Origin of the sequence: Paraniabella aurantiaca (assembly GCF_050309965.1) — a bacterium.
GTDB lineage: Bacteria > Bacteroidota > Bacteroidia > Chitinophagales > Chitinophagaceae > Niabella.
The window spans coordinates 2,824,678-3,286,050 of record NZ_JBLOSY010000001.1 but is presented as its reverse complement, the minus strand read 5'-3'; the positions used below and the strand labels follow the sequence as shown (position 1 = coordinate 3,286,050).

Here is a 461,373-nt window from a genome sequence, read left to right as displayed (position 1 = left end):
GTGTGATCGAGGGGCATTTCCAGGCGGAAGCCAACGAACTGGTAAAACATTTTTTGAATAAAAACGACCTGGATGACCCAACCCAGCTTCTAGTAAGGCGGGAAATCGCGCCCAATGGCAAAAGCAGGGCGTTTATCAATGATACGCCTGTAAATCTTTCTCAACTACAAAGTTTAAGTGAGTTATTGGTGGATTTACACCAGCAATTTGATACCCTATCCATTGGAGACAATAATTTCCAGGTAAACGTGGTAGATGCATTGGCCGATACGCATGAGCTGTTGGCGGATTATAAAAAATCCTTCCGGCTTTGGAAACAAACAGAGAAAGACCTGGCGCTGTTACAGCAGCAGCAACTCCAGTTTGAAAAAGAAAGCGACTATAACCGCTTTCAGTATGATGAACTGGCGACTCTGAATTTGAAAGAAAATGAGCTGGAAACTATTGAAGCCGAACTCAAAATGCTTTCCAATGCAGAAGGCATAAAAAATACATTGAACCGCGTTTGCGGTGAGTTGGCTGAAGGTGAACAACCTATTACGCAACAGCTGAAAAGTCTTTCCAATTTATTGAATAATTATACCGGCTTTCATAAAGATCTGCCGGAGATCAATAGCAGGCTTCAAAGTGCTCAGATAGAACTGAGTGATATTGCGGATGAACTCGAGCGTTTGAATGATCATATCAATTATGACGCGGAAAAGATCGAAGAGCTGAATGAACGCATGTCAGCCGGTTATAAGTTGCAGAAAAAACATGGGGTTCAGTCTACCAATGAATTATTAACTATTCAAAAGCAACTGGAAGAAAAGCTGGATGCGGTTCTAAATATCGCCGAAAATATAGCCTCACTTGAGGCCCAGGTGGCCAGTCATCAAAAGAAAGTATTACTGCTTGGCGAAAAAATATCGCAGGCCCGCAAAAAGCAGGTACCTGGTTTTGAGAAAAGTGTGAATCAATCATTGATACAGGTGGGCATGCCTAACGCCCGGCTACAGGTTTCCTTAACACCACAGTCACCGGTGAATAATGGCATTGATGCTATCGAGTTTTTATTTGATGCCAACAAAAGCGGGCAGTTTAAGCCGGTAAACAAAGTGGCCAGTGGAGGAGAGTTAAGCCGGCTGATGCTTTGCGTAAAAAGCCTGGTAGCTGAAAAAATGGATTTACCTACGTTGATATTCGATGAAATAGATAGTGGCATTTCGGGCGAAGCTGCCAAACAGGTAGGCATTATCATGAAAACGCTGGCAGCCAACAGGCAGGTGATTTGCATTACACACCAGCCACAGATTGCAGGAAAGGCCGATGCCCATTTCTTTGTTTATAAAGAGCTGTCTGGAGAAAAAGTAAAAACCAATATCAGGCAATTGGGCACCGACGAGCGCATTACAGCAATTGCCCGGATGTTAAGTGGAGAAAAGCCAACAGCCGCTGCACTGGAAAATGCGAGGGAGATGGTTCAAAATTAAAATCTTCTCAAATGGCAGGATTAAAGCTTACGCTAATTTTATGCGTTATACCCATTATGCTGATCGGCGGCATTTATACCTACCGTTTTCTAAACAATAAACTCACATCCAGCTCAAGTACTTTTGGCCTGATATTTTATGCCCTTGCTTTATTTTGCGCTATGGCAGCTATATATGGTGGAGGCCTGACTGCAATAGCCTTGCTTTACGATTATCTTTCGATATAATATACCTCTAAATTACAAACGTGATTTGTTTAATACGGTTCCTCTTAAGCTGCTCCCTATCTACATTCCTTTCCGTTGGAAGTTCGCCTGTACATGCCCAAACATCAGCACAAGACAGTTTAAGCCAACAACAATATATCGTGAAAGACAGCCTGCAACCGGCCCGTCTGCCACCGGAGAAATTAAATAAAGATTTTGTTGTAACCGGGATAAAAGACGGCGTAGCCATTGCTGCGAGCCCTTTACGCTGGCAAAAAAAAGACTGGTTAAAATTCTCTGCTTTAGCTGGCGGTGTGGGTGGCCTTATGCTCCTGGATAAAGAGATTAAAAGTATATTCCAGCACAATCAGAATAACTTTACCAGTAGTGTAGCCCCTGGAGTAGAGCCCATCGGCAATATCTATGGGCTGTTCGTTTTTCCCGCCATGTACGTTACGGGTCTGGCGATAAAAAACCCACATGTTGAAAGTATCGGATTGAGGGGTAGCAAGGCTATGGCCATTTCATCTATTATCTGTTTTGCCGGTAAAAACCTGATCAGAAGACAAAGGCCAGATGCAGCTACAACACCTTTTAATTATGCACCACCATTTTCAAAAGTTAAATACAGCTCTTTTCCATCTGCGCATTCAAGCATAGCTTTTACACTGGCTACGGCGTTTGCCATGGAGTTTCCAGACAAAAAATGGGTAGCCCCAGTGGCCTATTCTATTGCTTCCTTAACCGCATTATCCCGTGTGTATAATAACCGCCATTGGGCAAGTGATATAATAGTGGGTGCGGCCCTGGGGCATTTTGTAACCAAAGCAGTGTATAACAGGGGGCAAAAAAAGAATCGCCCGGCTAAAACCTTCATGTAATTCATGCATATTATTAAGCATGGTTATTGTAACTATAAAGCAGAACCCCTTGTTCTCCATTTTACCAGCTTACAGAACCGTTCTTTATATTACTTACAAATCAAAAATCATTCTTACATTTACCCTCTAATTTTTATCTATGGCTTATAATCTTTTAAAAGGAAAGAAGGGAATTATATTTGGTGCGCTGGATGAGAAATCCATTGCCTGGAAAACAGCCCAAAAATGCTACGCAGAAGGAGCAGAAATTGTATTAACTAATGCACCGGTAGCGCTTCGTATGGGTGCTATTAACCAACTGGCCGCAGAATGTGGTAATGCACCGGTTATTGGCGCCGATGTTACTAACCTGGATGACTTAAAGAACCTGATCGAAAAATCGATGGAACATTTTGGCGGAAAGATCGACTTCATTCTTCACTCTGTAGGCATGGGCCTTAACGTACGTAAAGGCAAACATTATACAGAAATGAATTATGAATGGAATCAAAAAACCTTCGATATTTCCTCAATAAGCCTGCATAAAGTTTTAAGAACAGCCTGGGAACTAGATGCTTTAAGCGAGCATGCCAGCGTTATTGCACTTACTTATATTGCTGCTCAACGTGTATTTCCTGATTATAACGAAATGGCTGACGCGAAAGCACTGCTGGAAAGTGTAACCAGGATGTTTGGCTATTACTACGGAGAAAAAAATAAAGTAAGGGTGAATACCATTTCCCAGTCTCCTACCCCAACTACGGCAGGTAGTGGTGTTAAAGGCTTTGACAGCTTTATTAACTATGCTGAAAAAATGAGCCCCTTAGGCAATGCACCTGCAGAGGCTTGTGCCGATTATATTGCGGTAATGTTCAGCGACCTGACCAAATATGTGACGATGCAGAATCTCTTCCATGATGGTGGCTTTAGCTTTACCGGCGTTACACCTAAAGTGCTGGAAGCAATGGGCGGCGGAGAGCAGAGTGAATAAGAATAAACTCCGGGATTGTGAACTTATTATCAAAATTGCTTATTGTAGTTTTTGCAGTACACTTGTTTTCGTGTAACAAAACTAAAGATACCATTCTGGAAAAGAAATATACGAGTTTGGATTCTTTGTCGGTTGATATCATTAAGCCATCGAACTTAGAAAATACAAATCCTGATAGTTCATTAATATTTGAAGCTCAATTAACGGGCAAATATGTGACAGACTACAATGGCTTAAAAACAGTTTGGAGAAGCGATAAAGACGGAGTATTAGCAGAAGGTAAAATAGCATCTGAAAGGATTTTTGGAAAGTTTCGTTTATCGAAAAACATTCACGAAATAACTCTGTCAATTTACAATGAGCTTGATTCTGTAATTGAAGCAAAAATCAAAATATACAATCTTATTAACTTATATAACATTGAAAAATCTGCCAACTCCAATGTTTTAAGATGGACATCTTGTAATGATTTAAATTTTGAGTCGTTTAAAGTTTACAGAAGTGAAACTGAAACTTTTTATGATAGTGAGCTTTTGTACACGACATTAAGTAGAAGTGATACCACTTTTGCTGACACCAGCATTTTTTTAGGTAGAAAATACTACTATAAAGTTAGTGTAAATCTTGGAGGCAAGGAGAGCATCACCTTAGATAGCGAAACCAGATCTATTGTTGCTGGAATATTCATAACTGTCGATTATCCAATAGCCAAAATCATAGTGGATAAAAGAAGAAAGTATGCTTACGGCCTTGTACGGCCTAAAACTTTATATGATCAAAACAATAATGGTTATGGTATTGCATTCATTAACCTGGAAAAAAGAACTATAGAGCGAAAGACAAATGTATATTTTTTTGACTTCGACATTGATCCTTCCGGAGATTTTCTCTATGCTTGCACTGGCACTAATACAATTTATAAAATTAATTTAAATACCCAGGCAACAGCTGATATCTTCAATATCAATTCCTGGGTTCACAAAATTGAAATTGGCAATAACAATCGGATGTATTTTCACTTAACACCACCTACAAGCGGAGGAACGCGATTTGGAATATATGATTTGGTTAATAAAAAAGAGCTCACGTTCCTTTCAACATCAACAGACTTCTATAATAGCTACTATAGTGGAGATTTTGAATTGAGTGACGATAATATTATCTATCATTCTGAAAGTGGAATTACTAACGCCAAGGTAACCAAACTGGGAACAACTAATGACATTTTTAGTATTCTTAAACAAACCGTTGGAACAGGATACAGTAGCTCTATTTATTATGTCAACCAAAGATTGTTTTGTGGACCAAGTGTTTTTGATCGGGATTTAAACTTACTAGGAAAATTTATAAATGATAAGAATGAGGTTACAATCGAAGCCGTTTCGCCTGATGGAAGCCGGGCTTTTGGCTGGGGTAGGATATATAATACCACGACCTTTCTTCCCACACGAATAGTTCCAGCGTACTATGATATTGGCGCTTTCTCAGATAACAATACATTGATATTATCGAAAAGCGAAAACCCATTTTCATACAAAGATTTTACAACGAACATATACTTCTACTCCTTCTAAAAATACCAGATAGATACAACATTGTACGATATCAATTGCAGCTCATCTACCTTAGGATCTACTTCTACTATATCATCTTCAAAATTGACTTTAATACGCCATTTCTAAAGCGTAGCCGCACCTATTATAGCTTCTTCGCTTAGGTTAGGTACCACTAAAAACTCATCCGACAACAAGACATCGTTGATGTAAAAGTCTAGCCTCACAGCATACTTCACTTCAATAAAAAAGGGCTTCACTTGCTGTAGCTAACTTCCTGACGCGTCCCAGTGGCTCTAATACTGCCATGTCCTCAATATTATCAGGGTTCACACAGGACAAAGTAGCCCCGCCGTCAAATAAAGTATACAAATGCTTCTCCCCTTTTGAGCCTGCATAAAGCAATGGAAATTTTAAAATAGAGATAGGTTTTGTTTCTACAAAGAAACGAGTTATAAATTGTAAAACTTTGCAGCATTTCCTCCATAAAAAGCAGCTTTTTCGTTTTCAGAGAAGGATGTAAAATAAGCATCTACAACCTCCTTCATCTTTTTATATGAACCTGCTACCAAACAAACAGGCCAGTCACTTCCATACATAATGCGTTTAGCACCAAAAGCCTCCACCACCGTATCCAGGTAAGGAGTAAAGTCCTGCGACTTCCATTTTGTCCAATCAGCCTCGGTAACCATCCCACTGATCTTACAATACACATTGGGTAACTCAGCAATTGCCTGCATGTCCTGCTTCCAGCCGTCCACTGTTCCTGCTTTTATATAGGGCTTTGCAATATGGTCTATTACAAAGCGCTGATCGGGAAAAGCGGCTGCCAGCTTGCGGGCATATTTTAGCTGGTCGGGGAATATCAGGATATCATAAGTATAATTGTACTTATGTAAGAGACTGATCCCATTCATGAATTTCTTTCTCAGCATCAATGCCCTGTCTTTTTCCCCCTGCAATACATGACGAAATCCTTTGAGCTTTTTATAGTAGCTATAATGCGCCAGCTTATCTTCTATGTTTTTAGCCTGGAGATCAACCCATCCCACCACGCCTTTCACAAAATCATTTTGTATGGCATTGGTAAGCTGAAAAAGATTCTCCACCTCAGACTGATCACTTTGTACTACCACACAACCATCCAAACCATTATCCACTAACACAGGCCTCAGGTCTTTCGGCAAAAAATCCCTTTGTATTTTTTTCATAGAGTCATCGATCCAGCTATCTCTTACCGGATCAAATACCCAAAAATGCTGGTGTGCGTCTATTCGCAAAGCCATAACTATTTAATTTAATCAACTAAAAACAACAAAAGGACGGTTGACTTACCCAGTCAACCGTCCTCTGTCAGATCTGTAAATATTATTTACTCCATGCCACGCAGGTTTGGCTTGATGTTCCCAGGCCATCAATACCTAATTCAATTACGTCACCTGGTTTTAAGTAGATAGAAGGATTAAAGCCCATACCCACGCCGGCCGGAGTTCCTGTAGATATTACATCTCCGGGTAACAGTGTCATAAACTGGCTTACATAAGAAATAACATGAGGCAATTTAAAAATGAAATTTGCAGTAGTGCCGTCCTGCATGGTTTGACCATTTACTTTTAACCAAAGACGCAGGTTGTCCGGATCAGCGATCTCATCTTTAGTAGCCAGAAACGGGCCTAAAGGGGCAAAAGTATCGCAACCCTTACCCTTATCCCAGGTACCGCCCCGCTCTAACTGGAAAGCGCGCTCACTCACATCATTGTGCAATACATAACCGGCAACATAGTCCATTGCTTCCCCCTCTTCTACATAGCTGGCTTTTTTACCAATCACAATCGCCAGCTCAACTTCCCAGTCTGTTTTTAATGAGTCCCTTGGTATCACAATATTATCGTTCGGACCAGATAAAGAAGTGGATGATTTCATAAAGATCACAGGCTCTGTGGGAACAGTAGCCCCGGTTTCTTTGGCATGATCGGCATAGTTTAAACCAATGCACAATATCTTGGAAGGACGTGCCACCGGGCTATCTAAACGCTCTTCGTTGCTGATCTTTCCCAGGCTGTCTTTATTATCCTGTATATACTTAGCTAAACGAGCCAGACCGTCAGTTTCAAAAAATTGTTCATTGTAGTCCTCTCCAAAACCAGAGGTATCATACTTCACATCGTCTATAATAACTCCGGTTTTAATACTGCCGGGTTGGCCGTAACGTATTAGTTTCATTTTGTAATTTAAAATTTATAGTTTGTAGTTTCTAATTTAGAAAATGGTATGTTTGATAGCCGGTTAGCCTGCTGACTTTTCGGGGACAGGCTATTATCGATGGTATGTGACTCAACGCTTTGGGCTACAGTTCCCCATCCGCGACCGTTACAAATAGGTTTATGTTCCAGGCTTTCTTCTAATATAGCGGCGTATCCATAAGCATTCACCTTAACGAGGCTATGGGCCAGTTGATTATAAAGTTTTCTTCGTGTACTTAGGTCGGTGCCCAGTAAAAAAGAAACAAAAGAATTATAAGACTTAAAGCTTAGTGTCAACGGATCAGGCCAACCATATATATCGATAACTTTTTGCACAAATTCAAAACCGGCCTGCTGGATTAAGGAACTACTTTTTTTCAAACTATCAAAGAATGTTTTAGAAGCTCCATTCAAAAGCCCCTCTGTGTAAGCGCTACTATTTCCGCACCGATGTGCATGCAAACTGTCGAGTAAGTACAGAAGCTGGTCTCTTTTACCTATATCCTGCTTTACAGCGGCCTGGGAAAATGCACCGAGCTGAAGTAAAACGAGCGCTATAATAAAAGAGCCTTTCATTTAATCTAATTGTTTAGCTTGATAAACCCGCCGTCAATAGGATAATCGCTGCCTGTTATAAATGATGCTTCATCGCTGCAGAGGTATAAAATAAGCGCTGCAATCTCTTCAGGCTTTGCCATGCGGCCGATTGGCTGGGTTTGAGAAAGCTTCTCAAACATTTCGGCCTCTTTACCAGGGTAATTTTTAGCGAGGAATCCGTCTACAAATGGCGTGTGCACACGGGCCGGTGAAATACAATTACAACGGATATTATCTTTTACGTAATCTTTAGCCGTTGATAAAGTCATCGCCAACACAGCCCCCTTACTCATGCTGTAAGCAAACCGGTCCGGAATGCCCACGCTGGAAGCAATAGATGCCAGGTTCACAATAACCCCTCCGCCATTTTGTTTCAGCAAGGGAATGCCCGCATATAAGCTATTATAAACGCCCTTCACATTTACAGCAAAAACCCGGTCGAAGTCCTCAGCACTTGTCGTTTCCACTTTGCCGATATGCGAAACACCGGCACTATTCACGAGGATATCAAAAGGGCCTACGGATGTATAGGCAGATAACACTTCTTCCTGGTTGGCCACATTAACAGGCAAAACGGAGGCCTTACCACCAGCAGCTTCAATTTCCTGAGCAGTTACAGCAGCAGCTTCTTTATTAAGATCGGCTACAAACACGTGCGCGCCGGCTTTACCAAATACAAGGCAAACTGCTTTCCCAATACCGCTTCCGCCACCGGTGACAATTGCCTTCTTATTATCTAACTTAAACATTGATTGATTTTTTAAATGGGCAACAATATACTACTTAATTGCTTATCGTTTATTTGAGCTGGCTAAATCGTTTTCACCACCCATGCAAAATAAAATGGGCCCGCACAAAGTACGGACCCATTTTGAGAAAAAGATGGAAATATTAACTAAACAAATCTTTTATTTTATCGAAAAAGCCTTTTTCTGTTTTTTCAGGCTGCGGCTTTAAATTTGGAGAATCTGAAAGTCCTTCCAACGCTGCCTTTTCTTCGTCGCTAAGGTTTTGGGGCGTCCATACACTTACATGAATTAACTGGTCGCCTTTTTCATAGTTGGAATGCACATTCGGAAATCCTTTGCCTTTCAACCTGAAGATCTTACCACTTTGCGTACCCGCTGGTATTTTTATCTTGGCCCTTCCGTCAATAGTGGGCACTTCTGCATTAGTTCCAAACACAGCATCGGTAAACGATACATAAAGCTCATAAACCACATTTAATCCCTCCCGCTGCAATTCGGCATGTGTTTCCTCTTCAATTAAAACAATCAGGTCTCCGGCCGCGCCACCACGCTCACCGGCATTGCCCCGGCCTCCAATACTTAACTGCATACCGGCCTGCACACCTGGTGGTACATCAATCGTGATCGTTTCTTCACCGTATACTCTTCCTGCTCCTTTACAATTTGGACATTTGGATGTAATGGTTGTTCCTTCTCCGTTGCAATCAGGACAGGTTGTTACGGTTTGCATCTGGCCCAGGAAAGTATTTTGTACTTTTCTCACCTGGCCACTACCCTGGCAGGTACGGCAGGTTTGAACACTACCCTTGTCTTTAGCACCATCGCCACCGCAGGTATTACAGGAAGTATATTTTTTTACTTTGATATTTTTAGTAACGCCTTTCGCTATTTCTTCATAATTCAGTTTCAGCTTTACACGAAGATTGCTACCCCGTACACCACGTACCCTGGCACCGCCACCTCTTGCGCGCCCACCGCCGCCAAAGAAACTTCCAAAAATATCATCACCGAAAACATCACCAAACTGGCTGAATATGTCTTCCATATTCATACCACCGCCCCCACCAAAACCGCCGCCGCGACCTGCACCACTCAAACCTGCATGTCCAAACCGGTCGTACTGCGCCTTTTTCTCTGCATCACTCAGCACTTCATAAGCTTCAGCCGCCTCTTTGAACTTCTCCTCGGCGGCTTTATCTCCCGGATTTCTGTCGGGGTGAAATTGCATCGCTACCTTACGATAAGCCTTTTTTATTTCCTCCGCAGTTGCTGTTTTGGACACGCCTAATATCTCGTAAAAATCTCTTTTTGACATCTAATATTTTTTGAAAAAATTCAATTTGAAAACCTGAAAAATCATAGGCGGCAATCAATTCCTCCTTCAAACTTTCAAATTACTTACCAACCACTACTTTAGCGTGACGAATAATCTTGTCGTTCAGGTAATATCCCTTGCTTATTTCATCTACAATCTTACCTTGTAATCCTTCTGCAGGAGCAGGTATTTCCGTAATAGCTTCATGTAATTCGGGATCGAAAGCAACACCTTTTGCTTCCATAGCCTTTAAGCCTTTAGACTGTAAAATATTTTTCAGCTTATTAAAGATCAGACTAACCCCCTGCTTTAAATGGGCATCACTCGACTCTTCCACTTCCTTTGATGCACGATCTACATCATCTAACACGTCTAATAAATCTGTAATAATATCTTTTCCAGCGGTTTGAAATAGTTCAATACGCTCTTTTGCGGTTCTTTTGCGAAAATTGTCAAACTCGGCAGCAAGGCGAAGATATTTATCCTTGCTCTCATTCAATTCAGCCTCTAAAGCGTTCAATTGGGATTCTTCAACGGGGTCATTAAGATGTTCAGTTCCGCTTACATTTTCGTCAGCATTAATGTTTAAACCATCCTGCTCTGTAAAATTATCATTGTTTTGATTCATCATATTCAAATTTGTTGGCAAAACTAAGCATGACAATAATATTGCCAATGAAAAAAAGTGGACAAAATGTCGGTTAAACCATAAAAAACCTGCATCAAAAATAAACTTCCTGCATTTTTTATAGTCATTTACTTTATTTTCATGTACTTATTTATCTGTATGAAAAAAATCCTGCTTTCTCTACTGCTTTTGGCAACAACCTGTTCATTAACCTATGCGCAAACCATTGAAACTAAGCTTGCTGCCTGGGCAAAAACTAATCCGGTTGAAAAGCTCTACCTGCACCTGGATCGAGAGAGTTACTTTGCCGGGCAAACTATTTGGCTAAAAGGCTATTTTATGGCCGGGCTGATCCCCTCCGGCCAAAGCTCATCTTTGTATGTTGAACTCGTCAACAGCGAGAACGATATCATTTTAAGGAACATTTTTCCTGTTTATTACGGAACAACTATCGGAGGGCAAATAGATATCCCCGAAAACCTGGTGGCAGGCACTTACCAGATAAGGGCCTACTCGCCGGTAATGCTTAACCAGCCCGGTTTTATATTTCATAAACGGGTTTCTATATGGGGCAAGGAAGATAAAAAGAAAAATAATGATATACCTGGAAGTAAATCCCAGTTACTTTTCTTTCCTGAAGGTGGCAACCTGGTTAAAGGCCTGTTGAATATTGTAGCCTTGAAAGCCGTCGATAAGTACGGCATGCCGTTATCGATCGAAGGTGAAATTAAAAGTGAAACGGGCGAAGTAGTAACCAGCTTTAAGAGCCAGCACGACGGCATGGGTAGTTTTCCCATTATTCCCCTGCCGGGAGGCAGTTATTTCGCAACATTAAAAGGCACTGAAGAGAAATACCCGCTACCACAGTCTACTGATAAGGGTATCGCATTCAGTGTAAGAAATACGGCAAAAGGCAAGCAGTTCCGGATTCAATACAATAGCACGGACGAGGCCTTCAAACCCGCCTACCTGGTAGGACAAATGGAAAATCAGGTTTTGTTCAAGCACCCGATTAACGGAGACAAAAAAGAAATAACGGGTGTTATTCCCACTACAGACTTCTTCTCTGGTATTCTACAGCTAACCGTATTTAATAAAGACGAAATGCCACTGGCCGAACGCCTGACTTTTATTAACAATAAAGACTACGTTTTGCCGGCAACGTTAAAAGTTGATACTTTAAATGCTGAAGCACGTAAAAGAAACAGGTTTTCAATTGCTCTTTCAGATACTATTATAGGCAATTTCTCAGTATCGGTAACAGATGCCGATAGTGAGATTGAACCTTTCAGATCACAAAATATTTATTCCTGGTTTCTGCTTAACAGCGATTTACGTGGGTATATTCATAATCCCGCCTACTACTTCAATAACCAATCTGATTCCACCCAGGCAGCTTTAGACCTGGTAATGATGACTAACGGCTGGACCCGGTTCAAATGGACGGATGTAGCTCAAAATAAATTGCCACCAGCCAAATATAAGGATCCCGGATATATTACACTAAGTGGCCAGATTTTACTGGAAGGCACTAAAAAACCGCTCGCCAACAGGGACGTTATTATGATGCGTTCAGCTGTAGATACTACAGTTGGTAAACGTGGCGCTACCACTTTACTACAAACTGACTCTACAGGCCATTTCAAACTGGACTCTTTGTTCTTTACAGACAAAAACAAAATACTCTTTTCTGAGGTAAGGGGTAATAAGAGCAAGTTCATTCGTGTAAAACTGGATGCAGACTCGCTGAACCGGAAATTTGGCGTTGAACCAATACCAATGCCCCAGGATAGTAGTGCTGTTTTAAAGAACAACGCTATTGTAAATGCTTACGATGAATATATAAAAGCCCAGGGCCTGGTATTGGAAAATGTAGTTGTAAAAGCGAGGCAAAAAACAGAAGTGGAAAAACTGGACGAGCAGTATGCCAGTGGCTTATTTTCGGGAGGCATTAACAGCCGAACCATTGACCTGAGAAATGAAGTTTTCGGAGGTGATATTTTCCAGTACCTGCAGGGACGTGTGGCGGGCCTTACCGTTAGCGGCACTCCGGGCAATTATGTTTTGAATTATCGCGGTGGCGGGTTGGGCGGCGGCAATGTGGCATTATTCCTGGATGAGATGCCGACTGACGCCATGATGATCGAAGGTATACCTGTTGCAGAACTGGCATTTATTAAGCTGATGCCTAATACTGTAGCAACGGCCGGCGGAGGCACAGCGCTCGCTATCTACCGCAAAAAAGGTGCTGACCTCAGTGCGGCAATGGAATCGCCTACCGATATTGTTAATTATAATGGTTATACCATTATGAAAGAGTTCTATAACCCCGACTACGACAAACAACCAGATAACAGTAAAGCTGATAAAAGGATGACATTGAACTGGAATCCCGCAATTTTTTTAGCAGAAGTAAACCCAAATATCCCGGTTATATTTTACAATAATGATCAAACCAAACGCTTTAAAATAGTTGCGGAAGGTGTTACCAATGACGGGCGCATGCTCATGATAGAGAAGATCATTGAGCCAGGGGGCAATTAATAACAGCGGGGTTGTTTGTGCAAAGGCACTGTTAAATGCATCATGTAATGGTGAAGGGCAATATACACTTCACCATTTTTTTTGTAACTTAACAATGCTCTATGAATATTAATAGACAAATATTATCCGTTTTCCTGCTGTTTGCCTTTTATGCAGCATCTGCACAGGAAAAAATACTGGAGGCGTGGCATCAGGCAAATCCTATCGAAAAAGTGTACCTGCACCTGGATAGAAAAGATTATTTCGCAGGGCAAACCAGCTGGTTTAAAGGCTACTTTATTTCTGATTTCAAACCCTCTACACGCAATTCAACGCTTTTTGTTGAGCTGATCAACCGTTCTGGTACAGTTATCAGCCAAAAAGTACTTCCGGTATTTAATGGGGTCACTTATGGGCAGATAGACATACCCGATACATTATCCACCGGAACCTACCGGATAAGAGCCTACACGCCTTTGATGTTGAATCATGAAAAAGATTTCCTTTACAATACCCCCATCCGTGTTTATGGAAAAAATAACAAGTCTATAACCCAGGCAAACAACGCTAATTCCCTGGCATTCTTTCCCGAAGGCGGCACTTTACTGGTTGGCGTTGAAAATACGATAGCCTTCAAGGCAACTTCAGGTGAAGGCTTGCCGGAAAATGTTGCTGCTTCTATTGTAGATAATACCGGGGCTACCATTACACAGATTAAGAGCTTCCACGATGGCCTGGGCGTGTTTAAACTGAATCCGGTCAACGGCAAAACCTACCAGGCTGTATGGAATGGCAGATCTTTCCCATTACCTGCATCTTCAGCCAAAGGCATTGCGGTACAATTTCAAAGCAGAAAGGGTGTTATCAACTACTCTTTTGCATCCTCCGGTGAACCCAATTTTACACCATCGTATATAATCGGCCAAATGCAACACCAGGTGATGTTTAAACAACCGGTAGACAACAACGCTACCGGAAGCATTAATACATCCGAACTTCATTCAGGCATTTTACAAATCACTTTTTTCAATAAAGAAGGCATGCCTTTGGCCGAACGTCTGGTTTTTGTTGATAATAAAGAGTATATCGTTAATGCTGTTCTGAATCCAAAACAGGTTAATACCAAAGCACGCAGTAAAAACCTCTACAGTATTGATTTTAAAGAACCGGTAAACGGCAATTTCTCTGTGTCGGTAACAGATGACGACTACAACGAACCCGGTCCACGTAAAGAAAACATCATCTCCTCCCTCTTATTAACCAGTGATATTCCTGGCTATGTACATAATCCTGCTTTTTATTTCAGCAGCGCCACCCAGGCTACGGAAGCGCTGGACCTGGTGATGCTTACTAATGGCTGGAGGCGTTTTAACTGGAAGGAGATCATTAACAACAAACCGCCCGCTGCGGCTTACACAGATCCCGGCTACATTTCTTTATCCGGCCAGGTGAATGTGCGTGGCTCTAAAAAGAATTTTGCCGACAGGGAGCTGTTAGTTTGGGTTGCCACTTCTGATTCCGGTCGCGCATTGGAACTGGTAAAGACCGATGCCGAGGGCCGATTTAAAATGGATTCGGTTGTATTTTTTGATAAAGCCAAAATCCTTTTTAGTGATGTGATGGGAAATAAAAGTAAGTTCCTTACTGTAAAGCTGGATACAGATTCCCTGTACAGGACATTTAATCTGCCTGCTTTACAGATGCCTCCTGCCATTAATACCGGTACCTCTTTATTAAATAACATGCAGGGTGCCTATAGTTCCTATGCCAGAGGTGGAGGCGTATTACTGGACAACGTAAATATAGAAGGACGAAGACTCACATTGGAAGAGTTGGAGAAAAAGTATGTAAGCGGGCTTTTTTCAGGAAACATCAATGCAAGAACGATTAACCTAACCGGGCAGTTTGTGCCACAGCTTAACATATTTGAGTGGCTGATAGGCCGTGTGCCCAGCCTGGTGATACAACGGAACAGCCAGTTCTTTGATAATTATCAGCTTTACCTGCGCCAGCAACCCGTACAGCTTTTCCTGGACGAAATGCAGATGCAGGATGCGAACTTAATTTCCACCATTCCGCCTAACCAGATCGCGCTGATCAAGATCTATCCGCAGTTTATCGGAGCGCGGGGCAATGGAGCGGCCATTGCTATTTACACTAAACGGGGAGAGGATTTAAATGAAGACATGGAAGCCTCGGGTGATATTGTTGACTATGATGGCTACAGCATTATTAAGGAGTTTTATAGTCCGGATTATTCCACGCCTCCGGATGTTGATTACCGGGACAACCGGCTTACTCTGGCCTGGCAGCCTGAAATAGTAATATCCTCAGACAAGAATGCGTCCATTCCCGTTCCATTTTACAATACCGATCGCACTAAAAAATTTAAAATTGTAGCAGAAGGTGTTACGAAGCAGGGCAAGCTTCTATCGGTAGAACAAACAGTGGAATAGCCCCGTTTAAATATTATTTTTGCCAGCTATGACAATTAAACAGATCATTTCTTATTTAGAATCAGTAGCCCATCCTTCTTTACAGGAGAGTTATGATAATGCGGGGTTAATTACAGGCAATGCCAATTGGGAATGCGGCGGCACTATATGTTGTCTCGACGCAACTGAGTCTGTTGTAGACGAGGCGATCGAAAAAGGCTATAACCTGATAGTAGCGCATCATCCTGTTGTTTTTAGCGGTTTAAAAAAAATAATTGGTAAAACCTATGTGGAACGTACCATTATCAAGGCCATAAAAAATGATATCGCGATTTATGCTATTCATACCAACCTGGATAATGTATTGGCGGGGGTAAATGGTAAGATCGCCGAAAAGCTGGGACTTCATAACCTTTCAATTCTGGCTCCCAGGGGCGGGCAACTCAGCAAGCTACATTTTTATGTACCAGCCTCCCATGCCGGAAATGCCATGAACGCTCTGTTTGAAGCAGGTGCCGGCCATATAGGGAACTATAGCGAATGCAGTTTCCGCGTTAATGGTATTGGCAGCTTCAAGCCTAACGAGGAGGCCAACCCGTTTAGCGGAGAAATAGGAAAAAGACAGGAGGATGAAGAACTCAAAGTCGAAATGCTTTTCCCCTCCTGGCTCGAAAGCATTGTTATATCTACGCTGAAAGCTAATCACCCCTATGAAGAAGTAGCTTATGAAATTATTGCCCTAGGTAACAAACACCAGGATATTGGTTCCGGTATCACCGGTGAATGGGAAATACCGCTGGCAGAGACAGCGTTTCTGCAGAAGCTGAAGCAAGTTTTTAATATTCCGATCATCAAACACACCCAATTTACGGGCAAACCTATTAAAAGGATTAGTATTTGCGGGGGCGCTGGCATTTTTCTTCTAAAAAATGCAATCAGTTCTGGTTCAGATGCTTATATAACCGCAGATATTAAATATCACGAGTTTTTTGATGCGGACGGGCAGCTCTTGCTGGCTGATATAGGGCATTACGAAAGTGAGCAATTTACAACTGATTTGCTGGCGAATCTTTTAGAGCAAAAATTCCCTAACTTTGCCGTCCTTAAAACAGGAGTAAATACAAATCCTGTACAATACTTTTAAAGTCTTAACTTAACAGGGTTGGGATTTTAGAAGAATTAATATTTTAAACATATGGCACAATTAAAAGAATTTTCCATTGAAGAAAAATTAGGTTCATTGATCAATTTGCAGAAAATAGACAGCAAGTTGGATGAAATTAAAATTTTAAAAGGCGAGCTACCTATGGAAGTAGCTGATCTGGAAGACGAGCTTCAGGGATTGCGTGCAAGACAAACAAGAATAGAAGAAGAAATTAATGGTGTAACTGAATTTATTGAAGAGCGTAAAAATGCCATTAAAGAAAGTGAAGGGCTGATCAAAAAATACGAGAAAGATAGCGAGAATGTAAAAAACAACCGTGAGTTTGAAGCTATCAATAAAGAAACTGAAATGCAACAGCTTGAAATTAAGCTGGCTGAAAAGCATATCAAGGACGCAAACGAAGAAATTTCGGATAAAGTAGTTCTGTTAGACAAGGCTAAAAAGAATATCGCGACTAAAGAAGGTTCTTTGGAGTTAAAGAAATCAGAATTAGAAAAAATCATTTCTGCTAACGAAAAAGAAGAAAAAGAGTTTGCGAAATTATCAGAAGAAGCCAAAAAAGAAGTTGAACCACGTTTATTAACCAGCTACGAGAAAATCCGCGGCAATTTCCGTAATGGATTGGCTGTTGTACCTGTAGTAAGGGATGCTTGCGGTGGATGCTTCTACTCTATTCCTCCTCAAAAGCAAAGTGAAATTAAGCAGCATAAGAAAATTATTGCTTGCGAAAACTGCGGACGTATTTTGGTGGATGAAGAGCTACACAACAATATTGAAGTAAATTAGAATATTTTTTCTTTTTTTTTATTTCTCCAATCCCAAAAGGATTGGAGTTTTTTTTGCCCTTTTATCCGGTTAAGCATAACAAAATTAAAAATGATAATAGCGTCAAACCCAGTATAGGATCAAAACAGTGTACTTAACAGATTGCACTTACCTTTAGGGTTACATACAAAACCATTAAATATCCTGTAACATGTACTTCAAGTTTGTAAAAACAAAAAGCGAAGTGTTAGGTCGATACCTGGATGGTTTTTATATTATTGAGAAAACCGACCCCGATAAAGATCTTAGGTATATCGTATTTTCCTCTAACAGAGTGATCATATCCCTGTTCAGACAGGCAATAGTTGACGTAGTAGATAATGGTGTCAACATTTCCGAAAGTACTGCAACACCATTTTTATCTATACAGATAATGGCTGTTCGTGAACCTTTATATGTACAATACAAAGGCAGAATAAGAGAGCTCGCGCTTTGCTTCCGCCCACTCGGCCTGAATTATTTTTTAAACGGAACACTGAAGCAATACTACCAAAAAACACCCTCCACGTTTGAGCCTTTTACCGATTTTAAAGAAGTCATGGACCTGATATTGCGCGAGCCGGATGAAACTATCCTCCTGGAACAGGTCGAAGATTATTGGCTGTCAAGGTTACAACAAAAAAAATTTTCGTTACTGGAAAACGCAATCAATAGTCTGCAGTCTGAAGAAGAGATCAGCGTACAACAAATAGCTGACGAAGCAGGAATAAGCAGACAGCACCTGTTTCGGCTGTTTGAAAGGCATCTTTGTAAAACACCTTCCCATTTCAGAAAAATTCACCGGTTCCGCAATACTCTAAAAAACCGAGTTGATAAGCTAAAAATCACCGATAGTCTGACATCACTTACCTACGAAAGCCTTTTTTACGATCAATCACACTTTATAAAGGACTTCAAAAGTATTACGGGAATGACGCCTTCCAGATTTTTTGAGCAGCAGCTGTCTTTTGAAAACGGTCAGATCAGCTGGGTATTTCCAGACTAGGTTACATTCTTACAATTTCAAAAGTTGCCTGGTTGATACATTTGTAGCTCTGCTATTTCAAATAATCTAAAATCAAAGGCATGAATATATTCCAAAGAATCTTTTTTATTGGCTGCTGTTTGTCATCTCTTCATGCTAAAGCTCAAAACACTTACCTGTGGAAGATCAGCAAGGCAACCAGTCCCCATATTTCATTCCTTTTTGGAACCTATCATAAAATCGGAGAGTCTTTTTTTAACCAGTATCCTGTACTGAAAGAAGCATTTAATGCATCGGAAGATATTGTAACAGAGGTTGAACTTAACAGACAAAAATTATCGCTACTATACAAGGACAAACCAGCAACCGACAGTCTTCGTCAAACACTCGACCCTAAAGATTATCAGCAGGTATTGCATGTACTGGGAGACTCCTCAGACAAGATAAAAAAACTTGACCCCGAATCAGTCGTTTCCAGGCTTCAAAGCCGGTTCGAGTCATTGAATTGCAGTGCGCTTCAAGTCACCGACCAGTACTTTCTGGATGAATATATACAGGTGCTGGCGGAAAAATTAAACAAAAAAAATCATTACCTGGAAACGGTCAATATGCAACTGACCTACTTAGAAGAAACAAAAAAGAAAATGAGCTGGAGCCAGGCCCGGTTCTACATCAAAATAATCTTAAAGCAATACAGCAAATACAAAAAATCTGGTAAGACGACTTGCAGCCTTGCTGATAACTATACACAGTTCCGGCTACAATATCAATTAGACCAATCATGCAAAAACCTGAATGCGGACAAGAAGAAGCTGGTAGTACAACGCAATCAAAAATGGATGCTGCTTTTGCCAACCCTCATTGAAAAAAACAGCACATTTATTTCAGTTGGATTGGAGCACCTGCATTTTGAATGCGGCCTGATTATGCAACTACGAAAACTAGGATATTCAGTAGAACCCATTCCAATGCTTCCCGCTGACGTTGCCTCATAAAAGTCAGATAAAAAAAATTGCATGCCTGAGGCATGCAATTCAATATTATATTAACGAATATTGTTATTTCTTTAACTCATCTTTTGCAGCATCAACCCCTGCTTTGGCAGCGTCTTTAATTTTCTGAGCCCCTTCTTTCAGCTTTTCTACACCCTCATTGGCTTTCTGCTTGGCAACATCACCCAATGCTTTGGTTCTTTCTTTTATTTTATGAGTGGCGCTGTCAATATCCGCTTTTAATGAGTCTCCTATTGATGACAATGTAGTATCAATTTCTTTCGAGCTATCGGATATAGCTTTATCAACCATATGAATAGAATCTTCTTCAGCTTCTTTGGAAGTAGAAGCGGTGTCGCAGGACGTAAACCATAAAACACCAAAGCCCAATAATATAAAGGATAGTTTTTTCATTTTTATCTTTTTAATAAATCCGAAAAAAAGCAAATAGTAACCTTAAAGAATTCTTAATTATTTTTTTCTGAAAAATAACCTCACGGGTACGCCACTCAATTCAAAGTTCTTACGCAACTGATTCTCCAGGTAATTACGATAAGGCGTTTTAATATCATCGGGAAAATTACAGAAAAATGCGAATGATGGAACAGCAGTAGGTAACTGTGTTACAAATTTTATTTTAATGGCATGACCTCTTACTACCGGTGCATGATGCGCCTGTACCGCTTTCAACATCACATCGTTTAGTTTAGAGGTAGGTACTCTACGCTTACGGTTTTCGAATACTTCAAGCGCAGTTTCCATGGCTTTAAAAATACGGGTCTTCTCAACTACCGAAATAAATAATACAGGCACATCACTAAACGGAGCCAGGCGCTTCTTCAATTCAATTTCGTAGTCACGGGCAGTATTGGTTTCCTTGGCAACAAGATCCCATTTATTTACTAACAACAAAACGCCTTTACCTTTTTTTGCCGCCAGGCTAAATATATTCAAATCCTGGGCTGTCATGCCTTTTTCAGCATCTATCAACAACAAACACACATCTGCTTCATCTACGGCCTTAATAGCCCGTATTACCGAGTAAAACTCCAGGTCTTCGTGCACCCTGGCTTTACGACGGATACCAGCAGTATCTATCAAAATAAATTCTTTCTGAAACAGGTTATAATGGGTATGAATCGTATCCCGTGTTGTACCGGCAATATCACTTACAATAGTGCGCTCCTGCCCTACCAGTGCATTCAGCAATGAAGACTTTCCAACATTAGGCTGCCCGATGATCGCAAACTTGGGAAGTTCGTCGGTACCTTCTTCGTCTTTTTTCTCTTCAGGGATCAGGTCTGCTACAGCATCTAATAACTCGCCGGTGCCGCTACCACTTGCTGAAGCGATAAAATATACCGGCTCAAATCCCATGCTGTAAAACTCCGTAGCATCCAGCATCCTATCGTTGTTATCTACCTTATTAACCGTTAAAAAAACAGGCTTGATGCTTTTACGCAATACATTAGCCATTTCTTCGTCCAGGTGTGTGATACCTGTTCCTGCATCAACCATAAACACAATGGCATCCGCTTCTTCCACCGCAATCAGCACCTGTTTGGCAATTTCCTTTTCGAATACATCTTCACTGCCGTGCACAAATCCACCTGTATCAATTACGTTGAAACTCTTACCATTCCAGTCACTGATACCGTACTGCCGGTCTCTTGTAACACCGCTTACGTCGTCCACAATCGCTTTGCGCTGCTCCAGCAGGCGATTAAATAAGGTACTTTTACCCACATTCGGTCTGCCTACTATTGCTAATGTAAAACCCATTTTTATTCCTTTGATTTATGTCGCTGCTATGCAGCTATTAATATGTCGCCGCCATGCGGCTATTGATATTTCGCTGCCAGGCAGCTTATTTTTATTTTCAGTGGAGGCGACCGGGATCGAACCGGTGTCCAAACAATTCAACAAATTGGCGTCCCCTACTAACTATTCTATATGTCCCACAACCTATTTACCATCCCCTAGGCTATTGATATGTCGCTGCTATGCAGCTTGCTTCTATTCAACCAGTCAACTTATCAACCTATCAACTTCTCTCACGCCCCATATCCATATTCCTTCAGATGCAGATCATTATCCCTCCACTTGGGCTTAACCTTTACAAACAATTCCAAAAACACTTTTCTGCCCAAAAAAGCTTCGATATCCAATCTCGCTGATGTTCCCAGCTTTTTGATCATCGTTCCTTTCTCACCAATCAGTATCATTTTCTGCGTTTCGCGATGTACTATGATATCGGCTACTATTTTGGTAAGCGTTTCCTTTTCTTTAAACTCCCTTATTAAAACGGCTGTATGATAAGGTATCTCATCATGCGCCTGTTCATATATCTTCTCTCTGATCAGTTCGCTTACAAAGAACTTCTCGGGTAAATCACTGATGCTATCATCTTCGTAAAAAGGTTGGCCTTCAGGTAATAGCTCTAATATGGGTTGCAGGAATTTTTTGTAATTAATCCCGGTTAGTGCCGATATAGCCACTGTCTTTTTTACATAAGGTTTTGCCGAAAAATAAGCTTCGGCTTCCATTATCCGCTCCTTATTGGTACGGTCCACTTTATTTAACACCAATACTGCAGGCACCCTTAATTTCAAGGCACTGAAAATAGCATCGCACTCATCCCAGTTATCATTAATATCAACGATCAGCAATGCCACATCTGCATCTTCCAGGGCTCCCTTAACAGATTGCATCATTTTTTCATGCAACTTGTACTCGGGTTTAATGATCCCCGGCGTGTCGCTGAAAATGATTTGATAATCTTTTTCGTTAAGAATGGCTTTAATTCGGTGACGGGTAGTTTGTACCTTATGCGATACAATCGCCAGCTTCTCCCCCATTAATGCATTGAGCAAAGTGCTTTTACCCGCATTGGGTCTTCCGAAGATATTTACAAAACCTGATTTCAATAACTGACTGGGGTTTAATTAGTTGACTACTGTAAAAAGATAAGGCTGAGGAATGCTAAACAATTAAAGTGTGCGACGCAACACCGATGCCATGTATTCCAAAGTTGATACAAAAATACTCACCTTCATTTAAAAAAGAAAGCCGTTCACATTAAAGCGAACGGCTTTCCTTTTTCTGTTGCGAGACTAGGGATCGAACCTAGGACCTTCGGGTTATGAGCCCGACGAGCTACCGCTGCTCTATCTCGCACTGCAAATGTACGAGATATTTTTGACATAGCAAACGGTTTCTCAAATAAATTTTATTTAGCCGGTGTAATCGTGATATTTCTGAATTCGATCGGACCATGATCTCCCTGGAAATAAAGAGGTCCGGGCTCTCCTTCATTACTATCCAAAGCACCGCCCGTAATACCCGGAATTTCCTGGTTGCTGATTACCGTTTTGCCATTAGCAACAATGGTAATCATTCTGCCTATTAACGTAATATCGTAACTCTGCCACTCTCCGGGACCTTTTGAGTTGATCTCACTTGGCGTTAAAAAACCATAGACACCACTGTACAAAACATTGGAAGGATGTTCGCTTTTATCGTTATCTAAGATCTGTACTTCATAACGGCCACGCAGGTATACGCCACTGTTGCTGCCTTTTTGGTACCTGAACTCCACATGCAGTTTAAAATCTTCAAATTTCTGATCAGAGATCAGGTTGGCTCCGGATTTAGGGCTGGTTAAAACCCCGTCCTTTACGATCCACTGATTAGTAGCTCCAACAGCTTTCCAACCAGTCAGATCTTTGCCGTTAAATAATTTTATCGGTGCACCCCAAACAGGCGCTTTCGTTCTTTTTAAATAAGGCGCTCTTACACCCGTCCAGCTGTATTTTTTACCATTGGGATATACCATCGTGCCTTTCAGGCTTCCGCCGCTCAACTCACCTTCTACCACCAGGTCGTTATCCTCGGCCTGCCATTGTGGAGGTATTGCAAAAGAAAACTTACCGTTTTCCAGCTTTACTTTTGATACAGGGCGCGCACTGCCGTCATCGCCTACAAAATATCCTACCAGGGTTTTCATTCCTGATAGTTTTACTTCTAACCAGGATGGCTTGGCTTTGCCATCTTTGTCCAGGGTAATATCCCATCTGCCAATTAAATCGTCTGCATTCATAGCCCAAACATTTAATGAAACTAAACCGGCAACAGCAAAAGCAACAACTTTTTTAAACATAAAAAAGGTTTAAGTTTTTTTTGAATCAATATAATTTAGAGATGTGAATATAACAATAGTATCTTTATTAACCGGGAACAGGAAGAAAAAACTGTTGGATCATGCCTATTCCATTTTAAGCATCCACCTGTGGTGTTCTCTTGAAAATTAAAAGTGATGAAAGAAAAAAGTTACCAGTTCTCTTATAAAGTTGTGGAAGACAGTTCAGTATTGAATCAAAAGGATGAAGCCCTGTTACAGCAAGCCCGTGAACTGACATCGGTGGCATATGCACCCTATTCTAAATTTCATGTGGCCAGTGTAGCCCAACTCGCAAACGGGCAAATTGTAAAAGGTACCAACCAGGAAAATGCTTCTTTCCCGGTGGGCATTTGCGCAGAACGTAGCTTATTGGCAGCTATTGGAACTTTGTATCCTAACGAGATCATTGAAACCATGGCTATTACTTACCAGCCCCAGGAAGGTGCCAGTAACCGCCCCATTTCTCCCTGTGGCATGTGCAGGCAGTCGCTGGTGGAGTATGAGAACCGGGTGAAACATCCTATTCGACTGTTATTAGCAGGAGCCGAAGGCCCTGTTTATATTATTGAAACAGCGAGAGACCTGCTACCCTTTGCATTTAGTGAAGTTGATCTGAAGTAGTGCATTTTAGTCCTTTCTTTGAGGACTAACTGCTCTTATATCAGTTACATTCTTAATAAAATCTTCAATAGCTATTTTACGGCCGTCACAGTCATAGCCTTCCTGGGGTGCCTTTGTGCCGCAAGCAGCGCAAATAATATCTATAAAGTAGATTTCGGTTCCCTTATAAATCCCCTTGCCTAAATAGTAACAAGGACCTATTGTTGGAATTTCGGTACAGGTGATCTGATCTTTAAACTTCTCGGTCATTTTAGCATCGCAGTCCTGCTCTACTTTATTATCAGATTTTGAGCAAGCGATAAAAAACAGGGAAAGGAAAAGCACAATTGTTGTTCTCATAAATTATAGTTTCAATAAGAGAACGGGCATCCAGAGGCAAACGCAACATGCTCCTAAAAAAAATCAATACTCTTTTTCAATCTCTACCCCTATACGTCCCCGGAAACCGGTAATAGGCATTTGTAGTTTATACAAACTCATCTTTAGCTTCACCAATTCGGGAAATTGCTTCTTTATTTTTTCCGCCAGTTGGGAAAGAAAGGTTTCCAGCAATTCGCGGGGCTCCAGCATTTCAGCTTTTGCCAGTTCATAAATTGCGGCGTAATTAATTGTTTGGTCAATTTCGGTTATAACCGGCTCAGTCGAAAAAAAAGAGGCCGAAATATTTAATTCGAACTCATTTCCCAGTTTTTTTTCTTCTTCATACAAACCGTGGTAGGCGAAGAACTGTAATTTCTCGAGGTGTAGTGTTACGAGCATTGTTATTTAATTGCTTAGTTCTTTAAGAATTATTGCCAGGCCTAAATTATAAAAAGTTCCCGGTTGGGAACTTTTTAATTATCATGTTGCGTTTCTATTTCTTCAAAATCACAATCCTTTCTCTCCCAGGTATCTTTCTGCATCCAACGCAGCCATACAACCGCTTCCTGCTGCTGTTACGGCCTGGCGATAGATCTTATCCTGCACATCACCCGCTGCAAAAACACCGGCAATATTGGTTTTGGAGGTACCGGGAACTGTTTGAATGTAGCCCGTTTCATCCATATCCAGAAAGTCCTTAAATATATCTGAATTAGGCTGGTGACCAATCGCTACAAAGAAACCACCTACTGGTATCTCACTCACTTCCTGGGTTTGGTTGTTGCGCACTTTTACTGCATTAACTGTTTTCTCCCCCAATATCTCTTCTGTTTCCGTATTAAAATGCACTTTGATATTAGCAGTATTGAACACTCGATCCTGCATCACCTTACTGGCACGCATTTCATCTTTGCGGATCAGCATGTGTACATTCGTACAAAGTTTAGAAAGATATAAAGCCTCTTCTGCCGCTGTATCTCCCGCCCCTACTATTGCTACATCTCTACCTTTAAAGAAGAAACCATCGCAAACGGCGCAGGCACTCACTCCAAAACCATTGTATTTCTCTTCACTCGGCAAACCCAGCCATTTGGCGGAAGCGCCGGTTGAGATAATTATGGCATCAGCTTCGATCAGTTTCTCCTCATCAATCCATACTTTATGTGGGTGACCTGAAAAATCAACTTTGGTAGCAATACCATAACGGATATCTGCACCCATGCGTTTCGCCTGTTTTTCAAAATCTATCATCATCTCCGGACCTTGTACGCCTTCTGCGTAGCCCGGGTAATTTTCTACTTCTGTTGTAATCGTTAACTGACCGCCGGGCTGAATACCCTGGTATAAAACCGGTTTCAGGTTGGCACGCGCCGCATAGATAGCCGCCGTATATCCTGCTGGTCCTGAACCTATAATTAAACAATGCACTTTTTCTATACTCTCGTCTGCCATATATTTTTTGATTTGAATAAATACAAAAATAGAAGGAAAAGGTTTAGAATAGGCTTCGCGCGGCCAAATTCATCATTCACCGTTAACATCCGGTGTATAAGTTTTTTACGGGTGATTTTTAAAATCTTGAGATATCCCTTCCAGCAGCTTCCCGTAACCTTTGCGATCAGCAAAAGCAGCTGGGTTGTAAGCATCTCCTTCTTTCCGCTTTGCATGTAGTTGAAACTGGCTGGCGTGCGCCGCTACCCAAAGTTCAAATTGCAGGCCCTTCATAGCCTGTAGCGTGTAAGCATAATCCTCCCGGATACGAGGATAGACCGGAATCTTTGAAAAAGGCTTATCAGTTATAATGCTGGGGATATTTGCGATCAACACTTTGTACAGCCGCTTTCCGTCTACAACATTCAGCAAAAAACTGCAGGACCCCTTGGTATGCCCTGGATGGTGCAGCATAATAAGCCGGGTATTTCCCAGCTGTATGACATCCTTATCTCTTAATAATCGATCGGGTATAACAGGCTGAAAGCTCATTCCCAAATGCCCCATTTCATAATCATTGGCGCCACCGGCTCTACAAACTGCTGCATCAGCCGCATCCACATAAAATTTGGCACCCGTTTGCTCTTTAATAGCGGCCATGGCACCCACATGGTCATAATGCGCCTGGTTAGTTAATAATATTTTGATATCGGAAAATTTAAATCCAAGCTGCTCTATATTATTTTTGATAAGATCCGCTGAACCTGACAAACCTGTATTGATGAGTATATTTCCTTTGTTGGTAACAATAAGATAGGACGCCAGATCATAAGTACCTACATAGTACAGGTTACCCGCAATTCGAAATGGCTTGTAGGGTTTTATCCATTCTTCGTTACCTACAGGCTCATTAACCACCTGAGAAAAAACCGATGCTGTAAAAAGCAAGGACAGCAGCAACATCGCTGTCAATAAATATTTTTTCATTTGTTTCAATAATCCTTTCAAAATGATGAGTGCTAAAAAACGGGCTTTCGCCCGTTTCAAAATATATTAACCCTGCCTGAAGAAAGGCGGCAGACGCACAATGCAAAGGCCAATGTTTGAAAAAGTAGGCGTACATCGCCCCTCAAGTAAACCTCTTAACCGCAAAGAAAAAGAGGACGCAAAGGATACGCAGAGGTCTAATCCAATTTTTAAAATTAACATCCGGGATTTATACTACATGAACTCTGCGTTATCTCTGCTTCTCCAGTTCTCCGCGGTCAAACTAAATATTAGTCTTTATATTTCATACCCAGGTTATACATGGTAAACGCCCATATATCGGCAGCCTCTTCAATTACTTTGCTGGTGGGCTTACCCGCACCATGCCCGGCATTGGTTTCTATACGGATCAATACCGGGTTAGCACCTTTATGGTATTCCTGTAACCGCGCTGCATATTTGAAAGAATGTGCTGGTACTACACGATCGTCGTGATCGCCTGTTGTAACGATCGTTGCCGGATAAGATACGCCTTTTTTTAAGTTGTGATAAGGAGAATACTTATACAGGTAAGGGAAATACTGTGCAGAATCTGCATTACCATATTCTACGGCCCAGCCCCAGCCTACCGTAAATTTATGATATCGTAACATATCCAATACTCCTACCTGCGGAATCGCCACTTTAAACAGATCAGGTCTCTGCGTCATCACCGCACCCACCAATAAACCGCCATTGCTGCCTCCGCGCACCGCTATTTTGCTATTATTTGTGTATTTATTCTTGATCAAATATTCGGCGGCACCGATAAAATCATCAAACACATTTTGCTTTTTCAGCAACATGCCTGCCTTATGCCATTCTTCACCATACTCGTTACCGCCACGCAGGTTTACAACCACATAAATACCGCCCTGCTCTACAAAGAATGCATTGCTTACGCTAAAGCCTGGCGTCATTGGTATATTAAAACCGCCATAACCATATAATAAAACGGGGTTATTACCATCCTTCTTCAAACCTTTTTTATAGGTTAAAAACATCGGTACTTTAGTACCATCCTTACTGGTAAAGAAAATTTGCTCGGTTACAATATCAGCAGTGCTCATATTGATCTCTGTTGTTTTGTACAACTCAGATTTTCCACTCGCTATATCATACTTGTAAATAGAGGGTGGTGTGGCAAAAGAGGAATAACTATAGTAAAATTCCTTATCTTCTTTTTCAGCGCCAAACCCGCCAGCAGAGCCAATTCCGGGTAATTTTATTTCCCTGATCTGCCTGCCGCTATAATCATATTGATACACCCTGCTGGAAGCATCTTTCAGGTAATTGGTAAATAAATTACCTCCGCCGGTACCCACACCCAGCAATACTTCTTTCTGCCCCGGGATAACGGTCTTCCAGTTTTCACGTGCAGGATTTTTAGGATCCACTACCACTACCCTGAAATTGGGTGATTGGTAATTGGTTTTAACCAATAGCTTATCGCCGTCGTTATCTACCACGTCTGATTCTGTATCAAAACCCTTTACCAGCAAGCTAAAGCCTGTCTGAGCCGGATCTTTCAAATCGCGGAACCAAAGTTCACCGCCGCTGGTACCTTCCGAAATGCTCAAAATTAAAAAGCGCTCGTCTTCTGTCAACCCGCAACCAAAATAGCGTTTTGGATGCTCTTTATCTTCATATACCAATTGGTCTTCAGACTGGGCTGTACCCATTTTATGATAATACACTTTTTGGAACTCATTAGCTTTGCTTAGCTTCGATTTTTCATCGGGCTTGTCGTATGCACTGTAGTAAAATCCCTCTTCACCTTTCCACGCAGCACCTCCAAATTTGGTCCATTCAATTTTATCACTCAACAACTTTTTGCTTTCCACATCCATCAGGAAAATCTCTGTCCAGTCGCTACCCGCTTTCGACAGGGAATAGGCAAGTAGTTTTCCCGATTTGCTAAAAGACAGGCCGCTTAAAGCCACAATACCTTCTTTGCTCAGGGTGTTAGGATCCAGGAATACTTCCGGCTCCGCCTTCAGGTCTTTGGTGCGGTATAAAACCGACTGGTTCTGCAGCCCGCTGTTTTTATAATAATAATACCACTCTCCTTTCTTGAAAGGCGCTCCGGACTTTGGATAATTCCACAATTTCTGTAAACGGCTTTCTATTTTATCCCTGAAAGGAATTTTAGCAAGATAAGCGCTGGTTACCTTGTTCTGCTCTGCTACCCATTTTTTGGTAGCTTCAGCATTATCGTCCTCCAGCCAACGGTAGGGATCATCCACTTTTGTTCCGAAGTAGTCATCGGTAACTGTTTTCTTTTCAGTAGCCGGATACTGAATCTGAGCCTGCATTTCCATTGTTGTAAATATCGCAATAAGCGGTAAAAGCTGCTTCATATGCATTTGTTTAAAATATGTTCAAAAATATCTATTTAAAATTGATTTCGTTTACCGGTCATCAAAAATCAAATTACCTTAAAGTGTTTTATACACACAACGGTATTTTTAATATATTTGAAGCTTACAATTATAAAAACCAATATGCAACAAAGTATTTTAATTCTTGCTGCGGGAGGTCCCGCTCCCGGCATTAACAGTGTTATTAGCTCCGTATCCAAGATCTTTTTAAAAGGCGGATACAAAGTAATTGGCCTGCACGATGGTTATAAAAACCTTTTTACCGGAAAAGCATCTACTGTAGATATAGATTTTGAACTGGCTGACAGCGTTTTGACAAGAGGTGGTTCTGTATTAAGAATGAGCCGCTACAAACCTAAAAATGAAGAATTTACACAAGATTTCTTTGTAAATAACAATGTAAAGTTATTGGTAACTATTGGTGGTGATGACACAGCTTCTACCGCTAACCGTATTTCCCAGTTTTTAACAGAGAACAAATTCCCTATTCAGAATATTCACGTTCCAAAAACAATTGACAACGATCTTCCGCTGCCCGACAATCAACCTACCTTTGGTTACCAAAGTGCGACTGAAGAAGGTGTAAGAATTACGAAAACTGTTTATGAAGATGCTAAAACATCTGCCAACTGGTTTGTAGTATCTGCAATGGGCCGTGAAGCGGGTCACCTGGCTTTCAGCATTGGCGCCTCGTGCCATTTACCCATGATCGTAATGCCTGAAATGTTTACCAAAGCCACTTTGAACTTTGAGAACATTACCAAACTGATCGTTTCAGCAATTCTGAAAAGAAAAATTCTGGGCATTAATTATGGTGTAGCCATCGTTAGTGAGGGTATCTTCCATTTTATGAGCGATGAGGTAATCAAAGAATCAGGCGTTCAGTTTACTTATGATGCGCATGGTCACCCTGAATTGGGTAACGTAAGTAAAGCGCATATCTATAACGTTTTACTTCAGAATAAATTAAAAGAACTGGGACTGGATATTAAATGCCGCCCGGTGGAATTAGGTTACGAATTGCGCTGCTTACCTCCTGCTGCGTTCGACCTGCAATATTGCACGATGCTGGGTACCGGTGTTAAAAAATTATTTGACCAGGGGTTAACCGGCTGTGTAGTAACGGTGAACAATAAAGGTGAAGTAAATCCGTTGTTCCTTAAAGATGTAACCGGTGAAAATGGTAAAGTAAAAACACGGTTGGTAAACATCGAAGATGCCAAGACCAAAATGGTATTGGAAGACAATTTGCAGTATTTAACAGACGAAGATGTAGAAGCGGCTAAGCAATTCGTGAGCAATCCCGAAGAGTTTGTGTTTTCAACTATACTGAACTGGAAATAATTGATATTTAATGGTAAAAGAGCTGCAGTTATTGCGGCTCTTTATACTTTTACACGAATTACAAAAGCCCGGTTATATCAACAGATAAACAATCAACCACTCAAAAAAATTATGGCTAAAAAATTAGCATCGACAAAAAAAACAGCTACGAAAAAAATTGCAAAACCAGATCAGACTTTTGCAAGAACTAAAATTGTGGCAACAGTAGGTCCTGCGTGTAATACCTACGATAAACTGCTGGCGCTGGTAAAGGCAGGTGTAAATGTATTCAGGCTAAACTTTTCTCATGGCGCTCATGAAGAAAAGAAAGATATTATCGAATACATCCGTGAGATCAACCGCAACGAAGGAACGCATGTAGCCATACTGGGTGATCTGCAGGGACCTAAATTACGCGTCGGTGAGATAGAAGGCGGCGGCATGCCTGTCAGCCCCGGAGATAAATTTATTTTCACTAACCAAAAGATCATTGGCAATAAAGAAAAGCTTTACATACATTATCCCAATTTTCACACTGACGTGAAAGTGGGTAATAAGATCATGATTGATGATGGTAAGCTGGAAGTGATTGTTAAAAAAATACTACCCAATAATGATGTACAGGTAGAGGTTTTACTGGGTGGCTTCATTTCTTCCAAGAAAGGAGTAAACCTGCCTGATACTAAAATTTCTTTACCGGCACTGACACCTAAAGACCTGGCCGATCTCGATTTTATTATTGAACAGGAACTGGATTGGGTTGCCTTAAGCTTTGTACGTCAAACAGACGATATTAAAAAGCTGAGAAAAATATTAGACAAGAAAAAAAGCCGTAGTAAGGTAATTGCTAAAATAGAAATGCCTGAGGCTATTCCCAATATCCGCGATATCATCAACGCATCGGATGCGATTATGATTGCGCGTGGCGACCTGGGTGTGGAGCTTCCCGTTGAGAAAGTACCGCTGATCCAGAAGAATATCATTAAGAAATGTATTCACCGTGCGAAGCCTGTAATTGTGGCTACGCAGATGATGGAAAGCATGATCGACCGTACCAAACCTAACCGTAGTGAAATTACGGATGTGGCTAACGCGGTATTAGAAGGTGCTGATGCAGTGATGTTGAGCGGTGAAACCGCTACAGGCTTACATCCAACACTAGTGGTAGAAACCATGCGCAAAATTATTGTTGAGATTGAGCGTACGGAATATAACTACGACTTGGATGAGGTATTACAGCCACAACCACACTCTCCTACCCTTACCAGCGATGCGGTTTGCTACAATGCCTGTCACCTGGCAAAAGACGTAGCGGCTAACGCTTTGATCGGTATGACCCAAAGCGGCTACACCGGCTTTATGCTCAGCAGCTATCGCCCCAAAGTGCCTTTATATGTATTTACCAAACATCCGGGCCTGATCAACCAGATGAGCCTGGCATGGGGTGTACGCGGATTCTTATACGATGATGATGAGCGTGCATTAGACACTATTTTTTCTGACCAGATCGAAATCTTAAAAACGAATGGTTATTTGAAGAAAGGTGATATTGCGGTAAGTACAGGTAGTACGCCGGTACATTTAAAAATACCTACCAATACGATTAAGATCAGCAAGATTGAACAATAATCTGAATTGGTTTAGATAAGTGAACGCCGCCTGCGAGGGCGGCGTTTTTTTATGCTATGATAAGTGCCACGGATGCACAGATAATTTTTTGGCCGTTGTTAGTGTTTCTCACCATCTGCAAATGCATGAGGCTACCGAATGCCATTGCACACCCCACCCGCACTTCAGTTTTTGGTCAAAAAGACACAACAATGGCGGCACCCGAAAACGCTGCTTTCATTGTTTCACACCATCATTCAACCATTTCGTCACATTTGTATGCTAACCAGGTTATGCAAAAAATAACTTTATGGAAACTATTTTAGTCATCACCCAACCGACCACCCATGAACCCTGTCACCGATCGTCCTCATCAACATACCATCAAAGCATTTTTGTATAAAATAATAACAGTGTGCTGTATGCTCCAGCTTTGTGCTTTGTTTGCTACCGCGCAGTCTGCCGCTAGCAATTTATCAGACAACAGCGCGTTTGTACATTGGGCTAAAACCCATGGACGGCCTCTGCAGGCGAGTAACAAAGCTATTGATGATAAAGACCTGTACGCTGTAAAGGAAATGATCGGCGAAGCACGCGTGGTTGCGCTGGGCGAGCCAGCCCATGGCTATCGGGAGCCGCTCGCTTTCAGAAACCGGCTATTTAAATTCCTGGTACAACATTGCGGGTTTACCACTATGGCCGTGGAGGGCGGACTTGCGGAGTCTCAACTTGCAGCCGACTATATTAGCGGAGGAGCAGGTACAGCGGAAACTGCAGCAGCATCGTTAAGCATAGGAGATCCCGCACCAGAAAACATTGAGTTATTAAAATGGATGCGACAGTATAATGCTGATACCGCTCATAAAATAAAGCTAAGACTCTATGGCATGGATATACAAATCGTTGGCTTTCCCGGTGACACGAAGCCCAACCATACAGCGCTGAGCCAGGTACTGGCGTATCTAGGTCAGGTAGATACCGTTTCAGCCCGCCGGGCAAATATAGATCTGGTTTTTTATATGACGCAGATGTCCGTTGTAAAGTACCCTCTACTCTCATTAAAAGACCAGCTTGCACTTACTGCAATACTGGAAAATATAGTAGCGCTGTTGGAGCGTCAGAGAATTGACTTTATAGGCAGAAGTTCCCGGGAACAATATGAATGGGCATACCGGAACACTATAGCCGCATTACAAAGGGACAGGATGATGCGTGTAATGCCACCCGACCAGCCCGGTAAAATACCACCGGAGGCATGGAAAGCCATGAACGCGCGCGATGCCGCAATGGCCGATAACATCAACTGGATGTTGAATACCGCGGCCAATGGAGGGAAGGTTTTTATATTTGCTCATAACGCTCATGTAAAAAATGCGCCCACTACCGGTGGTGTATGGGATGCCTTTGCGAGACCACCTACCAGCGCCGGGCAATACCTCAAATCTATACTAGGGAGCAATTACTTCGTCATCGGTTCCAGCATTGCGCCGGAGCTAACTACCCTGCAAGCCAATAGCCTCGATAAAGCACTGCTGCAGGTAAACCAGCCACGGTATATTTTGGATATGCGGGTAACCTCCCGTTTTCCCGAAGTGGTTCAATGGCTTTCATTAACCAGACCCATGCAGGCTAATAAGGTTAGTTTCTTTATGCTGCCTGCTGGTACAGCATTTGATGCGCTATTATTCCTGGATAAAAATGATGGCAGGTAATCAACTACTAATTTCAGCTACTTCGGTGTTTTCCACCAATAGCAAAATTTTGTTTACTTACGTTTCGTAAAACTTTGCAGATGAGTACAAGTAATCTTTCAAATATTTACTTAAGCCTGCGCATAGAGGATTAAAATGTGTATAGTCTAGCTTGCGTGTAGAAGCTATGATTCTTATTTCTATAAAGGGTTGCGCGCCAAAATTGATACGTGCTGTTGGCTACTCCAGCAAAAATGGCTGCACCATTTCGGGTGCTGCTGTCGTAGACACTTCCATTACCGATGTTGCCAGCATCTGCCACCACCAGCGACTACTCTTTTACAATATCCTCCTGATTTATTTTTTGCACCGCATACAGACGAACTCGAAGAAGGACCTCCATTTTGATTACTACCTCCCGGTGAAGTTGATGGATTGTAACTACCAAAACTAGAGGTACCATTACCATTTACCGTACTGTAGGCAATCTCTGCGCGGTTATAGCCAAGATTCCCATAAACCACTTCCCCATCTTTCAGAATGTATGCTTGAATAGACTGGTAGCTTGGCAGCGTTGTGACAACACTTAGCTTGAGGTTTGATGGTGTTTTCTCCAGGATTTTAAAATTCCATTTACCGGTATTATTTCTTACAGTTCTACTTTCACCATTTAAATCATTATAAGTTATTGTACAGAAATCGCAATGAACCTCGTAAGCAAAAACGGCCGGAGTTGGCTCTGGTTGCTCTTGCACGTCGTGGGCTGTTTTCTTACAGGATCCAAGAAAAACCAGCAGCATTAACAACTTAAAAAATAATGGCAATATACCAACTCTGAATTTCGTGAACATCATCATAAATAATTATTTTTTGTTGCGCGAAACTATGAAATACAGAAGCTGGCATTTTACGGATTCCCGTAAGCCGACATATTAAAGCACGATCAGGTTTTAGCCTACCTAAGAATTGGATTCCCATGTTTGTTCATAAAAGGTCCAATAAATATTTCAACCCCCCTTAGTGTTTTTCAACAACAGCATAAGTCACATTGATTACTTTACAACAAAATATCTATCTGGGTCTATAAGATGGAAAGCTTGTTCTCGGCACATATCTCCAAAAAAAAATATAGTACAGCACAACCAAAATAATCCCCGCCCAAATGATATACCTTAACAACGGGAATACTTCGTTATTGTCATTCTTTTTATAGTTTTTTTGTTCTTTCCCATACCATCTGTTAATCCCTTTCTTTTCAAGCAACAAAAAATGTAAACTGTCTTCAATATTCTTTCATTCCATTATTCCACCTTGCACATCCTTATTGCATCAACACCTTCTTTCCCATCCTTGCAGACTCCTTTGCCGCGTTCAAAATTTTCACAACAATAATATTATTAGCCAATGAAGACAAGTCATCCCCAGGCGTTATTTCCTTACGCAATACTGCAGTAACATAAGCCAGGTAACTTTGATTGGGTACCTGCGGTGATGCAACCTCACTGATCTCGTAAGCCGTTTTGTTGGTTTTGGTGCGCAGCGTCTTACTATTTACGGCCTGCAGGTAACCCGTCTTTCCAAATACTTCCCAGTCTTTAATACTGTAAGGCCAGTTCCAGGAAGCTTCTATAATACCGGTTGCATTAGGGTACTCCAAAATGATCGTCGCGTCATCATCCACTTTAGGATACACAGCAGGTTTGATCTGGTGGGTTACTGCATACACCGACACTGGCATTTGGTTATTCATCAGCCAGGTAAATAAATTAGCGCCGTAACAGCCAAAATCATTTAAAGCACCTGCGCCGTTCTTTACAGGATCAGTTAGCCAATCCAAAAAGAATGGGCTGCAGCCAATTTCTTTAGGTCCTTCATGTCCGTCGTGCGCTACCATTTTCACCACATCGCCTATGTCTCCTTTCTTTACCCTTTTATAAATTTCCTGGTTGGTGCCATACCAGGTGGTTTCGTAATTGGTAAGCACCATCGTATTATATTTCTTCGACAGCACTGCTATTTCCTCCGCATCTTTTACTGTTGTAGCCAAAGGCTTTTCCACCATCACCTCTATTTTCAAAGGCGCACAAATCCTTACTACGTCTATATGTTCATTAATGGCGTTAAATGCCATCACCACTTCAGGCCTTTTCTTTTGCAGCAGTTTTTTTAAATCGTCATAAAAAAGGCTATCCGGTATTCCCGCAGACTTCTTAAACTTATTGACCAGCTCCTTATTGGATTCGGCAATTCCTACAAGGTTTATTTCCTTCTTCTTATAATGGTCCATGATGAGGTTCACATGATCGTGACTTAAGCCTGCCAGGGCGATAGAAAGCGGGCGCTTATCCTGGGCATTGGCGCCAACTACGCAGGCAAGCAAGAAGAGGATGATGATATAAATTGGCTTCATGAATGATTCCTTATTGAATTAATGGCTTTCTCAAAAATATGATTTTTTCAATGCTTATCTTTAATAACCCAAACCCACCGCAATGAAATCATTTTTATTTATCGCAATTCTATCCTGTTGGATCTCCAATACTTCTGCTCAGCCCACCCAAAAACCTCCTTTGCATGGCAAAAATTGGATGGCGATAACGGGTAAGCCATTAGCCGCAACAGCGGGTGCTGCTATTTTTCAAAAAGGTGGTAATGCAGTAGATGCGGCCTGTTCGATGCTGGCGGCTACCTGTACCATGTGGGACGTATTGAGCTGGGGTGGAGAAACGCAGGCGCTTATTTATAATCCTAAAACAAAAAAAGTTATTGCCATCAATGCTATGGGCGTGGCACCTACCGGAGCTACCATTGATTTCTTTAAAAAGAAAGGATATTCGTTTCCGCCTGAATACGGTCCGCTGGCCGCCACCACACCCGGCACGCCTGGTGGCATTTGTTTAATGCTGGCTAATTATGGAACTAAAAGCTTACAAGAAGTGCTGGAACCTGCCATGCAATTGGCTGCAGGTTATCCCATAGAAGCACAGACCGCCAATAGCATAGAACGCAATAAAGTAAGGATCAAAGAATGGCCTTATAGCCGCAAAACATTTTTAACCCATCCCGGCGAAAAAAGCGAAGCGCCGGAGGCGGGTGAGATCTTCGTGCAAAAAGATCTGCTGATTACCCTTACCAAAATGGTGGAAGCCGAGCAACAGGCCCTGCAACAAAAGAAAAGCCGTAAAGAGGCGATTATGGCTGCTTACGATCGTTTTTACAAAGGAGATATTGCCAAGGAATTTGTAAGAGGTTGCCAGGAACAGGGCGGCTTAATTACCTTGCAGGACCTGGCCAAATGGAAGCCGATAGAAGAGGAAGCACTGCACACTACTTATAAAGGCATTAACGTATATAAAATGCAATCCTGGACACAAGGCCCTTCCCTGTTGCAAGCCCTGAACATATTGGAGAATTTTGATCTGAAAAAGATGGGCTATAACAGCAGCCAATATATTCATACTGTTTACCAGGCTATGAACCTGAGCTTTGCTGACAGGGACTTTTACTATGGCGATCCGTATATGCCACCGGTTGAACCTATTAAAGGACTGCTGAATAAAGACTATGCAAAACAACGTGCAGCATTGATCACAACAGAACAAAACAATCCGGCCGCTGGTCCCGGAGACCCCTACCCTTTTGAAGGTAAAATAAATCCCTACCTGGATTTGCTTAAAAAAAGGAGTTTCAGTACCGATAGCTCTAACCGTCAATTTATGCCCGCACACGATATAAGAACCGGTAATTCATTCATCCATTCATTGCCAGTAGATGACTTATATATGGACCGTTTATGGCGCGGCACTACCAGTGTTGAAGCGGCAGATAAAGAAGGCTGGGTGGTATCCATTACACCAAGTGGCGGCTGGCTTCCGGCCTGTATTGCAGGCAACACAGGTGTTGGTATGAGCCAGCGTATGCAAAGCTTTGTATTAGACGAGATAATCAATCCTTTTAATGTAGTAGCGCCAGGTAAACGACCCAGGGTAACCTTAACACCTTCGCTGGCATTGAAAGAAGGCAAACCATTTCTCTCTTTTGCAGTGCAGGGTGGAGATACCCAGGAACAAAACTTATTGCAATTCTTTTTGAACATGGTGGAATTCGGCATGACCGTACAACAGGCCACCGAAGCAGCCAATTTCAACAGCAATCAGCTATGGCTATCTCTTGGCGGAACTAAGCTGGAAGATCGGAAACCACGCCCCGGCAGCATTTTATTGAACAATAATACTAAGGAAGCTACCCGTGACGAGTTAAAGAAAATGGGCTATGCGCTTAGTTTTGATGACAGAACCAGCGGCCCTATTAACGCTATTTATTTTGACTGGAAACATGGCAGCTTATGGGGCGGCTCGAGCAACCATGGAGAAGATTATGGAATTGGATGGTAGGGTTGAAAAGTTTTTTGTATAGAGTCCTTGCAGAGACTCCATACAAAAAACGCTCCGGGTTATTTCCCGAAGCGTTCGTATAAAACGTTACATTTTTAAAACTATAGTTCCTTGATCTTAATATTCCTGAACCAAACATTATTACCATGATCCTGTAAACCAATACGGCCCACTTTATAGGTACCAAAATCAGGCGCATTTTTAAACTTGCTGGTTGCGATCAATGCACGCCAGTTATCATTCCAAAGCTGGGTATCGATGATGTGCACACCGTTCAAATGTATGTCCAGTTTGCCGTTCACACAACGAATCAAATAAGTATTCCATTCCAGTGGTGGATTTTCGGCGTGGCTTTTTGCAGGGATCAAATCATATAAGTCACCTGCCTGGTGCTTAAAAATCTTCCCATCAGGGTGGCCTTCATTATCTACTATCTGGATCTCAGGTGCAGTGCCCCACATCCAGTTATACCTGGCTTTGTCTTCGTGGCTATAAATACAAATACCACTGTTTCCGTTTTTATCGATCTTCCAGTCTATCTGCAATTCAAAATTGCTATATTCTTTGTCAGACACGATATCGCCGCCCGTTTTAGGCTGACCATCCGGGTTGGTATCGAGGTATAAAGTACCATTAGCTGTTTTCCAGGCTGTACCTATGGATTTAGAGCCATAAGCATGCCAGCCGTCTGTAGATGTTCCGTCAAACAATAACTTCCAACCGGCTGCTTTTTCCTTAGCTGTTAAAACATTTGCTGCAACTTCAGGAACGGGAGCGGGTTTTACCGGTTCCGGTTTAGGCTGTGGAGCAGGCGGGGTTGGCTTCGGAGCCGGCGTAGTGGTTGGCGGCGGATTTTTTGTAGGCTTGGGCGTACAGGAATAGACAGCAAACGCCGAAGCAGCCACAAAGGCTAATGATGCAAATTTCTTCATATAGATTTCTTAATTAATAAACGCAACGATCAATGCCTGTTATTAACACAAGCATTCTCTCCTTCCAAATAAATAGCCAACAACTATTTCTTTAATAAAAGAATATAAGCTACCATATCTTTAGCTTCCTGCTCTGTAACATTCGGATGCGGCGTCATAGGCACTTCACCCCAAACACCGGAGCCACCTTCAATCACTTTTTTAGCCAGCTTACTGATAGTAGCTTCATCAGCCCCTGCATATTTATTAGCTACTTCACGGTAACCAGGCCCGGTAAGCTTTTCATCAATTTTATGACAGGTAGGACATTGATATTTACCCGTCAATTCCAATCCTTTTTGATATACCGGATTAGAAGAAAGATCAGATGATGAAGCCGTTTCAGAAGTAGCCGATGGAGCAGTGGTTCCTTCATCGGCCTTCTTTTCAGCATCACCTCCGCCGCAGGCAGCAATAACAGATAAAATAGATAACGAGAGTATAATTTTCTTCATATAATATATTTGTAGCTAAAGTATTAATTATTGTTCAAGCCCTAATACTTTTTTATTAAAATCGGTATTGGTAGCGGTTGCAGCAAAATCGTCGAAAGCTTTGTCTGTAACCCGTATAATATGTTTCTTAATGAACTCGGCACCTTCAGTTGCTCCGTCTTCAGGATGCTTTAAACAGCACTCCCATTCCATCACAGCCCAACCCTTATAATCATATTCAGCCAGCTTGGAGAAGATCGTTTTAAAATCTACCTGTCCATCGCCCGGACTACGGTATCTTCCGGCCCTTTTTAACCAGCTTTGATAGCCTCCAAATGTCCCCTGTTTACCGGTTGCATTAAACTCAGCATCTTTTACATGAAAAGCACGGATACGCTCATGGTAAAAGTCTATGTATTGTATATAATCTAACTGTTGCAAAACGAAATGTGATGGATCATACAATAAACAGGCACGACTATGGTTATTTACCTTTTCGAGGAACATTTCATAAGTCTCTCCATCAAAGAGGTCTTCTCCGGGATGTATCTCATAACATACGTCAACCCCACACTCATCGAAGTAGTTTAATATAGGCGTCCAGCGTTTGGCTAATTCGGTAAACCCTTCATCTACCAGGCCGGCTGGCCGCTGTGGCCAGGGATGGAAGGTATGCCAGAGTAAAGAACCACTAAAAGTAGCATGCGCATTCAGTCCCAGGTTTTGAGAAGCTTTTGCCGCATATTTTAGTTGTTGTACGGCCCATTCTGTTCTGGCGTTGGAATTACCCCTAACTTCCTGTGGCGCAAAACCATCAAAAAGATCGTCATAAGCCGGGTGAACAGCTACTAATTGCCCTTGTAAATGGGTAGAAAGTTCCGTCACCTGCAATCCGCAAGACATGGCTAAACCGGCTATTTCATCAGCATAGGTTTTACTTTCTGCCGCTAACTTTAAATCAAAAATATGAGGGTCGCCGGTGGGGATCTGCACGCCCACAAATCCTTTTTCTGCAGCCCAGAGGCAAATAGACTCAAAATTGTTAAACGGTGGCTTATCGCCTAAAAACTGTGCGAGAAATATACCCGGACCTTTAAGAGTTGTCATGCAATGCGTTTTTAGATTAAGGGATAAATCTATAAAAATTATTCCGATTAACAGAACTAAAAAAATATTTTAAGAAGTGCTGCATACCTGGCCTGCAATAGCTGATAAGTGGTACACTCCTGATAAATACCATCCCTTAACCGCTCAGCTGCTTCCTAAACCGATACTATAATAGTTTATGCACCTGTAGTACTTCGACTGGCAAGATATTACAGTACTGAAACAATAAATGTTAATACTTACTAAAGCACCTGGTTATTTAATAAGTCTTCAAAAACATCCCTACGGCGTATCAGGCGGGGCCGCCCATTCTCTACCAGCACTTCGGCCGGCTTAAAACGTGAGTTATAGTTGCTCGACATTTCAAAACCATAGGCTCCGGCATTATAAAATACTAACAGATCCCCTTCCCGTATTTCAGGTAAAGGGCGCGACCAGGCGAATGTATCTGTTTCACATATATTTCCCGTAATGGTATATTCTTTAACCTCACCATCAGGGTTAGTCATATTTTGAATACGATGATAGGCATCGTAAAACATAGGGCGGATGAGATGATTAAAGCCGCTATTCACACCGGCAAACGTTGTAGCTGAAGTTTCTTTTAAAACATTAACCTGTGTTATAAAATAGCCGCTTTCACTAACCAGGAATTTGCCTGGCTCAAACCAGATCTGCAGATCTTTGGTCAATTCATTCGACTCAAAAGTATGTAATACTTTTTCCGCCAGCTCTTCTACATTAATAAAAGGATCGTCTTCTTTATAAGCTACTTTGAAGCCACCTCCCAAATCGATTGATTTTAAATGAGGAAAATGTGGAATGATGTCAAACAATACTTCTATCCCTTTTACAAAAACATCAGGATCTTTAATATCGCTTCCTGTATGAATATGCAAATTAGTAATTTGAATCTGGTTGTCTTTTACAACGCGTACCAGTTCCTCCAGCTGATCTACCGGTATACCAAATTTGCTTTTATCATGCCCGGTAGATATTTTCAGATTTCCGCCCGCCATAATATTAGGTCTTAAACGAACACCCACGGGGTAGCTATTGCCAAATCTCTTTCCGAACTTTTCAAGATTAGACAGGCTGTCTATATTGATAATTACACCTAACGATTGTGCTTCCTCAATTTCAGCGAAAGCAATACCATTGCTGGTGTATAAAATGTTCTGAGGTTCAAAACCAGCATACAGCGCCAGCTTTACCTCGTTGATCGAACTACAATCTACATTACAGCCTTCTGCCTTTAAAACCTTTAAAACATTAATATTGGTGAGCGACTTGCAGGCATAAAAAAAACGCACTTTTTCACTTTGAAAAGCAGTAGTCAATCTTTTATACTGTGCTGCAATTTTATCAGCGTTATATACATATAACGGAGTGCCGTATTCTTTTGCTATTCCGTTTAGCAGTTCGAGGCTTAGTTCATTTCCCATAATACCATGTATAAAAAAAGCAGTACAAGTACTGCCTGATTAAATATGATTAAATGTTATTAATATCATTTAGTACGCAGGCTCATCATCTTCATCCTTCTTCTGTTCCTCGTCCGCTTCTTCGTCTTTCGCTTCACTCCCGGGAATTTCTTCGGTTACCTGTTTCTTTTCATCATCGAATGCCACTTCCTCTTCACCGGGTGTTTCGGCACCATCCGTTACTATCTCGTCATCAGCAGAAGTATCCACAACACCCAGCTCGTCACCGCCGGCTGTTAGTTGCTCTTCACTTGTTTCTGTTTCGTTGATCATAGTTGTATTTTCAATCAGTTCACCGTTTTCAGACACTGCCAGCGGATTCCCATTTTCATCCAACAACGCTTCATCATTAACGGTCATTCCGTTTACAATAGAAGTAGGCTCTACCATCTGCTCGGTTAATACCTCTTTAATTTTGGGTAGTTCATCAGATGAGTTGATGCCAAAATAATCCATAAAGGACTTAGAAGTGCCATATACCAATGGATGCCCGGGAAGCTTTTCATTACGACCACTTATTATAATCAGTTCTTTCTCCAGCAACTTCTGTATCGCATAATCGGCACTTACTCCACGAATCGCTTCCACTTCTCCCTTGGTTACAGGCTGTTTATATGCCACAATTGCCAGTGTTTCCAGCGCTGCTGCAGACAAACGTTTCATAAACTTATCGCCGTTTAACTGGGCAATTGTTTTATGATATTCTTTTTTTGTTAAAAACTGCCAGCCACCGCCACTTTGTACTATTTCAAAGGGATAGAATTCTGAAACATACTTTTCCTTTACACCGTCTATCGCCGCTTCCACCTGGTCGAGGGTTATTTTATCTTCCATAAACCCAAAAGCACTGTTCAACAAATCAGTAACCTCTAAAGAAGATAGAGGTTTTTCACTTGCAAAAATCAGCGCTTCGATATGTGGAATTAACTCGGCTATTTCCATGACTAAAGTTTAAAAATTTAAAGTCTAATGTTGCTTTACAGCCGAACGCTCAAACCTCAAACTTTGAACTTTGAATTAGTATTAACCCTGCAATGCTGCTGCACCACTTACTATCTCTGTAAGCTCAGTGGTAATAGCAGCTTGTCTTGCGCGGTTGTAAGACAACTTCAGGCTCTTCAGCATTTCGTTAGCGTTCTCGCTTGCTTTATCCATCGATGTCATACGCGCGCCATGCTCTGAAGCATGAGAGTCCAACACAGCTTTATACAACTGTGTGTTTAATATTTTTGGCATCAGCTCAGCAATCAGCTCAGCCTTGTTAGGATCAAATATAAAATCGGCTTTAGTACCGCCTTTTTTATTCTCTACTTTAGGAATGGGCAGGAATTGTTCCGCAGTAAAGATTTGTGTAGCCGCATTTTTAAACTGGCTGTAAACAATTTCGATCGCATCAAATTGTTTTTCCTCATACGCTTTCATAGCCGCCTGGGAAATCTTCTGTACATTATCAAAGCTCAGCTGTAAAAAAATATCTTTATGTTCGTCGTTAGTTTTATAACCCAACTTGGTTAAGGCTTCATATCCTTTCTTACCCAGGTTCCAAACAGTCACATTACCTTTATCATATTGTGCCTGGTATTTTTCCCTGATTACGTTACGGGCCAACTTTACCACGTTTGAGTTAAAGGCGCCCGCTAATCCACGGTCGCTGGTAATCACAATCAACAATACTTTTTCTACCGGGCGTTCTTCAGCTAAAGCCATTTTAATTTCGCCATCGCTGTTGCTCACAATATTGCTTAATACATCCTGTAATTTTCTTGCATAAGGACGCATTTGTACAATTGAATCCTGTGCACGGCGGAATTTGGCAGCACTCACCATTTTCATGGCTTTTGTAATTTGCTGCATGCTCTGCACCGATGAGATACGACTACGAACTTCTTTTAACTGGCCTGCCATTCTTAGAATTGTTGGTTTTCAGGGCGCAAAAGTACGATCAAAACCCCAAATTTCAATATATAAATAAAATATGTGGAAAAGGCGGTAAGTAGCGGCCAAAGCCTACAATCCCTGGCATCAAAAAACAATTTAATCAGCTATAATTCAAAGGTTTACAAAAAATATTTTTTTGTCCCCGCAGTTTATAAGCTTAAATATATTACATAGATCTCAATGTTGGTCGCTCTTTCTTAGGCACTCTACCTTTAACACTCAAAGGGTGAATATCAAAACTCAAACTAATATTGTGAAAATAATGATCAGAATTAAATGAAACGATGCCAGGCCGATATATAAGAGTAGTGCTCAAAAAATTGTTCAACCTGAATTGAATGCCCAGATTAGGCCCTAAAACAAAATCATTTTTACTATAAGTTGAATCTTTTCCTAAATCTGTTGGCTTCAACTCAATATCTTTAAGTATATACCTATACCTTGATACACCTATTCCTCCAAGCAATTGAATACTTCGATGAATACTTTTGTTATAAAAAAAATCGAGAGCCAGGTTTTCAACATGTTGCCGACTTGACTGATGGCCTTTCGACTGAACCAATTCAGGATCGATATTAAACTGATAACTGGCTCCAAACAAAATGGCGTCCTTACCCAAACTCCTGTACAAGGAAGCCCCAATGCCCAAAATGCGGGTCCTGTTCACCTTTCTATTTCGAAAATGGCTGTAATCAAAATATTGTGTATTGTAAACAAGTGGTACCGAAATAGCGAAGCCGGTTTTACCGCTGTACGATTTTGATTGGGCATTTACAACAGTAGTGAAAAGGAGCACGGATAGCGTGCAGATGATCTTTCTCATATAAAGCGTTTAGTAATCAGACGTCCATATATCTGATAACGTAGCAATATATGAAAAAATTAGTTCAAACTACATTATAATGTAACGACTATGCAGCTTTTAAACGCTGCAGCCTGATACGGCGGAACATGCTGATTACCGAACCAATAACCAGAAATACAACACCACCCCAAACCAGGTTAATGTAAGGGAATTTATAAGCTTTAAGTGTAAGATATTCCAGAACATCATCAGACTCTTTTACGCCTAACGTGATTTTATCACCGCCTACATCATCCAGTTTTAAAACCAGCCCCTGTGAAGTGATGGTATCCAGGTTTTGATAAAGCGTATTGCCCTGGTTGCGTATCATTAAAAGGTCTGCGCTATAGGAAGGACCGTTTAGTTGCTGCACTTTCACAGAAGCCGTATAACCGGTATCTGTTTTTGAAAAACCGGATACGGGTAAATTATCTTTTGCAGCCAGCTTCTCAATAATGATATAGCCTTTGCTATAAAACACTGTGTCATTTAAATGAACCGTGTTAGGCTTAAAGCTAACCGTGTCACTCTTACCATCCGGTTTATAAAAGGAAGAAACATAAGTAAACACATCATGATTCCAGTAGTGTTTGCTCGACGGATTCGCCATCAATCCTTCATTACCCTTATAGTTTACAAATGCATCCGGTAATAAGGTAAACTCCTCATTATTCTTTTTAGACTTGAAGTGTACCTTAAAATACGTTTGTTGCTTTTTAGGGTGGGCTGAATCTCCCACATAGGTTACCATGTAATTATTCATCTGCATCGGCACACCTTTTACCAGGGTCAGGTTCTCTCCTGTTTTCTCCTTGCTGTCTTCTCCAAATGGAACGGCGATCCCGCTGGTGTTCCAGGAAAGTATTTCTTTTTTGGATGAGGATAGGATCATACCCACCAGCATTAATCCAAAACCAAAGTGGGCAATGGAACCACCACTATTCTTCAATTTTCCGTTCATCCCCACCCATATGTATGCAGCATTGGCTATGGTAGCGTAAACCGTTGCTACTAACGCCAGCCATATATTGATCAGGAAGCCCATGCCATGTGTATCATAATTGATTTTTACGAACACCAGGATAAATGTGGCCACCAAAGCACTGATGATGGTTGGCACCAATATCTTATTCCAGAAAAACTTTGTGTCAGTAGCTTTATACTTGAGGTACTGGGTAATGGCCGTAAGAATGCCAATAACGAAAGCGATCAGTACCTGGATCTTATTATAATTAAATTCGTCATTCTCTCCCGGTGCTTTGTTCGAATCGAACAGCTTGTTAAATACCGGTAAAGAAGTCTGGAAGATGATGATCATTGCTGCCAGGAAGAATACAAGAGATCCTATAAACATCCAGAACTCCCTCGATGACACACTCTCTTCTTTCTTGATAGCAGGCACTTGTTTATTGAGCAATACAATAAATGTAATTATGCCACCCAATATTACATACAACGGGAAGCCTGGAATCTTTTCTGCCAGGAAATAAGTAGCCAGAGATAGTACCGCCGTCACCCCTGTAATAATCAATCGCAGCTGATTGGTTGATGCGGCAAAAAATGGCGGCAGCCAAACGAACACAATCAGGAAAAGAAATAACTGGCCGTTCATGCCAATATCTGCAAAGGCATGTACAGAGGAGTCTCCGAGCACCCCACTTTTTGTAAGGAAAGTAGAGTATACGATGAATACAAATGACAAAGCCAGGAACAGAAATGAGGATCTTAATGAATACCCACTATGCTTAAAGATCAGCATGGTGTGCAGCCCCGATACCATGATCATCCACGGCACCAGTGAAGCATTTTCCACAGGATCCCAGGCCCAGTAACCACCAAAATTCAATGATTCATAAGCCCATTTAGCCCCCATCATAATACCCAAACCCAGGAAAGCAACAGAAAATAAAGTCCATGGAATAGCACGGGTTACCCAGCCTTTAATATCCTTGGTCCAGATGCCTGCCATAGCAAAAGCAAAAGGTATCAAGGTAGATGCAAAACCCAGGAACAATATAGGCGGATGGATTACCATCCAATAATTCTGCAACAATGGATTCAGATCATTTCCATCTGTCACCATCGATAGATAATCCGGACGCAGCGGTTGAGAAAGATCAAAATTGATATGCATAGCCGGAGCTTCGTTTAGCACACCCGAATCTCTTAATAAGATAAAAGGATTGGAGCCTATTTTCACATCGAAAATGTAAATGCCCACCACCATTGTAGCCAAAAAGAACTGGGCAAAGCTCACCACCGACATTACCGGTGCTTCCCATTGCTTTTCTCTTCTTATAATAATAACACCTAAAACACAGTGCCAGAAAGCCCACAAGAGGGTACTACCCTCCTGTCCTTCCCAAAAAGCACTCATAATATACTTAAACTCAAGCGAAAGACTGGTATGTTGCCAGGCGTATTTATATTCAAATAAATGATGATAAAGTATATGTAAGAGCGCCGCAAAAATGATTAGTACGGAGGCCACCTCAGTCAAAAAAGCAATCCGCCCCAGCTTCAACCAGCCAGCCTTAGCATCTGGAGTGGCTTGCACTGCTTTGAAATATGCGAATGCTGCTGTAAGCGAAGCAATCAAAGAAACTAAAATAAATAAATGTCCAACCTGACCGGGCAACAGATGCTCGCCTGCGTACTCCATAAATATTATTGTTTAACTGTAGAAACCCGGGCTACCGTATTGTTGTAGGTTGAGTCTTTTTTATTTCCCGGATGTTGGGAAGGATCCTGATCCTTGTATTTACTGGGGCATTTGGTTTGAATGCTTTGACAAACAAACTGGCCTTCCTCATATTTCCCTTTCATTACCAGCCTTTCGCTTAATTCAAAATTTTCAGGCTTAGGGCTGTGATAGATTACTTTTACTTTATCGCCCAGTGTATCGATAGCAGTAAAGGTTAAATAGTTGGGATTTTTAATAGCGTCGTACTCCATCGGCTCTGATTTATCCCATTTAGCCATGAGGTGTACAAATTTTCCAGGTTTAGACCTCGCAATAGCAACCGTATCGTAAGTAGTTGTTGTCTGTAAAAAGCTAACTAAAACCGCTATGACAGCAGCAGTTAGAACCAATAAAATAATATGAATTTTCTTCATTATCTGCTGAAAATTTTTGCCCGTCTGACCCAACGGGCTGGCAAAATTAATACAAATAGCCCGCTTATGGTACACTAACAATGGTTTAACAGTTTTGTTTTACGATTATAAAAAAGATTTTTAACCTCATTAATTCAGCATCAAATTAATTTCTGACAACTGGAGGCGCATCATTGCAGTTAAAGGAAAATCCCCCCGGCCGCCATAAGTCCGGATACGTAGAAATTCGCCCCAGACAAGCGAACGTCCTTTTTCTGTTTCCCACCAATTATTGAGCGTTATGTTTATTCCCTCCTTTTCTGATGGAATATCGTAAGGATAGCTGAAAATAGTTCCCGGAAATATCCTTTTCAATGTTTGAACACTTCGACGTGAAGCGTAAGAATGTGAAAGACAAGTAATAGTATTGGCTTGGTTAAAAGGGAATTTTGATGCCGAAAAAAGCACATTTTCCAGGTTATTTTTTGACCTACGCTCCAGAATAAACTTAATAACCGGAAATTTTGAGCGATCGATAGCTGAATATATTAAATCACTCTCAGGTATATTTTTATATTCAGTATTAATATAATTGGCTATACCGCCGGTTATCAAAACTGTTTCGGCTATCTTATTACCCAGCAGCTCCTCAATACGGCCTGCCAATATCTCCGGAATAATATTGGTACCAAAAGCAAATATCAGATCGGATCTCTGCGGCTTGTCCTGCCGGAAGCATAAGCCGGATAGAAGTTCTCTTATTTTTAAGCTGAAAAAAGGAACTTCAGGATGACGTTCTATTTCGCGTTTCATATCAGCGGTTGCTTTTTATTAATGCTATGCCTCAGCATCTGTGTGGAAAATCATAAATATCAAATAAAACCATCATTTTCAAATTCATTATAACCGGAAAATAACAAATAAACTAACAACCGTTAGTATTTTAAGTAAAAATCCTTTACTTCGCTTAAATTTAGATCAACAAAAGAATTAACGACTTTGTATCCTATTCAATCTAACATCAATATAGAATCGGCTGATTTTACGGCTAATCAACAGGCCTATCTTCCCATTCTGGAACAATGGCGCAGGCGCATGGCAGAGGTAATTCATCCCGTGCCCAATAAAGCCATTGAAAAACATAAGCAAAGGGGCAAATTACTGGCTCGTGAACGTGTAAACCAGTTACTCGACCCCAATACGCCATTCCTGGAATTATCGCCGCTTGCGGCCAATGGCATTCATGAAGACCAGTTTCCCTCGGCTGGAATTGTAACCGGCATAGGCCTGGTGCATGGCCGTGAGGTAATGATCATTGCCAATGATGCTACCGTAAAAGGCGGCACCTATATGCAATACACGATCAAAAAGCATGTAAGAGCTCAGGAAATAGCTTTTGAAAACCACTTGCCTTGTATTTATATGGTGGACTCGGGTGGCGCATTCCTGCCAGAGCAGGATAAGGTTTTCCCCGACCGGCACGACTTTGGCCGTTTCTTCTATAACCAGGCGCGGATGTCGGGCTTGGGTATTCCTCAGATTGCCATTGTAATGGGGTCCTGCACCGCAGGTGGGGCTTATGTTCCTGCTATGTGTGATGAAACCATTATTGTGCGCAACCAGGGTACGATATTTATAGGTGGTCCGCCACTGGTAAAAGCAGCCACTGGCGAAGAAGTATCTGCTGAGGAGCTGGGCGGTGCAGAAGTACATACCTCTATTTCTGGTGTCGCCGATCATATTGCTGAAAATGATGCACATGCCATAGCGATCTGTCGCAACCTTGTGCAAACTTTTAAACCCGCTGAAAAGCAAATATTAGATTTAAAGCCTATTGAAGCTCCATTGTACGATGCAAAAGAATTGTACGGCATTCTTCAAACCGATCTGAAGAAACCGGTTGATCCTAAAGAGATCATCGCCAGGCTTGTTGATGGTAGCCGCTTTCATGAGTTTAAAGAGAAATATGCCCCTACCCTGATTACGGGGTTTGCGCATATTATGGGATTTCCCGTAGGTATTATTGCCAACAACGGTGTGCTGTTTGGCGAGTCGGCCTTAAAGGGTGCTCATTTTGTAGAGTTGTGCACTGCGCGTAATACACCTATCCTGTTTTTACAAAATATTACCGGGTTCATTGTAGGCAAAGAGTATGAAAGAAAAGGCATTGCCCGGGATGGCGCTAAAATGGTGCATGCGGTGGCTAATGCTAATGTTCCCAAATTTACTGTAGTAACCGGGGGCTCCTTCGGAGCCGGCAATTATGCCATGTGTGGAAGGGCTTATGATCCCCGTTTTCTCTTTATGTGGCCACACGCCAAAATATCGGTGATGGGTGGCGAACAGGCAGCGGGCGTATTGGTGTCGGTAAAAGAAGAGCAATTAAAAGCACAGGGTAAAGCATTTGCCGATACCGACCGTGCCGCCTTGCGAACATCGATCTTAAATAAATACGAAGAGGAGGGATCGGCTTATTACAGTACGGCGCGGCTTTGGGACGACGGTATTATCGATCCGGCTGATACACGCCGTATCATTGCCATGGGCATTGCTACATCGATGAACAGGAAATGGGCGGACACGAAAAACGGGGTGTTCAGGATGTAGATTGGAGATGATGGATCATAGTTGACAGATGACAATCAATTGAGTCCCGTAGGGACGGAAAATCGGTAGCAAGCAAACAACAATTTCAACAAAGTCCCGTAGGGACGACACCATGGCCAATACATATACACAAATACACATTCATTTTGTATTCGCTGTTAAGCACAGGGCTGGCATTATACAATATCGTTGGAAAAATGATCTGTATAAATACATAGGTGAAATTGTTCAAAACAAAAAACACAAAATGCTTATTATAAATGGTGTTGAAGATCATGTGGACCTGTTGGTAGGTGTGAGACCTGCTCAATCTATTTCAGATCTGATGCAGGATGTAAAAGGAGGATCGTCAAAATGGATTAATGACAACCAATTGGTACCAGGGAGATTTGAATGGCAGGAAGGTTATGGAGCATTTTCTCATAGCAAGTCACAATTACCAGCCGTGATAGGCTATATACAAAACCAGGAGGCGCATCACCAGAAAAAAACTTTTCGTGAGGAGTATCTTGAATTGCTTGAGGAATTTGAAGTAGAGTATGATGAAAAATACCTATTTAAAGAGTTGGTGTAGGTGTCGTCCCTACCGGACTTTGCGAGCTTTTGCTGATCATTTTACCAATATCTGATTCCTAACGGAATCACTAAAAAAATAAGTAATCGTTAGGAATAAAACATAAGATTGATAGATGTTATAAGAACTAATATAAAGATGCTTTTTTCGATTTATACAAAAATCCTGTTAAGTGTTATCTCCACGGAACCTGGAAAGTTTTTTGCAACTATTTACCATTTTCTGATTCCTAACGGAAGCAATAAAAATATTGAAGCATGAATAATGATTTAAAAAGGGAACAAAGTGCTGGTAGATCTTATAAGACTGACATAAAAGATATATACAACAGGGTCAGGTTAGGTATCGTCCCTACGGAACTCAACAGATTCTCTTAGGTACTTTTACCATTATGCCGTTCCTAACGGAACTTAATAATCAACATACGAACAATGATCTATACAACGCTCGAAATAGAACGCAGTTACCAGGTCAGCACGATATGGCTGAACCGGCCTGATGTAAGGAATGCTTTTAACGAAGTGATGATCGCTGAGTTAATTAGCGCATTTAAGGAAGAAGGTGAAAGAGCCGACACAAGGGCCATCGTATTGCGTGGACGCGGAAAAGTTTTTTGCGCCGGTGCCGATTTAAACTGGATGCGCGATGTAGCGCAATATGGGTATGAGCAAAATTATATGGAAAGCCTGCAACTCGCTTCCTGCTTTCAAACCATTTACACCTGCCCTAAACCTACATTAGCTATTGTACATGGGGCCGCAATGGGTGGCGCCAATGGTTTGCTGGCTGCCTGCGATTTTGCTTTCTGCGAGGCTGATACTATTTTTTCTTTATCAGAAGTAAAGATCGGTATTATACCGGCCTGTATCTCGCCTTATATTATTAAGCGTATAGGAGAATATCCTTCAAGAGAACTGATGCTTACCGGGCAACGTATACACGGACGTGAAGCAGAGCACCTGAAACTGGTTAATCGTTGCTTTAGCGACATACATGAAACAGAAGCACACTTGCAAGCCACCTTGCAATTATTATTGACCAGCGGGCCGAAGGCCATCAGCCATTGTAAGAGCCTTATCGACACGGTTGCTAATAAAATATCAATGACGGAAGCATTAGATTATACTGCTAAAATGATTGCAGAAATACGTGCTTCAGCAGAAGGCCAGGAAGGCATGGCTGCTTTCCTTGAAAAAAGAAAACCTAATTGGATTGAATAACAGAGACTATGATCAAAAAAATACTGATCGCTAACAGGGGCGAAATTGCCCTGAGAGTACAACGCACAGCAAAAAAAATGGGCATTGCTACCGTTGCTATTTACAGCAGCGCAGATGCTCAGTCTGCGTTTGCAAAACAAGCTAACCAGTCTGTACTGTTACCAGGCACTCAGCTTAGTGAAACCTATTTGAACATAGAGGCGGTTATTGCCGCAGCCCTGGAAACAGGCGCTGATGCTATACACCCTGGCTATGGTTTTCTTTCGGAGAATGCGTTGTTTGTTGAAGCCTGCACAAAAGCCGGAATTATTTTCATTGGTCCTTCAGCAGGAGCGATGCGCTCAATGGGCAATAAAATTGCGGCCCGGGACTGTGCTACAAATGCCGGAGTACCTGTTACACCAGGCATCACCGGTACTACTGACGAACTAGTGAAAAGCTATGGCAGTATTGGATTTCCAATTTTGATTAAAGCAGCAGCAGGCGGTGGCGGTAAAGGCATGCGCGTAGTAGAAAACGAAAGCGATTTTCAGTTAGCACTGGAAGCCACAGCGCGGGAAGCCAAAAACTACTTTGGAGACGGCACGGTTTATATTGAAAAGTATATTGCAAAGCCAAGACATATTGAAGTACAGGTATTGGGCGATCAGCAGGGCAAACTCCTCCACTTATATGAAAGGGAATGTTCCCTACAACGCCGTCACCAGAAAATTATTGAAGAAGCACCATCGCTAACGCTTTCAACCGAAGTACGTGAGCGAATTTGTAGGGCTGCTGTTGCATTGGCGCAATCTATAAATTACTATAGCGCAGGCACTATGGAGTTCCTGGTAGATGAAAGCCTCAATTTCTATTTCCTGGAAATGAACACGCGCATACAGGTAGAACATCCGGTAACTGAACTTACCACGGGCATAGATATCGTAGAGCAACAAATCATCATAGCGAATGGAGAATCTTTACCATTCAATCAGTCTGAGATCCGACAAAACGGACACGCCATTGAATGCCGTATTTATGCTGAAGATCCGGCACAACATTTTCTCCCTTCTCCGGGTATATTGAAATATTACCAGGAGCCATCGTTTGAAGCGTCTTCGCTTCTGTCAAATGCTGAGATCCTAAGAATAGATGGTATGCAATTGCAAACAGGTGATACCATCTCCGGGGATTTTGATCCAATGATCAGTAAGGTGATTGTTTGGGCACCTAGCCGGGAAGAAGCCCGGCTAGCTATGCTTTCAGCATTACAGCAGTACGCTATTAAAGGCATCCAGACTAATATCGAATTCCTGTCAGGGTTATTGCAACATACCGATTATATCCAGAACAGGATATCTACCAAATACATCGATCAAAACCTGGAGACATTAATGGCGCAACTCCAACAAACAAAGAAGCAGGTGGATATCATCCTTCCATTGGCTGCTGCTTTAGCAAAAAGCCTTTCAGCTAATAAGAATCAGACATTGAATATCTGGCAAAGCATAGGCTACTGGCGGCATTGCGCCACTATGGATATGTTGATTGACGGTGAGCCGGTGACTATAGATATTGTACAAACCTCACCATTTGTACTTAAATATCATAACCAGGAACGTAAGGCAGAGATAAGACATATCAATGGTATTCATTACTCGTTATTACTGGATGATGTTCCTTATCCCGTGGGTATCTATGAAAGGCGAACGGGCACCTACGAGATCACCTTAAATGGCATGACACATACGGTAGTCCGACCAGATATGTCTTATGTAGATGGTGAAATTTTCGAAGCCAGGTCCGGTACAGCAGGTAAAGGCGGTAGTATTACTTCACCTATGCCGGGTAAAGTAATCAAGCTACATGTAAAAGCGGGCGATACGGTAAAAAGAGGAGATCCTTTATTGGTGGTGGAGGCAATGAAAATGGAAAACAATATCATTAGTACAAAGGACGCTATCGTAAAGGAAATACTGGTGAAAGAAGGTGATAAAGTAGACACGACGATGGCACTTGTTGAGTTATCGGAGTAATGTTAGCCGTATAAGTATTACACATCAAGATAGAGGCCACCCTGTTGAAACAATAAAAACAAAATTGCTATATGGATTTTAATTTAAATGAAGAACATGTACAGTTACGCAGTATGGTACGTGAGTTTGCAGAAAAAAAGATCAAACCCCTGGCACAGGAGCTGGATGAAAAAGAATCGTTCTCCTACGAGCTTACCCGGCAAATGGGTGAGTTGGGTTTGCTAGGTATTTATTTGCCGGACCAATATGGCGGTGCAGGCATGGACTATTTGGCTTATATTATCGCTGTAGAAGAGATAGCCCGTGTAGACGGCTCGCAGGCTGCAACACTCGCCGCGCATAATTCACTGGGCATCGGCCCTATCTATAATTATGGCACAGAAGAACAGAAGTTGAAATACCTGCCACAACTGTGCACCGGCAACGCATTGTGGAGTTTCGGTCTTACAGAGCCTGAAGCTGGTAGTGACTCCAGGGCATCGAAAACCACAGCACGCCTGGATGGCAACGATTGGGTAATCAACGGAAGTAAAATATTTATCACCAACGGATCGGTGGATATCAATATAGGCACCACCGTTCAGGCAGTCACCCATGAGTCTGCCGGGAAAAAGGAATTCACTACTATCATTGTTGAAAGAGATGCACCCGGCTTTAGCCAGCAGGCCATGCATGGCAAAATGATGTGGAGGGCAAGCGACACCTCACAATTATTCTTTGATGATTGCAGGGTACCCAAAGAAAACGTATTGGGTGAACCCGGACAAGGTTCCAGGATCATGCTGCAAACATTAGATGCCGGCAGGCTTAGCATCGCCGCTATGGGACTGGGTTGCGCCCAGGGTGCCTACGAGCTGGCCCTGGCCTACGCACAGGAGCGTAAACAATTCGGGAAAACCATATCACAGTTCCAGGCCATTTCATTTAAACTGGCGGATATGGCCATGAAAATAGAGCTGGCGCGAACTTTTTTATATAAAGCCTGTTGGTTAAAAGATACAAAGCAACCTTTCACTAAAGAAGCAGCAATGGCTAAATTATATTGCTCGGAAATTGCCAAAGAAGTAGCCGATGCAGCCGTGCAGGTACATGGCGGTTATGGACTAATGAAAGAATACAACGTAGAACGCTTTTATCGCGACCAGCGGTTATTGCAGATCGGTGAAGGAACTTCTGAAATACAAAGAATGGTAATTGCCAAGCAGATCGGATGTTGAGCAAAGTTGACTAGTTGATTGGTTAAAAAGTTGAATGGTTGGTGACCCATAGTATAGGGTTCATCGATTCAGGAAAAATATTTCATACTATGAACATTATTTATGAGCAATGAACAACTAAAAATAACAGAGAGCCCACGTGATGCGCAACAAGGCTTACCTTTTACGATACCGGTAGAGACAAGGGCAGCTTATATCAATGAATTAATGCTGGCAGGGTTTGATGTAATTGATTTCGGCAGCTTCGTATCAACCAAAGCAGTTCCACAGATGGCGCATAGCGACGAAGTACTCAAGCTGATTGACAAATCAAAATCCGCTACGCAGCTACTGGCTATTGTTGGAAATACCCGCGGAGCTGAAGAAGCCTGCACTTCTGCCCAACTGGATATCATAGGTTTCCCCTACTCTATCAGCAATACTTTCCTCGAAAGAAATATCAATTCGTCAATCGCGAAGGTTGATGAAACGGCTGCCGCCATTGGCAAAATATGCAGCAACCAACAAAAAGCCTATCGCGTTTTTGTTAGTATGGCTTTCGGCAACCCATATGGAGATAGCTGGAATATAGCACTGGTAAAGGATTGCGTTGAGAAGCTTGCCAGTAGCGGCGTTCAAACTATTACCCTTTCGGATACCATCGGACTGGCAACTGCAACATCCATCCGGGAAATATTTGAAACCCTTATGCCTTTATATCCCGGTATAGAAATCGGGTTGCATATACATACTCAACAGCATAACTGGCGGGAAAAGATTGATGCTGCCTGGAAAGCAGGTTGTAGAAGTTACGACGGGGTAATAAACGGCATCGGCGGTTGCCCCATGACAGGTTACGAACTATTGGGCAACCTCAACACATTAGACCTGTTATCGTATCTGGAAGAAGAGCATATCGCACATCACCTGGATGAAGCTCTAATAAAAGACATTGCTTTCCGATACGGAACCTTTAGTAACAATGATAACCATTCAATATAAAAAATCACAAAAGGCACTATGAATAAAGTAGTATCCAACGCAGCAGAAGCCATTGAAGGTATCATAGATGGTATGACCCTTTTAGTAGGCGGTTTCGGCCTTTGCGGTATACCCGAAAACTGTATTGCGGCATTAGTCAATAGTGGCGTTAAACAACTCACCTGCATCAGCAATAATGCCGGCGTTGATGATTTTGGCCTCGGCCTGCTCTTACAAAAAAGGCAGGTTAAGAAAATGATCTCTTCTTATGTAGGTGAAAATGCTGAGTTTGAAAGACAGCTATTGGCAGGAGAACTGGAAGTAGAACTGATACCACAAGGCACCCTGGCTGAGCGCTGTAGGGCCGGTGGAGCGGGCATTCCGGCCTTTTACGTGCCTGCGGGCTATGGAACGGAGGTAGCGGAAGGAAAAGAGATCAGGGAGTTCAACGGCAAGCCCCATTTATTAGAGCATGCTATTACCGGCGACTTCGCCATCATTAAAGCATGGAAGGGCGATACGCATGGTAACCTGATATACAGGGCCACGGCCAACAACTTCAATCAACCCATGGCCATGGCTGGAAAGATCACCATTGCTGAAGTAGAAGAATTAGTACCTGCCGGCACACTTGATCCCGCACAAATTCATACACCCGGCATTTTCGTTCAAAGAATTTTTGAAGGGAAGAATTATGAGAAAAGGATTGAGAAGCTGACGGAGAAAAGTTAGTGGGGAGTTAGCTAGTGGCAAGTAGGAAATGGTCAGTGGATAGTGGGGCAAAAAACTAAGCGTTAAAAATATCACATGTCATAAAACACCAGCTATGTTACAATTATCACACAAAAATTTACAGGTATACCAATTTTCTCTAAAATTAGTAAAAGAAGTATACCAGCATACTAAAGCTTATCCAAAGGAAGAGCAATATGTATTAGTCAGCCAAATTCGTAGAGCCGCCATTTCTGTTTGCAGTAATATTGCAGAAGGTGCAGCAAGAATATCCAAACATGAGAAAAAAAGGTTTTATGAAATATCCAGAAGTTCCTTGGTAGAGGTCGACACTCAGATCGAAATATCGTTGATTTTGGATTATATCAAAAAAGATAAAATAAACCAGTTAGAAGTCTATCTGGAAGCGACATTTAAGATGCTTAGCAAAATGATGAACAACCTATGTGCGACAAAATAACTCCACTCGCCACTTACTATTAACCACTAGCATAAACATGAAAATGGGCCTCACAAAAGAACAAATAGCACAACGCATAGCCAGGGAATTGCAGGACGGCTACTATGTAAACTTAGGGATCGGTATCCCCACTTTGGTTGCGAATTATATCCCCGAAGGAATTGAAGTAGTGTTACAATCAGAAAACGGTATGTTAGGTATGGGCGCTTTTCCCGAAAAGGGACATGCAGACCCCGACCTGATCAATGCGGGTAAACAAACCGTAACAATACAACCCGGAGGTGTTTTCTTTGATTCGGCTACTTCTTTTGCGATGATCAGAGGCGGACATGTAGACCTTACCGTATTGGGTGCTTTCGAGGTAACGGATACCGGTGATATTGCCAGCTGGAAGATACCGGGCAAAATGGTAAAAGGAATGGGGGGCGCTATGGACCTGGTAGCTGCGGCAAAAAATATAATTGTAGCCATGCAGCACACCAGTAAAGACGGGCAATCAAAACTTTTGAAAACATGCACTTTACCACTAACAGGTGTGGGATGCGTAAAGAAAGTAGTTACAGATTTAGCGGTGCTGGATATTACCGAAGAAGGATTTGTACTACTGGAAATAGCGCCTGGCGTAAGCGTGGAAGATATTCAAAAAGCTACTGAAGGGCGGTTGGTAATAAAAGGAGCAGTTCCAGAAATGCAATTCTGAACCCATTATAACCACACCAACCGGCACTAATGTATACCTTAATTTAACCGCTAGGACCAAAGTTTCTTTGGACATCTATTCCCTTTTTCTTTGCGCCATAGCGGCCTGGCGGTTAAGGTGACGACTAAACTGAAAATTACATTTCATACCCTATTTAAAATACAGGATATTTGCCACTTTCCGCTCCCCTTCATGATCCCATTTCCTGTTATCTGTTGGATAATTCACAATACCTTCGCCGTTTACCCACAAGGCCGACGAGCCACCGCCATCAAAATTAATAGCACTCACACAACCCAGCCAACGCATCACTTTTGTCAGCTCAAATAAATTCATTCCCTGCGAATTGGCATTTCTTCCATCTACCACCAGCATAATCACATGCCCTTTTTTGGTGATTCCCATACAGGTTCGGGGATGCCTGGCAGTGTTAAAACCAGCAGAATCGAGTTTTTCTTCCTGCCGGTTAAAAATAAGCAAAGGACCATTCAGCATAACATCGGGCTCTTTCAGCCATTCTTCCCAATTCACCAGGCCATCCCATTTTTTTATTTCCGGGATACCATTGGCGGCTATTACTACTGCTGCTTTCTGATGAAAATCGGGTTTTTCGTTAGCCGCCTTACGATTCACATTAATAATACGTCCCTGCACCTTCGTAAAATCGACCGCGCCCCCGTTCTTTACATCAAAAAAATTACCATTTACTGCAGCTAATGGCTTTACTTCCCCTGCAAAATCACTGACCGTTCTTAGCTTTTGGGGCTCCGCGGCAATATGGAATTGATGCCGCCTGCTCCGTTTTACCAATACATAGCTAATATGCTGGTTAGCGTTAAAAAGATTCTTATTGTTAAAATGATATCGGTATAACTTTGCCTTGCGGTCAATCTTCTTTCCCTTCCAGTTGGCGCTTGCAAAGCTCACAGAATCGTAATACTGAGCACTGGTTATAGTAGTCATGAACAGCAGGCTCAACAGGGCAATAAAAGATTTCATGTCGCTAATTTAGTTATGTTCGACGTATATTGAAGTCCGGGACACCGTGCTATTGCAGCACACTAACACGGGAAGATACAAACTGGCATTAATTTTACGAAAATACGGTCTTTCTTTATGTAGTTTCACTATGCTCGGCATCATAATAGCTATTGCAGGCACAGTATTTAACGAAAACATAATGAGTAGTTGAGATATCGGTAAAAAAATAAAATGAATGAAAGTTGCTTATTGTAATGTTTTTGCGTCATAGCAGCGCGAGGAGTATTGTTTCTCCCAAAAAAAGGCAATAACCAGCCGGTAAACTAAGTACAAATGAAAATTTTAAAAATAACAGCTGTTTTAACAGTTTTAATTGTCATACTCCAAATGAGGACTAACGCACAGGTAAAAAATTATGAGGCTGACTGGAAAACCGTAGAAGACCATATAGCTAAAGGGTTACCTGCTTCTGCTCTTGAAGCCGTAAAAAAAATATATGCCAGGGCAAAAACGGAAAAGCAGGAGGCCCAGTTAGTAAAGGCCATTGTTTACATGACTCAACTACAGCAGGAAAACCGGGAGGAAAATCCCGTTCAGCGTATTAAAGAAATCGAAAAAGAACTTCAGGGAAGTAAAGAACCGGTAAGTTCTTTACTTAACAGCTACCTGGCAGGCATTTACCAGCAATACTTTGCTACGAACCGGTACAAATTGTACAACAGAACCAATACCGAAGATTTTAAAAAGGAAGATGTTGCTACCTGGACCATTGATGATTTTCATAAAAAAATCAGTGCACTTTACCTGCTTTCGCTGAACAATAAAGAATTATTGCAAAAAACCAAACTGGCAACTTTCGACGCGATTATTATAAAAGGAAATGCCCGGTCACTACGCCCTACACTGTATGACCTGTTGGCCCATCAGGCACTTCAGTACTTTAAAAATGACGAGCGCGATATCACTAAACCAGCATATAGCTTTGAGATCAACGATCCCGGTGCTCTGAGCCCTGCTGCTACATTCGCAAAAATAAATTTCACAACCAGCGACTCGCTGTCACTGCAGCAAAAAGCACTAACGGTCTTCCAGTATTTAATTCAATTCCATTTAAATGATACCGATCCCAGCGCCTTGATCGATGTAGACATCGAAAGGCTACAATATGTTCATTCAAAGATGTTATTAAAAACATCTTCCGGCACCATCAATGTCATGGATGGGCCAAAAGGTTTGGAAGGAAAAGAATTACTTTACTACAATGCGCTGCAGCAGCTTGTTTCAAAGTATAATAATGCGCCCGAGGTGAACCAGGCCCGTTTCCTGCTGGCGACCATACATCAGCAAAGAGGCAGTCAGTATGATCCTAACGGAGACACCACTTACCGTTACGAACTGGTAAAAGCCAAAGAGCTCACCGATAAAATACTGGATCAGAAAAAGGAGAATGAAGGTTGGGTGAATGCCTATAACCTGAATAAAGATCTCGTTCAGCCTTATTTCCTGTTCCAGGTTGAACGGGTAAACATTCCCGATGCGCCTTTCAGGATGCTGGTCAATTTCAAAAATGTAAACAAGCTGTATTGGCGGATCATACCTGTCACTCCTTCTCTGAAAGCAATCGTTAGCAATGAGCGGGGTGACAATAATTATTGGGATAAACTACTGGCCGCAAAGGCTCAAAAAACATGGGAACAACCCTTACCGCTCAACGATGATCTGCAAACGCATGCTACCGAAATTAAAGCAGATGGTTTACCAACCGGCGAATACTTTATTGTGGCTTCGTTAAACAACGATTTTTCTACCACCAATAATATACTGGCGGCGCGCCTTACTTATATATCCAATATCAGTTTCGTAAACCGCAATACCGACTTCTTTGTCCTTGACAGGAATAGTGGCCAGCCTTTATCTACTGCCACAGTACAAGTGTATAAAAAAGCTTACGACTATAAAACCTCTACCTATAGCAAACAGAAATCAGAAGTTTATATCACAGACAAAAACGGGTATTTTAAATTGAGTAATGCTGCCATAAAAGAACAAGGAGGATCCAACCTGCTATTTGAAATAAAATATGCCAATGACAAGCTGTTCATAGAAGATGAAGTCTACTATTATTTTAATGCTTTAAATACGCAAAACGAAAAGAAATTCAGAACTTCTGTTTTCCTTTTTACAGACAGGAGCATTTACCGGCCGGGGCAGACCCTACACTTCAAAGGCATTGCGGTTAACAGGAGAACAGACATGACCGAGCCATCTGTTCAAACAGCTTATAAAACTACACTCACGCTTACGGATGCCAATAATCAAAAGGTTACAGACCTTCAGGTTTCCACCAACGAGTATGGCTCTTTTAACGGAAAATTCGTGTTGCCACAAACCGGCCTTAACGGCATTTATTACCTGCGTACCAGTGACGGCACCGGTAATGCAAATGTGCGCATGGAAGAATACAAACGACCTAAGTTTTACGTGGATTTTGAAAAAGTGAAAGATGCCTATAAAGTAAACGAAGACGTGAAGATCACAGGGTTTGCCAAAGCTTATGCCGGCAATAATATCGACGGCGCGAAGGTAAAGTACCGCGTGGTTAGGGAAGCCCGATTCCCTTACCCCTGGTTATTCTGGAGAGGCTATTTCCCCAGGTCAGAATCGATGGAAATTACGAATGGAGAAATACAAACTGATAATGACGGTAAATTCAATATCAGCTTCAAGGCTATTCCTGACGCAAAACTGGATACTAAACTGGACCCTGTTTTTGACTACCGCATTTATGCCGATGTTACAGATATCAACGGAGAAACAAGAAGTAATTCTGAAATGGTATCTGCGGGATATAAATCTTTATTGCTTACCACATCCATACCGGCAAAACTTGCTACTGACAGTTTAAATAAGGTATTCATCAGAACAGAGAACATGTCCGGCGTTTTTCAAAAAGCAACGATACGGATAAAAGTCACCCGTTTAAATCCTGAGCAGAGACTATTAAGACCCCGTTACTGGGAAAAGCCAGACCAGTTTATACTGAGCAAAGAACAGTATATACAACAGTTCCCCAACGATATTTATAACAATGAGGATGATCCAAAAACCTGGGCAAAGGCAGCGACTATAACAGAGCAGTCAGGACCATCAGACTCAACCGGCATTTTTGCATTAAGCTCATTTAAATATCAACCCGGTTATTATACCATAGAGATCAGTACAAAAGACAAAGACGGCAACGATGTAAAAGATGTGCAGTATATCGAATTGTTTGACGCGAAAAAGCCTGAACCCGTTTATCCGCAATACTTATACAGCATCGCTCCCAGGGTAGTAGAGCCTGGAGAAAAAGCCACAACACAGATTGCTACTTCTGCTAGTAAGGTTTTTTTAATACAGCATATTGACAGGAACACCCAGTCATTTTCTTTTCATCAGCTGGATAAAAACAGTCGCAACTTCGACATTACAGCTACGGAACAAGACCGCGGAGGCATTTCAAATAGTTACCTGTTTGTAAAAAACAACCGCATCTTCCAGGCCGATCACATGATCATAGTACCCTGGACCAACAAACAATTGGATATTGAATACAGCAGCTTCAGAGATAAAACCCTGCCGGGTGCAGAAGAAAAATGGAGTGTAAAGATATCCGGCCATAAAAAGGAAAAGGTGGCTGCTGAACTCCTGGCCAGCATGTATGATGCATCGCTGGACCAGTTCAACCCACACCAGTGGAATACGCCCTATATCTGGCGTAACCATTACAGCAATTATGCCTGGACGGGTAACACCAACTTTGGTCACCTGCAGGCCCGCATGCAAAATAGCCTCCAATGGGAACGTAAAACTTTCGACAGGCAATACGACAAGCTTTATTGGGATAATGGTTTGGATAATGGCTGGGGAGGTGCTATTGGGTTGGCCGGTGCGATACCATCAGTACGCGTAAAAAGCAGGGTGAATAACGATGCATTAGAGGAAGTAGCTGTAGTTGGCTACGGCACACAAAGGAAACAATCTGTCACCGGCGCTGTAGCTAACATGTCCGCTGATGCTATTGCTGCTGCCCCTGCTGTTTTGGAGCAGCAAAGTAAGCAAGCATTACCAGCAACCGCAGATAACAGTGCGGCAACTGTCCGTACCAATTTCAACGAGACAGCCTTTTTCTTTCCTGATCTGAAAACGGACAAAGAAGGCAATATCAGTTTCTCATTCACGATGCCCGAAGCGCTTACCAAATGGAAGTTCCAGGCATTGACACATACCAAAGATCTCGCCCTGGGTTATAGCAGCAGGGAGATTATTACCCAAAAAGACTTAATGGTTCAGCCCAACCCACCACGCTTTTTGAGAGAAGGTGATAAAATGGAATTCAGCAGTAAAGTGGTTAATCTTTCTGGTAAGGAAATAACAGGTATTGCTACACTGCAATTGTTTGATGCGGCTACTAACGAACCCATGGACGGATGGTTTAAAAATGTGGTAGATAAACAGTACTTCACTATTGGGGCAGGTCAGAGCCAGGCCATACAGTTCCCGATAGAAGTACCTTACCAATTTAACAAAGCGCTTACCTGGCGCATCATTGCTAAGGCCAGTGACGGTTCGGTTTCTGATGGTGAGGAAAATATGCTGCCGGTATTAACCAACCGCATGTTGGTTACAGAATCTTTACCGCTTCATATGCGTGGCAGCGGTACCCAAAATTTCCGCTTTGACAAGTTGCTCAATAGCGGTAGTAGCGAAACCTTAACCAACCAGGCGTTGACCGTTGAGTATACATCTAACCCTGTATGGAACGCTGTACAGGCGCTGCCTTACATGATGCAATATCCTTACGAATGTGCTGAGCAAACATGGAATCGCTATTATGCTAATTCGCTGGCAACTGTGGTAGCGAATAGTTCTCCCAAAATCAAACAGGTATTGGAGCAATGGCGTACGGAAGATACCGCCGCTTTATTAAGTAATCTTCAAAAAAATGAAGAGCTCAAATCGGTATTGCTGGAAGAAACACCCTGGGTACTGGCTGCTAAAAATGAAGCGCAGCAAAAGAAAAACGTGGCGGTGTTATTTGACCTGATGCGTATGAGTGGCGAGCAAACTAAAGCTTACGAAAAACTAAGGCAATTACAAAGTCCTAATGGCGGATTTGTATGGTTTAAAGGAGGAGCCGACGACCGCTATATGACTCAATATATTGTAACAGGTATCGGTCATCTTAAAAGACTAAAAGCCGTTTCAGGCTTACAGGAGGCTAACTTGAACCGGTTGGTTCAGGCAGCGATCCCCTACCTGGATAATAAGATCAAAGAAGAATATGAGCAGTTGTTGAAATCCAAAACAAACCTGAAAGAATACGTTCCTTCGTATTATGTAATCCAGTATTTATATATGCGTAGCTTTTTCCCTCAAAATAAAATATCGGAGCCGGCATTGAAAGCGGTGAATTATTTTAAAGAGCGCGCCAAACAAACCTGGACTAAGCAAAACAAGTATATGCAGGGTATGATCGCACTTTCCGGCCACCGTGAGAATGACCTGGTGACACCAAAATCGATCCTTAAATCTTTAAAAGAAACCGCCATCCGTAATGAAGAACAAGGTATGTATTACAAAGATGCAGCCCGCAGCTGGTGGTGGTACGAAGCGCCGGTTGAAAGACAGGCACTACTGATTGAAGCGTTTGAGGAAGCCGGAAAAGATGCTGCAACAGCAGACGATTTAAGAACCTGGTTATTAAAAAACAAACAAACCAATAACTGGGAAAGCACGAAAGCCACTGCTGAAGCTTGTTACGCACTGTTGTTACGCGGCACCAACTGGCTCAGCAGTACAACGGATGTCAGCATTGACCTAGGTGGTACAGCGATCAGCAGCAGGGAAAACAAGGCCGAGGCCGGCACCGGTTATTTTAAAACAATCATCGAAGGAAGTAAGGTTCGCCCGGCAATGGGCAATATTGCATTAACCGTGAAACAATCAGATGCCATTTCTACGCTACCCACCTGGGGAAGCGTGTACTGGCAGTATTTTGAAGACCTCGATAAAATCACGACGGCGGCAACGCCTTTGCAATTAAGCAAAAAATTATTTATCGAGAAGAACACGGCAACGGGTCCGGTACTGACTCCTGTTAACGAAGGCGGTCAAATAAAAGTAGGTGATAAGGTAAAAGTACGTATTGAATTAAGAGTAGACCGCGATATGGAATATGTGCACATGAAAGACATGCGGGCATCGTCTTTCGAGCCTGTAAATGTATTGAGCCAGTATAAATGGCAGGGAGGATTGGGTTATTATGAAACCACCAAAGACGCCAGTACTAATTTTTTCTTCAGCTATCTTCGAAAAGGAACTTATGTATTCGAATATGCTTTGTTTGCACAGCTACCTGGCAACTACAGCAATGGCATTACCAGTATTCAATGTATGTATGCGCCGGAGTTCAGTTCGCATAGTGAGGGAGTTAGAGTGAATGTTGAAAAGTAATCATACAGAGACCCGCAAAAATTGCGGGTCTTTTTTTAGTCTGCCAAATCCTAGCGCGTTCATGCGTTTAAGTATTTCCCCAGACAGTATTATCTTTACTAAAACATCTTATGCAGAAAAAGTTGTTCCTCATCTACATTTGCCTGCTCTTTATTATTAGTGTTCACGCGCAAAAAACCAAGATAACGGTTGGTCCCGAACTGTTGACTTCCTTTAATCATGACCCTTCTTTCCTGGGTGTAGGAGGCTCAGCCCAGCTGGATATCTGGATCAAAGAGCGGCTTTGGCTGGGTGTCAATAGCGGTTATTTACATTTCAAAAGCAATAAAGGCTTAGATGGCAGCAATACCAGGCCTGCCTATGGAGCTATACCCGTTTTGGGTGTGATTAAATATCCACTGCCGGTTCTAAAAGGTTTGTACGGACAAGATATGTTTGGCTACACGTTTGCTCATAATGTAAAATTTGAAGACAATCGTGAAAAAGCTTCCGGAGGCTTCACCTACTACTTTGCCTTAGGTTACGAATTCGCTGAACATTTCGATATTTCTGCCAAAGTGGGCCGCTCACGTTTTAATAAAAAAGACCGTCCTGTTAATGTAAATGAACATAACGTAGGACTGAGGCTGGCCTACCTGTTTTAATTATAAACTTTATTGGTTCAATTTCCTGCGCAAAAAAGCCAGCGGTTTAAACCGCTGGCTTCTAACAAATACCTGTTCTTTATAATTAACCTGCAGCTGGTTGCTCTAATACATTAGATTTTGCAGGGTCATCACTCTTTTCAGTAGGTGCTTTTTCTATCAGCTCCATGAACTGATCCAATTTCGGAGTTATAATAATTTCTGTACGACGATTTTTGACCCTACCTGCATCTGTTGAATTATCAGCTATCGGGTTATACTCACCTCGGCCACCGACAGTTAAACGCTTAGGTTCTATACCATAGTTATTCTGCAACGCCTGAACAACCGAAGAGGCACGCAAAGAACTCAGATCCCAGTTATTGCGGATATTAGGACGGGTGATCGGCACGTTATCTGTATTACCTTCTATCAGCACATCATATTCTTTATAGTCCTGGATGATCTTGGCAATTTTGCTCAAAGTCTCTCCCGCCCTGTCGGAAATCTCGTAACTACCGGACTTATACAGCATATTATCCGCTAATGAAATATATACTACACCTTTCAACACTTTTACGTCAACATCCTTTAACTCTTCGCGGCTTAGCGAACGGGTAAGATTGTTCGTTAATACAATATTAAGCGAGTCACTTTTGTTTTTCGTGTTCACCAAATGCTGGATGTATTTATTCGAAGCATTTATTTCATCCACCAGTTTAGAAATATTTACATTCCCCTGGCTGTTCTGACTAATACTTTTATCTAAAGTAGCTTGCAAAGCAGCTAATGACTTCCGCAGCGAAGCATTATTGGCTTTTTCCTGGGCCAGCAGCTCTTCCAAACCTTTTACACGTGACTGGCTGGCCGACAAGTCGGATAATGCCAATTGCAAACGGCCATTAAGATTGGCATAATCACTCTGTAAAGCTGTAAATTTTTTGGTGCTCACACAACCGGTTAACAACATACCACTAACCAATATTGCGGCTGGTCCAACTAAGAAACGTTTATCCATACTATCTGATTTTATATCGTTTAAAGAAGCATTACCTTGCTTGAAAAGGGCCTAAAAAAGTATTTCCAATTTAGATAGGATGACAAATTAAATGCCTAAGTTGCACGATCAAATACTGAGTTCATCCTAAAAACCGACAGAAGGTAAAAATATCAGGCGCAAGATATTATCTTTTAAAAATCTATACATTAAAAAATATATAATAAAACATTAAAATTGGATAGCAAAAAAATCATAATTGTAGGACAAGGAGTGTCTGGAACGCTTTTTTCGTGGTTTTGCGCGCAACATAATTTAGATTTTATTATCATAGATAATGCCCTTACTAACAGCCCTTCCAAGACGGCCGCGGGATTAATTAATCCGGTTACCGGCCGGCGTGTGGTAACGGTTTGGATGGACGATATCATCCTGCCTTTTGCCGAGAAAACCTATAAGGAAATAGGTGCACAATTAGGTATAGAAGCTATTTCAAAAATGAATATCGTGGACTTCTTTCCTAACCCTTTTATGAAAGAAAGCTTTCTAAAAAAAATGAGCCTGCAGGCGCCCTATATCAGCCTGGCAAAGGATGAGCCATATTTAAATGAATATTTTAATTATGAATTTGGAACCGGTATTATAGAACCCGCCTACATCGTACATCTGCAGCAACTGTTACCTGCCTGGCGTAAACACCTATTGTCTGAAAATAAATTTATTGAACAGTCATTCAACTTTAATAGACTTCAGGTATCAGATCATAGTGTGCAATATGAAAACATTGTAGCAGACCTCGTCGTTTTCTGTGATGGAGTTGAGGGAAGCGAAAACCCTTACTTCCATTTGCTGCCTTTTGCATTGAATAAAGGCGAAGCCATCATTATTGAAGCGCCTGAGCTACCGGTCGGTCATATTTATAAAAAATCGATGACATTGGCGCCGTTTGGTGAGCCCGGCATTTTCTGGGCTGGTACTAACTACATCTGGGAATTTGACGACCACCTGCCTACAGAAGCCTTTAGAAAATCAACCGAACAAAATTTAAACAGCTGGCTAAAAGTGCCCTACAAAATATTAGATCATAAAGCAGCTGTACGCCCGGCTACCGTGGAACGCCGGCCATTTGTAGGTTTACATCCGCTTTATAAAAATGTTGGTATATTGAATGGCATGGGCACGAAGGGTTGCTCACTCGCTCCCTATTTTGCTTCACAGCTGGTTCAACATATTGTTCACCAACAGCCCCTGGAAAAAGAAGCTGATATCGCCAGGCATGCCCGCATCTTGTCTCGGCCCCAGGCGTAAAATCAACGTCAACCTCACCTCTTTTGGGGATACTTCTTGCTTGCCATATCGATAGCATTTCCTTACTTTTAGTTGGCTAAAGCTGGCCTTCTAAGCGTTTAGCCAACCATTTAACCGATCTGTATGGCAAAAAAAACATCAACTTCTATTGTTATCAAATTACACGGACAAAAACAAGCTGTTCCGCCACCAGAGCAGCCTGCCCACAATGAATATTTCACGCTCGAAGATACGTATCAGCTAAGCGCCACGCGAGCCCCGGGGGATGAACAATTAGTAAGGTTAGCCCCTGAGGATTATATACAGCTCACTTTCAACGATGCTTCCACCTGGTTTGGCAATACCGAAACATTAGCTGAAATATTCCCAGAAATAAACCTGCAAAGCCGCTCCGGTGAACCAGCAACACTTCCTGTTGTAATCAGCTCAGACGATACGACGAGGAGCATAGCCAGCCAGGTAGTGCTGAAGTTCTTTCAGAAATACACTAAGAAAGCAGTAAACACAAGCCTCATTAAAATTGCCGAAACCTATCAAAAGAGATCGCTGGAAAACAGGAGCGGCTTGTATAATGTCGACGCCACCTTCAACCTCTTGCCTTATAAAAATATTGATTCGGTAAAACCTATCCTGTTATTGTTGCACGGTACCGCCTCTTCTACAAAAGGTTCCTTTGCAGCATTAACCTCAGGTAATATATGGAACGACCTGATTAATGAATATGGCGATAACATCTTAGCCTTCGAACACGAAACGCTTACCAAGAGCCCGTTACAGAATGTTGCAGAATTAATGAAGCTCTTACCAGCCAACAGTAAGGTCGATATTCTTTCACATTCCCGCGGCGGATTGGTGGGTGATACCCTGATGCGGTTTACCGAAGATGCAGATGGTTTTATGGAGGAAAGTATTACGCTCCTGGAGGAAGCAGAACGACAGAATGACCTGCAATACATTAAGTCGTTACAAAAATTGTCTGTTTCAAAATCTATAAAGATCAATCGTTTTGTAAGAGTGGCTTGTCCGGCCAAGGGCACATCGCTACTGGGCAAACGCGTAGATATTTTCCTGAATGTATTGATCAACCTGATCAATGTATCCAGTCCGGTGTTGCTACCATTGGTAGAAGGATTGAAAGCTATTATCAGCCAGGCTCTTGAAAGTAAGAATGATCTAGAAGTGCTGCCGGGACTGGAAGCTATGAACCCTGAATCAGTTTTTCTGAAATGCCTGAACACCGTAAGTGATTATGAAAACGAATTGCCTAAGGGATTTGATAACCGCCTGTTCGTGATATCGGGCAATAGCAAATTCAGCGTAAGCTTAAACGGCCTCAAAGTGTTATTAACGAAGTTCTTTTTCAAATGGGATCAAAACGACCTGGTGGTAGACACTGCATCGATGTACAAGGGTGCCCGCCGCAGAACAGCCGTTCAATACTTCCTGGATGATGGTAGTAATGTGAATCACTTCAATTACTTCACCAATAAAAAAACGCAGGACGCTATACTGCTGGCCTTAACCGCAACCATCGACCGCATCACCACTTTCAAAGAAATGGAGGTAGAAAATTATGCGGCACTAAGCAGGGGTGTTTTTGGTTTGGACGGCGGCAAACTGGGCATTGTAAAAGCAACGGGCAAAAAGCCGGTTGTATTGTTATTACCAGGCATTATGGGCTCCTTCCTTGAAAGAGATAATAAACCGCTTTGGATTAATTACCTGGCTTTCGCCTTTGGCGGATTGACCAAACTGAAAATAGAAAATACTGATATTGTTGCTACCGGTATCATTAAAACTGCCTACAAAGACCTGGTCGCCTACTTGTCCGCCAGCTACGATGTAGAAGTATTTCCCTTCGATTGGCGCAGGCCTGTAGCTGAGTCAGGCACTGCCCTTAATCAACGCATACTGGAGTTGCAAAAATTAAAACAGTCCATTTCACTGGTAGGGCATTCTATGGGTGGATTGATCATCAGGGATATGGCCATTAGTTATCCTGATACCTGGGCATGGTTGAATGCACAACCGTCTTTCAGAACTCTTTTGTTAGGCACGCCCTGGATGGGCTCTTACCGGATACCTCATGTACTCAGTGGTAAAGACCCCATCATCAAACAACTGGACACAATCGACTTTGCGCATTCTAAAGGTGGCTTGATCAATATGTTTGCAAAGTTCCCCGGACTGCTGGGCCTCTTGCCCCTGGGCACCAGCGACGTAGATTTCAGCAGCAAAAAAGAGTGGGAAGTATTTGCGGGTGCTACAGGATTAAAGTGGACCATACCTGGTAATCAACTATTATCGGAGTTTGCCGATTTCAGAAAAAAGATCAACAATAACCTGGGGCAGTTAAATCATGACAAAATCATTTATATAGCCGGTAAAGATGATCAAACTGTAAGTGGCTATAGCTATGAGAACGGACAGCTACAGTTTAAAACCACTGCCGAGGGAGATCAGAGCGTTACCTGGGCTACCGGCATTCCTGCGGGCATCAACAGGCAAACATCTTTATATTATACCAATGCTACCCACGGAGGCCTGACTACTCAGAAGTACTTATTCCAGGGTATCAAAGACCTGTTGGATAAGGGCACAACCGAAGCCGCTGAATTTAGTCGTAAGCCTTTACCCATCCAGCCCGCCAGCCGTACTATAGCCAAAGAGACCTACAATTTCGATATCAATGAAAGGGCTATTGAATCTAATCTTTTAGGCCTGGGACTGGACGCATTTGTAGAAAAAACCAACACTCCTATCCTGAAGGTTTCGGTAAGCAAGGGCGATATGATCTATGCCAGCTACCCGGTAATGCTGGGGCATTTTGCGAATGATGGTATTTATGGCGCAGAAACCATCGCTAATCAGTACCTCGATAATATACTTTCATTAAAACATTCGCTGGGTATATACCCGGGCAATATAGGCACTCATACATTTTTTAAAGACAACAACTCCCTGTTTAAAGGGTGCATAGTTGCCGGACTGGGACAGGCAGAATTCCTGAATAGTTACCAGCTGGCTAAAACTGTTGAAAGCGCTGTAGCCGATTACCTACTTATGTTCAGCAGAAACAATTTCAGGAAAACCAGTTCAAAAAATAAGATTGGCCTGTCATCACTGATCATTGGCGCAGGTTATGGAGGAATGGCCATTGAAAGCTCTTGCCGGGCCATTATGCAAGGTATTATTAACGCCAATGATAAGGTTCAAAAACTAACCGGCAATGAAGACCTGTATGTAGACGAACTGGAGTTTGTAGAACTATTCGAAGATAAGGCCATTACCTGTTTTTACAGCCTTACCAATTTCATCAATGGCAACAGTGATGGCATGAATATCTTCTGGAAGGAAAGAAAAATAAAAAGCTTGTTTGGAGCGCGTAAGCGCTTGCTGGTTGACAACAATGTAACCTGGTGGCAGCGATTGAGCGTGGTAGCCAATAGTGACTCACAGCAGGATAAAAGCAAAACAGACAAGACGCTCTCCTATTATTCCAGCACTAATAATGCCCGTGAGGAAAAAAAAGAGCTCCATCACAACCTACCCCTGATAGAAGCTTTGCTGAACGATATTTCCATCAAAAAGAGCTGGTCTTTCGATAAAGCCAAAGCTATTTTTGAGCTACTCATTCCTACAGACTTTAAAGAGAACATTCGTCGCAACTCCCCCATTCTTTGGGTTCTGGATAAGTTCACGGCTTCTTTTCCCTGGGAATTACTTCAAACCGGTTCCGCTGCAGAAAAACCCCTGTGTGTAACCGCCGGTATGATCCGCCAGCTGGCGACGTCTGACTACAAAGCCAGCAACCCGGTTAAGACCAATAATGCTTTAGTTATTGGCGATCCCGATCTGAATGGTTTTACCAAAGCCGGCCAGTTACCCGGCGCAGAAAAAGAAGCCGTAGCCGTGAATGACCAACTGAAAGCAGCCAAAGAATTGGCTATTGAGGGGCCATTGATCCATGCCGGTAGTGATGAAATATTAACCGCTCTTTTTAAGCAGGATTATAAAATTGTACATATTGCCGGTCACGGTTTTTTTGATGAGCAACATCCCGCAGCCTCAGGTGTGTTAATCGGGAAAATGAAAGATAGTGACGAGCCTATGTTCCTGACGCCTCATCATATTAACCAGTTGCCCTCTACACCTGAATTTGTTTTTATTAACTGCTGTTTCCTCGGGCGGATCAATCCATATGCTGAAGAATACGCTGCCAACCGTTTTAAACTGGCAGCCAATATTGGTACGCAGCTCATTGAGAATGGCGTGAAAGCGGTAATAGTATCCGGCTGGGAAGTAGATGATAGCGCAGCATTGGCTTTTGCTGAAGTGTTTTATGAAAAGATGCTTGCGGGGTATAATTTCGGGGAAGCCGTATTAGCTGCCCGGCAACATGTATATAATAAGTTTAGCTATACCAATACCTGGGGAGCTTTTCAATGTTACGGCCAGCAACATTATTCTTTTAACCTGGAAAGAGGCGGTGACAGGTATGAAAGAATTTATCATATAGCCCAGGAAGCTGAAAACGACCTGGACAACCTGTTAAGCAAAACTGAAGTAGCTTTTTATAATCCGGATGACCTGCTCAATGAACTGCAATCTATATCCAAAGCTATTGATGCAGCAAATTTTACCCATGCAGAAATGCGCCAGAAAGAGGCTCAGGCTTATATGGAACTGAATGACTATGAAACATCTACTGAACTGTACGACAAATTATTTCAGAATGAAAACGCCCGGTTTGATGTTACTGCCCTGGAGAACTACCAGAACATGTCTGTAAACAAGGCAGTGAGCAGATACCTGAAAGATACTTCCGACCCCATACCAATTATAGATAAAATCGATAGTAGCATTGACAATCTCTATTACCTGTTGCAGATATGGGAAACGGGTCACAGATTGTCCTTACTGGGAAGTGCCTTTAAGCGAAAAGGATTTGTATTGCATTCGGATAAGAAAAACGAAAAAGGTAAAATGGCAGCTCTCGAAGCTTCTGCCAACTATTACCGACTGGCTTTTGAAAAAACGGGAACCAGCTACACCTTTTCCAACTGGATCATACAGGAAGCTTTTATTATAAAAATAAAACAGCAAAAATGGGGACAGGAAGTAACCCGTCACAAAAAGCATTACCAATTACCTACGCTGGCACAAATAGAAAAACAGTTGATTGATATGGGGAAAATTAATGAAGAGAATGATCATGAGCAAGTGTATTGGGATATGACAGAAGTCATTGATGTATCCCTATGCCGTTATATCCTGAAACCATCAGAAAGAAACTTCCAGGCCCTGGCCAAAAAACTCAGGCATATCTGGGCTTTAGCCGGCTCCAGAAACAAACAGCAGAAACAGGTGCTCAACCTGCGTATACTGGCGCATTATGCAGGTTTTGCCGGATTAGGTAGTGTTGAGAAAAAGTTGGGAGCTTTTGTAGAAGATCTGTGAGATTTCATAGTAATGCACGGCCCATCTTGTAATACCCCATCATTCTCCGCAATAATATAACCAGTAAAGAGTTTACATTTTCGACTCATTTACCTGCTATTAAATTTTTAAGGTTTTTAGCCATAGTTGGCCGTTAATGATGCCGCTGATGAACAGCCATCGTACCTGTGCAACAGGGCTTATGCAGTTATGCGAAAAAGATAAAGTCCGGTTGAAAACATTTACTTTAGCAGTTAATTGTTAGAAGCAGATTGGCGTTGCTGCTAAATCCGTAAAAAGGACCGGCTAAATCTGCCAGCAACAAGTCATTATAAATTCGTATACTACTCAAAATGAAATGCATCCGGGTTGCCGTATTAGTTCTTTTGATTTCCTGCATCAATAATCGGGAAAACAAAAAAACTGAACGAGATACTAAGCTCACGCAGAAAGAAAAAAGAAATAATAAAGCCAACCTGTTCAGATTAGATTTAAAACTTCATGAAGACTTCGTCAGCATTAAGGCTCCCGAAAAATCAAACTTTGAATTACCTGACAGTTCAGCCAAAACGGCACCCTTTAAATTGGGAGACTTCAATGCTGATAATAAAGAAGACATTTTGGTTTATTTAGGCGCTTGCGGAACAGGAGGCTGTATGTATGGTTTGTTTTTAAAGCAATACGGCAATTATTACCAACTAGCGTTCTTTGACTATTTGAAAAATGCGGAATTCAAAATAGAAAAAAACGGTTTATGGACCATACAATCATCAGTAGAAACAGAACCCTATAACCCTTCCAAACTTCAGGTGTCCCTTTTTAAGTGGGATAAAAAAAATTCGCATTATGAGTTAGATTCTACTTATTTATATATAGATGACGGAGTGGAAAAATGACTTATTTTGTATGATTAAGTAACGCAGTTGGCGAGCAGTTGATTCTGAGTACAACTCCTATAACAGGGCAACAGAAAGAAATGAGCACAGTTTTATATATGGCAGGTCTATTTTTTTGATAAAAACTCAATTAACCGGATGCCATATTGTACTATTACCAATGTGGTATGTATTCAATTCCGGCGCCTTGATTTACACGGAAAAAAACTGAAAAATTAATAAATGATGCGAATAGCTTTTACAGGTTCACATAGAGTAGGAAAAACAACTTTGGCTGAAGAAATCGCAGATAATTTACCAGGTTATTATTTTAGAAATGAACCCTATCTGCAACTCGAAGAAGAGGGATATTTATTTTCGGAAATACCAACGCTAGATGATTATATAGAACAATTCACTTTTTCTGTAAAACAAATAAAAAGTAGTGAAAACGATGTAATTTTTGATCGCTCTCCCTTAGATCTACTGGCATATATTTATGCTGCAAGCAAAACAAAAGATATACAAATATTTTACGAAGAAATGACCATAGCCATGTCACAAATCGACATCGTAGTTTTTGTTCCTATAGAAACTCCTGATTTAATAAAATGCCAGGAATCGGACTTACCAGATTTACGACGCGAAGTAAATGATACCTTACAAGACTGGATTGGAGATTTGAATAATACTACTTTAGAAGTAACAGGAACTTTAGAAAACAGGAAAAAGCAAATACTGGATAAAATATACAAACAGATCAAATAAAGAAAAAATATTGCAACAGGAGTGGGCCTTAGGCTATTCGGTAACGAAGCAATGAAACGGGATAGCTTTATAGCCTCTCCTATTAAGCATGGTAATTTATTTATGCAAATTAATACCCTACCTAGCAACGGCATTAAAGCAGCTGAAATTGTAAGCAACGAAATTATCTTAACGACAATTGAAGACAGCTTAGACTTACTGGGCAACCTTTACTATCAGGGATTTGACAAGATCATTATTTACGAAAAAAATATCACGCCAGATTTCTTTGACCTTGAGACCAGGATTGCCGGGGATATCCTTCAGAAATTTGTACAATACCGGATGCCCCTGATCATTGTTGGAGACTTTGGGAAATTTAATAGTAAGAGCTTGAATGATTTCATTTTTGAAAGCAATAAAGGGAAACAAATTAATTTTGTAAGTGACTTGTCAGAAGCAATGCAGTTACTGCTTCAGTAAAGAATAATCACGCGAAAAATATTTAATTTCAAACTATGGAATTCACGAAACTCGTTCCTAACGTATTTTATGATGACATCAGCGTTGGCTTAGACCTTTTTGTCGGCTGCCTTGATTTTACAATAGGCTATGACGATCTGGAATCTCAAGACCCCTGTTGCGTTATTGACAGCGGCGAGCTTTCAGTATTTTTAATTCAAAATAAGGAGTTTGCTGAAAAAGATCGCCCGGAATTACGGCTTCATACAACTGATATCGAAGCAGTTTATAATAAGGTAAAATTGACCCACTCCCAATTATTACATCCCAATCTTAATGCAGTTACCTTAAGACCTTGGGGCGCCAAAGAGTTTGCATTAAGAGATGCTTCGGGCGTTTGCATCATTATTCAACAATGGCAACATTGATAATCGTATGAACCATTCAAAAAAAGTTTATTACTAATATACAAAAAACATGAGAAAGCTTGTTGCCGCCATTAATATGACACTGGATGGATTTTGCGATCATACTGCAGTAGATCCTAACGAGGCCATACATCAACATTACACTGACCTGTTGAATAGTTCAGGCGTTGCATTGTATGGAAGAATAACCTATCAACTAATGGAGTATTGGCGGCCTCTGGTTAACCACCCAACAGGGAAATCCTCGATGGACGATTTTGCTTCAGCAATTAACCAGATCCCCAAAATTGTATTTTCACGTACTTTAAAAAATGTGGATTGGGAAAGCGCAAAGCTGGCTGATCAGGATATTGAGGCAGTAGTAGCGGCACTTAAGAACCAACCCGGTAACAACATTTTGGCCTGTAGTCCCAGCTTGATTGTAACGCTAACCCAATTGAATTTAATAGACGAATACCAGATCTGTGTTCATCCGGTAGTGGCGGGTTCCGGTTTACCCCTGTTCAAAAACATCGATAAAGAGATAAGGCTCCAACTTATAAAAAAGAAAACTTTTGATTCCGGGCCTGTAATACTATTCTATGAACCAACAAAAGATACAGTTTTAAAAACCATGTGATTCAGGTCTTACATTAGCAAAGACCGCAAATCTGAACAGCAAAAAACAACATTATGAACAAGGTAAACCTGGAAGAAAAATTTAAGCTTTTTTCGGAACATTGGTCGCCCAAAATTGTGGGCGAGCTTAACGGTCAAAATGTAAAAATTGCTAAATTTAAAGGCGAGTTTGTTTGGCACAGCCATGATAACGAAGATGAAATGTTTTTGGTTGTAGATGGCATATTGAAAATAGAATTCCGGGAAAAAACGGTTACATTAAAAAGAAATGAATTCCTAATAGTACCAAAAGGAGTAGAACATAAGCCCGTTGCAGAAGATGAAGTTTGGGTAATGCTGTTTGAACCCGCAACAACGCTAAACACAGGTAACACCGAAAATGAACTTACCCGGCATAACCTGGATTGGATATAAAAAAATGCTGACCTGATCTCTAAAAATCTGATCCCCGCTTAGCGATGAAGCAATCTCCAAAATTATTGCAGTCTTCCACAAAATGTAACCAAGCGTGTTGAATGCTTACAGAGGCCGGCCTCTTTTATCAGGATAGAAGCAGAGCACCGTGCCATCATCGGAAGACCTGCTACTTCTTTACTGTTTCTTCTTGTATTCTTCCAAAGCCTTGTTAAGCCATTCTTTAAATCCTTTAATTCCTTTGGATGGTTGATACCCATATCCCTCCTGCAACAACCGTTCTTCTTTTCCATCTAAAAAGAAATAGTTAGGTTGAGAGTTGCTGCCAAAACGGCTCACCTGCAGGTGCGTGTTCAAATCGCCCAGGGTTTCAACCTGCTTACCCAGGTCTTCAGAATAAAATTGTTCTGACACAGGCAGCATAACACTTTCATCGTGCACATCCACAAATAAAGAAGCAATAACAAACTCTTCCTTTAATAATTTCATCACTTCAGGATCGCTCCATACCTGTGTCTCCATCAGCCGGCAGTTAACACAGTTAATTCCTGTAAAGTCCAGCATTAATGGCTTTTTCAGCTTCCTGGCCACTTCCAAAGCCTCTTTGTAATCGAAGTAAGTAACCATACCATTATTGATGACTACATCCGGTTCATTCTTTTTCATTGCCTCGGCAAATTTTACAGGATGAGGTAATTCACTATCCTGACTTGCTGCCGTTCCATGGCCAGCCTGAGCGGTTAGCTTAGAAGGATCAAAACCTTTGGGCAGATCATCTGCATTAAAATCCTGCGTACCCATAGGAGGCAGAAATGCTCCTAATCCTTTTAAAGGAGCACCCCACAAACCTGGCGTAAGGTATACTACCATAGAAAACGCTGCTATCGCAAAAAATAATCTTGTTACAGATAGGTAAGGAATGCCAAAGTCGTTTTTCGGCAGGTCATCATCGTGTTTAAATTTAAGCTTGCCGAGCAAATACAAGCCTAGCAACAGGAAGATCACAATCCACAACACAATAAATATTTCGCGGTCCAGTATCCGCCAGTTTTTGGCCAGATCGGCATTAGACAGGAACTTAAGTGCCAATGCCAATTCTAAAAATCCTAAGGTTACTTTAATAGCATTCAACCAGCCTCCGGCTTTTCCTAATACATTTAATTTGCTTGGGAAAAAGGCAAACAGGGCAAACGGCAATGCCAATGCCACTGAAAAGCCGAACATACCTAGTAATGGTCCCCAATAACTACCTTTGGAAGCCAGCACCAATAAGTTCCCGATGATAGGGCCTGTACAGGAGAAGGAAACAATCACTAAAGTAAGCGCCATAAAGAAGATACCCCAGAAGCTTCCCGTATTTGCTTTACTATCGGCCCGTGTAGACCAGGAACTGGGTAGCTGAATTTCGAAAGCCCCTAAAAAGGAGATACCAAAAATGATGAATATGGCAAAAAATATAAGATTGGCTATCCAGTTAGTAGAAAGATTATTTAATGCGGCCGGCCCAAAGATCAGGGTAATGAGGAAGCCGAGTAAAGTAAATATGATGATAATGGACAAAGAATAGATAACTGCATTTTTGATCCCTTCCTGTTTGGTCTTACTGCGTTTGGTAAAAAAGCTTACCGTAACCGGTATCATAGAGTACACACAAGGCGTAAGCAGTGCCAGTAAACCGCCGGCAAACGCCGTTAAAAAGATCCATATCAGAGATTGACCTTGTTCACCGGGTCTGCTGCCTGAAACTGTTGCATTTTCACTATTTGCATTCTCAGGCATAACAACGAGCCGAAAGTCTTCTTCAACAGACGGATATTCATTACCCAAATTAAACATGTAAGTTACTTTGCCTTTAACCAGCACTGTATCCGTTTCAGCAATTTTCAAAGTTTGCATCCATTGAACGGAATCGGCTACAAAAGAAACATTTAAAGATAAAGTCGAATCCAGTTTGGATTGAACATTTCCTTTCTCCGTAATATTTCCTTTTAAATGGCTGGCCAGGCTACTATCGAAACTCACCTGGGAAAAAACCGCATCCTCGGGGCTTTTTTGAAGCGTATAGAGGGCAACACCCGGCTTTATCGCTTTGGCTGTAATGGTAATGATAACTTCATCTTTATTAACACGCTTCTGATCAACAGAAAGTTTTACTGCCGTAGTGTCCTGTGCCCATAGAAAGAGCGTGGATAGCACCGCCCAAAATGATAATAAAAAACGCTTCATTATTGAATATATATTATTTCCAGGGCGTTCATTTGCTGCCCTGCCTGCTATTGCAGTCAATTATTAAGTAAACAACAAAGCTATCGTATTGTTGGTATTATTGCATTTTTCCGATGCAAAGTTCCAGGCTGGCCTTCCAGTCGGGAATTACCAGCTGGTAGGTTTCTTTTATTTTAGTTTTGTCCAGCACACTCCAGGAGGGCCGTTTAGCCGGGGTAGGATATTGAATAGTAGGAATAGCTTTTACTTCACACTCCGAGTGTATGAGTTCTTTAATAGCAAGGGCAAACTCATGCCAGTTAATGCGTCCCTCGTTGGTATAATGATAAATACCCGGTGCCCAGTTGCCCGAGCTGATAATATGCATAATGGCGGCGGCCAGATCTGCCGCATAGGTTGGTGAACCATATTGATCGCTAACTATACTGATCTGTGGCTTTTCGTTCATCAGGCGGATCATGGTTTTTACAAAGTTCTTTCCAAAGGTAGAATATACCCAGGCCGTACGAATGATGATGGCATCGGTAAACGCTGCTGCCAGCTTCTCCCCCTCTAATTTAGTGTTACCATACACACTTACAGGTTGTGTGGCATCTGTCTCTTTGTAAGGCTCGGTACCGTTTCCGTCAAAAACATAATCTGTAGAAACCTGGATCAATTTGGTATTATGTACAGCGCAGGCCCTGGCGAGATATCCTACCGCATCGGCATTCAGCGCCTGTACATTACTCAATTCAGCAACATCTTCTGCTTTATCCACTGCCGTATAGGCTGCACAATTGACGCAAAAATCGGGTTGATGCTCTGCAAAAAAACGGTTTATGGCTGCTTCATCCGTTATAGAAAGTGTCGACCTATCTGTGAACAGGAAATTGAAATCAGGGAATTGACCTGCCAAAGCTTTTATATCTGAACCCAATTGTCCGTTGGACCCGGTAACCAGTATTGTTTTTTGCGCCATAAATAATTTAGAAATTGTTCTTACACTCTTTTAAAGAAGGTAATACCAGGTCTTTATCAGAAACAACGGCCGCACCTTCGGGCAACTGCCAATCTATCGCTAATTCAGGATCATTGTAAATAATGCCTCCTTCGCTTTCTTTATTGTAAAGCGCATCACATTTATACATGACTACCGCGGTTTCGCTTAGTACAGAAAACCCATGAGCAAAACCAGCCGGAATCAGCAACTGCTTCTTGTTTTCGGCTGTCAGTTCTAACGAAAAGACCTGACCATAGGTAGCGGAGTTTTTCCGGATATCAACTGCTACATCCAGTATCCTGCCTGCTAAAGCACGAACCAGTTTACATTGTGCATGCGGGTTTTGCTGGTAATGTAACCCCCTTACAACACCATAGCTCGAAAAAGACTGGTTGTCCTGTACAAAATTGTACTGCAATCCTTCTGCCTCAAATACCGACTGATTATAGGCTTCAAAGAAATAACCGCGGCTATCTTCAAAAACCCGGGGCTCAAAAATCAATAATCCGTCCAGAGGTGTTGCTGTAAATGGCATTATAAACTATAGTATTTTCTGTTTAAAATTTTATTTCGATAAATACCTTTCAAATCTGCGATAAGGGCAGTTGGCCTGGTAATGCTGCAAAAATAGTCGTCGTTGAGCAATAAATACTCTTTATGTGGTACTGCAATTACTACGGCATCGTAATCACCGGAAACCCCTTCTTTCAATTCAATATTATACGCTCTCTTTAATTCTTCGGATGTGGCATAAGGATCTTCCACATCTACCAGCACCGAAAACTCCTGTAGCGCCTTCACGATATCAGCAACCTTACTGTTCCTGATATCACTTACATTTTCTTTAAAAGTGGCTCCCTTTATCAATACTTTAGCCTGTCCTACATTGATACCCGATTTAATAATATGCTTTACTATTTTCTCAGCTACATACTTGGCCATAGTATCGTTGATATGACGAGCCGCCAATATTAATTGAGCTTTATAATCCATCCGGCTGGCTTTATAGGCCAGGTAATAAGGATCTACACCGGTGCAGTGCCCGCCCACAAGTCCCGGCTGAAATTTTAAAAAGTTCCATTTGGTGCCGGCCGCCTCCAATACTTCAAACGTATTAATGTTCAGCTTGTCGAAAATCACCGACAGCTCATTCATGAAAGCGATATTCAGATCACGCTGGGTATTCTCCACAATTTTGGCGGCCTCTGCTACTTTAATAGAAGAAGCCCTGAATACGCCGGCTTCTACTACTAACTCATATACTTTTGCGATCTCATCCAATGCTTCCGGATCGCAGCCGGAAACTATTTTAATGATATTATTTAAGGTATGTACCTTGTCGCCCGGATTGATCCTTTCGGGTGAGTAGCCCGATTTAAAATCAATACCGTTATTTAACCCGGATACTTTTTCAATAACCGGTAAACATTCTTCCTCCGTACAACCGGGGTAAACCGTAGATTCAAACACCACATAATTCCCTGCTGTCATCACCTGGCCAACAGTTTCAGAGGCTTTAATAATCAAACGCAGATCAGGAATATTTTTGTCATCAACCGGCGTTGGAACGGCAACAATATAAAAGCTGGCTTCTTTTAGTACCTCAACCGAGCTGGTAAAAAGGATATCGGTATTTTCAAAGGCTGATGCGTCGAGTTCTTTACTGGGATCAACTCCCCGCCGCATCAGATCGAGCCGTTCTTCATTGATATCAAAACCAATAACAGAAAGCTTTTTGGCAAATGCAAGCGCAATGGGTAATCCTACATACCCCAGGCCGATTACCGCCAGCTTGGCTTTTTTTATTACCAGGTTGGTGTACATGCCGGGATTATTGATTTACAAATTCCAGTACAGCACTGGTAATATAGGCGAGCTGCTCCTCATCCATTTCAGTATGAATAGGAAGAGAAACCACCCTTTCTGTTAACCAGTCGGTTATAGGTAACTCCTGGTTTTGCGTATTAAAATGAGCAAACATTTTTTGTTTATGCCCGGGAACGGGATAATAGATCATCGCAGGAATTTTCCTTTCAGCTAAAAAAGCTACCAGTCCTTCCCTGTCCACTCCATTAAGAAGCAAAGTATACTGATGGTAGACGTGGCTGGCAAAATCAGCCTTTGCAGGAACTAATAGTTTATTACTGTTGCTAAATGCTTTATTGTAATAGGCTGCCACTGTCTGACGGGCTTCATTATAAACATCCAAATGCTTTAATTTAATATTTAAGATAGCAGCCTGCACACTATCTAACCGGCTGTTACAGCCCACCACATCATGATAATATCTCTTGCTTTGGCCATGGTTAGCTATCATTTGCATTTGAGCTGCCAGCTCGTCATCGTTGGTACATATAGCACCTCCGTCTCCAAAAGCACCCAGGTTTTTACTGGGATAAAAAGAAGTACATCCTATATGCCCGATCGTACCCGTTTTTTTCACCGTACCATCCAGAAAGGTAAAATCAGCGCCGATGGCCTGCGCATTATCTTCTACCACATATAAATTATGCTTTTCAGCAATAGCCATGATGGCTTCCATATTTGCAGCCTGGCCATACAGGTGTACCGGGAGAATCACCTTGGTTTTAGGCGTAATCTTACTTTCTAACTCATGAATATCCACGCAAAAAGTATGTTGATCCACTTCAACAAACACAGGTTTGAGTTGCAGCAAAGCCACCACTTCTGTAGTGGCAATAAACGTAAAAGACGGTGTAATTACCTCATCTCCAGGCTGCAGGCCCAAGGCCATTAATGCGATCTGCAAAGCGTCGGTACCATTGGCGCAAGGAATTACATGCTTAACATCGAGGTAGCTTGCCAGGTTTTTTGAGAACTCCTTTACAGCCGGACCATTGATAAAGGCGCTACTATCCAGTACTTCCAACACTGCATTATCAACTTCATTCTTAATTTTAAGATACTGGCTGCGGGTATCAACCATCTGGATAGGACGCATAGGGTTCAATTTAAGGGGGCAAAAGTAATAAAATAAAAAGCAATATTATAGATTGCTTTTACATTTGCGAAAAGGCAAACCAGTGGATGTTTTAATGTACAATATTTCCGTAAGGCTGTATCAATTGGCCATTTTGATCGCTTCCCTGTTCAATAAAAAGGCGAAACTCTGGCTGGAAGGAAGAAGAGACATTTTCAGCAAATTGCAAAATGCTGTTGGTAGCGGAGAAAAAATAATCTGGATGCACTGCGCTTCCCTGGGAGAATTTGAGCAGGGACGGCCGGTGTTGGAGGAATTAAGACAGCAATACCCGCAACACAGGTTATTGCTTACCTTTTTCTCCCCCTCGGGCTATGAAATAAGGAAAAACTATACCGGTGTTGACTGGGTGTTTTATCTGCCGCTGGATACAAGGGCTAATGCTCAGCAATTTATCAATATCGTGAAACCCTCGCTATCGATCTTTGTTAAGTACGAATACTGGTACCATTATCTCTATCAATTACACCAAAAAAATATACCCGTCCTACTCATCTCCGCCATTTTCAGGGAAAATGCCCCGTTTTTTAAATGGTATGGTAGTGTACATCGAAAAATGGCCAACTATTTCCATCATCTATTTGTACAAAACCCTGAAAGCTATGAGCGAATTACTACCATCGTTCCTGCAGAAAAGGTTTCACTGGCTGGCGACACCCGCTTCGATCGCGTTAAAACCATCGCGGATAGCTTTGAGCCGCTTCCATTAATCGAGCAATTCATTACCAATAAAAAGATACTGGTAGCCGGCAGCACCTGGCCCGAAGATGAATTGATGCTGAAAAAGCTGATGGAAGCCCAGGCAGATCTTGCTTTGATTATCGCTCCTCATGAAATTACCGACACTCACCTTGGCTTTCTAAAAGATACTTTTAGAGAAGCAGCGTTCTATTCAGAGCTTCTTAAGGTCAATAATGGCATCTCAACCAGCCGCGTATTGATCATCGATAATATTGGTATGCTTTCCAAACTGTACTATTATAGCCTGGTTAGTTATATTGGTGGTGGCTTTAATAAATCGGGCATTCATAACACGCTCGAGGCAGCGGTTTATGGTAGACCGGTTTTATTTGGCCCTAATTACCAGAAATTTGCTGAAGCTATCAGCTTAATAAAAAATAAAGCTGCCTTCGGTTATACAACTGATACAGAATTGATAGAATTGACTCAATCCCTCCTTAATAATAAGGAGCAATTAATGGAATACAGCCGTAATGCAGGCGAATTTGTTGCGTCTAATACCGGAGCAACCAGCCTTATCGTGAGCTGGCTTAAGAAAACCGCCTTTTAAGCAGTTGTTCAAACTGGCTGGTTACGGTATGGCCGGACATCCAGCCATTCTTGGTTTTCAATTCTCTTTCTATCCAATATTCTGCTTCAGTCAGAGAGCTGAAATTATTGATCGTCTTGATACTACGTTCAAACATAACTTCATCTCCCCTGAAAAGCTCTCTTACAAAGGCAAGCCGGTCCTGGGCTGTAATAGCTTTATTCAGGTCTTTAATCGCATTTCTACCCGCCTTGGGCGTAGCAGCCTGTTTTGCTGCTTTAGATCCTCCTGTCCTGTTTTGCCGGGATAAAGTAGGCATATCATCTGCAAACTCATCGCTATCGCTAAAACTAAGCGTAGCCTGACCCTCAGATGTCTTCAACTGCTGTTGTAATTTTATTAATTCTTCGTAGCTGGGTATCTGCGCAGCAGACTCCGGTAAATTTTCTTCCTCTTCAGTCCCTTCTACTACCAATTCATAATATTCTTTTTCTTCATTTTCCGGCTTTACCTGCTCCTGATGATTTACGGTAACCGTGCTGCCCGGCATGGGCTTGGCATTGGGAACGATCACTGAAATACCACTGGTTCCTAATACATCTACCTCCCGCATGGTTCCGGCTATCTCATTTTGCAGCATTTGCACCGTACTCAGCAATTGACTTAATGGTACTTTTTGAGCAAATTGCATGTTTATTTTTTCAATCAAACTTCTGATTCTTTCCATTGTCATTTTTTATTAACACCAGCAGCAGTATATATAAATATCAGAATTGTCCGGGAACATCACCTGAATCGTCACACATGAAGCGTCGGCATATTGATACTACTCCGCAAAAACAATACCTGTTAATTTCTTATTTCGATCTAAGGGAAATATAAAGTGCAGCGCTTATATGTTGCAAACTTCCCATAAACCTAAAAAATACAGCTAATCATCACACAGACATGCTACTTTTGAGAAATTTTAAATAATACGCCAACCAACCCTAAATATTGTGCAGGCAGATAAAATGTATAAATATTAACAATGTTTATTGAACCCAATTTAAGCGGAGAGCGGCGTGGCTGGATTGAAGTGATCTGTGGTTCCATGTTTAGTGGCAAAACAGAGGAGTTGATTCGCCGCCTGAAACGCGTGAAATTTGCCAATCTTAAAGTGGAGATTTTTAAACCGGCAATAGATACCAGGTATGATGAGTTAAATATTGTGTCTCATGACACCAATGCCATTCATTCTACCCCGATAGATAACTCGCAGAAGATATTATTAATGGCCCAGGATGCTGATGTGATCGGCATAGATGAAGCCCAGTTCTTTGATGATGGCTTACCCGAAGTGTGCGATAAGCTGGCTTACCATGGCATCAGGGTGATTGTTGCCGGGCTCGACATGGATTTTACAGGTAAGCCGTTTGGGCAAATGCCTTTTATTATGGCTAAAGCCGATTATGTTACCAAGCTCCATGCTATTTGTGTAAAATGTGGCAATATTGCCAATTACTCTTATCGTAAAATCCCGGACGACGACCAGGTGATGCTGGGAGCAATGGATGCCTACGAACCCCGTTGCCGTGTATGTTATAATGAGAAAAAAGAACAGTGATTTGAAACCAGTCCTTACCTTATTTAAAAAAGAATTAGTGCTGGAAGTACGCCAGCAATATAGCTTTTATGGCATATTGTTATATATGGGCGCTACCATTTTTGTATTATTCCTGGCTATACAGGAGCCCGAAAAAGAGATCTGGAATGGTTTGTTTTGGGTAATACAACTGTTTATTTGTATAAATGCCGTAGCTAAAAGCTTTATGCAGGAAAGCAGGGCGCGCATGCTTTATTTTTATACGATCTCGTCCCCGGCGCATTTTATGGTGGCTAAATTGCTGTTTAATAGCCTGCTGATGTTGCTAATGACCCTGATTAGCCTGGTACTGTTCTTTGCGTTTATCGGCAACCCGGTTCAAAAAATGCTTCCTTTTATCGGGTTAAGTTTATTGGGCGGGTTCAGCCTGAGTATGGTATTTACTTTTTTAGCCGCCATTGCTGCAAAAGCTAGGCAAAATGCCGCTATTATGGCTGTCCTGGGCTTTCCCCTTATTGTACCGCAACTAATGCTGCTGATGAAATTGTCTGCCGCAGCGTTTAGCACTACACAAGGTTTTGAATGGAGCGATGTATTGCTTCTCATTGCCCTTGACTTTCTTGTAGGACTTTTGTCCGTTATCCTTTTTCCTTTTTTATGGAGGGATTAATGTTTTGCAAACCAGGCATATCCTGTTGAGATTATCCTTAAACATTATAAACTTTCCACTTACTTTTGCGTTTATCAGTTAAAATTGGTTTTTTAGTATGAGGAAAGCATGGTGGAAAATTCTCTGTGTGCTATTACTGGTATATGCCGTGGTAGGTGGTTTATTGGTAAATATACCCAACCTGCCGGTACTGGGAGAAACCATCCGTAACGTTTTTTACCATGTGGGCATGTGGGCGGCCATGTTTGTATTGTTTACCTGTTCACTGGTACACTCTATACGTTACTTAAGCAAAAATAATTTAAAGAACGATATTGCGGCTAATCAATACGCCTCTGTAGGTATTGTATTCGGACTTTTAGGTTATGCCACCGGTGCGGTTTGGGCCAGTTATACCTGGGCCGATCCCAATAACCCTGCTTTTGATTCTTTTAGCGCGGTTGCCCGCGAACCTAAATTAATAGGTACGGCCGTAGCGTTACTGATCTATTTTGCCTATTTCATTTTAAGAAGCTCTATCCAGGATATTGATCAAAAAGCGCGGATCAGCGCTGTATACAATATTTTTGCTTTTGCGATGCTGTTTCCTACTATTATGGTGGTGCCCAGGCTGTTGCCAAGTTTGCACCCGGGGCAGGAAGGAAATCCTGCGTTGAATTTTAAAGATTCAAGTCCGGCCATGCGTATGATCCAGTATCCGGCATTTATAGGCTGGTCTTTGCTGGGCGTATGGATTGCAACGCTTAAAATAAGATTCAACTACGTAAAAGAAAGAAATTTTATTAAATAAAGATGGCAATGAAGTTTTTGATGTTCGTTTTATTCCTGCTTCCTTTGTTGGCTAATGCGCAGGCCAAAGAAAACCTGATGTACAGCAGTGGCAGGATCTATGTTGTAATTGCCGTTATTCTTATTATTCTTATTGGTTTGATCCTTTATTTGGTAAGAATTGAAAAAAAGGTAAAAAAGCTGGAAGAAGGTAATACTAACGAGTAACCTTCGCTCCTGCTTATTTTTGTTTGCTTTGCCGTATGTCGTTGGCGCCGTTGATTGCCGGAACCAATGAATGATTGTTGCTGTGTCTGCCAGATTATACCGATATGCCGGTAATATAGATTTATTGCCGGTTAACAAAATAAGTGTTTTATTAACCTTGCTAATAAGGATTAATTTCTATTTTGCCAAAACATTGAAAATCCTATATCTATGCATAACGATGACAACAGCTTTTTTGATGCCGTAAAAAAAAGTTTTAGTAAAGCGGCAGAATTTACCAAATGGGACAAAGGTTTGCTTGAGCAAATAAGCGCCTGTAACGCAGTATACCGTATGCGTTTTCCTGTAAAAAAAGAAGATGGCAGCATTGAAGTAATTGAGGCCTACCGGGTACAACACTCTCACCACAAAACGCCTTGTAAAGGTGGTATCCGCTTTTCTATGGCGGTTACGCAGGACGAGGTGATGGCACTTGCAGCTTTGATGACTTATAAATGCGCCATTGTAAATGTACCTTTTGGCGGTGGAAAGGGTGGTATAAAGATCGACCCTAAAAAGTATACCCCTTATGAATTGGAAAAAATAACCCGCCGGTATACGTCGGAGTTAATTAAAAAGAATTTTATTGGTCCCGCGGTTGATGTGCCTGCGCCGGATTACGGAACAGGGGAAAGAGAAATGGCCTGGATCGTGGATACCTATGCAGCAATGCATCCGCACGAAATTGATGCAGCAGGTTGTGTTACCGGCAAACCCGTTTCACAGGGTGGTGTAAGAGGTAGAAAAGAAGCAACCGGTTTAGGTGTTTTTTATGGCCTGAAGGAAGTGTGCTCTATGGAAGAGGAAATGCTCAAGCGCGGCTTAACTCCCGGCGTGGAAGGTAAAAGAATTGTGGTACAGGGATTGGGTAACGTGGGCTACCATTCAGCAAAATTTTTTAGTGAAGCGGGAGCTATTATTGTTGGTATTGCTGAGTTTGAAGGCTCCATTTCAAAACCTGACGGTATTGATGTGGAAGCATTGGTTGAACACAGAAAAAGAACAGGATCGATCTTAGATTTCCCGGGCGCCATCAACCTTGAAAATAACAGTGCGGCATTGGAACTGGATTGTGACATTCTGATACCTGCTGCGTTAGAACAGGTGATCACCAAAGAAAATGCACCCAGGGTGAAAGCAAAGATCATTGGTGAAGCCGCCAACGGTCCGTTAACACCTGATGCAGACGAGATCCTTTTAGCGAAAGGAGCGCTGGTAGTACCGGATATGTACCTGAACGCGGGTGGTGTAACGGTTTCTTATTTCGAATGGCTGAAAAACCTGAGCCATGTTCGGTATGGCCGGATGGAGAAAAGATTCAACGAAACCATGAACGAAAGAATTTTACAGGAAATTGAAGAATTGACCGGTAAAAGAGTAGATGATAAAAACCGCTCGCTGATCAAACACGGGGCGGATGAAATTGACCTGGTGTACAGTGGCCTTGAGGAAACCATGATCACTGCTACAAGAGAGATTATGAGCGAATGGAAGAACAACGATAATATACCTGATATGCGTACAGCAGCGTATGTAGTGGCTATTAATAAAGTAGCTACCACTTATGCGGAGTTGGGTATATTTCCATAATCATTTTCCAAAACATTTAATACAAAAATGCCGCCTTTTCTACGGGCGGCATTTTTGTACATGCTTGACTCCATGTTTTTACTTTTCTAATTCCATCCCGGGTTTTGATTTTTCAACGCGGGATTAGCCTGCATTTCATTTAAAGGGACGGGCCATAGCAAAGCATATTCAGGTATTGCACCGTTTTTTGTAGTGCCTTCAGGTTTGTTCTGAATAGCAGCCGAAGCAAGCGGTACCCATCTCAGCTTACCCGATTTTGCACCATCTGCTTCAGGGTAAAGACGGGTGCGTCGAATATCGTCCCAAATTTTAAACTCCAACGGGAACTCATGAAACCGTTCTGTGAGTATAGATTGAATGAGCGCGTCACCACTGGCTGCTTCATCGGCGAGGCCGGCACGTTTACGCACCTGGTTCAGGAATACTCTTCCTTCACCCTCCTTTCCGGTTCGTGCAAGGCCCTCAGCGGCAATCAGTAATATTTCTGCAAAGCGGATCATTGGAATGTTGTAGTCGCCATCCCTCCCGCTTTTCAGTGATGCTTCATCGAACCATAACCAGTTGCCCACATTATTGAGTGTGTGCGCTACTCCTGTGGCATCAGTATAGTTACGGAAAAAGAACTGCTTCTCCATGCTGCGGATGTCGGAAGGAGCATAACTATCAAGCAAAACATTGGCAGGTAAATAGGCATTATACATCACATCTCCGGCCGGTCGGAAAACATTATTATTGGCCGCATCTTTCCACTGAAATGCTTCCGCCCCTATAGAGCGCGCCGGATAGGAATTGCCTACATTGTAGCTCGTCATGTTATACTCCTTGGCGTAAATAATTTCGTTAGATGACTTCGTTGTTTTTATAACATTAAACGCTGAGTTACTTCCATTTGTAGTTCCTGCAGCGTCAATGAGCGCATGCTGACCACCGCTTATTACCTTTTGAGCCATTTCAGCAGCTTTGGTATAATACGCTGCACCTCCATTAAGCGGCGCTCCTGCCCATTGCAAATACACCTGAGCCAGCAAAGACTGTGCAAGTGGTTTGGTTACGTAGGCGCCATTCGCATAAAACGCTTTGTTAGGCAATGCATCTCCTTCCGTAATACTGAGCAAATCCTGCTCGATAAATCTGTAAATATCTGCTGCAGGCGTACGCTCTTTATAAATACCCTCTGTAGAAGTAAAGGGCGCATCTATCAGCGGCGCATCTCCGAAATCTTTTACAAGAGCAAAGTAGGCCAGTGCCCTGAAAAACTTACCCTGGGCTACATAGTTGTTTATTTTGGCGGCGTCCAGTATGCCTTCCATAGTAGGAATGTTGGTAATAACGAAATTAGCCCTTGAAATCCCGATATAATATTCAGCCCATATTTTTTGGGCGGTTGGATTAAACGATTCAATGTTATAAGTGCTATTTTCGGATGCATTGGTAAATGTCCTGTCCTTCCGTTTGTCAACAAACAATCCGGACATAATGCCACCCCACATGGTGGCTTTGGGCGTCCAGCCACCATCTACGTCTATATTGTTCAGGTAGGGCACGCCTCCAAAGTAGAGCCCGTTTACCGCAGACTCCGCGTCAGCTGACGTTTTCCAGAACTGACTGCTGATTTTAGTATCAAGCGGATCTTCCTCCAGAAATTTGGTACAGGAGCTCAGCAATGTTGAATTAGCAATAATGCAAAATGCAGCTATATATATTTTAGATCTTTTCATGAGCATAATAATTTAATTCACGGTTAAAAAGTTACATTAACACCGAAAGTGAAAGTACGTGGACGAGGATAAGTGAAAAACTGGCGATTAGCGCCCCATTTATTGTCTCCCAGGCGGGAAGAGTTATCAGGGTCATAGCCTAAGTAATCCGATGAAGTAATTAAAAAGGCATTATTAGCATTCGCATATATGCGTAAAGCCGAAAAGCCCATTCTTTTTACAGCATTCGTTGTAAACGTATAACCTAATTGAAACAGGTTACCGCGCAAATAAGAGCCATCGGCAACCCAGGTATCGTCTGCATTTGCATTACTACCCATACCGAAGTTTGCTAAACGGATCGCCTGTGCTTTACCATCTGGATTCAGTGTAGGATGCCATGCTTCCTGGTAAAGGCGGTCAATTCCGCTCGTCAGGAAACGTCCTTCGGTTGAGTGAAAGAACTCCTGCATCACCTGTACACCCCAGGTAAACTGTAAATCAGCAGTCAGATCAAACCCTTTATAATTAAGTGTATTGATAAAAGAACCGGTCCACCGTGGTAAGCCATGACCAATTACCTGGCGATCCTTATAAGTAACTTTTTCACCAATAAGGCCGGGTATGTTCATGGTTTGCGCATCCCAGTTGCCGGGAACCCCGTCATATATACCCGCACGCTTATATCCGTAGAAAGCAGAAAGCTCGTCTCCTTCACGAATCAATATATCGTACCCTACGAAACCGTCGGTTGTGATTTGCCTTTTACCGGTGATCGGATCGATGGATGCATTTTCATCCAGCTTTTCCACACGGCTTTTATTATAGCTCATATTAACCGTTGATGTCCATTGGAAATTATCGTTTTGAACCGGGTATGCGGTAAGCAGGATATCAACACCACGATTGGAAACCGCTCCTACGTTTTGAGTTACACTGGAAAAGCCAACTGATGGTGGAAGCGGACGACTGAGCAGAAGGTCCTTCGTATTTTTGTAATAGTAAGAAAGCTCCAGGTTTAAGCGGTTATTAAACAAGCCCATATCTATACCTGCATCCCATTGAGTAGTGCGCTCCCATCTTAAATCGGGGTTGGGCATATTACTTAAATAAGATACGACACGTAGGGCTTCACCGATAATGGTATTGGATTGTCCCACACGAGCCAGGGAAGCATAAGTACCGATCTCAGAATTACCGGTTGCACCAATAGAAGAATGTATCTTCAAACGGCTCAATGTTTCGGAATTTTTCATAAACTCCTCGTTCGAGATGAGCCAGCCTAAACCTACCGAGGGGAAAAACCATACTTAGAGTTAGGTCCGAATTTAGAGGAGCCATCATAACGACCTGTTATAGTAGCCATGTACTTGTTATCATAAGAGTAGGCGCCCCTGAAAAAATAAGAATTCATAGCCCATTTATCATAATCGCTACCTACGGTAGGGCGGTTGGTTCCCCGGCCCATATTGTAGAACCCGAAATAATCATCGACAAACTTGCTGTCAGATGAGGAAAAATAGTTGTACAAATTTTCCTGCCATGACAAACCTAACATGGCATTAATAGAATGCCTGTCTATACGCTTTTTATAGGTAAGATAAGTTTCCTCCTGCCAATAAAAGGTTGACGCGCTCGATGCAGAAGCCGATCCCTCAGAGTTCTGATTAATAAGGGGTCGCGGCGTAAACGGAATATAGTTGGTTGCCCTGTTAATCTGATAATCGACACCGAACTGGGTTTTCAATTCGAGGTCCTTGGCCAAATGAAACGTAAGGGCAGCATTACCGAATATCTGTGTTCTATATTGCATGGCTTCCATGCGGTTCAACAATTCAACAGGATTACCAACACCTTCGGGCTGAAAACCCTGGGTGGCCCCTCCCGGATTATTTTGATTAACAGGGATGGCGGTAGTGCCTATATTATTGGTTTGTGCATAGGTACCATCGGCCAGTTTAACGGGCAAAAACGGCAACTGTTCTATCATAGTACGCAAAGCGCCCTGTCCATAAGGGTTATCCGAGGTACGGTTACCCCATGTATGATTCACCAACAGGTTAACTCCTGTGGATAACCAATCGGTTGGTTTATCATCGTAAGCCAGTTTTGCGTTCAATCTTTTAAAATAAGAGTTGAGCAAAATCCCCTGCTGATCTGTATAGTTCAAAAATGCGCCAATGGATGCTTTATCCATGCTCCGCTGAATATTTAACTGGTGGTTATGAGAAACAGCTGTACGTGAAGCTTCCTTCTGCCAGTTGGTATTGAACTTTGGAGAACCATCGGAGTTGAACAAATAGGGATCGGTAAATATTTTAGAGAGATCGGTAGTATAGTTTCTCCCCTGCCAGGCGTTTGCATTTTCCAGTCCCTGCTTAAAGGTAGCCATCCATTCATTGGCATCCATCACGTCAATATACCTTGCCATTTTTCCTACAGATATGGAACCGGCGTAAGACACCTGTGCTTTTTTAGCACCCGTGGCACCACGCTTGGTAGTTACCAGCACAACACCATTAGCACCACGCGCCCCGTAAATAGCCGCCGAAGATGCATCTTTCAACACTTCTATAGATTCAATATCATTAGGGTTCAGAAACTGGAAATTTTGCATTACCACCCCATCCACAACATACAATGGATTGGCTGAAGCATTAATGGTAGCAAGCCCCCTGATGATCACGCGCATTTCCCCGCCCGGCTGACCCGTGTTGGAAAAGATATTCACCCCAGCTGCCCGGCCTTTCAGGCCTTCCAATGCGTTGAATGATTGTCCCTTAATGATATCGCTTCCCTTTGCAGTGGAAATAGAACCTGTCAGGTCCGATTTGCGCATGGTACCATACCCTACTACCACCACTTCTTCAAGATTGGTTTCTGTTGAAGCCGGAGATAATTTAATGGTGTCCAGTGCTGTACGCCCGTTTAACGGCAGTTCGCGGCTGGCATATCCTACAGAACTAATAACCAGTACTCCATTGGCATTAGAAACTGCAATTGAAAACTTGCCCTGGTCATCAGACACCGTTGCTACATTAGTTCCTTTCTCCATAACAGTGGCAGCAGGTATAGGATCACCCGTTGAAGACGCCACCACCCCTGTTACAGTAACAGGTTGTTGAGCCGACGCAGTTAACTGACTGATAATCAAAAAGGATAAAATCGAAAAAACGATTTTGCTACCTAACCTAAAAATAAGGCCTTTAGGAGGCCGTTGAGTTCTTCTCTCCATAGATAATAATTATGAGTGGTTTAAAAAATTCTCATGTATAATTAATTGCAGATGTACCTGGTACAGCGAATGCAATCTTTATAAACCAGCCAGGTATACATTTATTCTATCCAGACAAATGTTATAGCAAGCATTGTTGTAACGATAGCCCTTATACTGCTATCAAGATCATGTCACAACCGTTAATAGAATGCAAAAAATATACCGCTTTGACGTTCAGACGACTATCTTTCATGATGGCGCTAAACGATAACACGGGTCAACTTTTTAAACTTTTTTAGAAGTATATACATGGATGATTGACTATCAGACAAAAAAAAACCATCTACTTTTTAAAGGCAGATGGGTAAGAATATCAATAAAATTTTTATTATTTTTTGGAGGGAACGACCAGGCTTTGTGTAGTGCTTAACGGTTTACCAAAATCAGGCGTACCATCCTTCCTCCATGTAAATTTTTGTGCCCTTGGAGAGCGATGTCCGCCACAGCCCTGTCCGGGTTCGGAATTAGCATGATAGAGTATCCAGTCTTCTTTACCATCAGGTGACTTAAAGAATGAGTTATGCCCGGCTGCATAAACACCACTGCCTGGTTCAGCCTGGAATACAGGCTCCGGATGTTTCTTCCAGCTGGTAGCATTGAGCAGGTCAGCATCAGCTGATGTTGACAACATCCCTAATGTATAATGATCTGTCCAGCAACCACTGGCAGAATAAATAATAAAGATCTTGTCTTTATGCTTTAAAAACTGTGGCCCTTCGTTTACATTCACCTGGTCAGGCGTTTGTCCCGGCAAACGGCCATGTGTTTCCCATTTTAATTTCGGACTCGAGATTTTAACCCGTTCGCTTTCTATTGTCCATGGATTTTTCATACGGGCAATATAAATATTCTGCTGTCCGTTTTCATTGCCTTCCCAGCCAGACCATATCATATATAACCGGCCCTTATGCTCGAATACATCAGCATCAATCGCCCACTTATTAGTAGCATCGGCCACTTTACCTTTAAACTCCCATTGGCCCTGCATAGGATCCGGTGATGCATTTTCTATAACGTACATCCTGTGGTTATAGTTATTGCCATCATCTGCAGCAAAGTACATATACCACTTGCCATTGATAAAATGGATCTGGGGCGCCCATAATTCTTTGGAGTACGCGGTATGGGGCGGCGGTGTCCATACCACTTTCTTTTCCGCATTTTTAAGTTCAGCTATACTTTTGGTCTTCCATAAAATAAGCTTGTTTTGTGCGCTGTGCGTATAATAGTAATAACCGTCTTTATAGAAACTATAAGGATCAGCACCGGATGGCAGTACCGGGTTAATAAAGGTTTCAGCCGGTTGTTTGACCCTGGTGGAGGAACATCCTGCAAAAAACAGCGTCACGAAAAATAAAGCAATTATCCTCATCATCTAAAACCTGTTGTTGTTTGAAAGAATTATTTGTTTAAAAATCTGAATGTTGCGGAATCGGCTACCAGTTTGTCTGCAGCTCTTTTTTGTTGAACAAACCTGATATGCATCAATGCTGTTTTACGGGGGCCTACTTTTGTTGAGCTGTTATGTGTATGGAACACATATCCCATTTCGCCTTGTTTGCCGGCAAACACATCACCATGGCCAGTTCCATTCTTCTTTGTGTTTTGAGTGGATATAATAGGATTTCCTTTGAACTTAGTCCATGGCCCTACCGGAGTTTTTGCAGTGGCATAGCCTATTGCATAATCCGGATTACGAAAATCATTAGCCGAATAGATCATATAATACAGCCCTTTATGCTTTAGTACAGTAGGACCTTCTGTTACTTTCCAGGGAACCTGCTGGGTATCTTCCCAATGCTCTGTAGCGTTGATGCATTCTTTAAGGGTCAATTCATTCATAGCTGTTAATGATGTATTCATTTCCGCAACAAAAATGCGGTTCCCTTTTTGTAATCTTACATGATAAAGATAGATTACACCTGAAGGATCCATCCATACAAAGGGGTCTATAATTTTAACCGGCGCTTCCAATGGCGCTATTTGCTGTTGACGGAAAGGACCGGCTGGATGATCGGCCACAGCTATCGCTATATGCTCATCAGCGGTATAGGCCATGTAATATTTCCCTTTATACTTAAATACCTGTGGCGCCCAAAACCCCTTTGTACCATAACTCTCTCCACGCTTTAGCGCATATCCTTCCTCCTTCCATACCTGTTGATCAGTGGATGTATATACTTTGAAGCCATCACTGTCTCCTTTTCCTCCTCCGGTACCATACAGGTAGTAAACACCTTTATCAAAAAAAATGGAGGGATCTGCCAACAATGGATTGTTTTCATTTTCCTCTTGTCCATAAGACGGATTAAACAGAGCTCCTAATAGCATCAAAGCCATAAGAAACAAAAAAACACTTCTTCCTGTATATAACATCTCTCTCCCTTATTTATACCACTACTATAATTTTCCTGTCATCTTTTTTATGAAATCTACCTCATCCTGTTTATAAGGTGTTCCATCTTTTCTAAAAATATCATGAAACCAAAGCGGAGGTTCTGATGTATATTTCTTTGTCCAGCTATCCCATGGATAAATAGTCTGGGATTTACCATCTACAAATCCCCAGTTGATCATCGCCACTTTGTTCTGCTTAGCTACCGGTAAGGAACTCTGGAAAGTGCTTTTATTAGGCCTTGCCATATACTCTGTACAGAACAATGGCCTGTTATAGCGCTTCAGCTCATTGATTTTTTTTGCCAGTGTAACAGAATCATCGTAGCAATGGAAAGAAACCACATCCGATTCTTCAATCTGTAATTTTTCAATAGGTTTTAAAGTGCTGTCACTTTCCCAGTTTCCGGCCCATATACCTGAGGTCAACGGCTGGCTTGGATTAGCAGCTCTTGCCCACTCAAACGTTTTTTTCAGCAGTGGCAAAACCAGTTCAACTTTATTGGGTACTTCCAGTTTTTCGTAAGAAGGGCCCGTCATATTATCAGGTTCATTCCATACATCCCACAGAACGATCCTTTTATCATTGGCAAATTTTCCAACTATTGCTTTTACATATTTCTCCAATGCAGGATACTGTGTTGAATCCTTTAAAATAAGCTGACCAGGGCTTTGCACCCATCCCGAATTATGAACATAAGGTTGTGGTGCACGTTGTTGTCCTGCCTTGGGAAAAGGATCCCAGCAGGAATCAAAAATGGTCAGCAATATTTTAATACCATGCCTGTCTGCCATAGATAAAAATTTATCAATGCGATCATAAAAACCCTGCTCATCATTTTTCCATGCCAGGTCATGCAGGTATACCCGCATAATGTTCATACCAAGAGCTTCAGCCCATGCCAATTCTCTCTCTATAGTGGTCGTGTCGAAGGTTTCCCCCTGCCACATTTCCAGCTGGTTAATAGCAGAACTAGGTAGAAAATTAGCGCCCACATACCAGGGCTGTTCTGCATACCATTGGTTGGCTTTTTCGGCAGACCATTTTTCTGCCATCGTGGTTTCGCTATTAGTTGCAGTAGCATTGTCGTTCCCGGCATCGCTGCAAGCATACAATGACAGCAGCCACAGCATGGCTAAATAAAAAACTATTTTTTTCATATTCATATTTCTTTCGTTTGAGTCATTTATTTCAACATCACTGTACTACAGGAAAAGCAGCAATCCTCAACCTCGCTGCGCCCATGGGTATTAATTCAATTATTTCCTCTTTGTTACTAACCTTTACCGGGCTTTGTGGTAATGTATCTGTTAAACCGTATTGATCAATTTTCCAGCTATCAATCTGCTTTCCTTTTGTTGTAATACTGATGGGAACTGCATCCTGTGTAAAAGGAAAATCATTAACCGGCCAGTTTTTCTTTACTACTTTGAAGAACATCGCCGGGTCTTTCCCTTTGTAAGACAGTCCATAGTTCCAGGCAGATGCCGGCAATATTTCAAAAGATGGCCATTTATCCGGGTCAGCAGACTCCTGCCATTTAGAGTCACCAATAGCAGATTTCCTGCTATCCATTTTTTCATATTGCTCTTTAATTTTCAGCGAATAAGTTAAAGGGCCCCGATTAACACTAACGCTATTCTTATTGGAAGTCCAGGTATCGACTTTCAATTGCATGGGCAATGCTAATTCAACTTTATCCCCGCTTTTCCAAAGTCGGTCTATTCTTACATAGGAGGATGGTGAAGGATCTTGGTTTACTACTACTCCATTGATCTTCAACTGAGCATGGGCACACCATTCAGGAATTCTTACATAAAAAGGAAAGCTTGTGTTCTTCGGCATCGTTAATGTAAAGCCTATGGTTTCATCAAAGGGATAATGCCCTTTTGATGTAATACTCACTTCGGTTCCGTTTCCTACTTTGGCTTTTACAACCGCTTCGCTGTACAGCATCGCAGCAAGGCCGTTATCGGGGGTGGCCATAAAAACATGCTCGGCATAATAAGGCCATCCCTGCGCATGATTATGCTGGCAACAACGGGAGCTAAATGGGTTCATCATTACAAAAGGACCACTGTTATCAATTCCCGGATGGTGATTTTTACTATCACTGATCGACATATTGGGGCTTGTAATATAGCGTAAGGCTTTGAAGTCGGGCATTACTGCCGCGGGATAAGTGTTGAATGCTACATTCTCGGTATGATCGGCCCAGAAGGGATCACCTGTAATACCCAGCAATATTTCATTGGAGGCCATCTGCTCTACCATGCCACAGGTTTCCACACCCTGACGCGGATCAGCATATCCCTTTCTTGCGTTTTCATCTGCTCCAAACATTCCGCCTGGTACGTTACCGAAGCGTTCACGTATCAGGTTAAACACGTTATAAGTGGCATCCCAGTCTTCGCGGTTACCCGTTTGCAGGTAGTAAGTAGCAGGCTCGCGAAACCCCTGCGCGATATTTACATTATGCCAGTTGGGCAATTGGCCTTTCTGTTTCCAGTTAGCTGTATTGCGATGCAATTTAGCGGCCAGGTCAAGCAACCATAGTTTGTCACCTTTAGTACGGTTATACAACCAGTATACACTTAGCATATTATCTCCACCGCGGCTGTTCTCCCAATAATCTTTTAACAGCATACTATCGGGCAAATTATATTGCCAGCGAAAATAGTTTTCCATAAAAGGCAATACCCTTTGATCGTTGCTGTAATCGTAATAGGATTGCAGGCACCAAAGCATGATCATATTACCCCAGAGGTCTGGTTTGCCATTCCTCAGGATCATTGGCCCAAAGTATCCGTCAGCGCGCTGACTGCTCAATGTTGCTTCTAACCAGGTGCGGGATTCATCAATAATTTTCTTATCCTTTAAGATATAACCCAGGTTGGCATAGCCCTTTAACCAGTACGGCACTTCTTCCCAACCATGATCTCCCTTACCGTCTGTACTTAGCCAGGCATTATCTTTTTTTGCCAGCCAGGCACTGATCTCCCCCAATTGCCCGGTAAGACCATCGCGTTGTAAATCCAGGTATTTTTTCAGCCATCCCTGTGGCTGTATAGTTCCAACAGGCAGCTTTATAAAATACAGCTGCTGAAGCGGTTTTTTATTAGAGATGTAAAATTGATTCGTATGACTATTATCCGGCTTTTGTACTTCGCTTACCGTTTGCGCAACAGCTTTGCTCACCTGTGCAAAGCCATTGCCTAAACAAAACAAAAACACTCCTCCAGTTATGATTGACTTATACGGTCTCATATTGTTCACAATTAATGATGACTATTATTTTACTGTTACGTCATACAACTGTTGGTGCAATTGTTTTAAAGTTTGCTCCGGCATCTTCATTACCTTGCGGTCATAAGTAAGAATGCCATTGGTTTCAATTTCTACATCAGTGGTTTGTGTATATACTGCAGCGGATAAGCCTAAGGGGATTAACTTTTTCAAATCATTCATAGACCTCGTATAACGCTGCAGCAGCTCTTCTTTATTCTTAAAGCTCTGGTATCCCCAATTATTTTTATCCTGCCAGGTATGGCCATCTACCGGTAAACCAAAACCGCCAAACTCGCCCAATACCAAAGCTTGTCCGCTTTTGCCAAACACTTCAGGATCGGGCATCTGGGGGTCGGGATAATGATGAATATCTAATATATGGCCGGTGTAGAAGAAGTTTCCTCCGCTGGCACTGTTTACCAAACGGGATGGATCATACTTCATGGTCCATTCTGTTATTTCCTTCGTTTTAAATTGCCCCCATGCCTCATTAAACGGCACCCAGGAAACTATAGAAGGAAAGTTATGCGCTGCATCCATGATAGCTTTCCACTCTTTCCTGTAATATCCTTCTGATTCTGCACTGCGTTGTTTGTCGCGGTTTTGCCCAGATACCTGTCCCGAACGCATATCCCAATGATTGCCGCCCAGGTCGCCACTTGGCATGTCCTGCCAAACCAATATCCCTACACTATCGCAATAGTAATACCAGCGGGCTGGTTCCAGCTTAATATGCTTACGGATCATATTAAAGCCCATTTCCTTTGTTTTGACAATATCAAACAGAAGGGCTTTATCAGTAGGAGCTGTAAACAAACCGTCAGGCCACCATCCCTGGTCCAACGGACCATACTGAAACATTATCTTATTGTTCAAAGCCATACGGTTAATGCCCGCAGCATCTTTTACAAGAGAAGACTTGCGCATAGCGAAATAGCTTTCGGCATAATCAATTTGTTTACCAGCCCTGTATAAATACACTTTCAGATTGTATAAATAAGGAGACGCAGGTGACCACAATTTTGCATTTTCTATTTTTATATCAGCATCAACACCTGAAGGAACAGTAACCTCTCCTATTGGCTGTGTACCATCCAAAGCAACAAATTTCACAATATCTCCTGCCTGAGCTCCTTCAATACGGGCTGATACGCGAAGCTGGCTTGCGTCTACATCTGGTGTATGCTTGGTCGATGCAATATGAGTAGCCGGCAGTACTTCAGTCCAAACCGTTTGCCAGATACCTGTTACCGGGGTATACCAGATACCCTCCGGCTTTTTCACCTGCTTACCTCTTGGCTGAGGACCATCGTCGGTGGGATCCCAAACACGCAAGGCTATTGCCTGTTGTTTTCCCTTACCCAGGTAGCTGGTAATATTGAAAGAAAAAGGATCAAAGCCGCCCTCATGTCGTCCTACTTTTTTACCATTCACAAAAACATCGCACTGCCAGTCTACTGCGCCAAAATTCAATATTACCTGGTTCGTTCCCGATGGCTTAGAGAGGGCAATACTGGTACTATACCAAAGCGCCTGATCTTTACCCACTGTTTTCCCTACACCCGACAAGGCAGACTCAACCGGGTAGGGCACTAAAATATCACCCTGAAACGAAGTGGGAATATTTTGCTCAGATGCTGCCGTAATCGCGTACTTCCATAAGCCGTTCCAGTTTTGCCAGTTGGCTCTTTTTAACTGTGGCCTGGGATATTCAGGCAAAGGTTTTACAGGATTAACATCTGCCACCCAAGGCGTTTGGGGTTTACCCGGTACAATTTTCCAGGCACTCTGAGCATTAGCTGCAACAGACAAGACAACTACAGCCAGGCATGAAAATAGAATTCGCATAATTAATTTTTAGTGAACAATGGCAATAAATCTAAATATGGCAAACTTAATAGCTACGTACTACTATGCAGTTAAAATTTGTTTCAAAAATTACACTTTTTGTACCATATTTTAAACTTACAGCCGGCTCATTTTAAAATAGGATCGTATACTGAGCTCTGCATTACAACTCAGGCATTAGCATTTTACTGGTTGATGGCGTTCCGTCGTTCACAATAGGCCAGCCGTCTGCACTCCAGTTTATTTTATCAAGCAGTAATGCTCGCTGGTTTACTGTACCGATCATGGCACGATCAACATCCATTGCATGATAAAGCATCCAATCCTGGTTCTTTTTATCAGTTATCAAGCGTGCATTGTGTCCAGGTCCGGAAAATTTCTGGTTTCTTTGTAACACCAATGTACCATTTCCGCGTTCTGTCAGGGCTTTACCGGCTTTATCAACATAAGGTCCCATTAAATTTTGTGACCTGCCAACACGAACCTGGTATACACTGGCGGCTCCATCACAACAATTATTTTTAGATCCGAAAAAATAATAATACCCATCTTTCTTAAAAAGGTTTACTGCTTCGAAATCTCCTGCAGCTATTTTAACTTTTTGAGCCGGGTCTTTTACACTTCTTCCATCTCCAGTCAGTTCTACACCATAAGTACCCTGGGTTGCAGAAGAATTATAACTTCCCCAGAACAGGTATTTCTTTCCGCTCTCTTCGCAATAGAATGGATCGATAGAATTAGGAACACCAATCTCTGAAGAGAGAAACAGTTTTCCCGCATCAATAAATGGCCCGGCCGGATAAGAGGAGATAGCTAAACCGACTCCCGGATTAGCATCGCCCCATGTTGAATAAGAATAATACAAATGATATTTACCATTCACGATGGCAACATCCGGAGCCCATATACCACCGGCCGACTTCCATGATGGTTTGGCGGTGAAAGCATCACTTACATAAGTCCAATTGATTAAATCCTTCGATCGAACAATAGCCACCAGATGATTTTTGTTATCAGTATGCCAGAAATCTTCCGTACCATAAGCATAATAATAATCAGATCCCGGATCCTTAACTACTGTTGGATCTGCCAGTATAGGTGTGAATACAGGGTTGCGGTATTCAGTTACCTTTTTAGGTGGCTCGGGAGCAGGCGGCTCATTTTGTGATTTGGCCTTTGTACAACTCAACAATATACCTGACAACACTATCATCCCATAGAGCCGCCAGCTAAGCCCTATAAACCGCTGTTTGCTATTCATCATAATCAATTATTCAAATAAATTATATAACTAACCATACTACCATCCGGGGTTTTGCACAATCCACAAAGCCCTGTCTATTTCAGTTTGAGGAATAGGCCATAAGTAGTGTTTGGGCGCCTCGAAAATTCTTCTTTTTAAAACAACACGCTGATAAAAAGCATCATCCTGGATAGAAGTTCCTTTGTCATAGCTTAACCTGTAAAAAGTTTTATTACTGGTTTCAGGAGCTATCTTCCAGCGATTGCAATCAAAGTAACGCTGTGTTTCAAAAGCCAGTTCAATCCGCCGCTCATGCCTGATGCGTTCTCTCATTTGAGTTTGTGATAATCCGGCAGGCAAGGCAGGAAGCCCTGCTCTCTCTCTTACCTTATTTACATTTGTGTATACGTCTGCAGTAGGCCCCTGAGCCTCGTTAAGTGCTTCAGCATAGTTCAGGTACACCTCAGCCATGCGGAAGTATATCCACGTTTTAAAAGTAAAAGTACCGGCCTGGGTGAGGTTAATTTGTTCATCAGCAAACTTGCGAAGTAAATAGCCCGTAACCGGGTAGTCCTGGCCATTACCCACTGCGCGTCCGTCTCGGCCGGAATTATGAAGTTCAAGTTGTCGGCCTCTCCATCTTTGTCCGTTAAAATTGATGCTTACATAAAAGCGTGGCTCTCGGTTTACATACATATTTCTCACCCCGGCTGGGTAATTCGTTCCGGCAGCCGCAGCATAGCCGGTTTCCTGGTATCCCGAAGCGGTGTTAATGATCGGGGTACCATCCGTGTTATACCCAGTAATAGGTGTGGTCCCATTCGCCATCTGGAAAGCATCTACCAACTCCTGCGTAGGACAGTATCCGCTCCAGCCTCCCATACCCTTCGCTCCGGAAGCATACTCCAATCTGTTAAATGTACCCATATTCCTGGCAAAAAGCACTTCGTCATTCCACCGGTCAATAAATAGTCTATAGTAATTCTGGTAGGGATCATTAGTTGGCTTGTAAATCATATAACCTGCAGCTTCTGCCTGTGTCATACAATCTTTAGCTGCGTCTGCTGCTCTTTGCCATTTGTTAGCGTCATAAGTAGGCGAAATAAGGTTGCGTCCCTGATCATCTTTAAAGTTAGCGTAGTCTGAATTGCCATTATACAGAGGACTGGCCGCATACAATAATATCCTGGCTTTTAGCGCTAGTGCTGCCATTTTGGTAGCGCGTCCAAGTTCCACATTTGTTCTTCTTACAGGTAAGAGCGCTGCCGCCCTGTCACATTCTTGAACAACAAAAGCTACACACTCATCATAAGGAGATCTTTTGATTTTCGTATAGTCGTCAGCTGTTGAAAGTGCCTTGTCTAATATAGAAACAGGCCCATGTACCCGCATTTCGATAAAGTGATAGAAGGCGCGAAGAAAATGAGCTTCACCTTTAAATTCCTGCTTTTGTTGCTCGCCTGTTCTGCCTGTAGCTGATGGCTCGCGTTCAGAAAAATCAGTTTTATCAATATTTTCAATGAAAATATTTACCTTACGGATGCCTTCCCAGTAAACCCTGTAAATATTTTGTTCTACAGTAGCAGCGTTCCAGTTTCCGGTGTTCATTTGGTTACCGAATACGCCCCAGGTGCACTCCAGGTCATCTGAAGCTGTGGTAAAAGGATTGCGTCCCCACCACTCAATCCACTCTGACTCTTCGGGCAGAGAGAAATATGCAGAGCTTAAAAAACGTTCCGCATACTGGGCATTGGCAAATACCGAATCGATCGTCAGATCTTCATCGTACACTTTGTCCAGGAAACCTTTTTTACAAGAGGTCAACAATGCTAAGCTCAGAAAAATGGCTAGTATAAGTTTCATATATTGTTTCATTGTCTTTTTTTTAATGGCGATGAGATAGTTTTAGAAATTAACCTGAAGCCCGAAATTAATATTACGTGTTAACGGATAGCGACCTGTTCCATTGTCAGATTCCGGATCGATGATCTTCACTTTATCCCAGGTAAGTAAGTTTAACCCATTGACAAAAAATCTTGCTGTGGCAATTTTGTACTTATTGGTAAGATTCTGAGGGATGGTATAACCTATTTCAGCGTTCTTCAGGCGAAGAAAGCTACCGTCCACCATATATAGTGTATTATTCCACCTGTAGTTGTTTTCACTAATCATATCTATTACCAGGGGGTATTTAGCACCCGAATTATCTGCACCCGGAATAAAGCGGTTATCGAAATACTCGCGAATTACATTGTTCACACCAAACCCTTCGTTGAATGCATACATGGACGGGCCCTGAAGGAAAATATTGGTTTTGGCTGCCCCCTGGAAGAACATACTCAGATCAAAGCTTTTATACACCACAGTACCACCAAAACCGAAGATCATTTGAGGAGTACGTGCAAAACCGGTATAAACCCTGTCATTGGCATCAATTTTACCGTCGCCATTTACATCCCTGAACTTTATATCACCAGGACGCACTATTGACTGGAAAGTCTGTACCGGGCTGTTCTTAATTTCCTCTTCACTCTGGAACAAGCCAATAGCTTCCAGAACATAAGGTTGACCAATCATAGTGCCATTAGGATGTTGATATGGGTAACGCGTGGGCGGAACTGCTGATTCGATCACCTTGTTTTTGGCATAAGTAAAGGTTCCCCTTAATGAATAGGAAAGGTCATAAGACGTAGAGTTTTTCAGCTCTATCATACCATCAAAACCCCTGTTGTTGGCTTTACCCAGGTTTCCATATGGTATAGTCCAGGGATAGATACCCGTAAAGAAAGGTAGGTCTGCTCTTTGTATCAGGATAGCCGAACGGTCTTCATTAAAGAAATCAGCCTGCACCACAATCTTTCCTTTGAGCAATTCTACATCCAGGCCTATATTCGTTTTATTTGCCACCTCCCAGGTTACATCAGGGTTACCTATTGCATTTTCGTCAATACCCGGATAATTCGTCATATTCTCACCAAACATATAAGACTGCGCTGTAGAAGTATTTACAGAAGTCAAGAACAGGAAGCGTCTTCCTCCAATCGCATCATTGCCTACCTTTCCATAAGAACCTCTTATTTTCAGTACTGATACAGGGTTATTCTCCCCCCAGAAATTTTCTCTTGATATTACCCAACCTGCAGAGACAGATGGGAAAAAGCCATATTTCTGCCCGGGAGGAAAGTTTTCTGAACCATTGTACCCGAAGTTGCCCTCGATCAAATAACGTTCCATATAATCGTATGTTACTCTTGCGGCATAGCCGCGCCTGCGGTAAGGCACACTATTTTCACGCACAGTAGTAGTAAGATCATTAAATTCATTCTGATTAAACAATAGTAAGCCCGAAACACCATGAACACCAAAGTTCCTATTGTAATTGAGTTTAGCCTCGTAATAAATATTTTTATTCGCGGTATTACCTACCCCCAGACCGAGCGGTGTTTCTTCCCTTATAACCTGGTATCGGTCTTGTCCGTTTTCTTTATAATATCTACGCATCGCAAAATTCTTCGTACGTGCCTTATTTGCAAAGTAATAGTGGTCATATCCAAATCTACCACTCATTTCCAATCCCTTGGTAACAACACGCGACAGATCCCATTTAGCTGAAGCCGTACCCTGCACCGTACTTTTGTCCTGCTGTGTGTATCCGGAATAACCTACCAGTCCCCATGGATTGGCATTGACTGCAGAACCGGCGCCCAAAGAACCATCAGGATTGTATAAAGGAAAATTCATGGGTGTCACTTTACGAAGCGCACCGAATATACCATCACTGGACGTGCCCGGGTAATTCTGGCTTTCGATGATGCTTGCGAGGCCCAGCTCCAGCACAAAGCTTTTAGACAAATTCATATCAATATTCGAACGGAAATTATATCGTCTGAAATTCGCGTTGTTGTTATACTTACTCCCCTCAGGCTTTTTCCATATACCATTCTGTTCAGTATAACCAATATTGGCAAAGTATCTTACTGTCTCACCACCTCCCGAAACATTCAGGTTATTAATAGTCTGCCAGGTTCTTTTGTTCATCACTACATCTGTCCAGTCCACATTGGGGAAGAGATACGGATCGGAACCGTCCGAATACTTTCTAACTTCTTCCTGCGTATACTCAGGTCCTTTTCCAACATTGGTACGGGCTTCATTCATTAATGTAGCATACTCCCCTGCATTTATATAATCAGGTAAACGCTGCGCATACAGGTTGGCATACTCTGATCGTAGAACCACCCTTGGCTTTCCTGCCTTACCACGCTTGGTTGTAATCAATATAACGCCATTGGCACCTCTTACCCCGTATACAGCAGTAGCTGAGGCGTCTTTAAGAATAGAAAAGGTTTCTATTTCCATGGCATTGATATTATTCAAAGGGCGTTCTATACCATCCACAAATACCAATGGCGCAGTACTGGCTCCCGCAAACGTAGCCACACCCCTTATAAACACCTGTGCGGCATCGGCGCCGGGCTCGCCACTGGATTGCCGTGTTATGATACCCGGTAGTCTCCCACCTATGGCATTTGATAATTGTGCTACTGCGGAGCGTTCAATATCCTTAACACTAACCGACGATACGGCACCGGTAAGCGTTGTCTTTTTCTGGCGGCCAAAACCTACGACCACCACTTCATCCATCTTTGCCCTGTTCTCATCATAAATAAGCGTAAAAGTTCTCTCACCCTCTGTACCCGCCAATACACGAAGTGTAATGTATCCTATATTGCTGATGATAAGGCTATCATTAGGATCATTCACCTCCAGCAGAAACTTCCCGTTAGCGTCTGAGATAGCCGTTTTATTAGTTCTCGGTATTAAAGCGGATGCCCCTACCAGAACATTCCCATTACCATCCTTCACGTAACCGTTTAATACGTACGACTGGGCACTACTTCCGAAGGAAACTAACAGTAACATGGCAGTTAAGATCCCGAGTTTTCGTCTCGTTGGATTGAATGTAAAAATCGATAGCAATGGCAATACGCCACAATAAGCAACTGTCCGGTTTTTGAACATGGCAAACAATTTTTCGTTAAAAATGATGCACAAATATATTTTTGACTTTAAAAGCCTTATTGAAATTTCATCTCATTCTTTCATCAAACCGTCTCATTTTTTAAAATCTATCTTATTTCGCGGACAGCCACATCCCCCGCTTATTTCTTACCAAACCGCCAATGATCTGTAAGCAAAAAATTGTATGTTTGGTTAAACAGATTGCGTTGAGAACCTTCTTCATCCTGATATTTTTATTGATCAACATAAGCCTATTCAGCTACCGGTCTTATGCACAACGCTATTATTTTGAACATTTCCAGGTTGAACAAGGCATTTCCAATAATACAGCCAGCTGTGTCATACAGGACCAAAAAGGATTTATATGGATAGGAACTAAAGACGGGTTAAATCGCTTTGATGGATACAATTTTAAAATATTCAGGAATGAAAGAAATGACCCTACCAGCCTGGGCAACAATTCGGTATGGAAATTATTTGAAGGCAGCAACGGTACAATATGGGTAGGAACCGAACATGGCGTTTTTGCTTATAGCCCTCAACTTGAAACTTTTTCCCATGCAGCCGGAACACCCAAACAACTGGTGAGAGCAATGGTAGAAGACGCGGAAGGAAATATGTGGTTTATCATCGGCTTCAAGTTGTACATGCTGTCGGCTACAACCAGGAAAGTAATTGCTATTCAAGGCGAGCAACTGGATTTTTGTACAGCAATAACATTATCGCAAAACAAAGAAATATGGGTAGCTACCATGTATGGCAGCATTGGCAGGTATAATGTCAACAGCAAAAAATTTAGTTTCTATTCTGTCTTTGAACATTCGCCAGCTCCTGTATCGCCCTGGCTTGAAAGGATATTCGATACAGGTGAAGGATATCTGCTAATAGGCACTGCTACACAGGGAATAAAAAAATTCAACCTGGAAAGCAATACTTATGATGATGTACTGATATACAATGCTGATAATACTGAAATATTTGCGCGTGACTTTTTGAAGATGAAGCCTGATGAATACTGGATTGCTACCGAAAGTGGTATATACATATACAACACTACTCATAATAGTTTTAATAATCTTAAAAAAGATTATCAAAATCCCTATGCCATTAGTGATAACGCAGTTTATTCTTTTTGCAGGGATAAACAGGGGGGCATTTGGATAGGAACTTATTTTGGCGGCATCAACTATCTGCCCAATAAGAGCCTGGTGTTTCAAAAATATTTCCCACAATTTGGAACAGGCACTATCAAAGCCAATGCGATACGTGAGATAACATCAGACGATAAAGAAAACCTATGGATAGGATCCGAAGATGATGGCTTGTATAAATTCGATCCGCAAACCGGAATATTTTCTAATTATAAACCTTCTCAAAGAGGCAAAAGCATTGCCCACACTAACATTCACGGCCTCGCATTTTCTCAGAACAAGCTTTGGGTGGGCACTTTTGAGCATGGTCTTAATGCCATGAATTTACCTGAAGGCATCATCACCGATCACTATACCAGCAATCCGGCCACAGGACTGAGAAGTAATTTCATACACAGCCTCTACAAAACTGCAAGTGACCAATTATGGGTCGGCACCTCTAATGGCATCTACATCTACAATAGGAAAGATAATAACTTTACCACACCCGGTTATTTTCCTAAAGAAGCATTCTACTCTTCCATTCTTGAGCTATCTGACGGTTCTGTTCTGGCCGGAACTTTCCAGGACGGCCTACATTATTATTCATCCGCCCGCAACTCGTATGGCCGTATTCAGATTATAAAGAACAACATTAATCTTCTGGCCGAAAATCGCATTACCTATCTTTTTGAATCACATGACAAAACTATATGGATCGCTTCAGAAGATAAATTATATAATTTAAATACCAAAACCAATAATGTTCTGATCTTCTCCACCAGTACCGGCCTGCCCAGCAACATGATCTATACCATTGTAGAAGATGCCCGGCATAACAAATGGATAACAACTTCGAAAGGATTGGTTTTAATGGATCCCCAATACAAAATACTCCGCATTTTCACCAGGATGGACGGGCTTCTTAACGATCAGTTCAATTACTCTTCCTGTTATAAGAGCAAAGACGGAACCATTTATTTGGGAAGCGTAAAAGGATTGATCAGCTTCAACCCGCAGAACTTAATAATGGAGCATCATACACCACCGGTTTATATTACTAATATTTCCTTTTTTAATAATTCATTATCTGTAAATCCTGAAAAAGGGCCGCTACATCAGTCCGCTGTTATTACAAATGAGATAACGCTGCCCCACGATCAATCAACATTTCACATAGATTTCGCAGCTCTTAACTTCACTTCGCCGGGTAATATTGAATATGCTTATAAACTTGAGCGCCTGGATAAAAAGTGGAACTACATAAAAAAAAGCCGGCGGGTTTATTTCACCAATTTATCACCGGGCTCTTACCTGTTTCGTGTACGCTCTACCGACGGGAATGGCAAATGGTCTCCTAACGAAAAAACCTTGCTGATAAAAATACTCCCACCCTGGTGGCGTACCAACACGGCCTATATTATTTACGCTTTTCTTGCGGCATTAGCGGTTTATGGTATTATAAGGTTTTATCATAATCGTCAATTGGAAAAGCAACAACGAAGTATGGAACTATTCGAACGAATCAAAGAAAAGGAAACTTATGAATCCAAAATCGATTTCTTCACCAAGATCGCCCATGAGATCAGGACCCCATTAACACTTATCAAAGCACCACTGGAAAAATTAATGCGGGGACTTGCATCGCCGCCTCAAAAGGAGAAGTACCTGGCTGTAATGAATAAAAATACAGACCGGCTATTGGACCTGACCAACCAGTTGCTGGACTTCAGGCGTGTTGAAGCCGGCGCATTTGCACTATCAATGGAGCAGAGAAATATTAACGATCTTGTTAAAAACATCTGGAACAATTTTCATCCTTTGGCAGAAAGCAGAGGAATAAAAATGGACTTTACAGCACAGGGAGTTTACGCCTGCAAAATTGATGAGGAAGCTACTACCAAGATCGTGAGTAACCTGCTGGACAATGCCGTTAAATATTGTCAACATATCGTTACCATATCCTTAACCGATGACGGAGACGGCTTTGCAACCATACAAATCAGTAATGACGGGCCTCTTATACCGGCTGATTTAAGAAACAAAATATTTCAGCCATTCTTCAGGTCAAAAAAAACAGATAAGATAACCGGAACTGGCATGGGGCTGGCGTTATCAAGATCTTTAACAGAATTGCAGGGAGGTAGCCTAATCATGCATGTAGCCAATCATTTAAATATTTTTGTGCTTAAATTGCCAACTGAAGTTAAATAAATAATGGAATCCAACTCAGACAAGCCCGCAATATTAATCGTGGATGATAACGAGGACATACTCGATTTTCTACTGGATGACCTGGGCGAAATCTATACCATTTTTACAGCGCCGGATGGAGTTCAGGCTTTATCAGTTCTAAACAACCAGGTAGTACAGCTGGTGATCAGCGATGTGATGATGCCTGAAATGGACGGCATTGAATTGTGCGAGAAAATAAAGTCCAGCTTCGAATTAAGTCATATACCTGTCATATTGCTAACTGCAAAAAATACTTTGCAGGCAAAAATTGAGGGTCTTAATACAGGTGCAGACGCATATATTGAAAAACCTTTTTCTCCTGAACACCTGGCAGCACAGGTTTTTAGCTTACTGAATAACCGGAATAAAATAAAGGAGTATTTTGCCCAGTCGCCTTTAGCACATATTAAAAGTATGGCGCATTCCAAGATGGATGAGGAGTTCCTTGAAAAGATGAATCATTTTATTGTAGAACATATTTCAGACGTTGACCTGGATGTAGACCAACTGGCGATGGCAATGAATATGAGTCGCGCTACTTTCTACCGTAAAGTAAAGTCCATATCCAATCTGTCTCCTAATGAAATGATCAATATTTCCCGGTTGAAAAAAGCAGTTGAGCTAATGAACACGCGCATGTTTCCCCTGAGCGAAATAGCCGAACGGGTAGGCTACCAGACTTTAACCCAATTGGGAAGAAATTTTCAAAAACAATTCAGACTCACTCCCACCGAATACCTGCAATTGCAAAAGTGACCGTTTGGGTTAGGCTACACCTTCAAGCCTCCTAAAAACTACTGTAAATGTGCTACCCTCATTAACGTTGCTCTCTACATGTATTGTTCCGCCTAAAGATTCGATCTGGGTTTTGATCAGATAAAGTCCTACCCCTTTGCTATCTCTGCCCTTATGAAACACCTGGTTTAATTTAAAAACCTTATCCCCAAATTTACTCATATCTATACCCACTCCATTATCGCTGACCTGTAATATGGTAGTATCGTTTTCGCCACTGCTGGTGCTGATTTGTATTTGTGTTGCTGAAATCAGGTTCCGGTATTTAATGCTGTTGCTGACCAGGTTATACAGAATGCTATCCAGATAAGTTTGAGGATAATATAATTTTCTAACGGTAAGCGTTTTGTGAATAAAAATGTTCTTTCCTAAAACATCCCCCGCCAGTTGCCCGATTACACCTGCTATAGTGCTTTCGAAGTCACATTCATCTATGGGTAGCTCCCTATTTAACCTAACCTCCGCGATGTTCAGCAAGGTTTCCAGGTTGTTGGTCATTGAAACACCAATTGTATCTATCAGCGATGCCAGCTCATCTACAGTAAATGTTTCTGCCAGTTCATTGGCATCTGTATCATCAATAACGCTGCCACACTTTACCAGCAATACTTTCGTTAGTAAATTGATATTTTTGGCGGGCCCTCTCAGATTGTGCGCTATGGCATGACTTATTTCTTCCAGCTCCCTCACCTTATTTAACAGTCTTTTCTGTGCGCTGCTGAGCTCAATATTTTTAGTTTTTAATTCGTTGTTAAGCGCTTTTCTTGCACTTATATCCACCAGCTGAGATATAAAAAACGAGGGCTGCATGGCATCATTTCTTACAACAGAAGTAGTAAGCAACATCCATATAACCGTTCCGGTTTTGGTAATATATCTTTTCTCTATGCTATAACTGTCAGACTGGTTATTCAAAACTTTTTGCATCAGGTCCAAATCCTGGTGCAGGTCTTCGGGATAAGTGATATCCTGGAAGGTGAGCTGATAAAATTCCTGACGGGTATATCCCAACATCTTACACAGTGCATCGTTTACCGCATTCCATTTACCGTCGGGGCTAACAACCGCCATCCCTGTACCGGATAAATTGAAATAAGTAGCAAAGGTTTTTTCACTGGCACGCAACTCAGCTTCAGTATGCATACGTTCGGTAATATCCTGTGCAAAAGCAATTACATATTGCTCGCCATCCGGGTTACTAAATAAATAATTCTTGTATAACAGATGACGAATGCTGCCATCACCTGCAACAATGCTTAATTCTCCTTCGGCTGTAGGATTTTTTTTGATAACATCAAGATACTGTGATTGTATCTCGGATTTAATTTTTCCCGGAACAAGATCAGTAATGTTTTTGCCGATCAACTGATCATAGCTATATTGAAATACTGACGCAGCATAGGCATTTACATTTAGAATATTTCCTTCAAGATCGTGCGTACAAATTATAGCCAGGCTGTAATCAAATATTATTTTGTATCGCTTCTTGTCCTCCGCCTGGGCGATAGCTTCCAGTTTCCTTTGGTGAATGTCTTTATGAGTTCCGATAAAACGAAGCGGTTTGCCATCATCACTATAGCTGGCTACCACCCCACGACTCAATATCCACCGGTAGTTACCATCTTTGCATTTATATCGAAGCTCAGAACTATAAATAGGAATTTTACCGGCCAGCAACTCTTCCATGATCCTGCCAGAAGCCACGAGGTCTTCCGGATGTATCTTAGCCGCCCAGTCATCGGTTGTAACAATTTCGCGTTGCGAATAGCCAAAAATCTCTTCCCATTTGGGTGAAAAGAATATCCGGTTGGTTTGCAGGTTCACATCCCAGATGCCGTCCCCTACTGCATCCAGTGCCAGGCTCCATCTATCTTCAACAATTTCCTTTGCCTCTGTTTTTTCAACAATTACCAGGGCAAAATCATCTCTGTAAGATGCAGGTATTACCTTTATCAGGAACTTAACCTCTTTACCATGCAGTGTAATATTGTATTCGAAAGATTGCGCCTCACCGAGTTTGAATAATTGCCGTATGGCGGACACACATTCCCGGATAATCACGTCGTTATTGATATCAGAAGCATTTAGCCCCAGATAAAGCGCACGTCCCTGTTCCTCATCTTCTTTTTTCTGCGCCCATACATTAGTAATCTGTTCATTCCGCGAAACTTCAAAAATGCGAAAGGCAAAACTCTTGAAAGCTTTTATGACAGCTTCCTTCGTAATATCAACCGGCTCACCATCCATAAACAGCATCGTTTAATAAAGTAAACTTAAGAAGAAAGCCCGGGAATAGAAACAAACCCCTCCTTTCTTTAAAAAGTAAACGAAGTATCTGGTGTAATGATCTCCAGTGATTTGCTTTCTGAAGCTTCCACGCGGCCAATTACCTGTGCGGGAACGCCCAGTTTTCCGGCAACGCCGATAATAGCAGCAGCATCGGCTTCATTGGTATAAATTTCGAGGCGGGTTCCCATATTAAATACCTGGTACATTTCGCGGGCATCGGCGCCGCTGGCTTCCCTGATGATATCAAAAATAACAGGAGGGGTAAACAGGTTATCTTTTATGATCTTGACATTATCTGGCATATACTTCATGCATTTGGTTTGCCCCCCGCCACTGCAATGTATCAATCCATTAATGGCATCGAAATGTTCTTCCAGCAATACTTTCATTACCGGTGCAAAGGTTCTGGTTGGACTTAAAACCAGCTTTCCGATAGTTGTTTCGGCGCCATCAACCGTTATTTTATCAGTAAGCCTGTGCTTACCAATGTATACCACATCACTACTCAGTTTCGGCTCAAAAGTTTCGGGGTACTGCTCTGCATAAAACTTATTCAAAACATCATGTCTCGCGCTGGTTAAACCATTACTTGCCAAACCGCTGTTATACGCTGTTTCATAGCTGGCTTTACCAAAAGAAGCCAGGCCGACAATTACATTACCGGGTTTAATTTTTTCGTTAGTGATGAGTTTTTCTTTAGGCCATCTGGCCACCATGGTTCCGTTAACCGCCATCGTACGCACTACATCTCCAACATCTGCTGTTTCTCCACCCATGAAAGTGATATTCACGCCCCATGCTTTCATAGTGTCAAAAAACTCCTGGCTGCCGTTGATCACTTCACTCAATACTTCAGCCGGTATCAGGGTTTTATTTCTATCAATGGTTGACGAAAAAGCCAGTTTATCATAAATACCTACACAAAGCAAATCGTCGAGATTCATTACAATAGCATCCTGCGCAATCCCTTTCCAAATGCCGGCATCGCCTGTTTCCTTCCAATACAGGTAGGCCAGGATACTTTTAGTACCCGCTCCATCCGCATGCATTACATTCACCCAATCAGGATCACCTACCAATACATCAGCATAAATTTTACAAAAGGCATTTTCATACAGGCCTTTATCCAGTTTTTTTACCGCTTCATGCACTTCTTCTTTCTGGGCAGACACACCTCTTTTGGAATATAACGACATTCTTTACTTTAATTTTATTTAACCGGTTGCCAACATTTCTACCGGCCGGAAATTCTTCTATTTGCCGCGAAGATAGAATAAAAGCAGGTTCATTAATAACCGCTTATTGTTCACCCTCCCAGCTAACTTTTCAACATTTCGACCTGTAAACTTATTTTTGCGTTTCATGCAAATTCATTACGATATTAATCAGTTACCGGTTTTCAAAAATGCAGTGGTTACCATTGGTACTTTTGATGGTGTACACGAAGGTCATAAAAAAATAATTGACCAGTTAACGAAAACCGCACAGGAAGCGGGTGGCGAGTCAGTTATTATTACGTTTCACCCGCATCCGCGGAAGATCGTATCCTCTTCTATACTGGGTATTCGCCTGATTAACACGTTGAGTGAAAAGACAGAATTACTGGAGCAATTGGGAATCAATCACTTAGTAATAACCCCTTTTACCGAGGTTTTCGCTAACCAGGAGCCTGAAGACTACCTTCAGGACTTCCTGATCAATAAATTTCACCCCCACACCATTATCATCGGCTACGACCATCATTTTGGGAAAAACCGCAAGGGAAATTACAAGCTGTTAGAAAGCTACCAGGAAAAATATGGTTATCATCTTAAAGAAATTCCTAAACATATCCTGGATCATATAGGCATTAGTTCCACCAAAATACGGGAATCTATCCTTAATGGTGACACTGCCACTACCAATCACCTGCTGGGGTATCATTTCTTTTTTGAAGGGGAAGTGGTGCATGGTGATAAATTAGGGCGGGAATTAGGTTATCCTACCGCCAACTTAAAAGTGCAGAATGAAGAAAAGATATTGCCCTGCGACGGCATTTATGCCGTTTACGCTTCAGTAAAAAATATAGATGGCAGCTATGGCCCCGTTTTAAAAGGAATGATGAGTATTGGCTTCAGACCCACTGTAGATGGTACAAAAAGGGTTATAGAAGTAAATCTTTTTGATTTCCAGAGCGACATTTATGGCAAAACGCTGCGGGTATATGTGAAGCAATTTTTAAGGTCGGAAGAGAAATTTGACAGCCTGGAGGCGTTAGTTAAAAAAATAGACAACGATAAGGAAGAAAGTCTGAAAGTATTGTAATAACCTGGCTGAGCATCGCCATTCGATTTGTTTTCAATTTGAAAACAAATTCGTAATTTTGCAGAGTGAACATCATCAACCGGAAAACAATTATTTATTACGCTGAGCGGTATCCTAAAGCTAAAAATCAACTACTGACATGGTATACCGAAATGCTAAAGCAGGAGTTCAATAATTTTAACCAGTTGAAGGAACAGTATAGAAATGCAAGTATTGTAAATAACCAGTGGGTAGTGTTCAATATTAAGGGCAATGAATACAGATTGGTAGTCTCTATTAATTTTCTGCGAAAAGCATACTATACAATTTGGTTCGGCACACACCAGGAATATGATAAAATTGATGTATCATCGATAGCATATGACCTGGATCTGTAAAACAAACAACATGAACTGGAAAGTAATAAAAACAGAAAATGAACATCGAAAAGCTGTAAAAAGAGCTATGGAAATATTTCACGCTGAGGCTGGCACAGCAGAAGATGATGAATTGGGTGTACTGCTTCTACTTATAAAAGATTATGAGGACAGAATGATTAAAATGCCCCAGGTGGATATACTGGAAGTGATAAAAGAAAAAATGCAGGAACAGGGATTAAAAAACAAAGACATGGAGCCTGTTATCGGCAGTAAAGGACATGTATCTTTGGTACTTTCTGGAAGAAGGGAGATCACCCTTAAAATGGCCCAACGGCTTCGTAATTTTTTTAACCTGCCCGCTGAATTATTTTTATCAGCCAATTAAGAAGCCGCCTTGTTCGCACATTTCAACTATTTTTGATATATGGAAGTAAATGACGCATTAGTTGATAAATTAGCACATCTTTCCAAACTGACTTTTACCGAGCAGGAAAAAAAAGATATTTCTAAAGATCTTCAGAACATGATTGGTTTTGTTGAAAAGTTGAATGAGCTGGATCTTAAAGATGTGGAGCCCTTAATGCATATGAGCGAAGAAATAAATGTGCTTCGTGAAGATGAGATTAAAGGATCGGCCAGCCACGAGGAGGCACTAAAAAATGCGCCTGAAACAGACGGGCAGTTCTTCCTGGTGCCTAAAGTGATCAAGAAGTGAGTGATCAATAGTAAGTAGTGAATAATGAGTAATCAGTCATACTAAAAGTTAATTCATTGGCAGGTATTATCCACATAGAACAATTGCGTAAAAGCTACTTTATGGGCCAGCAGGAGCTGCAGGTTTTAAAGGGCGTTTCATTGGATATTTACAAAAACGAATATGTGTCGCTGATGGGGCCCTCGGGTAGTGGCAAAAGTACGCTGATGAATATATTGGGATGCCTGGACAGTCCAACCGCAGGTGTCTACATTTTAAACGGGCATGATGTAAGCAAAATGCCAGACAATGCTCTGGCGGAAGTACGCAATAAAGAAATTGGTTTCGTATTTCAGCAGTTCAACCTGCTTCCACGTTTAACAGCGCTTGAAAATGTAGCACTACCACTTATTTATGCGGGTGTTTCCAAAAGCCAGCGTAATGAAAAAGCCATGCATGTGCTGGAAAAGGTAAATCTTACTGATCGAAGCCATCATAAACCTAATGAGCTAAGTGGCGGACAATGCCAGCGTGTGGCTATTGCCCGAGCATTGGTCAATGACCCTTCACTAATACTAGCCGATGAACCTACCGGGAACCTCGATACCAAAACTTCCTACGAAATCATGGACATCTTTGGAAAAATACATGCAGGAGGTAACACCGTAGTATTAGTTACACACGAAGAAGATATTGCGCAGCACTCCCATCGTATTGTACGGTTAAGAGATGGCTTAATTGAAACGGATAAAAGAGTAGAAAGCCCTACCCTTGCGAAAATCTAATTTGAAGTTCAAGGTTTGAAGTTTGAAGTTCAAGATTGGTAGTTCTATGTGTTAGCGCAAAAGATATTAAATCCCCCCCTCAACTTTAAACCTTTAACTTTTAATCTTAAACTTGTTCAGCAATGGCCTTCAAGATCTATACAAAAACCGGCGACCAGGGTAAAACCTCTTTGATCGGCGGCACAAAAGTGTCTAAGGCTGACCTCCGTATTGAAAGCTATGGAACAGTAGATGAGTTAAATTCTTATGTGGGATTGTGTAAGGATTTACTGCAGGATGAAGCAGGCATTACAACTTTACAGGAAATACAGGATCGCCTTTTTACTATCGGAGCCGAACTTGCCTGTGATCCGGATAAAGTAACCAAAGTATCCATCCCTGACTTGCATGAAACCGATATCGAAGTTTTGGAAAAAGAAATTGACCGCATGGAGTTAAAGCTGGAGCCGCTGAAAACTTTTATTCTTCCTGGAGGCCATCCCTCTATATCATACATTCATATAGCACGCACCGTTTGCCGTCGTGCAGAACGCTGCTGTGTGCGGCTAGCCAATGAAACAACCGTTGCACCAATTATTATAAAATACCTAAACCGGCTGAGCGATTACCTTTTTGTGCTGGCCAGGTATTCGGGACATCTGTTAAACGTTGCAGACATACCCTGGAAACCAAGGAATAACTAGTTAGCACGATCAAGGCAAAACAGTTATACAAATATTAACATTCGAACCGCACTCACTATTTGAAGCGTTTTATAATTTTAGCACATCAACTAATTTTATGAGAAAACGTTTGCTTCCCACTTTATTCGCCTTGGTTATATGGATCCCTTTCACTGGTTGTTCCTGGGCTGTTTTATATTATGCCACTAATACTTTGGATGAGCCCTGCACCATCCGGATCAAATTTTCAGACAAGGAACATCTGCGTTATAAAAAAGAAATTCGTTACAGCAATATTGTTGTCAAAAGAGTGAACAAGGCCACTTATGAACGATTAAACGATACGCTTCACTTTAAAAAATTAGACGCCAATGTTATCGAACTGGTACTACCGCCTAAAAGCACAGCCGCAATAGATGTTGGCGGGAGCACAAGCCAGTCTATGGACAGTATAATTTTTACGAGTACACAAAAAACAATGGCTTACTCCAGGAATTCTTATGGCAAATCGCAAAAAGTATCCGGGGGGCCGTTTTCGAAGTTTGGGCAATCATTGTTATATACTATTAAATAAAAATAACTCTTCAAGTTGTTCTTCTCTTACAGGTAATATAACGTTCCCTAAAAGGAATAGCTGCCCGATTGCAATTCATAAACCTGGTATCCATCTTCGTTTGAAAGTTTTTGAATACGCCCTTTCGTTGGGCTGATCTGCATGTTCTCCTCCACCTTTATCTTCACAATGGCCGTAGTATTAGGCGGCACCGTCAGCTTTAAATGCAAGCTGCCAGTACTATGTCTCCAATGTGTTTCAATTAAACCAGATGGCCCATCATACCCTGCAGTCACCCAGTCAAGCTTGTTCTTGCCCATATTGGGCTGTTGAATAATGATATTTGCAAAACCAGGCCCATCACTCCTGATGCCGGCAAGCCCATCGATAAACCAGGCGCCCGGAAATAGAAAAGAGCTATGCAGCAAAGAATGACCCGGCAGATTTTTCTCCCACATTTCCCAGATAGTGGTGGCGTCATTTTCTTTCATATATCCCCACCCGGGGTAATTAGTTTTAGATAGCATAGTAAAAATAAGATCATCACGATGCTCCTGCCGCAGCAACTTAAAAAGCACCGTACCGCCGGTTATGCCGGCAGATATATTTCCTTTACTTTTTACAAGGATATCATGCTCCAGCGACTGCATCACTTTTGCACGAAGCCCGGCCGGCACCATTTCCGACAAAAGGGCCATAGCCAGGTTAGCAACACTTCCATCCGAATAGGTATGGTTAGCCGGATTAAAAAATTTCCTGTGAATAGCGCCCGCAGCAGCATTGGCTTTACGCTCCCAATCCTGTGCGTCTTTATCATTTCCTAAAACCTCTGCCACTTTTTGGGCGGTTCTTAAATTATAAACCCGGTAGCAGTTATTGAAGAACAGTGTTTGAGGTTTATCATTATTCATACCTTCTGCTGTGGCATTGGGCCATAACCAATCCCCTAAAAAATCCCATTGGCCTCCAAATCTTTTGAGCAGATCATTTTCTACCTGGGTATCTAAAAAGGATAACCAGTTTTTCATCAACTGGTAGTTTTCTTTCAGGATCTTTTTATCGCCATAGTACTCGTATACATACCAGGGTAAGGAAACCACAATACCACCCCAGGCGGGTCCCCCGCCACCCCAGTAAGTAGGGGCTGTATGCGGCAGAATGCCATTGTTTAGTAAACGGCCACTGGTTACAGTTTTACGGGCCGTTTTGTTATCGTACATATTACCCACCATCGGTTCTGTGCCCTGTACATCGCGCCAGTCCTGCATCCATTTAGTATAAAATGCGCCCAGTTGATAATTATACATGCCCGTTTCACTGGTAGCATGCGCATCACCGCCATAGCCCATACGCTCGCGTTGCGGACAGTCTACCACATAGCCCCCCAAAGACAGGTTCTCAAAAGTCCAGCGCACTTTATCGTAGATCCAGTTCATTAACGTGTCGGAGCATTTAAAATTAGCGGCGCTTTTATAGTTTGTTCTCACCAGCCAGCCTTTCATTAAATCTAGCTTTGGGGCTTCTTTCAGGCCTTTGATGGTAAGCCATCTACCTGAACTATAATTGAAGCGGTTTCGGAATACTCCCTTGCCGGTTTTGCCAATAATAAAACTACTCCTGATATTAAACGTAGTTTCCATCTCCTTTCGTTCAGAAAAATTAAAACGGATAGTATCTCCGGGTTGACCACTTACAGGAATTTCTGTCCAACCGGCGAAATTAGTACCGAAATCTACCCTGAAGGTGCCGTCGGCCCTATGTTCTACGTTTATCGGTTTAACAGGTGTCAACAACCTGTTTTCTTCCACCACCTGAGCAGATACAAATAATTTCGGATGATACACTTCAACAGGCTTCCAACCATCGCTGGCATCAGTAAGCAAATTCCAATCGTTATCCAACCTGCGATCATCCCATAGTTCTCCGCCCATATTTGAAAAATCCCAAACGCCTAATAACTTATTAGGGCTTTTTTTGGTTGTCCAGTCCTGGTTGGTCAATAGCGTCTCAAAAGGCGTATCTGCTTGAGAAGGATCATCCTTCCTATAAAAAAAAGCCTGGGCTGAAACAATAGGAGTTAATGGCCGGTCATCATTTTCAAGATGATATGGTCCGAAGATTGACCAGGAGGCGCCTAACCAAAGACCTGCTATATTTTCTCCTTTGTGAACAAAAGAAGTGATATCATAAGCAATATAGCGGGCTCTTTTGGTATGATCTGTTACGGCCGGAGCCAGAATACCATTTCCCACTTTAGTCCCATTTATATAAAGTTCATGATAGCCTACAGAAGCTACATACATGAAAGCCCGTCCTGCACTTTCTTTCAGCGTAAATGTTTGCTTCATCCACGGATCCCATATATTACAGTCTGCCTTGCCCGGCATAAATCGCTGATCATCCCCGATCCACTGAGCCTTCCATTCTTTTTGATCGAAAAAGCCCGTTGTAAAACTATTGGGCTCACTCCATGCGGAAACCTGTGAACGCTCATCTTTTATACAAACCTTCCAGTAATAGGTTCTGTCAGACAATAACGCTTGTCCCTGATAAACAACCTGGTTGGTCTGCGATGAATACACCCATTTAGAGTCCCATACATCTCCTTTATTTTTTTCCAGCAATTCGTTGCTTGAAGCAACAATCACACGATAAGCCTGTTGCTTTTGAGCGTATAACTCCTTACTAAGAGCGCGCAGCTTCCAACCCAACCGCGGTTGCGGCTCATCAATGCCTTTAGGATTTTGAAGGTATTCGCAGGTCAGATCATACAACCCGATTCTTTCTTTTTTATTGGGGCCAGCTAAACAATTGAGGCTAATAGCAAGTAAAAACAGTAAGACTGTAAACGGTTTTTGGCTCATCGCGGATTTTTTGGCAAACAAGTAATAATCCATAAATATACACCGTTTCAACGTTACCCAACTTAATACGAGAACGTTACCGGACGCTACCCTGCTCAGTTTCATGGAGTTCATAACTATTTTTTAAAACAAACGGTTGCGCATTTAACCGGTAAATAAGGAATAGTTCATTATATTAGCCCCTCAAAATACTATTTGCAATGTCATATCCTTTTCAGATCACATCTTTAGAACAATATCATGCCGATTACAAAAAAAGCCTTGAAGATCCCGAAGGCTTCTGGAGCGGAGTAGCTGACAGTTTTGAGTGGCGAAAAAAACAGCCGTTCAGCAAAAAAGGCCTGGAGTGGAACTTTACGGAACCTTCTGTAAAATGGTTTGAAGGTGCTAAACTGAATATAACAGAAAACTGCCTGGACAGGCACCTGGAATCTATAGGCGACCGGCCGGCGATCATTTGGGAGCCCAATGATCCTAATGAGAAAGTAAGAACACTTACTTATAAAGTGTTGCATAAAAAAGTGTGCGAGTTTGCCCAGGTATTGCGTAACAACGGGGTGAAAAAAGGAGACCGGGTTTGTATTTACATGGGTATGATACCGGAACTGGCAATTGCTGTTTTAGGCTGTGCCCGTATAGGCGCTATACACTCCGTAATATTCGGTGGGTTTTCGGCACAGAGTATTGCCGACAGGCTGTATGACGCGGAAGCCGAGTTTATCATCACCTGCGATGGTGCTTTCCGCGGAGCTAAAGACATTCCTTTAAAGTCTATTATAGATGATGCTTTAATCGGCAACCGTACAGTTAAAAGAGTGATTGTGCACACACGCACCCGTACTCCTGTAAGTATGATTAAAGGACGTGATGTGTGGTGGAGAGATGAGGTGGAAGATGTAGTAGAAAGTATGAGTGAGGAGGTATTAAAGGTGCCTGCGGAAGAAATGGATGCAGAAGATCCGCTGTTCATCTTATACACTTCGGGTAGTACGGGCAAACCCAAAGGTGTGGTGCACACCACTGCAGGTTATATGCTTTGGACAACCTACACTTTTGTAAATGTATTTCAGTATAACCCCGGCGATGTATTCTTCTGTACAGCAGACATAGGCTGGATCACAGGTCATAGCTATATCGCATACGGCCCTTTATTAGCAGGTGCCACCTGCCTGATGTTTGAAGGAATACCCACCTGGCCCGACGCAGGCAGATTCTGGGACATTGTGGATAAACATAAAGTAAATACACTTTACACGGCTCCTACAGCTATCCGTTCTTTGATGAGCTATGGCTTGGATCCATTAAAAGATAAAGACCTGTCGAGCCTGAAAGTATTAGGTACTGTTGGGGAGCCTATTAACGAGGAAGCATGGCACTGGTATGATGAGCATATCGGTAAGAAAAAATGCCCGATTGTAGATACCTGGTGGCAAACAGAAACAGGTGGTATATTAATATCGAACCTGGCTGGTGTAACACCGGCAAAACCAAGCTGGGCAACGCTTCCCTTACCGGGTGTAAAGCCAGTACTGGTAGATGAAAAGGGTGAAGAAGTAACTGAACTAACGGACACCCACTATAGCGGTAACCTTTGTTTATCGATGCCCTGGCCGGGTATACTCCGCACCACCTGGGGTGATCATGAACGTTGCAGACAAACCTATTTCAGCACTTACGAAAATAAATATTTTACCGGGGATGGTGCCTTTAAAGATGAAGAAGGTAATTTTCGTATTACAGGACGCGTAGACGATGTATTGAATGTGAGCGGACACCGATTAGGCACTGCCGAAGTGGAAAATGCCATTAATATGATGGCAGGTGTGGTGGAAAGTGCAGTAGTTGGTTATCCGCACGAGTTAAAAGGACAGGGTATTTATGCTTATGTGGTATTAGACGGCCGCAACAGGCACGAAGAAGATGACCAGCTTACTAAACAGGATTTATTAGCAACAGTGTCCCGTATAATCGGCCCGATTGCCAAACCGGACAAAATCCAATTTGTTAGCGCCCTGCCTAAAACCCGCAGCGGCAAAATCATGCGCCGTATATTGCGCAAAGTAGCCGAAGGAGAGCTGGAAAACCTGGGAGATACTTCTACGCTGTTGGACCCGGCGGTAGTAGATGAAATAAAAGAAGGAAAAGTATAATTTCCCTGATAAATAAACTGGCCCCGCTTTAAACCGGGGCCAGTTTATTTATTGAATACCTTGTATAAATCGCCGTACCTGTTCCATATCTTTCACACCGGGCATTATCTCAAATTTGCTATTCACATCCAGTGAAAAAACATGATTTGCTGATATGAATTCTTTCACTTGCACTGCATCATCAACCCCTATACCGCCGCTTAAAAAATAAGGCTTGTTGATTGAACTGCGTTCTAAAACCGACCAATCAAACTTCTTTCCTGTGCCACCATATTCCTGCGCTTTGGTATCGAACAGAAAATAATCCGCACAGTCTTCATAAGGTATCAGCAATTCCGTTAAGTTTTCATCACCCTTCACACGAAAAGCTTTAATAACGGTAGTTTCAGCGGACAATGCCATACAAAGCTCCGGTGCTTCATCACCATGCAGTTGTACTGCGTCTAATCCGTAACAGGCAACCGCATGCAAAATTTTTTCTATCGTTTCATTTACGAATACACCAACTTTTTGTATGCCGGTCAAAGCTTTTAAATCCGCTGCCGCTATTTTATTGCCGACAAACCTGGGCGATTTTTCGTAAAAAATAAAACCTGCATAATCAATCCCTAAAGCAGCCAGCTCTTCCACTTGTTGCATGGAGGTCATACCACATACTTTTATACGGGGTTGGCTCATTGCGCTGCTTTTAATTGTGCCACAAATGCTTGAAATGCGGCGGGTGTATTGGCTTGCTTCATAAAATATTCCCCGATCAGGAATCCTTTAAAGCCGTTTTCTCTAAAGATCAAAATATCATCAATTTTATCTATGCCACTCTCTGCAATCTTTATTTTATCGGCAGGTAATTTTTCAGCCATACGAAGACTGCGTTCAATATCTACACTAAAGGTTTTAAGATCCCGGTTATTAATACCTACAATCTTTGTGGTGTCACAAATATGCTCCAGCTCTTCTTCTGCATGTAGCTCCAATATAGTCTGTAATCCCAGTGAGGCCGCAAATTCAGCAAGGCGTTTAACTTGTGCAGGTGTGAGGCAGGCAGCAATTAACAAAATAACATCAGCACCGATCGATTTGGCTTCCGCTATCTGGTACTCGTCTATAATAAAATCCTTTCTTAATATCGGTACATCATTGGTCCTTGCTTCAATCAAATCGGCATCCGAACCACCAAAGAAATTTTCGTCTGTCAATACCGATAAACAGGCCGCCCCATAACGGGTATAAGCAGCTGTAATTTCCGCGACATTGGCATCCTGCTTAATAAAGCCTTTTGAAGGGGACTTTCTTTTAAACTCAGCAATAATACCAGTACCATCTGGCTTTAATAAAGAATCGGATAAAGATCGAACTGGTAAAGCAAAAGCAGGCCTGGCTTCCAATTCTTTTAAAGAAGTTTGAGCTCTTCGCTCCGCCACTTCTGTTTTTTTATGTGCTATAATAGTATCTAAAATATTCATGATCTTTTATATGAAATACAGTATCAAAAAATAGGTTGATGCAGGCTCGTTACTGTAAAGAAATTAATTTTTGCAGGCAGGCGTTAGCCTTACCGGATCTCAGACTTTCTTTAGCGGCGGCAAAAGCGTCAGCATAGCTGGTAAATGAGCCTGTTACCTGTAAGGCAATAGCTGCATTGGCCAACACTACAGCTTCCTGCTCCGGAGTTCCGTTACCTTCTAAAATAGATTTAAAGATATGAGCAGCTTCAGCCACCGTATTACCGCCCGAAATCGCTTCAGGCTTCACTTCCAGCCCGGCTAACTGAACGGCCGACAATATCTTTTCTCCTTGCGGAGTCAATAGTTTGCTATCGCCGGTAAGCGACACTTCATCATAACCATCCAACCCATGAACAATGGCAAACTGATTGGATTGCTGCTGTAACAGGTAGTTATACAAACGCGCCATTTCAAGGCTATAAACACCAATGATACTGTAAGCTGGAAACGCCGGGTTGACCAACGGTCCGAGCATATTGAAAAAAGTACGCATGCCCAGGTTTTTCCGTATTGGTCCTACATTCTTTAATGCAGGGTGAAATAGCGGTGCATGTAAAAAACAAATATTAGCCGCTTCCAGTTCTTTTCGAAGCGCATCCCCATCGTTCTTGAACCGATAGCCCATTGACTCAATTACATTGGAGGAACCACTAATGGCTGATGCGCCGTAGTTACCATGCTTGCTTACTTTAACACCAGCGCCGGCAACAATAAAGCAGGATAAAGTAGAGATATTAAAAGTGTTCTTACCATCGCCCCCGGTACCTACTATATCCAGGGTGGTCAAACCACTAAAATCTACACGCACACAAAGCTCCAGCAATGCGTCCTGGAAGCCCTGCAGCTCGTGTAACGTAATGCTACGCATCAGGAACACGGTCATGAAAGCCGTTACTTCATGCTCATTATATACTCCTTTACCGATATTCACCAATGCTTCCTTGGCAGTTTGCCGGTCCAAGGTTTTATGCTCAAATAATAAGCTTAATATTTTTTTCATTTGAAATATTCAATATGCAGTAATCAATATCCAATCTCCTAGGCTTTCAACCAGTTTCTTAATATCTGCTCTCCCAGCGGCGTTAATACACTTTCGGGGTGAAACTGCACGCCACGTACATCATAAGTTTTGTGCTGCAGTGCCATAATCATATCATTTTCATCTACAGCGGTAATTTCTAACTCATCTGGAAAGCCATCCCTTGACACTACCCAGGAATGGTAGCGGCCTACTTCAAACTCTTCTGTCAATCCTGCAAACAGATCAACACCTTCTTTTATGATTTTACAGGGAGTAGCTACACCATGGTATACTTTTGAAAGATTCGTGAGTTTTCCGCCAAAAGCCTCGCCAATGGCCTGCTGCCCCAGGCAAACGCCCAGTATGGATTTCGATGCAGCATATTCCTTGATCAGCGGTAATAATAATCCGGCTTCTTCGGGTATACCCGGACCCGGGGAAAGAATTATTTTATCATAGTCATTTACCTGCTCCAGGGTTATCTGGTCGTTGCGGTGTACATCTACTTTTTGATGTAATATTTTTTCTACCAGGTGCACCAGGTTGTACGTAAAAGAATCGTAGTTATCGAAAACGAGAAGTTTCATATTGAATGTAAAATGTAGAGTAATAAGTTTATAATGTAGCGTATTACATAATTAGGGTGCTGCACCTAAATAGTCTGGGCAACCACAATCGCCTTTTTTAAGGCCCCCAATTTATTGTTTACCTCCTGCAATTCACTTTCAGGAACGCTGGCGGCTACTACGCCGGCACCGGCCTGGTAATATAATGTATTGTTCCTGCTGAGGAAAGTACGGATCATTATGGCCTGGTTGCAGCTTCCGTTAAAGCCCATAAAACCAACAGCTCCGCCATAATAGCTACGTAAGGTAGGTTCATACTGGTTGATCAGTTGCATGGCTTTTATTTTGGGTGCGCCACTTAAAGTACCTGCCGGGAAAGTTTTTGCCAGGAGTTCAAATGCATTAGTGGTGTCATTCACCGTACCTACTACCTCGCTTACCAGGTGTATTACATGAGAGTAAAAATGGGTTTCCCTGAAGTGAGCCACTTTTACGTTATAACAGCCCCTGCTTAAATCATTGCGGGCCAGATCCACGAGCATTACATGTTCGGCATTTTCCTTCGGATCATTTTCAAGCCGTATGGTCTCTGCCGCATCCTGCTTATCATCGCCGGTACGCTTTACAGTACCCGCTATCGGATGCACAACGGCCTGGCCATTATTAATGATGAGCTGCGATTCGGGTGACGAGCCCATGATCTTATAATCGCCATAATCGAAGAAAAACAAGTAGGGCGACGGGTTGATGTTGCGCAAGGCACGATAAACATTAAACTCATCACCATTAAAAGATTGCTGAAACCTGCGGCTTAAAACAATCTGGAAAACATCACCCCGGTAACAATGAGCAATTCCCTGCTGTACCATGTTGCGATAATCATCGTCGCTCATGTTCGAGCTTTCTCCACCATTCGTTTTAAAAGGGTATACCGGAACATCCTTACCACGAATAAGTGACATCAATGCGGCTTTATCACTGTCAATACCGGCTATTTCGTTTTCGCATATAAACAATTCATCCCTGAAATGATTAATGGCTATTACGTATTGATACAAACGATAGCGCATTAAAGGGATAGCGTCCTCATCTACCTTGAATACGGCGCCCGGTATCGTTTCAAAAAAACGGATTGCATCATAAGAAGTATAACCATACAGCCCCTGTGCATAAACGGCTACTTTATTCGCCGATGGCGCTACGTCAAAACGCTGCATAAATCCGTTCAACACATCTGTAATGGATGCTCCCTGCTGAAACGGAATAGTTTCAGCAGTTTGGCCGGGAAGTTTTATTTCTATTTTCTCTGTGGACGAAATTTCAATACCGCCAATGGCGTTTACACCGATAAAAGACCAGCTGTTTTCCGCAACATGATTATCTGTACTCTCCAACAAAATGGTATCTCTAAACCTGTCCCTTAAGCGCAGGTATATTCCTACTGGTGTAAACACATCAGCCAGCATGGATGTGACGGTAGTTTTAATTGTTATTTTTTGCATCTTGATCAAGCTAAGGCCAAAGGCTATTATTTTATTTAATCGAAACCAACAAAAAACCCCGGTACTACCGGGGTTCTTGTATATCATTCATCTTTATGATGCGCAGCATTACAATACCCCATTAGAGTTTGCGTGCCACCACCAAAAAAGATTTTTTTCATTTTTCATGGTCACAAATATAATAGTTAATTGATTGCAGACAAATTTTTATTTGCATGAGCATTCAATAGCGCCCCTTGCTCCTATCATAATGTACAACTTATCGTTGTTTACAAATAACGCAACGTAAAAAAACCGGCAACGCCGGTTTAAAGAATTTATCCAACTGAAAAATGTGCAGAAGGTCTGTAGCTTTTGTTGTAAATAAACAGGCAGCTTCCGTTTTTTATAGTTTGTATAATTGGTTTCGTTAACGCCGTTGGAATAGCCGGGCAGCCATGGCTGCGGCCAATATATCCCTGTGCATCAATAAAGGACTGGCTTACATAAGGAGCTCCATGTATAACAATTGCACGGCGCATCGCATTCGTATTCAGGTTTTGCTCAAGACCTCTCAGTTTTAATGAATAACCCTTGCTTCCGCTATAAGTTTGATCAGTAATGTAAAAACCTAAACTACTTTTATGCGATTCATTGGTATTGCTAAAGAATTCAGCCATTTCTTTACCTGTATTCCGGCCATGGGCCACCCAGGTATTAAATAACACTTTATAATTCTTTACATCTATAATGTACATACGCTTATGGCTGCTGGGCTGGTCAAAATCGATAATCGTTAGTACTGAATCATTTTGCAAAACACCTTCTTCATCCAGCTTTTTAAAGCCATTCATTGCATAGGTAAATGCTTCATGGGATAAGCCCTGATCGTCTAATTCAAGACTATCATATACTAACTCCAAAGCATTCGCCCCGCTATTGGATTCATTTGAAACTTTAATCTCTTTTTCTACTTCTGGCTCATTAATTGCTTCTATCTTATTAATTGTCCAGGACAAAAAGGCTACTGATAACACACAAAGTCCTAGTAGCCGCAAATATTTTTTTAATTGCATGCGTTCTCCTTTAATTCTTTTACATTAAAAATTATCGGTATGTTTTTCTATAAGAACTTGTAGAATTTTCGGTAGGCGTCTATATAAACGTATGTCAAAAACAATTATTGCCCATTTTTAATGCTATAAGAAAATTTTAACATCCTCAGGAATTATTGTTTTTACAATTATCTGGGAATCAATTTGCATAGTTTTTTGCAGGCCAATTGTTTTTATTGTTCCTTTGCAGCATGGCAATAGAAGTTGGAATAATCATGGGTAGCGACAGCGATTTAAACATTATGCAGGCTGCCGCAGATATTTTAAAAGAGCTGGGCGTTGCATACGAACTAACGGTTGTATCGGCCCACAGAACACCTTTGCGCATGGTTGAATATGCGCAGCAGGCAAAAGCAAGAGGCTTAAAAGTAATTATTGCCGGTGCCGGTGGTGCGGCTCATTTACCTGGTATGGTAGCTTCAATTACAGCTTTGCCGGTAATTGGCGTTCCGGTAAAATCAAGCAATTCAATCGACGGGTGGGATAGTGTACTTTCTATTCTGCAAATGCCTAACGGCGTACCAGTGGCTACAGTTGCGTTAAATGCGGCAAAAAATGCAGGTATATTAGCGGCCCAAATTATTGGCACTACCAATGAGCAGGTAGGTAATAACGTGGAGTTGTATAAGCAAAACCTGGAAAAAGAGGTGCTGGTAAAAGTAGGCAACCTGAAAGAAAAAGGGTATACCAACGCTTTCGATTAATGCTCGGCAATAACCACTAACTGCTGCTCCAAAGCGTAAGAATTTTGGTATAGGGTTGTAATAAGATCTGGTCCCCAACACGCCAGGTAAGGCAATATATTGTCTACCCTTTCCTGTAAATTATTATTAGGAAATAATTGCAGTTTTAATGCATCAATTTGCCGCATGGCATCACTATAGTTCTTCTTTTCAGCTCTCAGGAATTTCTTTCCTAATTCCACAATATTTCTTTCCTCCTGTTTTTGCAATGCGTAAATATGTCTTTTCAAGGTGGGATCGATAGGTGTTGCCTGATCAGCTAATGATTCAAATAACTTCTTAATAGCAAGCTGTGCCTGCTCTGTTGAAAGATTGTTCTGACTATTCGCTTTTACCCACTTGTTTTTTAAACCCAACGAACTCAGAAACAACTCCTGTTCGGTGAAGTTCAACTTATTGATTCTTTCTACCTGCTTATGATTGATAATCAAAAATGAGTTGCGTAATATCAATAACGGGTAGGGTACTTTGTAGTGCTCGAATATGCCCTTCAGCTCCAACCAGTAAGCCAGCTCTCCCCCTCCTCCAACAAATACAATATTGGGCAAAATCATTTCCTGGAAAAGACCACGCAAAATAACATTCGGACTAAACCTTTCGGGATGCGAGGCTAACTCTTTAAAAAGCTCTTCCTGTGTGAACCGGATATCGCTGTCCACAACAATCCAGGTATCGTTATTTCTTTCTATTCGTAACCGTTCACCGTTGTCCTTCAGGTAAAAAAGATTAATATTCCTGCCATGCGCCTGCGCCTTATAACCCGCCTTTTCCAGCTTTTGCGCGGTTTCAGCTACTATTCCCGAAGAGTGTTGATTCAGTAATTCATCCTTGAAAAGATCAATGGCAATCGACTTTAACACCGGGCTATCGGGTACCACTACCACCAGTCCATAACTACCAAACAGGTAATTGACAAAGCCTAATGTGGCCGTCTGTATATTGGCTCCACTTGTATAGAACTTCCTTACCACTTTCATGATATCTGCTCCATAAGGCTGTACCCCTATTTCAGACTCAATGCGCTCAATAAGCTGCAACAACTCCTTATCGATTGTCATTCTACCCACGGCCCCGATTTGTTTGGTATCCCAAACCAGTTTCTCGCCGTTTAAATGAATATGGCCCAGTTCATCCAGGTCAGCATCTTCACTTCCCATATAATAAACCGGTACAAAATTGTAATTAGGGTATAAGGAATGACAGTACTCCGCCAGCTTAATGGCATGGAGAATTTTATAAATGAAATACAGGGGACCCGTAAAAATATTAGGCTGATGTGCTGTTGTAATGGTAAAGGTATTGGGTTGTTTTAATAACTCAATATGGTTAGTTAAAGCTTCGGTTTGATCCAGGTTTTTATATTGAGCCAGCAAGGCATCACTTAGTAGCTGCCTGTTTTGTTGATATTCGCTTTTGGCTTTTAATATGGCTTTTAAAGATTCTTTCCGGGGAAATTGCTGATAAAAAGGTTGAAGTGCTTCAGATTCACTTAAATAATCCAACACAAGTTTGGAAAATGAATAAGTTTGACCATAAGGAATTCCGGTTGCTTTGAAGTTCATATTATCTATAACTTATGAAATAAACCCACAATTTCTCCCATTTTTTATATTAGGCATTGCTGTCGGCGAATTCCCTGCCCCTGCCCGTTCCGTTCAGGCGGGCGTTCCGTTCAGGCGGAGATCTGACTATTAAAAAGATAAAAATACATGGATGAAAGTACTATAACGCTTTTATTTTGAAATAGTTTTTTTGTAATGCCTTATCTGGCAAAATAAAAAAAACCACCCTTTAAAGGGTGGCCATATTTTTAATTTGTTCAATATCTATCCACGTTTTCGGGTTGCCATGCCATAAATCCAAAGCAACACAATAGCCCCTACTACTGCAAATAAAAATCCTCTCAAGCTCCAGTTACTGTTGATAGGCGTATCTGTAAGTAACCCATTCAGCCATCCGCCCACAAACGCGCCGGCAATACCTATTAAAATAGTTACAATCCAACCACCGGGGTCTTTACCAGGATGTAAAGCTTTGGCTATAGCGCCAGCGATTAAACCAAAAAGTATCCAGGACAAAATGCTCATAGTTTTAATTTTTTAAGGTTTGGTAAAATTATACTACCAATTTACTATTAAAAAACATGCCAAAGCATTTGCCTAAAGTATTTTTATTCACATCCTAATGCACAATAAAAAATACTAAACTATGCGGGGTACTTTTTGCTCCTGCATCATCAGGTCTGCCAAAACTATAGCTGTAGCAGCTTCCACAATAACAGGCGCTCTTAAAGCCACACAAAGATCATGGCGGCCTTTTACCGAAAAGTCTTCTACCTGACCGGTTTCCCAGTTTAAGCTATGCTGCTGTTTTGGAGTAGATGCGGTAGGTTTTACCGCGATGCGGAATACTAATTCATTACCATTGGTGATGCCCCCTACTATCCCACCCGCATGATTGGTGGTTGTTTTTCCATCCATATTTTCAATGGCATCATTATGCTGGCTGCCAAACATTTTAGCCGCAGCAAACCCGCTTCCGAACTCTACTCCTTTAACTGCAGGAATAGCGAACATCGCATGCGCTAATAAAGACTCCACCGAATCAAAATGCGGCTCACCTAAACCCAATGGTAAACCGTTTACCCTGCATTCGATAATGCCGCCCACCGAATCCTTGGCATCAATACCTTTTTGGAGGCCCTTTTCCAGGTCGGTTTCGCCGGCAATCTCAGTCACTCTTGCTTCTACAGTAATCCCTTTCAGCAGTTTTTTGGCGATAACACCTGCCCCCACCAATCCTGTAGTTAATCGGGCACTAAAATGGCCGCCGCCGCGATAATCTTCAAAACCACCAAACTTTTTATGGGCAACAAAATCTGCATGGCCGGGGCGTGGGAAGCTACGCTGTTTTTCATAGTCACCACTGCGGGTATTCTTATTTTCGAAAAAGATCATGATAGGAAAGCCGGTTGTCTTTCCATTGAAATTACCACTTCTGAAAATGGGTATATCGTCTTCTTTCCTGGGCGTCGCCCCTTTCTGTGTACCGCCCTTGCGCCGCTCCATATCTGGCAGAAAATCTTCCACCGGAATATCCAGGCCAGCCGGGCAACCGTCAATTACCACACCCACCCCGTCTCCATGGGACTCGCCAAATATCTGTACCCTGAAAATTCTGCCAAAAGAGTTCATAATGTTTTTTTATGTACAGTGTACGATGTACGTTATCAAATGTACAATGCGCGTATGGCACGCTGTAGACCTAGTCTTTAAATGCTTCTTTTAATGCTGATAAATCAATCCCATCTTTTACCTGGGCGCCTAATGCTTTAATATGATCATAAAAATCAGGATAAGATTTATTAACCGCATGCGCTTCTTCAATAGTCGTATCTCCGTCTGCCCTTAAAGCAGCAACCGCGCAAGCCATGGCAATTCGATGATCGTGACGCGAATGCACCAGTGTTCCTTTTAAGCCATTACCTCCATGCACATACATCAGGTCTCCTTCCAGGTCCACTTTCAATCCCATTTTACCAAACTCATCCTGTAAAGTAATACCACGATCGCTTTCCTTGTGCGCCAGGCGGCTCACTCCTTTTATCTTGGTTACGCCATTACAATAAGCCGCTAATGCCACCAATGGAGGAAATAAATCCGGGCAATCGGTAGCGTCAAATTCAAAGGCGTTCATCTCTGTTTTATGCAGCCGGATAGCTTTTGCATCTATTGCGATACCTGCGTTTGCCGCCATTAAAGCCTCTGTAATTTTTTTATCGGCCTGTGTGCTGGCCATGCTCAAACCCCTTACAGAAATATTGCCTGCGATAGCACCTGCTACCAACAGGAAAGCGCCGCCGCTCCAGTCTCCTTCTACGGTATAGTTGGAATTTGTTTCTGCGGCAGGAGCATCTTTATGAAAAACAAACTCTTCATAATTCTTATTCTCCGGCACTTTCAACCCAAACTTCTTCATTACATCCAGTGTCAGATCGATGTAAGGTTTGCTTTTTAAATTATTCACTTTGATTGAAACGCTATCGCCCTCAAACGGAGCTACTGCAAAGGCTAACAATAAACCTGTTAAAAACTGAGAGCTTAAAGACCCGTCGATGCTTATATTTTTAGGTTGCAGAGGCCCCTGGATCACTAATGGTAATTTCCCTTCGTTAGACTCAACCGTAACCCCTACCTGGGGCAGGATCTCGTCGAAAAAGTCCATAGGTCTTGTCACCAGGCTGCCTTCACCATTAATTGTTATTTTATTACTGGTTAAAGCTGCAAGCGGCGTAAACATGCGAATGCTTAAACCACTCTCTCCACAGTTAATAGCACCACCCTGGTCGCCGTTCATAAACGCCACTTCAGCAGCTGGTGAAAAGCCGGTACTATCAATCACCAGTTCTTCATTCCCTTTTTCAATAATGGCACCCAATGCCTGTATAATACTCATCGCTGCTTTATCATCATTACTATGCCCGGGATTATACACTACAGATCTTTTTGCTGCCACCAAACCCGCGGCACAAGCGCGTTGCATAGAGCTTTTAGAAGCCGGCGCTAAAATGTCACCTTTTAATTCGGAGGGAGAAATCGTTACTTTCATTGTTATATTTTTCCATCGCCAGAGGCGACAACTAATGTATGCGAAGCGAGCGCCTTACTACAGCCAGGAACGTTTCGCGCAGCTATCGGAGGTAAGCAACCTCATATAGCGGCCTTACAATTTATTAATTATTTTTTCTAAGCGCTGCAGTGGAATAGGATGCACCACAGCCTTTCCTATCTTATTCAGTAGTACAAAATTCATTTCCTTCTGAACGCGTTTTTTATCCATCGCCAACACCTCAAATACTTTTTTGGCATCAAAAGAAATTGTGGTAGATAACTGATATTTTTCGATCAAAGCCCTCACCCGCTCCTTACTATCAAAGCCCAGTAATTGTTCTGAGATCTGCCCCGCGTATACCATACCAATAGCAACCGCTTCCCCGTGCATCAACCCGTACTGCGTTTCAATAGCATGGCCAATGGTATGACCATAGTTCAATAAGCGCCTGTCTCCTTTTTCAAATTCATCTTTCTGTACTACTTTGGTTTTGATGAGGGCATTACGCTGAATGAGTTCGGCGAGCAGCTTTTTATCCTTCATATAATCAGAGAGATCATGTTGCTCCAATTGCTTAAACATAGCGGCATCTTTAATACAGGCATGTTTAATAATTTCAGCAAACCCGTTCTGCCACTCTTTTTCAGGCAACGACTGCAGCAAAGAAAGATCGTGTAACAGGAATGAAGGCTGGCGGATAATACCCACCATATTTTTATACAGGCCTACATCAATGCCGTTCTTACCACCAATAGATGCATCTACCAAACCCAGGATGGTTGTAGGTATAAAACCAAATCGTATACCGCGCATGTATATCGACGCAGTATACCCTGTAATATCCGTAATCACGCCTCCACCTACACCAATCAATACCGATTTACGATCTACCTTCTTATCAATCAATTGACCGATAATGCCATCCACCAAAGACTGATTCTTCTGCTCTTCTCCCGGAGGAATAACAATAGTTGTAAAGCCTTTGAATTTTGGTTCATGTGCTTTAAAAATGTTTTCGTCTGTAATGACTATGGCGCTTCGTTTATCAACTATCTTACCCAGCTCTTTTAAAGAGCTGTCAAAATAAAAATCAGTAGAAGCGTTGGAAAATTTAATGGTTTGAGCCAAAATCGAACAATTTAGGCGATGTGTCTGTTTGCACAGCATTCGCTTTTATCAAAAACATTAGATCGTGATGTACAATGTAAGATATACGATGTACGCGCCTTATTCCGCCCGTACATCGTACGTCTTTATATCGTATATAATATTATGCGTCTAATACCTGCTTCTGGTGGTTGATACTTTCCAGGTGAACCGCGTCCAAATATTTATTCAAAAAGTCGCGACTTAAACCCAGTTTCTCGCCACGTGCAGCAGCTTTTTCAATAATTTCCTGCCAACGGCCCGGCTGTAAAATAGTGATGTTATTATCTTTTTTATATTGACCGATCTGATCGGCAATTTTCATACGCTGCGATAAAATTTGCAGCATCTCATCGTCCAAGTGGTTAATTTGCTGACGCAATTTTTCCAAAGCCTGGTGGTAGTCCTGGTTGTCCACATCTTCTTTTCTCCAGATAATAGACTCCATCATTTCTTTCAAACGAGCCGGTGTAACCTGTTGCTTTGCATCGCTCCATGCATTATCCGGATCGATATGGCTTTCGATCATCAAACCATCATAATCCAGGTCAATCGCTTTTTGAGAAACTTCTAAGAGGTTATCGCGCTTACCACAGATATGAGATGGATCGTTAAAGATCGGCAGTTCAGGATACTTTAATTTCATTTCAATGGCCAGGTGCCACATCGGTGCGTTACGATATTGGGTATTACCATAGGAAGAAAAACCACGGTGAATCAGACCCAGGTTTTTAATACCTGCACGGGCAATCCTTTCTACACCACCTGCCCACAACTCCAGATCAGGATTGATCGGATTTTTTACTAATACCGGTACATCTACACCGCGTAAAGCATCTGCAATTTCCTGAACGCTGAAAGGATTTACCGTAGTACGGGCTCCAATCCAAAGCACATCAACATCAAAAGTTAAAGCATCCTGTACCTGTTTAGCAGTTGCTACTTCGATAGCAGTAGGTAAGCCGGTAATTTGTTTAGCCTTCTGTAACCAGGGTAAACCTTTAGCTCCGATACCTTCAAACATACCGGGCTTGGTACGGGGTTTCCAGATACCGGCGCGTAGCATATCTACTTTACCGGTTGCCGCTAATTGCTGTGCCGTTTCCAACACCTGTTCTTCTGTTTCTGCGCTACAAGGACCGCTTACGATGATCGGCCTTTTAGCCCATAGTTCCTGGATTTTTTCTTTTGATGAAACCTGCTGAGTGCTCATTGAAATATAATTATTGATGTTATTTAATAACCGAAAGATTTTGCTTTAAAATTTATTCATTTATAATGAAAACATTGAATAGTTTTTAATCAATTTTCCATCCGGCAAATTTAATTGTTTATTTGATGATTCTTTTTATTTTATTAGCATCTGATATTAACGATTGTAAGTTTTCCTGATCGCTATTGGTAATATAAGTTTTGAATTTGGTTAACTGGTCGATATGCTCCGATAAAACATCCAGTATATTCTCCTTATTCTGCAGGAAAATGGGCACCCACATGGCCGGGTTACTTTTTGCCAAACGTACTGTACTTTCAAAACCGGCTGACGCGATCTGGAAAATAGCGCTTTCTACTTTTTCCTTTTCCAATACGGTATTAGCCAGCGCAAATGAAGTGATATGAGAGATATGACTTACATAAGCCACGTGCAGATCATGAGCACGCGCATCCATATCCACCACCCGCATGCCTATTTTCTGGTACATTTTATCCACCCATTCAACTGCATCCACATCGCTTTCGCTACGATTGCAGATAATCACGGCCTTACCTTCAAATGCACCTCTTACCGCGGCGGCAGGTCCGCTATATTCTGTACCCCACATTGGATGTGTAGCTACGTAACGCCCCCGGTTCGGATGATTTTGTATGGCCGCAATCAGGTCAGACTTCGTAGAGCCCATATCCATTACAATCTGGTCGGTCACCTTATCCAATATTTGCGGCAACAGGTTCACCTGTACATTTACGGGAACTGCCAGCACTATAACGTCAGCGGCTTCAATCGCTTCGTCTAACGGCAATACTTCGTCTACCAGCTCATATTCCAATGCCTGCTCTGCATGCTGTGCACTGGCTTCCACACCAATTAACCGTGAGGAAAGCTTTTTCTCGTGCAACTGTAAAGCCATTGATCCGCCAATAAGCCCCACTCCTACAATTGCTATTTTTTTCCGGTTGTTCATAATTTCTGAACCATGATTATTAGATGGATTACCATGATTTCCGGTAACCCTGTCAACTTTTAAACTTTACACCTTCAAACTATTCTTCACCCTGCTAATCGCTTCATCAAACCTTTCTACAGAGCCACATAAACTGATCCTTATATAATCATTACCGGCACTGCCAAAAATGCCGCCGGGCGTAATAAATACATTGGCTTTATACAATACATCATCTGCAATTTCGTAACAGTCTTTGTACCGGCCGGGTATTTTCGCCCATACAAACATGCCTACCTGGTTTTTAGCATACACGGCCCCTAACAGATCCAGCAACTGAAAAACCTTCTCTCTCCGCTCCCTGTAAATAGCATTTACTTCATCATGCCACTCTTTACCCAGCGTCAACGCTTTAGCTGCGGCCAATTGCAGAGGCAGGAACATACCACTGTCCATGTTGCTCTTAAAACGCAGCACTTCATTAATTCTTTCAGCGGCACCACAAAGAACGCCTACCCGCCACCCGGCCATATTGTGCGACTTACTTAAAGAGTTCAATTCAACAACAACGTCCTTCGCTCCTTCAATGCTTAATAGGCTGATGGGCTCATCGTTCAGGATAAAGCTGTAGGGATTATCATGAACGATCAAAATATTGTGTTTACGCGCAAAGGCGATCAACTTTTCAAATACCTGCTTATCCGGTTGCTGACCTGTGGGCATTTGCGGGTAATTCACAAAAAACAATTTCACTTTGCTCAGGTCCAACGCTTCTATGGCTTCAAAATCCGGCTGGTAATTGTTTTCTTCCTTTAGGTCATAATCAATACATACTCCCCCGGCAATCGTTACATTACTGCGGTACGTGGGATATCCCGGATTGGGTACCAGTACAGCGTCGCCTTCATTTAAATAGGTCATACAAATATGCATGACGCCTTCCTTGCTTCCGATAAGCGGCAGGATTTCGGTATCGGCATTTAACGCTACCCCATACCACTTTTGGTACCAGTCGGCAAAAGCCTTCCTTAAAACCGGGCTGCCTTTATAGTTTTGGTAACCATGTACATTCGGTTTCTGTGCTTCTTCAAATAAAACCCTTACTACGTCCGGGTGCGGTGGCAGGTCAGGACTTCCTATACCCAGGTTCACAATATTCTTACCCTGCTTATTCAGCTCATCTATTTCCCGCAGTTTTTGAGAAAAATAATACTCTCCCACTCCCTGCAATCTTTTTGCTACTTCCATATGCCTTTATTATAAATGCCGTAAATTTTAATAGCTTCTGTTAATGGTTTTAGTTTTTCAATTACTCTTTCAAAGGTTTTGATATTGTCAAATTCAAGATCTGCATGAAACTGGTACTTGAATTCTGAACCGGGAATAGGGAAGCTTTGCAGCTTTGACATGTTTACTTTATGTATGGCCATCACCCCTAAAACCCTTGCCAGCGCCCCTTCTTTGTGAATGGTTTGAAAATTGATCGACGCTTTATTTCCTGTTTGAGGCGCCTCTATATCTTCAGGCCTTTTTAAAACCAGGAAGCGGGTATAGTTCTTTTTTAAGGTTTGTATTTTAGGAGCTATAACATTTAAGTCATAGATCTCTGCCGCCAGGCTACTGGCAATAGCCGCAGTATGCTTGCTTTTGTATTGGGCTATGTGCTTAGCGCTTAAAGCGGTGTCATCACTCTCTACCAGCTTCCACTTGTACTGATCCAGGTATTCATAACACTGTTGCAACGCCATGGTATGTGAGTGTACTTCTTTAATATCTTCCAGTGTTACGCCATGATTTACTAACAGGTTCTGGTGTATCTGCATATACACTTCTCCCACAATCTTAAGGTTACTACCCTGTATCAAATTATAGTTGGCCAGTATGCTGCCCGCTATCGAATTCTCAATAGCCATAATACAGCCATCGGTACGACTGGCATCTTTCGCTGCTACCATCACATCTTTAAAGGTGGTGCAACATTCAACCGTTACGTTTTTATTAAAGAAGTGATTAGCGGCCTGCTGATGAAAACATCCTTCAAAGCCCTGAATCGCCATGTGAGGCGTGTTGTTTGGTTTACTTTCGGTTTGTTCCTGCGAACTGTCGGCTTTTGGCACCATTTTAAAACTTTTACTTATCCCCGGCAAGACCGGGTAAGTGCTAAAAAAAAATCCCGGCTTTCTTTGCCAGGATTCTTTTTATGTTGAATTATTTTTATCTGTTTCGTTTCAACTAAAGCATTCCCGGCTTCATTTCAAAAAAGAAGCTAAAATAAAAACCGGTAAAAAATCGAGTTGTTGTCATTGTACCGCAAATTTAAAAGATAAAATCAAATAACCAAATATATTTTTATGCAAACGTTTGAGCAATATGCGCGCCCTTCAAAACTAACAACTGGTAGCTTAAAATGCAGTACAGTGGCCTATCTTGCATGATAATGCATTCTGAGTTCCGGATATTTTTGCTGATTATATTATCAGGAATGGCGGCAAGTGTAGTGTTCAAAAAACTAACACCACCGGCAGCCATAACCGGTGGTATATTAAGTTGCTGTATTTATGCGGGAGCCGGGTTTGCAGGCATCACCCTGATGGCTACCTTTTTCGTTTTAGGCGTATTGGCCACATCATGGAAACTGGGTCAAAAAATATCCGACGGTTTAGCGGAGGCTCAAAAAGGCAGAAGAACAGCAGCACAGGTTTTTGCGAACGCCGGCGCAGCCGCCATCGCCGGCCTGATTACCTCAGTACTTCCTGAGTTAGGTTTAAATACGCCACTGATTATAGCCGCCTGCTTTGCGTCCGCCACAGCAGACACGGTATCCTCTGAACTGGGCAATGTGTATGGCAAACGTTTTTACCATATCCTGTCCTTCAAAAAAGCTATGAAAGGTTCAAACGGTGTTATCAGCATGGAGGGTACCCTTGCGGGATGTATCGGAAGTTACATCATCTCAGTTATTTATGCCTTTTGGGAGGGTTGGAGCATTGATACGCTCTTCATTCTCCTCGCCGGCAGCTTTGGAAATTTTATCGATTCCATTTTGGGAGCGGCCCTTGAAAACACCGGGTATATCAATAACAACGCGGTCAACTTCCTGAATACATGCGCCGCAGCTGTTTTTATACTAATTATGGATTTAATGAGATAAACAATACTTTAACTAACCGTTAGTATTATTTTGTTCTAATTTACACTGTTGACCTTTATTAATTATCCCAATTGCAACTAACTTTGTGAAGTTGAAAACCCTTTGGAAATATTGCTTTTGCGCACTAACTGCTACAGCTTTTGTATTGCATACCCGTGCGCAAACGGCTCCTCCGGCCGATAGCATCCGTGTTCCCCCAAGGCCCAGCATGCAGGAAATCATGAAAGACTGGGGGCCTAATGATCTTACCAAAATTGGTGCAATCTGGTATGGAACTGACTACAATTCATTTAAAATGCTGCCTTTTACCGAAGAGGAGAATGTCTGGATCTCCAAACTTCCCCCGGCCAAGTTGGAGCAGGTTAAAAAAGAATACAACCGGCTGAGGAATGCCGTATATGTATGTTATCCTTATGCCCGCATTGCCGGTAATACCATCAACCAGATTAACCGGGAGGCAGAGATACTGGGTAAGAAAAAAGACAAAAAAGCGCTGATCAAGGCCAAGGAAAAGGAACTGAAAAAGCAATTTGCAGACCCGCTGACCAACCTTTCGGTATACCAGGGAAAAGTGCTGATGAAATTGATCAACCGGCAAACCGGCAATAACTGTTACGAAATTTTAAAAGAATATAAGGGCGGATTGAATGCCCGTATATACCAAACTGTTGCTTTCTTTTATGGAGGCAGCCTGAAGCAGGATTATAATCTTAAAGACAATTTTGACCGTGATATTGAGAATTTTGTAAGAGAAATCGATGCCAGCTGGTATAATAATCCTTATCAAAATCCGGCATATAACAGGTATTAGACGAACATTTTTTTGCAAGGGTGTTAATAATAAAATCAAACTATTAAGAATTGTTACGTAGTATAATGATGCCTATAAAAGACAGACGCCTGCAACAATTTTTCTAACTAAAATACAAACTGTAAAACCGGATCAATACTCAAAATAAAAGAATGATTGCGTTGATATTAGTATCAGGGATTTACAGTTTTTTTTGGTCCCTTGATAATTTTCTCCTAATACTATCTCTAAAAACTGTAAATGCGGGCTTTATCCCTATTTTTGCGAGCGTTATAAACTAAATTTTCAGATGAATTTTAAAAAAGTAAACAACATCACCGGATGGCTGGTTTTTTTGGTAGCCACGCTTACCTACACGCTAACCAGAGAAGCCAGAGGCTCTTTATGGGATTGCGGTGAATTTGTAGCCTGTGCCTTTAAATTAGGAATGCCACACCCTCCCGGTGCACCCCTGTTTACTTTACTGGGAAGATTTTTCATTGTTTTATTTGGAGATAACCCGCAAACCGCTGGTAATGCGGTGAATTTTATGAGTGCCCTGGCGAGTGCAGGCACTATTCTTTTCCTGTTCTGGACCATTACCCATTTTGCACGTAAAATGTTTGTAAAAGCAGGCGAAGCGCTCACCCAGCCACAAATGATCACGGTTATGGGATCGGGCGTGGTAGGTGCCCTGGCGTATACTTTCACCGATTCTTTCTGGTATAGTGCTGTAGAGGGTGAAGTGTATGCCTTGTCCTCTTTCTTTACCGCCTTTGTATTCTGGATCATGTTGAAATGGGAACATGCGGACGAACATGCCGGAGACAATGAAACCGGAAGAGTCAGGTCCGATAAGTGGATTATATTCCTCTTCTTTATGATGGGACTTTCGATAGGTGTTCACTTATTAAACCTCTTAACAATACCGGCGATTGTAATGATCTATTACTACCGCCGTTATAAACCTACAACCAAAGGTGCCATTATTGCCTTTTTAGTGGGTTGTGTTATCACCGGTATCGTACAGGTTGCCGTAATTCAATATAGTATGAAAGCGGCTGGCTGGTTTGACATTCTCTTCGTAAATAATTTTGGCCTGCCCTTCTTCTCTGGTTTTGCCGCTTACTTTATTATTATAGCCCTTTTAATCGGGTGGGCATTGACCTTTAAAGCCAACGTATCTAAAGGGAAGATCATTGCCTGGACTGCCTTGTTCTTTGCACTGGCATTTTTACCATTTGCCTTTTCGGGTACCATGGCGGCCTTTAAGATTATTTTATTATTGATCATTGGCGCTGCTTTAGGCTATTTTATTAAAACATCTGCCTTAAAAGTGCTTAAATTATCACTTTGGTGTTATGCGTTTATGATGCTGGGATATTTTATGTACTTCACTTCAATGATCCGCAGCCATGCCAATCCTGGCATTGATATGAACAATGTAGATAACCCCATCAACCTTGTATATTACCTGGGACGCGAGCAGTATGGCAGCGCTCCTCTTATTTACGGACCACATTTTGCTGCCGAAGTAGAAAGAGACGAAAGTGGGTATCCTGTGATGGACTATGGTGAAATGCAGTATTCTAAAGGAAAAGACAAGTATATTCCTACGGGAAGAAAGAGAGAATATGTTTATCAAAGCAGTGATAAAATGCTCTTCCCCCGTATCTGGGATCCCAGCAACGACCAAAACCATGCACAGTTTTATGCAGACTGGTTGGGTATAGCCCAGCAGCAGGATCCGAACACCGGTCAAACCAGTTATGATGCACCTACATACGGTCAAAACATCAACTGGTTCCTAACCTATCAGACAGACTTCCTGTTCATGCGTTATTTTATGTGGAATTTCGCCGGACGTCAGAACGATTTGCAGGGATTTGGCAATAAAAGAGATGGTAACTGGATATCCGGAATCAGCCTGATGGATAACGCCCGCCTGGGTGACCAAAGCAAAATGCCGGACAGCTTAAAAGCCAATAAAGCCAACAATAAGTTATTCATGTTACCACTTATTTTGGGTGTGCTCGGATTTGTGTTCCAGCTGTTGAGAAACAAAAACGACTTTATTGTTACTGCCATCCTTTTCTTCTTCCTGGGTGAGGCCATTGTATTGTACCTGAATGCCCCTGGAAATATGCCCAGAGAAAGGGACTATGTATTTGTAGGTGCCATGTATGTATTTGCTATCTGGATCGGCATTTCGGTATTGGCGTTTGTACGCCTGGCACTGGAAAAAACAGACAAAGAACTATTTAAAAAAGTACTGATATACGGGGCTACGGCTACCTTCCTTATCACCATCATTAGCAGTCTTACAGGATCGGCTGGTGGAGCGATAATGGCAAGCCTGGTGGCCGCCATCTTATTTGTTGCGGTAGTAGCCGCTGTTACCTATATAGTAAAAGCAGCTTCCGGAAAAGGCAGCAATTTAAAAATGGCTGGTATCACGGCCGGTGCTATTTGTTTACTGGTGCCGGTATTAATGGCACAGCAAGAATGGGATGATCATGACCGCAGCCAGAAAACCTTAGCGCCCGACCTCGCAAAAGATTACCTGGAAAGCTGCGCGCCCAATGCCATCCTGTTCACCTTCGGCGATAACGATACTTATCCGCTTTGGTATGCGCAGGAAGTGGAAGGCATCAGGCCCGATATACGTATTATCAATACCAGCTTACTGGGTATCGACTGGTATATCAACCAGCTTCGCTACAAGATCAACAAGGCTGATAGCGTTGATGTAATATGGTCGCCCGAGCAAATAGAAGGACATAACCGCGAATACATCCGCCTGGGACAACAGCAACAGGGCCAGGCTATTGATGCTAACGCATTCTATCCCCTGTACGATATCATGAAGGACTACCTGGGACAAGAAGTTAAAGATGAAGATGGTAATGATGTGGGACCTAATACCATGCCTTTCAAAAAATTCTTTGTACCTGTAGACAAGCAATTGGTATACAAAAATGGTACGGCAACTCCGGCCGACAGTGTGGTGGACCAGCTGGCATTTGAAATTCCGTCTGGCGCTATTGCGCGCAACGATCTCATTATGCTGAATATTATTGCTACCAACAAATGGCAGAGACCTATTTATTTCACGGCGGCTTATGGTGAATTAGGTTTTGGCCAGCACCTGCGTAAAGACGGTCTTACCTACAGGCTGGTTCCTTTCGTAGCTAAAGCCCCTCAGCAAAACTGGGTAACAGACCAGGCAATGAGAGCAATGAGAGCTGGCGGTTCTTCGGTAAAAGATAATAACCTTAAAGCCATTTTTGACAACCTTCAAAAGTTTGAATTTGGCGGAGCTAATAAAAAGGGAGTATACTTCGATGAGGTAAACCGTCAATATCTTTTAAATATCAGGGGCATTTTTGCCGAGGCTGCCGGTAACCTGGCGGATGCCGGTAAAACTGACGAAGCTGTTAAATTACTGAATAAAGAGGCTGCAGGTATTAGTCCGGAGAACCTGCCTTATGGAATGACGAGCCGTTACAGTCAGCATAATCAGACTGGTATCTTATTAGCTGAGGCCTATTACAAGGCCGGTAAATTAGACCAGGCCCGTAAAGTGGCTGAGGATGTTAAAAAAGACATAGCCAGTCAAAGAAGCTATTATGAATACCTTAAAGCTGAAAAACCAGAGTTTTATGCAGGCCTGGAACACACAGAAGTTATACTAAATGAAATAATGGGTGAGGTATTAAGCCAGGTAGAGCAGCAATATGACCCGCTGAAAAAGGCAGCAAAAAACCCTGCACAGGAACTGAATCCTGAAGACCTTTTAAAAGCGGCCGATAGCGCGAAAAAAGCGATGGCTAAGGACTCCGCTAAATAAAATTACCAGATCATACTTTTCATAGAGGCTGTCCAAACCGGGCAGCCTTTATTTTTTCTAATCCAGTCTCATTGAGGTTGGGACAGCACAGGTTTTACCGCCAGGACACAAAATCGCAAAGTTTTTTTACGAATATCTTCCTGGCGCCTTAGCACCCTGGCGGTTAAACACAATGTTACCTCTTTCTCCACTCTACTACCCAACCAATAAACCATTCAACCAGTAAAACGTTATATTTATATATGCGTGGGTTTCATTTTTCAAAATTCGACAGTAGCCAGGAAGGGAAAACACCCTTTGAGAAGCTTTTAGATATTTTTATGCAACTGCTCACCTACACCAGTGGTGACGTGGGCGAAGCGTTGGAATGGCTGAATGAGCTGGATAAACAATACCAGCTTACCGACCAGGAGTACGGCATGGGTGATTTTATAGAAGACCTAAAGCAGAAGGGGTATATTACTGATGATGAACAAAAAGGTGAAATAAAGATCACTCCCAAAACAGAGCAGGGTATTCGTAAAAAAAGCCTGGAAGAGATTTTTGGCAAACTAAAAAAGAGCAGGCAGGGCGATCATAAAACCTTCAAGCCGGGACAGGGAGATGAGATCAACCCGGAAACAAGGCCTTTCCAGTTTGGGGACATGCTGGAGCAGATCGACTTCACCGAGTCGATCCGCAATGCCCAGATCAATCATGGGGTGGATAGCTTTTCACTTCGGGAAGACGACCTTAGTATCCGGGAAACGGATTTCAAAACCCAGACTTCAACGGTATTGATGATCGACATATCCCACTCCATGATCCTTTATGGAGAGGATCGTATTACGCCTGCTAAAAAAGTAGCGATGGCACTCAGTGAGCTGATTACTACACGCTACCCGAAAGATACACTGGACATTGTAGTATTTGGTAATGATGCCTGGCCGGTAGAGATCAAAGACCTTCCCTATTTACAGGTTGGTCCTTACCATACCAATACAGTAGCAGGGTTAGAACTGGCAATGGATATTCTGAGACGCAGAAAAAATCCGAACAAGCAGATCTTTATGATTACCGATGGTAAACCTACCTGCCTGAAAATAGGTAAACGCTATTATAAAAATGCTTTCGGGTTAGATCGTAAAGTGGTTAACCGTTGTATGAACCTGGCAGCCCAATGCAAGAAAAATAAAATACCTATTACTACCTTTATGATCGCAACCGATCCTTACCTGCAACGCTTTGTACAGGAATTTACGGAGATGAACCATGGTAAGGCTTACTTTGCTTCTTTGGACAATCTCGGAAGCTTTATCTTTAAAGACTTTGAAAGCGGAAAATCTAAAACCGTGATTTAAATTACAGCCACTAAGACACGAAGACAGAGAAATCAGTAATTTTTCGCTTAGCGCCTTGGGGCCTTTGCGGTTAAATAAAAACAACAACATTAATGAACGCAAGCACACTCGGAGAACTAAAAAAATCCGGATACCAATTCAAATCAATAAAAGAAGAAATAAGACAAAATCTTATACAAAAACTAAAAGAAGGAGAAACAACTTTCCCTGGAATTGTTGGGTATGAAGACTCAGTAGTTCCTGAAACGGAAAGAGCGCTGTTGAGCAAGCACAATATCTTATTACTGGGTTTACGCGGGCAGGCTAAAACACGTATGGCGCGCCAGATGACAGCTTTACTCGATGAGTATATACCTTTCGTTGCAGGCAGTGAGATCAATGATGATCCACTGAACCCCATATCAAAATATGCGATAGACCTGATCGCCGAAAAAGGAGATGACACACCTATCGAATGGCTGCATAGAAGCCAGCGCTATGGTGAAAAACTGGCTACTCCTGATGTAAGTGTTGCGGACCTTATTGGTGATATCGACCCCATTAAAGCAGCTAACCTTAAGTTGAGCTTTGCCGATGAGCGTGTGTTGCATTATGGCATTATCCCACGCAGCAACAGAAGTATTTTTGTTATTAATGAATTGCCCGATCTGCAGGCACGTATACAGGTTTCGCTATTTAATATATTGGAAGAAGGTGATATACAGATACGTGGCTTTAAATTGAGAATGCCGCTCGATATTCTGTTTATATTCACCGCTAACCCGGAGGATTATACCAACCGGGGCTCTATCGTAACGCCATTAAAAGACCGTATCCAGAGCCAGATATTGACGCACTATCCGCGCACACTGGAACATGCCCTCGACATTACAGAACAGGAGGCATTTGTACATGATGATGTGGTAGACAAAGTATTAATAAGCGACCTGGTAAAACGACTGATTGAACAGGTGGCATTTGAAGCCCGCGGCAGTGAATTTGTAGATAAAAAAAGCGGGGTAAGCGCACGTCTTACCATCTCAGCCAGGGAAAACGCGGTGAGTGCTGCAGAGAGAAGAGCATTGATCAATGGTGAGTCTACCACCCAGGTTTGGATATCTGATCTGGCTGGTATCATCCCTTCTATAACGGGTAAAGTTGAACTGGTATATGAGGGAGAGCAGGAAGGACCTTACCAGGTGGCGATGAACCTGGTAGACAAGGCCATCCGTTCACAGTTCGTAAAATATTTCCCCGATCCTGACCAGTTGAAAAAACGCAGGAACACCGGTAAACCGTCGGCCCAGCAGAAAGCTGATGAAAACCCCTACCGTTCTATCACCGCCTGGTTTGATAAAGGCAACCAGCTCAACATACCCTTTAACACTAAAGACGATCAGAAATTACAGCTATTGTATGCAGTGGACGGGCTGCATGCGTTGGTGAAAAAATACTTTCCCGGTGCTAATGAAATGCAATTGGGCTTATTAATGGAGTTTGTATTACATGGCCTCGCCTCCTACTCGGCCATCAGCAAAAAGCTGTTTGACAATAAGATTGAATTTAAAGATCTGTTTGGCAGCATGATGAATATCGGCAATGAAGATCAGGACGATGAGCTAGGCTTCGACGATGAAAACTAATTATAGGTACATCCAGGCATTTAATGCATATTCATACTATTATCATAAGAAAAGACATCCTTATCTACGAATGTCTTTTCTTATGGTATCACTGAACTAATTCAGAGACGGATCAGAAAAAGTATCTCCCTGGGAAATATCTCCGGTTTGAAAGCCTTTTTTAAACCAGTACATGCGTTGAGCAGAGGTTCCGTGTGTAAAGGCATCGGGCACTACTGTTCCACTACTACGCTTTTGCAGCCGGTCATCGCCAATGGCGTTCGCAGCATTTAAGGCCTCTTCAATATCGCCGGTTTCAAGCAGATTTTGTTTCTGTGCGTAGTGAGCCCAAACCCCCGCCAGGAAATCGGCTTGCAGTTCCATCTTTACGGAATGCCTGTTAAACTCGGCCTCGCTTACCCGGCCACGCATCTCCTGCAATTTGTCTGCTGTACCGTTAAGGTTTTGAATGTGGTGCCCTACCTCGTGCGCTACTACATAAGCCATTGCAAAATCGCCGGAAGCGCCCAACTGTGTTTGCATATCGTCGTAAAAGGACAGGTCGATATACAGTTTTTCATCTCCGGGACAATAGAAAGGACCTGAAGCTGCCGAGCCGAATCCGCAGGCAGACTGCACCTTATCCCAATACAACACCAGTGTTGGCTTTTGATATTGCTGTCCCTGTTCGGCGTAAAGCTGGCCCCACATATCCTCTGTATCAGCAAGCACTACTTTTACGAACTTCGACAGGTCTTCTTCGCGGGCTACGCGTTGTGGATTCTGTTGGGTGGTTTCACCGCCACCGGCAACATCAGGCATCACCGGGGGTTCTCCACTTCCGCCTAAAAAACTATAGAGCAAATAAATGATAAGGCCTACTACGCCTCCACCAACGGCCATGCCGCCGCCCGACATACCGCGCCTGTCTTCAACATTTCCGCTTTCGCGTCTTCCTCTCCATTTCATAATAATCGGTTTATATATGACTATTTTAAATTAAAATATCGTGCCATTATATAAATCAATTATTAAAAGCGCCTCTCCACTCCCGCCCTGAAAACAGCATTTTTGCAGTGAAAAGATTAGGATTCCTTTTGCCCGCGAGTGCTGAAAGTAGTTCCGGACACCACTTGTAACCGGGTTTCAAAGGGATATTATATGATTTCCATTCTATACTTTTCAACAGTTATTTTATTTTGATCGTGGCGATTACGGGTAGATGATCAGATGCATCAGTTACAGGTACTTTATGTTGCTTTACGCTTATAAGGTTCTTTTTCCTTACCCATATATAATCGATCTTTTTGGAAGCCACGGGAGCAGGATAGGTCATTATTTGCTTAGCATCCGTTTCTGTAAAATAAGATTCGAGGTATTGTATTTCCGGGGCCCCGGGGGTTGCATTTAAATCCCCGGTTAATATTACCGGATAGCGATCAGTGGCCAGGTAATTCACTGCTTCATGCGCTTGTACCATCCTGGATGAATCATCCAGTGCAAAATGAGCAGAAGCAAACCTGATCCATTTTTTCTTCGGCAAACTGATCACCGCACTAATCATGGCCGTAGACGGAGTCTTGCCCTTCAATAAACTCATTCTTTTATTGTCCACCTGCGCAATGGGGTAACGCGATAAAATCCCCATTCCGTATGCCCCGCCCTGGTAAGCATAATGCCGCACAAAAGCATAATACATCCCGGTTATTCGCCCTAACTCTTTCATCTGATCCACGCCATTGGATCTCGTGCAAACGCTATCCACTTCCTGCAAACCAACAATATCCGCACCGGATGTTTTGATAAATGCGCCCATTGCAGCTAACTGATCTTTTTCATCCTTATCAGCACCATGATGAATATTGTAGCTCATCACCGTAATGGTTTGCGCAGGCAAAGCAAAGCCGCTAAACAGCAGTATAGCCATTAACAGGTATCTTATAAGATTCATATCTTAAGGATTTAGCCACTCAAAATCTTCCGATTTAGGCATTACATCATAAGTATTCACCACCAGCTCGGGCGGTGTAGCCAGTTTTCGTTTTTCCGTATCCATCCACGCACCGTCGAGGTTCATAATTGCAACTACGGTGTCGCCATTCTTAACAATGGTATGCCTCATTGAAAAACGGCTGAAGTCTTTCCTCGCTTTCGTCAGCTCTACATTGATCGTCACCTGGTCTTCCTGCCTTATTTCCCGCCTGAAAACACATTCTTCCCTGAACAGCACAGGCCCAATCCGCAACTCATGCATTTTAGTAGTGGAGAGGCCATGTTCCAATAAAAATTCAATACGGCAATAGGCACCCCAGTCGTAATAAACACTATGCCGCAAATGCGCGTTGGCATCCAGATCGGACCATCGTATCTGCAATTGTTTGATAAATGTTGCCATGAATACTCATTTTAAACTTATAAAACTGCGTTTATCAGTTCTGTAACAATGATACGACTATTTTTGCACCTCCCCGGAAGGAACCAGAAGATTGAGGGGAAATGCTACAGGTAATTGAAACCGGGCGTTTATATAAGTAAATAAAAAAAGGAACAAGAAATGAAACAGATCGCAACCATAGTTTTAACAGGTTTAGTAGCAGTGAGTGCCAATGCCCAAACAAAAGCAAAGCCCAAACCAACTGCGGCTCCCGTTAAAAAAACCGTAGCTGCACCGGCAGTTACCAGTCAATCGACACCTTTAAAAAACCTGGCCGATTCAGCGAGTTATGCCATCGGGCAAAACCTGGCCCAGTCGATCATCAAAGATTTGAAGAACCTGAATAAGCAGGCTTTTATAGAAGCCATAAAAACTGTATTTGATGGCAAAGAAGCTAAGTTTGGTGAAACCGATATCCGCTCCATACTCACAGAGTTCTCAAGGGCGGAAGAAGAGAATCAATCTAAAGCTGTTGTAGAAGAGGGTCGTGCCTTTCTCGAAAAAAACAAAACCAGGCCGGGCGTAAAAACTACTGCCAGTGGCTTACAATATGAGGTTATTACGGAAGGAACAGGCCCAACACCTACAGCAACCGACACCGTTGTATGCAACTACAGGGGTATGTTGTTAGACAGTACACAATTCGACAACTCCTACGACAGGGGTGAGCCACTTACTATTGCTGTGGACGGAGGAGTAATACGCGGATGGACGGAAGGCTTGCAGTTAATGAAAGCAGGTTCAAAATACAGGTTCTATATACCCCAGGAGCTGGGCTATGGATTAAGAGGTGCTTCTTCTACCATACCGGGAGGTAGCGCATTAATTTTCGATATAGAATTACTGGAAGTAAAGAAAGGAAAATAATCTGTTTTTTTTATTCGTGTAATAGCGGCAACATGCCCACCATGTTGCCGCTATTTCTTTTTTAAAATAATTATGAAATAAAATTTGGAAATGAGATTTACTTCATAGTAACTTTATTAAAAATATATTCTCACAATTTATGGAAACACACATTTCAATAGATGAGCCTCCCTCGAAAGCTCTTTTTTTTAACCTATACACTTCATTTTTAAACACGCTAACCGTTACACACTTACCGGCACCTTAGCTTTCTTTGCTATATTTTTTGAGCACATACCAGCTGTGCTTCCCTATATCGTTTTACCCGACTTTATATACGCGATTCTATTATCCTTTTTAAAATACAACTTGTATGAAATCTGTTTTTCCTGTTGATGAACCTCCCTCCAGGCTAACCCTTACTTACACCACGTTGATTGTATTATTATTTTTGGCTGCCTGTCAATATAAAAAAGAAACACACACAACAACAGCTCAGGCGGTTCAAGACCCAACCATCTTATCCAAAACTGATGTCATTGCCTGCAGTATTCCACCAAAGAAATCTTCTAAAAGGAAAAAAATCTATCTGACATTTGACGATGGTCCCAATAAAGGAACACGCACGGTGCTTGATATTATGAAAGAAGAACAGATACCCGCGACATTCTTCCTGGTTGGAGAACATGCTATCGGCAGCACCGAACAAAAAGAGTTAATGGATAGCTTAAGAAGTCTTCAAACCATCGAACTATGTAATCACAGCTATTCACACGCCCATAATAAGTTCGACAAATTCTATATGCGTCCCGATTCCGTACTGGCTGATTTTGACAAAGCACGTGCAATACTTCAGCTTAATTGTATGACAGCCCGCACGCCCGGACGCAATATCTGGCGCATCGATAGTATTAGCGGCACAGACATCAAGAGCAGCAAAGCTGCCGCTGATACCTTACAGAAATATGGCTACAAATTGGTAGGATGGGATATGGAATGGCATTTTGAACCTAAAACGATGCAACTAACTAAAACGGCAACAGAATTAAAAATGCAAATCGACAGCCTTTTTATGCGGAATAAAGTAAAGCAGGAAAATCACCTGGTAATATTAGCGCATGACCAGGCTTACCGAAGCCCATCCAATATTGAGGAGCTGCAAAAGCTGGTTCGCAACTTAAAGCAGGATGACAATTACGAACTGGAACTGATTAAGAATTATCCCGGCCTAAGCAAAAACTAATAACACCAGCAATGATTGGCTTATCTTTAGTACGATAAGCTGTTCTTATGGTATCCATCATCAAACATTATTTTGACTGTACTGACAACCAGGATCGAACCATTATCATTTATGTAGCTACATTAAAAGTATTAGGAATTGGCATCCCATTTTGCTCCTACATATTTAATAACGGAGAAACAACCCGGGAAGAAAGCAGGTTACAAAAGGTACCGTTGAAATCTTCCGGTAAAACCAGGATTAGTATTCCGGCGTTGCAGGTTACGGGAGCATGGAACACAAACGACAAGTGTATCAGTGAAATACTTTATTCGAGAGCAGGAAAGCAAATTACCTGGAATTGTTTTCAGCCCCGGTCGGAAGTTAGGGTTCATATTGGTTCGCAGGTATTCGAAGGCCTGGGATATGCTGAAACGATCACATTACCCTTCCATCCCCGCCGGTTACCCATCGATCTTTTATTATGGGGCCGGTATATCTCCCCTGGTTATACCATCATCTGGATAGAATGGCAGGGAGCTTACCCGCTAAAAAAAATATATGTAAATGGTATGGAGCAAGGCGATGCAAAAATAGAACACGACAAGATCACTTTTGGTAACCTCAGTATGACGCTTCATTTTAAAAAGGCGCATCCCATAAAAAACAATCCACTATCGGCACTTGCAAACCGTTATCCTTTTTTGAAATACATGTTCTCCCGGCGTTTTTTATCTTCACAGGAAATTAAATATTCAGGGACAGGTGTATTGATAAAAAATGATGAAATAATTGACACCGGCCGAACTTTATACGAAACTGTTCATTGGAAAAGATGAAGACTACCGTCCGCAAAATAATCTATGGCGCCATGTTTTGCATAGCCCTTCCCTACCTGCTGTATTTATGGGCGTATCATACGGCCCCCCTCGTTCAACTTCCTATTAAGGACATACCGGTTTTTAGCGTTCCCTTAATACTGACAGGAACCTTTTTCATAGTATATAGCATGTGGACTCTATGGAAAAAAGGAAAAGGCCTGCCCATGAATGCCTTCCCTCCCGAACATTACGTAACAACCGGCTTGTACAGGTATTTTCATCATCCTATTTATGTAGGCGCTGTATTATTAATTTTCGGAGTGATGCTGAAGTTTGAATCCAGCTCTGGCTTCTGGCTTGTAGCGCCAATATTCACCTCACTAACCATTACTTATGTAGCGGGATATGAAAGAGAGATCATTTCCCGGGCCTTCAAAGATCAAAATCACACTACCGTTTTTGATCTTCCTCAAAACGACAGTAAAAAAGCCGGGGTAACCACTCAGTTGAAGGTTTTTGCCTGGATCTATATTCCCTGGTTTATCTTATATGAACTGTTCCTGCCTGTAGAAAGCAGCGCGGGCGCCATCAACAGCTTTATCATTGTTGACGAATGGATTCCGCTGCTTCCTGGCAGCATTGTCATTTACTTGTTTTCATATATCTATTCGCTGGCTATTCCTTTCAGCCTTGATACGCATGTAAGGGTACGCCAATTCGTTCATGAAATGGCAGTGGCCATGATATTAAGTTTTTTATGCTATTTATGTGTACCCTTCGTGGCCGATTATGCCTATCCTTCACCAGATCATTTCTTTTTCCGTTTGCTGCTATGGGACAAACAATGGGATGGCGTAACAGCCAGCTTTCCCTCCTTTCACGTGATTTGGGCACTAATGGCAGCCAGGTATGGGGCTTTTAAGTTTCCACGGGCCAGAACATTGTTGTATAGTATTTCAATAGCAATAGCCGTTAGTTGCCTTACTACTAAAAATCACTCCCTGGCTGATATATTAGCTGCGGGGCTGATCTCTATCATAGCCACTCATTATAACGCTATATACAAAGGCATACTGGCGCTGTGTAATCGTACAGGCAACAGCTGGCGCGAGTGGCATTGGGGTAAAGTAAGGTTTATCAATCATGGGATATATGCAGGTCTGGCAGGCGTGGCCGGTTTTGTTATGATGAGCGTATTCCTCCCCCACCAACCAGGCATCATATATGCCATTGGTTGTGCAGGTTTTGCAGGCGCCGCACTTTGGGCCCAGTTTGTTGAAGGCTCTCCCTCGCTGCTACGCCCCTTTGGCTATTATGGTTCGGTGCTGGGTATTGCATTGACCATATTTTTAATTACCTCATTTTCCTCCATCGGTCTATGGACATTACTAGCCGTATCAGTAATGGCAGCGCCGGTTATCCAGGCCATTGGACGATTCAGATGCCTCGTACAGGGATGTTGCCATGGTAAGATAAAAACAATGGGTCCGGGACTTTGCTTCAACCACGAAAAATCAAGGGTCAACAAAATTTCCGGGCTACGCGGGAAACAGCTGTACCCCACCCAGCTTTATTCAATAGCGGCCAACCTTGTTATTTTCCTTATCCTGTTAAGATGTGTATACGAGTCGCTGCCGGCCAGTTTCATTACAGGTCTTTACCTGATACTCAATGGAGCATCAAGATTTGTAGAAGAAAGCCTCCGGGGGGAACTACAAACACCTTATCTCCTAAACATGCGGGTATACCAATGGCTGGCGCTCTTATCTATAATTACCGGCTGTATTATTACCTGCATTAATAGCACTCCTTTACCCGGGATAAGCTGGAACCCCTGGAATCTGCTCCACGCCACTCTATACGGTTTATTAATAGCAGCGGTATATGGAATGGACTTCCCATACAGTAACATCAGATTTTCAAGACTCACTCAATAATTCATTTTTTTAGAATCGGAAAACAAATACCTTAGCGGCATGCGGTATCCTATATTTCTTTTGCTGACCTTGTTGTTTATTAACCTGGTGTCGGCGCAAAACAATACGTCCTTCAATATCATCAGTACTTCCAAAGTATATGACATGCCCAGTACGAAAGGAAAAGCTATTGGCGTATATGCCAGAGGTGGCATAGCCACAGAGTTAAAGAAATTTAATAATGGCTGGAGTGAAATATTAGTAGAGAATGGAGAGAAAGCTTATATCCCCTCCCGGTTCCTGGCTTCAACCCTCAATGCAAAAGATAACTATGAAAAAGACCCGGATGATTTTGTTTTACCCGGCGAACCCGGTGCTGAATATGGCAGTCCTCATTTATTTATTACCGCTGCAAGCGTTAAAGCGAGAGCCATCTTTGGTAAAAACAAACCCATTGTTAAAGTATACCGCACCAATGAACCTGTGGGTGTAGCTTACTTACCCTACGATGAGAACAAGCTTGTCAGGATTGGGGGAAATGGATATGCTTATGACCGATCGGGTTGGCTTTTTACGCAAAAGAAATTTCTGGGGCGCAAACTTGATTTTCGCAATACGGTACATGAATATAACCAGCTACCTAAAACAGATACTATAAAACGAAAAACACTGGCTGAAAGAATTTATGAAATGAGCTGGCGGGAAAATAAAAGTAATAACCTCGAGGGGATACAGCTATTTCGCAATTACCAGAAAGATGCAGGCAATAATCAATTATATCAACAACTGGCCTTTGATGAGTTTCTGCTGAAAGCCACGCAGGATGCGGGCAAAGAGAGTACATCTGCTTTTGACGATTCTCCTGTAAGGTTCACTATTTCAGGTAAAATGCTTCCCATACATTTTTCTGAAAAGGATATATTAGACATCCCGCTTTCCCGAAAGATCATCACCAATGGAACGGGCTATCCTGAGTGTGGTGTTGAAGTGACTAAAGAATATGCTTTTGATCATTTTAAAGTATTTCATAGTCAAACCGAAAAACTCACCTATATACCTGAGATCCGGTTTAGTAAAAAAGAGATAGCCATCTCCATCGCCGGATTTACCATTGACGGAGAAACCACGGAAGAAGCGTTCCTTAAAAAGCTGGGAAAATATGTTCACTACGACTGGTTGGAAAAGCCGCATGTATACTATATCAGCGGAGACGGAGATGTATTAGCATTAACGTTTAAAAATGGCAAGCCGGTACTCTATGAATATTGGTTTTATTGTTAGGAGTAAACACAGCGGTAGCAGATAACTTTTCGTTTCAGAGTTTAATAACAACCGTTTTATAGTTATCAGGATAATTTCCTATACCGTAAACGGCAAAATCAAAATCTTTGACTAAGACGTTCTGTACATGACCTATCATACAGCATCCATTTTTCTGCCCACTATACTGATAGCTAAAATTGATCGTTTTTTCCTTCAGCTTTATTGATATACTGTTGCTCCCCTCCTTCGAATGATCGTCAAACATTATTGCCGTTTTCAGACTATCAATTCCCATACGGTTTGCTACAAACAATCGTTCCTTACTGGCATTGGCAACAAGCATATTCATGGTATCTATACTTTTATTAAGTATCAAATCTGCGCCGGTCACTTTATCTATCAATCGCACAGCAAAATAGCCGTCGCCAGATATGCATAGAACGTTAGAGCAATCCAGGGTTTCCCTTTCATCCAACCGGGGGCTACAACTCCAGATTACCAGGGATAAGCAGCAAAAGACAATGGTTTTCATAAATATCGTTTCTGGATAGGACGGTGCAAGATGCAAATACGCAACAATCGCGGTACTGCAGGAACGCGTTAAAAGACGCGTTTCCTTACAATAGCTGATTTGTCTGCTTCACTACCCCCATTACAAACGTACTTTGTACATGTCCCACATTCTCTACCTGGCTGAGCTTGTTTACATGAAAGTCGTAATAGGTTTCCATATCTTCTGTCAGTACTTTCAATAGAAAATCAAATTCGCCCGAGATACTGTAGCACTCCAACACCTCATGCATGGCCAAAATCGATTTGATAAATTTAGAGCCCGCGATCTTGTTATGTTCCCTTAACGATACATGACAAATCACCATTAGCTTCTTTCCCAGCTTTGCAGCATCCAGGATGGTGGTGTAGTGTGAGATGATGCCCGAGTGCTCCAGCCGTTTTACCCTTTCGTGTACCGGCGTGGTGCTTAAATGCACGGCGTCAGCAATTTCTTTTACCGTTACCCGCCCGTTTTGCTGCAACATTCTAAGTATCTCCAGGTCCTTTGCATCCAGTGTCACCGGCAAACCAGTTGGTTTTTCTTTTGCATATTTATTTACCGCCATAAAACAGCATTTTATGCTATCAAAGATAGTTTATAAATCATTTTATCCTTAAATATTAATTTTAACCTATTGTTTTATCCTGTAAACTACCTTTGCATTTCCTGTTCATAGGGCATTATAGACGAACTATGAACTTTATCATCTCAAATTATAAACAATATATATGTCTACAGTTACAAAAACTCAGATTGACTTCGACCTGAAATACAAGGTTGCTGACATTTCGCTGGCTGAATGGGGCCGTAAAGAAATTCGCCTTGCTGAAGCTGAAATGCCCGGCCTGATGAGCATCCGCAGCGAATACGCAGCGGCTCAGCCTTTAAAAGGCGCGCGTATCGCAGGCTGTCTGCACATGACTATTCAAACTGCCGTTTTGATTGAAACGCTGATAGCATTAGGTGCTGAAGTAAAATGGAGTTCCTGCAATATCTTCTCTACACAAGATCATGCTGCTGCTGCTATTGCTGCTGCAGGTATTGGTGTATTTGCCTGGAAAGGTCAAACCCAGGCGGAAGCTGACTGGTGTATTGAGCAAACATTGTTCTTTGGTAGTGCCGACCGTCCTTTGAACATGATTTTAGATGATGGTGGTGATCTGACCAATATGGTTCTGGACACTTACCCTGAACTGGTACAGCACGTAAAAGGTATCAGTGAAGAAACTACTACAGGTGTTCACCGTTTATACGAGCGCGTTGCAAAAGGCACTTTACCGGTTCCTTCTATCAACGTTAACGATTCTGTTACCAAATCCAAGTTCGACAACAAATACGGCTGTAAAGAGTCTCTGGTTGATTCTATCCGTCGCGCTACTGACGTAATGCTGGCTGGTAAAATTGCGGTTGTAGGTGGTTACGGCGATGTAGGTAAAGGTTCTGCTGCTTCATTAGCAGGCGCCGGCTGCCGTGTTATTGTAACTGAAATTGATCCTATTTGTGCTTTGCAGGCTGCCATGGATGGCTTTGAAGTAAAGAAAATGATTGATGCTGTAAAAGAAGCTGATATCATTGTAACTGCTTCAGGCTGCCGTGACCTGATCACCGGCGAGCATTTTAAAGCAATGAAAGATAAAGCTATCGTTTGTAATATTGGTCACTTTGATATTGAAATTGATGTTGCCTGGTTAAATGATAACTATGGTAATACCAAAGACACGATCAAACCACAGGTTGATATTTATAATGTGGACGGCAAAGACATCATTTTGCTGGCTGAAGGCCGCCTGGTAAACCTGGGTTGCGCTACAGGTCACCCCAGCTTTGTAATGAGTAACTCTTTCACTAACCAGACTTTGGCTCAAATTGAATTGTGGACTAACCACGATAAGTATGAGAACAATGTATACGTACTGCCTAAGCACCTGGATGAGAAAGTTGCCCGCTTACACCTGGCTAAAATTGGAGTGGTACTTGATACTTTAACAGAGAAGCAATCTGCTTATTTGGGTATTCCTGTTGAAGGACCCTTTAAGCCTGAATTATACAGGTATTAATAAATAAGAGCCGAATTCATATAAAGGCCGTCCCGATTGGAGGCGGCTTTTTTATGGTTAACAGACTCAGATTGCTCAGAAAGTTATACATAATATTTTGTTCGAATTTTATTTTTGTAAACCATTTTTAAGAAATTCAAACCGCTTTATTGATCAAAAAATCGATTTGTCCGCCAAATGCAAAATTCAATCAAATTAAATATTTAATTAAATTAGTAATAATTTTATATGACAATGCAACCTGCTTTATTTCAAAAGATTAAATAGCACTGTTTTTGTTATTGTATTGTTATTCTAATAAAATTCTAATCTGCAAGTTTCAAAAAAACGGTGGCTATTTTGTAATTTTGCACAACACATGAAGTTGCGATATCTATATATCATTGCCTGTTTCCTTTTATCGGTATTTGTATCGAAGGAGGTGATTGCAGATGTTCGTCTCATTCATGCTGAACAGAAAGAAATCTGCGATAATTGCGAATCCAGGAGCAGCGAAAAAAGCGCTGAAGAAAGAGGGTTCGAGCAGGAGCAGAAATTGCTTGCCGTTTCTCCCTCCCTTCCTTTACCCGTAGTGAGTACGCTGTTCGATAAAATTGTCTATAAAGCTCCCTATATACCTGCCATTGAACTCGGAATCGTAGTTCCGCCACCTAAAATGGCATAAGCTCTCCTTTACATGTCATTACCGATATAATGATATTTCTTCGCAGCATTTCATGTTGCCACTTACCTGATTTATTAAAACATGTACAGTCACTTATAAGGGCCTTGTACTCATATATATTAACTACAATAAAACCTATAGTCATGAAAAAAGTAATTATTGCATTTGCGGCCATTCTATTCTCAGCTTCTGCGGCTTTCGCCCAGGTAACCGATCCTCAAAAAGTGATCAAGCTGGGTTCCAATGCGCATTTTATAAATGAATTAAATCTGGAACAGGGAAAAGAATATGGATTCCTGGCTAAAGACCTTCAGGAATTGTACCCTTCGTTGGTAAAAGAAAAAAGAATCAGCGAGCGCTTTGGTAAAAATGCCTATCGAACCAAAGTGATCAAAGTAATAGATGAAAAAGCATTAATACCAGCTATGGTAGCTTCTATCAAAAAACAAAATGTTGAGATCAACGATCTGAAGCAAAAAATGATTACGATAGAAAGCAATATGTAGTTTGGATAAATACCAGATCTTTTAAAAAGGCTGCCTCAGGGTAGTCTTTTTTTTTGCCTGCAACTTTTTTAAAAAGCCGAGCGTCAAGTAATTAAAAATGATCCTTTTATGAGAGCCCTAGCATTTTTACTCCTACCCCTGGTAATGTTTGGTTGCACCAAAAACAAATTAGCAAAGTTTAATACCCGTATCGTAGGCAGCTGGCAGCTGGTTGAGATCAACACCTTCGGATTGGGTAGCAGCAATATTGTTTTCAATGGCGGAAGCTTTACTTTTAACAGCGATAATACAGCGAGGTATTATGATCGTAACAACAACTCCTATACCGGTACCTGGTATATAGACGCCTATGTATATACGGACGATGAGGGAGATTCGGAAACTGATTTCATATTAAGTGTAGATGTAAAAGATGGCAGCAAAATGAAATTTGACCGCTTCGAAATTCCCCGTTTTGGTAATTCAAACAGATTTAAAGCTAAAGTAAGAAACGGGTTGAATGTAGTTACTTATGTGTTTGAACGCAGGTGAACTTAAAGGGTTAATACAATGGAGCCTGCTGCCTGGAACCGTTGAGTGTAACCGGGCACAGATACCGGCTGTAATTTTACCACGGGGTTTAAATTTAAAGCCGCTTTTTTATATTTCTTAGCAGAAGCGTTTAATAATATTGAAGTAAGGCCCGATCCGACAGCCACTACTCCAAAACCAAATCCTGCGATACCTTCTTCCAGTCCTGAAAATATCTTATCGGGGTTGTTCCTGCTTCTATTGGCAGCCACCAGGAAAAATACGCCACTGGTAACTGCTGATCCGATAGCTACATACTTAAGGGTGCGGGCAGCTTTCAACTTTCGCTGGGATTTCCTAGCATAGGTTTCATATAGGGATGAAGTACCAGGCAGTGTATCGGTTGTAAGCTTTTGCGCGAGCAATGGAACACAAAAGATACAGGTAAGAATGGTTAGCAGGACGTGTTTCATAATAAGTAGATTTGCTTATAAATATACAGCTTTACCTATCGCCACACTCTTCCTTTCTTTGGGTGTCTATCAGATACTGGATCTTCCAGCCCGTTGCCAATCGTACCAGCTGAAAGGAATTAACCCCACAATGGCTGAATTTGCCTTTGTAATAAAACGAATAAGGAGTCCATACACTGGCTAACGCCCCGTCGATTTGAACAGATTCCAACTTTATCCTTTCGTCTGCATTTCCTTTCGCTTCTTTACTTAAAAATGCAGCAAAGTCATTTACCTGGTCTGTGCGCACTTTAACTGTACCAGATGGCGACATTATTATAGTCTGCAGTATAGCACTATCTGTAAAACAGGTTTTAAGTTGTTTTGCATCTGCATTACGCATGGCATCGAAAAGATTATTGACCACTACCATCACCGAATCACGGCTGCCTTGCGCAGTTATTAAACAAGAATTCAATATAAACAGTATTAAAAACCAGTATTTCATGTGTATGCTTTTTATTGATTGGGGTCACATCCCCGCCTGACCGGACGGGGAGGGAATTTCGCAGTAAGAAAATATTCATTATACCGGTTATGAAAATAAATATTTTCTTATGCTATATTTCACATTGCATATTTTGTTAAAGATCTGTCATAAAAGGTACAATTGGCATCAAATTCTCGTCTAATAAAAGATGTTGCATTTTATGCAATTTTCGACATCTATTAATCTTTATTAAAAATACGAAAGATGAAAAGTTTATTACATACAGGCTCACTTTTTATATTGATGGTACTTGCTTTTTCGTCCTGTGCCTCGCAGAAAACGGCTACAGGCTCCGGGGCGGATTATGCGGCGCTGATCGATAGCCGCAGGTTCACCTTTGAAGCACGAACCGTTATTCCTACAGAAGACAGCCGCTTCAATCCGCGGTTTATGTTTCCCAACGGCAATAATCTCTACCAGCTTAGTTCGGGCTACGAGGTAAAAATTACCCCTGATTCAGTAATCGCCTACCTGCCTTTCTTTGGCCGGTCGTTTACTGCCCCCGTTGATCCTACAAAAGGAGGTATCCAGTTCACCTCTACCGACTTTGACTACCAGCAGTCGATAAAGAAAAAGAATTACCAGATCACTATTACGCCTAAAGACAACCGTGATATCAGAAGCCTGTTTCTTACTATTACACCTTCGGGCTACGCATATGTGCAGGTGTTAAGTATGAATAAAACGCCCATTGCTTTTAATGGCATTATTGAAAAAGATCAATAAATGAGTGTTTTATAAACACCTGTTAGTAAATCTAACGGCCTCCATTCGCCCCGTAAAAATAAAAGGTTGTAAATTTGCCGGATGGTTGATTTAGATAAAAAGCAGGTTCGTATAGCGGTTTTGGATTTAAATGCGGGATATCCCAACCAGGGAATGCGGTGTATTAAAGAGATCGTGCACAGATGGGCTGAAGAAAAAAGCCACTCAATTATTTACGATGTTTTTGATGTAAGGGTAAAGAATGAGTTACCCGACCTCTCTTATGATGTCTATATTTCAAGCGGAGGACCAGGCGATCCGCTGAGTACCCGGTTCGACGACTGGGATATTAACTGGAATCGTTGGTTCAGCGATGTTTTGCGCTGGAACGACAATCCATCTACCGCGGCAAAAAAGTTTGTTTTTTTAATTTGCCATTCGTTTCAAATGGCCAGCCGCCACTTTAATGCGGGCTTGATCTGCAAGCGTAAATCAACATCCTTTGGCGTATTCCCCATGCATGTAATGCCGGAAGCCATTGGAGATCCTGTATTCAGGAACTTAAAGAATCCTTTCTTTGGCGTCGATAGCCGCGATTTTCAGCTGATACAACCCAATCTGGATCTGTTGCATGATATGGGCGCCTATATTACCTGTATCGAAAAAGAGCGCCCGCATGTACCTTATGAGCGGGCTGTTATGGGCATCCGTTTCAGTGAGTATATTTTTGGCACCCAGTTTCACCCGGAAGCGGATGCAACGGGTATGAGCCGGCATTTTCAAAATGAAGAAAAGCGCGAGATGGTGATCAAGAATCACGGAGAAGCCAAATTAACGAGCATGCTGGAGCATCTGGAAGACCCTGATAAAATTCACTGGACCAACAAAAACCTGATCCCCAATTTTTTAAATGAGGCTTACAGCCATTTGATGGTGGAGGAACTGGTGGAGGCATAGACGTTTTAGGTTTTCCCCCTGTTTTGCAGAAACGACTAACACTGTAATTCGTTCGGCTTCAATAAGGCTAGTTGACTGCTGTAAGTACGGCTGCTCGTTGGAATAATCGCATATTTAACCGCCAGGACGCGGCCGACTCAAGATCTTCGATAATTTTTCACCGGTATCGGTGAGCTCTTGTATAATTATATAGCGACTATTATTCTGGATAATATAACCTTGTACAACGCCCCCTTTTTTGTTGTTATATAAGGTTATTTACTTTTTTTGGCAGTTCTTGCAGGTTTGGAAGAAGTTTCTATCGACCGGAGCTTACCTTTAGTTTGCTTTGTAGCAGCGGCCGGTTTTACTCCCCATTTCAGCGCAAGCTGCTTTTGAGCCTGTGCGAGCTCAATGCGGTAATTCAACCAACGCTCCCGGGCCGGGTTACAGGCTTTTAATCGAAACTTACGGGTAAGCCTGCTTTTATTTAATACGGGCAGCAATCCTTTCATCCCTGGCTGGTCCGACAAAACATCCAGGAAATTGTAGCGCATTATTTCCTTATCCAGGATGCCGGCTATTTTTTCCATTTCATTTTTTAACCCAGTCAATTCCTGCTCAGCACGAACGGTTTCCTGATGCAGCCTTTCATCCACTTCTTGTTCATACCTCTGCAATAGCCGGCTTAGCGATGCTGTTTTTTTAACAGGTGCTTTAGATATTTCCAACCATAAAAGCGTTATCCGGGCTTCCATGAGCGATGCTTTAACAGGCAGGTTACGCGCCCCCTTTTCATACAAACTTAGCAGGCTGCGGGAAACGTCTATTAACTGTGCCAAATGGGTTATGGATAAACCCATGCTTTCTCGAAACGAACTCATAAACCGGTGTTTTATAGTTTAAATATAAAACTAAATTTCCTCAAAACTTCACAAACTGTAACGTTTTAGAAAAACATTTTTTTTGTCGTTACAATAATTTGTAACAATTCGGTAATAAAAAAACAAAAACGTTACAATAATATGTAACGCTTTGTGCTGTCCAATTAATTCCGTTACACAAATGTAAATTGAATGCTTACTTCACCTCAATCAGCCAATAGAAATGAGGTGAAACATTGCCATCTTAATCATTATTAGCATCGTTTTGTATGCTATCGAATGGAAGATTCGGCAAGAACTTCCCTGTACACATTATATGTTTTTTCTGCCATGGTACTTGCCTGGTATTTATCCAGGAATAACTGATAACCGTTCTGAGCTATTCTTTCCCGGTACACAACGTCTTCGTACAAATGTTTCATAGCTTTATAAAGAAGGTCCACATATACATAGCCATTGTCGTTAGTCTTCACCTTTTCAACATGCACTCCGCCGCGAAATTCTTCAAAAGCTTCGATATCCGATAAAATTGTTGGCAGCTTTTTGCTTAGCATCTCCAATACCACAAAGCTACTTTGTTCGGTTACGGAGGGCATAATACCTACATCAGCTATATCGTAGTACATGTTTATTTTTTGCTTATCGATATAACCAGTAAAACTGATACTTCCACAAAGATCTGAAGCAAGGCTTATGAACTTGGATAGCTCCGCCCCCCCTCCAACGATTAGTAGTTTACTATTAGGTACTTTTTCAGCTAGTATTCTGAATGCATTAATTAGAATTCCCAAACCCTTTTGCTCAATAAGCCGGCCTACAAATAGAAAAATAAAATCAGATTCTTTATATCCGAATAATCGCCTAACTTCTTTTATAGCATCGACAGTTTTTAAACCATTTAAAGCAACTCCATTCCTAACCAGCGTTATCTTAGTATCCTGGATTTGATAATATAGCCTTGAAAATGTATATCCCTCTTCACTTAAACAAATTACTTTATCGGAAATTGTACAAAGTACTTTTTCCAGATTAATCGACTTAATAAATCTTGAACTAATTATCTCCGGTAAATTGCTTTGCCAATCTTCGTCAAATTTCTTTCTATCGTTGTTATAAAAAACTCTCCACAGAGATATATGTTGGGTAAATACAATTTTGTAATCATATTCTTTCGCCACATCTGCAATTGATTTTTGCAAGAGCGAATTAAGATGAAATATATTTTCATTACTCTCTATTAAATAACCGGATAAAATACAAAAAATAGCACGAGCCATTACAACCGTAATAAGCACTTCTTCAGACTTACTTAGTCTGGAATGTCCAAACCTTATTTTTACAATACTACAATTATCAGCGACTTTACTTACCTCTACACTTCCCTTATCCGAAAAATCTACTTTTATATAATAAATGTTTATGTTTTTAAACTTTGTTACTTCCGGTAATAGATTATTAGCGTAGGTTCCTACACCATGTGCTACAGCACCTGTAGGAGTTTCAAGAAAAAAAATATTCATTTTTACTACAATAGAGACTTATAAAATAACTGCTGAGACTTATATTTATCGTTTTCTATAACCATCTTATCAAGCTCATTATTAATAATTTGTTCTAGTTGAACAAATGTTTGATCGGCATCAATTTTCTGCGTAGGTGTTTCAGGAAGTATAACCGGATAGACGGCCAAATTTTGAAATTGGGGGAAGTGATAAAAGACATCTTGTAACATATCCATAAGATAAGGGTTAATTTTCCTTCCTGAGATATCCTCTACTTGAAAATCAAGTTGATTTAATGCCCCTGATAACAGACTGTCAAGCATGGACTTTTCCTTTTTGCCACAAAGTTGTATGCGCTCATTTAAATAGATTATAATCCAGGAATTCAAAATCGGAGAAATAGATTCTTTATTACGAATAGCATAATGGCATAAATCATCTAACTGTGCAAAAACACGTTTTAAATCAGCTGCCATAAACTGCCACTTAATGCACTTTTGCAGAAAAACACCCATTACAAGTCGGTCTTCAAAAGTATTCGCTTTTTTATTAGCTAATCCTTCAAGTAAGTTTTGGCTTAACTCGAATGCATAATGATTATAAAACTCATTTTGTTTTTGATCTGCTATACAAAAAATCAATAAAATTTTACCAACATAAGTTTCTGTTCTTTTCCAGAAAAAACTTGATTCTAAAATTAATGTGTCTATAATTTCGTTAGTCATTGCATATAAAAAGATGTCGTAGCCTTTGGATAAAATACAAAAAAAAGGAATATAGTATCTCTCCAGATACTATATTCCATATCAGTTAAAATATCTTAAAGTCCCGCCAGCGCTATTAGTTAAAAAGATAAGTATAAGCTTCACCAGGCTCTCCCGAATAATATTTTGCCCTAAACATCGCCCATAGTGCCTGCGCTGACTGTCTTTTATCAACATCGGCTTTATTTGTTATAAAGTCATTCATAGCATCTTCTAATTGTCTTAAAGGTGCAAAAACAGGGCTTCCATAATAAGTATTGGATGAATGGAAAGTTTTATTTGCATTGGCAGGATCCGAATAAAACGCATTCCATTCCTGCAAATATGTATTTCCAGAATTTCTTTCTATACTGTTAAAAAGTTCGGTATTTGCGGCAAGTTCTGCGATCTGGGCTTGCCGCAGCGCTTCTTCACGAGCCGCTTTTTCCTGAGCTGCAATTGTGGCTAATCCAGTATATTCCGTATATACTTCAACAACTGGATCACCGCCAACATATCCAAATGTGAACCCTCCTGTTAGGTCATCAAAATAGCTTTTGGTTGTGCTGGTATAGCTAATAAAGTAATCTCCCGTATAACCACCCCAAAAATTTGTAGTTGTAAGATATGAATCTTCAACAAGGGTAGATCCGTCGTTTAAAGAGTAATACCCGCCTAATACAGAGTCATAATAAACTGCCATAGGAGCACCTCCAGTCCCATAGCCACCCGAATAAGCATCGTATAATGTTCCAACCAAAATAATGTCACCCTCGTCGGTATCTGGATTATATTGTCTGCTGCCAGTGGTACCGTAAGCTGTAGTATAAAAATCGATACTGCCACCTCCATTTGTTAGAGGATCGTTATCCGACACAAATTGACTATACTGTCCGGATATATCAACATCGATATAACCATATACTGTCTTAACCCATGCTCCGCCGACGATAGACTGTTGATCTTCATGGGTAAGCGTTTCAAATTGTTGGTTTATTTCTGAAAGTGTTTTTATACGCATAATTTATAGGCTTTATTTTTAAACAAGTTTCAAGTAAATATAAAAAAACTTTATTATCAAACAGCTTAGTTGCGCAAACGGTTGCACTATCTATTGGTGGCGTATCTTAAGTTATCAAAAAATCTTTCTATCAATTTTCGGTCATTGGCGATAATCTCTGCTGAGCCTTTGGCCTCATAGGTAAAGCTTAGCGTCTTTCCATAATTGGTCATAAATCCGTTATCCAGTTTAACCGAAACCAAGTAGGTTTCCACCTCTCCCTGCGGCGTTTTTTCAATACTGGTTGTTTTAGAAATGCCAGCAACCCTTCCCTTAACTACACCAAATTCGGTATAGGGGAAGTTATTTAATTTCAGAATCACCTCCTGGCTCAATTTCACCTTTCCCGCTCCCAATGCGGGTATAACCACCTGGCCATACGGCTCTTCATTATTGGGGATGATTGTAAAAACAGGCTCTGCGGTTTGAACATATTGCCCTGTTTGCCAGAACTTCAAAAACTGAACCTGCCCGCCAAAGGGAGCTTTTATCGTATACATCTGCTCCCAGGCTTTGATATTGTCTTTTAAATCATTAAAGGCATTAAAAACTGCCAGCTTTAACTCCTTATATTTTTCCACCCCTTGTATCTGGGCCTCTGTAATCTGGCTTTTTACCTGAACCTGCTCTTTCTCGCCCCGGAGCTGCTCTGAAATCATGCCATTTAAATTGGTCTTGCTGCCCAGGTAACTTAAGTTTGATTTTTCCAGATCTGCTTCCGAAAGCACTTTGTCTTTAAATAGTAGAGAATCCCTGCCATATAGTTTTTTTACGATCCCTATATTTGCTTCGGTAGTGGCAACCCTTTCTTTCATATTTTCTGACTCTTTACTTTGCTGAGCCACCAGCTGTTTTAAGCTTTCTACCCGTTTATTATATAACCCACCATCCAAAAAATTTCTAAGTTGAGATACGCTGTTCAGAAAATAGTAATACTTGGTTGTTAATGCGCCCAGCACGATGGTGTTGGGAAATTCTCCTGTACTTATTCTATCACCCAATATATTAGGATCATGCCGGTCGAGCAGCTGTCGTACTTTTTTAATGGATTCTATAGATACCGGCGATTCAATATAGGCGATTACGTCACCTTCCTGTACGGTGTCAAGCGAATGCCTGATATTAAGGATGAGTTTACCCGAAGTGTTGGCTACCAGTTTTACCGGCGCAGTGGCTGTGTTAATAGTTACAGAGCCGGTTATTACATCCGGATATCTTATAGTAAAACCAAATAGCACCATTAACAATAACATCAATATTATTATTCCGGCAACAAAATAGCCGAATCGCGTAGGCATCCGGTCAATAATATCCTGGACTTCTTCCGTACGTTCACCCGCAAATTTTTGTTCGTCAGATTGCTGCTGCTCTACAGGCAATAATGTATCACTCATGAATTAGGGGTATTATTTCCATTAACACTTAATTTATCTGAACCAGGCAATTCGAAACCTTGCTGATAAGGAGCGGCGCCATTCCCTAAATCCATTTGAGACTGAACTAATTGAAAATACCTTCGGCCTACCTTCATTAATGACTCGTGGTTTCCCTGTTCAACAATTCTACCATCCTGCATCACTATAATCTGGTCTGCCTTCCGTATTGTACTTAATCGATGCGCCACAACTATTACTGTTTTATCTTTAAAAACCTTATCCAAAGCTGTTACAATTTTTTGCTCATTCACCGTATCTAATGCGTTGGTTGCCTCATCAAAGAAAAGATAATCAGGGTCTTTATACAGCGCCCTGGCTATCAGTATTCTTTGCTTTTGGCCTCCGCTCAAACCACGCCCCTGCTCTCCCATCATCGTTTGATACCCCAAGGGCAGGCGTTCTATTTCTGCAGCGATATTGGCTGTATCCAATGCCTTTTTCAGCTTGTCGTAATCTATTTTTTCATCGTCCAAAACAATATTATTGAGGATGGTATCATTAAATATTTTGCCATCCTGCATTACAGCGCCACACTTATCTCTCCATTGTTTGAGACTTATATTGTTGACGTTCATACTCCCCATCATAATATCCCCATGACTTGGCTTATACAGCCTTAGCAGTAATTTTAATAAAGTAGATTTTCCGCTGCCACTGTCACCAACTATAGCTGTTACTTTTTTTTCGGGTATGAAAAGCTGAATCCCCTTTAATACCAGCGAGCTGTTAGGTGTATACTGGAACATTACATTATTTAATACAAGGCTTTTGTTTTGCGGTAGATCTATAGGATTGGAGCCTACGTCCTGGTGCTCGTCTCTTAATTCGTGTATTTCATTTAATCGCAAAAAACTAATCTTGGCAAATTGAAAAGCTATAATAAACTGGATAAACTGCTGAACAGGACCATTAAGCATTCCAATTATAAACTGGGTAGAGATCATTACACCAAAAGTCATGTCCCCCTGAATTACAGCTTTTGCACAAAAAAAAGTGATCGCCAGGTTCTTGATATTATCAATAAACTGCGCGCCGGATGTTTGCGTATTCGTAACACTTAATGACCGGACATTTACTTTGTATAGTCCGGCCTGTATATTCTCCCATTTCCAGCGCTTCTCCTTTTCATAATTATTGATCTTAATATCCTGTATTCCCGCTATAGTCTCTACCCAGTAACTTTGATTTTTAGATACTAATTCAAAGTATTCCCAGTCTAACTTTTTTCTTATTGCAAGAAAACCAAAAACCCAGAGCACATACAACAAACTTCCTGTGAGAAAAATCGCAAATACGATCTTATTGTAAAAAAGAAGAATGATACCAAATACAAAGAAAGTTAATGTAGAAAATATCATATTCAGTGAGTTATTCATAATAAAACTCCTGATACGCTCATGATCATTTGCGCGCTGAAGTATGTCTCCCGTTGACTTATTTTCAAAAAATGTGATGGGCAATACCATCAACTTTATAAGGTAATCTGAAATAAGCGCTATGTTTACCCGGGATGTAACATGCAATAAGACCCAGTCGCGCACCATATTTGACAATAAAATGCAGACATAAATAGTTATGTTGGCTATCAATACCAAATTAATAAAATCGATATCCCGGGTCTGAATTCCAACGTCGATTACTGCTTTTGAAATGAACGGCAAAAATCCCTGGAGAATGGTAACAATAAGCATTACAATACCCAGGGTTACAAAGCTTTTTTTATACGGCCTGAAATAATTAATGAAATTGGAAAAGGTTCTCGTCCTATTTGAATGCTCATTTTTTTTACCATTGTAAAATTCCGGACGGGGTTCCAAAACCATCACGACACCTTTATCCGGGTCTGATTTTTTGACCCATTTTTTTTCGAAAGCATCTTTATTGTATTTCACTAGTCCCTTAGCCGGATCTGAAACGTAAAACTGCTTTGCTTTGGGACTGGCTTTATATACAACAACAAAATGATTATTGTTCCAATGAATGATGGCAGGTAGCGGTAAGCGCTGTAGCAGGTCATCAACGGTTGCTTTTACCGAAAGGCTTCTCATACCTATGGCTTCGGCTGCATGGCTAATATCAAAAAAAGAAACACCCTCTTTGGTGATACCACACTTATCTCTTAAGTACTGCAATGAGTAATACTTACCATAATGTTTTGCGATCATTTTTAAGCAGGCAGGCCCACAATCCATCAGGTCTAGCTGTCTGTCACAGGGAAAGCGTTTAAGCATATTAGCTGTATTTCAAATTCAGTTTTGTAAATGTAAAAATTAGAACAACCCCATTTTCATTTTGTGCAAACGATTGCTCAAAAAAATTCTCCGTGTAATACTATTTATAAAAGAAATTTTGGTATTGCTCATACAACTCCAGTTAGATTGTTGCACTGTTACGAAAGGCTACAGATGGGCCAACATATGCAATGCTGGCATCTACAACGGTAACCAACTGGAAGCGGTTAGGAAAATTCGATTGCCCGGTAGCGTACAGCTGACTATAGTAATTATCCTTAAATGGTGCATGTAATAAACAAAAAAGTATTATAATAAAAGTGCATCATCGGCTATAGACCTTACAACAGCATCCCGTTGATCGCTTGCGAGGTCATTCAAGGTATTTCCAGATGAAAGAACCGTCGCATAAATGTTGAACCTTTATTTGCTAATATCAAACATAACCAAGGCTTCAGTCGCTTTACGCTTGGGATGAGGAAAAGTACAGATAAAAACAGAACTTAAAGCGATAGCGCATATTCTGAAGAATTATAAAAGCAAAACAAGTTCTTTAAAAGCTGTCTTAATTTTTAAATCTTATATCATACAATCAGCAACGTAAAATCTGAAAAAATGTAAACTCAACCCCACAAAATGAGAAAGCCGTCTCAATCGCTTTTGAGACGGCTTCTTTCTTCTTTACAAAATATTCGAACTTTCTTGTAGATAAAAATACATTAGATCTTTATAAACTCGCTTTCAAAAGGCGTTAACCATATATTTCCTTCCAAAGACCAGGTAGAAGGAACTGGCAATTGAAGCCAATAAAAGATCTGGGCTGACACATCCACATTTCTTAAGAACAAAGTCGTTTTACCGGCAGGTGGATTAGGAGTAAATGTGCACGGATAGTTGGAAGTAATTTCCCATTTAAAAGGACCCGTTAAAGTAAAATTCTTGTTCGTGTTGATTTTATTGGTCATGATATTTCCCAACCCGTCGTTGCAAGGCCAAAAGCCAATTAAATTATTAAACTGTGTGGCCTTATAATCCGTACATAAGCTAGACGTAATTTCCTGGTCTGTTAAAGCTGTTTTAAAGACTTTAATGTCTGCAATATTGAAATTTGCGCCACCGTAGCTATCTTTTTGTACAGCGATGGTGAATGGTGTGCCTTGTGACACAATCGTTCCCCCACCAAACCCTGTTATATCCCGATTGGTTCCGTCTGGAATACGCACTCCATCTGTAAATCGTTTTACCCACCTTTTGGATGCGCTATCATAAAATACAAAAGTTAATGTATGCCAATCGTTGTCGCTGATATTTTTATTAGGTGCTGATTCCTGTATTCTTCTTTCGCCGGAGGTACCACTTTTGATACTCAATCCCCAATTGCTACCACTTGTAAAAATACTCCAACCTCCAATACCGCTTGCCCATGCACCGTTCCATTTGGAGAACACGTGGGCATATGACGGCAGAGAGCCTCTAACTTTAAATTGTACTGAAAACTGGCCGGTTTTAGGCATGTATTCATCGTCGGGATCATTTAATGAGGCTGTTATAGTATTGCTTTGAACTTTTATTGAGCTAAAGGATCCAGCGCTCGTGAATTCCTGTTTTTTAAATGCCTTGTTGTAATATAAGGTAGGCACCAGTGTTTCTCCGTCGGAGGAGCCGCCATAAGTTTTATTAACGCCTCCATGAGTCCCGGTTATAACAACCAACCAATCTTCGCTGCTATTATAAAGTGGCCTGGCTTTCAGCGTATTCATTATCTCACCTATATATCCATCCACTGTTTTAAGGGAAGCTACATATTCAGCAGAGCCCGATGAAAAATTAGCTGCACTGGAAGGATCGACAGCAAGTTTAGCTGGGCCGTTAAAATTAACTACTACTACTTTAGTATTCCCGTTTTTTAAAATACCTATTGCAGAATCCTTTACTGCCGCATCATTGTTCAGAACTGCCTTTGTCTTCGACTCGTTGGCTACACTGCTCACCATTTTACCCCAGCTTGATAAAAATGCAGTAGATGCATTAAAGATTCTGGAACGTAAAATGAAGTAATAGAAAGAGGGATAGTTGGACTGCGTTGTAGAGCCATTATCATCATGATCGCCGGCACTCCCCTGTGCGGTAGAAAAATTGCTGTCTGAAATATTATGTGTACTGTAAGTAACGCCAGACATTAATGTCTTCCATGCCGAAGCATCTTTGGAAATGATATCTGATTTGGCGTCCCAGGCGTATTTGCCGTTCTCCATTAAAGCTGTATAGTTGGGAGTAGCGGCCGTCTTAAACGCATCTGACTGGAGGCCATCTATAGCAATCACTAATACGCGCCTATCTTTGGCTACCAGCGATGAATCGTAGGGTTCAAAATAAGGTGGATTATCTGAGTACTTTTTACAGGATGTAAAACCCAGGGCTGATAAAAGCAGCACAAAAACACCTACATACAAATATTTTATCATAACTCTAATTTTCTGGTCTATTTTAATATTGCAAATTCAGCGATGGCTGCGTATATATCATTGCCGTACATATCGCTTTTAGCAGGCATTCGAAGACGAACATACCTTGCCGTTACGCTTGCCGAAAGCGTTCTTGTTTGAGTAGCAGCAGCATTATCCATAACAAAAGGATTTCCCGCTATTGTAGTCCAGGTACTATTGTTGGTGCTAATATCTATGTATAGATTTTTTATGCGAACACCAGCATTGTCTTGTCTTTGAGTAAATCTGAAGCTGCTAAACGGAATGCTATTCCCGAGATCAATAATAATCCAATGTGGCGGCGCCACACCAGCATAGTCATTGGCAGACCAGTTAGAATGCCAGAACGTATTAATGTTCCCATCAATTATTGAAGAGGCCAATCCATTGGGAAGCTCTTCTCCTTCAGCTTCCTGGCTGGAGAAGGAGTTTATTTTCCAATTGGTAATGGCATACGGATCAGGATTATATGTTTCCTTACCGCCTGTGCCTTTAATAGGATTATACGTCCACGCTTTAAATCCAATCGGGGTATATTTAGATGCCATCTCTGCCTGTGCCAAATCGCTTATGCTAACCCCCCACTGGTTAAAGTGCCCTGCCCAATCATATTGGGTCATATCACAAAGTGCGCGGTATACAAAATCGTGCATTGTCAGATCAGAAGAGTTAGGACGCACGGCTCTTCTTGCCCTGCCGTACAGTTCACCCATTAATGCCCATCCTTCCTTATTGCTTTTATTAATCCCTGGCATATTAGGCTTTATATAATCGAATAACTGCACAAAGAAAATGCAGCGGGCGAAGGGGCTGTTAATGCGGGTATCCGTTCCATCGAAATTTTTAACACCGGTACTTGAAGCAAATGCTATAGCGCTGTCAACAATACTCACACCGCCTTCTACACCAAGAGCCGGGTGATTGGGAGGCCATGCTTTAGGATAACCAGCCCTGCGTAAGCGATCGGCCACTTTAAATGAAAACAAGTTGTTAGATACTTCACCTAAAGTAGACCAGCTCCAGTATGCGGTCTGCTGATTGTTATGGCCAATTTCATGCAATAGTCCCCAAAGTCCATCTGAGCTGGTATTGGTAACATTTACCACTCCATCAAACCAGTTATTCCAGTTGCCCACAACTACGGGGTTGCCCGAATGTCCGCCCACTCCGGGAGCCATTGCTATTTCAAAAACGATACGATAAGGAAGAATAGGTGCCTGATCGACAGGGTCTGCAGGAGTTAAAGACAAGCCTTGCCATGCCTGGTAATCATTACTAATAATACTATCCCATTGTTTCAGCGCAGCCTCCATACTGGGATAAGAAGTATTCAGGCAACGATCCCTTGGTACCAGAAAAGAGACGAACCTGCTTCTGAGTTCTAACCAGGGCACGCAGGAAGCCTGTAATCTGGCTTTCCATTCAGCATCCTTACTTTCTCCTAATACAAAATCCGGCGATTTAACCACATTACCCAATGTAACCGAAACCGGGTTAGCAATTGGAACAGCAGCATTCAGATAAATGGTTCCCCCATATAAGTTCCTAAGATAATTACGTCCGGGCGACAATTGTTGTCTTGTGAAAACAATACCATCGCGGGGCGGGTTAGGATAAGCGCCTACATTATCGGTCCAGCCGCCTATTTGAGCTGACATCTGATACATGCCTTGTGGTATGTCTATCGTAATCAATTCACCAGGCGCCGCATAATATCCTGTACTCAATAAGGGTTCCGGTGGTTTTGAAATTCGAAGATTTACACCTACACTTTTATAGTTTAGGTCCAACGACAGGTTTACCGACGCCAGGCGGGGCTCCGTCTCGCATATTAAACCAGGAAACGCAGATGCCTGCACAATCTTGCTGTCGTCAAACTTTAGCAAAGTGTCGATTAACTGCTTTGCACTATCTTTTGAGCCGCCAACATCAGGAGGGTTGGAATCAAAATTAAAATCCTGTTTGCCGCAAGAGAAAAGTGTTACGGCTGCGGCTAACAACACTCCTAAATATTTTGAATATGATTGCAACATAGTTGTACTGAATTTACTAATTAGCGATATCGTTATAAGAAGGAACCCACATATTACCATCCAAATTCCAGGCTGAGGAAATAGGAAGTTTAAACCAGCCCAAAACAAGAGGAAACGCATCTACATTATTAGGAACGGTCTTGTAAGTCGCAGGGCTTACAGGCGGGCAAATACGGGTTGTTGTTTCGGTAAAAGAGATCTGCGAGCTTCCTTTTAAGTTCATGTTATTATTATTACCACTATAATCTCTTAGCCAGTTACTGGTTCCGTCCGTTTCTATTTCTGTACTTGGCCAGAAGCCTACCAGTTTGGCTGTAGCAGTATCAGTAGCCGAAGCTTCTACAGAGCAATAGTTGTTATTCACATAAATATCGCTCAATGCAGTTTTATATACCCTTATATCAGTAATGATCATTCCATTTAAAGCTGATCCTCCATTTGACTCAGGTCTCCATCCCGTAGTGAAATCAGTAGGACTGATATAACTATCTGTCATATTCATATTTGTAGCATTACCCCGAACACCATCTGTGAAAACAACCAGCTTTCTTTGCCCGGCTTCGATTCTAACTACTGCTGTTAGTGTATGCCATTGCCCATCTGATATTTGAGTGCCCAAAGCCTGCCTTCTGCCAATAGAGGTAACATCAGGCATGTAGTTAGCACCCCAGTAGTTTCCTTCCAGGAAAAAAAGAAATCCCGGTCTTCTCGTTCCATCGCTGAAGTTTTCTCTTTTACCAATAAATGACGGATAAGAATAACTGCCCGCAGGTACTTTTACTTTACACTGCATGGTAAATTCGCTTCCCGAACCAAAATCCATTAACGTACCCAGCTTTGATGCAGGAACCACTCCTCCATTATTTGCCGGCGCAGTGCCTCCGCTTACAATATAGCTGGGTGTAACCCCGGCATAAGGCAAAATACCAACGGGTTTTGAGGTTGATTTGGCTATAAACCTGGGATTATAATAAAACGTGAATGTATTGTGCCGTTTATCGTCAAATGCTGACCAGGCTTTACCCACAGGTACATAAGGAATATTATCTCCTTTATTAGAAGTCACAATAATTAACCAGTTTTCATTGATATAATCAGCCCTGCCCTGTACAGCAGCCAGCAATTCGCCAATATAAGTATCAACCTGCAAAACCGCAGCTTTGTATGTTGCTGAGGTATTGCTATAAGATGAGCCGGACCCCGCAGCATCCACCGAATGTAGCTGAACAAAGAGCATATCCGGGTTATTCGCCTTTAACTCGTTGACAGCAGCATTTTTTGTAGCTGCATCGTCGTTGTTATAACCGGTAGACACAGTAGCACCGCCAGCCAGGCTGTTCTTAATGTCATTTGAAGATGTAAGTGCTACCACCCTTAACCCGGGCTGCAATGATTTCAATTTAGAAAAGACCGTAGGATAGGCATTCAGATTTGCAGTAGCCAGGTTGGTTGTTACATTGTGTTTGCTGTTATTAACCCCGGTTAACAATGTGGTCCATGTTGATGCATTGGTAACATCATTGTTTTCGAAATTAGTAAGGCTTTCCCAGGAATAAATAGAATGACTGGCCAGTTGCATCAGGTTGGGAGGTGCTATGGTTCTCACTTCAGATCCTACAGCACCATCAACCACAATAAATAGCACCTTAGGCTTTTGAGCTACTACCCCTTCGCTCGATTCGGAACTAACAAGTTGCGCATCATTTGCTTTGTTGCATGACGTAAAGGCCGTCAATAAACTCACTACCAACAAGGTACCCAACCTTGTAAAACCGATCTTTGGGTTGCTCATTTTTTTCATATCCTCAATGAATTTACTTGTTGTTAATTTTCGATAATTACCTTCACAATATTGGCAACTGGTGTGGCATCAAACCGGCTGAAAGATCCTACAATAAACAGCGCAGGCAAACCGGTACCGCTGGCAGTGGTTTCTAAAACATCAGATACATACCCATTAAAAAATCCAGTATTATTATAACCCGATGCAAGGGATCCGTCTGAATTAAGCACTGCAAAGCCGGGTCTGGCTACACCGTCATACTTGGTAAAAGTTCCTGCTATGACCACCTTTCCATTGGTGAGCTGTTTGGCAAAGCTGATAGCATTATCATAGGTCCTGACCTTAAAACCGCTGTAAAGGCTTCCGTCTGTATTCAGCATAGCAACGCCATTAGCATCACTACCATTATACTTTTGAAAAAGCCCTGTAATAAGATACTTTTGAGATGCCGTGTTATAAAAAATCCTTGTGGTTACTCCATCAAATCCAGTGCCTGTCGCAAAAGACTCCATCACAAGACCTGTTGCCGCATTAATCTTTACAATTCTTGACGCAGGCCTGTCATGGAATGTCGTGAAATTACCTGTTATCACAATATTGCCATCCGGACCTTGTATAGCGTCGTTTAAAAATGCATTTCCAGCCGAGTAGCTTCGGTTAGTTGCACGATTAAAATTGAATGATGAATCGAAGGAACCGTCGGTTTTGATGCTAATAATCTGCTTCATGGCAATTTCATCCTTCTGGGGGTTATTCCAAAGCGAACCAGGATAGAAGGTGGTTCTGTATTTCTGGAAATTACCCACCAGGATATAATTTTGTGCATCGGCTGTTACAAATACCTTAGCAATGTCTTCATCTGTTCCTGCGTTAACTGAGCTTCCGGTAGCCCAGCTACGATCGGGAAAGTTAAAGGCGTCATTATTGGGAATCTGGTAGCGCTGTGTTTCTATACTGTCCATTGCATTCGTACCCGACCCCTGCTTAATTCTGGCCAAATTGGACAAATCGCTTACCGTATTAGATGCTTCTGTAAAACCTCCACCCATCAGAAACCGGCCATCGCTTAAACGGATCAGGTTTCCTACAAAAGTTGGAGTAAGTCCCAGACTATTAGCAGGCCCCGTATAAATCTGCTTAGCCGCACGTGCGCCGTTAGGGTCTATAGTGGCAAGACCTGTTAATGTGGTACCATTATAAAAATTAAATGACCCGTATATAATGAAATTTCCATTTCCATAAGGTGTAATGCCCATGACGGTTCCGTTTGACTGGCTGGCATCCGTGTTAAAAGAGGGATCAATATACAGTTTTCCCTTTACGGTAAACCTCGGTCCAAAATAGGTCTCCCCGTTGAATTCAATGGAAATGTTAGAACTGCTTGCATTTACCGGCACTTTTACGGTTATCATTTTATCTGACACGTCCAGTACTTCGGCTTCTGTTGTGCCAAAGTAAGCTTTAAATTGTCCTTTTTTTCCTTCAAGGCCACTTATCGGGATGGTAACAACCGTACCGGATATCCCGGTTGCTGGTGACACTTTTGTGTCCAGGTATTTTACACGGGCTTTTTGGCCGGGAGGATATACTTCTTTACCATCGCTAACGTTGGTCTTTTGGCAGGCAACAACCGAGAGCGTTAAAAAACTTACAACGAATCCTTTTATCAAAAACGTTTTATTCATAATCGTTTTTAGTTTAATAGTTAATACCCGCTTTCACCGCATCTACGGCTATATTTCCAGGACGAAAGCCAAAGGCTGATAAATCGATAAAGACCCCTTCGGCAACCTGTGTGTTCGCACCATATTTCAAAGCATGTACATAACCGTTTCTTGGATGAATATTAGAAGAAGCGACGCTTACCCTAACCCAGCTGCTTACATCTTTGGGGCTCGATAAAGAAGCGATATATGAAAGAGATAACATGCGATAGCCTGCATACTGTATACCACCCGCATCACCATATATTACCCCGATATTCATTGGGTATCCTCCATAAGAGTCATATACCTGCCCTCCAAATGCTGACAGATTAGCCATGTCAATCTGGGGATAATCGTTTAAAGACTTTGCACCTTTAAATATGTACAGAGAAAGATAGCTTTTCCAAACCGAAGGTTTGATCTGGTCCATCCTTGTAATAGGCTCCATGCCCAGACCGGCAAGATTTAAATTAATTGTATTGATAGATAGCCTGACACTGGAATCCGACGGGGCGAAGAAGGTAATTTCCTCATTCTGGAATACGTTTTCCATTCCCGTAAGCCTGACAAGTTTAGCTACTGAATCAAACTGCGCGGGTTTTGACTGAAGATAGTCTAATATACTCCCGTTAAATGTCGGGTCCAATACACCACTATCCTTATAGTAGTCATTCTTTTTACAAGCTGACAGAAAAAATATCAATCCAAGCAGCAGGTATAAACTTTTTTTCATTTTACTCACTATTTTAGTATAGATAGCAATCACTATTGCCAGTAGGTATTAAGTGTAATTAATGGATTCCCGTTGTTGACAGCGTCACCGCCGTTACTGCCATCAAGTGGCCATGTCCATGCTCCTGCGGCAAACTGGCTTACGGTACATTTATAACCAAACTCGTAAGTAGGATCAACAATTCTCCTGGTTCTCACCACATCATACCAATACAAACCTTCTCCCATAAATTCCCGGCAGCGTTCAAAGAATATTTCATTATCCAGCGCATCGCCTGTCAAATTATTAATAGCAGGTAAACCAGCACGTCCTCTTACAACATTCAAAGCAGCCTGCGCTTCTCCGGCCCTATTCAATTTATTCAAAGCCTCAGCTTGCAACAGATATATATCAGGAAGACGGAACACCGTTTGATTATCATCCGGGTTTACGTCTTCTGCATTTTGATTAGCATAAACGTTGGCAAACTTCAACATTAAAAATTTATTCCCTGCACTGTAGATCGTTGCCGGATCATACCAGGCAGTAATCCGTTGATCAGGACTTCCTGTAGGAAAAAGTTTTTCCATAAATGCCCTTGTATAAGATAAATAGCTGGTAGTGATCTGGTAATTTTTATACGGTGCATATAATACGTTATCTGAAAATGCTGACCAGCCGAAACTCTCGCCGTAGTTTACATTTTGTGGTATTTCAAACAACCCTTCTTTACTCCTACCCTTAAAAATTACTTTTGTCTGGCTTAAGGGAAGTAATTGATAAGCGCCCGCATTACCCTGTATAATATCCGTAGCCAATGTATTAACATTGTTATAATAAGTGGCAGCATTAGCAGCGTCAAAGCCGGCCAGCCACATGTTCATATGCATTAAAAGTACCGCACCTGAACCACGCATTGCCCGCACTGCTATTTGCGTAGGATCAGAATAAGTCCAGGGTAGGTTTTTATAAACAGCGTTCAGATCTTCCAGGCATTTTTGCAATACTTCTACCTGTTTGGTACGGGCAAGCCTGCCATTAAAATAAGGTTCTGTGTAGTAAGGTACATCGCCCCATAATCTCACCATAAAGAAGTAAGCCATGTTCCGGATAAATACCGATTCAGCAATATATCTCTTTATGTCTGCATCTGACAAAGCACCATCGGGGACAGTCGGAATACGATCCACCGCGATATTAGCAGATGCAATTACCTTGAAAAAGCGGTTCCACTGCGTAAAGCGTCTTGCATTAAACAATTCAGAATAAGTAGCAACACCATATACAACCGTATTCATGTTGTTGTTGGCCAGCTGCGTAATATACTGCCTGTTTGAAGGTGAATTAGCCAACACGGGAGCGCCTCGCATATCACCGCCCCAGGCAAAGAAAGGAAACTCGCCATCGCCGGCACCAGCAGTCATGTCCGGACGGTAAACAGCCTCTCTAAACAAACCATATAAACCGTTTACAAAACGTTCCACATCTGCTTTGTTACGCCAGAAATTATTACCTGATAAATCGCTGGGTGGATCAACGTTCAGAAATTTCTGACACCCGGATAAACCGGAAAAAAGAGTTATGATTAATAAACTTTTAAATATGTGTTTCATCCTGAACTATTTAAAATTGAATGCTTGCTGTTAATGAATAAGTTCTTGCCAGAGGATAACCACCCGATATATCACGTCCGAGTGTTGAAACCTGCTCCGGATTAACGCCGCTGTACTTAGTGAAATTATACAGGTTATTGCCTGCCAGAGAAATTCTACAGGAATTGATACCATAACGTTGCAGGAAATTACGATCGAGATTATAAGATAATAAAATAGAACCAATCTTAAAGTAAGTACCATTCTCGAGAAACAGGGTTTGGCTCGAGCGGAAAGGATCTAATGCACCTGCCCTTCTAAAATCGTAAGGATTAGGATAAACAGCTCCAACAGTCCCGGTTGACCTATCGGCATTGGTGGGTTTCCAATAGTTATAACCATCGATAGGTATTAAAGCCGTTGCAGAAAGAGGATTTGTATAGTTTTTAAACTGATCGGCTAACACAAGATTTAAGATATCTCTAAAAGCAAAAAATGACGTATTGATATTAAGCGTGAACTGTCTGTACTGCATCTGCGTGCTGAGACCACCTATAAATTTTGCTGTTGGATTACCTACGGGAACCAAATCTCTATCATCTATGATATAATCACCATTGATATCAGCCCAGACAGGATCTCCTGCCTGGAAAAACAAACCCCGACCTGAGCCATACTGTAGCCTTAAACCTGTTGCAGGATTCACGGGCACATCGGCTGTATTGGCGTATACACCCTGGTTAATAAATAGCAGGTTACTGGTTGGTATTGATCCCAGCTGATTGATTACAGGGAACTGTGCTCCATATGCATCCTGTACATATTTAATTATAGATCTCGTCCCTGAAGGAAGTTGCGCCAGCACAGGATCATTATATGCGCCATTGGCGGTTACAGACCATTTGAAATTCTTTTTGTCCATAAACTGTAAAGTAGCGGTCAGCTCTATCCCCCTATTGACAATACTTTGCGCATTTAATGCCACCCGCTGAAAACCGTTCGTATTAGACAATGGGCTTTCCACTAACTGGTTATCAATTGCACGGTAATATGCCTCAGCCACCAGATTCAGTCTATTAAACAGAGTCAGCTCAAGACCCAGATTGGTTGTAGCCGCAACTTCGGGGGCAAACTCTACGTTAGGCAATGTTTCAAAATCAATAATAACAGTTTGGCCGTTGTTATATCTTGGACCATTCAGGTACTTTCCATATACATCAAAAATAGTTCCGTTCGGTTTAATATTACGCCCCCAGCTTGCCCTCAGTGCACCGGAGGTTAGCCAGTTCACATTATCAAAAAACTTCTCTCTTTGAAAATTCCATCTTCCACTCACTGAAGGACTTTTTGTATAACCACTGGTAGGACCATTGGTTGCTGTATTATCAAGACGGTAAGACAGGTCAACAATATATTTTTCGTTGGCAGCAAATCTCACATTACCGCCATAACCATGTATCCTGCCCTCATTAATATTACTGTAAGTACCTCCCGCTGTTCTGGTAAAATTATTACCAATAGGACCCAGTATCTGATCATCTGCCGGCTGATTAAAATAAATCATGTGCGCCCGGTACCCTTCTTTAGTAAGATCATTAAATAAATACGCTGTTAATTCATTTGCCTCATTCAGCTTTTTTGTATAATTAATTTGCGTGTGATTAAATAAATTGTAGGAACGGTCGTTGTATGAAAAAAGACCAGCAGAATCCTGTGCCAGGTATTGTGATCTGGAATAGTCGCTTGTATTGCTTACCGTATTGTAAGTAACCAAATTAGAAAGGCGAATGCCTAATATAGGCTCATACTGGATATTTAAACTACCTCTTGTATCGCTGGTTTTACCGCCGTTTTGCGTGGAAGTGCTCGCAAGTGCTTCACTATTGGAGAACAAGGAAGGCGGAGGATAAAGCGAGCTGGTATTGGCGGTTCTGGCAATACCAAACTGGTAAGCTCCTACACCTGAAGCATTTTGATTATAACCTACCTGCTGTACAAGGTTCATCGTCATTGAAAATCTCTCGTTGGGATTATAGCCGGTAGAAAGATTTAAACCATAACGCTGAAAACCCGTATTAACGACTATACCTTTTTGATCAAAGTAGTTCAGGTTTGCCTTATAATTAAAAGCCCGGTCACCGCCACTAATACCTATATTATGTTGATGGTTCCCGTTGGTACGGAAAAAATAGCTTTGCCAGTCGGTAGAATTGTTCCAGTAAGGATTCAAACTATCGGATAAAAAAGAATAGTTATTGATTAACTCAAGGGAAGACTGCCTTGACGCTGTATCAAAATTAAGAATGGTATTCAGCCGTATGCGTCTCTCTTCCTGCCCACCAATTGTAGCACGTAGCTTTGGAGGAGTTGTCAAAAAGTAAGAACCTGTGTAGGATATAAAAGGCACTTTCGATTGTCCTCTTTTTGTTGTAATAATTACTACGCCATAGGTGGCTTTCGAACCATATTGAGATGTCATGGCTGCGTCCTTTAAGAACTCCATGCTCTCAATATCTTCCGGAGGAATTAATGATATAGGGTTAATACCAGCTCCTCCTGATTCAAATCCATACTGGTAATTAGTATTCACATCAATGGGTACCCCATCGACGATGAATAGAGGAGACGTTGGAGTAAGGTTACCACTACCGGATACATTGGTAGTTGAAACACCACGCATATTAATTGTGGCCATAGCTCCAGGCGACCCGGTGGTATTCTGTATATTTAAGCCTGCTACCTTTCCCTGTAACAGATCCATAACGTTAGCTACCGGCCTGTCCTGTAAATCCTTTCCGCTTATCACTACGGAAGATCCCGTAAGTGTCGACTTTTTTACCCTGTTATAAGCCTGTACCACCACTTGTTCCATTGGATCATCCTTAGAAGTCATTAAAATTTCTACTACACTACCATCATGGCTGGCGGGCACTTTCCATTTTTTCTCTACATATCCTACATAAGTTATTGAAATGGTATTCCCTGCCTTAGTTGTTATTGAGAATGCACCCTCATTATCTGATTTCACAGTAGTTGAGCCGGAAGTAATAGTAGCACCTACTATAGGGTTCTTTTGCTGCACATCCTTTACTACCCCGTTTATAGTTACCTGGTTCTGCCCGAAAGACGGAATAGAGGCTCCTAAAAAGGATACAACAAAAATCATCACTATATATTTATACAAATTCATATCAGTCAATTTTGAGATTGTTGCCGTCTTTATCGGTTGAATTTAGGATTGTCGTTAGCGAATACGAATATGATTTCCCAATTAGCATTTTCGAATATTGAGAAATTAAAGCTCATTGAAGCCCGTTGCAGAGCGCCGAAAGAATCGAACGTATTATAAGCAAACTCTACATGCGCCATGTCCCCTACCCCACTGGTATAGCGTGTTGGCAGCCTTACCGCCGGAATTGGGTATACCACATCATAAGAAACGCTGGTGGCTGTTTTGGTCATATTAAAACCATGTATCAAATTCGCCCAGTCTGTCGCGTTAAAGCGATCAGGATTTATCGGGTTATAATTTTTATCAAAAAAACGGAAAGTGAGCTTATTTTGTGCCACCGCCGCATTATCTACCTTCTGAATAAACACCTCAATATCTGTTGTTCTTATTGGTGCCTGTGTAGAATCGCCGATCATATTCAAGACGCTGAGCGGATAGGTTCCACGTTGAACAGGCTGACCGGTGGTGACATCAACATTAGTTGGTTCAAAAGGACGCTCTTTAAAAGGCTGCAGTTTGAAATTGGTAAAATATCTTCTTCCACCAGAGTTAAACACTTCAATATCGAAAACATAACCAGAGTCGGGCATAGAGCGGATAAAGGATGATTTGGCCATATTCCACATCGTAATCTGGCCGGCTCCGCCGATCTCCAGCACGGGCCTATACTGTACTTCACGTTTGGCTTCTATTTCGGCTATCGAAGTTTCGGTTCCAGTATAAGCCTGCTTCCAGACAGTTACAGGGTAAAGGTCTGTTAACTCGTTTGCAATTAACCCGGTCGCTAAATTCCTGGGATTTATAATTTTAAACTGAGCGGGAAAAGTAGTACTACCAGGTACAAAAATGCCCGTGTATTGGGTGGTACGTCCCAAAACCGGCTGAAACAAATATTGATTGAACAATGCATCGTCCCCAATATTGTTCCTTACTTCAGGAAGATAATTACTCCTTTTGCAGGAGACTATTAATAATCCTACAGACAGGCATGTCAATGCCAGCTTTGCGCTCTTTGCAACAATACTCATTCTGTTTCTTGTTTAATTGTTTATCGCCTGTTTAAAGCTCTTACAAAGTCATCTCCAAATCCAAAATCATGACCAGGCGGCAGGACATTTACTACTCCGTTCTGTGCCTTGATATCTGTGGTGATGGTATTTACACTTACCCAGTATCTCACGAATATGGAGTTCTTAGGGTCACTGAACTTTACTTCTCTAGGTCCGCCTCCAATAAATCCTGAAGCATTAGTTCCTATATATTGAGCCGCCATATTGTATCCATACTTTACTGACGGAAGCGTTAAGCCATCACCAGATTGGCGGTAATCATCGGAGAAATACTGTCCTCTTAAAATATAACGACAAAGAAAGGAGTCAAGTACGGCCTGGTTCATGGTCCGTATTGATAAAGGAGGCATTATTGGTAACGAATCGGCCCGGGCGTTGTTAACATTTTGCAGCATCAGGTCAAAACTTTTATTTGACACAGCAAATAATGTAATCCTTTTGCTATCTAATGTATCTTTTAGTCCTTGTATCCTATCTAAAGCAAGGAGCATAGAATCGTACTGACCTGTTTGTCCCTGAAGGTACTTTAATGCAGATCCATTAAACTCAGCCAAATGATTTTCATAATTCCGGTAGGTAGTATCTACCTTCTTACAGGAACCCAGGTTGTACACAACAACAAGGCTGAATAAAATTGTAACAATTGTTCTCATATCAAGAAAATATTTTTATTATTTCCAATAGTTATTTTGTTTAAGCAGGCTGTTTTTAGCCAATATATCCTGGGCAATTGGCCAGTAAATACCGCCCCCCTGACTCATCGCATTAAACTCAGGATCATCATTCAACAGTCGTTTTTCTCTTACTATATCGTACCAGCGCCATCCCTCTCCCATTAACTCGCGCCTTCTTTCTCTGAATATCTCTTTAATAAGATTATTACCAGATGAAAGAGGCGATACGGAAACTAAAGACCGTCTCCCCCTCAGGCTGCTTAGCAGGGTACGGGCATCAGACTCTCTCCCCAATGCCGCCAGCGCCTCCGCCCTCAGCAACAGTATTTCTTCCAGCCTGGTAAAAACAAGGGATGAATTGAATACTGCAAATTGACCTGTATTAACCCCTCCATCAACAATTCTCACCTTTTTAAATACGGGAATCTCTGCATTATAATTTTCAAAATAAGTAGTATACAGTAAGGCCGGTGTATACTGGTTATCATACCCAAAACGATCGTCATTACCTTCGTTTGCAGCAAAAAGATCACTGATCGTTGGCTTATCAACATATATATCCGGCAACTTCTTGGACATATAAAAAGTATTGGTGTTGGCAAGGGTAAGATTCTCAATATGTCCGTCTACTGTTGTTTCGCCCCTTTCTTTTGTAAAATTAAATCCGATAAGCTGCCTGTAATTAGAACCTGTTCCGCCGGCAAAAAGACCCGTTGGGCTCACTAATGTATTAATCGTAGCATAATCGAGATTGCTTTTAGTATAATTGTTGGCAACTACTTCTGTATAAATTGCTGCATCAATATAATTGCCCTGCCACGCAGCAATATGCGCTAACATTGCGTATGCTGCTAATCTTGTAATAGGTGCATTTGCCCAATAGTCAACACTTTCTCTGTAGTAATTAGATGGAAATATCTGATCCGGATCGATTGCAGAATACAGGAACGGTAATTTACCTGCCACTTCTTTGAGCTCTGATGTTGCAAATGTGAGTACCGCATTTTTATCGGTAGAAGGTAATGCCTGGAAGTTGGAACCTTCGCCTGAAGAAGTGGTGAAAGGTATATCCCCCCAGATACGCACCATATAAAAATATAAGAACGCTCTTAATGCCCTCGCCTGCGCCACGTCAAGATTATAGTAGGCCTCTGTGTACCTTATATCAGCCAGGCAACCAGATGCCCGTTCAATAAATAAGTTACAGGCATTGATAGCTGCGTAAAAATGACGCCAGTTGGCTACTTGTTGTAACAAAGGATAGCCTGCATTTAATTTATTATCAATTACGGCTTTTAGGTCTGACCGCTGCAGGGCTTTAAAATCACCCTGGCGTAACTCTCCATAGACCCAGTGCGCATTATTTTGCGCCAAAGCTGTTCTTGTTAAGCCATATAAACCAATGATACCGCTACGTGCATTCTCGTAAGTAGACCAATGTCCTTCCTCGTCTGCTATGCTGGTTGCCGGAATATCAAGCTTTTTGTTACAGGAAGCAAGCAATATCATGAATAATACGCCCAGACAATATCCCCTATCCCATTTCATATATAAAGTCTTCATATTGTTTATTTATGCATTAATTTAAAAGGCTAACTTAAATCCAAGAATCACAGAACGCGGAAGTGGCAATGCTCGTCCTGTATAAAGACCATTATACGTTGTTAACTCAGGATCATCTCCTTTAAACTTTGTAATAGTGGCCAGATTAGTGCCTGTTATATAAATAGAGGAATTCTTAAAAATACTTCTCATACGTCCTGAGGCCTTTGACAAATCAAATCCAAGAGAAACAGAACGTAGTTTGGCAAAGGAAGCATCATCTAAAAACATATCTTGCTCCAATCTATAAGGCACCACATCACTCCATGGATTATAAGTAGGATAACTTGTCAGATCCAGTTTCTTTTCCCAATAGGTAATTTCCTTTACAGAATTGATATTATTAGCGGATTCTGTATTAATAAAATCCAGCCTTCCTGAAGCATACTGATTAAGTATTTTCCGGCCCAAAGCCAGATAAATTTGGAAATCAAGACTGAACGCATTGTAAGATATACCACTACCAAAACCACCACTTATTTTCGGCAAGTAGTTTCCTTTTAAAACTCTATCCTCATTATTAATAATGTTATCTCCATTCACATCTCTCCAGCGCGCATCACCCGCCTGAAAAGGAACACCCTGATAGTTGAAGGTAACCCCATCTTTTACAGGTATTTCGCTTGCACTATTAAAGCTGCCAATATTTTCAAAAAGCCAGAACTGGTCTATCCGTTCTCCCACTATCAATTTGTTGGACCCGAGTGTTACTTCATTGACACCACCCGGCAATGCCTTTAATTGGTTCTGGTTATAATTAATGTTTGTATTGATCGTCCAACCCACTTTATGTAATTGTGGAGAAGATATGATAGCATCAATAGAAAGATCAACGCCTGTATTGTTAACAACCAACCCGGTTTTATATGCATTGCTGTATCCATATTCTTCGGGTACAGGCATTGCGATCAGTCCATTTTTATCGTCTCGGCTATACGCATTCAGCGTTAACCTTAACCGGTCTTCTAAAACACCTAATCCTACACCCACATTAGCATTATCAACATACTGCCAGGGTATTCCATAATCAACCCATCCGGTACTGTAAGGGCGGGATAAACCGGGGATACCATTAAAGGATCCCAACGTTGGTTCGTTACCCCAACCCAGGTCTACCCGGTATTGCGGACCAGAAGAAAAACGGTCATCGGAAAACGTCTTGCCCAGCCTCGACCATCCCCCTGATAAAAAGAAAGTGCTGAAAATGCTATTATCATCCAAAAGAGTTTTCTTAAGATCCCAGTCCAGGGAGCCTCCGAAGCCTGTAAACCATTTATATCCCAATTGCATAGTAGACGAACCATCCCTTCTGATCAATAAATGCGCCATCAATTTTTCGTTGAGATTCCACAAAGCATTACCATTAAAAGAAGTAAGCGTGGTGCCCATCAGACTAGGGAAAAAGTAAGGTATAAATCCCCTGGTAGCAAGGTAGTCTGCAGCATTCCTGTCGTAATTAACTACATTTATTTTAATGAAATCGTTGGGGCCATTATAGGCATATGCATAGTTATATTTAAAATCATCTTTGTAAAAATCCTGCCCGGCATATAAAGTCAGGTTATTCTTATCAGAAAAATCAAACTGGTAAGAAATGGCATTCGAAACATTTAAACGTTGATTAGCCCCGAAATAATTGGAGACAAAGTTGGTTCCTTCATTTAAAATAGTTGGCCAAAAAGCATCTCTGTATTCTTCTCCGTAATTAAGAGCGATACGCCCCTGATATCGGAATTTATTGAGTTCAATAGATGCACCAAGGTGTGCATTTAAAATCTTATTTACGTTATTATCCAATGCACCGTCAAAAGCAGATAAATAAGCACCATACTGATCCTTATTAGGTGTGAGTGGGTTGGTAAGATCAGGGATATACCTTATTTCAGCCAGGCGATCCGTAACATTTTTATTTCTTACTCTTGACAACCAGGTATAGTCAATTTTTGTTGAAAAAGACAACCACCTATAGGGAGATACATTCATGCTAAGTGCAGCGTTGTAGCGGCTCAGAGAAGTTTCATCAGCACTGTTCGCATTCTTTAATGCGCTAACAAATGTTCTAACAGTAGCTCTCTCTGTGCCTGCAGTTACAGCAGCATCAGCCGAATAAACAGGTACATTCTTATAATAAAGATCGGTCCAGTTGCTGGGTCCGTAATAATCAACATTTGTAGAGTCTCTTAAAAAAGCCGGGTAATTTAATCTCCTGGTATTATCGCCAAACAGACTATAATAGGGCTTTCTAAAATCATTTTCATAAGCCGCATTGGTAACCGTTACTTTTGGTGCAGGAACTACCCCAAAGTAACTATTAATGTTGATTCCCACATTTTTACTAATTGCAGGAACAGTCGTAATCCATATCGCACCCTTAGAGGCCACCGGACCCAGCGTTGCAAGCTTAACAGGGTCTGTTATCACTTCAATCGACTTTATATTATTCTGATTGATAAGAGCCAAAACATCGGTAGCAGAACCTATCGGGTTAAAATCATACTTCTGAACATCATATATGAACGGATTGTTCTTTATTTGAGGTATCCCGTCTATAAACACCGCTACCTGCTGATCATGTAACTCCCTATTGCTAAGCAAAGGAGCACCAATACCATGAACAAAAATATTAGCCATCGTGCCCGGTTCACCGGTTGTCTCTTGAACATATACCCCAGCTAAACCGCCCTTTACCATCTGAGGCACTGAAATGTAAGGTTGTTGTTTAATGTACTGCACAGGAACAGTACCAATTGAGGAACCTTTAAACCTTGGAGTAATTTTAATAAAGGATGCACTATTTTCCGGAGAGGTCTGCAAAGTATCGTCACCAGGCGATGCCATAGTAGTAACACTTTGTGCAGCTGCCAAAATAGAAATTCCTATAAAGATCAATGGCAAAAAGAAATTTCGCAACAAAGTCAACCCATTAACTAGTCTCATCAAGTTAAAATTTTAGTTTTCCTCTTTTTGAAGAGTTGTTAAATTTTGCGAGCAGAATATTTTTAACATTTGTATAAAAGGCAATTCGAACTTCGTTAAGAGCTATACAGACAATGTTAACCTTCTCTGGTCACAGTGTAAATTTATAGACTAAAAATGCGGAAATTGATGCGCAACCGTATGCGCAAAATTTAGCAATTTAATATTGTAGTAATAAAAGGGGGTTAAGCAAAAACGTTTCAGTTGTTAATTTTTTGCTTCAATATGCGCAGTTCTTTAGGATAGTAATTGTTAATTCTGTTGGACAATACATTCATCCAGCCTAAAGCTTGTTTGCTGTAAGCGGCGAGCTGCCAGCCGGTTGTCCAGCCAGTATTTTCAATAGTGTTTTTTTGAAGATAGGCTATGGCTTCAGAAAGCTCCAATTCAGTACGGCTAATGGTTTCAGCAACCATTTTACTCATAGCCAATGCATGATCGGGAATCAGCTTTTTATGTGCTAATTCGCCTAGCAAAGTACCAGAGTATATAATTCTCAGATGTTGCAGTAGGAGGTTAAAATCTTCAAATAAAACAGCGGGCCAGGCATACACTTTATCATTCACCTGGATTAACTCATTACCGGCTACATTAGCCCACAATGAAACCGACGGTAACAATTGTTTTGTTGCAGGCTTTACCACTTGTTTGTTTTTATTCTTGTAAACATCTCCATCATTGAGCCGGAAAGCTGCCAGAAAAAAACCTTCTCCTTTTGCAAGATGTGGCCAAAAACGATAGCCACTGTTCCCTAATGGTGTTGCGGCTTCACTTATATTCCAATCGTGTTGTACGTTCAACCTGATGTTTGACAAAGGAAACTCAGTAGTTAACCAATCCGTAATATCTTCATCCTCCTGCCTGGAGTAAGAGCAGGTTGAATAGATCAGTCCCCCCCCTTCCTTAAGGGCAGGAAGTACATCGGCTAAAATCCTTTGCTGGCGCTGACTGCAGAGCACCACATTATTTTCACTCCATTCATTTATAGCTTCTTCGTCTCTTCGAAACAACCCACTACCACTGCAGGGAGCATCTACCACGATCACATCAAAGTATCCTTTCAGTTTTGAAAAATCTCTGGGATCGTTATTAGTAACCACTACATTGCTACTCCCCCACTTTATGATATTATCTTTTAGTATGTTAACGCGCTGCCTGATCACTTCATTACTCACCAACAAGCTTTCGGCGGATAGTAGCGACTGCAAATGCGTGGACTTTCCGCCAGGTGCCGCACAAAGATCTAAAACGCGTAAAGGCTTTGATACATCAACAGACTGTTGTAACGCCTGCTCTATAAACATGCTGCTGGCTTCCTGCACATAATAAGTGCCTGCATGAAACAAAGGGTCGAAGGTAAAGGATGGACGTTCAGATAAATAGCACCCGTTACCCGCCCATGGTATCGGAGTGCTATTGATACCTCTGTCTTTAAAAGATTGCAGGATTACTTCCGACCCGGCGGGGTTTAATCTTATAGAAGTAAGTGATGTGTTAGCGTTGTGTATGTCTACAAAGCGTTGTTCATCAAAGCCAGGCAGGCCCTGTAAAGACTGTATTAAAGCGGAAGGTAATTGCACTTTGCAAAAATAAACAAAGCTCAATAAAAATCTCTTTATTTAACTGGCTTCAGCAAGATACTGAGAGAAAAGATTAAGATGGCTTATCGCGCTTATGCTCTATACCCTTACACTAAAGCTCTGCTTCTCCTTGAACTCTTTTCTAAAGCTAATGATGCCAATATAAAACAAATCTATATCGCAGGATACGGCTTCATGTTGAACGATATTTTTCCAGGCTGCTTCCATCCCCTTGCTCCAGTGTATATCATCAAATATTAACAACGTGTCATTATGTACATGTGGCAGCAGTTGATGGAAATATCTTTCAGTAGGTTCCTGCCTGTGGTTACCGTCTATAAATGCCAGATCTATACGTTGATTTGCATTTAATACATCGGCCAATGTGGAATCGAAATTACCTCTCACCAATTCTATATTCTGAATGTTGAGCTGCTGAAAATTCTCCCTTGCTTTTCCCGCGATACCAGATGCGCCTTCCATGGTAATTACTTTAGCTGAAGGATTTCCTAAAGCCAGGTAACTGCTGGTAATACCCAATGAAGTGCCCAGCTCAAGTATAGTTTGGGGTTGGTAAAACTTTGCCATCCGGTATAATAGCTGACCGAACTTCTTTGGTTTTGCAGCATTTTTTGCAATAGAGGCAATGGTTCTGGTATTAGAAGATGTAACAGAAGAGCCTGCTCCCATATCTTCTATCAGTAATTCAGTAGAGTCGGCAAGTAATTGCTTTCTAAGTTGCTCAACTTTTTCATAATCCTCATACTTAGTAAAATCGTTCATCACTTTGGTGATAAACTCATATACAAAAGGAGAATGCATACCATGTCCCTTGCTATTGGCAGCATGAACATAATATTTGAAATACTTCGCGGCAGCTTGTAAAGGAGAATAAACCAAAATTTTTAATTTAAGGTTTGAAGTTTAAGATTCAAGGTTTAAGTATACTTATTAATTATTCACTATGTCACTATTCACTACTTACGTTCCCACACTTCATAAGTGTAATCAAAAGCATGTTTATCATCAGCCTTATTTTTGATGGTACTTACCAGCTTCCATTCCTTTTCATCAATCACGGGGAAATGTGTATCGCCTTCCACCACCGTATCAACACGTGTCATATAGATCCGGTTGGCCTTAGGATAATACATTTTATATATTTCGCCGCCGCCTATTACCATTAGTTCTTTTACATCAGCTTCTTTTACCATAAAGGCCACGTCTTTCATGCTATTTAATACGATAGCACCGTCGATCTTTAATCCCTTTTGGTTGCTTAACACTATGTTCTTTCTGCCAGGCAGCGGTCTTTTAAAACTTTCAAAAGTTTTACGGCCCATCACTACCGGCATTCCCCAGGTAACATTTTTAAAATGCTTCATATCATCTGGCAAACTCCATACCAGGCGGTTGTCTTTACCAATTACATTGTTGTTAGATGCCGCAACTACTAATGAAATAATCATATTCACAAATAATAAATTCAAAATAGTAAATGAATAAAATAAAACCAGATACTGGATGCTGGATACCAGCGATCAAGATCAGGTTCTGCTACACCGCAACAGGCGCCTTAATAGCCGGATGACTATGGTAGTTTTCCAATTTGAAATCGTCATATTGAAAACCAAAAATATCTTTTACTTCAGGGTTGATCTTCATCACTGGTAATGGATAAGGTTCACGACTCAATTGTAAGTTTACCTGTTCGATATGGTTATTGTAAATATGCACATCGCCGAAAGTATGTATAAAATCTCCGGGTTCTAAGTCACAAACCTGCGCTACCATCATGGTCAATAATGCGTAAGAAGCTATATTAAATGGCACACCCAGAAATACATCCGCACTACGTTGGTATAGCTGACAACTTAATTTATTATCAGCTACATAAAATTGAAATAAAGTATGGCAGGGCATTAAGGCCATCTCTGGTAATTCGCCCACATTCCAGGCACTAACAATTAACCGGCGGCTATCGGGCGTCTTCTTTATCTGGTTAATCAGATCAGCTATCTGGTCAATCACTTTACCATCCTTTCCTTCCCAGCTACGCCATTGTTTACCATACACCGGCCCCAAATCCCCGTCTTCATTAGCCCACTCATCCCAAATGCGCACATTATGCTCTTTCAGATAAGCGATATTGGTTTCGCCCTTTAAAAACCAGAGTAACTCATGTATAATACTTTTTAAGTGAACCTTTTTAGTGGTCACCAACGGAAAGCCTTTTTGCAGGTTAAAACGCAATTGATGGCCAAAAGTGCTGATGGTTCCGGTACCCGTACGATCCGTTTTTTGGGTACCATTGTCCAGGATATGTTGAAGTAGATCTAAATACTGTTGCATAATGCAAGATAGGTAATAATCGGTTCCATAAAAATCTGCTGCCGGGGATGTGCGAAACGGGTTAATTTAAAAAGGGCCTGAAACTTGCATTATTCAATATTCGGCTTGTAAGCAGTGTACTGATCGTTTTTTCCTTTATAACAACATTGATTATCATTGCTGTTACAAGTTTTATACCTTTACCAAAAGTCAGAAATCAATCATAATGAAAGCTCAGAATTATAAAAATCATGTGCGGTACTATCCCCCACACCATTTTGTATTTTACCCGGTAGCGCTAATACTTACCTTTATTGCAGGATACAAGGCTATTAAATCCGAGGGAGCATTTCAATCCATTTGGCTATTTATCGCGCTGATCTTGCTCCTTATTATCTGGGTTTCTTTTATGCTGCGTCAGCATTATGCACTAACCCTTCAAAACCGCCTGGTTCGCCTTGAAATGCGTCACAAATATTCCATGCTTACCGGCAAAGACTTTGAGCCGATAGAAGCCAAATTATCATTCGGACAAATTGCAGCGCTGCGTTTCGCTTCGGATGATGAATTGGTGCCACTTGTAGTGAGGGCTGTTAAGGAAAACCTTTCACCCAAAGCTATAAAAGAAAGTATTGTTAACTGGAAAGCAGATGAAAGAAGGGTTTAAGATTGCCTGCGGCGCTTCAGTTCATTCTGGATCAGCCCCAGCTCACGACCGGTTTGCCCCTTAACGGAGGTATTCTCCTGTGCCCGGCGCATGAGATACGGTATCACATCTTCAATAGGCCCAAAAGGCAGGTATTTGCTTACATTACAACCTGCTTTGGCAAGATTAAAAGTAATATTATCACTCATGCCGTATAGCTGGCTAAAATTTATGTGCTTGTGATTGAGTGGTATACTTAATTGCTGAAGCTTTTCTACAGCCAGCATATTACTGTGTTCATTGTGAGAGGCCACCAGGAGGCTTACTTTTTCTAAATTTTCAATGCAAAGCGATACACCTGAATCAAAATCGCGGTCACTACTAGCCTTATCGGGCTGAATAGGTGAAGGATAGCCCTTATCTTCGGCACGCTTTCTTTCTTTTTCCATATACGCACCGCGTACCAGTTTCACACCCAGTATAAAGTTTCTTTCCCTTGCCGCGTCAATGCAATCTTTCAAAAACTGTAACCGGTCGTGCCTGTAATGTTGCACCGTATTATATATAACTACCCGTTCCTTGTTGAAAGAATCCATCATTAACATTACTAATGCATCTACCGGGTCCTGTATCCATGTTTCTTCGGCATCTACCAGCATACCGATATTACTTTCTGCGGCCTTTTCGCAAACCCTCATCATCCTTAAACGAACCTGGTGCCACTCTTCACGCTCGCCTGCGCTTAACTCTTCCAGCGCAGCCAGGTATTTTTTTATAAGCGACCCATGTTTGCGATGCATGAGCTCATCCAGTTTTTCCAGTAAGGCAAAGCGGGTAAGACCGGTAACCTTTACGCTCATAAAAGGAATATTCGGTTGTGTTGCGGCATAGTCAATAACCTTGATAAACTCTGTAGCAGCCTGATCGTATTCAGCATCGCCTCCCTCCCCGCCTTCTACACCGTAGTCAAGTATTACATCTACATTATATTTACCTAAAACCTTTGCTACGCTTGCTGTTTGCTGCAGTGTTTCGCCCCCCGCAAATTGCTTGAAGATGGTTTCACGTATTAAACCCTTAACCGGCAATTTGGCTTTGATGGCCCAGGGCGTGAGCCGCGTGCCCAATTTCACCAATAAGGGATTACCCATCAAACCAAATAAGGTACGAGCCTCTTTCAGCTCTTTATTTGATTTATACTGAAAAGCAAATTCTGTATTATTAAATGAAATTGGGGGTACGCTCATGGCGGCAAAAATAGTGTGAAGCTTTTTATTTTTAATGCAATTGTTTGCACAAACGTTTGAGCAGGGAGTATCTCACACTTTCCGGTGGCAACTCATAACTTATTTTGATGATATACGGCCTCAAGGCGGTATAAACGGCAATAAAAAATGCCATGCTTTTACACATGGCATATAAACAAATAAAACAGATACGCTCTTTTATAATAATCCCGCCAATTCCAGGCTTTTCTTTCTCAGTTTCCGCTCCTCAATGCTTTCCAAAATGGGATCCGGCTCCAGAATTAAAGAGGTTCCATTTTCTTTCCACCAGCTACTGCCCTTTAACTTTTTTAAAGCGATCACGCCCGACAAGTATTTTCTATCCTCCTGCGCATGCCACTGTTCAATCCACTCAAAATCTTCAGTCGGAACGTTCTTAACATCACTGAAACTTATATAAACCTTCAGGTAGATATCGTCATTCAATTGATTAGGTTCATGATGATATAATTTTTTGTACTCGTATTTATAGCCATACCGCAAAGCAGATAAATCGCTCAAAACAGCAGAAGCCGTAGGGAAACTACCTGCTCCTTTACCGTAAAAAAACTGCTGGTCGGCGAAACCGCTTTCAATTACAACACCATTATATTCATTCTTTACAAATGATAACGGGTTATCGGCTGTAACAAACTGGGGTAATACAAATGCCCCTACGCCACCATCAGTCAGTTTTTTAGCCTGAGCCACTAACCGTATCTGCTGTCCACGGGCTTTTGCCACTGCTGCATCCGACTTATGTATGTTTTGAATGCCGGTAAATAAAATCTGATCGGGCGTTGTTACAATACCATAGGCGTGGCAAAGGAAAATAGCCCATTTGTTCAAGGCGTCAAACCCTTCCACATCCAACGTTGGATTGCTCTCAGCGAAACCCAGCTGTTGTGCCAGCAGCAGTGCTTCCTTAAAACCAAGATTTTCATCGAACATTTTAGTAAGAATAAAATTGGTGCTGCCGTTTACAATAGCACGTATGCTATGTAATAAGTCATTATCATAGTACTCTTCCAGATTACGGATAGCAGGTATAGAAGCACATGCAGAGGATTCATATAAAAAAGACCTACCGGTTTTTTGCTGCAAATCCAACAACTCCAGAAGGTGCTCCGCAATCATTTTTTTGCTGGAACTCACCACTTCTTTTTTATTCTTTAATGCAGTTTTCACAATGTCGAAAGCGGCAACAGAATCATCGATCACTTCCACTATCACATTGATCTCCTTATCTTCCAGCAACTCATTTTTATCAGTAGTAAAAAGCTCATCCGGTGCATTTCTCTTCTTACCCGGATTCTTAATACATACTTTTTTAATAGAGGCGCTTAAAGACGGCGTTTGCTTTAACACTTTATATAGTCCTTCTCCCACCACGCCAAAGCCAAACATCCCTATCACCAATTGTCTATGTTTACTCATTATATTATGATTGTAAATTTTAAATTATTCCCGCACTCATTACTTATTACTCACCAACTGCTCTTTCTCTAAAAAATGGCTGATCGCTTCTGTCAGCTGTTCAAATTCCAGTAAAAATCCGTCGTGTCCATAATCAGACAAGATCAATTTTACATGTGCCTCCGGAATATGACTGGCTATAAACTCCTGCTCATAAGGCGGGAACAGGATATCGCCTTCCATGCTTAGTGCCAGGGTTTTTGCTTGGATGCTGTTTAAAGCTGCTACTACCCCACCTCTGCCCCTGCCCAGGTTATGAGAGTCCATACTTTTCGTTAAAGCATAATAACTAAAAGCATTAAATCTTGCAGAAAGTTTAGATCCCTGGTATCGCTGATAGCTTTCACTTTTAAAACCTTCTATCAGATCATCATTGGCTTCCGATTGGGTTTTATTGTAAGCCATATCCGTTCTATAAGATAGTAAGGCTATACTCCTGGCCACCTCCAAACCTTTTCTACCGGCATCGTCTGCCTGGTTCTGCCAGCTGCTGTCTGCCTCAATAGCCAATCTTTGTGATGCATTGAATGCTTTTCCCCATGGTGAGTGCACCGCATTGGTAGCTATTGGGAAAATATATTCAAATAGCTCAGGATCCTGAACAGCCCACTCCATCAACTGCTGCCCGCCCGTACTTCCGCCAATTCCCACCCTGATCTTTGTAATTCCCAAATAGGTTTGCAAAAGCCGGTATGCATGCACCATATCCCTAATTGTAAAAAAAGGAAATTGATGGTAATAAGCAGCTCCTGTTGAAGGATTAATATCAAGCGGACTGATACTGCCATAGCAGCTACCAGGCATATTTACACAAATGATAAAATGTTTGGCAGGGTCGAATACCCGTCCTTCACCTATCATGTCGGGCCACCACTCATGCGGACAACTATTTGCTGTTAATGCATGAAAGATCCATACAATATTATCGGCTTCGCTATTTAACGTTCCATACGTAGTATAAGCCAGGTGCAGGTTCTGCAATACTGCTCCACTCTCCAGCACAAATGACCCGCTATACTTAAAAACCTCTTGCTTCATATTTTAAAAAAAACTGTCTTAAGGCAACGAACCTTAAGACAGTTTCATTTTTATGCGAATACAGCAGCAAAAGCCTGCTCGAAATCCGCTTTTATATCATCTACATATTCTATACCGGCACTGATGCGTATCAGGTTATCCAATACACCAGCACCTTTTCTTTCTTCATCGCTCAATTGCTCATGTGTAGTAGATGCCGGATGAATAGCCAGCGTTTTAGCGTCACCCACATTAGCCAGGTGGCTTACCAATTTCAAACTATCAATAAACTTCTTGCCGTTTTCTATGCCTCCTTTGATCCCGAACTGCAACACACCCCCAAAACCATTGGTCAGGTATTTCTTAGCCAGTTCATGATACTCGCTGCTTTCAAGGCCCGGATACCATACAAACTCCACTTTATCATGCGCTTCCAGCCATTTAGCCAAAGCCAGTGCATTATCTACAGTGCGTTGCACACGCAATGACAAGGTTTCAATACCCTGTAACAGCAGGAAAGAATTAAAAGGACTCAGCGCCGGACCGAAATCTCTCAAGCCTTCTACGCGTGCCCTGATTGCAAATGCTATATTAGGCAGACCAAGCGGGTTGCCTTCACCAAAAACTTCCCAGAACTTCAAACCGTGGTAACCTTCTGAAGGCTCTGTAAATTGGGTAAATTTACCGTTGCCCCAATTAAAATTACCTCCGTCAATGATAATACCGCCAATGCTTGTACCGTGTCCGCCAATCCATTTAGTAGCTGAGTTTACTACAATATTAGCACCGTGCTCAATGGGTTTGAATAAGTAACCGCCTGCTCCAAATGTGTTATCAACGATCAATGGAATATCGAACTCTTTAGCTAAGGCCACGAACTTTTCAAAATCCGGGATATTTAATTTGGGGTTGCCAATTGTTTCCAGGTAAATAGCCTTGGTTTTATCATCAATTTTGGTTCTGAAGCTATCCACATTATCACCTTCTGCAAACCGGGCTTCAATACCCAGTCTTTTGAAAGCAACTTTAAACTGGTTATAAGTACCCCCGTATACAAACGAAGTACTGACAAAGTTATCTCCGGATTCCAGGATATTGGTAATGGCTAAAAACTGGGCCGCCTGTCCTGAGGAAGTTGCCACAGCAGCCACACCTCCCTCTAAGGCAGCCAGCCTTTGTTCAAATACATCCGTAGTGGGGTTCATAATACGGGTGTATATATTTCCAAACTCCCGTAATCCAAAGAGATTAGCCGCATGTTCGGCATTTTTGAACTGGTAAGAGGTGGTTTGATAAATAGGCAAAGCCCGGCTCCCGGTAGTAGGATCGGGTTGCTGACCTGCATGCAATTGTAAAGTGTCGAAATGTAGTTTCTGACTCATAATAATGTTTATAAGAATGAAGTAATAAAATGAAATAACCGTAAAATAGTTTGGAAAGGCCTGAGCCTTAGAAGATATGTTATGCCCGCGCGGGCATACAACGCATACAACAACACATTGCAGCAGCAATGGCAGAAGAACTCATATGTGTATGTTGAAACATCTCCTCTAAAGTATTTCCATTTTTTGTTATTACAAAATAAAATTCATTTTGGCTTTCGATTCATGTAATACACCCAACAGAAAAGGCAAAAAAAAGCCCGCCAGATAAGCAGGCGGGCTTCACATATTGATAAGATGTTTGAATTTGAAACTACCGGCTTATCTTTCCCCGAACAAAATCCGGAGTTGGAATTGGCACCTTGTTCCATTGTATCGGGAACAGGTTGCCAAGGCTTCACAGGGCCATACCCTCTGCCTTTCTTGATAAGTATATAAAAGAACGAGGCGCAAATATAGGTTAGATTTGGGAAATAAAAAAAATACAGGAAATAGCGGCATGAATATCAGTACGCCAATACTATTTTTGCTCCAGTGTTGTATTTATACCGGTAACTTAAGAAAACAAACTGTCCAATACTAACTTTTATATCATTGTATTACCCAATAGCTGCCTGTTTATATGAGCTGCTTTATGTCATCCTATGCACAAGGAAAATAATTTCGATTTTTTAAGGTTCTTTTTATCGTCATTGGTGATTGTTTCTCACTCCTATCCGCTCACCGGCAGCCCTGAAATTTTAGCTTCGAATACAAACGAACAGGCTACTTTAGGAGATATCGCCGTTAACGCTTTTTTTGTGCTCAGTGGTTTTTTAATATTGACCAGCTTAAAACGAAGTAAATCTCCCATCGAATATCTTGTAAAAAGAGGTTTGAGATTATTTCCTGCGTTGTTTTTCATGCTCCTGTTTTCCCTGCTTATAATACGTATCGTATATAAAGGAAATAATATTCTTAATGAACCCCTGTTTTTTACATATTTACCCAACAACTTTTTCTTATACAATGTTCAATACTATGTTACCGGTGTATTTGATGCCAATCCTTATCCTCAGGCCATCAACGGTAGTTTATGGACGCTTAGCTATGAATTTTCCATGTACCTGTTTGTATTGCTGTTATATCCTATCAGAAAAAATGCCTATACACTGAGTGCAGGCCTCGTTGCTTCTTTTTTAATTTGCTATTATGCTATGAACTTAAAGCCCGACTTATTTGCTTCCTTTTTATGGTCGGTAAAGCTTGTCCCTCATCTGTTTTACAGGTTGGCGATATTTTTTATTGCAGGATGCCTCCTTAGTTTGGTAAAGCCAGACCAATTACAAAAGCTAAACAAGCCTTATATTAAAATTGCATTATTACTCTTGCTGGCAGCCTCCTTTCCCCTGCAACTATTTTATTCAAGCTCGCCATTCGTACTTTCATTGTTGATTATACTCGTTGCTATCTCATATTCGAAGCAACTGGCATACCTGCCTCAAAAAATGGGGGACATATCGTATGGCATTTATATCTACGGTTTCCTGGTGCAGCAAACGTTGATGAACTATCATAACTTTCCACCGCTGCAATTAACCATTCTAAGTCTGATCGTCACTTATGCTTTGTCTTACTTATCCTGGCATTTGATAGAAAAACGCTTCTTAAAACTTAAGCAACGGTTGAGATAAAGATTAGCGCTGCAGGAAAAAGATAAAGTTAGAGGGAAGTTACAATGGATGCGAACTTCCCTTTAGTTAAAAACTAAAATATGTATCCAACCGAAACGCCAAAGCCAATATTCTTTATTTTACTGGTTGATTTAACGCCTTTACTGTCGGGATGAATATTAGCGAGGCCCAGTTGCGCATTGACCTGAAAAGACAAGCGTTCATTAAACTCATAGCCTTCTAATATCTGAACTCCATAGTCCCAGGTTTTACCATAAGCCCATTTACCAGTCTTAAGATCATCTGTATCGCTCAGAAACTGAAGATCGGCACTTTGATCATTTCTTGTCACCACACCATCCACCATAGTCTTTCCATAATACTCGCCCCGGCCACCTAGGCCATAGGCGACATAAGGTCCTGCCCCCAGCAGCAATCTTCCTTTTCCAAGCTTTGGAGCATACAGGAAATTCACCGGTACTTCAACATAGTAAGGAGTAAGGTAAGATTCAACAGAAGAATACTCCTGTATATCTTTTATACGATAGCCTTTTGTAGTAAATAAAGCAGCAGGTTGAATATAAAAATTATTGGATAGCAGGTAATCATAAGTTACACCAACATGAAACCCAGGATTCAGCCTGGAGCCATTGTACAACTCATTACCATTTCCGTTCCGGGAGATAACATTGTAGGCATTAAAGCCGGCCCTAACGCCTATCTGGGCTTTTGCCATACTACTGATGGTAAGAAAAAACGCAAAAAGAACTACGGGTAAAAAAGGTCTTAATCTCATAAGCTTTATTTTTTAAGTTAACTGCAAATATAAAAGATGTTTGCATCTGAGACGCAGCAAGATGTAGATACGCAACAGTACTACAAAAAATTAAAGCTCAGCATATTTGCCTATTAAAACAACAAAGCCTCTGGCTATAACCAAAGGCTTCGTCTATCTAATATTGATCTAACTTAGAACTTATATCCTACCGTTACTCCAAAAGAAGTATTATTAGTAGTAGGTGGATTATCAACATCTGCTAATTTCACCAAACCAAGGTTTGCATTTAAATTTAAGGATAAACCGTTGCTTAACTGGTAACCTGCCAATAGCTTACCACCCGCATCAAATTTCCTTAGATTAGCCTGATCCCAATCTCCACTGAAACTGCTATTATTAATCACCGTCTTCACCTTTCCAATGCCCATTCCAACATAAGGCCCAACTCCTAGCAATAAATGACCGGTTCCTAATTCGGGTTGATACTGAAAAGTTACAGGCAATTGTAAATAATTTAATTCTGTTTTTACATCAAAACCATCAAGTTTAGCACCGTTCTGTACATAACTTAACCCTGGTTGAATAACAAAATCATCTGCAATACCGATATCGTAGGTAACGCCGGCTTGAAAACCTGTTTTTAACTTATAAGCGTCGCTGGCATCCTTACCAGTGATATTTGAGAAGTTAACTCCTGCATTTACGCCAAAACGTCCTGCCTGTGCATTAGATTGTAAAGCTGTTAAACTAAACGCTGTAAACAACAGCCCTCCGAATAGTAATTTTTTGAGTTTCATCAGTATAATTTTTATGTAATAAATCGTCTGACGGAACCTGGTACGACATCTCTGTCATTATAGTTCCATAAGATACGGATTAAAAATGCGAATCGATTTATAAGGTAAACGGTCCACCAGACCATTTACCTTAAAATTTCATTATTATTTTGTGCCTGCTTCTTTAGCGGCATCAGATTTCATTTTGTCATTAGCTGTGATCAGGAACTCAACCCGGCGGTTTTTGGAACGGCCATCAGGTGTATCATTGGTGTATTTAGGGTTTCTTAAACCATAACCAACAGTGCTTAACCTTTGTAAGCCAATTCCTTTATCTGCCAGATAATTGGATACAACAGAAGCCCTTCTTTCAGATAAAGCCTGGTTGTATTTCTCGGTTCCCGTGTTATCGGTGTGCCCCTGTATTTCTACATCCGTATCAGGGTACTTGTTAAGAATAGTGATCAGGTCATCTAAAGTAGATTTAGATGCAGTGGTCAATGCAGCCTGGTCAAAACCAAATAAAACGGCGCTGCTAAATTCTACCACAATGCCTTCTTCTACCCTTTCAACTTTTGCACCTGGTACCTCCTGCTTGATCTCTTCAGCCTGTTTATCCATTTTTTTACCAATAATAGCTCCTGCAGTACCGCCAACAGCAGCACCAATAATAGCACCTAAAGCGGTGTTACCAGTTGCTTTTCCTATAACCGCACCAATAGCGGCACCACCACCAACACCAATGGCTGCACCTTTTTGAGTTCTGGTTGCACTTTCGCAGCCTGCCAATGTTAAACCTGCAAAAGCAGTAGCGAATAATGTTGTTTTAACGATTTTCATCAGATAAGTTTTAAAATTTTATAATATTAAAGCTGCAAAAATAAATGCTACACCGAACATATACACATTTATTCCTAAGTAACTCTAATCATCGACAACTCTAACAGGCAGTTAACAAACTACGTGCCAGTGAATTTTGAATATAGACAAATGAACATATAAAAAGGTTGCCTTACGGGGCAACCTTTTACATAAATTTTTATAGGACATTGTTTTTACTGCTGCATATTAGCAGGTGCGGCGGCTACTTCTACAACTTTTGTCAACACATAATTGGTACCCTTTGCCAGGGAAGTTTTTTTCTTATCCTTTTTCTCTGACTTTTTTACATTTTCTTGCGTTGCATCAACTTCTTCTGCAGACGCTACTGTTGCCATGCTATCATCTGCTGCCATTTCAGGAAATATTGCTGCAGGATTTTCTTCATCAAATTTAGCACCAACATTCACATATAATTTATGACTGGCTGAGTCAAAAATCAATGTACCTTCTTTTAATGATTTCCCGGAATACCTGGGTGCCGGCTTATCGGTGGCATCAGCTGCAGTTGCATCTACTGCTACAGCGCCATCAACATCATTCTGGAGTGTTTTCTGTACCGGAATTTTATACGTACCGGGCGACTGTTTCAAATCTGCTTTAAATTTGCCCTGAGGCATCCCATTAATCCATACAACACCTTTGTTTTCAGCATCTCTTGTAACCGTAACACTTGCAACTGCTCCATCCTTATCTACGTAATCATATTTACCCAAAACCGGAAAGATCATTTCGTCTGTTAATTCCCCGGGCATAGGAGCTAACTCCTTGGGCTGAGGCTTATAATTTCGGGGTACTTCGGGCGTAGCAGATGTCTGTGCAAAAGACGTGGCAGCTATAGTTAAAGAAAGCACCGCTGCTAAAAGAAAGTTCTTTTTCATTTGTCGATTTTTTACGGTTTAAGTGGTCGTGCCAGCATTCAGTTAAGTCAACTGACTTCCCGGCCCTATTTTATAAATATATGTATCCAATAAAAGTCGTCATATCAACATATACCTCTATTGGAACTAATCGATCTAAAAAGAAATTATTATGCCAAAATTAATTTACCGTTGATTAAACCTTTATTTTAGATTTTAGTTATGATTTAGATCCGCACTAATTTTGCACGTACTAAATCCACAAAAAACAGGGAGAATAAATTGAAAAATAAAGACTTAAATACGATTGATGTTATTGGTGCGAGGGTACACAACCTGAAAAACATCGATATATCTATACCCAAAAATGAGTTAGTGGTGATCACCGGAATCAGCGGTAGTGGAAAATCCTCTCTTGCTTTTGACACTATTTATTCTGAAGGCCAACGCCGTTATATGGAAACATTCGGAGCCTATGCACGCCAGTTCATTGGCGATATGGAGCGCCCCGATGTAGACCAGATAACAGGCCTTTCTCCGGTTATATCCATTGAACAAAAAACCACCAATAAAAACCCCAGGTCTACGGTGGGAACCGTTACCGAGGTGTATGATTTCTTCAGGTTATTTTATGCACGTGTAGGCGAAGCTTATTCCTACAACACGGGCAAAAAAATGGTAAAGTGGAGTGAGGAAGAAATTGTAGAAAATATCTTCGGGCGGTTTAATGGCAAAAAGATAAACCTGCTGGCTCCTTTAGTAAGAGGCCGAAAAGGTCATTACAGGGAGCTGTTTGAAGATGTTCGTAAGAAAGGATTTTTAAAAGTGCGTGTAGATGGAGAGATCAAAGATATCACCGCTAAAATGCAGGTGGACCGTTATAAAATCCACGATATAGAATTGGTAGTAGACCGGCTGCAGGTAACCGACGATTTAAAGCCGCGCCTGAGTCAAAGCGTTCAGCAAGGTTTAAAACTAGGCAAAGACCTGCTATTTGTATTGGTGAATGACGAAACAGTGGTGACCCAATACTCTAAAATGCTGATGTGTGAAGACACCGGAATTAGTTACGAAGAACCTTCTCCCAACTCTTTTTCATTTAACTCGCCTTATGGTGCCTGTCCTTATTGTCGCGGCCTGGGCACCAGTTCGGTTATCAATATGAACCTGGTATTACCGGACACCTCAAAAACGATTAAAGAAGGCGGTATTGCACCGTTAGGCGAAGAAAGAGAAGCCAGCGTATTTAAGCAGGTAGAAGCTTTTGCAAAAAAGCATAAGATCAATTTAAGCAAGCCCCTGAAAGATATACCGCAGGCTCAGCTTGATCTGTTACTATATGGCGATGGTGATGCCGCTCAATCCTTACATCTTGACGGAACAGATGAGTCTATTCCTGATTATTACACCGGAAGCTACGAGGGTATCATCCCTATGTTGAAGCGCTGGTATCTTTCTACACAAAGCAATGAAGGACTACGGGAGTGGGTAGAGAAATTTATGGAACTACAGCCATGCCCTTCCTGCAATGGCGACCGTTTAAAAAAGGAAAGTCTCTGGTTTAAGATCGATAATAAAAACATTGCTTATTTAAGCAACCTAAACCTCGACAACCTGGCGGCATGGCTTGATGGCATTGAATTACGCCTAAGCAAAAAGCAGAATGCTATTGCAAAAGATATCCTCAAAGAAATAAGAGAACGTTTAGGCTTTTTGCTGGATGTAGGCTTAACCTATTTATCGTTGAACCGGCCCAGCAGAACATTGAGTGGTGGAGAATCACAAAGGATAAGGCTGGCGACACAGATTGGATCCCAATTACAAGGCATTACCTATATTTTAGATGAACCATCTATTGGGTTACATCAAAGAGACAACCAGCGCCTGATTCACTCTTTACAGAACCTGCGCGATATTGGCAATAGTGTTCTGGTAGTGGAGCATGATAAAGATATTATGCTGGCAGCCGACTATTTGATAGATATTGGTCCGCGTGCCGGCCACCACGGAGGCCGGGTAGTAGCGCAAGGCACACCCAAAGAAATTTTAAAGCTGGATACTATTACTGCCGGATATTTGAATGGCCATCTTAAAATAGAAACACCCAAAGAACGTCGTAAAGGCAATGGCAAATTTGTAGAATTGAAAGGGGTTACCGGTAACAACCTGCAGGGAGTGAGTGTTAAATTTCCGCTGGGTAAAATGATTGTAGTTACCGGGGTAAGCGGTAGCGGAAAGTCTACGTTAATTAATGAAACCCTCTATCCTATTTTAAGTAATCATTGCTTCCCGGCCAGCAAGATGCAGCCGATGCCACATAAATCGGTAAAGGGATTAGAACATATCGACAAGGTAGTAGAGATTGATCAGTCACCTATAGGACGCACTCCACGTAGTAATCCATCTACCTACTGTGGCTTCTTTACTGATATCAGGACCTTATTCGCATCGGTGCCCGAAGCTAAGATTCGCGGATATAACGCAGGGCGTTTTTCATTCAACGTAAAAACAGGCCGCTGTGATGTTTGTGAAGGCGGCGGCATGCGCGTTATTGAAATGAACTTCCTGCCGGATGTATATGTGCCCTGCGAGAAATGTAACGGCAAAAGATACAACCGGGAGACCCTGGAGATTCGCTATAAAGGCAAATCGATTTCAGATGTATTAGACATGACCGTAGATGATGCAGTTGTATTCTTCCAGGCAGTACCCAATATATTCAGGAAGATAAAAACCTTACAGGACGTGGGTTTGGGATATATCACATTGGGTCAAAGCGCCGTCACGCTCAGCGGCGGTGAGGCGCAAAGGGTGAAACTCAGTACCGAACTTTCAAAGAAGGATACTGGTAAAACTTTTTATATCTTAGATGAGCCGACTACAGGCCTGCATTTCGAAGATATTAAGCACCTTATTGATGTTTTGGATAAGCTGGCAGACAGGGGTAACACAGTGCTGATCATTGAACATAATATGGATGTGATTAAAATAGCGGACCATATTATAGACCTGGGACCTGAAGGTGGTGATGGCGGCGGGCAGATATTATTTGAAGGCACACCGGAGGGGTTGGTAAAGTGTAAAGAAAGCTATACCGGCCATTTTCTTAAAACTGAACTTAATTAAACATTATGCATATCGATAACCTGAGCGACCTGCCCGACTGGGATGATGACAGACTTCCGCTGGACGATGAAGAAGGTGAAGAATGGAAGCCCAACCCAACCCGCGAAGCGTGCAAGGCGCTTTACCAGAAATGGAAAGAGATTATGCTGATGCTGAAGGGCGCTTTAGATACTAGTAAGTCTGAGGAAGAGGAAAGCATCTCCTACACAGACGATTTAAAATATATGGTATTGGGAGATGCTTACGAAGTAGGGATAAAGATCCGGAGCTCGGAGGCTGGAGGTATGTATGTGCTTCGTATGGAGAACGCGGCTATTATTAGAAAGAATGCACAACATGTAGCCAGTTCGTTGCTTACATTGGGTGCTGAAGACGAAACCGAAGAACAATATGTGGATTTGATCAGGGCTGAAATTGATCAGTTCAGGGAGTTGTTTAAAATATGGATCAATACTTTTGAAAAAGATGAATATACAGACGACTGGGGGCTGTTTGTATAAACGTCAATCCTCTCAAGTATATATGATCACAAAAAATATGTAACTTTGTAGGAAATAAGACCTCCATATGAAAAACTTTCTACTTCTTATTATTTTTTCAGGGTTTGTATTTTGCTGCTCTCATGCGCAGGATAATCCCATTTCGTTAGAATTCAAACCCATCATTGCAAAAATCGCTGCTAATGAATTACAGGTAGAATGGTCCAGCATTACAGAAAATAATATAAACCGGTACGACATTGAGGTCTCAGGAGACGGTAAATCTTTCACTAAAATTGGAAATGTGCTATCCAAAGCAGAAGGAGGAAATTCGACATCGCCCCTTAACTATACATTTGCCAGGTCTGCTACTGGGCTTCTCGCAGGCGTAACCTTGTTTTTATTACCCATCCTGGGTTTTTCTGCGAATAAAGCCAGGCGAAACAAAACAATGTTTATACTCGCATTTGTATTTATAGGTGCTGCAGCTCTTACCGGCTGCAGGAAATCTGAAGTAGCTAAAAACGAAACCTTGTATTTACGGGTGGGCCAGGTAGACAACACAAACCACATTTTATACAGCAAGATTGTAAAAGTACAATAGCGATCACCCTATTTCTGATTGATCACTGTCTCAATAATCAGAAACTCACTCTCTTCATTACAGTCAATAGAAATACTATCCGTATCCCAGATACCTATAGCATCACGTTCAGGCACCAGCTGCCCATTGACGGTAATACTGCCAGAAATATTAAATACAAAAAGGCACATATTTTCGGGCCGGAACCGGTAATTCACCTGCTTGCCTTTTTCAAAATAGCCCAGAGACAGTTTAGCATTCTGGTTGATCCAGCAATGGGCCAAACCTTCCTCACTTGAGATAATGGTAACGAGCTGGTTCTTTCTCTGAGCTTTTGGAAAGCTACGGGTTTGGTAACGGGGGTTGATATTTTGCTGTTTAGGATAGATCCATATCTGTAAAAAATTCACTTCCTCTTCACCAATATTATATTCTTCATGCTTCAGCCCGCTACCGGCGCTCATAATTTGCACTCCCCCCTCTTCAATCACTGTACTATAGCCCATAGTGTCCTTATGATTCATTTTGCCCTTCAATAATATGGATATAATCTCCATATTGATATGGGGATGGATACCAAACCCCTTACCAACTTCCAGGTAGTCGTCGTTAAAAGCAAATAAGGTCCCAAAAGCGCTTTTAACGGGGTTGTAATGATTACTAAAGCTGAATACAAAATTGCTGCGTAGCCAACCAATATCTTTGGTACCACGCTCTGCAGCCGGGTATAAAACTGATTCCATAATTTTTTAAGATTTTTAAGATTAAAAATAAAGCTGACCAGGCCGCTCCCTACTTAAAAATAAGGTTGTTCGCCAGGCTGATCTCATCGCTATTGATGGTATGCCCCATACCGGGATATATTTTTTCCGTAACATCCGCGCCCATCGATTTAAGGAGGTTTACTGAGTCGTGCACCCTTTCAACCGGCACATGAAAATCGGGATCGCTGGTGCCAATAAAAACAGGGGTTTGCGCAAATTCGCCTTTATAGTGATCGCTATAGATACGGTCGCCGATCAGCCCGCCGGTAAAAGCTGCTGCTCCGCCATACCTTGTAGCATTACGTGTTATATATTCTAATGTTAAACAGGCACCCTGGGAGAAACCGGCAAAATAAATATGTTCTTTTGCAATGCCTTTTGCTATAGCAACTGCCACTGTTGCGGCTACCAGTTCCAGGGCGCTATCCAGCCAGGGCTGGTTCTGCGCAAGAGGTGCTATAAACGATTGCGGATACCAGCTATTGTTAGTGGCCTGTGGAGCTAGCAACAAATAATCTTTTACGTTAAGGTGATCCGCCAGTGATAAGATATCTTCTGCCCTCGCTCCCCTGCCATGTAACAGGATCAACGCCTTGGAAGGATTATTAATATTGCCTGCTGTTATCATATTTTCTAAATGCATAATATACTAAGCTTTTTAAAATCTATTAAACTACCTGGACATTGATAAGCCAGATGTAGATATTAGAGACGAAATGTATAACTTCTTTTTAACCGCAAAGGCACCAGGATGCTAAGTTTTTTTGGATATCTATTCCCTTTTTCTTTGCGCCATAGCGCCCTGGCGGTTAAATCTCCCACCAAATTCAAGCAACTATTTCAGGACAGGCAATACTTTTTCTATTTCACTTCTGGAAGGCTCATACTGCTTAGGTAATTTTAATGCCGTGCCCAATTCAGCCAAAGGTTCATCTACGGTGAAGCCGGGATTATCTGTAGCTATTTCAAAAAGCACACCACCCGGTTCGCGGAAATAAAGCGAGTAGAAATAATCACGGTCTATTTTTGGAGTAATCTGGTGACCCGCACTTAAGATCTTTTCACGAAAGTTCATCTGCACCTGGTCATCTTTTACCCTGAATGCGATATGGTGATTGGTACCTCCTGCATTGTAGCCTGGCTTAGCCGACTCATCCAGTAATATATCTATAATGTTCGCTTCATGAACAGCATTGGTTACAAACCTGTAGCGATTCCCTTCCTGCACCGTTTGTTGATAGCCGAATATATCCGTAAGAATTTTAGCTGTTGGCTCCAGCCTGTTTAAAGTAAGAGTGGTACTGTAGAAACCTTTGATAGCAACATCTTGTGCTATTGCAGGTGTTGTGTAGCCTTTACGATTGTCCCCCGCTTTCGGTGTTAAAAGACTCAGGTTAAGACCATCCGGATCGGTAAAAGGCAGATACTGTTCGCCAAAACGTTCAACCGCCTCACCAGTATCTACCTGGTAACGACTTAGCCGCTCTTTCCAGAATTCAAGACTTCCCTCGGGAACGGAATAAGCGATCTCTGTTGCCATACCCGACCCGGTCCTGCCCTTGGGTATTCCCTGCCAGGGAAAAAAGGTCAGGATGGTACCAGGAGCTCCTTCTTCATTACCATAATAAAAATGATAGGTACCAGGGTCATCAAAGTTGACGGTTTTCTTCACCAACCGTAATCCTAAAACCTGTGTATAAAAATTAAGATTCTCTTGTGCGTTGCCTGCAATCGCAGTAATGTGATGCAGTCCTAATATTTTATTGTCCATAATTATTGTCTTTAATTGTTCCACAAAATTGAGACAATAACAACTGGCAGGAAATAAGGTAGATTAACTACACCACTTAACCTGGTTCAAGTGATTTTTCATGAAGTTATCATTTCGATATGATCAATACCTGCATCGTCGTAAATATCACTGCATTGCTCAAAACCCAGCAGTTCATAGAATTTCTTCAAATGGTATTGCGCTCCTATTTTTATAGGCGCTTTTCCAAATATCTGGTAGCTCCGGGCAATACTTTCCTGCATCAGCAGCTTACCTGTTCCCGATTTGCGGGCCTCCTTTTTCAATACCACCCTTCCTATGGATTGCTCAGTATAGCTTACTCCCGGAGGAATTAAACGTGCGTACGCTAATAATACACCATCATCGTATCCCATCAGGTGATAGCTTTTTTCATCCTTACCATCTACATCCTGGTAGTAACAATGCTGCTCCACCACAAATACCTCGCTGCGCAGCTGCAGGATAAGATATAGCTCCTCCAGTGTCAGCTCATTGAACGATTTGCAAATCCAATTGATCATAAATTCAGATTAACTTTTTAATACTCCGTTGGCAACATAAAAAATAAATCGCAAACAATTAAATTTATACCCTAAAGTGTATTTGATGCAAAAAATATTTTTCCTTTTCATTTTTAGCTACTCAGTAACTGTTTCTGCCCAAAACAAGCTGGCCCCCTTAACTGTACAAAAAATAATGCGCGATCCCAGGTGGATGGGCAGCTCGCCCTCTCAACCTCAATGGAACCGGACCGGCGATACTTTGTATTTTTTATGGAACCCTGACAAAAAACCTGCAGACTCGCTTTATTTCATCACCCTCAAAAACCATACACCGCAAAAAGCTACTGTTGCGCAAAGGCAGCTCTTATCAAGACCCGGCAGCTACGTGTATAACCTGGCCCGCACCCGTTATGTATTTGAAAAGAATGGAGACATTTTCTTTACAGATATTACCACCCGTACTACCAGGCGCATCACCAATACCATCGAAAGCGAAAATAATCCGCAGTTTAGTTTTGGGGAGAAAAAGATCGTCTATACTCGTAGCAGTAACCTGTACGCCTGGGATATTGCAACCGGCGAAACCGAACAGCTCACTAATATCGGCACCAGCAGCAACAATTTCGGAAGTAAGCCATCAGGAGGAAAAGAAGAAGACTGGTTAAAAAACGACCAGTTGGTAAACTTTGATGTATTAAGGGAAAGGAAAGCAAAAAATGATACCAGCGATGCATACCGAAAGGCCTTACCTAAAGAAAAAGAGCTTCGCTACCTGCTGGTACGTGAAGGATCAGTAAGAGGCTTAAACATTAGTCCTGACGGGCGTTTTGTAAGTTACCGTGCATTTAAACCGGCAACCACCAAAAACACCATCATTCCCGATTATGTAACAGAAAGCGGCTATACCACTGATATCTCTGGCAGAAACAAGGTAGGCGCCGAACAGGGTAGTTCAGCATTTTATGTTTACGACCGGGAACGGGATACAGTACTGAACCTGCCTGTTGAATCCATACCCGGTATCAGGGATTTACCCGACTACCTGAAAGATTACCCTAAAGCTTTTGATAAAAGAAAGAAGGACAGTACCAAAAGAGCAGTTTCGGTTTATGGTGTTTCCTGGTCCCCCAAAGGCAGGCATCTTGTTATAGAAATTCATTCGGATGATAACAAAGACCGCTGGCTGATGCAGTGGGATATGCAGGTGAATAAGCTCATTTTGCTTGACCGGCAACGTGACGAAGCCTGGATCGGCGGCCCCGGTATTAACGGTAACAGCATGGGTTGGATCAATGAAGATTTATTCTGGTTTCAATCTGAAGCAACCGGCTACTCCCATTTATATACAATCAATATTCCAAGCCTGCAAAAGAAAGCGCTCACAGCCGGTAACTACGAAATACAGGAAGTCATTCTTTCAGAAGACAAAAAATTCTTTTATATCACTACCAACGAAGTGCATCCGGGCGAAAAGCATTTTTACCAACTAAACATTGCTACAGGGAAAAAAGAGCGCATCACTACGATGACAGGTGCTAACGAAACCAGTCTCTCGCCTGATGAAAAAAACATCGCCGTATTGCATTCCTATTCCAACAAGCCCTGGGAACTATACCTGCAACCTGCTAAACCAGGCACAGCCGCTCAGCAAATAACTTTTAAAGGACAAAGCGAGGAGTTTAAATCCTACACCTGGAGAGACCCGGAAGTTGTTGCGTTTAAAGCTGCCGATGGCGCCCTTGTATATGCCAGGGTTTATAAGCCTGCTAACCCACATCCCAATAAACCAGCTGTATTATTTGTTCATGGTGCGGGGTATCTGCAAAATGCACATAAGTGGTGGAGCAGTTACTTCAGGGAGTTTATGTTTAACAATATGCTGGCCGATAACGGTTACTATGTAATGGATATTGATTATCGTGGCAGTGCCGGTTATGGCCGCGACTGGCGCACGGGTATCTATCGCCATATGGGTGGTAAAGATCTGAGTGATCATGTAGACGCTGCAAAATACATGGTAGATACTTATGGAGTAAATCCACAGCACATCGGCTTGTATGGCGGATCTTACGGAGGCTTCATGACTTTAATGGCCATGTTTACTCAACCGGAGGTCTTCAAAGCGGGGGCAGCTTTAAGACCCGTTACCGATTGGGCCAATTACAACCACGGGTATACCTCTAACATACTAAATGAGCCCTATAACGATAGCCTGGCTTACTACCGTAGTTCGCCGCTATATTTTGCCAACGGGTTGAAGGGAGATTTATTGATCTGTCATGGAATGGTAGATGTAAACGTACATTACCAGGACGCCGTAAAGCTGGCGCAACGCCTGATAGAACTAGGTAAAGACAATTGGGAGCTGGCCGGATACCCCATGGAAGATCACGGTTTCGTAGAACCCAGTAGCTGGACAGATGAATATAAAAGAATTTTTAAATTGTTTGAATCAGTATTAAAGAAATAGCACTACAATTTTTTCGCACTATATAAGGGGCTGACCAAAAAGGTCAGCCCTTTTCTTTGTGAGAAAGGGGCTGAGTTGTAATTTTAGTTACCACACAAAAATTACAATGGCTAAAGTAAAAACTTCTGTAGTATTTAAGCAATATAGTCCTCAACAAAATTTATTGTTACCACCTTCACTGGAAGAGTTAATAGGCAAGGATCACCTTGTAAGGGTGGTTAATGAGGTAGTTGAGTTGATGGATATCAGCGACCTGATCAACTTATACAAAGGTGGCGGCACCAGTAGCTATCACCCCCGGATGTTACTAAAAGTGTTATTATATGCCTATTGTGTAAAGATCTATACTGGCCGCAAGATAGCCAAGGCACTGAGCCAGGACATTCATTTTATGTGGCTTTCAGCTATGAACCGTCCTGATTTTCGTACGATTAATAACTTCCGCAGCAGCAAAGCCAAACAGGTAATAGAAGCATTGTTTAAAGAGCTGTTGGAGTTTTTGGTAGCTCATCAGTATATCAAGCTGGAAAATTATTTTTGCGATGGAACAACATTGCGTGCAGATGCCAATCAGCATAAAATGGTATGGAAGAAAAATGCAGAGCGGTATGGTCTGAAGGCTGTAGAAAAATGCCAGGAGTTGTTTAAGCAAATAGATGAGCTGAACCGGCAGGAAGATAAAGCCTATGGGCAAGCTGATCTGGAAGAACATGGACAAGCTGCTACCGTGAGCCGGGAAGCAATAGCCCAAAAGGCAGCTACACTCAACGATGTCATACGCAATACTGTTGTAAAGAGCAAACGACGCAAGGCCACCACACTGAAAAAGAAGTTAAAAGATGCTGAAGGCAAGATAGAAAAGTATAACAATCAGATTCAAAAAGCCGGCAACCGTAGTGGTTACAATAAAACTGATACCGATGCCACAGCTATGATGATGAAAAATAAGGTAGAAGTACTGCCAGCCTACAATGTACTGGCAGGTAGCGAGGATCAGTTTATTACCGGGGTGAGCGTTCATCAATCGACCAACGATGGAGCCTGCTTTAATGATCACCTGCACGCCATAGCCAGCCAACAACCTTGCCAGCCCGACAGGATTATTGCTGACAGCATCTTTGGTACAGAGCAGAATTATGAACTGCTACAACAAAATGAAATAGCCAGTTATATGAAGTTCCCGCTATATCACAAAGAACAAACCAAAGCTTATCAGCAAAATTCTTTTCTAAAGGACAACTTTATCTATGATATACTCACAAATACTTATAGCTGCCCTAATAAGCAACTACTTATTTTTAAAGGCAAACACCAACAAACGCATAAACGTACCGGTTACAAATCAGAGGTAAAAGTTTATGAATGTAATAATTGCTCCGGCTGTCCTTTTTATCAACAGTGTTGTAAATCGACTAAAGGGGAGAACCGAAAGATAGAGATCAACGAAAAACTGGAAGCCTTTAAGCAGCAGGCAAGGCAAAACCTTCACACAGAACTGGGACAGTCCTTGAAAAAACAAAGAGGCACAGAGATCGAAAGCTGTTTTGGAGATATAAAACACAATATGGACTTCCGTCGCTTCCACCTGCGAGGTCTTCAAAAAGTAAAAACAGAGTTTATATTGGTAGCTATGGCACACAACCTGAGAAAAGTATCAATAAAAAAACTCAATAAAGCAGCCTGATAAACAAAAAAAGTACGTTTATCACTCATAATATCCCCTATTACTGCAGATATTATTGTGAAACCGAAAACTTAAATAAATAAAGTACAGCCCATATAAGTGAACTGTACTTTTTCAAATATTGAGACGTTTGACCTTTTTAGTCAGCCCCCATTGTTATATATTAAGACCTAATATCTGCCAATATCCTCAGGCTAATTTGCTTAGCGCAAAAGCCGCGCTGGCACTGGAATCCAGCTCATCCAGCTGTCTATAGCCATCCACATGCAGCGCATTAACATAGAGGCTTTGTGTAAATGCAGCTCTTCCGCCGGCCGCGCATGTTTGCATTAATTCATCAGGACTAAATTCCAGATCGGGTGAATCATCCGGCATATATACTCCGTCTACATCTCTTACGTATCGACCTGCATCTCCTATTACCATGCCGCTAATGCTGGCTACTGTAGGATAAGCTCCCGTACCTGCATTGCCCCGCCCTACGCTAAAAGAAAAGTCAGCAAAATTATTGGCCTGGTAAGCCTTGAAAGGAATGGAAATATTCTTCTCTCCGCCATTGGAGTAATCCAGGAAACCACAAGGATTGGATACTTTGTAAGGACCACCGGGACCGCTGGTAAGTCTAACAGGATGTATCTCTGCTACCGTTTTATTGTTCAGGCTATCAACCCTCACCACCATTTTAAATGCGTTCATACCATTGCAAATTCCAAAGTATTCTGCCGATGCGGTTTCACTACTATTGAAGTTGGAAACAGTAGGTATTTGAAAGAAAGCCTGCGGCGGGTTCACACGGTTACCCGCCTGATCAAATATCTCCAGCCAGAATTCATATAGCCCATCTCCGGCAAGTGTACGGGTATCCAGATCGGTAGTCATTACACCCATGCTCATCCATCCTATGGAATCGGTAATACCTTCAAAGCCTATCGGATTAATTGGAGGAATCAGATACAGCGCTTTACTGTTAACGGTGAAAGGCCCCAGCAGTACCGAACGTACATCGAAATGTTTGGTAACACCTTCCATGCGCTCTACCAGGTAAGGGCGATGTATATTAGCCGTCAAAGCAATATCAGCGCCCGATTCCGGCACCATGGCTTCGTTATGTGTTTTTCTGCACATCCACCGGAAGTATTTAGCACCGGACAAAGGAAGCCCGCTTCCAAAAATAACTGAGAAGTTCAGCTTCGCACTGGTAGCTGTAGTTGCAAACGGAGAGCGGTGATCGGCGCCATACCTGAATAAGCCTTTTCTTTCAAAAGGCACGCCCTGAATGGGTGTATTATTGGAAGTTTGCAAAACATCTCTTACCGAGAAATTCCCAATAGTTCTTACCCACACAGCTTCACCGTTCAGTGCAGGGCCACAGTTGGGGGTGACCCTGGGGTCAGTTATACTGATATTGATTTCCGATCCGCAAACATAGTCCCAACGGGTATTGCAGGCGATGGCCGGGCGATATACTGTTTCCCATACACCATTAATTAAACATTCTACCCAGATATAAATATCTGGTTTATCACCATTGGTGAAATAAATAATATTGGTATCGAAGCGACCGTTCTCATCGGTATAGGTGGTTTTAATTTTATCGCAACGATAAAAATAAGGCCATAACCAGGGAATACGGCAAAAATGAGGTATAAGCAATTTGAAATTGTTTACCAGCTCATTTCTAAGTACCGGGATATTAGTAGTGTTGAACCTAGCGGCTATCGCGGGTTCCAGCTTAATGATAGGTTCGGCAAGTTGTGTGGTATTAGCAGGCCGGATTAATATATTGGGCCTGACAATTGGCGTATTGATTAAGATATTAGGTTTGAGGACATTGAGTTTTGGAGCTACCCTGAAAAGTTCTGGTATCCGCAGGATAACCTGGTCGGGAATTTTCCTGATCAGCCAGAATATTTTATCTACTTCGCAGATATTCACCCTTGCCTTACAAACAGGGAGTTGTAACTGGTTATTGCCAATAAGATAGTTTTTAGTTAAACGCCCCAACACCCGGCAAAAACGAAGCAACCAATATTCTGTAAATATAGGTGGAATGGGTTTTATAACGGGCCGGTTACCATCACGCCAGTCAATAGATGAAATGTAAGGCCTGAATCGTTCCAATTGCTGGAGATGCGTGACGCCTTCGAGGCTATCGTCGGTATTAGGAAGTACTACTACCTGAAGATTCCCCCTTTTTAAAAGAGCTTCGTCAAAGCCGGCGTCGCCCTTTTCATCTACAGGAGATTGTTGTATAATGGTCCCCTGCGCATCAGCGAGGATTACCGAAAGGTTTACCGGCTCCTGCAGTGGTTTTTCAAACTGCACCGGTATTTTAAAGGTTGCCATATTAGGTGTTTTGTATTTTTAGAATCCTGTTACCAATCGCAGGATTTCGTACATACAAATATACCCCGGTAAACATGTGCCTTGCAATACCTAATAGAGGCTATGCTGGATTGGTAGACTGCGTGGTGAAAAAAATATAAAACATTAAGGAGTTAAGGTTAGTTAAGGATTGATTATACCCAACACTATATCTTAATATCCCATAAATCCTTCATGGTTTAAAATAAAAAAACATCCAGGGGTTAAGGTTATTTATGATGATCCCAACTCACTATTCCCTATTCACTATTCACTCTCGCATAGCCCTGGCCAGTGCCCCACTGGCTGGAAGGGGAGGGTGAATTTTGATACCTGTTTATTATAATCCCTTCATTGTTCAAAGTATAGAACCACTAAAGTAAAACGGCTAAGATAGGTGCAAGTATGGCGGCTTTTAATGATTTTTTTAATGGCTCTTGCTGGATGATGATCCATTAACTATGTACAATGTCACACATCAGCTTATAAAATCTTCGAAGTTCTGCATCGTTATAGTTGCTGTTACCACCGGGTTATACGCATTAACAAAACTCGCTGGCATTTTCTTCTGGCGCCGCTCATCCCATTTCATTTCAAAGGCACTTATTTCTGCATTATGTTCTTCTATATAATCAATTTCCTGCTGAGCATGTGTTCGCCAAAAATAGCGGTTCACTATACGCTGCCGGCCAAGATTAAATTTCATCCGCTCTGCTACCAAAAAATTCTCCCATAAGGCCCCTTTATCATTACGAAGAGATAAAGGATTAAATTGATTAATGACGACATTCCTTATACCGGTATCATAAAAATATATCTTACGACTTTTCTTTAACTCATTGCGAAGATTCCTGTTAAAAGCATTTAGCCTGAAAATAATAAAAGCCTTTTCCAGTATTTGAATATAGCTTTCTACTGTTTGGTTATCGAGCCCCGTAAGCTGTCCCAGCTCATTATAAGAAACCTCCTGGCCAATTTGAAGAGCCAAAGCCTGCAACAATTTTTCCAGCTTTTCCGGTTTTAAAATACGCTCCCAAATAAGTATATCTTTAAAAAGATAACTATCTGCCAGCTCCTTTAACCTCTTTATTTCATTTCCCTTATTTACTACAATTTCGGGATAATATCCGTATAACAACCGATGTTCAAGCAAGCGTTTTTCCTCCAGCAAGCCATAGTGATTGACCATTTCTTCAAAAGAAAGAGGTAATATCTGAAATTCCCATTTTCGCCCGGTAAGTGGTTCATTTATCTTATTGGCCAAATCAAAAGATGAAGATCCTGTGGCGATAACCTTTACGTCTTTGATATTATCATGAATCAATTTTAGTACAATACCGATATTTTCAATCCGTTGCGCCTCATCTATAACAAGTGTTTTAGCGCCGCCAATCATCTTTTTAAGCTTCGCCGAAGTAGGGTTATAAAATAATTCCCGAACATCTGCTTCATCTCCATTAAAAGAAACAAGGGGCTTTGCCAGTTGTGGTAGCAGTTGTTCAACGAGCGTAGTTTTCCCTACCTGCCTGGCGCCAGATAACACCAATACTTTCCTATCATGGATATATCCGGCAATAACACCGGTCTGTATACGCTCAATCATATCGGGTATTTACTGCAAAAATAATTGTGAAAGTGGAATGAATCGCAAATTTAATGCAAAAAATACGAATACAATCGCAAATTTAATACAAAAGTTGCGCATGTAATCGCAAATCTAATACTAGACTACTAAATTAACGCTCACTTGTTGTCAATACCCATACTTATCTTTCCAGAGCTTTTTCAAATAATTGCGCAGCTCATGCTCGCGTGGGTTATTACCGGGATCATAGAACTTAGTCCCTGCAATCTCTTCAGGTAAATACTCTTGCTGAGAAAAATTATTGTCATAGCTATGAGCATATTGATAGCCTTTACCATAATCTAAATTTTTCATCAGTTTCGTAGGCGCATTCCTGATATGTAAAGGAACCGGCAGATCACCCGTACGGCTCACTGCCGCCATGGCTTCGTTGATCGCCATGTAAGAGGCATTACTTTTAGGAGAAGTGGCCAGGTAAACGGCACATTGAGACAGTATAATCCTTGATTCAGGATGGCCTATTTTATTAACAGCATCAAATGTAGCATTGGCCAGCAGCAGTGCATTGGGGTTAGCATTACCAATATCTTCACTGGCCAGTATGAGCATCCTGCGGGCTATAAACTTTACGTCCTCTCCGCCCTCAATCATACGCGCCAGCCAGTACACAGCCCCATTAGGATCGCTACCCCGCATAGATTTTATAAAGGCTGATATAATATCATAATGTTGCTCGCCGTTCTTATCATATAAAGCCACCTTCTTCTGGGCAACCTCCATTACCAGGGCATCGGTTATTTCTACTTTATCCCTCGAAGTATTGCAAACCAATTCCAGCAGGTTTAACAGTTTGCGCGCATCGCCGCCACTGATATTAATTAAAGCAGCGGTCTCTTTTAAGTTGATCTTTTTCTTTTTGAGCACCTCATCTTCTTTGATCGCTTTGTGAAGCAGGGCAATCAAATCTTTCTCTTCCAGCGACCTCAACACATATACCTGGCAACGACTGAGCAAGGCACTGTTTACTTCAAAAGATGGGTTCTCGGTGGTAGCACCAATCAGCGTAATGATACCTTTTTCAACGGCATGCAATAAGGCATCCTGCTGACTCTTATTAAACCGGTGGATTTCATCTATAAATAAAATGCTTTGGTATTCGTGTCTGGCCTTTTCAATAACCTCGCGTACTTCTTTTACACCGGCGTTTACAGCACTCAGTGCAAAAAAAGACATAGAAAGCTCCTGTGCAATAATATTAGCAAGTGTAGTTTTACCCGTTCCGGGCGGTCCCCAGAAAATAACAGAACCAAGCGACTTATTTTCTACCGATTTACGTAACACACTGCCCTTCCCTATCAGGTGTTGCTGACCTACCACATCATCCAGGGTTCGGGGTCTTATTCGTTCAGCTAAAGGAATCATGCCACGAATTTAGGGCACATTTGCGGTAAGAAAATTACTAATAAGTTTCATGGTTTCTCCCCACAAAACCGGGTCGGACCAGCCATGGGTTTGATAGGGGAAAGAATAATAATCGCCGTAAACAGTTGTAACCCCCGCCGCTTTTAACTTGGCGCTTAAAGCTAAGGATTGCGCTTCGGGTACTGTATCATCTTTACCACCATGCATGATAAGCGTGGGTGGTGATTGTGCATTAACAAAGTTAATTGGACTACTACTGCTGTATAATGCAGCATTAGACGAAGGTGTGCCGCTCATGAGTTTCTCAATTAGCGGTGCCAGATCACCGTCGGCTTTATGAAAATTATACAACCCAGTCATATCTGTTGGCCCGTAAAAATCTACAACAGCCTTCGGTCTTATGGGTGAACTGTTTTTATATGCCTGCAATAATACCATGTGAGCGCCCGAACTCATCCCCATAAAAACCCATTTATCCGATATTCCAAAAGCCTGGCGATTATCATATATATATTTTACCGCTGTGGCCATATCATTTTCCTGTGTAGGGAAAATATTTTTTCCGCTCAAGGTTGCCAATCTGTAATTCATATTAAATATGGCCCAATCCGGGTATCTTTTCCTTACCGAATCTAAAAGAGTTTTAATATATGGGTCATCCTCGCTACCATTTTTATCACCCACGGCCCAGGCACCTCCATGCACTAAAAGAATCACTTTGGTTGTATTGGTGGAACGATTGGCAGGCAAATAAATATCCATCACCTGCGCTGCGTTATCATCCTTACCATATATTTTGTTCAGCTCTGTTTTGGCCTCAGCGAAATTGCCAGGCACTACGACTTCGGGATCATCTTTCTTTATTTTATCCTTTTCGCAGGAAAAAATAGTGATAGCTATCAGAAATACAAAAATCTGCTTCATATAAGGGTGACTTTTCATTATAAAAATTTTATTCAAATCCGCACCAAACTTAATCATTTTTACTGCTATAAATGCTATTTGCTTTTTCTGGCATTTTGGCTTTACTTTGTGCAAATCATTTTTTATCAAAAATATTTATAACATATCTTCTTTTTTACAGCAGCATCTCGACCTGCTGAATCATTGACGGTTATCCCTTTTACCCGCAAACCGTTTTTACTCATTTTTAAAAAGAAACTGATATGTCTTCAGCTACGCAGCAAGCGTCCCCTTATTTTATTGAACTGGAAGAACAATATGGCGCTCATAATTATCATCCCTTACCCGTTGTTTTGTCTAAAGGACAAGGCGTGTATGTTTGGGATGTAGAAGGCCGCCCATACTTTGATTTTTTAAGTGGCTACTCTGCCGTTAACCAGGGGCATTGCCATCCTAAAATAGTTGCTGCTTTTATTGAGCAGGCTCAGACACTAACGTTAACCAGTCGCGCCTTTTATAATAATAAGCTGGGCGAGTTTGAGAAATACATTACCCAACTATTGGGCTATGATAAAGTATTACCCATGAATACAGGGGTGGAAGCGGTTGAAACGGCTATCAAACTTTGTCGTAAATGGGCATACGAGGTAAAAGGCATTCCTGAAAACCAGGCTAAGATTATCGTTTGTAATAATAATTTTCATGGCCGTACTACAACCGTGGTATCTTTTAGCAGTGATCCTTCCTCTAAAAACAACTTCGGTCCGTTTGCGGAAGGATTTATCAGTATTCCCTACAATGATATTGTAGCCCTGAATAATGTACTCAAGTCTGAAGAAAATATTGCTGGCTTCCTGGTAGAGCCCATACAGGGCGAAGCGGGTGTTTTTGTGCCCAAAGACGGATACCTTCATCAATGTAAAACATTGTGTGAAGCACATAATATTTTATTTATAGCCGACGAAATTCAGACAGGTTTATGCAGAACCGGAAAAATGCTGGCTTGCGATCATGAAAATGTAAGGCCCGACATTGTATTATTAGGTAAAGCGCTCAGCGGCGGTATGTTGCCGGTTAGTGCTGTATTGGCCGATGATGAAATAATGCTGACCATTAAACCAGGAGAACACGGATCGACTTACGGGGGGAATCCGCTCGCAAGTGTTACGGCTATTGCTGCACTACAGGTATTGCTGGATGAAAACATGGCGGAGCGGGCAGAAAAGCTGGGTATTTATTTCAGAGATGAATTAAAAAAAATAGCCTCGCCTTTAATACAAACGGTTAGAGGAAAAGGACTTTTAAACGCCATTGAGATAGACAGCGACAATGAAAATATGGCCTGGGAAATTTGCCTGGTACTAAAAGAACGGGGACTACTGGCCAAACCTACCCATGGAGACAAAATAAGATTTGCTCCTCCCCTGGTGATTACGGAGGAACAATTACAAGAATGCATTGTTATTATTCAACAAACCCTACAATCCTTTGAGCAGTCCTAAACAGTTGTATGATTATTTACCCGCGTTTATCGTTGGGGTTATCGAAGGATTGATTGTCATCCTGTCTCTTTTTTGCTTTCTGTTGGCAAGAGGTGTCGACACCCATTTGCTTTTTATTTACTCTGGTATTGCGCTTGTTTTCATAGCGGCATTATTAGCGGCCGGCGCCTATTATACCCGCAAAGAAGAAATGGACAATAGTGGTGGAGAAAGCAAGATCCTTAAGATTTATCAATCCCTGGATATTGACGATCATCTGAAAAAAGCCATGGTGGATGATACCGTACAGGAAAATAAAGTTTGGGAAAAAGAATGGCAGGAAGGTGGTAATGCCACCAGCAGCCTGATGCCGAAACAATACGCCCTATCTGTGTTCTGGGGATTTTTGGCAGGCGGTATTATTATCCTTATTAATAATTACCTGATGCAACTACCCAGTTATACTGCCCTATTGATTCCGTTTTTATTATTGGCTGCTTTAGGATTTTATAAGTATAAGTTAGCTAACCAAAAGCCGGTTAACGGTATGTTATTGATTTCTTTGTCGGGTATGGCTGCTGCTATCGGTGCTTACTATGCCGGTGGCTTTTTCTAAACTTCGGAACCCGTTGCCTTAACAGGCGGTTCTTTGGGGAAAAGTGCCATGATCATTAAAACGATGCTTGAGATTAACAACAAGTAAATGCCCGCCAGTTTTTCAGGACAAACGCCTGCTTCGCAATGCGGGATCACCCCAAAGTTTCTAATAGCCCAGGCCAGGTTCAGCGCTGCAAATAACAACCCCAACCTTTTGGCCCAGATTTTTGGAACAAAGGCACAGATCAATATAAAGAAAGCTAATATAAAATGAGTAAGGGCAGGCTTACCATAACGTGTTCCTGTAGTATCCACACCTGATATCGTCAAAGCAGGATCTTCGATTCTCATCCAGGGCATAAAACATGCAGCTACTAATACTACAATACCTAACAGTGTAAAGATTAAGGAACGATTCATGGCTGCAAAAATAAATGAGCGCTACCGTAAAGAAGCGCTCATTTTTAAAAATATTAAAAATACCTGTTAGAAATAAAACACACCACTCACGCCCAAGGCACGGTGCTGGTTACTTTTATTGGCATTATCATTAGTTCCCTCACCAGGTGATGTATTGGTTAATCCCAAACCATATTGAGCGTGTATCCCAAATTTACCAAAATCAACACCTCCGATAATATTTGCTCCAAAATCAAACCTTTTAAACTGGCCCGATCCACGGTTTCCTTCTGTATTCAAATCATCATCACCCCATTTAATTTTATCTTCTGCAGATGTTTTAACGCCTGCCACGGTGTTTTCCCATTTGTTTTTACCAGCGATTCCGATAGCGCCATAAGGACCTGCACCGATGTAACCTTTAACTTTCTCATTAAAAGGCAGCATAATGGCCAGGTTTACCGGCAGCTCCAAATAAAGAGGGTTAGTCTTTGCAAAGCCCTTTCCGGCTGCATTATCCCAACTCACTTCTGTACCTTTCGATTGCAGGTCAAGCCCGGTTCTGATTTCAAATGTCGAACCCAAAGGAATAGCCCCGATTACACCCGCATTAAAAGTGTTCAGTCTTTTAGAGTCATCCGTTTCACCGCTCCCCGTATTTGTAATATTAGTAGAGTTCCACCCACCTTTAATACCAAATTTTGCTTCAGCAAAGCCTTGTGCGTTTACTACGCCGGCGGTAGCCAGTAAAGCCACAGCTCCAATAATCATTTTACGTTTCATAATCTTTCGTTTTAAGTTTACTTAGGATCTGATTAATTTTCTGACCTACCCTCTTAAAATACTGTGCCAAAAACCGTAAACACTCGTAAAAAAATCACCAGCCAGCTCAAACACGCCTGATTATAAAACAGTTATACTTTTTATTTTTGAGATAGAAAGGGCCTTGCCGATTCCTCGGTTTGATGCACAGAAGCAGCATCTTTATTATCATGCTTTTTAATAGATGATGCCTTTTTTATGAGCTCCACCAGTTCAGCGCGATACCCTTCCCTATCACTTCTTGCTAAAGGAGTTACCATATTCAGAACCAGATCGTAACCTCCGTTACCCCTATATGCTGAATTGCGCAACAGCATTCCAAATTGTGCCAGACCAGCAGCTAACTGTATATTCTCACTGGCACGGCTCACTTTTACAGGACTACCCGCAATTACTTTTTCAAGCAATAAACTCTTATCACCCTCCGGCTTCTTATACCTGAACTTTACCGTCATTACATCGTTACTGCCATTAAATCCGGGTGTAGCGCCTTCCGTTTTCTGATATTTCAATGCATCTGTGTTTTTCAATTCAACGGCTTCAACACCAACCGGGATAATTTCATACAAAGCGGTAACCGTATGTCCACTGCCGAGCTCACCGGCATCTTTGGTATCGTCATTAAAATCTTCTTTGGCGAGCATGCGGTTCTCATAGCCAATCAATCTATATCCCTGCACCTTTGCCGGGTTAAACTCTACCTGAAGTTTTACATCTTTGGCAATTGTAAAGATCGTACCTCCAAACTGGCTGATCAACACTTTGCGGGCTTCACTTAAATTATCAATATAAGCATGGTTGCCGTTTCCTTTGTTCGCCAGCTTCTGCATTTTAGCATCCTGGTAGTTACCGGTACCATATCCCAAAACCGTCAGGAATATGCCGCTTTTTCTTTTTTCTTCGATCATTCTTTCCAGTTCATCATCGCTGCTTTGTCCTACGTTAAAATCACCATCTGTGCAGAGTACAATCCGGTTATTCCCGTTTTTAATAAATCCTTCCTGTGCTATTTTGTAGGCCAGTTGTATGCCTGCCCCGCCTGCTGTAGAGCCTCCGGCCTGCAAACGATCGATCGCATCCTTTATTTTTATAGTTTCATTTCCATCGGTGGATGGCAACACAACTCCTGCACTGCCGGCGTATACGACCATGGCTACCCGATCCTGCGGCCTTAACTGATCTGCCAGTAATTTCATAGAAGCCTGCACCAATGGTAGTTTATCGGGTGAAGACATACTGCCGCTCACATCAACTAAGAATACAATATTGGCTGGGGGCAAATTTTCGGTAGCTATTTTTTTACCCTGAAGACCAATGGATACCAGCTGATGTTGCTCATTCCATGGACAAATGGTATACTCCGTGTTAATGCTAAAAGGAGCATTATCGGTTGGCTGGGGGTATTTGTAATTAAAATAATTGATCATTTCTTCAATACGAACAGCCCCGTCCGGAGGCAGCTGCCCATTATTAATAAAGCGGCGGATATTACTATAGGAGGCACCATCCACGTCAATAGAAAAAGTAGACAGGGGATTCTCCTTCGATTTCAGGAACGGGTTTTCGGTAATATGATCATAGCCTTCACGATTTCCTCCATCATAGTGGTGCTGGTCCATTCTTTTCGTTTCCAGTTGAGGGGAGCTTTTGTATTGATATGATTGAGAGGTTGCCGCACCTCTGATGCGAATCTGGTTTGCCTGAGCACTGGCGGTCATTATACCACCGGTAATAGCGTGCTTTTTTTGAATTCCAAAACCCACAACAACCACTTCATTCAATGCCTGGGTGGTTGCGTCTAAAACAACTTTCAATGTCGTTATCCCCTTAACTGGCACTATTTTTTGCTGGAAGCCTACAGATGTAAATATCAATAGTGCATCAGTGCTCTTAACGGTAATACTAAAATTGCCCTGATCATCAGCACTCGTTGAATTCGAAGTGCCTTTTTCCTGCACTGTAGCCCGGGAAACCGGCCTACCTGCAATGTCAGTAACTATCCCGGTTATGGTAATCGGCTTTTGCGCAAACGCGGCTATTGCGAGCAATACCAGTGGTAAACTGATCCATTTAATATACCTCATCATTTTATTTTTTAAAGGTGATTGATAACATGAAATAAAAGGAGAGCAACAGGTTAGTTGTCAACTCATCTTGTTTTATCCGTTTTAGAGATCTTTTTGCTTAGGATGACCTGAAACTGAAAAATGCATAAAAAATAAAAAAATTAAATTGCGTGTGTAATAAATTTGCTTAGTGCATCATTTATATAGTAGCAACATTATTACAGACAGGTAACATGAAATCCTAATTATACTATTTGGCCCAGGTATTGAGCATAATGTCTTTAAAAGAAGCAACTGATGACCAGTTGCTGGACCGGTTTAAACAAACAGGAGATCAACAGGCTTTGGCCGAACTGTACCTGCGCTACAGCGAATTGTTGTATGGTGTTTGCCTGAAATACCTGGAAGATGCGGAGGAAGCCAAAGACGCCGTAATGAATATCTACCAGGAATTGTTGGTAAAAGTCCCCAGGCATGAAATTCAGAATTTTAAAAGCTGGGTATATGTACTTACCAAAAATCACTGCCTGATGCATTTGCGCAGTGCAAAAAAAAATATAACAGTAAGTTTAGAGCAACAGGCTGTGCAATCGGACGATTTCTCGCATCTGGATAGTGTAATTGAAAAGGAAGAGGCTTTTAAACGGCTCGAAAAATGTATCAAAAAGCTGCCCGGAGAGCAGCAACAAAGTATTAAACTATTTTATTATGAGAATAAATGTTATAATGAAATAGCCGAAACAACCAGTATGGACTGGAATAAAGTGCGCAGCCTGATACAGAATGGTCGCCGGAATCTTAAAATTTGTATGGAAAAAAATGCAGCAGACTAATTCAACATATCCGTTTTATGGACCGGAAGATATCAAAAGGTATCTGAACGGCAGCATGAACGCGCAGGAAATGCACGATATGGAGAAAGCGGCATTAAAAGATCCCCTGCTGGCCGATGCTATCGATGGTTTCAGAAATGCGGACCCGGTAGTCACCGATACACACCTGAATGCGCTAAAAGCATCTATTTTAGGTTTATCGCATCAGGAACAGTCGGAGGTAATACCCTTAAATCCTTCGTCAAAACCTCATTGGTGGCGTTGGGTGGCTGCGGCCTGCAGCCTTACATTGATTGCAGGAACCACCTGGTGGATGATGCAAAAAGCGACACCCCCGGCCCCACCCATTGCCCAAATTGAGCAAACCCAACCTGCCGATACTTCCCGGAACACTTTACCGCCCCCGTCTTCAAATGCTGTTACACTGATGGCAGACCAGGCTCAGGTAGGTACCGCTAAAACCGATGAGAGACCTCATGCAGAACCTGGATTAAAAAAGGAACCAATAATAGCAGCCAAAGCGCCTGTACCAGCTCTTGCTGAAGCATCTGTTCCCCGCCAATCGTTTGAGGGCGAAACTATTCAACCTAAAAAAGAGTTATTACATTCCGAACCCAGGACGTTGAAACAGGAGCGGATAGGCTTTGGTAATGTTTCAGCAATCGCGGCGCCAGCTATATCTGCCGCGCCCACGGCAAGAAACATGGCTACCGAAGCTCCTTATGCCAATAAAACAATGGGCTTTCAGCCTGTTGCCTATATAGAAGGACTGGTTGTTGATAAAGAAGGAACCCCCCTAGCCAATGCCTCTATTGCGATACCAGGCCGCAACAAAACCACCGCCAACAACGATGGCAGCTTTGTGTTGCCGGTTTATGACAGCAGTTTTGGTGTGTCGGTAAATAGGGTTGGCTACCAAAATAAGACCGTGTTGCTCAACCCGAGAAAACAAAATAAAATCATACTAGATAAGTCATTTGCCAATCCGGATGAAATAGTGGTTACCGCGATGGGGCAAAAAAGAAAAAGACTTGCCGCACACATAGAAGATGCCCGTAAAGCACAGGCGGCAGCTGTAAGCGCCAATGAAGTTATTTACCCGGAAGAAGGCTGGAGCCATTTTTACGAAGAACTGGGCACTAGCCTGGGAGTGAACAAAGCCCAAAAGACCAAAACGCTCCAGATCAAATTTACAGTAGATGATAATGGAGACCCGGTAGATTTCGAAGTAGTTGAAAGTCCTGATGCCATCATGGCTAAAAAAGCCATCGAGTTTATTAAAAAAGCAAAGTGGAAAAACTTTAAGCTGGACAAAAACGCCCTGGTAAAAATTGAGGTCAATTAAACCGGCTTTTCGTTAAAGCCAGTTCCTGGTCATATTTTCTAAGCGCGGGCTCCACCGAACTCCTTTCAAAAAACCGACCGCCGGTTGGATGTATCACGGTATGCCTAGGCTCATGACACCCAGCCATCCAGGCCAACTTAACCTTGTATCATTTTGCTCAGAATTACCACACACCCGATATCCACGGGACCGGAAAATCCACTCGCATCTGAATTAACCGACACGAGTAAAACCACATTTTTATATTTAAAAATCTGCGCTTTCCTATCTGCCATAAAGACACCATATTCCTATCTTCAAAACGGACCAACCGCTGAGTAGCCTGATTCCGTTCCATTTAGTAACACAAATCTTAATTGCCCTGCCGGGGTAGGGGATAAGTTATGTTATTCACTTTTTAAACCCGGAACATAATACTGGCTAAATTTAATCTCAAATTAAATTTCATATAAATTCCATAACACAATTCTATTTTTTTCGGCATTGTTATGAAAACAGGGAAAAATAACCTCAACTGTTACTTGAGATAGTTCAAACAGATGTAAATATATTTTAACTCATTTTTCATATCAGGACGATGGTAAAGTAAAATTTTATAATAAATTAATTTTCAAACTTTTATTAGCAAAATGCACTCGATGCTGAAGTAGGTGGGAAAATCATGTATATAAGGACGAAACTACCAGCTTTTATTATTCAATAAATATTAATATATTTGACATAATAAATTGTTTATTAATTATTTATTTAAAATAAAATAATCTAATAAAATTAGCTAATGATTGATCAACTCCAATTCCTTAATTTACTAATTTTATTAGCAAAAATTATTGGCGCTTTTTACCAATTTTCATATCTCATTACTTTGAAAGTTTTTTAAGGCTTTTTATAAGCAAATTAATACGGTTATGAAAAATTATCTATAACCTGTCGGTTGATGGAAAGATCAATTAAGGGCAATAAAAATCCCTGCGATGAGCGGGTAAATGCTGCATGCAGGGATGAGATAAATTATTTGGAGCAAAAACTTTACTCGTTAAGTAAACTGTTTGCGATTAAATCAAACTATTAAACGCCTGTCCAATTGGCAGGATCTTCTCTCCATTGTAATAATTGACCGGCTTGTTCTGGTTGGATAATTCCTTTTTCCTGGGCTAATTCCAGAAGCGTTGGGTAAGTGGTAAGCGGATGATATTTGAGTCCCCTGGCTTCAAAAGCTTCTTTGGCTACCGAAAAATCATAGGTAAAAATAGAGACCATTCCCACTATTTCCAGTCCGGCAGCAACCAGGGCATCCACAGCCTGCAGGCTGCTTTTCCCGGTACTCACCAGGTCTTCGATCACCACAATTTTTTGTCCCGGCTCATACCTTCCCTCGATCTGGTTTCCCAAACCGTGGTCTTTGGGTTTCGGACGAACATATAAAAAAGGCAGTTTTAACTGGTCGGCCGCCATGGCGCCCCACGCAATCCCGGCTGTGGCCACACCCGCTAAAGCATCCGCTTCGCCGAAATGTTCGAACAATACGTTACACATTTCGCTTTTGATAAAATCGCGGATAAAAGGGTAAGACAATACACTGCGGTTATCGCAGTAAATGGGACTTTTCCAACCGCTGGCCCATGTAAACGGATTTTCGGGACTTAATTTTACCGCATTGGCCTGTAATAATTTTTCGGCCACAACTTTTGCATCGTTCATACCTACTACCTATTTTTAGGCTGCGAAAATAAAAGTTTCCCGATACCCGGCCTCGAAACGCCGCTTATTATAATCCACATAGTTATGCAGATTACCGTTTACATTCACAATAAACCAGTTCATTTGTGCGATAGTTTGGACGAACATCTCGAAAAATTGCACCATCAGCCTGACACTATTTTTATAGACGAACTGGATAGCCATACCGTAAAAGCCATGCTAAAAGAAATCGACTTGCCTGAGATCAGTCGTGGCATTTTCCTGCACCCGGACCTTGAAGAGTTGAAAAAGCAATTTTTTAAGAAGTTTGAGGTACACGTAGCGGGGGGCGGATTGGTTGTCAACGAAAACGGCGAAATGCTCATGATCTTCCGCCGGGGCGCCTGGGATCTGCCCAAGGGTCACCTGGATAAGGGTGAAACTATCGAGGAATGTGCCATACGGGAAGTACAGGAAGAAACAGGTTTGAAAAATGTGGAATTAGGGCAATTTCTAACTATTACTTATCATAGTTATGAACAAGGCACTCATCATATTATGAAAGAATCGCATTGGTTTTTAATGAATAGCAGCCTGGATGAAAAGCTGGTTCCGCAAACGGATGAAGATATTGACAACATTGAATGGGTAAAAGAAGAGCAGCTGGATCAATATTTACCCCAGGCCTACCCTTCTATCAGAAATGTGCTGCAGAAATATCTACAACTGAAGTAGCTACCGATTTATTCACAAGCATGTGCCATATAAACAAGCCGGATAGAAAAAGAACTATCCGGCTTGTTTTTTACTTATAAGCAGCCTTTTCTATTAAATTTATCCATTAATTGTCTAAAAGCCATTTAATGCCTATTACAAACATTATGATAACCGCGAAAACATATTTTAATTTAATAGCCTGGTTCTTACGATAAGTGTAAATAATACCTATCGACATAATAGTAGCAACGGCAATAATAAACCACCCAAAGGCGGACGCGTTTCCCAGTTCAATACTCATATTTTGAATCGTTTTGGTTAATCTTTCTCAATAGTAACATCTGTTATCTGCATGGCAAAATTGTCTGCCCTCCTGTCTGCTTCCGGCTTTTGAAGTTCGGTATAATGAACCGTTCCTTTGATCTTAAAGGAAGGGTGTTGATCAAGATTGTGCTTTTCGCCCTTGCTGTCATATACATTGAAATTTTTCAATGTATATTTTTTCTCATCAGGAGCTAGATCCAGGGTGACACTATTTTTATCGGCTCCCTGGGGCAACACAATATCAGAAATACTCTCCTTTTCGGAACTCATGGCGCTGGGCTTTACCACGAAGGCCATGGGAATGGTTTTTGATTGCCCCGAACTGAAAGTGAAAAAAGGCGCATCGAACTCTCCTGTTAATTCTACCGTTTTGCCCTCATACTCATAACTGCTCTGCAGTTTTTTGGCAATTTCTACAGATTCGTTACTGCAGGAAAAAAATGACACGGAAAGCGCTGTCGCCACAGTAGCAATAAAGTTTACTTTTTTCATTTGATTGATTTAATGGTTAAAATAGTTGTACGGGCAAGAGACTTATCCTCAATTTACATTACAGAACAAGAATTGCTTTTCAATTCCAAATAAATAATTTACCCAGCATACTTGAACTACCCGGTTACAATTCGCACGATCTTATTTACAATTCGCCATCGTAACGAGAAGGTGCTCACTACCCAAATGGGTTGAACGAAAAGAGATGGTCATAGATCGAATTATAGCGGGCACTCACCGATATTGACAAAAATTTTTAGCGAAATGGCATTTGTTTTGGAATGTATTTTAAAACAAGTTTTATGACTACCCACGAAATAATCGGCCTTGGTTTCCAGCAAGCTAATTCTATTGCAGTAAATGAATATGTAAATGGCCTGGTAAAGGTTCAAACCGAGAATGATAATGTAACCAGTGTATTTGTAACCAACATTAAAGTAAATAGCATTAAAAGCATCGAAGAGTTGCAATACCTGTGCAAGCGGCTTAATATTACTGCCTGAGCATAATAATATGGTATTATAAACGGATCGCTTCTGCTACCTGATCCATTTCCTTTATAGTACCCATACTCAGGCGTAGCCATTTTGAGTTCTCTTCAAAGCTCCTGGCGCCAATAATGTTCTTTGCCTCCAAAACAGCTTTAAAGTCTTTGGGGTATTTTGCAGTATCGAAATAAACAAAACTGGTAGCTGATGGTATATAGGGGATACCGTTTTGATCCAGGGCCTGATAAAAAATATTACGGGCCTTTGCATTCTCCTTTTTGCACATAGTCACAAATGAAGTATCTTCCAGTGAAGCAATAGCCCCTGCCAGCGATATGCCTCCCGCTCCTGCATTAGCCCAGGGTTGCAGATCATTCAATTGTTGAATGGTGTTGGCATGAGCTAAAGCATACCCCACCCTCGCTCCAGCCATTCCATAAATTTTAGAAAAGGTTTTAGCCACTATTAAATTCGGATGCTCATTCACAAGGTGTGCTACACTCTTTGTATCTTCAAATTCGGTATAAGCCTCATCTAATAATATAATAACTGATGGAGCCACTTCTTTAATAAATGTCTCTAATTCGCTAGCAGGTAATACGGTGCCTGTAGGATTATTGGGATTACAGATATACACCATGCGGGTATCAGCATCGATCGCTTCTTTTAAACGCTGCAGATCTACGGCCTTTTGTTCTGTTAATGGTACCAGCTTAACCGGCGTTCCTAATTTCTTTGCCGCAGGCATCCACAACCTGAAAGTTGGATCAGGTGCCACTATATTACCCTTCTTCAAAGCTGCCAGTACCGAAACCAGTCCTAAGAGTTCTGAAGAGCCCGCTCCTATTATTACATTTTCTTTTGCTAATTGATAGGGTATCGATATCTTTTCTCTGAGCAAAGTAGTCGTTTCCCAGGGATAACGGTTACAGCCATTTACCGCTTCACTCATTGCTTTTCGTGCCTGGGGAGATGGGCCGTATGGATTTTCGTTGGAACTTAGCTTTATGATATCAGCAGCCTTCCCGCTATATATTGAATTACTTGTTCCCGCGGCAAAAATATCCCTGCTCAATCCAAAGGCGGCCATAGCCAGGGCGCTCTGCTTTAATAGTTCACGACGATGCATAAAAATAGCTTTGATAGCAGGAAGTTACGCGAAATTGATCTAATTGTGTAAACGTACCTGGTTGGTGCTATTGATGCATCGTAAGAAACTTATCCCCAAAAGATAAAATATTTAGCATTAAATACTAATTATTTTAGTATTTAATTACCTTTGTACTACATGACTATGGGTAATGGACAAAGGAGTATTACATACATTACAGCAGGAAATTCTTTCCCTGCAGGGCTATAAGCCCCCTCCTGTACAGGCTCAATCGTCAATAGGGTTGGGAATTATAGAATCGGCATTCCCTTATAAAGTTTTCCCCTTCCGCGTTGTGCACGAGTTAAGCAGCTATAGCGAAGCAGAAGCGGTAGCGACGAATGGTTTTATAGCGGCCGTACTAGGTAAAATGCTCAGCCATTCTAAAAAATGTATGTGGATTGCACAGGAACAAATGGTTTATCCTCCTGCCCTTAAAAGCTTTGGTATTGAACCGGAGCAGGTCATCTTTGTAGAAGCACGAAAATCAAAAGATCTGCTTTGGATCATCGAAGAATCTTTAAAATGCGAAACCCTGGTGGCCGTGGTGGGCGCCACGGACCATCTAAGTTTTACCGAATCCAGGCGTTTGCAGCTGGCGGTAGAACAAAGCCATGTTACGGGTTTTATTCATAGAGTTTCACCCAGGCAACAGGAAACGGTAGCCTGTGCTGCCCGCTGGCATATTCAGTCTTTACCCAGCATAACAGAGGATAGCCTGCCTGGAGTGGGATTTCCCCAATGGAATGTAGCATTGCTGAAAGTACGTAATGGTCAAACCGGGCAATGGCAGCTGCAATGGAAATCCGGCCAGTTTAGTCATCTTGAAAAACAAGCTCCTGCTCTACCGGCTTACCGGCAACTACAAACCGGATGATATGGAAAAGCGCTATGCCTCTATATGGTTTCCCTGCCTGCTGGCTAATCGTAAAGTAAGGCAGGATGCTGCACTGGCCCATACCGACTTTGTAATAGCGGCCCCGGTGCATGGCAAAATGGTGGCGAAAGCCGTATCTCCCGGTGCCAAAGCAAAAGGCATCCGAACCGGTATGGTGGTGGCCGATTGTAAAACGGTTCTTCCCGGACTGGAAGTTTTTAAATGGGAGGAAAATTCGGAGCATGAATTATTGAAAGCCCTGGGTGAATGGTGTATACGATTTAGCCCGGTAGTGGCCATTGATCTGCCGGATGGCCTCATCATTGAAACAGCCGGGTGTACCCATCTCTGGGGAGGAGAAGAGCTATACCTGCAGGACATCGTTCAAAAATTTTCCCGGATGGGGTACCAGGTGAGGGTTGCCATTGCCGGTACCATTGGAACCGCATGGGGTATGGCCCGGTTCAGTCCCTCAATATTTATTGTACCACCACATCAGGAAAAAACAGCTTTACTGCCTTTGCCACCGGCTGCCTTAAGGTTGGAAACACCCGTTTTGGAAACGCTCTCCAAGCTGGGCATGCATCGCATGGATACATTTATAAACATGCCCGGATCAGCGCTTCGCAGGCGTTTCGGTAATCATTTTTTACAAAGGCTTCACCAGGCATTGGGCCTGGCGCCAGAGTTCATAGAGCCCTTGCAACCAACAACTCCTTACTTTATTCACCTGCCCTGCCTGGAACCGGTACGAACCGCCAAAGCCATTGAAATAGCGCTTCACCAGTTACTGGAAGAAATTTGCCAGCGATTAAAAAAAGAAGAAATGGGCATACGTGCCTGTGTATTTACTACCCACCGCATAGACGGAAAACAACAACAATTAAAAATTGGCACAGGCCGCCCATCGGTAAACCTGCAGCACCTGATGAAATTATTCGAGCATAAGCTGCCCACCATAGAACCGGCATTAGGCATTGAAGTTTTTACAATGGAAGTGACACGGGTAATGCCTTTGGCTCCTACCCAGGATGCACTATGGCATACTGCTGTAACACAGGATGATGCAAAATTGGCGGAGCTGCTTGACCGGATTGCTGACCGGGTAGGACCTCAAAACATTAGAAGATACCTGCCTGATGAACATTACTGGCCGGAGCGATCGGTGCGGTTGGCCGTATCAGCTAATGACAGCAGCCCCGCACAATGGCCCGCAGGCTTACGTCCCCTGCATTTGCTTGCAAAGCCGGTATTGATTGAAGTAATGGTATTGGTGCCCGACTATCCGCCTAAGTCTTTCCAATACCAGGGACAATTGCATAAAGTAATAAAAGCCGATGGACCGGAACGGATAGAGCAGGAATGGTGGTTCCAGCAGGGCCATTACCGGGATTATTATTGTATAGAAGATGAAACCGGCGCCCGTTACTGGATCTTCCGGTTGGGTCATTATGATGATGTTCATCAACCCCAATGGTTTATTCATGGCTTTTTCGCCTAAGCCTTTAAAAAGTAATACAAGAATATGATGCTATCGTATACAGATCTGCAGGTTACCAGTAATTTCAGTTTTTTAAGAGGTGCTTCGCATCCTGAAGAGCTGGTGCAGGAAGCTGCAGCACTGGGTCATTCGTGCATTGCCATTACCGATCATAATACTTTAGCAGGCATTGTAAGGGCGCATGTAGAGGCTAAGAAAACAGGCATCCGGTTAATTATTGGCTGTCACCTCGTATTGCAGGACGGGCCTGATCTGTTAGCCTACCCCACCGATAAAGAAGCTTATGCGCGGCTTTCCACGATGCTATCTGAAGGCAACCTGAGAACGGAGAAAGGGCAATGTCTTTTGTATAAGAAAGATGTATATCAATACAGGAAAGGAATCAAATTTATTGCGATCCCGCCCTACCAATTAAATGAACATTTTGATTTTGATACTGATTTCAAAGATCACCTGCGGGAGTATAGTCAGTGCCTGGGTAGCGACCTTTATTTGGCGATGACCCGCTCTTACCAGGCCTATGATGATAAAAAATTCTACCGCCTGGCACAATTGTCTAAAGATTGTAAAGTACCATTGGTAGCTACCAATGATGTATATTATCATCATCGCGGGCGCAGGGAGCTGCAGGATGTACTTACCTGCACGCGTGAAAAATGCACGATTTATAATGCCGGATACCGGCTTTGGCAAAATGCAGAGCGGCATTTAAAGACACCCAAAGAAATGTACAGGCTGTTTCGGCACTATCCGGATGCTTTGGCCCGGATCCAGGAAATTACTGAGGCCTGCCAGTTCTCGCTAAGCAGTTTGAAATATGTATATCCTGAAGAAATCACCACTGGTGGGCGCAGTCCGCAGGAAGAACTGGAAATGCTGGCCTGGCAGGGTGCGAGAGAGAAGTTCAACAATGATATACCTGATAAAGTAAAAGAAAGCCTGGACTTTGAACTGGAATTTATGAAGCGAAAAAATTATGCCTCTTATTTTTTAACGGTGTATGATTTTGTTCGTTTTGCAAGAAGTCAAAACATTTTGTGCCAGGGGCGTGGTTCTGCGGCCAACTCGGTAGTATGTTATTGCCTGGGTATTACTTCGGTTGATCCCAAAGAGTTTGATTTACTCTTTGCAAGATTTATGTCAGACGCGCGGGATGAGCCACCGGATATTGATGTAGACTTTGAGCATGAACGCCGCGAGGAAGTGATCCAATATATTTATAATAAATATGGCCGGCACCGGGCGGGTATTGTGGCTACCGTAACAGAGGTGCATGACAAAGGAGCGGTGCGTGATGTAGCCAAAGCCATGGGGCTTTCGGCGGATGCGGTAGATCGCCTGGCGAAATCGATGTGGGAGCTTACCCCTGAATGGCGGCAGGGAACGACTATTTCTTCAGAAGGGTTTAATCCTGCCGATCAACACCTGCAAAAAATATTGGCCCTCACTGAAGAATATGTGGGTTTTCCCCGCCAGCTGGGACAACATACCGGCGGCTTTGTGATTACACAGGGCAACCTGGCAGAGCTCTGTCCCATCCTCAATGCCCGTATGGAAAACCGCACCTGCATTGAATGGAATAAAGATGATATTGAAGCCCTGGGCTTTTTAAAGGTAGATGTGCTGGCCCTGGGGATGCTTACCTGTATCCGTAAAGCATTCGACCTGGCTACATTGCATTACGGTAAAAAATTTACGTTAGCAAACGTACCACAGAACGATACAGCGGTGTATGAAATGATCAGCAATGCCGATACCATCGGGGTATTCCAGATCGAAAGCCGTGCACAGATGAGTATGCTGCCACGTCTACGCCCTGAAAAATTTTATGACCTGGTGATAGAAGTAGCGATTGTAAGACCCGGTCCTATACAGGGCAACATGGTACATCCTTATTTAAAAAGAAGGCAAAACCCTGATTTAGTAGAATATCCATCTGAAGCATTAAAGGAAATACTCAAAAGGACCCTGGGTGTTCCTTTGTTCCAGGAACAGGCAATGGAAATAGCAATGGTTGGCGCTGGGTTTACAGGCGCGCAGGCAGATGGATTAAGACGTAGCATGGCAACTTTTAAGGCCAAGGGAAAAGTAAGCGATTATGAAAAAATGCTGATCGATGGCATGCTTAAAAACGGGTATAGCGAAGACTTTGCCCGCCGCATTTTCAAACAACTGGAAGGGTTTGGAAGTTATGGATTTCCTGAAAGTCATGCCGTGAGTTTTGCCTTACTGGTATATGTTTCTGCCTATCTTAAATGGTATTATCCGGATGTATTTGCCTGCGCCTTACTAAACAGTTTGCCTATGGGATTTTATCAACCCGCCCAGCTGGTGATCGATGCACAAAAGCATGGCGTTACGGTAAAGCCGGTAGATATTAATTACTCGAAATGGGATCATAGCCTGGAGGAAAAGCAAGGCAGGTTTTGTGTACTACGCCTGGGTTTCAGGCAGGTAAAGGGTTTGAATGCCGAAGAAATGGAAATACTTATCAACACACGAAAGCCCGGTGCTATTACCAGTATTATCACATTAAAGGATGCGGGACTCAGTATTTCAGCACTAGAAAGGCTGGCAGACGCGGATGCTTTCAGAAGCCTGGGTTTGGATAGAAGACAGGCGTTGTGGAAAGTATCTTCTTTAAGTGATAGTGCTGTGGGAATGTTTAAAGGGCAAACCTCATCTGATCCCCATGAACAGGCAGTACAACTGCCCCTGATGGCCTTACCCGAACATGTGATGCAGGATTACAGTGTTACCGGTCTTTCGGTAAAAGCACACCCGGTAAGCTTTTTGCGGAGCAGGTTAAGTTCTTTGCACATTGTAAGCACCAGTCAACTGCATACGATGGAGAATGGAGCGCCGGTACAAGTAGCCGGACTGGTATTGGTAAGACAAAGGCCCGGCACTGCCAGTGGCATTTGTTTTATAACTATTGAAGATGAAACCGGCACTGCCAACCTGGTAGTTTTTCAACATGTATTTGACCAGTTCAGGAAAGAAATTCTAAGATCCAAACTATTGATGGTATCGGGCACCGTTCAAAGAGAAGGCCAGGTAATACATGTGGTGGCCGGTAGTTTTTATAACCTTTCGGGTTTATTTACCAACCTGGTACTGCCCCGGCTAGAGGGAAGAAATTTATTAGGTCCTTATGGCCATGAACCCAACAAGAATACTAACGAAACCCCGGCGGAATCCAAAGTATTTCATGATGGAAGGAATTTTAAATAGAACCAGGAGATCAATGCTGGTATTTACTCAATGAACTTGTTTAAACTGTTTAGACTAAATGATAATGTGTCGCCTCTACGAGGCTTTATGTTCCGTAAAAAATTTTTCTACCAATATCTAGTCCCTTCGGGACTTACATTGGTAACCACACTGCTGAACGAACTCGTTAGAGTCCTGTAGGGACGGAACATTAGAAAATCTAAACAAGCTTAACAATATTTCGGTAGCGGCAACATCGTTACACTTCTTCTACAGAACTACAGTCTACAGGTTTGTATCCTACACAAACAGCCTGTGTTTTATGTATCTTTATATCTGCATGAAGGTTGTATTTGTATTCCGCCATCAATTGGAAAAACTCCAACCATGACGAAAAAAAAGGGTGTCTTTGCTTCTTCACCGCTTACAAAACCACGCCCCATTCCGCAGCATGATACCCCGTTCGCGGAACCGTATTGCCTATCGCATGCGGTTTTAAGGGTGAAGGCGTATTGGTACCCTTTACTACATAAAACAGTCTTAAAAAATGTTCCGGTGCTGACGAAAAGCGCACTTTGATCAACTCTTCGATCACCGGCCGCTCTTGCGGGTAAATATGGTAGTAATCATGACCGGTTAACAAGGGGATCCAATAATCAACAAAGTCTTTGATCTCATTCGCTTTGAAATGGTAGGCTTTCATGTTACCATTAAAAAAGATTTCAAGACTATCACGCGCGATCGTGTAGCCCGTTTTATATTGCCACTCATCGGGTTGCTCACTCTCATAAAACAAATAATCATACTGGTTATTCATTTTCCCTTCAGGTGTTACCGTTACATTCCAGCCAGATCCGTAAGTGGGAATAGATTCTACTACCCTTCCTCCTTTGGGAAAACTGAGCGCAACGCTTAGATTCAGGGTTTGTTTGGGATAGATATAAATATTAGGCTTGTAAACGACTATACAGTTTTTACACTTTTTGGGGTCGTCATCAGGCTTTTTACGACATCCCACAAGGTTTACCATCAAAACAACAAACAGTAAACAAGCAATCACGTAAGGTTTCATCCGCATTATTTTTAGTTTATACTGTTTATGACGTAACACCATCCTTAAACGCAACTAAGGCACTGCCTAAATTATAATAATAGATGAGCAGAGGCTTACCTGGGTTATCTGCTATTTTTAATTGTCAACAGTCTACCATCAGACTGTATTAGTCAACAACGCAACCGCGTCAATTACTTTCAGATCAGATTGAAATATTTACTTCAGATCAACAACATGTTTACCAATTCCAAAGGAATGACATTGGTGTAGACGAGATCCAAATTGGGAACAAGAACCCCGTATGGGGTGATATTATTTTACCTCTCAAAAAATATTGCAAGCCGGGCATTCAAAATCATTTTCACCCTTTCAGGGTTTATTTATTTTCCTACACATTTTTCTAAAAGAATACCAACCCTTTGGGTTTTAAAGATTTCTTTATTATTCTTAATACAATAACCCATCTGTATTACGATAAAAGCAGCGCAACATGCTTACTTGTTGCACCGCACCTTCGAAGCAATCTGCCCGATTAAACAACCGGTCTCAGCTTTGCCGTAAAATGCCTGAGCAAAGGAGCTTCTTCTGTAATCTGCAAGCCTTTTATAGACTCCCGTCGTTGAAACACATCAATCACCACTTCAGCCACATAATCAATATGACTCTGGGTGTATACCCTGCGGGGAATCGCCAGGCGAACCAGTTCCATCGCCGCCGGTACAAGCGCACCTGCTTCATCATATTTGCCAAACATTAACGAGCCAATTTCTACCGACCGGATACCACCGGCCAGGTACAATTCACAAACCAGCGCCTGCCCCGGATATTGTGTTACCGGTATGTGTGGTAAAAAAGCCTTACTATCGATGTAAATCGCATGTCCCCCTGCAGGTCGCATTACAGGCACTCCGGCAGCATGTAACTTGTCACTTAAATATTCGATGCTGCGTATTCGATACTGCAAATAAGATTCTTCCATCACTTCTTTTAATCCGATGGCTATGGCCTCCAGGTCTCTCCCGGCCAATCCGCCGTAGGTGGGAAACCCTTCTGTAATAATTAAAAGATTACGGCATTCCCGCGCCAATGCCTCATCATGCAATGCCAGGAAACCACCAATATTAGCAAACGCATCTTTCTTGGCACTCATAGTGGCCCCATCTGCATAAGAAAACATTTCCCGTGCTATATCTTCTATACTACGGTTTTGATAGCCGTCTTCTCTTAGTTTAATGAAATAAGCATTTTCCGCAAACCGGCAGGCATCAATATAAAAAGGTATATGATGGGCCGCACAAATGGCTTTTACCGCTTTGATGTTTCGCATACTCACCGGCTGCCCACCACCCGAATTATTGGTAATTGTCAGGATAACCGCGGGTATATTTTTAGCGCCTTTTTCTTGTATGCACTGCTTCAGGGCTGCAGTGTCGAGGTTTCCTTTAAAAGGCGCCGGTATTGCCGGATGCTTTCCTTCTTCGCACAATAAGTCGATACCTGTTGCTCCACTGAACTCTATATTAGCTCTTGTGGTGTCAAATAAAGTATTGCTTATAAAAAACTTTCCCGGGCCACCCAAAATGCTAAACAGTATTTTTTCAGAAGCTCTACCCTGATGCGTAGGTATAATAAAAGGCATGCCGGTAATTGACTTCACTACACGTTCAAAATGAAAGAAGCTGCTACTCCCGGCATAAGATTCATCGCCCTGCATCATACCGGCCCATTGGTAGCTGCTCATAGCACTGGTTCCGCTGTCGGTAAGCAAATCGATTAACACATGCCGGGCATCGATCAAAAAAGGGTTATAAAATGCGGCTTTTAAAATTGACTCCCGCTCTTCAGGAGTCGTTACAAATACGGGTTCTACAGATTTAATACGAAAGGGTTCTATGATTGTTTTCATGTGTTTATTTTTTTGTTTTTTAATGGTCACACGTAATTCGCCAAGTAATCATCGCTTTGGATATGCGAAATTCTTATGGCTCATTTCATCATTGTTTATTTAAATAAAATAAGAATGCCCGTACAGGCTTTCTTTGGTAAATATTGATTACGCAGATAACAGGCTCCCCGGCTGCTGACCAGCCCGGCCATTAAAAGGTTATGATAAGAAGTAAGAAATTAAGAAGGGCGGCGGATAATATTGTTCCACAAGCCATTGCATTTAATGGCTGCTAACTGATAGCGGGATATGTATTCAGTTGTGATGAACATGATACAAAAATAGGGAATCAATATGCAAACATCCATACCGGACACTTAACATTTTTCAAATAACCCCTAACTATCCTCAAGCTATACCTGTGAGAACGATATGCTCCATTTCTTTGCGACCCGGCGTCATTGCGGTTAAGCCCAGGACAACCAACCAGTTTTACACAAGCTTTCAACCAAACAGCCCCGGGTATTGACAGGGATTTTCAATTACCCTATTTTTGTCGCCCATGTCTAAAGCGAAGAAGAATATTGAAGAAACCCCGATGATGCAGCAGCATAAGGCTATTAAGCAAAAATACCCCGATGCTGTGTTACTATTTCGCGTAGGCGACTTTTACGAAACTTTTGGACAGGATGCGGTAATCGCCTCGCAGGTTTTAGGGATTACCCTGACCAAGAGAAACAATGGCGCCGCAGCGTCTTTAGACCTGGCTGGATTTCCGCATCACGCATTGGACACTTACCTGCACAAACTGGTAAAAGCCGGTTACCGGGTGGCTATTTGTGATCAGCTGGAAGATCCCAAACAAGCCAAGGGCATTGTTAAGCGAGGCGTTACCGAAATGATCACACCGGGTACCGCTATTAATGACAAACTGCTGGAATATAAAAGCAATAACTTTCTGGCGGGCATACATTTCGTAGACGACAACCAGTTTGGCCTGGCGTTCCTGGACCTGTCGACCGGGGAATTTTTAATAGCAGAAGGCGACCGGGAATATGCTGATAAATTATTGCAAAGCTTCTCTCCTTCAGAAGTGGTTTTTCAACGCCATCAACAAAAGAAATTCAAAGAGTTTTTTGGCGGCAAAATGTATGTGTATACCCTGGATGAATGGATCTTTGACGAGAACTATGCACAGGATACATTGCTCAAGCATTTTCAAACCCACTCACTTAAAGGCTTTGGGATTGAAGAGCAAAAAAATGGATTAACCGCAGCCGGCGCCATTATTCATTATTTAAGAGATACAGAGCATCCCAACCTTCAACATATTACCTCCCTACAAAGCATTCAACGGAATGACTTTTTATGGATGGATCGATTTACCATACGTAACCTGGAGCTGATTTATGGTAATAATGACGGAGATCATACTTTATTAAAAGTACTGGATAATACGGCCTCACCTATGGGCGCCCGTATGCTGAAACGCTGGCTCTTATTTCCGCTTATCGACATCAATAAAATAAATGAGCGCCTGGAACTGGTAGAGACGCTGATCAAAGAAACCGATCTGAGGAATGAGCTGGTACAAGCCATTAAACTTTGTGGTGATATAGAAAGACTGGTAGCTAAAATTCCTACCAAAAAAATTAATCCACGTGAAGTACTGCAACTAGCCAAAGGATTACAACAGGTAAAAATCGTCAAAGAACTTTGTACAGCTCATAGTAGTGACTATTTGCAACGTATAGGTGAGGCTTTAAATCCTTGTCCAGAGATTGCTGAAAAGATCTTTAAAGAAATCATGGAGAATCCTCCGGCAGTTGCTGTTAAAGGTGGATTTATTAATAATGGTATTCAGGCCGAACTGGATGAACTGCGCGAAATATCGCAAAGCGGAAAGGCCTACCTGGCCAAGATGCAGGCGGCTGAAGCAGAGAAAACAGGCATCACCTCTTTGAAGATCGGCTTTAATAATGTATTCGGTTACTACCTCGAAGTAACCAACAGCCACAAGAACAGAGTGCCCGAAAACTGGATCAGGAAACAAACCCTGGCCAATGCCGAACGATATATTACACCCGAATTAAAGGAATACGAAGAAAAGATAACCGGTGCAGAAGAAAAAATATTGGTGCTCGAACTGCGTTTATACGATGAGCTGCTGAATGAATTATTTAAATACCTCCATCCCGTTCAAACCAACGGTAACTTACTGGCGGTAATTGACTGCCTGGCATGTTTTGCGCATAACGCCATCCATTATCAATACCGGAAACCTGAGTTACATGAAGGAGACGATTGGTTGCTGAAAGAAGCCAGGCATCCGGTTATCGAGCGTCGCCTGCCCGTTGGCGAAAGTTATATACATAACGATACGGAGCTCAATAAAACGGATCAGCAGATCATCATTCTTACAGGACCTAACATGAGTGGTAAGTCGGCCTTGTTAAGGCAAACCGCGCTGATCACTTTAATGGCGCATATCGGTAGTTTTGTTCCGGCCACAGAAGCTAAGATATCTTTAACCGATAAAATATTTACGCGGGTAGGAGCCTCGGATAACTTAAGCGGCGGGGAAAGTACCTTTATGGTGGAGATGAATGAAACCGCTGCTATCATCAACAATATTACCCCGCGAAGCCTGATACTGCTGGATGAAATTGGTCGCGGCACGTCTACTTATGACGGTATCTCTATTGCCTGGAGCATAGTAGAGCACCTGCATCAATCTCCCCACCAGCCTAAAACTTTGTTCGCTACTCACTACCATGAATTGAACGAATTAGAAGAGAAATTTCCCCGTATCAAAAACTACCATATTACCAATAAAGAGGTAGCTAATAAGATCATCTTTTTAAGAAAGCTGGCAAGAGGCGGTAGCACGCACAGCTTTGGTATTCATGTAGCGAAAATGGCAGGCATGCCTGCTTCCCTGATTCAACGGGCCAATGAAATTTTAACGCAACTGGAAAGCCAGCATGTAGAGGAAGGACAACCCGGAAGTCAGGAAGATCAAAAGTCAGATAGTCCGAAAGCACTCCATACAGATCTTTCCGAAAAAGTTAAACGCCTGAACGACCCCAAATTCCAGTTATCTATTTTTGATGCGCATAGCCAGACTTTTGACGAGATCAGGCAATTGCTTACTGATATCGATATTAACCGTTTAACGCCGGTGGAAGCTTTGTTGAAACTTCAGGAGATTAAAGGGAAGTTGCATTAAATATGTTTTACACCAATGAATTCTATGAAAAACTTGATCCTTCCAGTCATTGCATTATTATTTTTTGGTTGTGGGACTTCGGGACAGAAAACTGTTCAAAATGAGATATCCCTGGAAACTATACAAAGTCTTTTTGACCGGATGCAGTCTCAGGGTATCAACACCGATACGCTACTTCTTTACGGTTATTTTTTTAATGCAAAAAACAAAGCTGATTTACAAAATGCAGTTTCCTCACTTAAAGAATTAAACCTGCGATATGTAAATGTTTACCCAGCCGATTCATCCGACTTATGGTGGTTACATATGGAAAGGATTGAAACGAATTCACCACAATCCTTATTCGATTTCAATAAAAAACTTTACAGCATTGCGAACAGGTATCATATTGTTTACGATGGATATGATGTAGGGAACGCCGACCCAAGCAAAGCGCTCCAATCAGATCCTTATAAAGTGCCTGAAGATTTTTCAGTAGTAGATTCTATTATTAATGGTTATCCTCAAATAACTGTCATCAATACTGCTTTTAGCTACTTTTTAAAGAAAACTGAGTTCCCGGTGATTTTAAAGATAACACAGCGGTTCCCCTTCCAACAAGCTGGTTTACCTTCTGCAGCGGAGATGGAGGGTATGGAGAACACTGTACTTTTTATTGAGAACAAAATGGAGAATAATAAAATTACGCACTATTATATTTACAGAGAACTCTATAAAGGGTCAAGAGTTGATTACCTCGCTGTAAACAGTCAACCGGAAGTAGAGGCCTTGATCAAATCGCTTAAAAGTGAACACCAGCTTTCGAATATTCAATTTGATTTTTTCAGGGATGAGAACTGGAAATTTTATAACAAAGCATTGAACCGTGTTTCCAGAGAAAAAATGCCACAGTAATCTGGCTATATATAATTCTTGATAGTATTGTCAGAGGAGGGGCAACCCGTTCTTGGCTACTCCAGCCAGATCATAGGCGTAAAAGCCCCGTTGGCGGCAATATCCCAGGCTTCAAGGCGCACCCATTTTCTACCTGAAAGATCTACCGGCCAGGAAAATTGCTGTTTACCAAAAGCCTTTGTATAGTTGAGGTTGATGCGCTCGCGGTATACTTTTTCTCCGTCACCGGAAACAATCTCCGCAAAATTCATGGGGAAATTCCATTGCAAAGTAGCTTCGATATTTACCTTTTTTGCGCCCGACAATTTCAATACATCGCCGGATTCTTTTCCATTGATGGTAAAGTTGGGGATCAGCACTTCGCCTGTGGAAACAAAAAACTTTCCATTACGCATGGCATCTAAAACGGGCTGCCAGCCTTGTTCATAAGCAGGCAGTTTATTTAATTTCAAATAGATCACATTCAAATGGGCATACATCTCGTTTTGATTCGTAATGGTGAAAATATCCGATTCTGCAATCGCATGCTTTTTATGCCCCCAATTGGCCATATCGTCCACCAGCTTTAATACCCTTTCACTCAGCTTAGGCCATGAAAGGTCCGCCGGTATTGACTTCCAGGCTGCACCCAGGTAAGTATCCGATTTGAAAAAAGCTTCGTCTTTATATTTATCCGGGTAGCCGGTTGAACCTTTAGTACGCGCATGCGCCACCCAGGCTAACCCTTTTTCCTGCTCCAGCAACTTCAACATTTCTTCTTTATTACCCACGCGGTACACTGTCCCATATTGAGAGTCCTTTGTTTCAAAAGGAGCCTGCTCTTTTCTTGACATGATCCAGTAAACCGGTTTGGGAAAAAACGCCAGCCAATGTCCACCATAAAAATTATTAGCCTCTTCCCCCGGGAGCAAAAGAAAGCTGCTGTCAGACAAGCGTTGGGTTTGCCCAAATAATGCTTTTAGCTCTACCAACCTTATTGAGTCTGGTCCTTTGGGGTGCCCCGGGCCGTGAAACTCAGCGAGCTTTACAATATCTAATCCTGCATTTTTAAGCACATCAACAAACTCTGGTTTTTCAGGAACAGGTTTACCACTCAATACCACATCCATTATAAACTCATTGTGAAAATGGGTAGCCATTCTTTTATGCCCGGCTAATTGTGGAAACACATCATTATTGGTGAACTGCTTTACCAGCTCTAAGGTAGCTTTTGCATTTTTACTGCTGGCCAGGCAAAAGAAGTTCAATCGCTGCTGCGTTTGCGGAGGAGCATTAAACCAGGGCACAAACCTCCTGTCCCCTGTGGGTTCCTGCCTGATCCCTATTCCAAAATCTGGTACCAGGTCCAGGTAGTTTTTTCCATACCAGGTGAATTTTAAATTAAATGCTTCATCCAGCGGGTAGAAGTATTGATGCGGGGCAGGAAAAACCGCCAGGCTTCCCGTTGCATTTTCACCGATCACCGTGCGGTACTTCACTTCTACATTGGTTGAAGGTGTTGAGACGGCCGGCTCCATTCTTAGCATGGTATTTTTCACATCAGACCAAGCCAGGTTTTTCCACAAGGCTTTTTTGTTAACCAGTCCGGCATCATATAAAATGGCTGTTGAATCTTTATCGGTCGCCATTACGGCTGCAATATTGAATAAAGGACTTCCATTATAGAATGTAATTTCAAGGTGACCTGAAAAATCCCTGGAAGAAATTTTATTGATTTTTATTACGGTTGAAGATCCGGCAGTATGCACACTAGCCTCCGTTTTATCGAACCGTATCAGCTCTGTAGTGTAGGGCCTGTCAGGTACTTTATCAAAGAACACATCCCATCCTCCGCTTGAAGGACTTAAGGTTCTTTTGCCTTGCCTCAGTATAAAAGCAGGATCTAACCCCTTCACAATTTCAACAGAGCGCCCCATAGCTTCTTCACCTATGCTATAAAACAATGGTTGATCTTTTTCAAGATCAAGCACAACGCGGGAGAAAGCAGACGCGCCGTTCGGCCATTTAACCGCAATTAATTTTTTATCCGTGGTTACTGAAGCGCCGTTGGCTTTAAATGCTTTCAGTTCAACTATGGGCTGTGCACTAATGTACTGGCTGAAAATCAACAACAAAAAAACCAATATTTTTTTCATATATAAAAACTTTGACAACACAATCATCCGAAAGATAATAAAAAGTTTGCAAAATCAATTTTGCAAAACCGGTCAGGGTTTGTCAATCATCAATCTTTCGTTTCTTTGCAAACCATGAAAATTCATAAAAAAATAATTTGGGTAAGTAGTCTTCTGCTCAGTTCGTTTGCGGATGCGCAGGAGATGATTACAGATACTTCGCAAAAAGAAAAAACAACAGTTGCATTTAACGAAAAAGGGCTTCAATTTAGAAAGGGGGATCATTTCCTGATGACCTTTCGATTTCGCGCCCAATTACGTGCAGGCTATTTAAGCCGGCTGGATGATGAAGACGAAGCGGGATTTGAAGCCCAGATCAGACGCCTTCGTCTCCGGTTTGAAGGTTTTCTTATTTCACCCAAACTTGAGTATAAACTACAGTTGGGTTTTGCCAACCGGGACATGGACCTCGAAAGCGGCGCTCCTCAAATTGTACGGGACGCTGTATTTTATTATAAACCCGGTAAAGCCTGGTCCATTGGTTTTGGTCAAACCAAATTGCCGGGGAACCGAGAGAGGGTAAACTCCTCCGGAGAATTACAGATGCCCGACCGCTCAATAGCTAACAACCGTTTTACAGTAGATCGGGACTTTGGTTTATTTATTGACAAAGACTTTGAAGTTAAAAACCATATCATCCAGCTAAGAACTGCGGTATCCTCGGGAGACGGCCGGGGCCAGTTGGCCACCGTTCACGGACTGGCTTATACAGGACGTGTGGAATATATGCCTTTCGGGCATTTTAAAAATAAGGGCGATTATTTTGAAGGCGACCTGGATTTTGAGGAAACACCCAAAGTATCTTTTGGATTTACCTATACCAAAAACTTTAAAACCAATCGCACGGGTGGCCAGTTGGGTAAACCTATGTTTAGTGCCTATAATGAAAAGGAAGAGTTGCTTGCGAATATCCGTACTATTATGGCAGATGCAGTGCTGAAATACAGGGGCTGGGCTTTTCTTGGTGAATACTATGATCGTAAAGTAGATGGATTTTCAGTAGATGACTTCAGCACGCGGCCCAATGATCAGCTTATTTTTCTAAAAATGCCGGCGGGCATTGCCGTTAACGTACAGGGTAGTAAGCTGTTTACTAAAAAAGATGAGATCACCCTGCGTTATACTACCATTAGTCCGCATAAAGCGCTCCAGGATTACCAATATAAACTCAATACCAAAGCAATAGGATACTCTCATTATTTCAATAAGCATAAATTCAAGATACAGGGATATATAGGACTGGACGACCGCGAGGGCGAATCGGAGGAACTGGATGATGCCTTTGAAAACCGTTTAAATGCCATGGTACAGGTGGAAATAGGTATTTAGCGGGATTTTTTCTTCCTATCAAACTTTTTGTCTGCAATAAATGTTTTGTAAACCATGAAATTAGATATTCTGGCCATAGGCGTTCACCCGGATGATGTTGAACTAGGTTGTGCGGGTACACTACTAAAAGAAATACAACGCGGGAAAAAAGCGGGTATTGTTGACCTGACACAGGGCGAATTGGGTACCCGGGGTACCGTTGAAACGCGTTATACAGAAGCTGCCGACGCTGCCAGAATACTGGGTGTTTCGGTGCGGGAAAACCTGAAAATGCGTGATGGTTTTTTCAAAAATGACGAAGATCATCAATTATTACTGATAAAAACCATCAGGAAATACCGCCCGGAGATTATTTTGGGTAATGTTTTGACGGATCGTCACCCAGACCATGGCAGAGCGGGCAACCTGATCAGCGATGCCTGTTTTCTTTCAGGCCTCGCCAAAATAGAAACTGTTGATGATGAAGGTGTTCCGCAGGAAAAATGGCGCCCCCGTTATTTTTTACAATATATGCAGGATTGGTATCATGAACCGGATTTGTTAATAGATGTAAGCGATGTGGTGGACACCAAAATGAAGTCAATTGACGCGTATATCACTCAGTTTCATACTACTGAAAGCGAAACGGGCGGACCACAAACCTATATTTCTACTCCCGATTTTAAAGAGAGCCTTTTAGCCCGTATGCGCATGATGGGTAAACGTATCGGTGTTAAGTATGCCGAAGCCTATATTACTCAAAAACATATCGGTTTAAATAACCTGGAAGGGCTTATTTTACATGAAACCTGATTGTTGTCAGTTTTGCATTTTTTTACCTTATTGACGGCATAAAAATAATTATCTTTGCAACCTTAAACAACCACAGAAATTATTATTGAATGTCAGTACCGAAGTTTGCTACGCCACCTCCGCCCTCTTTTCATACGGTTTTAAAAACGCGTATCAATGACTATTTTAAGCAACAGGGAAAGCCCAGTACCGGTAATTTCAGGCTGTACTCTAAAGCCATGTTTCTGGTGGTAGGTTTTTTAGCGTTATATGTACATGTTGTATTTTTTACGCCCCCGGCGGGTTGGGCTATTTTAGAGTGCCTGATCCTAAGCCTTTTTACTTCTGCCATTGGTTTTAATATCATGCACGATGGCGCTCATGGTAGCTTTAGCAGTAAACCCTGGGTTAATACGGTAGCAGCTTCTTCGCTTAATTTCTTAGGTGCGAATACATTTATGTGGAAGATGAAGCATAATGTTATTCACCACGCCTACACGAATATTGATGGCATCGACGACGACCTGGATGCTAAACCATTCCTAAGATTATGCGAAACCCAAAAACATTATAAATTTCACAAATATCAGCACCTGTATTTTTGGCTTGCCTATTCGTTGCTTTACCTGTTTTGGATATTTGTTTCTGACTACAAAAAATATTTTAGAAAAAAAGTAGGAGACATTCCTTTGAAGAAAATGACGACGAAGGACCACCTGACTTTCTGGGGTTTTAAGTTGCTTCATATTTGCCTGTTTGTTGTAATACCTATTGTAATGGTGGGTGTTGGTCCGTGGGCGATTGGATTTGTAAGCTATGCTTTATTTGCGGGCTTTGTTTTGAGCATTGTTTTTCAACTGGCGCATACGGTAGAGCATACGCACTTCCCGGTGCCTAATGCCGAAACTAATAAAATTGATGATGAATGGGCTATTCACCAGCTTAAAACCACGGCTAATTTTGCTACCAAAAACAGGCTGGCCTGCTGGTTTATGGGCGGCTTAAATTTCCAGGTGGAGCATCATTTATTCCCCAAAATTTCGCACATACATTACCCAAGGATCAATAAGATCATTACTGCTACTTGTAACGAATTTAACGTACAATACATAGAATATAAAAAGGTAAAAGATGCGGTAATTTCTCATGTGTCTTACCTGAAACAATTGAGTCATCCTACACTGGCGCATGCACATTAAAAGCACAAAATATTGATTGAAAAGCCGGTGTTATTAACCCCGGCTTTTTTTTGCACTAAGGGTCATTGCAATTATAAACCAGGTTAACCCGCTTGTCGCCAATCAAGAAATATCGTGGCAACCCTACGAAAGATCTTTTATTTGTCACCATTAGTTGATTTATTATCAACCCTTTTAAAGAACGAACGGGTTGAAGCCTGGCTGTTTATCTATCTCTTATTAAAAAAAATCTGCTACTAATATGTTATTTAACAACTTAGTAGGTTAACTTTGTATTAACAAGCCCATATTAAGCCCTCAAAATACACAGCCCCTAAATTCACCTGTCCCTTTTTTGAAATACCGGTTTGTAGCATTAATAGTAATCAATAGCGAATTGGAATTATAGCTTTTAAAGTTTTAATACTAATGGTTAAGCTTCTGCATGTAATATTCTATGCGTTATTTGTTTTACCGGCTGCGTCTCAGCACGTAGAGGCTAAGGCAGATATGCAGGTATTGATACGGGATTTCTTCCAGGTAAGTAACCTTACAACACAGGGACAGATCATTACTTTGGAGCTCAATAATGAAAACGATATAGAAACAGGCATCAATAAAGAAATCAGGTCCAACTTAATGGTTACGTCCACTGTTGATTACAATCTTTTTGCCCGTGCTGCTTTCCCGGTATTTTACAACCAGCAGAGCAGAAGAAGTTTCCCTTCCTCTGTTTTAACCGTGGAGATCATTAACACAGACCTGAGTTTAAACGGAACAGCTATAGAAAAAGTCCAGCGTTTAAGCACCCTCAACCAACCTCTTATTTCGGAAGGTAAGCCGCTGTTTAAGAGCGCCATTGATATACGCTACAGCATTCCTGCCGAACACGCCAAAGAGTACCTGGTAAAAGCAGGTTCCGGTGTTTATTCCAACACAATTATTTATACAATAAGTCCTCAATAATTTAAAACTCAAAAGCAACACAATGAAAAAGTGTATCCTTTTATCAGCACTGGCCCTATCCGGTGTATTTATCTCGGGTGCTGCATTTTCGCAGGCTACCTCGTCAACCAATGTCAAAATCGTTCTTACAGATTTTATTACAACTGAGAACGGAGCCGGAACCACTACAGGCCAAACACCCGGTGCGGGCGCCGAGGTTTTGTTTGAGTATCCTGATGCGGCATCTTATACAGCTATTAAGTCTGTTAACCAACCGGGCCACTTAAAGGTTACGGCTACCAAAACTTTCCAGGTTACCGTGAAGGCTATGGGTACCAATTTTGTACATGCTACCACTCCGGCCAACGTGATACCTGTAAATGTAGTAGATATCGTTCCTACAGCTCCGGGTAGCGGTACAGCCTCAACGGTAACATTGAGCGATGCAGAGCAGGTTATTTTAAGCGGTGTAGCTCCCGGCATCAAAACTATTAACGTTGAATACCAGATCCCGGCGGCTAAAGCTCAGGCCAATATACTCGGTAAGCCTTCTGGAACTTATCAGCAGGTTGTTGTTTATACGTTCTCTCAGCCCTAATATTATTAGCCCTTTTATCACAAGGCAAAATTAAGCCCTCTAATATGCCTAAACATTTATACTCATCAGCAGTAATCATTCTGCTGATGCTTGGTCTGTCACCCGCTATTTATGGTCAGGGAATAACGGTATCTCCTACCCGGCTATTTTTTTCGGGTGAGCCAGGTTCTGTTCAGAAGCAATCAATAGTAATTACTAATGCCGGCAAGGAAGCAGTAGCATTCAATGTGTCATTAAATGACTGGTACAGGGACTCAATCGGCCAGAAGGTTTACCTACCCCCTAATAGCACTACTAGTAGCAATGCCGGCTGGATAAAAACATCAGCCAATGTCATTAATATACCTCCCGGCAGCTCGCAGGAGCTGATTGCGACGATGGAGGTACCCCGTCATCTTAAGAATGATTCTATCAGTAACTCGATGTTGATGCTTACTCAAATTGCCAAACAGGAAGACCGTTACCTGAAACAAAACAATGTAGGCATTAAAGTACTTTTTGAATTTGCCCTGCATGTGTACTTTACACCTGCAGCTAATAAAACCGAGGACCTCGATTTTGTAGCGATAGATACCTTATCGTCTGGCAAAAGTAATACGGGTAAAAAAATTGCTGTTAAAGTTAAAAATACCGGGAACATTATAAGTGATGCGATGGTGGAATTTGAATTTATTCATAAAACCACAGGACAGGAAAGCAAGCTCACCCCTGTTGCGATATCCATGATGCCCGGGGCCAGCCAGATCATTTATTTTGATGTACCTGTAGAATTGAAAGGGGCCTTCAAAGGTGTATCCATTTTGCGCATAGGTGATGCTTCCAACGTAAAAGTGGGAGAGAAAAACCTGTTTTTTTAGCATGGTGATTTATCGGAATCGGGTCATTGCAGCCCTGATCATTTGGGTGCTTGGTCAAAAAGCGGCCAACGGTCAGGTAGTGTTAAGCCTTGAAGAAGGCAATGTAATTGGCGCTCAGAATTACGTTGCAAATTTTAATACAGGCCAGGTATCGATACCGCTGACAGGCATATTATCTACTGCATGGCAAAATATTCCCGTGCAGATGCGTAACAGCGGCAGTGCGTCGCTTACCAATGGCGGCAGCAGCTTCCCGGCGGGCAATATTTCCTTTGAACTTATAAGTATTGGTGGTATAGCACCAGGCAGTCCCGGTTTTGTCGGTGCTCCGGTTGGCCCGGTCAATCTTTCAAGCAGCTTTCAGACTATTTTTTCTCCTACCGAAGCCGGTTCCAATGCACCTACCGGTGCCATTATCGGCAGATATAGTATTTCCAGAGCTACCTTGAACAATTACCAGCTTATTGCCGGCAGCTATACAGGTGGTAATTTAATCTACAACCAGCCTACGTCTAGTATTATTCAGCTTTTGATTGGCTACAGATATATTACCCCCTTCCCGGTACCATTGTCATTAAGTATACCTTATATCAATAAATGGGTCGCCTCTACTACCTCTTTTACAAGAAACTATAACAATGTGAGCTCGTTTACCGCCCCCGTTGATCTTGATTTCAACCTGAGTACTTTTAGTGTGGGACATACCGAGCCTGCCTTTATAGATATTAAAGCACAGGGGCCCATTACTTTTACGCCGCATGGTGGCGGGGCTGCAACCTCCATACCTGTAAACATAGTGCAGGCACAGGGTTCAGGACTAACCACCACTGCCCTTTCCACTTCTTATGCAACACTTAACGCCCCGGGATTTGCCGTACCTGCCGGTAACATCACTACTATTCCGTTGATCCTTAAAATTACATCTGCTAACGTTGTCCAGCATTTTTTCAGAGCCGGCACTTATACTTTCAACGTAGACTTAAGAACACGTAATTCGGGTGGTACTATTGCTGACCTAAAAACAATCGCCTTTACTATTACCACGGACCCGCTAAGCAGTATTGCGGTACAAGGAACACCCGATGTCAATTTCAGTTATGGAAGCCTGGCTGATTATCAAATGTCAAAAAGCATTAATATGCCCAATCACCTGCTGATTACCAATAACAAAAATTACGAGGTTTATGTAAAGAGCGGTACCGCTAATTTCACCCGTAATAGTATGGCCACCACTATACCGGCATCTATTGCGCAAATTGAAAACGGGACCGGAGAAACAACCGTAACCGGCCGAACACTGTCAACCACATCGCAGTCGATCATTACTAATGCAGGTTCAATCATCAACAGGCAGCTTTCCTTAAAATACACCATTCCGGCTTCACAAACTCTACAATTCCTGGGTAAACAAACCGGCACAACGCCCTATATTCTTAATGTTATTTACAGCTTCACCAGCTTGTAACAGGCATTTATGAGCTTTTTAAAACACATAGTATTCTATTTATTATCCTTGTTGTTTTTAACAACCGCAACAGGACAAAATACTCATGGCATCATTACAGCTTTTAAAGCCGACAGCATTGCTATTGAAGCGGGACTAAGCTTTTCCAATGACCTCGTGATTAAGAATACAGGCACCCATACCATTAAAATTGATAGCATTCGACCGGCAGAATCATTGCCAGGGATTTTGTTTACTCCTGAGTTTTCAGCACCGGTACGTTTTAACGAACAGCAAATACTAAAGGTGAAGATGATAGCTGATAACGCACTGATGCGGTCAGCCATTCGAAAGGTTGAATACCACATTTATTACACTGAAAATGCCATAACAAAAATCAGTAAAGCCAGTTTCTTCATAATACGTCCGGTATCAAATTACCTGGTAATGGGCACTTCATCGGGTGAAGCTTACTATAATCCTTCCGTAAATGAAAACTTTGTCAACCTGTTCATTGAAAATCCCGGCTATGAAACCAGGAATATTGCATTGAAGTACCAACTGTTACCGGAGGAATTTTTAGCTACTGCAATACAGCAAGAGATGGTATCGCTGGCACCGAAAGAAAGAAAGCTAATACAGGTGCGACTGCTTACCCGGAAAAAAAATGCTTACTATCCCGACTACAGTCTTTCAGTAATGGCTTACGAACCAGGAAACACACAGGCTATATCCGGTACTGTTATTCCTGTTCGCACATTGGCTGAAAAAAGAAATATGAACTACAGTGGAGCTGGCAATATATACAAGAATTACCTGGAACTTCAATTCAACCGGTCGAACCAGGCTAATGAGTTTGTGCAGTTCAGATCCAATATGGAACAAAAGCCGGGACCTGGCAAGGTAATAGAATTGAACACTACAGCAGACTACTTTGTCAATTACCGTTTTTTGAATCTTTACGATACCTGGCTTAGTTTTCAAACGCCGAAAACATTTTCCCGTGTGGGCAATATCAACGCACAGGGTTACGATATGAATATTGCGGGAAGGGGTGCTTTATTTCAATATAAAATTTCGCCAAAAACACAGATAGAAATATTAGGAACCAATAATAGTTTTTTACTGTATAGCTCAGCAACACATCTGGCCGATCCGGGCTATAGCATTGGCACCCGGTTAGACCATCGCATTAATAACAGTAAAATCATGAGTACTTCCTATGTTTTCAACCAAAATAATTTCACCGGTGTACAGTCTCACCTGGCAACTGCGAATATTCCTATCATAAACGATTCTGTACATTCATTAGTGCTTGAAGGAGGCGCCAGCAACAGCGAGGGTATTCACCAACACAGGAAATATCCGGGAGGTGCGCTAGGCTTATCTTATAGCCTGGAACGAAAACAGTTCTCGTTTGTATCCAACAATTATTTCAGCAGCCCGTATTATGCAGGACTCAGAAAAGGAGCGCTCAATTTTTATGAGTTTGTACGTTATCAGTTCACTAACAATAGTAATATCTTTTTTCTTTACAGCGGGTCAGTAAACAAACCGAAATTCGTGGTGAACGATTCATCGTCCTTTCTTTTGTACCAGGTAAATAACAGCTTTATTACACACCAGCTCGAAACGGGTTATGGCAGAACCATCAATGGATATACATTTACCCTGGCCCCTAATTACAACTACCAGCAGTACTCATTACCCGGAACAATGGAATATGAAGCCTACCGTACCAAACTGAATATTGCCAAACTTTACAATAAACATGCGCTGAACTTTACAGTGGATTATGGGATTGGAAAAATCATTAATACAGATAAAAGTTTCCATTCGACCCGGCTTTTACTGAACTACAGGATAGCTTCATTTTATATAGACGGTATGGCCAGTATTAATCCTTCTAATGTTTACGATGTAACCATGGCGCAGGACAATGACCGTTTTAGAAACTACTCAATAACCACCGGCTACAATTTGAATTCGCCAGGTAGTAAATTATCGGGTAACGCTTATATTGGTTACAATTATATCAATACTTATCAAAGCAGAAATTATTTCAGCTCGGCGCTTCTGTCTTATAAAATAGGCACTGACTGGTATGCAACGGGCAATATCACTTATTCCAGCTTTCAAAATAACCGAAGCAGTTCAGGATTTAGCAATTTTCAATTTAGCATTGGCCTGAAAAAAGCCTTCACCCAATGGTCTTCTGCAACCGGTAATGAAAATAATATTATCCTGGAGGTATTTGAAGATCATGATCAAAACGGGAAAAGAAATGGAAAAGAACCATTGCTACAGGGAACGATCATACAGCTCAACAAAACAACAGTTGCGATAACCGATACCAGGGGAAGAATTAAACTCAACCAGGTACCCGAAGCTACTTACTATATTACGGCCCGGAGAAATGATCAGCGTCTTGATATTCTGACAGGCGACAGCATTCATATCAATAAAAACAAACATTTTGCTATACCTGTTATTAAAACTTATACCAGGACTGGAACTCTTCAGGAAATTAAAGCTGAATACGATATACAGGTACAGGATGCCTCGGGTATTACGATATACGCTCAAAACACACAAACCGGTAAAACCTATAACACAGTAACCAGCTTTGAAGGCGATTTCCAGCTTAAATTGCCAGCCGGTCATTACCTTATCTATATTCGTAACGATCGCTACGAAATCACCAACAACAACCAGGAAATAACGTTAGGCAACCTAAACCAGGATGCGCCCCTGATCTTTCATTATAAAAATAAAGACATAAGGATTAATGTAAAGCAGTTCTAAGATCGTTTATTGACAAGGGGTTTAAAACCACATTTACCATAGCTGCGTTGAGATGCTATTTTACCCGATGAGTTCCACTGCTTCTCCAAATCACAGGGGTGTGCTTCACATTCAGCACAGGCGGCCTGCCTGGAGTACTCCCTATATAACTTTTTGTTTTTGTACACACGGTTGTGCTCAATATAGGGAGTAAAGTCGCAGGTATTATTTTTGTCCGTCGCATACCTGGTTTTTCTTTCCAACGCCAGGTTGCCTGATTCATCAAATTGCCGGTATTCCAACTCTTTCCAGCAACCATTGATCATTTGTTGCCGGCTCGTTGAAAGGAACATACTATCAATACCATATTCTTTCATGACCCGCACCGTATCAGTATCGGGCAGCGTTGCTTGCATTCTCCCCTGCCCCATGCAATGAAAGGCCAGGAAAGACAATAACATCATAAAAAGAAAATTTATGACTACGTTCAACCTATTCCGGATTTAATAATGCCCTCTTATAATTCCCTTTATCTGATCATCATATAACGCTCTCAGTTGCTGGTGGGTTTCCTGTGTGAGTGCAGGTAAGGCTGAAGCGTTAACATTACCGATGACCTGTGCTATTTTCGAAGCCCCCGGTATTACCGTAGTAACTTCCGGATGGTCAAGAATCCAACGTAAAGACCATTGAGCCTGAGCCATCCTGTCATCAGGCAACAAACTACCTATTTGTCTTGCAAGATCTACACCTTTAGCAAACTCGATGCCTGAGAAGGTTTCGCCGGCATTAAACGACTCTCCATTTGCATTATAGTTGCGATGATCCGTCCCTGCAAATGTTGTTTGCTCATTAAACTTTCCTGTAAGCAGGCCACTGGCCAACGGTACTCTTACAATGATGGCTACATTTTTTTCCCGCGCTTTTGTAAAAACCTCTTTGGCAATATGCTGGCGAAACAAATTAAAGATGATCTGAAGCGATGCCAATCCCTCTTGTTCCAAACAAATAAGCGCTTCTTCTGCTGTTTCCACACTGGCGCCCCAATATTGTATCAGACCTTCTTCTTTAAACCTCCTGAAATGATCAAATACTTTTCCGGAGCGCATTTCCTCTGTAGGAATACAATGCAGTTGTTCTAAGAAAAGTGAGCTGCTGCCCAGCTTCTCCAATGAACTTTCAATATGCTGCCTCATAAAGTCGTAGCTAAAATTCTGAGGCCAGCCATTAGGGCTGTCCTGTCTACGCCCTAACTTGGTAGCTACAAAAACTTCCTGGTCGATCGTTTTTAAAAAACGTCCTATCAGCGAGTCGCTGATGCCCATGCCATATACATCGGCGGTATCAATAAAATTCCCGCCGGCATCCGTATATGTTTTTAAAATGGAGAAAGCCTCCTCTTCGTTTACTACGCCCCAATCTGCACTGCCCAGTTGCCAGGTACCTAATCCTATTTCAGAAATATTTTGTCCTTTAAATTGTCTGTAATTCATAAGGCCAAACCTACATTAATTTTTCCATTACTGAAATGCTCAAAAGACAGCAGTTAAAAACTATGAAGTATGCTTTTATCAATCAGCTATGGCCTGTATTGCTGCCATGCTTTTCTGCAAATGCTGCAAAATGTTCAAGTACGTTTTGAGACGCCGTCGAATGAACGTCGGTAAACGGCCATACATGTTGCTCATCATCGAAAGAAACCAGCTCTGCGCTACCACCGGCTTTCAGGAATTGCTGATAAAGATGTATGCTATCATCTGCCAGTATTTCAACCGTACCATATACAATCATAACAGGTGGAAGGCCCGCCAGGTTTGCATTCGCAGGAGATAACAGCCCTTCCGATAAATTGTGACTGCCAGCATATAAATCCGCAGCCCATTGGAGAAATTCCCGGGTTAAAATAGTATCCCGTAGCTCATTGCTATTATAGCTATCATTTTTGCAGGCAAGGTCCGCCCAGGGAGAAATAACTATACTATATAAAGGCATTGGACCACCTAGGTCCCTTAGTTTTAACTGGGTAGCCATGCTTAAACCACCGCCGGCACTATCTCCCATAATACCATACCGGACGCCGGGATTCTCCTGAGAGAGCTTTAGAATTACGCCCACACAATCTGTTAGCGCCGCGGGATAAGGATGCTCCGGTGCCAGACGGTAATCTATCATTAATGTATTCCGCTTCAATACCCGGGCAATATGGCTTACCATAGCCGTATGCGACTGAAGAGAGCCGTATATAAAAGCACCACCGTGGATATATACCAGCACTTCATCTTCGATAGCGTCATCTGGTTTAACCCATCTACAGCTAACATCATTGATCATTATATCCTCAAAGTCAACATTAGGGGCTTTCGGATAATTATTTCCTATCTGTTCAAAACTGATACGTCCTTCAATAACAGCTTCCATTAGTTTGTTCTTTTAGCTGCAAAATTCTGCAAGATGAGCTAATAAACAATTAAGGTATTTTAGTTTTTTAACGGAACACCGATCGGATAAAATTGCTTAATACTTGGCCAATAAACCACTCAGGTTTTCGGCTTTTACTTGTTACCATTGCGGTGTCTAATTTGAAAGTCAGAACGTTTTTGTATTGAAGACAGTTAATCATCCTTATTGTACAGGAAAGATAATCGCCGCCGTCGCCGGTTATATGAATCAAAATTAAATTAGCTATGAATTGTGTCAGAATCAGGAATGCTGCCAGCAATTATTTTATCATCTGTTTTGGTATGATGATCATACACATAAGCCTCGAAGCCCAGGTAAATGCAAACAAAGTGGCCGGGAACCGATGGAGCATTGAGTCACAGGGAGCTATCCAGTGGAATGTTGCAGATCGGTTACCTCACGCCGACCATATAGAAATGAGCGGGCAGAAAATATCGCTCTGGCTTCAATACAATATCGATGGCAACAAAGCTCCCTCATTTACCAGGACATTTGTATTTCCCGGCTTCAGGCTTTTACCTGCCCGAACCATTGCGTCGATGATGTATAGTGTTGACGATGCAAATCTTCCCCGGTTCTTAATAAATGACAAGCTTCTAAAGAAGGGTGTATATAACGCTACTGTTATGGATGACCAACCCGAAAAGGCAAAGACAGTAAAATTTGATGGAATGCTCTCAATCGAAAGTACTATTGGTACATCTGGTACATTAACATTAAAAAGATCTTTTTATCCTTCGGTTGATAAAGCATTAGCTATTGAAAAGCTTGTTTTTATTAATAACGGGAATCAACCCGTTAAACTTGAAATGGAATATCTGCTGCGGGAAGTAAGACCTGCCCCCGAGCGGGCCAGTGACGGTCCTTTAAGGTTTATCATATCTAGCATTAATGATGGAATAAAAACAATAGCACCGGGCGATTCAGTCGTATTTGGCATTAGCTACCAGGCCATTGCAGGAACATCTTCCACGCCGGCATACGCCAATATCACGCAGGAAGAAAGCGCGAGAAGAAAAAGAGTTGAAGGCATCAGCCATTTGCTCAGGTTAGAATCACCGGATACCGTTTTAAATACTATGTTCAACTTTGCCAAACTAAGAGGAACTGAAAGCATATTTGACACCAGGGGCGGTCTAATGCATGGTCCCGGAGGCTTGAGATACTATGCTGCAATCTGGGCTAATGACCAGGCAGAATATATCAACCCGTTTTTTGCCTACCTGGGAGATGATATTGCTACTAAATCAGCTATGAACGCTTACAGGCAATTCGCAGCATACATGAATCCGGAGTATAGGCCTATTCCCAGCTCCATTATCAATGAAGGAAAAGGAATATGGCAGGGAGCAGGCGACCGGGGCGATATGGCTATGATCGCTTATGGTGCCGGCCGGTTTGCATTGGCTAACGGGAACATTGATTCGGCGAAAGTCTTGTGGCCGCTTATTGAATGGTGCCTGGAATACTGTAAAAGAAAGATCAATGACGAAGGTGTGGTATGGAGCAACAGAGATGAACTGGAAGGCAGGTTTCCTTCAGGAAATGCTAACCTTAATACCAGCTGCTTATATTATGACGGCTTATTGTCGGCATCAATGCTTGCCCGGTCATTAGGAAAAAGCGACAAGCAGGTTAAAGATTATATACAACGGGCCGCTCAAATGAAGTCCAGTATTGAGCAATACTTTGGAGCAACGGTAGAGGGTTTTAATACCTACCGCTACTATAAAGGCAACGATACATTGAGATCCTGGATCGCTACGCCATTAGTCATGGACATCTTCGATAGAAAAAAGGGGACTATTGACGCATTATTTTCTGAGCGTTTGTGGACAGAAGACGGACTTGCCACGCTTGCCGGAAACAGTACCTTCTGGGACAGATCTACTTTATATGGCTTACGCGGTGCCTTTGCAGCAGGAGAAAAAACAAAAGCATACGATTTTTTAAAATATTATTCGCAGCGGCGACTACTGGGAGAACATGTGCCCTATGCTGTAGAAGCTTATCCCGAAGGGAACCAACGGCACTTATCGGCTGAAAGCGGGTTATACTGTCGCATTTTTACGGAGGGTATTTTAGGGATCCGCCCTGTTGGGTTCAACTCATTCACCATCACTCCCAACCTCCCGATATCGTGGAACTTTATGCGATTGAAAAACATGCATGCTTTTGGAAAGATATTCGATATGGAAATACTTCGCAAGAATGGCAACCGGCTGATAATGCATATTACAGCAAATGGGAAAACACAGAATTATGAATTGACTGAAGGGAAAAGAACCACTATTAACCTTTAAGCAATATGAACCCCGGTATTCTGATTGAACAAAACACACAACAGAACCTGTCAACGGTTCTTCTAAAGCAAACAAATGAAACCATTTTCCTGTATCCTTTTATTTCTTTTATTATCAATAGCTGGTAAAACACAAACGGATAAAATTTTTATAGAGACCAATAACACAGCCCTTGTTTACAAAATAGGAAAGGATAAAAAAGTAACCCAGGTTTACATCGGAAATAAACTTTCCAGGTCTGATTATAAAGACCTGAACGCAGGCCAGGAAATTTACCTGACTGCTGGTATAGATAACCAATTTGAGCCCGCCATTCGAGCCGTACATAACGATGGGAATCCTTCATTGGATTTGCAGTTTGACCATTATAATCAGCGAAAGGAAGCTAATATTACCTATACACAAATCATGTTGAAGGATCCTGCCTACCCTTTTCAGGTTACTATTCACTTCAAAGCCTACAATAATGAAAATGTTATAAAAACCTGGACCGAAATACGGCACCAGGAAAAAAAACCTGTAATGCTGACGCAGTATGCATCGTCGCTGCTGCATTTTAATGCAGGACAATATTGGTTAACACAATTTCACGGAGATTGGGCCAGGGAGGTACAGATGGCAGAGGAAAAGCTTTCCAACGGAATCAAGAATATTGAAAGCAAGCTTGGTACGAGAACTAATTTTTACCAGACACAAACTTTTATCCTTTCATTGGGTAAGCCTTCTTCAGAAAATGATGGAAAGCTGATTGCAGGTACATTAGGCTGGACCGGCAATTTCAAATATACTTTCGAGGTAGATCAAAAAAATGGATTAAGGGTTATTTCAGGGATCAATCCATTTGCCTCAGAATATTACCTGGCGCCAAACGAGGTATTTACAACACCTGAATTCATATTCACCTACTCCGCAACGGGTAAAGGGCTAGCCAGCCGTAACCTGCATAAATGGGTTAGAAATAATGCCCTGCTGGATGGTAATGCTCCCAGGATGACCTTGTTGAATAACTGGGAAGCCACACATACCAGTTTTAATGAACAAAGGCTTACGGAGCTTTTTGCAGAAGCGCAGCAACTGGGTGTAGATCTTTTTTTACTGGATGACGGCTGGTTTGGTAATAAATATCCAAGGAATGATGATAAAGCAGGGCTGGGTGACTGGCAACCAGATCGATCTAAGCTTCCTAACGGCATTGCCAAACTCGTACAGGAAGCTTCCGTACTTGGCGTAAAATTTGGCATTTGGCTGGAGCCCGAAATGGTGAATCCTAAAAGTGAATTATATGAAAAACATCCTGAATGGATATTGAAACTCCCCAACCGGGCTGAGAGCTATGGCAGGAATCAACTGGTCCTCGACCTGACCAACCCTTCTGTACAGGATTTTGTATTTGGTATCGTAGATGATATGATGACCAAAAATCCGGGCATTGCCTTTATTAAATGGGATTGCAACCGGAGTATGACCAACGCCTATTCTACTTATCTTAAAGATCGTCAATCGCATCTTTATATTAATTACACTAAAGGTTTCTATAGTGTAATGGAACGCATCAGAAAAAAGTACCCGCATTTACCCATTATGCTATGCGCAGGTGGTGGCGGTCGTACCGACTATAAAGCACTTGAGTATTTTACAGAATTCTGGCCCAGCGATAATACAGACGCGTTGGAGCGGATATTTATACAATGGGGATACTCTTACTTTTTTCCATCCAATACCATTTCAGCACATGTAACAAGCATGGGCAAACAATCTCTAAAATTCAGAACGGATGTAGCTATGATGGGCAAAATGGGATATGATATCCGCGTGAACAACTTTACCGAAAAAGAACTTGAGTTCAGCAAAAATGCAGTTAAAACCTATTCGGATATCAGCGACATTATATGGAAAGGTGATCTTTATCGCCTGATCTCTCCCTATGATCAAAACAGGGCAGTTCTGATGTATGTGAACAACTCCCAAAGCCGGGCGGTACTCTTTAACTACCATTTAAACCTCAGAAAAAAAGACAGCTTTTCAAAAGTGTTGCTCGAAGGTTTGGCACCCTCCAAAAACTACCGTATACGTGAGATCAACCTGTTGCCCGACACGCCGTCTGCATTGCCGGATAATGGCAAAATATTCTCAGGAGCTTACCTGATGGAGGTGGGAATCAATATCGCAGCAGGCAAGCTGCAATCTTTAACAAGCAACATTATTGACATAACGGAAATCAACAGATAAATAGGGTGCATAACATTTTTTGAATTTTAATATTTTTTACCGCTCCAAGGGTTCGAAGAACTCCTTTGGAGAGTCCTTTGGACTGAGGCGCAAAGTTTTACGTTAAGAACGCGGAGTTGCAGAAAAAAATGTTATGCACCTGGTAAATACTGCTCACCAGCCTACACCAATTGTTTGCAAAGTATATACAGCTTAATAATTGGCTAAATCCGCTGAACGCTAAAAAAAACATTTTCCTATTTTAGCTGGTTAAACGGTCAGAGCCTGAAGTTTGAAAAAAAATACAGAGATATTATCCCTGCTGCTATTATTTACCTGCCTTTTTTGGGTAAGTCAAGGTAAGACCCAGCACATCCCCAGTGAACAGCAAACCCAATGGAAACATTTCAAAAAATTTCAATTTACATTGGATGGTGCAGAAGCCTGGTATATAGAACCGGCAAAGCCTTTAACGGGAAAGCCCTGGGTATGGCGCGCTTATTTTCCTGATTGGCACATCGAAATGGATAGTATTTTGCTGGAACGGGGAATTGCCATCGCTTATATAAAAGCAAATGATTTATTCGGGCATGCGTCTGCGATGAACTTATGGGATGCTTTGTATGATTATCTTACCGGGACAAAACAATTTGCTGCAAAGCCTGCCCTTGAAGCAGTAAGCCGTGGAGGGTTATATGCCTATGCCTGGGCTAAAAGAAATCCATCCAAAGTGAGCTGTATCTATGCAGAGGCTCCTGTTTGCGATTTTACCAGCTGGCCAGGGGGTAAAGGCCGGGGAAGCGGTTCTACTGCAGATTGGGAAAAATTATTGAACGTATATGGGTTTTCGGATACCGAAGCCATACAGTATAAAGACCAACCCAAAGACAATCTCGAAACACTGGCTGCCTACAGAGTGCCTATTCTACATGTAATAGGTTTAAATGATAGTGTTGTTCCTAACGAAGAAAACACCTTTGCACTTGTACAAAACTATATCAAAGCCGGGGGGCCAGCTACAATAGTACCCATGACCAAGGGAGCGCAAAGCCTGCAGGGGCACCACTTTCCTATTGAGAAGCCTGAAGCATTAGCCAACTTCATTATCAGCAATACGGTTCCTGCTCAAGCCATACTGCCAGCGGAGCAATTTATTTCCTTCAATGAGGGACTTAATAACCTGGCTTATCGTATTCATCAAAAAGATTCAATAACAGTTGCCTTTTTAGGCGGCTCTATTACCAATATGACGGGTTGGCGCAATATAGTTTGCAGGTTTCTTACAGAACATTACCCCCAGGCCCGTTTCCGGTTCATTAATGCAGGCATACCCTCGCTGGGAAGTTTGCCGCATGCTTTTCGCCTGCAAAATGATGTGTTGAGCAAAGGCCGTGTAGACCTGCTGTTTGCAGAATCTGCCGTAAATGATTTTGTAAACGGCACACCCCCCATAGCGCAGCGGCGGTCACTGGAGGGAATCATCCGTAACGCACTGACCCATAACCCTTACATGAACATCGTGTTAATGGGCTTTGCCGATGAATTCAAAATCGCCGATTACCGTGCACAGCAAACGCCGGCTGAAATACAATTGCACCAGGACCTGGCCAACCACTACCGTATTCCCTTTATTAACCTGGCTTCAGAAGTTTATCAACGTATCCATAACAAAGAATTAAGCTGGCAGGATGACTTTAAAGATTTACATCCGTCACCTTACGGCCAGGCATTATACGCCAATTCTATTCAAACCCTGTTAAAAAGAGCACTTCAAGGCTCGCCCAACCAACTGGCAAAAGCGAAAATGCCGGCTCCACTGGATAGCAAAAGTTATAACCAGGGAAACTACCTGCCGGTATCTGTACCAACAAAAAGAAATGGCTTTACCATCAACAATTCCTGGGAGCCCGCAGACTGCGTAAACACAAGACCCGGATTTGTACAGGTACCTGTGCTGGAAGCTACCGATGTGGGGGCATCCTTAGAATTAACATTCAAAGGCACCGCCATTGGTATAGCCATTCTTTCAGGCCCCGATGCGGGAGCCATCGAATATACTATAGATGGAAAAGAAACCAAGACTGCCGATCTCTATACCCAATGGAGCAAAAGCTTGCATTTGCCCTGGTATATCTTATTAGGTGACGGATTATCAAAAGGCAGCCATCGGCTGCGGCTCAAGGTGGTGGCTGCCAGCAATACGGCATCCAAAGGCAATGCGGTCAGGATCGTTCACTTCCTGGTAAATCAATAAATAGTTTGCCCTTTTACAGTTCCCGGTTGGAACAACAAATAGTTTAAATTATAAAATGAAAATAATACAATATGAAGTCAGCAAATTTATTGCTTGCCGGTGCTGTAACAGTGCTTGCCGCAACTGCCACGGTACATGCGCAGTCATCCTCCATTCCCGCATTTAAATCATGGCCCAGGGGAGCTTCGCCGGCAGAGATCGGGCAAAAAACAGCATCACGGTTTATTGCCACACCTCATACCAACTTTAACCGAACGACTCCGCCCAAGGTAATTACGTATCCTGAAACCTGTACCTGGTATGGCGCGTTAACTTTTGCAAAAGTAACAGGCAATAAAGCCCTTACCCAGAAGCTGGCAGATCGGTTCGAACCTTTATTCGGTAGCCGTGACAGCTTAATCCCGGTTCCCGATCATGTGGATTACACTGTATTTGGATCCGTTCCCCTGGAACTATATATGCAAACTAAAGAAGAGCGATATCTTAAGATAGGAAAGATGTTTGCTGACAAGCAATGGGGACCGCCCGAAGGAAAGCGGGTTACTGCAGAATCACACCGGTTTTATAATAAGGGGCTGACCTGGCAAACGCGTTTGTGGATCGACGATATGTTTATGATAACAGCTGTTCAATCGCAGGCATTTCGCGCCACCGGCAACCCCATGTATATTACCAAAGCTGCCAAAGAAATGGTATTTTACCTGGACTCTTTACAACAGCCGAATGGCCTGTTTTATCATGCACCCGATGTACCTTATTTCTGGGGACGCGGCGACGGCTGGATGGCTGTTGGCATGAGCGAGCTGTTACGCTCTTTGCCCCAAAAAAATCCCGATCGTCCCCGCATCATGGAAGGTTATAAAAAAATGATGGCCACATTACTGAAATACCAGGCAGAAGATGGTATGTGGAGACAACTTATTGACGATCCAAATTCATGGAAAGAAACCTCCTGTACCGGTATGTTTACCTGCGCCTTTATTACAGGTGTGAAGGAAGGCTGGCTGGATAAATCGATCTATGCGCCTGCTGCACGCAAGGCCTGGTTATCGTTAATCAAGTACATCAATAGTGATGGAGACATTACCGATGTGTGTGAAGGCACGAATAAAAAAGACAGCCATCAATATTATCTCGACCGGAAAAGAAATACCGGGGATCTGCATGGCCAGGCACCGCTGCTTTGGTGCGCCACCGCATTTTTAAGATAAACAGTCCTGCAAAATGAATAACTAGGATACCTATCTGATACAGGTATCCTCGTTTCGTTTAAATGAAGAAGCCTCACCAGTAGCAAAGATTTGCTTTTGAGTGAGGCCTTCTTTTCCTCTGATTGCTTGCTTAAACTACTATCTTATAATACCAGGGCTATGCTGAGGTTTGTGTCCCCACAAACCAGTCGAATGCATTTCGCATAGCCCTGGCCAGTGTCTCCACTGGCGGGAAGAGGGAGGTTAATCTATATGTAATAATAATTTTGATGCCGGTTTATTATTATACAGCGGTAAAACGGCACCAAACATTTATTACAAAACAATACATGGTTGACAATGTCAACCATTGAAACAAATAGTATATCCGGCTATTTTTTCTTCGCCGTTAATTGTGTTACCTCATTTTTATACACCGGCGTTGCCTTGTTCCCGAAACTCCTCCTGATATAAGTTAACACATCAGCTACCTGCTGATCGGTGAGCATTTTAAACGGAGGCATATTATTGGAGTAATACTCTCCATCCAGCTCTACATGTTCCTGCAGGCCATTTCTTACGATTTTGATAAGCCGCGCCTTATTTCCTAAAACGCCGCTGGTACCTATCAATGGGGGATTTAAGCTTTGCACGCCTCCTCCATCCGGCTGGTGACAGGATAAACAGAATTTACGGTAAACTATTTTTCCGCGGTTGGTTGACGATACAACCGGCGAAACCGAAGGTGTTGTTTTTTTCACCGCAGGTTTCTTTGCAGACTGGCTAAACCCGTTAAGGCTTCCTAATACACAAGCCAGTACTATAACTTTTCGCATCTTATTGTTTATATTCAATTTTATAAATAGCGCCTTTTACATCGTCTGTAACGTAAAGCGCTCCATCGGGTCCCTGCGCTAATCCGCAAGGACGGTGCCGGGCCTGGCGCGGAGAGCGCACTTCAGACACGCCTGAAAATCCATCGGCAAAAACTTCCCATTTCCCCGAAGGCTTGCCGTTTTCAAAAGGAACAAACACAACATAATATCCTTCCTGTTTTTCAGGTGTGCGGTTCCATGAACCATGAAAGGCTACAAATGCACCGTTCCTGAATCTTTCGGGGAATTGACTCCCTGTATAAAACAATAGCCCGTTGGGAGCCAGGTGCCCGGGAAACGCTACAACAGGATCAATATATTCTTTACTTCCTTCTTTCTTACCATCTCCACCGTATTCCGGAGCCAGAATTTTTTTACCCTGGACCTGGTCATAATAAATAAAAGGGAACCCGGCATTGTCGCCTTTCCGGATCATATACATACACTCAGCAGGAACCTCTGCAGACTGTTTTTGAGTGTATAGTGCAGGGAAGAGATCATGCAGCTGATCCCTGCCATGTTGCATTACAAATAAGGTATTATTCTGTGTGTTCCAATCAAGCCCCACTACATTACGTAATCCTGTTGCATAGCGAATGCCGTCTTTATAGGTTTGATCAGGTTTATCGCAACGAAATTGCCAGATACCTCCTGCTGAATCGAGTAAAGGACAACCGGGTATGCCCATCGATCCGGGTTGCCGGTCTTTTTCCTGGCAGGAATTGGTAGGCATGCCAATGTTGACATAAATATTGCCGTCATTATCCAGCACTATTGATTTTGTTTCATGCTGCCGCCCCATTTTTAAACCGGTTATAATCCGCTCCGGCTTATCAGGATTTATCACCCGGCCATCCTCTCCTAACTGATAACGAAAAACTTCTTCGTTAGAGGATGCATACAAATACCCGTTTTTAATATAGATACCTGTTCCTCCATAATTGCTGAATCCATCCACTACAGCGACCTCGCCTTTATCATTCTCTCTCAGCATTAAAATACCTTTCCCTTGCCAGGGCCTTGCCATTTTCACGTAAATCAATCCACCAGGCAACACCGAAAGATGCCTTGCTTTACCGGAAGTGTCAATGATTTTTTTGGCTGTAAATCCCTGCGGGAGCTTTAAACCCGCATTTGTTCCCTGGCAAAACCCCGTAAAACTTTGGCTAAGCAGCACTAAAACAATGGTCCATGTACTTATAGCAATTCTAATTTGATTCATATATGTAGCTTGAAAATCTCTATCCTTAACAGGGCAAATATGGTATGTATTTTTATAAAGATGATACTACCTATCAGCAATATGTTCAATGATTTTAGCATAATCGGCCGGATCAATGCCTGAGTATATTTACATCGTATATTCTTTTTGATACATCAGGGGACTACGACCCGTTATGATCTTAAAATATTTATGAAAGCTGGAAAAATTATTAAACCCGCTCTCAAAACATAAGCGCTTCAGGCAGGTATTCGTCTCAATAAGCAGCCTGCAGGCATATCCTACTCTTAGCTCTATAAGATATTGAGAATAGGTTTTACCGGTTCTTGCTTTAAAATACCTGCAAAAGGAATTAGGACTGATATTGGCTATTTCAGCAATTTCCTCCAAAGCTATTCTATGTTTAAAATTTTTATTGGAGTAATCAAAAATCGCCTGCAATCTTTCATTCTCGTCAGAATAGTCACTGGGTCTGAAACCTACAGAAGACAACTCTATACAGTTGGGTTCTGATGAAATAATTGTTAAGGCTTCAATCATCAATAATATACGCTGGCTTCCTTCGGCAGCAGATAGCCGCTCCAGGATATCGGCAATACGGCTTCGGGCTTTGCCCGCAATTTGGAGTCCCCTCTTTGAACGTTCGAAAACGGCTCTTATTTCAACATTCTCGGGCAGATCTAAAAAATGACTCCCCAAAAAGTTCTGAGGAAAATGGGCCACAAATACATTAACCTGATTAGCATTCTCTTCAAAAAAGGAATCGGAGAAACGCCAGTAATGAGGCAGGTTGGGTCCTACCAGTACAACATCTCCACTTTTAAAGTTGGAGATATTGTCCCCTATAAACTGCGTGCCTTCACCATTTTTGAAGTAGATTAATTCAAGTTCTGCATGAAGATGCCAACGGTTGTTTACATGAGGTACCGAATCATTTCTAAAACTAAAGGAACTGTAAGGCTCAGTGTGCATTTTGAGTAATTGCGGTTTCATAAAAGCATTTTTAGTTAAGCAATCATTGTTAAGCAAAAGGAAAAGTATAGTTCAGCGTTTAAACACAAAATCAAAGGGCCGGATCAATCATAAGACAGACATTGCAGAATCACCGGAGCTATACCCTTCTCCTTGATGATAGGGTCTCCGATAGCGTATCTGATGGATCTTTACAGCCATACCTTCGTATGCTGATAATCCAGCTAATCTAATCATTCTAAAAGTGCATCACCAACCAGGGTTTTGAGGATAAGCCGGCCCGGTAGTAACTCCATCAATTTGAGCCTGGGGAATGGGTCTCAATACGTGAAATTCTTTAATATTAGCCGCAGCTTCGGGATTATAGTTTTTTGTTTTAACCCGGTCAATCAATTTATTCGTTCTAACCAGGTCCAGCCACCTGGTTAATTCACCGCACAGCTCGCGGCTACGCTCTTCCAAAATAAAATCAAGGGAAGGTATTGCAGCTACATCCATTACAGCCGGATTTGCATTCGGATAAGCTGCCCGTCTTCTCACTATATTGATATTTTGAAGTGCATCCGTTGCACCGGCGCCACCCATAAAAGCGGCTTCGGCTGCTACCAGGTAGGTTTCTGCCAGGCGATATACTATTACCGGCCTTACCGAAGGATAGTTCATGTCAGCTCTTTTGGTATCATTATACTTTTTCATATAAGGACTTAAACTGATATTGTAATTATTAGGAGGCATCAGTAAATACCGGGAAGCAGCAATCTGTGCAGGGGTAGCCGGTTTGCCCGGCATAAAGATTGCCGTATCACCCACCGAGAATTTGGGCTGGCCAACTACAGCTCCTGCCGGAGCCCCCGGGGGAAGCGGTGCTGTCCATTTGGGTATAGATGCCGCATTATTGCTATACCATACGGTTTGAAAGGTTTTGTTGTACCTGGTGTCGTTAACCCGTTCGCCAAATGCTACTTCTGTTAACCAGGGTGTAGGTACACAGCGTATATAGGGTCGTCCGTACAATACATCCCTTTTCATACCACCTACATCTTCATACTTAGGTACCCACATATGGTTGAGCACATTGTCAGAGCCTCCACTATTGTTGGGGCCATTATAGGCCAGGTTCGATGTATGTTGCACCGTCCAGATTACTTCATTACTGGCCTCGTTGCCTTCTGCAAACACCTGTGCAAAATCAGGCAAAAGTGAGAGTCCGCTTTTATTGATGGCCTCCATAGCGTTGAGGTATGCATTTTTATAATCATCGGGTTTCTTCGCTGAAGAACCCGCCCTGGCCAGGTATACTTTAGCCAGCACATGCCAGGCTGCAGTTCTTGTTGCTTTCCCTGGTAAAACACCAGCTGATTTGGGGCTTAACGGAAGGGCTGGTTCAGCAATAGCATCATTCAGGTCCTGGATAATAAAGTCATACACTTCTGCCAGAGGCGTACGGGTTGAGGAAGTGACCGGAGTAGCCTGAAAATTGCGGTTCAGGGTTACGTCTCCCCAAAACTGCACCAGTAAAAAATAAAAATTGGCCCGCAGAAATTTTGCTTCAGCTACATTCTTTCCTTTCTGTTCATCTGAAAGCCCGGTTACTTTAGGCGCATACTCAATAACCCCGTTACAGGTATTGATATTGGTGTAACATTCTTTCCATATTGCCGCCACCGTTCCGTTGGAAGTATTATAGTTGCTATTATACTTATTGATATCATTGTTACCATCTTTACCGGTATAAAATTCATCCGTTCCGATTACGGTCATAGTAAACAGGTTCTGAGTACCCCACAGGTTCCTGGTTCCGGCATAAGCCGCATCTAGTCCGCGTTGAAAGCCCTGTGTAGTAGCAAAGAATTCAGGTGTAAGTATTGAGTGAGGTTCCTCCCTCAATTGTTTATTACATGCTGAAATAAAGAGGATCGACAAGAGGCTAAACAAGCAAGAGTATTTCTTTTTCATGTTTATAATATGTTGTGGCTTCTTAAAGGAATAAGCCGTTGTAAAATCTGGTATTATAAAATTACCTTTCACTTGAATTAATTACAATGTGATGTTCAAACCAAAAAGAATTGAGTAAGTAGCGGGCGTATCCACATTAATCTCGCCGCGGTTATTGCCTGCATTAATGGCTTCGGGGTCAATGCCTTTATATACATTCCGGTATTTGGAAAAGAGGATAAAAGCATCATTGGCTGTAACATATACTCTTGCCGACCGGAGGTTTAAAAATGAAGCAGGGAGGTTATAGCCCAGGCTCAGGCTGCGTATTTTAACAAAAGTGCCATCAAAGTATCCTAATGTTGAGTTGTTAGGTGTGTTAGTGGAAGCCGCATTAGGTTTGGGCCAAAAGTTCTCTCCGTTGGTAGGTGTCCAGTAATTGACACTAAGATTATTATAATTACCCTGGAAGGTATTGGCAAAACCACTGTTATGCATACGGCTGGTGATAGTACTTCCAAACCGACCAAAGGCAACAACTGTAAGGTCAAATCCCTTATACGCTAACCGGTTGGTAAAACCTGCAGACCATTTGGGCTGACTTGAACCTAAGATGATCCTGTCACTTGCATTGATCTTATTATCACCGTTTACATCTTCTACCTTGATGTTTCCAATTACAGATCCTGTTCCCGAAAGTGAGAGCCCCAGGCTTTTGGCAAGTGCCGAATCTGTCGATGTGTTCTGCCAGATACCGATCTTTTTATAGTCGAAGATGGTACCTATAGGATACCCTACAAACCTGCTATTGGTAATGTCCATGGTAACGCCTTCCTGAAGCTGTGTTATCTTCCCCCTGTTTAAAAAGAAGTTGATATCTGAGGTCCAGCTTACTTTATCCCTGCCGTCACCAGCCAGGTTCACAGTAGCCAATTGTATTTCGATCCCCTTGTTTTCCGTTTTACCCACATTGGTTACAATAGCATTGGGGATACCGGAAGTGGGGGGCAAACTTTGAGGTAACAACAGAGAGCTGGTAGCCTGCTTATAAAGTTCGATGGAGCCGGATACCCGGTTATTAAACAGGCCAAAGTCTAACCCGAGGTTGGTACTGGCGGTATATTCCCAGGTTAAATTAGGATTGGGAACATCCGAGAGATAAACACCGGTGGTCATCTGATCGCCGAAATTGTAGACAGCTCCCGACAAAGCGCCAAGGGTTTGATAGGGATCAATTGCAGTATTACCTACTTTCCCATAGCTCACTCTCAGTTTAAGGTTGGAGAATATACCTGTACGACGGATAAAATCTTCCTGTGCCATGTTCCATGCCAACACACCCGAAGGGAATGCCTGGAACTGATTGCCAGGAGCCAGCCTCGAAGACCCATCTGAACGCACGGTTAGTGTAGCCAAGTATTTATTCTTATAGGCATAGTTAGCACGTCCCATAACAGATACTATATTCCATTTAGCATAACTACCCACACCGCGCAGGTTGGCACCAAACGCCGGGTTATAGTACCAGAGCGGATCAGCTACAATATCATTATTATCAAATTGACTGGTTTGCCCCTGCGATTCCTGCATACTGAACAACCCGGTAAAATCAATCCGGTGTTTTTCTGCAAACGTTTTATTGTAAGTAAGAATATTTTCCAATGTATAATTGGTGGAGAACTCGGTACGGTTCCTTGATGTTGAAAGACCACCCAGGTTATTAGAAGTGGCGCTCGCATAATAGTTACCATAGATATCAGATCGTATTTCAGCACCGGCATTAAACCTGTACTTTAACCCTTTTGCAAGGTTGATATCCATGTAAAGCGTCGTAAATGTACCGGTCCTTTTACGGTTTTCTATTTTGGCTCCGTCTACAAAATCTCCAAGCGGATTCCATACCTGGTTAGCACTACCGGGAACGAATCCCCATAATTTGCCGTTCTCATCATAAGGTGTAGCCAAAGGGCTGGCTCTTAAAACCTGTCCCATGGGATTGGCATTCTCGCCTTTGGTAATACTATAATTATTTAACGAGCTTAGTCCCACCTTCACCCATTTACCCAGCTGCTGATCTAAATTTAATCTTACTGAAAAACGTTCAAAAGACTGTCCCGGATAAATACCTGTTTCATTATGATAACCGGTTGAGAGTGCATACTGGGTTTTGGCCGAACCTCCTGATACGCTTAATTGATGATCGGTGTTGATGCCCGTTTTATAAATAAGGTCCTGCCAGTCGGTGGAACGCCCCATGTTTATAGACTCTATTTCCTGGGGAGCAAAAACACCGTCTGCTATAATAGCAGGATCATCAATCCCTGTATATTTCCTGCTACCATTGCTCAGGAAATTGCCATTGTAAGCGGCCCATTTTTTAAGCAGGGCAAACTCCGCTCCATCCATCACTTCAATCTTGCCTAAATTCTTTACATACCCGGTATACCCGGCATACGATACAACCGGCTCCCCGTTACGTCCGCGGCGGCTGGTAACCAGTATCACACCGTTGGCACCTCTTGATCCATAAATAGCCGTTGCCGAAGCATCCTTAAGTACTTCCAAGGACACAATATCATCCGGATTGAGATCATTAATATTACCATTAAAGGGAATGCCATCTACTACGAATAAAGGGCCGTTATCGGCACTAATAGAACGTACACCCCTGATACGAATTACCGGAGAAGCCCCCGGCTTACTGTTGCCCCCTCCCTTCTGAATATCGATACCGGCTCCTCTGCCCTGCAATGCCTGTGAAAGATTGGCAGCAGGTACCTCCCGCAATGATTTTTCATTAATGGAGGTGATAGATCCCGTAACATCTGATTTTCGCTGGGTACCATAACCCACTACTACTACTTCATCCAGTTTCCCTTCTTCCTTCTCCAGCAAAATACCAGAACCGATTGCGGTAACTGCTATTTCTTTCGTCTTAAAACCAACTACAGAAATAATAAGTACAGATTGCTGATCTTTCACATCAATCTGGAAGCTGCCATCATCCGAGGTAACAGTACCGTTCACCGTTCCTTTTTCAATAACATTAGCTCCGGCTACCGGCTGGCCGTTCTGGTCTACAACTATTCCTTTCAGAGGGAGCTCTGCCACAATATCATGACTATCCCCCGTGATAACAATCAGTCCTTTATTCATTTTCTTATATGAAAAACTGGTTGTCTTTAAGATCTGCTGCATTACCTCGTCGATGCTCGCATTCCTGGCAAATACATCAATTTTTTGCCTGCTTAATGCCACACTGTCGCTGTAAACAAACCGATAGTCATACCGTGATTCTATTCCTGTTAAAACTGCTAAAATGGAAATATTCGCCTGCTTCAAACTTATTTTCTCCTGGGAAAATGTTTTGATCGCAATAGCCTGCGTTGACGTTAAAAGAATAATAAATATGGCAAGCTTCATTACCAATAAATATTTGATAATTAATTGCACCCAGGCGCGCATGGCGGGGCAATCCTTAATTTTCATATTTTTGTATTAATTAAAGTGATTGAATATTGCTGTCCAGGCAATGATTACTTTACTATCCGGCGGGAAATGGTTGCACATTTTCCGCTTTTTTGTGATTACATGTTATAGCTGATTATTCATATAGGGCTGTTTGGTTTAATTAAAAAGCAATACGTTATTTTTATCGATCTTATACCGTATACCGGCAGCTAGTCTGAAAGTTTCTAAAACCTCTGTAAGGCTCTCGTCTTTAAATATACCACTGAGCTTCCTGTCAAGCAGTTTTGTATTTTGTACTTTTATATCGTATCCATAATGACGTTCGAGTACCTTGATAATCACATCCAGGCTTTCCTGTTTAAACACCAGGCGATTTGTTAACCAACCCGTTTCTGCCGCTACAGCCTGCGTAGAATCATAAACCACTTTAACGACTGCAATCTCAGGTTGTTCTTTTTCGGGATAAGCACTGACTGCCGGATCGCGAACCACCACTTTTTCCATCGGCTTAAGCAGTATTTTAGCTGTTTCCTTTTTCTTAAATGCAATTTGAACAGATCCTTCCATGAGAGCCGTTTCTGCATCATCCTCATCTTTATAAGAGCGAACATTAAAGGACGTACCCACAGCAGTAACATCCATCAAATCTGTATGTACTATAAAGGGATGCTCTTTATCCTTCGCTACTTCAAAATAAGCCTCCCCCGAAAGCCAAACAGATCTTGTTTTTACGCCAAACGTATTATCATAAGTGAGTTTGGAATCTGCGTTAACCCATACTTTGGTACCATCGATAAGCGTTATAGTTGTTTTGGACCCCTTCTGTGTCGCGATGATATTGGTTGGATCTGCAGCTTTCTCCTGCCGGCTCAACCATATACCAGATACTGTTATAACAATTAATACAACAGCTGCGGCAGCCAATAATCGTTTCAGGTACGCCGTTTTTTTCTTTAATGGCTGATAATTGATCCTCGTTTTTAATTGCTCCAGTTCTGCTGCTATAGAACTATCCTCTCTCTTATTAAAGAGAGGCTGCGCGTCCGAAATGTCCTGAAGGTGGTTTAAAACTGATGCGTATAAAGCATTACCTTCTATGGCCTCGTTTAATTCCTTCAATTCCCAAAGCGATATTTCCCCGCTCTCCTTCTTTCTTAAAAGTTCAATGAACCTGGACTTTTCCATAATTTAGACCATGCTTAACCATAAAGAGTAGTTGCTGATGCAAAACCCTTAGTCACTTCAAAAAAAAATTAAAAAAATTTTTACTGAGCCTTTTTGCCGGGTTTGAAATACTCCTGATGCTCGGGAAGCATCTGCTCAAAGCAATCTACGATGCGGCTGTAAGCCAGTGTCATGTGGGCTTCTACTGTTTTTACTGAAATTTCCAGTAATTGGGCAACATCTTTATACTTTAATCCATCCTCTTTTACCAAACGGAAAACCAGACGGCATTTGTAAGGAAGGCTATTGATAGAGTTTTGTAATTGCTGAAATTGCTCCCTGGCGATGAATGTCAGCTCGGGGCTCATGGCATCCAGGGAGATCTGTTCCAAATGTTCGTTATCAATGGGTGTAACTCTGGAACGCTTATTTACATAACGCACAGCATTGTTCTTAATAGAACTATACAGGTAATGACCGATATTACTGACTGCACTTAGCGTACGCCGGTTAGCCCAAAGTGTCACAAAAAGATCCTGAACCAGGTCTAATGCCACTTCTCTATCTTCCACAATTGTATAAACGTATGACTGAAGTCCTGAAGAAAAATAGGCGTATAGCTGCTCAAACGATTCATGCGAATCATTTTCAGCCACATCAACAACCCATTCAAGGACTTTTCTCTTCATTAGCAAGACTTTGATACCAACCGTTTGTCAAATATAGTATTCCTTTTTTTATTTTACCGTTCAACGCTTATAGAAGTTCCTAATAACCAATATTCTCTAAAGCCCGGGCTCCCAACCTGAGCTTTAACTGCTGCAGATAGAGGCTAAGCGGCAGCACTGATTTATTATGAGAGTCGTAAACCCCTTCAGGCAACAATGGCTCCTTATCAAAGGGCATAGCCTTTTGCTGTTGTTCTCCGGAAGAACCGATGACCCAGTTAAAAGCTCCAGGCGGTTGCTGATTTAAATACGACCTGGCTACACAGTTCCAGGCAACTGCCCAACCTACAGACCAGCCGTGGCCGGAGCCCATTTCACCACGATTCATGAAATCAATACCCCCGTCGGGCACCTTACATCCGTCAATCAATAAACCGGTTGCCCATCTTTGATGGGGCTGTATCCAGCCATTACCTATGAAGGTACAGTTCAGCAACACATTAGGCCCGTTTACTTTTGCCCCGGTAGCCAAGAAAAAAACATTGTCGCCCCGGATATTACATTTATTGAACAACAGTTGTCCGCCATTGGCACTCAGATCAGCTGGCTTGGCTGCCCCGATAGTAGATGCCGTATGCTGTATGTTGATATTATCCAAAGTAATTCTCCTGCCGGAAACAGCAATGCTGTTCACCGTGTTACTGATTGAAAGATTGCGGAGCCATCCATCTGCTACCCCCTTTACCCTTATGGCCGAATGATGTGGTTGGCTGATGGTTACCGATTGCTCCGGGGCAACAATAGAAAGATTTTCAAGACCTATATTTTGTATCTCGCCTGTTCGTTTTATTTTTTGTACCGTTGTTCCGGGTGCCGTAAAACCAGCATCATAGCTATCGGTTAAAGGCACCGATATCATAATAACATTATTTTTTACAGCCTTGACGATGCGCTCTGTAACCAACTCCCCGGTTATCCAGGATTGTTTCTTCCCATCACGTACCAAAGCATCCATTCCCATAAAACTAACCCATGAATCGGTTACGGGTTTGCTGATGGCTATCTCATCTCCTACTGAAAAATCCCCGCCATCCGCTACTGTGAACTGATGAGCCCCGGAGGGTACATAGGGATCTGTAATGAAGACAGCTTTTCCTACCCGTTCAGTTTTTACATCTTCGCCTACTGAAAAACAAACATGAGGTGCACCCGTCATGATAATTTTCGAAGCTTCGCCTGATCCTCTCAACACGATACCATTACCGGCCAGCCGTATAGTTTGCGAGCAGGAATAACTTCCCGGCGCCAGTAGTATAGCTCCCCTGAAGCCTTCGTGCAAAGGCATTTGTGATACAGAATCTATAACATGCTGAATATGCGCAGTGTTATCGCCGGCCACAGGATAAATAGTTACCCGGGAAGGTACATCGGGAATTCTTACGCCACCTCCTTTATAGCCTGCGTAAGAAAAATCTGTAATCCGGTCGCCCTTATCCGTATGGGTATATTCCAGTGTTCCTGTCCCAACCTGTTTGATCCATTTACTTTGTGCCGCAGCGGTATGTTGTGCAATTGCACTGCCCAGCCAGGTACTTATACTAACTATTACAGCAAATATTTTATACATAAGGTAAATGGGGTTACTCATTACTGAAACAGGTTTTGTTCACGGGGCAACCTATTTTTTTCAAGATGAATTTGTGACCTACTGGCTTCATCGGTCACTATCAATGACCGTATACTCCCGTAAACCTTCCATCCTTGCAGATTAATATTGGCAGACTGTTTTACCTGCACTGTAGAGGCAGCGTCTTCAGTGGCCGGAATTACGGCATCCCTAACCAGCATATTGGTGGCATCCTGCAAAAACAAGGCAGGCCGCAGATCGTTGCTTCTTAGCCGGAACTGCAATCCTTTTATCTTAATATCTTTTACATGTCTTGCCCAAAGACCATAAGCAGGAATTACAGGGCCAAAAGTTTTCACTTCCGGGTACTGGTCAATAGCTTCGGGAACATTTACATTTATTTCTTCGGCTGTACCGCCTCCGGGTAATTCTATCAAAATATTCTCCAATGTTACACCCGACAGCTTATGGTTTGGTACACCTGTTATTAAGATACCTGTTGCTGATTTCAATTGTGTGCTATCAACTGATACTGCTTTAATATTTTTCAATACCACGTTTTCAAAATAACCGGTAGGTTGTTGTTGATCCTGACCTTTTCGGAACACGTTTAAACGGGAGCCCAGGCGTAACAGTACAGGTGTGCGAACATCATCCATTTTAATATCGGCGATGGTTACATTTTTTATCCTGGCGCCATCCACTGACAACAATTTAATGCCGCCGTTTTTAGTATCATAGATATAACAGTTTTTGATATCGATATTCTCAAAACCAGCCATCGACTCCGTCCCCATTTTTATGCCTGCCTGGTTACTTTTAAGCCGCATATTTTTTACAGTAATATCCTTACAAGCCATTTTGCTGGAGGTTGTTTTAAAAACAAGCGCATCATCTCCGCTGACTACATCACAATTACTGATAGCAACTTTCTGGCAACCGTCAATACCGATACCATCATTATGAGCTACCCCTACGCTGCGGATCTTTACATTCTGAATTAAAATATTCCTGGATTGGAAGTAATGCGATGTCCATGCACCGGCATAGTTCAGGCTAATATCTTTAACGGTTACATTATTGCACCGGACAACACGTAGCAAAAAAGGCCGCCGTCCCCAACGCTGCCCCTCGGGTCTTGTATCTTTTAAAATATGGGCCGCCTTTAAAGCGGAGCCCTGCCCGTCAATAACACCATAACCTTCAATCCCTATATTTTCCCGGTCTACAGCTACCAAAAGAGCCCACCCTACATCTATACCCAGTCCTTCTGTAAAAGGGTCCACATTGCGGTAGTCCTCAACATTGGTGCTTCCTAACAAGCGGGCATCTTTTTCAAAATGCAGTTTTACATTATCCCTGAACTCTATGGTACCCGTAAGAAAATCACCTTTAGGAAATATCACGCGGCCACCACCTTTATTGTAACAATAATCAATTGCCTTTTGAATGGCTACGGTATTCATGGTATGCCCATCAGGCTTGGCTCCAAAACGGGTAATGAGTACATCCTCAGCGTAAACAACGGCAGCAATACCGGCAAACCATATTAGTAAAATCAGCTTTTTCATATTTATTACCGGATGCTCTTAGTCGAGCTCACCGGTTTTCATTTTTTTGGTTCCCTTGATATTTACATTGACTACTTCACCGGTTACGTTCAGCTGTATTAATGAAGCAATTTTATCAGGCGCTGCTGATGGTAACACTATAACGATGTTTCCGTTTTCATTTTTTGCGGCAAGCTTTTTCCCGGTTGCGATGAGCCTGGCCTCAATAACTCTATTAGCAATTGCCGGTACAACCAGCTTTCCGTTGGCAGGCCAGTTGAATACAAAAAGATTCAGCTGCGTATTTTTAGCCGTCGCTTTCATGGTACAGCGTCCCCAGTCCAAATCTTGTAGCGGACTGGCTTTGGTTGCATAAATAGCATCACCGTTTACTTTCATCCAGCTGCCAATCTGCACTAAGCGTTCAATGCTTTCACCTGGTACGGAGCCATCTTCTTTAGGACCGATATTCAATAAGTAGTTGCCCCCTTTTGAAGCAATATCCACAAGGTTCCGGATCAGTGATTCTGTTGACTTCCAATTATGATCCCAGCTTTTATATCCCCAACTACCATTCATCGTCATGCAGGTTTCCCAATCCTGTCCATCCAGTTCTGCCTGTGTAGGTATCTTTTGTTCAGGGGTTTTGGTATCTCCCGGAAAATTAGGACGTTTCAGCCTGTCGTTAGTAATGATGCCCGGTTGCAGCTTCAGAACTTCCTGGAATTTCAATGCTGCTGCATCGGTCATGTTGGTCGGTGTGTCCCACCACAAAACGGCAATATCTCCATACCTGGTCAAAATTTCTTTTACCTGTGGAACCGCTACTCCATCAATATATTCATCAAAGGTTTTGGTTTCCTGTAACGGATCCCAATGGCCTTTGTGTGCTGCTGTATACGCATCTATTTTTGCAGAGTCCGGGTTAGGCCAGCCCTCCCGCATTTCCTTACGTGCTACGGAACCACCGGGGTTATTCCAGTCCTGGGCCTGGGAATAATAAAAGCCCAGTTTTATGCCATATTTCCTGCAGGCGTCTGCGAGCGGTTTCAATAAATCTTTCCCGTATTTAGTGGCATCCACCACGTTCCATTTACTGGCGTCAGATTTAAATAGCGCAAAGCCATCATGATGTTTGGAAGTAATAATGATATACTTCATGCCAGCATCCTTCGCCATTTTTACAATAGCATCAGGATTATAATTTACGGGGTTAAATGATTTAGCACGCTCCTGGTATTCCGTCACCGGAATTTTTGAGCGATTCATGATCCACTCGGCGCCACCCCTTGCCTGCCGATGCCCATGATAAACCCCGCCCCATTGGGCATATACGCCCCAATGAATGAACATGCCAAAACGCGCTGCCCTCCACCACTCCATGCGTGCTTCTTTATCCGTTGTTTGCGCCTGCATTGAAACCGAAAAGATCAATGCTGACATAAGTATCAAATAGAATTTCTTCATCGCTATTGTTTACATTTTATTAAATCGAATATTGCTGATTATCATTCACCCTGCTCAGTACAACTCACCTATTGATTTACGGTAGCACCGGCCTGACCAGTTTGAAGTACCTGTGCTATCCCTTTCCCGTTCAGGTATTGATCGGCCCCAACATCCCATTTGCCTGCTCTTGGCTGCGCATCCAGATCTACATTAACTAGCTTAAAACCTGCATCAGCCGTTCCTATTGTGGGGCTCCTGGCGCCAAGCCGGTAAATACCCTTACTATCTTTAACCAGCTGGGCGTCTTTCAACTGGTATCCGCCTGCAGGAATATCGCCGGGACCAGTTACCTGGTACAGCCAGTTATTTTTCCAGACACCTTCCTTTAATGGTCCCGAAAGTACAGCCGCTTCCGCGCCTCCCTGGATAATATTATCAGCGATGGTAATAAACGTAGCGCCTAAACCGTTTTGTCTTGCCTGCAGCAGGATATTTTTTTTATTGCCCACTAATGTATTAAAGGCAATTAAAACACGATCGGGGCGATCATGAGAAGTAAGTGGAGCTCCGTCTGCTACTTCAGCGCCTCCGTTACCAATGGTGATAGCCTGGCTACAATTTTCAAAGTAGTTGCTGAAAATATGATGATCATCTCCATAAATTCTCAGGCCGGGCGTGTTAAAGAAAAAATTTCCATAAACATCACAACGATTGCCATGTCTCAGCGTGAATTGTGCAGGACAATCCCGTATGGTGTTATACCGGAGTGTAACGCCTGAAGCCTTAACAGAAATCAGTTCGTTTTCGCCATGGCATTTTTCAAAAAGATTATACTCCACAATACTGTTGCTGGTAGATAAGCTTAAGCCGCTTAAACCAAACTGTAATGTTTCTGCTCCATTGGCGCCTCCCTGGTCGGGGAAATCATAAAAATAATTATGATGAATATGCAGGCGTTGAGCGATCTGGCTTCCCTCGCCTCTTATCGCCAGTATTCGTCCCATTTCTCTTTTATGCTGAAAAGTGTTGTAATCTATTTCATGATCATTGCCTGCAATAGTAAGGTACTCTCCCTTACCAGGTGTTTCAAAAATATTTTGTGTCCACCGGCAATAACTCGTTCCAGAAGCTGATCGGGCATGAGAAGCCGCATGCGTGAATTTAAAACCTTTAATGACTACATAAGCGGCGGGACTTACTAAATTGATTCCACCTTTACCGGCAATAACAGCACCGCCCACAGTTTGGGCCTGTATAAGAACAGGCTGCTTCTTTGTTCCGGAACAATTTACTATTATGTCGGCGTCTGTTTGATACGATCCATTTTTCAGGATAATGGTTGCTCCGGGCGCCGCTTTATTAATTGCTTCCTGCAAATCTTTAATTGAGGATACTACTATCGGAGCAGCGATTGCAGAGCCCATAAGAATAGAACATACCAACGCAAAAATATACCTGGTCATTTCATTATTTTTATTGTTTAAAAGCTAGTGCGTTGTGCCCGGGTTGGGGTTTGGATTTTTTTCATACACCCTCAGATCACTCAACCACATTGATTCATTTTTTAGCAACGGGTTCTGACCTACCGGATTTTGATTCAAACGACCTGCGCCAAGGCTCCTGTATATCCCGAACTTGCTACGGATATAAGAACTTCCTGTTCGCCACATATCAATATTGGTATCCCTGAAATCTATGAGTACCTTGCCATCGCGCTGTCTTACAATTTTGCAGGAGTAATAACCGTTGTGCGCGTAATGCATTTCTTCACGCACGCTCACCCATTCGTTCTCAAAATCAGCAAGGGGAATATTATCAACAATGGTTCCTTTACCTGTTTGGGCACCGTCTACAGAATGAATGATCTGCATGCGCTTATTGGATCCGTTACTGTTAGCCCTTGGCGTAATCGTAATAACCGGGCTCCCGTTATTAGGTCCGTCCTGCGCCTTTAACTGGTGTATATGACAGAAGCTGGATGTAGGCTGAAAGCCAGCAGGAAGTTTAAATTTCCATTCCAGTATCTGCCATTCATCCCAGTTGCCCTGTACTTTCGCCCATTCAGTATTATTGGTAGCAGACTTTAATTCGTTTCGCTGGCGATCAACCGTACCGGAGCTGCAACGATCGCCATCGATCACCGGGTCGATATGAATGTTAAACCTGAAAACATATTTGTTTAAAAAATCGTCCTTCTCTGTTGCAAAATGTATCCCATCCCTATGACCACCATAGCCACCGCTACAATGCGGATGTTCTGTATAGTCAAAACCTGAGATCCTTGCATAGCTGTTTAATTCGTTATATGGTTTTCCTGCCAGGGAGGAATCGGCGTTAAGTGATGTTGTCAACTGGTAACCTCTACAGCCGGGGCCCTGGATCTCCATCGGGGAACAGGTGGTGCCAGCTTTTATCCAACCTGATGAGGGTACCTGTGCATATATTGAGTCAAGTGTAAACTCTATTGTATACACTTCAGAGCCGGGTAAGTTCTCAAACTTTACGAAATTATCCGACTCAATTTGACATTGGGTATTGCCGTTTGAAGCGGTAGTCTTTCCCATCCAGTCAACACCATTTACTTTTGCCGCAATAATATTGCTGATAGTTGGGCTATTCTCACCGCAGCCGCCCAGGTTGAGAACAAAATACCCGATATCTTTTGCCTTGTTTTCTTTTTTTATCGTGTAGGTCCATGTGGAAGTACCTGTTGCCGAGCTAAGTCCCAGGTGAACTGCATAGTTTCCGGCTTTCTGAACACCGGCATGGGTCTCAACCAACTTCTCGTCCACTGTCGCGTCCATCTTTTCCTGTGAACAACTGAATAGAGCAATACTACACAAGGCAGCAATAGCTGCTTTCCTGCTTAGACATTTCATATGTGATCGTATTTTATTATGAGATTGAGCATATAACTTTTTCGAATGGTCTGAAATCAAATCGGAGCACCCCCTGATGCCCGGGGACACCAGGTCATCTTAGGTCATGCTGTTTAAGTGCTACGATTCCATCGCTCCTTTCAGGATTGATTTTCTGGCACACTAAATATTATTTAACCGCGAAGAAAGGAGGACGCAAAGACTGCGCAGAGGATATCTCCGATTCTGATGAAGTAAAACCAGGAGTATATAATTTAAACTACTCCGCGTTAACTCTGTTTCTCTTTTCTCCCCGGTGAATCTCTTAACCATGACGGCGCTATGACGCTAAGAAGTTGACACCTGGTAAATTGTTGTATAGAATGCACGAATCAAAAATATTAGTGCCTGCCGGCCGGTCATGCAGGCATTCGTGGTATTTTTATTTCATGTATTCAAAAGATCAGGACAGTCCCGGTTATTCAGCAAACCGTATTTACTTATCTCCTACTTTTTCATCTCCTATTTCTAACAATATTGAAAGACCGTTTTCTAATATAGTTTCTTTGAACCAGTCAATTTCTGCAAACGTAACAGCGCTTCGAGATAGTAATAATCTGCATAGCTCAAAGGAACATCAACTTCGCTGTCTGATGGTTTCGATCCGGTACTATGCTGCAATAAAAAGCCAAAGTCGCTACCGATGGGCGCTCTGTAGCTTTTGGTTAAATTGGTCAGCATCTTTTCGGCTGTTGCCCTGTATAGCTTACCACTCTTGCTGTAGGTGCTTAGCTCCAGCAATGCCGACGCCATCACTGCTGCTGCAGACACATCCCGTGGCTCGTGCGGTATTTGAGGTGCATTAAAATCCCAATAAGGTATTAAATCCTCAGGCAGGTTCGGATGTTTCAAAATAAACCCGGCGACATTTTCAGCCTGCTTTAGATATTTTGGATCTTTTGTTTCACGGTAACACATCGTGTATCCATAAATGGCCCATGATTCTCCCCTGGACCAGGTGGACTCATCAGCATATCCCTGGTGGGTTGTTTTTTTATTGATCTTTCCCGCCTGAGTTGAATCATAATCCACCACATGCCAGGTACCAAAATCTTTTCGAAAATGGTTCTTCATAGTTGTATTGGCATGGCTTACGGCTATATTATAATAGGATCGATCGCCTGTAAGTTTTGATGCAGCAAATAACAATTCGAGATTTAGCATATTATCGATAATTACCGGGTAATCCCACTTTTGTTTATTATGGTCCCAGGAACGTATAACACCTGCTGTTTTATTAAAACGCCTGCTCAATGTTTTTGCAGATTGCATCAGCACTTCTTTATAATGATTACTGCCGGTAAGCCTGAAACCGTTGCCTACACTACAATATACTTTAAAGCCCATATCGTGCGTGCCACCATTCCATTGCTCCTTTTCGATATCAGCAGTATAGCGTTCAGCCTCCTTTTTCCATTCGGTATTACGGGTATAGTCGTATAAAAACCATAATACGCCCGGGAAAAAGCCGCTGGTCCAATCGCCCGACTTTACCAATTTTAATTTTCCCTGCTCAATAGTTCTTGGAGCAACCAGATCGGGCTTTCCTTCTTTAGCTTTATCAATTTCAGCAAGCATTACCCTTGTCTGTTTTTCAGCATCACTGAACACAGCGCGGATATCCGGGCTTTGTGCCTGCGCGCTCATCCCTGTTATTAAAGCTATGCCCAGGGATACGACTATTTTATTCACCATATCTGTTACTTTTTAATTAATAGTAATTCTAACGGACGCATCAATTCCTGTTTGGTTATAGATACCGGCTGAACGACCAACGTGTGTATTCCTTTTTTCAACTGCACCGGGCCTATATTCTTCATCAAAATATCCTCTCCCTTAGCAGCCGGTTGAACCGCTGCTTCAGCCAGGGGTTTACCATCCAACACTACTTTATAAATGCCACCAGCATTATCTCCCACGATATATTTCAATGCCAGATCGAACATTGTATCGCTATCATTTCTAAAGGTCCAGCTGATGGTTTGCGATGGCAGCTTCCACCCGTCCACATAATACCGGTTGGTTTTCCCATCGCCAAAGCCAAAACCTTTCCCGTTCAAAGCCGCATCAAAAGCGAGCATTCGCGTAACCCGGCTATTGGGGGCTACATAGCGTACACTATCAAAGCTGGTTCCTTCATTGATCTCCAACACTACTACTGTATTAGTGGTATCCGGCGCTGTTGCCGGGAGCTCAATCCTCCAGTCTTCTTTACCTGCCCTTTCTATTTTCAGATTTTTACTTTTATCAGCCAGCAAATAGGCTTTCCTGATACCAGCCCGGATACCGCCGATAAAGAGCTTTCCATCCGTAGGATAATCAAAAACATGCAGGTACAGCTTTCCTTTTTTATAAGTGGTAACGCCCCAGCTCTGCAGCGGTGCCGGCGTAGCCACAGTACCATAAATGCTCTCACCATTTTTATGCATCCACTGGCCGATGCCCTTTAAAATATTTTCATCCCTAACATCTATGGAACCGTCCCCCATCGGACCAATATTCATCAACAGGTTTCCTCCTTTGGCTGCTGCACTGGCCAGCAGCCTAATAAAATGAGCGACGGGTTTATGAGAAAGATCAAACCGGTTGTAGCCATAGCTTTCATTGGTTGTTGGGATAGCTTCCCAATCACCTGTAACGGGGTAAAATTCAGCGGGTCGGTCGGCCGTATTTTTGTAGTCACCGAAATTATTTTTTTCGCTTCTAACCAGTCGCCCGTTTACAACTACGCCAGGATCGGCCTCGCGAATGGCTTGCAAAATGCGTATATTCTCCGATAAGGGCAATTTATGGGGCGTGTCAAACCATAAAATATCCGGGTGATATTTATGAATCAGTTCGACGATTTGCGGGATGGCCTTTTGATCAACATAGCGCTTCGCCTTTTGTAATAATTCAGGATGCAAATTGTACCAGCCGGTACCGCCATGTAGCTGCCGGTCTCCACCAGGGTTATTATATTCCCAGTCATTGCCTGGTGCATCGGGATGTTCCCAATCAAATGCATGTGAATAATAAAATCCAAACTTCAAACCGTACTTTTTGCAGGCAGCCTGTAACTCAAACATAGGGTCTCTGGTAAAAGGGGTTTGTGCCTGTATATTAAAATCAGATATAGCTGACGGATACATAGCAAATCCATCATGGTGTTTGGCCGTAATAACAAAGTAACGCATTCCTGCATTTTTTGCATCCCTCACCCATTCTTCTGCATTAAATTTTGCGGGGTTGAACTGCTTCGCAATATCCAGGTAATCTTGCCTGGATATTTTTTCCTTTCGCATTAAATGCTCGCCATATCCCTTAACCTCCCTGCCCTTCCATTCTCCGCCCGGGAGCGAATAAATGCCCCAATGGATAAACATACCAAACCTGGCGTCGCTCCACCAATTTATGCGATCATCATGGTTTTTCATCGAAGCGGTCCACCAACCATTCAATGCATCCTGCACAGCGTTGTTATCACGATCTGTACCAGCTTTATTAAACATCTCTTTATCCTCATCCCCTTTCACCTGCGCTTCAACCAACAACAGTGAGATGCCACACAAAACCGTTAGTATTGTTTTTGCGTATTTCATTTTGCTATCCATATTAAGGGGTTACGTACAGGCAGGTTACGAATCACTTCTTCAACGGCCGGAAAATGGTCGAGCTTGGCCCATGTGTTGAACCAGTCCCGGTTATTAAAAGCCGCCGCTCCGAATAATAATGCGGGTTGCGCCACCGGCCAGTTATTCCAGTACATCACATCCTGTTTAAAAGGCCATTTGTTTTTATTATTGATATAAGGATATAGAAATGCTATTGCCTTTTTAATAGAGCGGCCATCGGCTGTCTGGTAGTTCCAGAGATCATTCTCTTTTGAGGAAAGTATCTGGCAGATGGCTGTCATGGCATCCAGGTTGAATAGGGAATAGCCATAGGGTTTGGTACGGGCCAATTCTCTTGGAAAACTCCCATCAGGTGCCATCTGGTTAGGTAATAGTACGTTTTTATAACGCTCTGAACAAAAGTTGATCCATTTTTGGTTGCCGGTAAACTTTGCAAAGCTTGCCACCTGCATTACCCAGCAGGTACCGTGGTTATTAGCTGCGTTCATTTCATCAATACCATATTGATGGGAGGTAACCCAGTCCAGGTATTGTGCAAACCACTGCTTTACCCGCCTTAAGGCTTCCTGATCCATTGCAGGAGATTGCTGCATCATGTAAAGCCCCTGGGCCACTTCCAGTAACTGAATAGCATCGATAATGCCAATACCTCTACCTGTAGCACGTCCTTTAATAGCCTGCGCGTAAAGAAGGCTCGGATTCATTTTCGTTGCCGTGTCAACAAACCAGGCTTTGCAGTGCTCCATAGCTTTCTTTACATACTTATCATGACCTGTAATACGCCATGCGGATGCCAGCACACCTACAATCTGACTCAGGCGGATCATTGCCAGACGATGCGCCACGAAGTTATCGGGATTGGTCATCCCATCTTTTTGAATATAAGGGCCGTCGGCATTTACAGGATTGGGCCACCAGTAGTCGCCTTCGCTATAAAAGTCATGTATACCCCCTGCGCTTCTTGGGGAGGTTTGCGCAGTAACGGTTACGGCCTTTTCTTTAAGTGCCTTTTCTGCTTCTTTCAAAACATTATTACGTAGCTGCTTTACAGCGACATTGTAAACATCCCCGGTGTTGCTTTGTTGCGCACACAAGCCGGAGATAGCGCCCATTAATGCTATGACAATAAACAATCTCATATATTACTATTGGCCCGACATAAACCGGAATGTAATTTTGTTATAGGACTGTACATTCTTGTTGTGTGGTGCATCTATAGAACCGTTTAGCTTTCCTTTGCTATCTTTCTCGATTTTTATATTTCGCCAGTCAAAAGCGCCTTTTTCATAATCCAGGCTTTGACCGTCATCGTCATAGAGTTTGTAAGTACCTTGTTTCTGGCCATATACTCTTATTTCCAGATCTACTTTCTCTCCCTTGCGGGGCGCATGCAATTTCGCTTCCATCATAGGAATAATGCCACCATCTTTTACGAATACCGGGATTTTGTCAAGTCCTGGTGTTACCGTTATAATTTCCCCATCGCCTGCATATGCCCCGGTATAAAAATCAAACCATTTTCCTTTGGGTAAAATAACTTTTCTTGTTTGCTGGCCGGTAAATAAAGGCGCTACTAAAAGATATTCGCCGGCCATATATTGATCCTTCACCTCTTTAGTGGTAGCTTCGAGGTACGGGTTATCGTCCAGGTTTCCTTTTACGGCACTCACCGCATTTACTTCAAAACCGGGCTCCAGGCTCATACCACGGAAAACAGGAGTTCCTTCAAAACGATATTTTGCAAACTCGCTGTACCAATAAGGCATCATTTTCATACGAAGTAATGCCAACTCTTTCACCTGCTCTGCCACATCGGGGTAAGACCAGGGTTTGGTGCCGCTTGACCAGGCGTTGATCATGGCCATTGGTGAAAAAATTACAGTTTGAAAGCGGCGCAGCCATTCCTCAGAAGTTTTGGAAGCACGGGCTTCCGGCGTCCATAATACACCAATATAGCCGCTGTTGATCAGGGCCGTAATAAAATCTTCATGATTATAATAATCATTATAGATAACATAAGGGAACGAATTAGCACCGGCATTGGAAGCTCTTACCAAACCATAGGTACGTTCATTCTTTTGCCTGAACATATCCAGGCTATACCGCATAGCCAATACGCCATAAGTCTGCCGCATGGACTCGCCTGTTAAACCGCCGGGAAAACGCGCCACATCCGGCCACAGATAATAATCATATCCATCTACCTCATCGATCTTATAGCCACTTACGCCAATATCTACCTGGTCTTTTTTTAACTGCTCAAAGAAAATATTACGGGCCTGCGGTATTGTAAAATCAGGAGCCTCTCCTACCCACACCGTATGAGAACCTGTATAGGGAGCTATTTTTTTATAGAATCCGGCTTCTTTGGATACATAAGGGTTAATCCATAAGTTTAAACGGATATCATTATCGAGCATCTCTTTTACAAATTTTGCTGGCTGGGGAAAACGTTTTTTATCCCATTCAAAGGTGCCCGGGTAGGCTCGGCTTTGCCATCCTGGTTCCAGGCCCACAAAATCCAAAGGATATCCTTTGAGACGAAAAGAGTCTACCTCTGCTTTTACATCATCAGCTGTATACAACGTTTTCACCCTCTGGGTAAAACCTAAGCCCCAGCGGGGTGGCAGCACACCGCCACCATTAAATAAATTATATCTTCTAACAGCATCCAGGCTGGTAGGGCCTGCAAATACATATACTTCACTACCGGCAGCCGGCACCAAAATCTCTACGGCATCTGAGTAAGGGCGCGAACTCCAGCTTTTATCTTCGTTCCTGTTTTTCTCTGCAGGCGGATGCTTGCTATCTTTTCTTACAGAAGCCCCGGCATATACCGTTATATACCTGGCCGAATTAATAAAAACGCCGTACCCCGCGCTGGATACATAAAAAGGAACCGGGGCATGCGTGCGTCCGTTGTCTTTACCACCGTAGTGATCCATATGTAACTGGAGAATTTTACCCCGCTGATGTACGGTTTGAAAATTTAATCCCAACCCAAACAGCTGTTCTTTCTCTGCCAGGGGAAAACGCAGATAGGTTTTACCATCGACAACTGAAGCCGTAATATCGTTCCTGTTTATGGGCAATGGGCTATTCCCCATCTTTTGCAAAGCTTCGGTTGCAGGAATTGAGCCGGATGCCTTTAATAAATCGTAAGACTCAGGTTGCCCTGCAATACCCTTCCATACACCGGGCGCTACCTGCTGCCATTGCAGAGACTGGGCACTAACCCTGATCAATAAGGTTGCAAAAAAGCAAACGTAAAAAATATATCGACGCATTGGTTATAGTGGTACAATGGTGTACCTTTTTCCTTTTTCGGTTTTAAAATTAATGGTATACCCTTCCGGCGTATTTACATCGGGGAGTTTCTCTTTTGTATTATTAAGATAGTTGAGCTTTTCGTACCGGGTTAGTAAATTATTGCCGGCAATGCCTACATTTTTCAAAGAAGTAGTTTCTACTACTTTTACAGGCTGCAGGGTGTGCAGGCTACAGTCGCCTCCAATTTCAGAATAGACGGTTGCGCTGGTAAGCTTATTGTTTTTCCAGTTGATATCTACTTTAAAATTCCCCCTGGCTTTAATACCGCTTATAAACCCGTCTTTCCATACAGCGGGAAGTGCAGGCAGCAGGAATAAATACCCTTCATGGCTTTGCAACAGCATTTCTGTCATACCCGCTGTTGCTCCAAAGTTCCCGTCGATCTGAAAAGGAGGATGCGCGTCGAACAGGTTCGGATAAGTACCTCCACCACCCATAGTTTCCCTTTTCTCCCGCGGATCAATATAAGCAAAGGCATCGCTTAAGATCTTATAAGCATGGTCTCCGTCGCGGAGGCGGGCCCACCAGTTGATTTTCCAGGCCATGGACCAGCCCGTGCTCACATCGCCCCGGAAGATTAATGATTGCTTTGCTGCCGCTGCCAGTTCCGGCGTCTTGCTCAACGTCACCTGGCTGCCAGGGTACAATCCAAATAAATGAGACAAATGGCGATGCTTATCTGTTGGTGCATCCCAGTCTTTAAACCACTCCTGCAGTTGGCCGTATTGCCCGATATTAAAAGGATACAATTGATCCATTGTTTTTTTAAGAGTGGCTGCAAAAGCCGCATCGGTTTTTAGTACCTCAGCTGATTTAATGACAGCGGTAAACAGTTCCCTGATGATGGACATATCCATAGTACTGGCCATGGTGAGCTGGTGCTCTTTGCCGTTGATCTTAATGGTATTTTCGGGAGAAGAGGAAGGATTGGTAACCAGCATACCCGATTGGGGATCTTTGACCAGCCAGTGCAACAGGAACTGCGCAGCGCCTTTCATTAAAGGATAGCCTTTCTCTCTTAAAAATTGCTCGTCGCCTGTAAAAAGATAATGCTCCCATAAATGAGTACTGAACCAGCCGGCAGCCATGGGCCAGCAACTCCACCTCGGCATAGCAGAGGGGTCATTCCAGCCTTGCCCGCCCGGAGGAGAGGTCTTTGCCCAAAGATCTGAGTTATGATGAGCTGTCCAGCCTTCATTGATGCCATAGTTTACTTTGGCCGTTACCGCTCCGTTTACAGCCAGTTCTTTCATAAAGTCGAACAAAGGCTGATGGCATTCGGAAAGATTGGTATTTTCTGCCAGCCAATAATTCATTTCGGTGTTAATGTTGGTGGTATAATTGCTGCCCCAGGGTGGCTGCACATGTTCGTTCCAGATACCCTGCAGGTTGGTAGGTCTTGATCCGGGCCTGGAAGATGCAATCATCAGGTAGCGACCCAACTGATAATATAAAGTTTGTAAGCCAAAATCATCAGGCGTTTTAGCGAAACGTCTCAACCGTTCATTGGTTGGTAAATTAGCATGGAGCGAAGGACTGTTAATCTTAAAAATAACCCTGTCAAACAAATTACGATAGTCGGCAACATGGCTTTGCCGGAGTTTTTCGAAAGTTATGTTTTGTACCCGTTGCATATTGCTACCAGCTTCCTTATGCGGATCTTTTCCTTCTTTGCCTGGTGATTTATTAAAACCATTAAAACTGGTAGCATTGGTTAAATAGAGCGTAACTATGTTCGCTCCTGAAATATGAAGCTGATCGCCTATAGCTTTTACTGTTGCACCTGGCGCTACTATTTTTAACTGAACTTCAAAGTTGATACCCTCGCCATTCCAATCGTCATATACTACCTGCTCTTTTTCATAAGCACGATTCGCTACAAACTTCGGTGCTTTGCCGGTTAACACCAGTCCATCCTTTCCATTCGCTGCAACTCTGTATTTTAGTTTACTACTGAGCGCTGCCGAAATGTTGATCGCCTTGCTTTTATTGGCGCTGAGGCGTACTACCAGTGCTTTATCGGGATGGCTAACAAAAGCTTCCCTGGTATAGGTTACTCCATTCAAAGTATACTTTACCGTAGCTGTAGCTGTATTGAGATTCAAATCGCGGTAATAAGCCGAAGCTGTTGTATCCGGACCCAATGTTCTCAGCCATAGATCGGCCATAGGAAGATAACGGGCTGAATAAGGTCCATGCATTTTTTTCCAGACATTGGTGGCGCTATCGTATAAACCTGCAAAAATGAGCCGGCGCACCTCAGCCAAAATCACCGGGCCACCAGGAGTATTGCCCGGGTTGGGAGCACCCGACCAAAGCGTATTATCATTCAGTTGCAGGCGCTCTGTTCCCACACCACCAAATATCATAGCGCCCGTTTTGCCATTACCTAAAGGAAGCGCTTCTTCCCAAATAGATGCAGGTTTATCGTACCATAGTTTTAAATCGTCCTTACCTGATTTAACCTGGGCATCTGCCAGCAATACACTGAATAAACCAATCAATAAAAAGACCTTTTTATGCATCACTATAAATTAAAAAAAGTAACAGGAAGCTGACCCACTTTAGCACTGGCTACCGATCGTCCGCCGTTTGTTTGAATGCGAATCGTAGCACGTCCATTATATAATTGTACAAGCCTGGATCCTCCCGATGTGCCCAGGTTATCTATTAAAGTACCATCACCCGTTAAGCCGAAACGAATCCAGTTCACCGCATCCAGGCATTGAACATTCTTTGCATCATATAGCCTGGCCTCAATCGTAACAATTCCATTTTCTTCGCTGATCTTTTTTAGCGAAACCTGCGCGGGTTGAGCCCATTTCTCGGTCTGGTACTTAAAACGGATCGTATCGGTCACTACCGTTTTACCTTTACGGGCCATTACATGAACATTATAGCTACCCTTTTTTAAAGGCATATTCCAGCGAAGGCCCGCGGCTGGAAAATCCTGGCTGTTTCTTTTTTTAATACCATACGATTGACCATTTACGAACAGCTCCGCTTCATCACAATTGGAATATACTTTGATCATTTTTTCTTCATTTTCGTTACCCCAGCGTACCGGCCACGAATGCCCGTAAATATGAACCATGGGCCGGGTAGCCCAGTATGATTGAAACACGTAGTAAGCTTCTTTTTTGGTAAGATCTCTTTCAACCACGCCTTTCTGATTCATGTAGGGAACCGGGTTTTCAGGTCGAACCGGTGTTGAGAAATCCTTGAATGGCCATTGCGCGGTACCAGTTAACCAAGGCATGGTTTCCTGCTCTTTTAAATGCCAGTCTACCAGGTTGCATATATAGGTCTCACTCCAGTCACCATCTTTGGAAGCCCTGGCAGCACCACCATACAGGGAGGCATCGCCGGCTCTTTCATCGGCCGTGCCGCTTGCTTTAATATTCTGCAAAGCTTTATCAGGGGTTTCTGAATGTCGTCCCGCATGGCTGTCGCCGCCCCATTCTACATGAAGAAAATGATCTACCTTATCAAATTCAGCTTTTGAAACTTCTTTATACTCGGTATAAACGCCGCGATACCAACCGGCCCAGATCGAGGGCGAATAAACATCTACAATATCTTTACAAAAATCGCAGCGCCGGATAGCGGTCTTTCTGGTAGGATCTAACTGATGAGACAAGTCGTGCAATTCTTTCATATAAGCACGTATCTTTTGCTGATCAAACTCCGGGAAATCGTTAGGCCAGTCATTCTCATTGCCCAGGCCCCAGATAATTACTGAAGGATGATTATAATGCTGCCCGATCATATTACGCAACATGCGTTTCCCCTGCTCCTGGTACACCGGACCGCCTAAACCTCCACGACACCATGGAATTTCTTCCCATACCAAAATGCCCAGGCTATCACAAAGATCAAGGATCACCCGCGATTGCTGATAATGTCCAAGCCGGATAAAATTCACACCCATCTCCTTCATTGCAATCATCTCTTCCCGCATTTGATCTTCCGTCATTGCAGCAGCTACCCCTGCATGGTCTTCATGCCGGTGCGTGCCTCTCAAGAGTAATCTTTTGCCATTCAACAAAAACGGGCCTTTTTTTACAAACTCAAAGCTTCTGAAACCAATACGGGTTTGCGTTGTTTGAGTTACAGCGCCGGATGTAATTGTGGCTTCCAGCGTGTACAATACCGGCTGGTCGGTGCTCCAAAGCCCGGGATTTTTAACCATCAGATCTCCTGCATTAATATCACCGTTCAACTGCTGTACCTGCTTTTCTATCTTTTGAACTTCCCTGCCGAGCGGGTCTTTTAATTTTATCGACAATTGTGCAGTTGTCAAATGGCCGGGATTCTCCAGGAGTACCTTTACATTTACCATGGCCGATTTGCTATTGGCAGCAACTACAGGCGTAGCAAACAGGCTATTGATATAGAGTGATGGCTGATAAACAAGATTTACATAACGATACAAGCCTCCATATAAATTAAAGTCAGAAAGATCAGAAGGCATCATCTCCAGGTCGCGTGAATTATCACAACGTACAGACACCGGCACTTTTCCTTTAAACGTTTTTACCAATTCTTTATTTTGAAGGAAAGCTGCAACGGCTTCTGTTATATCTACACTCCATTCATCATAACCACCTACATGCTCCCCTACTTTGGTGGTATATACGTATACCTGGGTTTTTTGTCCGGCACCTTCAAAATGCAGTAATGTTCTTCCTCCTTCATAGGGATTCTTTACATCCAATTGTGTTTTATACCACATAGGGCCCTGGTAATAATTCACATCCGGATCTACCGCATCTTTATCATTAGCGCAATGAGGCAGGCTAACCTTGGTCCACAGCGGTACCGATTCGGGGCTGCCTTCTTTTCCCGGGCGCACCGCCTCCCATATACCGCCCAGGTCCTGTTTAAGAAATTGCCAGTCGTTGATCAACCTTACCGATTGCTGCGCTGCGGCGCAAAATTGGAAAGTAATTAAAACAAAAAGGAGCCAATACTTCATAATTATCTGATCGTTCTTTATGGGATATAATCTACTACTCTATCTACAATATGCACAGGACCGTTTGTTGCTACAAAGCCGGCCGCCCGGGTCTGTGTCATCAACTTACTACCAATAAAATCATTGATTCTGAACTTCATATTCTGATCATTCACCACGCTAAAATAGATCACACTTTCCGGATTATTGGCATAAGTGTTCGGCGGTTGTAAAGTTTTAGCCTTTACAGGTGTAGGACCTACACCACCAAAGTTATGCTCACCTTCTGCTATTAAATACAATAACCAGTTTTTCACTGAATCCTTTGGATAATCTTCCCATTTGGTTCCAGTGGCAGTTCCTATTTTATGGTATCCAAAGTAACAGTCCGCAGTGATCCTATTGCTGGCCAGCCGGTATACCGCATCATTGTGAAGAAATACAAATGTTTTATTATTCTGCAAGTACAGGTTGCTATCGATTCCTGAATAAATAATGGCCTGGTACATGCGGTAGAAAACAGAATCCTGCCTTGTTGGCCCTACGGCGTAGTCTTTCAGGAACTGCCAGGCTGTACGATTGATATGAGGATCCAGTACCACCGGTTCAAAATTCCAGTTTTTCTGACGTTCCAGTCCAAATAGCTTTTTGCAACCCGAATTCATTACCAGCAGCACCACCAGGATGCTGCATAAAGGGATGAGTATATTTTTTTTCATTTCTAATAATTTTGTTTAATCATGAGCGTTTTTGCCAACGCTCAAAACATATCTCCTGTAAACGGAACGCGGAAAACGCGGTCATTAAATAACTTCACTAATTAATAGGGAGGATTTTGCTCCAACTTTGTATTAGCATTGAGTACATTTCTGTGAATGGGCCAAAGAATAGTTCTGGGATCACCCCAACCGGTTGCAGGTGAACTTCTTTGGATTTGCCTTCTTCTTAATATCGGATCCATCACTTCAATTACTTTGTCGGTTCTTAAAAGGTCAAACCAACGTTTGGCCTCCATATATAATTCGAGCTTTCTTTCTGCCAGTATTGCCGATTCCATAATTGTTTGATTATTCAGGGAGTCGGCACGGTAAGCGGTAACGCCAGCCCTGGCACGTACCTGGTTTAAAAGGCTGAGAGCGGTGCCGGGATCATTGAGTTTATTGGCGGCTTCTGCGCGCAGCAAAACAATGTCGGCCCACCGATAGATCGGGAATAATATATTGGCTTCTGCGCCGTTAGGATATACCTGATTACCACTAGCGTTGAGATTAGGCGCATAAAATTTCAAAAACTTATCATGACTGGTATTTTTAAAATCAATAGTTTGGGGTCCGCGGATATCAGAAACTGTGGTAGTCCAATAGGTCCATACAGAATCTTCTACTTCAAAATCACTATTAGTATTGCCGGCGCCAATTAACGTAGACACTTCAGCGCCACCGTCTAATGTCCAATCCCAATGTACACTCCATATAGACTCCTTTGTAGAAGCCGGTGCAATAAAGAGATTTTTCCATGTGGCGGTAGGCTCAAGACTATACTTTTTTAACGCCATTAATTTATCATATGCATTTTTGGCCAGCTGATAATCTTTTTTCCACATGGCCACATCCATTTGCAGTGCATAAGTTCCGCCAACATTGGCCTCAAATACACTGTTCAGAGCGGGGTTAGCCAGGCCTGCCGCCATTTCAAGATCTTTAAGAATAAGTGTATCCACTATTAAATTCCTTGATGTTTTGGGCTTATCCGGGCTCAGGTTGATATCTTCATAGGGTTCGGTCCATACGGGAACATCTCCCCAGAGGCGAATTAACCAAAAATAGCATAATGCCCTTGTTGTATAACATTGGGCCAGGTAATGGTTAATGGCACTTTGAGCGATGCCTGTCTGGTGCTCCTGCTTAACAATAGGGATATATTTAATTCCCAGGTTGGCTCTTGCGATAGTAATATAAAAATTGGTCCAATCCGAACCGGTAATGCCCGCGCTCAGCCCATTCATGGCGTAGGATATATTACCATATTGCCCTACCCTGATCTCATCAGTTCTTGCATCGCCATACAATGTATAATCGTTGTCGAAGATGGCCTGTATGCCATCATACATCGCAGCTATACCTCCTTTAATATCGTCCTCGGTTTTCCAGAAAACAGTAGAACCGATTTCCGTTTTTGGATTTTGCTCCAGGAACTTTTTACAGCCGCTGAAGGTGATGATCAGTACTGCAATTAAAAGACTTCTGTATATTATATTTATCATGGCAAATCATTTAAAAGTTAACGTTTACTCCTACTCCAACCTCACGTCTCCGGGGATAACGACCGTTGTCCTGTCCCATTTGCAGAGGATCTCCCGAGGGAAACTCCGGATCAAACCAGGTATAGTTCGTCCAGGTAACTAAATTGGAGCCATAAACGTAAAGGCTTGCTCCCCTGGAAAAAATAGTTTTGGCCCATTGTGGTTTCAGATTATAGGTAAGTCGTGCATAAGACAGCCTTATAAACGAACCATCTTCCAGGAAACGGTCGTTCATACGCATATTACCTGTGGTCTGTCTGCGGCTCACTTCGGGCACATTGGTAATATCACCAGGTTTGAACCATGCCTCATAAATGGTTTGGGGCCTGGGAATAATATGTGTTGGGCCGTAGTTATCGAGTGTTTGAGCAGCATTATTGTAAATCTTGTTTCCCCAGGTTGTGTTAAAGGTAAATGACAGCGAAAACTGTTTGTACGTCAGAGTATTGATGATTGCAGCAAAAAACTTAGGTTGTGCATTTCCTAATATCAGGCGATCCCTGTCATCAATAACACTATCCCGGTTCAGGTTTTCAAAAATCACATCTCCGCCACGCAGTTTACTGCCCCGTCCATAAAGGCTTTGTACGATGCCCGTGTAAGGCTGCCCATTGTAACTATATCCGGAGAACTTTCCGGCTGCATCAAAATTAGGTGTGAGCCGGTCCCAATTTTCATTATAGGCATTAGATTCATCATAAGCGTAAACGCCTAGGGCTTTCCATCCGTAAAAATCCCCCAGCTGACCGCCTTCTCTTATAAACCAGCCGGCATTTCCTCCATCTGCCGTATTACCCGAAATAAATGACTCCCCGTTATAAAGTGTTTTTACGATGCTTTTATACCTCGAATAGTTGGCTACCACATTCCAGTTCAGATTTTTGGTAGAGATAGCCGTTGCGTTTACCTGGAACTCAAATCCTTTGGTTTGAATACTTCCTAGGTTTACCCGAACGCTGTTAAAGCCTGTCTCTCTTGGAAGTGGCCTGTTATACAAAAGATCTTTGGTAGTTTTGTCATATACATCAATGGCTATAGAAATGCGATTTTTCAACAAGCTTATATCTAAACCAAAGTTCGCCTGAATCAAACTCTCCCAGGCCAGCTTAGGATTTCCAAAAGAGTTGCCAAATGCCACACCGGATACCGTATTATAATACCTGCCAAATCCATAACGCTGTAAAGCATCATAGTTTCCGATGCGCTCATTACCTACTTTTCCGTAGCTCGCTCTAAAGCGGGCGTCCGATAACAACGGCTTGGCCCACTGCATAAACTGCTCATCAGAGATTCTCCATCCGGCACCTACAGTTGGAAACAAACCCCAGCTATTGTCCTTTCCAAATCTTGAAGATCCGTCGTAGCGAACCGAACCGTTAATAGTATACTTTCCTTTAAAGCTATATCCTAACCTGCCAAAAAAAGAAGCCAATGTATTGCCACTTGCATTAAACTCAGCAGGCAATATCGTTTGAGCCGAATTGATAGCTATGATGGTTTCGGTAGCATAATTTCTAGCTTCTGTGTAGCTGCTTTTATTATCACTTTTTTCTGCACTAAATCCGGCTGTAAGGTTTATACTATGGTTTTTACCAAAGCGCGGATCATAATTTATAAACGCCTGGTATTGCCATTGCGTGGAACGGTCAAACCCTTCGCCACCATTATTAGATAGCGGCGTGTTAGAGCTTAAGATCTTAGGCGAAAAATCGAGATCATATCCCTGCGTATAAAGAAAAGTATAATTGGTCGTAAACCTCAGGTTCTTCAAAATAGCGTACTGGATCTCGTTGAACAGCTGTGCATTGAACTGTTCTTCATGGTTCACTTCATATAACGCTACAGATAAAGGATTTCTCCTGCCACTTACATATCCTGTAAGCGAACCGTCAGGATAATAGAGCGTAAAATTAGTAGGTCGCTGAAAGGTTTGGTTGATCGTATTGCCTTCATTAATATTATTGCGTTTACGATACCCGAACTGGTAACGGGTAATAAATTTAAATTTTTCATTGGGCACGAAATCCAGGTTGGTACGGGCCTGTACCTGCTTACCCCAGCTGTTGAGGATCAATCCCTGATCATTAACATACCGCATGTTAGTGTAATAATTCAGCGTTTTGCTACCACCGCTCAAACCAAGGTCTACCTGGTCTCTTTTGGCTACTCTTGTTAAGGCATCCTGGTAATCATTATCGGCATTGAAACCAGGATTCAGCGAATCTGTACTGGATCCGGCACCAGAACTGTTGGGGCTTTGCTTTTGCCTGAACAGCCTTACTTCGCTGGCATTTGCCTGGCGCAGCTTATGCGCCAGGAACCCGTAATTTCTCAGATAGCGTACATCAATTCTGGGCTTACCTTCCTGCCCCTTTTTAGTAGTGATAATAATAACGCCATTAGCTGCCCGCGACCCATATATGGCCGAAGACGCAGCGTCTTTCAAAATTTCGATGGACTGGATATCATTGGGATTGATGTTATTTCCATTGGCACCAACTACCCCATCAATAACATATAATGGTTCATTACCGGCACTTGAAAATGTTGATCCCCCACGGATGGTAACAGAACTCTCTGCTCCGGGTTCGCCTGAATTATTAACTACCAGTAACCCCGCTGCCTGTCCCTGCAGGGCATCGGCAATATTAACGGCCTGCCGTTCCTCAATTTGCTTGGCACTGATAGAGGTAATGGCACCGGTAACATCTCTTTTCTTCTGGGTTCCATAACCAATAACCACCACATCGTCCAGATCGGAAATGGATTCAAATAAAGTGATGTCTATTTTTTCCCGGTCATTCACCGCTTCCTCTTTCTCGAGGTAACCGATAGCAGAAAACACCAGCACAGTTTGCCCATCGGGAACAGACAAACTATAGCGTCCTTCCCCATCGGTCATAGTGCCGCCTTTCAAGCCTTTTTGTGTTACAGAAACGCCTTTAACAGGTACTCCCTTTGAATCTGTGACTACACCTGTAACCTTGATCTTTTTTTGTTGAAGCCAATTCATGCCATTTGTAGAAACAACAACCCGATGTCCCCTTGCGGCATAAAGGACATTTGAATATGCAAATTGCATGATGATAACAAGAAGCAATAGCCATAGATAGTATCTCTTTTTTGTAAAGCAGTACGTCATACAGTTTTATTTAAAAAATGCGCAATCGTTTATTAATACTGCAAGTAAAGCCGTTTTCATACGAGAACAGATAGACATATTATCCAAGTAATAAGCAATTTTACCATTCATATATTCCCTCGTTCAGTTATGGTGTATATTTCGTTTATAAATCCGAAATGCATTTCCATACTCGTATAAAAAATCAGAATGAAACCACACTTGCTAAAAATTGCGCCTGCTCCCGGTACCTCTTTTGAAGTCAGGCGCGATCTGTTTCCAATCAACAGGCGCTGGCATTGCCATGAAGAAATAGAGCTGATATATATTGCAAAAGGCACAGGGATGTTACTGATCGGCGACCACGTAAGACTTTTCGCTGCGGGAGCTATTTGCCTGATCGGATCGCATGTTCCACACTACTGGCGTTTTGATGACAAGTATCATGAAGCAGGTGTAGAAGAAAGCATCAATGTAATTGCTATCCATTTCCTGGAATCTTTCTGGGGACAGAAATTCTTGAAACTTCCGGAAAATACGGATATCAGGTTACTTTTGGAAAATGCCAAAAGAGGTATTCTTATTGATGAAATGAATGAAGAGTTAATACATTCTTTTGAAGATGTGCTGAATACCGACAGGCCTTACCGGATCATCGCTCTACTAACCATCCTTACAAAAATAGCCGGCTGGAAAAATCAGCTTTACCTTTCTTCAGCAGACATTCAGTTAAATGTTGGAGCTACAGAAGAAGAAAGGATTAACGAGGTGTATGAGTATACCATAAAAAATTTCAGAAAGAAAATTCAGCTGGATGAAATTGCAAAAATCGCAGGCGTACGTCCCAACTCCTTTTGCCGCTTTTTCAAATTAAGAACGAGAAAAACCTATACACAATTTATCGCCGAGCTGAGGATTGCCCATGTTTGTAAACTATTGATCAAGACCGATAATCCAATTAAGAAAATTTGCTACGATAGCGGCTTCTATAATTTCACCTCCTTTCATAAATGTTTTAAACAGGTTACCGGCATGAGTCCTCTTCTCTACCAGAAAAAACATAAGCCTCTGTCAGGTTAAAGAATTTAAACAGTACAAGGACTTATTACCCATCAATTCAAGTTACTATCTTAAAAATGAAATTAATTTTTCTCAATATCATTGCTGCCACATTCTTTGTGCCGGCAACAATATCGGCTCAAAAGGCATCGGTACCTTACTCGCGTTATATAAACGGGCTAAGTAATGACACTCTTTATATTGCAACAGGTACCACGTATTTATTCGACGTAGATACTCCTGAAAATGAAGGTTTAAAATCTACTACGCCAACTGTCAGGGATCTGGTTTCAGACTTGTCCCGCCAGGCTCCCGGCTACTCCATACTTACGCCTGCGGGTGTCCCCAAAAAAGAAGGTCTTATTGTCACCGGAGACAGGTTGCTTGTACGATCGAAAGGCCGGTCATTAAAACAATACCCTATTGCTTTGCGCCGCGGTGCACTTAAAGGAATACTGGAGATTGAGCAACCGCGCCGGACCGTCGGCTCCCAGGGAGACCTGGTCATTAATTACACAGTGGGGCAGCGAAGCCCGAATGCAACTATAGTAATAACATTGCCAGCAGACTTTAAAGCAGATCCCGGTAATACCTTCATCAACATTATTGGCCGCGGCGAAGTATTGCTGCAGAAGCTGGAACAACAATCTATAGGTAGAACGGGTAGCAATTATTCGTATAACAAAACCGGACACGTGCAATTCTCAAAAGATGGAAAACAAATTACTTTAACGGGGCTCGATCTTCGTCCATCCAATGGTGTAGATATAAAAATAACAATACGGGGAGCAGGCTTTTCTAAGACCGGCGTTCACGGGTTTACAGCTTATTATACCACCCGCGAACCAGAGATCCTGAGAAGCCCGGAATCCAATGCGCTGGTTACTGTAACACAGGCTATATCTGATTTACAGCGGGTTCCCGATTCATCTACCTATCAGGCAGATATGCCGGACCGATACAGTTATACCACCTTAAAATGGCCACGGGTGTCCGCTTCGCGCATGATCATTCAGCAATCTACAAACGGGGGAAAAAGCTGGACAACCTCCGATGCCAGTATTGATATGAGAAACGGCATAGGCCAACTAAAAGGCCTGCAGCCGGGAAAACTTCACCTGTTCAGGATACTGGTTTCGGGCGGCAAACACCAGGGAGCTTCCAATGTGGTGTCTTTTTTTTCCGGGAAACCAGATATAAAGCAATTCGGCGTTTCGGGTAAAGGTGATACCGATGATACGGAGAAAATAAACGCGGCCATCGACTCAATATACCGTTTGGGCGGTGGAACCCTTTTGTTCACCACCGGCACTTATAATGTAAGAACCGTACACCTGAAAAGCAATGTTTGGTTATACCTGGAGAAAGATGCTACCATCCAGGCTTTAAAAGGCGGCGATGCCCCGGAGCTCACCTGGTTCAGTAGTAAAAAATACAGGTCAGGACTTTCACCCACTGATATGGGGCCATATGCCCATCCTGAAAACTGGCTGACCAAACAGGATGTAGGCCATGCTTATTTTCGTAACGCCATGTTTACTGCTGTAAGGGAGGATAATATTAAAATTACCGGCAATGGCTATATAACAGGAAACGGCAACCTGGTAACCAGCGATAAAGTGATGGATAACAAGCCGGATAATCGTAATGATAAAATGTTTTCATTGAAGCTATGCAGCCGCATTGAAATAGGCGGCATTTACAGGAAAGAAGATTTATGGTACGATAGTACCAGTGATGCACCTTATTTCATCACCCCTAACAAAGGCAGGGACTTCAACACAGACAATATGTTGAAGATTGACAGGGCCGGACATTTTGTACTGCTGGCAACGGGAACGGACGGGATTAATGTGCATGATACCTATTTTGCAAAAGACAATAGTTCGAATGCAAGGGATATTTACGATTTTATGGCATGTAATGATGTTTACGTACGTAATATTTACTCTAAGGTAAGTTCAGACGATATCGTAAAGCCGGGGTCCGATTGCTCGCTGGGATTCACCCGGCCGGCAAAAAATTATAAGATACGCAATGTTATAGGCGACACCAATTGTAATCTTTTTCAAATCGGTTCTGAAACGGCCGATGATATCACCAACATATGCGTTGACAATATTTATGTATTAGGGGCCAATAAGGCCGGCTTTTCTATTTCTACCAACGATGGCGGCCTTGTTAGAAATATTCATTTAAACTGCGGTGAAACAGGGCCTCTACATAGCCGTTCAAAGATGTTCCGCACACACACTCCTTTTTTCATTTCTATTTCTAACCGCGGGCGGGTGTTGGGAGCCGAAGCAAGGCTATTTAAATTCACAGAAAATGGTACAAGCAGAAATGAATTGTTGGTTACCAATGTTAATATCGGAAGGGTCGAAAATATTACGCTCAATGGTATAGACATCTCAGAAGTTTATGCAGGCAGTTCTTATGGGAAAGCTAATAAGAGATGGCCTGAATTTGACGGAAGCCAACGTATGGCATCGCCCATAGTTGCAGGCTATGCGTTGCCCGCCACCAATAATGTTGAGGGAGGTCTTCCCTTTAGATTACCCAACGGTATTCACACGGGATATATCACCAATATCAGTTTTAACGATATTCACCTGCTCGTTAAGGGTGGACATCCTGTTTCTGACACCGCAGCGAATCCGCCGGAGCTGGGCGTAGGACAATATAATGTTTCCAACCTGAAGACACAGCCATCATGGGGTATTTGGGCAAAGCATGTTAAAGATCTTGCTATTACCAACTCAACATTCGACTATGAGCAACCCGACCATCGTTACTGGCTATTTTTAAATGATGCTAAAAACATTCGTTTAGTTAATAACCGGGTAGCCGGCACCCCAACTATTGGCCAGAGAGAAACAACAGGTTTACAATAAAACAGGCTGCAGTACCTATCCATCAGAAGATAAACTCAAGACATATCCCAATAATAAAACGCCCTTAAACGGGCGTTTGCTGCTAAAGAATTTGCTGCAATAAAAAACGGCGCACTTATTATTCATCCGTGCTATATGCAGAAGGTTTAGTTTCTCTTTAAGCTTAATTGTCTTGCTTTTAATTGAGCCTGGTACAAAGAGGAGGGTTGCAGGCCGTCCTGTTCATGACCTTCCCATTCACCATCGGGCCTACCTTCCAGCCTGCCTGGCACTTTTTTTCCTTTAATACCTATCGCATAATTTTTACCGGAGACCCATGGACTTTCTACCACAATTGTACGAGCAGTACAGTTCCAGAAAATCTGGTTCACTCCCGGCCATCCGTGACCAGACCCCCAGTTACCGCGGTCTCTTACATTCATCTCGCCCGTGGTTTCAATATTGTCATACAAAGTACCCATAGCCCAGCGATGGTGCGGCCCGATATCTGCATGTGTGTTGCTGGCCTTACAGTTGTAAAACACGTTAGGACCACAAACTCTGGCCCCTGTCACATAATCATGCCTGCCGTCTTTCGCCACGCAATTGATGAAGAGGTTTTGCTGGCCATCATTATTAAATGAATACCGCCGGCCGCCGGTGATTATCGATTTATGATCAGAAGCAGAACAATTCAGCACCGAAATATTTTTGCTAAACCGGCCCAGGTTAACGCATGAAAAAGCAAAGTAACGGGCATCCACGTTTCTAACCCAGCCATGCTCAACTTTATCAAAAGAGATCGCATTCCAGGAATGATCTTCTGACGTATCCGCAGTATAGGCCGACTCGCAGTTCAGGTGCTCGACACCAATATTCCTAATCCTGCCGTTGAAATCATATTTATAAATGAAGGCAGAACAATACTTAGTATCCATTTCCATTACTACGGGGTTGTCAATAATCAGGTTATTCCCATTTATTCCCGTTACTTCCCGCTGGAATTGAAAACGGTATTCCTTTACCTGCCATTGCAGCGTACCAGGTCGTTCCACAATACGGTTCATCTTTAAATCATTGATCCATTGCTCTGTTGCATTCCATTCCAGGATAATACGATCTCCTTTTTTAAAACCGGCAGTTGATACCACAGGTATCGAGAAACTGCCAACCGGTACATATTCGGTTCTGACACTTGTTCTTGTACCTTTAATTTCTTTAATGCTACCTTCACCTAATACCTGTATCAGGGGGCGCTTATCAGTACCTTCAGCGATAAGAGTTGTGCCCGTCCCCTCACCCCGCAAAACGATACCGCTGGCATTAATTTTTATCTGGTCTTTGATAGAGTACCTGCCCTTTTTTAAAACAATCGCTCCGCGAAAGCCCAATTTATTTAAAGGCTTTCCAGCCAATTCGTCAATAGCCTGTTGTATCTGATCTGCAGCCTGCGGGCCAGGCTCAATAGTTCGGGCAACGGGTATCTCGGGGATAGCAACATTACCTGTTTCATAGCCCACCCGGCTAAAATCGGGTAATATATTTCCTTTGGAGTCGGGCTTGTATACTAAACGGCCATCCGGCTTTAATTCTACCAGTTTCGAGTGCCATTCTTTCCATGTAAAGGAGGTAATAGCCAGCGCCAAAAAAATAATAAATAAACGTATATGCATAACCGCTTTTTTACATAAATATTCCAAAAAAAAACAGGATTTAATCTTTACAGGTAAAATAATTTACAAATCGGGTAAATGGGCTGGGTTGCTGCAATGCTTTACAGGGGGAACCGATTTAATTAAGATCAAGAATATGAGGCCATGCCTAATGTGTGCCATTATTTGCATAACTTGCTATAATATCGTTTAAACCTCCCGCGAGAGTGAGTAGGAAAAATGATACATTTGACAGGTAAAACAGGGCATGACCAGCCAGGGTTATTGATGACTGTATTGTTGGATTCAAAATTAACAGACATGAAAAAAAAGGTGGTCCTTATCCAGGACAATGAACACATTCTCGAAATAATGGATAAAGTACTAGAAGATGAAGGGTTTGAGGTGACGCCATCATTAACCACTGAGCCGATTGAGAAAATTGAAAAGATCGATCCTGATGTTATTGTTGTTGATGAGCATATCCAGGGAGATAAAAAGGGCACAGAAGTAATTGAGGATTTAAAATCCGATCCGGATACAGAAGAGTTACCGGCGGTGCTCACATCTACATCAATGGACCTTCCTAAGAAAGCTGATCAGTGTAAGGCCGACGATTATATACAGAAGCCTTTCGACCTGGATCACATGGTGGATGTAGTGAAAAAAAATTCCTGATCTATCCTAAAGCTGCTATAAGCTTCCATAGCAAATTAACTGTAAACAGACTATTACATAACCAAGACAAAAAACTTTATTATTTTTAATAAAGACATTACGAGGGATATAAAAAAACAGATTTCACTAGGCGCATCACAATCGACAATAAATAAATAATTAATTATTTACCTAACTATTTTCCAACTTCCCAGCGCAATGGCCGAAGTTGGCATTATCTATATTACAAATTGATAACTGTACCGCTACAGAAGAATTGATCTTCCATCCCGCCCGATACTTACCGGCGAAAAAAGATTAAAAAAAAAGTTGTAACGGGTTGTTACAACTTTTTTTATTTAGTGGAGGATATCGGAGTCGAACCGACGACCTCTTGCATGCCATGCAAGCGCTCTAGCCAGCTGAGCTAATCCCCCTTGCTCCTGAGCGGAGAGCGAAATTAAAGGAAACAATTAATTTATCCAAGTTCATTTACAGGAATCTGTTAAATGGATGGTGTTTTCCCTCCCGAAAGATCCGGAATCTCTACTTCTCTGAGCTTCTCGGCAGTACTTCTGAGGGTGGTAGCTATTTTTTTATCGGCCTTGCTGCCTATGAGACGGGTAGTTACCTCCCTTACTAAAAAAGGTATGACCAGTTTGGGAAGCCAGCCAGCTTTCTTTAATAGTACTTTCCCTATCAGGAACTCGCTGGCACGCTTTATACCAAATTTCACCAAGGGATTGGTAGTGCTGGTACTAAATGCCTCCTGTGCTGTCTTCTTTATATTGGAGAATGGATTGATTTCTTCTTTTATGTCTCCTAACGATTGCTTAATGCTGGCCTTGCTGGCTTTCAAACGTGCTTTTAACCGTTCCTTTTCCGCCATTAAGTCTTCGTAATTATCTATTTGAGGTTTAGCCATAAATTTTATTTATGATAATGTTTCTGATAAGGTTAATTACTTTCTTTTTAAGCAATACGATCAGGAGCAGTATGATAAACAAACCTCCCGATACTATGAAGAAGCCCAACACATGGTTATTCAGCTTTACACCTACCCACCAGCTCAATCCAAAACAGGCAAAGAAGAGGGCAAAAAATAATAATGCAAATAGCAAAAGCGTAATCAAAAGAGAAGCTCCGAGTTTGCTTCCCTTATCGGCAACTTTTACTACAGATAAACGGTAATAGGTTTTGGCAATATCTTCTACGTTATCCACTATATCCTCTACCTTATCTTTTATGTCGAACATAGATTTAGTTTATGTAGTTAAATAAAAAAGGTTGCCTGCGAAATTGTTCACAATAATTACTATTATGAAAAACCTACGGGCAACCCCATTAAAAGCTAAAAACAGAATTAGCTCGAATATTCTTCAGAAGCACCGGAATAAGCATCCTGCGCTTTACCTTTTACTTTTTTAAAACGATCCTTCGCTTTGTGAGAAAGGTCAGAAAGATTTTCCTTTCCTGATTCTATTAAACTTCCGAGGGAATCCGCCCAGTCGCTGGTAGTGTTCTTGATTTTTTTTCTGGCTTTTTTACCTTCTTCGGTATAAAACAATAAACCGATAGCCACGCCTGCTGCCGCTGCACCTAAGATACCCAGTAAAATCTTGTCTTTATTTTTCATAATTTAACTTTTAAAAGTTTTCGAACAAATAATTTATTTAATTAAGGTACCTAAAAAATCGTACCAAAAAGCGCTGACTGCTAAACAATTAATAATTTACCTGTAAATCACCAGTAAAAAGCGGTTTAATCTCCCAGGTTTTGTACTTCTTTGTTCAGCCAACGCTTTACAGCTGCAGTTGTTACCGATTTAGGACGCTCTAAAGGCATACTTAATGCACGATCCCAGCAAAGGCTGGAAAGCACACCCAAAGCGCGGCTTACAGCAAACAGTACTGTGTAATATTCATATTCCACCATGCCATAATGCACCAGCAAGGCACCACTATGTGCGTCTACGTTGGGCCATGGGTTTTTAACTTTGCCTAAAGACTGCAAAATTGGCGGTACTGTTTCATAAATTCTCCACACCGTGTTTACCAACGGATCATCAGACATGTGCTTTTTGCCAAAATCCATCTGAGCAGTAAAGCGCGGGTCTGTTTTACGCAACACCGCATGACCATAACCAGGAACCACTTTACCCTCTGCCAGTGTTTTCTCTACATATTCCTTTATCTGCTCCGCTGTTGGCTCTTTGGTTTGCAATTCTTCCTGCATCTCAAATATCCACTTGATCACCTCCTGGTTCGCCAGGCCGTGTAACGGTCCCGCCAGGCCGTTCATACCTGCGGCATAGCTCAGGTAAGGGTCGCTCAAGGCAGAACCTACCAGGTGCGTGGTATGGGCCGATACATTACCACCCTCATGGTCGGCATGTATCACCATATATAAACGCATCAGTTCTTTGAACTGATCATCATCATAGCCCAGCATGTGCGCGAAGTTTCCAGCCCAGTCTAATAAACCATCCGGCTGCAAAGCTTTACCTTGTTTATATTTCCTGCGATAAACATAAGCCGCGATATGCGGTAAACGAGCAATCAGATCCAGGGTATCCTCAAAAGTAGCGGCCCAGTATTCTTTTTTGTTCATACCCTCGGCATACTTTTTAGCAAAAGTGCTTTCACCCTGTAAAGCCATAACTCCTACCACAAACATGGTCATGGGGTGGGTTTCTTTGGGCAATGCCCCCATTGTTTCAAACACATAGGATGGCACATGACTGCGACGTTGTAAAATAGAAGTCAGATTCTCCACTTCTTCCTGTGTAGGAATTTCACCTACCAGCATCAGGTAAAAAAGCCCCTCAGGTAACGGCTCGCTGCCACCATTAGCTTTAGGTAGTTTATCGCGTAATTCATCTATAGAGTGCCTTCTAAAACGTATTCCGTCCTGGGCATCCAAAAGCGATGTTTCTGTAATCAACGCTGTCATGCCGCGCATGCCCTGGTAAACCTGGGCCAGTGTTGTTTGACCAATTACTGTATCACCATGTTCTTTCAGTATTGCTTTAATTTCGTCCCCCAGCTTATCAGCCTGGGCTTTAAACTTTTGTTTCAGCATTTCCATAACACGTAAAAAATTTGTACTTTGATTATTCGGGTAAGCATTCACGCCCGTACGACCGAATCATCCGGGCGGGCTAAAGATAAATAAAGGCAAGTGGTTCAGCAAATTATATTACCTATTTAACAGCAATGTAATTGCGGGAACGTTTGCGCTGTGTTTTAGCGGTCTTAAAAGCATGAAAAACAATACAGATAAGCCTTACACCGCATCCTGAAATAATAAAAAGCACACCGGTTTGCAGGCCCAAAATACCAGTGCTTGCAAAATCATTCCTAAAATATACAACACCTTACATTAAGTCTTAAATTTCATCTATTTTTGGCGGCTGAATGAAAATACTTGACTGGTTCATATTAAAACGTCTGCTGGTAACATTTGTGTTCTGTATGTTATTGTTTACCGTTATCGCCGTGGCAGTAGACAGTAGTGAAAAAACCGACGATTTCGTAAAAACCGGGCTGAGTAACTGGGAAATCTTCAAGCAGTACTATGTGGGCTTTATACCTTTTATATGGAGCTTACTATTTCCGCTGTTTGTATTTATTGCGGTGATCTTTTTTACCAGTAAAATGGCCATGCGCAGTGAGGTGATCGCCATACTGGCCAGTGGTACTTCTTTCAACCGCTTTCTAAGACCTTACCTGATTGGAGGCATTTTGCTGGCTGTGGTACTATTTATAGGCCGTTATTACTTCATACCTAAAGCTAATGTGCTCTATACCACTTTTATGCAGCAGAAACTGGATAAACACAACCCGCTTAAAAACCGCCAGGAAACCAGTTGCAGCAATTGTTTTTATAAACGCATTGACAGCTCATCTTATATGGGAGTAAAAAATTACAACCCCGAAACACAAATGAGCGGTACCTTTTTCATGGAACGTGTTAAGAAAGGAAAAGTAATCTATAACCTGCGGGCCGAATCCATTAAATGGGATACCACCAAAAGAAAAAAGAGATGGATTGCCAATAAAGTGGTGGAACGTTTTGTGGACAGCCTTGGCGAACGTGTGCGTTTTCATGCAGAAAAAGAAGTGAAGCTGAATATTCTTCCGTCAGAACTTATAAGGGATGAGTACCAGAAAGACAAGCTGACCACTCCCCAGCTAATCGACTTTATAAAAAAAGAACAGCTACGTGGTACGGAAGGATTAAATACTTTGAAGGTCGAGCTTTATAAACGATCCGCCACACCCTGTACCGTGCTGCTGTTAACCATCATAGGCGCTGTGATTGCCTGCCGGAAAACAAGGGGTGGTAGTGGCCTGCACCTGGCTTTGGGTATCCTGATCGCTGCGGTTTTTATTATTGCGGACCAGTTTTCTACTGTATTTGCCGTAAAAGGCAACTTTTCTCCTTTCCTGGCTGCATGGTTGCCTAATATTGCATTTCTTTTTGTAGCCTTACGGTTATATTTTACAACGCCTAAATAGTGCCCGTTTTCACCTGCGTCTTTTAAAGATCCTTTTCCACCAGGGTGTTGTCTTTATGGTATTGTATGCTACTACACCCATTGTTACTACTTCTGTTAATTTCCGGGAATAAAAATCGTGTTTCAATGGTAAAGCTCCAAATCTTACAGGGAATGGCTCTCCAAAACTGGCATCGTTGCAATCAACAGTAATATTAAAAATTCGTCCTTTATAGCTTTCCGGCATTTCAATTTCATAATATCCCCAACGGTCTGTAATAGCAAACAGATCGGGGTCCGTTTCAATCCTTACCCTTTTACCCACAATACCTACCCGGCCATTATTTGAGGTATCGATAACATTTCCAAAAACCTTATGCTTTGTTTCCTTAATAGCAGATGTTGCTACTACCTGCCGGTTATCAGACCGGGGCACTGCGACGACAGCATCTTTCTTTGGAAGCTGAGCGGTAGATTTGGCCGGGGACAATAGCGACATAGTAGTCAACAAACTGGCAACTACACCTCTAAATGATGTAAGATCAGGCTGCTGCTTCCTCTCAATTGGCAAAAGTGGCTTATTGATTTGAGCTACATTCATTCTCCCGCAAAAACCAGCCGGATTTTTCTTAATTATTTCAAGTAATTGACCATCTGTAAAATCAATCAGATCAATCACTGTTTTATTACACAAGCTGCAAAACCGGTCGCAGCCCGAGGGACTCATTTGATCCCAGGATTCTTTACAGGGTTCATTGACGGTAATGATATAGTGTTTATTATTTTTCATTACTATCCGGATGCCCAAACCTTGCACATTACATAAACCTACAGCCTTGTTTTCAATTTTACTACCATGTCATTCTTCCAGCTGGCATAATCGCCGGCAATAATATGTTTGCGGGCCTCTCCTACCAGCCACAGATAGAAACTCAGGTTGTGCACACTGGCAATTGTTAAAGCCAGTATTTCCTGCGCCTTAAATAAATGTCTTAAATAGGCCTTGCTGTAGTAAGTACTCATCTCGCAGGGCAAGCCTTCATCAATTGGAGAAAAGTCGTACTCCCATTTCTTATTATCTATATTAATTACACCGTTAGTGGTAAATAACATGGCATTACGCCCATTGCGGGTAGGCATTACGCAATCGAACATATCTACCCCCATGCCTATACACTCCAGTATATTCCAGGGTGTACCAACGCCCATCAGGTAACGCGGCTTCTCCTGCGGTAAATGCTGGCAGCACCAGTCACATATTTCATACATTACCGGTTCGGGCTCCCCCACACTCAATCCGCCGATTGCATTTCCGGGTGCTTCTTTGGAACTAATAAACTCACAAGACTGCTTGCGAAGATCTTTAAAGGTAGCGCCCTGCACAATCGGGAAGAGATTCTGGGTATAACCATATTTGTCGGGGGTAGCATTAAACTGCGTCAGGCACCGGTCTAACCAGCGGTGCGTTAACTGCAAACTTTTATGTGCATAACTATATTCGCTGCCCCCGGGCGGGCATTCATCGAAAGCCATAATAATATCGCCTCCGATACTGCGTTGTATATCCATCACCTGTTCGGGGGTAAACAGGTGCTTACTCCCGTCTATATGTGATTGAAAAGTAACCCCCTCTTCTTTGATCTTGCGCGTTCCGGCCAGGGAAAAAACCTGGTAACCACCACTATCCGTCAAAATAGGCCTGTCCCAGTGATTGAACTGGTGCAGCCCGCCGGCTTTTTCCAATACCCCTGTTCCCGGTCTCAGGTACAGGTGATAGGTATTCCCCAAAATAATCTGGGCCTGTACATCAGCTTTTAACTGTTGCTGAGCAACCGCCTTTACACTACCAATAGTACCCACGGGCATAAAAATGGGTGTTTGAATTTTCCCATGGTCAGTGGTTATTTCACCTGCCCTTGCGTTGGATGTACTGTCTTTATACTGAAGATCGAAACTTAGTGTTGCCATTGCCGCAAATGTAACCAGATTCAAGCAGTTGGTGGTTGTACACCCGCAGAATTACTAACTTTGTTGACCGGCATCAGGACCTTATTGTTGCTGATATGAACCACTAACAATGACAGAAAACAATCCAATACTACCCGGCTTTCCTGAAAAAGAATCTGCAGATTTATTACGTATATCCAACATCAAATATGTAGAAAAAGATGAATTCTTTATTTCGGAAGGACAAATACCCAGAAAGTTCGCTATTGTATTAAGCGGTTCTTTCAGGTATTACTATGTAAATGAGAAAGGTGATGAATTTACTAAAGGATTTGTTTTAAAGAATACTGTGCTAAGCGCCTATTCTGCAATGGTGCAGGGCACTCCCTCCTTATTTAATATACAGGCACTTGAACCTGCTCAAATCCTTGAAGTCAATTACCAAAGCTGGTTACAACTTCGCACGTCTAATATATTTTGGGACCATTTTCTAATCCGGGCGCTTGAAAAAGGATATTTTGCGAAAGAAAAAAGAGAACGGGAGCTTTTACTACTGGATGCGACCAGTCGCTACAAAATATTCCTGTCAGAATTTCCGGGATTGGATAAAAAAGTCAAACTCAACATCATTGCTTCCTATATTGGTATACAGCCGGAATCCCTGAGCCGGATCAGAAAAAAATCGGGAAACTAACATAGATCAATTTTCACCTTCCCTGCTGCTTTTACTTTTGAGTACATTAATAACCACATTATGGTACTCACAAAAAATACAATCCTCATTACCGGAGGCAGCTCCGGACTGGGGCTGGAAATGGCAAGAAAATTTCTACAAATGGGCAATAAAGTGATCGTTTGTTCAAGAAACCCCGACAAACTCGAACTCACTAAAAGCATGCTACCCAAAGTAATTACTTTTCAATGTGATATTTCCGTTGAAGCGGAACAAAACAGATTAGTTCAATGGATTGAAATGCATCACGCGGATCTGGCCATATTGATCAACAACGCTGCCATCGTTAACCGAACTGATTTTATTACAGACAGCGAAAGTCGCAATAAACTATCCGGTGAAATAGCCACTAACCTTACAGCCCCCATTCATCTCATCAAATTGCTATACCCTGTACTTATAAAAAATAATAATGCAGCCATTTTCAATATAACCAGCGGATTGATTTACACCCCCAGAAGTATCTACCCGTTTTATAACGCTACCAAGTCGGCACTACATGCCTTTACACAGGTATTACGTCATCAGCTAAAAAATGAGCCTATAAAAATTATCGAAGTAATGTTTCCCGTTGTGGATACCCCATGGCACAAGGGCAATACACCCAAAAGCGGTATCTCCACTGAAAAAGCAATATCAGCAATGATAAAAGGCATGGAACGTAACCAAAGCGAAATTAAAGTAGGCGCGGTAAAGCTCCTCTACTACCTTTCCCGCATAGCGCCCGGGTTTGCGTTCAAGAAAATAAACGCATTGCAGTAAATAACCGTTGGTTGTGACAAACCTCCAGTAATCTGTAAAACTGTGACAGGGTTAACAACAAACAGGTTTCAAAATTATTATTACGTATAGTTTCTCCCTTCCAGCCAGTGGAGACACTGGCCAGTGCTATGCTAAGGTTTGTGTTTCCGCAAACCAGTTGGATGCATTCAATAAAATTGATGTCGGTTTATTATAAGCGTACAATACTGTCAACTTTTTCCAGGACGAATCACTTGTGTCACAAATTTATGACACAGAAAAATGTGTCACAACTGAAGTGTGTCGCGATTGGGCGCCAATAAAAAAAGTGTCACGAAAAAAAGTTATAAGTACGGCGCGTCAGTATACCAACTTTACCTTTAACCGATTAAGCGCGGGTAATTCTTTGGTGATTATATTTGCCGATATGTTTTCCACTACGGCTCAGCTTATTTTGATTTTATCTCTTTTTGTAACATTAGTACTATTATTCTATTATCTGTTTTTTTTCGCCCGGCTGGCGTTTTTTAAAAACAAAACAGTAGAAGTATTACCAGAGCTTCCGCCATTGAGCACCATTATTTGCGCTAAAAATGAGCAGTACAATCTTGAAAAAAATGTTCCCGAATTGCTGCAACAGCAGTACAATGCACCAGCTGAGCTCTTACTGGTAAATGACAATTCGGAAGATGATACCAGGCACGTAATGCAGTGGATGGCCAGAGACAACCCGGCGCTCCGGCTTGTCAATATCGACAGGAAAAACAAGGAAAGCATAGGGAAAAAGTATCCCTTATCTATTGGTATACTTGAGGCAAAGTATGACCACCTTTTGTTAACAGACGCTGACTGCCTCCCGGTATCCCATCAATGGGCGGCAAAAATGGCCAGTACTTATGAGCCCGGCATCGATATCGTATTAGGCTATGGACCTTATGAAAAACATCCCGGTTTTCTGAATAAAGTAATCCGGTATGAAACTTTCCACTCTGCATTGCAATATCTTTCCTACGCACTGGCCGGTCATCCTTACATGGGTGTAGGTCGTAACCTGAGTTATAAAAAAGACCTGTTTACAAAACATAGAGGGTTTGCTTCCATCAACCATATACCTGGTGGCGACGATGATCTCTTTATCAGTAAAGCGGCTAACAAAAACAACACTGCTATTATGATCGAGGCAGACGCCCATACGATGAGTGTACCGAAAAAAACATGGGCAGACTGGAAACGTCAGAAAACCAGGCATTACAGTACATCAAAATACTATAAATTTAAACACAAGTTTTTGCTGGGCCTGTATAGCCTCTCACAATTTTTATTTTATCCGCTGCTTATAGCAACCGCAGTTATATACAGCTGGCCAATCGCCTTAGCGACCCTGGGAGTAAAATCCGTTATTCAGTACCTGGTGTTTTCGGGGGCCATGAAAAAATTGAATGAAAAGGACCTGGTGAGATGGATTTTTTTAATGGATCTCTGGATGATGGTATACTACCTGATGTTCGCCAATACATTATGGAAAAAAGAAAAGAAAACCTGGTAACAGCTTCCCGACGGGTAAATACCCTTCATTTCTTTCTGGCCTTGATGCCTTTTAAAAGAAACATTTTTATTTACCAACATACACTTCTATTGTCCGCTGCGGAAAATCTATAATTGTCTTGTGCTCTTTCAGGAAAGGAATACCCAGTAAGCCATCTAATATAATATTCCGTCCCTGGTTGATCTGCAGGAGGCTCAAATTATCAAATGTAAACTTCATATTCTTGTAGGGGATATTGGCTACGGAAAGCTCACGGATACTTCCCTCCGCTACGCTAACAGGCACTCCCCCTCCCCTGAGTATGGTATTGTGAAGATCACTAATACCCTTTATGCCCGATAGCAGGTTGGCAGCTATCAGGTTAGGAGAAGCGGCGCAATCAATACCCATCTGCATCTTTTTGCCTTCGATCATACAGTCAATTACCGGCATATGCCCGCTAAAACTAAAAGGTATAATTACCGGCGCAATGCCACTGTCTGGTGTGGATATCACCGCCGCGCCTTTGGTAAAAAAAATATTACCACTTTTAAAGTCAAAGGTCACCCGGTAGTCTTTATACACGTCTAGCCCCATCAGTCCCCCAATACTGTCACCCAGGTGAGGAAGATCAGCGGCTATGGCCTTAAACTGCTGTTTTTTCAGGCCCTGCCAGTTAAAAGAATCGATTAATACGGCGCCTGCATTCACTTCGCCGCCCACGCCCCTTGCCTTAACAGAACTGTCCTGCTGCACGCCGTTCTTCCAATACCGGCTATTGATCACCAGGTAAGGACAACCATTATCCAGGATAAAATCGGTAGCTTTTCCGTTTACATCTGCCGTAACCCGTATCAGCGCATCTTTTACCTGAAATGCAACGGCAAAACTGTCTGGCTTTTGTGCATTGGAAAAAACAAAATCTACCTGGGCTTTTGCCGCAGCAACTGCCAGGAGTAAACCCAAAAACATCACTACACTTATAATCTTCTTCATATCAACTGTTGAACCATTGCAAACATCGCCAATATTTCGACATGCTACACATTACCGGTTATTAAAACACCCAGGAAGAGGGCTGCATAAAATATTTTATGTAGGTTTGTTTTAATGGAAATTGTTCTCAAATATTTTTCTGAATTTACCGAAAAGCAGTTACAGCAAATAGCATTGCTAAAGGAACTGTATACCGACTGGAATGAAAAAATCAACGTGATCAGCCGTAAAGATATCGACAGCCTTTATGAGAAGCATGTACTGCACTCACTGGCTATTGCAGCAAGGTTTAGTTTTGATGAGGGCGCTACGATAGTTGATCTGGGTTGTGGGGGCGGATTTCCCGGTATTCCGCTGGCGATATTCTTCCCCGATGTGCACTTTCACATGGTGGATAGCATTGCCAAAAAGTTGAAAGTAGTGACAGGCGTTGCCGAAGCCATAGGTCTCACTAATGTTTCTGTTCAGCACTCCCGCGTAGAAGACATCAAAGATAAAAAGTTTGACTACGTGGTGTCGCGCGCCGTAGCTCCTTTACAAGACCTTTGGCGTTGGGGCAAGCCGCTTATACAAAAAACAAATAACGCCACGCGCAGTGAAGATGCACCTGCTCCCGGGCTTATTTGCCTGAAGGGGGGCGACCTGGCCAAAGAAATACAGGAAAGTGGTACCAAACCCTACGTAACTGCTATCAAAGATATTTTTGAGGAACCCTTTTTTGAAGAGAAGTATATTCTTTATGTACCCAAGTGATTATAGTGCATGGATCATAGTGCATGGCGTGTAGATCATAGATGATAAACCAATGGAGCAACTGATTCAACATCTTAAAAGCTATTACCCCTTAAGTGATGAGGCGAGTAAAGCTTTAAGCAATTGCCTTGAAGAAAAATGTTTTGCTAAAAACGACTACCTGATCAAAGCAGGCAGGGTATGCCGGTATTTTTATTTTATGGAACGCGGTGCTTTGCGTGGATTTTATAATTTGAACGGGAAAGAGATTACCCATTGGTTTGGCTTTGAGAATACATTTATTACATCCTTCCATAGCTATATAACCGAACAACCGTCGGTAGAAAATATCCAGTTTATGGAAGGCAGCATTATGTGGGCTATTTCAAAAAAAGATCTTACAGGTTTGTTTGATCAATATCATGAACTGGAACGCCTGGTTCGTATTATTTATGAAAACTACTATATAAGACTGGAGGAACGCTATGTAAACGCCCAGTTTAAAACAGCTGCTGAATTGTACAGTGATCTGATGGAAAAATCGCCTCATATACTGGAACGTGTACCATTAGGTTACGTATCATCCTACCTGGGTATGACGCAGGAAACATTGAGCCGCATCCGGAAACTGCATTAACAAATCTGCTATTGTTTTTTGATAAATATCAAATCGGAAGCCATTCGATCGCCTTTAGCTTTGTTTCAACAAATAAAAAAAGTATGGAAACAAAGTATTATCAAAAACCTTCCGGCGCCTTCATTGGCGCTTCATGGATGGCCCTTCTTATTGGCTTTACTGCTTACATCATTGGTTTATGGAATGCAGAAATGCAGCTGAATGAAAAAGGTTACTATTTTACCGTGTTGATGTTCGGGCTATTTGCAGCTATCTCCCTGCAGAAAGCAGTACGTGATCAACTGGAAGGCATTCCTGTTACCAACCTCTACTACAGCATCGCCTGGTTTGCCACTATATTATCTGTGGTGTTAATTACCGTAGGACTTTGGAATGCTGATATCACACGCAGTGAAAAAGGGTTTTATGCCATGTCGTTTATATTGAGCATATTTTCGGCTATCGCTGTGCAAAAGAATACCAGGGACGCGAAAGCCAGCGAGACCGGTAACGCCGATAAAAATTATTCTAAAAATGAATTTTAAACAATTGGAGAGGCTACACTAGTATTTTGCGTCTTCGTTTCTCGAATCTTCAAGAAATTCATATTCTTTTTCTGTTGGCTGAAGCACTTCCTTTATAAAGAAGCAGAATGTAATAGCATATACAAAATGTAATAATGTTGAAAGGACGTTAAGCGTAGAAAATACTCCAAGTCGGCGGGGCAACTGGCCGCCTGTAACCAATACCTGTGCTGCGTTTGCCAGCACAAAACTCAGTAACGAACTAAAAAACAGAATATAACTAATCCTGGTTTTCTTTTTTATCATATAATAGAATAAAGAACCTAATACTATTAACGTGGGAATCTGAAAAATAAGCCGTTGCACCATGATACCTTGTTTTATCAGTAAGATAAAACGAATTTGTGAAAACCACCTGGTAACTAATGAACTTGTTTATCTAAAATCAGTTTAAACAACTTCAATGAAAATAAAAAAGCCTTTTGCAGTAATCTTTCTGCAAAAGGCTTTCTATAAAAATGTATTGCTGTTATTTGTTCTGTAAATCCAGTTTAATCTGTAATTCAGTAAATTGTTTAGCATCGATAGCAGCTGGCGCATCGAGCATTACATCGCGGCCACTGTTATTTTTAGGGAAGGCTATAAAATCACGAATACTCTCGCTACCACCCAGGATGGAGCATAACCTGTCGAAGCCAAATGCTATACCACCATGTGGCGGTGCACCATACTCAAATGCACCTAATAAGAAACCAAATTTATGTTGCTGCTCTTCGGCATCCATGCCCAGCGCTTCAAACATTTTCTGTTGTAACTCTTTTTGATAGATACGGATGCTTCCGCCGCCTATTTCATTACCGTTTAATACCATATCGTAAGCATTGGCTTTGATATTAGCATAAGGATGTTTGAGATATTCAGCAGCATTGTCAATAGCCGGGTTATTATTGATCATAGTATCAATATCAGACGGCTTGGGAGACGTAAACGGATGGTGTCTGGCTACCCAGCGATTTTCTTCTTCGGCATATTCAAACAGCGGGAAGTCTAATACCCATAATAATTTAAACTCGTCATCTTTTCTGAAACCCAGGCGTTTGCCCATTTCCAAACGCAGTTCGCTGGTAGCTTTGCGGGTACGCTCTTCAGCGCCTGCCAATATTAAAACCAGGTCACCGGCTTTTGCTCCGGCGGCATCAGCAATAGCTTTCAGCCTCTCTTCGGCATAAAATTTATCTACGCTGCTTTTATAAGTACCGTCGGCATTACATTTAATAAATACCAGGCCCTTCATACCGATCTGCGGACGTTTCACCCATTCGGTTAATTCATCCGTTTGTTTACGTGTATATTCGCTGCAACCCGGTACTGCAATCGCAATAACTGTTTCCGCCGCATCAAATACCTGGAAATCGGCACCATCTACCAGATGTGCATTTTCTTCTTTATCCGAGAATACATGTTTCGGGTATTTTATATTCAGCAGCTTCATGCCAAAGCGAATGTCCGGCTTATCATTTCCATACTGCCACATCGCTTCCTGCCAGCTCATACGCTCCACCGCTTCGTTATAATCAATACCCTTTACCGTTTTAAAAATATATTTGATCAGGTTTTCAAACATATTCAGCACATCCTCCTGCTTCACAAAAGCCATTTCGCAATCTATCTGCGTAAACTCGGGCTGGCGGTCTGCACGAAGATCCTCATCTCTGAAGCATTTTACAATCTGGTAATACCTGTCGTAACCGCTCACCATCAATAGTTGTTTAAAGGTTTGCGGAGACTGTGGTAAGGCGTAGAATTCACCAGGGTTCATACGACTGGGTACTACGAAATCCCTGGCACCCTCGGGTGTAGATTTAATCAGGAATGGCGTTTCAATATCCATAAAGTTTTGCTGATGCAGGTAGTCGCGTGTAGCACGATTCACCGCATAACGCAGCTCGAGGTTTTTCTTCACCGCATTGCGACGCAAATCCAAATAGCGGTACTTCATGCGCAGATCATCGCCGCCATCCGTATCATCCTGGATGGTAAAGGGAGGTGTAATGCTCTTATTAAGGATAGTAAAGCTTTCTACCAGCAATTCTACATCGCCGGTAGGTATATTTTTATTTTTATTGCTGCGCTCATTTACTTTTCCTGTTGCCTGTAACACAAATTCACGCCCTAACGGATTTTCATCCAGTTGTGCATTTAATGCTTCAGAAAACAGCAATTGGGTAATACCATACCGGTCTCTCAGGTCAACAAAAGTGATACTTCCGAATTTACGAACAGTTTGTACCCAGCCAGCCAGGGTAACTTCTTGATTTACGTCGGCGGCTCTTAACTCACCACAGGTATGCGTACGAAACATGAAATATTTGCAATTTATAATTTGAAATGCCCTTTTACGGGCTGCAAATATACCATCCTTAGCGGATTTACAGCCTCCGGCCGGTGTTTTTTGGGTTAAGAATGCGTAAGCCACTTACTATTTTTAACAACTACCCCATTTTAGCGATAGCCTGCGTTTGCATTCTACTGTTGGTTTAAATAACTTGCTGGTGCATCTCTATACTCAAAATAACCTTAAAATGTCTAAATCCAAAACACCGGCATTGTCAGCATCCTCTATTCAGGCTACGATTTCTTTGAAAAAGATACCTGCTCTGCCTAAAACGAGGCTTTCGACCCGGGGTAGTAAAAGAATTATGACCGATAACGAGGTGATGGCTATTTACGGCACACCCGGAAATACCAACAATTTCACCCAGATCATTTCACCCTTTCCGCTGATCATTGCCTGGGACAAAAACATAGTGGTACAAAAACTCACCTGCCATAAAAATATTGCCCAACCCCTAACCAGCGTTTTAAAGGAACTGCTGGCTACCTACGGACAACAAAAGTTACGGGAACTACATATTGATTACTATGGAGGCCTTTATAACCTGAGGAAGATGCGGGGTAGCAACACCCGGTGGAGCCGCCATTCCTGGGCTATAGCCATTGATCTTGATCCCGACAGGAACTTATTAAGAGAAGACCATACCACAGCCCGGTTTGCCCGCCCGGAATATAAACCGATGATTGATATTTTTTACCGGAATGGATTTGTGGGCTACGGACCAGAGAAGGATTACGACTGGATGCATTTTGAGATTGGCATCTGATCATTTTTCAATACTAAATAACCCACCAAAAATTCAGGTAGGCCGCTCCGTTGATCACGATTTATTTGAGTTTAATATTCATCATTTAATATTCTAAAATTCTTTTTATGCCTTACTCCATCTCCCTGCATATTGGCTTAAATAAAATTGATAAAAAGCACTACGGCAGCGATTATCCGCTGTCTGGGTGTATTAATGATGCTAAAGACATGCTGGCTATAGCCCGGCAAAAACAGTATGATGAATCTTATATCCTCATCGACGAGGCGGGCACTTATGATAATATAACGGGGCACCTCAAGGCGGCTGCTAAGAAATTAAAAAAAGGAGATACCTTCTTTATCACTTATTCAGGCCATGGCGCTTATGTACCCGATGCCAATAAAGACGAACTGGATGGTAAAGATGAAACCTGGTGTTTGTACGACCGGATGATACTGGATGATGACCTGGCCCAATACTGGAGCAAATTTAAAACGGGGGTACGCATATTCATGATCTCGGATAGTTGTCATAGCGGTACCGTTTCCCGGGCCATAAAAAAAGACGGGACCCTCGATGACTCCCTGGAAACATTGCCTACAAGACTCATCAAAGACGGCCCGAAAATATTTGCTAAACATAAAAGTTTGTATAATAATGCTTCATCAGATGCAACAGCAGATAAACAAAACAATATCAAAGCTTCTATCATTCTTCTTTCCGGTTGCCAGGATAATCAAACGTCACTGGACGGAGACAAAAATGGATTATTCACCGAAAAAATGTTAAAGGTCTATAAAAAAGGTAAATTCGCAGGTAATTATGCACAGCTGCTGAGAAAGATTTTAAAACTGATGCCCTCTAACCAAACTCCCAATTATTATTTAAGTGGCATAAGAAATATACCTTTTGAAAGCAGTCGCCCTTTTGAAAAATAAAGGATAGCGATAACCCTGTTGGATTTGTTTTGTATGATGCGTTGGGGGGAGTAACCCTGACTACTCCTTTATTTTCTGAATGATCTTTGGCATGTTGGCTTCCAACCGTTCATTACTAATATCAATGCAAAGACTATTTCTCACGCGGCCAACAATTTCTCCTAACGAATTACGCAATTTTACCAGGCGGCTGTACTCGTCATTTACATCGAGGTTATCCTCTCCTTTTTGTACACGGGCCTCAATGATGGCGGCTAAACCCGCAATCTTCTCATTCAGCTGCAACTGTGCTCTATCTGTAAAGCCGGCATCAAAAAAATCCGGTTGAATATAACAGGGAATAAATTTTTTAGGTGTTTGCCCCAATTGTAACCCAAACGTATTCAATGTTTCCATGGCTACCCATGCCGATAGCAGGCTGTTGGCAGATACAATAGAGAGTGTTGTTTCTGTTTCCCGAACACATTTTTCGATGAATGCCTTTATACTTTCACCTGCGACCATAGCCTCGCTATCAATGGTCACTTCTATTCCTGCCTTAACCAGAAATTCTTTAACCCGGTGTGCGGTGGCAGCATCCTTATGATTGTAGGAAATAAATACCCTTTTTTGTTGCGCTGTCACCTGTGTATCCATACTGCCCAGCAACTCAATCAGTGCAAAAGCAATTTGATTCCGGGTAAGATTGGCATTTTCAAAGCTCACCATTCCCATGCTTTCTTTTTTTGACAGATCACTTAAGCGCGCTGCATGGTTCATTAACTGGCCGTTAACCTCGGCGTTATTTTCTGTAACGGGTAAGAGTAGAGCAAGGGCGGCTTTTAAATCACCCTGCTTCACCAGGGCTTTTGCACTATCCAATTCTTTTTTCATTTCTTGTTATTTAAAATGATATTGTTCTTCCAGCAGGTAGCGAAGTGCTATGAGTACTTCAGCTTTTGCAAAGCGATCAGTTTTGGCAATCTTATCCGCGTCCAGGTTTTCTATTACCACATCAATCCATTTATTGGCTTTCAGCTTTTCTGAAAAGCTGCCACTGTGATAAGCGTCCGTAGTAGCTATCAGTTGCCAGGGAATCACCAGATGACGGGTGGCATCAGTAAAAGCTACTGCCGTATTTTCTGTTTTAAATCCTTTATCGCTACGTTCGCGCAGGTTAATATCAACAGAGGCATCTGCTGTTTCGAGGCTTTTCAGCCAATTCCGGTTCAGGGTATCAGTACTCCTGTCTAAAATATTCAGTGTATGCAATATTAATCCCGAAAGGCTTTTAGATACCGCCAGGCTCTCGTATTCCCCTTCTTTCTGTTCATAATCGCTCCAGCGTGCACTATGCTTATCCGCGATGGTTGTTTGCAACCAATGAACACCTGATTGAATGGCAATATTTACCTGCCTTGCTAAACTACTGTCTTTAATATTGGGTAAAGAATTGCGGAGGGCCCTGAGTGCATGGCCGGTGGCATAAGTTGCACTATAGTTGGTTACTGCGGGAGGTAAGATAAACATAGGCCAGGCTCCACTGCTATCCTGGTTAAGCAATAAGAAGTGAATAGTAGAGCAGGAGAACCGGTTGGTCAATCCTAAAACACCGTTAGTACTGATGATCCAGGCCGTGGCCCTTATATCATCAATATCTACCATTTCACGCCAGCAGCAACTACTCTTATTGAGTGTCTTTTGTGCCTGGTTCAGATATTGTTTCCTGATAGTTCCATTCCCATCAAACCCTTCTACCAGGTAAAGGGCCGTCATTAACTGAGCCGCTTCCCAGGTGTTGATATCGTTGGTTAAATTAATCTGCCGCGCACTTTTCATCACTTCATCCTTTAACTTATCTGTAATGAAAGCTAACTTTTCAGGCTTCCTGACAATGGGTCTTGTATCATCGCCCATAGCAATACGGTAGCCGAAATACAAGGTTTCCCAGTTGAAATAAGCCAGCAAAGACAACAATAATACTACTAAAAAAGCTAAAGTGGTACGACCATAAATACGTTCCCTTTCGATGCGCCTTTTTTCCATAATCAACTGGGCCATTTTCTGCTCGCTATCCCTTTGCAGCTTTTGTTTTTTTATGTTGACGATGGGATCAAGAATGGTATCATGCGCAATCTCATAGCTATAACCGCCTACAGAGTTCTGCTCACGCCTTATCAGGAAGGCCTGCTCCAACATATCTAACATTTCAGACGGCGCATTGATATTGGCTAATTCGCTTAATAAAACATCTTTGTCTACCGGGATTCTGCGATACTCATTAGATCCTCTTATTTCATGTATGAGATTGTTCTCTAATAACTGTTGAGCCTTCTCTCTTAAGTGTACGGGCAGCTTTTCTATCTGCCTTTTATAATAGTCGCCATACAGGTTATCGAAGGATGGCAGATCGGAGCGGTTTACCTCCAGATCTTTTTCATGGTGTTGCAACTTTTGTTCTATCCTAACCTCACAAGCCTGGCAGATGATCTGCAAGTGAAAGGGCTCTACACTTACCTCCTCCCCTTCTGCTGCAGAAGAAAATTGAGAAAGAATGGTCAGCAAGGCTTCGTCATCATAAGTAAAAGAATGGGTAGCAAAAGCCTCGCTTTCAATTGCTGCGGGTTTTATAATAGCCTGCCGGGCTTGCTCTACCGATAAGCTATGAATTTCAAAACGGTTCTTCAACAAATGAGGTAACACATCGGTCAGAGAGTGCATGCTGCTTAAACGGTCAGACCTGATAGAAAATAATACGTGCACATCCAGGGGCTCCGATAGCATATCATATTCTTCGTGTGTCAACTGGTCTATATGTTCCCGTATCACATTGGGTACAGGAGTATACAACAACTCTGCAAGTTCGCTTTTAAACCGCTCCTGTACAGCAGGCGGGTTATTGAAGAACTCCTCGAACTGATCGAATATGAGCAGGAATTTACGGGGTTGGGTAAGTTGTATTTTTTTAAAATGATACCACAGCTTATAAGGGTATGTAAATCTGTCTAAAACAGGATGTGGATGCTCCGGCACCGGTGCCACTTCTTTCAACCTGGAAATGATTTTTTCTATGGGCGAAGAAGCATCACCTTTCACTTCGCTTAACCTTATTTCGACCGGGGTGTAATTGTACTTCGGATTATCGGCATCATCGAGTAATGGTACTATCGCTGCATTAATGATCGAACTTTTGCCTCGTCCTGACTTGGCAAAAAGCACTACAATCTTTTCGAGCATCAGCAAATCGAATAGCTTTTGAGCATCCTGCTCCCTGCCGAAGTAAATATTCTTTTCACTCCGCGTAAAAGGTCTTACCCCCGGGTAGCGATACAACTTTTCCATACTCAACCTTTATCGGGTGGGATACAATCAATCAGCTCCAGCAAAGCCATAGTTATCCTGTTTAATTCCACATCCAGGTTCATTTTATATTCAGTGCCATTCGTCACATCCAGGATATATTTAGAATAACGCATCTGGCAGGCGATCAATTGATTTTTTTGATCGTTATCGAAAATGTTATTCTCCAGTAAGATAAATGCCCTGGTAAAATCGTTTTGCTTGATATAGTCCCTGGCAGTTTCTTTAAAAGGTTTGATCATAGTAGCTACGGTTTCATCGATCTGACGGGAGGCGAAATACAATTGATGAATCTCGTTTAAAAACTCAACCGGTGCTCCATAATATTTGATATTGAACTGCTTTCTAAAAAAGGACTCCGAATCTGCGTCGTCAAAGGAAGATTTAGCAGTGTAGTTCTTATCCCTGTTATCAAAATCGTGCGTTTTGGTATTGATATAGCGCATCAATAATTGTGTTCTCAGCTTTTCCATTCTAAAGCCAATAAAGATGTATGTATCGGCCTCCCTTAACACCGTATTAAAAGCATCGGGCACCTGCCTGGTGTTTTCAAACAACGCTTTTAAATGAGTAAACATATCTTCAAAATCCAGGATAATGGATTCCAACGCATCAGGTTGCGATGATCCGAATAAGTTGTACAAAATAGGACAGTCTTTATCCGGCTTCATTAACTCTATTGCGCTTTTACTGGCCCTGCCTGTAAAATAATCAAACTGGGGTTTCTTAGATGCGTTCCGGTAACCGGCCATCAGTGTGGTATCCGGGTTGGTATTAATCACCAGCGGGAACGGCAGCTCAGCAATACATTTCAAAATAGTGGCGTCAGCTTTTATTTTCTCATAAAAAGTACTGGCAAAGCGCTGCGCCTTGGTTTTGTGGTACTGGCTTTCAAATAGAAAAATTTCGTTATCAGGATTGAAATGCAGAATACCGTTATCAGGCTTGTTTTTTAACTCTTCAAATAAAAGCTGCTTTGCCGTTTGTTCATTTTGAACCAGGAACCCCGGGCCTAGAACCAGGATCGCTTTCTGGGTTTTGATATCATAATAAATATCATCCCAGTCAATAGAAAACTGTTCGGGGGGTGTTCGTTCAGTATTGAATACTTCGCTCATATGTTTGGGTTTAGAACAGACGGCGCGTTATTTTATTCGCGGTATTTATACTTTTTCATGTAATGGAGGTATTGAATAATAGCATTGATGTCCCTATCACTAACCTGTATCATCGCCGGCATATGTGCATTGTACCTGAAACTGCGCGGGTCTTTTACATAATGCTTTATATTTTCATCCGTCCAGTACTCTGTAATACTCCTGGGCCAGTTAAGCTCGGGCCCCACCTGCCCTCCTGTTTTATTAATGGCGTGGCAACTAAAGCAATGATTACGGAACAAATGATACCCCGTAAGCGCAGCTGTATTCTTTGAAATACCGTTAAACAGTAAGCTATCTCTTTCAACCAGTTTCATACTAATTAACCCATAAGGCCAGGGAAATTCATGGGCTTTAACACTGTCAGTTTTCCAAACTAAATAAAAAGGGCTAAAGGCCTTTTCCATTGCCGGGGTCCAGTTTCGACCTGTAGTAACTGCCAGATCTTTAAATACAATAAATCCATCCTTCGTGCCTAACATCTCTGTTGCCTGCCTTACCGGTGCGTAACCATCTTTGCAAACCAGCACCACATCAAACCGTTCAGCGGCCAGGTCCAGCTGTTCGAGTATACGCTTCAACTGCACTCCCAGTTGTATTCCCTTATACTTTTTGCCTCCTGGTACATTAGGATCATATGCGATCAAAACTTCACTCCTATCACCGGGCTTTGTTGCTCTTACAAGAGAATCTATATCTACCACATACTGCCTTGGAATATGCCCCCGCTGTGTATCATTATTTTCCTGCTTTTTGGTACTACAGGCACACATAAAACAGGTTATAGCTGATAAAATAACGAGCTTCACGTGTATGTTTTTTATTTGATTTTAGCCACATATGATTTCGCAGAAAAATTTTAGCTCAACAGGTATAAATTTTACCAGAAATTTTTATGCTACATTTCATGTGAACGATTTAAAGTACAATATGAAACCTTATCCAACGCAAATAATGAAGATGTGTTTTCTCTGAACCTAAGTTATGCTATTTTCGAAAGCTATGTGGCTGACTTATATCGCGTAAATAGGTGATATGTTTCAATAATAGCTCTGCTAACGTAGCCCCATCATTCTTCCGGCAAGCATTTCTGGCGCAGTTTTTATAATAACCAAGATGATAACATTTAGGTATTTATCACCGTAAAACTGTATTTTGTAGCTACAAGTTATGCGTGTTAACAAAAAAGAAGCGAGGTTATTAGAGGAAGCCATTGATCAATGGCAAAAAGACGATTTGCTGGACCGGCCTAAAGCCGATGAGCTCAGGCAATCCATTTCTTCCTACCGCAATGAATTTGATTCAGTGGCTTTTTATGCAACCATCGCAGCGGTGTCCTGCGCACTGCTGGCCTTTGGTGCACTGGTACTGGATGAAAAATGGATAGAACGACTGCGGAAACTATTTGCCTTCTCGGAAATATTTATAGGTTTCCTTTTTGGTGGGGTGGCTGCTTTGCTTACATGGATCGCCAGAAGAAGAAAGCGGAAATACGCTTATGCATCGCTCGCCAATGAAAGTTTCACTGTTTTAGTGGCACTAACCCTGGGTATATCTGTGGCCTATTTTACAAGAAGCTTTCAACCTACCTACTATTATTATGGCATTGGTATTTTTATAGCAGCCTTGTTGTATGGCTTCCTGGCGGTATATCTCAGTTCTAAAATCTTATGGACCTGTATGTTGCTGGCGCTGATCAGCAGCTGGGCCACGCAAACCTATGCCTGGTCTGCCGCACCTGCACACTCCTACTTTTTAGGTATGAACTACCCTTTACGCATGGCCTTGTTCGGCGCGTTGATGGTATTTTTGTCGCTGCTCGCCCAACAACAGCCATCAACCAAAAGATATTTCAATCTTTCCTGGTACGCCAGCTGGATCTTCCTGCTGCTTTCGGCGCTGTTTCTCTCTGTATCCGGCAATTTAAGTTATGATGTATGGTCCGCTATTAAGCAGGGAAAGCTATTCATGTGGGCGATAGCCTACACGCTGGTTTTAATAGGCATTTTGGTATACGCCATTAAAAAGAAAGACGACACTTTAAGAGATATCATCATTGTTTTTTTCCTGCTCAATATCTACACGCGCTATTTTGAATACTTCTGGGATCATACCAACAAAGGCCTGTTCTTTGCCTTACTGGCGCTTTCATTCTGGCTGATTGGTAAAAAAGCTGAGCAGTTACGTAAGCGGCTTTCTGAGTAAAGTAAACAGCATTGATGCTTCCGGCAGCTGATCTTTTAACAGCGAAGAAATGAGGACGCAAAGATTGCGCAGAGCATATTTTCTAATACTAATGAAACGAAACCTGTAAATATATTTGAGATTTGACGACTCTGCATTGACTCTCCGTCTCCTTTTCCCCCGGTTAACTCTTATCGTAGAAAAAGAAGGGTGGAGAATATGTACAAACAATAATGACTAAAACATAAAACCCAGCCCTGCATTAGCGCCTATACTGGTATTTTCGCCAAAGCGTTGGGCGTTAAAATTAAGAGATGGCAAGAGCGAAATAGTTTCGCTTAACGGGATGCGATAGGCTGCTCCGAGTTTTATAAGGGCACCACCATCCAGGTACATTTTATCAAAATCATTTTTAATACTGAGCAAAGGAGCATAACCCACATCTAATATAAACATTAAGCTATTTCTCGTACCATTAGGATAGTATCTGAAATCGGCAAAAATGGGCAGTGCTGTCATGCTATGGCCATCTTCAAAATATCCGGGGGCAAAAGTGCTATCGGGAGTTACTGCATTCCGATATGCTTTATAGCGTGTAAACTGAACCCCTACGCCCAGTCCGATAGATAAATGAGGATTTAGAAAGACCCCATTGATGGTGCTGGCAGCAAAGCCGAGGTTCTTAACATAAGCGTCACCGAAGGCAAGCTCAGACGAATCGACAGATTGAAGATATTGAGGTTCGGCAATATTCGTAATATTGAAATAGCCTTTTCCCTCTTTAGCCCTTAATTGAGCGGATACAAGATGGCTACAACATAACAGGAAGCCCAAAAGTGCAGGTTTAAAGATATTCATGAAGGACAATGGTTTATTGTATTAAGATTACCTTTAAAGTTATACTATTTTACCGGAATAAGAAATAACACTTCCAAGGGATGCATAACATTTTCTAAAAAATTAATCACCATAAAAGCCAGCCCGGATACGGGCAGCAAATGCAGTAGTAAAACTTGTTGGCCCTAAAAAAACGCTTACTCCTTGTTAATGTTTAGTTCATTAGCTTAACCCGGCCTTTTCTTCTACAAGGTAAGCATTTCTTCCAGGAGCGTTACGGGATATTAGTTCGCTCAGAAAACCTGCCAGGAACAGCTGCATCCCAATAATAATAGTAGTTAAGGCTATATAAAAAGTTGGACGGTTAGTGATGGCATATTCGAAATCGATGACCTTAGATACTATCAAAAACAGTGAAGTCAGAAAACCTATCAAAAAGAAGATCATTCCCCACAAACCAAAAAAGTGCATAGGCTTCTTAGAGAACTTGCCCACAAAAGTAATCGACATCAGATCAAGAAAACCATTAATAAAGCGGTCCCAGCCAAATTTGGTAACACCATATTTACGTTTACGATGCTCTACCACTTTCTCGCCGATCTTTCTAAAGCCAGCCCATTTGGCTATAACGGGTATATAACGATGCATTTCGCCATACACTTCAATGCTCTTGACTACTTTTCTATTATACGATTTAAGACCGCAGTTGAAATCGTGCAGCTTTATTTTAGAAACTTTGCTGGTTACGGCATTAAAAAACTTGGAAGGAATGTTTTTGGTTAGCGTGTTATCATAACGCACTTTTTTCCAGCCACTCACCAGGTCGTATTTATCTTCCACGATCATCCTTCTCAACTCCGGAATTTCATCCGGACTGTCCTGCAAATCAGCATCCATGGTTATTACCACATCCCCCTGTGAAGCCCTGAAAGCCTCGTTTAAAGCGGCAGACTTACCATAGTTTCGTTGAAACTTGATCCCTTTGATGCTATCATTTTTGGCGCGCAACTCCTGGATCACATTCCACGAGTTATCGGTACTCCCATCATCGACAAAAATCACTTCGTAACTAAAGTTGTTATCGCGCATTACACGGGCGATCCATTCGGCCAGCTCAGGCAAAGATTCTTCCTCATTTAAAAGCGGTATAACAACTGAAATATCCATTACGCGTTTTTGTTGCGCAAATATAAAGCGCCGGAGGTTGCCATTGTAACAATAACACCTGTAAATAAATTAGAAAAAACTAAAATAGACAACTGAAAGGGTATGTAGTATTTCCGGGTTTGCTGGGCCTCTGTTTCAATTTCAGCGGGTGTGCGATCTTTCGCCGTTCTAAGACGCTCCTGCTTGGCCTGCTGTACCACTGCTTCAATCTCTTTTTCGTTCAATTTGAAGTAAACGAACGTGTATAACGCCAAAATTAAGGTGGCAGCCAGTACGCACCGGAATCCTTGTTGAAATAAATCTTTAAACTGGGTAGATTGAGTTTGCCTGGCAAAGGATGTAATGCTCCAGACGATACCCAGTCCGTAAATAACATAGCCCAGATAATTTAACGGGGAGGTTTCATCGATCTTATTAAAATAAAAAACAACTGCCACAGCTACCATCAGCAGCCCTGTTATCAATCCTTTTATTGTAGCGTTTAACTTCACAATTAATTATTTAATATGAGCCGGCTTTTATGATAAATACCTAAAGGCTTACCTGTAAATTTCTGCCCGATGAATGGAGTATTTCGGCTTTTGGAAAGAACATCTTTCAACTCCAGCACCCACTCCTGCTTAGGCAAAAACAAAGTAATGGAGGCCTCATTACCCTCGGCAATAGTAGGCACTGGTATATTTAAAATACGCCTGGCATTAACAGCAAATAATTCTACCCAACGTTCCTGGGAAATCTCCGGCAAATAGGTATTCAAAGCTGCATAGCTCGTTTGCAGGCTGATCATACCATTTTTCGCATATTCAAATTCTACTACCTTATGATCTTTATCCTGCGGAATGTGATGCGACGCGATACAATCGATAACGCCTTCTGCAACTGCCTTTTGCAAAGCTTTCCTGTCTTTTTTACTTCGAAGAGGAGGGTTTACCTTAAGGTTCGAATCGTAAGTTGTAATATCCTCATCACAAAAAACAAGGTTATACGGAGCAACCGAACAGGTCACTGCCACTTTTTTCTGTCGGGCTTCCTTTACCAGTTTTACAGACCCTTCGGTACTGATACCCGTTAAGTGCAGGTTAGATTCGGCATAGGCCGCCAGTTTTACATTAGCAGCTACTGCAATTTCTTCCGCAATCTCCGGCCGGCCTGGTAATCCCATTTGAGTAGAAGTAATACCTTCATTCATCAGGCCATTAGGACTGATACTTTTATCATCCGGCACCTGTATCAAAGCACCGTTAAAAGATTTTACATACTGAAGCGCTTTTACCAAAATACCGGCAGATTGTAAGGACGACTTACCATCGCTGAAAGCCACGGCGCCACTCAGCTTCATGTCGTACATTTCAGCCAGGTCCTTTCCCTCAACCCCGCGCGTAATACTTCCCAGTGGATGAATACTTACCGGCAATTGCTTTCCCTTCTGAACCACATACTCCACCACCGATTTCTGATCAACGGCAGGCTTTGTATTCGGCACTACACAAACATCTGTATAACCACCGGCTACTGCTGCTGCCGCTCCGGTTTCCAGAGTTTCCCTGAATTCATATCCCGGATCAGCAAAATCGGCAAACAGGTCTATCCAGCCCGGCGAAACATGCACACCCGGAGTGTCAATTATTTTAGCACCCTTTGCTACAATATCTTTACCAATTGAGACTATTTTGCCGCTGGCAATGTGTATATCAGCAAGTTGACCGTTGTGAGGCGATGTTGGGTCAGTAATTTTTGCCTTCTTAATGATAATGTTCATTAAGGTGCGAAGATAAGGCAATGAAATTTTAAAATTAATATTTGCAATTGGTGGCGAACAACATTTTTCATTTCTTCTTTTCTTTAGGGAAGAACGAAAATGTTATTTCATGATATTTGAAAATTGCGTAAGATTTATATACATTTGCGTCCCTTCTGCTTTTGCAGAGCTGAGTTCGGGACGTAGCTCAGCCCGGTAGAGTACACGTCTGGGGGGCGTGTGGTCGCAAGTTCGAATCTTGTCGTCCCGACAATTGGAATCCGCTGTATTAATTATGATGCAGCGGATTTTTAATTAGAGGGCTTATCAATCAATATCATTTCCAATGCATGCTCACATACAACATTTAATCCGTTGCATTAATCTCGAAGAGAAAGAACAGACAGAGCGGTACCAGCTAAGCCAGGCACATACTTTACGGTCATTAAAAGCAGAGGGGCTGGCCCTGCATCCCATTGCAGTAACCCGTAAGAGTTTTGGATACGCCGATTATCCTGAGATCAGTTTCCGTCTCCCTTACCCCGGCACTACCAATCTGTTTCGCGATGGGGCAGCAATAGAATGTTTTAAGCAGGGAGAAGAGCCTGTTAAAGGCATTATGATAAGCCTGGAAGGCAAGACGGGGGAATTCAGGTTGTTCGCACCCGATTTTCCTGATTGGATTGAAGACGAAGGAGTGGGCATTAAGCTGGCGCCCGACACCCGTACCAATAGCATCATGAAAGAAGCCTTAACAGGCCTTGAAAAGAATAAGCATCTCCTCCAGCTGTTCGAAGAACTACACGGAGAAAGACCTTCACGGACGGACACTCCTGCATTCAACACTAAACTCGCTTTTTTTAATAAAAATCTGAACGACAGTCAGCAGCAAGCCGTATCGGCTATCACAGAAAACCAGGAGCTAACCATTGTACACGGACCTCCCGGTACTGGTAAAACAACCACACTCATAGAAGCCATTCAGCAACTGGTAAAGCGTGGCGACAAAGTGCTGGTTTCGGCTCCAAGCAATGCTGCGGTAGATAATATTTGCAAAGGACTACTTCAGAAGGGCGTACAGCTGCTGAGAGTGGGTAATGCCAGTAAAACAGATGAAGCTATTTTCATGCACACGCCCGAAGGCAAACTAAGCAACAGCAAAGTTCAGAAAGATATCCGCCAGTTAAAACTAAGAGCAGAAGAGTTCAGGCGAATGGCCTTAAAGTACAAACGAAATTTCGGTAAAGCAGAAAGAGAACAAAGAAGCCTTTTATTTAAGGAGGTAAAAAATATCAGGAACGAAATAAAGCAGTTACAACATTACAATGAAGAAAAGCTGTTTACAGAAGCACAGGTAATTGCGGGCACGCCCATTGGTTTACATGATGCGGGCCTGGGGAAAACAGTATTCCACCATCTTATTATTGATGAAGCAGGACAGTGCATTGAGCCATTGGCGTGGTGCGTATTCCCTTTGGCACCTAAAATAGTACTGGCCGGAGACCACCTGCAGCTGCCTCCTACCGTTTTAAGCAGCGCGGCAATAAAAGCAGGATTTAATCGCTCCATACTTGAGGTTGCCATTAACACGGTTCCCGCGGTACACCTGTTAAATACACAATATCGCATGAAACCCGTAATTGCCGGATTTAGCAGTGCGTATTTTTATAAAGGACTACTATTATCCGCATCGCATCTGGTTAACCAGGGCACGCATCTTAGTTTTATCGATACGGCAGGATCTGGCTTTAATGAAAGCAAAGGACCCGACGGCACCAGTCTTCAAAACGAAGGCGAGTTGCATATTGTACAGCAGCTACTTCAAAATGGAGATTTTAGTGCTGAAAATGCAGCATTTATTTCTCCCTATGCCGGCCAGGTTTTAATAGCTAAAGACAAGCTTCCCAAAACCATGCGCGTTAGTACCATTGATAGCTTCCAGGGGCAGGAAAAGAATGTTATTGTATTATCGCTGGTAAGAAGCAACGACGACTGCGAGATAGGATTTTTGAAGGATTACCGGCGCATGAATGTGGCAATTACAAGAGCCAGGGAAGCTCTTATTGTTATAGGAGACAGTGCCACTATTGGCGCTGACCCGTTTTATGAATCTTTTTTGCGATATGTGGAGCTACACGGCACATACCGTACTGTATGGGAATTTGAAATGAACTAATAAAGGTAACAATCAGGACCCAGCCTCAGCATAGCTTTGATAAGCTTCTTTGAGTTTGTGAATATAAGCATTCCTGTCTTCAGGGCTTTTATATTTAAAAGCAAATGCTTCCCAGTTTTTATTGCGCAGATCCTCATCCAGCGAAAGGTTTTTAAGGTATTGTACAAAGGCTGATAAATGCTCTCCTTCGCTTTTGTACATAGCGCTTACAAAATCCTGCAATGAAAAATATCCGGCAAGGGCATAATTATACCCCATTAATTGGAATTTTCCCCAACTGGCCGACATCAGGGCTGCATTACGATTCAGCCAGGCGGCCTTGTGCAATCTTTCATGTTGAATTGATGCGGGGCCAAATTCACCCGGTTCCGGATGTGAAATATCCGGAGCTACCCTATCGTAAGCACCTTGCGTCCGACGCGAAAAAACATCCTTGTGAAACCAAAGCAACGGTTCATAGGTAGACAAAAAACCTTCCCGGCTACCTTCCAAATCGATGATAGTCTTTATGATTGCTATTTCGCAACTTAACATAGCAGCTGCTTTCGATAAATCTAAGTCTGTTAACCCTCCAATTGTCATTAATGCATACTCCCCTTGTGAGCAGGTTTAGAAAGCATTGATTACAGCGAAAACTATGCCGCCATTATGGTTTTCCTTCTACTAAAACACATTACAATGAGTCTGTTTTTTAAGTCCCTAAAAACCACGTAAATAAAAATGCAGCGTAAAAATGTTTTTTTCTTTTTTCAGCCAACAAAAAGTTAAAAGCTCAAAAAATAACAATTGGAGCAAAATTTGATATGTTAAATTGAGCCCAAAAGCTTTTGTAGTGTTACATTTGCTGAGCAATCTCAAATTAACTTTCTTATACCCCAAACAAAACCAGATGAAGAATTTGCTATCACTTGTTGCAGTAATTGTAATGCTGGCTTCGTGTGGCAAAACAGACATAACCCCCGAACAAAAAGAGCCTCTCAAACTGGATATTGATCAATTGGTAGGATTTATCGGCAAGAAATATTACACACTTCAGTCTGCATTTGCAAACACTAATATTGTTATTACAGATTCACTGGGCCATAAAAAAGCCACAGTACCCGTATTAGACAAGGAGTCTCCCAACCCCAATTTTGTATGTGAATTGTCGGAAGACAATGACATTATCACGAAAATTGAGATCAAAGCAACTATTGGCACCCACGGTACTTACAAAAACACTTTTCAGTATTTTGATAATTTGTTAAGTGCAAAGTATCCACTCTCAAAGTTTTACGCCATTGATGCAGACGGAGGCGTAAACCGCAGCAGTAAAACGAAAGAAGATCTGTATAATTACCTACAATACAACACTTCTTCGGGAGCTGCCCTGGAATTTCAAACCGCTAATGCCGATATTGTGAACTTCTTTTTCAACGAGGCGAGCAAAGCCTTTACCATTTCCATTGAGGGAAAAAAACAATAAAATCTTTTTTTACAATACTAAAAAGCCAGGTTGGATATAAGATCTAACCTGGCTTTTACTTTAATACTCTTTTATACTACGCTTCTGCATACATCTCTGTAGGCTCGCAGGTACAAATAAGGTTTCTGTCCCCTACGGTATTATTCACCCTGGCTACAGACGGCCAGAACTTGTTAAGGGCCACATAGTGAAGTGGAAATGCAGCTTCCTGGCGACTATAGCTATGGTTCCACTCGTTAGCAGTAACCACCTGCTGCGTATGAGGAGCATTTTTAAGCGCATTGTCTTTCACATCCGCTACTCCATCTTCTATCGCTTTAATTTCTTCCCTGATACTAATTAACGCATCACAAAAACGATCCAACTCAGCCTTGTCTTCACTTTCTGTAGGCTCAATCATAATAGTTCCTGGCACCGGAAAGCTCATCGTAGGTGCGTGGAAACCATAGTCCATAAGGCGTTTGGCCACATCTTCAGCTTCTATTTGTGCTGTCTTTTTAAAAGGTCTCAGGTCTACTATAAATTCATGGGCACAAAGTCCGTTATCATTTGTGTATAATATATCATAATGCTTACCCAATCTCGAACGCATATAGTTTGCATTCAATATAGCATATTCGGTGGCTGATTTTACACCCTCGCTTCCCAGCATCATAATGTAAGCATAGGAAATCAATAAGATGGATGCGGAACCATAAGGAGCTGCGGATACAGCATGTTGTAAACCATTATCTCCCTGAAAAACATGACCAGGTAAATATTGAGCCAGGTGTTCCTTTACACAAATAGGTCCCATGCCAGGTCCGCCACCGCCATGCGGAATAGCAAAGGTTTTGTGCAGGTTCAGGTGACAAACATCTGCACCGATCAGTCCTGGAGCTGTTAAACCCACCTGGGCATTCATATTAGCCCCATCCATATATACCTGCCCGCCATGATCATGTACGATCTGGTTAATTTCTTTTACCGTTTCTTCATAAACCCCGTAAGTACTTGGATAAGTGATCATGATACCTGCCAGGTTCTCCGCATGTTGTGCTGCTTTAGCTTTCAGATCTTCTACATCAATATAACCGTTCTCCAAAGCTTTTACTACCACCACCTTCATACCGGCCATAACAGCTGATGCCGGGTTGGTACCATGCGCCGATATAGGGATTAACATTACATTTCTATGCGGCTTGCCCTGCGCTTCATGATACGCTTTTATTGTAAGCAAACCGGCATACTCGCCCTGCGCACCACTGTTAGGTTGTAAACTGCAGGCATCAAAAGCTGTAATCTCACATAAATATTTACTCAGGTTATCCACTAACTCCTTATAACCACCAGCTTGTTCTACGGGAACAAAAGGATGGATACTGGCCCAATGTGACCAGCTTAAAGGCATCATCTGTGTTGCGGCATTCAATTTCATGGTGCAGCTTCCCAGGGATATCATCGAGGTATTTAAAGAAAGATCTTTGTTTTCGAGGTATTTGATATAACGCATCATCTGGCTTTCGCTATGATGTGTATTGAAAACCGGGTGGGTAAGGTAAGAAGATTTCCTGATCAATGCTGCCGGAAGACGATAGGTACCCGAATCTGCATTAATATCAAACGCAACAGGATCTGTATCATTTTCAAAGCAGTTAATGATATCAAAAAGATCTTCCACAATGATGGTTTCATCAATAGAAATTCCCACCAGGTTGTCACCAATATACCTAAAGTTGATCTTCTGTGCTTCGGCCTTTTGCCTTATAGCAGCTACATCTGAAGCTTTCACTACAATAGTGTCAAAGAAATATTCGCTCACCAGTTCAAAACCGCGCGCCTCTATTTCCGCAGCCACCGTTTGCGCATATACAGCAATTCTTTCGGCAATAGCTTTCAACCCTGCCGGACCATGATAAACCGCATACATGGCAGCCATATTGGCCAGTAAAGCCTGTGCAGTACAAATATTTGAAGTAGCTTTTTCCCTTTTTATATGCTGTTCGCGGGTTTGCAAAGCCATGCGTAGCGCTCTGTTACCCTCAGCATCCACGCTAACACCAATGATACGACCGGGTATTACCCTCTTAAAATCATCTTTTGCCGCCATAAAAGCTGCATGCGGACCTCCATAACCCAATGGCACGCCAAATCTTTGGGCAGACCCAATAGCAACGTCGGCACCTAACTCTCCGGGAGAGGTTAACAAAGTAAGCGCCAGCAGATCTGTTGCCATTACCACATGCCCGCCAATATGCTGGACAGCACTGATAAAGCCACTGTAATCCTCGATACTACCGATATTATTGGGATACTGTACCAGCGCGCCAAAATAGGTTTCATCAATAGTTGCCGACTTATAATCGCCTTCAACCACTTCAATCCCAAAAGGAATAGCCCTTGTATAAATTACGTCCTTTGTTTGGGGGAAAGTTGCCGCATCCAAAAAGAAACGCGGTCTTTCAACATGATCCTGCCTGTTTTTTAAGTTAAAAAACATAGCCATAGCCTCAGCAGCAGCTGTAGCCTCATCCAGAAGAGAAGCATTAGCCAACGGCAATCCCGTCAGGTCGCTCACTAAGGTCTGGTAGTTTAAAAGACTTTCCAATCTACCCTGCGAAATCTCCGCCTGGTATGGAGTGTACTGTGTGTACCAGCCCGGATTTTCGAAAATATTGCGCAAAATAACCGAAGGAGTGATCGTACCATAATATCCCTGCCCGATATAGTTCTTGAAAATTTTGTTTTTAAGAGAGACATTCTTGATATGCCTTAAATACTCATGCTCACTCATGGCCTTGGGAATGCGAAGGGCTGCTTTCATCCGGATGCCGGAGGGCACCGTTTTCCCGATCAAGCCATCCAAATCGCTAAACCCAACCTCATGTAACATCTTTTGGGTTTCAGTCTCATTAGGCCCGATATGCCTTTTTGCAAACTCTTTTGATTGGAGTTCTAAAATACTCATAGTGTGGTAGAAATTAATTTTTTTGCCCGAAGGTGCAAAGAACTTTCCTTAGGCTCCTTCGGAGGATGTGCAAAGGTAATGGTTATTTATCAGCTGTTTTTGTGCATACGATTGACCATAATCACAACATATATAACATGTGCATAAGTAATTTGTTTTGTATCTATATAACCGCTAGCAGGTGGCCTGAATACCAAAATATAAACTTGTTTATCTTTGCGCTCATTATGGATACAGCCAAAGAACAACTGTTAATTCTACTAACTACGCCCTTATATATTATCGTAATAGGCATAGAACTGATTTTTAGCCATTTAAAAAAACAGAACACCTACACATTTAAGGATACAGTTCAAAATATTTACCTGATGTTACTAAATGGAGGACTGGATCTCGCATTTCGTTCTGTATACATCGGGATCGTATTGCTGTTCTTTTATAACCACCGGCTGATGGAACCTATTGAAACGCCATGGGTATATTGGGTTACCCTGTTAGTGTTCCAGGACTTTATGTATTACTGGTTACACCGGGTAGATCATGAATGCCGTTTATTCTGGGCTACCCATTTCACCCACCACTCTTCTCCCAAGTTTAACCTCACAGTAGGGTTCAGGTCATCAGTTTTAGAGCCATTGTATCGCTTTGTGTACTTTATCCCAATCGCCTGGCTGGGATTTCATCCGATAGATATTGCTTTTGTGTACTCTGCTACCCAGATTTGGGGGATATTAATACATACCGAAAAAGTAGGTAATCTTGGATTCCTGGAATACATTTTCGTTACACCCTCACACCACCGGGTACATCATGGTTCCAATCCCAAATATCTCGATAAAAACATGGGCATGTTCCTGATCATCTGGGACAAAATGTTTGGTACTTTTCAAAAGGAGCTGCCTGCAGAATCGTACCAGCCTATTAAATATGGCCTTACCACTCCTATGGAAAAAGAGAATGCATTTACCATTGTATTTTACGAATGGATCAATATCTTTAGAGATCTGAAACAAAAAAATCTGACTTTTAAACAAAAGCTGGGTTATCTTTTTGGACCTCCCGGGTGGAGCCATAATGGCAGCCGTCAAACCAGCGAACAAATGAGACAACAGGAAGAGCTGGAGCAAAGCAATCAATAATGGGAAAGGATATACTTCAGAACTGGGAAAAAAGATCGAAAGAGCATCGTAAACAGTACCAACAGTTTCTAAAAAGGGCCGACAAGAATAAAGTGTTGAAAGCTTTACCCGCCCTTCATGAAGAAGCTTTTGAACATGTAGATTGCCTTACCTGCGCTAACTGTTGTAAAAATTATTCTCCCCGCTTTAAAACACCGGATGTAAAACGCATTTCAAAATACCTGGGCATGAAGGAAAGCGTTTTTATAGACACCTATCTCCGTGTGGATGAAGATGGAGATTTTGTAGTAAAATCATCCCCCTGCCCTTTCCTCGCGGCAGACAATACCTGCAATATATACGACGAACGTCCCTCCGACTGTGCCCGTTTTCCGTATACCGATGAAGATGTGCTGATTAAACGCCAATCCCTTACTTTAAAAAACAGCGAGTTCTGCCCTATAACCTACTATGTACTCGAAAAACTGATCCAGTAATACGGCTCCGCTTCTTTTCTAAACTTTCTGTCCTGTACTCACCTGATATTCCGTCTATTTTGATGTAGTACACTAAATTTGCATACATTTCAATTTTATGAGGCAAAAGGTTTTAGTGATAAAGTTGGGGTCTGCTGTAATAACCAACTCAAATGGCAATATTAATAAAGCCGTTATTAAAAAGATTGTAACCGATATAGGTAATCTCCACAAAGATTATAAGATCGTTCTGGTAAGTAGCGGAGCTGTTAGCAGCGGTAAAAAGTATTTGTCGGGTTATAAAGGCACGTTGCTGCAGCGGAAGGTAGCCGCAGCCATTGGAAACCCCATATTAATACAACTATACAGAAGTTATTTCCAAAAGTGCGGGCTTACCGTAGCCCAGGCTTTGTGTGAACGATCGCATTTCAGTAACCGTAAGCAATTCCTGCAGTTGCGCGATACTTTCAAAACATTCTGGTCTCATAATGTTATTCCGGTTGTGAATGAAAATGATGTAATCAGTGATCTCGAATTGAAGTTTTCAGACAACGATGAACTGGCTACCTTATTGGCTATTGCTTTCGATGCCGAGACATTAGTACTGTGTACTTCTGTGGGCGGCTTTTTAAACGGTGATAAAAAGATCATCCCGGAAATAAAAGCCATAGATAAAGATGTGCTGGGCCTGGTTAAAAAGGGAGAAAAATCTGAATTTGGTTTGGGAGGCATGTTATCTAAATTAACCTTCACCAGGTTGGCGACTAATTTGGGTATTAATGTTATTATGTGCGGACTGAAATCTGCGTCTCCGATTACAGACGCTTTAAATAAAAAAACAGGAAGCTGGTTTTATGCGCAAAAATCCAATTTAAAAAACAGGCAGAAATGGCTGGCCAGCGGCTCTATCACTTTGGGCAATATCAAGCTCGACAAGGGAGCCGTAAAAGCGGTAGCAGAAAGAAAGAGCTTATTAACTGTAGGCATTACTGGCATAGAAGGTAGTTTCGCTATTGGTGAAGTGGTGCAGTTAATGAGCGAAGATGATATCATTATTGGTATAGCCAAAACTAAATTAAGCAGTACTGAATTAAAGAAGCAACTCAAGGAAAAAAATGTTGTTGCTGCACATGCTAACGATATAGTGCTGGTTTAATATTAAAATTTCACAGAAAACGGGCAAAAAAACGAGGGTAAAAAACATCCTCGTTTTTTGAACGAGGGCAAAAAATGAAGAAATTTACTCTCATTGTAAAAACGAGTGTAAAAATTACTCTTATTTGAAATGAGCAACTTCAATTCCAAAATACCGTGTAACAATTTGCCAGGCTGCCTCCGGTAGCCGATATTGAAACGAAGCAGACACTTCGAAAAACGATATCAGCGGGAAAGGTATTAGCCCAATTGAATAGAACGCTGTTCAATCTTCCTAGCCCCTGGTAAATATACTGGAGAACAAAACAAATCACTCCTACTTTTGTAAAAGATATATATTATTAAGAACAATCAACATGTCGATACAAACAACGCTCATAAAAACCAATAAAGCTAAAATAGCTTTACAAAAACTACCGGAAAAGCAATTAAAAGGCTTGTTACAAGCCATTGCCCATGGTATTCTCAAAAATGAAGCGGCTATTTTAAAAGCCAATAAAAAAGACCTTGCGGCAAAAGATCCAAACGATCCTAAAAACGACCGCTTGATGCTCAACAGCGAGCGGCTTAAAAATATTGCCAACGCTATTACAAACATTGCGCAGCTCCCCGATCCTACCGGAACCATTCTTGCTGAAAGAACTTTACCCAATGGCATCCGGCTTAAAAAAGTAGCCGTATCACTGGGAGTAGTAGGCGCTATTTATGAAAGCCGTCCCAATGTAACCTACGATATTGCTGCACTTTGCTTGCGCAGCCGGAATGCCTGCGTATTGAAGGGCAGCAGTGACGCACAACATACCAACAAGGTATCAATTGGCATTATACAAAAGGCGTTAAAAGAGTTTGGATTAGATATCAATACCGTAAGCCTGCTACCACCTCAACGCGAAGTAGTACAGGAAATGTTTACGGCTACCAAATACCTGGATGTATTAATTCCACGTGGGTCGGAAGGCCTGATCAGTTTTGTTCGTAAAAACAGCCTGGTACCGGTTATTGAAACAGGCGCTGGTGTTTGCCATGTATACATAGAAAAGACGGCTGATCTTAAAAAAGCGGTAGCTATAGCTGTCAATGCGAAGGTTAGCCGACCTTCGGTTTGCAACTCCGCCGATGCTATTTTAGTAGACAAAGACATTGCCGCCGATTTTCTTCAATTGCTGAAGCCTGTATTCGAAAAACACAAGGTTGAAATTTTTGCAGATGCTGCATCTTATAAAAACTTAAAAGGTTACCCCTATTTAACCCAAGCAAAGCCCGAAGATTTCGGCAGAGAATTCCTTTCGTTGAAATGTGCAGTAAAAACCGTTAAGAATATTGACGAGGCACTGGACCATATTGAGGAATACTCGACCAAACACTCGGAAGCCATTGTGTCCAAAAACAAAAAAGCCTGCGAACGTTTCGTTACTGAAGTTGACGCAGCCGCGGTTTACACCAATGCATCTACCCGATTTACAGACGGTGAAGAGTTTGGCCTGGGTGCAGAAATAGGCATTTCCACACAAAAGCTACATGCGCGTGGACCATTTGCATTAGAGAAGCTGGTAACAGAAAAGTGGATACTGGAAGGTAACGGCCAAGTGAGATAAATTCTAAAGTTTCCTATAAACGAAAAAGCTGGTAAAATAATTTTACCAGCTTTTTTAATGAGCCGAAGAAGGGAGTCGAACCCGCGACCTGCTGATTACAAATCAGCTGCTCTACCAACTGAGCTACTTCGGCCTGTTATATAAAAGCATTGCTTTTACAAACGGGCCGCGAAAATAAAGTAAAAAATAATACGATACCATTATCGTCGCATTTTTTCATTTTATGCGCCTTCATCCCATTGCCAGCTAAACAATTTATCGAAACATCGGCTCTCTATGTCGCAAAACGACTCTTAAAACAGAGGCCCGTTACAGTTATCCACCTACAACTCCGGGTATTGCTAAATAATCATTAATTTAGCCGCCTCATATAAAAGCATTGATTTATGCCCCAAAATGCAAACAGGCAGTTCCTCGATTTTGAAAAACCAATAAAAGATTTATTGGATGAAATTGAATTAACTACTGAGCGAGAAAAGAAAACGGATATTGATTTAGGCAGCCAGATAGAGCAGCTTCAAAATAAAGTAGATGAAACGCGTAAGACCATCACTCATAATCTTACCGATTGGCAGCGCGTACAACTAAGCCGGCATCCGGACAGACCTTATACACACAAGTATATTGAGCTGATGACGGAAAATTATACGGAATTATATGGCGACCGTAATATTAAGGACGATAAAGCTATGGTAGGCGGATTTGCTTCTTTAGATGGTCAAACAGTAATGATCATTGGCCAGCAAAAAGGCTCTAATACCAAAAAGCGCCAGTTACGCAATTTTGGTATGGCGAATCCTGAAGGTTATCGTAAGGCCCTGCGTTTGATGAAACTGGCAGAGAAATTTAATAAGCCCGTTATTACACTGATAGATACACCCGGAGCTTTTCCGGGTTTAGAAGCAGAAGAACGTGGACAAGGTGAAGCAATTGCCCGTAACATTTATGAAATGATGCGCTTGAAAGTTCCGGTAATCTGCATTATCATCGGCGAAGGTGCCAGCGGTGGCGCATTAGGTATCGGAGTTGGCGATAGAGTATATATGATGGAAAATACCTGGTATACGGTTATCTCTCCCGAAAACTGCAGCACTATTCTTTGGCGTAGCTGGGACTATAAAATGAAAGCCGCAGAACAATTAAAGCTCACTTCTACTAAAATGAAAGAGTTTGGCCTCATTGATGGTATTATACCAGAACCCGATGGCGGAGCCCATTGGGACTATGAACTGGCCGCTCAAAATTTAAAGAAACAGATATTAGCGGGTCTCGCAGAAATAAAGAATATGAAGCCTGAGAAGCGTGTTGAGGCTCGTATAGAAAAATTTAGCAAAATGGGCTTCTGGGAAGAAGTATAGTAACAGATGGCAGATAACAGATGGTAGTGTATAGGATAACCGGTATAATACTATCGTACCTACTGACACCCTTGTTGGGAACTGATTATCTGCCAAAGCTAATAGCGTACTTCAACTCAAGACCTGAACCAATTATAATGTTATGTTAGATATATGATATAAACCATCATCTGTCAACTATCTCCTATCATCTCAAATTTCAGACTCAAATGTCTTTACAACAAAAACTTACCGGCACCGGTATTGCAATAGTAACTCCCTTTACACCCAACGGCGATTTTGATTGGCCTACATTAGAAAACCTGATCAATTTTTGGATCGAAAATAAGATAGAGTACCTGGTTGTAGCAGGCACCACAGGCGAAAGCGCCACACTTACAAGAGAAGAAGAACAAGAGCTTTTCAATTTTGTAAAAGAGAAAGCAGCCGGCCGTATTGGCCTGGTGGCAGGCATTGGAGGCAATGATACGCGTGAGGTTGTTCATGCTTTCCAAACCATGCATCTGGATGGTTACGATGCTATACTGTCTGTAGCGCCTTATTATAATAAACCCGGTCAGGAAGGCTTATACCAGCACTATAAAACAATTGATGCAGTAGCGCCACTTCCCATCATCATGTACAATGTACCAGGGCGTACCGGCCAAAGCGTTAGCGCTGAAACTACTGTACGAATAGCCAAAGATTGTAAAAATATTATTGCTACCAAGGAAGCTTCAGGCAGTTTTGATCAATTCAATTATATCATGAAATATAAACCAGCTGGGTTTATGCTGATCAGCGGCGACGATCCTATTGCGCTTCCTATGATCGCTTTAGGAGCACAAGGAGTTATATCTGTAGTAGCCAACGCTTATCCGAAAGAGTTTGGCGACATGATACGTCTTTGCCTGGGCGGGCAATTCGCTGAGGCATTGCCGCTACACCTGAAGTTCACAGATATTATTACTTCTTTGTTTGCCGAAGGCAGTCCTGCCGGTGTAAAACAATATTTGCAGGAAATGGGACTTTGCACTGTTAACGCACGCCTCCCGGTAGTGCCTGTAAGTGATACTCATGCAGCAAAAATTAAATCGCTGATGGCGGCCATTTAGTCAACAAAAGATTTAAATAGACATAAATAATACCAGGGTGATGGCCTTTGCTGTCACCATTTTTTAGTGCCTATATCGGCTCGTATACGATTGCTTAAAATACTGCCGCGTAAAAAAAGCAATGGGCAAGCCGATACAGAAAAATAAAATCGCGATAGCCGTAAGCGCCGCGCTGAGCCCGGGCGAAGACGTTCCAATTTTACTTAAAGGAATGATCACCAGCGTAGTTACTCCCCATGCTACAAGTGCAATTAACAACGCGCTTAAAAGAATGTTTCTTCGCAGCAATGATACCCGGGGAAACAATTTAAAGTAAACCACTACGCAAGACAGTACAATCAGAAAATGACATATTAATCCGATTAAAGGATACAGGCCACCACCTGAAAATGCAGTTTTCCCAAAGAGTCCGCTGGCAATATATCTCAGTATGATATCCGGCGGAGTTGTACGGGTAATGTAATTGTAGGCGAACGCACCCAATATATCTAAAGTGCCGGCAACAAATGTGGTTTTCAATATTTCCCTTTTCATAACCTGTTATTTAAAAGATGCCCTGCGTCCATCAATACACGGTAAGGTAATATTTATTCCAATAGAAAAGATAGCCTCTTGCCGTTCAATCACTTGTTGCCATCATTTTCCGCTTTTATCAACAGCTCTGTCAACCTGTTCTCCAGGGCCAGCAAACGATCCATTTTTTCGTGCAGTAGCTTTATTTCTAACTCAGCCTTTAAATTGATCATATAATCTTTCTTGGCCCGTTCCCTGTCTTTTTCTTCCTGCCGGTTCTGGCTCATCATAATCACCGGGGCCTGCAACGCTGCAAGGCAGGACAGGATAAGATTTAAAAGGATAAAAGGGTAAGGATCAAATCCTTTGTTAAGCAATATAAATGCATTAAACCCTATCCATAATAGTAAAAAAACAATAAAGGAAATAATAAAGGTCCAGCTTCCGCCAAATGTAGCAACTTTGTCAGCAACTCTTTGCCCCAGGGTTGCATCCGAATTGTTTTCATCCTCGATGGCATCTGCCAGTATAGTATCCCCGGCTATTGACTCCATAACGTTTTTTGCCAGGTCGGTAACTTTCCCGGTTTGAGCCGAAAGGTGGTGAACAATATATCTTTCCCTGTAGTCTTTCAGCTCGGCTACGGACAGGCAATGGTTAGTTGTAAAATCAGGGCTTTCCTGCCGGATGAAATCCACAATTTTATCGTTAAGGGAGCTTCCTGCTACTTTTTGAGAAACAGGATATTCTCTACCCGAAACATCACTACGAAATGTTTTCATCAGATACAATTTAGAGTTTAACTCTTTCCGGTTCAATCATTATCCTTTCCCAAACAGTTCCTTCAACTCTTTGGCATCGTCCGGCTTCATCTTACCACCTAATATTAATCTCAGCTGGCGGCGACGCAATGCGCCGTTGTAACGCTCCATATCATCCGCTGTTTCGGGCTCGATAGGTTGGGCAGTTTTAGGCCTACTATGCTCGTCTAAAGCAACAAAAGTGTAATACGCTGTATTACTCTGGTATTTTTGCTGCGTTACCAGGTCTTCACCCCATACATCCAAAAACACTTCCATCGATGAATTAAATGCACGGGTAACACGCGCTTCAATATGCACGGCATTGCCCAGTTTAATAGAGTTTAAAAATGAAATATTATCTACAGAAGCAGTAACAACAGGCGCATTACTATGCTTTTGTGCAGACAGTGCAGCTGCAATATCCATCCAATACATCAATCTTCCACCCATTAAATTTCCAAAAACATTTGTATCATTAGGCAGTACCAATTCTGTCATCACAATCAAACTATCTGCAGGTTTTTTAACCATTCTATACTTTTTTTACAAATGTAGCTGCAAATTCCAGATTTTTACAGCATGCATTTTGAATGCTGGTAAATATCAACACGCATACATGAGTACAACTTCAGGCATTATGGGTCAACCGGATCGCCGGCGGGAGACCCAAACATTGTATATTTTTATGGCCGGTTGGTTTATAATAAATATGCTGCAAGCCTGTTTCCTGGGCCTTGAAGGAGACGAAGCTTATTACTGGCACTTATCCCGGAACATAGACTGGAGCTATTTTGATCATCCCCCGATGGTAGCCCTATTAATTCGTGTTGGAGAAACCTTCGGCCATGGCAGCTTGTTTACCCGCCTGGGAACAGTATTGGTCACCACGCTCTCTATCGGGATCATTTATAAAGCCTTACCCGTTTATCTCAAAAACATCAAATGGTATATACTGATAGCAGCTTCAACGCTTCTGATAAATGTGTATAGCTTTATAACAACACCCGATGCTCCGCTCCTTTTTTTTGCATCCCTGTTTCTCTTAACTTATAAAAATTTTCTTAATAAAAGCAGCATTGGCAACAGCATCTTAATGGCACTGTGTATTACCGGCATGTTTTACAGTAAATACCATGGCATTTTATTGATATTTTTTGTTGTTCTTTCAAATTACAAATTAGTTTTCAACAGGTATTTCTGGCTAACTGTACTGATCACTTCGCTTTTGTTTTTGCCACATCTTTACTGGCAGTACCAGCACGATTGGCCCAGCTTCCGTTACCATCTTAACGAGCGGCTGGCCAGGTATTATAAAATAAACCACACTACCGATTATCTGTTGGGGCAGATACTGGTCTTCGGTCCCTTTATTTCATTATTATTTTATGCAACCTGCTACCGGCTTAAGATAAAAGATCAATTACTCCGAACACACTTATTCATTTTCGCAGGCACTTTAATTTTCTTTTTGATATCGTCGTTTAAAAATACAGTAGAAGCGCACTGGACGCTTATAGCTGCACCATCATTTATGACGTTATTTATGGCGCTTATTATAAACGGCACGCATAAATATCAGCGCCTTGTAAGGAAGTTTGCAATAGCGAATATTATTATCATCCTGTTGGCCAGGGTTCTTTTTTTGGTACCGTATTCGCCCTTTACTTTAATACGGCATTATTACCCGTTTTTCTATGGCAAACAGTGGGCAGAAACGCTGCATAAAGCAGCAGGTAACACACCTGTGATATTTGAGAATTCCTATGTGCTTCCGTCTTTGTATACCTACTACTTCCCCACTGCCAAAGCCTTGGATTATAACACCAAAAGCTACCGCAAAACCAATTATAATCTTGAAAATGATTGTGAACTCAGTGGTCAAAAAGTATGGCATTATCAAATAACGCGGGAAAAAGATCCGGCTTTTACTTATATTGATACCAAATATAATCCGGGACTGATTCGCCCCATTGAACATTTCACCTGTGTGAATACCATTAAAGTTAAACCGCAACAAGAGCTACCCCAAAAACTTAAGCGCGGCACTGTTTATCCAATTAGTCTCCAATTAGAAAACCAGTCTCTAAAAGAGATTAAGGTATTTAATAACCTGGAGGTAGACTACGCCTTTTTTAGAGCTAAATCAGATTATATCAATTCAACAGAAACCTACAAAATTACTTCAGGAATCTTAGGACCTTACCAAAAACAAACGCTCACCATTAATTTAAAAACGCCTGATACTCCGGGCAGATATAAATTGCTTTTTTCAATAAAGAACGGGAATCTTTATGGTAATTTTGCCAGCCCGTTTTACTCAGTTGAAATAAACTAGGACATCTATCGGGCAGTTAACTGGTTATCTATTAGCCGGTTATTATATTGCTGGATAAATGCTTTTAGTCTTTTGTCAATTAGTGCTAAAGTATCCGGCTTTTGTTGCGCCAGGTTGGTTTGCAAAAACCTGTCGGTCTTCCAATTGTACAAATTGCCCGGTTTCTGGCCGTCACTCATTAATAAATAATCTCCCTGGAACCAGCGATATCCTCCTGAATATTGATACGCAAAACGATGTTCTCTTTGCGTGCTGTCTAATACATTATTGCCATAGGCTAAAAATGGTTTATTATAGTTGAGATAGCCCAACACTGTAGGCATGATGTCAATTTGCTGTATAATTTCATTAGCTACGCCTTTCATATTATTATCGCCGGGCGCATACAGTAATATAGGGATAGCATATTCACCCCAGGCATTCTGGTACTCCTTGTGATGGATAGCGGTAGCATGGTCGGCACTTATAATAAAAAGCGTATTACTAAACCAGGGCTGTGTTTTCGCGCTGTCAAAAAATTTCCTCAGGGCCATGTCTGTATAACTAATACACTCAAATACAGGTAAAGGCCCCTTTTCAAAAACGCCCTCATATTGCTTAGGTACTTTAAAAGGATGGTGCGATGAAACCGAAAATATAGTGCTGAAAAAAGGCTGTTGAAAACTGCTTAGCTTTTTATCAAAAAACTGGAAGAACGGCTCATCCCAAATCCCCCAGATCCCATCATACTCGGTATCATTATTAAATTCATTTTTCCCATAATAATGCTCTATACCTAATAATTTGGTAATCGCTGCAAATCCCATAGACCCGTTTGGTGCGCCATGAAAAAAAGATGTATGGTAGCCTTCGTTTTTCAGGGCATGCGCTAACCCGCCAACAGTATCAGATACATAGGGAGTCAGTACAAAGGGATTGAACCCGCTGGGGATGGATGCTATACAGGAAGGTATGGCATCTATCGACTTACGACCGTTTGCAAACGAATTCCAGAATATTTTGCTTTGCCCGGCCAGGGAATCCAGAAACGGCGTGTACCCTTTATAAGTTCCGTTGTCCAAATCCTTATTATAAAAACCAACCGCCTCTTTACCAAAACTTTCAAGTAATATCAAAACCACATTCTTTTTTTGAAAGTTGTTGGCAGGATCAGGTCTGTGAACCGGCGTGTAAATAGCTTCCAGTGCATCCTCTTTGTAGAACTCCATTTTTTTCAACCCTTTCACGCCCATGGTTCGAATAAATGTAAACGGAGTATTTAATACCAGGTAGATTTCGTTGGGACTTTTCACATAATCTCCTGCGTTGCTAATAGTGATAGGCCTGGTACTATGTTTAAAATCACCACGTATGCCGCCTATCGCCAATACTACAGTTAACACCAGTATGCCCGCGCTCGTAAGATAATATTTAAGCCTGGACTGAGAAGTAGTCAACCTGGCTTGTACCCTGTTATAAAGCCATATCATTAACAGAATAAGCCCCGCGAAAATCAATACAACGTACCAAAAATCCAATAAGAAGTCCTTCGCCAGCTTTAAACCATTTTTTTCATTTTGAAACTCTTTCAAAACGCTGAATGTCGTCCGGCGTAATGTAAATCTGTAATAGATAAAATCGATGCAGTTAAGCAGAAGAGCAATACCTGTAAAAATAAAAAATACGAGCCTTACTATTTTCAAATACGCTTTACTGTTACGCCATTTATCCGGAATTGGTAGTAACATCATCACCAATGGAAGACCGCCAAAATAGAACAGAGCTGCAATATCAAACCTGATTCCCCCTTTTAAAATATTAAGCCAGTCTCCCCAATGAACATCAGGAAACATAGATCTGTTAAGCCAGAAAAAAAGTATCCTGCATAAGAAAAACAGGAACAGTACCATTATAAACCGGTAAAGAACGACTGCGTAGTAGTTAGTTTTGTAGTTTTTCATACCTAAAAAGAGCGCAAATTTAATAATTTGATAATATCATTTTAATGCATTCCGCTTAAAATTTCCTTAAACCTATCAGAACAGTGTTGCAGGTAATTAGTTTAAAATAATAAGAGCAATCGTTTATTATAAAGTAGTTAAGAGGATGCGCCCTCTGTATGCCGGCCAATTTTCGTATCTTTGCAGCCCTGTCAAATTGTCTGTACTTTTAACATAAGCACTGTTTTTGACAAGGATATTTCTTTAAAAAGATTTTAATTATTAATATATTAACATGTTTGGTTTCTTATCAAAAATTTTCGGCGGTAGTAAGTCAGAGAAAGACACTAAAAAACTTCAGCCGGTTGTTGAAAAAGTAAACAGCTTTTTTAATCAATACCAGTCTTTAAGCAATGATGAGCTTCGTTATAAAACACAGGAGTTCAGACAGCGTATTAAAGAACGTCTTAGTAAAATTGACGAAGAGATCACTACACTGAATGCCAATGCAGAAAGTTTGTCTCATGAGGCATTGCTCGAAAAAGATAATATATACAAGCAGGTAGATGACCTGAAGAAGAATCGCGATAAAGAAATTGAAGCGGTTCTTGAAGAAATTATGCCGGAAGCTTTTGCGGTAATGAAGGAAACGGCGCGGAGGTTTAAAGAAAATGAAAAAGTGGTATCTAAAGCTACTGATCTTGACCGTGAATTAAGTGTTAGAAGTGAGTATATTACTATTGATGGCGATAATGCTATTTTTAATAATTCATGGACCGCTGCAGGAAACACTGTGAACTGGAACATGGTACATTACGATGTACAGTTAATAGGAGGCGCTGTTTTACATAGCGGAAAAATTGCAGAGATGGCTACCGGTGAAGGTAAAACGCTCGTATCTACCTTGCCTGCTTACCTGAATGCCCTGGCTGGGGAGGGTGTGCATATTGTAACAGTGAACGATTACCTGGCACGTCGTGACCAGGAATGGAACGGCCCTATTTTCGAATGGCTGGGTTTGAGAGTAGATTGTATTGATAAACATCAGCCTAATACTGCAGCCAGAAGAAATGCATACCTGGCAGATATTACGTACGGAACCAATAACGAATTTGGTTTCGATTACCTGCGTGATAACATGGTGCATACGGCCGATGAAATGGTACAACGTAAGCATCATTATGCTATGGTTGATGAGGTGGATAGCGTTTTAATCGATGATGCGCGTACTCCATTGATCATAAGTGGTCCTGTTGATAAAGCAGATGACCAGCAATATCATATTCATAAACCACGCGTACAGCAATTATTTATTGAGCAGGAGCGCATTGTAAGAAACGCTTTAAATGAAGCTAAGAAATTAATTGAAAAAGGTGAAGATGATCCTAAAACAGGAGGACTTCATCTGTTCCGCGCGTTCAGAGGTTTGCCCAAATATACACCGCTCATCAAGTTCTTAAGTGAGCCGGGTATTAAAGTAAAATTGCAAAAAGCAGAAAATTATTACCTGCAGGACCAGGAGCGTAATATGCATATTATTGATTCTGAATTATTGTTCAGGATCGATGAAAAAAACAAATCGGTAGATCTTACAGAAAAAGGTTTGGGAACCATTACAAGATCGGGAGAAGACCCTGAATTCTTTGTGCTACCAGACATCAGTATAAGCCTTGCCGACATTGAGAGAAGTGATGCGTCGTCTGAAGATAAATTAAGACAAAAAGAACATATTCTTAATGATTATTCCCAGAAAGCCGATCGTATTCATTCGGTACAACAGTTATTGAAAGCCTATGCGCTGTTTGAAAAAGATGTAGAGTATGTGGTAATCGATGGCGCTATCAAAATAGTAGACGAACAAACAGGCCGTATCATGGATGGTCGCCGTTATAGTGATGGTTTACACCAGGCATTGGAAGCTAAAGAAAATGTAAAGATCGAAGCAGCTACCCAAACTTACGCTACAGTTACACTTCAAAACTTCTTCCGTATGTACCACAAATTAGGTGGTATGACGGGTACGGCTGAAACAGAAGCAGCAGAACTTTGGAGTATTTATAAACTGGACGTAGTAAACATCCCAACCAACGTTCCGATTATAAGGGATGACAAGCAGGATCTCGTTTATAAAACCAAACGTGAAAAGTATAAGGCGGTTATTGATGAAATTGAGATATTACGCAATGCAGGACGCCCTGTACTGGTAGGTACTACTTCAGTGGAAATAAGTGAGCTTTTAGGCCGCATGTTGCAACAAAAGAAAATTCCGCACAATGTATTAAACGCCAAACAGCACGCACGCGAAGCCAGTGTTGTTGCTGAAGCAGGATTGGCAGGTGCGGTAACCATTGCCACTAACATGGCCGGTCGTGGTACCGATATCAAGTTGGGGCCAGGTGTAAAAGATGCAGGCGGTTTAGCCATTATTGGTACAGAGCGACACGAAAGCCGACGCGTTGACAGACAGCTGCGTGGTCGTGCCGGTCGCCAGGGAGATCCGGGAAGCTCGCAGTTTTACGTATCTCTTGAGGATGACCTGATGCGTATGTTTGGTAGTGATCGTATTGCGGGTATGATGGATAAATTGGGTTACAAAGAAGGCGATGTAATTCAGCACAGCATGATCAGCAACTCCATTCAGCGTGCGCAGAAGAAAGTGGAGGAAAATAACTTTGGTATTCGTAAAAGATTACTGGAGTATGATGATGTAATGAACAAACAGAGAAATGCTGTTTACGAAAAGAGAAATCACGCCTTATTCGGAGAGCGCCTTTCACTGGATATTGATAGTGCCTTCTCAATAGTAGCTGAAAGCGTAGTTAATTCTTTCAAAGAGCAGGACGACTATGAAGGTTTCAAGCTGGCTTGTATAGTAAACTTTGGTATGGATACAGCCATTACTGCTGATGAGTTTAATACGACTTCGGAAAATAAGCTGATTGATAAACTATACGAAGAAGCGACTCAACGTTACAACCAACATACTGAAGCTATAGGCCAGAAAGCAGTACCTGTATTTAAGAATATCCGTACAGCTCAGGGGCCTCATATCGAAAATGTGGTAGTACCATTTACGGATGGCCGTAAAGGAATCAACGTACTCGCCCCGTTAGACAAAACAGTTGAAACCAATGGGAAGGCGCTTGTTTCCAGCATGGAAAAGTCGATCACCCTGGCGGTAATAGATGATGCATGGAAAGAGCATTTGCGTGCAATGGATGATCTAAAACAAAGTGTACAAACAGCCTACCTGGAGCAAAAAGACCCATTGGTAATTTATAAGGTCGAAGCCTTCCAGTTGTTTAATAACATGACGACTACTCTGAATAAAGATATTATTTCCTTCCTGACACAGGCTAATTTACCCGATCAGCAGGAAAGCAATGAAATAAGAGAGGGTCGCCAGGAAAAAACCGACCTGAGTAAATTAAGTGCTAATAAAGATGAGATTGATGCAGCGGGCGATGATTATGCGGCAAACGAAAACGACTATTTCGATCCATCAGCGCCGCCGGTTAAACAAGAGCCTGTGCGCGTAGGACCCAAAATAGGTCGTAATGATCCTTGTCCCTGTGGTAGCGGAAAAAAATTCAAACAATGCCATGGTAAAGGCGCAGAATAAAATTTGTAAAATCCCTTCTCTCCGAAGGGATTTTTTATGGAAACTAATATGTTGATGTATCTGAACATAATAACCAATACCTCATGAGGATCGCAGCATTATTATCCCTTACTCCTTTTCTATGGCAGTTTAACAGCGATTACAGTTCCTCAACTTATACCGGAGTTTGCGATACTACCAATGCTAATATCTGCATTCTTTCGGGCAAGGCCGCCCAGGCTGCTACCCTGCTTGCTCAAACGTCTAACCATGTTAGCGCAGTTGCATTAATCAAAAATGCCCAGTCAACCCATTATAAAGAGTATGTCATTTCCTTTGGCAGAGATTCTGCCGGAAACCTGGTTAACTCCCAGGTAAGTACGGGCAACATCAATAGTGGTTATATACCGGGTATTCAGAATCGATTTGCAGATATACATATCCACACCAACGAGCAACCACCCTCCAGTGGAGACCTGTATGGCTTTATTGACCAGGTAATAATTGCTCCTCATTACATCAGATACATAATAACGCCCAGGGGCACAGCTTATGCCCTTATACTAATAAATAAAGAAGAAGCACTAAGCTTTAATACTTTCTATGCCAGAAGAGCCGGTATTAAACACATTCAGCCTGATGGTACATCTGTTAGCTATCAGCCCACATTTCCACAGCAGCTAGTAGATGAGTTCAATGAGCTGATATCCTGGAGCCACGCCAGCCGCGAAGCGGCGTTAGTCTTTTTGCTTAAAAAGTATAAGACAGGTATAGCATTATTAAAACAAAACACAAGCGGCATTTATAAGGCGCTTGATGTAATAGAAAAAACAGATAGCAAGGGACACACAACCTATCTCCTTTCTTACTGTCCTTAATCAAAGGAACGGATCGCAAAACATCTGTCCGCTATATTGTAATACAAATTACAACTGATCTGCCGTACCTTTGTAGCCGATAACTTATTCTTGTCTAAATCCATGCTCACTATGGATGATTTTCTGGCGGCTCGTTCGCAAATGGCGCTCTCTCTTGGCTTTCACATCATTTTCGCATGTATCGGAATGATCATGCCATTCTTTATGGCTGTGTCGCATTATAAGTGGTTAAAGACAGGTGACATAACCTATAAAAATGTAACCCGGGCCTGGAGCCGGGGTGTGGCCATATTCTTTGCAACAGGTGCAGTTTCGGGCACTGTTTTGTCTTTTGAGCTCGGCTTATTATGGCCGGAGTTTATGAAACACGCAGGTCCTATTTTCGGTATGCCTTTTTCTTTGGAAGGAACCGCCTTCTTTATTGAAGCCATTGCATTAGGTTTTTATTTGTATGGATGGAATCGATTTAACAGGTGGTTTCATTGGTTCACGGGTGTAGTAGTAGGATTAAGCGGGTTGGCTTCGGGCATATTGGTGGTGGCAGCCAACGCGTGGATGAACAGCCCTACCGGATTCGAATATGTGAACGGGCAATATATTAACGCAGATCCAATAGCTGCTATGTTTAACGATGCATGGCTTTCCCAATCGATACACATGGTGTTAGCTGCTACCGTGGCTACCAGCTTTGCTGTAGCCGGAGTACACGCACTAATGATATTGAAGGGAAAGAATGTACAGTTTCATACAAAAGCTTTTAGAATCGCCGCCGTATTCGCTGCTGTTAGCGCCATTCTCCAACCTTTGAGTGGAGACTTTTCGGCCAAGGATGTAGCGAAGAGACAACCTGCAAAGCTCGCTGCCATGGAAGCTCATTTTAAAACAGAAGAAAAAGCAGCATTGATCATAGGTGGCGTTCCTGATGAAAAAACAGAAACGGTAAAATATGCGTTGAAAATTCCCGGGGCATTGAGCTTCCTGGCCCATGGCGATTTCAATACTGAGGTAACAGGCCTGGACAAAATTCCCAAAAATGAACGTCCTCCTGTAGCGGTAGTGCATTACTCTTTCCAGGTAATGGTAATGCTGGGTGTGGCAATGATGCTGATCGCCTTCCTGTATCTTTTTATTTTATGGAGAAAGAAGAACTGGCTTCAAAAAAGATGGTTGCTGAAAATGTTTGTACTGGTTATTCCTGCAGGGTTTATTGCGGTAGAAGCCGGCTGGATGGTTACAGAAGTAGGAAGGCAGCCCTGGATCATGTATGGCTTTATGCGAACATCTGATGCCGTTACGCCCATGCCTGGTATTATTTATTCATTTTATATTTTCACTGCTGTATATCTTTCGCTCAGCATTATTGTAATGATTCTGTTGTACCGCCAGGTAAAAATGGTGGGCGTTTTATACGATACAGCTGCAGACAATTCATTACCCGATAACCATTAAAGGCTTTTATGATTTACGTAGTAATGGCATATTTGTGGGCTTCAGTTTTGCTTTACGTATTAATGGGTGGAGCTGATTTTGGCGCTGGTGTGCTGGAATTTCTTTCGACACCGAAAAGTAAAGACAGAACACGTAAAGTAATGTATAGAGCTATCGGGCCTATTTGGGAAGCTAATCATATGTGGTTGATTATTGCCATTGTGATACTTTTTGTGGGATTTCCTGTCATCTACACAACGATGTCGGTTTATCTCCATATACCTTTAACTATCATGTTGCTGGGCATTATCGCCAGGGGAACAGCCTTTACTTTTAGAAACTATGACGCGGTAAAAGACAAAATGCAGGTAGTATATTCCAAAACTTTTATGTACTCCAGTGTCATCACCCCCCTGTTTTTGGGCATTATTGCCGGTAGCGCTGTATCGGGCAGAATTGACCCTCATGCGGACAACTTCCTGGATGCCTATGTTTTTAGCTGGCTGGCACCATTTCCTTTTGCCGTTGGCATTTTTACAGTTATCATCTGCGGTTTTTTAGCAGCTATATTTATTATTGGGGAAACAAAATCTGATGAAGATAAGAAACGATTTATCGCCAAATCAAAACACATGAGTATTGCAGCCCTGGCAGCCGCGGTATTGGTATTTATAGCTGCCCGGGTGGAAGACATTCCGCTGGAGCACTGGCTTTTTGGGAATTCGGTAAGTATTATCTGTGTAGTATTGGCCATTGGCTCGCTGGTCTGGATGTGGGCCTCCTTATTTACCAGGCAAACCAAACTGATCAGGGTAATTGCCGGCGCACAGGTAACCCTGTTGCTCGTAGCTATTACCTATGAACATTACCCCGTGTTGGTTAACTTAAAAAATACGGAAGGGCTGTCATTATTGGCTCAACAAGGAGCAGAAAAAACCATCAGGGCGCTGGGTATAGCCTTGCTTGCCGGTAGTGTTTTAATATTGCCCTCATTGTTTTACCTGTTATATAGTTTTTCCAGCCGAACAGAAGAATAGGCCTTTAACAAACAATTATTGCCGGAAGCAGCCACCTGCATATACATAACACTTACATTTATATATGATTACCCGCTACATAATTACATTTTGCCTGCTGATTGCCATACTACCGCTTGCTGCACAAAAAACAGTGAAAGGAAGAGTGAATAATTTTACTTATGATACCATATCCCCTTTACCCAGTGCTACTGTAACCAATATCAGTAGCCGTTCGTCGGTATCAGCAGACAATAGCGGTTATTATATCATAAAGGCTAATGAAAATGACAGCCTGGTTTTTTCCTTCAATGGCTATATCAGCGATACGGTTCGGGTTCAGGAACAGTTCTTTATATCGGGTTATGATGCTGCACTCATCGAAAGAGCTGCATTTTTAAGCGGGGTAACAGTTATGGCGGATTATCGCAGGGACTCTATCCGCAGAAGGCAGGAATATAGCTATGCTTATGAAAAGCCGTTGGGTGTAACCGGCGGTCATACTCCTTCTGCAGGTGCAGGCATTGTATTAAGTCCTTCTGCTATTTTTTCGAAGGAACGTAAAGCCAATAAGCGGCTAAAGACACGGTTGCTGAAACAGGAGGAAGATGCGTATGTCGACTACGTGTTTTCACCAGCCTGGGTGAGCTCTTTAACGGGTCTTAAAGATGAAGCGCTCAAAACCTTTATGAATCAATATCGACCTTCTTACGAATTCTGCCGGCAGCGCAACAGGGCAGAACTGATCACTTATGTTAGTGATAAATTTAAGGAGTTCCAAAAGACCAACACAGCAAAATAGATCAATAAAAAAAGGTGGGCGCAAGGCCTCACCTTTATCAAAACATAACCAAAAAATACTTGACTATTTTTTAAGGTCTTCTTTTAATTCTTTCGCTTTATCACCCACTTTATTGGCGCCTTTCTTTATCGCCTGGCCCACATCTTCGGCTGTTTCTTTGGTAGCATCTGCCGCTTTTTCTACTCCTTTCTTAGTGGCATCATAACCCTTTTCTACAGCATTTCCTGTAGCTTCAGCTGCGTTAGTCACACCTCTTTTGGTAGCATCCCATGCATCTTCTACAGCGGCACCGGCACGGTTAAAAAACAACCCCGTTTTAGTCACCCTTTCTCCGTCTTCCAGAACGATAGTTCTCCCATTTTTGTCAACGATTTCGCCGCTCTTTTTTACTGTAACACCATTGTCCAAAACCAGGTCTTTTTCTACCGCTACCCAGGCACCATTGGTATAAACCACTAACTGACCATCTTTCTTAATTACATCGCCTTCTTTATAGTCTGAGACGGTTTCTGTTACCGGTAATGTGTCAACAGGAGTAATTGCAACCGAATCGCTTGTTTCAGTCTGACTAGCTTCATTGTTGCATGCTACAGCTATGGAAGCTACTGCAGCCATCAGTAATAGTTTTTTCATTTGTTTAAGTTTGGTTCCGGTAAATAATTATTAACCGGAAGTAGTTAAAAATAAGGAATATATATGACAAAAGCGGTTTAAAACCGCTTTTGCTTGTTGCTAATGCATACTAGTAACCGTTTCTTTGTCTTTCTTTTTTATCTACTATAGCACCCACACCAGCACCGGTTGCTGCGCCAATAACACCTCCTACAACACCGCCACCTAACCTGTTATTCTTATTCGCTACAGCTCCGATTACCGCACCTGAAGCAGCTCCTACTATTGCTCCTTTAGCAGTATGACTCATTCCCTTTCTTTGAGGGGCCGGAGCCGGAGCTGATGCAGTTCCCGAGCCTGAAGAACTACTGGTTCCACGGCTGCTACCGCTACTTCTGTAAACTCTGTTTCCTGATCTCGAGCTACTGGATGCCGAAGATTTCCGTGTGGCGGCCGCTGCGGCCACAGCATTGTTTTCCAATTCTTTTTCTGCTTCAATCTTTTCACGTATTTCGCTTTCCATTTTCCACTTCTGGTATTCTGCCAATCCAAGGGTATCCTGTACTTGTGCAGCGCCTGCCTCAGCATCTTTTTTCCTGCTGGTGCATGACATTATAAAGAAAGTAGATAATACTGCTGCAATTAATATAATGCTGAACTTTTTCATAAAAAATAATTTTGTCTGGTAATAATGATCTAACACCCTATAGACAAAAAACTATGCCAAATGGGTTGTCCGTAAAATCTTAAAAAAAACCTAATAGCCACAGGCCATTGAAAATCAATATCAATTGCACCATATAATTACATACCTTAAATAAAAAAGCCGTTTCTTACGAAACGGCCCATAAACAAACTTCTATAAAACAGATTAAATAATCTTTTCTACCTGCATGTAGTTCAACTCCACCGGTGTTGAACGTCCGAATATTTTCACTATAACTTTCAACTTCTTCTTCTCATCATTCACCTCTTCAATAATTCCATTAAAGTCGTTAAACGGACCTTCAACAATCTTAATAGTTTCACCAACAATGTAAGGCTCCACCATGCTCACGCCACCCGCTTCGTTCATTTCATCCATACGACCCAGCATCTTATTTACTTCAGCTTTACGTAATGAAATCGGGTTATCTTTTCCTAAAAAATGAATGACACTATTCGTTCCGACTACCAAATCACGCAGGTCATCGCTCATCTTACCATCCTGCACTTCGATCATTACATAACCAGGATAGTAGTTTCTTTCGCGCATTACCTTCTTACCATTCTGCACCTTGTATACCTTTTCAACAGGCAGAAATACCTGCTTAACAACTTTTTCGAATGGGCTGCGAGAAATTTCCTTATCCAGATACTCCTTAACCTTACGCTCTTTACCGCTCACTACACGCAATACATACCATTTGGTATCCGGCTGCGGAGCTTCTGCGGGTTTATTGTCAACGATATTCTCTACCATTTCTTAGCTGTATAATATTTTGTACAAGAAGTTAAGGCCACCACCCGCTAAAAAGTCCATGATCCAAACTAAAAGCGTAATGAGGATGGTAGCAACCAATACAATCATAGTAGACTGCTGTAACTGAGCCCAATCGGGCCAGGTTACTTTTTCAGCTAATTCTTTATAGCTATTTTTTAAATAATTGCCGAACTTGTTCATCTATAAAGTTTAAAGTTCAAGATTCAAGGTTTAAAGTTCCGGCTTATAGCCACCATCTAACTTCAAACTTTAAATATCAAACAACGGAATGTTTGCACGGGCACTAGGATTCGAACCCAGATCAACGGTTTTGGAGACCGGTATCCTACCATTGGACGATGCCCGTAAACTAATTAGCTAATCAGCGAATGCTAATTAGCTAATTGTAGTATTTCAAAGAAAGTAATTCTTACTTGATGATTTCAGTTACCTGACCAGCACCTACTGTACGACCACCTTCACGAATCGCAAATTTCAAACCTTTTTCCATCGCGATTGGAGTGATTAATTTTACAGTTAAGGTAGTGTTATCACCAGGCATAACCATTTCTGTACCTTCTGGTAAAGAACATTCTCCTGTTACGTCAGTTGTACGGAAGTAGAACTGAGGACGGTATTTTTGGAAGAATGGAGTGTGACGACCACCTTCATCTTTGCTCAATACGTAAACTTCGCCTTTAAACTCAGTGTGAGGAGTGATAGAACCTGGCTTACAAATTACCATACCACGACGGATTTGAGTTTTCTCAATACCACGTAATAATAAACCTGCGTTATCACCAGCTTCACCTTCGTCTAATATTTTGCGGAACATCTCAACACCTGTTACAGTAGATGTTAAAGGTTTTTCCATCAAACCTACGATCTCAACTGGATCACCGGTTTTGATTTTACCTCTTTCAATACGCCCTGTAGCAACTGTACCACGACCAGTGATAGAGAATACATCTTCTACAGACATCAGCATTGGAAGATCAATTGGACGTGGAGGCAGAGGAATGTAAGTATCAACCGCATCCATCAATTCTGTGATAGCACCAACCCATTTTTCGTCACCAGCTAATGCGCCAGTTGCAGAACCTTTAATGATTGGAGTGTTATCACCATCAAAACCACGTTTAGTTAACTCTTCACGAACTTCCATTTCAACAAGATCCAAAAGTTCTAAATCGTCTACTAAATCAACTTTATTTAAGAAAACCACCATTTTAGGTACACCTACCTGTGCAGCCAAAAGGATGTGTTCTTTAGTTTGAGGCATAGGACCGTCAGTAGCAGCAACTACAAGGATAGCGCCATCCATCTGAGCAGCACCAGTGATCATATTTTTTACGTAGTCAGCGTGACCCGGGCAGTCAACGTGTGCGTAGTGACGGCTGTCAGTTTGATATTCTACGTGAGCAGTATTAATTGTGATACCCCTTTCTTTTTCTTCAGGTGCACCATCGATATCGTCATATTTCTTTGCAGTAGCTAAACCTTTTTTCGCAAGAACTTCAGTAATAGCTGCAGTCAAAGTTGTTTTACCATGGTCAACGTGACCAATAGTACCAATGTTTACGTGGGGTTTCTCCCTCTTAAAGGTCTCTTTTGACATTGTTATCTGTTTTTAAAGTTGTTTTTATATTCTTGTACGATACAGCAAATTTACTAAAAGCCTTGTTGTGTCGCCTGTTTGTACTACTGTACACAGTTGGAGCTGTTGAAGAGAATTGAACTCTCGACCTCTTCCTTACCAAGGAAGTGCTCTACCCCTGAGCTACAACAGCGTTTGTCTAAGCTGACAGCTGACTGTTGTAAGTTGACAGTTTTCGTTCCATCGCTGTCATCCGTCATCTCATCTCTGTCATCTACAAAGAGCGGGAGACCGGGCTCGAACCGGCCACCTGAAGCTTGGAAGGCTACCGCTCTACCAAATGAGCTACTCCCGCTAATAATTTCAAATCAGAAATTTCCGATTTGAAATTCAAAGAACTACTCTTCATTAGCACATCGCTAATTTAGAAAGTGGGCAGTGAAGGATTCGAACCTCCGTACTCGTGAGAGAACAGATTTACAGTCTGTCGCCTTTAACCACTCGGCCAACTACCCATGTTAGTTGAAAAGTTGAGAGGTTGAAAAGTTGAAAAGGAATATCCTTGTCATCATGTCAACCAGTTAACTTGCTAACTTAACTGAGCCGAAGAAGGGAGTCGAACCCGCGACCTGCTGATTACAAATCAGCTGCTCTACCAACTGAGCTACTTCGGCTTTTAAATAAAGAACTAAATTTTTCAGTTTTTAGCTATTCTGTAGATATACAATTAATAGCACCCTCAAAATTTGGAAGGCAAAAGTAGGGGGAATTTTCCAAACCTCAAAATACCCATACAATATTTTTATAAAAATTTATTCTGTCAGACTTTTCCCTTGCCCGTCCATTGATAATTATACACTTTAAGTACAGGAATAAAGCATTTATCCTTTAAGAACAACCAAATTTTCTACTGATTGTTTAACTATTACCATCCGCCCCTTTTAAATCATATTTCAGAATTTGTAAACCCTGGTCATTTTATGAAACGAAAAGCCATTCAATCCTTAAAATCAACCATCTATCCATTTTACTTCTACCGGGTATTTGAATTTTTATAATTTGGAGGCATCTGCTTCAGTGCTTACGGATAAAGGTGAGGTAGGATAAGCCAGGTCACCATAATATGAAACCATTGACAACTGTATTTGTGCTCATGAAAACACGCACCGCTTTAAAAAAAGTGCCGCTCCTGTTATTATTGCTCGTTACCAGCTGCACTATATGGGGACAAGCCACTATTAAAGGACAATTAGAAGGATTAGCGACAGGTGAACAACCTGTTTTGAATCTCCTGTTAGCCAAAGACTCTGTATTGGTTAAAACGACCATTCCAGACACTACAGGCAAATTTGACTTTAACCAACTAAAAGAAGGGGTTTATATTTTACATATTACCCACATCGGCTACCAATCTTATTATAGTAAACTTATCGATATTAGTAAACAGGATATCAATCTGCCTCCCATTCAACTAATACCAAAAGCAAACGAGCTGAAAGTAGTTAAAGTGTCGGCCGCCAGACCATTTATACAAAAGAAAATTGACCGGGTGGTAGTAAACCCCGATGCACTGATCAGCAATGCCGGTACGACCTCGCTGGATGTACTTGAAAAAGCTCCCGGAGTGCTGGTTGATATAGATGGCAATATTTCCATGAAGGGCAAATCAGGAGTGATGGTATTTATCGACAATAAGCCTACTTATATGGCCGCTGGCGATCTGGCTAATTATTTACGGTCACTACCCTCCGGCTCTATCGATGCCATTGAATTAATGACTACTCCTCCGGCCGGTTATGATGCTGCCGGCAATGCAGGCATCATCAATATTAAACTAAAAAAGAATACAGCAAGGGGATTAAATGGCGGTATCAATCTTAGTTACGGGCAGGGAAGATACTTGCGTTCCAACAACAGCTTTAATTTTAATTATCGTATCAACAAATTCAATCTCTTCAGCAATTTTAGCTGGAATCAGAATAATAACTACCAGGACCTTACCATTAACCGGTACTATTACAAGCCTGATGGAACATACAATTCAGGATTTTCTCAGAACTCCTACATCAAAAGAAAATTCACAGGTCAGAACGCCAGGATTGGTGCAGACTATTATCTGAGTAAAAAGTCTACCCTCGGAGCCGTACTGTCAGGCTTTATTAATCCCGGGAAATCAGGCATACTCAATAATGCACAAGTACTGGATGCCAATAACACGTCCACCGCCCTGATTAAGGCGGTAAGCGAATCTGACAGAAAATGGTCAAACGGGAGTATAAATCTAAACTATAGCTATAAAATTGATGAGAAAGGAAAAGAACTAACCGCTAATGCCGATTATATTTCCTACCGTGCAGACCAAACGCAAAGTCTTACTAACAGCAGCTTTACACCTGGTGGTGTTTTAACGGAGCAATCCCTTTTAGAATCTACGCTTCCGGCAACTATCAAAATACAAACAGCCAAGTTAGATTATGTTCATCCTTTGGAAAAAATAGGTAAGATAGAATTGGGCGTTAAAAGCAGCTTTGTAAATACCGACAATACTGCATCATTCTTTGATGTAGAAAGTGGAATAGCAACTCCCAATTATGAATTCTCCAATCGCTTCAAGTATAAGGAGAATATTAATGCCGGTTATTTAAACTACTCCAGGGACTGGGAAAAGCTTTCCCTGCAATTGGGCATGAGGCTGGAGAACACCAGGATAGACGGACACCAGTTGGGCAATCCTTTGATTGCAGACTCCAGCTTTACAAGAAACTACACAGGCCTGTTCCCCACCCTTTACCTGGCTTATCGCCTGGATAGTGCACAAAAACATCAATTGGGTCTTTCTATAGGCAGGAGGATTGACCGGCCTGATTACCAGGACCTGAATCCCTTTACCTACCCTATCGACCGGTTTACTTATTATGGCGGCAATCCTTTTCTGGTTCCCACCTACTCTTACAACCTGGAATTATCGCACACTTATAAAAACAAGATCACCACATCTCTTGAATACAGTATTATTAAAAATCTGATACAGGAAACCAACGAACAAAAAGGTACCGTATATTATAGCAGACCCGGTAACTATGGGCAGCAAACGGTTTTTGGCCTTACTGTGAATGCCAACCTGCAACCTTATAAATGGTGGACCTTACAAATTTATACCGAGTTCAAAAATGTAGGTTTTGAGTCAACACTGTATGGCCAGACATTGGATGAAAACAGGTGGTATTGGTATGTAGGGCCAACCAATCAATTTACTATAACGAAGAATTTAAGCGCTGAACTAGCCGGCTCTTATCAAACAAGAATTTTGTCGGGCCAGTTCCTTACCATACCTGTATGGCAGGTGCGTACGGGTCTTTCACAAAAAGTGCTGAAAGGGAACGGCACGGTACGATTAAACTTATCAGACGTTTTTTATACCAATCAACCAGGAGGAGATATCCGGAATATAGCCAACTCAAGAGCCAACTGGCTAAGCAAGCTGGATAGCCGTGTATTCACCATAAGCTTTGCCTACCGATTTAATAAAGGCAAAACACTTAACATACGACAATCGGGTGGGTCTGAATCGGAAAAAGGCAGGGTAAGAACCAGCTAAGTTTCTTCAGAAAACAGGAAAAATAACGGGCACAAAAAAGCCCCACGCCTGTAGCGTGGGGCTTTCAGTATTTTATTTAAGCAATCATTTTTTCTTTTCGCCTTTTAACCTGGTTTACCAATGAGTCAAAAGCAGCTTCAAATGACTCTTCAAATGACTTACTGGTTGATTTAACAAAGAAACTATGACGCGGCACATGCACTTTTATCTCCACGATTTTGTCCTTAATGTTATGTACCACGTTATCCAGTTTTAAAAACACATCCGACTCAATAATGCGATCATGAAACGTATTTAACTTCTCCATTTTTCGGCTCACCAATTCAATAAGTTTCTGATCGGCATTGAAATTAACCGTTTGAATGTTTACATTCATAGTTCATATATTTAAGAGTGAATAATCGAAATAAATTCTTTTCAAAGAACTGCTTTAGCTATAAACTAAAGTTACTAAAAACAACATCGATTCTCAAAAAAATATTTGCTAAAGTTTTTATATAAATTTCAGGCTTTGGGGTGAGCATTTTTATACACCTCTTTTAGTTTGTCGATTGTATTGTGTGTATAAACCTGGGTAGCTGCCAGGCTGGAATGCCCGAGTAATTCCTTAACCGCATTGAGCTCGGCTCCATTATTAACCAGGTGGGTAGCAAATGTGTGCCGCAGCACATGCGGACTTTTTTTATCCAGTGTTGCTACTTCAGAAAGTAGTTTCTTAACCAGGAGATAGGCATATTTAGGATACATTTTTTTACCCTTTTCCGTAACCATCAATTCCGCTGCCGGTTGTTCAAACTCCTTTCTTTTTAGCGCTATATATTCCTGTATATCTTTTAATACATCCCTGGTAAGGGGGAGACTACGCTCTTTATTACCCTTGCCCAAAACTTTAAGCTGCTGCCTGCTAAAATCAACCTGGCTTTCCTTCAGGTTAATCAGCTCGCTTAAACGCATTCCTGTAGCATAAAAAAGCATCATCAACATTTTCTCATTCAGGGTTTTCCAGTCTTCTGTGGCAATACCTACTCTTTCCTTCAATACCATAACATCATCTTCTTTAATAAACACAGGTAAGCGCCTACTCGTCTTAGGAGTAACAATTTTAGCCATAGGATTGGCCTGGATATTTCCGTGTTTGAGATGATATTTAAAAAAAGACTTAAGCGTAGATATCTTCCGGTTAATACTCCGTGAGGTAAGTTTATTCTCTTTGAGGTCAGCCAACCAGCTTCTTACATGTTGGTAATTCAATTCAGTAAAAGAAATACCATCGAATATACGTAGCAAAAACAAGTTAAAATCCTTCAAGTCGGTGTTGTAGGCCAATATCGTATGCTGTGAAAATCTTTTCTCAAATTTTAGAAAATTGATAAAAGTGTCGATTTGCTTATTAAGTGTATCCGTATCAGGCATAAAAAAAGTCCTACAATAATGTAGGACTGCAATTTATTTAAAATCTTATTCTAATTATAATTCGATTTTACCGCTGGCGATCTGCTGCTTGTAAACGGCTTTCAAAACCTCTCCACGGCGTTTCACAGATGGCTTTGTAAAGCTTTGACGTTCACGCAATTGTAAAAGAACCTTAGATTTTTCAAATTTCTTCTTGTACTTTTTCAGCGCTTTATCAATGTTTTCGCAGTCTTTAGAATCAATAATTAACATAATTTATATACCTCCTTTGGTAAATTTTTTAAGAGTGCAAAGATAGTATATTCTTTTTTACAAACAAATATTTTGGATATTATGTTATTGTGTAGAAATTAGCGCCATGTTTACAGGTATTATTGAAGCCTCAGGAATAGTAAAAAAAGTAGCCGTTGTAGGCAGTAATAAAACTTTCTGGGTAGAAAGCCCTATCAGTCACGAGTTAAAGGTAGACCAAAGTATAAGTCATAACGGTGTATGTCTCACCGTAGAATCTGTAGCGGGAAGCATCCATTCGGTGACAGCAATTGACGAAACCTTAAATAAAACCAACCTGGGCACATTGAAGGAGGGCGATTTATTAAACCTGGAGCGCTGTATGATCATGAACGGACGACTTGATGGGCATATCGTACAGGGGCATGTAGATGGCACGGCGCGATGCATTGCTGTATCAGAAAAAGAAGGCAGCTGGGAATACGAATTCCAGTTTGACGAAAAGTTTGCTCCGCTGGTTATAGAAAAAGGGTCGGCTTGCATTAACGGTATCAGTCTAACCGTCTTTGAGGTCAAAAGAACAAGCTTCAAGGTAGCAATTATCCCTTATACCTACAATCACACCAATATTAAACAGGTATCGGAAAATAGTATTGTCAATATCGAATTTGACGTGATAGGAAAATATATTATGCGTAGTAACGAACTGAATCAACACTTCTGAGATGCGGTATTGGTATCTAACGGTGTAAACCACCACAGTTCAGAAAAATTTCCTTTTCGGGTAAATACACTAGCAGGTATCACTAAGGTTTGCTACTTCTGCCGCCTGTCATTTTTTTTCAGTATTATTTCTTTTGTTACATATTTTTGTAGCTTGTTTAAATAAGAAGCGATGAATCTAAGACCCATTCCAACGGTTGAGAGTATTTCTCCCAGCGACTTTAAAACGAACTATTACAACACCAATCAACCGCTGATCATTAAGGGACTTGCAAAGCAATGGTCAGCCTACAACAAGTGGAATTGGGATTATTTTATTGACATTGTGGGAGAAAAAGAAGTAGGTGTATACAACAATGTAAAGAGTGATTCTTATACACCTATTAACACGGCAGACGCCTACATGAAATTTGGCGAATACCTGCAAATGGTGAAAAAAGGGCCTGTTGACCTGCGCATTTTCCTCTTCAATATATTTCAGCATGCGCCACAGATTGTACAGGATTTTACCTGGCCGGATGAATACATGAAAGGCTTTGTGAAAAGATTCCCGATGTTATTTGTAGGCGGAGAAGGCGCCATTACACATATGCACTTTGATATAGACCTCAGCCATATTTTACATACGCAGTTTGCGGGACGTAAGAGGGTATTATTATTTCCTTTTGAAGAGCAGCACAAACTATACAGGAAACCCTGGGAAGTATTAAGCCTGGCCAACTATGCGAATTATAACGAACGATTTGATTACGAGAATTTTCCTGCCGTAAAGCTGGCTAAAGGCTTCGAAGCGGTACTGGAGCACGGAGATACTTTATTTATGCCTGCAGGATACTGGCATCATATGGAGTATATTGATGCCGGCTTCGCCATGAGCCTTCGCGCCTTACAAAGCAGCATCGGTGGTAAACTAAATGGCGTATGGAATCTATTTGGCATGCGCAATATCGACACCCTGATGAAAAAAACTGCCCCCAAATGGTGGTACGACCGTAAGAAAGAAAAATTATACCAATATGCGGCTAAGGAACTGGCCGCAGCTAAATAATCATCCCATTTTTAAAAATATGGTGTAAAGGTTTATGCAATCTTTCATTTTTGACCAGATTGTGTTTTAAACCCGATAGGATTACGGGGCCTGGGACGCATTTTTTCATCCATGATTTCTTTGATCAATTCAAAAATCGTTTCGATTTCGCCATCATGCATTTTTACATCATGGCCAATACCAAGAAGTTTACGATCCAGTTTTTCGAGCTTTAATAAGATTTCCCTATTTGCCAGCATTGACTCCCTGAGTTTTGTAAATACCCTCATAATGCGAATATTTACTTCTATAGCGATATCACTATTGAGTACGCCAGATAGCATTGCTACACCTTGTTCCGTAAAAACATTTGGCAATTTACGTAAACCCATTTTTTCTTTATTGGATATCACATTTTGAGACTTCCAATTATCAAGTTCCTCTTCTGTCATTTGGAACATAAAATCTTCAGGAAATCTCTTTAGATTTCTTTTTACGGCCTGATTCAAAATCCTTGTTTCCACTCCATACATTTCAGCCAGATCTCTGTCAATCATCACTTTCTGATTTCTGATCTGTAATATTTTTGACAGCAGAAGGTCGTCGGTTATTAATACATCGTTTTTCATGCGGTTATTTGTTTATTTATGGTTGTTAGCTATCCCAAATTTACTAATCTTTCTACATTTTCTGAATTTCCAGGTTATTGCGAGCATATGAGTATCGAAACCCTGGAAAAATCACCCCGGTACTTGACTAAAGAACTGGCCACAGTTACGTAATTACCTCTCTATACTTTTAAGTTGTAGAAAAGTTTAATAGCGTTCTACTTTTGTGTGGTTTGTGTTTGAAACCCGATGGGATTGCGAGGACGGGGACGCATTTTTTCTTCCATGATTTCTTTGATCAATTCAAAAATCGTTTCGATTTCGCCATCATGCATTTTTACATCATGGCCAATACCAAGAAGTTTACGATCCAGTTTTTCGAGCTTTAATAAGATATCCGGATTGTCCATTAGCGCTTCCCTCAACCGAACGAAAATGTCGATAATTTTTAAGCTCACTCCGATAGCTTTCTTACTCTTTAACACATTGGCCAACATCAGTACACCATGCTCCGTAAAAGCGTTAGGCGATGAGCCGCCCAAAATCTGCCTGGATGGTATCGCATTTTGCGACACCATCAATTCCACTTCTTCCTCAGTAAGTTTGAATGCGAAATTTTCAGGGAAGCGATCGGCATTACGTTTCACCTGCTCATTTAGTCTTCTGGTTTCCACTCCATACATTTCAGCCAGATCTCTGTCAATCATCACTTTCTGATCTGTAATATTTTTGATAACAGGAGGTCGTCGGCTATCAACATTTCGTTTTCATGCGGTTATTTGTTTATTTATGGTTGTTAGCTATCCCAAATTTACTAATCTTTCTACATTTTCTGAATTTCCCATGCGATCACAGGGTACACGTAGCATTTCAGCATGCCTCCGCCAAAAATGCATTACTTTCGCGGCCTTAGAAAAGAGGATATTGCAATGAGCGAACCTAACGTACAAGTATATACAGGCAGTAATTGCATCGAAGTACAATACTATTTCGAAGAAGAAACGCATTTAATGGATGCCTTAGTTCAAAATAAATGTGAGTATGAATTACTGGCATTGATCAAAGAAGTAGCAGCACGTTTCCGGCTGAGTATTCATATAGAAACAGCACCGTTGGCTGAAAAAGGATTCAGGTGGCGCTTTAAAGTAGCTTTAAAAAAAGATAACAAAACCGGCCCGGTTGCCATTACCATTGCTACCGCTGTTTTGGTAGCCATGATCGCTAATCCGTTAGCTACTTCGGGCAGCGAAGAGGCAAAACAGCTCATCGACCAGTTAACTGCAACACCCGAATTTGAACAGTTTACTGAAGAGAAAACGAAAACATTGATTGAAAAAAGGATACAGCAAATGATCGCCAGCTGTAGCAACCTGGATGCCAGCAATGTGCTGAAAAAACGCCGCTCCAATTTCTTTGAGCTCCTGAAAAAGTATCCCCGGATTAATAGAGTGCAACTGACCGCTTTAGATGAACAGCGTTCTAAAATAACCCAGGAAAAAACAATCACGCGGCAACAATTCGAGCAACAGATATTAACCTCGGATGTACTGGAGCCTGAAGAGATTGACAATGTAGACATAGAAATTGTATCTCCCGTACTCAAGAAAAGTAATTATAAGTGGGTGGGCGTTTACAATGGTAAAGCCCGTTCATTTACCATGCTATCTAAAGAATTTAAAAAACTGGTCCAATCCGGTAAAGTAGAGTTTAAAAACGGCACCATTATTAATTGCCAGATATCCATCCATAAAAAGATCAACAGCGAAGGAACAGAACGGATTACAGGAATGACCATCGACAGGGTGAATCAATACTACGAGAACGACAAACCGGTTGAAACAAACGAAGGTAAAAAACAAAAGAAGCAGCCAGAGCAGGGACCTACACAACAATTAGCGCTGTTCATGTAGCAATTGCATCAATCAAAATTGCCGCTCTCTTTTAAAGTTGGTTATACTACTATAGGGAGGCATCATTCCATATCTGCCAGCTTAGTTCTGCCTGGCCTACCAGCATTTCGTAGCCATTTTTTATAGCAGCACCCTGCTGCTCCCCTTTTTGAAGAAATAGGGTCTTTGCCGGGTTATACACGAGATCATATAAGTAATTATCTGCAGTCAGATACTCATAAGGTATATCGGGAGCAGTATCTACTTTAGGAAAGCTACCTAAAGGGGTAGCGTTGATAATAAGCGGGTACTCCTGTACGATGGCTTTATTCAGTTCATCATAAGTAAAACCGGCGCCTTTGCTACGTGATACATATGCATACTCAATTCCAAGACTCTGCAAAACGAACAGCACGGCTTTGGCTGCGCCACCCGTTCCCAATATCAGTGCTTTCTTATGATTAGATTGAAGTTGAGGCAACAAGGATTGCTTGAAAGCAGGCGCATCTGTGTTGAACCCGGTTAGCTGCCCACCTGTTATTTTAATACAGTTACAGGCGCCTATTTCCCCGGCTTCTTTGTTCAAACCAGACAAAAACGGGATCACCTGCTCTTTGTAAGGAATGGTGACATTCAGCCCTTTCAGGCCAGGTTGTGTAGCCAGCACATCCTTTAGTAGAGAAATATTTTCAAGAGGAAATAATTCGTATGCGGCGTCAGCTATTCCTTCTTTTTCAAACTTTTCGGTAAAGTATTTTTTGGAGAAAGACTGTGCCAGCGGCATGCCGATGAGCCCGTACAAGTTCATCAGGCTGAAGTTTTCTTGTTCAGGTACAAATCAAAAGTATCGCCACGGAGTCCAATACGCATAGCTTCCAATGCTATTACTTCATTGGGTGGTATATTACCGAGATTTACATTGCATCCGATCAGTTCCAGAAAGTAAAGCTGCTGTGCTTTCTGAGGGGCTTCCCATACAATTTTCTCTGCGGGTATCTGTGTCAGAATTTCCTGTACTAAACCTTCGCGCACCTCACCACTGCCACGATATATGCCTACATTACCGGCTTCCCTGGCCTCTGCTATCACATAAGAAGAACCAGCTTCCAGTTCAGCGCGCATCAGCTCAATCCATTTATAGGGCGGTATGATATGGGTTGCGTCTTTACTCCCAACTTCACTTAATACAGTGCCGTGCTTAGTAAGCTTTTCTATATAACCGCACTTTTCTGCGTGGGGTATTTCAATTGATCCGTCGCTTACCTCCATGTAGTCAATGCCAAAAGATTTGCAGGTATCAATATAATCCTGCATCTGGTTGCGTACCAGGTAGGCTTCAAACAAGGTGCCGCCAAAATAAACAGCCATACCATGCGACTTATATAAAGCTATCTTCTCTTCAAGTCTGGGTGTAACTACAGCTGTACCAAAACCCAGCTTCACAATATCTACATGCGGCTGCGATACATCCATAAAGTTTTTAGCTTCTTCAAGGCTAAGGCCTTTATCCATCACCATTGTAAGACCAGCGGTTCGAGGTTGTTGATTCCTTTCTGGTAGTTGAGTCAGATTAAACTTCATTCCCTAATTCAAATTAGTGTAGCGGCAAATGTATTATATATTGTTCAATAATAGGAAAGATAATGAGCGATATCAATATAAACCCCATATTATAAAACACGGGGTATAACAAAAAACTATTTGTTGCTTTTGCGCTTTTTATACTTTAAAATGAGATCTGCTACCTGCTGATGCTGAAGCATAGAGGGATTGATCTGTATGATTTTTTTTAATTGAGCTGGTGCATCTGTCAATGCTTCTTCCAGATACAGCAGGGCTTCTTTTCTTTTTCCCATTACAAAGTACAAGAGCGCTTTGTAATAAGTAAATACGGGTTTGTTTTTCGTCATCATAACCGCATTATCCAACTGCTTTAACGCTTCTTCATAGTATCCCGTATCATACAGGCACTTAATAAGCGCTTCCCAACCAATAGCCGATTTCGGCTTCAACCTTACCACATTGGTAAAATATTGAATCGCTTCCTTTGTAAAACCCAATTGCATTTTACACTCGCCCATGAGAATATTATATTCAGCCTTATTGCGCTTGAGTTTTAAAGCCGTCTCCAGCTGTTTTATACACAATTCATATTTCTCTTCCTTGTAGTAAGTAAATGCCATTTTATAGGCCAGGTAACCTACTTCCGGATTCAAATGCGAAGCTTTACGATAATAGAACCGGGCCTGGGCGTAATTTTTCATCTTCTCATAACAATAACCAATGGCCTCATAAATCACATCTTCCGGCTTGGAAAGCTCCAATACTTTTTCGAGGCTTTCTATGGCATCCTTATACTTCCTAAGGCGTATATAGGCATCGCCGATATTACGATAAGCGTAATCCATTTTCTCGTCAATAACCAATGCATATTGGTAGGCATCTATTGCTTTCTCGTATAATTTAATACCCTGAAAAGCGGCACCCAGGTTAAACCAGGCGAGCTCATTATAAGGGTAGTCGTCAATTATTTTCTTATGGATCTCTATACTCTCCGCATTACGCCCGGTATAATCAGTCCAAAAGCATATTTTATAAAGCGCTTCTTCATTATCCGGCTCCTGCTGAAGAATCTCTTTCAAACAATCAAAAACTTTGTCGAAATCTTCATAGTCATCATAAACATCCGCCAGCTCAAACAACAACTCCACCCTGTCTTCACCTTCAAACAGCTCAAGCGCTTCGTTCAGCAAAGCAACAGCTTCCTCCTGGCGATCCAATGCCAGGAAGACCTCCGTTTTTAAAATATAGATATCAATATTACTGTTGTCAAAAATAGCCGCCTGCTCCAACAGCGTAAGCGCATCATCGTATTGGCGCCGGTTTAGCAACAGATCAGCCTTTTTAATAAGCAGGGATGCCGAATAGGGAAACTGCTCGGTTGCGATCTCTACAGCCTGATAAGCCTTTATATATTGTTCCTGTGACTCGAAATGCTCGATAATTTTCTCGAAAGCTTCTTCTTCCAGGTAAGAACTGCCTCTTCCCTTTCTCAGGTTTTCATATCGTTGCAACAGTTCATCTAATTCCTGGTCTTCCTCTTCGTTGTGTTGTGAAAATTCTCTCATAATAATCTTCTTTAAATATTAAAACTGTCCGACCGAACTATTAACAATTACTAATTTATACCAGTTCAACAACTAAACCATAACTAAGTTTTCCTCCTATTGTGAAAAACTATTCCGGCCCGATATTTGACCATTTAACAATTGTTAATAAAAATTTAAAATTTATTATACATTCTCATAAAATTTCGTATCTTTGTATTGTCTTTAAATCATACGTTATGCTAAAGGCCATTATTTTTAACTTTCTGTTTCTCTTTTCATTATCTGCAGTGGCATTTGCAGAGGGGGAAGCAGTTGCCGATGATTTCGGTAAAGAAAAACCCAAAAATTTTTCACTAGACAATAAATCATCGAAGCAGTTGCATTCTTTTTCATTACGATCGGGCATGTATTTTAAAGGTGAAAACCTTATCAATACTGAATCGACAGCTAATGCAACTTATTCAAACCTGAATATTATGAGTTTCCAGAAGGGGCAAAATACCTATCTGCTCCCTTATAAAAAGAAAGCGATTTTGAACAAGCTTACTTTTAATCCAAATGAAATATTGCGTAATTATTCAGGCAGATAAAAAAAAATTTCACATAAAAAAAATCCCGGTTCTGCCGGGATTTTTTTTATCTGTTATTCTGCATTTTAAATTCGGTATAGGACATTACCCGATACCCGGTTTTGGGTATATCAAACTTAGCCAGGGGCACGGGGTTAAACTCAATATTAGAAACAGTAAAAGTCACTTTATCATTCCCTCTTGCTGCATCGTATTGCATTGCCAACCCGGGCAAACCCTTGTTAATACTTTGAAAATTAGCATTAGTAGGAATTAACTCTTTCGTAAAGAAAACATTGAAAGTAGTTCCATCAGGAAGTTTGCCGGTTGCTTTCTGGCACTGGTAACCTGCAATTTTTTTAAACTCATTTTCGATCTTATACGTCACACTCTCATATCTCTTGTTAGAAGATTTCCACTCTGCTGCCGAATAGGTTATTAGAAATTTCTTTTTGCCATAGTCTTTGAAACTAGTAGCAGTGCCAGTTTTATCATCGTAAATAGTAACCTGCGAACCCAGCGAGCTTACAAATTCCGAACGGCTCAAATTTCCTTTTACAGACACAATATTCGTAGAGCCATCCAGCATATCGGCTTTTTGCGGGGTATTATTGTCTGTACTCACCACTATATCATAATATATCGTAGCTTCAGTTAGCTTTTTTTGTGCTACCGACAACTTAGCTGCTAATACAAGCGCCAGTACTGGTAAAAATCGAGTTTTCATTTTAGTTGAATTCAACATGATCTATAGACGCTACAAGATAAACAATAAGTTGCTTAAAAAAAATCCGGGTTACAAATAACCCGGATTTTACTGCTATTAATTATTTCTTATTTTGTCGTTGTTGCATTTGCTTTTGCTGTTCCTGCATTTGCTCCAGGCGTTCCTGCCATTTAGACTTTCCTTTCGGTTTTTTGCGATTGGCCTCGATTTTTGCCAGGATCTTATCATGATCGATAATGTAATTCTGGATAATAAACTGCAGCACCAGTGTAATGATATTCGATACAGTATAGTACCAGGTAAGTGCCGATGGAAGCTTATTAAAGATAAACAACAGGAATATTGGCATGATATAAGGCATGTACTTCATCATCGGATTATTCTGATCCGGCGTCATGCTCATGCTGTATAACGAAATTAACAAGCTGGTTACCACGGCTGCAATGGTAAATAAACTCAAATGGTCTCCTAACAACGGAATATTGAATCCAAATTTAATTGGCGCATCATACGCTGAAAGATCCTTGGTCCATAAGAAATCCACTCCCCTCAAATCCACATTGGCGCTGAAAAAGCTATACAAGGCAAAGAAGATAGGAATTTGCAATAAAGCAGGAATACAACCTCCTAAAGGATTTACACCCGCTTCCCTGAATAATTTCATTTGATCCATACTCATCGCCTGCTGATCGTCGCCATGTTTTTCCTTTAGTTTAGCTATTTCCGGCCTTAATGCCTTCATCTTGGCGCCGCTTAAATAGCTGCTATAGTTTAAAGGAGAAATCAGGAGCCTGATAATAAGCGTCAATAATGCGATAATAATACCATAGCTGGATACAAAGCCTTTGAAGAAATTGAAAATCGGGATCACCACAAACTGGTTCAGAGGCCTTACAAAAGCATAAATACCCTGGCCCAGGTTGACCAGTTTACTCAATCCGCCACCTTCTTTTTTCAGGATATTATAGTCAGAAGGACCATAAAACAGGCTTAACGGTACAGTTGCAGTAGCAGCGGGGTTTACAGACACACGCATATTAGCAGTAGACTGAGAAACAATATGGCTGTTACTTTCAGGCATGCTCCATTCCATTTTTCCGCCTGAAAACTTATTCTTTGCTATTAAAAAAGTGTTGAAGAAACGTTGCCTCACGCCTACCCAATCTACAGATTTCCCAAACTCAACAATATTAGTTTTTCCAATGGTATGATAGTCGAAGCTACCATCTTCCATGTAACCTACCTGAGTGTTCTGTTTCTCAAACTCGATATCGGCTTCCTGCTGGTGTGCCTCATACTGCCATAAAAGGTTCAGGTTACCCTGCGTAAGCAACTGTGCCGGCTGAGTTAAAGAAATATTGAGATCAATTTTATACGCGTCGGGGTAAATAATATACTGGTGTGTAATATAGGTGTTGCTTTGAGCACTATCACCACCTTTTAGCTCAAAACTAACCAATTGAGAACCTGAAGGTCCCTGCTCTACCCTACCGTTGCTGAAAAACAAGTCGGCGGTTTGTGAACTTTGATTAGCTGCAGTATTAATTGCGTAGCTGATCTTATTAAAATCTGAAGCAGCCAGTTTAACAGGTTGCTGTGTCTCCGAATTTTTAAAGTTTTTAAGCTCTACATACTTAGGTTGCCCACCTTTATTGGTAAAAGCCACTTTAAACACGCTGTTTTCTGCAAATACCAACTGTTCCTGTCCATTAGCAGCTTGTTGAAACATTCCTGCCCGGGTAATATTTAACTGGGAATCAGCCTTTAAAGCGTTCAGGCGTAGGGCTGCTGAATCTACTTTAGGCTGCATGGCCTTAGCAATGGAGTCTTGCCTGGCCTGCTCTGCACGGGCCGCGGTCTGCTGTTTTGAATTGTAGACAAAATAAAAGATAAAAAGCACCGCCAGGAGAGAAAAACCGATGACGGTATTACGATCAAACTTCATTATGAGCTGTAATTTTTTGTCCGAAGAACCCCTTCGGGAAGGCGCAAAGATAAGCATTGTAAAACAGGATCAATGGCTTTTTGGAAAGATAATAAGAGCCCGGAGCTGATAAACGCCACATACATATATTTTATTGAGGATATGAACGGATGTACAGAATCAGCTATTTTTATTAAAAATTTAAACTATGCCTATAAGAATGACGGATGATCCGGATGGACAGGACAATGATTACAATAATGACCGAGGCGGCGGGGGCTCAGGATCTGGCGGAGGTGGCGGTCTTTTTGCGTTACTACCCTTACTGTTGAGCTTATTCAGAGGCAAAAAGATCATATTTCTTCTGGTAATAGGTGCCGCACTGTGGTTTTTTATGGGCCGCGGAGGTGGTGGCTGTGGCAACCTGAACATTGGCGAGGTAGCACAACAGCTGTTTTCACAAAGCGGTTACAGTTATAACCCCAACGAATTCAACAAGGCCTCTATTTATGAAGGGCTGGAAGATAACAACAGCAAAAACCCTTTACCCGAAGCGGTATCCCTCCTTCGTTTTGCGCCGCGCCGTGGCGACCAGGGAGAGCAAGGCAGTTGTGTGGCCTGGAGCAGCGCTTATGCAGCACAAACCATTTTAACCGCAGCAGCAACCGGGAAAGACCCCAATGCTATTGCCTTCAGTCCCTCTTATTTATACAACCAGATACGACTGGGAGATGACTGCCAGGGATCTTATATACAACGGGCTATGCAGGCAATGAAAGCTAACGGTGGTGTACCACTTAGCCAATACCCTTACAGCGACCAGGATTGCAGCCGCACACCCGATGGCAGCGCTATACAGGCAGGCAGACAAAACCTGATTCATGGTTTTACCCGGTTGACAGAAGGTGACAATTTAAACCAGATCAGTGTTCGGGCGGTAAAAGAGCACCTTTCAAAGGATGCCCCTGTAGTTATTGGAATGATGGTGGGACAAAGTTTTATGCAAGGAATGATGGGCAAAGACCTCTGGCAGCCCCAGGGCGCCGATCAATCGCAGGTAGGACTGGGCGGCCATGCCATGTGTGTGATTGGATATGACGACAAGAAATATGGAGGTGCGTTCCAGATTATGAATAGCTGGACACCCCAATGGGGAAATAATGGTATTGCATGGGTGCGTTACGGAGATTTTAAAGAATATGTACGTGAAGCTTATGGTATAGATCCGCTCACTAAATCATCTGCAGTGGCATCTTTACCACTGGAGTGCAATATTGGCCTGGTTGACAATTCCAATAAACAATATATCAAACTGAAATCTACCGGAAATAATACTTTCCAGACAGCGGCACCCATTGCAGCAGGTACCCGTTTCAAAATGGAAGTAAAAAACTCTACTGAGTGTTATATTTACATATTCGGGCAGGAAACCAATGGCAGTAGCTATGTGCTATTCCCTTACTTAAAACCCGGAGAAACTTTATCCAAACATTCGCCCTATTGTGGCATTACAGGTTACCGCCTGTTTCCTAAATCTCAATCGCTGGAAGCAGATAATGTAGGTAACCGGGATTATATGGCCATTGTAACCAGCAAAAAAGAGCTTAATTACAATCTCCTCAATGAAGCCATTAATAACAGTACGCAAAGCAATTTTGCAGCCAAGGTAAACGAGGCGTTGAAAAACTCGCTGGCTTCATCCAGCCAGACAGCTACAGCTGACGGAAGAATCTACTTTAAAGTGAACGCCAATGCCAACCAGGCGGTGGCAACTATAGTAGCGTTTGATAAAAAATAAGTTTACGTCATTTCATATTGAATGTGTAAAATGGGTAGGCAGTTTGCTTACCCGTTTTTATTTAAACCACGCCACTTTTAAAACACCAGCAAGTTCAACTTGACAACAATCATTTACTAATATGATTGGAGTCAACAGTCTGCATATGGTTTAGGTGTTGTTTTGCAGTTCATTTAAAGTTAATACTTGAGCAACACAACGGCACACATCACAACCACCTGTTACCATTGCGGCGATTCCTGCAACGACACCCATCTTAGAATTGATGAAAAAGCTTTTTGTTGCGCGGGATGTAAACTGGTGTATGAAATTCTCAATGAAAACAACCTGTGTGCGTACTACGACTTAAATGTTCATCCGGGAAGCCAGCAATTACAGCAGAGGCGAAAAAACAAATTTGCTTACCTGGATAAAGAGGAAATTACCGGCCGGCTGGTATCTTTTTCTGACGGGCAACAATCTCATATAACCTTCCAGGTTCCGCAAATACATTGCAGCAGCTGCCTTTGGTTGCTGGAGCACCTGGATCAACTTCAACCCGGCATCTTATCGGCCAGGGTCAACTTTGTGAAGAAAGAGGTCTTCGTCATTTTCGACAACCTCAAAACCACCCTGAGAGAAGTGGTGGAAACGATGAATGCTATAGGATACGAACCCTATCTTAGCCTAAGCGCTACCCAATCGGGTCGTAAGATTAGCTATTCCCGTGTAACTCAAATAAGCATTGCTGGATTCTGTTTCGCTAATATTATGATGCTGAGCCTGCCTGAATATTTTTCAGTAACCAATTACCTGCAGGAGAAAACCGGAACGGCATTCCGATATATAGCCCTGCTGCTCTCCCTCCCGGTATTCTTTTATTGTTCCAGGGAATTTTTCAGCAATGCTTACAGCTCCATCAAAACAAGATATTTAAATATAGACAGTTCTATTGCCCTGGCAATCCTGCTCACTTTTGGCCGGAGTCTATACAACCTATTGGTGTTGGATGGCAACACCTATTTCGATAGTATGAGCGGCATTGTTTTCTTTATGCTGGTGGGTAGATGGGCGCAGGACCGAACCCAGCAATCGCTGATTTTCGACAGGGATTACAGGTCTTTCTTCCCCATTGCCGTTAACGTAAAACGAACCAATGGTTTTGAACCCATAATGATTCATGAGCTGAAAGAAAAAGATATTATAGAAGTATTCGACCAGGAAATTATACCTGCTGATGCTGTTTTAGCCAAAGGCAAGGCGCTGATCGACTATAGCTTTGTTACAGGAGAAAGCCTGCCTAAACCAATAGAGCCCGGTTCACTCATTTACGCGGGCGGCAAGCAGTTGGGAGAACGCATTGAACTAATGGTGTTAAAGAAATCAGACCAGGGCTACCTTACCAACCTATGGAATAAAGAGGGCAAGAGAGATCCGGCAGCGAACAGCAATCTTCATCGTATCAGTAATTACTTTACCCTGGTTGTGTTTGCGCTAACCCTTGCCAGCGCCGTATTCTGGCTAACCCAGGGAGCTTATACAACTATGTGGAATGCGCTTACCACCACGTTAATTGTAGCCTGCCCCTGTGCCTTACTCCTTGCATCTACCTTTACCAACGGCAATGTAATGCGCATACTAAGCAGGTCGGGGATCTTTCTGAGAAATTCGGACGTGATTACCGATATGTCGGGCATTACCCATGTGGTATTAGACAAAACGGGTACTATCACCATCAATAAAAATTTCCGTATCAATTATAACGGGAAAGTACTGACAGAAGAAGATAAAGAACTGACCGCCTCTCTCTGCCGGCATTCTACGCACCCCTTGAGCAAGGCAGTGTACAATCATTTAAAAACAAAGACTCTTCACCCCGTTGATAGCTTCATCAATGTTCCGGGGAAAGGTATTGAGGGGTGGATCAATGACCGGCATATTAAAATCGGTAATAAGATATTTGTTCAGCCCGGGGCTATCGATTCTGACACCATTAACACCAGCAAAGTTTTTGTGTGGATTGACGGTGTCATCCCCGGAGTATTTGAACTGGAGAATATATATCGCCCGGGCCTTACCACCTTACTAAAGGACCTGAGGAAAAAATTCCAGCTATCCATTTTAAGCGGCGACAACAGTGCTGAAAGCGCCCGGCTCCGCGCAATGACCGGGGGGAGCAGGGAAATCTATTTTAATCAATCGCCCGAAGACAAATACAATTATATTACCGCACTACAGACCAACGGCGCAAAAGTACTGATGGCCGGTGACGGTTTGAATGATGCAGGAGCGCTTCGGAAAAGTGATGTAGGTATAGCAGTTATGGAAGGCAGCAACTCCTTTACACCTGCATCAGATGCCATCATTAGCGGAACAGCTTTACCTCAGCTCACAGGCATCCTGGCTTTTGTCCAAAAAGCCAAACGCATCATACTGGTTAGTTTTACAGTATCTATCTTTTATAACATCATTGGCCTCTACTTTGCCTTACAAGGCCTGTTAGCGCCCGTGATTGCCGCTATCTTAATGCCGGCCAGTACCATTAGCATTATCCTAATTACATTTCTACTATCAGAATGGTATGGCAGGAAACTACTCCGCCTGTAAAATGACATATATCATATAGTCGTCTGTTTCAAATCAAGTTTCTCCAGCATTGTTAAAGTGACCTTTGTGTGACAAATGAGCATCATTGTTATTACAGCTATTGCCAGTTTATTGATTGCCGGAGTTTTCCTGGCAGCACTGATATGGAGCATTAAAGATGGTCAATATGAAGACGACTATGCTCCTCCCAACCGTATACTATTTGATGAAAACAATACAAAAAACAAATAACCAAAGCACATGGAGTTAGAAAAATTTAGTTACGACAACAAAATTCCTAAGATGTTTGCAATTGCTACCGTCACCTGGGGTGTGGTAGGCATGTTGGCAGGAGTGCTGGCAGCTTTTCAACTGGCCTTCCCTGCTTTGAATTTCAGTTTAGAATTCACCACTTTTGGTCGTGTTCGCCCGGTGCACACTAATGCGGTTATTTTTGCCTTTGTAGGTAATGCTATTTTTACGGCTGTATATTACTCTATGCCAAGGCTGCTAAAAACACCCATGTGGAGCAGTGCACTTAGTAAAATTCATTTTTGGGGCTGGCAGCTTATTATCGTTGCTGCTGCGGCTACACTGCTTGCAGGATTTACAACTTCAAAAGAATATGCAGAACTGGAATGGCCTATTGATATCGCTATTACGCTTATATGGGTAGTATTTGGTATCAATATGATGGGCACTATTCTTACCCGAAGGGAAAGGCATTTGTATGTGGCCATCTGGTTTTACCTGGGATCCTGGATAACCGTTGCCCTTCTGCATATTGTCAACTCCTTCGAAATGCCCGTATCCGGCCTTAAAAGCTACTCCTGGTATGCGGGTGTACAGGATGCATTGGTGCAATGGTGGTACGGACATAATGCGGTGGCCTTTTTCCTTACCACGCCATTCCTGGGTATGATGTACTACTTCCTGCCCAAAGCCGCAAATCGCCCCATCTATTCTTACCGGTTAAGTATTGTACACTTCTGGAGCCTGATTTTCATTTATATATGGGCCGGCCCTCACCACCTGTTATATACGGCATTACCGGAGTGGGCTCAATCATTAGGCACCGCGCTTTCAATTATGCTTTTATTGCCCAGCTGGGGTGGTATGCTGAACGGGTTATTTACGTTAAGAGGCGCCTGGGATAAAGTGCGTGAAGACCCTGTTTTGAAATTTATTGTAGTAGCTGTGATCTGCTATGGTATGGCTACGTTTGAGGGCCCGATGCTTTCATTGAAAAACGTAAATGCTATTTCGCATTATAGCGACTGGACTGTTGCTCACGTACACATTGGAGCCTTGGGTTGGAACGGCTTTTTAACATTCGGTATGATGTATTGGCTAATACCCAAAATGTTTAACACCACCCTTTTTTCCAGGAAACTGGCGGGCACTCACTTTTTGATCGGCACATTAGGTATTATCTTATATGCAGTACCCATGTACTGGGCGGCTTTCAGAAGCTACTTTATGATGAGTGCTTTTACTCCCGAAGGCCAGCTGCAATACCAGTTTATTGATGTGGTGCAACAAATGGTTCCTTTTTATGCACTGCGGGCTATTGGTGGTACTATTTACCTGGTAGGTGTGTTTTTAATGGTATACAATCTTATCAAAACAGCTAAACAAGGAACATTTATAGCCAGCGAAGAAGCCTGTGCTGCTCCTTTGACAAAGAACTATAAAGCACCTGTCAAAGCACACTGGCATTCCAAAATAGAACGCAAACCCGTTATGCTTTTAGTGTTAAGCTTGATAGTGGTAGCAATTGGAGGGATGGTAGAAATGGTGCCTACCTTTCTTGTAAAAGAAAACGTACCTACCATTACCAGCGTTAAGCCTTATACGCCACTTGAGTTGCATGGACGCGACATCTACATACAGGAGGGCTGTAACAACTGTCACACGCAAATGATCCGGCCTTTCCGCCATGAGGTAGCCCGCTATGGAGAATACTCCAAAGCAGGAGAGTTTGTTTACGATCATCCACATCTCTGGGGTAGCAAACGTACAGGACCCGACCTCGCCCGGATCGGCAGCAAATATCCGGATAGCTGGCATTTCAATCACATGCTGGATCCTACGTCTATGGCGCCCGGATCTGTAATGCCGCCTTATCCCTGGCTATTTGAAAAAACGATCAATATCGGAGCTACCAATTCTAAAATTCATGCCATGCGTAAGCTGGGTGCGCCTTATAAAGATGGCTACGAAGCCGACGCCGTGAACGATCTGAAAAAACAAGCAGAAGAGATCACTAAGAGGCTGGAAAAGGAAAAGATCAAAATCATGAGCGACAAGCAGATTATTGCTCTTATCGCCTACCTGCAAAGATTGGGCACAGATATCAAAAGCGAAGCACCTTCTACCAAATAGCAAAAGAATGTAGTAGCCGGGAGGCCCCGGCACTGCACTCTTTGCTCCAATAATTATAAAAATGAAATTCATTAATTATCTCGAAAAAATAAGCGGTGTTAGTATCTACCCTGTCATTTCATTGCTACTATTTACAGCCGTTTTTATATTGGTGATCATCTATGCAATGAGAGCCAGTCGCGACACAATAGCAGAAATGGAAAACATACCTCTTGATGATCAATAAAAGTAACTGCGATGAAAAAATTACAAACAACAAAAACATTTACGTTAGTCATATTGCTCTTTCTTGCGAACTCAGTTTCTTTGATGGCACAGGAACAAAGCGCGGCTCCTGCTTCACCGTCTTTTACACTCGATGCCAATTCGGTACTGATATTTGCTATCGCTCTGCTAGCGATGGTTATAGGTGTTCTGGGATATACCTTAATCGCCTCGCTCGATTTGTACAAAAAGAAAAAAAACAATAAAAATACTACCGGGCAGGTTGTCAAATCTTTACTGGTAGGATTTCTTTCCTTAGGTGCCTTACAGGCATTTGGCCAGGATGGCAGCGAAGCTGCGGCACCCGTAACAGGGAGCTTCTCCGATGTCCATATATTCAGATTCCTGCTGTTTGGTATCATAACACTGGAGCTCATTACGATATTTGTTCTGGTGTACTGGATCCGTTTTTTCACAGGCATTGAGGAGCTCCAAAGAGAAAAAGGGTTCGAGCGAAAAACAAAACTAAAAGATGCATCCTCCTGGTGGAGCCGTGTCAACAAGATGAAACCCATGGAAGAAGAGGCATCGCTTGATGTAGGTCATAGCTACGACGGTATCAAGGAGCTGGATAATGTAACGCCACCCTGGTTTACCATTGCCTTTATTGCTTCTATCATTTTCGGTATCGGGTACCTGTGGCATTATCATGTATCTAAAGCCGGGCCCAACCAGTATGAAGAATATGAAATTGCAGTAACCAAAGCCAATCTTGAAAAGGAAGCGTACATGAAGTTAAAAGGTGATGCTATTAATGAAAATACGGTAACCATGCTGGATGCTGCGGGTATTGACGCCGGTAAAGCATTATACACCAGCAACTGCTCTGCCTGCCATGGCAATGCCGGCCAGGGCGGTGTAGGCCCCAACTTAACCGACGACTATTGGTTACATGGCGGCAGCATTGGAGACGTTTTTAAAACGATCAAATTAGGTGTTGTAGAAAAAGGAATGATGAGCTGGAAAGATGTGTTTTCAGCTGAACAAATTGCGCAATTAGCCAGCTATATCAAATCTACACATGGTAGTAAACCAGCGGGTGCCAAAGAACCGCAAGGCGAGTTATATAAAGAAACACCCAAAACAGAAAATGCCGAACAGGCAAAAGCAGATACTACACAAACGGCCAAATTGTAAGCCGATATAAAGAACATGGAAACAAGTATAGATGATATTGGGCCGCAAAAAGTAAGCGACAGTTTTCGGGACAGGCATAGCAATGTAACCGATAAAGGCAAACGCAAATGGATCTACGCTTTAAAGCCTAAAGGTAAACTATACCAATACCGTAATTACCTTTCTTTTTTTTATCTCGGTTTGTTTTTCGCACTTCCCTTCATCAAAATAAGTGGTTTGCCCGCTATACAATTAAATTTCACAGAGGCGAAGTTCATTCTCTTTGGTAAAATTTTTTGGCCGGATGATTTCTTCATATTCGCAATAGCAATGATCGCATTTATAGTTTTCATTGCACTGTTTACGGTGATCTATGGCCGGGTGTTTTGCGGGTGGATCTGTCCGCAAACCGTTTTTATGGAATTTGTATTCCGGAAAATAGAATGGTGGATAGAAGGACCTCCCGGCCAACAGAAAAAGCTCAACGAAGGCCCATGGGGAAAAGAGAAATTTATTAAAAAAACGCTCAAACATTTTATCTTCCTGTTCATTTCTCTTTTAATTGCGCACACGTTTCTTTCGTACATACTGGGCGTGAAAGAAGTATTGAACCTGATCAAACATCCCATCTCAGAAAATGCCGGCTTATTCGCAGGTCTTCTCTTTTTTACGAGCCTCTTTTATTTTGTTTTTGCCTTTGTAAGAGATATTGTTTGTACTACTATTTGTCCTTACGGCCGGTTACAAAGTGTGCTCTTTGATAAAGACACTATGCAGGTATCTTATGACTATAACCGCGGTGAACCAAGAGGAAAGATCAAAAAAGGCATGGACCAGCAACTGGGCGATTGCATTGATTGTAAATTATGTGTAAACGTATGTCCTACTGGTATTGATATACGAAACGGTGTGCAAATGGAATGCGTGGGTTGTACCGCCTGCCTTGATGCCTGCAACGCTGTAATGGATAAAATCAACCGCCCTTTAGGATTGATACGTATGGCTTCAGAGAACCAGATCTCTCAAAAACAACCTTTTCGCATTAACGGGAGGATCAGGTTCTATTCAGCGCTGCTGCTGGTTTTAGTGGGCCTGATGTCGTTTTTGCTGTTATCAAGAAAGAGTATCGATACATCGATATCAAGAGTAAAAGGCCAGCTATACCAGGAAATAGGAAAAGATTCTCTCTCCAATTTGTTCCAGGCCAAAATCATCAATAAAACGCATAACGACGTGCAATATGAGTTGAGGGTTGAGGGAGATATTCCCGGCACCATTAAAATGATAGATACAAAGCATCATACTTTAAAAGCTGAAAGTTTAAGTAATGCAACATTTTTTATAGTGGTTCCGGTAAACAAGATAAAAGCGCGGTCGTCCAAAATCAGGATCAGCGTATATGGTGACGGGGAAAAGATACAGACCATCACTTCTACCTTCCTGGGACCTTTTATTTAATTTAAAAACTTAAAAAACATGAACTGGGGAAACAGGGTCATTATCATTCTGGTCGTATTCGTTGCAGGAATCATATCTATGGTTTACATATCCATGCGCCAAACCAACGAGGTAGTGGATGCCAATTATTATGAGCGGGAAATGAAATACCAGCAGGTTATCGATGGCAAGAAAAACCTCCTTTCGCTGGATGATTCTGTCAGCATCAAAAATGATGGTGGTGTTATAAAAATAGCACTTCCACCATCTACAGTAGCCAGGCTAGACTCGGGATCTATACAATTCATGAAGTTGTCTAATTCAAAAGATGACAAGTTCATACCTATGAGCGACAGCAAAGCTGATCTTTACCAGGTACCTCTCAGTTACATAGCCAGGGGTTTCTATAAGATACGTGTAGAGTGGAGCAATGATGGAAAACCTTACTACCACGAACAAAATTTCAATATACAGTAGTGACTGAAGCGATCATAATGGGTTTAACAATGGGACTCGCAGGTAGCCTGCATTGTATTGGCATGTGTGGCCCGTTGGCATTGGCGCTCCCACTTAACAGCGCCAAAAGCGTAAATCGCTTTTTTTCGGCCCTGGCCTACAACACCGGACGCACCATTACTTACTTTTCTATGGGCGCCATATTGGGCTGGACCGGATCCAGGCTGGCTGTAGTGGGCTATCAGCAACTGTTTTCCATAGCGGCTGGAATACTAATACTCGTGTTATTATTACTAGGCAAATACATACCTCACATCGGGTTGTTCCCTGCATTCCAGGCTCGTTTCAAAAAATATATAGCCAGATTTTTAACAAGAAAAAACACTATGCAGGGTCTATTTATTTTTGGATTGTTGAACGGGCTATTACCTTGCGGACTGGTTTATATGGCCACCGCCTCGGCGTTAATTATCGGGGGGCCTTTACAATCGGGAATCTTTATGGCCTCTTTCGGATTGGGTACTATCCCGTTAATGCTGGTTCTGATGATTACCGGTCATATGATTTCATTTTCACTCAGAACAGCTATGAAAAAAGCAGTGCCTTATTTTATTGGTTTCGTAGCTATTTTAATGATCCTGCGGGGGCTTAACCTGGGCATACCCTATGTAAGTCCGGCTTTCAGCGCGGCGCCAGTAGTTACAAGCCATTGTTCACCTTCTCACTAAAACCTGGTAATTCTTTAACACCACAAAGCCGCTCCCTGAAGAAGCGGCTTTGTGCCTGACAATGTTAAATCAATAATTATCTTTTTTCAAACGTATAAACAATATAAACAGTTTTACCTTCAAATTGTATCGGGCTTTGCGCAACGAAAGAATTCTCCGTAAAAGAAGTAACTTCTAATGAATACCCTTCCTGAACATGTTTAGAATCGCTTTTCTTCACCCCATCCATTTTTTTGAAGTTAAACGTAGTTGTGCCTCCATTTACACGTTGCGACCAAATGATTTGTCTTGCTCCGCCCGGGCAATCAGCGCCACCATTAATGGTATAAGAACCGTAGCCGTTATTAGGCAATACCCATTCGCTGCCTTCAAAACATTTTAAAGCGGCGTCATCAAAAGCGGTAACATTTACTTTTCCGTCAGCCCCCTGCAATCGCGCAGATGTGATGGTCCAGTTGCCTTTAAAATCCTTTCTTGGCGCTATCGGCGCATTCTTACTGGAAGAGCAGGATACAAGGAAAATAACGGTGGCTACTAGTAGGGCTGTAAGGTTTTTTGTAATAGTCATATAAATCATTTTAAACATAAAAATGCAATTGCGATGCCAAATTTAGTTTTTTGACGATATATAGAACGCAAGGGTTGTAAATATTATATATATTTTTTTCCTATCCCGATTAATTTCGGGTTAAACTGTCCTGTATCCTGTTGTTTTACAAACCCCTCACTCCTTTCCTCTATCCTGCTTCGGATTTGAGTAAAGCGGTTGCAATAAATAACAGGTGAAGGTTAGAGGCCTTAACATTTCTTTACAGCCAGCCAATTGGAAAATACTGGTACCTGAATCTAAGCATTTAAACTCTTCAGCTTATACCCGGCGGCAACCGCCCTGATCCGTTGCAAAACAGATGAAACATCACTTCGCCTTTCTGCAGATAAATTGCTGTGAAGACTTATTTCATTAGCAAAATATACATCGGAGTTGATAATTTCCTGGGGTGTTCTTCCCGAGAAAACCCTGATGTAAAGCGCCAGTATCCCCCTGATGATTTTACTATCGCTATCACCATAATAGTACACTTTTCCATCGAGGTATTCAGCGTCGAGCCAGATACGTGATTTGGTAAGCCTGATCAGCTTTTCGTTGGTTCTTTCAATAACATACAAAGCTGGTTTGGCACCCATGTCAGCAAAATGCCGGAGGTATTTGAACTTGCTTTTAACTTGGTCAATCATTAATTCAAACTCCTCTATAATTGTATCCTGTACTTTGTTTAAATCCATAATAAGAGCTTTAAAATGTTAACAGATAAATATATTTCTTTTAGTCGGGCCTGCTAGAAATCACCAATGTGGATGGTATATCCGAAAGCCAGGCGCTTTTTGATTCTATCAATGTTCTCCAGCTATTAATACTGATCAGCATCAGGTTACGCCCGCTGAAACTTTCGGGCCCTATAGCATCACTACTGTTCAAGGCGATATGATTCGGGGCTTTTTGCTCAATAAACCGGATACGCTCTCTTGCGGCATCGTTTACTTTTAAAATATTGGAGGTATCTGCTATAATTACCTGAGCCCCGGCATTATGAATCAATTTCTGGGCATAGTCGATCAGGAAAAGATCACCTTCTTCCAGGAGAGGTATAAATACCTGGTCAAAATCCGAAAACCCTTTATCTATCAAAATGCCCACAGGCACCTGCGATTTAGAAATGATCTGGCGGGTATGTTCGTCAAAAGGGGATGTCTCAAAAATATTTTCCTTTCCCGTAACGGTATTCAACAGCTTTTCAGGGTTGATGATCCGGGTTGTAAATCCTAATAACCGGCCTAACAGGCTTCCTTCATAAATCGACTCTTTGAGACTGATCAATAACAGGTCGTAGTTCCCTTTATTTGCAGCAACCGTAATTTCGTTATCCAGATCGGCAGACTCTTTGAAAACTGTTTCCAGTTGTCGGTTCATACTTGCAGACGCTTCTAATACAGGGCGAAAAACTTCCTTTTCATATTCTTCTACATCATGAAAATGTAATTTGTTAGTGGAAGAAAAATGCACGGCTGTCAGCGATGCATTACCGTTCATTTTATTGGTAAAAGCATTGGCCAATTTCAGCAGGCTTAGCCCCGTCTTAGGCTTATCGAAGGAGAGTAATATTTTGTACCTACTCATCTCTTTAAATTCATGCCCCGATGCCTGGGGCCTGGATCTAAACGCCCAATTAATCAAATCAAGGGCCGGGCCGGTCATAAAGGTGGTTATAAGGGCCATCAATACCATCATAGAGAAAACCTGTGGCGTTAGTACGCCCAGATCATATCCGATATTTAATACCACCAGCTCCATCAATCCCCGTGTATTCATGAGGGCGCCTATAGAAAGACTGTCCTTCCAGCTTTGACCAACAAATCTGGCTGCCAGTGCACTGCCCAGAAACTTACCGGCAACCGCTATAACAATGATCAATGCCGTCAGCCTCCATAATGCAGGATCACTCAACAAGCCTATCTGGGTTCTCAGGCCCGTAAAAACAAAGAATAATGGCAATAATATAATTAAGGCCACGTCCTCTATTTTTTCGATAAAGAGATTGCGAAATTTAATATTATCCGGCATAATGGCGCCAGCCATAAAAGCGCCGAACAATGCATGAATGCCTATCACTTCGGCTGCATAAGCAGATACGATGAGGGTCAGAAAAAATATGGTAACAATTGGTTTGGTCAATGTTTGTTTTGAGGTGTAAATATTGCCAATACGCAATAGAAAAGGGCGCACCACTTTAATCATTACGATTACATACACCAGCGCCAGTGCCATTATATAAAGAGAGCTGGTAAAAGACCCGGCTTTTACGATAGCAATAACGGCAGCCAGGATACACCAGGCCGTAATATCATCGGCGGCGGCACAGGTAATCACTATAGCTCCCAACCTGGTTTTAGTGATCCCCCGCTCCTGTACGATCCTTGCCAATACCGGAAATGCTGTAATGCTCATTGCGATTCCCATAAATAGCCCAAATGAAAGAAACTGTACGCCCCCGGGCGCAAAAGATTCATAGATGAAATAAGCCAGCCCTATACCTAAAGCAAAAGGTACTATAATACTGGCATGACTGATCACAACAGCATCGTGAGTCTGTTTTCTTAGCATCTTCAGGTCCAGCTCCATTCCCACAATAAACATAAACAGGATCAGTCCTATCTGGCTCAGGAATTGCAGGTTACCGAGCGATTGTTTAGGAAACAACATATTGGAAAACTCCGGAAGATACATTCCCAGCAGAGAAGGTCCCAATAAAATACCGGCGATCATCTCGCCCACAACAGTCGGCTGTCCTATTTTCCGGCAAATCCAGCCGAATAATTTTGCGGCGAGAATGATAGTAATGATCTGGGCCAGTAATAGCGCCAAGGGGTGTTGCAGGTTATGGGACACCGTATCCATAAATTCACCCCATTGCCCTTTAAAAGAACCGGGCTTAACGACCTGTCGACCGCCTTCCAGTTTTCCGCCCATCCTTACCATCCAATAAATAAGCAAAGAAAACCCACCAACGGTGAAAATATAAAAGATCGTATTTTTTAATTTGCCCATCTTAAAACAGAATGTGTTGTTTGAATTTCGTTTTTAACAAGAATCCAACTTCACTCATTTTACCTGGTTACGAAAGTGAGGCGTATCCGAAAATAAAAAAAGGAAAAGAGGAACTAAAATGCCAAATATGTAATGAAAAGGTGAAAAATTGTAACAAGTTTTAGAGGTTGACCCGTTGGATAAACTCTTTACGATAAGCATCGCTTAGCACCACTTTTAATAAAGCCCCTGAAGACATAGTAATCCTGGTTGTTATTTCATCAGACAAAAATGCCTGAACCGTCTTCAGGGCTATCATTTCCTTTTTGTTGACGCGCACAAAATCCTCTTTCGGCAGCAATTCCTGCAGCTTTTCGAAGGATATATTTTTAAGTGTTACCGAGCTCAGATCTGCCAGTAAAGCGGCCTTATCCCTGCTATCCACTTCGGCGGCTTTTATATAAAGCAACTGATCAAAATAGATCAATGCCTTTCCTCTATCGGTATTGAGTTGCACAAAACGCGCGCCCTGGTTTTTACTTTCCAGCCTGTGCTTTACCTTATCCACAGCCTGCTGCAGCCGCTCTTTTTTTACCGGCTTTCTTACATAGTCTACAGCATCCAGATCGAAGGCCTCTGCAGCGTATTCTTTATAAGCGGTTGTAAAAACAACCGGCTTCCCCTTCAACAGGGTAGCTACCTGTAAACCATTCATTTCAGGCATTTCAATATCCAGAATACAAAAATCAAAATCGAGCTTAGGCACTTCTTCTAAAAAATAAGAAGGACTATTAAACGCTTTCACCACTTCCAGGTCCTGCAATTGCTCACAAAGCATTTTCAGGTAGGTAAGACCGGGAATCTCATCATCTAGCAGTAAGCATTTGAGCTTTGTGTTCAAGGAGATTAATTTTTAAGTGTGCAATATAAACATCTCCTTCAATAAACTTTTCCAGCTTAAAATGATTCTTATAAATGATACGCAGGCGATTTTCAAGCGTCATCACACCAATACCCCCCTTTTCTTTTTCGATGGGCTTTTTGGAAGACATTTTGTTAGAAACAGTCAGGTAAAAATGATCGTCGCGAAATTCAAAAATAATGGAAATAAATGCATCGGGACTTTGCAGATCAGCGTGTTTAAAAGCATTCTCTATCAGGTCAATGGAAATTAAAGGTGCCAGTATTCTTTGTTTATAGAGGGGTTCCGATTCGTTGATCCTGGCTTTTACGTTCAGCTCAAACAACGGACTGATCTTTATCTTATTGATCTCTATCAGGCTCAATGCAAATTCTATCTCTTCTTTGGGTGTCACCAGTTTCTTGCGGCTTTCATACAAAATATAATCCAGCACGTTTCCCAGCTTATCAAGGGCGAAATAGGTCTGATACGCATGTGATTGTATCGAGTTGAGGATATTCTTAAACAAATGGGGATTAAGCCGGGACTCTAATGTCTCCAGCTGCAAAGAGTTCACCTGGCTTTCAACCTCCTGAAAACGAGCTTCGATATCATTTTTCTGTTTATCTGATTTGGTCAACTTTACCACCAGGTATACAATTATACCAAGAAGCAGGACAACAATGATTGCTGCAATCCACAAAATATAGGATGTCTGACTGTTCAACATTGAATTAAAGAACGTTGCAGCCAAAGTTATTTATTTTGCTGCTAACTGTGTCAGAAGCCGAAAATGATTATATCAGAAAGTATAGTTCATTTGCTGCCAAACGAAAAATATGTACTTACTTAGCAGGCATTACCACGCTTAACCGTTACTATTATGACTGATAAAAATATTAAAGGGTTAGCTACCGCCGCTATTCATGCATGCGGAAACTCCTTACCCGAGCATGCTCATGTAATGCCCATCTTTGCTACCTCATCCTTTACATTTGATAGTGCCGCACAAGGCATGGCGCGATTCTCGGGCGAAGAAAAGGGGTATACTTATTCAAGATTTGGTAATCCTACAACGCATACTGCTGCACAGCTGATTGCCGACCTGGAAGCATTTGGCGTAACCGACGAAAATGGCAATCCCATTCAAGCATGGGGCTTACTGACAGCTTCGGGGCAGGCAGCCATGTCTACCATGATCCTGGCGAATGTTGCAGCAGGCGACACTATTTTATGCAGTCAATCTTTATATGGAGGAACACAGGAATTTTTCAGCAGCGTATTACCCCGATTTGGCGTTACATGCATCTCACTGGACCTGGGCAATACAGAATTGCTGGAAGCAAGTTTGCTGCAGATACCTTCCGTTAAGCTGATACACCTTGAAACACCAGCCAATCCGGGTATGCAATGCATCGATATTATGGCCGTCAGCACATTGGCCAGGAAGTTTGGTGTACTGGTAACGGTAGATAATACTTTTGCAACACCTTATCTGCAACAGCCTTTTAAACTGGGTGCTGATCTTATTTTCCACTCCACTACCAAATTTTTAAACGGTCATGGAACGGCGATAGGTGGCGTTATTATCGGTAAAGATCAGCAAAGCTTTAAGAAGGTATACCCTACTTATAAACTACTGGGCGTAAATGCGAATCCTTTTGATGCATTTCTTCTATTACAAGGTGTAAAAACACTGGCCACCCGCATGGACAAGCACTGCAGCAATGCAGATGCAGTAGCACGATTCCTACTGCAACATCCGGCGGTTTCAAAAGTAAATTATAACGGACTGGAAACACATCCCGATTATCAACTGTCCCAATCTCAAATGCGACACGCCGGAGCGGTTTTGAGCTTTGAATTAAGAGGAGGATTTGAAGGCGCAGTACGTTTCATTGACCGGCTTCAGATTTTTGTAAGAGCCGTATCGTTGGGTACAACGGACAGCCTTATATCCCATCCGGCCTCGATGTCGCATGCTGGAGTAGCCCAGGAACAGAGAATAAAGGCCGGTATTACAGACGGGCTCATCAGGGCAAGCATAGGATTGGAAGACATAGCGGACCTGATCGCTGATCTGGAGCAGGCCCTTAACTAAACAGGCTGTGCTCCTTTTCACCTATGCACAAAGTAACAAAACACTGATCATCCCTTATCCTTCCCTTTGGGCTTGGTTTTATCACCTGGCTTAGCTGCCGGTTTCCCTCTCCCCGATTTTAACAGCGCCTCATGCAGCAAATATTCTATTTGCCCGTTAACACTTCTGAATTCATCAGCAGCCCATTTTTCAAGCGCCTGAAAAGTGTCGGGATTAATCCTTAATATAAAGCTCTTCTTATCGTTCAAAACATCGATTCTAGTGATGCAGGGTTCCTGCGTTTAAAATAGGTTGAGCAGCTTTTTCGCCGCACAGCACTACCATTAAATTACTTACCATCGCAGCTTTACGCTCATCATCTAACTCAACAATATTTTCTGCAGATAGTTTTTTCAATGCCAGATCAACCATACCCACAGCGCCTTCAACAATTTTTGTGCGGGCAGCTACAATAGCGGTTGCCTGCTGGCGTTGTAACATGGCACCGGCAATTTCCGAAGCATATGCCAGGTGACTGATACGGGCCTCCTGCACAATAATACCAGCCCGCGCCAGCCGGTCGGTCAGCTCCTGCTCCAGTATCTGGTTTACTTTTTCTCCGCTTTCTCTTAGTGTGATACCTGCATGTTCATCTTCAAGATTATCATAAGGAAAGCTAACCGCCAGGTGCCTGATAGCTGCTTCACTTTGAGCATTTACATAATCTACATAATTAGCCACATCATAAGCGGCTCTATAGGTATCTCCCACCTGCCATACCACTACCGCCCCAATCTCAATAGGGTTACCCATTTTATCGTTTACTTTTAAAGTTTGTCCCTGCATATTCTGAGATCGCAAGCTTAATTTATGTGTACCATATAAGGGGTTAATAAAAAACAGTCCGTTTTCTTTAACAGATCCTACATATTTACCAAAAAAAGTAAGCACTCTTGAATGGTTGGGTTGTATGATCATCAGCCCTTTAATAAAAAATATGAACACCAAAACACATAGAATGCCCAATATAATGTTAGTGCCAGCCGGCTCCGGTCGCGTGAAGAAAAAAACACCTAACCCTAAAACAGCAAGGGAAATGATCAACGCTAAAAAGCCAGACATTGGTTTTACGATTTTTTCCATATAAATTATTTGATATTAAAATGATATCATAAAGATATAAAAAATCATTCTTTGTTCCTAATAATTTTCTGATGGACCGAAGCAGGAAAACAAGAATAGCCGCCAGCCATGACGAATTATTTTTTACTAGTGGGTATCAACAGGTTAAACCAGGTATAAGGTGAATTAATAAAGCACTTTATATTTTCGGTACGACTTTGGATATCCTGTACAACAAATGGCCTTTTAAAAAACCACCTATGATTACAGAAATAAAAAACATATCAAACAACATTGTAGCATTTAAAGCGTACGGAACTATTCATGGAAATGATTTTGAAACCACGCTTGTTCCTGCTATTCAACAGTATAAAAGAAGCCACAAGGATCTTAATTATATGCTGGTGCTGGAACATGATCTTAGCAGTTTTTCTATTACCTGGTGGATTAAAAGCCTGTGGCTGGCTGTAAGGGATTGGAGCACCTGGAAGCGTTGTGCAATCATTAGCAACCTCGAAGGGCTGAAGAACTTTACCAATGAAACCTGCAATGATATACCCGGCGAGTTGCGCATCTACCCTCATGAACAAATGGATGACGCCATACGATGGCTGCACACAAGTGACCCATCATTACAATAAACATTGCAACCTTACATATAAAGATCATCTAAAAAGTCCGGCAGATCGCCGGACTTACTTTAAGGTTAACATGATCGGTCTTTATAGATCAACCTCTTATATCTCCCCAGGGAGGGTTCCTCCTATATCTTTCACCATTATTTTTATGCTTTTTTGCTATACCTGAGAATTACTATCGCCGATTCACACCAATATAATAGGACCAAACCCATGCCAAAGCACTATTACTAATGTTAACTAATAATTTACTCAATGACTTTTTACAATCAAAATGTTATAATTAACAGTCCTTTTTCAGCTCCATCAATTAAATATGTAATTCTTACATTATATTTATGCAAGCTTTTTGTCTTAAAACTAAATTGCAGACTATGATGCGATCAAAACTTGGAAAGGGCCTGGCACTAACATTTTCTATCTTTCTTGTAACTATTTTCCTGTGCTACAGGGCCGGCTTATTTCCCGATCTTATAAATCCCAACGCAGCTTTGCAAACCAGTCCGAATGGAAGCAGCATTCGGTCTAATACTATTGCAAGGCCCTCAAAGCCTAAAGACACTTTACCTGGTCGAAGGATGTTTTCGTCTTCCAAATCGATCATCCTGGCCGACCCTAAACAACCGCCACCCGTCGACGTATGGAAACACAAATTAAAACCTAAAGCATTGCTGACAGAAGAACAGATAATGAGCAGTTCTAAATCGGCCATCATTATTAAACCAACAGCGAAACCCAGATACACTAACCAGGACTACAAGAAGAATACGGATACATCAATATTTAAATAACAGACAATGGACTTTTTAAGCCTGATCTTCGGCACGGCTGTCAGCCTGTTCTTTCTTTGCCTGGTATTTATTCCTTTGGAAAAAGCATTCCCGGCGAAGAAGGATCAAAAGATATTCAGGAAAGGGTGGCTAACGGACCTCTGTTATTTCCTGGGTCAATATCTTTTATGGAGCGGTGTTGTGTTATGGGTACTACAATATTTTAGTTTTTGGCTCGATGGCATTATCCCCGCTTCCTTCAGAGAAAAGATCCAGCAACAACCTTTGTGGCTTCAGGCCATAGAAGTTTTGCTGTTAAGCGACCTGCTGATTTATTGGGGGCACCGGCTTCAGCATAAAGTAGATTTTCTCTGGCGCTTTCATAAGATACATCATAGTGCTGAAGAGCTCGACTGGCTGGCGGCACACCGGGAACACCCTATTGATAGCATTTATACGATTGGCCTGATCAACCTGCCTGCTTTTATTTTCGGTTTTGAGCTGGAAGCATTGGCGCTCATCGTGGCTTTCAGAGGTATTTGGGCTATTTATATCCATTCGAATGTAAGATTACCTATTGGTAAGCTAAAGATGCTGATTGGCGCTCCTGAACTCCACCACTGGCATCACGACAAAGAAAGAGACCGCGGCAATTATGCCAATATTTCGCCTTTAATGGATCTACTATTTGGCACTTATGTTTGCCCCCCGCACGAACCCGACAGCTTCGGGATCAAAGAGCCATTTCCCAAAAACTATGCCGGACAGCTCATTCAACCGTTGCTTCCGGATAAACTCACTAAAAGAACCACAACAGCCAACGATGGCGACACCGCCAACCCTTAATCGGCGCTCACCTATTCATGGTATAGCATATAGCTTTAAATGCTGCTAACTTAGCAGTGTAAAATCTAAACCAATGGCACTAAATGCATACCTGAAAATTACCGGCAGCAAACAAGGCGTTATAAAAGGCAGTACTATTCAAAAAGGAAAAGAAGGGCTGATTGAAATAATTGCTTTTGACCACGAAATCATTTCTCCACGCGATGCTGCTACAGGCCAGGCCACTGGCAGACGCCAGCACAAACCCCTTGTTATTACTAAAGAGCTGGACAAAAGCACGACAGCATTATCGCAAGCCCTCATTCAAAACGAAGCGCTTACCAGTTTTGAATTAAAGTTCTATACTCCCAACAAAATGGGTACAGCAGGCGGGCAAGGCACACAGGTCAATCACTTTACTATACGATTGAAAAATGCTTCGGTTGTTGGTATCAGAACCATAATGCCCAATAATAAAAACCCTGAGCTAAGCAAGTATGCAGAATATGAAGAATGCTCGTTTGTTTATGAGGAAATTGAGTGGGTTTGGATGGATGGAGGTTTAACTACTACTGATTCTTTCAAATCAAAGCCTTAATCAGCACCAGAAAAATAATCCATTTCTTCCTTCAGGTCCAGGAAGGCATATTTTTCCATCAATCCTTTTGCCTTTTCATAATGCGCCTTCAGAAACTGTTGATGAGCATTGGTATCCGGCTGAAACGCCTTATGCCTCCTGGCAATAGCCACCTGCTTCACTTCCTTCATTATAGGCTTTGAAGCATCGTCAATACAGGCTTCTGTAAACTTCTCCAGTACAAACTCCGTAGCCTGGTAGTTAGGATGCGCCAGGTCTACATCATAAAAACGATAATCGCGCAGTACATCTATTACCAACTCATAGGCGGGGAAATAATATACGCCCGGGAACTTGTCCACCATATGATGCACCACTTCAATCAAACGGGCTTTGCTGCGATTGTTCTCTGTAACGCCATCCCGTAAATGTCTTACAGGGCTTACGGTAAACAGTATTTTTATTTTAGGATTAAATGTTCGCAACCGGTGATACGTATTATCCATAGCCGCTATAATCTCCTCGACACCTAACAGTTTTTTATAAAACCATTGGCCCGGCGCCCGGTGACAATTGGCCACATGCAGATCATAGCGCTCTTTTTCAGGATTATCGGAAGACAATATATAAGAAAATGCTGACCCCAGCGTGATGATTACCCAATCACAATCTTTTAAAAAATGATGCGCCTGCTCCACTGACTGATTCATAGCCTCCAGCGCTTTTTCTTTATTAATGTTAGAAAAGCGCGAATGATGATGCCAGGAGTTCCATACCTCATTTAAATAAAAGAGATCAGCCTCCGTGTACTTCCTGTTTTCTATGTAAGATATCAGGCTATGTCTTACACTGGCCGGCTCAAACAGTATTCCGTGCGGATTCTGCAGTACATTGAATTTATAATCAGCCAAAGCATTGCCAATATGCTCAGTAAAACAAGAACCGATCAACAGCAGCTTATTTCCATAAGCAACAGGCTCCGGTAATTTCGGAATATGTATAGGCGACATAAATTCCATACGGAATGTAAAATTTAGAATAAAGAATTAAAAATGTAAAAGTCTTACACGCTCCGCTGCTTCATTACTTCATATAAGATCATCCCTGTGGCAACTGAAACGTTCAGGCTTTCAAAGTTATTCTTCATCGGAATGCTGATACGCTCATCACATATTTTTAGCAACGCAGGATAAACGCCTTTTTCTTCACTACCCATTACAATAGCGGCCGGACCAGAAAAGTCGCAGTCAGCAATATTTTTAGACGCGGTCATTTCGCTGGCAAAAACAGTAATACCATTTAAATGCAGTTCATCTACCGCCTTCATCAGGCTGTTAACGCGGCATACCGGGATCTTTTCCAATGCTCCTGCCGAAGTAAGAATAGCATCTTCATTCAACGCTCCCACACCTTTATCGGGAATGATAATTGCATTAACACCACAGCACCAGGCCGTACGTGCGATACCGCCGATGTTACGAATATCTGTTATACCGTCTAAGATCAGGAACAACGGAGTTTGTCCCTGCTCTACCACAAAAGAGATAATATCCTGTAAATTCTGGTACTGAACTTTTGCGATCTGGGCGATACAACCGCCATGGCCTTCTACGTTAAAGGTATTAAGCTTTTGAAGCGGTACGTAGTTAAGCGGCACAGCCAGCTCGGTAGCCAGCTTCCTTAGCACAGACAGGTCTGCACTTACCAGTTTGGCATCTACATAAATTTTATCTAAAGCCTTGCCATGTTGCAAAGCATCAATAATTGCGGCAGCGCCAACAATTAAGGAACTTTTTTTGGGCCTTTGCGGCGACCTGAAATTTTTCACCCGACAAAGAAACTAAAAAGCCACTACAATTCAATACAGCCCACATGCAGATATTTATAAAAGGGGCGATTTAGGGCATTATAAGCGCTTCCAGCCATTGGAAGAGCTTTACTACCAAATATACCAACAAGGTTAGCACCAACAACATAATGACAAGAATGGAGATAATTACCGGCTTAGCGCTTCCGCGATGTTTTCCTTCGGTATAGTGTTCCGTTAACAATTTCAAATTTCGCGTATTTGCCTTGTAAGAAAAGTCGAATATCCATCCTAATACAGGTATAGTGCCTACCAGCGCATCCAGTGTGGCATTCCCCAGCATTTTCATTGCTACCCTTCCCGAGGCGCCGTGTTGCGCCATGGTAATGATCAAAGCAATGGATATAATGTAGCTGCTTACGTCACCTGCAACAGGAATCAGGTTTAAAACAGGATCCAGCCCGAACTTAAATCCGCCGATAGAGAATTGCTCATCCATCAGCCGGGTTACCTTCTGCACCATTTTAAGTCTGGGATCATTAATAATAGGGGCTGGTATGTTTTGCCGGCTTTTTGACATGATTTAAATTTCTTTCAGCAGCAACATCAGCTGCAGCTTCTGTATAGCCATAATCGAAATAGAATCGGTAATACGACCATCGTTTACCATTGCCACGGCCTCGCTAAAAGGAACTTTTTTAGATCGCAGATCCTGCTCTGTTTCCTCGGGCGAAGGCATACCTTGCTTCAAGTTTCTTGCTAAAAAAATGATGCCATGTTCATCGCAAACCGAATTCGACAAGTGAAAACGTAATAATTCTGTCCAATTATCTGCTGTTAAACCTGCCTCCTCCAACAACTCCCGCTGCGCAGCCTCCAGGTAGGCTTCCTGGCCTTCCGGGCAACCACCTTCCGGTATTTCCCAGCTATAAGCATCCAGAACAAACCGGTACTGCCCTACGAGATAGGTATTCAAATCCTCGTCCAGGGCGATAACACCAATCGCAGCATTTTTAAAATGCACTTTTCCATAAATCCCTTTTCCTCCGCCCGGGTTTACTACATCAAATTCGGTGAGACTGATCCAGGGATTACTATACACTTCTTTCTTACCGGTTACCTTCCACGGGTTTTCGATCTCGCTCATAATTGGTTCAATGTTTGTATCAAAGACAATAATTATTGATAATACAGTAATTATAACTATAGTAAAAGTAAACTTTTATATATTTTTATTCGTTCAAACCTCTTAATTAAAATTAAAAAAGCATTATGAAACGTTCTCATTTACTATTGAGCGGTATAATTGCTCTGGCCGCGCTGGCATCCTGCGGTGGCGGAGCTAATACCAACAGCGATGAAGCTACCGGCGGCGATTCAGCCGTTGTTGCAACGGAAGGTACAGAAACCCATCCCGCAGAAGGCACATTAGTAGCTACTGCGAACCTGATGTCTACGGCAGATTCAACACAACAAATAGGGACTGCTCAGTTCTACCAGCTAGACAGTACACAAATACGCCTTGACCTGGTAATTGATGATAAAGCAAGAGCAGACAGCAATGTAGCAGTTCATTTTCACGAGCATGGAGACTGCAGCAATAAGGGAGAAGGTGCTCATGGACACTGGAACCCTACTAAAGAGAATCATGGCGAATGGGGATCCGCAGCTTACCACTCCGGCGACATTGGCAATATTAAATTAGACAATAATGGTCATGCCACTAAATCGGTAACAACTAACAGATGGAGCATTACCGATAAAGCAGTAAACAATGTAATCGGCCTGGGTATTATTGTACATGGCGGCACCGATGATTACAAAACGCAGCCTACCGGTAACTCTGGTCCCCGTGTTGGTTGTGGTGTTATTGTAAAACAATAATGTACTGATCCTACCTTCTATATAAAAAAAAGAGAGCTTGCAGGTTTGCAAGCTCTCTTTGTATTTTCAGTAAGATGATCTGATACTAAAAGAACATTCCCAAACGAATTGCCCATCGGTTCAATCCCACTTTTCCATCTTTCCAATCCTTATTAGCGGTAATATCGGTAAACCCGTTTTCCATACCGATACCGAAGAACAGGTCGGTTTTAGGAGCCACCTCGTACTCGCCACCGGCACCTACTAAAAGACCCATATTTACCTTATTGGTATTCTTCATCGCATTGACGTTGCTTTCTGATGTTGAACCATAAGAATAATCCATCCTCGACTTTAACAATGCTCCCATGTACGTGCCAAACTGTCCCCAGAACCTAAAACCATTGTTCTGGTTGGTTTTCAGCTTAACACTTAACGGAATTTGCAGGTATTGCAGCTTTAACTTATAATTTTGATCGGCACCTGCAGCTTCAGCCCTTTTCAATCCCCTGCTGCTGGTACTGTAAACCAATTCAGACGAAGCATGTGCTACTTCCAAACCTGTAGCAAATGCACCACGACCGTCACTAAACAAAACATCAGCCATCAAACCGTAGTTTACACCAAATCCACTGCCGCTACGTTCTATATCATTTTCCGCAGCACGGAAAGAATTGGCAAATACAGGATCTATCTTAAATCCGAACCTTACATCTCTGTTGTAAACTGATCTTTGAGCGTTAAGACCTAAACACAGGGTAGCTGACATCAAACCCAATAAAAAAACTCTTTTCATCCGTAAAATTTTAGTTGCGGCTTAGCCGCGTTTTTTTGTCGGATGGAACGCCCTGCATGCACTGACTCGAATATGAGACCTGCCTATTGCGAGACAAAAGCCGAAAGGCGTTTCATCGTTCAATATTTTAATTAATAAGCAGAGGGCCTTGAAAATCGGGTGCGAATATAGGACTTTATTATTTAAGGCTATTTATACAATATTGACTTCAGGCGAAAGTTGCACATCAAATCTTTCCTGCACAGCATTTTGCACCAGCCTGCAGGTATCTAAAATTTCTGCTCCGCTGGCATTCCCATAATTCACCAACACCAGGGCCTGACGGGCATGTACACCCGCATCACCTTTTCTAAAGCCTTTTAAGCCGGCTTGCTCTATCAACCAACCGGCAGCGAGCTTCATGGTATGATCAGGGTTTTCATAAGCTACTATTTCGGGAAACTTAAGCTTTAATATTTCGAATTGCTCTTTTGAAACAGATGGATTTTTAAAAAAACTACCTGCATTCCCTATTTCTTTCGGATCAGGCAGTTTGGAAGAACGTATGGCAATAACAGCATCGGCAATGGCCCTTATGGACAACTCCTGTACGCCGGCCTTTTCCAGCTCCTGCTTTATTGCGCCATATTCCACTTTAAAAGCTGGCTTTTTGCTCAGCTTGTAAGTAACATCAGTAATAAAGAACTGGTCTTTATATTGGTGCTTAAAAACGCTTTCCCGGTAGCCAAATTCACAATCTCTATTAGAAAACTTTACTTCTTCCAAAGTAGCCCGGTGTATAGCTGTAAGCTCATGAAAAACTTCTTTTATTTCTATGCCATAAGCGCCTATATTCTGCATGGGCGAAGCGCCTACCAGGCCAGGGATCAAAGCCAGGTTTTCAACCCCGGCATAGTTATGATCCAGGCAATACAAAACAAACTGGTGCCAGACCTCTCCCCCTCCAACTTTCAGATGCACATATTCTTCATCTTCATATATCTTTTCAATACCCATTATACTATTTTGTATCACCAGGCCATCCACATCTTTTGTAAAGAGGATATTGCTGCCACCTCCCAGTATAAAGGATGACACTCCTTTACCGGTAGCCCATTGTAACGAGGCCCTTACTTCTTCGCTGCCCGAAACTGTTACAAAATGTCTGGCCTGCACGTTCATCCCAAATGTATTGAACGGCTTTAGCGATTTATTATCTTGTATCTGGATACTCATTGTGTATGCAATGTTACAGTAAAAGCAGCTTTTCCCCGCTATTCATTAAAGGCTTTCTTTGGCACATCTAACCAAGCTCAGGTCTGAAAGGTTTTAATAAATAATTCCTGCTTTTCAACATATATTTACCGCAGGGTATCGCTATCTTCAGGCAAATATCCGTAAACAAAACTGTACCCATCCGGAACCAGTTTAAGCCAATAACACAAAGTGACACATCATCAACAAAATCACCAGGAAAGACTGCATGGGTTGGACCATTTAAGGGCATTGGCAATTATCCTGGTTTTTCTGTTTCATTATTTTATTTTAAGTGGTGGTCAACCTGCCTGGCTTCCCGATACAGCACAATTTGGCTGGACAGGCGTTGACTTGTTTTTCGTGCTCAGCGGTTTCCTTATTTCCTCACAGCTATTTGCTCAAATAAAAAAGGGACAACCTATTTCTTTCAAAGACTTTTTTACCAGGCGCTTCTTTCGTATCGTGCCAGCCTACCTGGCAACGGTAGCACTTTATTTTTGCTTTCCTTTTTTCCGGGAAAAAGAAAGCCTGCCGCCCTTATGGCAATTTTTAACCTTTACTCAAAATATCGGCCTGAACTTAAAAGACAACGGAACTTTTTCACATTGCTGGTCGCTCTGTGTAGAAGAACATTTCTACCTGTTCCTGCCTCTTACTCTTATTACACTGCAAACCTTTAAGCGATTCAAGAGATCTTACGGCATCCTGATCGGGCTTTTTCTATTGGGTTTTGTTATAAGATATATTAGCTATACCAGCCTTTACCTTCCTCATATTGATTCTGCAACTCCCTGGATGTATTGGTATCAATTTATTTACTATCCAACTTACAACCGGCTCGACGGATTATTGGCAGGCGTTAGCATAGCCGCCATTTACCGGTTTCTTCCGCAAACCTGGACTTATATTTCCCGGTGGGGCAATGTTCTTACAGCACTAGGGCTTGTACTTTTAACAGGGGCTTATTTCCTATGTGAAAACCAAATGACGTTTAATGCATCCTTATTTGGGTTTCCGCTGATAGCCCTTGGATACGGGCTTATCGTAACAGGCGCAGTTAGTACCAGGAGCTTTCTATACCAATGGAGCTCGAAAGCCACCTACTTCCTGGCTACGCTGTCCTATGCCATTTATTTAACACACAAGGGCGTAATACACATGACGCACAAAATTTTAAGCGGATTTAAAATTGATGATAACCTCATGCTATTCATTTGCATGATCACCTGCGTCGGATTTGCCTGGCTCATGCACACCACGGTAGAAAAACCATTTATGCGATTAAGAAGCCGGATAATCAGAAAAAAACCGGCAAACAAAAACGTAACGGCTCCGGAACCGGCAAAATAAATATAAAGGACCCCTCAAACGTCTTCAGTTAAGAAAATAAAATCCTCCGTTATCTCTATAAAAATAATTTGCCTACCTACTGGTAGGTTTGTACCTTTGTCAAAATATTCTCTCATGACAACACGCGAGCACATCATTTATACCGCCGACGCCCTGATAAGAGATAAGGGGTACAATGCTTTCAGCTTCGTTGATGTAGCCCAGATTGTTGGCATTAAAAAGCCTTCGATCCATCACCATTTTCCGCGCAAAACAGACCTGGGGATCGCTGTAATTGATTTTCATATCAAAGGCCTGGAACAGATCAAGCAGGTAAGCCAGGATAAAACAGCCCTTGTAAAGCTGGATCGTTTTTTTTCTATTTACACTGATATCAAAGACCAGAATAAGGTTTGCATAGTGGGATCGCTTTCTACAGATTATAACACGCTGGAGCCGGAGGTACAGGAAAAAATAAAAAAATTTTCAGATGCTTTTCTTACCTGGGTAACAGATATCCTAAAAGAAGGCCGCCTGGAAGGCGTTTTTCATTTTGATGAATCGCCCCGAACAAGAGCGGTTTTAATCATCGCCAGCATGATGGCCATTGTGAAACTTTCCAGGCTAACCGGTGAAAAAGATTTTAGCCTGATAAAAAAGACCCTGCGGCAGGGACTACTGAAATAAAGGGCCGGATATGAACGAAATCATTTAATACACTTATAGCTAACCTGGTAACCGTCCCAGGCATATCGCAAGGGATTATAAAAATTAAAAATAATGAAACGAGTAGTTGTAACAGGAATGGGGGCCATTACTCCCCTGGGCAATACAGTACCTGAATACTGGCAATCGCTTATTAATGGTGTAAGCGGTGCCAAACTGATCAGCAAGTTTGATACCACGCATTTTAAAACGAAGTTCGCCTGTGAAGTGCGCGATTTTGATCCGTTACAATATATAGAGAAATCTGAGGTAAGAAAGTACGATCCCTTCTCCCAGTATGCGCTGGCGAGCGCACAACAAGCAGTGGAACATGCACAGATCGATTTCAGCCAATTAAATAAAGACCGGATCGGGGTGATATGGGCGTCGGGTGATGGAGGTGTATCAACCTTTGAGGAGCAAATGACCGAATATAATAACGGTAATGGCACACCCAGGTTTAACCCGTTTTTTATATCCAAAAGGATCATGAACATTGCATCGGGTCTTATATCCATCCGCTATGGATTGAGGGGCGTTAATTATACAACTGCAGCAGCTTGTTCTGCCAGCAATACCTCTATTATTGATGCTTTCAACTATATACGTTGGGGAAAAGCCGATATGATCATCACAGGTGGCTCAGAAGCCTCTATTACCCAAAGTTCTATCGGGGGCTTTAATGCATCCAAAGCTTTATCAACTAATAATGATCATTACCTGCAGGCATCGAAACCGTTCGATATAGACAGGGATGGGTTTGTTTTGGGAGAAGGAGCCGGCACCCTGGTATTGGAAAGCTACGAAAGCGCCTTGAAAAGAAATGCACCGATCATTGCCGAGATCATCGGCGGCGGACTTGCTGCAGATGCTTATCATATTACGGGCACCCATCCCGAAGGAGACGGCGCTTATTTAGGTATGAAGGTAGCCATGGAAGATGCGGCAATTACAGCCAACGACATTAATTATATCAATGCCCATGCTACGTCTACTCCAATGGGCGACAGGAGCGAACTTAAGGCGATTCAAAGAGCTTTTGAAAATAACCCGGATGTATCCATTAGTGCCACCAAATCGATGACCGGGCACCTGCTGGGTGCTGCCGGCGCTATTGAAGCTATTGCCTGCATTAAGGCAGTGGAAACTGATATCATTCCCCCCACGATCAACACTACACAGGTAGAACCAGAGTTCGCCGGTAAATTGAACCTCGTATTGGGAAAAGCCGAAACAAAAAAAGTGAATATAGCTATCAGCAATACTTTTGGCTTTGGCGGGCATATTGCCTGTAGCATTTTTAAAAAGTTCGTTCCATAGTAACCAATACCGGCAACGCGGCCGGGATCGTAATAGCTTATTCCCGGACACCGGGGGCGAGACAGCAGAAGTGCTGTCTTTTTTTTGTTTCCCTGTTAAAGATCTATCCTTTGTTCTTATCTTCAGGAAAACGTCCCAGTTTCTTCTGTCAATTCGGTTTACTATAACTATTCTTTATATGAACTACCTCCAAAGAATAATCGGGCATTTTGAAACCCACTCAACGGAAGGGATCAGGGAATGCTTTGAAAACGGCGTCAATCCTAATCAATGGTACAAGGGCAAACCCCTGATCTATGAGCTGATCAATATGTATTTAAGAAGTGAGCGATTCAAAGACTGTGTTCAGGCCTTTGTAGATTTTGGTTTACAATTCGACGATAAGGCTTTGCTTGCCGTACTGCTGGATGATGCACCCCCGCTCAATGAATTACTCAATACCAACCAGGAACTACTCAATAAAAAATACGACTTCGATTGTGCATTTACGCCACTTTATAAAGCATCGTTATTACATATCTGCGCCGAGTACAATCATCATCACTGCGCAAAAACGCTTATAGAACATGGAATGGATGTTAATGTAAAAGCCGGCAGTGATGATCATGGGTTTGGAGCTCAGACTCCCATTTTCCATACCGTAAATCAACACGCCAACACCTGTGCAGATACCATGCAATTGCTGATATCCAAGGGCGCTGACCTGTCGGTAACGGTTAAGGGACTTATATGGGGCAAGGGTTATCAATGGGAAACATTTATCCCCTTAGTAAACCCGGTAAGCTATGCTATGATGGGCCTGCTACCGCAGTTCCAGAGAACTGAGGTACAGATATATGAAACGATAGGCATATTGCTAAAAGCTTATTGCGGTATCAGTTACTTCCCCGCGAATGTCCCGAATGAATATCTTAAAGCACTGACTTAACGCAAATATCCGAAATTTGGCTGCCTGCAACACCCGTAAACCTGGCGATGAATGATACGTAAAAAAGAAAATTTAAAGACCTTTAATTTATTTCATTACCTGAAAGAGCAGGAGCAACAGAGCATGTCTATACCTTATTTTATGGCAGACGACACTACCTATAAAAATGCCGGCGTTAGCTTTCCGATCAGGAATTTTGTTTATGGAATTGGTATTACTTACACCGGTAAACCAGGCAGCGTAAAGATCGGCAGTGCCGATTATGCATTACAACCCGGTAGCCTTACCACCATCGGTCCCGGTATTGTATCGCAATGGGAACCTTATCATAACGCAAAACATGAAACCCTGTTTTTTACCGAAAGTATCTTTACCGATGTCATTAAAAATTCCTTTCTGAGTGCGCTACCATTTTTTCAGCCTGGCGGGCGGCACGTAATAGAAATTTCGCAGGAGCAAACCTTGCAAATCAAATCACTTTTCGCCACTATCTCCGCTTTCAAAAACCAGCCATTGGTGATGCCCGGCTTAATTTACAGCTTGTTAATGCTGGCCCAAACCTGTCACCAATCGGCAACACCCGCTATCTCGCTCACCTCGCAACAGGAGCAGATTGCCGCCAAGTTCAGGAAGCTACTTTCCCTGCATGTGCTGGAACAAAAAGATGTAAACTTTTACGCACGTCAACTACATATAACGCCCAAATACCTAAGCGAGGTACTGGTACAATTAACCGGGAAAACGACCAAAAAATGGATTGACGAGCACCTGGCAATGGAAGCCAAAAGCCTTTTAAGGCAAACTTCAATGACCATACTGGAAATTGCCTTTTGGCTGGGATTTGAAGATAGCTCCTATTTTATCAAAGCTTTTAAAAAATGGGAAGGCATGACGCCTTTAGCTTTTAGAAAGCTATAATTGTATTTTAACGGCTACCGAAAAAACTACCATTTTTACCGATTTATTCCCTACATCCCGGGCACCACCGGGAGCTACTTTTGTGTTGTGCTTATTAGTCAAAACAACTTAAACAACATAAAAATGAAAAAGCTGATCATCGTCCTCTGCATTTGCCAGGCCGTTGTATCTTTTCAAAACACATTTGCTCAAACCTCAAATACAAACAAAATGAAACCATTTACAGTCAACATTCCCCAAACCGTTATTACTGACCTTAAAAACCGTATTCAAAATACCCGTTGGCCCGGGGCGCCCGATGGAGCCGGTTGGCAATTGGGCACCAGCGAGGAATACCTGAAAGAACTGGCCCAATACTGGGTAAACGGGTATAGCTGGGAGAAATATGAAAAACAACTCAACCAATACCCCCAATACATTGCCGAAATCGACGGAATACAAATCCATTTCCAATACATAAAAGGTAAAGGTAATAATGCGAGGCCGCTACTGCTGACACATGGATGGCCGGACAGCTATTATCGTTTTCATAAAATTATTCCAATGCTTACTGAAGGAGATCAAAGCTTCGACCTGGTAATTCCCTCTATACCCGGGTTTGGCTTTTCGGAAAAGACCGCCCTTACCAGTGTGGAGGTTGCCGGGCTCTGGAAAAAACTGATGACTGAGATACTGGGCTATCAAAAGTTTAACGCTGCAGGAGGAGATGTGGGGATGGGCATTACCAAGGCCCTGGCGTCAAAATATCCCGATGTGGTATCAGCTGTTCACTTTACCGATCTTGGCTATCCGATGGGACAGGAAGATCCTGCGACGATGACCGATGAAGAAAAGCAATTTGCCGGGTTTGTGCAGCAATGGTGGTATAGCGAAGGTGCGTATGCGATGGTACACAGCACCAAACCGCAATCATTAGCTTATGGCCTCAACGATTCACCGGTAGCCCTGGCTGCCTGGATCCTCAGTTTTGGCAGCGCCGGCGCATCTCCCGATTTGATTGAAGCTGCATTTGGCGGGAAAGACGAGATGCTCACCAACATTATGATCTATTGGGTTACCCAAACAATAGGATCATCGGTAAGAATGTACAAAACCGATGCGGTAGCCCAATGGGGTGGCGCTCAACCATTAAAAAAGACTGAAGTTCCGGCCGGCGTAGCCGTATTTCCCAGGGAAGCACAGTTCCCGCGCGAATGGGCTGAACGTTTTGTAAATGTGGTACATTATAAAAAGATGGAAGCCGGCGGCCATTTTGCGGCACTGGAAGTGCCTGAAGTATTTGCCGGCGAATTGCGATCTTTCTTTTACGCTATAAAATAATGGATCATTTCAACCATCGCCTTACGGATGCCAGGAATATTGGTCCCGTAATAGCAAAGAAGCTTAATGAAATAGGGATACATTCGCTGACTGCACTTGCCATATTAACTCCGGTAAAAGCCTATATCCGATTGGCAAACCAATCAAAAAAAACGCCCCCTGTATCGCACTATCTTTATGCCTTACAGGGGGCATTAATGAACGTATACTGGATAAAACTGCCTAAAAGATTGAAAAAAGAATTAATTGATAAACTGGAAAAGGAAAGAGGCCGGGAGTTAAAAAGAAATTTGAAGGGGAACTGAATATAGCACCAAATTTTTTCTATACTAAAATCCTGCTGACATAGGGTTGTCACAGGCTGGTTTTAATTTTGTATTATACAAAAAAATAAGATGAACATTCAAACGATTCCAACCTTCCACGTTATAGGTATATCAGTACGCACCACTAACGAAAACGGGCAGGCCATGCAGGATATTCCGGCACTTTGGGCCAGGTTTATGGCAGAGCAGATAGCAACCCAAATCCCAGGCAAGATTAATAATGATCTTTATTGCATCTATACCGATTACGAAAAAGATCACACCCGACCTTATACTACCCTTCTGGGCTGCAGGGTTCATCATCTGGACCAGATCCCGGAGGGTATGACCGGTAAAACATTTACCGAAGGCCGTTATGCTCTTTTTACGGCAAAAGGCAATCTAGCACAGGGCATCGTATATAATGAGTGGGTCAGGATATGGAACACTGCTTTCAACAGGGCTTTCACGGCTGATTTTGAAGTATATGGCGAAAAGGCAACCCACCCTGAAAACGCAGCAATTGATATTTTTGTAGCACTACCATGAATGCCTCAGAAAACTATTACGACCAATTGGAAGAGCCTGTAAAAAGCTGCTTCCTGGCTTTGCACCATTTTATCCTCAGCCTGGATAAAGATATAGTGCCGGCCTGGAAGTATGGAATGCCTTTCTTTTGCTATAAAGGCAGGATGTTTTGCTATTTGTGGATACATAAGAAATATCAACAGCCTTATATCGGCGTTGTGGAAGGGAAGTATTTCAACGAGCCATTTTTATTACAGGAAGACCGTTCGCGTATGAAAATAATGCTGCTGGATCCCCACAAAGACCTGCCTGTTGCTGGCATCGAAGCGATTATTCATAAAGCTATCCATCTTTACAAGACAGGACTTATTGCTACTAAAAAACAGTGAGCATTTCAATGCATATATGGTATAAGACCGAAAGTATTATTACGGATCCGGTCTCCATTGTTTTGATGCACTTATATATGGAGACAGGTTTTAAGAAGTCTGAAGCTATATTGCCAGGCAGATGAGGAACTCCCTGGCTTCATTAACATAAATTATAAACGCTTATACAATTATCTGATATGGAAAAACTAGATCTTACCAAGAAACACAAGGCTTATTTTACTGCTAAAACACAGCCGGAGATTGTTTACATAGAAAAAGCTTCTTTTATTGCTTTACGCGGCAAGGGCGATCCTGCGGGCGAGGCTTTCGCCAAAACGATTGAAGCTATGTATTCAACGGCATACAAGATCAAATTTGCCTGCAAAGCAGAGGGTAATGATTTTGTAGTATCTAAACTGGAAGGCCAATGGTGGTTTGACGAAAATCAGTTCTCGGGGCAAACCATGTATAGCACTTCTGTAGAAGTACCGCGCAACGAATGGGAGTACAGGTTGCTGATCCGCATGCCGGATTTTGTCACTGCTGAAAACATGGAAGCAGCCAAATCGATTGTGGCCAATCAAAAAGGAATACAGAAAGCTACTGAAGTTGAATGGCATACTTTAGAGGAGGGAAAATGCGTACAGATGCTGCATGTTGGTCCGTTTTCAACAGAGCCGGAGTCTTTAAAAGTTATGTCTGCTTTTATGGATACCCACCAATTCGCCAAAAACGGTTTACATCATGAAATCTATCTATCTGATTTCAGAAAGACTGCACCTGAAAAGCTGAGAACTATTTTAAGAGAACCGGTGAAGTAAATAAAACTTGTGACTTACCTCACAGGTGGCGCTGTTGTTAATTAAAGAACTTTGCTCTTTATAAAAAACACAGCATGACAAAGATATTTATCATCAACGGCGGACAACATTTTGCACATTCAGGTGGAAAATTTAACCAAACATTGGTGCAATGGGATAAAAGTTTCTTCACACCTGACAGCGGTTTTGAAATACAAACGACCGATATTAACGAACCTTACGATCTGGATGATGAAGTAAGCAAATTTGTGTGGGCAGATGTTGTGATCTATCATACGCCCGTATGGTGGTTTGGCCTGCCCCACAAATTCAAGGAATACCTGGATACGGTTTTTACCGCCGGCCATCGTAACGGCATCTATTACAGCGACGGCAGGAAAAGGGAAAACCCTGAAATCAATTATGGAACAGGTGGCTCGCTGCATGGGCGCCATTATATGTTAACCACTACCTGGAATGCACCGGAAACAGCATTTACCTTGCCAGGCGAGTTCTTCCACCAAAAAAGCGTGGATGAAGGGGTTATGTTTGGCTTTCACCGGATGAATGCCTTTACAGGCATGAAGCAACTGGGTGGCTTTCATTTTCATGACCTGGAAAAAAATGCCACGCCTGAGCGGATACAGGATTATTTCGAGCGTTATACCTTCCATCTCTCCGAAACCATTCAATCTTTACCATTAACAAAAACTGAGGCAAAGGCTGAATTATGCTAAACATCTTCTTAATAAACAATAAACTACATTTTTTAGTTGGCGCCCTGCTGGCAGTCAGTCTTGCCATTAGTTGCAGTTCAGCCAAGTCCAATCCATCCAATACAAAAACACAAACAATGAAAAAGAAAATATTATTTGTAGTAACCAGTCATGATACCAAAGGCAGTACCGGGGAAAAAACAGGTTATTACCTCGGAGAAGTATCTCATCCATGGGAAGTAATTACCGAAGCCGGCTATGATATTGATTTTGTTAGTCCAAAAGGTGGTAATCCACCGGTAGACGGCTTTGATTTAAACGATCCCGTTAATAAAAAATTCTGGGAAGATACCGCTTATCACAAAAAGATAACCAATAGTATGCGTCCATCGGAGGTGAAGGCGGCCGATTACGCGGCCATTTTTTATGCAGGTGGACATGGCGCTATGTGGGACTTACCAACTAATGATGCGCTCAACAAAATAGCGGCAACCATTTATGAAAAAGATGGCATCGTTGCAGCGGTATGTCATGGTCCCGCCGGTATTTTGAATATACAATTGAGTGATGGCAGCTACCTGGTGAAGGGTAAAAAAGTAAATGGCTTTAGCAATGAGGAGGAAGAACAGGTGAAACTTACGACGGTGGTTCCCTTTCTTTTAGAAGACCAGCTAAAGAAACGTGGCGGCGTTTATGAAAAATCTGCGCCCTGGCAGGTTCATGTAACTGAAGACAAAAGGCTTATTACAGGGCAAAACCCGCAATCGGCGAAAGGTGTAGGAGAGGCCATAGTTAAGGCGCTTGCTAACTAATAATGAGAGCGCAATAATTTACGCTGGTGCGGATCTGATAGATTTTATAAGACGGTTATTTCCCACCATAGAGAGATAGTATTATTTCAGGAAACATAGTATCCGCCAATGGCGGAACATAGCCTTAATAAAGCTCAAGGTACATGGCAGACTGTTCAGATTGGTTTGATTTCAATAGTCTGAACAAGTGTAACAAAATAATGGGCAGTATACGCCGTTTCGTATTTTTACAAAATGGAGTATGCTGCTTTTTTACGTAAACATATAGAGGAAGTTACTCCTCTCACCAATGAGGAATTTGAACTCATCATCCCCTATTTCAAGCTTATAGAAATACAGCGAAAAGACTATTTGATTAAAAGCGGCAAGAAGGTCACCGCTGAATACCTGGTGCTAAAAGGTTTATTAAAAGCTTTTATGCATGACGATATGGAGCGGGAACATATTATACAGTTTGCGATGGAAAACTGGTGGATATCCGACTATCCCGCTTACAGGATTCAATCGAAAGGCGAGCTTTGCGTGCAGGCATTGGAACCTTGCCTGGTTTTAGAGTTGAGCCTGGAAAACAAACAACGCATGTGCGAGGCTGTGCCTGCCATGTATCGCTTTCATGGGTCCAAGGCCTTTGGAGGATTTGTTGCGCTACAGAAAAGAGTACTTTCTTTAATGAAGAACTCAGCAAAAGAAAAGTATGAGTTATTACTGGAGCAATATCCAGAACTTTTTCAACGTGTTTCCAAAACCCTGATTGCACACTACCTCGGTGTTTCAAGAGAAACGCTTAGCAGGTTACAAAAGTAAAGCCCGCCGGGGTAATATCAACCAGCGGGCTTCACACGGAGCTTACGAATACCTATTTTGCACCCATTAAATACTCTTTGGGTGGCTCGGCACCTAATAAGTACTTTACAAAATAATCCCAGCGCCGGCGCATCATGTAGCTGGAATATTCACCAAACCCGTGTCGCGCATTGGGGAAGACCACCAGGTCAAAATCTTTGTTTGCTTTCTGTAACGCTTCTACTACTAATAATGTATTATAAGGCGGTACGTTATCATCCATCATGCCATGTACCAGCATGAGCTTGCCTTTCAGATTTTTCGCGTAAGCCTGGTTGGCCTGCGCTGCATAATCACTGTTTTCAACCAACCCGTTATAACGCTCGCCCCAATCATCTTCATAATTACGGTTGTCATGATTACCTGATTCCGCGATCCCCACTTTAAAGAAATCGGGGTAGCGCAATAACGCAGCAGCTGTAGCAAAACCGCCACCGCTATGCCCCCATATACCCACTTTGGTGGTATCAATCGGGTAAGTTTTTGACAACTGCCTGATAGCCGCTATCTGGTCGGGCAATGTGTTTTCAGCCATATTGCCGTAGCTCATGTCATGGAAGCTTTTAGAGCGGTAAGGATTGCTGGTACCTTCTATTACTACCACAATAAAACCCAGTTCAGCCAGTGCCTGGTTATCGCCCCGCGACGGAGAAAAGCTCCAGCTACCCACGCTTCCACCCTGTGGTCCCGGATAGATATAATCAATAACCGGGTATTTTCTAGAGGGATCCATTTTGGTAGGCGTAAATACCAATCCATAAATATCAGTTTCACCATCCGCAGCTTTTACTGATACAGGAGTTGGCGCCTTCCATCCTTTTGCCTGCAAACGGGATATATCAGCCTTCTCCAAACCAGTGATCAACGCTCCCTTTGTATTTCTGAAATTAGCAACAGGCGGCACATCAGGCTGAGCGTACACATCTACAAAATAGTCACCGGATGGTGATAAATAAATACTGTGGTTACCCGTTTCCGGCGTCAATAAGGTCAGGCCTTTCCCATCAAATCCAATTTTATAAAAATAAGCAAAATAGGGATTGCCTTTTTCCCTGCCATGGCCGGTAAAATAAATGGCTCGCTCCTTTTCATCTACCTTCAGCACTTTTCCTACCAGCCAATTGCCTTTGGTGATCTGGTTCTTTACATTCCCGGTCCTGCTGTCGTACAAATACAGATGTCCCCAATTATCCCGCTCAGAGTACCAGATCATTTCGTTGGTTTTAGCAAGATACCTCCAGTTGATGGCTCCCCTACCCGACTCAAATTGTGTTTTTACGGTTTCTTCAAACACCTCCCGTACCTCGCCCGTTGCCGAATTAGCAATGCGTACTTTGGCATTTTTATGATCTCTTGATGAAGAAACAAAAGCGACTTCTTTAGCATCAGGCGACCAGTCGATATCGTCAAAGCTTCCGCTACTGGAGATATCATCGCTCATAGTAGCGCGATGGGGATCAGGAGGGATATTCAGTGATATCACTTTGGGTGTTTCCACATCAATAATAACCCTTCGTATTGTAGGAATATATTCGTCACCCGGCAAAGGATACTTCCATTGCTCCAGTTTAGGAGCACCCACATTAGTAGTCACCAGGAACATATCATTTACTTTTCGCTGATCCTGCTGAAAAGTGGCTACTTTTTTAGAGTCCGGAGACCAACTTACAATAGCGGCATCACTATGTTTCCAACCTGCATTATCTGTGGCATATCCATAGTCCTTCGCACCATCCGTAGTCAGTTGTGTTTCCTTTTTGGTATCCAGATCCTTCACCCAAAGATTCCAGTCTTTAATAAATACTGCCTTTTTACCATTGGGCGAAACCACCTCATTGGCGGTGCGTCTTCCACGCTGGGACATACTCATTGAAGGCATACTTCCATATGCCATAGTTTCCGTTTTTACCTTTGTTTTGGGATCTACCAATAACACTTTATTTCCGCTCCGGTACCAGAACCTGTCCCCCTCTACCCAGTTAGGATAAGGGTTTGTCCAATCTACCAGTGTTGTGGTATTGTATCCCATGAACTGTTCAGCCCTCCGGTAATCATCTGCTGTAAGCTGTGTAGTTTGGGCATGAGCCGCGCCTGCTACGACGGTGGCAGCCATTAAACCAAAATATTTATTCATTTACGACTTTATTTTAAATGACCGCAAGGGCCGATTACAACTTTCTCATGCTATAAAAAAGCAAACGCAATAAAGCTAAATTATTAGTTTTTGTATAAACAACCGTTTATAATTACAAAAATGAGCGCATTAACGGTATAAACGGTAATCGCGTTAAAGCACGAGCACAAAAAAGGGACCTTCCGGTCCCTGATACCCATTTATTCAACTGTCGTTTTAATTGATTTTCTTTTTCATGCCATCCACCTGCTGTTGCAGATTGGCAACAATATTTACCAACTGTCCCACATCCCAATTCTGGGCAACATTGGTTTTAGAGATTACATATTGCGCCTGCCACATTTCCAGCACCTCATCAGAATTGATGGTATAGGGTTGAAAAGTGGGATTGTCACTTACGAGCGTAATCTTATTCTTTGCTTTTGTACTTTTTTGTACCCGCTTATAAACGATGCCGTCGTTGCGCGATATGAGTATACATGCTGTGTTATTTTTCAGCGATTCGAGTTCATCTACCTTTTCCCCCACGATAACAGAGCCGCTAGGCGTTGGCAACATCGAGTCTCCCAGAATTTCAAAAGCCCGGTAATTTCCCCCGCTAACCATAGGAAGGGTAAAGGTATTCAGCTCATCTACAAATTCATGATCAGCATAACCTGCCAGGTAGCCTGCTGCCGCTTTCACAGGCACAAAAGGGATATGTGTAATTACCGGGGCCAGTTTGAGAGCACGTCTCTTCGCAAGGTAATTGTCAGAATTGGACTCCACACTCAGGTCTTTCCTCAATAATTCATCCAGTGTTAGTTTAAACATATCGCAGATCACTTCCAATACATCAATACGTGGCTCTGCACGTTCTTCTTCGTAAGCGCCCAGAAGCGAACGTTTGATATTTAGCTTAGTTGCAAATTCATCCTGCGTCCATCCCCGAAGCTTTCTTAAATACTTCAAATTCCTGTTGGCTACTGACATAACTAATTATTTTAGTGCAAAATACTAACTTTTTTATCATTTCCAAAAAAAGTATTTTTTCACAAAATTTTTATTCTGCTCAAGTGGATGTACAGAAGAATAAAAAGAAAACCGCCAGAGTAAAGGCATTAAACAGCCTTCACATCTTTTACATCATAACCTTCGATATCTTTTATATAATGGTTGACCACCAAAAATTCAAACAGCGGTTTAGCCTCCGCAGATACAGGCATATTTTTTAACGTAACCACTTCGTTGGTTTTCTTATTCAGATAAGGATATGCATACAGTTTTACGTTGCGGCTAAACAGATCGCTGACATAAGTCAGGAGCTCCTGAGTGTAAGAGTCGCTATAATTTTTTGCGTTAAAAATAGTACGCAGGTTAGATATATTGGTAGAAATGCCAACGTTACGCGGCTTGCAAAGCGCCAGGTATTGAGCCAGTTTATTATTGCGCTTAAAATTAGAAACGATCACATTGTTGCCGGTAGCACAAAGCTCCTCTGCCCTTTTTGCAAAAATCTCTACATCGTTGTCGTTATGCGGATCGTCGTCTTCGAGCAGGTTGCTCATCAACACTTCAATAAGCACCACCAGGTTATCATCCTGCACCTGCTGAGAGCGCTTGAATTGTTCAATGGCCTTATTAAAAAGATCGAAGTTGGGCTTGGACTTTTGCAGGAACTTGGTACGAAGGATCATAATATCCTTCTTATACAACAGATCTTTTGCCTGCGTTACATTGCCGTTGGGATCGAAAACCGCAGCACCCGAAAATCCTTTGGCAATTAAATACAAGTTAACCAGCCTGTCATTGGTATTTTTAAATACCGGTCCGCGCAGGCTGATCATATCAATTTCTACTGAACCAAAAGAAAGATTATCAACCAGCGACTCCACCATCAATTGTATGTCATGATTATAGTAAAAGGCGCCATACACCAGGTTTACACCCAATATGCCTAGTACATTCTGCTGTAAAGTTGTATCGTTATCCAATAACCTAACGTGGAAAATAATATCATTGTGTTCGCCGCCGGGCGTAACCTGGAAGCGGAGCCCCAGCCAGCCATGCGGTTCATTATTACGGGCAAAATTGAGCGTGGTTACGGTATCAGCGAAAGCAAAAAAGGTTTTATCATCATATTTTTCTCCGTGCAGGCGCTCAGTGAGCAGATCATATTCATGCGACAACATTTGCTTCACGCGTGAACGGCTTACATAGCGGCCATTTTCCTCGATACCATAAATAGCGTTACTGAATGCCATATCGTAGGCCGACATCGTTTTGGCAACCGTACCGGAAGCCGCACCAGCGGTAAAAAAGTTCCTGGCTACTTCCTGCCCGGCCCCGATTTCGGCAAAAGTGCCATATACCGGACCGTCTAAATTGATCTTTAAAGCTTTTCTTTTAGTTTCGAGTATTTCCCTGCCCATATATTAACAAAGCTACATTTTTTAAATCCCCGGAGAAAGGTTAGTACATTAAATTATAATTAGAAATATGTACTTCGATGCAATGATAGCGGATTTCAGGATAAATGGTTACCACTAATACATAAATCCCTTTATTCAGGGACGAAAGGTTAATAACCTATATATAACATTGGAGACAACAAAAAAGTTCTTGTAAAAAGCTGGATGTAATTATACTCTTTTTCCCGGTATCAAAAACATGAGTTCTATAACTGAGCCTAACGATAATGTCATTACAAATATTCTTTATTGATTATAGAAAAACTTGATACTTTTGTAAAATCTATAGATAATAATTATTCAAATAATGACCCTTCAGCAGCTCGAGTACTTATTGGCGGTGTACCAGCACCAAAACTTTTTAAAGGCCGCAGACGCCTGTTTCGTTACACAGCCCACATTAAGTATGCAGATTCAAAAACTCGAAGAAGAATTTGAATTAAAGATTTTCGATCGTCGTAAACAGCCCATTGTAGCCACACCCGCAGGTGTTGAGATCATTGAACACGCCCGCAGTGTTATTAATGCAGCGCATGAGTTATCATCGCTGGTAGAATCACAAAAGGGCAAAATGAAGGGCCAGCTCCGCATCGGCATTATCCCTACCCTTGCACCTTATCTGCTGCCTTTATTTGTGCCTTCTTTTACAAAGAATTATCCGGGGGTAAAGCTACTGGTGCAAGAGCAAACAACAGACGTTCTTATTAGTATGCTAAAACAAGGAAGCATCGATGTGGGCATACTCGTTACACCAATTAAAGAAAACGGCATCTCAGAGCAAGTGCTGTTTTATGAAGAGCTCATGGTATATGCATCTAAAAATAACCGGTTATATCAAAAACAATATCTGTTACAAAAAGATATAGATGTAAGCAAACTATGGTTACTGGAAGAAAGCCATTGTTTTCGTTCGCAGATCCTGTCCTTATGTGAGTTAAAAAAACAAAGCAGCGAGTTCTTCAATTTTGAATATGAGGCAGGCAGTATTGAAACGCTGAAACGCATGGTGGACGTAAATGATGGAATTACGATTATTCCTGAGCTGGTAACTTTTCAGATGCCCAAAAATGAATTAAGAGCTGTAAGAAACTTTAAAAGCCCGGCACCTATGCGCGAGGTCAGCCTGGTGGTGCACGGCAATTTTGTAAAAAAGCGACTGATCGATTCTTTAAAAAGATCAATACTGGATACGATCCCGGAAAAGCTAAGGCTGAATAAAAAGAAAAATGTAATACCGATACAACTGTAGTTTGGAGAACCGTTTGGACACGGTTCATGGCACCCAGGACGCGGGGACTGAACCATGAGGACACGGTTCATGGTGCCTAGGACCGGGGCAGAACAGTGAAGACTTGTTCTCATTTCTTATAAACCAGGTTTTTCAACAACACATCTATCCGTTTTTTAGCCAGGAGATCGGTTAGCAAAACGCCCTTTTGCTTGTCCAGGTCGAGTAAGGTTACGTCATGATCATAGCCCAGTTTAAAGAATACCCGGTCATCGATGATCCAACCCTGTACGCCAAAAGAATAGCCTTTAAAAGACAAGCCATAATTGGAGGTTTGCAGATCTTCGTCCAACACGATCGTTATCATGTCGCCATCCTGAAAATTCTTAATCTTTCCATTGACGTGTGCCAACACATATTGCTCTTCCTTGATTTCCGGTGCCTTTTTATCCTTATTTTTTTCCAGTTCTTTTTCAATAGCACCCAGGATATCCGGATCATTGACAACATCCAAATCTGTTGGTTTAGGTTGGGTACGCGGCCCGGTTTTAGCGCTAAAGACATTATACCCGAATTTGGAATTGTACAACTCCGGGTATTCAAATAACTCTTTAACGGCAATGATCTTATAAACATATAAACCTGTTTCGGGGTTCAACTTCATAGTAAAGTAGTTATTACCCTGCGCTTTCATGGCATTTACAATATTGCCAATTCCAAAATTATATGCAGCTATGGCCAGCGGCCAGTTTACCGACCCTGCCAGTTTACGAAGCCCGGTATAATTATCCCGGATCAGCTGACAGGCCACCCTGGTAGCTTTATCAAAGTTTTCTCTTTCATCTATATTATCGCCTACCTGCATACCATAGCCTCTTGCAGTAGCCGGCATAATCTGCCATATGCCCCTGGCCCCTACCCCCGATTCAGCCTTTGTTAAAAAACCACTTTCGACGATAGGGAGGTATTTCAGGTCGGGATGAAGACCATAGGCTTTCAAATATTTTTCTACCAAAGGAAAATAACTATTGGCCCGTTGCCTCAGCGAGGGCAGGTTTACCACGTTCACCTGCTTCTTTATCACGTTGATTAGTTTATCCTGGATGAACTGCTGGTTCATTGGTACAGCGTCGCCACAAAAAGTAATAATATGCTGCGCCTGTGCGCCCGTGACCCAGAGTACTGCTGGCAAAAAACAATATGTTATGATCTTTTTCTTCATTCGGTTAAACAGGCTTTACTGCAATTACTTTTTCTTGCGATTTCGTTTAGAGGATTTGTTATCCGGCTCCTCCGCTTTAGGATCCACCTGTTGCTTACTGCCTGATGCTTTAACAGAGCTCTGTACTTTTGCCAGTTCACTTACATAATACTTGCCAGGCACTACAATACTTGCGCTTCCTTTTTCTTTACGACGTTCGTCAATAAATAACACCAGGCTTTCATCCTCCACTACATTAGGCGAACGGGTAGCAAATACAATATACTGGCTGGTATGAGGCCGTATAATGGGGTAAAAGCTGATATAGGTAAGATAGCTTCCTTTAATGATCATTTTCGCTTTTTCATTTTTATCATACCAATACATATAAGTACGGCCGAGCAAAAAGTCTTCATTGGTTTCATTCTCCACTTTAACCTTGTAATAAGTATGTACATCTTTGAAAGCTATATTTTCAAGGGTCATTTTTACACCGCCATTTACGGCTTTATCTGCGGCAATATTGATTTTGTTGGATGCACTGTTGTTCATCAGTGAGTCTGCAATCCTGTAATTGCGCAGGGTATCCGCTACAATAAAAAAGTCTGCATTTACCATGGCCATCTGACCCGCAGGTATATTATACACATCGATACCTTTTTTACCATACCGCTGCCAAAGGCCTATTTCTGAATAAGCTCTTTCTGCTTCTCTTTTTTTACGATCTGCTTCCAACTGTGCCAGCTTTTCCTGTGCTGCTTTTTTCTCAGCTTCTTTACGTGCAAATTCTTCGGCTGCCTTCTTATGCTTCTCCTCCTCTGCAGCCTGCTTTTCAGCAAGCTCCTGCTCACGCAATCGCTTTTGCTCTTCGGCGGCTTTTTCTGCTTTTGCTACAGCCTCGGCATCATTTTTCGCTTTTAGTTCTTTTATCCGCTGTTGTTCGGCAACCTGTTTTTTTGCAAGTTCTTCGGCATCTTTCTTCTCCTTTATTTCACGGGCTTTTCTATCAGCCTCCCCCTTTTGCAGGGCCAACTGCAACTGTTTCTCTTTATCTTCCGCTTCCTTTTTGGTTTTAGCTATTAGCGCCGTTTCTTCTTTTTCTTTTGCCTCCTCATTCTTTCTCAGCTTCTCAGCCTCCCTGGCTTTTCCTGCAGCTTCTTCACCAGATTTTTTTTGAGCCATCGCCGCTTCCTCCTTCCGTGCCTCTATTTGCTTTTTCCGTTCTGCTTCCTGCTCCTTATCCTGCTTTGCTATACTGGCTTCATCATTACCAGCAGACTGACTTTCTTTTTGTTTCTGTACAAAAGCTTTAAGCTCTTTCAGGTTAGAGTGATCGTACCACAAAGGCGGCCGGCTATCGTCATTAATATTATAGGTTGAATCAAACACAATACGGAACATATGGCTTCTTCCGCCTTCGTTCACTAATAAACCGGTATTAGGTCCCGTTGCCTGCTCTTTATTAAACTGTAAAGAAATAGATTTCTCTTCTCTCCGTTTGGGTATATAATAATCATAGGCCCCGTCGTCAGAAAAATTTATGTTTAATACTTTATCGGGGAAATTAATAACGGTGATGCTTTCACGCCCCACCAGGATGCGCTCTCCACTGATATTCTGAGCGTTGACTTTCCACCCTGATGAACTAAATAAAAGTATCAATAAGGTCCATCGTATTAGCTTCATGTTTGTTTTGTTTTGACTTGAATATTACTGCTGATCGTAGCTGGTATCCCAGCTGTTTCCTTCCTCTCCTTTTTTACCCTCCATTTTGATCATAAAGTTTTTGGCAGGGAAATAAGGTTTCAAATGAATATCGAGGTGTATTTTATCTTTTTGCTCTGCATCCTGCTCAAAGCGCCTGATGCTAAAGTCCTCTATCAGCTTTCCATTGCCCGAAACGCCATCCAGGAACTTAACCACCTGCCCCATCAGCTCCTTGCGGATATTCGCGTTAAAATTCTCAAAAGCCCTCCTATTCAAAAAGTCCATTAGCACTTTGGCTACATGATCAAAAACTCTAACTACAGAATATATCTGCAAGCCGAGATTAGCGCCGTTGAAAAGTGTTTTAGCAGAAAACGCCATTACTTTTCCGTATTCACTAAACATGGGCACCAGGTTCATTTTCTCCAATACCGAAACCTCACTTTTCTTCAAGGGAAATTTCACTCCATCTACGCCATTGATCACTCCAAACTTTTTCCCTGCAGCCACCTGGCTTAACAAACCCTTATAGATTTTTCCACCCAAAGCCAAAGAGGGGGGAATGAACAAATCGTCTTCTTCATGAATCGCATCATGTTTACCGCGCCCCACTAACCAGTTACAACAAACCAAAACGCTGGCTTTATAAGGATCGCCTCCCGCCAGGCCACTTGCTTCAAAAACCTCCATCACATCATCGGCCTCATCCAGGTTTTCAAAATCAGTAATGATCATCACTTTGTTATCACAGGCCAACTTGGCCCATTTTTCAACAACCGCATTACCCCCTAAGTATCCCGGCAGCAGCAGAAGGCTGTAATTATTTCGTAAATCAATCCGATCAAAATTCATCTTCAGTTCTTCACTGATATGATCAAAAAAGCGGGATACGGTAAGATCGGCCAACTGACTGATATCGCAGTTGATAAATGAAATATTACTCAACTGCTCGCTCTCCGCATTTTCAAAGAAGAGCGAAACACCTCTATAAGATTCTTCGACTGGCTTGATAGCCTCTGTAACACCTAATAAATTATTCTGCATAACCGCTTCCTGCTCATCAGCCTTACCAAAACAATAGCCGGGCATTGCATCAACATCATCGCAGGCATCCAGCAACTGCAGCCATATTTCCACTTCGTGTAAAAGCGTCTGCCGGTGCTGTTCATATTCCTTATCCTGCAAAAAAATAGCCCGCCGTGCTTTATTGACCGGTACCAGGTTAGTATATCCTTCCAGCAGATTCTCTAACCAGGCAGTATCGCCGGCAGCAGCTAATTGCTGCACCAACCCGTTGTACACTAAACTCTTATCTTCCGCCGCTGTACTATATGCTTCTCTAGCTTCCATCATGCTTTTTAATCGTTAGGATTGAAAGAGCTGATTCCCGAGGATGAAGAGGATGACGACGAAGAGGGTGATGACGACGAGGACGAAGAAGCTGAAGATCCGGAACTCTCCGAAGAACCAGTCCAGGTTTTCACCAATGTGGCTTCGGCACCGCCTCCATCAATCGTGATCTCCCTGCAGGAAATCCTGAAATCGATCTTCATAAAGGAGTCATTAAACGCATCAAAGATCTCTTTGAAGTAAATACAGTAAGCACCTTTAAACTCTACAGAACGTACCTGTCGTCCATGCCTGTCAAAAAAATAAGCGCCTCCATCTGTCATTCTTTCATGGGAAAGCATCCATTGAATTACTGTAACATCTGAGGTAGATGATTCAACAGTCATATTAATGAAACCTCCGTCAGGTGCGCCGTTTGGCTGCCCAAAGCGATCAACAGGCTGGAAAAATTCGTAGGTCATATTAATGATTCGCCAGGTAGGTCCGCCTTCCCCTGCGGCGCCCAGTTGTAATGATCCGGATATTGCCATTGTACTATATTTTTATTTTTTAAGGTCCTCCATTATTGCTTTTAGCATTGCTTCAAAGGCTTTTCGTTTATTCTTGTCAGCCAATACGTCCCTGAGTGGTTGATTTGTTTTTAATTGCCCGGCCAACTTCAAATAGATTTTCTTTTTTTCCAGTTGATGGTTTAAAAACGGGCTTTGCCGGGTGATACTACTGCAACTAAAATCATCTACCGTTTTAAATTTCAGCTCTTCTGAACGGGTGAGGCCTTCAGCATCATCAAACCCGAAATGAAGGGTGGGTTGGTAATGATTAAACACCTGTTCAACAGTTTGCAAACCATGTACTACTTCAGGGCTTAATGCCTCCTCCAGCGTAAGCTTCTTGGCAATCAACGTGCGGTTGGCAGAAATATGATTTAAGGTTTCCGCTAAATTTCCATTTGTATCACTCATGATTGAATATGTTTACATCTGCCATTTAAATTACATTGCTCTGACGATCTGTTTTCAACCAGCTTACAACAATCAGTAGTTGGATGGCATCGACAGGATAGCCGTACCTACCGTTATATAATCGGCGGCACCAGATGCCTTTAAGCGCTCCATTGCCTGATGAATACATTGCGTAGGCCTTACTTCCAATGGATGCCAGGTATAAGGATCCCGGATCGTTATCTCCACCTGTATCATCCGTATCCGGTCCCGGCCCACTTCACGCAGGTAATAGGCCCTGTCGTCTGTTTCCCGGTTGTCGTAAGGATTATAATCTCCTATCAATCGCCAATGTACTTCATCGATATTGCCATTTGAATTCACCCAATCATCCGAATCGTAATCCTGCTGCCTTATCGGAGGCGGCTGCCCATCGTCTACACCGCGCCCGATAATACTACCAGAGTCCCAGCGATGATTAGCCCGCATTTGTGCGTGGATCATGCTGAACACCCTTTCCCTGATCCGCGGATTGGCATCAAACAAACCTCTTACATTCTCATTATAATCAGCACCATTACCATAGCGGTAGTGATACAGGTGTCTCCTCGCGTTAGCTTGTGGGGAGACATAGGTCCAGTGAAATATGATATGATCATAAACGATCTGGTCTGTTGCTGCAAAACAGATGGCGGCAGCCTGCGTTCTTGCAATCAGCCAGGATGTGTCCAATATGATGTCATCTTCTTCCATTGAAATATGTCATTATTAATATACTTTAAGCTCCCTGCTCTTCCTCTTCTAATACTTTGGCCGGTTGTACATTTGCGCTTGCTGTACCGCTGCCCTGGTATTCATTTTTATCGAGATTGCAAACATTGGTATAACCGGTGTTTTGCATATAATCGAAATACCCGGTTTCTTTATCGATTGTATTCAGTATAAAACCATAAGGCTTCTTCAACATCAGGTTATGTGCGTTGTAAATAAAGTACAAACTATTGGCATCCTTATGAACCGGGTAGTTGTTCTTGTTCAGGAAGCCTTTTATACGGTTCAGCTCCGTATCAAAGTTGCGCATCGATTTCTTCAGGCCCGGTTCTTCATCTGTGCCCTCATCAAAATCAAATCCCGCCTTTACATTTCCCAATACATTTTTTAAAGGCGCCATGGCGGCATCGCCTGTCAGCTTTTTTAAAAAGCCTGTAATACCATCTAATGGAATATAGTTCAGCAAAACACCATAAAATTTCTTTTTAGAAGGCATCATGGGTAAGAGCATAGCCACAATAGCCGCGCCGATCTTCGCTTTTTCTGCTGCGCTAACCGATTCATTGATCTCCAGATCGCCTGATTTTGTTGCCGCTCCTATATTGCTTTTGCAGGTACTGATCATGGTGGTAGCCTGGTCGTACTGATACACATCAGCGCCTTGCTGTACTACAGGCGCCGCCTCCCCGCCAGCCAGATCCTCCTGTGCCGCTCTTTCTGCTGCAGCTTTTCCCTGCTCCTCTGCCTGCTTTGCCATTTCAGCTGCTTTTTCTATATAAGGGTCAACGGGAAGCGTTTGTGTTGTAAGAGCAGCAGGCTGCAATACTTTTTTAACCTCCGCTTTCTCCATAATTTTATTAAAAAGCTGGTTAGTTGTTTCGCTGTCGAATGCAAATAATTTCAGCATACCGGTAAGCTGATCCACCAGCGGGCATAAAAAATTGAATAGCTTACCTAAACCAATACGGCTTGTATCCAGACTGGTGCCCTTATGCACTTTTTTCAATTCATCAATGAATTTTTCCAACCGGTCTACCGATTTGCCCGGTACAGCATCGAAGCCATTTAACATTTGGTCGAACTTTGGCAGATCCGGTGGCTTCACTAAAGCTGGAAAAGCATCCAGGATACCCTTAACAGCATTGATACATTCTTCTACCAGGCCCTGTACATCATCTTTACACTGGGTAAGCTTGTTAATATTTCCCTCGTTATCATGACTGGTACCAAATCCTTTAATACTCAAAAGCCTTCCCAAGGTTACAACCAGCTGTGCTTTTATCTTACCCGTGAAAATAGAAAGCAGGTTCGAATTACTTTCGGCGATCATCTTCAGCAACTGATCGTTGGGCTCAAAATAGGCAATGGCCTGCTGTGTTAAATCATAGGCATTACCAAAAGAATAAGCTTTTCCTTTTCCACGAAACGCATCGGCTTCATTGAAACTATGTCTGTTTTTATACAGGGGTGTCCCAACATATATAACAGATTGCACCCACCATTTTTCCCGAAAATCACTTTCTTTTACCAGTTCCTTAATGCATTCATTCGCTACATTGCCCCCCTGGCCTATGCCTACAAAATGAAAGCAGGCTGTGTAGTTTTTCCAGGCGGCAATTTTCCCCTTGACCTCGTTTAATAATTTCTTACCCTCCTGTGCTCTTCCTTCAGCGTCATCGGCTTCAAAGTCGAACACCAGGGTTTCGTTATCGTTATTGAGTTTGTTGACCAGTTCATCTTTCATCTTTTTCATATACTGGTCCCAGCCGTTATAATCCTCAAAATAATTATACTCTTTATCACATTTCCTCTCAGGGTCTTTTTCTTCTTTAAAAAACAAATTAAGACCGGGGATCGAACTCGCCGCATCCTGTACTGTATCTGCCACACCCTGTACTTTATCAGCGATACCGCCAATCATACTATCGGCACCCATAGCACCTGCCGGCTTGTACCTTACCAGTACCAGCATCTGCTTTTTTTCATTGATCTGAAAATCTCTTTGTGTCTGGCTGCCAGCCATACCCCTGTTATTTTAATTAAGAAAAGTTACCCTGCAATCGGCTTCTGTGTAGCCGGAAAGATTCTGCGTTTCTCCATTACCATTGGTTCTGCCTTCGTGCAACTGATCATCATTGGTCCTGATCTCATACTTCACATCCTTCATAGGCTTATTGGCCTCATCTACGAGGGTAAATTTTGCCTGAAAATCTTCCTTCTCAGTTTTCTCTGCTGTATCATCGCCCTCTTTAGCCGCTTTTTTTAAAGCCTCCTGGTTCGCCATTTTTTTGGCCTGTATCACACCTACTCCTTTGGGCACACCGCCGCCACCACCCGCGCCACCAGCTCCTCCACCGCCACCGCTACCGGCATCGCCTATTAAAACGGTAAAACAGCCTAAAACAATACTGCCTCCATGAGCAGTCATGTCTCCCATGCGCGCAGCAGGCATCCCGCCTATCAATACCGTTCCGCTCCCCATCGTTATGGCATCAGGAGGCCCGACGCAAGTACACATCGTTCCGGAAGTAGCCGCTGGTACACCCTGAATCAGAACGGTAGGAACACCCGCAGGTAATACGGGCCCACCCACATGAGGCACCAGCCCGTTTATCAACGGGCATACATGCATATCGCCTACTCTTGCTGCCGGTTGTCCCATATCTCGTTTTTAATCTATAAAGAATCTTCTTCTTTTTGGTGGTTGATTGCCCGATTCCACTGACGGTGGTGCAGTCTCCGGTCTTGATAACACCTCGGGTTTGTCAATTGTTACAGGTTTACTAACCGGATCTATTAAAGATGCAACGCCTTCGGTTAATACTACCTTCTTCAATACCGGTACAGCCACGGGTTTATTAAACCTGGCCAGTTGCCATTTATTGAACCATTCTTCGTTTTCCTGTTCGGTATAAACAGCTTTAAAAAATTGAAAAAAGTTTACCCGCTCTTTCTCCTCCCATACCGGCAAATGCTTTACTAAAACACGCGCATCCCATATTCTTACATAAGCCGTTTTACTTCCCGTTTTTTTATACATATAATATTGCAGAAACCGGCAAACCTCTTCTTTAGGTTCATGGGTTTCAAAAAGAATGCAATGTTCCAACCGGATAAACGGGTCTTGCCGGAGTTCATAAAAATTATCGCTCACCTCAAAAAGATAGGGTGCCGCATCCCAGATATCCTGGTCATCGGTTCCTGTAAATAAAGAAATATAACCAGGATACTTTTGTATCAATTTAACGAGTGTATATTCTTCGTTCAGGGCGGTATCATAGCACAGGTACATCATTAATTAATTTTTACCAATCCCCCCTGTAAACTGGCAATACCACTTCCGTTTAAATCGAGCTTGGCTCCCTTGATTTCTGTCATAGAGCCCTCTGCCGCCATCTTTGCGGATGCTTTCATCTTGATGTTGACACCTGCAGTTTCTGCATCTCCCACTGCATCTATTTTCACATTACCATCTGCTTTACAATTGATATTGCCATTCGCCTTGAGGTTAATATCCTTTTTTGCTTCTATACTGATAGAGCCGGAAGATTGAATCGTCATATCATCTTCCGAATAGATATACATCTGCTTTTTCGATGCGTCGAAGGTGATATTTAATATAGCTTTCCCTCCTTCCTGGCAATAGAAGCTGGCATTCTTTTCTTTATAATCCAGGATCATCGCATAGTGATTATCTCCATCTTCTCCCGATACGATCTTAACAGATCGCCCGTCTTTGCTATCTGTAAGCCGCACCAGGTTTTTACCTTTATCTTTTGAATTACCACCATCGCTGATGGAAAGCGTTCCTTCTTCATCATCTATTAAAAGGCTTCTACCTGTTCTGGAGCCGATCATTTTTATATGATTCCCGCCCTCAGCAATACCAGCCTGGTTTTTATCAGTATAAACTGAACCATTTACAAAAGGGGTTTCCACGTTGCCGTCCCAGAAATCTACCATTACCTCATCATCTTTTTCCGGTATAAACCGAAAGCCTTTGCCATTGCCTGCATGAGGCGCCAATACACTGATCCAGGGCGATTTTTCGTCGTCTCCCATCCACGGAAACTTCACTTTCACACGGGCCAGGCCTGCGTCATCCTCATTATCGGTAACAATGGCGGCCTGCGCGGTAGCCTTAGGCACCAGCAAAGGATTGGTGTAAGGGGGCACCGGCACTTCCAGGGGCACCGCAGTAAACCGGTTTACATAATTGCTGGCATTGGAAGCCGTATGTTGTACCTGGGTAAGCAGGTAGCTTTTACCAGCCGTATCCTGCGCATCTTTGATCTTGATAATTTTCCCCACACCTAATTTCGTATTGCGGGTATTGCCTGTGATATATACCGAGGAGGCCAGGATGGCCTGTTGTTCCAGCTTAAATTTATCGTTTACTACCTCCTGCGAGAAACCTGAGGGAATAAACATATTACGGGGCGCATCTTCAATGGCTTTACCACCCGATTCCTCTGCGGCTTTGATGGCAGGGTTGTCTGGCGCCTGCTCTTTGGTAGTAGCTTCAATAACCGAGCTCTTAAAAATATCAGTGCTTGCGATACCTTTCGGACTTTTAACCACCTGGGCTCTTATATTCAGGTTACTGGCATCACCGGGAACGGTTAATTCTATGGCAGTCCCTTCCGGCTTTTTGCCAAATTGAAGCTTTTCCCCATCATAAAACATCCATTCGCCAAAACGGGTGGCCAAAGAAGACAGGAAACCAAAAGCTGTTTGATCATACTGTACCGTATAATGCAGCTCTTTGGTGTTTTGAGGATTCTTATTAATACTGTTTTTAAGCGATGAATTCTGGAACACACCATCTATAATAGCATCCAGCTTCTTTTTATAAAAAGAGTGATACTGCGTCAGCTCATTTACCTTACAAAATAATCCACAACCATCAATCCTGAATTCGTAAAAATGCTCATCCACCAGGGAAGAATTCACTTCAAGAATGATTCCCTTGAATTTGTAATTAACTGTATCTCCATCTTTGAAGCTCAGCTGTACTTCCTTTCCTAAAACCTCTTTCTTAAAATTAATAATGGAATTAAGCGTGCCTTCATCATTGGCAGGCCGAATGGAAAATGAAAAGCTATTCACATTGATCAGCGACTCGCTTAACATCAGGTTGGAGAAAACAACCGGGTTGTTACTATTATAATCCTGTATGGTGATCTCCGTTTTTGCGAGTATTGAGTTTTCAGGCATCTGGTATCTTTTTTAAGCTTCTTTAAACTGGTACAGGGGGAAACCCCATGTAAGTTTTGAATGAAAAGTTGAAAAGGGTGAACTGCTTCGCATTGTAAATTTAGAATATAAAAAAGCGTTGCTCTATCACTATTTTTAGTGATGCTCCCTTTTAAAGGTTTAATATAATTTTGAATGAAACTAAATCATGGAGCGCTCATCGAATTAAAAGATCAGCATACCAGTATTATTATGAATAGCCCCGGCAATAATTCCGAATTTAAATCAGCCTTCCTCGCAGAGGTGATTTTTGCTTCGCTCACGGAAGCAGGGCATGCGGCTAACAATATTAAAGCGCTCAACAAAGGAGGTTTTAAAAAGGGATTTAGTAATGATGTGGAGCAGGTATTTATAGAAGAAGCAGGCAGTGGGACAAGCTTTGAAATGATCCTCAACCGGGATGGGATCTATGACCTGCTACCAGAGGGACTATTTCATCAATCGAAAGGAAATACGCGCGTCAGTTCTGTTCAGGACGCCGTTGAAGAGCATAAGCAATTTAAGGAAGAAGAAAAACTGGCGAGGAGATTCTTCACCCCCCTGGAGCAATTGCTTTTTTTATACAGGGCCGGGGCCGAGGCAGCCGAACGTGGAGCTTTGTACAATATTCAAAACGGGCAGCTCAATGAATCTTTCTACCATTTCTGGAATATTGATGTTAAACTCCCGGAGGGACCTGCCGGAAGGCTGCTACGCCTGATGCCCTATGCCGACAGCATTAAATCGGATATCGATGCAACGGCAGCCGCACTATCCTATGTGTTACAAAGCAAAGTAACCTTAAAGGCTTCCCTGATTCCAGATACCTATTTATTACAACAAGAAAACCTGAGTGAACAATATTTAGGAGTGAACGCTACCATAGGCAATACGATCGGCGAATGGCTGACCAACTGGACCTGTACCATATCGGACATACCGGATAAAGACCTGGCTTTGTATGTGGAAGGAGGTGCACTCAAAAAGATAACAGATCGTTTTATAGAGATCTTCGTGCCTGTTGAAATTGATGTGTTGCTGGACTTCAGACAGGCAGTTGACCCGGGGACAGAGACATATGAAAATATATTAGGAGTTGGTGCCTATTTATAAGCATCGCATTCAAAACTCAACAAAATGGCCTTAAAGTATTTTTTAATTTTTGCGGGGGCTTTCTTTGCTTCGTCTATGATCATAATGGCTTTTATAAAGCCGTTAAGCAGCAGCTTTGGCAATTATGGCAAAAAGCCCTGGATCTTTAATCTTGTCTCGTCGGCATTAGTTTCCGGCGTGGCTTTCGCCACCACTTATATTACCAAAAATCTCTTCTTCACATTTTGGATACTTTCAGCTGTGTTCCTGCTATTCGGCATTATCATCGTGCTAATGGTACACAAAAAATATTTCAGGGTGAGACATGATAACTGGGGAAAACAATTTTTTTCTGAATTCCTGTTTGCCCTGTCCATCATACTTCTTTGCGTTGCCATCTTCTCGTCCCTGCAATACTTTATAAAAGACAAAGACTTCATGTATTTCCCTACCCTGCTGTGCATGCTCTTTCTTTTAATACCCTTTTTATTATTACATACTTTTGATGCAGCGCTGGCCATTCCTGAGCCTGTTTATCACTACTGGCAATATCCTGTCAACAACCCGATTGAACTACCTGATGAAGATGAACGGGAGCGGCTTTATGTTATCGGGTTGGAAATTCCTAAAAAGAGCATCGACAGGGAGCGCACTTATTTTACGGTGAAAGCGCCGGAGCATATGAAACTGGGAGACCTTTTTTATCATTTTATCAACGATTATAATGAAGTACAAAGTGAAACCCCCATACAGTACCTGGAAGGAGCTGTCGTTCACGACTGGACGTTTCGCACCAAACCTAAATGGTACAATAGCTCCAGAGTATTAGATTCAGCTTTAACGGTCAAGTACAATAAACTAAAAGAAAACTCCGTCGTAATCTGTGAAAGGGTTGTTTAAGGTTAGAAAAACAGGAATTAATTATGGAACAAAATAATACATATCCGCATGTTAACTGGACCGATGGCATGAAGCTGAATAAAGATGCTTTTATTGCCCAGAACCATGCGCATACTTTTGACCTTTATAACCTTATCTCATCAACGCTTTCGCCGATACGGTATGGCATATTACCGGTTGAAGATGGCTTTAATGTACAGATCAATACCGATAATCAAAATACATTACGCGTAAGTGTGCTATCCTGCAAAGCTATAACCATAGGTGGCGCCTATATCAATATCAATGCAACAGAACCCAATGCGCATACAGATGCCAACCCATCTATATCCATATCACTGCCGGGTTCGGTTAACGAAGTATATTGGGTGGTATTGACGTTAAACCCTTTTGATCGCATACCATTTGGCAATATTAACCCGCAGGAAAACCCACCCCGTTTCCCGTTTGTAAAACCGGTCCATAGCGTACAATTAATAGCCAATCACCAGCTCAGCCAATATGCTCAAAACCCTTATTCTTTATTTATTGGCAAACTGGTGCCGGCAGGAGGTCACTTACAGGTTGATGCTGAATATATGCCACCCTGCCTGTCTGTTAATGCTTCACAGGATTTATTAGGTCTTCATTCTGAATTAGATAGTTTCCTCGCCAACCTCGAACAGGCTTGCGCGCAGATCGTTCAGAAGATCTATAAAAAAAGTCAGCAAAATGAACTGGCAGAACTGGCACAGTTTGTTTGTGACCGGTTGATGCTCTATATAAGCAAAGCCCTGACTGACTTCAGGTGGTTATATATTTACGATTCACCAGCTACAATGATTAGTGAAATTGTTGGATTGGCCAGGGCGCTCAAAAACACGATTGACCTTCGCACGGGTTCGGGTAAAGAAGAACTGATGAACTATTTAAGTGAATGGAGCGAACTCAACCAGGGAGAGCTGGAAACCCTGTTGAATAATATGGCGGTACTACGCTACAATCATAATGACATCAACGACAATGTAAATAGCATTATTCAATTTGCGAAGGTAATCGGCAAGCTTTTCAATACACTGAGCAGCCTTGAATTTATTGGTAAGAAAAAAGAATCGGGCATTTTCGTCAAAGAAGGTTATATCAATGATTCAGGAGAGAATAGCAATGCCCCGAAACCTAAGAGAAGATTTTTTGGATAACTGTATATTATTAACGAGCTGTTGCCACTAAAGACCAATAGCTACCCCATCCCATTAAAGAGATCAAGATGAAACCACTAAATGTTCAGGACAGACGGAGCGCCTTTCAAAGGTTTTTGTTGTTCTTTATTCTTACCATTGCTGTGATCATTACCGCGGTATTCTTTGGTATAAAGATCCCTTATGCTGAAAACGAAAAGCTGCAGGAACAACTCGCCGTGGTTGACAAAGAAAATCATTTCAGAAATGACTTCAGCCTCGCCATGACCGAAGCACAGTCACTTTTAGACACTGTAAATATGGATCCCCAGAAGTCGGGACTCCTCGACGGAAGGATCACCCAAAAGATTCAGGAAATGGATGCCATGCTGGCTAAAAACGATATTACTTCCAAAGGGCTATACAGCCAGGTGATCAGGTCACTTAACAGCATGCAGTCCGACAAAAGAGGCTTGAGGGCCGCCAGTAATAAAGATTCGGTAGTGGCTATGTATAATATGCAGATACTGGAACTGAAAAATTCGCTGGCCAAATGGCAGGAATCATACAACCAGCTGCAAACACAGAACCTGATATTGAGGCAAAAATAATTGTGTAAACGAAAATTACTGACATGCATTCTTCGCTTTCAAAAAGATGGGCCGGTATCGATTTCAAGGTGTGGACTTCCTTACTGGTATTGGTTGTTTCATCAGTGATGCTACTTGCCTATAAAGTAGCAACCAATATTCCCTGCCCGGCTTTCACCATTAAAGCGAAAGGTAAACTGAGCCACCCTGAAGCCGGGGGCACGCAAACATTTTATATTAACGAACAAGTAGTTTTCTTTACATCCGGCACCGATAAAACCAGCAATATTGTATGGGACTTTGACGACGGAACAGAAAAAAAAGCAGGCACCACTACCTCACATGTCTATGCTACAGAAGGATATTACCTGGTAAAAGCCATGCTAAATGGCAAATGTCTTCAGTCTTTTAATGTTCGTATTACGCAAAGCAATACCACCGTAAATATCAGCGCACCTGCCGTGAGTCCCATTATTTCCGCAGATGTTATATCCACCGGGGATGAGGCGCTCTTTAACACCAGTGCCATTGGAGCTAATTATGAATGGAGTGTGGAAGAGTTACCTGCCATGCCTGTTCAGAATGCTAATCCCGCGAAGTTTATTTTCACCAAGCCCGGAACCTTCACCGTAGTATTAAAAGTAGATAATACAAAGATCTATAAAAAAATAGTGCAGGTAACCGATGCCGGCGCTACTTTAGATCAGGCGGGGGCACTACCACCTGTTTCACCTATTGACGTGCCGCCTATACCCCAGGAACCCTTACCACTGGAGGACAAAAAGCCATTAGATGACGCCAAGCCGGACAATGAAGCTCCTGCACCGGAACCAACTGCTCCTGCGGCGAAATCATACGATCAACTTCCCGAACCTGCAATCAGGATGATGGTGCAGGGCGTTATTGATGGTAAAAAGAATGTAGAGGACTTTAATAATATACTTTGTAATGGGGCCGGCACTAAGGTAATGGCTAATAACGAATCTACTACGTTTGCCGCACTTTGTAATGAATTGAAAGAAAAGAAAGGTGTACTCATACTTAAGAAGAAAAGGAAAATAGAGTCGTTTAAGGTGATAAGAGACGAGACGAATGGTAACTGTGTAAAAATTATTTATATCCAATACAAATAAGCTAATGCCTGACCATATCAAACTCCCCTTACGGTTTCACCACTTCTTTGATAACAAAAAGTTGCCGGTTTGTAGTTTGCTGGACTCTGTTTATAGAAACCTGCACCTGATCATTACTACGGTTCCGGGTGAAAACAAAACCGATGAACATTATGGTTCGTCTTTCTGGGATAGCGACTATGATATTCACCTGAATAATGATGTAAGGAAAGAGCTGATCATCAGCAGCCTGAAAAACCAGATCAGCCGGTATGAAAAAAGAATTACCGATGTAGTACTGGATGTAAGCGTACGCTTATCTACAGCGATGGTTAACAATATGGAGGTTCAAAAAAAGAAGATAGAAATTATTGTAAAAGGCAAGACCAAACGCAATATGGAGGCGTTTACATTCCAGACGGGTTTCTTTATCAGTCCGTACACGTTGGATTGATTTCTTTTCAAATGCGGTAATTATAAACATTAAACATTGGCAATGGACGTACAAAGCAGGGAGCAGATAAAGGATAGAATGATACGCCTGGCAGCGGAGCATTGGAACCTGGAAGAGAATGAAATTGAAGCCAATTTTGATCCGTTGGTGATATTACTTTTTGATGCGGTTGCCGGTGAAATTGAATCGCTGGGATATCGTATCAAAGACATTCAAAGCAACCTGCTGAATGAGCTGGCTGCATTGATGTTGCCCCATTCCCTGTTGAGAGCAAAGCCAGCTTCCTGCATATTAACTGCCCGGCCGGCAGACGAAACCTGTATTTTAAAAAGTGAAACTAATTTCAGCACCATTGCTAAAACATCAAGAGCGGATGAAGCTATTAAAGAAGTGGAGTTAAACTTCACTCCTATTGGTGAAGTAAAATTAATAAAGGCCAGCCTCGGCTATTTGCGTGCGGGCAACCGTGTTTACAAATACCAGGACGACGGTAGAAAAACAGCTCAACACCAGGATGCCGCTACAGGCAGTATGATCCAGCAAATACATTTCACTATTACAGGTAAGTCACCCATCGGGTCGTTGGCCGGATTGCAACTATTCTTTGACCTGAAAGGACATTCAGAAGCTAACAATTTTTATTTTGCCTTGCAGGATGCCAGTCTTTCCATCAACAATACCGGGGTGCTATTACAAAAAGGCTTTTTTAAGAATGACCAGTATGAGACTTCGATAAAAGATGCTTTTAATAATGACACGGACTATTCGCGCAAACTACAAAGGGAAATTGCGGGTATATACACCAACCAGTTTTTTACAATAGATGAGCAATCAGAAGCGATAGGCAACCGGCCGGATGCACCTGTTTTCCTGCAGGGTCTTCCTGAAAAATTAGTGCAGGAAATCAACAATCCTAATACTATTTTTTGTACGCTTTCGCTGCGTCGGCCATTCAGCATAGAGATTATTGAACGACTTCAGATTGCGATCAATGCTTTTCCCGTCATTAACAGGAGAATGGAGCGCATTTTTCATAAGACCGAGAAATGGGTAAATATTATCCCGCTACAACTTAATGGAACTTACCTGGATATTCATGCTATTGAAAATGTAAACGGAGTGAAGTACCGCCTGCAGAATGCCAACTACGACAGCAAGGTTGAGGAAGGACAGGCCATTATACGAGCCGCCCGGGTGAGTAAAAATAGCAGTAATGATATACGCAATGCGCTGAAAAGCTTACTGGAAGCGATCCGCGACGAGAGCGCATATTTTAGCAGAACCAGTAATGACTTTATCAGCTCCCGTCTTACCGAGATCTCCAAAACGTTAACCCGGTTGGAAGACCAGGTACAGTTATCAAAAGACGAAAAGCCGACCTTTCGCTATGTATTGCTAAAATCGAAAAGCCCGGGAGAGCAGGTACAGGTATCTTACTGGACAACTGCCCCGGCAGAAGCTGGTTTTGTAAAAGCCAATGCAGGTTTCAAGCCTGTGCAACACAGCCTGGTTGAGGCAGGAAGTTGCTTTTCTGTTACGCCTGCCGTAGGAGGCATGGAGATATTAAATGATTATGCACAAAAACAGATGCTGGTAAGGCAGCTTTCTTCCAAAGGCAAAATCGTGTCTGTTGAAGATATCAAATTGCTATGCTTTGAAATCTTTGGGCAAAAGCTAAGGGAAGTCCAGGTTCAAAAAACGATGAAAGTGCTTGCGGGCACACATTCGGGTATTAGCCGGTTTATTGAGATCACTCTTTGGGTTGCAAATGATAATTATACCGAAGAAGAAAAAGTATACCTGGTTAAACAGCTTTCTTATCAATTGAAATTAAACGGATCGTTTATGTTCCCTTTTGAGATTTGTATTAAGGAAGTATAACTCTAACTCTTTGATTAAAACATTAAGGCATTAGGAAGTCATAGCAGCTATAGCGTTCACACCTAACTAACCTTATAACAAACCGGCATCAATTTTATTGAAATGCATCCGACTGGTTTGTGAGACACAAACCTCAGCATAGCCCTGGCCAGTGTCTTCACTGGCTGGAAGAAGAGGGTAAACTATATGTTAATAATTTTGAAACCTGTTTATTATTAATTCCTTCATGTTTTTACCTCCACACTTAAACCGTCCAAACGAATTCATCATTAACTGCATCCAATGTGATGGTTGTGCCGGGCGTTAACTCGCCGGCAATAATCTTTTTTGATAAGGGTCTGCGTACCTGCGAGCGTATAGCTCCATGCAAAGGGCGCGCTCCATATTCGGGTGTAAAACCAAGCACCGCTATTTTACTTTTAGCTGCTGGTGTTATAGTTAAAGATATTTGTTGTTTTTCAAGCGCAGCATACAGATCTTTCAGGTTGATCTCCAGGATGCGTTCTACCATTTGCTGCGTCATGGGTGCAAAAGGAACGATCTCCGTTAAACGGCCCAAGAACTCAGGACGAAAATGATTACCCATCGTCGTGAGCAATTGCGAATGATCAGGTATCTCGCCTTTATTAAAAGAATCAACCACAAACTTACTTCCTATGTTGGACGTAAATATGATCAGGGAGTTGGAAAAATCTCCTTCTTTACCCAACTTATCGTGTAGCTTACCTTCATCCAGTATTTGTAAGAACAAATCAAAAACGGAGGGATGCGCTTTTTCAATTTCATCGAACAAAACCACCGCATAAGGTTGCTGTCTTATTTTATTAACGAGCAATCCTCCTTCTTCATACCCCACATAGCCCGGAGGCGCTCCATATAATAAGGCTGCAGAATGTTCTTCTTTAAACTCGCTCATATCGAAGCGAATAATATTGCTGGCATCCTGGAAAAGGAAATCTGCCAGGGATTTTGCCAGCTCTGTTTTACCGGTACCTGTCGGGCCTAAAAAGAAAAAGGATCCGATCGGCTGGCCAGCTTTTCCGAGTCCCGAACGCGATTCTAAAATAGACTCACTGATGACTTTTACTGCATGATCCTGGCCTACTACCCGCTGCGATAAAATGTCCCTGATATTCAACAGCCGCTCTTTTTCCTGCGCCTGGATTTTACCAAGCGGAATGCCTGTTTTATCTGCCACGATGGAGATCACATCGTGCTTTTGTAATTCTGTCCGTTGCTCCTGTACCAAGGGCTCTAATATCTCATACACCTGATCTAAAAATCCGGTTACTTTTTCGGCTTCCTTCATTTGCAGCGGATCTTCGGAAGAGGGAACCGAACTCCACACAATGGGGCTCATCCCGCTTTTTAACTGATGATAATGCCATTGATATTCTGCCACGTCCATATCAGCTACTTCTTTGAGTTTTTCAAACTCTTCTTTGCGGGCGGCCAGGGTAGTGGCACCGGTATCCGTAGCCAGTCTCAATGCTGCCATAGAACGGTCTGCCAGGTCTATCGCCGCATCGGGCAAACGACGATCTTTTATATACCGCTTTGCCAAACGTATAGATTCATGCAAAGTTTCGTCATCTACATTGATCTTATGGTGTTGCTCATAAAGCGGCATCACCACCTTCATCATCCTGAACGCTACAGTTGGTGAAGGTTCTTCTACGTCGAGTATTTCGAAACGCCTTGCAAAAGCCTCGTCCCGTTCAATATTTTTACGATACTCATCTACCGTAGTAGCGCCAATGATCGTAATGGTTCCCCTGGCCAGTTCCGGCTTTAGCAGGTTGGCCGCACCGGCAAACGGGCCATTCTTATCTAACAGTACATGTATTTCGTCGATAAACAAAACCGCCTTATCAAATTCTTTTATTTCAGTGATCACCGATTTTAAACGCTCTTCCGTTTCTCCTTTATAGGAGGCTCCTGCTGCCATTGCTCCATTGTTCAATTCAAACAACTTAGCGTTCTTCAGGAATGCCGGCACTTTGCCCGCTGCAATCGCCAATGCAAATCCATCAACAAGGGCCGTTTTACCAACACCTGGTTCGCCGGTAAGAATCACATTGGGTTTGCTACGCCTGCATAATATCTCCGCCATCATCCTTACTTCCTGTTCGCGCCCTATGATGGGATCCAGTTTTCCTTCAAGCGCCAATCGTGTTTTATCTACACAATATTTTTGCAATGCTTTTTTTGAAGCAACATCATTGTTCTTTACACTTTCCCCACTGTTATTGTTATTGCCTCCCAATATTTGTTCAATATCGCCACCCACTTCGGCCAGCCCTATCAGCTCTTCTCTCTTTACAGGAAAGGTTTTAAGCTGATCGAAAGAGAATACTACTCCGGGTGTACTAATGGAAGCCAGTACATGCAATGGCGTAATTTCATCGGCCTTTAATCTCAGCCTGATATTATCAGCATCATCCAGGATGGTTGCAATATCATCTGCCGGCGGGATCTCATCTTTGGGCCCCGGACTTTTAGGCAAAGATTCGATTCTTACATCAGCCCAATCTGCCAGGTAATACATATCGATATCGGCCTTCACCAACAAAGGATCGAGCTCTACATCATCGTGCAGAAGTGCCTTTAACAAGTGAGGCGCGGCATATTGAGCATGTATATTTTCTTTGGCGATTGCTTTAGATATGGCGATTGCTTTCTCAAGCGTTTTTGATAGTTGCATGGTTTAAAAATCAGGGGTTTTAGATAAACCAAATATACCTGTTTTTACCCTTATTACAATGCTTACAGAAGAAATACAATTGGTTTCCTGGTTCTTTTTGGGAGTAACCGTCATGCTCTTAATATCGCCAGACTTTTTAAGCTTAGCCAGCTTGGCACATAGCTCATTAAATGTGGACGCCTTACCGTTTACATTGGTATAGGTATTTAAATTGCCATCGCAGAAATACTTCGCAAAACTTGCCGCATTCAGTCTTTTATCTGCCACTCCATACAGCATATATTTAAAATCGGTGATAGAGATTTCCGGCGCTTTTACCACAGGGGGCGGCGCAACAGGTTGCTCTGGCTCAGGATTCAATTGCTCTTCCAAAGGATCAGTCTCTGGTCTTGTGTTGATGGGCTTACGTCCACCGCCGGCTCTTGGCACCAATGTTGGTGCGCCTGTTTGCTTAGGCGGATTTACAAAAATCTTCTTTACCAGGACTGCGTTGTTATTACCGTTAACGGTTAGTGTAATGGTTTTCCACCCCGGCTGCCTGAAAGAATAAACCGGATTCTTTACATAGGCATCCACTTTTTCGTTTTCGCCGAAACGCCACTCCCATGCATTGGCGCCGGCAGTGGTATCAGTAAAATTAGTTGGTTTTCCTACTTCGGTCAATTCAGGAATGATGGCATGTGGCATACGCGACTGGTCTATCACTTCAGCTGCCTGCTGTACAAAAATGGTAGTGGTTTCCATACAACGGTCATCAACTTTTAAAGTAACCACATACTCACCCGGCCGGTCGTAAGAATGAACGGCAGAATTAACTTCGCTATGACTGGTTTCATTATCACCGAAATCCCACTCAAAGTCTTTATGTCCTTTTACATCTGCATCAAAACGGGTTAAAGTGCCTGTGTAAATTTTGTTGGTTAATGTTTTTATCTCAAACTCCTTACAGGGCGTATGATTTTTATAGCGCACCACGAAAGCCATCGAGGCAATCACACTAATAACCAGGAAGGCTATGGTGACATTATCGTCGAGGCGAAAAGCCATGTATTGCTTTTTTTTCATCCGTATATTTTTTTCTATGTTTAACTTACCCTGGAAACAATAAAGCTACCGATGAATTTTCCAGGTCTGTTTATAAAAAATTATCATTCTGTTTTGATCTTAGTTTGTACTTTTAATTATGCTGACAAAACCCATATCCGTTACGTTAATTATTTTGTTATTGGCAGGCTGTACCGCATTGAAAAAAAGCCCGCAACCCGACTATAGTCAATTCATTTACGAAAATGGTCCCGATGTGGCTATCATCAATGACAGTACTAAAACGCCCGATCAAATGGTTGTTAAAGTAACCGGTAGCGCACCCGACAAAGCGGTGAGCAGCCAGGAAGAATTACGTTTAAAAAACAAATACTCAGGTTACCTGAAAACGAAGCCCGAAAAAATAACCGATGTAAAGCTCTATGCATTTATTGACGACTGGCTGCATACGCCTTACTTGTGGGCTGGCACGACCAAAAACGGCATCGACTGTTCGGCTTTTATACAACGCTTATTCTCCGATGTGTACAAGATCCGCATTCCGCGTACATCCGTGCAACAGTTCTTCACACAGAACGTGGAACGTTTTACGGTAAGACCCGAACTTGCCAAGGGCGACCTTGTATTTTTCAGAACCCTGCCCGGCACTTATGTATCGCATGTAGGCATGTACCTGGACAATAATATGTTTGTCAACTCGTCTTCTTCGAAAGGCGTAAGTATTGCCAGTCTTAACGATCCTTACTGGTCGGCCAAATATGTTGGAGCCGGCAGGTTGATCGTTAACAAATCGGTTCGTGTAGAGTAATCAAAGAACTAAAAACAGGTTTAATATGTACCTGCTGGATTAAGCAGGTTATTCAGGTTTTGCCTGCAGGTGATCAATTCCTTTTGCGCATTCTCATATTCCATTTTTACTTTCTGAAAATCTTCAGGCATGGTTCCCAGCTTGGCCACCTGGCTCATCGCTTCCTGGTAGCGTTGAAACACATCAATAACACTCGCATTTAAACGGCTATACATACTACTATCCTTATACTGCAGGGCAGTAAGCTCTCTTATTTTTTCCAGCGCCTGGGAATTAATATAAGCCTCATTCACGCCGGGCTTTCTTAAAGAATCGATCAGCGTACGGGCCTCAATCATACTATTCGTAAAACGTTCCTGGGCAGCTTCCCGTACTTTAAATTTTGCCAGTTGCTCCCGCATCATCCTGTTCTCTTTAGTAGGCACCAGTGTATCAAAATAAACAGCCAGCAATATGATGCCAACGGAAATAATAAAGAAGAATAAAAACTTCCAGAAGGCCTGTCTTCTTTCCTTTGCATTAATAACAATCTGCGCCATTGTTGCTTATTTTTATTAGATTTATTATTTATCAGTTTTTAATCAGCTAAGAAAAATCCTCTCCTTCTTGACTGTATATCTTCCTCAGGTACAATGAGCTGTTCTTTCACAAATATGCCGGTCTCTTTTTTCTTACCTATATAATCCAGAGCCGCCAACGCATCGAACAGTCCCAGTATCAGTCCGCAGAAATTAGAGCACTTTAAAATACCGGTATGAATATTCAAATGATCATAGCGATAGTTACATACTTCCGCAATCTCATCCTCCAGTTCTCCTTGTTTTACATTGCACCATTCCGTAAAATAATTAATCATCTCTTCCTTAGATGTACCTGCATAGATATCAATTGCATTCTTAATATTTCTCGCAAGCCCCGATACCATTGCGATCAGCTGAATAGGTGGTGCATACCGAACCGTTTGCCGGTAGGTGCCGTAAACATTAGAGATATAAGACAATACCTGCTCGCACAACTTCCTCACCGGTTCAATAATGTCATTAGACTGATTTTTTTGTAAGATTTTTTGAATAATCTGTAAAGCATTCAATTCCAGTTTACCCAGAAATTGTTCGGTTTGAGCATGATGCTGTAACAAGAACTCGTGGCTGTTTACATTGGTACATGCAGGTATATAATTCTCTACTAACAATACGGTCTGATCTCGTACCTCCAGCTTCCCTACCGGCAACTGAAAATCCCCCAGGGTATTAACACTGGTCTCCTCTTCTTCTAATAACAGCACCGAATATGCAGGCCGCAAAAAAGGTAAACGAACGGGCTGTTCTTCGGGGTTAGCAGCGCCAGTGGGTTCAGGGTTATAAGGGTCAACCGATAACACGATATAGAAGGACTTACTTTTATCTTTCAATAAACTAAAAGGAATGCTCAGTCCTGGGATCTTTGCAGAAAGCGGGCTTGCCAGGTCAACCTCATCTGAATTAAAGTCGATGATGTAGCCGCCCCTGGTAATCGCCAGGCAGGACATGATGCGGATATTGACATGATTAGCGTTATCGATACTCAGCCAGATCTTTGACGATGGGGTATTACCTTTAAAAGGCAGGATACCATAGTTATGATCATTTAAAAAAGAATTATTGCCCATCGCCTGCTGATAGGTGCCGGCATTGCGCTCTGCAATAAAATGGGTTTTATTGATCTTCATTCCATTGATCCAATTCACTGGTTGATATTCTCCCGGTCTTTTCATTCTTTTATGTTTTTATATATTGAACGATATCGTATTTCCATTACACTGCTGATCAGGATACACGGATGCACATGATGATATCGTTCTCTCTTATATGATTGATAAATATGGTGCGTTCGGAATCGATGTATTTGGTGAACAAAGTATACCATTTGGGTTTCTTAAAGAATATCCACCCCGAAGGCACACCTGTTTCATTGGAGTAAGATATAGTAGCATGCGGATGACGTTCATTATAGTCATTGATGAAGTAGTAGAACAATTCTCCGAAGTCCATATCTGATGGTGCTTTTGCCCTGAAATTGGTGTAGTGCTTGTCGTTCTCTTTTTTCAAAAATTCAAAGCTGATCACCAACAGGTTCTTCAGCTTTTTCTCATCGGGCTCAGAATTGGTGGCTTGCAACGGATAATGCCATTGTTTCAATATTTTAAAGGGAATAGCAATGGCTGCCTTATAGGTATAGTAAACAAATAAAGGAATAATGAAACTTAATGCTGCACCCAACATTGCCAAATCCATTTCATCGCGACTAAAATAACGATACACCATCATAAAACATAAGCCGCCGGCAGCAGCTATCACAAGCGTAAAAATAACTTCAGCCCAGAAGGTCTTTTCGTTAACCCATTTCTGATACTTGTAAAGTGTAAATACATGTAAAACCCCAAACCCGATAAAGAGCAGCTGAAAAAACATAAAGTACTGCGTATAGCTTTCAAACATACGCGGGGCAATAAAAAGCCCGGTTATTGCGAAGCCAAGTGCATACAAAAGCAGGTATAATAAACACGGCTTTATAAAAGGTTTCACACTTCCCCTGATGCGGGAAATAATAATGCCCGCAATCACTGAAAGACTGACAAACCCAATACCCAGCACCGAAAGTATGCCCCGCATTGATTGAGAAAACCAACTATCCATTTGTAAAGCACTATTATTGATCAATAAAATTTCTATCATATTACATAACAGATGAATAACCCAATATTATTTCGTCTTCTTCAGCAAAACTCATTCCCGATACTTTGCTGTCGATTGCTATATCAATTCCTATATCAGCCTCTACTGGTGCAAAAAAGTTATTAAAAGTCCGGATCAGCACCTCTTTACTACCTTCTTCAATATATTCAATAACACGGCTGTTTTTTAACGGTCCTATCTTATAGGAAAGATTCGGATACTCTTCCATAAATTCATTACCGCAGATCATATAATCGCCCAGTGGCTGGCTACCCAAACCCATATCCCAGTCGCCTTCTGCGAATGTGGGCACTGGCTGCTTTTGTGCAATTACAACTTCTTCTTTCAGCAGTACTCTAAGACAGGATTCCATCAAAGGGATATTTCCATTAATGATATTGGCATAAGGAAATAGTAATAAAAAAGAAGCCACTTCATGCACGCTAAAACTTGTTGGCAGTCCCCAGAATTTCAGAAAATATAAGCTAAGGGTTTTATTACGTAAAGTGTCCAGCAGGTTTAATTCTTCGCGCTCCAACTCCATTTGCTGATGAAAAAATTCGTTCTCAAAAGGCTGGAAGAATTTACGTGCTTCTTTTTCTTTTGTTGTATTCTTCTTATACCGGGTAATCATTTCTGAAACACCTGAACGCTGCCTGAACTCGCTGGTTTCGGGCTGATGAAACAGCGCTTCGGGTAGCATATCATAAAAGCCAGAACGGGAAAGTTCAACTTCCAGGTACTGCCTGTACCATTTATCTTCTGCGACAGAAGCCCCATATATATCTTTGGTAAACTCGCGATAAAAGAAACCATTATGACTCACAACAAATCCTTCGTCGATCAAGCCGTTTTCGCGCAGGTGGTTTAGCAAAACTTCAGCCCTCACGTCGGTTCCGCGTTTTTCCAACACGCCCAGTAATTCATATAACTGCTCTTCTCTTATCATACAGCAATACTATTGCTCATTGTTGTTTTTATAAACACTCTAAAAGGTATAAAGGCCATAGATCTTTCGTCTAATTGCATGGCAATGTCTTTTTCCCAATTGGCCAGTTCGCCACTATCCTTTGCATCCTCATAGCTTTTACGGTCTATAGCGATGGTTACATCTATTGTTTTTTTAAACCCGCTGGTATTTTCCGCTGATATCATAAAACCCTTTGTAATCGACACTTCGCGCACCATATTACCTAATGTTAGCTGGCAATAGAGTTTAATATCTTCCTTACTCATTACCCGGTCTTTTGTAAGCAATGCATATTTATACGCCACTACACTATCTGTTTGGCTCAGCCTGTTTTTACCGCCCTGTGTTGGTGTTAATAAAAAAGCTGAAGATGCTTTTACCGAACTGGTACGATAAGACTGGAGTCTTGTTCCCGCCCTTACCCCGTTGGCAGCAGCACCATTGGTGCTCCAGTAAGATATATACAGAAACCGAGAGTCTGATTGTTTGTTATTCCGAACCATCAGGTAAGGTGTAAAAGAAGTGGAATTTCCCTTTGTTCCGGCTCCTACCAGTTGCTCTATCTTGGTAATGGATTGTTGCAGGTTTTTAACCTCCTGCGCTATCAGGTCTTTACCAATGTTTGAAAAAGCTGCGCTTTCATCTCTTAATAACTGAACCAGGTTTTCTATTACCATCTGTGCATCACGCTCATCAAATCTACCCGCGCCTCCGTTGCGCATCACAATGCTCAGGCCGGTATTTTCTACTTCTTCCTGTTCCCTTACATGTAGCTGCCTTCCGTTCTCATCAGTAATAGTATCAATATCAAAAAACTGGGTTTCTTCAGAAAGAAGCGGTATGACGTTCATCATTTCCTGCAGGCGATAGGATACTTCATGGAGGCGCCTGTTAACAACCGGGAAGGCATTAGCAAAAACACTCACCTCCTCCAGCATAGCACCGGTAATATTTTCCGGGAAAACAATCCTGATCCACTTTAATTTTTCGCTATCCAGGTTATTGATGACAGGACCAAATACTTCCCTCAATTGATCCGGAGTTTTTGTATCCTGGCTCATCATCCTGCCGGGTGCTTCCACTACAGAGATAAAATAATTTTCATACTGCTGCTTTACCAGCTTCATGAACTTATCGGAGATACTTGCTTGCTGGTGAATAATTTGCTGTGCATACCAATCTGCATTGTCATCTGGTAAGCGGTTATATCCTTTACGTGTAACTGCCGCATGGCCATCTATTGTCCACTGTGTATTTTTCAATTGGTTGTAAAAAATATCTTTATGAATCTCACTGCGATACTGAAAATAAAACTGGGTATTGCTCAGATTTACATGCGGATGGTCCAGGGCAATCCAAAGTGTAGCATTAGGCAAAAACTGTTGCTCATTGCCCATTGCCACCAGCTCTTTAGTAATACTGTCTGATGTATAACGAAAAAATTTATTACCTGCAGCCAGGTATTTTACAGAACATGCATTGACAAAGAACGCATCAGCTGGTGTAAAATAAATATCAACATTAGCATTCCCCTCGTGGCCGATGGCCAGAGGCTGTGTTACAAAAAACTGCTCCTGTGGTGAAAGCATGGCTGTATCATCGAGGCTATTGGCATTTAAAATGGCCGAAGCCTGCTTGGGCCCTGTTAATACATCGGGCGCCAGCAATTGCATAATACGCTCCATTACCCTGGTACGCGAATGATGAATCTCGTTGGACAAGCGTTCTAACTCTGCAGCATTAACCGACATTAATAAATTAACCAGTGGATCGAAGCTGGAAGTATCTTCTGTCTCCGGGTACCCCCATATCCTGGCTGCATGATGCAACATCCTGTTTCTTATATACTCCCTGCTTTCACTCATGTTGTATTAGTTATAGGCTAATGGACTTACAAAAAAGCTATCTCTGTATACAATGTTCTCATTGGTAGCTACCATCACTGCTGTAATTACAAAATCAAGTTTGCGTTTCATACGGGGGTCTGTGTTTCTATCCGGCACTTCCTCCTGCATCACGTTCATTTCAACTTTTACCTTTTCTACACGGCTCTCGTATTTAGCAATGGTTGAAGTAATAGACTTGAGTATGTTTTCTTTTTGCTTATTGCGGTAAGATACATTGTCGAAATCTTCATCCCATAAACTGCTGCCATACTGCACATCGCTTAGCAACTCCCCGAAGGAAGTAGTAAGTATCAGGTGCAGATGATGCGCAATAGATTCTTTTTGATTACATTTTGGCAAAATTTTCTTTGCCGTAATGCTCCCAAGATCAAGCGGTAGCTTGTAATAGTTTTGAAAATTCATATCCCGGCATTTTCAATAAAATGGTACAATGCGATTAGCCAGGGTCAAAAGAT

383 protein-coding genes, 9 tRNA genes and 1 riboswitch (1 of these 393 only partly in view) are annotated in these 461,373 nt (G+C 42.1%); of the genes, 168 read left to right on the top strand and 224 right to left on the bottom strand.

From position 1 onward, the window contains the following. The 5 genes from recN to ACLOAU_RS14260 all read left to right on the top strand — a co-directional run. On the top strand, nucleotides 1-1,472 hold the 3' portion of the coding sequence (gene recN, locus ACLOAU_RS14280) for a DNA repair protein RecN (RefSeq protein ID WP_427862548.1). 184 nt of this gene lie to the left of the window's left edge; the window shows 1,472 of its 1,656 coding nt (coding positions 185-1,656); the start codon falls outside the window, past its left edge; its stop codon occupies nucleotides 1,470-1,472. A gap of 11 nt (nucleotides 1,473-1,483) precedes the next feature. Then, a complete protein-coding gene (locus ACLOAU_RS14275) occupies nucleotides 1,484-1,699 on the top strand; it encodes a hypothetical protein (RefSeq protein WP_427862547.1) in 216 nt (71 codons plus the stop codon). Between the two features lie 20 nt (nucleotides 1,700-1,719). After that, a complete protein-coding gene (locus ACLOAU_RS14270) occupies nucleotides 1,720-2,559 on the top strand; it encodes a phosphatase PAP2 family protein (protein WP_427862546.1) in 840 nt (279 codons plus the stop codon). A gap of 139 nt (nucleotides 2,560-2,698) precedes the next feature. Then, on the top strand, nucleotides 2,699-3,529 hold the full coding sequence (locus ACLOAU_RS14265) for an enoyl-ACP reductase FabI (protein ID WP_427862545.1): 831 nt from the start codon (nucleotides 2,699-2,701) through the stop codon (nucleotides 3,527-3,529). 17 nt (nucleotides 3,530-3,546) lie between these two features. Next, on the top strand, nucleotides 3,547-5,103 hold the full coding sequence (locus ACLOAU_RS14260; protein ID WP_427862544.1) for a fibronectin type III domain-containing protein: 1,557 nt from the start codon (nucleotides 3,547-3,549) through the stop codon (nucleotides 5,101-5,103). A 104-nt stretch (nucleotides 5,104-5,207) separates the two neighbouring features. On the opposite strand, the gene ACLOAU_RS14255 is transcribed toward ACLOAU_RS14260, so the two are convergent. The 7 genes from ACLOAU_RS14255 to ACLOAU_RS14225 form a co-directional block, all read right to left on the bottom strand. Beyond that, complete coding sequence (locus ACLOAU_RS14255; RefSeq protein ID WP_427862543.1) at nucleotides 5,208-5,342, bottom strand: hypothetical protein; 135 nt, start codon at nucleotides 5,340-5,342, stop codon at nucleotides 5,208-5,210. 192 nt (nucleotides 5,343-5,534) lie between these two features. Further along, the gene (locus ACLOAU_RS14250; RefSeq protein ID WP_427862542.1) at nucleotides 5,535-6,368 is read right to left on the bottom strand and encodes an amidohydrolase family protein; all 834 of its coding nucleotides are present in this window, start codon (nucleotides 6,366-6,368) and stop codon (nucleotides 5,535-5,537) included. 82 nt (nucleotides 6,369-6,450) lie between these two features. Further along, a complete protein-coding gene (locus ACLOAU_RS14245; RefSeq protein ID WP_427862541.1) occupies nucleotides 6,451-7,305 on the bottom strand; it encodes a fumarylacetoacetate hydrolase family protein in 855 nt (284 codons plus the stop codon). 8 nt (nucleotides 7,306-7,313) lie between these two features. Beyond that, nucleotides 7,314-7,901 (bottom strand): hypothetical protein, encoded by a 588-nt coding sequence (locus ACLOAU_RS14240; RefSeq protein WP_427862540.1) that lies wholly within the window; start codon nucleotides 7,899-7,901, stop codon nucleotides 7,314-7,316. A 5-nt stretch (nucleotides 7,902-7,906) separates the two neighbouring features. Further along, entirely contained in the window at nucleotides 7,907-8,671 is a 765-nt protein-coding gene (locus ACLOAU_RS14235; protein WP_427862539.1) for an SDR family NAD(P)-dependent oxidoreductase, read from the bottom strand. 142 nt (nucleotides 8,672-8,813) lie between these two features. Continuing rightward, the gene (gene dnaJ / locus ACLOAU_RS14230; protein WP_427862538.1) at nucleotides 8,814-9,986 is read right to left on the bottom strand and encodes a molecular chaperone DnaJ; all 1,173 of its coding nucleotides are present in this window, start codon (nucleotides 9,984-9,986) and stop codon (nucleotides 8,814-8,816) included. 79 nt (nucleotides 9,987-10,065) lie between these two features. After that, a complete protein-coding gene (locus ACLOAU_RS14225; protein WP_427862537.1) occupies nucleotides 10,066-10,617 on the bottom strand; it encodes a nucleotide exchange factor GrpE in 552 nt (183 codons plus the stop codon). Between the two features lie 156 nt (nucleotides 10,618-10,773). On the opposite strand from ACLOAU_RS14225, the gene ACLOAU_RS14220 reads away from it, so the two are divergent. From ACLOAU_RS14220 to ACLOAU_RS14195, 6 genes are all read left to right on the top strand, one after another. Beyond that, entirely contained in the window at nucleotides 10,774-13,158 is a 2,385-nt protein-coding gene (locus ACLOAU_RS14220; protein WP_427862536.1) for a hypothetical protein, read from the top strand. A gap of 101 nt (nucleotides 13,159-13,259) precedes the next feature. Next, nucleotides 13,260-15,593: a hypothetical protein gene (locus ACLOAU_RS14215; protein WP_427862535.1), complete on the top strand. Its 2,334-nt coding sequence runs from the start codon at nucleotides 13,260-13,262 to the stop codon at nucleotides 15,591-15,593. A 28-nt stretch (nucleotides 15,594-15,621) separates the two neighbouring features. After that, entirely contained in the window at nucleotides 15,622-16,716 is a 1,095-nt protein-coding gene (locus ACLOAU_RS14210) for a Nif3-like dinuclear metal center hexameric protein (protein ID WP_427862534.1), read from the top strand. A gap of 51 nt (nucleotides 16,717-16,767) precedes the next feature. Then, nucleotides 16,768-17,523 carry a zinc ribbon domain-containing protein gene (locus ACLOAU_RS14205; protein WP_427862533.1) on the top strand — a complete coding sequence of 252 codons (756 nt, stop codon included), beginning with the start codon at nucleotides 16,768-16,770 and terminating at the stop codon, nucleotides 17,521-17,523. A gap of 190 nt (nucleotides 17,524-17,713) precedes the next feature. Beyond that, nucleotides 17,714-18,547: a helix-turn-helix domain-containing protein gene (locus ACLOAU_RS14200; RefSeq protein ID WP_427862532.1), complete on the top strand. Its 834-nt coding sequence runs from the start codon at nucleotides 17,714-17,716 to the stop codon at nucleotides 18,545-18,547. 80 nt (nucleotides 18,548-18,627) lie between these two features. Then, nucleotides 18,628-19,521: a TraB/GumN family protein gene (locus ACLOAU_RS14195; protein WP_427862531.1), complete on the top strand. Its 894-nt coding sequence runs from the start codon at nucleotides 18,628-18,630 to the stop codon at nucleotides 19,519-19,521. A 63-nt stretch (nucleotides 19,522-19,584) separates the two neighbouring features. Here the strand turns inward: ACLOAU_RS14195 and ACLOAU_RS14190 are convergent, their stop codons facing one another. The 5 genes from ACLOAU_RS14190 to ACLOAU_RS14170 form a co-directional block, all read right to left on the bottom strand. After that, complete coding sequence (locus ACLOAU_RS14190; protein ID WP_427862530.1) at nucleotides 19,585-19,932, bottom strand: hypothetical protein; 348 nt, start codon at nucleotides 19,930-19,932, stop codon at nucleotides 19,585-19,587. Between the two features lie 57 nt (nucleotides 19,933-19,989). Beyond that, nucleotides 19,990-21,300, bottom strand: coding sequence for a ribosome biogenesis GTPase Der (gene der / locus ACLOAU_RS14185; protein WP_427862529.1), 1,311 nt, complete (start codon nucleotides 21,298-21,300; stop codon nucleotides 19,990-19,992). 272 nt (nucleotides 21,301-21,572) lie between these two features. Then, nucleotides 21,573-22,445 carry a GTPase Era gene (gene era, locus ACLOAU_RS14180; RefSeq protein WP_427862528.1) on the bottom strand — a complete coding sequence of 291 codons (873 nt, stop codon included), beginning with the start codon at nucleotides 22,443-22,445 and terminating at the stop codon, nucleotides 21,573-21,575. A 178-nt stretch (nucleotides 22,446-22,623) separates the two neighbouring features. Beyond that, nucleotides 22,624-22,695, bottom strand: a tRNA-Met gene (locus ACLOAU_RS14175). 52 nt (nucleotides 22,696-22,747) lie between these two features. Next, complete coding sequence (locus ACLOAU_RS14170) at nucleotides 22,748-23,677, bottom strand: 3-keto-disaccharide hydrolase (protein WP_427862527.1); 930 nt, start codon at nucleotides 23,675-23,677, stop codon at nucleotides 22,748-22,750. A 156-nt stretch (nucleotides 23,678-23,833) separates the two neighbouring features. On the opposite strand from ACLOAU_RS14170, the gene ACLOAU_RS14165 reads away from it, so the two are divergent. Further along, nucleotides 23,834-24,319 carry a cytidine deaminase gene (locus tag ACLOAU_RS14165; RefSeq protein ID WP_427862526.1) on the top strand — a complete coding sequence of 162 codons (486 nt, stop codon included), beginning with the start codon at nucleotides 23,834-23,836 and terminating at the stop codon, nucleotides 24,317-24,319. 6 nt (nucleotides 24,320-24,325) lie between these two features. On the opposite strand, the gene ACLOAU_RS14160 is transcribed toward ACLOAU_RS14165, so the two are convergent. The 5 genes from ACLOAU_RS14160 to ACLOAU_RS14140 form a co-directional block, all read right to left on the bottom strand. Beyond that, nucleotides 24,326-24,658, bottom strand: coding sequence for a hypothetical protein (locus tag ACLOAU_RS14160; RefSeq protein ID WP_427862525.1), 333 nt, complete (start codon nucleotides 24,656-24,658; stop codon nucleotides 24,326-24,328). A 63-nt stretch (nucleotides 24,659-24,721) separates the two neighbouring features. Beyond that, nucleotides 24,722-25,078, bottom strand: a complete 357-nt coding sequence (gene folB, locus ACLOAU_RS14155) for a dihydroneopterin aldolase (RefSeq protein WP_427862524.1) — start codon at nucleotides 25,076-25,078, stop codon at nucleotides 24,722-24,724. A 108-nt stretch (nucleotides 25,079-25,186) separates the two neighbouring features. Further along, nucleotides 25,187-26,131 carry a thioredoxin-disulfide reductase gene (gene trxB / locus ACLOAU_RS14150; RefSeq protein WP_427862523.1) on the bottom strand — a complete coding sequence of 315 codons (945 nt, stop codon included), beginning with the start codon at nucleotides 26,129-26,131 and terminating at the stop codon, nucleotides 25,187-25,189. 105 nt (nucleotides 26,132-26,236) lie between these two features. Continuing rightward, nucleotides 26,237-27,097, bottom strand: a complete 861-nt coding sequence (bla, locus tag ACLOAU_RS14145) for a subclass B3 metallo-beta-lactamase (protein ID WP_427862522.1) — start codon at nucleotides 27,095-27,097, stop codon at nucleotides 26,237-26,239. Nucleotides 27,098-27,387: 290 nt separating this feature from the next. Continuing rightward, the gene (locus tag ACLOAU_RS14140; protein WP_427862521.1) at nucleotides 27,388-29,496 is read right to left on the bottom strand and encodes a prolyl oligopeptidase family serine peptidase; all 2,109 of its coding nucleotides are present in this window, start codon (nucleotides 29,494-29,496) and stop codon (nucleotides 27,388-27,390) included. A 144-nt stretch (nucleotides 29,497-29,640) separates the two neighbouring features. Between ACLOAU_RS14140 and ACLOAU_RS14135 the strand changes: the two genes are divergently transcribed. The 3 genes from ACLOAU_RS14135 (at nucleotide 29,641) to ACLOAU_RS14125 (ending at nucleotide 34,160) form a co-directional block, all read left to right on the top strand. Next, a complete protein-coding gene (locus tag ACLOAU_RS14135) occupies nucleotides 29,641-30,861 on the top strand; it encodes a 6-phosphofructokinase (protein WP_427862520.1) in 1,221 nt (406 codons plus the stop codon). Nucleotides 30,862-30,972: 111 nt separating this feature from the next. Further along, the gene (gene pyk, locus ACLOAU_RS14130) at nucleotides 30,973-32,469 is read left to right on the top strand and encodes a pyruvate kinase (RefSeq protein ID WP_427862519.1); all 1,497 of its coding nucleotides are present in this window, start codon (nucleotides 30,973-30,975) and stop codon (nucleotides 32,467-32,469) included. Between the two features lie 401 nt (nucleotides 32,470-32,870). After that, nucleotides 32,871-34,160: an erythromycin esterase family protein gene (locus ACLOAU_RS14125; RefSeq protein WP_427862518.1), complete on the top strand. Its 1,290-nt coding sequence runs from the start codon at nucleotides 32,871-32,873 to the stop codon at nucleotides 34,158-34,160. Between the two features lie 275 nt (nucleotides 34,161-34,435). On the opposite strand, the gene ACLOAU_RS14120 is transcribed toward ACLOAU_RS14125, so the two are convergent. After that, nucleotides 34,436-34,996: a hypothetical protein gene (locus ACLOAU_RS14120; protein ID WP_427862517.1), complete on the bottom strand. Its 561-nt coding sequence runs from the start codon at nucleotides 34,994-34,996 to the stop codon at nucleotides 34,436-34,438. Nucleotides 34,997-35,460: 464 nt separating this feature from the next. Further along, nucleotides 35,461-36,549 carry a Gfo/Idh/MocA family protein gene (locus tag ACLOAU_RS14115; RefSeq protein WP_427862516.1) on the bottom strand — a complete coding sequence of 363 codons (1,089 nt, stop codon included), beginning with the start codon at nucleotides 36,547-36,549 and terminating at the stop codon, nucleotides 35,461-35,463. An 82-nt stretch (nucleotides 36,550-36,631) separates the two neighbouring features. Between ACLOAU_RS14115 and ACLOAU_RS14110 the strand changes: the two genes are divergently transcribed. Next, nucleotides 36,632-38,533, top strand: a complete 1,902-nt coding sequence (locus ACLOAU_RS14110) for a gamma-glutamyltransferase family protein (RefSeq protein ID WP_427862515.1) — start codon at nucleotides 36,632-36,634, stop codon at nucleotides 38,531-38,533. Nucleotides 38,534-38,634: 101 nt separating this feature from the next. On the opposite strand, the gene ACLOAU_RS14105 is transcribed toward ACLOAU_RS14110, so the two are convergent. The 10 genes from ACLOAU_RS14105 to ACLOAU_RS14060 all read right to left on the bottom strand — a co-directional run bounded on the left by ACLOAU_RS14105 (nucleotide 38,635) and on the right by ACLOAU_RS14060 (nucleotide 49,220). Continuing rightward, entirely contained in the window at nucleotides 38,635-39,465 is an 831-nt protein-coding gene (locus ACLOAU_RS14105) for a 3-keto-disaccharide hydrolase (protein WP_427862514.1), read from the bottom strand. Nucleotides 39,466-39,548: 83 nt separating this feature from the next. Beyond that, on the bottom strand, nucleotides 39,549-39,959 hold the full coding sequence (locus ACLOAU_RS14100) for a c-type cytochrome (protein WP_427862513.1): 411 nt from the start codon (nucleotides 39,957-39,959) through the stop codon (nucleotides 39,549-39,551). Between the two features lie 27 nt (nucleotides 39,960-39,986). Beyond that, nucleotides 39,987-41,045, bottom strand: a complete 1,059-nt coding sequence (locus tag ACLOAU_RS14095; protein ID WP_427862512.1) for a sugar phosphate isomerase/epimerase family protein — start codon at nucleotides 41,043-41,045, stop codon at nucleotides 39,987-39,989. Nucleotides 41,046-41,287: 242 nt separating this feature from the next. Then, the gene (gene lysA / locus ACLOAU_RS14090; RefSeq protein ID WP_427862511.1) at nucleotides 41,288-42,490 is read right to left on the bottom strand and encodes a diaminopimelate decarboxylase; all 1,203 of its coding nucleotides are present in this window, start codon (nucleotides 42,488-42,490) and stop codon (nucleotides 41,288-41,290) included. 69 nt (nucleotides 42,491-42,559) lie between these two features. Further along, nucleotides 42,560-43,471 (bottom strand): SMC-Scp complex subunit ScpB, encoded by a 912-nt coding sequence (gene scpB / locus ACLOAU_RS14085; protein WP_427862510.1) that lies wholly within the window; start codon nucleotides 43,469-43,471, stop codon nucleotides 42,560-42,562. Nucleotides 43,472-43,552: 81 nt separating this feature from the next. After that, the gene (atpG, locus tag ACLOAU_RS14080; protein ID WP_427862509.1) at nucleotides 43,553-44,434 is read right to left on the bottom strand and encodes an ATP synthase F1 subunit gamma; all 882 of its coding nucleotides are present in this window, start codon (nucleotides 44,432-44,434) and stop codon (nucleotides 43,553-43,555) included. 199 nt (nucleotides 44,435-44,633) lie between these two features. Next, the gene (locus ACLOAU_RS14075; RefSeq protein WP_427862508.1) at nucleotides 44,634-45,290 is read right to left on the bottom strand and encodes a hypothetical protein; all 657 of its coding nucleotides are present in this window, start codon (nucleotides 45,288-45,290) and stop codon (nucleotides 44,634-44,636) included. Nucleotides 45,291-45,378: 88 nt separating this feature from the next. Beyond that, nucleotides 45,379-47,973, bottom strand: coding sequence for a cytochrome c biogenesis protein CcsA (ccsA, locus tag ACLOAU_RS14070; protein WP_427862507.1), 2,595 nt, complete (start codon nucleotides 47,971-47,973; stop codon nucleotides 45,379-45,381). Nucleotides 47,974-47,978: 5 nt separating this feature from the next. Continuing rightward, on the bottom strand, nucleotides 47,979-48,428 hold the full coding sequence (locus ACLOAU_RS14065) for a cytochrome c maturation protein CcmE domain-containing protein (protein ID WP_427862506.1): 450 nt from the start codon (nucleotides 48,426-48,428) through the stop codon (nucleotides 47,979-47,981). A 129-nt stretch (nucleotides 48,429-48,557) separates the two neighbouring features. Next, nucleotides 48,558-49,220, bottom strand: a complete 663-nt coding sequence (locus ACLOAU_RS14060) for an ElyC/SanA/YdcF family protein (RefSeq protein ID WP_427862505.1) — start codon at nucleotides 49,218-49,220, stop codon at nucleotides 48,558-48,560. Nucleotides 49,221-49,406: 186 nt separating this feature from the next. Here ACLOAU_RS14060 and ACLOAU_RS14055 point away from each other — a divergent pair, with 186 nt between their 5' ends. From ACLOAU_RS14055 to ACLOAU_RS14015, 9 genes are all read left to right on the top strand, one after another. Further along, on the top strand, nucleotides 49,407-51,014 hold the full coding sequence (locus ACLOAU_RS14055) for a carboxyl transferase domain-containing protein (RefSeq protein WP_427862504.1): 1,608 nt from the start codon (nucleotides 49,407-49,409) through the stop codon (nucleotides 51,012-51,014). 112 nt (nucleotides 51,015-51,126) lie between these two features. After that, nucleotides 51,127-51,588, top strand: coding sequence for an IS200/IS605 family transposase (tnpA, locus tag ACLOAU_RS14050; RefSeq protein WP_427862503.1), 462 nt, complete (start codon nucleotides 51,127-51,129; stop codon nucleotides 51,586-51,588). A gap of 431 nt (nucleotides 51,589-52,019) precedes the next feature. Next, complete coding sequence (locus tag ACLOAU_RS14045; RefSeq protein WP_427862502.1) at nucleotides 52,020-52,808, top strand: enoyl-CoA hydratase-related protein; 789 nt, start codon at nucleotides 52,020-52,022, stop codon at nucleotides 52,806-52,808. Nucleotides 52,809-52,816: 8 nt separating this feature from the next. Beyond that, entirely contained in the window at nucleotides 52,817-54,823 is a 2,007-nt protein-coding gene (locus ACLOAU_RS14040; protein ID WP_427862501.1) for an acetyl/propionyl/methylcrotonyl-CoA carboxylase subunit alpha, read from the top strand. Between the two features lie 71 nt (nucleotides 54,824-54,894). Next, the gene (locus ACLOAU_RS14035) at nucleotides 54,895-56,040 is read left to right on the top strand and encodes an acyl-CoA dehydrogenase family protein (protein ID WP_427862500.1); all 1,146 of its coding nucleotides are present in this window, start codon (nucleotides 54,895-54,897) and stop codon (nucleotides 56,038-56,040) included. A 102-nt stretch (nucleotides 56,041-56,142) separates the two neighbouring features. After that, complete coding sequence (locus ACLOAU_RS14030; protein WP_427862499.1) at nucleotides 56,143-57,021, top strand: hydroxymethylglutaryl-CoA lyase-like TIM-barrel protein; 879 nt, start codon at nucleotides 56,143-56,145, stop codon at nucleotides 57,019-57,021. A gap of 18 nt (nucleotides 57,022-57,039) precedes the next feature. Continuing rightward, nucleotides 57,040-57,732 carry a CoA transferase subunit A gene (locus tag ACLOAU_RS14025; protein WP_427862498.1) on the top strand — a complete coding sequence of 231 codons (693 nt, stop codon included), beginning with the start codon at nucleotides 57,040-57,042 and terminating at the stop codon, nucleotides 57,730-57,732. A 94-nt stretch (nucleotides 57,733-57,826) separates the two neighbouring features. Next, on the top strand, nucleotides 57,827-58,192 hold the full coding sequence (locus ACLOAU_RS14020; RefSeq protein ID WP_427862497.1) for a four helix bundle protein: 366 nt from the start codon (nucleotides 57,827-57,829) through the stop codon (nucleotides 58,190-58,192). Nucleotides 58,193-58,235: 43 nt separating this feature from the next. After that, entirely contained in the window at nucleotides 58,236-58,892 is a 657-nt protein-coding gene (locus ACLOAU_RS14015; RefSeq protein WP_427862496.1) for a CoA transferase subunit B, read from the top strand. Between the two features lie 150 nt (nucleotides 58,893-59,042). Here ACLOAU_RS14015 and ACLOAU_RS14010 read toward each other — a convergent pair whose 3' ends face one another. After that, entirely contained in the window at nucleotides 59,043-59,891 is an 849-nt protein-coding gene (locus ACLOAU_RS14010; protein ID WP_427862495.1) for a phosphodiester glycosidase family protein, read from the bottom strand. Nucleotides 59,892-60,206: 315 nt separating this feature from the next. On the opposite strand from ACLOAU_RS14010, the gene ACLOAU_RS14005 reads away from it, so the two are divergent. Together ACLOAU_RS14005 and ACLOAU_RS14000 are read left to right on the top strand one after the other, a co-directional pair. Beyond that, nucleotides 60,207-66,368 carry an alpha-2-macroglobulin family protein gene (locus ACLOAU_RS14005; RefSeq protein ID WP_427862494.1) on the top strand — a complete coding sequence of 2,054 codons (6,162 nt, stop codon included), beginning with the start codon at nucleotides 60,207-60,209 and terminating at the stop codon, nucleotides 66,366-66,368. A 110-nt stretch (nucleotides 66,369-66,478) separates the two neighbouring features. Beyond that, on the top strand, nucleotides 66,479-67,012 hold the full coding sequence (locus tag ACLOAU_RS14000) for a hypothetical protein (RefSeq protein ID WP_427862493.1): 534 nt from the start codon (nucleotides 66,479-66,481) through the stop codon (nucleotides 67,010-67,012). Between the two features lie 85 nt (nucleotides 67,013-67,097). On the opposite strand, the gene ACLOAU_RS13995 is transcribed toward ACLOAU_RS14000, so the two are convergent. Beyond that, nucleotides 67,098-68,009, bottom strand: coding sequence for an OmpA/MotB family protein (locus tag ACLOAU_RS13995; RefSeq protein WP_427862492.1), 912 nt, complete (start codon nucleotides 68,007-68,009; stop codon nucleotides 67,098-67,100). 216 nt (nucleotides 68,010-68,225) lie between these two features. Between ACLOAU_RS13995 and ACLOAU_RS13990 the strand changes: the two genes are divergently transcribed. The 8 genes from ACLOAU_RS13990 (at nucleotide 68,226) to ACLOAU_RS13955 (ending at nucleotide 78,279) form a co-directional block, all read left to right on the top strand. Further along, nucleotides 68,226-69,296: an NAD(P)/FAD-dependent oxidoreductase gene (locus ACLOAU_RS13990; protein ID WP_427862491.1), complete on the top strand. Its 1,071-nt coding sequence runs from the start codon at nucleotides 68,226-68,228 to the stop codon at nucleotides 69,294-69,296. 123 nt (nucleotides 69,297-69,419) lie between these two features. Continuing rightward, nucleotides 69,420-74,756, top strand: a complete 5,337-nt coding sequence (locus ACLOAU_RS13985) for a CHAT domain-containing protein (protein ID WP_427862490.1) — start codon at nucleotides 69,420-69,422, stop codon at nucleotides 74,754-74,756. A gap of 332 nt (nucleotides 74,757-75,088) precedes the next feature. After that, entirely contained in the window at nucleotides 75,089-75,631 is a 543-nt protein-coding gene (locus tag ACLOAU_RS13980; protein ID WP_427862489.1) for a hypothetical protein, read from the top strand. A 222-nt stretch (nucleotides 75,632-75,853) separates the two neighbouring features. After that, the gene (locus ACLOAU_RS13975; RefSeq protein WP_427862488.1) at nucleotides 75,854-76,378 is read left to right on the top strand and encodes an AAA family ATPase; all 525 of its coding nucleotides are present in this window, start codon (nucleotides 75,854-75,856) and stop codon (nucleotides 76,376-76,378) included. 102 nt (nucleotides 76,379-76,480) lie between these two features. Next, the gene (locus tag ACLOAU_RS13970) at nucleotides 76,481-76,840 is read left to right on the top strand and encodes a DUF4180 domain-containing protein (protein ID WP_427862487.1); all 360 of its coding nucleotides are present in this window, start codon (nucleotides 76,481-76,483) and stop codon (nucleotides 76,838-76,840) included. Nucleotides 76,841-76,875: 35 nt separating this feature from the next. Beyond that, a complete protein-coding gene (locus tag ACLOAU_RS13965) occupies nucleotides 76,876-77,247 on the top strand; it encodes a hypothetical protein (protein ID WP_427862486.1) in 372 nt (123 codons plus the stop codon). Between the two features lie 49 nt (nucleotides 77,248-77,296). Continuing rightward, nucleotides 77,297-77,866 carry a dihydrofolate reductase family protein gene (locus ACLOAU_RS13960; protein WP_427862485.1) on the top strand — a complete coding sequence of 190 codons (570 nt, stop codon included), beginning with the start codon at nucleotides 77,297-77,299 and terminating at the stop codon, nucleotides 77,864-77,866. A gap of 53 nt (nucleotides 77,867-77,919) precedes the next feature. Continuing rightward, a complete protein-coding gene (locus ACLOAU_RS13955; RefSeq protein ID WP_427862484.1) occupies nucleotides 77,920-78,279 on the top strand; it encodes a cupin domain-containing protein in 360 nt (119 codons plus the stop codon). A 177-nt stretch (nucleotides 78,280-78,456) separates the two neighbouring features. On the opposite strand, the gene ACLOAU_RS13950 is transcribed toward ACLOAU_RS13955, so the two are convergent. The 5 genes from ACLOAU_RS13950 to ACLOAU_RS13930 form a co-directional block, all read right to left on the bottom strand. Further along, a complete protein-coding gene (locus ACLOAU_RS13950) occupies nucleotides 78,457-80,505 on the bottom strand; it encodes a protein-disulfide reductase DsbD family protein (protein WP_427862483.1) in 2,049 nt (682 codons plus the stop codon). Nucleotides 80,506-80,602: 97 nt separating this feature from the next. Next, nucleotides 80,603-81,466, bottom strand: a complete 864-nt coding sequence (gene rfbD, locus ACLOAU_RS13945) for a dTDP-4-dehydrorhamnose reductase (protein ID WP_427862482.1) — start codon at nucleotides 81,464-81,466, stop codon at nucleotides 80,603-80,605. A 7-nt stretch (nucleotides 81,467-81,473) separates the two neighbouring features. Beyond that, nucleotides 81,474-82,022 carry a dTDP-4-dehydrorhamnose 3,5-epimerase gene (gene rfbC, locus ACLOAU_RS13940; RefSeq protein WP_427862481.1) on the bottom strand — a complete coding sequence of 183 codons (549 nt, stop codon included), beginning with the start codon at nucleotides 82,020-82,022 and terminating at the stop codon, nucleotides 81,474-81,476. Continuing rightward, on the bottom strand, nucleotides 82,022-83,311 hold the full coding sequence (locus ACLOAU_RS13935) for a nucleotide sugar dehydrogenase (protein WP_427862480.1): 1,290 nt from the start codon (nucleotides 83,309-83,311) through the stop codon (nucleotides 82,022-82,024). Before ACLOAU_RS13935 ends, rfbC begins: the two co-directional genes overlap by 1 nt. A 7-nt stretch (nucleotides 83,312-83,318) precedes the next feature. Beyond that, nucleotides 83,319-84,449 (bottom strand): DegT/DnrJ/EryC1/StrS family aminotransferase, encoded by a 1,131-nt coding sequence (locus ACLOAU_RS13930; protein WP_427862479.1) that lies wholly within the window; start codon nucleotides 84,447-84,449, stop codon nucleotides 83,319-83,321. Nucleotides 84,450-84,543: 94 nt separating this feature from the next. Between ACLOAU_RS13930 and ACLOAU_RS13925 the strand changes: the two genes are divergently transcribed. After that, nucleotides 84,544-85,779: a 3-deoxy-D-manno-octulosonic acid transferase gene (locus tag ACLOAU_RS13925; RefSeq protein WP_427862478.1), complete on the top strand. Its 1,236-nt coding sequence runs from the start codon at nucleotides 84,544-84,546 to the stop codon at nucleotides 85,777-85,779. On the opposite strand, the gene ACLOAU_RS13920 is transcribed toward ACLOAU_RS13925, so the two are convergent. Next, on the bottom strand, nucleotides 85,760-86,485 hold the full coding sequence (locus ACLOAU_RS13920; protein WP_427862477.1) for a DUF8457 domain-containing protein: 726 nt from the start codon (nucleotides 86,483-86,485) through the stop codon (nucleotides 85,760-85,762). The genes ACLOAU_RS13925 and ACLOAU_RS13920 overlap by 20 nt on opposite strands. A gap of 303 nt (nucleotides 86,486-86,788) precedes the next feature. Between ACLOAU_RS13920 and ACLOAU_RS13915 the strand changes: the two genes are divergently transcribed. The 5 genes from ACLOAU_RS13915 (at nucleotide 86,789) to ACLOAU_RS13895 (ending at nucleotide 90,638) form a co-directional block, all read left to right on the top strand. Continuing rightward, a complete protein-coding gene (locus ACLOAU_RS13915) occupies nucleotides 86,789-87,364 on the top strand; it encodes a thymidine kinase (RefSeq protein WP_427862476.1) in 576 nt (191 codons plus the stop codon). Between the two features lies 1 nt (nucleotide 87,365). After that, nucleotides 87,366-88,013: a heme exporter protein CcmB gene (locus ACLOAU_RS13910; RefSeq protein ID WP_427862475.1), complete on the top strand. Its 648-nt coding sequence runs from the start codon at nucleotides 87,366-87,368 to the stop codon at nucleotides 88,011-88,013. Nucleotides 88,014-88,110: 97 nt separating this feature from the next. Further along, complete coding sequence (locus tag ACLOAU_RS13905; protein WP_427862474.1) at nucleotides 88,111-88,803, top strand: ABC transporter permease; 693 nt, start codon at nucleotides 88,111-88,113, stop codon at nucleotides 88,801-88,803. 8 nt (nucleotides 88,804-88,811) lie between these two features. Next, nucleotides 88,812-89,009: a CcmD family protein gene (locus ACLOAU_RS13900; RefSeq protein ID WP_427862473.1), complete on the top strand. Its 198-nt coding sequence runs from the start codon at nucleotides 88,812-88,814 to the stop codon at nucleotides 89,007-89,009. A gap of 210 nt (nucleotides 89,010-89,219) precedes the next feature. Beyond that, nucleotides 89,220-90,638, top strand: a complete 1,419-nt coding sequence (locus ACLOAU_RS13895; protein WP_427862472.1) for a Glu/Leu/Phe/Val family dehydrogenase — start codon at nucleotides 89,220-89,222, stop codon at nucleotides 90,636-90,638. Between the two features lie 86 nt (nucleotides 90,639-90,724). Here ACLOAU_RS13895 and ACLOAU_RS13890 read toward each other — a convergent pair whose 3' ends face one another. From ACLOAU_RS13890 to ACLOAU_RS13840, 11 genes are all read right to left on the bottom strand, one after another. Further along, entirely contained in the window at nucleotides 90,725-92,356 is a 1,632-nt protein-coding gene (locus ACLOAU_RS13890) for a RagB/SusD family nutrient uptake outer membrane protein (RefSeq protein WP_427862471.1), read from the bottom strand. Nucleotides 92,357-92,379: 23 nt separating this feature from the next. Further along, the gene (locus ACLOAU_RS13885; RefSeq protein WP_427862470.1) at nucleotides 92,380-93,591 is read right to left on the bottom strand and encodes a TonB-dependent receptor domain-containing protein; all 1,212 of its coding nucleotides are present in this window, start codon (nucleotides 93,589-93,591) and stop codon (nucleotides 92,380-92,382) included. Nucleotides 93,592-93,623: 32 nt separating this feature from the next. After that, nucleotides 93,624-95,570 (bottom strand): SusC/RagA family TonB-linked outer membrane protein, encoded by a 1,947-nt coding sequence (locus ACLOAU_RS13880; protein WP_427862469.1) that lies wholly within the window; start codon nucleotides 95,568-95,570, stop codon nucleotides 93,624-93,626. Nucleotides 95,571-95,940: 370 nt separating this feature from the next. Next, a complete protein-coding gene (locus tag ACLOAU_RS13875) occupies nucleotides 95,941-96,987 on the bottom strand; it encodes a glycoside hydrolase family 43 protein (RefSeq protein ID WP_427862468.1) in 1,047 nt (348 codons plus the stop codon). Nucleotides 96,988-97,013: 26 nt separating this feature from the next. Then, a complete protein-coding gene (locus ACLOAU_RS13870) occupies nucleotides 97,014-97,952 on the bottom strand; it encodes a glycoside hydrolase family 43 protein (protein ID WP_427862467.1) in 939 nt (312 codons plus the stop codon). A gap of 60 nt (nucleotides 97,953-98,012) precedes the next feature. Next, complete coding sequence (locus tag ACLOAU_RS13865) at nucleotides 98,013-99,167, bottom strand: glycoside hydrolase 5 family protein (protein WP_427862466.1); 1,155 nt, start codon at nucleotides 99,165-99,167, stop codon at nucleotides 98,013-98,015. 37 nt (nucleotides 99,168-99,204) lie between these two features. Next, a complete protein-coding gene (locus tag ACLOAU_RS13860; RefSeq protein WP_427862465.1) occupies nucleotides 99,205-101,274 on the bottom strand; it encodes a beta-L-arabinofuranosidase domain-containing protein in 2,070 nt (689 codons plus the stop codon). A 24-nt stretch (nucleotides 101,275-101,298) separates the two neighbouring features. After that, the gene (locus tag ACLOAU_RS13855; RefSeq protein ID WP_427862464.1) at nucleotides 101,299-103,143 is read right to left on the bottom strand and encodes a glycoside hydrolase family 2 protein; all 1,845 of its coding nucleotides are present in this window, start codon (nucleotides 103,141-103,143) and stop codon (nucleotides 101,299-101,301) included. Nucleotides 103,144-103,306: 163 nt separating this feature from the next. Beyond that, complete coding sequence (locus ACLOAU_RS13850) at nucleotides 103,307-104,407, bottom strand: family 43 glycosylhydrolase (protein ID WP_427862463.1); 1,101 nt, start codon at nucleotides 104,405-104,407, stop codon at nucleotides 103,307-103,309. Nucleotides 104,408-104,443: 36 nt separating this feature from the next. Continuing rightward, nucleotides 104,444-106,261 carry a RagB/SusD family nutrient uptake outer membrane protein gene (locus ACLOAU_RS13845; RefSeq protein ID WP_427862462.1) on the bottom strand — a complete coding sequence of 606 codons (1,818 nt, stop codon included), beginning with the start codon at nucleotides 106,259-106,261 and terminating at the stop codon, nucleotides 104,444-104,446. A gap of 30 nt (nucleotides 106,262-106,291) precedes the next feature. Next, complete coding sequence (locus ACLOAU_RS13840) at nucleotides 106,292-109,408, bottom strand: SusC/RagA family TonB-linked outer membrane protein (protein ID WP_427862461.1); 3,117 nt, start codon at nucleotides 109,406-109,408, stop codon at nucleotides 106,292-106,294. 188 nt (nucleotides 109,409-109,596) lie between these two features. Here ACLOAU_RS13840 and ACLOAU_RS13835 point away from each other — a divergent pair, with 188 nt between their 5' ends. Both ACLOAU_RS13835 and ACLOAU_RS13830 read left to right on the top strand, forming a co-directional pair. Continuing rightward, entirely contained in the window at nucleotides 109,597-112,752 is a 3,156-nt protein-coding gene (locus ACLOAU_RS13835; RefSeq protein WP_427862460.1) for a ligand-binding sensor domain-containing protein, read from the top strand. A 3-nt stretch (nucleotides 112,753-112,755) separates the two neighbouring features. Further along, entirely contained in the window at nucleotides 112,756-113,529 is a 774-nt protein-coding gene (locus tag ACLOAU_RS13830; protein ID WP_427862459.1) for a response regulator transcription factor, read from the top strand. Between the two features lie 9 nt (nucleotides 113,530-113,538). Here ACLOAU_RS13830 and ACLOAU_RS13825 read toward each other — a convergent pair whose 3' ends face one another. Then, nucleotides 113,539-115,824, bottom strand: a complete 2,286-nt coding sequence (locus ACLOAU_RS13825; RefSeq protein ID WP_427862458.1) for a PAS domain S-box protein — start codon at nucleotides 115,822-115,824, stop codon at nucleotides 113,539-113,541. Nucleotides 115,825-115,883: 59 nt separating this feature from the next. Continuing rightward, the gene (locus tag ACLOAU_RS13820) at nucleotides 115,884-117,053 is read right to left on the bottom strand and encodes an AIR synthase related protein (protein WP_427862457.1); all 1,170 of its coding nucleotides are present in this window, start codon (nucleotides 117,051-117,053) and stop codon (nucleotides 115,884-115,886) included. A 166-nt stretch (nucleotides 117,054-117,219) separates the two neighbouring features. On the opposite strand from ACLOAU_RS13820, the gene ACLOAU_RS13815 reads away from it, so the two are divergent. The 7 genes from ACLOAU_RS13815 to ACLOAU_RS13785 all read left to right on the top strand — a co-directional run bounded on the left by ACLOAU_RS13815 (nucleotide 117,220) and on the right by ACLOAU_RS13785 (nucleotide 121,235). Continuing rightward, nucleotides 117,220-118,161 carry a bifunctional riboflavin kinase/FAD synthetase gene (locus tag ACLOAU_RS13815; RefSeq protein ID WP_427862456.1) on the top strand — a complete coding sequence of 314 codons (942 nt, stop codon included), beginning with the start codon at nucleotides 117,220-117,222 and terminating at the stop codon, nucleotides 118,159-118,161. A gap of 65 nt (nucleotides 118,162-118,226) precedes the next feature. Further along, the gene (locus tag ACLOAU_RS13810; protein ID WP_427862455.1) at nucleotides 118,227-118,538 is read left to right on the top strand and encodes a type II toxin-antitoxin system HigB family toxin; all 312 of its coding nucleotides are present in this window, start codon (nucleotides 118,227-118,229) and stop codon (nucleotides 118,536-118,538) included. 10 nt (nucleotides 118,539-118,548) lie between these two features. Continuing rightward, the gene (locus ACLOAU_RS13805; protein ID WP_427862454.1) at nucleotides 118,549-118,905 is read left to right on the top strand and encodes a helix-turn-helix domain-containing protein; all 357 of its coding nucleotides are present in this window, start codon (nucleotides 118,549-118,551) and stop codon (nucleotides 118,903-118,905) included. 39 nt (nucleotides 118,906-118,944) lie between these two features. Then, entirely contained in the window at nucleotides 118,945-119,235 is a 291-nt protein-coding gene (gene gatC / locus ACLOAU_RS13800; protein ID WP_427862453.1) for an Asp-tRNA(Asn)/Glu-tRNA(Gln) amidotransferase subunit GatC, read from the top strand. Between the two features lie 56 nt (nucleotides 119,236-119,291). Then, entirely contained in the window at nucleotides 119,292-119,999 is a 708-nt protein-coding gene (locus ACLOAU_RS13795) for an ABC transporter ATP-binding protein (protein ID WP_427862452.1), read from the top strand. Nucleotides 120,000-120,121: 122 nt separating this feature from the next. Beyond that, complete coding sequence (locus ACLOAU_RS13790) at nucleotides 120,122-120,682, top strand: cob(I)yrinic acid a,c-diamide adenosyltransferase (protein ID WP_427862451.1); 561 nt, start codon at nucleotides 120,122-120,124, stop codon at nucleotides 120,680-120,682. Nucleotides 120,683-120,779: 97 nt separating this feature from the next. Next, nucleotides 120,780-121,235 (top strand): hypothetical protein, encoded by a 456-nt coding sequence (locus tag ACLOAU_RS13785; protein ID WP_427862450.1) that lies wholly within the window; start codon nucleotides 120,780-120,782, stop codon nucleotides 121,233-121,235. A 47-nt stretch (nucleotides 121,236-121,282) separates the two neighbouring features. Here the strand turns inward: ACLOAU_RS13785 and ACLOAU_RS13780 are convergent, their stop codons facing one another. After that, nucleotides 121,283-124,078 (bottom strand): family 78 glycoside hydrolase catalytic domain, encoded by a 2,796-nt coding sequence (locus tag ACLOAU_RS13780; RefSeq protein ID WP_427862449.1) that lies wholly within the window; start codon nucleotides 124,076-124,078, stop codon nucleotides 121,283-121,285. Nucleotides 124,079-124,278: 200 nt separating this feature from the next. Between ACLOAU_RS13780 and acs the strand changes: the two genes are divergently transcribed. Then, nucleotides 124,279-126,228, top strand: coding sequence for an acetate--CoA ligase (gene acs / locus ACLOAU_RS13775; protein ID WP_427862448.1), 1,950 nt, complete (start codon nucleotides 124,279-124,281; stop codon nucleotides 126,226-126,228). 48 nt (nucleotides 126,229-126,276) lie between these two features. Here acs and ACLOAU_RS13770 read toward each other — a convergent pair whose 3' ends face one another. The 6 genes from ACLOAU_RS13770 to ACLOAU_RS13745 all read right to left on the bottom strand — a co-directional run bounded on the left by ACLOAU_RS13770 (nucleotide 126,277) and on the right by ACLOAU_RS13745 (nucleotide 131,877). Next, complete coding sequence (locus ACLOAU_RS13770; protein ID WP_427862447.1) at nucleotides 126,277-126,906, bottom strand: phosphoribosylanthranilate isomerase; 630 nt, start codon at nucleotides 126,904-126,906, stop codon at nucleotides 126,277-126,279. After that, nucleotides 126,903-127,691, bottom strand: a complete 789-nt coding sequence (gene trpC, locus ACLOAU_RS13765) for an indole-3-glycerol phosphate synthase TrpC (RefSeq protein WP_427862446.1) — start codon at nucleotides 127,689-127,691, stop codon at nucleotides 126,903-126,905. The genes ACLOAU_RS13770 and trpC overlap by 4 nt, the downstream gene beginning before the upstream one ends. Before the next feature lie 49 nt (nucleotides 127,692-127,740). Continuing rightward, entirely contained in the window at nucleotides 127,741-128,733 is a 993-nt protein-coding gene (trpD, locus tag ACLOAU_RS13760) for an anthranilate phosphoribosyltransferase (protein ID WP_427862445.1), read from the bottom strand. Nucleotides 128,734-128,771: 38 nt separating this feature from the next. Next, the gene (locus tag ACLOAU_RS13755; protein ID WP_427862444.1) at nucleotides 128,772-129,341 is read right to left on the bottom strand and encodes an anthranilate synthase component II; all 570 of its coding nucleotides are present in this window, start codon (nucleotides 129,339-129,341) and stop codon (nucleotides 128,772-128,774) included. A gap of 65 nt (nucleotides 129,342-129,406) precedes the next feature. Then, nucleotides 129,407-130,822, bottom strand: a complete 1,416-nt coding sequence (locus ACLOAU_RS13750) for an anthranilate synthase component I family protein (RefSeq protein ID WP_427862443.1) — start codon at nucleotides 130,820-130,822, stop codon at nucleotides 129,407-129,409. Nucleotides 130,823-131,139: 317 nt separating this feature from the next. Further along, nucleotides 131,140-131,877 (bottom strand): murein L,D-transpeptidase catalytic domain family protein, encoded by a 738-nt coding sequence (locus ACLOAU_RS13745; protein ID WP_427862442.1) that lies wholly within the window; start codon nucleotides 131,875-131,877, stop codon nucleotides 131,140-131,142. 230 nt (nucleotides 131,878-132,107) lie between these two features. Between ACLOAU_RS13745 and purE the strand changes: the two genes are divergently transcribed. Beyond that, nucleotides 132,108-132,620, top strand: coding sequence for a 5-(carboxyamino)imidazole ribonucleotide mutase (gene purE / locus ACLOAU_RS13740; protein WP_427862441.1), 513 nt, complete (start codon nucleotides 132,108-132,110; stop codon nucleotides 132,618-132,620). Here the strand turns inward: purE and bshC are convergent. The 9 genes from bshC to ACLOAU_RS13695 all read right to left on the bottom strand — a co-directional run bounded on the left by bshC (nucleotide 132,617) and on the right by ACLOAU_RS13695 (nucleotide 142,698). After that, nucleotides 132,617-134,221 carry a bacillithiol biosynthesis cysteine-adding enzyme BshC gene (bshC, locus tag ACLOAU_RS13735; RefSeq protein ID WP_427862440.1) on the bottom strand — a complete coding sequence of 535 codons (1,605 nt, stop codon included), beginning with the start codon at nucleotides 134,219-134,221 and terminating at the stop codon, nucleotides 132,617-132,619. The two genes, purE and bshC, sit on opposite strands and share 4 nt — an antisense overlap. A gap of 264 nt (nucleotides 134,222-134,485) precedes the next feature. After that, on the bottom strand, nucleotides 134,486-134,746 hold the full coding sequence (locus tag ACLOAU_RS13730; protein WP_427862439.1) for a GlsB/YeaQ/YmgE family stress response membrane protein: 261 nt from the start codon (nucleotides 134,744-134,746) through the stop codon (nucleotides 134,486-134,488). 114 nt (nucleotides 134,747-134,860) lie between these two features. After that, nucleotides 134,861-135,853, bottom strand: a complete 993-nt coding sequence (locus ACLOAU_RS13725) for a chorismate synthase (protein WP_427862438.1) — start codon at nucleotides 135,851-135,853, stop codon at nucleotides 134,861-134,863. A 70-nt stretch (nucleotides 135,854-135,923) separates the two neighbouring features. Next, complete coding sequence (aroA, locus tag ACLOAU_RS13720; RefSeq protein ID WP_427862437.1) at nucleotides 135,924-137,267, bottom strand: 3-phosphoshikimate 1-carboxyvinyltransferase; 1,344 nt, start codon at nucleotides 137,265-137,267, stop codon at nucleotides 135,924-135,926. 114 nt (nucleotides 137,268-137,381) lie between these two features. Next, the gene (gene aroB, locus ACLOAU_RS13715) at nucleotides 137,382-138,398 is read right to left on the bottom strand and encodes a 3-dehydroquinate synthase (protein ID WP_427862436.1); all 1,017 of its coding nucleotides are present in this window, start codon (nucleotides 138,396-138,398) and stop codon (nucleotides 137,382-137,384) included. A 142-nt stretch (nucleotides 138,399-138,540) separates the two neighbouring features. Then, nucleotides 138,541-139,629, bottom strand: coding sequence for a chorismate mutase (locus ACLOAU_RS13710; protein WP_427862435.1), 1,089 nt, complete (start codon nucleotides 139,627-139,629; stop codon nucleotides 138,541-138,543). 118 nt (nucleotides 139,630-139,747) lie between these two features. Beyond that, nucleotides 139,748-140,599, bottom strand: coding sequence for a prephenate dehydrogenase (locus tag ACLOAU_RS13705; protein ID WP_427862434.1), 852 nt, complete (start codon nucleotides 140,597-140,599; stop codon nucleotides 139,748-139,750). A 66-nt stretch (nucleotides 140,600-140,665) separates the two neighbouring features. Next, nucleotides 140,666-141,826, bottom strand: coding sequence for a pyridoxal phosphate-dependent aminotransferase (locus tag ACLOAU_RS13700; protein ID WP_427862433.1), 1,161 nt, complete (start codon nucleotides 141,824-141,826; stop codon nucleotides 140,666-140,668). After that, nucleotides 141,817-142,698, bottom strand: a complete 882-nt coding sequence (locus ACLOAU_RS13695; protein ID WP_427862432.1) for a prephenate dehydratase — start codon at nucleotides 142,696-142,698, stop codon at nucleotides 141,817-141,819. Before ACLOAU_RS13695 ends, ACLOAU_RS13700 begins: the two co-directional genes overlap by 10 nt. A gap of 362 nt (nucleotides 142,699-143,060) precedes the next feature. Between ACLOAU_RS13695 and ACLOAU_RS13690 the strand changes: the two genes are divergently transcribed. The 5 genes from ACLOAU_RS13690 (at nucleotide 143,061) to ACLOAU_RS13670 (ending at nucleotide 151,331) form a co-directional block, all read left to right on the top strand. After that, nucleotides 143,061-143,729 (top strand): DUF92 domain-containing protein, encoded by a 669-nt coding sequence (locus ACLOAU_RS13690; protein WP_427862431.1) that lies wholly within the window; start codon nucleotides 143,061-143,063, stop codon nucleotides 143,727-143,729. Nucleotides 143,730-143,820: 91 nt separating this feature from the next. Continuing rightward, nucleotides 143,821-144,540 (top strand): DUF4294 domain-containing protein, encoded by a 720-nt coding sequence (locus ACLOAU_RS13685; RefSeq protein ID WP_427862430.1) that lies wholly within the window; start codon nucleotides 143,821-143,823, stop codon nucleotides 144,538-144,540. Between the two features lie 289 nt (nucleotides 144,541-144,829). After that, the gene (locus ACLOAU_RS13680; RefSeq protein ID WP_427862429.1) at nucleotides 144,830-148,369 is read left to right on the top strand and encodes a DUF2723 domain-containing protein; all 3,540 of its coding nucleotides are present in this window, start codon (nucleotides 144,830-144,832) and stop codon (nucleotides 148,367-148,369) included. Between the two features lie 242 nt (nucleotides 148,370-148,611). Further along, nucleotides 148,612-149,709, top strand: a complete 1,098-nt coding sequence (locus ACLOAU_RS13675; RefSeq protein WP_427862428.1) for a vWA domain-containing protein — start codon at nucleotides 148,612-148,614, stop codon at nucleotides 149,707-149,709. A gap of 92 nt (nucleotides 149,710-149,801) precedes the next feature. After that, entirely contained in the window at nucleotides 149,802-151,331 is a 1,530-nt protein-coding gene (locus tag ACLOAU_RS13670) for a MoxR family ATPase (protein WP_427862427.1), read from the top strand. Nucleotides 151,332-151,427: 96 nt separating this feature from the next. Here the strand turns inward: ACLOAU_RS13670 and ypfJ are convergent, their stop codons facing one another. The 3 genes from ypfJ to ACLOAU_RS13655 form a co-directional block, all read right to left on the bottom strand. Then, nucleotides 151,428-152,279, bottom strand: coding sequence for a KPN_02809 family neutral zinc metallopeptidase (ypfJ, locus tag ACLOAU_RS13665; RefSeq protein ID WP_427862426.1), 852 nt, complete (start codon nucleotides 152,277-152,279; stop codon nucleotides 151,428-151,430). Nucleotides 152,280-152,499: 220 nt separating this feature from the next. Further along, nucleotides 152,500-153,261 (bottom strand): endonuclease/exonuclease/phosphatase family protein, encoded by a 762-nt coding sequence (locus ACLOAU_RS13660; RefSeq protein WP_427862425.1) that lies wholly within the window; start codon nucleotides 153,259-153,261, stop codon nucleotides 152,500-152,502. A gap of 3 nt (nucleotides 153,262-153,264) precedes the next feature. Continuing rightward, a complete protein-coding gene (locus ACLOAU_RS13655; RefSeq protein ID WP_427862424.1) occupies nucleotides 153,265-153,705 on the bottom strand; it encodes an acyl-CoA thioesterase in 441 nt (146 codons plus the stop codon). Between the two features lie 159 nt (nucleotides 153,706-153,864). Between ACLOAU_RS13655 and ACLOAU_RS13650 the strand changes: the two genes are divergently transcribed. From ACLOAU_RS13650 to ACLOAU_RS13630, 5 genes are all read left to right on the top strand, one after another. Beyond that, on the top strand, nucleotides 153,865-154,611 hold the full coding sequence (locus ACLOAU_RS13650; RefSeq protein ID WP_427862423.1) for an FKBP-type peptidyl-prolyl cis-trans isomerase: 747 nt from the start codon (nucleotides 153,865-153,867) through the stop codon (nucleotides 154,609-154,611). 352 nt (nucleotides 154,612-154,963) lie between these two features. After that, nucleotides 154,964-155,833, top strand: a complete 870-nt coding sequence (locus tag ACLOAU_RS13645) for a polysaccharide deacetylase family protein (protein ID WP_427862422.1) — start codon at nucleotides 154,964-154,966, stop codon at nucleotides 155,831-155,833. 47 nt (nucleotides 155,834-155,880) lie between these two features. Further along, the gene (locus ACLOAU_RS13640) at nucleotides 155,881-156,651 is read left to right on the top strand and encodes a hypothetical protein (RefSeq protein ID WP_427862421.1); all 771 of its coding nucleotides are present in this window, start codon (nucleotides 155,881-155,883) and stop codon (nucleotides 156,649-156,651) included. Then, nucleotides 156,648-158,570, top strand: coding sequence for a prolipoprotein diacylglyceryl transferase family protein (locus ACLOAU_RS13635; protein WP_427862420.1), 1,923 nt, complete (start codon nucleotides 156,648-156,650; stop codon nucleotides 158,568-158,570). The genes ACLOAU_RS13640 and ACLOAU_RS13635 overlap by 4 nt, the downstream gene beginning before the upstream one ends. A gap of 39 nt (nucleotides 158,571-158,609) precedes the next feature. Then, nucleotides 158,610-159,830, top strand: a complete 1,221-nt coding sequence (locus tag ACLOAU_RS13630) for an SH3 domain-containing protein (RefSeq protein ID WP_427862419.1) — start codon at nucleotides 158,610-158,612, stop codon at nucleotides 159,828-159,830. 34 nt (nucleotides 159,831-159,864) lie between these two features. Here ACLOAU_RS13630 and ACLOAU_RS13625 read toward each other — a convergent pair whose 3' ends face one another. Further along, nucleotides 159,865-160,344, bottom strand: coding sequence for a hypothetical protein (locus ACLOAU_RS13625; protein WP_427862418.1), 480 nt, complete (start codon nucleotides 160,342-160,344; stop codon nucleotides 159,865-159,867). An 85-nt stretch (nucleotides 160,345-160,429) separates the two neighbouring features. Next, on the bottom strand, nucleotides 160,430-160,930 hold the full coding sequence (locus tag ACLOAU_RS13620; RefSeq protein ID WP_427862417.1) for an Lrp/AsnC family transcriptional regulator: 501 nt from the start codon (nucleotides 160,928-160,930) through the stop codon (nucleotides 160,430-160,432). A 163-nt stretch (nucleotides 160,931-161,093) separates the two neighbouring features. On the opposite strand from ACLOAU_RS13620, the gene ahcY reads away from it, so the two are divergent. The 4 genes from ahcY to ACLOAU_RS13600 all read left to right on the top strand — a co-directional run bounded on the left by ahcY (nucleotide 161,094) and on the right by ACLOAU_RS13600 (nucleotide 164,123). After that, the gene (ahcY, locus tag ACLOAU_RS13615; RefSeq protein ID WP_427862416.1) at nucleotides 161,094-162,422 is read left to right on the top strand and encodes an adenosylhomocysteinase; all 1,329 of its coding nucleotides are present in this window, start codon (nucleotides 161,094-161,096) and stop codon (nucleotides 162,420-162,422) included. A gap of 358 nt (nucleotides 162,423-162,780) precedes the next feature. After that, nucleotides 162,781-163,086: a hypothetical protein gene (locus ACLOAU_RS13610; RefSeq protein WP_427862415.1), complete on the top strand. Its 306-nt coding sequence runs from the start codon at nucleotides 162,781-162,783 to the stop codon at nucleotides 163,084-163,086. Between the two features lie 143 nt (nucleotides 163,087-163,229). Beyond that, nucleotides 163,230-163,592 (top strand): hypothetical protein, encoded by a 363-nt coding sequence (locus tag ACLOAU_RS13605; RefSeq protein ID WP_427862414.1) that lies wholly within the window; start codon nucleotides 163,230-163,232, stop codon nucleotides 163,590-163,592. Between the two features lie 108 nt (nucleotides 163,593-163,700). Next, the gene (locus ACLOAU_RS13600; RefSeq protein WP_427862413.1) at nucleotides 163,701-164,123 is read left to right on the top strand and encodes a lipocalin family protein; all 423 of its coding nucleotides are present in this window, start codon (nucleotides 163,701-163,703) and stop codon (nucleotides 164,121-164,123) included. A gap of 2 nt (nucleotides 164,124-164,125) precedes the next feature. Here ACLOAU_RS13600 and ACLOAU_RS13595 read toward each other — a convergent pair whose 3' ends face one another. After that, nucleotides 164,126-164,575, bottom strand: a complete 450-nt coding sequence (locus tag ACLOAU_RS13595; protein ID WP_427862412.1) for a hypothetical protein — start codon at nucleotides 164,573-164,575, stop codon at nucleotides 164,126-164,128. A gap of 31 nt (nucleotides 164,576-164,606) precedes the next feature. Continuing rightward, nucleotides 164,607-165,062, bottom strand: coding sequence for a nuclear transport factor 2 family protein (locus tag ACLOAU_RS13590; protein WP_427862411.1), 456 nt, complete (start codon nucleotides 165,060-165,062; stop codon nucleotides 164,607-164,609). 246 nt (nucleotides 165,063-165,308) lie between these two features. Here ACLOAU_RS13590 and ACLOAU_RS13585 point away from each other — a divergent pair, with 246 nt between their 5' ends. Both ACLOAU_RS13585 and ACLOAU_RS13580 read left to right on the top strand, forming a co-directional pair. Further along, nucleotides 165,309-165,830, top strand: coding sequence for a DUF4251 domain-containing protein (locus tag ACLOAU_RS13585; RefSeq protein WP_427862410.1), 522 nt, complete (start codon nucleotides 165,309-165,311; stop codon nucleotides 165,828-165,830). An 81-nt stretch (nucleotides 165,831-165,911) separates the two neighbouring features. After that, a complete protein-coding gene (locus ACLOAU_RS13580) occupies nucleotides 165,912-166,766 on the top strand; it encodes a type 1 glutamine amidotransferase (RefSeq protein ID WP_427862409.1) in 855 nt (284 codons plus the stop codon). Nucleotides 166,767-167,020: 254 nt separating this feature from the next. On the opposite strand, the gene ACLOAU_RS13575 is transcribed toward ACLOAU_RS13580, so the two are convergent. The 21 genes from ACLOAU_RS13575 to ACLOAU_RS13475 all read right to left on the bottom strand — a co-directional run bounded on the left by ACLOAU_RS13575 (nucleotide 167,021) and on the right by ACLOAU_RS13475 (nucleotide 198,399). Beyond that, on the bottom strand, nucleotides 167,021-167,629 hold the full coding sequence (locus ACLOAU_RS13575; protein ID WP_427862408.1) for a hypothetical protein: 609 nt from the start codon (nucleotides 167,627-167,629) through the stop codon (nucleotides 167,021-167,023). 272 nt (nucleotides 167,630-167,901) lie between these two features. After that, complete coding sequence (locus ACLOAU_RS13570) at nucleotides 167,902-169,149, bottom strand: glycosyltransferase family 4 protein (protein WP_427862407.1); 1,248 nt, start codon at nucleotides 169,147-169,149, stop codon at nucleotides 167,902-167,904. Nucleotides 169,150-169,154: 5 nt separating this feature from the next. Next, nucleotides 169,155-169,856: a hypothetical protein gene (locus ACLOAU_RS13565; RefSeq protein ID WP_427862406.1), complete on the bottom strand. Its 702-nt coding sequence runs from the start codon at nucleotides 169,854-169,856 to the stop codon at nucleotides 169,155-169,157. Between the two features lie 115 nt (nucleotides 169,857-169,971). Beyond that, entirely contained in the window at nucleotides 169,972-170,895 is a 924-nt protein-coding gene (locus tag ACLOAU_RS13560; RefSeq protein ID WP_427862405.1) for a hypothetical protein, read from the bottom strand. An 86-nt stretch (nucleotides 170,896-170,981) separates the two neighbouring features. Next, nucleotides 170,982-172,328, bottom strand: a complete 1,347-nt coding sequence (locus tag ACLOAU_RS13555; protein WP_427862404.1) for an HlyD family secretion protein — start codon at nucleotides 172,326-172,328, stop codon at nucleotides 170,982-170,984. Then, nucleotides 172,325-174,601: a peptidase domain-containing ABC transporter gene (locus ACLOAU_RS13550; protein ID WP_427862403.1), complete on the bottom strand. Its 2,277-nt coding sequence runs from the start codon at nucleotides 174,599-174,601 to the stop codon at nucleotides 172,325-172,327. The genes ACLOAU_RS13555 and ACLOAU_RS13550 overlap by 4 nt, the downstream gene beginning before the upstream one ends. A 719-nt stretch (nucleotides 174,602-175,320) precedes the next feature. Then, on the bottom strand, nucleotides 175,321-177,066 hold the full coding sequence (locus ACLOAU_RS13545; protein WP_427862402.1) for an alkaline phosphatase family protein: 1,746 nt from the start codon (nucleotides 177,064-177,066) through the stop codon (nucleotides 175,321-175,323). A 17-nt stretch (nucleotides 177,067-177,083) separates the two neighbouring features. After that, on the bottom strand, nucleotides 177,084-179,120 hold the full coding sequence (locus tag ACLOAU_RS13540) for a M60 family metallopeptidase (protein ID WP_427862401.1): 2,037 nt from the start codon (nucleotides 179,118-179,120) through the stop codon (nucleotides 177,084-177,086). 16 nt (nucleotides 179,121-179,136) lie between these two features. After that, a complete protein-coding gene (locus ACLOAU_RS13535) occupies nucleotides 179,137-180,921 on the bottom strand; it encodes a hypothetical protein (RefSeq protein ID WP_427862400.1) in 1,785 nt (594 codons plus the stop codon). Nucleotides 180,922-180,944: 23 nt separating this feature from the next. Continuing rightward, entirely contained in the window at nucleotides 180,945-182,588 is a 1,644-nt protein-coding gene (locus ACLOAU_RS13530) for an IPT/TIG domain-containing protein (RefSeq protein WP_427862399.1), read from the bottom strand. Between the two features lie 13 nt (nucleotides 182,589-182,601). Further along, the gene (locus ACLOAU_RS13525; protein WP_427862398.1) at nucleotides 182,602-183,342 is read right to left on the bottom strand and encodes a hypothetical protein; all 741 of its coding nucleotides are present in this window, start codon (nucleotides 183,340-183,342) and stop codon (nucleotides 182,602-182,604) included. A gap of 32 nt (nucleotides 183,343-183,374) precedes the next feature. After that, entirely contained in the window at nucleotides 183,375-184,934 is a 1,560-nt protein-coding gene (locus ACLOAU_RS13520) for a RagB/SusD family nutrient uptake outer membrane protein (RefSeq protein WP_427862397.1), read from the bottom strand. A 10-nt stretch (nucleotides 184,935-184,944) separates the two neighbouring features. Beyond that, complete coding sequence (locus ACLOAU_RS13515) at nucleotides 184,945-188,103, bottom strand: SusC/RagA family TonB-linked outer membrane protein (RefSeq protein WP_427862396.1); 3,159 nt, start codon at nucleotides 188,101-188,103, stop codon at nucleotides 184,945-184,947. Between the two features lie 29 nt (nucleotides 188,104-188,132). Further along, complete coding sequence (locus ACLOAU_RS13510) at nucleotides 188,133-189,173, bottom strand: DUF5007 domain-containing protein (RefSeq protein ID WP_427862395.1); 1,041 nt, start codon at nucleotides 189,171-189,173, stop codon at nucleotides 188,133-188,135. 20 nt (nucleotides 189,174-189,193) lie between these two features. Further along, on the bottom strand, nucleotides 189,194-189,868 hold the full coding sequence (locus tag ACLOAU_RS13505) for a fasciclin domain-containing protein (protein ID WP_427862394.1): 675 nt from the start codon (nucleotides 189,866-189,868) through the stop codon (nucleotides 189,194-189,196). 18 nt (nucleotides 189,869-189,886) lie between these two features. Continuing rightward, nucleotides 189,887-191,452: a RagB/SusD family nutrient uptake outer membrane protein gene (locus ACLOAU_RS13500; protein ID WP_427862393.1), complete on the bottom strand. Its 1,566-nt coding sequence runs from the start codon at nucleotides 191,450-191,452 to the stop codon at nucleotides 189,887-189,889. Nucleotides 191,453-191,473: 21 nt separating this feature from the next. Further along, nucleotides 191,474-194,428 (bottom strand): TonB-dependent receptor plug domain-containing protein, encoded by a 2,955-nt coding sequence (locus ACLOAU_RS13495; RefSeq protein ID WP_427862392.1) that lies wholly within the window; start codon nucleotides 194,426-194,428, stop codon nucleotides 191,474-191,476. A 239-nt stretch (nucleotides 194,429-194,667) separates the two neighbouring features. Continuing rightward, nucleotides 194,668-196,047: an RsmF rRNA methyltransferase first C-terminal domain-containing protein gene (locus ACLOAU_RS13490; RefSeq protein ID WP_427862391.1), complete on the bottom strand. Its 1,380-nt coding sequence runs from the start codon at nucleotides 196,045-196,047 to the stop codon at nucleotides 194,668-194,670. Between the two features lie 99 nt (nucleotides 196,048-196,146). Further along, nucleotides 196,147-196,947, bottom strand: coding sequence for an O-methyltransferase (locus ACLOAU_RS13485; RefSeq protein WP_427862390.1), 801 nt, complete (start codon nucleotides 196,945-196,947; stop codon nucleotides 196,147-196,149). 77 nt (nucleotides 196,948-197,024) lie between these two features. Continuing rightward, on the bottom strand, nucleotides 197,025-197,516 hold the full coding sequence (locus ACLOAU_RS13480) for a dihydrofolate reductase (RefSeq protein WP_427862389.1): 492 nt from the start codon (nucleotides 197,514-197,516) through the stop codon (nucleotides 197,025-197,027). Nucleotides 197,517-197,604: 88 nt separating this feature from the next. Next, the gene (locus ACLOAU_RS13475) at nucleotides 197,605-198,399 is read right to left on the bottom strand and encodes a thymidylate synthase (protein ID WP_427862388.1); all 795 of its coding nucleotides are present in this window, start codon (nucleotides 198,397-198,399) and stop codon (nucleotides 197,605-197,607) included. Between the two features lie 205 nt (nucleotides 198,400-198,604). On the opposite strand from ACLOAU_RS13475, the gene ACLOAU_RS13470 reads away from it, so the two are divergent. Beyond that, a complete protein-coding gene (locus ACLOAU_RS13470) occupies nucleotides 198,605-199,045 on the top strand; it encodes a DUF6526 family protein (protein WP_427862387.1) in 441 nt (146 codons plus the stop codon). On the opposite strand, the gene ACLOAU_RS13465 is transcribed toward ACLOAU_RS13470, so the two are convergent. The 4 genes from ACLOAU_RS13465 to ACLOAU_RS13450 all read right to left on the bottom strand — a co-directional run bounded on the left by ACLOAU_RS13465 (nucleotide 199,042) and on the right by ACLOAU_RS13450 (nucleotide 204,164). After that, the gene (locus ACLOAU_RS13465) at nucleotides 199,042-200,271 is read right to left on the bottom strand and encodes a proline dehydrogenase family protein (RefSeq protein ID WP_427862386.1); all 1,230 of its coding nucleotides are present in this window, start codon (nucleotides 200,269-200,271) and stop codon (nucleotides 199,042-199,044) included. The two genes, ACLOAU_RS13470 and ACLOAU_RS13465, sit on opposite strands and share 4 nt — an antisense overlap. A 198-nt stretch (nucleotides 200,272-200,469) precedes the next feature. Further along, nucleotides 200,470-201,726 (bottom strand): homoserine dehydrogenase, encoded by a 1,257-nt coding sequence (locus ACLOAU_RS13460; protein WP_427862385.1) that lies wholly within the window; start codon nucleotides 201,724-201,726, stop codon nucleotides 200,470-200,472. Nucleotides 201,727-201,765: 39 nt separating this feature from the next. Beyond that, the gene (locus ACLOAU_RS13455; RefSeq protein ID WP_427862384.1) at nucleotides 201,766-202,803 is read right to left on the bottom strand and encodes a homoserine O-acetyltransferase family protein; all 1,038 of its coding nucleotides are present in this window, start codon (nucleotides 202,801-202,803) and stop codon (nucleotides 201,766-201,768) included. A 50-nt stretch (nucleotides 202,804-202,853) separates the two neighbouring features. After that, nucleotides 202,854-204,164 (bottom strand): O-acetylhomoserine aminocarboxypropyltransferase/cysteine synthase family protein, encoded by a 1,311-nt coding sequence (locus ACLOAU_RS13450; RefSeq protein ID WP_427862383.1) that lies wholly within the window; start codon nucleotides 204,162-204,164, stop codon nucleotides 202,854-202,856. Between the two features lie 318 nt (nucleotides 204,165-204,482). Then, nucleotides 204,483-204,597, bottom strand: a riboswitch (SAM riboswitch). Nucleotides 204,598-204,808: 211 nt separating this feature from the next. Between ACLOAU_RS13450 and ACLOAU_RS13445 the strand changes: the two genes are divergently transcribed. Beyond that, on the top strand, nucleotides 204,809-205,837 hold the full coding sequence (locus ACLOAU_RS13445; protein ID WP_427862382.1) for an acyltransferase family protein: 1,029 nt from the start codon (nucleotides 204,809-204,811) through the stop codon (nucleotides 205,835-205,837). Between the two features lie 73 nt (nucleotides 205,838-205,910). Here the strand turns inward: ACLOAU_RS13445 and ACLOAU_RS13440 are convergent, their stop codons facing one another. The 4 genes from ACLOAU_RS13440 to ACLOAU_RS13425 all read right to left on the bottom strand — a co-directional run bounded on the left by ACLOAU_RS13440 (nucleotide 205,911) and on the right by ACLOAU_RS13425 (nucleotide 209,130). After that, nucleotides 205,911-206,612, bottom strand: coding sequence for a porin family protein (locus ACLOAU_RS13440; protein WP_427862381.1), 702 nt, complete (start codon nucleotides 206,610-206,612; stop codon nucleotides 205,911-205,913). 173 nt (nucleotides 206,613-206,785) lie between these two features. Beyond that, nucleotides 206,786-207,391, bottom strand: a complete 606-nt coding sequence (locus ACLOAU_RS13435; RefSeq protein ID WP_427862380.1) for a porin family protein — start codon at nucleotides 207,389-207,391, stop codon at nucleotides 206,786-206,788. 144 nt (nucleotides 207,392-207,535) lie between these two features. Beyond that, on the bottom strand, nucleotides 207,536-208,210 hold the full coding sequence (locus ACLOAU_RS13430; RefSeq protein ID WP_427862379.1) for a YiaD family glycine zipper/OmpA-like lipoprotein: 675 nt from the start codon (nucleotides 208,208-208,210) through the stop codon (nucleotides 207,536-207,538). 215 nt (nucleotides 208,211-208,425) lie between these two features. Beyond that, the gene (locus ACLOAU_RS13425; protein WP_427862378.1) at nucleotides 208,426-209,130 is read right to left on the bottom strand and encodes a hypothetical protein; all 705 of its coding nucleotides are present in this window, start codon (nucleotides 209,128-209,130) and stop codon (nucleotides 208,426-208,428) included. A gap of 261 nt (nucleotides 209,131-209,391) precedes the next feature. Between ACLOAU_RS13425 and uvrA the strand changes: the two genes are divergently transcribed. From uvrA to ACLOAU_RS13410, 3 genes are all read left to right on the top strand, one after another. Continuing rightward, nucleotides 209,392-212,235, top strand: coding sequence for an excinuclease ABC subunit UvrA (gene uvrA / locus ACLOAU_RS13420; protein WP_427862377.1), 2,844 nt, complete (start codon nucleotides 209,392-209,394; stop codon nucleotides 212,233-212,235). A 5-nt stretch (nucleotides 212,236-212,240) separates the two neighbouring features. After that, entirely contained in the window at nucleotides 212,241-212,735 is a 495-nt protein-coding gene (locus ACLOAU_RS13415) for a hypothetical protein (protein WP_427862376.1), read from the top strand. Nucleotides 212,736-212,802: 67 nt separating this feature from the next. Next, nucleotides 212,803-213,318: a hypothetical protein gene (locus tag ACLOAU_RS13410; RefSeq protein WP_427862375.1), complete on the top strand. Its 516-nt coding sequence runs from the start codon at nucleotides 212,803-212,805 to the stop codon at nucleotides 213,316-213,318. 8 nt (nucleotides 213,319-213,326) lie between these two features. On the opposite strand, the gene ACLOAU_RS13405 is transcribed toward ACLOAU_RS13410, so the two are convergent. From ACLOAU_RS13405 to ACLOAU_RS13390, 4 genes are all read right to left on the bottom strand, one after another. Continuing rightward, a complete protein-coding gene (locus tag ACLOAU_RS13405; RefSeq protein ID WP_427862374.1) occupies nucleotides 213,327-214,040 on the bottom strand; it encodes a pirin family protein in 714 nt (237 codons plus the stop codon). Between the two features lie 49 nt (nucleotides 214,041-214,089). After that, nucleotides 214,090-214,704 carry an alpha/beta hydrolase gene (locus tag ACLOAU_RS13400; protein WP_427862373.1) on the bottom strand — a complete coding sequence of 205 codons (615 nt, stop codon included), beginning with the start codon at nucleotides 214,702-214,704 and terminating at the stop codon, nucleotides 214,090-214,092. 192 nt (nucleotides 214,705-214,896) lie between these two features. Then, entirely contained in the window at nucleotides 214,897-215,832 is a 936-nt protein-coding gene (locus tag ACLOAU_RS13395; protein ID WP_427862372.1) for a ring-cleaving dioxygenase, read from the bottom strand. 98 nt (nucleotides 215,833-215,930) lie between these two features. After that, nucleotides 215,931-216,374 (bottom strand): GNAT family N-acetyltransferase, encoded by a 444-nt coding sequence (locus ACLOAU_RS13390; RefSeq protein WP_427862371.1) that lies wholly within the window; start codon nucleotides 216,372-216,374, stop codon nucleotides 215,931-215,933. A gap of 85 nt (nucleotides 216,375-216,459) precedes the next feature. On the opposite strand from ACLOAU_RS13390, the gene ACLOAU_RS13385 reads away from it, so the two are divergent. Next, on the top strand, nucleotides 216,460-218,826 hold the full coding sequence (locus tag ACLOAU_RS13385) for a S9 family peptidase (RefSeq protein ID WP_427862370.1): 2,367 nt from the start codon (nucleotides 216,460-216,462) through the stop codon (nucleotides 218,824-218,826). Between the two features lie 106 nt (nucleotides 218,827-218,932). After that, nucleotides 218,933-220,510, top strand: coding sequence for an IS1182 family transposase (locus ACLOAU_RS13380; protein WP_427859941.1), 1,578 nt, complete (start codon nucleotides 218,933-218,935; stop codon nucleotides 220,508-220,510). Nucleotides 220,511-220,699: 189 nt separating this feature from the next. Here ACLOAU_RS13380 and ACLOAU_RS13375 read toward each other — a convergent pair whose 3' ends face one another. The 4 genes from ACLOAU_RS13375 to ACLOAU_RS13360 form a co-directional block, all read right to left on the bottom strand. After that, nucleotides 220,700-222,856, bottom strand: a complete 2,157-nt coding sequence (locus ACLOAU_RS13375; RefSeq protein ID WP_427862369.1) for a hypothetical protein — start codon at nucleotides 222,854-222,856, stop codon at nucleotides 220,700-220,702. Between the two features lie 496 nt (nucleotides 222,857-223,352). Next, on the bottom strand, nucleotides 223,353-224,477 hold the full coding sequence (locus tag ACLOAU_RS13370; RefSeq protein WP_427862368.1) for an ATP-binding protein: 1,125 nt from the start codon (nucleotides 224,475-224,477) through the stop codon (nucleotides 223,353-223,355). Between the two features lie 150 nt (nucleotides 224,478-224,627). After that, a complete protein-coding gene (locus ACLOAU_RS13365) occupies nucleotides 224,628-225,881 on the bottom strand; it encodes a replication-associated recombination protein A (protein WP_427862367.1) in 1,254 nt (417 codons plus the stop codon). A 9-nt stretch (nucleotides 225,882-225,890) separates the two neighbouring features. Next, nucleotides 225,891-226,805 carry a prolyl oligopeptidase family serine peptidase gene (locus ACLOAU_RS13360; RefSeq protein ID WP_427862366.1) on the bottom strand — a complete coding sequence of 305 codons (915 nt, stop codon included), beginning with the start codon at nucleotides 226,803-226,805 and terminating at the stop codon, nucleotides 225,891-225,893. Between the two features lie 242 nt (nucleotides 226,806-227,047). On the opposite strand from ACLOAU_RS13360, the gene rocD reads away from it, so the two are divergent. Further along, nucleotides 227,048-228,286 (top strand): ornithine--oxo-acid transaminase, encoded by a 1,239-nt coding sequence (gene rocD / locus ACLOAU_RS13355; RefSeq protein ID WP_427862365.1) that lies wholly within the window; start codon nucleotides 227,048-227,050, stop codon nucleotides 228,284-228,286. Further along, nucleotides 228,273-228,881 carry a VIT1/CCC1 transporter family protein gene (locus ACLOAU_RS13350; protein ID WP_427862364.1) on the top strand — a complete coding sequence of 203 codons (609 nt, stop codon included), beginning with the start codon at nucleotides 228,273-228,275 and terminating at the stop codon, nucleotides 228,879-228,881. The genes rocD and ACLOAU_RS13350 overlap by 14 nt, the downstream gene beginning before the upstream one ends. Here ACLOAU_RS13350 and ACLOAU_RS13345 read toward each other — a convergent pair. The 3 genes from ACLOAU_RS13345 to ACLOAU_RS13335 all read right to left on the bottom strand — a co-directional run bounded on the left by ACLOAU_RS13345 (nucleotide 228,878) and on the right by ACLOAU_RS13335 (nucleotide 232,170). Further along, nucleotides 228,878-229,282, bottom strand: coding sequence for a hypothetical protein (locus ACLOAU_RS13345; protein ID WP_427862363.1), 405 nt, complete (start codon nucleotides 229,280-229,282; stop codon nucleotides 228,878-228,880). The genes ACLOAU_RS13350 and ACLOAU_RS13345 overlap by 4 nt on opposite strands. 66 nt (nucleotides 229,283-229,348) lie before the next feature. Then, nucleotides 229,349-230,044: a porin family protein gene (locus ACLOAU_RS13340; protein WP_427862362.1), complete on the bottom strand. Its 696-nt coding sequence runs from the start codon at nucleotides 230,042-230,044 to the stop codon at nucleotides 229,349-229,351. Between the two features lie 140 nt (nucleotides 230,045-230,184). Beyond that, complete coding sequence (locus ACLOAU_RS13335; RefSeq protein WP_427862361.1) at nucleotides 230,185-232,170, bottom strand: vWA domain-containing protein; 1,986 nt, start codon at nucleotides 232,168-232,170, stop codon at nucleotides 230,185-230,187. A gap of 254 nt (nucleotides 232,171-232,424) precedes the next feature. Here ACLOAU_RS13335 and ACLOAU_RS13330 point away from each other — a divergent pair, with 254 nt between their 5' ends. Together ACLOAU_RS13330 and ACLOAU_RS13325 are read left to right on the top strand one after the other, a co-directional pair. Next, nucleotides 232,425-232,982, top strand: a complete 558-nt coding sequence (locus ACLOAU_RS13330; RefSeq protein WP_427862360.1) for an RNA polymerase sigma factor — start codon at nucleotides 232,425-232,427, stop codon at nucleotides 232,980-232,982. Continuing rightward, nucleotides 232,969-234,327: a hypothetical protein gene (locus ACLOAU_RS13325; RefSeq protein WP_427862359.1), complete on the top strand. Its 1,359-nt coding sequence runs from the start codon at nucleotides 232,969-232,971 to the stop codon at nucleotides 234,325-234,327. Before ACLOAU_RS13330 ends, ACLOAU_RS13325 begins: the two co-directional genes overlap by 14 nt. A 1,068-nt stretch (nucleotides 234,328-235,395) precedes the next feature. Here the strand turns inward: ACLOAU_RS13325 and pyrE are convergent. Next, nucleotides 235,396-236,028 (bottom strand): orotate phosphoribosyltransferase, encoded by a 633-nt coding sequence (gene pyrE / locus ACLOAU_RS13320; RefSeq protein WP_427862358.1) that lies wholly within the window; start codon nucleotides 236,026-236,028, stop codon nucleotides 235,396-235,398. An 84-nt stretch (nucleotides 236,029-236,112) separates the two neighbouring features. Between pyrE and ACLOAU_RS13315 the strand changes: the two genes are divergently transcribed. After that, nucleotides 236,113-236,742, top strand: coding sequence for an NUDIX hydrolase (locus tag ACLOAU_RS13315; protein WP_427862357.1), 630 nt, complete (start codon nucleotides 236,113-236,115; stop codon nucleotides 236,740-236,742). Nucleotides 236,743-236,848: 106 nt separating this feature from the next. Here the strand turns inward: ACLOAU_RS13315 and ACLOAU_RS13310 are convergent, their stop codons facing one another. Both ACLOAU_RS13310 and ACLOAU_RS13305 read right to left on the bottom strand, forming a co-directional pair. Next, complete coding sequence (locus ACLOAU_RS13310; RefSeq protein ID WP_427862356.1) at nucleotides 236,849-237,025, bottom strand: hypothetical protein; 177 nt, start codon at nucleotides 237,023-237,025, stop codon at nucleotides 236,849-236,851. Between the two features lie 17 nt (nucleotides 237,026-237,042). Next, entirely contained in the window at nucleotides 237,043-237,540 is a 498-nt protein-coding gene (locus ACLOAU_RS13305) for a hypothetical protein (RefSeq protein ID WP_427862355.1), read from the bottom strand. Between the two features lie 302 nt (nucleotides 237,541-237,842). Between ACLOAU_RS13305 and ACLOAU_RS13300 the strand changes: the two genes are divergently transcribed. Continuing rightward, entirely contained in the window at nucleotides 237,843-238,043 is a 201-nt protein-coding gene (locus ACLOAU_RS13300; protein WP_427862354.1) for a hypothetical protein, read from the top strand. Between the two features lie 16 nt (nucleotides 238,044-238,059). On the opposite strand, the gene ACLOAU_RS13295 is transcribed toward ACLOAU_RS13300, so the two are convergent. Further along, entirely contained in the window at nucleotides 238,060-239,157 is a 1,098-nt protein-coding gene (locus ACLOAU_RS13295) for a pyridoxal phosphate-dependent aminotransferase (RefSeq protein ID WP_427862353.1), read from the bottom strand. Nucleotides 239,158-239,329: 172 nt separating this feature from the next. On the opposite strand from ACLOAU_RS13295, the gene ACLOAU_RS13290 reads away from it, so the two are divergent. The 3 genes from ACLOAU_RS13290 to ACLOAU_RS13280 are packed head-to-tail and all read left to right on the top strand — an operon-like array spanning nucleotide 239,330 to nucleotide 244,790. Beyond that, on the top strand, nucleotides 239,330-240,055 hold the full coding sequence (locus ACLOAU_RS13290) for an ImuA family protein (RefSeq protein WP_427862352.1): 726 nt from the start codon (nucleotides 239,330-239,332) through the stop codon (nucleotides 240,053-240,055). Beyond that, nucleotides 240,003-241,556: a Y-family DNA polymerase gene (locus ACLOAU_RS13285; protein ID WP_427862351.1), complete on the top strand. Its 1,554-nt coding sequence runs from the start codon at nucleotides 240,003-240,005 to the stop codon at nucleotides 241,554-241,556. The genes ACLOAU_RS13290 and ACLOAU_RS13285 overlap by 53 nt, the downstream gene beginning before the upstream one ends. A 24-nt stretch (nucleotides 241,557-241,580) precedes the next feature. Further along, entirely contained in the window at nucleotides 241,581-244,790 is a 3,210-nt protein-coding gene (locus tag ACLOAU_RS13280; RefSeq protein WP_427862350.1) for an error-prone DNA polymerase, read from the top strand. A gap of 403 nt (nucleotides 244,791-245,193) precedes the next feature. Here the strand turns inward: ACLOAU_RS13280 and ACLOAU_RS13275 are convergent, their stop codons facing one another. After that, nucleotides 245,194-245,841, bottom strand: a complete 648-nt coding sequence (locus ACLOAU_RS13275; RefSeq protein WP_427862349.1) for a hypothetical protein — start codon at nucleotides 245,839-245,841, stop codon at nucleotides 245,194-245,196. A gap of 514 nt (nucleotides 245,842-246,355) precedes the next feature. After that, nucleotides 246,356-247,729, bottom strand: a complete 1,374-nt coding sequence (locus ACLOAU_RS13270) for a tryptophanase (protein WP_427862348.1) — start codon at nucleotides 247,727-247,729, stop codon at nucleotides 246,356-246,358. A gap of 541 nt (nucleotides 247,730-248,270) precedes the next feature. Here ACLOAU_RS13270 and mutS point away from each other — a divergent pair. Next, entirely contained in the window at nucleotides 248,271-250,937 is a 2,667-nt protein-coding gene (gene mutS / locus ACLOAU_RS13265) for a DNA mismatch repair protein MutS (protein ID WP_427862347.1), read from the top strand. A 24-nt stretch (nucleotides 250,938-250,961) separates the two neighbouring features. Continuing rightward, on the top strand, nucleotides 250,962-251,831 hold the full coding sequence (locus ACLOAU_RS13260) for a ribonuclease E inhibitor RraB (protein ID WP_427862346.1): 870 nt from the start codon (nucleotides 250,962-250,964) through the stop codon (nucleotides 251,829-251,831). Nucleotides 251,832-251,887: 56 nt separating this feature from the next. Here the strand turns inward: ACLOAU_RS13260 and ACLOAU_RS13255 are convergent, their stop codons facing one another. Next, nucleotides 251,888-253,966 (bottom strand): CehA/McbA family metallohydrolase domain-containing protein, encoded by a 2,079-nt coding sequence (locus ACLOAU_RS13255; protein ID WP_427862345.1) that lies wholly within the window; start codon nucleotides 253,964-253,966, stop codon nucleotides 251,888-251,890. A 114-nt stretch (nucleotides 253,967-254,080) separates the two neighbouring features. Here ACLOAU_RS13255 and ACLOAU_RS13250 point away from each other — a divergent pair, with 114 nt between their 5' ends. From ACLOAU_RS13250 to ACLOAU_RS13215, 8 genes are all read left to right on the top strand, one after another. Continuing rightward, on the top strand, nucleotides 254,081-255,334 hold the full coding sequence (locus ACLOAU_RS13250; protein ID WP_427862344.1) for a porin: 1,254 nt from the start codon (nucleotides 254,081-254,083) through the stop codon (nucleotides 255,332-255,334). Between the two features lie 54 nt (nucleotides 255,335-255,388). Next, nucleotides 255,389-256,126, top strand: coding sequence for a bacillithiol biosynthesis deacetylase BshB1 (bshB1, locus tag ACLOAU_RS13245; RefSeq protein WP_427862343.1), 738 nt, complete (start codon nucleotides 255,389-255,391; stop codon nucleotides 256,124-256,126). Between the two features lie 89 nt (nucleotides 256,127-256,215). Continuing rightward, a complete protein-coding gene (locus tag ACLOAU_RS13240) occupies nucleotides 256,216-257,304 on the top strand; it encodes a fatty acid desaturase family protein (RefSeq protein WP_427862342.1) in 1,089 nt (362 codons plus the stop codon). Nucleotides 257,305-257,712: 408 nt separating this feature from the next. Next, a complete protein-coding gene (locus tag ACLOAU_RS13235; protein ID WP_427862341.1) occupies nucleotides 257,713-258,249 on the top strand; it encodes a hypothetical protein in 537 nt (178 codons plus the stop codon). Nucleotides 258,250-258,271: 22 nt separating this feature from the next. After that, complete coding sequence (locus ACLOAU_RS13230; RefSeq protein ID WP_427862340.1) at nucleotides 258,272-258,826, top strand: hypothetical protein; 555 nt, start codon at nucleotides 258,272-258,274, stop codon at nucleotides 258,824-258,826. Nucleotides 258,827-258,870: 44 nt separating this feature from the next. Beyond that, complete coding sequence (locus tag ACLOAU_RS13225) at nucleotides 258,871-259,683, top strand: hypothetical protein (protein WP_427862339.1); 813 nt, start codon at nucleotides 258,871-258,873, stop codon at nucleotides 259,681-259,683. Nucleotide 259,684: 1 nt separating this feature from the next. Next, nucleotides 259,685-261,148 (top strand): hypothetical protein, encoded by a 1,464-nt coding sequence (locus tag ACLOAU_RS13220; RefSeq protein ID WP_427862338.1) that lies wholly within the window; start codon nucleotides 259,685-259,687, stop codon nucleotides 261,146-261,148. Nucleotides 261,149-261,157: 9 nt separating this feature from the next. Further along, complete coding sequence (locus ACLOAU_RS13215) at nucleotides 261,158-263,932, top strand: carboxypeptidase-like regulatory domain-containing protein (RefSeq protein WP_427862337.1); 2,775 nt, start codon at nucleotides 261,158-261,160, stop codon at nucleotides 263,930-263,932. On the opposite strand, the gene ACLOAU_RS13210 is transcribed toward ACLOAU_RS13215, so the two are convergent. The 3 genes from ACLOAU_RS13210 to ACLOAU_RS13200 form a co-directional block, all read right to left on the bottom strand. After that, nucleotides 263,929-264,375 carry a hypothetical protein gene (locus ACLOAU_RS13210; protein WP_427862336.1) on the bottom strand — a complete coding sequence of 149 codons (447 nt, stop codon included), beginning with the start codon at nucleotides 264,373-264,375 and terminating at the stop codon, nucleotides 263,929-263,931. The genes ACLOAU_RS13215 and ACLOAU_RS13210 overlap by 4 nt on opposite strands. Before the next feature lie 39 nt (nucleotides 264,376-264,414). Continuing rightward, nucleotides 264,415-265,404, bottom strand: coding sequence for an aldo/keto reductase (locus tag ACLOAU_RS13205; protein WP_427862335.1), 990 nt, complete (start codon nucleotides 265,402-265,404; stop codon nucleotides 264,415-264,417). An 82-nt stretch (nucleotides 265,405-265,486) separates the two neighbouring features. Next, complete coding sequence (locus ACLOAU_RS13200; RefSeq protein WP_427862334.1) at nucleotides 265,487-266,329, bottom strand: alpha/beta hydrolase; 843 nt, start codon at nucleotides 266,327-266,329, stop codon at nucleotides 265,487-265,489. 266 nt (nucleotides 266,330-266,595) lie between these two features. Here ACLOAU_RS13200 and ACLOAU_RS13195 point away from each other — a divergent pair, with 266 nt between their 5' ends. The 4 genes from ACLOAU_RS13195 to ACLOAU_RS13180 all read left to right on the top strand — a co-directional run bounded on the left by ACLOAU_RS13195 (nucleotide 266,596) and on the right by ACLOAU_RS13180 (nucleotide 274,347). Then, on the top strand, nucleotides 266,596-268,674 hold the full coding sequence (locus ACLOAU_RS13195; protein WP_427862333.1) for a glucosidase family protein: 2,079 nt from the start codon (nucleotides 266,596-266,598) through the stop codon (nucleotides 268,672-268,674). A 75-nt stretch (nucleotides 268,675-268,749) separates the two neighbouring features. Beyond that, on the top strand, nucleotides 268,750-270,903 hold the full coding sequence (locus ACLOAU_RS13190; RefSeq protein WP_427862332.1) for an alpha-galactosidase: 2,154 nt from the start codon (nucleotides 268,750-268,752) through the stop codon (nucleotides 270,901-270,903). Between the two features lie 271 nt (nucleotides 270,904-271,174). Continuing rightward, a complete protein-coding gene (locus tag ACLOAU_RS13185; protein WP_427862331.1) occupies nucleotides 271,175-273,136 on the top strand; it encodes an SGNH/GDSL hydrolase family protein in 1,962 nt (653 codons plus the stop codon). Nucleotides 273,137-273,207: 71 nt separating this feature from the next. After that, complete coding sequence (locus ACLOAU_RS13180) at nucleotides 273,208-274,347, top strand: glycoside hydrolase family 88/105 protein (RefSeq protein ID WP_427862330.1); 1,140 nt, start codon at nucleotides 273,208-273,210, stop codon at nucleotides 274,345-274,347. A 371-nt stretch (nucleotides 274,348-274,718) separates the two neighbouring features. On the opposite strand, the gene ACLOAU_RS13175 is transcribed toward ACLOAU_RS13180, so the two are convergent. From ACLOAU_RS13175 to ACLOAU_RS13075, 21 genes are all read right to left on the bottom strand, one after another. Further along, nucleotides 274,719-275,162, bottom strand: coding sequence for a c-type cytochrome (locus ACLOAU_RS13175; protein WP_427862329.1), 444 nt, complete (start codon nucleotides 275,160-275,162; stop codon nucleotides 274,719-274,721). Between the two features lies 1 nt (nucleotide 275,163). After that, nucleotides 275,164-276,423, bottom strand: a complete 1,260-nt coding sequence (locus ACLOAU_RS13170) for a PQQ-dependent sugar dehydrogenase (protein ID WP_427862328.1) — start codon at nucleotides 276,421-276,423, stop codon at nucleotides 275,164-275,166. Between the two features lie 129 nt (nucleotides 276,424-276,552). Next, a complete protein-coding gene (locus ACLOAU_RS13165) occupies nucleotides 276,553-277,416 on the bottom strand; it encodes an AraC family transcriptional regulator (RefSeq protein ID WP_427862327.1) in 864 nt (287 codons plus the stop codon). A gap of 228 nt (nucleotides 277,417-277,644) precedes the next feature. Then, a complete protein-coding gene (locus ACLOAU_RS13160) occupies nucleotides 277,645-279,351 on the bottom strand; it encodes a RagB/SusD family nutrient uptake outer membrane protein (RefSeq protein ID WP_427862326.1) in 1,707 nt (568 codons plus the stop codon). Between the two features lie 81 nt (nucleotides 279,352-279,432). After that, a complete protein-coding gene (locus ACLOAU_RS13155) occupies nucleotides 279,433-282,819 on the bottom strand; it encodes a SusC/RagA family TonB-linked outer membrane protein (protein WP_427862325.1) in 3,387 nt (1,128 codons plus the stop codon). Nucleotides 282,820-282,957: 138 nt separating this feature from the next. Then, nucleotides 282,958-283,986, bottom strand: a complete 1,029-nt coding sequence (locus ACLOAU_RS13150; RefSeq protein ID WP_427862324.1) for a FecR family protein — start codon at nucleotides 283,984-283,986, stop codon at nucleotides 282,958-282,960. Between the two features lie 80 nt (nucleotides 283,987-284,066). After that, nucleotides 284,067-284,654, bottom strand: coding sequence for an RNA polymerase sigma-70 factor (locus tag ACLOAU_RS13145; protein ID WP_427862323.1), 588 nt, complete (start codon nucleotides 284,652-284,654; stop codon nucleotides 284,067-284,069). Between the two features lie 79 nt (nucleotides 284,655-284,733). Next, nucleotides 284,734-286,260 (bottom strand): hypothetical protein, encoded by a 1,527-nt coding sequence (locus ACLOAU_RS13140; protein WP_427862322.1) that lies wholly within the window; start codon nucleotides 286,258-286,260, stop codon nucleotides 284,734-284,736. A 20-nt stretch (nucleotides 286,261-286,280) separates the two neighbouring features. After that, nucleotides 286,281-287,831 carry a glycoside hydrolase family 28 protein gene (locus ACLOAU_RS13135; protein WP_427862321.1) on the bottom strand — a complete coding sequence of 517 codons (1,551 nt, stop codon included), beginning with the start codon at nucleotides 287,829-287,831 and terminating at the stop codon, nucleotides 286,281-286,283. Nucleotides 287,832-287,849: 18 nt separating this feature from the next. Continuing rightward, the gene (locus ACLOAU_RS13130) at nucleotides 287,850-289,277 is read right to left on the bottom strand and encodes an alpha-L-fucosidase (RefSeq protein WP_427862320.1); all 1,428 of its coding nucleotides are present in this window, start codon (nucleotides 289,275-289,277) and stop codon (nucleotides 287,850-287,852) included. A 68-nt stretch (nucleotides 289,278-289,345) separates the two neighbouring features. Further along, entirely contained in the window at nucleotides 289,346-290,722 is a 1,377-nt protein-coding gene (locus ACLOAU_RS13125) for a polysaccharide lyase 6 family protein (RefSeq protein WP_427862319.1), read from the bottom strand. A gap of 24 nt (nucleotides 290,723-290,746) precedes the next feature. Continuing rightward, nucleotides 290,747-292,138, bottom strand: coding sequence for a hypothetical protein (locus ACLOAU_RS13120; protein WP_427862318.1), 1,392 nt, complete (start codon nucleotides 292,136-292,138; stop codon nucleotides 290,747-290,749). Nucleotides 292,139-292,669: 531 nt separating this feature from the next. Next, on the bottom strand, nucleotides 292,670-293,872 hold the full coding sequence (locus ACLOAU_RS13115; protein ID WP_427862317.1) for a glycoside hydrolase family 88 protein: 1,203 nt from the start codon (nucleotides 293,870-293,872) through the stop codon (nucleotides 292,670-292,672). A gap of 5 nt (nucleotides 293,873-293,877) precedes the next feature. Beyond that, the gene (locus ACLOAU_RS13110) at nucleotides 293,878-295,758 is read right to left on the bottom strand and encodes an alpha-L-fucosidase (protein WP_427862316.1); all 1,881 of its coding nucleotides are present in this window, start codon (nucleotides 295,756-295,758) and stop codon (nucleotides 293,878-293,880) included. After that, entirely contained in the window at nucleotides 295,755-296,930 is a 1,176-nt protein-coding gene (locus ACLOAU_RS13105; RefSeq protein ID WP_427862315.1) for an alginate lyase family protein, read from the bottom strand. Before ACLOAU_RS13105 ends, ACLOAU_RS13110 begins: the two co-directional genes overlap by 4 nt. A 6-nt stretch (nucleotides 296,931-296,936) precedes the next feature. Next, a complete protein-coding gene (locus tag ACLOAU_RS13100) occupies nucleotides 296,937-299,078 on the bottom strand; it encodes a glycoside hydrolase family 31 protein (RefSeq protein ID WP_427862314.1) in 2,142 nt (713 codons plus the stop codon). A 3-nt stretch (nucleotides 299,079-299,081) separates the two neighbouring features. After that, nucleotides 299,082-301,646 carry a glycoside hydrolase family 95 protein gene (locus tag ACLOAU_RS13095; protein WP_427862313.1) on the bottom strand — a complete coding sequence of 855 codons (2,565 nt, stop codon included), beginning with the start codon at nucleotides 301,644-301,646 and terminating at the stop codon, nucleotides 299,082-299,084. Between the two features lie 2 nt (nucleotides 301,647-301,648). Further along, nucleotides 301,649-304,099 (bottom strand): glycoside hydrolase family 2 protein, encoded by a 2,451-nt coding sequence (locus ACLOAU_RS13090; RefSeq protein WP_427862312.1) that lies wholly within the window; start codon nucleotides 304,097-304,099, stop codon nucleotides 301,649-301,651. Between the two features lie 17 nt (nucleotides 304,100-304,116). After that, nucleotides 304,117-304,797 carry a hypothetical protein gene (locus tag ACLOAU_RS13085; RefSeq protein WP_427862311.1) on the bottom strand — a complete coding sequence of 227 codons (681 nt, stop codon included), beginning with the start codon at nucleotides 304,795-304,797 and terminating at the stop codon, nucleotides 304,117-304,119. Nucleotides 304,798-304,898: 101 nt separating this feature from the next. Further along, a complete protein-coding gene (locus ACLOAU_RS13080) occupies nucleotides 304,899-306,341 on the bottom strand; it encodes a RagB/SusD family nutrient uptake outer membrane protein (protein WP_427862310.1) in 1,443 nt (480 codons plus the stop codon). Between the two features lie 10 nt (nucleotides 306,342-306,351). Beyond that, complete coding sequence (locus ACLOAU_RS13075; protein WP_427862309.1) at nucleotides 306,352-309,393, bottom strand: SusC/RagA family TonB-linked outer membrane protein; 3,042 nt, start codon at nucleotides 309,391-309,393, stop codon at nucleotides 306,352-306,354. 318 nt (nucleotides 309,394-309,711) lie between these two features. On the opposite strand from ACLOAU_RS13075, the gene ACLOAU_RS13070 reads away from it, so the two are divergent. Together ACLOAU_RS13070 and ACLOAU_RS13065 are read left to right on the top strand one after the other, a co-directional pair. Next, on the top strand, nucleotides 309,712-310,581 hold the full coding sequence (locus ACLOAU_RS13070) for an AraC family transcriptional regulator (protein ID WP_427862308.1): 870 nt from the start codon (nucleotides 309,712-309,714) through the stop codon (nucleotides 310,579-310,581). 56 nt (nucleotides 310,582-310,637) lie between these two features. Further along, on the top strand, nucleotides 310,638-313,454 hold the full coding sequence (locus tag ACLOAU_RS13065) for an endopygalactorunase (RefSeq protein WP_427862307.1): 2,817 nt from the start codon (nucleotides 310,638-310,640) through the stop codon (nucleotides 313,452-313,454). A gap of 146 nt (nucleotides 313,455-313,600) precedes the next feature. On the opposite strand, the gene ACLOAU_RS13060 is transcribed toward ACLOAU_RS13065, so the two are convergent. Next, nucleotides 313,601-315,106: a hypothetical protein gene (locus ACLOAU_RS13060; RefSeq protein WP_427862306.1), complete on the bottom strand. Its 1,506-nt coding sequence runs from the start codon at nucleotides 315,104-315,106 to the stop codon at nucleotides 313,601-313,603. 300 nt (nucleotides 315,107-315,406) lie between these two features. Here ACLOAU_RS13060 and ACLOAU_RS13055 point away from each other — a divergent pair, with 300 nt between their 5' ends. Further along, complete coding sequence (locus ACLOAU_RS13055; protein WP_427862305.1) at nucleotides 315,407-315,763, top strand: response regulator; 357 nt, start codon at nucleotides 315,407-315,409, stop codon at nucleotides 315,761-315,763. A 342-nt stretch (nucleotides 315,764-316,105) separates the two neighbouring features. On the opposite strand, the gene ACLOAU_RS13050 is transcribed toward ACLOAU_RS13055, so the two are convergent. The 5 genes from ACLOAU_RS13050 to ACLOAU_RS13030 all read right to left on the bottom strand — a co-directional run bounded on the left by ACLOAU_RS13050 (nucleotide 316,106) and on the right by ACLOAU_RS13030 (nucleotide 318,829). Beyond that, a tRNA-Ala gene (locus ACLOAU_RS13050) sits at nucleotides 316,106-316,179 on the bottom strand. Nucleotides 316,180-316,247: 68 nt separating this feature from the next. Beyond that, complete coding sequence (locus ACLOAU_RS13045; RefSeq protein WP_427862304.1) at nucleotides 316,248-316,667, bottom strand: hypothetical protein; 420 nt, start codon at nucleotides 316,665-316,667, stop codon at nucleotides 316,248-316,250. Further along, nucleotides 316,660-316,998 carry a phage holin family protein gene (locus tag ACLOAU_RS13040; RefSeq protein ID WP_427862303.1) on the bottom strand — a complete coding sequence of 113 codons (339 nt, stop codon included), beginning with the start codon at nucleotides 316,996-316,998 and terminating at the stop codon, nucleotides 316,660-316,662. The genes ACLOAU_RS13045 and ACLOAU_RS13040 overlap by 8 nt, the downstream gene beginning before the upstream one ends. 107 nt (nucleotides 316,999-317,105) lie before the next feature. Beyond that, entirely contained in the window at nucleotides 317,106-317,378 is a 273-nt protein-coding gene (locus tag ACLOAU_RS13035; protein ID WP_427862302.1) for a YtxH domain-containing protein, read from the bottom strand. A 125-nt stretch (nucleotides 317,379-317,503) separates the two neighbouring features. Next, nucleotides 317,504-318,829: a citrate (Si)-synthase, eukaryotic gene (locus ACLOAU_RS13030; RefSeq protein ID WP_427862301.1), complete on the bottom strand. Its 1,326-nt coding sequence runs from the start codon at nucleotides 318,827-318,829 to the stop codon at nucleotides 317,504-317,506. Nucleotides 318,830-319,158: 329 nt separating this feature from the next. Between ACLOAU_RS13030 and ACLOAU_RS13025 the strand changes: the two genes are divergently transcribed. Next, nucleotides 319,159-320,262: an LptF/LptG family permease gene (locus ACLOAU_RS13025; protein WP_427862300.1), complete on the top strand. Its 1,104-nt coding sequence runs from the start codon at nucleotides 319,159-319,161 to the stop codon at nucleotides 320,260-320,262. A 9-nt stretch (nucleotides 320,263-320,271) separates the two neighbouring features. Here the strand turns inward: ACLOAU_RS13025 and ACLOAU_RS13020 are convergent, their stop codons facing one another. Both ACLOAU_RS13020 and tgt read right to left on the bottom strand, forming a co-directional pair. Further along, nucleotides 320,272-321,030, bottom strand: a complete 759-nt coding sequence (locus ACLOAU_RS13020) for a hypothetical protein (RefSeq protein WP_427862299.1) — start codon at nucleotides 321,028-321,030, stop codon at nucleotides 320,272-320,274. 38 nt (nucleotides 321,031-321,068) lie between these two features. Then, nucleotides 321,069-322,208: a tRNA guanosine(34) transglycosylase Tgt gene (gene tgt, locus ACLOAU_RS13015; protein ID WP_427862298.1), complete on the bottom strand. Its 1,140-nt coding sequence runs from the start codon at nucleotides 322,206-322,208 to the stop codon at nucleotides 321,069-321,071. A gap of 109 nt (nucleotides 322,209-322,317) precedes the next feature. On the opposite strand from tgt, the gene ACLOAU_RS13010 reads away from it, so the two are divergent. From ACLOAU_RS13010 to ACLOAU_RS13000, 3 genes are all read left to right on the top strand, one after another. Continuing rightward, a complete protein-coding gene (locus ACLOAU_RS13010) occupies nucleotides 322,318-322,881 on the top strand; it encodes a Crp/Fnr family transcriptional regulator (protein WP_427862297.1) in 564 nt (187 codons plus the stop codon). Between the two features lie 60 nt (nucleotides 322,882-322,941). Next, nucleotides 322,942-323,682 (top strand): SDR family oxidoreductase, encoded by a 741-nt coding sequence (locus ACLOAU_RS13005; protein WP_427862296.1) that lies wholly within the window; start codon nucleotides 322,942-322,944, stop codon nucleotides 323,680-323,682. Between the two features lie 307 nt (nucleotides 323,683-323,989). Further along, entirely contained in the window at nucleotides 323,990-325,207 is a 1,218-nt protein-coding gene (locus ACLOAU_RS13000; RefSeq protein ID WP_427862295.1) for a glycosyltransferase, read from the top strand. 66 nt (nucleotides 325,208-325,273) lie between these two features. Here the strand turns inward: ACLOAU_RS13000 and ACLOAU_RS12995 are convergent, their stop codons facing one another. After that, nucleotides 325,274-326,182 carry an aspartyl protease family protein gene (locus ACLOAU_RS12995; protein ID WP_427862294.1) on the bottom strand — a complete coding sequence of 303 codons (909 nt, stop codon included), beginning with the start codon at nucleotides 326,180-326,182 and terminating at the stop codon, nucleotides 325,274-325,276. Nucleotides 326,183-326,296: 114 nt separating this feature from the next. Between ACLOAU_RS12995 and rsmG the strand changes: the two genes are divergently transcribed. The 3 genes from rsmG to yiaA all read left to right on the top strand — a co-directional run bounded on the left by rsmG (nucleotide 326,297) and on the right by yiaA (nucleotide 328,075). Further along, the gene (rsmG, locus tag ACLOAU_RS12990; RefSeq protein WP_427862293.1) at nucleotides 326,297-326,935 is read left to right on the top strand and encodes a 16S rRNA (guanine(527)-N(7))-methyltransferase RsmG; all 639 of its coding nucleotides are present in this window, start codon (nucleotides 326,297-326,299) and stop codon (nucleotides 326,933-326,935) included. A gap of 52 nt (nucleotides 326,936-326,987) precedes the next feature. Then, complete coding sequence (locus ACLOAU_RS12985) at nucleotides 326,988-327,551, top strand: Crp/Fnr family transcriptional regulator (protein ID WP_427862292.1); 564 nt, start codon at nucleotides 326,988-326,990, stop codon at nucleotides 327,549-327,551. Nucleotides 327,552-327,634: 83 nt separating this feature from the next. Further along, the gene (yiaA, locus tag ACLOAU_RS12980) at nucleotides 327,635-328,075 is read left to right on the top strand and encodes an inner membrane protein YiaA (RefSeq protein WP_427862291.1); all 441 of its coding nucleotides are present in this window, start codon (nucleotides 327,635-327,637) and stop codon (nucleotides 328,073-328,075) included. 18 nt (nucleotides 328,076-328,093) lie between these two features. Here the strand turns inward: yiaA and ACLOAU_RS12975 are convergent, their stop codons facing one another. Beyond that, a complete protein-coding gene (locus ACLOAU_RS12975) occupies nucleotides 328,094-328,360 on the bottom strand; it encodes a hypothetical protein (RefSeq protein WP_427862290.1) in 267 nt (88 codons plus the stop codon). A 223-nt stretch (nucleotides 328,361-328,583) separates the two neighbouring features. Further along, nucleotides 328,584-330,416: an aspartate--tRNA ligase gene (gene aspS / locus ACLOAU_RS12970; protein WP_427862289.1), complete on the bottom strand. Its 1,833-nt coding sequence runs from the start codon at nucleotides 330,414-330,416 to the stop codon at nucleotides 328,584-328,586. A gap of 220 nt (nucleotides 330,417-330,636) precedes the next feature. Here aspS and ACLOAU_RS12965 point away from each other — a divergent pair, with 220 nt between their 5' ends. Together ACLOAU_RS12965 and ACLOAU_RS12960 are read left to right on the top strand one after the other, a co-directional pair. Further along, nucleotides 330,637-331,215, top strand: a complete 579-nt coding sequence (locus tag ACLOAU_RS12965; protein ID WP_427862288.1) for a M15 family metallopeptidase — start codon at nucleotides 330,637-330,639, stop codon at nucleotides 331,213-331,215. Between the two features lie 107 nt (nucleotides 331,216-331,322). Then, a complete protein-coding gene (locus tag ACLOAU_RS12960; RefSeq protein ID WP_427862287.1) occupies nucleotides 331,323-332,135 on the top strand; it encodes a caspase family protein in 813 nt (270 codons plus the stop codon). A 60-nt stretch (nucleotides 332,136-332,195) separates the two neighbouring features. Here ACLOAU_RS12960 and ACLOAU_RS12955 read toward each other — a convergent pair whose 3' ends face one another. From ACLOAU_RS12955 to ACLOAU_RS12940, 4 genes are read right to left on the bottom strand one after another with little or no spacing between them, the layout of a single operon-like run. Continuing rightward, nucleotides 332,196-333,008, bottom strand: coding sequence for a TIR domain-containing protein (locus ACLOAU_RS12955; RefSeq protein WP_427862286.1), 813 nt, complete (start codon nucleotides 333,006-333,008; stop codon nucleotides 332,196-332,198). Between the two features lie 6 nt (nucleotides 333,009-333,014). Beyond that, on the bottom strand, nucleotides 333,015-335,456 hold the full coding sequence (locus ACLOAU_RS12950) for an nSTAND1 domain-containing NTPase (protein ID WP_427862285.1): 2,442 nt from the start codon (nucleotides 335,454-335,456) through the stop codon (nucleotides 333,015-333,017). Nucleotides 335,457-335,458: 2 nt separating this feature from the next. Further along, nucleotides 335,459-336,592 carry a hypothetical protein gene (locus tag ACLOAU_RS12945; protein WP_427862284.1) on the bottom strand — a complete coding sequence of 378 codons (1,134 nt, stop codon included), beginning with the start codon at nucleotides 336,590-336,592 and terminating at the stop codon, nucleotides 335,459-335,461. Nucleotides 336,593-336,624: 32 nt separating this feature from the next. After that, the gene (locus ACLOAU_RS12940) at nucleotides 336,625-337,440 is read right to left on the bottom strand and encodes a c-type cytochrome (RefSeq protein ID WP_427862283.1); all 816 of its coding nucleotides are present in this window, start codon (nucleotides 337,438-337,440) and stop codon (nucleotides 336,625-336,627) included. A gap of 361 nt (nucleotides 337,441-337,801) precedes the next feature. On the opposite strand from ACLOAU_RS12940, the gene ACLOAU_RS12935 reads away from it, so the two are divergent. Next, entirely contained in the window at nucleotides 337,802-338,836 is a 1,035-nt protein-coding gene (locus ACLOAU_RS12935; RefSeq protein WP_427862282.1) for a hypothetical protein, read from the top strand. Between the two features lie 216 nt (nucleotides 338,837-339,052). Here ACLOAU_RS12935 and ACLOAU_RS12930 read toward each other — a convergent pair whose 3' ends face one another. The 4 genes from ACLOAU_RS12930 to ACLOAU_RS12915 all read right to left on the bottom strand — a co-directional run bounded on the left by ACLOAU_RS12930 (nucleotide 339,053) and on the right by ACLOAU_RS12915 (nucleotide 342,578). Continuing rightward, a complete protein-coding gene (locus ACLOAU_RS12930) occupies nucleotides 339,053-339,673 on the bottom strand; it encodes a hypothetical protein (RefSeq protein ID WP_427862281.1) in 621 nt (206 codons plus the stop codon). A 201-nt stretch (nucleotides 339,674-339,874) separates the two neighbouring features. Continuing rightward, nucleotides 339,875-340,819: a glycosyltransferase family 2 protein gene (locus ACLOAU_RS12925; protein WP_427862280.1), complete on the bottom strand. Its 945-nt coding sequence runs from the start codon at nucleotides 340,817-340,819 to the stop codon at nucleotides 339,875-339,877. Continuing rightward, complete coding sequence (locus tag ACLOAU_RS12920) at nucleotides 340,819-341,310, bottom strand: DUF4199 domain-containing protein (RefSeq protein ID WP_427862279.1); 492 nt, start codon at nucleotides 341,308-341,310, stop codon at nucleotides 340,819-340,821. The genes ACLOAU_RS12925 and ACLOAU_RS12920 overlap by 1 nt, the downstream gene beginning before the upstream one ends. 2 nt (nucleotides 341,311-341,312) lie before the next feature. Continuing rightward, nucleotides 341,313-342,578, bottom strand: a complete 1,266-nt coding sequence (locus tag ACLOAU_RS12915; protein ID WP_427862278.1) for a dihydroorotase — start codon at nucleotides 342,576-342,578, stop codon at nucleotides 341,313-341,315. Nucleotides 342,579-342,754: 176 nt separating this feature from the next. Here ACLOAU_RS12915 and ACLOAU_RS12910 point away from each other — a divergent pair. Continuing rightward, nucleotides 342,755-342,828: transfer RNA gene (locus ACLOAU_RS12910), tRNA-Pro, on the top strand. A 75-nt stretch (nucleotides 342,829-342,903) separates the two neighbouring features. Further along, entirely contained in the window at nucleotides 342,904-344,733 is a 1,830-nt protein-coding gene (locus ACLOAU_RS12905) for an AAA domain-containing protein (protein ID WP_427862277.1), read from the top strand. A 12-nt stretch (nucleotides 344,734-344,745) separates the two neighbouring features. Here the strand turns inward: ACLOAU_RS12905 and ACLOAU_RS12900 are convergent, their stop codons facing one another. Continuing rightward, entirely contained in the window at nucleotides 344,746-345,267 is a 522-nt protein-coding gene (locus ACLOAU_RS12900; protein WP_427862276.1) for an N-acetylmuramidase domain-containing protein, read from the bottom strand. Nucleotides 345,268-345,622: 355 nt separating this feature from the next. On the opposite strand from ACLOAU_RS12900, the gene ACLOAU_RS12895 reads away from it, so the two are divergent. Then, nucleotides 345,623-346,198 (top strand): hypothetical protein, encoded by a 576-nt coding sequence (locus ACLOAU_RS12895; RefSeq protein WP_427862275.1) that lies wholly within the window; start codon nucleotides 345,623-345,625, stop codon nucleotides 346,196-346,198. A gap of 76 nt (nucleotides 346,199-346,274) precedes the next feature. Here ACLOAU_RS12895 and gcvP read toward each other — a convergent pair whose 3' ends face one another. Beyond that, nucleotides 346,275-349,145, bottom strand: a complete 2,871-nt coding sequence (gene gcvP / locus ACLOAU_RS12890; protein WP_427862274.1) for an aminomethyl-transferring glycine dehydrogenase — start codon at nucleotides 349,143-349,145, stop codon at nucleotides 346,275-346,277. Nucleotides 349,146-349,372: 227 nt separating this feature from the next. Here gcvP and ACLOAU_RS12885 point away from each other — a divergent pair, with 227 nt between their 5' ends. From ACLOAU_RS12885 to ACLOAU_RS12870, 4 genes are all read left to right on the top strand, one after another. Next, the gene (locus ACLOAU_RS12885; RefSeq protein WP_427862273.1) at nucleotides 349,373-350,284 is read left to right on the top strand and encodes a sterol desaturase family protein; all 912 of its coding nucleotides are present in this window, start codon (nucleotides 349,373-349,375) and stop codon (nucleotides 350,282-350,284) included. Continuing rightward, nucleotides 350,284-350,760 (top strand): YkgJ family cysteine cluster protein, encoded by a 477-nt coding sequence (locus ACLOAU_RS12880; protein ID WP_427862272.1) that lies wholly within the window; start codon nucleotides 350,284-350,286, stop codon nucleotides 350,758-350,760. The genes ACLOAU_RS12885 and ACLOAU_RS12880 overlap by 1 nt, the downstream gene beginning before the upstream one ends. A 97-nt stretch (nucleotides 350,761-350,857) precedes the next feature. Beyond that, on the top strand, nucleotides 350,858-351,895 hold the full coding sequence (gene proB / locus ACLOAU_RS12875; protein WP_427862271.1) for a glutamate 5-kinase: 1,038 nt from the start codon (nucleotides 350,858-350,860) through the stop codon (nucleotides 351,893-351,895). A gap of 355 nt (nucleotides 351,896-352,250) precedes the next feature. Beyond that, on the top strand, nucleotides 352,251-353,489 hold the full coding sequence (locus ACLOAU_RS12870; RefSeq protein WP_427862270.1) for a glutamate-5-semialdehyde dehydrogenase: 1,239 nt from the start codon (nucleotides 352,251-352,253) through the stop codon (nucleotides 353,487-353,489). Between the two features lie 60 nt (nucleotides 353,490-353,549). Here ACLOAU_RS12870 and ACLOAU_RS12865 read toward each other — a convergent pair. Further along, nucleotides 353,550-353,622, bottom strand: a tRNA-Thr gene (locus tag ACLOAU_RS12865). 253 nt (nucleotides 353,623-353,875) lie between these two features. On the opposite strand from ACLOAU_RS12865, the gene ACLOAU_RS12860 reads away from it, so the two are divergent. Together ACLOAU_RS12860 and dapA are read left to right on the top strand one after the other, a co-directional pair. Continuing rightward, on the top strand, nucleotides 353,876-354,847 hold the full coding sequence (locus tag ACLOAU_RS12860) for an acetyl-CoA carboxylase carboxyltransferase subunit alpha (protein WP_427862269.1): 972 nt from the start codon (nucleotides 353,876-353,878) through the stop codon (nucleotides 354,845-354,847). A 209-nt stretch (nucleotides 354,848-355,056) separates the two neighbouring features. Continuing rightward, nucleotides 355,057-355,941, top strand: coding sequence for a 4-hydroxy-tetrahydrodipicolinate synthase (dapA, locus tag ACLOAU_RS12855; protein ID WP_427862268.1), 885 nt, complete (start codon nucleotides 355,057-355,059; stop codon nucleotides 355,939-355,941). Between the two features lie 63 nt (nucleotides 355,942-356,004). On the opposite strand, the gene ACLOAU_RS12850 is transcribed toward dapA, so the two are convergent. The 3 genes from ACLOAU_RS12850 to ACLOAU_RS12840 form a co-directional block, all read right to left on the bottom strand. Continuing rightward, nucleotides 356,005-356,475 carry a hypothetical protein gene (locus tag ACLOAU_RS12850; protein ID WP_427862267.1) on the bottom strand — a complete coding sequence of 157 codons (471 nt, stop codon included), beginning with the start codon at nucleotides 356,473-356,475 and terminating at the stop codon, nucleotides 356,005-356,007. Between the two features lie 89 nt (nucleotides 356,476-356,564). Further along, entirely contained in the window at nucleotides 356,565-357,236 is a 672-nt protein-coding gene (locus tag ACLOAU_RS12845; protein ID WP_427862266.1) for a DUF1003 domain-containing protein, read from the bottom strand. A 39-nt stretch (nucleotides 357,237-357,275) separates the two neighbouring features. Then, nucleotides 357,276-357,788: an acyl-CoA thioesterase gene (locus tag ACLOAU_RS12840; RefSeq protein WP_427862265.1), complete on the bottom strand. Its 513-nt coding sequence runs from the start codon at nucleotides 357,786-357,788 to the stop codon at nucleotides 357,276-357,278. Between the two features lie 85 nt (nucleotides 357,789-357,873). On the opposite strand from ACLOAU_RS12840, the gene ACLOAU_RS12835 reads away from it, so the two are divergent. Further along, nucleotides 357,874-359,592 (top strand): ArnT family glycosyltransferase, encoded by a 1,719-nt coding sequence (locus ACLOAU_RS12835; protein WP_427862264.1) that lies wholly within the window; start codon nucleotides 357,874-357,876, stop codon nucleotides 359,590-359,592. A 5-nt stretch (nucleotides 359,593-359,597) separates the two neighbouring features. On the opposite strand, the gene ACLOAU_RS12830 is transcribed toward ACLOAU_RS12835, so the two are convergent. After that, on the bottom strand, nucleotides 359,598-361,532 hold the full coding sequence (locus ACLOAU_RS12830) for an LTA synthase family protein (protein ID WP_427862263.1): 1,935 nt from the start codon (nucleotides 361,530-361,532) through the stop codon (nucleotides 359,598-359,600). Nucleotides 361,533-361,806: 274 nt separating this feature from the next. Here ACLOAU_RS12830 and secA point away from each other — a divergent pair, with 274 nt between their 5' ends. From secA to ACLOAU_RS12805, 5 genes are all read left to right on the top strand, one after another. Next, a complete protein-coding gene (secA, locus tag ACLOAU_RS12825) occupies nucleotides 361,807-365,133 on the top strand; it encodes a preprotein translocase subunit SecA (RefSeq protein WP_427862262.1) in 3,327 nt (1,108 codons plus the stop codon). 83 nt (nucleotides 365,134-365,216) lie between these two features. Next, the gene (locus ACLOAU_RS12820; protein ID WP_427862261.1) at nucleotides 365,217-365,990 is read left to right on the top strand and encodes a hypothetical protein; all 774 of its coding nucleotides are present in this window, start codon (nucleotides 365,217-365,219) and stop codon (nucleotides 365,988-365,990) included. 111 nt (nucleotides 365,991-366,101) lie between these two features. Then, nucleotides 366,102-367,439 carry a cytochrome ubiquinol oxidase subunit I gene (locus tag ACLOAU_RS12815; RefSeq protein ID WP_427862260.1) on the top strand — a complete coding sequence of 446 codons (1,338 nt, stop codon included), beginning with the start codon at nucleotides 366,102-366,104 and terminating at the stop codon, nucleotides 367,437-367,439. A gap of 8 nt (nucleotides 367,440-367,447) precedes the next feature. Continuing rightward, complete coding sequence (locus ACLOAU_RS12810) at nucleotides 367,448-368,455, top strand: cytochrome d ubiquinol oxidase subunit II (RefSeq protein ID WP_427862259.1); 1,008 nt, start codon at nucleotides 367,448-367,450, stop codon at nucleotides 368,453-368,455. Between the two features lie 64 nt (nucleotides 368,456-368,519). Beyond that, entirely contained in the window at nucleotides 368,520-369,236 is a 717-nt protein-coding gene (locus tag ACLOAU_RS12805; protein ID WP_427862258.1) for a peptidase associated/transthyretin-like domain-containing protein, read from the top strand. Between the two features lie 63 nt (nucleotides 369,237-369,299). Here ACLOAU_RS12805 and ACLOAU_RS12800 read toward each other — a convergent pair whose 3' ends face one another. The 10 genes from ACLOAU_RS12800 to ACLOAU_RS12755 form a co-directional block, all read right to left on the bottom strand. After that, nucleotides 369,300-369,869 carry a DUF6799 domain-containing protein gene (locus ACLOAU_RS12800; protein ID WP_427862257.1) on the bottom strand — a complete coding sequence of 190 codons (570 nt, stop codon included), beginning with the start codon at nucleotides 369,867-369,869 and terminating at the stop codon, nucleotides 369,300-369,302. A gap of 109 nt (nucleotides 369,870-369,978) precedes the next feature. Beyond that, nucleotides 369,979-370,515: a YMGG-like glycine zipper-containing protein gene (locus tag ACLOAU_RS12795; protein ID WP_427862256.1), complete on the bottom strand. Its 537-nt coding sequence runs from the start codon at nucleotides 370,513-370,515 to the stop codon at nucleotides 369,979-369,981. A gap of 204 nt (nucleotides 370,516-370,719) precedes the next feature. Further along, nucleotides 370,720-371,310: a transcription termination/antitermination protein NusG gene (gene nusG, locus ACLOAU_RS12790; protein ID WP_427862255.1), complete on the bottom strand. Its 591-nt coding sequence runs from the start codon at nucleotides 371,308-371,310 to the stop codon at nucleotides 370,720-370,722. A 3-nt stretch (nucleotides 371,311-371,313) separates the two neighbouring features. Next, nucleotides 371,314-371,511 (bottom strand): preprotein translocase subunit SecE, encoded by a 198-nt coding sequence (gene secE, locus ACLOAU_RS12785; protein ID WP_114789362.1) that lies wholly within the window; start codon nucleotides 371,509-371,511, stop codon nucleotides 371,314-371,316. 95 nt (nucleotides 371,512-371,606) lie between these two features. Next, nucleotides 371,607-371,677, bottom strand: a tRNA-Trp gene (locus ACLOAU_RS12780). A gap of 63 nt (nucleotides 371,678-371,740) precedes the next feature. After that, nucleotides 371,741-372,928 (bottom strand): elongation factor Tu, encoded by a 1,188-nt coding sequence (gene tuf / locus ACLOAU_RS12775; RefSeq protein ID WP_427862254.1) that lies wholly within the window; start codon nucleotides 372,926-372,928, stop codon nucleotides 371,741-371,743. A 97-nt stretch (nucleotides 372,929-373,025) separates the two neighbouring features. Beyond that, nucleotides 373,026-373,100, bottom strand: a tRNA-Thr gene (locus tag ACLOAU_RS12770). A gap of 89 nt (nucleotides 373,101-373,189) precedes the next feature. Then, nucleotides 373,190-373,262, bottom strand: a tRNA-Gly gene (locus ACLOAU_RS12765). 77 nt (nucleotides 373,263-373,339) lie between these two features. Beyond that, nucleotides 373,340-373,422 (bottom strand) — tRNA-Tyr (locus ACLOAU_RS12760). A gap of 86 nt (nucleotides 373,423-373,508) precedes the next feature. After that, nucleotides 373,509-373,581 (bottom strand) — tRNA-Thr (locus ACLOAU_RS12755). Between the two features lie 449 nt (nucleotides 373,582-374,030). Here ACLOAU_RS12755 and ACLOAU_RS12750 point away from each other — a divergent pair. Next, nucleotides 374,031-376,505, top strand: coding sequence for a TonB-dependent receptor (locus ACLOAU_RS12750; RefSeq protein ID WP_427862253.1), 2,475 nt, complete (start codon nucleotides 374,031-374,033; stop codon nucleotides 376,503-376,505). Between the two features lie 76 nt (nucleotides 376,506-376,581). Here the strand turns inward: ACLOAU_RS12750 and ACLOAU_RS12745 are convergent, their stop codons facing one another. The 3 genes from ACLOAU_RS12745 to rpsU form a co-directional block, all read right to left on the bottom strand. Beyond that, on the bottom strand, nucleotides 376,582-376,881 hold the full coding sequence (locus ACLOAU_RS12745; RefSeq protein WP_114789365.1) for an HPF/RaiA family ribosome-associated protein: 300 nt from the start codon (nucleotides 376,879-376,881) through the stop codon (nucleotides 376,582-376,584). 128 nt (nucleotides 376,882-377,009) lie between these two features. Beyond that, a complete protein-coding gene (locus ACLOAU_RS12740; protein ID WP_427862252.1) occupies nucleotides 377,010-377,918 on the bottom strand; it encodes a tyrosine-type recombinase/integrase in 909 nt (302 codons plus the stop codon). A 54-nt stretch (nucleotides 377,919-377,972) separates the two neighbouring features. Beyond that, the gene (gene rpsU / locus ACLOAU_RS12735; protein ID WP_114789367.1) at nucleotides 377,973-378,170 is read right to left on the bottom strand and encodes a 30S ribosomal protein S21; all 198 of its coding nucleotides are present in this window, start codon (nucleotides 378,168-378,170) and stop codon (nucleotides 377,973-377,975) included. A gap of 106 nt (nucleotides 378,171-378,276) precedes the next feature. Between rpsU and ACLOAU_RS12730 the strand changes: the two genes are divergently transcribed. After that, nucleotides 378,277-378,873 (top strand): riboflavin synthase, encoded by a 597-nt coding sequence (locus ACLOAU_RS12730; protein WP_427862251.1) that lies wholly within the window; start codon nucleotides 378,277-378,279, stop codon nucleotides 378,871-378,873. Nucleotides 378,874-379,044: 171 nt separating this feature from the next. After that, complete coding sequence (locus ACLOAU_RS12725) at nucleotides 379,045-379,920, top strand: cupin-like domain-containing protein (RefSeq protein ID WP_427862250.1); 876 nt, start codon at nucleotides 379,045-379,047, stop codon at nucleotides 379,918-379,920. Nucleotides 379,921-379,964: 44 nt separating this feature from the next. Here ACLOAU_RS12725 and ACLOAU_RS12720 read toward each other — a convergent pair whose 3' ends face one another. Next, a complete protein-coding gene (locus ACLOAU_RS12720) occupies nucleotides 379,965-380,528 on the bottom strand; it encodes an ORF6N domain-containing protein (RefSeq protein WP_427862249.1) in 564 nt (187 codons plus the stop codon). A gap of 197 nt (nucleotides 380,529-380,725) precedes the next feature. Beyond that, complete coding sequence (locus ACLOAU_RS12715) at nucleotides 380,726-381,232, bottom strand: ORF6N domain-containing protein (protein ID WP_427862687.1); 507 nt, start codon at nucleotides 381,230-381,232, stop codon at nucleotides 380,726-380,728. A gap of 165 nt (nucleotides 381,233-381,397) precedes the next feature. Between ACLOAU_RS12715 and ACLOAU_RS12710 the strand changes: the two genes are divergently transcribed. After that, nucleotides 381,398-382,417 carry a hypothetical protein gene (locus ACLOAU_RS12710; protein WP_427862248.1) on the top strand — a complete coding sequence of 340 codons (1,020 nt, stop codon included), beginning with the start codon at nucleotides 381,398-381,400 and terminating at the stop codon, nucleotides 382,415-382,417. Between the two features lie 49 nt (nucleotides 382,418-382,466). Here the strand turns inward: ACLOAU_RS12710 and ACLOAU_RS12705 are convergent, their stop codons facing one another. The 3 genes from ACLOAU_RS12705 to ACLOAU_RS12695 all read right to left on the bottom strand — a co-directional run bounded on the left by ACLOAU_RS12705 (nucleotide 382,467) and on the right by ACLOAU_RS12695 (nucleotide 385,524). Continuing rightward, a complete protein-coding gene (locus ACLOAU_RS12705; protein ID WP_427862247.1) occupies nucleotides 382,467-383,204 on the bottom strand; it encodes a shikimate dehydrogenase family protein in 738 nt (245 codons plus the stop codon). Then, the gene (locus tag ACLOAU_RS12700; RefSeq protein ID WP_427862246.1) at nucleotides 383,204-383,977 is read right to left on the bottom strand and encodes a phosphosulfolactate synthase; all 774 of its coding nucleotides are present in this window, start codon (nucleotides 383,975-383,977) and stop codon (nucleotides 383,204-383,206) included. Before ACLOAU_RS12700 ends, ACLOAU_RS12705 begins: the two co-directional genes overlap by 1 nt. Before the next feature lie 116 nt (nucleotides 383,978-384,093). After that, nucleotides 384,094-385,524 carry a tetratricopeptide repeat protein gene (locus ACLOAU_RS12695; protein WP_427862245.1) on the bottom strand — a complete coding sequence of 477 codons (1,431 nt, stop codon included), beginning with the start codon at nucleotides 385,522-385,524 and terminating at the stop codon, nucleotides 384,094-384,096. Nucleotides 385,525-385,742: 218 nt separating this feature from the next. Here ACLOAU_RS12695 and ACLOAU_RS12690 point away from each other — a divergent pair, with 218 nt between their 5' ends. Then, on the top strand, nucleotides 385,743-386,096 hold the full coding sequence (locus tag ACLOAU_RS12690) for a hypothetical protein (RefSeq protein WP_427862244.1): 354 nt from the start codon (nucleotides 385,743-385,745) through the stop codon (nucleotides 386,094-386,096). Nucleotides 386,097-386,142: 46 nt separating this feature from the next. On the opposite strand, the gene ACLOAU_RS12685 is transcribed toward ACLOAU_RS12690, so the two are convergent. Both ACLOAU_RS12685 and yidC read right to left on the bottom strand, forming a co-directional pair. Next, nucleotides 386,143-386,802, bottom strand: a complete 660-nt coding sequence (locus ACLOAU_RS12685) for a GLPGLI family protein (RefSeq protein WP_427862243.1) — start codon at nucleotides 386,800-386,802, stop codon at nucleotides 386,143-386,145. A gap of 100 nt (nucleotides 386,803-386,902) precedes the next feature. Then, nucleotides 386,903-388,747 (bottom strand): membrane protein insertase YidC, encoded by a 1,845-nt coding sequence (yidC, locus tag ACLOAU_RS12680; RefSeq protein WP_427862242.1) that lies wholly within the window; start codon nucleotides 388,745-388,747, stop codon nucleotides 386,903-386,905. A gap of 187 nt (nucleotides 388,748-388,934) precedes the next feature. Between yidC and ACLOAU_RS12675 the strand changes: the two genes are divergently transcribed. The 9 genes from ACLOAU_RS12675 (at nucleotide 388,935) to ACLOAU_RS12635 (ending at nucleotide 399,475) form a co-directional block, all read left to right on the top strand. Then, a complete protein-coding gene (locus ACLOAU_RS12675) occupies nucleotides 388,935-390,524 on the top strand; it encodes a C1 family peptidase (RefSeq protein ID WP_427862241.1) in 1,590 nt (529 codons plus the stop codon). Nucleotides 390,525-390,710: 186 nt separating this feature from the next. Continuing rightward, the gene (locus ACLOAU_RS12670) at nucleotides 390,711-393,110 is read left to right on the top strand and encodes a heavy metal translocating P-type ATPase (RefSeq protein WP_427862240.1); all 2,400 of its coding nucleotides are present in this window, start codon (nucleotides 390,711-390,713) and stop codon (nucleotides 393,108-393,110) included. A gap of 75 nt (nucleotides 393,111-393,185) precedes the next feature. Beyond that, a complete protein-coding gene (gene ccoS, locus ACLOAU_RS12665; protein WP_240852533.1) occupies nucleotides 393,186-393,341 on the top strand; it encodes a cbb3-type cytochrome oxidase assembly protein CcoS in 156 nt (51 codons plus the stop codon). Between the two features lie 9 nt (nucleotides 393,342-393,350). Further along, on the top strand, nucleotides 393,351-395,474 hold the full coding sequence (gene ccoN / locus ACLOAU_RS12660; protein WP_427862239.1) for a cytochrome-c oxidase, cbb3-type subunit I: 2,124 nt from the start codon (nucleotides 393,351-393,353) through the stop codon (nucleotides 395,472-395,474). 61 nt (nucleotides 395,475-395,535) lie between these two features. Further along, on the top strand, nucleotides 395,536-395,700 hold the full coding sequence (locus tag ACLOAU_RS12655; RefSeq protein ID WP_427862238.1) for a CcoQ/FixQ family Cbb3-type cytochrome c oxidase assembly chaperone: 165 nt from the start codon (nucleotides 395,536-395,538) through the stop codon (nucleotides 395,698-395,700). A gap of 11 nt (nucleotides 395,701-395,711) precedes the next feature. After that, entirely contained in the window at nucleotides 395,712-396,875 is a 1,164-nt protein-coding gene (locus tag ACLOAU_RS12650) for a cbb3-type cytochrome c oxidase N-terminal domain-containing protein (protein WP_427862237.1), read from the top strand. Between the two features lie 15 nt (nucleotides 396,876-396,890). Next, entirely contained in the window at nucleotides 396,891-398,312 is a 1,422-nt protein-coding gene (gene ccoG / locus ACLOAU_RS12645) for a cytochrome c oxidase accessory protein CcoG (RefSeq protein WP_427862236.1), read from the top strand. Nucleotides 398,313-398,330: 18 nt separating this feature from the next. Continuing rightward, complete coding sequence (locus ACLOAU_RS12640) at nucleotides 398,331-398,768, top strand: FixH family protein (protein ID WP_427862235.1); 438 nt, start codon at nucleotides 398,331-398,333, stop codon at nucleotides 398,766-398,768. Next, nucleotides 398,768-399,475 carry a sulfite exporter TauE/SafE family protein gene (locus ACLOAU_RS12635; protein ID WP_427862234.1) on the top strand — a complete coding sequence of 236 codons (708 nt, stop codon included), beginning with the start codon at nucleotides 398,768-398,770 and terminating at the stop codon, nucleotides 399,473-399,475. Before ACLOAU_RS12640 ends, ACLOAU_RS12635 begins: the two co-directional genes overlap by 1 nt. 76 nt (nucleotides 399,476-399,551) lie before the next feature. Here the strand turns inward: ACLOAU_RS12635 and ACLOAU_RS12630 are convergent, their stop codons facing one another. From ACLOAU_RS12630 to ACLOAU_RS12610, 5 genes are all read right to left on the bottom strand, one after another. Then, nucleotides 399,552-400,043: a hypothetical protein gene (locus ACLOAU_RS12630; RefSeq protein WP_427862233.1), complete on the bottom strand. Its 492-nt coding sequence runs from the start codon at nucleotides 400,041-400,043 to the stop codon at nucleotides 399,552-399,554. Nucleotides 400,044-400,321: 278 nt separating this feature from the next. Continuing rightward, complete coding sequence (locus ACLOAU_RS12625; RefSeq protein ID WP_427862232.1) at nucleotides 400,322-400,759, bottom strand: SufE family protein; 438 nt, start codon at nucleotides 400,757-400,759, stop codon at nucleotides 400,322-400,324. 40 nt (nucleotides 400,760-400,799) lie between these two features. Continuing rightward, nucleotides 400,800-403,079: a cation:proton antiporter gene (locus ACLOAU_RS12620; RefSeq protein ID WP_427862231.1), complete on the bottom strand. Its 2,280-nt coding sequence runs from the start codon at nucleotides 403,077-403,079 to the stop codon at nucleotides 400,800-400,802. A 160-nt stretch (nucleotides 403,080-403,239) separates the two neighbouring features. Next, nucleotides 403,240-403,959: a LytR/AlgR family response regulator transcription factor gene (locus ACLOAU_RS12615; RefSeq protein WP_427862230.1), complete on the bottom strand. Its 720-nt coding sequence runs from the start codon at nucleotides 403,957-403,959 to the stop codon at nucleotides 403,240-403,242. Continuing rightward, complete coding sequence (locus ACLOAU_RS12610) at nucleotides 403,925-404,689, bottom strand: sensor histidine kinase (RefSeq protein WP_427862229.1); 765 nt, start codon at nucleotides 404,687-404,689, stop codon at nucleotides 403,925-403,927. Before ACLOAU_RS12610 ends, ACLOAU_RS12615 begins: the two co-directional genes overlap by 35 nt. A gap of 153 nt (nucleotides 404,690-404,842) precedes the next feature. Between ACLOAU_RS12610 and ACLOAU_RS12605 the strand changes: the two genes are divergently transcribed. Further along, the gene (locus tag ACLOAU_RS12605) at nucleotides 404,843-406,060 is read left to right on the top strand and encodes a trans-sulfuration enzyme family protein (RefSeq protein WP_427862228.1); all 1,218 of its coding nucleotides are present in this window, start codon (nucleotides 404,843-404,845) and stop codon (nucleotides 406,058-406,060) included. 47 nt (nucleotides 406,061-406,107) lie between these two features. Here the strand turns inward: ACLOAU_RS12605 and ACLOAU_RS12600 are convergent, their stop codons facing one another. Beyond that, nucleotides 406,108-406,308, bottom strand: coding sequence for a type II toxin-antitoxin system antitoxin (locus ACLOAU_RS12600; RefSeq protein ID WP_427862227.1), 201 nt, complete (start codon nucleotides 406,306-406,308; stop codon nucleotides 406,108-406,110). Nucleotides 406,309-406,318: 10 nt separating this feature from the next. Then, on the bottom strand, nucleotides 406,319-407,182 hold the full coding sequence (locus ACLOAU_RS12595) for an SPFH domain-containing protein (protein WP_427862226.1): 864 nt from the start codon (nucleotides 407,180-407,182) through the stop codon (nucleotides 406,319-406,321). Between the two features lie 239 nt (nucleotides 407,183-407,421). Between ACLOAU_RS12595 and ACLOAU_RS12590 the strand changes: the two genes are divergently transcribed. The 4 genes from ACLOAU_RS12590 to tssD (ACLOAU_RS12575) all read left to right on the top strand — a co-directional run bounded on the left by ACLOAU_RS12590 (nucleotide 407,422) and on the right by tssD (ACLOAU_RS12575) (nucleotide 409,992). After that, on the top strand, nucleotides 407,422-407,802 hold the full coding sequence (locus ACLOAU_RS12590; RefSeq protein WP_427862225.1) for a SpoIIAA family protein: 381 nt from the start codon (nucleotides 407,422-407,424) through the stop codon (nucleotides 407,800-407,802). Between the two features lie 371 nt (nucleotides 407,803-408,173). Further along, complete coding sequence (locus tag ACLOAU_RS12585) at nucleotides 408,174-408,590, top strand: hypothetical protein (RefSeq protein ID WP_427862224.1); 417 nt, start codon at nucleotides 408,174-408,176, stop codon at nucleotides 408,588-408,590. Between the two features lie 6 nt (nucleotides 408,591-408,596). Continuing rightward, nucleotides 408,597-409,415 carry a sterol desaturase family protein gene (locus tag ACLOAU_RS12580; RefSeq protein WP_427862223.1) on the top strand — a complete coding sequence of 273 codons (819 nt, stop codon included), beginning with the start codon at nucleotides 408,597-408,599 and terminating at the stop codon, nucleotides 409,413-409,415. Between the two features lie 73 nt (nucleotides 409,416-409,488). Further along, nucleotides 409,489-409,992 carry a type VI secretion system tube protein TssD gene (tssD, locus tag ACLOAU_RS12575; protein ID WP_427862222.1) on the top strand — a complete coding sequence of 168 codons (504 nt, stop codon included), beginning with the start codon at nucleotides 409,489-409,491 and terminating at the stop codon, nucleotides 409,990-409,992. Here tssD (ACLOAU_RS12575) and ACLOAU_RS12570 read toward each other — a convergent pair. From ACLOAU_RS12570 to ACLOAU_RS12555, 4 genes are all read right to left on the bottom strand, one after another. After that, nucleotides 409,989-410,990: a GSCFA domain-containing protein gene (locus ACLOAU_RS12570; protein WP_427862221.1), complete on the bottom strand. Its 1,002-nt coding sequence runs from the start codon at nucleotides 410,988-410,990 to the stop codon at nucleotides 409,989-409,991. The two genes, tssD (ACLOAU_RS12575) and ACLOAU_RS12570, sit on opposite strands and share 4 nt — an antisense overlap. Nucleotides 410,991-411,034: 44 nt before the next feature. After that, nucleotides 411,035-411,799 carry a 23S rRNA (guanosine(2251)-2'-O)-methyltransferase RlmB gene (rlmB, locus tag ACLOAU_RS12565; protein WP_427862220.1) on the bottom strand — a complete coding sequence of 255 codons (765 nt, stop codon included), beginning with the start codon at nucleotides 411,797-411,799 and terminating at the stop codon, nucleotides 411,035-411,037. A 70-nt stretch (nucleotides 411,800-411,869) separates the two neighbouring features. Continuing rightward, nucleotides 411,870-412,358, bottom strand: a complete 489-nt coding sequence (locus ACLOAU_RS12560) for a DUF4112 domain-containing protein (RefSeq protein WP_427862219.1) — start codon at nucleotides 412,356-412,358, stop codon at nucleotides 411,870-411,872. Between the two features lie 3 nt (nucleotides 412,359-412,361). Beyond that, a complete protein-coding gene (locus ACLOAU_RS12555; protein ID WP_427862218.1) occupies nucleotides 412,362-412,925 on the bottom strand; it encodes an NUDIX domain-containing protein in 564 nt (187 codons plus the stop codon). A gap of 125 nt (nucleotides 412,926-413,050) precedes the next feature. On the opposite strand from ACLOAU_RS12555, the gene ACLOAU_RS12550 reads away from it, so the two are divergent. Then, nucleotides 413,051-413,662: a superoxide dismutase family protein gene (locus tag ACLOAU_RS12550; protein ID WP_427862217.1), complete on the top strand. Its 612-nt coding sequence runs from the start codon at nucleotides 413,051-413,053 to the stop codon at nucleotides 413,660-413,662. Between the two features lie 85 nt (nucleotides 413,663-413,747). Here ACLOAU_RS12550 and ACLOAU_RS12545 read toward each other — a convergent pair whose 3' ends face one another. Continuing rightward, nucleotides 413,748-414,437: a porin family protein gene (locus ACLOAU_RS12545; RefSeq protein WP_427862216.1), complete on the bottom strand. Its 690-nt coding sequence runs from the start codon at nucleotides 414,435-414,437 to the stop codon at nucleotides 413,748-413,750. Nucleotides 414,438-414,629: 192 nt separating this feature from the next. Continuing rightward, on the bottom strand, nucleotides 414,630-415,652 hold the full coding sequence (murB, locus tag ACLOAU_RS12540) for a UDP-N-acetylmuramate dehydrogenase (RefSeq protein WP_427862215.1): 1,023 nt from the start codon (nucleotides 415,650-415,652) through the stop codon (nucleotides 414,630-414,632). Nucleotides 415,653-415,862: 210 nt separating this feature from the next. On the opposite strand from murB, the gene ACLOAU_RS12535 reads away from it, so the two are divergent. From ACLOAU_RS12535 to ACLOAU_RS12475, 13 genes are all read left to right on the top strand, one after another. Next, entirely contained in the window at nucleotides 415,863-417,023 is a 1,161-nt protein-coding gene (locus ACLOAU_RS12535) for an acyltransferase family protein (protein ID WP_427862214.1), read from the top strand. Between the two features lie 114 nt (nucleotides 417,024-417,137). Next, the gene (locus ACLOAU_RS12530; protein ID WP_427862213.1) at nucleotides 417,138-417,689 is read left to right on the top strand and encodes a TetR/AcrR family transcriptional regulator; all 552 of its coding nucleotides are present in this window, start codon (nucleotides 417,138-417,140) and stop codon (nucleotides 417,687-417,689) included. 93 nt (nucleotides 417,690-417,782) lie between these two features. Next, complete coding sequence (fabF, locus tag ACLOAU_RS12525; protein WP_427862212.1) at nucleotides 417,783-419,027, top strand: beta-ketoacyl-ACP synthase II; 1,245 nt, start codon at nucleotides 417,783-417,785, stop codon at nucleotides 419,025-419,027. A gap of 178 nt (nucleotides 419,028-419,205) precedes the next feature. Then, nucleotides 419,206-419,955, top strand: coding sequence for an ankyrin repeat domain-containing protein (locus ACLOAU_RS12520; RefSeq protein ID WP_427862211.1), 750 nt, complete (start codon nucleotides 419,206-419,208; stop codon nucleotides 419,953-419,955). A gap of 51 nt (nucleotides 419,956-420,006) precedes the next feature. Beyond that, nucleotides 420,007-420,873 (top strand): helix-turn-helix domain-containing protein, encoded by an 867-nt coding sequence (locus ACLOAU_RS12515; protein ID WP_427862210.1) that lies wholly within the window; start codon nucleotides 420,007-420,009, stop codon nucleotides 420,871-420,873. Nucleotides 420,874-421,083: 210 nt separating this feature from the next. Beyond that, nucleotides 421,084-422,193, top strand: coding sequence for an epoxide hydrolase family protein (locus ACLOAU_RS12510; RefSeq protein ID WP_427862209.1), 1,110 nt, complete (start codon nucleotides 421,084-421,086; stop codon nucleotides 422,191-422,193). Next, on the top strand, nucleotides 422,193-422,498 hold the full coding sequence (locus ACLOAU_RS12505) for a TfoX/Sxy family DNA transformation protein (protein WP_427862208.1): 306 nt from the start codon (nucleotides 422,193-422,195) through the stop codon (nucleotides 422,496-422,498). Before ACLOAU_RS12510 ends, ACLOAU_RS12505 begins: the two co-directional genes overlap by 1 nt. A gap of 90 nt (nucleotides 422,499-422,588) precedes the next feature. After that, nucleotides 422,589-423,047, top strand: a complete 459-nt coding sequence (locus ACLOAU_RS12500; protein WP_427862207.1) for a GyrI-like domain-containing protein — start codon at nucleotides 422,589-422,591, stop codon at nucleotides 423,045-423,047. Further along, complete coding sequence (locus tag ACLOAU_RS12495; RefSeq protein ID WP_427862206.1) at nucleotides 423,044-423,415, top strand: DUF1801 domain-containing protein; 372 nt, start codon at nucleotides 423,044-423,046, stop codon at nucleotides 423,413-423,415. The genes ACLOAU_RS12500 and ACLOAU_RS12495 overlap by 4 nt, the downstream gene beginning before the upstream one ends. Nucleotides 423,416-423,594: 179 nt before the next feature. After that, the gene (locus ACLOAU_RS12490; protein WP_427862205.1) at nucleotides 423,595-424,218 is read left to right on the top strand and encodes a GyrI-like domain-containing protein; all 624 of its coding nucleotides are present in this window, start codon (nucleotides 423,595-423,597) and stop codon (nucleotides 424,216-424,218) included. Between the two features lie 74 nt (nucleotides 424,219-424,292). Continuing rightward, the gene (locus ACLOAU_RS12485) at nucleotides 424,293-424,934 is read left to right on the top strand and encodes an NAD(P)H-dependent oxidoreductase (RefSeq protein ID WP_427862204.1); all 642 of its coding nucleotides are present in this window, start codon (nucleotides 424,293-424,295) and stop codon (nucleotides 424,932-424,934) included. A 116-nt stretch (nucleotides 424,935-425,050) separates the two neighbouring features. Continuing rightward, complete coding sequence (locus ACLOAU_RS12480; protein ID WP_427862203.1) at nucleotides 425,051-425,725, top strand: type 1 glutamine amidotransferase domain-containing protein; 675 nt, start codon at nucleotides 425,051-425,053, stop codon at nucleotides 425,723-425,725. A gap of 234 nt (nucleotides 425,726-425,959) precedes the next feature. Then, a complete protein-coding gene (locus tag ACLOAU_RS12475; protein ID WP_427862202.1) occupies nucleotides 425,960-426,529 on the top strand; it encodes a Crp/Fnr family transcriptional regulator in 570 nt (189 codons plus the stop codon). 52 nt (nucleotides 426,530-426,581) lie between these two features. On the opposite strand, the gene ACLOAU_RS12470 is transcribed toward ACLOAU_RS12475, so the two are convergent. From ACLOAU_RS12470 to ACLOAU_RS12460, 3 genes are all read right to left on the bottom strand, one after another. Beyond that, nucleotides 426,582-428,702 carry a S9 family peptidase gene (locus ACLOAU_RS12470; protein ID WP_427862201.1) on the bottom strand — a complete coding sequence of 707 codons (2,121 nt, stop codon included), beginning with the start codon at nucleotides 428,700-428,702 and terminating at the stop codon, nucleotides 426,582-426,584. 216 nt (nucleotides 428,703-428,918) lie between these two features. Further along, nucleotides 428,919-429,674, bottom strand: a complete 756-nt coding sequence (locus tag ACLOAU_RS12465; RefSeq protein WP_427862200.1) for an XRE family transcriptional regulator — start codon at nucleotides 429,672-429,674, stop codon at nucleotides 428,919-428,921. A 128-nt stretch (nucleotides 429,675-429,802) separates the two neighbouring features. Next, a complete protein-coding gene (locus ACLOAU_RS12460) occupies nucleotides 429,803-431,113 on the bottom strand; it encodes a hypothetical protein (RefSeq protein WP_427862199.1) in 1,311 nt (436 codons plus the stop codon). Between the two features lie 346 nt (nucleotides 431,114-431,459). Between ACLOAU_RS12460 and ACLOAU_RS12455 the strand changes: the two genes are divergently transcribed. Continuing rightward, entirely contained in the window at nucleotides 431,460-432,401 is a 942-nt protein-coding gene (locus tag ACLOAU_RS12455; RefSeq protein WP_427862198.1) for a hydrogen peroxide-inducible genes activator, read from the top strand. Nucleotides 432,402-432,510: 109 nt separating this feature from the next. Here ACLOAU_RS12455 and ACLOAU_RS12450 read toward each other — a convergent pair whose 3' ends face one another. From ACLOAU_RS12450 to ACLOAU_RS12405, 10 genes are all read right to left on the bottom strand, one after another. Then, nucleotides 432,511-433,572 carry a lytic transglycosylase domain-containing protein gene (locus ACLOAU_RS12450; protein WP_427862197.1) on the bottom strand — a complete coding sequence of 354 codons (1,062 nt, stop codon included), beginning with the start codon at nucleotides 433,570-433,572 and terminating at the stop codon, nucleotides 432,511-432,513. A 54-nt stretch (nucleotides 433,573-433,626) separates the two neighbouring features. After that, complete coding sequence (locus tag ACLOAU_RS12445) at nucleotides 433,627-435,267, bottom strand: hypothetical protein (protein WP_427862196.1); 1,641 nt, start codon at nucleotides 435,265-435,267, stop codon at nucleotides 433,627-433,629. A gap of 24 nt (nucleotides 435,268-435,291) precedes the next feature. Continuing rightward, a complete protein-coding gene (locus tag ACLOAU_RS12440) occupies nucleotides 435,292-436,641 on the bottom strand; it encodes a type VI secretion system contractile sheath protein TssC (protein ID WP_427862195.1) in 1,350 nt (449 codons plus the stop codon). 5 nt (nucleotides 436,642-436,646) lie between these two features. Next, the gene (gene tssD / locus ACLOAU_RS12435) at nucleotides 436,647-437,168 is read right to left on the bottom strand and encodes a type VI secretion system tube protein TssD (protein ID WP_427862194.1); all 522 of its coding nucleotides are present in this window, start codon (nucleotides 437,166-437,168) and stop codon (nucleotides 436,647-436,649) included. Nucleotides 437,169-437,180: 12 nt separating this feature from the next. Beyond that, nucleotides 437,181-437,600, bottom strand: coding sequence for a type VI secretion system contractile sheath small subunit (locus ACLOAU_RS12430; RefSeq protein ID WP_427862193.1), 420 nt, complete (start codon nucleotides 437,598-437,600; stop codon nucleotides 437,181-437,183). A 72-nt stretch (nucleotides 437,601-437,672) separates the two neighbouring features. Beyond that, nucleotides 437,673-438,332 (bottom strand): hypothetical protein, encoded by a 660-nt coding sequence (locus ACLOAU_RS12425; RefSeq protein WP_427862192.1) that lies wholly within the window; start codon nucleotides 438,330-438,332, stop codon nucleotides 437,673-437,675. A 25-nt stretch (nucleotides 438,333-438,357) separates the two neighbouring features. Beyond that, nucleotides 438,358-440,373 carry a hypothetical protein gene (locus tag ACLOAU_RS12420; protein WP_427862191.1) on the bottom strand — a complete coding sequence of 672 codons (2,016 nt, stop codon included), beginning with the start codon at nucleotides 440,371-440,373 and terminating at the stop codon, nucleotides 438,358-438,360. Nucleotides 440,374-440,385: 12 nt separating this feature from the next. Beyond that, nucleotides 440,386-441,012 (bottom strand): PAAR domain-containing protein, encoded by a 627-nt coding sequence (locus ACLOAU_RS12415; RefSeq protein ID WP_427862190.1) that lies wholly within the window; start codon nucleotides 441,010-441,012, stop codon nucleotides 440,386-440,388. A gap of 9 nt (nucleotides 441,013-441,021) precedes the next feature. Then, entirely contained in the window at nucleotides 441,022-441,645 is a 624-nt protein-coding gene (locus ACLOAU_RS12410) for a DUF4123 domain-containing protein (RefSeq protein ID WP_427862189.1), read from the bottom strand. Beyond that, nucleotides 441,645-443,567: a phage baseplate assembly protein V gene (locus ACLOAU_RS12405; RefSeq protein WP_427862188.1), complete on the bottom strand. Its 1,923-nt coding sequence runs from the start codon at nucleotides 443,565-443,567 to the stop codon at nucleotides 441,645-441,647. Before ACLOAU_RS12405 ends, ACLOAU_RS12410 begins: the two co-directional genes overlap by 1 nt. A 174-nt stretch (nucleotides 443,568-443,741) precedes the next feature. On the opposite strand from ACLOAU_RS12405, the gene ACLOAU_RS12400 reads away from it, so the two are divergent. The 7 genes from ACLOAU_RS12400 to ACLOAU_RS12370 all read left to right on the top strand — a co-directional run bounded on the left by ACLOAU_RS12400 (nucleotide 443,742) and on the right by ACLOAU_RS12370 (nucleotide 450,771). After that, a complete protein-coding gene (locus ACLOAU_RS12400; RefSeq protein ID WP_427862187.1) occupies nucleotides 443,742-444,698 on the top strand; it encodes a hypothetical protein in 957 nt (318 codons plus the stop codon). Between the two features lie 24 nt (nucleotides 444,699-444,722). Then, on the top strand, nucleotides 444,723-445,577 hold the full coding sequence (locus ACLOAU_RS12395; protein ID WP_427862186.1) for a TssN family type VI secretion system protein: 855 nt from the start codon (nucleotides 444,723-444,725) through the stop codon (nucleotides 445,575-445,577). Nucleotides 445,578-445,600: 23 nt separating this feature from the next. Then, on the top strand, nucleotides 445,601-446,755 hold the full coding sequence (tssK, locus tag ACLOAU_RS12390; protein ID WP_427862185.1) for a type VI secretion system baseplate subunit TssK: 1,155 nt from the start codon (nucleotides 445,601-445,603) through the stop codon (nucleotides 446,753-446,755). A 68-nt stretch (nucleotides 446,756-446,823) separates the two neighbouring features. Continuing rightward, the gene (gene tssO, locus ACLOAU_RS12385; protein WP_427862184.1) at nucleotides 446,824-447,345 is read left to right on the top strand and encodes a type VI secretion system TssO; all 522 of its coding nucleotides are present in this window, start codon (nucleotides 446,824-446,826) and stop codon (nucleotides 447,343-447,345) included. A gap of 23 nt (nucleotides 447,346-447,368) precedes the next feature. After that, nucleotides 447,369-448,457, top strand: coding sequence for a PKD domain-containing protein (locus ACLOAU_RS12380; protein WP_427862183.1), 1,089 nt, complete (start codon nucleotides 447,369-447,371; stop codon nucleotides 448,455-448,457). 4 nt (nucleotides 448,458-448,461) lie between these two features. Further along, nucleotides 448,462-448,890 carry a GPW/gp25 family protein gene (locus ACLOAU_RS12375; protein WP_427862182.1) on the top strand — a complete coding sequence of 143 codons (429 nt, stop codon included), beginning with the start codon at nucleotides 448,462-448,464 and terminating at the stop codon, nucleotides 448,888-448,890. A 42-nt stretch (nucleotides 448,891-448,932) separates the two neighbouring features. Beyond that, nucleotides 448,933-450,771, top strand: coding sequence for a hypothetical protein (locus tag ACLOAU_RS12370; protein WP_427862181.1), 1,839 nt, complete (start codon nucleotides 448,933-448,935; stop codon nucleotides 450,769-450,771). 244 nt (nucleotides 450,772-451,015) lie between these two features. Here the strand turns inward: ACLOAU_RS12370 and ACLOAU_RS12365 are convergent, their stop codons facing one another. Both ACLOAU_RS12365 and ACLOAU_RS12360 read right to left on the bottom strand, forming a co-directional pair. After that, nucleotides 451,016-453,475 carry an ATP-dependent Clp protease ATP-binding subunit gene (locus ACLOAU_RS12365; protein WP_427862180.1) on the bottom strand — a complete coding sequence of 820 codons (2,460 nt, stop codon included), beginning with the start codon at nucleotides 453,473-453,475 and terminating at the stop codon, nucleotides 451,016-451,018. Between the two features lie 3 nt (nucleotides 453,476-453,478). Continuing rightward, the gene (locus tag ACLOAU_RS12360) at nucleotides 453,479-454,540 is read right to left on the bottom strand and encodes a PKD domain-containing protein (RefSeq protein ID WP_427862179.1); all 1,062 of its coding nucleotides are present in this window, start codon (nucleotides 454,538-454,540) and stop codon (nucleotides 453,479-453,481) included. A gap of 118 nt (nucleotides 454,541-454,658) precedes the next feature. Between ACLOAU_RS12360 and ACLOAU_RS12355 the strand changes: the two genes are divergently transcribed. Next, a complete protein-coding gene (locus ACLOAU_RS12355; RefSeq protein ID WP_427862178.1) occupies nucleotides 454,659-455,327 on the top strand; it encodes a C40 family peptidase in 669 nt (222 codons plus the stop codon). Between the two features lie 20 nt (nucleotides 455,328-455,347). On the opposite strand, the gene tssO (ACLOAU_RS12350) is transcribed toward ACLOAU_RS12355, so the two are convergent. The 6 genes from tssO (ACLOAU_RS12350) to ACLOAU_RS12325 are packed head-to-tail and all read right to left on the bottom strand — an operon-like array spanning nucleotide 455,348 to nucleotide 461,320. Then, entirely contained in the window at nucleotides 455,348-455,866 is a 519-nt protein-coding gene (gene tssO, locus ACLOAU_RS12350; protein ID WP_114789435.1) for a type VI secretion system TssO, read from the bottom strand. A gap of 38 nt (nucleotides 455,867-455,904) precedes the next feature. After that, nucleotides 455,905-457,080 (bottom strand): hypothetical protein, encoded by a 1,176-nt coding sequence (locus tag ACLOAU_RS12345; RefSeq protein ID WP_427862177.1) that lies wholly within the window; start codon nucleotides 457,078-457,080, stop codon nucleotides 455,905-455,907. A gap of 52 nt (nucleotides 457,081-457,132) precedes the next feature. Further along, complete coding sequence (locus tag ACLOAU_RS12340) at nucleotides 457,133-458,041, bottom strand: TssN family type VI secretion system protein (protein ID WP_427862176.1); 909 nt, start codon at nucleotides 458,039-458,041, stop codon at nucleotides 457,133-457,135. A gap of 1 nt (nucleotide 458,042) precedes the next feature. After that, nucleotides 458,043-458,990, bottom strand: a complete 948-nt coding sequence (locus ACLOAU_RS12335; RefSeq protein WP_427862175.1) for a hypothetical protein — start codon at nucleotides 458,988-458,990, stop codon at nucleotides 458,043-458,045. Continuing rightward, nucleotides 458,987-460,876: a hypothetical protein gene (locus tag ACLOAU_RS12330; RefSeq protein ID WP_427862174.1), complete on the bottom strand. Its 1,890-nt coding sequence runs from the start codon at nucleotides 460,874-460,876 to the stop codon at nucleotides 458,987-458,989. Before ACLOAU_RS12330 ends, ACLOAU_RS12335 begins: the two co-directional genes overlap by 4 nt. Nucleotides 460,877-460,882: 6 nt before the next feature. Further along, on the bottom strand, nucleotides 460,883-461,320 hold the full coding sequence (locus ACLOAU_RS12325) for a GPW/gp25 family protein (protein WP_427862173.1): 438 nt from the start codon (nucleotides 461,318-461,320) through the stop codon (nucleotides 460,883-460,885). Between the last annotated feature and the right edge of the window lie 53 nt (nucleotides 461,321-461,373).

Excerpts from the sequence above, each read along its gene's own strand:
- ACLOAU_RS14275 (WP_427862547.1), top strand. The coding sequence starts at position 1,484 with ATGGCAGGATTAAAGCTTACGCTAATTTTATGCGTTATACCCATTATG.
- ACLOAU_RS14265 (WP_427862545.1), top strand. The coding sequence starts at position 2,699 with ATGGCTTATAATCTTTTAAAAGGAAAGAAGGGAATTATATTTGGTGCG.
- ACLOAU_RS14250 (WP_427862542.1), bottom strand. The coding sequence starts at position 6,368 with ATGGCTTTGCGAATAGACGCACACCAGCATTTTTGGGTATTTGATCCG.
- ACLOAU_RS14245 (WP_427862541.1), bottom strand. The coding sequence starts at position 7,305 with ATGAAACTAATACGTTACGGCCAACCCGGCAGTATTAAAACCGGAGTT.
- ACLOAU_RS14240 (WP_427862540.1), bottom strand. The coding sequence starts at position 7,901 with ATGAAAGGCTCTTTTATTATAGCGCTCGTTTTACTTCAGCTCGGTGCA.
- ACLOAU_RS14235 (WP_427862539.1), bottom strand. The coding sequence starts at position 8,671 with ATGTTTAAGTTAGATAATAAGAAGGCAATTGTCACCGGTGGCGGAAGC.
- dnaJ (WP_427862538.1), bottom strand. The coding sequence starts at position 9,986 with ATGTCAAAAAGAGATTTTTACGAGATATTAGGCGTGTCCAAAACAGCA.
- ACLOAU_RS14225 (WP_427862537.1), bottom strand. The coding sequence starts at position 10,617 with ATGATGAATCAAAACAATGATAATTTTACAGAGCAGGATGGTTTAAAC.
- ACLOAU_RS14220 (WP_427862536.1), top strand. The coding sequence starts at position 10,774 with ATGAAAAAAATCCTGCTTTCTCTACTGCTTTTGGCAACAACCTGTTCA.
- ACLOAU_RS14215 (WP_427862535.1), top strand. The coding sequence starts at position 13,260 with ATGAATATTAATAGACAAATATTATCCGTTTTCCTGCTGTTTGCCTTT.
- ACLOAU_RS14210 (WP_427862534.1), top strand. The coding sequence starts at position 15,622 with ATGACAATTAAACAGATCATTTCTTATTTAGAATCAGTAGCCCATCCT.
- ACLOAU_RS14205 (WP_427862533.1), top strand. The coding sequence starts at position 16,768 with ATGGCACAATTAAAAGAATTTTCCATTGAAGAAAAATTAGGTTCATTG.
- ACLOAU_RS14200 (WP_427862532.1), top strand. The coding sequence starts at position 17,714 with ATGTACTTCAAGTTTGTAAAAACAAAAAGCGAAGTGTTAGGTCGATAC.
- ACLOAU_RS14195 (WP_427862531.1), top strand. The coding sequence starts at position 18,628 with ATGAATATATTCCAAAGAATCTTTTTTATTGGCTGCTGTTTGTCATCT.
- ACLOAU_RS14190 (WP_427862530.1), bottom strand. The coding sequence starts at position 19,932 with ATGAAAAAACTATCCTTTATATTATTGGGCTTTGGTGTTTTATGGTTT.
- der (WP_427862529.1), bottom strand. The coding sequence starts at position 21,300 with ATGGGTTTTACATTAGCAATAGTAGGCAGACCGAATGTGGGTAAAAGT.
- ACLOAU_RS14170 (WP_427862527.1), bottom strand. The coding sequence starts at position 23,677 with ATGTTTAAAAAAGTTGTTGCTTTTGCTGTTGCCGGTTTAGTTTCATTA.
- ACLOAU_RS14165 (WP_427862526.1), top strand. The coding sequence starts at position 23,834 with ATGAAAGAAAAAAGTTACCAGTTCTCTTATAAAGTTGTGGAAGACAGT.
- ACLOAU_RS14160 (WP_427862525.1), bottom strand. The coding sequence starts at position 24,658 with ATGAGAACAACAATTGTGCTTTTCCTTTCCCTGTTTTTTATCGCTTGC.
- folB (WP_427862524.1), bottom strand. The coding sequence starts at position 25,078 with ATGCTCGTAACACTACACCTCGAGAAATTACAGTTCTTCGCCTACCAC.
- trxB (WP_427862523.1), bottom strand. The coding sequence starts at position 26,131 with ATGGCAGACGAGAGTATAGAAAAAGTGCATTGTTTAATTATAGGTTCA.
- bla (WP_427862522.1), bottom strand. The coding sequence starts at position 27,097 with ATGAAAAAATATTTATTGACAGCGATGTTGCTGCTGTCCTTGCTTTTT.
- ACLOAU_RS14140 (WP_427862521.1), bottom strand. The coding sequence starts at position 29,496 with ATGAAGCAGCTTTTACCGCTTATTGCGATATTTACAACAATGGAAATG.
- ACLOAU_RS14135 (WP_427862520.1), top strand. The coding sequence starts at position 29,641 with ATGCAACAAAGTATTTTAATTCTTGCTGCGGGAGGTCCCGCTCCCGGC.
- pyk (WP_427862519.1), top strand. The coding sequence starts at position 30,973 with ATGGCTAAAAAATTAGCATCGACAAAAAAAACAGCTACGAAAAAAATT.
- ACLOAU_RS14125 (WP_427862518.1), top strand. The coding sequence starts at position 32,871 with ATGCTCCAGCTTTGTGCTTTGTTTGCTACCGCGCAGTCTGCCGCTAGC.
- ACLOAU_RS14120 (WP_427862517.1), bottom strand. The coding sequence starts at position 34,996 with ATGATGATGTTCACGAAATTCAGAGTTGGTATATTGCCATTATTTTTT.
- ACLOAU_RS14115 (WP_427862516.1), bottom strand. The coding sequence starts at position 36,549 with ATGAAGCCAATTTATATCATCATCCTCTTCTTGCTTGCCTGCGTAGTT.
- ACLOAU_RS14110 (WP_427862515.1), top strand. The coding sequence starts at position 36,632 with ATGAAATCATTTTTATTTATCGCAATTCTATCCTGTTGGATCTCCAAT.
- ACLOAU_RS14105 (WP_427862514.1), bottom strand. The coding sequence starts at position 39,465 with ATGAAGAAATTTGCATCATTAGCCTTTGTGGCTGCTTCGGCGTTTGCT.
- ACLOAU_RS14100 (WP_427862513.1), bottom strand. The coding sequence starts at position 39,959 with ATGAAGAAAATTATACTCTCGTTATCTATTTTATCTGTTATTGCTGCC.
- ACLOAU_RS14095 (WP_427862512.1), bottom strand. The coding sequence starts at position 41,045 with ATGACAACTCTTAAAGGTCCGGGTATATTTCTCGCACAGTTTTTAGGC.
- lysA (WP_427862511.1), bottom strand. The coding sequence starts at position 42,490 with ATGGGAAATGAACTAAGCCTCGAACTGCTAAACGGAATAGCAAAAGAA.
- scpB (WP_427862510.1), bottom strand. The coding sequence starts at position 43,471 with ATGGAAATAGCCGAGTTAATTCCACATATCGAAGCGCTGATTTTTGCA.
- atpG (WP_427862509.1), bottom strand. The coding sequence starts at position 44,434 with ATGGCAGGCCAGTTAAAAGAAGTTCGTAGTCGTATCTCATCGGTGCAG.
- ACLOAU_RS14075 (WP_427862508.1), bottom strand. The coding sequence starts at position 45,290 with ATGAGAAAGATCATCTGCACGCTATCCGTGCTCCTTTTCACTACTGTT.
- ccsA (WP_427862507.1), bottom strand. The coding sequence starts at position 47,973 with ATGGAGTACGCAGGCGAGCATCTGTTGCCCGGTCAGGTTGGACATTTA.
- ACLOAU_RS14065 (WP_427862506.1), bottom strand. The coding sequence starts at position 48,428 with ATGAAGAAAATTCATATTATTTTATTGGTTCTAACTGCTGCTGTCATA.
- ACLOAU_RS14060 (WP_427862505.1), bottom strand. The coding sequence starts at position 49,220 with ATGAAACGCGAAATAGAACGTCATCCTGAAGTTCCTTTTTTCAGCTTA.
- tnpA (WP_427862503.1), top strand. The coding sequence starts at position 51,127 with ATGGCCAATACATATACACAAATACACATTCATTTTGTATTCGCTGTT.
- ACLOAU_RS14045 (WP_427862502.1), top strand. The coding sequence starts at position 52,020 with ATGATCTATACAACGCTCGAAATAGAACGCAGTTACCAGGTCAGCACG.
- ACLOAU_RS14040 (WP_427862501.1), top strand. The coding sequence starts at position 52,817 with ATGATCAAAAAAATACTGATCGCTAACAGGGGCGAAATTGCCCTGAGA.
- ACLOAU_RS14035 (WP_427862500.1), top strand. The coding sequence starts at position 54,895 with ATGGATTTTAATTTAAATGAAGAACATGTACAGTTACGCAGTATGGTA.
- ACLOAU_RS14030 (WP_427862499.1), top strand. The coding sequence starts at position 56,143 with ATGAGCAATGAACAACTAAAAATAACAGAGAGCCCACGTGATGCGCAA.
- ACLOAU_RS14025 (WP_427862498.1), top strand. The coding sequence starts at position 57,040 with ATGAATAAAGTAGTATCCAACGCAGCAGAAGCCATTGAAGGTATCATA.
- ACLOAU_RS14020 (WP_427862497.1), top strand. The coding sequence starts at position 57,827 with ATGTTACAATTATCACACAAAAATTTACAGGTATACCAATTTTCTCTA.
- ACLOAU_RS14015 (WP_427862496.1), top strand. The coding sequence starts at position 58,236 with ATGGGCCTCACAAAAGAACAAATAGCACAACGCATAGCCAGGGAATTG.
- ACLOAU_RS14010 (WP_427862495.1), bottom strand. The coding sequence starts at position 59,891 with ATGAAATCTTTTATTGCCCTGTTGAGCCTGCTGTTCATGACTACTATA.
- ACLOAU_RS14005 (WP_427862494.1), top strand. The coding sequence starts at position 60,207 with ATGAAAATTTTAAAAATAACAGCTGTTTTAACAGTTTTAATTGTCATA.
- ACLOAU_RS14000 (WP_427862493.1), top strand. The coding sequence starts at position 66,479 with ATGCAGAAAAAGTTGTTCCTCATCTACATTTGCCTGCTCTTTATTATT.
- ACLOAU_RS13995 (WP_427862492.1), bottom strand. The coding sequence starts at position 68,009 with ATGGATAAACGTTTCTTAGTTGGACCAGCCGCAATATTGGTTAGTGGT.
- ACLOAU_RS13985 (WP_427862490.1), top strand. The coding sequence starts at position 69,420 with ATGGCAAAAAAAACATCAACTTCTATTGTTATCAAATTACACGGACAA.
- ACLOAU_RS13980 (WP_427862489.1), top strand. The coding sequence starts at position 75,089 with ATGAAATGCATCCGGGTTGCCGTATTAGTTCTTTTGATTTCCTGCATC.
- ACLOAU_RS13975 (WP_427862488.1), top strand. The coding sequence starts at position 75,854 with ATGATGCGAATAGCTTTTACAGGTTCACATAGAGTAGGAAAAACAACT.
- ACLOAU_RS13970 (WP_427862487.1), top strand. The coding sequence starts at position 76,481 with ATGCAAATTAATACCCTACCTAGCAACGGCATTAAAGCAGCTGAAATT.
- ACLOAU_RS13965 (WP_427862486.1), top strand. The coding sequence starts at position 76,876 with ATGGAATTCACGAAACTCGTTCCTAACGTATTTTATGATGACATCAGC.
- ACLOAU_RS13960 (WP_427862485.1), top strand. The coding sequence starts at position 77,297 with ATGAGAAAGCTTGTTGCCGCCATTAATATGACACTGGATGGATTTTGC.
- ACLOAU_RS13955 (WP_427862484.1), top strand. The coding sequence starts at position 77,920 with ATGAACAAGGTAAACCTGGAAGAAAAATTTAAGCTTTTTTCGGAACAT.
- ACLOAU_RS13950 (WP_427862483.1), bottom strand. The coding sequence starts at position 80,505 with ATGAAGCGTTTTTTATTATCATTTTGGGCGGTGCTATCCACGCTCTTT.
- rfbD (WP_427862482.1), bottom strand. The coding sequence starts at position 81,466 with ATGGCGCAAAAAACAATACTGGTTACCGGGTCCAACGGACAATTGGGT.
- rfbC (WP_427862481.1), bottom strand. The coding sequence starts at position 82,022 with ATGCCATTTACAGCAACACCTCTGGACGGATTATTGATTTTTGAGCCC.
- ACLOAU_RS13935 (WP_427862480.1), bottom strand. The coding sequence starts at position 83,311 with ATGTACACCAACCTGGTAATAAAAAAAGCCAAGCTGGCGGTAATCGGC.
- ACLOAU_RS13930 (WP_427862479.1), bottom strand. The coding sequence starts at position 84,449 with ATGCGTCCTATCCAGATGGTTGATACCCGCAGCCAGTATCTTAAAATT.
- ACLOAU_RS13925 (WP_427862478.1), top strand. The coding sequence starts at position 84,544 with ATGTACAATATTTCCGTAAGGCTGTATCAATTGGCCATTTTGATCGCT.
- ACLOAU_RS13920 (WP_427862477.1), bottom strand. The coding sequence starts at position 86,485 with ATGGAAAGAATCAGAAGTTTGATTGAAAAAATAAACATGCAATTTGCT.
- ACLOAU_RS13915 (WP_427862476.1), top strand. The coding sequence starts at position 86,789 with ATGTTTATTGAACCCAATTTAAGCGGAGAGCGGCGTGGCTGGATTGAA.
- ACLOAU_RS13905 (WP_427862474.1), top strand. The coding sequence starts at position 88,111 with ATGAGGAAAGCATGGTGGAAAATTCTCTGTGTGCTATTACTGGTATAT.
- ACLOAU_RS13900 (WP_427862473.1), top strand. The coding sequence starts at position 88,812 with ATGAAGTTTTTGATGTTCGTTTTATTCCTGCTTCCTTTGTTGGCTAAT.
- ACLOAU_RS13895 (WP_427862472.1), top strand. The coding sequence starts at position 89,220 with ATGCATAACGATGACAACAGCTTTTTTGATGCCGTAAAAAAAAGTTTT.
- ACLOAU_RS13890 (WP_427862471.1), bottom strand. The coding sequence starts at position 92,356 with ATGAAAAGATCTAAAATATATATAGCTGCATTTTGCATTATTGCTAAT.
- ACLOAU_RS13885 (WP_427862470.1), bottom strand. The coding sequence starts at position 93,591 with ATGAAAAATTCCGAAACATTGAGCCGTTTGAAGATACATTCTTCTATT.
- ACLOAU_RS13880 (WP_427862469.1), bottom strand. The coding sequence starts at position 95,570 with ATGGAGAGAAGAACTCAACGGCCTCCTAAAGGCCTTATTTTTAGGTTA.
- ACLOAU_RS13875 (WP_427862468.1), bottom strand. The coding sequence starts at position 96,987 with ATGATGAGGATAATTGCTTTATTTTTCGTGACGCTGTTTTTTGCAGGA.
- ACLOAU_RS13870 (WP_427862467.1), bottom strand. The coding sequence starts at position 97,952 with ATGGCTTTGATGCTATTAGGAGCTCTGTTTAATCCGTCTTATGGACAA.
- ACLOAU_RS13865 (WP_427862466.1), bottom strand. The coding sequence starts at position 99,167 with ATGAAAAAAATAGTTTTTTATTTAGCCATGCTGTGGCTGCTGTCATTG.
- ACLOAU_RS13860 (WP_427862465.1), bottom strand. The coding sequence starts at position 101,274 with ATGAGACCGTATAAGTCAATCATAACTGGAGGAGTGTTTTTGTTTTGT.
- ACLOAU_RS13855 (WP_427862464.1), bottom strand. The coding sequence starts at position 103,143 with ATGCGAATTCTATTTTCATGCCTGGCTGTAGTTGTCTTGTCTGTTGCA.
- ACLOAU_RS13850 (WP_427862463.1), bottom strand. The coding sequence starts at position 104,407 with ATGATGAATAGCAAACAGCGGTTTATAGGGCTTAGCTGGCGGCTCTAT.
- ACLOAU_RS13845 (WP_427862462.1), bottom strand. The coding sequence starts at position 106,261 with ATGAAACAATATATGAAACTTATACTAGCCATTTTTCTGAGCTTAGCA.
- ACLOAU_RS13840 (WP_427862461.1), bottom strand. The coding sequence starts at position 109,408 with ATGTTCAAAAACCGGACAGTTGCTTATTGTGGCGTATTGCCATTGCTA.
- ACLOAU_RS13830 (WP_427862459.1), top strand. The coding sequence starts at position 112,756 with ATGGAATCCAACTCAGACAAGCCCGCAATATTAATCGTGGATGATAAC.
- ACLOAU_RS13825 (WP_427862458.1), bottom strand. The coding sequence starts at position 115,824 with ATGCTGTTTATGGATGGTGAGCCGGTTGATATTACGAAGGAAGCTGTC.
- ACLOAU_RS13820 (WP_427862457.1), bottom strand. The coding sequence starts at position 117,053 with ATGTCGTTATATTCCAAAAGAGGTGTGTCTGCCCAGAAAGAAGAAGTG.
- ACLOAU_RS13815 (WP_427862456.1), top strand. The coding sequence starts at position 117,220 with ATGCAAATTCATTACGATATTAATCAGTTACCGGTTTTCAAAAATGCA.
- ACLOAU_RS13805 (WP_427862454.1), top strand. The coding sequence starts at position 118,549 with ATGAACTGGAAAGTAATAAAAACAGAAAATGAACATCGAAAAGCTGTA.
- gatC (WP_427862453.1), top strand. The coding sequence starts at position 118,945 with ATGGAAGTAAATGACGCATTAGTTGATAAATTAGCACATCTTTCCAAA.
- ACLOAU_RS13790 (WP_427862451.1), top strand. The coding sequence starts at position 120,122 with ATGGCCTTCAAGATCTATACAAAAACCGGCGACCAGGGTAAAACCTCT.
- ACLOAU_RS13785 (WP_427862450.1), top strand. The coding sequence starts at position 120,780 with ATGAGAAAACGTTTGCTTCCCACTTTATTCGCCTTGGTTATATGGATC.
- ACLOAU_RS13780 (WP_427862449.1), bottom strand. The coding sequence starts at position 124,078 with ATGAGCCAAAAACCGTTTACAGTCTTACTGTTTTTACTTGCTATTAGC.
- acs (WP_427862448.1), top strand. The coding sequence starts at position 124,279 with ATGTCATATCCTTTTCAGATCACATCTTTAGAACAATATCATGCCGAT.
- ACLOAU_RS13770 (WP_427862447.1), bottom strand. The coding sequence starts at position 126,906 with ATGAGCCAACCCCGTATAAAAGTATGTGGTATGACCTCCATGCAACAA.
- trpC (WP_427862446.1), bottom strand. The coding sequence starts at position 127,691 with ATGAATATTTTAGATACTATTATAGCACATAAAAAAACAGAAGTGGCG.
- trpD (WP_427862445.1), bottom strand. The coding sequence starts at position 128,733 with ATGAAAAAAATATTAAGCTTATTATTTGAGCATAAAACCTTGGACCGG.
- ACLOAU_RS13755 (WP_427862444.1), bottom strand. The coding sequence starts at position 129,341 with ATGAAACTTCTCGTTTTCGATAACTACGATTCTTTTACGTACAACCTG.
- ACLOAU_RS13750 (WP_427862443.1), bottom strand. The coding sequence starts at position 130,822 with ATGCAAAAAATAACAATTAAAACTACCGTCACATCCATGCTGGCTGAT.
- ACLOAU_RS13745 (WP_427862442.1), bottom strand. The coding sequence starts at position 131,877 with ATGCAATTAAAAAAATATTTGCGGCTACTAGGACTTTGTGTGTTATCA.
- purE (WP_427862441.1), top strand. The coding sequence starts at position 132,108 with ATGGCAATAGAAGTTGGAATAATCATGGGTAGCGACAGCGATTTAAAC.
- bshC (WP_427862440.1), bottom strand. The coding sequence starts at position 134,221 with ATGAACTTCAAAGCAACCGGAATTCCTTATGGTCAAACTTATTCATTT.
- ACLOAU_RS13730 (WP_427862439.1), bottom strand. The coding sequence starts at position 134,746 with ATGAGCATTTTGTCCTGGATACTTTTTGGTTTAATCGCTGGCGCTATA.
- ACLOAU_RS13725 (WP_427862438.1), bottom strand. The coding sequence starts at position 135,853 with ATGAACTCTTTTGGCAGAATTTTCAGGGTACAGATATTTGGCGAGTCC.
- aroA (WP_427862437.1), bottom strand. The coding sequence starts at position 137,267 with ATGAAAGTAACGATTTCTCCCTCCGAATTAAAAGGTGACATTTTAGCG.
- ACLOAU_RS13710 (WP_427862435.1), bottom strand. The coding sequence starts at position 139,629 with ATGAGCACTCAGCAGGTTTCATCAAAAGAAAAAATCCAGGAACTATGG.
- ACLOAU_RS13705 (WP_427862434.1), bottom strand. The coding sequence starts at position 140,599 with ATGAACAACCGGAAAAAAATAGCAATTGTAGGAGTGGGGCTTATTGGC.
- ACLOAU_RS13700 (WP_427862433.1), bottom strand. The coding sequence starts at position 141,826 with ATGGAAGTAGCAAAAAGATTGCAGGGAGTGGGAGAGTATTATTTTTCT.
- ACLOAU_RS13695 (WP_427862432.1), bottom strand. The coding sequence starts at position 142,698 with ATGGTGCCAAAAGCCGACAGTTCGCAGGAACAAACCGAAAGTAAACCA.
- ACLOAU_RS13690 (WP_427862431.1), top strand. The coding sequence starts at position 143,061 with ATGGCGGCAAGTGTAGTGTTCAAAAAACTAACACCACCGGCAGCCATA.
- ACLOAU_RS13680 (WP_427862429.1), top strand. The coding sequence starts at position 144,830 with ATGAATTTTAAAAAAGTAAACAACATCACCGGATGGCTGGTTTTTTTG.
- ACLOAU_RS13675 (WP_427862428.1), top strand. The coding sequence starts at position 148,612 with ATGCGTGGGTTTCATTTTTCAAAATTCGACAGTAGCCAGGAAGGGAAA.
- ACLOAU_RS13670 (WP_427862427.1), top strand. The coding sequence starts at position 149,802 with ATGAACGCAAGCACACTCGGAGAACTAAAAAAATCCGGATACCAATTC.
- ypfJ (WP_427862426.1), bottom strand. The coding sequence starts at position 152,279 with ATGAAATGGAGAGGAAGACGCGAAAGCGGAAATGTTGAAGACAGGCGC.
- ACLOAU_RS13660 (WP_427862425.1), bottom strand. The coding sequence starts at position 153,261 with ATGAATCTTATAAGATACCTGTTAATGGCTATACTGCTGTTTAGCGGC.
- ACLOAU_RS13655 (WP_427862424.1), bottom strand. The coding sequence starts at position 153,705 with ATGGCAACATTTATCAAACAATTGCAGATACGATGGTCCGATCTGGAT.
- ACLOAU_RS13650 (WP_427862423.1), top strand. The coding sequence starts at position 153,865 with ATGAAACAGATCGCAACCATAGTTTTAACAGGTTTAGTAGCAGTGAGT.
- ACLOAU_RS13645 (WP_427862422.1), top strand. The coding sequence starts at position 154,964 with ATGAAATCTGTTTTTCCTGTTGATGAACCTCCCTCCAGGCTAACCCTT.
- ACLOAU_RS13640 (WP_427862421.1), top strand. The coding sequence starts at position 155,881 with ATGGTATCCATCATCAAACATTATTTTGACTGTACTGACAACCAGGAT.
- ACLOAU_RS13635 (WP_427862420.1), top strand. The coding sequence starts at position 156,648 with ATGAAGACTACCGTCCGCAAAATAATCTATGGCGCCATGTTTTGCATA.
- ACLOAU_RS13630 (WP_427862419.1), top strand. The coding sequence starts at position 158,610 with ATGCGGTATCCTATATTTCTTTTGCTGACCTTGTTGTTTATTAACCTG.
- ACLOAU_RS13625 (WP_427862418.1), bottom strand. The coding sequence starts at position 160,344 with ATGAAAACCATTGTCTTTTGCTGCTTATCCCTGGTAATCTGGAGTTGT.
- ACLOAU_RS13620 (WP_427862417.1), bottom strand. The coding sequence starts at position 160,930 with ATGGCGGTAAATAAATATGCAAAAGAAAAACCAACTGGTTTGCCGGTG.
- ahcY (WP_427862416.1), top strand. The coding sequence starts at position 161,094 with ATGTCTACAGTTACAAAAACTCAGATTGACTTCGACCTGAAATACAAG.
- ACLOAU_RS13610 (WP_427862415.1), top strand. The coding sequence starts at position 162,781 with ATGAAGTTGCGATATCTATATATCATTGCCTGTTTCCTTTTATCGGTA.
- ACLOAU_RS13605 (WP_427862414.1), top strand. The coding sequence starts at position 163,230 with ATGAAAAAAGTAATTATTGCATTTGCGGCCATTCTATTCTCAGCTTCT.
- ACLOAU_RS13600 (WP_427862413.1), top strand. The coding sequence starts at position 163,701 with ATGAGAGCCCTAGCATTTTTACTCCTACCCCTGGTAATGTTTGGTTGC.
- ACLOAU_RS13595 (WP_427862412.1), bottom strand. The coding sequence starts at position 164,575 with ATGAAACACGTCCTGCTAACCATTCTTACCTGTATCTTTTGTGTTCCA.
- ACLOAU_RS13590 (WP_427862411.1), bottom strand. The coding sequence starts at position 165,062 with ATGAAATACTGGTTTTTAATACTGTTTATATTGAATTCTTGTTTAATA.
- ACLOAU_RS13585 (WP_427862410.1), top strand. The coding sequence starts at position 165,309 with ATGAAAAGTTTATTACATACAGGCTCACTTTTTATATTGATGGTACTT.
- ACLOAU_RS13580 (WP_427862409.1), top strand. The coding sequence starts at position 165,912 with ATGGTTGATTTAGATAAAAAGCAGGTTCGTATAGCGGTTTTGGATTTA.
- ACLOAU_RS13575 (WP_427862408.1), bottom strand. The coding sequence starts at position 167,629 with ATGAGTTCGTTTCGAGAAAGCATGGGTTTATCCATAACCCATTTGGCA.
- ACLOAU_RS13570 (WP_427862407.1), bottom strand. The coding sequence starts at position 169,149 with ATGAATATTTTTTTTCTTGAAACTCCTACAGGTGCTGTAGCACATGGT.
- ACLOAU_RS13565 (WP_427862406.1), bottom strand. The coding sequence starts at position 169,856 with ATGACTAACGAAATTATAGACACATTAATTTTAGAATCAAGTTTTTTC.
- ACLOAU_RS13560 (WP_427862405.1), bottom strand. The coding sequence starts at position 170,895 with ATGCGTATAAAAACACTTTCAGAAATAAACCAACAATTTGAAACGCTT.
- ACLOAU_RS13555 (WP_427862404.1), bottom strand. The coding sequence starts at position 172,328 with ATGAGTGATACATTATTGCCTGTAGAGCAGCAGCAATCTGACGAACAA.
- ACLOAU_RS13550 (WP_427862403.1), bottom strand. The coding sequence starts at position 174,601 with ATGCTTAAACGCTTTCCCTGTGACAGACAGCTAGACCTGATGGATTGT.
- ACLOAU_RS13545 (WP_427862402.1), bottom strand. The coding sequence starts at position 177,066 with ATGATAAAATATTTGTATGTAGGTGTTTTTGTGCTGCTTTTATCAGCC.
- ACLOAU_RS13540 (WP_427862401.1), bottom strand. The coding sequence starts at position 179,120 with ATGTTGCAATCATATTCAAAATATTTAGGAGTGTTGTTAGCCGCAGCC.
- ACLOAU_RS13535 (WP_427862400.1), bottom strand. The coding sequence starts at position 180,921 with ATGAAAAAAATGAGCAACCCAAAGATCGGTTTTACAAGGTTGGGTACC.
- ACLOAU_RS13530 (WP_427862399.1), bottom strand. The coding sequence starts at position 182,588 with ATGAATAAAACGTTTTTGATAAAAGGATTCGTTGTAAGTTTTTTAACG.
- ACLOAU_RS13525 (WP_427862398.1), bottom strand. The coding sequence starts at position 183,342 with ATGAAAAAAAGTTTATACCTGCTGCTTGGATTGATATTTTTTCTGTCA.
- ACLOAU_RS13520 (WP_427862397.1), bottom strand. The coding sequence starts at position 184,934 with ATGAAACACATATTTAAAAGTTTATTAATCATAACTCTTTTTTCCGGT.
- ACLOAU_RS13515 (WP_427862396.1), bottom strand. The coding sequence starts at position 188,103 with ATGAATTTGTATAAATATATAGTGATGATTTTTGTTGTATCCTTTTTA.
- ACLOAU_RS13510 (WP_427862395.1), bottom strand. The coding sequence starts at position 189,173 with ATGAGTATTGTTGCAAAGAGCGCAAAGCTGGCATTGACATGCCTGTCT.
- ACLOAU_RS13505 (WP_427862394.1), bottom strand. The coding sequence starts at position 189,868 with ATGAGAACAATTGTTACAATTTTATTCAGCCTTGTTGTTGTGTACAAC.
- ACLOAU_RS13500 (WP_427862393.1), bottom strand. The coding sequence starts at position 191,452 with ATGAAGACTTTATATATGAAATGGGATAGGGGATATTGTCTGGGCGTA.
- ACLOAU_RS13495 (WP_427862392.1), bottom strand. The coding sequence starts at position 194,428 with ATGAGACTAGTTAATGGGTTGACTTTGTTGCGAAATTTCTTTTTGCCA.
- ACLOAU_RS13480 (WP_427862389.1), bottom strand. The coding sequence starts at position 197,516 with ATGATTATTTCATTAGTAGTTGCGGCATCTAACAACAATGTAATTGGT.
- ACLOAU_RS13475 (WP_427862388.1), bottom strand. The coding sequence starts at position 198,399 with ATGCAACAGTATTTAGATCTACTTCAACATATCCTGGACAATGGTACC.
- ACLOAU_RS13470 (WP_427862387.1), top strand. The coding sequence starts at position 198,605 with ATGAAAGCTCAGAATTATAAAAATCATGTGCGGTACTATCCCCCACAC.
- ACLOAU_RS13465 (WP_427862386.1), bottom strand. The coding sequence starts at position 200,271 with ATGAGCGTACCCCCAATTTCATTTAATAATACAGAATTTGCTTTTCAG.
- ACLOAU_RS13460 (WP_427862385.1), bottom strand. The coding sequence starts at position 201,726 with ATGAGTAAACATAGACAATTGGTGATAGGGATGTTTGGCTTTGGCGTG.
- ACLOAU_RS13455 (WP_427862384.1), bottom strand. The coding sequence starts at position 202,803 with ATGAAGCAAGAGGTTTTTAAGTATAGCGGGTCATTTGTGCTGGAGAGT.
- ACLOAU_RS13450 (WP_427862383.1), bottom strand. The coding sequence starts at position 204,164 with ATGAGTCAGAAACTACATTTCGACACTTTACAATTGCATGCAGGTCAG.
- ACLOAU_RS13445 (WP_427862382.1), top strand. The coding sequence starts at position 204,809 with ATGCACAAGGAAAATAATTTCGATTTTTTAAGGTTCTTTTTATCGTCA.
- ACLOAU_RS13440 (WP_427862381.1), bottom strand. The coding sequence starts at position 206,612 with ATGAGATTAAGACCTTTTTTACCCGTAGTTCTTTTTGCGTTTTTTCTT.
- ACLOAU_RS13435 (WP_427862380.1), bottom strand. The coding sequence starts at position 207,391 with ATGAAACTCAAAAAATTACTATTCGGAGGGCTGTTGTTTACAGCGTTT.
- ACLOAU_RS13430 (WP_427862379.1), bottom strand. The coding sequence starts at position 208,210 with ATGAAAATCGTTAAAACAACATTATTCGCTACTGCTTTTGCAGGTTTA.
- ACLOAU_RS13425 (WP_427862378.1), bottom strand. The coding sequence starts at position 209,130 with ATGAAAAAGAACTTTCTTTTAGCAGCGGTGCTTTCTTTAACTATAGCT.
- ACLOAU_RS13415 (WP_427862376.1), top strand. The coding sequence starts at position 212,241 with ATGCATATCGATAACCTGAGCGACCTGCCCGACTGGGATGATGACAGA.
- ACLOAU_RS13410 (WP_427862375.1), top strand. The coding sequence starts at position 212,803 with ATGAAAAACTTTCTACTTCTTATTATTTTTTCAGGGTTTGTATTTTGC.
- ACLOAU_RS13405 (WP_427862374.1), bottom strand. The coding sequence starts at position 214,040 with ATGGAATCAGTTTTATACCCGGCTGCAGAGCGTGGTACCAAAGATATT.
- ACLOAU_RS13400 (WP_427862373.1), bottom strand. The coding sequence starts at position 214,704 with ATGCATTTAGAAAATATGATAACAGCAGGCAATATTAATAATCCTTCC.
- ACLOAU_RS13395 (WP_427862372.1), bottom strand. The coding sequence starts at position 215,832 with ATGGACAATAAAATATTAGGACTGCATCACATTACTGCGATTGCAGGC.
- ACLOAU_RS13390 (WP_427862371.1), bottom strand. The coding sequence starts at position 216,374 with ATGATCAATTGGATTTGCAAATCGTTCAATGAGCTGACACTGGAGGAG.
- ACLOAU_RS13385 (WP_427862370.1), top strand. The coding sequence starts at position 216,460 with ATGCAAAAAATATTTTTCCTTTTCATTTTTAGCTACTCAGTAACTGTT.
- ACLOAU_RS13380 (WP_427859941.1), top strand. The coding sequence starts at position 218,933 with ATGGCTAAAGTAAAAACTTCTGTAGTATTTAAGCAATATAGTCCTCAA.
- ACLOAU_RS13375 (WP_427862369.1), bottom strand. The coding sequence starts at position 222,856 with ATGGCAACCTTTAAAATACCGGTGCAGTTTGAAAAACCACTGCAGGAG.
- ACLOAU_RS13370 (WP_427862368.1), bottom strand. The coding sequence starts at position 224,477 with ATGATTGAGCGTATACAGACCGGTGTTATTGCCGGATATATCCATGAT.
- ACLOAU_RS13365 (WP_427862367.1), bottom strand. The coding sequence starts at position 225,881 with ATGATTCCTTTAGCTGAACGAATAAGACCCCGAACCCTGGATGATGTG.
- ACLOAU_RS13360 (WP_427862366.1), bottom strand. The coding sequence starts at position 226,805 with ATGAAGCAGATTTTTGTATTTCTGATAGCTATCACTATTTTTTCCTGC.
- rocD (WP_427862365.1), top strand. The coding sequence starts at position 227,048 with ATGTCTTCAGCTACGCAGCAAGCGTCCCCTTATTTTATTGAACTGGAA.
- ACLOAU_RS13345 (WP_427862363.1), bottom strand. The coding sequence starts at position 229,282 with ATGAATCGTTCCTTAATCTTTACACTGTTAGGTATTGTAGTATTAGTA.
- ACLOAU_RS13340 (WP_427862362.1), bottom strand. The coding sequence starts at position 230,044 with ATGAAACGTAAAATGATTATTGGAGCTGTGGCTTTACTGGCTACCGCC.
- ACLOAU_RS13335 (WP_427862361.1), bottom strand. The coding sequence starts at position 232,170 with ATGATGAGGTATATTAAATGGATCAGTTTACCACTGGTATTGCTCGCA.
- ACLOAU_RS13330 (WP_427862360.1), top strand. The coding sequence starts at position 232,425 with ATGTCTTTAAAAGAAGCAACTGATGACCAGTTGCTGGACCGGTTTAAA.
- ACLOAU_RS13325 (WP_427862359.1), top strand. The coding sequence starts at position 232,969 with ATGCAGCAGACTAATTCAACATATCCGTTTTATGGACCGGAAGATATC.
- pyrE (WP_427862358.1), bottom strand. The coding sequence starts at position 236,028 with ATGAACGATGCAAAAGTTGTGGCCGAAAAATTATTACAGGCCAATGCG.
- ACLOAU_RS13315 (WP_427862357.1), top strand. The coding sequence starts at position 236,113 with ATGCAGATTACCGTTTACATTCACAATAAACCAGTTCATTTGTGCGAT.
- ACLOAU_RS13310 (WP_427862356.1), bottom strand. The coding sequence starts at position 237,025 with ATGAGTATTGAACTGGGAAACGCGTCCGCCTTTGGGTGGTTTATTATT.
- ACLOAU_RS13305 (WP_427862355.1), bottom strand. The coding sequence starts at position 237,540 with ATGAAAAAAGTAAACTTTATTGCTACTGTGGCGACAGCGCTTTCCGTG.
- ACLOAU_RS13300 (WP_427862354.1), top strand. The coding sequence starts at position 237,843 with ATGACTACCCACGAAATAATCGGCCTTGGTTTCCAGCAAGCTAATTCT.
- ACLOAU_RS13295 (WP_427862353.1), bottom strand. The coding sequence starts at position 239,157 with ATGCATCGTCGTGAACTATTAAAGCAGAGCGCCCTGGCTATGGCCGCC.
- ACLOAU_RS13290 (WP_427862352.1), top strand. The coding sequence starts at position 239,330 with ATGGACAAAGGAGTATTACATACATTACAGCAGGAAATTCTTTCCCTG.
- ACLOAU_RS13280 (WP_427862350.1), top strand. The coding sequence starts at position 241,581 with ATGATGCTATCGTATACAGATCTGCAGGTTACCAGTAATTTCAGTTTT.
- ACLOAU_RS13275 (WP_427862349.1), bottom strand. The coding sequence starts at position 245,841 with ATGAAACCTTACGTGATTGCTTGTTTACTGTTTGTTGTTTTGATGGTA.
- ACLOAU_RS13270 (WP_427862348.1), bottom strand. The coding sequence starts at position 247,729 with ATGAAAACAATCATAGAACCCTTTCGTATTAAATCTGTAGAACCCGTA.
- mutS (WP_427862347.1), top strand. The coding sequence starts at position 248,271 with ATGTCTAAAGCGAAGAAGAATATTGAAGAAACCCCGATGATGCAGCAG.
- ACLOAU_RS13260 (WP_427862346.1), top strand. The coding sequence starts at position 250,962 with ATGAAAAACTTGATCCTTCCAGTCATTGCATTATTATTTTTTGGTTGT.
- ACLOAU_RS13255 (WP_427862345.1), bottom strand. The coding sequence starts at position 253,966 with ATGAAAAAAATATTGGTTTTTTTGTTGTTGATTTTCAGCCAGTACATT.
- ACLOAU_RS13250 (WP_427862344.1), top strand. The coding sequence starts at position 254,081 with ATGAAAATTCATAAAAAAATAATTTGGGTAAGTAGTCTTCTGCTCAGT.
- bshB1 (WP_427862343.1), top strand. The coding sequence starts at position 255,389 with ATGAAATTAGATATTCTGGCCATAGGCGTTCACCCGGATGATGTTGAA.
- ACLOAU_RS13240 (WP_427862342.1), top strand. The coding sequence starts at position 256,216 with ATGTCAGTACCGAAGTTTGCTACGCCACCTCCGCCCTCTTTTCATACG.
- ACLOAU_RS13235 (WP_427862341.1), top strand. The coding sequence starts at position 257,713 with ATGGTTAAGCTTCTGCATGTAATATTCTATGCGTTATTTGTTTTACCG.
- ACLOAU_RS13230 (WP_427862340.1), top strand. The coding sequence starts at position 258,272 with ATGAAAAAGTGTATCCTTTTATCAGCACTGGCCCTATCCGGTGTATTT.
- ACLOAU_RS13225 (WP_427862339.1), top strand. The coding sequence starts at position 258,871 with ATGCCTAAACATTTATACTCATCAGCAGTAATCATTCTGCTGATGCTT.
- ACLOAU_RS13220 (WP_427862338.1), top strand. The coding sequence starts at position 259,685 with ATGGTGATTTATCGGAATCGGGTCATTGCAGCCCTGATCATTTGGGTG.
- ACLOAU_RS13215 (WP_427862337.1), top strand. The coding sequence starts at position 261,158 with ATGAGCTTTTTAAAACACATAGTATTCTATTTATTATCCTTGTTGTTT.
- ACLOAU_RS13210 (WP_427862336.1), bottom strand. The coding sequence starts at position 264,375 with ATGATGTTATTGTCTTTCCTGGCCTTTCATTGCATGGGGCAGGGGAGA.
- ACLOAU_RS13205 (WP_427862335.1), bottom strand. The coding sequence starts at position 265,404 with ATGAATTACAGACAATTTAAAGGACAAAATATTTCTGAAATAGGATTA.
- ACLOAU_RS13200 (WP_427862334.1), bottom strand. The coding sequence starts at position 266,329 with ATGGAAGCTGTTATTGAAGGACGTATCAGTTTTGAACAGATAGGAAAT.
- ACLOAU_RS13195 (WP_427862333.1), top strand. The coding sequence starts at position 266,596 with ATGAATTGTGTCAGAATCAGGAATGCTGCCAGCAATTATTTTATCATC.
- ACLOAU_RS13190 (WP_427862332.1), top strand. The coding sequence starts at position 268,750 with ATGAAACCATTTTCCTGTATCCTTTTATTTCTTTTATTATCAATAGCT.
- ACLOAU_RS13180 (WP_427862330.1), top strand. The coding sequence starts at position 273,208 with ATGAAGTCAGCAAATTTATTGCTTGCCGGTGCTGTAACAGTGCTTGCC.
- ACLOAU_RS13175 (WP_427862329.1), bottom strand. The coding sequence starts at position 275,162 with ATGCGAAAAGTTATAGTACTGGCTTGTGTATTAGGAAGCCTTAACGGG.
- ACLOAU_RS13170 (WP_427862328.1), bottom strand. The coding sequence starts at position 276,423 with ATGAATCAAATTAGAATTGCTATAAGTACATGGACCATTGTTTTAGTG.
- ACLOAU_RS13165 (WP_427862327.1), bottom strand. The coding sequence starts at position 277,416 with ATGAAACCGCAATTACTCAAAATGCACACTGAGCCTTACAGTTCCTTT.
- ACLOAU_RS13160 (WP_427862326.1), bottom strand. The coding sequence starts at position 279,351 with ATGAAAAAGAAATACTCTTGCTTGTTTAGCCTCTTGTCGATCCTCTTT.
- ACLOAU_RS13155 (WP_427862325.1), bottom strand. The coding sequence starts at position 282,819 with ATGAAAATTAAGGATTGCCCCGCCATGCGCGCCTGGGTGCAATTAATT.
- ACLOAU_RS13150 (WP_427862324.1), bottom strand. The coding sequence starts at position 283,986 with ATGGAAAAGTCCAGGTTCATTGAACTTTTAAGAAAGAAGGAGAGCGGG.
- ACLOAU_RS13145 (WP_427862323.1), bottom strand. The coding sequence starts at position 284,654 with ATGAAGAGAAAAGTCCTTGAATGGGTTGTTGATGTGGCTGAAAATGAT.
- ACLOAU_RS13140 (WP_427862322.1), bottom strand. The coding sequence starts at position 286,260 with ATGTATAAAATATTTGCTGTAATAGTTAGTATAAGTACCTGGCTGGGC.
- ACLOAU_RS13135 (WP_427862321.1), bottom strand. The coding sequence starts at position 287,831 with ATGAAAAAGCTGATTTTACTAATATGGTTTGCCGGTATTGCTGCCGTT.
- ACLOAU_RS13130 (WP_427862320.1), bottom strand. The coding sequence starts at position 289,277 with ATGAAGAAATTCTATTTGATACTTATGTCAGCATTGATCTTTTCGGTT.
- ACLOAU_RS13125 (WP_427862319.1), bottom strand. The coding sequence starts at position 290,722 with ATGACCAGGTATATTTTTGCGTTGGTATGTTCTATTCTTATGGGCTCT.
- ACLOAU_RS13120 (WP_427862318.1), bottom strand. The coding sequence starts at position 292,138 with ATGAAATGTCTAAGCAGGAAAGCAGCTATTGCTGCCTTGTGTAGTATT.
- ACLOAU_RS13115 (WP_427862317.1), bottom strand. The coding sequence starts at position 293,872 with ATGGTGAATAAAATAGTCGTATCCCTGGGCATAGCTTTAATAACAGGG.
- ACLOAU_RS13110 (WP_427862316.1), bottom strand. The coding sequence starts at position 295,758 with ATGAAATACGCAAAAACAATACTAACGGTTTTGTGTGGCATCTCACTG.
- ACLOAU_RS13105 (WP_427862315.1), bottom strand. The coding sequence starts at position 296,930 with ATGAGATTGTTTATTGTCATAGCATTAATGGGCGCTATCTCCGGCTTG.
- ACLOAU_RS13100 (WP_427862314.1), bottom strand. The coding sequence starts at position 299,078 with ATGCGTCGATATATTTTTTACGTTTGCTTTTTTGCAACCTTATTGATC.
- ACLOAU_RS13095 (WP_427862313.1), bottom strand. The coding sequence starts at position 301,646 with ATGCATAAAAAGGTCTTTTTATTGATTGGTTTATTCAGTGTATTGCTG.
- ACLOAU_RS13090 (WP_427862312.1), bottom strand. The coding sequence starts at position 304,099 with ATGAAGTATTGGCTCCTTTTTGTTTTAATTACTTTCCAATTTTGCGCC.
- ACLOAU_RS13085 (WP_427862311.1), bottom strand. The coding sequence starts at position 304,797 with ATGAAAAAAAATATACTCATCCCTTTATGCAGCATCCTGGTGGTGCTG.
- ACLOAU_RS13080 (WP_427862310.1), bottom strand. The coding sequence starts at position 306,341 with ATGATAAATATAATATACAGAAGTCTTTTAATTGCAGTACTGATCATC.
- ACLOAU_RS13075 (WP_427862309.1), bottom strand. The coding sequence starts at position 309,393 with ATGAATTGGCTTCAACAAAAAAAGATCAAGGTTACAGGTGTAGTCACA.
- ACLOAU_RS13070 (WP_427862308.1), top strand. The coding sequence starts at position 309,712 with ATGAAACCACACTTGCTAAAAATTGCGCCTGCTCCCGGTACCTCTTTT.
- ACLOAU_RS13065 (WP_427862307.1), top strand. The coding sequence starts at position 310,638 with ATGAAATTAATTTTTCTCAATATCATTGCTGCCACATTCTTTGTGCCG.
- ACLOAU_RS13060 (WP_427862306.1), bottom strand. The coding sequence starts at position 315,106 with ATGCATATACGTTTATTTATTATTTTTTTGGCGCTGGCTATTACCTCC.
- ACLOAU_RS13055 (WP_427862305.1), top strand. The coding sequence starts at position 315,407 with ATGAAAAAAAAGGTGGTCCTTATCCAGGACAATGAACACATTCTCGAA.
- ACLOAU_RS13045 (WP_427862304.1), bottom strand. The coding sequence starts at position 316,667 with ATGGCTAAACCTCAAATAGATAATTACGAAGACTTAATGGCGGAAAAG.
- ACLOAU_RS13040 (WP_427862303.1), bottom strand. The coding sequence starts at position 316,998 with ATGTTCGACATAAAAGATAAGGTAGAGGATATAGTGGATAACGTAGAA.
- ACLOAU_RS13035 (WP_427862302.1), bottom strand. The coding sequence starts at position 317,378 with ATGAAAAATAAAGACAAGATTTTACTGGGTATCTTAGGTGCAGCGGCA.
- ACLOAU_RS13030 (WP_427862301.1), bottom strand. The coding sequence starts at position 318,829 with ATGGAAATGCTGAAACAAAAGTTTAAAGCCCAGGCTGATAAGCTGGGG.
- ACLOAU_RS13025 (WP_427862300.1), top strand. The coding sequence starts at position 319,159 with ATGAAAATACTTGACTGGTTCATATTAAAACGTCTGCTGGTAACATTT.
- ACLOAU_RS13020 (WP_427862299.1), bottom strand. The coding sequence starts at position 321,030 with ATGAAAAATAATAAACACTATATCATTACCGTCAATGAACCCTGTAAA.
- tgt (WP_427862298.1), bottom strand. The coding sequence starts at position 322,208 with ATGGCAACACTAAGTTTCGATCTTCAGTATAAAGACAGTACATCCAAC.
- ACLOAU_RS13010 (WP_427862297.1), top strand. The coding sequence starts at position 322,318 with ATGACAGAAAACAATCCAATACTACCCGGCTTTCCTGAAAAAGAATCT.
- ACLOAU_RS13005 (WP_427862296.1), top strand. The coding sequence starts at position 322,942 with ATGGTACTCACAAAAAATACAATCCTCATTACCGGAGGCAGCTCCGGA.
- ACLOAU_RS12995 (WP_427862294.1), bottom strand. The coding sequence starts at position 326,182 with ATGAAGAAGATTATAAGTGTAGTGATGTTTTTGGGTTTACTCCTGGCA.
- rsmG (WP_427862293.1), top strand. The coding sequence starts at position 326,297 with ATGGAAATTGTTCTCAAATATTTTTCTGAATTTACCGAAAAGCAGTTA.
- ACLOAU_RS12985 (WP_427862292.1), top strand. The coding sequence starts at position 326,988 with ATGGAGCAACTGATTCAACATCTTAAAAGCTATTACCCCTTAAGTGAT.
- yiaA (WP_427862291.1), top strand. The coding sequence starts at position 327,635 with ATGGAAACAAAGTATTATCAAAAACCTTCCGGCGCCTTCATTGGCGCT.
- ACLOAU_RS12975 (WP_427862290.1), bottom strand. The coding sequence starts at position 328,360 with ATGATAAAAAAGAAAACCAGGATTAGTTATATTCTGTTTTTTAGTTCG.
- aspS (WP_427862289.1), bottom strand. The coding sequence starts at position 330,416 with ATGTTTCGTACGCATACCTGTGGTGAGTTAAGAGCCGCCGACGTAAAT.
- ACLOAU_RS12965 (WP_427862288.1), top strand. The coding sequence starts at position 330,637 with ATGTCTAAATCCAAAACACCGGCATTGTCAGCATCCTCTATTCAGGCT.
- ACLOAU_RS12960 (WP_427862287.1), top strand. The coding sequence starts at position 331,323 with ATGCCTTACTCCATCTCCCTGCATATTGGCTTAAATAAAATTGATAAA.
- ACLOAU_RS12955 (WP_427862286.1), bottom strand. The coding sequence starts at position 333,008 with ATGAAAAAAGAATTGGATAGTGCAAAAGCCCTGGTGAAGCAGGGTGAT.
- ACLOAU_RS12950 (WP_427862285.1), bottom strand. The coding sequence starts at position 335,456 with ATGGAAAAGTTGTATCGCTACCCGGGGGTAAGACCTTTTACGCGGAGT.
- ACLOAU_RS12945 (WP_427862284.1), bottom strand. The coding sequence starts at position 336,592 with ATGAGCGAAGTATTCAATACTGAACGAACACCCCCCGAACAGTTTTCT.
- ACLOAU_RS12935 (WP_427862282.1), top strand. The coding sequence starts at position 337,802 with ATGCGTGTTAACAAAAAAGAAGCGAGGTTATTAGAGGAAGCCATTGAT.
- ACLOAU_RS12930 (WP_427862281.1), bottom strand. The coding sequence starts at position 339,673 with ATGAATATCTTTAAACCTGCACTTTTGGGCTTCCTGTTATGTTGTAGC.
- ACLOAU_RS12925 (WP_427862280.1), bottom strand. The coding sequence starts at position 340,819 with ATGGATATTTCAGTTGTTATACCGCTTTTAAATGAGGAAGAATCTTTG.
- ACLOAU_RS12915 (WP_427862278.1), bottom strand. The coding sequence starts at position 342,578 with ATGAACATTATCATTAAGAAGGCAAAAATTACTGACCCAACATCGCCT.
- ACLOAU_RS12905 (WP_427862277.1), top strand. The coding sequence starts at position 342,904 with ATGCATGCTCACATACAACATTTAATCCGTTGCATTAATCTCGAAGAG.
- ACLOAU_RS12900 (WP_427862276.1), bottom strand. The coding sequence starts at position 345,267 with ATGTTAAGTTGCGAAATAGCAATCATAAAGACTATCATCGATTTGGAA.
- ACLOAU_RS12895 (WP_427862275.1), top strand. The coding sequence starts at position 345,623 with ATGAAGAATTTGCTATCACTTGTTGCAGTAATTGTAATGCTGGCTTCG.
- gcvP (WP_427862274.1), bottom strand. The coding sequence starts at position 349,145 with ATGAGTATTTTAGAACTCCAATCAAAAGAGTTTGCAAAAAGGCATATC.
- ACLOAU_RS12885 (WP_427862273.1), top strand. The coding sequence starts at position 349,373 with ATGGATACAGCCAAAGAACAACTGTTAATTCTACTAACTACGCCCTTA.
- ACLOAU_RS12880 (WP_427862272.1), top strand. The coding sequence starts at position 350,284 with ATGGGAAAGGATATACTTCAGAACTGGGAAAAAAGATCGAAAGAGCAT.
- proB (WP_427862271.1), top strand. The coding sequence starts at position 350,858 with ATGAGGCAAAAGGTTTTAGTGATAAAGTTGGGGTCTGCTGTAATAACC.
- ACLOAU_RS12870 (WP_427862270.1), top strand. The coding sequence starts at position 352,251 with ATGTCGATACAAACAACGCTCATAAAAACCAATAAAGCTAAAATAGCT.
- ACLOAU_RS12860 (WP_427862269.1), top strand. The coding sequence starts at position 353,876 with ATGCCCCAAAATGCAAACAGGCAGTTCCTCGATTTTGAAAAACCAATA.
- dapA (WP_427862268.1), top strand. The coding sequence starts at position 355,057 with ATGTCTTTACAACAAAAACTTACCGGCACCGGTATTGCAATAGTAACT.
- ACLOAU_RS12850 (WP_427862267.1), bottom strand. The coding sequence starts at position 356,475 with ATGAAAAGGGAAATATTGAAAACCACATTTGTTGCCGGCACTTTAGAT.
- ACLOAU_RS12845 (WP_427862266.1), bottom strand. The coding sequence starts at position 357,236 with ATGAAAACATTTCGTAGTGATGTTTCGGGTAGAGAATATCCTGTTTCT.
- ACLOAU_RS12840 (WP_427862265.1), bottom strand. The coding sequence starts at position 357,788 with ATGGTTAAAAAACCTGCAGATAGTTTGATTGTGATGACAGAATTGGTA.
- ACLOAU_RS12835 (WP_427862264.1), top strand. The coding sequence starts at position 357,874 with ATGAGTACAACTTCAGGCATTATGGGTCAACCGGATCGCCGGCGGGAG.
- ACLOAU_RS12830 (WP_427862263.1), bottom strand. The coding sequence starts at position 361,532 with ATGAAAAACTACAAAACTAACTACTACGCAGTCGTTCTTTACCGGTTT.
- secA (WP_427862262.1), top strand. The coding sequence starts at position 361,807 with ATGTTTGGTTTCTTATCAAAAATTTTCGGCGGTAGTAAGTCAGAGAAA.
- ACLOAU_RS12820 (WP_427862261.1), top strand. The coding sequence starts at position 365,217 with ATGAGGATCGCAGCATTATTATCCCTTACTCCTTTTCTATGGCAGTTT.
- ACLOAU_RS12815 (WP_427862260.1), top strand. The coding sequence starts at position 366,102 with ATGGATGATTTTCTGGCGGCTCGTTCGCAAATGGCGCTCTCTCTTGGC.
- ACLOAU_RS12810 (WP_427862259.1), top strand. The coding sequence starts at position 367,448 with ATGATTTACGTAGTAATGGCATATTTGTGGGCTTCAGTTTTGCTTTAC.
- ACLOAU_RS12805 (WP_427862258.1), top strand. The coding sequence starts at position 368,520 with ATGATTACCCGCTACATAATTACATTTTGCCTGCTGATTGCCATACTA.
- ACLOAU_RS12800 (WP_427862257.1), bottom strand. The coding sequence starts at position 369,869 with ATGAAAAAACTATTACTGATGGCTGCAGTAGCTTCCATAGCTGTAGCA.
- ACLOAU_RS12795 (WP_427862256.1), bottom strand. The coding sequence starts at position 370,515 with ATGAAAAAGTTCAGCATTATATTAATTGCAGCAGTATTATCTACTTTC.
- nusG (WP_427862255.1), bottom strand. The coding sequence starts at position 371,310 with ATGGTAGAGAATATCGTTGACAATAAACCCGCAGAAGCTCCGCAGCCG.
- secE (WP_114789362.1), bottom strand. The coding sequence starts at position 371,511 with ATGAACAAGTTCGGCAATTATTTAAAAAATAGCTATAAAGAATTAGCT.
- tuf (WP_427862254.1), bottom strand. The coding sequence starts at position 372,928 with ATGTCAAAAGAGACCTTTAAGAGGGAGAAACCCCACGTAAACATTGGT.
- ACLOAU_RS12750 (WP_427862253.1), top strand. The coding sequence starts at position 374,031 with ATGAAACCATTGACAACTGTATTTGTGCTCATGAAAACACGCACCGCT.
- ACLOAU_RS12745 (WP_114789365.1), bottom strand. The coding sequence starts at position 376,881 with ATGAATGTAAACATTCAAACGGTTAATTTCAATGCCGATCAGAAACTT.
- ACLOAU_RS12740 (WP_427862252.1), bottom strand. The coding sequence starts at position 377,918 with ATGCCTGATACGGATACACTTAATAAGCAAATCGACACTTTTATCAAT.
- rpsU (WP_114789367.1), bottom strand. The coding sequence starts at position 378,170 with ATGTTAATTATTGATTCTAAAGACTGCGAAAACATTGATAAAGCGCTG.
- ACLOAU_RS12730 (WP_427862251.1), top strand. The coding sequence starts at position 378,277 with ATGTTTACAGGTATTATTGAAGCCTCAGGAATAGTAAAAAAAGTAGCC.
- ACLOAU_RS12725 (WP_427862250.1), top strand. The coding sequence starts at position 379,045 with ATGAATCTAAGACCCATTCCAACGGTTGAGAGTATTTCTCCCAGCGAC.
- ACLOAU_RS12720 (WP_427862249.1), bottom strand. The coding sequence starts at position 380,528 with ATGAAAAACGATGTATTAATAACCGACGACCTTCTGCTGTCAAAAATA.
- ACLOAU_RS12710 (WP_427862248.1), top strand. The coding sequence starts at position 381,398 with ATGCATTACTTTCGCGGCCTTAGAAAAGAGGATATTGCAATGAGCGAA.
- ACLOAU_RS12705 (WP_427862247.1), bottom strand. The coding sequence starts at position 383,204 with ATGAACTTGTACGGGCTCATCGGCATGCCGCTGGCACAGTCTTTCTCC.
- ACLOAU_RS12700 (WP_427862246.1), bottom strand. The coding sequence starts at position 383,977 with ATGAAGTTTAATCTGACTCAACTACCAGAAAGGAATCAACAACCTCGA.
- ACLOAU_RS12695 (WP_427862245.1), bottom strand. The coding sequence starts at position 385,524 with ATGAGAGAATTTTCACAACACAACGAAGAGGAAGACCAGGAATTAGAT.
- ACLOAU_RS12690 (WP_427862244.1), top strand. The coding sequence starts at position 385,743 with ATGCTAAAGGCCATTATTTTTAACTTTCTGTTTCTCTTTTCATTATCT.
- ACLOAU_RS12685 (WP_427862243.1), bottom strand. The coding sequence starts at position 386,802 with ATGAAAACTCGATTTTTACCAGTACTGGCGCTTGTATTAGCAGCTAAG.
- yidC (WP_427862242.1), bottom strand. The coding sequence starts at position 388,747 with ATGAAGTTTGATCGTAATACCGTCATCGGTTTTTCTCTCCTGGCGGTG.
- ACLOAU_RS12675 (WP_427862241.1), top strand. The coding sequence starts at position 388,935 with ATGCCTATAAGAATGACGGATGATCCGGATGGACAGGACAATGATTAC.
- ccoS (WP_240852533.1), top strand. The coding sequence starts at position 393,186 with ATGAGCATCATTGTTATTACAGCTATTGCCAGTTTATTGATTGCCGGA.
- ccoN (WP_427862239.1), top strand. The coding sequence starts at position 393,351 with ATGGAGTTAGAAAAATTTAGTTACGACAACAAAATTCCTAAGATGTTT.
- ACLOAU_RS12655 (WP_427862238.1), top strand. The coding sequence starts at position 395,536 with ATGAAATTCATTAATTATCTCGAAAAAATAAGCGGTGTTAGTATCTAC.
- ACLOAU_RS12650 (WP_427862237.1), top strand. The coding sequence starts at position 395,712 with ATGAAAAAATTACAAACAACAAAAACATTTACGTTAGTCATATTGCTC.
- ccoG (WP_427862236.1), top strand. The coding sequence starts at position 396,891 with ATGGAAACAAGTATAGATGATATTGGGCCGCAAAAAGTAAGCGACAGT.
- ACLOAU_RS12640 (WP_427862235.1), top strand. The coding sequence starts at position 398,331 with ATGAACTGGGGAAACAGGGTCATTATCATTCTGGTCGTATTCGTTGCA.
- ACLOAU_RS12630 (WP_427862233.1), bottom strand. The coding sequence starts at position 400,043 with ATGACTATTACAAAAAACCTTACAGCCCTACTAGTAGCCACCGTTATT.
- ACLOAU_RS12625 (WP_427862232.1), bottom strand. The coding sequence starts at position 400,759 with ATGGATTTAAACAAAGTACAGGATACAATTATAGAGGAGTTTGAATTA.
- ACLOAU_RS12620 (WP_427862231.1), bottom strand. The coding sequence starts at position 403,079 with ATGGGCAAATTAAAAAATACGATCTTTTATATTTTCACCGTTGGTGGG.
- ACLOAU_RS12610 (WP_427862229.1), bottom strand. The coding sequence starts at position 404,689 with ATGTTGAACAGTCAGACATCCTATATTTTGTGGATTGCAGCAATCATT.
- ACLOAU_RS12605 (WP_427862228.1), top strand. The coding sequence starts at position 404,843 with ATGACTGATAAAAATATTAAAGGGTTAGCTACCGCCGCTATTCATGCA.
- ACLOAU_RS12595 (WP_427862226.1), bottom strand. The coding sequence starts at position 407,182 with ATGGAAAAAATCGTAAAACCAATGTCTGGCTTTTTAGCGTTGATCATT.
- ACLOAU_RS12590 (WP_427862225.1), top strand. The coding sequence starts at position 407,422 with ATGATTACAGAAATAAAAAACATATCAAACAACATTGTAGCATTTAAA.
- ACLOAU_RS12585 (WP_427862224.1), top strand. The coding sequence starts at position 408,174 with ATGATGCGATCAAAACTTGGAAAGGGCCTGGCACTAACATTTTCTATC.
- ACLOAU_RS12580 (WP_427862223.1), top strand. The coding sequence starts at position 408,597 with ATGGACTTTTTAAGCCTGATCTTCGGCACGGCTGTCAGCCTGTTCTTT.
- tssD (WP_427862222.1), top strand. The coding sequence starts at position 409,489 with ATGGCACTAAATGCATACCTGAAAATTACCGGCAGCAAACAAGGCGTT.
- ACLOAU_RS12570 (WP_427862221.1), bottom strand. The coding sequence starts at position 410,990 with ATGGAATTTATGTCGCCTATACATATTCCGAAATTACCGGAGCCTGTT.
- ACLOAU_RS12560 (WP_427862219.1), bottom strand. The coding sequence starts at position 412,358 with ATGTCAAAAAGCCGGCAAAACATACCAGCCCCTATTATTAATGATCCC.
- ACLOAU_RS12555 (WP_427862218.1), bottom strand. The coding sequence starts at position 412,925 with ATGAGCGAGATCGAAAACCCGTGGAAGGTAACCGGTAAGAAAGAAGTG.
- ACLOAU_RS12550 (WP_427862217.1), top strand. The coding sequence starts at position 413,051 with ATGAAACGTTCTCATTTACTATTGAGCGGTATAATTGCTCTGGCCGCG.
- ACLOAU_RS12545 (WP_427862216.1), bottom strand. The coding sequence starts at position 414,437 with ATGAAAAGAGTTTTTTTATTGGGTTTGATGTCAGCTACCCTGTGTTTA.
- murB (WP_427862215.1), bottom strand. The coding sequence starts at position 415,652 with ATGAGTATCCAGATACAAGATAATAAATCGCTAAAGCCGTTCAATACA.
- ACLOAU_RS12530 (WP_427862213.1), top strand. The coding sequence starts at position 417,138 with ATGACAACACGCGAGCACATCATTTATACCGCCGACGCCCTGATAAGA.
- fabF (WP_427862212.1), top strand. The coding sequence starts at position 417,783 with ATGAAACGAGTAGTTGTAACAGGAATGGGGGCCATTACTCCCCTGGGC.
- ACLOAU_RS12520 (WP_427862211.1), top strand. The coding sequence starts at position 419,206 with ATGAACTACCTCCAAAGAATAATCGGGCATTTTGAAACCCACTCAACG.
- ACLOAU_RS12515 (WP_427862210.1), top strand. The coding sequence starts at position 420,007 with ATGATACGTAAAAAAGAAAATTTAAAGACCTTTAATTTATTTCATTAC.
- ACLOAU_RS12510 (WP_427862209.1), top strand. The coding sequence starts at position 421,084 with ATGAAACCATTTACAGTCAACATTCCCCAAACCGTTATTACTGACCTT.
- ACLOAU_RS12505 (WP_427862208.1), top strand. The coding sequence starts at position 422,193 with ATGGATCATTTCAACCATCGCCTTACGGATGCCAGGAATATTGGTCCC.
- ACLOAU_RS12500 (WP_427862207.1), top strand. The coding sequence starts at position 422,589 with ATGAACATTCAAACGATTCCAACCTTCCACGTTATAGGTATATCAGTA.
- ACLOAU_RS12495 (WP_427862206.1), top strand. The coding sequence starts at position 423,044 with ATGAATGCCTCAGAAAACTATTACGACCAATTGGAAGAGCCTGTAAAA.
- ACLOAU_RS12490 (WP_427862205.1), top strand. The coding sequence starts at position 423,595 with ATGGAAAAACTAGATCTTACCAAGAAACACAAGGCTTATTTTACTGCT.
- ACLOAU_RS12485 (WP_427862204.1), top strand. The coding sequence starts at position 424,293 with ATGACAAAGATATTTATCATCAACGGCGGACAACATTTTGCACATTCA.
- ACLOAU_RS12480 (WP_427862203.1), top strand. The coding sequence starts at position 425,051 with ATGAAAAAGAAAATATTATTTGTAGTAACCAGTCATGATACCAAAGGC.
- ACLOAU_RS12475 (WP_427862202.1), top strand. The coding sequence starts at position 425,960 with ATGGAGTATGCTGCTTTTTTACGTAAACATATAGAGGAAGTTACTCCT.
- ACLOAU_RS12470 (WP_427862201.1), bottom strand. The coding sequence starts at position 428,702 with ATGAATAAATATTTTGGTTTAATGGCTGCCACCGTCGTAGCAGGCGCG.
- ACLOAU_RS12465 (WP_427862200.1), bottom strand. The coding sequence starts at position 429,674 with ATGTCAGTAGCCAACAGGAATTTGAAGTATTTAAGAAAGCTTCGGGGA.
- ACLOAU_RS12460 (WP_427862199.1), bottom strand. The coding sequence starts at position 431,113 with ATGGGCAGGGAAATACTCGAAACTAAAAGAAAAGCTTTAAAGATCAAT.
- ACLOAU_RS12455 (WP_427862198.1), top strand. The coding sequence starts at position 431,460 with ATGACCCTTCAGCAGCTCGAGTACTTATTGGCGGTGTACCAGCACCAA.
- ACLOAU_RS12445 (WP_427862196.1), bottom strand. The coding sequence starts at position 435,267 with ATGAAGCTAATACGATGGACCTTATTGATACTTTTATTTAGTTCATCA.
- ACLOAU_RS12440 (WP_427862195.1), bottom strand. The coding sequence starts at position 436,641 with ATGATGGAAGCTAGAGAAGCATATAGTACAGCGGCGGAAGATAAGAGT.
- tssD (WP_427862194.1), bottom strand. The coding sequence starts at position 437,168 with ATGGCAATATCCGGATCATTACAACTGGGCGCCGCAGGGGAAGGCGGA.
- ACLOAU_RS12430 (WP_427862193.1), bottom strand. The coding sequence starts at position 437,600 with ATGAGTGATACAAATGGAAATTTAGCGGAAACCTTAAATCATATTTCT.
- ACLOAU_RS12425 (WP_427862192.1), bottom strand. The coding sequence starts at position 438,332 with ATGGAAGAAGATGACATCATATTGGACACATCCTGGCTGATTGCAAGA.
- ACLOAU_RS12420 (WP_427862191.1), bottom strand. The coding sequence starts at position 440,373 with ATGGCTGGCAGCCAGACACAAAGAGATTTTCAGATCAATGAAAAAAAG.
- ACLOAU_RS12415 (WP_427862190.1), bottom strand. The coding sequence starts at position 441,012 with ATGGGACAACCGGCAGCAAGAGTAGGCGATATGCATGTATGCCCGTTG.
- ACLOAU_RS12410 (WP_427862189.1), bottom strand. The coding sequence starts at position 441,645 with ATGATGTACCTGTGCTATGATACCGCCCTGAACGAAGAATATACACTC.
- ACLOAU_RS12405 (WP_427862188.1), bottom strand. The coding sequence starts at position 443,567 with ATGCCTGAAAACTCAATACTCGCAAAAACGGAGATCACCATACAGGAT.
- ACLOAU_RS12400 (WP_427862187.1), top strand. The coding sequence starts at position 443,742 with ATGAAACTAAATCATGGAGCGCTCATCGAATTAAAAGATCAGCATACC.
- ACLOAU_RS12395 (WP_427862186.1), top strand. The coding sequence starts at position 444,723 with ATGGCCTTAAAGTATTTTTTAATTTTTGCGGGGGCTTTCTTTGCTTCG.
- tssK (WP_427862185.1), top strand. The coding sequence starts at position 445,601 with ATGGAACAAAATAATACATATCCGCATGTTAACTGGACCGATGGCATG.
- tssO (WP_427862184.1), top strand. The coding sequence starts at position 446,824 with ATGAAACCACTAAATGTTCAGGACAGACGGAGCGCCTTTCAAAGGTTT.
- ACLOAU_RS12380 (WP_427862183.1), top strand. The coding sequence starts at position 447,369 with ATGCATTCTTCGCTTTCAAAAAGATGGGCCGGTATCGATTTCAAGGTG.
- ACLOAU_RS12375 (WP_427862182.1), top strand. The coding sequence starts at position 448,462 with ATGCCTGACCATATCAAACTCCCCTTACGGTTTCACCACTTCTTTGAT.
- ACLOAU_RS12370 (WP_427862181.1), top strand. The coding sequence starts at position 448,933 with ATGGACGTACAAAGCAGGGAGCAGATAAAGGATAGAATGATACGCCTG.
- ACLOAU_RS12365 (WP_427862180.1), bottom strand. The coding sequence starts at position 453,475 with ATGCAACTATCAAAAACGCTTGAGAAAGCAATCGCCATATCTAAAGCA.
- ACLOAU_RS12360 (WP_427862179.1), bottom strand. The coding sequence starts at position 454,540 with ATGAAAAAAAAGCAATACATGGCTTTTCGCCTCGACGATAATGTCACC.
- ACLOAU_RS12355 (WP_427862178.1), top strand. The coding sequence starts at position 454,659 with ATGCTGACAAAACCCATATCCGTTACGTTAATTATTTTGTTATTGGCA.
- tssO (WP_114789435.1), bottom strand. The coding sequence starts at position 455,866 with ATGGCGCAGATTGTTATTAATGCAAAGGAAAGAAGACAGGCCTTCTGG.
- ACLOAU_RS12345 (WP_427862177.1), bottom strand. The coding sequence starts at position 457,080 with ATGAAAAGACCGGGAGAATATCAACCAGTGAATTGGATCAATGGAATG.
- ACLOAU_RS12340 (WP_427862176.1), bottom strand. The coding sequence starts at position 458,041 with ATGATAGAAATTTTATTGATCAATAATAGTGCTTTACAAATGGATAGT.
- ACLOAU_RS12335 (WP_427862175.1), bottom strand. The coding sequence starts at position 458,990 with ATGATAAGAGAAGAGCAGTTATATGAATTACTGGGCGTGTTGGAAAAA.
- ACLOAU_RS12330 (WP_427862174.1), bottom strand. The coding sequence starts at position 460,876 with ATGAGTGAAAGCAGGGAGTATATAAGAAACAGGATGTTGCATCATGCA.
- ACLOAU_RS12325 (WP_427862173.1), bottom strand. The coding sequence starts at position 461,320 with ATGAATTTTCAAAACTATTACAAGCTACCGCTTGATCTTGGGAGCATT.